This is a genomic window from Mesorhizobium sp. WSM2240, assembly GCF_040438645.1.
In the GTDB taxonomy this organism is placed as follows: Bacteria; Pseudomonadota; Alphaproteobacteria; order Rhizobiales; family Rhizobiaceae; genus Allomesorhizobium.
Genome location: NZ_CP159253.1, coordinates 512,491 through 973,863 on the forward strand (window position 1 = coordinate 512,491; position 461,373 = coordinate 973,863).

The 461,373-nt window shown below is 60.3% G+C and carries 348 protein-coding genes, 1 tRNA gene, 91 pseudogenes, 2 riboswitches and 1 other annotated feature (1 of these 443 only partly in view); of the genes and pseudogenes, 215 read left to right on the plus strand and 225 right to left on the minus strand.

The window, feature by feature from the left end; genetic code table 11:
- The 3 genes in view from ehuD to ABVK50_RS02430 are tightly spaced (each overlapping or abutting the next) and all read left to right on the plus strand, a layout consistent with a single transcriptional unit that may run on beyond the window.
- On the plus strand, window positions 1-180 hold the 3' end of the coding sequence (ehuD, locus tag ABVK50_RS02420) for an ectoine/hydroxyectoine ABC transporter permease subunit EhuD (protein ID WP_353642956.1). The gene continues 480 nt to the left of window position 1, outside the view; only the last 180 of its 660 coding nucleotides appear in the window; its start codon lies off the left edge, out of view; its stop codon occupies window positions 178-180.
- A complete protein-coding gene (gene ehuA, locus ABVK50_RS02425; protein WP_353642955.1) occupies window positions 177-956 on the plus strand; it encodes an ectoine/hydroxyectoine ABC transporter ATP-binding protein EhuA in 780 nt (259 codons plus the stop codon). The genes ehuD and ehuA overlap by 4 nt, the downstream gene beginning before the upstream one ends.
- Complete coding sequence (locus ABVK50_RS02430) at window positions 953-1,654, plus strand: GntR family transcriptional regulator (RefSeq protein ID WP_353642954.1); 702 nt, start codon at window positions 953-955, stop codon at window positions 1,652-1,654. Before ehuA ends, ABVK50_RS02430 begins: the two co-directional genes overlap by 4 nt.
- A gap of 414 nt (window positions 1,655-2,068) precedes the next feature.
- Here ABVK50_RS02430 and ABVK50_RS02435 read toward each other — a convergent pair.
- Window positions 2,069-2,240, minus strand: a pseudogene (locus ABVK50_RS02435) (IS3 family transposase); the annotation flags it as partial.
- 26 nt (window positions 2,241-2,266) lie between these two features.
- On the opposite strand from ABVK50_RS02435, the pseudogene ABVK50_RS02440 reads away from it, so the two are divergent.
- Window positions 2,267-2,708: pseudogene (locus ABVK50_RS02440) on the plus strand (transposase); the annotation flags it as partial.
- Window positions 2,709-2,721: 13 nt separating this feature from the next.
- Here the strand turns inward: ABVK50_RS02440 and ABVK50_RS02445 are convergent.
- Window positions 2,722-3,184: pseudogene (locus tag ABVK50_RS02445) on the minus strand (transposase); the annotation flags it as partial.
- 157 nt (window positions 3,185-3,341) lie between these two features.
- Here ABVK50_RS02445 and ABVK50_RS02450 point away from each other — a divergent pair.
- From ABVK50_RS02450 to ABVK50_RS02480, 7 genes and pseudogenes are all read left to right on the plus strand, one after another.
- Window positions 3,342-3,682: pseudogene (locus ABVK50_RS02450) on the plus strand (integrase core domain-containing protein); the annotation flags it as partial.
- A gap of 1,799 nt (window positions 3,683-5,481) precedes the next feature.
- Window positions 5,482-6,872: pseudogene (locus tag ABVK50_RS02455) on the plus strand (selenium-binding family protein).
- A 33-nt stretch (window positions 6,873-6,905) separates the two neighbouring features.
- Window positions 6,906-7,532 (plus strand): hypothetical protein, encoded by a 627-nt coding sequence (locus tag ABVK50_RS02460; RefSeq protein WP_353642953.1) that lies wholly within the window; start codon window positions 6,906-6,908, stop codon window positions 7,530-7,532.
- Window positions 7,533-7,908: 376 nt separating this feature from the next.
- Window positions 7,909-8,697 carry a citryl-CoA lyase gene (locus ABVK50_RS02465; RefSeq protein WP_353642952.1) on the plus strand — a complete coding sequence of 263 codons (789 nt, stop codon included), beginning with the start codon at window positions 7,909-7,911 and terminating at the stop codon, window positions 8,695-8,697.
- 3 nt (window positions 8,698-8,700) lie between these two features.
- Window positions 8,701-10,002, plus strand: a complete 1,302-nt coding sequence (locus tag ABVK50_RS02470; RefSeq protein ID WP_353642951.1) for an AMP-binding protein — start codon at window positions 8,701-8,703, stop codon at window positions 10,000-10,002.
- Between the two features lie 28 nt (window positions 10,003-10,030).
- Window positions 10,031-10,612, plus strand: a complete 582-nt coding sequence (locus ABVK50_RS02475) for a VOC family protein (RefSeq protein ID WP_353642950.1) — start codon at window positions 10,031-10,033, stop codon at window positions 10,610-10,612.
- Between the two features lie 21 nt (window positions 10,613-10,633).
- Window positions 10,634-11,326: a glutathione S-transferase family protein gene (locus ABVK50_RS02480; RefSeq protein ID WP_353642949.1), complete on the plus strand. Its 693-nt coding sequence runs from the start codon at window positions 10,634-10,636 to the stop codon at window positions 11,324-11,326.
- 152 nt (window positions 11,327-11,478) lie between these two features.
- Here the strand turns inward: ABVK50_RS02480 and ABVK50_RS02485 are convergent.
- Window positions 11,479-11,992, minus strand: a pseudogene (locus ABVK50_RS02485) (cytochrome c).
- A 1,185-nt stretch (window positions 11,993-13,177) separates the two neighbouring features.
- Between ABVK50_RS02485 and ABVK50_RS02490 the strand changes: the two are divergent.
- The 4 genes from ABVK50_RS02490 to ABVK50_RS02505 all read left to right on the plus strand — a co-directional run bounded on the left by ABVK50_RS02490 (window position 13,178) and on the right by ABVK50_RS02505 (window position 15,462).
- The gene (locus ABVK50_RS02490; protein ID WP_353642948.1) at window positions 13,178-13,708 is read left to right on the plus strand and encodes a hypothetical protein; all 531 of its coding nucleotides are present in this window, start codon (window positions 13,178-13,180) and stop codon (window positions 13,706-13,708) included.
- 87 nt (window positions 13,709-13,795) lie between these two features.
- Window positions 13,796-14,098, plus strand: coding sequence for a DUF6074 family protein (locus ABVK50_RS02495; protein ID WP_353642947.1), 303 nt, complete (start codon window positions 13,796-13,798; stop codon window positions 14,096-14,098).
- Window positions 14,095-14,280 carry a hypothetical protein gene (locus tag ABVK50_RS02500; protein ID WP_353642946.1) on the plus strand — a complete coding sequence of 62 codons (186 nt, stop codon included), beginning with the start codon at window positions 14,095-14,097 and terminating at the stop codon, window positions 14,278-14,280. The genes ABVK50_RS02495 and ABVK50_RS02500 overlap by 4 nt, the downstream gene beginning before the upstream one ends.
- Window positions 14,281-14,515: 235 nt before the next feature.
- Window positions 14,516-15,462, plus strand: a protein-coding gene (locus ABVK50_RS02505) for an IS630 family transposase (RefSeq protein ID WP_353642267.1) whose coding sequence is annotated in 2 segments (ribosomal slippage) — window positions 14,516-14,855 and window positions 14,855-15,462 — 948 coding nt in all. Because the reading frame shifts where the segments join, the coding sequence is not laid out codon by codon here.
- 104 nt (window positions 15,463-15,566) lie between these two features.
- On the opposite strand, the gene ABVK50_RS02510 is transcribed toward ABVK50_RS02505, so the two are convergent.
- Window positions 15,567-16,013 carry a GFA family protein gene (locus ABVK50_RS02510; RefSeq protein WP_353642945.1) on the minus strand — a complete coding sequence of 149 codons (447 nt, stop codon included), beginning with the start codon at window positions 16,011-16,013 and terminating at the stop codon, window positions 15,567-15,569.
- A 350-nt stretch (window positions 16,014-16,363) separates the two neighbouring features.
- On the opposite strand from ABVK50_RS02510, the gene ABVK50_RS02515 reads away from it, so the two are divergent.
- The 3 genes from ABVK50_RS02515 to ABVK50_RS02525 all read left to right on the plus strand — a co-directional run bounded on the left by ABVK50_RS02515 (window position 16,364) and on the right by ABVK50_RS02525 (window position 18,020).
- Window positions 16,364-16,885, plus strand: a complete 522-nt coding sequence (locus tag ABVK50_RS02515; protein ID WP_353642944.1) for a hypothetical protein — start codon at window positions 16,364-16,366, stop codon at window positions 16,883-16,885.
- A gap of 191 nt (window positions 16,886-17,076) precedes the next feature.
- Window positions 17,077-17,781: a hypothetical protein gene (locus ABVK50_RS02520; RefSeq protein WP_353642943.1), complete on the plus strand. Its 705-nt coding sequence runs from the start codon at window positions 17,077-17,079 to the stop codon at window positions 17,779-17,781.
- Window positions 17,778-18,020 (plus strand): hypothetical protein, encoded by a 243-nt coding sequence (locus ABVK50_RS02525; protein WP_353642942.1) that lies wholly within the window; start codon window positions 17,778-17,780, stop codon window positions 18,018-18,020. Before ABVK50_RS02520 ends, ABVK50_RS02525 begins: the two co-directional genes overlap by 4 nt.
- Before the next feature lie 27 nt (window positions 18,021-18,047).
- Here the strand turns inward: ABVK50_RS02525 and ABVK50_RS02530 are convergent, their stop codons facing one another.
- Window positions 18,048-18,263 (minus strand): hypothetical protein, encoded by a 216-nt coding sequence (locus tag ABVK50_RS02530; protein ID WP_353642941.1) that lies wholly within the window; start codon window positions 18,261-18,263, stop codon window positions 18,048-18,050.
- Between ABVK50_RS02530 and ABVK50_RS02535 the strand changes: the two genes are divergently transcribed.
- From ABVK50_RS02535 to ABVK50_RS02570, 8 genes are all read left to right on the plus strand, one after another.
- Complete coding sequence (locus ABVK50_RS02535; RefSeq protein WP_353642940.1) at window positions 18,257-18,592, plus strand: hypothetical protein; 336 nt, start codon at window positions 18,257-18,259, stop codon at window positions 18,590-18,592. The genes ABVK50_RS02530 and ABVK50_RS02535 overlap by 7 nt on opposite strands.
- 9 nt (window positions 18,593-18,601) lie before the next feature.
- On the plus strand, window positions 18,602-18,946 hold the full coding sequence (locus ABVK50_RS02540) for a hypothetical protein (RefSeq protein ID WP_353642939.1): 345 nt from the start codon (window positions 18,602-18,604) through the stop codon (window positions 18,944-18,946).
- Window positions 18,943-19,197, plus strand: a complete 255-nt coding sequence (locus ABVK50_RS02545; protein ID WP_353642938.1) for a hypothetical protein — start codon at window positions 18,943-18,945, stop codon at window positions 19,195-19,197. Before ABVK50_RS02540 ends, ABVK50_RS02545 begins: the two co-directional genes overlap by 4 nt.
- Window positions 19,198-19,257: 60 nt before the next feature.
- Entirely contained in the window at window positions 19,258-20,130 is an 873-nt protein-coding gene (locus ABVK50_RS02550; RefSeq protein WP_353642937.1) for a hypothetical protein, read from the plus strand.
- A gap of 78 nt (window positions 20,131-20,208) precedes the next feature.
- A complete protein-coding gene (locus ABVK50_RS02555; protein ID WP_353642936.1) occupies window positions 20,209-21,381 on the plus strand; it encodes a right-handed parallel beta-helix repeat-containing protein in 1,173 nt (390 codons plus the stop codon).
- A gap of 23 nt (window positions 21,382-21,404) precedes the next feature.
- On the plus strand, window positions 21,405-21,632 hold the full coding sequence (locus ABVK50_RS02560) for a hypothetical protein (RefSeq protein WP_353642935.1): 228 nt from the start codon (window positions 21,405-21,407) through the stop codon (window positions 21,630-21,632).
- Window positions 21,629-22,309: a hypothetical protein gene (locus tag ABVK50_RS02565; RefSeq protein ID WP_353642934.1), complete on the plus strand. Its 681-nt coding sequence runs from the start codon at window positions 21,629-21,631 to the stop codon at window positions 22,307-22,309. Before ABVK50_RS02560 ends, ABVK50_RS02565 begins: the two co-directional genes overlap by 4 nt.
- A gap of 2,199 nt (window positions 22,310-24,508) precedes the next feature.
- A complete protein-coding gene (locus ABVK50_RS02570; RefSeq protein ID WP_353646997.1) occupies window positions 24,509-24,721 on the plus strand; it encodes a DUF3102 domain-containing protein in 213 nt (70 codons plus the stop codon).
- Window positions 24,722-24,755: 34 nt separating this feature from the next.
- Here ABVK50_RS02570 and ABVK50_RS02575 read toward each other — a convergent pair whose 3' ends face one another.
- Window positions 24,756-25,013 (minus strand): hypothetical protein, encoded by a 258-nt coding sequence (locus ABVK50_RS02575; RefSeq protein ID WP_353642932.1) that lies wholly within the window; start codon window positions 25,011-25,013, stop codon window positions 24,756-24,758.
- 300 nt (window positions 25,014-25,313) lie between these two features.
- Here ABVK50_RS02575 and ABVK50_RS02580 point away from each other — a divergent pair, with 300 nt between their 5' ends.
- Both ABVK50_RS02580 and ABVK50_RS02585 read left to right on the plus strand, forming a co-directional pair.
- Window positions 25,314-25,517: a hypothetical protein gene (locus ABVK50_RS02580; RefSeq protein WP_353642931.1), complete on the plus strand. Its 204-nt coding sequence runs from the start codon at window positions 25,314-25,316 to the stop codon at window positions 25,515-25,517.
- A gap of 537 nt (window positions 25,518-26,054) precedes the next feature.
- Window positions 26,055-26,276 carry a hypothetical protein gene (locus ABVK50_RS02585; protein WP_353642930.1) on the plus strand — a complete coding sequence of 74 codons (222 nt, stop codon included), beginning with the start codon at window positions 26,055-26,057 and terminating at the stop codon, window positions 26,274-26,276.
- Window positions 26,277-26,288: 12 nt separating this feature from the next.
- Here ABVK50_RS02585 and ABVK50_RS02590 read toward each other — a convergent pair whose 3' ends face one another.
- The 3 genes from ABVK50_RS02590 to ABVK50_RS02600 form a co-directional block, all read right to left on the minus strand.
- Window positions 26,289-26,606: a hypothetical protein gene (locus ABVK50_RS02590; protein ID WP_353642929.1), complete on the minus strand. Its 318-nt coding sequence runs from the start codon at window positions 26,604-26,606 to the stop codon at window positions 26,289-26,291.
- 379 nt (window positions 26,607-26,985) lie between these two features.
- Window positions 26,986-27,059 (minus strand) — tRNA-Gln (locus tag ABVK50_RS02595).
- A gap of 253 nt (window positions 27,060-27,312) precedes the next feature.
- Window positions 27,313-28,116: a DUF4145 domain-containing protein gene (locus tag ABVK50_RS02600; protein WP_353642928.1), complete on the minus strand. Its 804-nt coding sequence runs from the start codon at window positions 28,114-28,116 to the stop codon at window positions 27,313-27,315.
- A 224-nt stretch (window positions 28,117-28,340) separates the two neighbouring features.
- Here ABVK50_RS02600 and ABVK50_RS02605 point away from each other — a divergent pair, with 224 nt between their 5' ends.
- The gene (locus tag ABVK50_RS02605; protein ID WP_353646998.1) at window positions 28,341-29,285 is read left to right on the plus strand and encodes an IS630 family transposase; all 945 of its coding nucleotides are present in this window, start codon (window positions 28,341-28,343) and stop codon (window positions 29,283-29,285) included.
- Between the two features lie 542 nt (window positions 29,286-29,827).
- Here ABVK50_RS02605 and ABVK50_RS02610 read toward each other — a convergent pair.
- Together ABVK50_RS02610 and ABVK50_RS02615 are read right to left on the minus strand one after the other, a co-directional pair.
- Window positions 29,828-30,058 (minus strand): annotated as a pseudogene (locus tag ABVK50_RS02610) (OsmC family protein); the annotation flags it as partial.
- Window positions 30,059-30,139: 81 nt separating this feature from the next.
- Entirely contained in the window at window positions 30,140-30,568 is a 429-nt protein-coding gene (locus ABVK50_RS02615) for a hypothetical protein (protein WP_353642927.1), read from the minus strand.
- A gap of 191 nt (window positions 30,569-30,759) precedes the next feature.
- Between ABVK50_RS02615 and ABVK50_RS02620 the strand changes: the two genes are divergently transcribed.
- From ABVK50_RS02620 to ABVK50_RS02630, 3 genes are read left to right on the plus strand one after another with little or no spacing between them, the layout of a single operon-like run.
- A complete protein-coding gene (locus ABVK50_RS02620; RefSeq protein ID WP_353642926.1) occupies window positions 30,760-32,304 on the plus strand; it encodes a Fic family protein in 1,545 nt (514 codons plus the stop codon).
- On the plus strand, window positions 32,297-32,899 hold the full coding sequence (locus ABVK50_RS02625; RefSeq protein ID WP_353642925.1) for a hypothetical protein: 603 nt from the start codon (window positions 32,297-32,299) through the stop codon (window positions 32,897-32,899). Before ABVK50_RS02620 ends, ABVK50_RS02625 begins: the two co-directional genes overlap by 8 nt.
- A gap of 47 nt (window positions 32,900-32,946) precedes the next feature.
- The gene (locus ABVK50_RS02630; RefSeq protein ID WP_353642924.1) at window positions 32,947-33,483 is read left to right on the plus strand and encodes a hypothetical protein; all 537 of its coding nucleotides are present in this window, start codon (window positions 32,947-32,949) and stop codon (window positions 33,481-33,483) included.
- Between the two features lie 30 nt (window positions 33,484-33,513).
- Here ABVK50_RS02630 and ABVK50_RS02635 read toward each other — a convergent pair whose 3' ends face one another.
- From ABVK50_RS02635 to ABVK50_RS02665, 7 genes and pseudogenes are all read right to left on the minus strand, one after another.
- Window positions 33,514-33,870: a nitrile hydratase accessory protein gene (locus tag ABVK50_RS02635; RefSeq protein ID WP_353642923.1), complete on the minus strand. Its 357-nt coding sequence runs from the start codon at window positions 33,868-33,870 to the stop codon at window positions 33,514-33,516.
- Window positions 33,864-34,496: a nitrile hydratase subunit alpha gene (nthA, locus tag ABVK50_RS02640; RefSeq protein ID WP_353642922.1), complete on the minus strand. Its 633-nt coding sequence runs from the start codon at window positions 34,494-34,496 to the stop codon at window positions 33,864-33,866. The genes ABVK50_RS02635 and nthA overlap by 7 nt, the downstream gene beginning before the upstream one ends.
- Window positions 34,497-34,519: 23 nt before the next feature.
- Window positions 34,520-35,263 (minus strand): nitrile hydratase subunit beta, encoded by a 744-nt coding sequence (gene nthB, locus ABVK50_RS02645; RefSeq protein WP_353642921.1) that lies wholly within the window; start codon window positions 35,261-35,263, stop codon window positions 34,520-34,522.
- Window positions 35,264-35,294: 31 nt separating this feature from the next.
- Window positions 35,295-35,689, minus strand: a pseudogene (locus ABVK50_RS02650) (DUF1097 domain-containing protein).
- Window positions 35,690-35,734: 45 nt separating this feature from the next.
- Window positions 35,735-36,706, minus strand: a complete 972-nt coding sequence (locus tag ABVK50_RS02655; RefSeq protein ID WP_353642920.1) for a GTP-binding protein — start codon at window positions 36,704-36,706, stop codon at window positions 35,735-35,737.
- Window positions 36,707-36,986: 280 nt separating this feature from the next.
- Entirely contained in the window at window positions 36,987-38,609 is a 1,623-nt protein-coding gene (locus ABVK50_RS02660; protein ID WP_353642919.1) for an MFS transporter, read from the minus strand.
- A 14-nt stretch (window positions 38,610-38,623) separates the two neighbouring features.
- Entirely contained in the window at window positions 38,624-39,451 is an 828-nt protein-coding gene (locus ABVK50_RS02665; protein ID WP_353642918.1) for an alpha/beta fold hydrolase, read from the minus strand.
- Between the two features lie 254 nt (window positions 39,452-39,705).
- Between ABVK50_RS02665 and ABVK50_RS02670 the strand changes: the two genes are divergently transcribed.
- Window positions 39,706-41,058, plus strand: a complete 1,353-nt coding sequence (locus ABVK50_RS02670) for a sigma 54-interacting transcriptional regulator (protein WP_353642917.1) — start codon at window positions 39,706-39,708, stop codon at window positions 41,056-41,058.
- Window positions 41,059-41,280: 222 nt separating this feature from the next.
- Here ABVK50_RS02670 and ABVK50_RS02675 read toward each other — a convergent pair whose 3' ends face one another.
- Window positions 41,281-41,841, minus strand: a complete 561-nt coding sequence (locus ABVK50_RS02675; RefSeq protein ID WP_353642916.1) for a helix-turn-helix domain-containing protein — start codon at window positions 41,839-41,841, stop codon at window positions 41,281-41,283.
- 75 nt (window positions 41,842-41,916) lie between these two features.
- Here ABVK50_RS02675 and ABVK50_RS02680 point away from each other — a divergent pair.
- Window positions 41,917-42,342, plus strand: a pseudogene (locus ABVK50_RS02680) (phenylalanine--tRNA ligase beta subunit-related protein); the annotation flags it as partial.
- A gap of 52 nt (window positions 42,343-42,394) precedes the next feature.
- Here the strand turns inward: ABVK50_RS02680 and ABVK50_RS02685 are convergent.
- From ABVK50_RS02685 to ABVK50_RS02700, 4 genes and pseudogenes are all read right to left on the minus strand, one after another.
- Window positions 42,395-42,574 (minus strand): annotated as a pseudogene (locus ABVK50_RS02685) (IS110 family transposase); the annotation flags it as partial.
- A 463-nt stretch (window positions 42,575-43,037) separates the two neighbouring features.
- Window positions 43,038-44,687 (minus strand): IS1634 family transposase, encoded by a 1,650-nt coding sequence (locus tag ABVK50_RS02690; protein WP_353642915.1) that lies wholly within the window; start codon window positions 44,685-44,687, stop codon window positions 43,038-43,040.
- A gap of 269 nt (window positions 44,688-44,956) precedes the next feature.
- Complete coding sequence (locus ABVK50_RS02695; protein ID WP_353646999.1) at window positions 44,957-46,987, minus strand: hypothetical protein; 2,031 nt, start codon at window positions 46,985-46,987, stop codon at window positions 44,957-44,959.
- Window positions 46,988-47,387: 400 nt separating this feature from the next.
- Window positions 47,388-47,876 carry a hypothetical protein gene (locus ABVK50_RS02700; protein WP_353646075.1) on the minus strand — a complete coding sequence of 163 codons (489 nt, stop codon included), beginning with the start codon at window positions 47,874-47,876 and terminating at the stop codon, window positions 47,388-47,390.
- A 415-nt stretch (window positions 47,877-48,291) separates the two neighbouring features.
- Here ABVK50_RS02700 and ABVK50_RS02705 point away from each other — a divergent pair, with 415 nt between their 5' ends.
- Complete coding sequence (locus ABVK50_RS02705) at window positions 48,292-50,139, plus strand: potassium transporter Kup (protein WP_353646043.1); 1,848 nt, start codon at window positions 48,292-48,294, stop codon at window positions 50,137-50,139.
- 284 nt (window positions 50,140-50,423) lie between these two features.
- Here the strand turns inward: ABVK50_RS02705 and ABVK50_RS02710 are convergent, their stop codons facing one another.
- The 5 genes from ABVK50_RS02710 to ABVK50_RS02730 all read right to left on the minus strand — a co-directional run bounded on the left by ABVK50_RS02710 (window position 50,424) and on the right by ABVK50_RS02730 (window position 55,066).
- Window positions 50,424-50,939, minus strand: coding sequence for a hypothetical protein (locus ABVK50_RS02710; RefSeq protein ID WP_353642913.1), 516 nt, complete (start codon window positions 50,937-50,939; stop codon window positions 50,424-50,426).
- 448 nt (window positions 50,940-51,387) lie between these two features.
- Window positions 51,388-51,876, minus strand: coding sequence for a transposase (locus tag ABVK50_RS02715; protein ID WP_353642912.1), 489 nt, complete (start codon window positions 51,874-51,876; stop codon window positions 51,388-51,390).
- Between the two features lie 785 nt (window positions 51,877-52,661).
- Complete coding sequence (locus ABVK50_RS02720; RefSeq protein WP_353642911.1) at window positions 52,662-52,964, minus strand: DUF982 domain-containing protein; 303 nt, start codon at window positions 52,962-52,964, stop codon at window positions 52,662-52,664.
- Window positions 52,965-53,451: 487 nt separating this feature from the next.
- Complete coding sequence (locus tag ABVK50_RS02725) at window positions 53,452-54,354, minus strand: dihydrodipicolinate synthase family protein (RefSeq protein WP_353642910.1); 903 nt, start codon at window positions 54,352-54,354, stop codon at window positions 53,452-53,454.
- A gap of 52 nt (window positions 54,355-54,406) precedes the next feature.
- The gene (locus ABVK50_RS02730; protein WP_353642909.1) at window positions 54,407-55,066 is read right to left on the minus strand and encodes a PLP-dependent transferase; all 660 of its coding nucleotides are present in this window, start codon (window positions 55,064-55,066) and stop codon (window positions 54,407-54,409) included.
- A gap of 509 nt (window positions 55,067-55,575) precedes the next feature.
- Between ABVK50_RS02730 and ABVK50_RS02735 the strand changes: the two genes are divergently transcribed.
- Window positions 55,576-55,788, plus strand: coding sequence for a hypothetical protein (locus ABVK50_RS02735; protein ID WP_353642908.1), 213 nt, complete (start codon window positions 55,576-55,578; stop codon window positions 55,786-55,788).
- A 460-nt stretch (window positions 55,789-56,248) separates the two neighbouring features.
- On the opposite strand, the gene ABVK50_RS02740 is transcribed toward ABVK50_RS02735, so the two are convergent.
- Window positions 56,249-56,836 carry a helix-turn-helix domain-containing protein gene (locus ABVK50_RS02740; protein WP_353642907.1) on the minus strand — a complete coding sequence of 196 codons (588 nt, stop codon included), beginning with the start codon at window positions 56,834-56,836 and terminating at the stop codon, window positions 56,249-56,251.
- Between the two features lie 170 nt (window positions 56,837-57,006).
- On the opposite strand from ABVK50_RS02740, the gene ABVK50_RS02745 reads away from it, so the two are divergent.
- Complete coding sequence (locus ABVK50_RS02745) at window positions 57,007-58,140, plus strand: PLP-dependent aspartate aminotransferase family protein (RefSeq protein WP_353642906.1); 1,134 nt, start codon at window positions 57,007-57,009, stop codon at window positions 58,138-58,140.
- Window positions 58,141-58,486: 346 nt separating this feature from the next.
- Entirely contained in the window at window positions 58,487-59,242 is a 756-nt protein-coding gene (locus ABVK50_RS02750) for a carbonic anhydrase (RefSeq protein WP_353642905.1), read from the plus strand.
- 1,668 nt (window positions 59,243-60,910) lie between these two features.
- Here the strand turns inward: ABVK50_RS02750 and ABVK50_RS02755 are convergent.
- The 6 genes from ABVK50_RS02755 to ABVK50_RS02780 all read right to left on the minus strand — a co-directional run bounded on the left by ABVK50_RS02755 (window position 60,911) and on the right by ABVK50_RS02780 (window position 68,117).
- On the minus strand, window positions 60,911-61,120 hold the full coding sequence (locus ABVK50_RS02755; protein WP_353647036.1) for a diguanylate cyclase: 210 nt from the start codon (window positions 61,118-61,120) through the stop codon (window positions 60,911-60,913).
- Window positions 61,075-61,335: a hypothetical protein gene (locus ABVK50_RS02760; protein WP_353642903.1), complete on the minus strand. Its 261-nt coding sequence runs from the start codon at window positions 61,333-61,335 to the stop codon at window positions 61,075-61,077. Before ABVK50_RS02760 ends, ABVK50_RS02755 begins: the two co-directional genes overlap by 46 nt.
- Window positions 61,336-61,662: 327 nt before the next feature.
- Window positions 61,663-62,229, minus strand: a complete 567-nt coding sequence (locus ABVK50_RS02765) for a sugar O-acetyltransferase (protein ID WP_353642902.1) — start codon at window positions 62,227-62,229, stop codon at window positions 61,663-61,665.
- 761 nt (window positions 62,230-62,990) lie between these two features.
- Window positions 62,991-64,691: a nif-specific transcriptional activator NifA gene (gene nifA / locus ABVK50_RS02770; protein WP_353646042.1), complete on the minus strand. Its 1,701-nt coding sequence runs from the start codon at window positions 64,689-64,691 to the stop codon at window positions 62,991-62,993.
- Between the two features lie 306 nt (window positions 64,692-64,997).
- Window positions 64,998-66,026: a LacI family DNA-binding transcriptional regulator gene (locus tag ABVK50_RS02775; RefSeq protein ID WP_353642901.1), complete on the minus strand. Its 1,029-nt coding sequence runs from the start codon at window positions 66,024-66,026 to the stop codon at window positions 64,998-65,000.
- Between the two features lie 630 nt (window positions 66,027-66,656).
- On the minus strand, window positions 66,657-68,117 hold the full coding sequence (locus tag ABVK50_RS02780; RefSeq protein WP_353642900.1) for a dicarboxylate/amino acid:cation symporter: 1,461 nt from the start codon (window positions 68,115-68,117) through the stop codon (window positions 66,657-66,659).
- Between the two features lie 237 nt (window positions 68,118-68,354).
- Between ABVK50_RS02780 and ABVK50_RS02785 the strand changes: the two genes are divergently transcribed.
- The 3 genes from ABVK50_RS02785 to ABVK50_RS02795 all read left to right on the plus strand — a co-directional run bounded on the left by ABVK50_RS02785 (window position 68,355) and on the right by ABVK50_RS02795 (window position 72,868).
- On the plus strand, window positions 68,355-70,247 hold the full coding sequence (locus tag ABVK50_RS02785) for a sensor histidine kinase (protein ID WP_353642899.1): 1,893 nt from the start codon (window positions 68,355-68,357) through the stop codon (window positions 70,245-70,247).
- Complete coding sequence (locus tag ABVK50_RS02790; protein WP_353642898.1) at window positions 70,244-71,623, plus strand: sigma-54 dependent transcriptional regulator; 1,380 nt, start codon at window positions 70,244-70,246, stop codon at window positions 71,621-71,623. Before ABVK50_RS02785 ends, ABVK50_RS02790 begins: the two co-directional genes overlap by 4 nt.
- Before the next feature lie 375 nt (window positions 71,624-71,998).
- Entirely contained in the window at window positions 71,999-72,868 is an 870-nt protein-coding gene (locus ABVK50_RS02795) for a TIM barrel protein (protein WP_353642897.1), read from the plus strand.
- A gap of 37 nt (window positions 72,869-72,905) precedes the next feature.
- Here the strand turns inward: ABVK50_RS02795 and ABVK50_RS02800 are convergent, their stop codons facing one another.
- Window positions 72,906-73,820, minus strand: a complete 915-nt coding sequence (locus ABVK50_RS02800) for a LysR family transcriptional regulator (RefSeq protein WP_353642896.1) — start codon at window positions 73,818-73,820, stop codon at window positions 72,906-72,908.
- 402 nt (window positions 73,821-74,222) lie between these two features.
- Here ABVK50_RS02800 and ABVK50_RS02805 point away from each other — a divergent pair, with 402 nt between their 5' ends.
- Window positions 74,223-76,547, plus strand: coding sequence for an NADP-dependent malic enzyme (locus ABVK50_RS02805; protein ID WP_353642895.1), 2,325 nt, complete (start codon window positions 74,223-74,225; stop codon window positions 76,545-76,547).
- Window positions 76,548-76,907: 360 nt separating this feature from the next.
- Here ABVK50_RS02805 and ABVK50_RS02810 read toward each other — a convergent pair whose 3' ends face one another.
- Window positions 76,908-77,876: a LysR family transcriptional regulator gene (locus ABVK50_RS02810; protein WP_353642894.1), complete on the minus strand. Its 969-nt coding sequence runs from the start codon at window positions 77,874-77,876 to the stop codon at window positions 76,908-76,910.
- A gap of 358 nt (window positions 77,877-78,234) precedes the next feature.
- Between ABVK50_RS02810 and ABVK50_RS02815 the strand changes: the two are divergent.
- The 10 genes and pseudogenes from ABVK50_RS02815 to ABVK50_RS02860 form a co-directional block, all read left to right on the plus strand.
- Window positions 78,235-78,348, plus strand: a pseudogene (locus ABVK50_RS02815) (acyltransferase); the annotation flags it as partial.
- A complete protein-coding gene (nodB, locus tag ABVK50_RS02820) occupies window positions 78,345-79,004 on the plus strand; it encodes a chitooligosaccharide deacetylase NodB (RefSeq protein WP_353642893.1) in 660 nt (219 codons plus the stop codon). The pseudogene ABVK50_RS02815 and the gene nodB, both read left to right, overlap by 4 nt.
- A gap of 14 nt (window positions 79,005-79,018) precedes the next feature.
- Complete coding sequence (gene nodC / locus ABVK50_RS02825) at window positions 79,019-80,380, plus strand: chitooligosaccharide synthase NodC (RefSeq protein WP_353642892.1); 1,362 nt, start codon at window positions 79,019-79,021, stop codon at window positions 80,378-80,380.
- A gap of 222 nt (window positions 80,381-80,602) precedes the next feature.
- Complete coding sequence (gene nodI / locus ABVK50_RS02830) at window positions 80,603-81,517, plus strand: nodulation factor ABC transporter ATP-binding protein NodI (protein WP_353642891.1); 915 nt, start codon at window positions 80,603-80,605, stop codon at window positions 81,515-81,517.
- Between the two features lie 3 nt (window positions 81,518-81,520).
- A complete protein-coding gene (locus tag ABVK50_RS02835; RefSeq protein ID WP_353642890.1) occupies window positions 81,521-82,309 on the plus strand; it encodes an ABC transporter permease in 789 nt (262 codons plus the stop codon).
- Between the two features lie 288 nt (window positions 82,310-82,597).
- Entirely contained in the window at window positions 82,598-83,344 is a 747-nt protein-coding gene (locus ABVK50_RS02840; RefSeq protein WP_353642889.1) for a sulfotransferase, read from the plus strand.
- A 277-nt stretch (window positions 83,345-83,621) separates the two neighbouring features.
- The gene (locus tag ABVK50_RS02845) at window positions 83,622-83,855 is read left to right on the plus strand and encodes a DUF2061 domain-containing protein (RefSeq protein ID WP_353642888.1); all 234 of its coding nucleotides are present in this window, start codon (window positions 83,622-83,624) and stop codon (window positions 83,853-83,855) included.
- A 160-nt stretch (window positions 83,856-84,015) separates the two neighbouring features.
- Complete coding sequence (gene cysD, locus ABVK50_RS02850) at window positions 84,016-84,921, plus strand: sulfate adenylyltransferase subunit CysD (RefSeq protein WP_353642887.1); 906 nt, start codon at window positions 84,016-84,018, stop codon at window positions 84,919-84,921.
- Between the two features lie 2 nt (window positions 84,922-84,923).
- Window positions 84,924-86,828, plus strand: a complete 1,905-nt coding sequence (gene cysN / locus ABVK50_RS02855; protein ID WP_353642886.1) for a sulfate adenylyltransferase subunit CysN — start codon at window positions 84,924-84,926, stop codon at window positions 86,826-86,828.
- A complete protein-coding gene (locus ABVK50_RS02860) occupies window positions 86,809-87,795 on the plus strand; it encodes an inositol monophosphatase family protein (RefSeq protein WP_353642885.1) in 987 nt (328 codons plus the stop codon). Before cysN ends, ABVK50_RS02860 begins: the two co-directional genes overlap by 20 nt.
- Before the next feature lie 79 nt (window positions 87,796-87,874).
- Here the strand turns inward: ABVK50_RS02860 and ABVK50_RS02865 are convergent, their stop codons facing one another.
- Complete coding sequence (locus ABVK50_RS02865) at window positions 87,875-88,510, minus strand: OmpW family protein (RefSeq protein WP_353646041.1); 636 nt, start codon at window positions 88,508-88,510, stop codon at window positions 87,875-87,877.
- Window positions 88,511-88,877: 367 nt separating this feature from the next.
- Here ABVK50_RS02865 and ABVK50_RS02870 point away from each other — a divergent pair, with 367 nt between their 5' ends.
- Window positions 88,878-89,132, plus strand: coding sequence for an XRE family transcriptional regulator (locus tag ABVK50_RS02870; RefSeq protein ID WP_353642884.1), 255 nt, complete (start codon window positions 88,878-88,880; stop codon window positions 89,130-89,132).
- 483 nt (window positions 89,133-89,615) lie between these two features.
- Here ABVK50_RS02870 and ABVK50_RS02875 read toward each other — a convergent pair whose 3' ends face one another.
- The 16 genes from ABVK50_RS02875 to ABVK50_RS02950 all read right to left on the minus strand — a co-directional run bounded on the left by ABVK50_RS02875 (window position 89,616) and on the right by ABVK50_RS02950 (window position 105,749).
- Complete coding sequence (locus ABVK50_RS02875; RefSeq protein ID WP_353642883.1) at window positions 89,616-91,517, minus strand: ABC transporter ATP-binding protein; 1,902 nt, start codon at window positions 91,515-91,517, stop codon at window positions 89,616-89,618.
- Window positions 91,517-93,385 carry an ABC transporter ATP-binding protein gene (locus tag ABVK50_RS02880; RefSeq protein ID WP_353642882.1) on the minus strand — a complete coding sequence of 623 codons (1,869 nt, stop codon included), beginning with the start codon at window positions 93,383-93,385 and terminating at the stop codon, window positions 91,517-91,519. Before ABVK50_RS02880 ends, ABVK50_RS02875 begins: the two co-directional genes overlap by 1 nt.
- 76 nt (window positions 93,386-93,461) lie before the next feature.
- The gene (locus tag ABVK50_RS02885; protein ID WP_353642881.1) at window positions 93,462-94,367 is read right to left on the minus strand and encodes an SIR2 family protein; all 906 of its coding nucleotides are present in this window, start codon (window positions 94,365-94,367) and stop codon (window positions 93,462-93,464) included.
- Between the two features lie 40 nt (window positions 94,368-94,407).
- Window positions 94,408-94,620, minus strand: coding sequence for a putative nitrogen fixation protein NifT (gene nifT, locus ABVK50_RS02890; protein WP_353642880.1), 213 nt, complete (start codon window positions 94,618-94,620; stop codon window positions 94,408-94,410).
- Entirely contained in the window at window positions 94,617-94,937 is a 321-nt protein-coding gene (locus ABVK50_RS02895) for a nitrogen fixation protein NifZ (RefSeq protein ID WP_353642879.1), read from the minus strand. The genes nifT and ABVK50_RS02895 overlap by 4 nt, the downstream gene beginning before the upstream one ends.
- A gap of 83 nt (window positions 94,938-95,020) precedes the next feature.
- Window positions 95,021-95,215 (minus strand): 4Fe-4S binding protein, encoded by a 195-nt coding sequence (locus ABVK50_RS02900; RefSeq protein WP_353642878.1) that lies wholly within the window; start codon window positions 95,213-95,215, stop codon window positions 95,021-95,023.
- A 34-nt stretch (window positions 95,216-95,249) separates the two neighbouring features.
- A complete protein-coding gene (gene nifB / locus ABVK50_RS02905; protein WP_353642877.1) occupies window positions 95,250-96,731 on the minus strand; it encodes a nitrogenase cofactor biosynthesis protein NifB in 1,482 nt (493 codons plus the stop codon).
- Between the two features lie 238 nt (window positions 96,732-96,969).
- Window positions 96,970-98,736, minus strand: coding sequence for a nif-specific transcriptional activator NifA (gene nifA / locus ABVK50_RS02910; protein ID WP_353646040.1), 1,767 nt, complete (start codon window positions 98,734-98,736; stop codon window positions 96,970-96,972).
- Between the two features lie 136 nt (window positions 98,737-98,872).
- Window positions 98,873-99,172 (minus strand): ferredoxin family protein, encoded by a 300-nt coding sequence (locus ABVK50_RS02915; RefSeq protein WP_353642876.1) that lies wholly within the window; start codon window positions 99,170-99,172, stop codon window positions 98,873-98,875.
- Between the two features lie 12 nt (window positions 99,173-99,184).
- Window positions 99,185-100,492 carry an FAD-dependent oxidoreductase gene (locus ABVK50_RS02920; RefSeq protein ID WP_353642875.1) on the minus strand — a complete coding sequence of 436 codons (1,308 nt, stop codon included), beginning with the start codon at window positions 100,490-100,492 and terminating at the stop codon, window positions 99,185-99,187.
- Between the two features lie 9 nt (window positions 100,493-100,501).
- The gene (locus ABVK50_RS02925; protein ID WP_353642874.1) at window positions 100,502-101,605 is read right to left on the minus strand and encodes an electron transfer flavoprotein subunit alpha/FixB family protein; all 1,104 of its coding nucleotides are present in this window, start codon (window positions 101,603-101,605) and stop codon (window positions 100,502-100,504) included.
- 15 nt (window positions 101,606-101,620) lie between these two features.
- Window positions 101,621-102,472, minus strand: a complete 852-nt coding sequence (locus tag ABVK50_RS02930) for an electron transfer flavoprotein subunit beta/FixA family protein (RefSeq protein WP_353642873.1) — start codon at window positions 102,470-102,472, stop codon at window positions 101,621-101,623.
- A 208-nt stretch (window positions 102,473-102,680) separates the two neighbouring features.
- Entirely contained in the window at window positions 102,681-103,061 is a 381-nt protein-coding gene (gene nifW, locus ABVK50_RS02935; RefSeq protein ID WP_353642872.1) for a nitrogenase stabilizing/protective protein NifW, read from the minus strand.
- Window positions 103,058-104,350 carry a cysteine desulfurase NifS gene (gene nifS / locus ABVK50_RS02940; RefSeq protein ID WP_353646039.1) on the minus strand — a complete coding sequence of 431 codons (1,293 nt, stop codon included), beginning with the start codon at window positions 104,348-104,350 and terminating at the stop codon, window positions 103,058-103,060. The genes nifW and nifS overlap by 4 nt, the downstream gene beginning before the upstream one ends.
- Window positions 104,232-105,404: an iron-sulfur cluster assembly scaffold protein gene (locus ABVK50_RS02945; protein ID WP_353642871.1), complete on the minus strand. Its 1,173-nt coding sequence runs from the start codon at window positions 105,402-105,404 to the stop codon at window positions 104,232-104,234. Before ABVK50_RS02945 ends, nifS begins: the two co-directional genes overlap by 119 nt.
- A gap of 24 nt (window positions 105,405-105,428) precedes the next feature.
- The gene (locus ABVK50_RS02950; protein WP_353642870.1) at window positions 105,429-105,749 is read right to left on the minus strand and encodes an iron-sulfur cluster assembly accessory protein; all 321 of its coding nucleotides are present in this window, start codon (window positions 105,747-105,749) and stop codon (window positions 105,429-105,431) included.
- Between the two features lie 725 nt (window positions 105,750-106,474).
- On the opposite strand from ABVK50_RS02950, the gene ABVK50_RS02955 reads away from it, so the two are divergent.
- The 5 genes from ABVK50_RS02955 (at window position 106,475) to ABVK50_RS02975 (ending at window position 110,442) form a co-directional block, all read left to right on the plus strand.
- On the plus strand, window positions 106,475-107,536 hold the full coding sequence (locus ABVK50_RS02955; protein ID WP_353642869.1) for a ChuX/HutX family heme-like substrate-binding protein: 1,062 nt from the start codon (window positions 106,475-106,477) through the stop codon (window positions 107,534-107,536).
- A gap of 11 nt (window positions 107,537-107,547) precedes the next feature.
- The gene (locus ABVK50_RS02960; protein WP_353642868.1) at window positions 107,548-108,444 is read left to right on the plus strand and encodes an ABC transporter substrate-binding protein; all 897 of its coding nucleotides are present in this window, start codon (window positions 107,548-107,550) and stop codon (window positions 108,442-108,444) included.
- A gap of 158 nt (window positions 108,445-108,602) precedes the next feature.
- A complete protein-coding gene (gene fdxB, locus ABVK50_RS02965) occupies window positions 108,603-108,920 on the plus strand; it encodes a ferredoxin III, nif-specific (RefSeq protein ID WP_353642867.1) in 318 nt (105 codons plus the stop codon).
- 29 nt (window positions 108,921-108,949) lie between these two features.
- Complete coding sequence (locus ABVK50_RS02970; protein ID WP_353642866.1) at window positions 108,950-109,564, plus strand: nitrogen fixation protein NifQ; 615 nt, start codon at window positions 108,950-108,952, stop codon at window positions 109,562-109,564.
- 494 nt (window positions 109,565-110,058) lie between these two features.
- Entirely contained in the window at window positions 110,059-110,442 is a 384-nt protein-coding gene (locus tag ABVK50_RS02975) for a hypothetical protein (protein ID WP_353642865.1), read from the plus strand.
- 1,600 nt (window positions 110,443-112,042) lie between these two features.
- On the opposite strand, the gene ABVK50_RS02980 is transcribed toward ABVK50_RS02975, so the two are convergent.
- The 4 genes from ABVK50_RS02980 to ABVK50_RS02995 form a co-directional block, all read right to left on the minus strand.
- Window positions 112,043-119,302, minus strand: coding sequence for a shikimate kinase (locus ABVK50_RS02980; RefSeq protein WP_353642863.1), 7,260 nt, complete (start codon window positions 119,300-119,302; stop codon window positions 112,043-112,045).
- Window positions 119,303-120,182: 880 nt separating this feature from the next.
- Complete coding sequence (locus ABVK50_RS02985) at window positions 120,183-121,409, minus strand: MFS transporter (RefSeq protein ID WP_353642862.1); 1,227 nt, start codon at window positions 121,407-121,409, stop codon at window positions 120,183-120,185.
- A 56-nt stretch (window positions 121,410-121,465) separates the two neighbouring features.
- Window positions 121,466-122,905, minus strand: a complete 1,440-nt coding sequence (rpoN, locus tag ABVK50_RS02990; RefSeq protein ID WP_353642861.1) for an RNA polymerase factor sigma-54 — start codon at window positions 122,903-122,905, stop codon at window positions 121,466-121,468.
- Between the two features lie 160 nt (window positions 122,906-123,065).
- The gene (locus ABVK50_RS02995) at window positions 123,066-123,599 is read right to left on the minus strand and encodes a peroxiredoxin (protein WP_353642860.1); all 534 of its coding nucleotides are present in this window, start codon (window positions 123,597-123,599) and stop codon (window positions 123,066-123,068) included.
- Window positions 123,600-124,888: 1,289 nt separating this feature from the next.
- Here ABVK50_RS02995 and ABVK50_RS03000 point away from each other — a divergent pair.
- The 5 genes from ABVK50_RS03000 to ABVK50_RS03020 all read left to right on the plus strand — a co-directional run bounded on the left by ABVK50_RS03000 (window position 124,889) and on the right by ABVK50_RS03020 (window position 128,301).
- The gene (locus ABVK50_RS03000) at window positions 124,889-126,106 is read left to right on the plus strand and encodes a cytochrome P450 (protein WP_353642859.1); all 1,218 of its coding nucleotides are present in this window, start codon (window positions 124,889-124,891) and stop codon (window positions 126,104-126,106) included.
- A 43-nt stretch (window positions 126,107-126,149) separates the two neighbouring features.
- Window positions 126,150-126,395, plus strand: coding sequence for a ferredoxin (locus ABVK50_RS03005; protein WP_353642858.1), 246 nt, complete (start codon window positions 126,150-126,152; stop codon window positions 126,393-126,395).
- Window positions 126,396-126,576: 181 nt separating this feature from the next.
- On the plus strand, window positions 126,577-127,179 hold the full coding sequence (locus ABVK50_RS03010; protein WP_353646038.1) for a nuclear transport factor 2 family protein: 603 nt from the start codon (window positions 126,577-126,579) through the stop codon (window positions 127,177-127,179).
- Window positions 127,180-127,552: 373 nt separating this feature from the next.
- The gene (locus ABVK50_RS03015; protein WP_353642857.1) at window positions 127,553-127,927 is read left to right on the plus strand and encodes an SDR family NAD(P)-dependent oxidoreductase; all 375 of its coding nucleotides are present in this window, start codon (window positions 127,553-127,555) and stop codon (window positions 127,925-127,927) included.
- The gene (locus ABVK50_RS03020) at window positions 127,924-128,301 is read left to right on the plus strand and encodes an SDR family oxidoreductase (protein ID WP_353642856.1); all 378 of its coding nucleotides are present in this window, start codon (window positions 127,924-127,926) and stop codon (window positions 128,299-128,301) included. Before ABVK50_RS03015 ends, ABVK50_RS03020 begins: the two co-directional genes overlap by 4 nt.
- A gap of 42 nt (window positions 128,302-128,343) precedes the next feature.
- Here ABVK50_RS03020 and ABVK50_RS03025 read toward each other — a convergent pair whose 3' ends face one another.
- Window positions 128,344-128,571: a hypothetical protein gene (locus tag ABVK50_RS03025; protein WP_353642855.1), complete on the minus strand. Its 228-nt coding sequence runs from the start codon at window positions 128,569-128,571 to the stop codon at window positions 128,344-128,346.
- A 50-nt stretch (window positions 128,572-128,621) separates the two neighbouring features.
- Here ABVK50_RS03025 and ABVK50_RS03030 point away from each other — a divergent pair, with 50 nt between their 5' ends.
- From ABVK50_RS03030 to ABVK50_RS03040, 3 genes are all read left to right on the plus strand, one after another.
- Window positions 128,622-129,500: an LLM class flavin-dependent oxidoreductase gene (locus tag ABVK50_RS03030; protein ID WP_353642854.1), complete on the plus strand. Its 879-nt coding sequence runs from the start codon at window positions 128,622-128,624 to the stop codon at window positions 129,498-129,500.
- A complete protein-coding gene (locus ABVK50_RS03035; protein WP_353642853.1) occupies window positions 129,428-129,703 on the plus strand; it encodes a hypothetical protein in 276 nt (91 codons plus the stop codon). Before ABVK50_RS03030 ends, ABVK50_RS03035 begins: the two co-directional genes overlap by 73 nt.
- An 88-nt stretch (window positions 129,704-129,791) precedes the next feature.
- On the plus strand, window positions 129,792-130,049 hold the full coding sequence (locus tag ABVK50_RS03040; RefSeq protein ID WP_353642852.1) for a hypothetical protein: 258 nt from the start codon (window positions 129,792-129,794) through the stop codon (window positions 130,047-130,049).
- 1,004 nt (window positions 130,050-131,053) lie between these two features.
- Here ABVK50_RS03040 and ABVK50_RS03045 read toward each other — a convergent pair.
- A pseudogene (locus ABVK50_RS03045) lies at window positions 131,054-131,497 on the minus strand (transposase); the annotation flags it as partial.
- Window positions 131,498-131,566: 69 nt separating this feature from the next.
- Between ABVK50_RS03045 and ABVK50_RS03050 the strand changes: the two are divergent.
- Window positions 131,567-132,895: pseudogene (locus ABVK50_RS03050) on the plus strand (IS1182 family transposase); the annotation flags it as partial.
- A 107-nt stretch (window positions 132,896-133,002) separates the two neighbouring features.
- Here the strand turns inward: ABVK50_RS03050 and ABVK50_RS03055 are convergent.
- Window positions 133,003-133,761: pseudogene (locus ABVK50_RS03055) on the minus strand (IS256 family transposase); the annotation flags it as partial.
- Window positions 133,762-135,465: 1,704 nt separating this feature from the next.
- Complete coding sequence (locus ABVK50_RS03060) at window positions 135,466-135,696, minus strand: 2Fe-2S iron-sulfur cluster-binding protein (RefSeq protein WP_353647000.1); 231 nt, start codon at window positions 135,694-135,696, stop codon at window positions 135,466-135,468.
- Between the two features lie 1,220 nt (window positions 135,697-136,916).
- On the opposite strand from ABVK50_RS03060, the gene ABVK50_RS03065 reads away from it, so the two are divergent.
- Window positions 136,917-138,473, plus strand: a complete 1,557-nt coding sequence (locus ABVK50_RS03065; protein WP_353642850.1) for a hypothetical protein — start codon at window positions 136,917-136,919, stop codon at window positions 138,471-138,473.
- A gap of 731 nt (window positions 138,474-139,204) precedes the next feature.
- Here the strand turns inward: ABVK50_RS03065 and ABVK50_RS03070 are convergent.
- The 4 genes and pseudogenes from ABVK50_RS03070 to ABVK50_RS03085 all read right to left on the minus strand — a co-directional run.
- A complete protein-coding gene (locus tag ABVK50_RS03070) occupies window positions 139,205-140,776 on the minus strand; it encodes an IS66 family transposase (RefSeq protein WP_353642849.1) in 1,572 nt (523 codons plus the stop codon).
- A 54-nt stretch (window positions 140,777-140,830) separates the two neighbouring features.
- The gene (gene tnpB / locus ABVK50_RS03075) at window positions 140,831-141,184 is read right to left on the minus strand and encodes an IS66 family insertion sequence element accessory protein TnpB (RefSeq protein WP_353642848.1); all 354 of its coding nucleotides are present in this window, start codon (window positions 141,182-141,184) and stop codon (window positions 140,831-140,833) included.
- Window positions 141,165-141,623 (minus strand): transposase, encoded by a 459-nt coding sequence (locus tag ABVK50_RS03080; protein ID WP_353642847.1) that lies wholly within the window; start codon window positions 141,621-141,623, stop codon window positions 141,165-141,167. Before ABVK50_RS03080 ends, tnpB (ABVK50_RS03075) begins: the two co-directional genes overlap by 20 nt.
- A gap of 320 nt (window positions 141,624-141,943) precedes the next feature.
- Window positions 141,944-142,692, minus strand: a pseudogene (locus tag ABVK50_RS03085) (IS3 family transposase); the annotation flags it as partial.
- Window positions 142,289-142,405 (minus strand) — a sequence feature (AL1L pseudoknot). Its footprint overlaps the pseudogene before it by 117 nt.
- Between ABVK50_RS03085 and ABVK50_RS03090 the strand changes: the two are divergent.
- From ABVK50_RS03090 to ABVK50_RS03120, 7 genes and pseudogenes are all read left to right on the plus strand, one after another.
- A pseudogene (locus tag ABVK50_RS03090) lies at window positions 142,651-143,771 on the plus strand (type IV secretory system conjugative DNA transfer family protein); the annotation flags it as partial. The pseudogenes ABVK50_RS03085 and ABVK50_RS03090 sit on opposite strands and share 42 nt — an antisense overlap.
- A gap of 350 nt (window positions 143,772-144,121) precedes the next feature.
- Window positions 144,122-144,607, plus strand: coding sequence for a hypothetical protein (locus ABVK50_RS03095; RefSeq protein WP_353642846.1), 486 nt, complete (start codon window positions 144,122-144,124; stop codon window positions 144,605-144,607).
- Complete coding sequence (locus tag ABVK50_RS03100) at window positions 144,588-145,313, plus strand: GntR family transcriptional regulator (protein WP_353642845.1); 726 nt, start codon at window positions 144,588-144,590, stop codon at window positions 145,311-145,313. The genes ABVK50_RS03095 and ABVK50_RS03100 overlap by 20 nt, the downstream gene beginning before the upstream one ends.
- A 207-nt stretch (window positions 145,314-145,520) precedes the next feature.
- Entirely contained in the window at window positions 145,521-147,455 is a 1,935-nt protein-coding gene (locus ABVK50_RS03105; protein ID WP_353642844.1) for an amino acid adenylation domain-containing protein, read from the plus strand.
- Window positions 147,456-147,544: 89 nt separating this feature from the next.
- Window positions 147,545-152,884, plus strand: coding sequence for an SDR family NAD(P)-dependent oxidoreductase (locus ABVK50_RS03110; RefSeq protein ID WP_353642843.1), 5,340 nt, complete (start codon window positions 147,545-147,547; stop codon window positions 152,882-152,884).
- A gap of 38 nt (window positions 152,885-152,922) precedes the next feature.
- Window positions 152,923-153,162: a hypothetical protein gene (locus ABVK50_RS03115; protein WP_353642842.1), complete on the plus strand. Its 240-nt coding sequence runs from the start codon at window positions 152,923-152,925 to the stop codon at window positions 153,160-153,162.
- Window positions 153,134-153,268: a hypothetical protein gene (locus ABVK50_RS03120; protein WP_353642841.1), complete on the plus strand. Its 135-nt coding sequence runs from the start codon at window positions 153,134-153,136 to the stop codon at window positions 153,266-153,268. Before ABVK50_RS03115 ends, ABVK50_RS03120 begins: the two co-directional genes overlap by 29 nt.
- Window positions 153,269-153,641: 373 nt before the next feature.
- Here ABVK50_RS03120 and ABVK50_RS03125 read toward each other — a convergent pair.
- The 3 genes and pseudogenes from ABVK50_RS03125 to ABVK50_RS03135 all read right to left on the minus strand — a co-directional run.
- A pseudogene (locus tag ABVK50_RS03125) lies at window positions 153,642-154,310 on the minus strand (IS5 family transposase); the annotation flags it as partial.
- A 287-nt stretch (window positions 154,311-154,597) separates the two neighbouring features.
- Window positions 154,598-155,008 carry an acyl-CoA thioesterase gene (locus ABVK50_RS03130; protein WP_353642840.1) on the minus strand — a complete coding sequence of 137 codons (411 nt, stop codon included), beginning with the start codon at window positions 155,006-155,008 and terminating at the stop codon, window positions 154,598-154,600.
- Window positions 155,009-155,417: 409 nt separating this feature from the next.
- Window positions 155,418-156,134 carry a GntR family transcriptional regulator gene (locus ABVK50_RS03135; protein ID WP_353642839.1) on the minus strand — a complete coding sequence of 239 codons (717 nt, stop codon included), beginning with the start codon at window positions 156,132-156,134 and terminating at the stop codon, window positions 155,418-155,420.
- A 171-nt stretch (window positions 156,135-156,305) separates the two neighbouring features.
- Between ABVK50_RS03135 and ABVK50_RS03140 the strand changes: the two genes are divergently transcribed.
- The 11 genes from ABVK50_RS03140 to ABVK50_RS03190 all read left to right on the plus strand — a co-directional run bounded on the left by ABVK50_RS03140 (window position 156,306) and on the right by ABVK50_RS03190 (window position 170,510).
- A complete protein-coding gene (locus tag ABVK50_RS03140) occupies window positions 156,306-158,315 on the plus strand; it encodes a hydantoinase/oxoprolinase family protein (RefSeq protein ID WP_353642838.1) in 2,010 nt (669 codons plus the stop codon).
- Complete coding sequence (locus ABVK50_RS03145; protein WP_353642837.1) at window positions 158,315-160,069, plus strand: hydantoinase B/oxoprolinase family protein; 1,755 nt, start codon at window positions 158,315-158,317, stop codon at window positions 160,067-160,069. The genes ABVK50_RS03140 and ABVK50_RS03145 overlap by 1 nt, the downstream gene beginning before the upstream one ends.
- Window positions 160,066-160,956 (plus strand): 3-keto-5-aminohexanoate cleavage protein, encoded by an 891-nt coding sequence (locus ABVK50_RS03150; RefSeq protein ID WP_353642836.1) that lies wholly within the window; start codon window positions 160,066-160,068, stop codon window positions 160,954-160,956. The genes ABVK50_RS03145 and ABVK50_RS03150 overlap by 4 nt, the downstream gene beginning before the upstream one ends.
- Window positions 160,953-161,729 (plus strand): SDR family oxidoreductase, encoded by a 777-nt coding sequence (locus tag ABVK50_RS03155; protein WP_353642835.1) that lies wholly within the window; start codon window positions 160,953-160,955, stop codon window positions 161,727-161,729. The genes ABVK50_RS03150 and ABVK50_RS03155 overlap by 4 nt, the downstream gene beginning before the upstream one ends.
- Window positions 161,730-161,764: 35 nt before the next feature.
- Window positions 161,765-163,027 (plus strand): ABC transporter substrate-binding protein, encoded by a 1,263-nt coding sequence (locus ABVK50_RS03160; protein WP_353642834.1) that lies wholly within the window; start codon window positions 161,765-161,767, stop codon window positions 163,025-163,027.
- Window positions 163,028-163,094: 67 nt separating this feature from the next.
- The gene (locus ABVK50_RS03165) at window positions 163,095-163,958 is read left to right on the plus strand and encodes a branched-chain amino acid ABC transporter permease (protein WP_353642833.1); all 864 of its coding nucleotides are present in this window, start codon (window positions 163,095-163,097) and stop codon (window positions 163,956-163,958) included.
- A complete protein-coding gene (locus tag ABVK50_RS03170; RefSeq protein WP_353642832.1) occupies window positions 163,958-164,890 on the plus strand; it encodes a branched-chain amino acid ABC transporter permease in 933 nt (310 codons plus the stop codon). Before ABVK50_RS03165 ends, ABVK50_RS03170 begins: the two co-directional genes overlap by 1 nt.
- Window positions 164,883-165,641: an ABC transporter ATP-binding protein gene (locus ABVK50_RS03175; RefSeq protein WP_353642831.1), complete on the plus strand. Its 759-nt coding sequence runs from the start codon at window positions 164,883-164,885 to the stop codon at window positions 165,639-165,641. Before ABVK50_RS03170 ends, ABVK50_RS03175 begins: the two co-directional genes overlap by 8 nt.
- Window positions 165,634-166,338: an ABC transporter ATP-binding protein gene (locus tag ABVK50_RS03180; RefSeq protein WP_353642830.1), complete on the plus strand. Its 705-nt coding sequence runs from the start codon at window positions 165,634-165,636 to the stop codon at window positions 166,336-166,338. The genes ABVK50_RS03175 and ABVK50_RS03180 overlap by 8 nt, the downstream gene beginning before the upstream one ends.
- A 255-nt stretch (window positions 166,339-166,593) precedes the next feature.
- Window positions 166,594-168,546: an acetoacetate--CoA ligase gene (locus ABVK50_RS03185; protein ID WP_353647001.1), complete on the plus strand. Its 1,953-nt coding sequence runs from the start codon at window positions 166,594-166,596 to the stop codon at window positions 168,544-168,546.
- Window positions 168,547-168,860: 314 nt separating this feature from the next.
- A complete protein-coding gene (locus ABVK50_RS03190) occupies window positions 168,861-170,510 on the plus strand; it encodes an IS1634 family transposase (protein ID WP_353641105.1) in 1,650 nt (549 codons plus the stop codon).
- Between the two features lie 191 nt (window positions 170,511-170,701).
- On the opposite strand, the gene ABVK50_RS03195 is transcribed toward ABVK50_RS03190, so the two are convergent.
- Window positions 170,702-170,986, minus strand: coding sequence for a hypothetical protein (locus ABVK50_RS03195; RefSeq protein WP_353642828.1), 285 nt, complete (start codon window positions 170,984-170,986; stop codon window positions 170,702-170,704).
- 98 nt (window positions 170,987-171,084) lie between these two features.
- On the opposite strand from ABVK50_RS03195, the gene ABVK50_RS03200 reads away from it, so the two are divergent.
- On the plus strand, window positions 171,085-172,461 hold the full coding sequence (locus ABVK50_RS03200) for a transposase (protein ID WP_353642827.1): 1,377 nt from the start codon (window positions 171,085-171,087) through the stop codon (window positions 172,459-172,461).
- 254 nt (window positions 172,462-172,715) lie between these two features.
- Here ABVK50_RS03200 and ABVK50_RS03205 read toward each other — a convergent pair.
- The 8 genes and pseudogenes from ABVK50_RS03205 to ABVK50_RS03240 all read right to left on the minus strand — a co-directional run bounded on the left by ABVK50_RS03205 (window position 172,716) and on the right by ABVK50_RS03240 (window position 179,724).
- Window positions 172,716-173,744, minus strand: a pseudogene (locus ABVK50_RS03205) (IS110 family transposase).
- A gap of 431 nt (window positions 173,745-174,175) precedes the next feature.
- Entirely contained in the window at window positions 174,176-174,304 is a 129-nt protein-coding gene (locus tag ABVK50_RS03210; protein WP_353647002.1) for a transposase, read from the minus strand.
- 85 nt (window positions 174,305-174,389) lie between these two features.
- Window positions 174,390-174,794, minus strand: a pseudogene (locus tag ABVK50_RS03215) (hypothetical protein); the annotation flags it as partial.
- Between the two features lie 369 nt (window positions 174,795-175,163).
- Window positions 175,164-175,547, minus strand: a pseudogene (locus ABVK50_RS03220) (transposase); the annotation flags it as partial.
- A 164-nt stretch (window positions 175,548-175,711) separates the two neighbouring features.
- A complete protein-coding gene (locus ABVK50_RS03225) occupies window positions 175,712-177,436 on the minus strand; it encodes a recombinase family protein (protein ID WP_353642825.1) in 1,725 nt (574 codons plus the stop codon).
- Between the two features lie 208 nt (window positions 177,437-177,644).
- Window positions 177,645-178,124, minus strand: a complete 480-nt coding sequence (locus ABVK50_RS03230) for a hypothetical protein (protein ID WP_353642824.1) — start codon at window positions 178,122-178,124, stop codon at window positions 177,645-177,647.
- Window positions 178,117-178,782: pseudogene (locus ABVK50_RS03235) on the minus strand (transposase); the annotation flags it as partial. The pseudogene ABVK50_RS03235 and the gene ABVK50_RS03230, both read right to left, overlap by 8 nt.
- A 118-nt stretch (window positions 178,783-178,900) precedes the next feature.
- Window positions 178,901-179,724, minus strand: a pseudogene (locus tag ABVK50_RS03240) (IS5 family transposase).
- Between the two features lie 161 nt (window positions 179,725-179,885).
- Between ABVK50_RS03240 and ABVK50_RS03245 the strand changes: the two are divergent.
- The 4 genes and pseudogenes from ABVK50_RS03245 to ABVK50_RS03260 form a co-directional block, all read left to right on the plus strand.
- Complete coding sequence (locus ABVK50_RS03245; RefSeq protein WP_353642823.1) at window positions 179,886-180,641, plus strand: 4'-phosphopantetheinyl transferase superfamily protein; 756 nt, start codon at window positions 179,886-179,888, stop codon at window positions 180,639-180,641.
- Window positions 180,642-180,946: 305 nt separating this feature from the next.
- Window positions 180,947-181,250 (plus strand): annotated as a pseudogene (locus tag ABVK50_RS03250) (IS66 family insertion sequence element accessory protein TnpB).
- On the plus strand, window positions 181,247-181,594 hold the full coding sequence (tnpB, locus tag ABVK50_RS03255) for an IS66 family insertion sequence element accessory protein TnpB (RefSeq protein WP_353642822.1): 348 nt from the start codon (window positions 181,247-181,249) through the stop codon (window positions 181,592-181,594). The pseudogene ABVK50_RS03250 and the gene tnpB (ABVK50_RS03255) overlap by 4 nt, the downstream one beginning before the upstream one ends.
- A gap of 45 nt (window positions 181,595-181,639) precedes the next feature.
- A pseudogene (locus ABVK50_RS03260) lies at window positions 181,640-183,059 on the plus strand (IS66 family transposase); the annotation flags it as partial.
- Between the two features lie 24 nt (window positions 183,060-183,083).
- Here ABVK50_RS03260 and ABVK50_RS03265 read toward each other — a convergent pair.
- Together ABVK50_RS03265 and ABVK50_RS03270 are read right to left on the minus strand one after the other, a co-directional pair.
- Window positions 183,084-185,144, minus strand: a pseudogene (locus ABVK50_RS03265) (recombinase family protein).
- Window positions 185,131-185,316 carry a hypothetical protein gene (locus ABVK50_RS03270; protein WP_352725569.1) on the minus strand — a complete coding sequence of 62 codons (186 nt, stop codon included), beginning with the start codon at window positions 185,314-185,316 and terminating at the stop codon, window positions 185,131-185,133. Before ABVK50_RS03270 ends, ABVK50_RS03265 begins: the two are co-directional and overlap by 14 nt.
- Window positions 185,317-185,628: 312 nt before the next feature.
- On the opposite strand from ABVK50_RS03270, the pseudogene ABVK50_RS03275 reads away from it, so the two are divergent.
- Window positions 185,629-185,859: pseudogene (locus ABVK50_RS03275) on the plus strand (transposase domain-containing protein); the annotation flags it as partial.
- Between the two features lie 79 nt (window positions 185,860-185,938).
- Here ABVK50_RS03275 and ABVK50_RS03280 read toward each other — a convergent pair.
- The 9 genes and pseudogenes from ABVK50_RS03280 to ABVK50_RS03320 form a co-directional block, all read right to left on the minus strand.
- A pseudogene (locus ABVK50_RS03280) lies at window positions 185,939-186,639 on the minus strand (IS6 family transposase).
- Between the two features lie 138 nt (window positions 186,640-186,777).
- Window positions 186,778-186,969, minus strand: coding sequence for a hypothetical protein (locus ABVK50_RS03285; RefSeq protein WP_353642821.1), 192 nt, complete (start codon window positions 186,967-186,969; stop codon window positions 186,778-186,780).
- Window positions 186,970-187,408: 439 nt separating this feature from the next.
- Entirely contained in the window at window positions 187,409-187,558 is a 150-nt protein-coding gene (locus ABVK50_RS03290) for a hypothetical protein (RefSeq protein ID WP_353642820.1), read from the minus strand.
- 482 nt (window positions 187,559-188,040) lie between these two features.
- A pseudogene (locus ABVK50_RS03295) lies at window positions 188,041-188,183 on the minus strand (IS6 family transposase); the annotation flags it as partial.
- Between the two features lie 245 nt (window positions 188,184-188,428).
- A pseudogene (locus ABVK50_RS03300) lies at window positions 188,429-188,554 on the minus strand (hypothetical protein); the annotation flags it as partial.
- Window positions 188,554-189,207, minus strand: a complete 654-nt coding sequence (locus ABVK50_RS03305; RefSeq protein WP_353642819.1) for a recombinase family protein — start codon at window positions 189,205-189,207, stop codon at window positions 188,554-188,556. The gene ABVK50_RS03305 and the pseudogene ABVK50_RS03300, both read right to left, overlap by 1 nt.
- Window positions 189,208-189,283: 76 nt before the next feature.
- Window positions 189,284-189,685: a DUF5372 family protein gene (locus ABVK50_RS03310; RefSeq protein WP_353647003.1), complete on the minus strand. Its 402-nt coding sequence runs from the start codon at window positions 189,683-189,685 to the stop codon at window positions 189,284-189,286.
- Window positions 189,686-189,719: 34 nt separating this feature from the next.
- Window positions 189,720-190,013, minus strand: a pseudogene (locus ABVK50_RS03315) (ATP-binding protein); the annotation flags it as partial.
- Window positions 190,014-190,272: 259 nt separating this feature from the next.
- Window positions 190,273-191,460 (minus strand): HipA domain-containing protein, encoded by a 1,188-nt coding sequence (locus ABVK50_RS03320; RefSeq protein WP_353642817.1) that lies wholly within the window; start codon window positions 191,458-191,460, stop codon window positions 190,273-190,275.
- Between the two features lie 286 nt (window positions 191,461-191,746).
- Here ABVK50_RS03320 and ABVK50_RS03325 point away from each other — a divergent pair, with 286 nt between their 5' ends.
- From ABVK50_RS03325 to ABVK50_RS03335, 3 genes are all read left to right on the plus strand, one after another.
- Entirely contained in the window at window positions 191,747-191,905 is a 159-nt protein-coding gene (locus tag ABVK50_RS03325) for a hypothetical protein (RefSeq protein ID WP_353642816.1), read from the plus strand.
- A 241-nt stretch (window positions 191,906-192,146) separates the two neighbouring features.
- Window positions 192,147-192,284 carry a hypothetical protein gene (locus tag ABVK50_RS03330; RefSeq protein WP_353642815.1) on the plus strand — a complete coding sequence of 46 codons (138 nt, stop codon included), beginning with the start codon at window positions 192,147-192,149 and terminating at the stop codon, window positions 192,282-192,284.
- A gap of 119 nt (window positions 192,285-192,403) precedes the next feature.
- The gene (locus ABVK50_RS03335) at window positions 192,404-194,071 is read left to right on the plus strand and encodes a hypothetical protein (RefSeq protein ID WP_353642814.1); all 1,668 of its coding nucleotides are present in this window, start codon (window positions 192,404-192,406) and stop codon (window positions 194,069-194,071) included.
- On the opposite strand, the gene ABVK50_RS03340 is transcribed toward ABVK50_RS03335, so the two are convergent.
- Window positions 194,022-194,984 carry an IS481 family transposase gene (locus ABVK50_RS03340; RefSeq protein WP_353642761.1) on the minus strand — a complete coding sequence of 321 codons (963 nt, stop codon included), beginning with the start codon at window positions 194,982-194,984 and terminating at the stop codon, window positions 194,022-194,024. The genes ABVK50_RS03335 and ABVK50_RS03340 overlap by 50 nt on opposite strands.
- A 534-nt stretch (window positions 194,985-195,518) precedes the next feature.
- Between ABVK50_RS03340 and ABVK50_RS03345 the strand changes: the two genes are divergently transcribed.
- Window positions 195,519-195,662 (plus strand): hypothetical protein, encoded by a 144-nt coding sequence (locus tag ABVK50_RS03345; protein ID WP_353642813.1) that lies wholly within the window; start codon window positions 195,519-195,521, stop codon window positions 195,660-195,662.
- A gap of 369 nt (window positions 195,663-196,031) precedes the next feature.
- Here the strand turns inward: ABVK50_RS03345 and ABVK50_RS03350 are convergent, their stop codons facing one another.
- Window positions 196,032-196,322: a hypothetical protein gene (locus ABVK50_RS03350; protein ID WP_353642812.1), complete on the minus strand. Its 291-nt coding sequence runs from the start codon at window positions 196,320-196,322 to the stop codon at window positions 196,032-196,034.
- Window positions 196,323-196,731: 409 nt separating this feature from the next.
- Here ABVK50_RS03350 and ABVK50_RS03355 point away from each other — a divergent pair, with 409 nt between their 5' ends.
- On the plus strand, window positions 196,732-196,998 hold the full coding sequence (locus ABVK50_RS03355; RefSeq protein ID WP_353642811.1) for a hypothetical protein: 267 nt from the start codon (window positions 196,732-196,734) through the stop codon (window positions 196,996-196,998).
- Between the two features lie 122 nt (window positions 196,999-197,120).
- On the opposite strand, the pseudogene ABVK50_RS03360 reads toward ABVK50_RS03355, so the two are convergent.
- Window positions 197,121-197,329, minus strand: a pseudogene (locus ABVK50_RS03360) (integrase); the annotation flags it as partial.
- Between the two features lie 341 nt (window positions 197,330-197,670).
- Here ABVK50_RS03360 and ABVK50_RS03365 point away from each other — a divergent pair.
- The 16 genes and pseudogenes from ABVK50_RS03365 to ABVK50_RS03440 form a co-directional block, all read left to right on the plus strand.
- Window positions 197,671-198,855 (plus strand): annotated as a pseudogene (locus tag ABVK50_RS03365) (NAD(P)/FAD-dependent oxidoreductase); the annotation flags it as partial.
- Window positions 198,856-198,933: 78 nt separating this feature from the next.
- A pseudogene (locus ABVK50_RS03370) lies at window positions 198,934-199,842 on the plus strand (LysR substrate-binding domain-containing protein); the annotation flags it as partial.
- 131 nt (window positions 199,843-199,973) lie between these two features.
- Entirely contained in the window at window positions 199,974-200,312 is a 339-nt protein-coding gene (locus ABVK50_RS03375) for a hypothetical protein (RefSeq protein ID WP_353642810.1), read from the plus strand.
- Window positions 200,313-201,233: 921 nt separating this feature from the next.
- Window positions 201,234-202,223: a type III secretion system cytoplasmic ring protein SctQ gene (sctQ, locus tag ABVK50_RS03380; protein ID WP_353642809.1), complete on the plus strand. Its 990-nt coding sequence runs from the start codon at window positions 201,234-201,236 to the stop codon at window positions 202,221-202,223.
- Window positions 202,220-202,882, plus strand: coding sequence for a type III secretion system export apparatus subunit SctR (sctR, locus tag ABVK50_RS03385; protein WP_353642808.1), 663 nt, complete (start codon window positions 202,220-202,222; stop codon window positions 202,880-202,882). Before sctQ (ABVK50_RS03380) ends, sctR (ABVK50_RS03385) begins: the two co-directional genes overlap by 4 nt.
- Window positions 202,882-203,145: a type III secretion system export apparatus subunit SctS gene (gene sctS / locus ABVK50_RS03390; protein ID WP_353642807.1), complete on the plus strand. Its 264-nt coding sequence runs from the start codon at window positions 202,882-202,884 to the stop codon at window positions 203,143-203,145. Before sctR (ABVK50_RS03385) ends, sctS begins: the two co-directional genes overlap by 1 nt.
- Before the next feature lie 10 nt (window positions 203,146-203,155).
- Window positions 203,156-203,953 (plus strand): type III secretion system export apparatus subunit SctT, encoded by a 798-nt coding sequence (gene sctT / locus ABVK50_RS03395; RefSeq protein ID WP_353642806.1) that lies wholly within the window; start codon window positions 203,156-203,158, stop codon window positions 203,951-203,953.
- On the plus strand, window positions 203,950-204,729 hold the full coding sequence (locus ABVK50_RS03400) for an EscU/YscU/HrcU family type III secretion system export apparatus switch protein (protein ID WP_353642805.1): 780 nt from the start codon (window positions 203,950-203,952) through the stop codon (window positions 204,727-204,729). Before sctT (ABVK50_RS03395) ends, ABVK50_RS03400 begins: the two co-directional genes overlap by 4 nt.
- Window positions 204,730-205,406: 677 nt before the next feature.
- Window positions 205,407-206,528 (plus strand): type III secretion system gatekeeper subunit SctW, encoded by a 1,122-nt coding sequence (gene sctW / locus ABVK50_RS03405; RefSeq protein WP_353642804.1) that lies wholly within the window; start codon window positions 205,407-205,409, stop codon window positions 206,526-206,528.
- A complete protein-coding gene (locus tag ABVK50_RS03410) occupies window positions 206,525-206,887 on the plus strand; it encodes a hypothetical protein (RefSeq protein ID WP_353642803.1) in 363 nt (120 codons plus the stop codon). The genes sctW and ABVK50_RS03410 overlap by 4 nt, the downstream gene beginning before the upstream one ends.
- A gap of 3 nt (window positions 206,888-206,890) precedes the next feature.
- Window positions 206,891-207,259, plus strand: a complete 369-nt coding sequence (locus ABVK50_RS03415; RefSeq protein WP_353642802.1) for a hypothetical protein — start codon at window positions 206,891-206,893, stop codon at window positions 207,257-207,259.
- A 4-nt stretch (window positions 207,260-207,263) separates the two neighbouring features.
- The gene (locus tag ABVK50_RS03420) at window positions 207,264-207,644 is read left to right on the plus strand and encodes a hypothetical protein (RefSeq protein ID WP_353642801.1); all 381 of its coding nucleotides are present in this window, start codon (window positions 207,264-207,266) and stop codon (window positions 207,642-207,644) included.
- Entirely contained in the window at window positions 207,641-209,734 is a 2,094-nt protein-coding gene (gene sctV, locus ABVK50_RS03425) for a type III secretion system export apparatus subunit SctV (protein ID WP_353642800.1), read from the plus strand. Before ABVK50_RS03420 ends, sctV (ABVK50_RS03425) begins: the two co-directional genes overlap by 4 nt.
- Window positions 209,731-211,107: a type III secretion system inner membrane ring subunit SctD gene (sctD, locus tag ABVK50_RS03430; protein ID WP_353642799.1), complete on the plus strand. Its 1,377-nt coding sequence runs from the start codon at window positions 209,731-209,733 to the stop codon at window positions 211,105-211,107. Before sctV (ABVK50_RS03425) ends, sctD begins: the two co-directional genes overlap by 4 nt.
- The gene (locus ABVK50_RS03435) at window positions 211,104-211,328 is read left to right on the plus strand and encodes an EscE/YscE/SsaE family type III secretion system needle protein co-chaperone (RefSeq protein WP_353642798.1); all 225 of its coding nucleotides are present in this window, start codon (window positions 211,104-211,106) and stop codon (window positions 211,326-211,328) included. The genes sctD and ABVK50_RS03435 overlap by 4 nt, the downstream gene beginning before the upstream one ends.
- A gap of 30 nt (window positions 211,329-211,358) precedes the next feature.
- Entirely contained in the window at window positions 211,359-211,601 is a 243-nt protein-coding gene (locus tag ABVK50_RS03440; protein ID WP_353642797.1) for an EscF/YscF/HrpA family type III secretion system needle major subunit, read from the plus strand.
- Between the two features lie 188 nt (window positions 211,602-211,789).
- Here the strand turns inward: ABVK50_RS03440 and ABVK50_RS03445 are convergent.
- From ABVK50_RS03445 to ABVK50_RS03460, 4 genes and pseudogenes are all read right to left on the minus strand, one after another.
- Window positions 211,790-212,008 (minus strand): annotated as a pseudogene (locus ABVK50_RS03445) (GNAT family N-acetyltransferase); the annotation flags it as partial.
- Between the two features lie 73 nt (window positions 212,009-212,081).
- A complete protein-coding gene (locus ABVK50_RS03450) occupies window positions 212,082-212,444 on the minus strand; it encodes a hypothetical protein (RefSeq protein WP_353642796.1) in 363 nt (120 codons plus the stop codon).
- A gap of 700 nt (window positions 212,445-213,144) precedes the next feature.
- On the minus strand, window positions 213,145-213,624 hold the full coding sequence (locus tag ABVK50_RS03455) for a ProQ/FINO family protein (protein ID WP_353646036.1): 480 nt from the start codon (window positions 213,622-213,624) through the stop codon (window positions 213,145-213,147).
- Window positions 213,625-213,735: 111 nt separating this feature from the next.
- Window positions 213,736-213,828 (minus strand): annotated as a pseudogene (locus ABVK50_RS03460) (thioredoxin reductase); the annotation flags it as partial.
- Between the two features lie 361 nt (window positions 213,829-214,189).
- Here ABVK50_RS03460 and ABVK50_RS03465 point away from each other — a divergent pair.
- The 10 genes and pseudogenes from ABVK50_RS03465 to ABVK50_RS03510 form a co-directional block, all read left to right on the plus strand.
- A pseudogene (locus ABVK50_RS03465) lies at window positions 214,190-214,360 on the plus strand (DUF982 domain-containing protein); the annotation flags it as partial.
- A gap of 536 nt (window positions 214,361-214,896) precedes the next feature.
- Window positions 214,897-216,540, plus strand: a complete 1,644-nt coding sequence (locus tag ABVK50_RS03470; protein ID WP_353642795.1) for an MFS transporter — start codon at window positions 214,897-214,899, stop codon at window positions 216,538-216,540.
- 534 nt (window positions 216,541-217,074) lie between these two features.
- Window positions 217,075-217,208: pseudogene (locus tag ABVK50_RS03475) on the plus strand (ISNCY family transposase); the annotation flags it as partial.
- Window positions 217,209-218,314: 1,106 nt separating this feature from the next.
- Window positions 218,315-219,670, plus strand: a complete 1,356-nt coding sequence (locus tag ABVK50_RS03480) for a pitrilysin family protein (RefSeq protein WP_353642794.1) — start codon at window positions 218,315-218,317, stop codon at window positions 219,668-219,670.
- Between the two features lie 4 nt (window positions 219,671-219,674).
- The gene (locus ABVK50_RS03485; RefSeq protein ID WP_353646034.1) at window positions 219,675-221,069 is read left to right on the plus strand and encodes a pitrilysin family protein; all 1,395 of its coding nucleotides are present in this window, start codon (window positions 219,675-219,677) and stop codon (window positions 221,067-221,069) included.
- 212 nt (window positions 221,070-221,281) lie between these two features.
- Window positions 221,282-221,530: a DUF6074 family protein gene (locus tag ABVK50_RS03490; RefSeq protein ID WP_353642793.1), complete on the plus strand. Its 249-nt coding sequence runs from the start codon at window positions 221,282-221,284 to the stop codon at window positions 221,528-221,530.
- 579 nt (window positions 221,531-222,109) lie between these two features.
- Window positions 222,110-222,868: pseudogene (locus ABVK50_RS03495) on the plus strand (IS256 family transposase); the annotation flags it as partial.
- Window positions 222,869-222,935: 67 nt separating this feature from the next.
- Window positions 222,936-224,264, plus strand: a pseudogene (locus tag ABVK50_RS03500) (IS1182 family transposase); the annotation flags it as partial.
- 108 nt (window positions 224,265-224,372) lie between these two features.
- A pseudogene (locus ABVK50_RS03505) lies at window positions 224,373-224,816 on the plus strand (transposase); the annotation flags it as partial.
- A gap of 130 nt (window positions 224,817-224,946) precedes the next feature.
- Window positions 224,947-225,171 (plus strand): hypothetical protein, encoded by a 225-nt coding sequence (locus ABVK50_RS03510; RefSeq protein WP_353642792.1) that lies wholly within the window; start codon window positions 224,947-224,949, stop codon window positions 225,169-225,171.
- Between the two features lie 167 nt (window positions 225,172-225,338).
- Here the strand turns inward: ABVK50_RS03510 and ABVK50_RS03515 are convergent, their stop codons facing one another.
- From ABVK50_RS03515 to ABVK50_RS03525, 3 genes and pseudogenes are all read right to left on the minus strand, one after another.
- Window positions 225,339-225,527, minus strand: a complete 189-nt coding sequence (locus tag ABVK50_RS03515) for a hypothetical protein (RefSeq protein ID WP_353642791.1) — start codon at window positions 225,525-225,527, stop codon at window positions 225,339-225,341.
- A 75-nt stretch (window positions 225,528-225,602) separates the two neighbouring features.
- Window positions 225,603-225,710: pseudogene (locus tag ABVK50_RS03520) on the minus strand (RidA family protein); the annotation flags it as partial.
- Between the two features lie 1,868 nt (window positions 225,711-227,578).
- A complete protein-coding gene (locus ABVK50_RS03525; protein ID WP_353642790.1) occupies window positions 227,579-228,439 on the minus strand; it encodes a hypothetical protein in 861 nt (286 codons plus the stop codon).
- A 33-nt stretch (window positions 228,440-228,472) separates the two neighbouring features.
- Between ABVK50_RS03525 and ABVK50_RS03530 the strand changes: the two genes are divergently transcribed.
- The gene (locus ABVK50_RS03530) at window positions 228,473-228,895 is read left to right on the plus strand and encodes a hypothetical protein (protein ID WP_353642789.1); all 423 of its coding nucleotides are present in this window, start codon (window positions 228,473-228,475) and stop codon (window positions 228,893-228,895) included.
- 207 nt (window positions 228,896-229,102) lie between these two features.
- On the opposite strand, the gene ABVK50_RS03535 is transcribed toward ABVK50_RS03530, so the two are convergent.
- From ABVK50_RS03535 to ABVK50_RS03565, 7 genes are read right to left on the minus strand one after another with little or no spacing between them, the layout of a single operon-like run.
- Window positions 229,103-229,738: a YscO family type III secretion system apparatus protein gene (locus ABVK50_RS03535; RefSeq protein ID WP_353642788.1), complete on the minus strand. Its 636-nt coding sequence runs from the start codon at window positions 229,736-229,738 to the stop codon at window positions 229,103-229,105.
- Entirely contained in the window at window positions 229,735-231,102 is a 1,368-nt protein-coding gene (sctN, locus tag ABVK50_RS03540; RefSeq protein ID WP_353642787.1) for a type III secretion system ATPase SctN, read from the minus strand. Before sctN (ABVK50_RS03540) ends, ABVK50_RS03535 begins: the two co-directional genes overlap by 4 nt.
- On the minus strand, window positions 231,099-231,752 hold the full coding sequence (locus tag ABVK50_RS03545) for a FliH/SctL family protein (RefSeq protein ID WP_353642786.1): 654 nt from the start codon (window positions 231,750-231,752) through the stop codon (window positions 231,099-231,101). Before ABVK50_RS03545 ends, sctN (ABVK50_RS03540) begins: the two co-directional genes overlap by 4 nt.
- Window positions 231,731-232,435, minus strand: a complete 705-nt coding sequence (locus tag ABVK50_RS03550) for a hypothetical protein (protein WP_353642785.1) — start codon at window positions 232,433-232,435, stop codon at window positions 231,731-231,733. The genes ABVK50_RS03545 and ABVK50_RS03550 overlap by 22 nt, the downstream gene beginning before the upstream one ends.
- 13 nt (window positions 232,436-232,448) lie before the next feature.
- Window positions 232,449-233,216 carry a type III secretion system inner membrane ring lipoprotein SctJ gene (gene sctJ, locus ABVK50_RS03555; protein WP_353642784.1) on the minus strand — a complete coding sequence of 256 codons (768 nt, stop codon included), beginning with the start codon at window positions 233,214-233,216 and terminating at the stop codon, window positions 232,449-232,451.
- 19 nt (window positions 233,217-233,235) lie between these two features.
- Window positions 233,236-233,661 carry a type III secretion system inner rod subunit SctI gene (gene sctI, locus ABVK50_RS03560; protein WP_353642783.1) on the minus strand — a complete coding sequence of 142 codons (426 nt, stop codon included), beginning with the start codon at window positions 233,659-233,661 and terminating at the stop codon, window positions 233,236-233,238.
- Window positions 233,661-234,038: a hypothetical protein gene (locus ABVK50_RS03565; RefSeq protein ID WP_353642782.1), complete on the minus strand. Its 378-nt coding sequence runs from the start codon at window positions 234,036-234,038 to the stop codon at window positions 233,661-233,663. Before ABVK50_RS03565 ends, sctI begins: the two co-directional genes overlap by 1 nt.
- Window positions 234,039-234,491: 453 nt before the next feature.
- Between ABVK50_RS03565 and ABVK50_RS03570 the strand changes: the two genes are divergently transcribed.
- From ABVK50_RS03570 to ABVK50_RS03605, 8 genes are all read left to right on the plus strand, one after another.
- Entirely contained in the window at window positions 234,492-235,277 is a 786-nt protein-coding gene (locus ABVK50_RS03570; RefSeq protein ID WP_353642781.1) for a hypothetical protein, read from the plus strand.
- Window positions 235,278-235,284: 7 nt separating this feature from the next.
- The gene (locus tag ABVK50_RS03575) at window positions 235,285-235,806 is read left to right on the plus strand and encodes a SycD/LcrH family type III secretion system chaperone (RefSeq protein ID WP_353642780.1); all 522 of its coding nucleotides are present in this window, start codon (window positions 235,285-235,287) and stop codon (window positions 235,804-235,806) included.
- Between the two features lie 7 nt (window positions 235,807-235,813).
- Complete coding sequence (sctE, locus tag ABVK50_RS03580; protein WP_353642779.1) at window positions 235,814-236,818, plus strand: type III secretion system translocon subunit SctE; 1,005 nt, start codon at window positions 235,814-235,816, stop codon at window positions 236,816-236,818.
- A gap of 48 nt (window positions 236,819-236,866) precedes the next feature.
- Window positions 236,867-237,934 carry a hypothetical protein gene (locus ABVK50_RS03585; RefSeq protein ID WP_353642778.1) on the plus strand — a complete coding sequence of 356 codons (1,068 nt, stop codon included), beginning with the start codon at window positions 236,867-236,869 and terminating at the stop codon, window positions 237,932-237,934.
- Window positions 237,935-237,979: 45 nt separating this feature from the next.
- Window positions 237,980-238,504, plus strand: coding sequence for a hypothetical protein (locus ABVK50_RS03590; protein ID WP_353647004.1), 525 nt, complete (start codon window positions 237,980-237,982; stop codon window positions 238,502-238,504).
- A gap of 330 nt (window positions 238,505-238,834) precedes the next feature.
- Window positions 238,835-240,664: a secretin N-terminal domain-containing protein gene (locus ABVK50_RS03595; RefSeq protein WP_353647005.1), complete on the plus strand. Its 1,830-nt coding sequence runs from the start codon at window positions 238,835-238,837 to the stop codon at window positions 240,662-240,664.
- Window positions 240,665-240,863: 199 nt separating this feature from the next.
- On the plus strand, window positions 240,864-241,241 hold the full coding sequence (locus ABVK50_RS03600) for a transposase (protein ID WP_353642775.1): 378 nt from the start codon (window positions 240,864-240,866) through the stop codon (window positions 241,239-241,241).
- Between the two features lie 202 nt (window positions 241,242-241,443).
- The gene (locus ABVK50_RS03605) at window positions 241,444-242,790 is read left to right on the plus strand and encodes an IS701 family transposase (protein WP_353641446.1); all 1,347 of its coding nucleotides are present in this window, start codon (window positions 241,444-241,446) and stop codon (window positions 242,788-242,790) included.
- Between the two features lie 843 nt (window positions 242,791-243,633).
- Here ABVK50_RS03605 and ABVK50_RS03610 read toward each other — a convergent pair.
- The 7 genes and pseudogenes from ABVK50_RS03610 to ABVK50_RS03640 all read right to left on the minus strand — a co-directional run bounded on the left by ABVK50_RS03610 (window position 243,634) and on the right by ABVK50_RS03640 (window position 253,810).
- On the minus strand, window positions 243,634-244,998 hold the full coding sequence (locus ABVK50_RS03610; RefSeq protein ID WP_353642774.1) for a pitrilysin family protein: 1,365 nt from the start codon (window positions 244,996-244,998) through the stop codon (window positions 243,634-243,636).
- 889 nt (window positions 244,999-245,887) lie between these two features.
- On the minus strand, window positions 245,888-246,202 hold the full coding sequence (locus ABVK50_RS03615) for a hypothetical protein (RefSeq protein ID WP_353642773.1): 315 nt from the start codon (window positions 246,200-246,202) through the stop codon (window positions 245,888-245,890).
- Between the two features lie 465 nt (window positions 246,203-246,667).
- Window positions 246,668-246,866, minus strand: a pseudogene (locus ABVK50_RS03620) (IS3 family transposase); the annotation flags it as partial.
- A 558-nt stretch (window positions 246,867-247,424) separates the two neighbouring features.
- Window positions 247,425-249,077 carry a chaperonin GroEL gene (groL, locus tag ABVK50_RS03625; protein ID WP_353642772.1) on the minus strand — a complete coding sequence of 551 codons (1,653 nt, stop codon included), beginning with the start codon at window positions 249,075-249,077 and terminating at the stop codon, window positions 247,425-247,427.
- A 70-nt stretch (window positions 249,078-249,147) separates the two neighbouring features.
- Window positions 249,148-249,444, minus strand: a complete 297-nt coding sequence (gene groES / locus ABVK50_RS03630; protein WP_214393390.1) for a co-chaperone GroES — start codon at window positions 249,442-249,444, stop codon at window positions 249,148-249,150.
- A gap of 370 nt (window positions 249,445-249,814) precedes the next feature.
- Window positions 249,815-250,951, minus strand: a complete 1,137-nt coding sequence (locus ABVK50_RS03635; RefSeq protein WP_353646035.1) for a TlpA disulfide reductase family protein — start codon at window positions 250,949-250,951, stop codon at window positions 249,815-249,817.
- A 375-nt stretch (window positions 250,952-251,326) separates the two neighbouring features.
- Window positions 251,327-251,432: riboswitch (cobalamin riboswitch) on the minus strand.
- 53 nt (window positions 251,433-251,485) lie between these two features.
- The gene (locus ABVK50_RS03640; protein WP_353642771.1) at window positions 251,486-253,810 is read right to left on the minus strand and encodes an ATP-binding protein; all 2,325 of its coding nucleotides are present in this window, start codon (window positions 253,808-253,810) and stop codon (window positions 251,486-251,488) included.
- A gap of 350 nt (window positions 253,811-254,160) precedes the next feature.
- Between ABVK50_RS03640 and ABVK50_RS03645 the strand changes: the two are divergent.
- Window positions 254,161-254,355, plus strand: a pseudogene (locus ABVK50_RS03645) (IS21 family transposase); the annotation flags it as partial.
- A gap of 263 nt (window positions 254,356-254,618) precedes the next feature.
- Here the strand turns inward: ABVK50_RS03645 and ABVK50_RS03650 are convergent.
- Window positions 254,619-255,710 (minus strand): annotated as a pseudogene (locus ABVK50_RS03650) (trehalose-6-phosphate synthase).
- Between the two features lie 66 nt (window positions 255,711-255,776).
- Here ABVK50_RS03650 and ABVK50_RS03655 point away from each other — a divergent pair.
- Window positions 255,777-256,290, plus strand: a pseudogene (locus tag ABVK50_RS03655) (transposase); the annotation flags it as partial.
- A gap of 285 nt (window positions 256,291-256,575) precedes the next feature.
- Here ABVK50_RS03655 and ABVK50_RS03660 read toward each other — a convergent pair.
- Window positions 256,576-257,616, minus strand: a complete 1,041-nt coding sequence (locus ABVK50_RS03660; RefSeq protein ID WP_353642770.1) for an IS110 family transposase — start codon at window positions 257,614-257,616, stop codon at window positions 256,576-256,578.
- A gap of 83 nt (window positions 257,617-257,699) precedes the next feature.
- Between ABVK50_RS03660 and ABVK50_RS03665 the strand changes: the two are divergent.
- Window positions 257,700-258,524: pseudogene (locus ABVK50_RS03665) on the plus strand (IS1380 family transposase); the annotation flags it as partial.
- 151 nt (window positions 258,525-258,675) lie between these two features.
- Here the strand turns inward: ABVK50_RS03665 and ABVK50_RS03670 are convergent.
- A pseudogene (locus tag ABVK50_RS03670) lies at window positions 258,676-259,352 on the minus strand (trehalose-6-phosphate synthase); the annotation flags it as partial.
- A 127-nt stretch (window positions 259,353-259,479) separates the two neighbouring features.
- On the opposite strand from ABVK50_RS03670, the pseudogene ABVK50_RS03675 reads away from it, so the two are divergent.
- Window positions 259,480-259,618 (plus strand): annotated as a pseudogene (locus tag ABVK50_RS03675) (transposase domain-containing protein); the annotation flags it as partial.
- Between the two features lie 15 nt (window positions 259,619-259,633).
- Window positions 259,634-259,835: pseudogene (locus ABVK50_RS03680) on the plus strand (hypothetical protein); the annotation flags it as partial.
- Between the two features lie 1,185 nt (window positions 259,836-261,020).
- Here ABVK50_RS03680 and ABVK50_RS03685 read toward each other — a convergent pair.
- Window positions 261,021-262,248 (minus strand): annotated as a pseudogene (locus tag ABVK50_RS03685) (IS256 family transposase).
- A gap of 409 nt (window positions 262,249-262,657) precedes the next feature.
- Between ABVK50_RS03685 and ABVK50_RS03690 the strand changes: the two are divergent.
- Window positions 262,658-262,744: pseudogene (locus ABVK50_RS03690) on the plus strand (IS6 family transposase); the annotation flags it as partial.
- A 62-nt stretch (window positions 262,745-262,806) separates the two neighbouring features.
- Here the strand turns inward: ABVK50_RS03690 and ABVK50_RS03695 are convergent.
- Both ABVK50_RS03695 and ABVK50_RS03700 read right to left on the minus strand, forming a co-directional pair.
- Window positions 262,807-263,703: a HAMP domain-containing sensor histidine kinase gene (locus ABVK50_RS03695; protein WP_353642769.1), complete on the minus strand. Its 897-nt coding sequence runs from the start codon at window positions 263,701-263,703 to the stop codon at window positions 262,807-262,809.
- A 65-nt stretch (window positions 263,704-263,768) separates the two neighbouring features.
- A pseudogene (locus tag ABVK50_RS03700) lies at window positions 263,769-264,128 on the minus strand (response regulator); the annotation flags it as partial.
- A 682-nt stretch (window positions 264,129-264,810) separates the two neighbouring features.
- On the opposite strand from ABVK50_RS03700, the gene ABVK50_RS03705 reads away from it, so the two are divergent.
- The 3 genes from ABVK50_RS03705 to ABVK50_RS03715 all read left to right on the plus strand — a co-directional run bounded on the left by ABVK50_RS03705 (window position 264,811) and on the right by ABVK50_RS03715 (window position 269,640).
- Window positions 264,811-265,965: an efflux RND transporter periplasmic adaptor subunit gene (locus ABVK50_RS03705; RefSeq protein WP_353642768.1), complete on the plus strand. Its 1,155-nt coding sequence runs from the start codon at window positions 264,811-264,813 to the stop codon at window positions 265,963-265,965.
- Entirely contained in the window at window positions 265,962-267,902 is a 1,941-nt protein-coding gene (locus ABVK50_RS03710) for a MacB family efflux pump subunit (protein WP_353642767.1), read from the plus strand. Before ABVK50_RS03705 ends, ABVK50_RS03710 begins: the two co-directional genes overlap by 4 nt.
- 343 nt (window positions 267,903-268,245) lie before the next feature.
- A complete protein-coding gene (locus ABVK50_RS03715; protein WP_353642766.1) occupies window positions 268,246-269,640 on the plus strand; it encodes an efflux transporter outer membrane subunit in 1,395 nt (464 codons plus the stop codon).
- A gap of 425 nt (window positions 269,641-270,065) precedes the next feature.
- Here ABVK50_RS03715 and ABVK50_RS03720 read toward each other — a convergent pair.
- Window positions 270,066-270,509: pseudogene (locus ABVK50_RS03720) on the minus strand (transposase); the annotation flags it as partial.
- Between the two features lie 68 nt (window positions 270,510-270,577).
- On the opposite strand from ABVK50_RS03720, the pseudogene ABVK50_RS03725 reads away from it, so the two are divergent.
- Window positions 270,578-271,906 (plus strand): annotated as a pseudogene (locus ABVK50_RS03725) (IS1182 family transposase); the annotation flags it as partial.
- A gap of 107 nt (window positions 271,907-272,013) precedes the next feature.
- On the opposite strand, the pseudogene ABVK50_RS03730 reads toward ABVK50_RS03725, so the two are convergent.
- The 3 genes and pseudogenes from ABVK50_RS03730 to ABVK50_RS03740 form a co-directional block, all read right to left on the minus strand.
- Window positions 272,014-272,772, minus strand: a pseudogene (locus tag ABVK50_RS03730) (IS256 family transposase); the annotation flags it as partial.
- Window positions 272,773-272,837: 65 nt separating this feature from the next.
- Window positions 272,838-274,078: pseudogene (locus tag ABVK50_RS03735) on the minus strand (NAD-dependent succinate-semialdehyde dehydrogenase); the annotation flags it as partial.
- A 380-nt stretch (window positions 274,079-274,458) separates the two neighbouring features.
- Window positions 274,459-275,853, minus strand: coding sequence for a pitrilysin family protein (locus tag ABVK50_RS03740; protein WP_353646034.1), 1,395 nt, complete (start codon window positions 275,851-275,853; stop codon window positions 274,459-274,461).
- Window positions 275,854-276,431: 578 nt separating this feature from the next.
- On the opposite strand from ABVK50_RS03740, the pseudogene ABVK50_RS03745 reads away from it, so the two are divergent.
- Window positions 276,432-276,596: pseudogene (locus ABVK50_RS03745) on the plus strand (IS6 family transposase); the annotation flags it as partial.
- A gap of 62 nt (window positions 276,597-276,658) precedes the next feature.
- On the opposite strand, the gene ABVK50_RS03750 reads toward ABVK50_RS03745, so the two are convergent.
- Complete coding sequence (locus ABVK50_RS03750; RefSeq protein ID WP_353642765.1) at window positions 276,659-277,993, minus strand: HAMP domain-containing sensor histidine kinase; 1,335 nt, start codon at window positions 277,991-277,993, stop codon at window positions 276,659-276,661.
- A complete protein-coding gene (locus tag ABVK50_RS03755; RefSeq protein ID WP_353642764.1) occupies window positions 277,990-278,649 on the minus strand; it encodes a response regulator transcription factor in 660 nt (219 codons plus the stop codon). Before ABVK50_RS03755 ends, ABVK50_RS03750 begins: the two co-directional genes overlap by 4 nt.
- A gap of 225 nt (window positions 278,650-278,874) precedes the next feature.
- Here ABVK50_RS03755 and ABVK50_RS03760 point away from each other — a divergent pair, with 225 nt between their 5' ends.
- Entirely contained in the window at window positions 278,875-279,030 is a 156-nt protein-coding gene (locus tag ABVK50_RS03760) for a hypothetical protein (RefSeq protein ID WP_353642763.1), read from the plus strand.
- A gap of 590 nt (window positions 279,031-279,620) precedes the next feature.
- Here the strand turns inward: ABVK50_RS03760 and ABVK50_RS03765 are convergent.
- The 4 genes and pseudogenes from ABVK50_RS03765 to ABVK50_RS03780 all read right to left on the minus strand — a co-directional run.
- Window positions 279,621-279,968, minus strand: a pseudogene (locus ABVK50_RS03765) (helix-turn-helix domain-containing protein); the annotation flags it as partial.
- Between the two features lie 34 nt (window positions 279,969-280,002).
- A pseudogene (locus tag ABVK50_RS03770) lies at window positions 280,003-280,496 on the minus strand (insulinase family protein); the annotation flags it as partial.
- 4 nt (window positions 280,497-280,500) lie between these two features.
- Entirely contained in the window at window positions 280,501-281,859 is a 1,359-nt protein-coding gene (locus ABVK50_RS03775) for a pitrilysin family protein (protein WP_353642762.1), read from the minus strand.
- Window positions 281,860-282,282: 423 nt separating this feature from the next.
- Window positions 282,283-282,768 (minus strand): annotated as a pseudogene (locus ABVK50_RS03780) (beta-ketoacyl-ACP synthase III); the annotation flags it as partial.
- A gap of 502 nt (window positions 282,769-283,270) precedes the next feature.
- Between ABVK50_RS03780 and ABVK50_RS03785 the strand changes: the two are divergent.
- The 32 genes and pseudogenes from ABVK50_RS03785 to ABVK50_RS03940 form a co-directional block, all read left to right on the plus strand.
- Window positions 283,271-283,944: pseudogene (locus ABVK50_RS03785) on the plus strand (IS3 family transposase); the annotation flags it as partial.
- A 654-nt stretch (window positions 283,945-284,598) separates the two neighbouring features.
- Window positions 284,599-285,787, plus strand: a pseudogene (gene ltrA / locus ABVK50_RS03790) (group II intron reverse transcriptase/maturase); the annotation flags it as partial.
- Window positions 285,788-285,931: 144 nt separating this feature from the next.
- Window positions 285,932-286,894 (plus strand): IS481 family transposase, encoded by a 963-nt coding sequence (locus ABVK50_RS03795; protein ID WP_353642761.1) that lies wholly within the window; start codon window positions 285,932-285,934, stop codon window positions 286,892-286,894.
- Window positions 286,891-287,256 (plus strand): hypothetical protein, encoded by a 366-nt coding sequence (locus ABVK50_RS03800; protein ID WP_353642760.1) that lies wholly within the window; start codon window positions 286,891-286,893, stop codon window positions 287,254-287,256. Before ABVK50_RS03795 ends, ABVK50_RS03800 begins: the two co-directional genes overlap by 4 nt.
- Window positions 287,257-287,320: 64 nt before the next feature.
- Window positions 287,321-287,791 (plus strand): annotated as a pseudogene (locus tag ABVK50_RS03805) (IS3 family transposase); the annotation flags it as partial.
- 60 nt (window positions 287,792-287,851) lie between these two features.
- Window positions 287,852-288,944, plus strand: a pseudogene (locus ABVK50_RS03810) (cytochrome P450); the annotation flags it as partial.
- A gap of 43 nt (window positions 288,945-288,987) precedes the next feature.
- The gene (locus ABVK50_RS03815) at window positions 288,988-289,233 is read left to right on the plus strand and encodes a ferredoxin (RefSeq protein WP_353642759.1); all 246 of its coding nucleotides are present in this window, start codon (window positions 288,988-288,990) and stop codon (window positions 289,231-289,233) included.
- 151 nt (window positions 289,234-289,384) lie between these two features.
- Window positions 289,385-290,092, plus strand: a pseudogene (locus ABVK50_RS03820) (SDR family oxidoreductase); the annotation flags it as partial.
- 82 nt (window positions 290,093-290,174) lie between these two features.
- Complete coding sequence (locus tag ABVK50_RS03825; RefSeq protein WP_353647006.1) at window positions 290,175-290,576, plus strand: SDR family oxidoreductase; 402 nt, start codon at window positions 290,175-290,177, stop codon at window positions 290,574-290,576.
- Window positions 290,577-290,959: 383 nt separating this feature from the next.
- Window positions 290,960-291,289 carry a helix-turn-helix domain-containing protein gene (locus ABVK50_RS03830; RefSeq protein WP_353642757.1) on the plus strand — a complete coding sequence of 110 codons (330 nt, stop codon included), beginning with the start codon at window positions 290,960-290,962 and terminating at the stop codon, window positions 291,287-291,289.
- The gene (locus ABVK50_RS03835; protein WP_353642756.1) at window positions 291,264-292,520 is read left to right on the plus strand and encodes a HipA domain-containing protein; all 1,257 of its coding nucleotides are present in this window, start codon (window positions 291,264-291,266) and stop codon (window positions 292,518-292,520) included. The genes ABVK50_RS03830 and ABVK50_RS03835 overlap by 26 nt, the downstream gene beginning before the upstream one ends.
- A 368-nt stretch (window positions 292,521-292,888) precedes the next feature.
- Window positions 292,889-293,067, plus strand: a pseudogene (locus tag ABVK50_RS03840) (IS110 family transposase); the annotation flags it as partial.
- Window positions 293,068-293,766: 699 nt separating this feature from the next.
- Window positions 293,767-294,660, plus strand: coding sequence for a nitrogenase iron protein (nifH, locus tag ABVK50_RS03845; RefSeq protein ID WP_352818452.1), 894 nt, complete (start codon window positions 293,767-293,769; stop codon window positions 294,658-294,660).
- 102 nt (window positions 294,661-294,762) lie between these two features.
- The gene (nifD, locus tag ABVK50_RS03850; protein WP_353642755.1) at window positions 294,763-296,262 is read left to right on the plus strand and encodes a nitrogenase molybdenum-iron protein alpha chain; all 1,500 of its coding nucleotides are present in this window, start codon (window positions 294,763-294,765) and stop codon (window positions 296,260-296,262) included.
- A 130-nt stretch (window positions 296,263-296,392) separates the two neighbouring features.
- Window positions 296,393-297,934, plus strand: a complete 1,542-nt coding sequence (nifK, locus tag ABVK50_RS03855; protein WP_353642754.1) for a nitrogenase molybdenum-iron protein subunit beta — start codon at window positions 296,393-296,395, stop codon at window positions 297,932-297,934.
- 54 nt (window positions 297,935-297,988) lie between these two features.
- Window positions 297,989-299,461 carry a nitrogenase iron-molybdenum cofactor biosynthesis protein NifE gene (nifE, locus tag ABVK50_RS03860; RefSeq protein ID WP_353642753.1) on the plus strand — a complete coding sequence of 491 codons (1,473 nt, stop codon included), beginning with the start codon at window positions 297,989-297,991 and terminating at the stop codon, window positions 299,459-299,461.
- Window positions 299,462-299,466: 5 nt separating this feature from the next.
- On the plus strand, window positions 299,467-300,864 hold the full coding sequence (gene nifN, locus ABVK50_RS03865) for a nitrogenase iron-molybdenum cofactor biosynthesis protein NifN (protein ID WP_353642752.1): 1,398 nt from the start codon (window positions 299,467-299,469) through the stop codon (window positions 300,862-300,864).
- Complete coding sequence (gene nifX, locus ABVK50_RS03870; protein ID WP_353642751.1) at window positions 300,830-301,327, plus strand: nitrogen fixation protein NifX; 498 nt, start codon at window positions 300,830-300,832, stop codon at window positions 301,325-301,327. The genes nifN and nifX overlap by 35 nt, the downstream gene beginning before the upstream one ends.
- A 16-nt stretch (window positions 301,328-301,343) precedes the next feature.
- The gene (locus ABVK50_RS03875; RefSeq protein WP_353642750.1) at window positions 301,344-301,823 is read left to right on the plus strand and encodes a NifX-associated nitrogen fixation protein; all 480 of its coding nucleotides are present in this window, start codon (window positions 301,344-301,346) and stop codon (window positions 301,821-301,823) included.
- Window positions 301,824-301,850: 27 nt separating this feature from the next.
- Window positions 301,851-302,054, plus strand: a complete 204-nt coding sequence (locus tag ABVK50_RS03880) for a CCE_0567 family metalloprotein (protein ID WP_353642749.1) — start codon at window positions 301,851-301,853, stop codon at window positions 302,052-302,054.
- A gap of 8 nt (window positions 302,055-302,062) precedes the next feature.
- Window positions 302,063-302,302 carry a hypothetical protein gene (locus ABVK50_RS03885; protein WP_353642748.1) on the plus strand — a complete coding sequence of 80 codons (240 nt, stop codon included), beginning with the start codon at window positions 302,063-302,065 and terminating at the stop codon, window positions 302,300-302,302.
- Entirely contained in the window at window positions 302,302-303,057 is a 756-nt protein-coding gene (locus ABVK50_RS03890; protein ID WP_353642747.1) for a response regulator transcription factor, read from the plus strand. The genes ABVK50_RS03885 and ABVK50_RS03890 overlap by 1 nt, the downstream gene beginning before the upstream one ends.
- Before the next feature lie 62 nt (window positions 303,058-303,119).
- Window positions 303,120-304,055, plus strand: coding sequence for a universal stress protein (locus tag ABVK50_RS03895; protein WP_353642746.1), 936 nt, complete (start codon window positions 303,120-303,122; stop codon window positions 304,053-304,055).
- 292 nt (window positions 304,056-304,347) lie between these two features.
- The gene (locus ABVK50_RS03900; RefSeq protein WP_353642745.1) at window positions 304,348-304,617 is read left to right on the plus strand and encodes an exopolysaccharide production repressor protein; all 270 of its coding nucleotides are present in this window, start codon (window positions 304,348-304,350) and stop codon (window positions 304,615-304,617) included.
- A 394-nt stretch (window positions 304,618-305,011) separates the two neighbouring features.
- Window positions 305,012-306,025, plus strand: a complete 1,014-nt coding sequence (locus ABVK50_RS03905) for a 1-aminocyclopropane-1-carboxylate deaminase (RefSeq protein WP_353642744.1) — start codon at window positions 305,012-305,014, stop codon at window positions 306,023-306,025.
- Window positions 306,026-306,207: 182 nt separating this feature from the next.
- Window positions 306,208-306,843 carry a 7-carboxy-7-deazaguanine synthase gene (gene queE / locus ABVK50_RS03910; RefSeq protein ID WP_353642743.1) on the plus strand — a complete coding sequence of 212 codons (636 nt, stop codon included), beginning with the start codon at window positions 306,208-306,210 and terminating at the stop codon, window positions 306,841-306,843.
- Window positions 306,840-307,193: a 6-carboxytetrahydropterin synthase QueD gene (queD, locus tag ABVK50_RS03915; RefSeq protein ID WP_353642742.1), complete on the plus strand. Its 354-nt coding sequence runs from the start codon at window positions 306,840-306,842 to the stop codon at window positions 307,191-307,193. Before queE ends, queD begins: the two co-directional genes overlap by 4 nt.
- Before the next feature lie 4 nt (window positions 307,194-307,197).
- Window positions 307,198-307,965, plus strand: coding sequence for a 7-cyano-7-deazaguanine synthase QueC (gene queC, locus ABVK50_RS03920; RefSeq protein WP_353646033.1), 768 nt, complete (start codon window positions 307,198-307,200; stop codon window positions 307,963-307,965).
- 428 nt (window positions 307,966-308,393) lie between these two features.
- Window positions 308,394-308,600 (plus strand): hypothetical protein, encoded by a 207-nt coding sequence (locus ABVK50_RS03925; protein ID WP_353647007.1) that lies wholly within the window; start codon window positions 308,394-308,396, stop codon window positions 308,598-308,600.
- A 741-nt stretch (window positions 308,601-309,341) separates the two neighbouring features.
- The gene (locus ABVK50_RS03930; protein WP_353642741.1) at window positions 309,342-310,817 is read left to right on the plus strand and encodes a coproporphyrinogen-III oxidase family protein; all 1,476 of its coding nucleotides are present in this window, start codon (window positions 309,342-309,344) and stop codon (window positions 310,815-310,817) included.
- A gap of 17 nt (window positions 310,818-310,834) precedes the next feature.
- A complete protein-coding gene (locus ABVK50_RS03935; protein ID WP_353642740.1) occupies window positions 310,835-312,028 on the plus strand; it encodes a hypothetical protein in 1,194 nt (397 codons plus the stop codon).
- Window positions 312,029-312,101: 73 nt separating this feature from the next.
- Window positions 312,102-312,590: a GNAT family N-acetyltransferase gene (locus tag ABVK50_RS03940; RefSeq protein WP_353642739.1), complete on the plus strand. Its 489-nt coding sequence runs from the start codon at window positions 312,102-312,104 to the stop codon at window positions 312,588-312,590.
- Between the two features lie 144 nt (window positions 312,591-312,734).
- Here ABVK50_RS03940 and ABVK50_RS03945 read toward each other — a convergent pair.
- The 7 genes and pseudogenes from ABVK50_RS03945 to ABVK50_RS03975 all read right to left on the minus strand — a co-directional run bounded on the left by ABVK50_RS03945 (window position 312,735) and on the right by ABVK50_RS03975 (window position 321,325).
- Window positions 312,735-313,076 (minus strand): annotated as a pseudogene (locus ABVK50_RS03945) (hypothetical protein).
- 125 nt (window positions 313,077-313,201) lie between these two features.
- Window positions 313,202-313,996, minus strand: coding sequence for a hypothetical protein (locus ABVK50_RS03950; protein ID WP_353642738.1), 795 nt, complete (start codon window positions 313,994-313,996; stop codon window positions 313,202-313,204).
- Between the two features lie 275 nt (window positions 313,997-314,271).
- On the minus strand, window positions 314,272-315,357 hold the full coding sequence (locus ABVK50_RS03955) for a cysteine protease StiP family protein (RefSeq protein ID WP_353642737.1): 1,086 nt from the start codon (window positions 315,355-315,357) through the stop codon (window positions 314,272-314,274).
- A gap of 105 nt (window positions 315,358-315,462) precedes the next feature.
- The gene (locus ABVK50_RS03960; protein WP_353642736.1) at window positions 315,463-316,677 is read right to left on the minus strand and encodes a phosphoribosyltransferase domain-containing protein; all 1,215 of its coding nucleotides are present in this window, start codon (window positions 316,675-316,677) and stop codon (window positions 315,463-315,465) included.
- Between the two features lie 1,075 nt (window positions 316,678-317,752).
- Window positions 317,753-319,005 (minus strand): IS3 family transposase gene (locus ABVK50_RS03965; RefSeq protein WP_353642735.1). Its coding sequence is split into 2 segments (ribosomal slippage): window positions 317,753-318,651 and window positions 318,651-319,005, totalling 1,254 coding nucleotides; the frame shifts between segments, so codons are not numbered across the junction.
- A gap of 529 nt (window positions 319,006-319,534) precedes the next feature.
- Window positions 319,535-320,392, minus strand: coding sequence for a sterol desaturase family protein (locus tag ABVK50_RS03970; protein WP_353642734.1), 858 nt, complete (start codon window positions 320,390-320,392; stop codon window positions 319,535-319,537).
- Between the two features lie 672 nt (window positions 320,393-321,064).
- A complete protein-coding gene (locus tag ABVK50_RS03975) occupies window positions 321,065-321,325 on the minus strand; it encodes a hypothetical protein (protein ID WP_353647008.1) in 261 nt (86 codons plus the stop codon).
- A gap of 25 nt (window positions 321,326-321,350) precedes the next feature.
- On the opposite strand from ABVK50_RS03975, the gene ABVK50_RS03980 reads away from it, so the two are divergent.
- Window positions 321,351-321,530, plus strand: coding sequence for a hypothetical protein (locus ABVK50_RS03980; RefSeq protein WP_353642732.1), 180 nt, complete (start codon window positions 321,351-321,353; stop codon window positions 321,528-321,530).
- Between the two features lie 434 nt (window positions 321,531-321,964).
- Window positions 321,965-322,396, plus strand: a complete 432-nt coding sequence (locus ABVK50_RS03985; protein WP_353642731.1) for a DsbA family protein — start codon at window positions 321,965-321,967, stop codon at window positions 322,394-322,396.
- A gap of 1,073 nt (window positions 322,397-323,469) precedes the next feature.
- On the opposite strand, the gene ABVK50_RS03990 is transcribed toward ABVK50_RS03985, so the two are convergent.
- Window positions 323,470-324,609 carry a TlpA disulfide reductase family protein gene (locus ABVK50_RS03990; RefSeq protein ID WP_353642730.1) on the minus strand — a complete coding sequence of 380 codons (1,140 nt, stop codon included), beginning with the start codon at window positions 324,607-324,609 and terminating at the stop codon, window positions 323,470-323,472.
- Window positions 324,610-325,080: 471 nt separating this feature from the next.
- Here ABVK50_RS03990 and ABVK50_RS03995 point away from each other — a divergent pair.
- Window positions 325,081-325,294 (plus strand): annotated as a pseudogene (locus ABVK50_RS03995) (exopolysaccharide biosynthesis protein); the annotation flags it as partial.
- A 168-nt stretch (window positions 325,295-325,462) separates the two neighbouring features.
- Here ABVK50_RS03995 and ABVK50_RS04000 read toward each other — a convergent pair.
- A pseudogene (locus ABVK50_RS04000) lies at window positions 325,463-325,707 on the minus strand (PAS domain-containing sensor histidine kinase); the annotation flags it as partial.
- 435 nt (window positions 325,708-326,142) lie between these two features.
- On the opposite strand from ABVK50_RS04000, the gene ABVK50_RS04005 reads away from it, so the two are divergent.
- Complete coding sequence (locus tag ABVK50_RS04005; RefSeq protein WP_353646032.1) at window positions 326,143-326,754, plus strand: serine protease; 612 nt, start codon at window positions 326,143-326,145, stop codon at window positions 326,752-326,754.
- Between the two features lie 326 nt (window positions 326,755-327,080).
- Here the strand turns inward: ABVK50_RS04005 and ABVK50_RS04010 are convergent, their stop codons facing one another.
- On the minus strand, window positions 327,081-327,938 hold the full coding sequence (locus tag ABVK50_RS04010) for a sterol desaturase family protein (RefSeq protein WP_353642728.1): 858 nt from the start codon (window positions 327,936-327,938) through the stop codon (window positions 327,081-327,083).
- A 671-nt stretch (window positions 327,939-328,609) separates the two neighbouring features.
- Between ABVK50_RS04010 and ABVK50_RS04015 the strand changes: the two genes are divergently transcribed.
- The 4 genes and pseudogenes from ABVK50_RS04015 to ABVK50_RS04030 form a co-directional block, all read left to right on the plus strand.
- Window positions 328,610-328,891, plus strand: coding sequence for a DUF1403 family protein (locus ABVK50_RS04015; protein ID WP_353642727.1), 282 nt, complete (start codon window positions 328,610-328,612; stop codon window positions 328,889-328,891).
- Window positions 328,888-329,253 carry a hypothetical protein gene (locus tag ABVK50_RS04020; RefSeq protein WP_353642726.1) on the plus strand — a complete coding sequence of 122 codons (366 nt, stop codon included), beginning with the start codon at window positions 328,888-328,890 and terminating at the stop codon, window positions 329,251-329,253. The genes ABVK50_RS04015 and ABVK50_RS04020 overlap by 4 nt, the downstream gene beginning before the upstream one ends.
- A gap of 175 nt (window positions 329,254-329,428) precedes the next feature.
- Window positions 329,429-329,563 (plus strand): DUF1403 family protein, encoded by a 135-nt coding sequence (locus ABVK50_RS04025; protein WP_353642725.1) that lies wholly within the window; start codon window positions 329,429-329,431, stop codon window positions 329,561-329,563.
- A gap of 21 nt (window positions 329,564-329,584) precedes the next feature.
- Window positions 329,585-330,079, plus strand: a pseudogene (locus ABVK50_RS04030) (SMC-Scp complex subunit ScpB); the annotation flags it as partial.
- Window positions 330,080-330,363: 284 nt separating this feature from the next.
- On the opposite strand, the gene fni reads toward ABVK50_RS04030, so the two are convergent.
- The 11 genes from fni to ABVK50_RS04085 form a co-directional block, all read right to left on the minus strand.
- Window positions 330,364-331,404, minus strand: a complete 1,041-nt coding sequence (gene fni, locus ABVK50_RS04035; protein WP_353642724.1) for a type 2 isopentenyl-diphosphate Delta-isomerase — start codon at window positions 331,402-331,404, stop codon at window positions 330,364-330,366.
- Between the two features lie 85 nt (window positions 331,405-331,489).
- A complete protein-coding gene (locus ABVK50_RS04040) occupies window positions 331,490-332,392 on the minus strand; it encodes a hypothetical protein (protein ID WP_353642723.1) in 903 nt (300 codons plus the stop codon).
- Window positions 332,389-333,939 (minus strand): hypothetical protein, encoded by a 1,551-nt coding sequence (locus ABVK50_RS04045; protein WP_353642722.1) that lies wholly within the window; start codon window positions 333,937-333,939, stop codon window positions 332,389-332,391. The genes ABVK50_RS04040 and ABVK50_RS04045 overlap by 4 nt, the downstream gene beginning before the upstream one ends.
- A gap of 214 nt (window positions 333,940-334,153) precedes the next feature.
- Window positions 334,154-335,152: a polyprenyl synthetase family protein gene (locus ABVK50_RS04050; RefSeq protein ID WP_353646031.1), complete on the minus strand. Its 999-nt coding sequence runs from the start codon at window positions 335,150-335,152 to the stop codon at window positions 334,154-334,156.
- A 152-nt stretch (window positions 335,153-335,304) separates the two neighbouring features.
- Entirely contained in the window at window positions 335,305-336,648 is a 1,344-nt protein-coding gene (locus ABVK50_RS04055) for a cytochrome P450 (protein WP_353642721.1), read from the minus strand.
- Entirely contained in the window at window positions 336,648-337,484 is an 837-nt protein-coding gene (locus ABVK50_RS04060; RefSeq protein ID WP_353646030.1) for an SDR family oxidoreductase, read from the minus strand. Before ABVK50_RS04060 ends, ABVK50_RS04055 begins: the two co-directional genes overlap by 1 nt.
- Window positions 337,471-337,779 (minus strand): ferredoxin, encoded by a 309-nt coding sequence (locus ABVK50_RS04065; protein WP_353646029.1) that lies wholly within the window; start codon window positions 337,777-337,779, stop codon window positions 337,471-337,473. The genes ABVK50_RS04060 and ABVK50_RS04065 overlap by 14 nt, the downstream gene beginning before the upstream one ends.
- 1 nt (window position 337,780) lies before the next feature.
- On the minus strand, window positions 337,781-339,070 hold the full coding sequence (locus ABVK50_RS04070) for a cytochrome P450 (RefSeq protein ID WP_353642720.1): 1,290 nt from the start codon (window positions 339,068-339,070) through the stop codon (window positions 337,781-337,783).
- A gap of 92 nt (window positions 339,071-339,162) precedes the next feature.
- Complete coding sequence (locus ABVK50_RS04075; protein ID WP_353642719.1) at window positions 339,163-340,365, minus strand: cytochrome P450; 1,203 nt, start codon at window positions 340,363-340,365, stop codon at window positions 339,163-339,165.
- Window positions 340,366-341,551: 1,186 nt separating this feature from the next.
- On the minus strand, window positions 341,552-342,070 hold the full coding sequence (locus ABVK50_RS04080; protein WP_353642718.1) for an Hsp20/alpha crystallin family protein: 519 nt from the start codon (window positions 342,068-342,070) through the stop codon (window positions 341,552-341,554).
- 80 nt (window positions 342,071-342,150) lie between these two features.
- Window positions 342,151-342,624: an Hsp20 family protein gene (locus ABVK50_RS04085; protein WP_353642717.1), complete on the minus strand. Its 474-nt coding sequence runs from the start codon at window positions 342,622-342,624 to the stop codon at window positions 342,151-342,153.
- Window positions 342,625-342,981: 357 nt separating this feature from the next.
- Here ABVK50_RS04085 and ABVK50_RS04090 point away from each other — a divergent pair.
- A pseudogene (locus tag ABVK50_RS04090) lies at window positions 342,982-343,203 on the plus strand (DUF982 domain-containing protein); the annotation flags it as partial.
- A 90-nt stretch (window positions 343,204-343,293) separates the two neighbouring features.
- Here ABVK50_RS04090 and ABVK50_RS04095 read toward each other — a convergent pair.
- The gene (locus tag ABVK50_RS04095) at window positions 343,294-343,431 is read right to left on the minus strand and encodes a hypothetical protein (RefSeq protein WP_353647037.1); all 138 of its coding nucleotides are present in this window, start codon (window positions 343,429-343,431) and stop codon (window positions 343,294-343,296) included.
- Window positions 343,432-343,578: 147 nt separating this feature from the next.
- On the opposite strand from ABVK50_RS04095, the gene ABVK50_RS04100 reads away from it, so the two are divergent.
- The 4 genes and pseudogenes from ABVK50_RS04100 to ABVK50_RS04115 all read left to right on the plus strand — a co-directional run bounded on the left by ABVK50_RS04100 (window position 343,579) and on the right by ABVK50_RS04115 (window position 345,290).
- On the plus strand, window positions 343,579-344,406 hold the full coding sequence (locus ABVK50_RS04100; protein ID WP_353642716.1) for a type IV toxin-antitoxin system AbiEi family antitoxin: 828 nt from the start codon (window positions 343,579-343,581) through the stop codon (window positions 344,404-344,406).
- Window positions 344,403-344,564: a hypothetical protein gene (locus tag ABVK50_RS04105; protein WP_353647057.1), complete on the plus strand. Its 162-nt coding sequence runs from the start codon at window positions 344,403-344,405 to the stop codon at window positions 344,562-344,564. The genes ABVK50_RS04100 and ABVK50_RS04105 overlap by 4 nt, the downstream gene beginning before the upstream one ends.
- Window positions 344,537-344,686, plus strand: a pseudogene (locus tag ABVK50_RS04110) (nucleotidyl transferase AbiEii/AbiGii toxin family protein); the annotation flags it as partial. The gene ABVK50_RS04105 and the pseudogene ABVK50_RS04110, both read left to right, overlap by 28 nt.
- 67 nt (window positions 344,687-344,753) lie before the next feature.
- Window positions 344,754-345,290 carry a nucleotidyl transferase AbiEii/AbiGii toxin family protein gene (locus ABVK50_RS04115; RefSeq protein ID WP_353642715.1) on the plus strand — a complete coding sequence of 179 codons (537 nt, stop codon included), beginning with the start codon at window positions 344,754-344,756 and terminating at the stop codon, window positions 345,288-345,290.
- Window positions 345,291-345,457: 167 nt separating this feature from the next.
- Here ABVK50_RS04115 and ABVK50_RS04120 read toward each other — a convergent pair whose 3' ends face one another.
- From ABVK50_RS04120 to ABVK50_RS04135, 4 genes and pseudogenes are all read right to left on the minus strand, one after another.
- Window positions 345,458-345,880, minus strand: coding sequence for a TatD family hydrolase (locus tag ABVK50_RS04120; protein WP_353642714.1), 423 nt, complete (start codon window positions 345,878-345,880; stop codon window positions 345,458-345,460).
- Window positions 345,881-345,910: 30 nt separating this feature from the next.
- Window positions 345,911-346,147 (minus strand): DUF6074 family protein, encoded by a 237-nt coding sequence (locus ABVK50_RS04125; RefSeq protein WP_353642713.1) that lies wholly within the window; start codon window positions 346,145-346,147, stop codon window positions 345,911-345,913.
- 206 nt (window positions 346,148-346,353) lie between these two features.
- Complete coding sequence (locus ABVK50_RS04130) at window positions 346,354-347,727, minus strand: pitrilysin family protein (protein ID WP_353647038.1); 1,374 nt, start codon at window positions 347,725-347,727, stop codon at window positions 346,354-346,356.
- A gap of 18 nt (window positions 347,728-347,745) precedes the next feature.
- Window positions 347,746-349,089, minus strand: a pseudogene (locus ABVK50_RS04135) (pitrilysin family protein); the annotation flags it as partial.
- 1,204 nt (window positions 349,090-350,293) lie between these two features.
- On the opposite strand from ABVK50_RS04135, the pseudogene ABVK50_RS04140 reads away from it, so the two are divergent.
- A pseudogene (locus ABVK50_RS04140) lies at window positions 350,294-350,556 on the plus strand (IS110 family transposase); the annotation flags it as partial.
- 846 nt (window positions 350,557-351,402) lie between these two features.
- Here the strand turns inward: ABVK50_RS04140 and ABVK50_RS04145 are convergent.
- From ABVK50_RS04145 to ABVK50_RS04170, 6 genes and pseudogenes are all read right to left on the minus strand, one after another.
- The gene (locus tag ABVK50_RS04145; RefSeq protein WP_353642712.1) at window positions 351,403-351,678 is read right to left on the minus strand and encodes a YggT family protein; all 276 of its coding nucleotides are present in this window, start codon (window positions 351,676-351,678) and stop codon (window positions 351,403-351,405) included.
- A 352-nt stretch (window positions 351,679-352,030) separates the two neighbouring features.
- Window positions 352,031-352,198: pseudogene (locus tag ABVK50_RS04150) on the minus strand (sulfite exporter TauE/SafE family protein); the annotation flags it as partial.
- A gap of 123 nt (window positions 352,199-352,321) precedes the next feature.
- Window positions 352,322-353,971 carry a chaperonin GroEL gene (gene groL, locus ABVK50_RS04155; protein WP_353642711.1) on the minus strand — a complete coding sequence of 550 codons (1,650 nt, stop codon included), beginning with the start codon at window positions 353,969-353,971 and terminating at the stop codon, window positions 352,322-352,324.
- Between the two features lie 64 nt (window positions 353,972-354,035).
- Window positions 354,036-354,332, minus strand: a complete 297-nt coding sequence (gene groES, locus ABVK50_RS04160; protein WP_214393390.1) for a co-chaperone GroES — start codon at window positions 354,330-354,332, stop codon at window positions 354,036-354,038.
- Window positions 354,333-354,692: 360 nt separating this feature from the next.
- Window positions 354,693-355,859, minus strand: coding sequence for a TlpA disulfide reductase family protein (locus ABVK50_RS04165; RefSeq protein WP_353642710.1), 1,167 nt, complete (start codon window positions 355,857-355,859; stop codon window positions 354,693-354,695).
- A gap of 779 nt (window positions 355,860-356,638) precedes the next feature.
- On the minus strand, window positions 356,639-356,827 hold the full coding sequence (locus ABVK50_RS04170) for a hypothetical protein (RefSeq protein WP_353642709.1): 189 nt from the start codon (window positions 356,825-356,827) through the stop codon (window positions 356,639-356,641).
- A gap of 826 nt (window positions 356,828-357,653) precedes the next feature.
- On the opposite strand from ABVK50_RS04170, the gene ABVK50_RS04175 reads away from it, so the two are divergent.
- From ABVK50_RS04175 to ABVK50_RS04190, 4 genes and pseudogenes are all read left to right on the plus strand, one after another.
- Entirely contained in the window at window positions 357,654-360,575 is a 2,922-nt protein-coding gene (locus tag ABVK50_RS04175) for a Ulp1 family isopeptidase (protein ID WP_353642708.1), read from the plus strand.
- A gap of 947 nt (window positions 360,576-361,522) precedes the next feature.
- Window positions 361,523-362,503, plus strand: a complete 981-nt coding sequence (locus tag ABVK50_RS04180) for an IS3 family transposase (RefSeq protein ID WP_353642707.1) — start codon at window positions 361,523-361,525, stop codon at window positions 362,501-362,503.
- Window positions 362,504-363,004: 501 nt separating this feature from the next.
- Window positions 363,005-363,484, plus strand: a complete 480-nt coding sequence (locus tag ABVK50_RS04185; RefSeq protein WP_353642706.1) for a ProQ/FinO family protein — start codon at window positions 363,005-363,007, stop codon at window positions 363,482-363,484.
- A 370-nt stretch (window positions 363,485-363,854) separates the two neighbouring features.
- A pseudogene (locus tag ABVK50_RS04190) lies at window positions 363,855-364,129 on the plus strand (transposase); the annotation flags it as partial.
- A gap of 38 nt (window positions 364,130-364,167) precedes the next feature.
- Here the strand turns inward: ABVK50_RS04190 and ABVK50_RS04195 are convergent.
- Complete coding sequence (locus ABVK50_RS04195; RefSeq protein WP_353647039.1) at window positions 364,168-365,697, minus strand: pitrilysin family protein; 1,530 nt, start codon at window positions 365,695-365,697, stop codon at window positions 364,168-364,170.
- An 18-nt stretch (window positions 365,698-365,715) separates the two neighbouring features.
- A pseudogene (locus ABVK50_RS04200) lies at window positions 365,716-367,011 on the minus strand (pitrilysin family protein); the annotation flags it as partial.
- 845 nt (window positions 367,012-367,856) lie between these two features.
- Between ABVK50_RS04200 and ABVK50_RS04205 the strand changes: the two are divergent.
- Window positions 367,857-368,966 carry a DUF418 domain-containing protein gene (locus tag ABVK50_RS04205; protein WP_353642705.1) on the plus strand — a complete coding sequence of 370 codons (1,110 nt, stop codon included), beginning with the start codon at window positions 367,857-367,859 and terminating at the stop codon, window positions 368,964-368,966.
- 350 nt (window positions 368,967-369,316) lie between these two features.
- Here ABVK50_RS04205 and ABVK50_RS04210 read toward each other — a convergent pair whose 3' ends face one another.
- From ABVK50_RS04210 to ABVK50_RS04235, 6 genes are all read right to left on the minus strand, one after another.
- A complete protein-coding gene (locus ABVK50_RS04210) occupies window positions 369,317-369,670 on the minus strand; it encodes a helix-turn-helix domain-containing protein (protein ID WP_353646027.1) in 354 nt (117 codons plus the stop codon).
- 421 nt (window positions 369,671-370,091) lie between these two features.
- On the minus strand, window positions 370,092-370,829 hold the full coding sequence (gene fabG / locus ABVK50_RS04215; protein WP_353642704.1) for a 3-oxoacyl-[acyl-carrier-protein] reductase: 738 nt from the start codon (window positions 370,827-370,829) through the stop codon (window positions 370,092-370,094).
- Window positions 370,830-371,086: 257 nt separating this feature from the next.
- Complete coding sequence (locus ABVK50_RS04220; protein WP_353642703.1) at window positions 371,087-372,295, minus strand: beta-ketoacyl-[acyl-carrier-protein] synthase family protein; 1,209 nt, start codon at window positions 372,293-372,295, stop codon at window positions 371,087-371,089.
- Window positions 372,296-372,577 (minus strand): acyl carrier protein, encoded by a 282-nt coding sequence (locus ABVK50_RS04225; RefSeq protein ID WP_353642701.1) that lies wholly within the window; start codon window positions 372,575-372,577, stop codon window positions 372,296-372,298. It abuts the gene before it with no gap.
- 240 nt (window positions 372,578-372,817) lie between these two features.
- Complete coding sequence (locus tag ABVK50_RS04230) at window positions 372,818-373,408, minus strand: NodA family N-acyltransferase (protein WP_353646026.1); 591 nt, start codon at window positions 373,406-373,408, stop codon at window positions 372,818-372,820.
- Window positions 373,409-374,944: 1,536 nt separating this feature from the next.
- Window positions 374,945-375,073, minus strand: a complete 129-nt coding sequence (locus tag ABVK50_RS04235; protein WP_353642700.1) for a hypothetical protein — start codon at window positions 375,071-375,073, stop codon at window positions 374,945-374,947.
- 104 nt (window positions 375,074-375,177) lie between these two features.
- Here ABVK50_RS04235 and ABVK50_RS04240 point away from each other — a divergent pair, with 104 nt between their 5' ends.
- Complete coding sequence (locus tag ABVK50_RS04240) at window positions 375,178-375,870, plus strand: transposase (protein WP_353642699.1); 693 nt, start codon at window positions 375,178-375,180, stop codon at window positions 375,868-375,870.
- Between the two features lie 467 nt (window positions 375,871-376,337).
- Here ABVK50_RS04240 and ABVK50_RS04245 read toward each other — a convergent pair.
- Window positions 376,338-377,110 (minus strand): annotated as a pseudogene (locus ABVK50_RS04245) (IS110 family transposase); the annotation flags it as partial.
- A gap of 587 nt (window positions 377,111-377,697) precedes the next feature.
- Between ABVK50_RS04245 and ABVK50_RS04250 the strand changes: the two are divergent.
- From ABVK50_RS04250 to ABVK50_RS04260, 3 genes and pseudogenes are all read left to right on the plus strand, one after another.
- Window positions 377,698-379,185 carry a DDE-type integrase/transposase/recombinase gene (locus ABVK50_RS04250; RefSeq protein ID WP_353642698.1) on the plus strand — a complete coding sequence of 496 codons (1,488 nt, stop codon included), beginning with the start codon at window positions 377,698-377,700 and terminating at the stop codon, window positions 379,183-379,185.
- Complete coding sequence (locus tag ABVK50_RS04255; RefSeq protein WP_353642697.1) at window positions 379,152-380,177, plus strand: IS110 family transposase; 1,026 nt, start codon at window positions 379,152-379,154, stop codon at window positions 380,175-380,177. The genes ABVK50_RS04250 and ABVK50_RS04255 overlap by 34 nt, the downstream gene beginning before the upstream one ends.
- A gap of 253 nt (window positions 380,178-380,430) precedes the next feature.
- Window positions 380,431-380,931 (plus strand): annotated as a pseudogene (locus tag ABVK50_RS04260) (integrase core domain-containing protein); the annotation flags it as partial.
- Between the two features lie 66 nt (window positions 380,932-380,997).
- On the opposite strand, the pseudogene ABVK50_RS04265 reads toward ABVK50_RS04260, so the two are convergent.
- The 5 genes and pseudogenes from ABVK50_RS04265 to ABVK50_RS04285 all read right to left on the minus strand — a co-directional run.
- Window positions 380,998-381,354: pseudogene (locus tag ABVK50_RS04265) on the minus strand (tyrosine-type recombinase/integrase); the annotation flags it as partial.
- Window positions 381,355-381,531: 177 nt separating this feature from the next.
- Window positions 381,532-381,781 (minus strand): annotated as a pseudogene (locus ABVK50_RS04270) (IS110 family transposase); the annotation flags it as partial.
- 177 nt (window positions 381,782-381,958) lie between these two features.
- Window positions 381,959-382,501 (minus strand): tetratricopeptide repeat protein, encoded by a 543-nt coding sequence (locus tag ABVK50_RS04275; protein ID WP_353642696.1) that lies wholly within the window; start codon window positions 382,499-382,501, stop codon window positions 381,959-381,961.
- Between the two features lie 63 nt (window positions 382,502-382,564).
- A complete protein-coding gene (gene sctV / locus ABVK50_RS04280; protein ID WP_353642695.1) occupies window positions 382,565-384,631 on the minus strand; it encodes a type III secretion system export apparatus subunit SctV in 2,067 nt (688 codons plus the stop codon).
- 229 nt (window positions 384,632-384,860) lie between these two features.
- The gene (locus ABVK50_RS04285) at window positions 384,861-385,751 is read right to left on the minus strand and encodes a hypothetical protein (RefSeq protein ID WP_353642694.1); all 891 of its coding nucleotides are present in this window, start codon (window positions 385,749-385,751) and stop codon (window positions 384,861-384,863) included.
- A gap of 1,251 nt (window positions 385,752-387,002) precedes the next feature.
- Here ABVK50_RS04285 and ABVK50_RS04290 point away from each other — a divergent pair.
- Entirely contained in the window at window positions 387,003-387,302 is a 300-nt protein-coding gene (locus ABVK50_RS04290; RefSeq protein WP_353642693.1) for a hypothetical protein, read from the plus strand.
- Window positions 387,303-388,425: 1,123 nt separating this feature from the next.
- Window positions 388,426-390,348 carry a hypothetical protein gene (locus ABVK50_RS04295; RefSeq protein WP_353642692.1) on the plus strand — a complete coding sequence of 641 codons (1,923 nt, stop codon included), beginning with the start codon at window positions 388,426-388,428 and terminating at the stop codon, window positions 390,346-390,348.
- A gap of 588 nt (window positions 390,349-390,936) precedes the next feature.
- Here the strand turns inward: ABVK50_RS04295 and ABVK50_RS04300 are convergent.
- The 3 genes from ABVK50_RS04300 to ABVK50_RS04310 form a co-directional block, all read right to left on the minus strand.
- The gene (locus tag ABVK50_RS04300) at window positions 390,937-391,521 is read right to left on the minus strand and encodes an effector protein NopP (protein WP_353642691.1); all 585 of its coding nucleotides are present in this window, start codon (window positions 391,519-391,521) and stop codon (window positions 390,937-390,939) included.
- A gap of 652 nt (window positions 391,522-392,173) precedes the next feature.
- The gene (locus ABVK50_RS04305; protein ID WP_353642690.1) at window positions 392,174-392,467 is read right to left on the minus strand and encodes an integrase core domain-containing protein; all 294 of its coding nucleotides are present in this window, start codon (window positions 392,465-392,467) and stop codon (window positions 392,174-392,176) included.
- Window positions 392,468-392,563: 96 nt separating this feature from the next.
- Window positions 392,564-393,418, minus strand: a complete 855-nt coding sequence (locus tag ABVK50_RS04310; protein ID WP_353642689.1) for a hypothetical protein — start codon at window positions 393,416-393,418, stop codon at window positions 392,564-392,566.
- Between the two features lie 185 nt (window positions 393,419-393,603).
- Between ABVK50_RS04310 and ABVK50_RS04315 the strand changes: the two genes are divergently transcribed.
- Window positions 393,604-394,742, plus strand: a protein-coding gene (locus ABVK50_RS04315; RefSeq protein ID WP_353642688.1) for an IS3 family transposase whose coding sequence is annotated in 2 segments (ribosomal slippage) — window positions 393,604-393,862 and window positions 393,862-394,742 — 1,140 coding nt in all. Because the reading frame shifts where the segments join, the coding sequence is not laid out codon by codon here.
- Window positions 394,743-394,979: 237 nt separating this feature from the next.
- On the opposite strand, the gene ABVK50_RS04320 is transcribed toward ABVK50_RS04315, so the two are convergent.
- The 9 genes from ABVK50_RS04320 to sctL all read right to left on the minus strand — a co-directional run bounded on the left by ABVK50_RS04320 (window position 394,980) and on the right by sctL (window position 401,899).
- Window positions 394,980-395,378: a hypothetical protein gene (locus ABVK50_RS04320; RefSeq protein ID WP_353642687.1), complete on the minus strand. Its 399-nt coding sequence runs from the start codon at window positions 395,376-395,378 to the stop codon at window positions 394,980-394,982.
- Between the two features lie 141 nt (window positions 395,379-395,519).
- Entirely contained in the window at window positions 395,520-396,557 is a 1,038-nt protein-coding gene (locus ABVK50_RS04325; RefSeq protein WP_353642686.1) for an EscU/YscU/HrcU family type III secretion system export apparatus switch protein, read from the minus strand.
- The gene (gene sctT / locus ABVK50_RS04330; protein ID WP_353642685.1) at window positions 396,554-397,372 is read right to left on the minus strand and encodes a type III secretion system export apparatus subunit SctT; all 819 of its coding nucleotides are present in this window, start codon (window positions 397,370-397,372) and stop codon (window positions 396,554-396,556) included. Before sctT (ABVK50_RS04330) ends, ABVK50_RS04325 begins: the two co-directional genes overlap by 4 nt.
- Window positions 397,373-397,380: 8 nt before the next feature.
- Window positions 397,381-397,656 (minus strand): EscS/YscS/HrcS family type III secretion system export apparatus protein, encoded by a 276-nt coding sequence (locus ABVK50_RS04335; RefSeq protein ID WP_353646025.1) that lies wholly within the window; start codon window positions 397,654-397,656, stop codon window positions 397,381-397,383.
- A gap of 2 nt (window positions 397,657-397,658) precedes the next feature.
- A complete protein-coding gene (gene sctR / locus ABVK50_RS04340; RefSeq protein WP_353642684.1) occupies window positions 397,659-398,324 on the minus strand; it encodes a type III secretion system export apparatus subunit SctR in 666 nt (221 codons plus the stop codon).
- Entirely contained in the window at window positions 398,317-399,381 is a 1,065-nt protein-coding gene (sctQ, locus tag ABVK50_RS04345) for a type III secretion system cytoplasmic ring protein SctQ (protein ID WP_353642683.1), read from the minus strand. Before sctQ (ABVK50_RS04345) ends, sctR (ABVK50_RS04340) begins: the two co-directional genes overlap by 8 nt.
- Before the next feature lie 27 nt (window positions 399,382-399,408).
- Entirely contained in the window at window positions 399,409-399,945 is a 537-nt protein-coding gene (locus ABVK50_RS04350) for a hypothetical protein (protein WP_353642682.1), read from the minus strand.
- Window positions 399,921-401,279 (minus strand): type III secretion system ATPase SctN, encoded by a 1,359-nt coding sequence (sctN, locus tag ABVK50_RS04355; protein ID WP_353642681.1) that lies wholly within the window; start codon window positions 401,277-401,279, stop codon window positions 399,921-399,923. Before sctN (ABVK50_RS04355) ends, ABVK50_RS04350 begins: the two co-directional genes overlap by 25 nt.
- On the minus strand, window positions 401,276-401,899 hold the full coding sequence (gene sctL, locus ABVK50_RS04360; RefSeq protein ID WP_353642680.1) for a type III secretion system stator protein SctL: 624 nt from the start codon (window positions 401,897-401,899) through the stop codon (window positions 401,276-401,278). The genes sctN (ABVK50_RS04355) and sctL overlap by 4 nt, the downstream gene beginning before the upstream one ends.
- A gap of 170 nt (window positions 401,900-402,069) precedes the next feature.
- Between sctL and ABVK50_RS04365 the strand changes: the two genes are divergently transcribed.
- Entirely contained in the window at window positions 402,070-402,408 is a 339-nt protein-coding gene (locus ABVK50_RS04365; RefSeq protein ID WP_353642679.1) for a hypothetical protein, read from the plus strand.
- 127 nt (window positions 402,409-402,535) lie between these two features.
- Here ABVK50_RS04365 and sctJ (ABVK50_RS04370) read toward each other — a convergent pair whose 3' ends face one another.
- The gene (gene sctJ, locus ABVK50_RS04370) at window positions 402,536-403,396 is read right to left on the minus strand and encodes a type III secretion system inner membrane ring lipoprotein SctJ (protein ID WP_353642678.1); all 861 of its coding nucleotides are present in this window, start codon (window positions 403,394-403,396) and stop codon (window positions 402,536-402,538) included.
- Window positions 403,397-403,405: 9 nt separating this feature from the next.
- A complete protein-coding gene (locus tag ABVK50_RS04375; RefSeq protein WP_353642677.1) occupies window positions 403,406-403,909 on the minus strand; it encodes a nodulation protein NolB in 504 nt (167 codons plus the stop codon).
- Between the two features lie 148 nt (window positions 403,910-404,057).
- Here ABVK50_RS04375 and ABVK50_RS04380 point away from each other — a divergent pair.
- Both ABVK50_RS04380 and ABVK50_RS04385 read left to right on the plus strand, forming a co-directional pair.
- Window positions 404,058-404,752, plus strand: a pseudogene (locus tag ABVK50_RS04380) (secretin N-terminal domain-containing protein).
- Window positions 404,753-405,053: 301 nt separating this feature from the next.
- Window positions 405,054-405,902: a host specificity protein gene (locus ABVK50_RS04385; RefSeq protein ID WP_353642676.1), complete on the plus strand. Its 849-nt coding sequence runs from the start codon at window positions 405,054-405,056 to the stop codon at window positions 405,900-405,902.
- Between the two features lie 186 nt (window positions 405,903-406,088).
- Here the strand turns inward: ABVK50_RS04385 and ABVK50_RS04390 are convergent.
- Together ABVK50_RS04390 and ABVK50_RS04395 are read right to left on the minus strand one after the other, a co-directional pair.
- Window positions 406,089-406,211, minus strand: a pseudogene (locus tag ABVK50_RS04390) (IS5/IS1182 family transposase); the annotation flags it as partial.
- A 760-nt stretch (window positions 406,212-406,971) separates the two neighbouring features.
- Window positions 406,972-409,593, minus strand: a complete 2,622-nt coding sequence (locus ABVK50_RS04395; protein WP_353642675.1) for a Ulp1 family isopeptidase — start codon at window positions 409,591-409,593, stop codon at window positions 406,972-406,974.
- 1,117 nt (window positions 409,594-410,710) lie between these two features.
- Here ABVK50_RS04395 and ABVK50_RS04400 point away from each other — a divergent pair.
- Window positions 410,711-410,929: a transposase gene (locus ABVK50_RS04400; protein ID WP_353647040.1), complete on the plus strand. Its 219-nt coding sequence runs from the start codon at window positions 410,711-410,713 to the stop codon at window positions 410,927-410,929.
- Window positions 410,930-411,023: 94 nt separating this feature from the next.
- Here the strand turns inward: ABVK50_RS04400 and ABVK50_RS04405 are convergent.
- The 4 genes and pseudogenes from ABVK50_RS04405 to ABVK50_RS04420 all read right to left on the minus strand — a co-directional run.
- Window positions 411,024-411,398 (minus strand): annotated as a pseudogene (locus tag ABVK50_RS04405) (CpaD family pilus assembly lipoprotein); the annotation flags it as partial.
- On the minus strand, window positions 411,347-411,805 hold the full coding sequence (locus ABVK50_RS04410; RefSeq protein WP_353646073.1) for a hypothetical protein: 459 nt from the start codon (window positions 411,803-411,805) through the stop codon (window positions 411,347-411,349). The gene ABVK50_RS04410 and the pseudogene ABVK50_RS04405, both read right to left, overlap by 52 nt.
- A pseudogene (locus ABVK50_RS04415) lies at window positions 411,801-412,289 on the minus strand (EscJ/YscJ/HrcJ family type III secretion inner membrane ring protein); the annotation flags it as partial. The pseudogene ABVK50_RS04415 and the gene ABVK50_RS04410, both read right to left, overlap by 5 nt.
- 9 nt (window positions 412,290-412,298) lie before the next feature.
- Entirely contained in the window at window positions 412,299-412,802 is a 504-nt protein-coding gene (locus ABVK50_RS04420; protein WP_353642673.1) for a nodulation protein NolB, read from the minus strand.
- 148 nt (window positions 412,803-412,950) lie between these two features.
- On the opposite strand from ABVK50_RS04420, the gene ABVK50_RS04425 reads away from it, so the two are divergent.
- From ABVK50_RS04425 to xopAD, 3 genes and pseudogenes are all read left to right on the plus strand, one after another.
- Window positions 412,951-413,646: a secretin N-terminal domain-containing protein gene (locus tag ABVK50_RS04425; protein WP_353642672.1), complete on the plus strand. Its 696-nt coding sequence runs from the start codon at window positions 412,951-412,953 to the stop codon at window positions 413,644-413,646.
- Window positions 413,647-414,085: 439 nt separating this feature from the next.
- Window positions 414,086-415,645, plus strand: a pseudogene (locus ABVK50_RS04430) (HrpF/NolX family T3SS translocon protein); the annotation flags it as partial.
- Between the two features lie 2,184 nt (window positions 415,646-417,829).
- Window positions 417,830-425,635, plus strand: coding sequence for a XopAD/skwp family type III secretion system effector (gene xopAD / locus ABVK50_RS04435; protein WP_353642671.1), 7,806 nt, complete (start codon window positions 417,830-417,832; stop codon window positions 425,633-425,635).
- 17 nt (window positions 425,636-425,652) lie between these two features.
- Here xopAD and ABVK50_RS04440 read toward each other — a convergent pair whose 3' ends face one another.
- The 5 genes and pseudogenes from ABVK50_RS04440 to ABVK50_RS04460 all read right to left on the minus strand — a co-directional run bounded on the left by ABVK50_RS04440 (window position 425,653) and on the right by ABVK50_RS04460 (window position 430,674).
- Entirely contained in the window at window positions 425,653-425,799 is a 147-nt protein-coding gene (locus ABVK50_RS04440; RefSeq protein WP_353642670.1) for a hypothetical protein, read from the minus strand.
- Between the two features lie 374 nt (window positions 425,800-426,173).
- Window positions 426,174-426,654, minus strand: a pseudogene (locus ABVK50_RS04445) (transposase); the annotation flags it as partial.
- 1,271 nt (window positions 426,655-427,925) lie between these two features.
- Window positions 427,926-428,492 carry a CpaD family pilus assembly lipoprotein gene (locus ABVK50_RS04450; protein WP_353642669.1) on the minus strand — a complete coding sequence of 189 codons (567 nt, stop codon included), beginning with the start codon at window positions 428,490-428,492 and terminating at the stop codon, window positions 427,926-427,928.
- 9 nt (window positions 428,493-428,501) lie between these two features.
- Window positions 428,502-429,878, minus strand: a complete 1,377-nt coding sequence (locus tag ABVK50_RS04455; RefSeq protein ID WP_353642668.1) for a type II and III secretion system protein family protein — start codon at window positions 429,876-429,878, stop codon at window positions 428,502-428,504.
- 109 nt (window positions 429,879-429,987) lie between these two features.
- Window positions 429,988-430,674 (minus strand): response regulator transcription factor, encoded by a 687-nt coding sequence (locus ABVK50_RS04460; protein WP_353642667.1) that lies wholly within the window; start codon window positions 430,672-430,674, stop codon window positions 429,988-429,990.
- A gap of 393 nt (window positions 430,675-431,067) precedes the next feature.
- On the opposite strand from ABVK50_RS04460, the pseudogene ABVK50_RS04465 reads away from it, so the two are divergent.
- Window positions 431,068-431,850 (plus strand): annotated as a pseudogene (locus ABVK50_RS04465) (transposase); the annotation flags it as partial.
- A gap of 34 nt (window positions 431,851-431,884) precedes the next feature.
- Here ABVK50_RS04465 and hemN read toward each other — a convergent pair.
- The 5 genes and pseudogenes from hemN to ABVK50_RS04490 all read right to left on the minus strand — a co-directional run bounded on the left by hemN (window position 431,885) and on the right by ABVK50_RS04490 (window position 437,711).
- Window positions 431,885-433,219 carry an oxygen-independent coproporphyrinogen III oxidase gene (gene hemN / locus ABVK50_RS04470; RefSeq protein ID WP_353642666.1) on the minus strand — a complete coding sequence of 445 codons (1,335 nt, stop codon included), beginning with the start codon at window positions 433,217-433,219 and terminating at the stop codon, window positions 431,885-431,887.
- Window positions 433,220-433,653: 434 nt separating this feature from the next.
- Window positions 433,654-434,114, minus strand: a pseudogene (locus ABVK50_RS04475) (transposase); the annotation flags it as partial.
- 11 nt (window positions 434,115-434,125) lie between these two features.
- The gene (locus ABVK50_RS04480) at window positions 434,126-435,802 is read right to left on the minus strand and encodes a S8 family peptidase (protein ID WP_353642665.1); all 1,677 of its coding nucleotides are present in this window, start codon (window positions 435,800-435,802) and stop codon (window positions 434,126-434,128) included.
- Window positions 435,787-436,725 carry a hypothetical protein gene (locus ABVK50_RS04485; protein WP_353642664.1) on the minus strand — a complete coding sequence of 313 codons (939 nt, stop codon included), beginning with the start codon at window positions 436,723-436,725 and terminating at the stop codon, window positions 435,787-435,789. The genes ABVK50_RS04480 and ABVK50_RS04485 overlap by 16 nt, the downstream gene beginning before the upstream one ends.
- An 8-nt stretch (window positions 436,726-436,733) precedes the next feature.
- Window positions 436,734-437,711, minus strand: a complete 978-nt coding sequence (locus tag ABVK50_RS04490) for an ATP-binding protein (RefSeq protein WP_353642663.1) — start codon at window positions 437,709-437,711, stop codon at window positions 436,734-436,736.
- Window positions 437,712-437,846: 135 nt separating this feature from the next.
- Here ABVK50_RS04490 and ABVK50_RS04495 point away from each other — a divergent pair.
- Window positions 437,847-438,016: pseudogene (locus tag ABVK50_RS04495) on the plus strand (transposase); the annotation flags it as partial.
- Window positions 438,017-438,165: 149 nt separating this feature from the next.
- On the opposite strand, the gene ABVK50_RS04500 reads toward ABVK50_RS04495, so the two are convergent.
- From ABVK50_RS04500 to ABVK50_RS04585, 18 genes and pseudogenes are all read right to left on the minus strand, one after another.
- Window positions 438,166-438,645: a transposase gene (locus ABVK50_RS04500; RefSeq protein WP_353642662.1), complete on the minus strand. Its 480-nt coding sequence runs from the start codon at window positions 438,643-438,645 to the stop codon at window positions 438,166-438,168.
- Window positions 438,646-439,501: 856 nt separating this feature from the next.
- Window positions 439,502-440,976: pseudogene (locus ABVK50_RS04505) on the minus strand (NAD-dependent succinate-semialdehyde dehydrogenase).
- 404 nt (window positions 440,977-441,380) lie between these two features.
- Entirely contained in the window at window positions 441,381-442,136 is a 756-nt protein-coding gene (locus tag ABVK50_RS04510; RefSeq protein ID WP_353642661.1) for a hydroxymethylpyrimidine/phosphomethylpyrimidine kinase, read from the minus strand.
- Window positions 442,127-442,732, minus strand: a complete 606-nt coding sequence (locus ABVK50_RS04515; protein WP_353642660.1) for a thiamine phosphate synthase — start codon at window positions 442,730-442,732, stop codon at window positions 442,127-442,129. Before ABVK50_RS04515 ends, ABVK50_RS04510 begins: the two co-directional genes overlap by 10 nt.
- Window positions 442,729-443,502 carry a thiazole synthase gene (locus ABVK50_RS04520; protein ID WP_353642659.1) on the minus strand — a complete coding sequence of 258 codons (774 nt, stop codon included), beginning with the start codon at window positions 443,500-443,502 and terminating at the stop codon, window positions 442,729-442,731. The genes ABVK50_RS04515 and ABVK50_RS04520 overlap by 4 nt, the downstream gene beginning before the upstream one ends.
- 4 nt (window positions 443,503-443,506) lie before the next feature.
- The gene (thiS, locus tag ABVK50_RS04525) at window positions 443,507-443,704 is read right to left on the minus strand and encodes a sulfur carrier protein ThiS (protein ID WP_353642658.1); all 198 of its coding nucleotides are present in this window, start codon (window positions 443,702-443,704) and stop codon (window positions 443,507-443,509) included.
- On the minus strand, window positions 443,688-444,671 hold the full coding sequence (gene thiO / locus ABVK50_RS04530) for a glycine oxidase ThiO (RefSeq protein WP_353642657.1): 984 nt from the start codon (window positions 444,669-444,671) through the stop codon (window positions 443,688-443,690). Before thiO ends, thiS begins: the two co-directional genes overlap by 17 nt.
- Complete coding sequence (gene thiC, locus ABVK50_RS04535; protein WP_353642656.1) at window positions 444,668-446,488, minus strand: phosphomethylpyrimidine synthase ThiC; 1,821 nt, start codon at window positions 446,486-446,488, stop codon at window positions 444,668-444,670. The genes thiO and thiC overlap by 4 nt, the downstream gene beginning before the upstream one ends.
- Before the next feature lie 102 nt (window positions 446,489-446,590).
- A riboswitch (TPP riboswitch) is annotated at window positions 446,591-446,707 on the minus strand.
- A 120-nt stretch (window positions 446,708-446,827) separates the two neighbouring features.
- Window positions 446,828-447,280 carry an aspartate 1-decarboxylase gene (gene panD, locus ABVK50_RS04540; protein WP_353642655.1) on the minus strand — a complete coding sequence of 151 codons (453 nt, stop codon included), beginning with the start codon at window positions 447,278-447,280 and terminating at the stop codon, window positions 446,828-446,830.
- A 57-nt stretch (window positions 447,281-447,337) separates the two neighbouring features.
- Entirely contained in the window at window positions 447,338-448,321 is a 984-nt protein-coding gene (locus tag ABVK50_RS04545) for a beta-ketoacyl-ACP synthase III (protein WP_353642654.1), read from the minus strand.
- Window positions 448,318-449,583 carry an adenosylmethionine--8-amino-7-oxononanoate transaminase gene (locus ABVK50_RS04550; protein ID WP_353642653.1) on the minus strand — a complete coding sequence of 422 codons (1,266 nt, stop codon included), beginning with the start codon at window positions 449,581-449,583 and terminating at the stop codon, window positions 448,318-448,320. Before ABVK50_RS04550 ends, ABVK50_RS04545 begins: the two co-directional genes overlap by 4 nt.
- On the minus strand, window positions 449,580-450,218 hold the full coding sequence (gene bioD, locus ABVK50_RS04555; protein ID WP_353642652.1) for a dethiobiotin synthase: 639 nt from the start codon (window positions 450,216-450,218) through the stop codon (window positions 449,580-449,582). Before bioD ends, ABVK50_RS04550 begins: the two co-directional genes overlap by 4 nt.
- Window positions 450,215-451,354 carry an 8-amino-7-oxononanoate synthase gene (locus ABVK50_RS04560; RefSeq protein ID WP_353642651.1) on the minus strand — a complete coding sequence of 380 codons (1,140 nt, stop codon included), beginning with the start codon at window positions 451,352-451,354 and terminating at the stop codon, window positions 450,215-450,217. The genes bioD and ABVK50_RS04560 overlap by 4 nt, the downstream gene beginning before the upstream one ends.
- A complete protein-coding gene (gene bioB / locus ABVK50_RS04565; protein WP_353642650.1) occupies window positions 451,351-452,349 on the minus strand; it encodes a biotin synthase BioB in 999 nt (332 codons plus the stop codon). Before bioB ends, ABVK50_RS04560 begins: the two co-directional genes overlap by 4 nt.
- Before the next feature lie 79 nt (window positions 452,350-452,428).
- Window positions 452,429-453,283, minus strand: a complete 855-nt coding sequence (gene nadC, locus ABVK50_RS04570; protein WP_353642649.1) for a carboxylating nicotinate-nucleotide diphosphorylase — start codon at window positions 453,281-453,283, stop codon at window positions 452,429-452,431.
- Window positions 453,280-454,824, minus strand: a complete 1,545-nt coding sequence (locus ABVK50_RS04575) for an L-aspartate oxidase (protein ID WP_353642648.1) — start codon at window positions 454,822-454,824, stop codon at window positions 453,280-453,282. Before ABVK50_RS04575 ends, nadC begins: the two co-directional genes overlap by 4 nt.
- Window positions 454,821-455,795 (minus strand): quinolinate synthase NadA, encoded by a 975-nt coding sequence (nadA, locus tag ABVK50_RS04580; RefSeq protein ID WP_353642647.1) that lies wholly within the window; start codon window positions 455,793-455,795, stop codon window positions 454,821-454,823. Before nadA ends, ABVK50_RS04575 begins: the two co-directional genes overlap by 4 nt.
- A gap of 62 nt (window positions 455,796-455,857) precedes the next feature.
- Window positions 455,858-456,817, minus strand: a complete 960-nt coding sequence (locus ABVK50_RS04585) for a hypothetical protein (RefSeq protein ID WP_353642646.1) — start codon at window positions 456,815-456,817, stop codon at window positions 455,858-455,860.
- A gap of 182 nt (window positions 456,818-456,999) precedes the next feature.
- Here ABVK50_RS04585 and panB point away from each other — a divergent pair, with 182 nt between their 5' ends.
- From panB to ABVK50_RS04600, 3 genes are all read left to right on the plus strand, one after another.
- Window positions 457,000-457,845, plus strand: coding sequence for a 3-methyl-2-oxobutanoate hydroxymethyltransferase (gene panB / locus ABVK50_RS04590; protein WP_353642645.1), 846 nt, complete (start codon window positions 457,000-457,002; stop codon window positions 457,843-457,845).
- A complete protein-coding gene (gene panC / locus ABVK50_RS04595) occupies window positions 457,842-458,708 on the plus strand; it encodes a pantoate--beta-alanine ligase (RefSeq protein ID WP_353642644.1) in 867 nt (288 codons plus the stop codon). Before panB ends, panC begins: the two co-directional genes overlap by 4 nt.
- Before the next feature lie 232 nt (window positions 458,709-458,940).
- A complete protein-coding gene (locus ABVK50_RS04600; RefSeq protein WP_353642643.1) occupies window positions 458,941-459,666 on the plus strand; it encodes a LuxR family transcriptional regulator in 726 nt (241 codons plus the stop codon).
- Window positions 459,667-459,829: 163 nt separating this feature from the next.
- On the opposite strand, the gene ABVK50_RS04605 is transcribed toward ABVK50_RS04600, so the two are convergent.
- On the minus strand, window positions 459,830-460,096 hold the full coding sequence (locus ABVK50_RS04605; protein ID WP_353642642.1) for a DUF2285 domain-containing protein: 267 nt from the start codon (window positions 460,094-460,096) through the stop codon (window positions 459,830-459,832).
- 124 nt (window positions 460,097-460,220) lie between these two features.
- Here ABVK50_RS04605 and ABVK50_RS04610 point away from each other — a divergent pair, with 124 nt between their 5' ends.
- The gene (locus ABVK50_RS04610; RefSeq protein ID WP_353642641.1) at window positions 460,221-460,460 is read left to right on the plus strand and encodes a helix-turn-helix transcriptional regulator; all 240 of its coding nucleotides are present in this window, start codon (window positions 460,221-460,223) and stop codon (window positions 460,458-460,460) included.
- Between the two features lie 276 nt (window positions 460,461-460,736).
- Here ABVK50_RS04610 and ABVK50_RS04615 read toward each other — a convergent pair whose 3' ends face one another.
- Window positions 460,737-461,234, minus strand: a complete 498-nt coding sequence (locus ABVK50_RS04615; RefSeq protein WP_353647009.1) for a hypothetical protein — start codon at window positions 461,232-461,234, stop codon at window positions 460,737-460,739.
- Window positions 461,235-461,373 lie beyond the last annotated feature (139 nt).

Consider the following 461,373-nt stretch of genomic DNA (forward strand, 5'->3'; position numbering starts at 1 on the left):
CTGCTATCGGCGATCGCGGTGCTCGAATTGATGCAGACCGCCAAGATCATCGGCTCCGAGACGTTCCGCTACACCGAACCGATCACGCTGGTCGGTCTGTTCTTCCTCGTCATGAGCCTGGTCTCGTCCGCGCTCATCCGTATTCTCGAAGGCGTGCTCAAATGGAGGATCGCAACATGAGCGAACAACCGATGGTCCGCTTCGAGAACGTCTCGAAGCGCTACGGCGCCCTGACCGTCCTCGACGGGCTCGACCTCGACATCCAGCGCGGCGAGAAGGTTTCCATCATCGGGCCCTCGGGCTCGGGCAAGACCACGGTCCTGCGCATGCTGATGACGCTGGAGACCATCAATGACGGCGTGATCTGGGTCGAGGGCGAGCCGCTGACGCATATGCGGAAGAACGGAAAGCTCGTGCCCGCCGACCTAGCGCATATCCGCAAGATCCGCGCCAAGATCGGCATGGTGTTCCAGTCGTTCAACCTGTTTCCGCATATGACGGCGATCGCCAACTGCATCGAGGCGCCGATGACGGTTCTCGGCATGAAGCGGGCCGAGGCGGAGGCACGCGCAGCCGACCTGCTCGAAATGGTGGGGCTGGGGCAGAAGAAGGACCACTATCCCTCACAACTCTCCGGTGGTCAGCAGCAGCGCGTGGCGATTGCCCGCGCGCTTGCCATGCGGCCCAAGATCATGCTGTTCGACGAGGTGACCTCGGCGCTCGACCCAGAGCTTGTCGGTGAAGTGCTGCAGGTGATAAGGCAGATCGGCCGCGAGCACGACCTGACCATGCTGATGGTCACCCACCAGATGGGCTTCGCCAAGGAGTTTTCGGATCGGGTCTGCTTTTTCTACCAGGGCAAGATCTGCGAGCAGGGGCCACCGAACGAACTGTTCGGTGCGCCGAAGAACGAACGGACGCGGCAGTTCCTGCACGCCGTCCTGGAGGCTGGATGACGCTTGAAACGGACGCCGCAACTGGAGCGGAGGCTGCTCCCGGGCCGCGTCCGCTTTCGGCGCGGGAACGGTTCGAGCGAATCTACCGCATTTTGCGCGACCGCATTTGCCTGCTCGATTATCCGCCGGGGAGCCATCTATCCGAGGAGGAATTGGCGCAGGAGTTCCAGATCAGCCGCACTCCGGTTCGCCGTGTCCTGGCGCGCCTCGAATCGGAAGGGCTGGTGCAATCCGTCCACGGCGTCGGCACGCTCGTCACTGACGTCGATATCGAGGAATTGCAGCAGGTCTATCATCTGCGCCTGGAGTTGGCGCTGCTGATCGGCAGGCTGTCGCCGATCCCGCGTACGGCGGCCGATCTCGACCGCATCCGCGCCCTGATCCAGCGCTGTGACGACGACATCCGTAATCCGGACCAGCGCGCTTTCCTGCGGCTCAACATGGATTTCTTTTACGAACTCACTGCCATGACCGGCAACCAGCCGCTGCGCGAGATCAGCGAACGGCTCTACTTCCAGGTCGCCCGCGTCGTCCTGAAGCTGATGCCGCAGCTCGGCTTGGTGGAGGAATTCGTCGCCTTCCGCCGCGAGATGATGGAGGTTCTGGCCGCCGCGGAAATCGGCGACTTGGAATCCATCGGCCACATACGTCGCGCGCATATTTCCATGAGCTTTCACCGGATGATGCGCCAAACATGAAGAGGCGGCGCCGCTGGCTGGTCTAGCGCGCGGGCCGCTACGGATGACGTTACCGATGCGCGGCTTAGGCATCAACCGCAGAAATATCTGAGGCAGGACCTTCTGTCTCAGTAAGTCCCTGCTCTGTTTTAGGCGAGTTCTGTTTAGCCTCTGCCCTTGTGCCCCGCAATTGCTTGCGCCCTTGGGAGCGGCTGCTAGCCTTCGTAGCGCACGACATACCAATCTTCGAAGAACATCTCGATCAGTTCTCCTCCACACGGCCGCCGGCAGTTTGTTCCTCGCGACAGGGGCGACCAAAAAAAGGGCCTGGCTGAACGGGAATTTGTCGGCCAGGCCATCAACGGTTCGCTATATTAGAGCGCAGCGATATTGGCAGAAGCCTTGAAACCCGTTATTTCAAAAAGACATGGCGGGCTCGGCAAGGTTGTAGCGGGAGACGCTGATTGTGTCAGCGACGGTCTTCACAGCGAACCGGCCTTGTCGAACGAGGCGAGCCGCAACGCTGGCTTTTGGGGGCGGCGAGATCGAGCGCCTCCTCGAGGATCTCGACCTCCATGGTCTTGCGACCAAGCATGCGCTCCAGGTCCATCGTAGCCTTCCAAAGGAGCGAAGATGAGACAGAAATCCGGAACGGAGAAGCGTTCTGCAGAAGCGGTGATCAAGGATATCCGCCGGGTGACGCGCAAGCACTATGGTGCGGAGGAGAAGATCCGCATCGTGCTTGAAGGCCTGCGCGGTGACGAATCGATCGCCGCTGTGCCGGCGCGAGGGGATCGCCGAAAGCCTCTACTATAATGGGTCGAAGAAGCGGCTGGCCGGAGATACAGCGCGCGCCGCGACCAGCGACGAAGTGAAGGTGCTCCACAAGGAAGCGCAGACCTTGAAAGAGGTCGTAGCCGAACAGGCGCTGGAACTGCGGCTGCCTAAAGAATGATCGCGGATGGGGGCGACGAAGAATGAGACACCCGCCCCAGAGAAGCTCGAGATTATCCGGATCGTCGAGCAGTCACACGTGCCGGCGCGCCGCGCCTTGGAAAAGCTCGGCATTCCCCGCGGGCGATCGATCTCGGGAAATACAGCGGCAGGTAATGGGTTAGGATAGGGTGCTGGATCTCGGTCTTGGCCCCCGGCGCTCAGCGGGTCATGATAGACCTGTGTCGCCTGGATCCTGAGCATGTGCAGGATAACCTGCGCATCCTTGGGATCGTTCTTGTCCAAACTGTTGTGCAAGGCCTCGCGGGTTCGAGCCAGCGCCAGCGACGACACCAGGTGTACCTCAAAGCCTGCTTTAGCCAGGCGCCATGCGATGGGCCTGTGATAGTTCCCCGTCGCCCCGAAGGCGCACACCACGGGTCGGCCATACGCCTGCAGCATCTCGATCAGACGGTCGTGCTCTGCACGGGTGTTAAGAATCGGCAACCGGCGGCGGCGTTTATGGCCGGATGCATCTATCAGGACCTCATTGCGGACTCTGGCGACATCGATCGCTACCAGCACTGCATCGGCGGGTGTAGAATCTCGAGTGGTCATGGTCGGTCTCTCCGGAATGGGTTGTGGCATTCACATTCTAGAGAAACTCTGACCGGTCGTGGCCGCCTCGACCGGTGCGCGCTTGCAGCGAAAAGCTGCGCGCACCGCTGTCTCGGCTGCCGCCGCTCCTTCATTCCGTAGGTGCTACGGGCCATGTTACGTCGCCGGCGAACTGGCTGAATGGCTCCAGGATCGCGACATCGATCACATCCATGGCGTGCCCTGTCACCAGACCCAAGGCAAGATCGAGCGCTGGTACCAGACGCTGAAGAACCGCTCCTGCTCGAAAACTACATCCTGCCGGGCGACCTCGAAGCCCAGATCGCCGCCTTCGTCGAGCGCTACAACCATCGCCGCTACCACGAGAGCCTCGACAATCTCACTCCGGCCGACGTCTACTTCGGACGCGGCCAAACCATTCTGCTGCAACGAGAAAGGATCAAACGAAAAACCATCTACCAGCGGCGATGCTATACCGCCAACATGCCGCATAAATGAGACCGAGAGGGACCAGAGCCTCCGCTAAATCAGGCAGCCATCTGTCTCAAAATCCCTGACGACGGACAGGTCACCATAATCTGGCGTGTTGCAATGCCAACGAGGCGAACTGACAAAAAGGGGCCGGCGTCCTTGTGGGGCTCTATGAGAGAGGAGACGCCGGCCTTAGCCATGTAGAGATGTGGCAGGGAAATCTCAGCATACGGCGAGGCGATTATTTCACCTTGGCCAACCAGCTAGCACTATCCTTTCGGGGGGCGCTGGCCCCCTTGCTAGTAGCAGGCCAGACGCAGTAGCGGTAGGCGCGGCAGCGCGCGTTTGGGGTCGAATATGGGGAGCTTGAGGGCAAGCCGTTCGGAATACGTGACGGTGAGGGCGCCGCACGGCTAACGCCAGAACTTATTCAGCGCCCGCCAGGCGGCCGCGTGGCTCCCATACAAGTGGCCGACCGAGATCGGCACGGCCAAGGCGTGCGCTGCTCGCAAGCCTGCTTTGAGGTTCTGGAGGGCCAATGCAATGCGGCAATCGCTCGCCAGGCATTTCGTGCGGGGCGGCCGAGGAGGCCGGCATCCTAATCGGCGATGAGCGGCGGCCGACCTTCAACAACGTAAGCGGAAACGGTAGCCCATCGAAGCAGGGCGGATCGCCTGAAGTCGCTCAAGACCGGGATCGCTCTTGACCGTCAACAGCTGACCCACGTCGCCTTTCAACGCCTTGGCAATCTCAGCCTGGGAAAAGACCGGGTACGTGTAAACATTCGCGTAATCCCTCCCGCACAAGTTTGTTGCACCTCCTTAACTGGGCACACCGGGCGATCGGGCTGGTGGCGGCGACCAATCCAAAGAATGAGCGTCGAGAGATTTCCATTTCGACCTCAGGTGATCCGAGGAAGAAAGCATATGGCTGTGGGGCGCCGACCGCACCTTGGCCAATCGTGTGCTCATTCCTTTGGATGCATGAACCGGCAATTTGTATGATGATACATCCGTGTTCCCGTTGATTGATTCGCCCGCTACGGTTTGCCTGGCGGGCTCCCTTTGCGGGCCGATCAGCCCATGCCGGGCCACACGAAATAGCCGCGACCATGTTCGCGCCGGCCGCAAGTACCCACGCCGGGATAGAAGGCGGCCATAGCGTACGCCTGCGCTCCTTCTCGGCGAGAGCTGCCTAGAGGGTGGAGCATGAAGGGATTGGGGTCCGCGCCGAGTTTCCGCCACGACGAACGGGTATGCGTTGCGCCATCAGCCCGAAGATGAATGCAACATCACGCCAGGGCGGTCGAGCTTGGAGAACCACGACCGGGCATCTGGCGCTCTGCGCCGCCTCAAGTGCCCGGGATAGGGTAGGGCGGCGATCGAGTGCATCGGCTCGCTTGCCGGTCTCGATCTCGATGAACTCACCATAAGGGAAATCTGCTCTGCTCCCGCGAACCGTGTCATCGCGGCGTGCTGTGCCTCGATGCCGAGCCCAGAGCATTGTCCGCGGCCGGACAGTGGTCGTTCAGCGGAAGACGGACGACCAGCACTGTTGAGATCACAGAGCAGATCCGAACTGCCATCGGTGCTTGAATCGCGGTCGTCACTTTATTGAGAGATTACCTTTTCCCGAGTCGCGTGCCTGCCCGTGAGGAAAAAGGGATTGATAGCGGCGACGGCACCAACAGCTAGAATGGGGCCTTTCGCCATCAAGTGACTTGATTGGACACCGCGTCTTTCAGGTGACAAGATTGTCAACAACGCAAAATTCTGGGGACCACTGCACGCAAGATTTCACCATCGATCAAGATGAGGGTTTTCGAGATGGCAAGCTGGCAACCTGATCCGTCATTCTACCCCTCGCCGAGAATGGCGGCGAAAGCACCCAAAGAAACGTTGGCCTATGTGGCCGCCTTCGACCCGGACCGCAAAACGCCCGACGCGATAGCCGTGGTCGACGTGAACCCCGAGTCTCCTTCCTATTCTCGCATCGTCGGCCAGGTCGACATGCCGAACGCCGGCGACGAACTGCATCATTTCGGCTGGAATGCATGTTCTTCATGCCTCTGTCCCAATGCGCCGCACCCGCATATGGAACGGCGCTACCTCGTCGTTCCGGGCCTGCGCTCATCGAGGCTTCACATCATCGACACAAAACCGGACGCAAGAAATCCGAAGCTCGTCAAAGTCATCGAGCCGGAAGAGATCGCCGAAAAGACCGGGTATTCGCGTTTGCACACCACCCACTGCGGTCCCGAGGGAATTTACGTGAACGCGCTCGGAAACGCCGAAGGCAAACGGCCTGGCGGCATTTTCCTGCTCGATCCGGACAGTTTCAACGTTCTCGGCCAGTGGGAGATGGACCGGGGACCCCAGGAACTCGCCTATGATTTGGTGGCATCTCGGGCACGACACAATGGTGACGAGCGAATGGGGAACCCCGGACACATTCGAGAACGGGCTCGTTCCGGAAATCCTTGGGCAGCAAGTATGGACGCAGGTTGCACTTCTGGGACCTCCACAAGCGCAAGCACCTGCAGGAGATCGACTTCGGTGAGGAACACCAGCTCGTGTTCGAATTGCGTCCGGCACATGATCCGATCAAGGCCTATGGCTTCGTCGGCTGCGTCATCAGCCTCAAGGATCTCTCGGCTTCGATCTGGACTTGGTACCGCGACGGCGACAAATGGGCGGTGAAAAAGGTGATCGAGATCCCTGCTGAACCAGCGGATCCGGAGCTGCTGCCGCCGGTGCTGAAGGGCTTCAATGCAGTCGCTCCGCTCGTGACCGACATCGACCTGTCAATGGATGACCGCTTCCTCTACGTTTCCTGCTGGGGGACTGGCGACATGATCCAGTATGACGTGTCGGACCCGTTCAACCCGAAGGAGGCCGGCAGGGTCCGCATCGGCGGCATCGTGTCCCGGGCGAGCCATCCCAAGGCCAATAACGGCGCGCTTAACGGTGGCCCGCAAATGGTCGAAATCAGCCGGGATGGAAAACGGGTCTACTTTACCAATTCTCTCTACGGCGCCATCGACCCGCAGTTCTATCCAGAGGGCATTGACGGCTGGATGGTGAAGCTCGATGTCGGCGAGGATGGCGGGATCGAATTCGACGAGGATTTCTTCGTCGACTGGCCGAAGGGCCATCGGCCGCATCAGGTACGTCTGGAGGGAGGCGATTGCTCGTCCGATTCCTACTGCTACCCCTGATACCGGCAGCCACGAAGCGAACAGTCACTTAGCATGGCAACGGTCTCGCCCTGGCTGGTGCTTGCCGGCCTTGGCGCCTTTCACGGCCTCAACCCCGCCATGGGCTGGCTGTTTGCGGTCGCGCTCGGTCTGCACAGGCAAAGCCGCGGGATCGTGCTCAAGTCCCTGATCCCCGTCGCGATAGGGCACACGGTTTCGATCGGTATCGTTGCGATCGCGGTGGTGACGCTCGGTCTCGTTGTCGACCAGCACGCTCTGGAAATTGCCGCCGGCGCGGTGCTCCTCAGCTGGGCCGCCTACCATGGCGCGTACGGCCATCGCCACCGCGTTCGGGTCGGCATGAAAACAGGTATGATTGGGCTTGGGCTCTGGTCCTTTCTGATGGCGACCGCCCATGGCGCCGGTCTCATGCTGGTGCCGGTGCTGATCCCACTGTGCCTCTCGGCAACTCCGGTAAGCGAACTGACGGCCGTCGGGTTACTGCCCATCGCGCTGGCCGCGATCGGGGTGCACATGGCCGCCATGCTTGCGGTGACGCTGGCCATCGCGGTTTGCGTCTATGAATGGCTGGGCCTTTCGTTCCTGCGTCGTGGGTGGATCAACTTGGATCTCATTTGGATCGCGGCGCTCGCAATCGCCGGCATTATCCTGATCGTTTGAAGCAGGACCGGCTGGCCCGAACCCGACACCCGCTCCAATGCAAAGCGGAAAATGCCGCGTTTAGAGCGGGTTGTCGTGGCGAGGTCTGTCCTCGGTCACACCGCTCCACAGGCGGCCGGAGCAGGTGAAGGCGTTGAGGCGGTGCGATCTGCTCTTGACTCGCGGACGGCGGCTCATGGCACGACTGAATCCTTCTGAGCAGCCAGGGCCGCGGTACCCGAATCCTTCGTCAACATTAGCCAATCTCCTCGCTGCCGCGAACTCTCGGCGACGATGGCAAGCATCCATGACATTGCGTCTGCTGTTGTGTGATCTCAATCTTCAGGCTAGCATCTGAGCGCCAAGATATTGACCTGTTCCGGCGGAAACGGAACCCATGCAGATCGGCAAGGCGCGCGCGGCTACCACTGAAATCTGCGTCGCGACAGCAGATGCCGTTGAGGTGCGCGGAAAAGACCTCTGCGGCGATCTCATGGGAAGGCTCAGCTTCACTGAGTATTTCTATCTGCTTTTGACCGGGTGCGAGCCGACTGACGATCAACGTTACTTTTTGGATCTCCTGCTCGTTGCGATTGCCGAGCACGGGATGATGCCCACCGTCCAGGCGGCGCGGATGACGCTCGCCTCCGATCCCAATGCGTTGCAGGGCGCGCTGGCCGCAGGCCTTCTCGGCTGCGGGCCGGTGCTGCTCGGCACCTCCGAACTCTGCGGTGCGCTTCTTGAAAGGGCGCGGGCTCGGGTGACCAGGGGCGAGGACGCCGACAAGGTCATGTTGGACCTGGCCCGCGAGATCCGCGAGGCGGGCGGCAAGGCGCCGGGCTTCGGCCACCCGGTGCACCGGCCGCTCGACCCGCGCGCTGAACGCATCCTGGAACTCGCCGAAAAACGGGGCGTCGCCGGTAAGCATGTCGATCTGGCGCGCCGGATGCGTGAGGCGGTGGCGCAGGTGTGGGGCAAGCCGCTGGTCATGAACGTCTCGATGCCGATCGCCGCGGTGCTTCTCGACCTCGACTTCCCGCCCGCCATGATCAAGGCGATACCGCTGCTCGCGCGCGCCGGCGGCATTCTTGCCCATCTCGCCGAAGAGCAGCAGAACCCCATCGGCTTTGTGCTTGCCGGCCATGCGGAAGCAGCGGTTTCCTACGGCGACAAGGGCGGGACCTGAGCCATGTTCGATCCTGAGGTGGAGACCCGCCCCTGGCGCGACCAGGCCAAGCAGGACGACGCGCAGTACCGCCGGCAGGTCGGATATCTTCTCGCCCGCTCGGCTTTCTACCGGAACAAGCTGAAGCAGGCCGGCTTCACCACCGCGGATGAGATCGGCGGTATGGATTCGATCGAGAGGCTGCCGTTCACCGAGAAGGACGAGATCAGAGCGTCCTGCAGCGAGGACAATCCCATCGGTACGCATCTCGCCGTGCCGAGAGAAAAGATCGTGCGCATCTTCTCCACCAGCGGCACTACCGGAACGCCCAGCTACATTCCCCTGACGGTGCAGGATCTCGAGAACTGGATCGTGACGTCGGCCCGGAGCTATGCGGCCTCGGGCATCCGCTCGGGTGAAGCGATCGTCTCCACCTATAATGCCGGGCCTTTCGTTGCGGGCGCGGCGCTTGGCGCGTTCGACAGGATAGGAATGATCCACATTCCTATCGGCACCGGAAATACCGAGCGGCTGATGACCGCCATCCGTCTTCTGAAGCCGGCGGCGGCGGTGATGACGCCGTCCTACGCCGCCCATCTGGCGGAGTGGGCGGAGGAGCGGGGCTTCGACCTCAAGGGCTCCAGCGTGAAGCGCGTTCTGGTCGCCGGCGAGCCAGGCGGCAGCGAGCCCGCCCTGCGAGCCCATCTCGAAGAGGCATGGGGCGCCAGGGTGACGGAAGCGATGGGCATCGGCGATATTGGCGTCTCGCTGTGGGGCGAGTGCGAGGAGCAATGCGGCATGCATCTGGGCGGCCGCGGCATCGTCCACCCCGAACTGATCGATCAGGAAACGGGCGCACCCATCGCAATGGAGGACGGCGCGCGCGGCGAACTCGTCCTGACCCATCTCAACCATCAGGCGGCGCCGCTGCTGCGGTTCCGGACGCGCGACCATGTCCAGATCTGGATCTCGCCCTGCCGGTGCGGGCGCACCGCGCCACGGATCCGCTGCGTCGGAAGAACCGACGACATGCTCCTCGTGCGCGGCGTCAATGTCTTCCCGTCCGCCATCCGCGAAGTCGTCAACCAGTTCATGCCGGACGTGAGTGGGATGATCCTGATCAAGCCGCGATATCCAGGCGTGCGGCAGGAGCCGCCTTTGCCGGTGGTGGTCGAACTGGCAAAGGATTATGCTGGCGGCCCGGAGCTTGCCGCCCGGATCCAGAAGCGCATCCGTGACGTGCTCGTCGTTGCGGCGCGGGTCGATCTGGCGCCGTGGGGCGCGCTCCAGCGCAGCGAATACAAGTCTAAGCTGGTGCAGCGCTGAGGCGCCAGCCGAGGGAGGAGGAGCCTCAATGCGAAAGCTTCAATCGCAGGGAGTTCATCACATAACGCTGGTCGGGGCCGACAGGCAGACCTCGATCGATTTCTGGGAAGGAGTGCTGGGCATGCCTTTCATCTTCGAGCAGCCCAATCTCGACCGCGCCTCCGAAAGCCATCTCTATTTCGACCCGGGTGACGGTCGGCTGATCACCGTGTTCACCAATGACGACCGCAAGCCCGATCCGGCACGGACTTCGACCGATGTAGGCTGCGTCCACCACATCGCCTTCTCGGTTTCGCGCGTGTCGTTCCTGCAGGCCGTGGAACGGCTCGACGAGCGCAGGATCAAGCACAGCGGCGTCAAGGATCGTGGCTTCATGGATTCCATATACTTCGAGGATCCGCTCGGACTTCTGGTCGAGCTCGCCTCCTACCGTTTCGAGCCGCCGCACGGCTTCACCCACGCCGACGTCCTGATGGAAGCCCACCGGATTCGGGTGCAGCGGAACGAATACGCGATCGCCGAAATCCATCTCGCCGATGCGATAGAGGCGCTGACGGCACGCTCCCGGCCGACGCTGTCGCCGGATCGTGAGCCCAAGAACCCATATTGAACCACCGAGGGAGGAGTTGAAATGTCCGAGATCAAACTCAATGTAATCAAGCCCAGCGTCAACAATCTGACGGTCCGGGTTTTTCTCCGCGCTGCGGGACTGGAGTTCAGCGAGCACGATGTCTTTGGCCAGACGCGGCAGGCGGAATTCCTGGCGCGCAATCCGGCGCATCTGACTCCGATGATCGAGGAGACTGGCCTGCCCAGGGGTGCGTTGTGGGAGAGCTGCGCCATCATGCAGTATCTCTGCAACAAGCATGGCCTGGACGAATTCTACCCCACGGACCCGGCCCGCCGCGCCATGATCGACAGCGCGATGTTCTATCTGATCGGCACCTTCTACCCCTACCTTGCGAGGGCCACCTATCCGCTGCTTGGCTTCCCGCAATATCCGGGCGAGGTCGGCCACAGCGATGCAGACGCGCCGAGCAAGGAAGCCGCCCGCAATGCGGCCGTCGAAGCCATAGCCGAACCACTAAGCGTCTTTCAGAGCTTCTTCATCGGCGATCAGCCCTTCATCGGCGGGAACAAGCCATCCATCGCCGATATCCGGCTTGCCTCCACGCTCGAGTTCCTGGCCGTTATCGACTATCCGCTGCCGGATTGGGCGAAGAAGTACATGGCCAATCTGGAGGAAACGCTGGGCACGGCATATAGCGAGCCAGCCGCCGATGTGCGCGGCTACATCTCCTATGTGAAGTCTAAAGCCGCGTAGCAGGAAGCCGCCAGAGCGAGAGCAAAGGGAGGTGCGGGAATGGCGGGTGCGGACCGTCCCTCTCCGCTTCGCTGCGATACGTATGGCCCACAATCCTGGCCGAATGGCCAATGCCCTCTTGAGAAGACTAACTAGTTCCGGTCAGACTCAGCCTATTTCGGCGCGGCGGCCGCGGTTTCGCCCGGCGGCATGATGCGGAGCATGAAACTCGACACTTTTCCCCCGGTTTGAACGGCGCGGGAACCTCGTTGTCGACTGGCTTCACGCTTTGAAGGAATGCCGCGATCGCCATGGTATCATCCGCGGTGAGATGTGCAAAGGCGTGCCAGGGCTGATAGGGGCCGCCCGGCCGCTCACCTGTCGTGATCGCGGTGACTATCTGTTCTGCGGTCCAGTTACCGATGCCGGTCTCCTTGTGAGGCGTGATGTTACGGCCGACAAAGACGCCCGACCCCCGATCTCGAAGCCTACATCCGAACCACCAAGAAAGCGCGACATGTCGGGCTTGCCGAAGAAGTAACCCGGCGTGTGGCAGTCATTGCGCCCGCCGAACGTGACGAGGTATTCGCCGCGCTCAATCTGTGCCTCGTCGGCCATGGCCGTGACCGAAGCGGCCGCAACAATCGACGCGGTTAAGAATGCAAGACGAATTGGTTGCTGAAACATCGACTCCTCCCCTTCATTACTGGAACGCAGCCAGGCTTGCGGCACAGGTCTCTGCCTCAAAACCACGCCCGCTAGTTGGAGGACCTTACCCTATCAAAAACCGCGGACGCTCCGTGGCCGACACATCCGTTCCTCTCTGCACCGATCTTCGCAGGGCGAAGACTGCTCAACTGTCGTCGACAGGTGGTAGAACCCAAATGACTGTTACTACACGAGGTGTTTTTTGCGGCGACGTCTGGAGTAACACAACGCCCATAAATTTCTTGGGAGATACTCAAGGGTAAGAGAAATTAGGCCCTCGCAGATTAATGAGCTTGACTTACATCACGATCATCGCTGCACCGAAAGTTGGAGTTCGCATGGTCAGCGGTTCTTGCTGCGGTTCATTGATCGTACTCGTGAAAGGAATGTCCTTAGTGAAAATTACATCGGTTTCGTCTCGCTTGATGTGAAGATTGGTAGAAAACAGCTCAGAAACCACTTTGAGCACCGGCCGCCTGTTAGTCCTTGTCCGCATCACTTGCGTGTCCCTGTGGTCATCCTGGCTATATCGGAAGGGTGATCGGTCCCGATGACGGAGCGAGTACCCCGTTTGAAGTCATTGTCAGTGAGATCGAGACTTGGGAGTACAGTACTGACCCTGGTCTGCTGGTGCCGGACAGCTCAGATGCAGGTGACCAGCTGATCTCGTGACGAGTGCCCGGCCTACACCCAATTGAGTGCGGCGGGAACGACAGAAAGTCCCGCTGCGGAGCTCGTTACTAAGCCACTTGCCAGTACAGCCAAGGGAGCAACAGATGTCGTGCCCGTCACCTGGATTTCGTCAGACGGATCTCGCTCGAGCCTTTAGTGGTGCGAAGGCCGGGGGCGTGTTTTGTGGGTAGTGCTTACTTACCTGAAGGGGAACTGGCGTTCGCCCGGCAAGTTCAACGAATGGAATTGGTTCTGGAATGTCCATCGCTACGCTAAACATCAAAATCGCACCTCGTCGGATGCTCTTCGCCGGCGAGGCGGCAACATATTGCGGATAGCCTCCGAAGCGGTTCCAGTGGAGTGCCTCATCGCGCCCGTTGTGATGCCGGGAGGCCGGAAACTATATGACATGCAGGAACTCGATGTGTGGCTGGACGGGCTCAAGAACGGAACGGGCGAAAGCGACCAGGACATTCTAGGTCGGTTGAGCGCATGACACATGTGCTGATCAAAGGGTTTAAGGTATTCCGAGATCGGCATGGGAAGCAGCGATGCTATCATCGCGCCGCAGGCACTCCGATAGATCTATTCAAAAATCCCATTGGCAGCGCCGGCTTCATTGCGGAATGCACACGCATAGCAGCCCTCTTGAAGGCCGCTGACACCGCCAAGCCAGGAACCCTTGGCTTGTTGATTTCGCGCTACAGAGCCCATGCGTCGTTCACTGATTTGGCCCCGCGCACGCAAGCGGATTACCAACGTTGCTTTGACTATCTGAAGCCGATTGCCGACACGCCGCTATATCGGTTTAGCTCACCCTTGGTGGTAAATATTCGGGATAAAGCCGCCCAGATGCACGGCCGTCGGTTTGGAAATTACGTCAAGACGGTCCTTGCTCTACTTTTCGCATGGGGAAAGGAACGTGGCTACGTCAGTGTTAATCCTGCCGCCGCCATCAAAGGGGATCCGCAGGTCCGCTCCGACTTTTCAGAATTAGGCTCATCGGCAAAGGTGGCATCATGAAAGTCAAAGTACTGAAAAGACTAGGTAAAAGCCTAATTCTGAGAAGTAGGAGCACTATATCATACTTTGGCCGGAGGAGGGCTCCCGATGTCAACTGACCAGCACCGCGACCTGCCCTTGTTCCGATGGACGCCGCCAGCCTGTGTGGTGATCCCATTCCCGACTGTGAAGCGCATCGGCAAGATCCGGCGCACTGTCGAGGTGCTTAGCGGTCGGAATGGCAAGAGCGCTGACCAATACTGGCATCAGATCATTTCGGGAATGCGTTCGCAGATGATAGCGGCTGGCCTGCCGGATGACGTGATCGAGGCCGAGCTCCGATCGTTCGCGGATGCCGTGTTCGTCACCATGAACCGCGGCTGCCAGCGGCCGGGAGGCGACGCGGCATGATCACGCTCGCCCTCAGCGCCGCGGCATTCGGCGCCGGCTTCATCGTCGGCGACTGGGGTGCTGTCAGCCGGCATGCTCGCCTCCTCGAGCAGATCATCCGCGATGACGACGCCGACCGCATTGAGCGCGAAACATACCACCGCGCGATCGTCGCTTGGGTGCGCGGAAGGGAAGCGGCATGACGGGACGGGGCTATTACGAGTTCCCTGCTCCGGCCGTTCTAGACCGCTTCGGGCAGAAAAAAGCGAAAAACCAGATTAACGTTCTCGGTTGCTCAATCTGCAAAGGGCGGGGGAGGTCTTTGCCAGCACCTAATCGCTCCCCTAGAGCATCTTCAATGAACGCGGAGTCGGTTTGAGGATTCACGCGGTCGGGTTTGTCTGATTCACTGCTCTTGGTGATTTGCAGGAGGTTGTGATGACGAGGAGCCTTAGCGGCGACCTTCGCGGTCGGGTGATTGCTGCGATTGAAGACGGGGTTTCGACGCGGGAGGCGGCGCGGCGCTTTCGGATCGGGATCTCGACGGCGGGGGCCTGGCATCGCCGCTATCGCGAGACCGGCGAGATGCAAGCACGCAAGCAAGGCCAGCCGTCGCGCTCGAAGCTCGATACGCACGAGGCTTTCATTCTCGCCCTGATCGAGGATGCGCCGGACATCACGCTTGCCGAGATCGGGGAGCGCCTTGCCGCCGAACTCGGCGTGCGTGCGGCACCCTCGACGGTTTGGCTGTTCCTCGACCGGCGCGGCATCACGTTCAAAAAAAGACGGCGCACGCCTCAGAGCAGCAGCGCCCCGATGTCCTGCGCCGCCGCATTGCCTGGTTCGACGGTCAGCTCGACCTCGACCCCGAAAGACTGATCTTCATCGATGAGACCGCGGCGTCCACGAAAATGGCCCGGTTACGTGGCAGGGCGCCATGTGGCGAGCGATGCCGGGCGGCCGTTCCACACGGCCATTGGAAGACAACCACGTTCACCGCCGGTCTGCGGCTGGACGGCATGGCCGCGCCGATGCTGCTCGACGGCCCGATGAACGGTCCGGCGTTCCTGGCCTACGCCGAGCAAGTTCTCGCGCCCGAGCTTCGCCCCGACGATATCGTGATCATGGATAATTTGCCGGCCCACAGGATCAGCGGCGTGCGCGAGGCCATCGAGAAGGTCGGGGCGCGGCTCCTGTTCCTGCCGCCATACTCGCCGGACTTCAACCCGATCGAGATGGCCTTCTCCAAGCTCAAGGCCCTGCTCAGAAAGGCCGCTGCCAGAACCGTCGACGAACTCTGGTCCGTTGTCGCCGATTGCCTCGCAGCGTTCACCGCCCAGGAATGCCGGCACTACTTCGAGGCAGCAGGATATGACCCGGATTAAGTCGAATCTGCTCTAGACCGCTTCGGGCCTGCAAAAGCATAAACCGTAAGAATTTCGGTTTTAGCGACCAGGGGGAGGATTATGACGAGGCGGTCCACAGCCCGTCACGTCTCGGGTTGCTGTGCCGCCTGAGGCGGAGCCTCGTCCCCAGTCGCCGGATCCGCAATCGGCTCCCTATCATGCTGGAATTGCGCGGCCCAGGGCAGCGGCTCCATCCACTCCTCCCGCCGACCAATCCAAAGCTCGTACTCCGGTGCGATATCGCCAGGCGCCTGATCAAGGCTCCCGAGCATGATCTCTGCTTCGTCGTCGCGGAGCGAGTACACTCGGCCGCCGCAGTACAAGCAGAAGCTTCGCCCTTCATAGGTGCCCACGGCACCCGCCCCCTCGAAGGCATCGCGCGGCCAGATCGCGAACGCCGAGTAGAACGAGCCGCCGGCCTTGCGGCAATCAAGGCAGTGGCAAATGCCCGCTCTGATCGGGTTGCCTTTCACGCGGAAACGCACAGTACCGCACTGGCAACCGCCCTCGCGAACCTGCGGCTCGGCCATCGGTTTTCTCCTCATTCAGCTTCACGCGGGCAGCGCAACTGGCGGCGCGGAGGTCGGCTTGAGTAAGCGCCAGAACCCAACACTGCGTCAAGGCGGACAGCGTGGCCGCGGGCCAGTCGCGCACGGCGCGGTGCCGACGCCGCAAGCGAGAAGGACTAGAGCAGGTCTGGCTTCCGCGGTCGGTACTCGAAGAGGCGGCCGTCGACGCGGGGATCATAGGCGAGTGGGACGTCGATACCGAAGAGAAGTTGCGAAAAGCGCTTCGCCGGTATCTATTGAATTTGTGAGATGATATGGCCTAGAGCGCAACATGTTGCGCTTGATATTTCGGGTCATGGTATCGATTCGCCATGCTTGAAACCCTGACCTCCCAAACCGAACTATCCTGGAGCGCCTTCTACGAGACGCTCCGCATCCCTGAGAAGCCAAAGGCCATCCGGGATGCCGACGAGGCCTTGCGTGCCGCGGCCGCCGCCCGCGCGCAGGGCCAGACTCGCCACATCGAGGCGGGGCAGCTCCTATCGCAGCAGAAGCTCGGGGAGGCGCCGGCGATCACCCAGACCGCCGTCGATGCAGTGGGCGCGGAACTGGCAACGCTAATCGAAGCCGAAAACGCAGCCCACGAGGTGAGCCGCAAAGCCCGCAAGGCTTATGCCGATACGGTTGTCGCCGATCTCGAGGAGCCGCTGAGGCGCTACCGCGACGCGATCGAGGGTCAGATCACGGCGCTGGAAGATCTGCTCGCCGTAGGAAGCGTCCTTCGCCGCGATGCCTCTGCTGCCGGCGTGCGACTGCCATCCAAATTACCCGAACTTTGTCCGACGCTCCTCGGGCAGCTGAAGACCATGCGCACCCTCATGGCGCGGGTCTGATCGGAGGACGTTATGCTACGCCGCAAGCCGCCAGAAACTACCCGCGCTGAACGAATGGCCAAGGAGCGGGCAGACATTCGCAAGCTGTCCGTCTTCATCACCCAGGGAGAAACTGAGGAAGCACGGCGCCGCGCTGCGCAGACAGTGCAGATGCTCAGGTTCGGGTTTATCCGTCGATACGGAGAGAGCCCGTGAGCATCGATCGAAAGCGTCTTGCCGACCTCGATGCCTCGATCGCTCGTCTGGGGAAGCTGAAGGAATCGAAGGAGGGGGAACTCCAAGCTGATTCCGCAAAGCATGCTCTCGACCAAAACATGGAACTGCAGGAGAGGCTGCGAAAGCAGATCAGTAGGATCGAGTCCGACCTCCACGAACTTCACGAACGCCGCTTCGCGACCGAAATGGGCGATGTGGCTGTCACCAAAACAGCCGCGACGCCTGCCCCGAGGTCTCCACGGCAATGGCAGATCAAAGCCGTTCCGCGGCCGCCATTCCCCGAACCTGGAGCAGAAGAAGCAGCAATCGACAGCGCGTGGAATGGCTATCTCGATCACCACGTCGCAGAGCTCCAGAAGCATTTCAAGAAGGCCGGCTTCGACCCTGACCGGACCCTTTCGGCCGAGATGATCTCCCACCTGCTTGGAGCGATCCACGGCATGATCCGCTGGCATCGAGATGCGTTTGCTGCGCTGAAGAAGCGGATCGAGGAGCTTGAAGCCGCGCCGGTCCGCTACCGCGGCGTCTGGCAGCGCAGCGACGACTACAGACGCGGCAATATCGTGACAGATGCAGGATTTGCCTGGCATGCCGTGAAGGACGTGCCACCCGGCGAGCGACCTGGCGTCTCTGACTGCTGGCAGCTGATGGTGAAGGCAGGGAAGGATGCACGGCTATGACGCACGACAACGATAACCGCGCGCCCACGATTGCCGCATTCACGATCGGGGGCAAATCGGACCAACCGCTGACGGCAGAGGCGCTCAAGATCACCATGCGCAACGCCATGGCGCGGTTCACTGAAGGCTTTGGCAGGCTGCCCGACGACGCAGAGGCCGACATGTTGTGGGCTTCTGTACAGCGCCACCACGGCGTGCCCGAACATCAGATCGAACCGGCATCGCAGAGGAGGCAGTGATGGCGAAGATCAAATCAGTCAGGCTCTCTATTTTCGACCAGGCCGGCCGTCACCCTCCTGCACGCCGGCATCCTTGGTCTCGTCTAGCAGGACCTCGGCAATGTCAGAGTGTGTGGCGTCAGCATCGGGATATGCCTCGTGCAGCTCCTTCGCTTTCGCATGGACGTCGACAGGCGAATGCTTCTCCTTCGCCCGCGCAACCGTATCAGCGATATCAACCGCCAATGGAAGGTTTGATGACATCGGGTTTCCTCCTCGGCACACCCCGCCGCGAGCTGCCAGAGATCAAGGAAATTAGCCTCTGTCCGCCGCGCGGCAAGAGGGGAGAAAGGAATGTTGGCGCTCAGTATAGAAACATGACGACCAGATACGCCACTCCGAAGCTGACCATCAGGGCCAAGGATATCGTCGACACATGCATGTCGGCAGAACGCGACTCCGATGCAGAAGGTTCGTCCCTCGGGGGGGTGGATCAAAACTTGATACGCCGGTCGGCCGCGGACCCGCGTCCCCGCCACGCGCATATTTTTTTCTCGTCGGTCGATTTTTCCAGCGATCTGGCACGGTTTTGAGGGCTGATCATGGCTAAACGCACCGCAAACCCGCAGGAAACCGCCATTCTTCCCGCTCCGACGTGGATGAATATGGTCCAGAAACGCGAATTTTCGGCCCTCGTGGCGCCCGAAATCGGGTGGAAAGGCTATTGCACAGAGGTCGAGCTGGAAGAGCTCGGCGATTATGTCGATCACCGGTCGCGCCTGGCCGGCTTGCGCAAACTGATGCGCTCGGCGCTGCGCAAACGAGATGCCGCCCTGGCGGTCTCACTCAATGGGCAGATCAATGCGACCGTCGACAAGGCGCATCGGCTGGCCGGAAATCTAAGCCTTCATGATCGGGAGAAAGCAGCGATGGAGAGCATCACATGAACCCCAACCCCACCTCGCTCACGGAAATCGCTGCCGGCGCACGCTCTGCCATGTTCCTCGGGACGGAGATTGCGTGGCGCCTGACGGACGTGCTCGTCGCCAAGGGCATCCTCACTAAGGGCGAAGCGAGATCGACCCTCTATGCGATTGCTGGTGGCATCAGAGACGATGCCGACGGCACTACCAGCACGGAATCAACCGAGGTATTGGCAAGACACCTCGAAGAAGCGGGAGACCGCTACAAAGCCTGATCGCGCCTGGCAAGCGCTTGGAACGTCGGATGACGTCCCGTCCCTTAGATGGAGCCTTTCATGTTTTCGTACTCAGCCGAATCCGTTTTCCGAGACTTTGAAACTGACGGTATTCTCTCTTCGGGCAAACACTATCCGAGGAAAGTGGAGATCCGATCGCTGGTTGGCGCGCTGGAATCAGCCGTAACAGCCTTCATTTCCAAGGGCGGGCTGCTTTACCCTAACAAGGCAGCGATGGACGCTGATCTGACACGTGGCCTCCATCAGATGGCGTGGGTGCTCGGGGATCCGGTAGTCGCGAACAACGGTGTCTATCGGAAGACCGGAGGGCCGGGCCTCGGCTCGTGGGTACGAACCGGCGATCTGCCCTACAGCTTCATCAAGGCTTCCAATGATGGGAGTGGCACCGCAAACGCCATTCAGGCAACAACTCCAATCCCTATTCCGGTCGCGGATGGTGGGTCTCTCATTGTGCTCAACATATTCGAGGACAACACCGCGTCTCCAGTGACCGTCTCCTTTAACGGCGATCCGCCGCTGACGATCAAGACCAATAGCGGGAACGATATCTCGATTGGGGGCGTGACTGCCGGAATGATCGTCGCCGGATATAAATCCGGGACGACGCTGCGTCTGATCTCAGACCAGGCCAGCGCAGCGATTCTGGCCCAAATCGAGGCTTTGGTCGAGGACGCCGAAGAAGCGGCTGTGGCGGCGCAGGCGGCTGCATCGTCGGTTCTGCTGACGGAATTCCCCACCAAGGCAGCGGCAGAGGCTTATGCACCTGCAATCGCTCCCGATATGCTTCGGCTTGCCGGCTATACGACGGCCGGCGATGGCGGCGGGGCTCTCTACAAAAGTGTCGGCTCCGAACCGTCGCACGCCGGCAAGTTCTCAATCACGCTTTCGGGCGGCGGGGTGGTCTGGTACTAGATTGCGGAAGCCGAAATCAATCCGATTGCGCTCGGAGCCGACCCAGCCGGGACGGTCAATGCCAATACGTGGACGGCCATGCAAGCGGTGCTTGAAATAGGCCGCCCGATGGTTCTTACGCGGGGAACCTACTATCTCTCAACCCATCTTAGGCCGGCCAACGGCTCCAAGGTCGTCATCCGGGGCGAGCACCGCGACCTGGTCACAATCAAGGGCGCGCTGAATGTCGTCGGGTTCTTCTGCGATGCTACCGGGAACATCGCTACTGATAACCGAGTGGCAAGCTTCGATATCGAAGGCATCACCTTCGATGGCGAGTGGGTGCGCAGCACGTTCCCGTACAATGGCATAGGAGACGGTGGCGCAACGCCGAAGATGCGAACGGCATTCGCCCTGCGCGGGTTGCTCGACGGATCGTCGCACTTGCGCATTGCCAAGTGTCGGTTCAAGAGCCTGAAAGGTCCGCACTTCCAGGTCTTCTATTTCAAAGGCTCGTGCAACGTTACCGAGAACATTTTCACCCGGACCAAAGACCCAGGCATTCTGTTCTGTGCCAATGGCGGCTTCAACGATAACCAGATCGAATTTTCGGCTGACAATGGTTTCTCGTTGTCGCGGTCAAACCAGAATTTCGAGGTGCGCGGCAACAATGTGTTCGGTTGCTTGACGGGCGGCCTATTCGTTGGCTCCGTCGATCTCGACAAGACACAAATTATCAAGGCGACGGAAACGGGCGGCGGTTACGGTGCCGGCCAGGTCATGGCCCTTTCGACGGTCACTGCCGGAACGTTCGACACTGATTTAATCGGCCAATTGATAACGCTCGTAGGCGCAGCGCCTACCGATATCGCAGTGATGGAGGTCATTAACGTCACCAGCGAGACCGCGGCGACGGCTCGTACGCTCATGATCGTCCCCGTGTCCTTGCGGAATGTTGATGCAACCAGCTGGTCGATCGGACCGGATACGGCGACGGTCGATTTCTCTGTCACAGAGAACACCGTGCGTTGCTCCGGCGCGTCGAACATTTACGGCACGTACGGCTGCAAGCGCGGCACAGTGGACAACAATACCTTCGTCGGCGCGGGTATCATCATCGACAGCGAAAAAAGCGCAATCGGAACAATCAACCGCTCTAGCCCTACGCTCAACTTGAAGACGGTGGGCGATGGTGCGAAGTTTGCCGCCGATGACTTCGTCGTCTTGGTTCCCAAGCTCGGCACCAAGACCCTTTCATTTCGCAAATACTAAGCATTGCCGGCGATGTCCTGACCTTGAAGGACAACGCGCAGGAGTTCATGACGGAATGCACCGTTTGGCGCGCGACACGGGGCAGCGGCAATGGGTGGGGTGTCCTGTTTACAGGCTGGTTCCGCGACCTTGCAACGGGCCTGTTTGAGTACGTCGAAGACGTGACGGTGACGAACAACAAGGTGCTGCAGTTCCAGACTGGCGGCATCCTGTTGGCAACTCGTCGGGTTCGGCTCGCTACTGCGCCGTGAAGAACAACAGCGTCCGTATCATCCATCCGCGTGTCGCCGCGGGTACGGCGTCGCTCATAGGCGTACAGATCGGTGAACACTCTATCGATATGCGAGCAGTCGGGAACCGTGTTGACGGCAACCAGATCCGTCTTACGACGGACCCAATGGTTACGGCGTCGCGCGGCGTGTTTGTTCCGTTTACGGACGGCAGCTCTAGCTCAAGCGTCCTGCTAGGTGAAAACGAGTTCGCTTCGTGTACACAGAACTATCGGATCACCGAAGCCGGCGTTGATATGACGGTGAAGTACGCGCCGCGCTCGCTGAACTCAGACAATTTCACCCGCGTGGCGGCGCCGATTGTTTTGGGCGCACGTCCGTTCCTGACGAAGACTCTGCCGGGCGGAGTTCTGACGATTGATCAGACCCTGGTCCGCATCGTCAACGCGACCGGAGCAACGCTCACAGTTTCAAGCGTTGCCATCGCGCTGGCCAGTATGGGTGTGAACACGCCGTTTATTGTCATCCAGAACAACTCTTCTGGTGCCGCCAACACTTTGACGCTGACGCATGCAGTCGGCGCTTTCTGGTGCCCTGGTGCTACGAACTATGTCGTTCCCCAACGCGGAGGAGTGATCTGCATTGTCGATCCCGATCCAGCATCGCCAACGCTGCAAATTCTTGGTCCGATTGCGTAAGTGGTAACGAGGCAGTTGTTGCGCTCTGGAGGTTGAGCCGGGCGCGCGCTCCTTGTGGGCAGCTCGGGTACAAGACCGGCGAGCGAACAGTTCTTCCGTGACGTGGTTTCCTGAACCGGCTTTTGCCGTGCCCAGCGAACCTTGTCGCATAGGTCTTGATGAGAAAAAAGGGCCGGCGTCCTTGTGGGATCTCGGAGGAGAGAGAGGCAGACGCCGGCCTGTGACCATATGGGGATATGGCAATGATCAGAGCATAGAACTGTGAGGCACTGAAGTCAGCTTGGCTAATTGGCGAGGGTCACTCCGTCGATTGCGCACTTGACCGCTTTATGCCCGGGTGCAGGTAAGCCGGTGGAGTTTTCATCCACGGCGCTTTGTCTCCGGTGATTGCCTCAATCGCGGTTACAATAGCTGCATTCAGGTCTGTTAGTGCCCGTGAATGGGTGCTCGACGGCGCAACGAGCTGGGCGCAGCACGCGCGGTGCAGATCGGTCGCCGCTTGCATGAAGCGCTCCATTTCCGGCTAGGTGAGGTGGGTAGGTTGCTGACGTCTGAACATGGCTATCTCCGAGGGTTCTCGTCGCACTAGGACATTATTCCTTCGTTTTGGGCGTGTCACAACCGCCGGCCCCGCGCACAACAATAAAATTTTAAGGAACCACCCGCACAGTACGGGGCTGTATCAGCACGTCGGTTGACGTAGGGGATTGGTCATGGGTCGCGCCAGGACGCGGATCATATCTATCGCCGGGCATATGAGCTGGCGGCTAGCGGCCTGCACCTGGAACCCATCACCATTGTTGCCACCCTTATAAGGGAAGGCTACCCGGAAGCCGACAAGATCCTCGACAACCCGCTGCTCCGGGCTGATTTGCGTCTAGTCTGCTCCCGCAACTGGCCGGGAACGCACGCTATCCGGGGCCGAGAACTGACGGTCAAGCCGGCACGCGAACAGGACAATCTCGCAGACGCGCCGGCGCTGCGGAAATTCCATCGGCCAAAGCAGTAAGAAAAGCCCGGCAGCGCAGGGGGAGTTCTGCCGGGCTTTTCTAGCCCAAGATCGCCGGAACGAGGTACGAACGCCGGGCAGCGGAACAAACTTGCCGCCATAACGACGATGCGCTGGCATGGTTAAGGGATTGCTAAAGGCACTTCGCAAATACCCAGATCTGATGATCGACAGGGAGGCCGCCCCGGCAACCACCGTTCACGGAGCCGGTATGTGAGGTAATCCACATACGCGCCATCCAATGCCAGCTAATATCCGATCAAACCTTTCCTCCCGAAGGTTCACCGCAGAGCCCCGACCGATAAGCCCCTTCTCGGTCGGGTCCTTTTCTTATCCTGTGGCCTTCGATGCGTCGAATCTTGCACGCTTGATTAGAAGCGCGCACGATCCTTGGCTCCGAACCCGGACAGGGAGAACAGGGATGAAGCGATTTCTTGCGCTCGCAGTAATTGCAGTGTTGGTGGTGTCCACTGGGTGCCAAACCGGTAGCAATTCAGGCGCGGTAGCCGCCTCGAATGCCTGCCTCCACTCACACTCCACCAGGATGGGATCGAGCGGCTACTGCTGATCGCGACCGGCTCTTCTCGCGCCAGAATGGGATTCGTGGCCCCTCAGTCGGCGCAGAACCGTCGCTTTTGTTTATCTATTGCGCCTAGCGTCGCTTTCATGCAAGGAATCGTCATTCTTAAGCACGAGATGCGAATTGCTTGCACGACCGCCTGCCGCCGATCCCCGCGTGAAATCCCTCTGCAGCGAATTCGACATCGAGATTATTCCGGCGCACATCTATCCCCTGCCTGGGCAAACTCGGGCGCCAGTGACAATCCGAAGGATCATCGATCGCCACGGCGAGGCGCATGCGAGGCTCGTGCTGTGCATCCTGGCCGAGGGCAGGGGCAACAACGCGCTGATTGACGAAACCAGCCTCTGGGCTATCTCCGATCTGCTGCTGGCCTGCCCGGACGTCGTCGAGGGCAGCACGTCGGATCTTCTCGACCTCTTCGACGGCATTCCCCTTGGCCCCTACATGGCAATCGCCAATGAACTATCCGGCCATGTCCATCAGCGGGCCGCGCTGGTCGGCATGCTCTATCTGCACGTTCGTCGCCTGCGCGAAACGTCCCTGACAGGCCGTGAGGCGGGGCGACACAAGATGGAGCGTGCCAACGCCAGCGAGATCGAGAAGGGCCGTGCGGCCATTCCGGAAGGGAGCCCATCGGACCGTCAAGGAGAAGATCGAGATCGGTCGCCATTTGATCGCCAAGAAGGCAGCGCTACCGTGGGGCCATTTCGGGCCGTGGCTGCGGGAATCGGGTCTCAGCCCTCACATGGCGCATCAGTGCATGGCGATGGCCAGGGGAGAGCGCCAGCAGGCAGAGCGCGAACCAGATCGATCTGCCTGAATACCAAGAGGCGGTCTGACGGGCCGCGAGGAAGTCACTGTGACCGCTCGATGGCAAATGTCGGCGCGTCGTCTCCTTCGCCGGCATGGAGGAATTCAACCAGCGTCGACATAAGCCGTTCGGCGACGATGCGGTTCATCGCCAATTCGATCTGACCGGTTTCGGTCTCAAGCTCCAGCAATCCAATCAGTGGGTCAGCCGAGAGCAGGGTAGCGTCGCTTGCAAGCAGTTTGGTGAAACCGCTTTTGCTGGGCTTACGTTTCATTGGTGCCATCGCGACCTTCGCCACCATGATTCAGGGACGACGAACTCGACGCCGCTTCTCGATATTCCATAGGAACCATTGCCAGACCACGTGCGCATATGAGCGTAGGAGCCGCATCCAGTCTCTCCTCCTAGTCGCCCCCGTTCGGCGAAGATGCCGAAATTAGGGTATGTTCGCAAGCTGATTGCCGACGCTCGGGGCGGCTCAGGCGGGCAAAGGCAGCGGAACTTAGCGACGCCTAAATTCCAATGCTCAGAATTAGCGATCGGTCAACGATTCCAGTCGTTTCATGAAGGAGCGCGGGGGCGTGTCCTTTTGGAGGAAGCCATGCAATCCGATTTTGCTGGCGCGCGCCTGTGTCTGGAAAAAGCCTTCCATCTTCTCGGCGGCAGTAATGTCGTGAGCGTCCAAGCGCGGGAGGCGATCGGCCTCCTGATCGCGGCGATGATGAGCGAGGAGGAAGGCCAAGCCGGGAAGCCGGAGACGTCGCTCCGGCCGGCGTCTGATCACTCGATCACCTTTGGCGCATGAAGCGTCCGCCCGCCGGCTACGTGCCACCCAGACGCGATCCTGTCGAGATTGACCGTGAGATGAAGGATTGGCTCAACAGGCGCCGTGCGGCCCGCGGAGAGCCGCTGCTGCCGCATATGCCGACTGGACAGGAGATGCCTAACCTGGCCCGCTGCTCCGAAAGGGGTGGCGGGCCTTTTTTGCGTTTGAGGCGGAACAAGCTGTTGCCTGGGCAGTTCCTTGAGTTCTCCAAGGTGGGTCCCAATACCATCCTTTGGAACTAGAAACCCGCCGCTGCATTAGGTAAGGCCTCCGGCGGGTTTCTTGCCTAGGCCTACCCCCGGACGATATTTTGGGAACCACATTTAACCATCGCGGTTTTCAGGTGGTCCAAGGTTCATTCCCTCGACGCACCTACCTTGGAAAGAAGGAAGCCCGCCGTTGCTCCCCAAACTCGCGGCGGGTTTCTTGCGTCGGGCGCTGGCGGGGGATGGCGGGTTTTGCATTTCAACCCCCGACTCTGCTCTTAATACTCCATCCTGGTCTGCCGGTGCACAAATGACCGCAGAAATCGCGATCTTGAACAAGACGGCTGTGGCTCTTGCTACAGATAGTGCCGTGACGATTTCCGCCGGACTCGATCACCAGAAGATATACGACACTGCCGACAAGCTGTTCGATCTAGGCGGCGCCACTCCCATTGGGCTCATGATCTACACCGGCATGCAGTCCATGCAAAGAGCCCGCCTCGTTAAGTCAGGCGGGCCCTTGTCCGCTTGATGTAACGGACAGTTACATTGCGTTCACCGCACGGCACAGATCGGTGAACTTGACGTCCGTGTTTGTCTCGCATGACGCCTTCAGGCTGGCCCTGTCGGCTTCAGTCAAGGCTTCATATGTGGTCCGGATCTCCGCTTCGGGGCGCATCGTGGCCATGGATTCGTCAGTATAAAACTGATGGATGTTGGGACCGGCGAGATAGTTCGAAGCGTCGCTTCCGCCGCCGCCCGGCTCGTTATCGGTTCCGCCTGCATCCGGTTGTGTCTGGGCGTACGCGGCTCCTGAGATGGCCAGAACCACGGAGAATGCTGTAGCTAGAAGAAGTTTCATGACGTTTCCTTCCCGTCTGGATTCGAGAGTCATTCGCTGACCGCGTCCAACAGCCGTGCCGGCGAAATGTTCCTAATTGCACTCCAAAACAGCTCGGACCGGACGTCAAAACTCCGGTAGAATTCGGCTCTAGCTAGTGTTCAGGTTGAGGCGGCAAGCAGTCGTCGTGCAGGGTCGAATGATCTGGCCCCAGCCTCTCCCGCAGCTTCTACTGCCACAATTCGCGCTGCCACCATAACCAGACGATCGATCTGGTGACCTGGTGCCAAAGCTGAAATGCTCAAAGTGCGGCGGCAAGAAGATCGGGCCTGATCAAGACGCCGCCTTCGACCACGGCCGGCTGGGTCAATCCCTACATCAAGTCGAAGGGTCAGTGAGGTGGTTCCCGCTCATGGATTCGAACCACGATTCACGCCGTCAAAGGGCGGTGTCCTACCGTTAGACGAAGCGGGAATGTGCAGCAGCGTCAGAGATCGGCTGCCCTGCATATCACATCGGAGAAGATCGAGCCGGTCTCGTTGAAGCTTTTTCAGATGTGCCAGCACTTGCTTGTCGGTCAGCGTGCACCGTGAGCCGACCATGCTGGAGCAGTTCCGGGCTGGCTTTCATCTTCTCCAGCGCCTTGTAGAGTTCGGCGGCGATCTCCAAGCCAACCAGGTGCGGGAAAGCCCGGCAAGAGGGCGGGGTTCCTGCCGGGCTCTCCTAGCTAGGCCAATACTGAGCCCGGACATTCCGGGCAGCGGAACAAACTTGCCCACCTTCGTAACGATGCCCCGACATGGTTAAGGAACCCTGAAAGAAGATATCCGGCGGGCGGTGTTGTTGCTGACGAGACCGGCGAACGTCTGACCAAATCTAATCGCCACCGCTTTCCTTGTCGCCTCCCCCCATCTCGACGCTTTATCTGCTCAAGTGCACCTGGAGGAAGACCGACGAAGAGCTCGTCGATATGCTTCGGACGAGTAATCATGTATTCGCAAATTATGTTGACCAAATTGAACAGCTTCTCAGCTGTCGCTCGGACGTCGTCCTCACTCATAGTGCCCGGATGAACGGCGTTATTGCCTGTCACGCGAACAATATCGAGGGCCTTTTGCACTTGTGGATCAAGGCCCTTTCTCACAAGGACGGCAATGTCTTCGTTGATATTTTTCCCGTCTTCACCCAGTTCCATGCACAAGTGCTGTATTGCCAGTCGAAGAAGTGCCGCAGCAGCTTTAGCAGAGTGGGGAAATACCTCAGCAGCCTCGAGGTAGTCCTTCCGCACCAACTCCGGCATATCTTCAGAGGGAAGCGGCGCCTCGAAGGTAGGCCGCCAGAGCATCCGTGTATGCAGCCATATCGCAAACTGACTGCATTCCCGGCATTGCGACAAGCTCAGATTCACGAGGTGGAAGTCGGGATATTTGTCGCCTTTCTCCGTGAACAGTAAGCCAGAGGCAAGCTTGCGATAATAAGCGGTTATTTCCCGAACCGTCTCGCGTTCCAATTTGGAGTTTTCTTCCATCATTTTGGTACTAGCTTCCGCCTCAGCAGCAGTCCAAACCCCTGAGGATTTGCTTTCTCGCAAATCGACGCTGAGCCAGGTTTGCGAGGTCAGAGTTCCGCAATGCGGGCAGCTAAACGCAGTTCCGGCCGTGCTAGAGCATCTTCAATGAACGCGGAGTCGGTTTGAGGATTCACGCGGTCGGGTTTGTCTGATTCACTGCTCTTGGTGATTTGCAGGAGGTTGTGATGACGAGGAGCCTTAGCGGCGACCTTCGCGGTCGGGTGATTGCTGCGATTGAAGACGGGGTTTCGACGCGGGAGGCGGCGCGGCGCTTTCGGATCGGGATCTCGACGGCGGGGGCCTGGCATCGCCGCTATCGCGAGACCGGCGAGATGCAAGCACGCAAGCAAGGCCAGCCGTCGCGCTCGAAGCTCGATACGCACGAGGCTTTCATTCTCGCCCTGATCGAGGATGCGCCGGACATCACGCTTGCCGAGATCGGGGAGCGCCTTGCCGCCGAACTCGGCGTGCGTGCGGCACCCTCGACGGTTTGGCTGTTCCTCGACCGGCGCGGCATCACGTTCAAAAAGACGGCGCACGCCTCAGAGCAGCAGCGCCCCGATGTCCTGCGCCGCCGCATTGCCTGGTTCGACGGTCAGCTCGACCTCGACCCCGAAAGACTGATCTTCATCGATGAGACCGCGGCGTCCACGAAAATGGCCCGGTTACGTGGCAGGGCGCCATGTGGCGAGCGATGCCGGGCGGCCGTTCCACACGGCCATTGGAAGACAACCACGTTCACCGCCGGTCTGCGGCTGGACGGCATGGCCGCGCCGATGCTGCTCGACGGCCCGATGAACGGTCCGGCGTTCCTGGCCTACGCCGAGCAAGTTCTCGCGCCCGAGCTTCGCCCCGACGATATCGTGATCATGGATAATTTGCCGGCCCACAGGATCAGCGGCGTGCGCGAGGCCATCGAGAAGGTCGGGGCGCGGCTCCTGTTCCTGCCGCCATACTCGCCGGACTTCAACCCGATCGAGATGGCCTTCTCCAAGCTCAAGGCCCTGCTCAGAAAGGCCGCTGCCAGAACCGTCGACGAACTCTGGTCCGTTGTCGCCGATTGCCTCGCAGCGTTCACCGCCCAGGAATGCCGGCACTACTTCGAGGCAGCAGGATATGACCCGGATTAAGTCGAATCTGCTCTAGGCGCAACATACTTGCCCCGGATGATCCCACCCATTCCCCCTCCTATGTCGCATCTATGTCGCGTGGATACGCCGAGTGTCGCAGGAAACCCTTGGAAATCAACGGTAGCTGTTTGCAACATGGCGCGACATGGCGCTTGAGAAAGTCAGAGCTAAATGCTTGAAAATGTTGGTGCCCAGAGGCGGAATGAAGAGAACTGCCTATGTGGCTGTTTCAGAATGCATTTTCGATGCGAAATGAGTCGCAAATACCAACATAAATACCAACAGAATTTTTCTGTGGATTGGTGCGGTTCCCAACTCGGTAAGCGTCCGTCTCGAAAGTTTTGGAGCGGTGGCTTTGAAGCAGCTCGCTGACAATGCCGTAGCTGGTGTCGCGGAGGTCACGCAGATGTTGGAATCGGGCGGCGCCACCCCTGGCGCCGCTCATTTTGGTCGACTAGCGCAGCGACCAGAACGCTACCCTGAGTTCATTGGTCAACAGCTCCGGCTGTTGGCGGTCTTCGCGGGTTGAGATTTGACTGGGTTCAGACGAGGTTTGTCTCGACGTCGATGTTGCCGCGGGTGGCCTTCGAGAACGGGCAGATTTCGTGGGCCGCATGGATGATTTCGTGCGCGACGTCGCGATCGATGCCCGGCACGCTGACGTTGAAGCGCGCCCGCAAGAAGTAGGAGCCGTCGTCGACGTTCAGGTCGATCTCGGCATCGACCTCGGCACCAGCCGGAAGCTTGATGTTTCTCTGGGAGGCGGCGTGTTCGCAGACCGCAGGCAGGCTGTACGCCTTGGTTGGGTAAAGGGCGTCGGCAACGAGAGGACGGAGCTGGGACTTCATGGCGTTTTATGCCCGCCGCAGCGTGGCAAGGCCGATCCAGTCGGCATCGCCGGGCCTTTTGACCTGCCAGTACTTCCAGCCATCGAGGCTCGGGCGACCACCACTTTTCGTGATGGCGACTGCCCCGGCCGCGGCGGACGGGCTGTTGAAACGCTGGCCCTCAACGACCCACGCCGAATTCTCGATCACGCCGCGATGCTCCCGCCCGCGATATTCCATACGCAGCTCGGTTCCGGCTGGAAGGCTGACTCCTTTGCCGGTCCAGGCACCGCCGTCCCGCTTCGCCCCGTTTGACCCTGCGCGAGGCTGCGTGGGCGCGCCGAGATGGAGCAGCCGCCGCAGAACGGCATTTGGCGTTTCCGCGAAGCTCGTGCGGCTGGTTTCAATCAGCTTGTGAACGTCAATGTCGATCTCGATGGTTCTCATCCCGGTCATGTTCAACTCCTCCGTTAATTTCTCCCTTATGGCTATTTCATAAGAAATATATTTTCAAGCAGTTGTTTCAGCTGACTTGAGAATCGCTTTTCGGTTAATGGGTGTTTGACGCATCGTTTTTCACGAACTAGAATCAATTTTCATGGATTCAGCGGACTCGGACCCAAATTCGATAGCAAGGTACGGTTTTCATGGCTGCGCCACAGCAGCATCAGTTTTCAGGGCCGGTGAACGTTTTTCAGGAAATACGCCTTCCTGAAACCGCGACGCCTGCCGGGTATAGCGCCCTGATCGGCGCCTACGGGCTCGCCGTGCCGTTGCCGCGGAAGCTTTCCGCCGCCGGCGAACATCACCGCATTACCGAGCGGGACGGCTGGCGCATCATGACACCCCGCCACGCGCCGCACCCGACGCTGGAAGGCCACCTGACCTTCGCCCTCAAATACGAAGGCCTCGACCTGGCCCTCATCAAGCGGTTATTCCAGGCGACTGGCCCCGCGCCGATCGAAGCGCTCGTTCGCGCAAGCCCGACCGGCAGCTACGCCCGGCGAATCTGGTTCTTATATGAATGGCTCACCGGAACGCGCCTCGATCTGCCCGATGCGGACGCCGGACGCTACGTTCCGGTCGTCGATCCCGAGCTGCAATGGGCGGCACCGGAAAGAACCGCCTCGCGCTACCGCGTGAAGGACAATCTGCCCGGCACCCCGGAATTCTGCCCGCTGGTCTTCCGCACCAGGACTCTTGACGAATTCATCGGCATGGAGCTGCCGCAGCGCGCGCAGGCGATCGTGGCCGATGTGCCGCGCGACCTTCTCGCACGGACCGCTGCTTTCCTTCTGCTCAAGGACTCGCGCTCAAGCTACGCGATCGAAGGCGAGCGCCCGCCGCAGGACCGCATCCAGCGCTGGGGCCGCGCCATCGGCGAAGCCGGCCGACAGCCGATCGATCGCGACGAGCTGCTGCGCCTGCAACGAATCGTGCTCGGCGATGCCCGTTTCGTCAGACTCGGTTTCCGCGATGAAGGCGGCTTCGTCGGCGAGCACGACCGCGACAGCCGCATGCCACTGCCCGACCATATCAGCGCGCGGCCCGAGGACCTCGCCTCCCTGATCGACGGCATGGTCGCCTTCGACGGCGGCCCGGCGCAAGGCCTGGACGCCGTGATCGCCGCCGCGATCCTTGCCTTCGGCTTCGTCTACATTCATCCGTTCGAGGACGGCAACGGCCGCATTCACCGCTACCTGATCCACCACGTGCTCGCGATGCGCGGCTTCAACCCGGCCGGCGTGGTGTTCCCCATCTCGGCCGCCATCCTGGATGAGATCGATGAGTACCGGCGGGTGCTGGAGAGCTATTCGCAGCGCCTGTTGCCGCTGATCGAATGGGAGTCGACGCCGCAATTCAACGTGCGCGTCCTGAATGACACCGGCGATTTCTACCGCTTCTTCGACGCAACGCCCCACGCCGAATTCCTTTACGCCTGCGTCCGCAGAACGATCGAACGGGATCTTCCGGAGGAAACCGCCTTCCTGCAGCGCTACGATCAGTTCCGGCAGAAGGTCGATTCCTTCATCGACATGCCCGAGCGATTGACCGATCTGCTCTTCCGCTTCTTGCAGCAGAACGGCGGCCGCCTCTCGAACCGCGCCCGCGAAAAGGAATTCGCGGCGCTGACGGATGCGGAGGCGGAACGCATCGAGGCAATCTATCGCGAGGTCTTCAGTAATGGCTGACGCGGGGGCGAGCGCCATCAACTATCCCGAATGGACGGAATATCGCAAAAAGAACGGTCTCGACCCGCTCGGCATGCAGAACAGCAGCGTCAGCCTGTATCAGACGCTCCTTCCTGGCATCAGTAACGTGACGCTGCGCATGCGCTACTACGGGCTCTATGCCTGGCTCTGCCGCACTTATGCGAAGACGGACGGGGACACGAACCCCGAATCGTGGAAGCGCTTCATTCGCCGGGCGGAAGCGCTCTTCGCCCTCATCGCCTGCCGGCATGGCAGCGAGGCCGACGTCGCCGGAATCGAATGGGCGCAGGAGGTTCTGAACGGTGCAACGGGCGAATTCATCGAATTCGCGGCGGCGGCCGAACCGGGGAGCGAGGAATCCAAGGATCACGAACTGCCGATTCCCAGCCCCTCCCTGGGCGATCCGCTCGCTCTCGTGTTCGAGGAGAGCGTCGGAGAGGCGGCGACCTTGTATCTGGAGGTCCTGCAGCGCGGCAGCGTAACGAAGGCAGAACTTGACCGCCTGCACCGTGTCTCCCCCCCGAGATCACGCTCGCAGGCAGGGAGCGCAGCCTCTACGAGGAGATACTTCTGAAGCCGGCCGACGTTGCCAATGCGGGATCGCGCTCGCGGCAGCACACCGTGCTGCTCGTCCTGACGATTGCAGCGCTGCTCGGCCGCGAACCCAAACCCGATGAAGTGCGCTGGATACTCTACGTGGGATGCGACCGCACCGGCCGCGGCCTAACGCCCGGCTCGCCCGAGCTCGAAGCGCAGTGCCAACTCTGGTGGGTGTACCACGCGAACCATCTTTGCCATATCGCCCTCGAAACCTTGCTGAAATTCACGCTCGACACTCTTGGCGAGCACCCTGCGGGCATCACGCTCGCCCGGTTGATCCCGCTTTGCGTTGACCGCATTCTGGAGTCTGCAGAGCACCCGCCAGTGCACTGGAGCGCGTTCCTCGATTCATTGCAGCCGGCTGCGAATGCCTATGCCGCAGATGAGGGGACCGAATGGGCATTGTGCGATGCCATTATAAGCGCGCGGGCCGCAGCGACGAGCGGGTATGCCGCCTGTCCGGTCAAAATGGGGTGCGCTCCAGACGGCTGTCGAAATTGGTCTTGTCTGCCAGGAAGCGCAGTTGACGAGTTCCCCAGGGTTGGCCAGTTGATGTGACGCGCCAAAGTGTTTCGACCGGGAAATTCTCTACCGATGGTCAACGTACAAACCTACATTGTTGAGATGAAAGATCTCGCGCATTTCCTGTGTCGTTAGCAGGTTCGTCTTTACGACAGCCCTCTCAAGCGCCGTGAGGAATTGTTCGTAGTAATTCCAGGATGAGCGATCCAACGGATGGAACTCCTCCCACCGCTTGATCGAAGAGATCAGCTCGTCCCGAAAATCGTCCCATTCGAAGTAACCCTCCTTGGCGAGCGCAAGTGCAAGCCCGAACGAAGTACGCTCCCATTCGGAACCAAAGCACAAGGTGCCGTTCGCCCGTGGCGGGCTATCGGCGCTACCCATCATCTCGGTGACCGCGAAATGTTCGAACTGAGTCAACATGGCAGGTCCTTAGGCAGTTTCGCGACGGCGACACCCATCATCGCCTCAGGCGTGACGAGAACCTCAAGTTCGGCCTCCGACAGGCCTTCCGTTCCTGCCGGTCGCTCCGGCACAACGAACCAGCGGATCTGGGCGCTCGAATCCCAGACCTTGACCTCGATGTCCTTGGAGATGGGCAGGCCGAATTCAGCGAGCACGGCGCGCGGTTCTCGCGCGGCCCGGCTGCGGAAGGTCGGATCCTTGTACCAGTAGGGTGGCAGGCCCAGCACCGGCCAGGGGTAGCAGGAGCAGAGCGTGCAGATAATCAGATTGTGAACGCCTGGAGCATTGGCGACGGCTCGCATGTGTTCGCCCTCGGCGCCGGCCATGCCCTCCGGCAGCGCGAGTTCAGCAATCGCCTTTGGCGTATCTGCGATCAATCTCTCCTGAAAGGCCGGATCGAGCCAGGCGCGGGCGACAATCTTGGCGCCGTTGAAGGGGCCCATTTTGGTCTCGAAGAACTCGAGCACTGTATCTACTGTTCGATCGGTAATGATACCCTTCTTGATGAGCAAGGCTTCGAGCGCCCGCACGCGGGCGGCGCTGTATGCTTCTCGGTCTTCGCGATATTTGAAACGTTCCGACATGTCGGTTTCCTCGATGATTGTGTTCAGGCAGTCTTCTCGACAATCGCATCATCGACCGCTGCGACGTAGCGAGCGTAGAGGTCGGCATAGAGGCTGAAGTTCGGCTCCGAATTCCCCGGCCAGAGATCTGCTGGGTCAAAGCGCACGCAGTAGACGGCCATGGCCGGGCCTACACCGTCGGGACCGGTGTCGCAGAGATAGGCGTAGGCTCCGGGATAGATGGTCTCGACAGTACCGATCTTGTTGCGCAGATAGCCCGGCAGGCGGGTGTGCTCCAGGCTGGGAACGTCGTTGATCCTGACGGCGTCGCCTGCAGAAAATTCGACTGTCACAATCACGTCGCACTTTGGGCTGTCGCCTTCGACGAGATACTGGACCACGCGGTTATCGATCGTCGTGTCGCCTGCGGCAGGCAGCGGTTTGAACGGATCCTGATAATAGTCTTCCGTCAGCGCATCGAGTTCCTCGGCCGTGATGTAGCCGTGTTCGATGAAGTAGCCGGAAATGCCGCTGAGCCATTTTTCGTAGTACCGGAACTTGAAGTAGTCGAAAGGATTCAGGCCTTCGGCTCCCTTGCGAAGGTCCGCCCATGTCCAGACGGTGTTGAACAAGGACGGCGTTGCCGGTAGCGGGAGTTGTGCGGACAGCGCCATCATAGCCGTGTGGATGCCAAAGATGCGGGCTTCCCACGGTTCGATGAAGACGCGGGTATCCGTGCTTACAGGACCAAGCCCTTCCAGTCCGCCAAGGTAATGCTGGAGTTTCATAAGGATTTTCCTTGTCTTAAAGAATGATCGTTCAGACGGTCTTTGGCCGCGATCCGAACAGGCTGGTGTCCAACTGCGGAGCGTAGCGAAAGACGATAGTCAGCGGCATTTCAGCCATCGCGACGAACGTGGGATGAGACAAAGCCGACGTCATCATCGTGGTGTCGGTTACAGCCGACGGGTTGACGAAAATGGCTGCAAACCGAGGGAGAACCGGCCCGAACTGAATAATGAGCAGTGTGATCGATGCGATTGCGATGCCCGTCCAGTTGGAGACGAGCGACTTCATCAGTCTCGTTTGTCGGCCGCCGCAGGCGAAAAACGACGCCCATGCGATGAAGGTCACCAAGATTGGAACAGGAAAATTGTTGCCGTGATGTAAGTGTCGATCGTGCCAAAAACGCCAAGGCCGATGATCGCGCCAATATGGGCCGCATGACGTCTTCTCCTTGTTTGTTATGAGGAAAGGGATCACGTGCCGAGGGCAGAGGCGGGGAGAACGCAAGCTTCGAGCCCGCGGCGAAGTTCGGCTTCGTCCAGATCGCGGCCGATGAAAACGACCGCGGTCTGGCGGGGATCTCCGATCCAGGGTTTTCCGGGTCGGCCTTCAAGCGTCATGTGGACGCCATGAAAAACATAGCGGCGCGCTTCGCCAGCGAAATTCACGATGCCCTTCATGCGCAAGATGTCGGCGCCTCTGGCCTGCACGAGGCGGTTCAGCCAGCCGCTGAAACCGGCCGGATCAAGCGGCTGGTTTTCCCGAAGCGCTATACAGGTGATCGACTGGTCGTGTTCATGCTCATGGTCCTCGAGGATCGATGGTTCGATCGAAAGGATGTTCTTGAGGTCGAATGCGCCAAGATCGAGAACGTCATCCATCGAAATCGCACAGGCTTCAGTGTTGACGATCCGAGCCAGCGGATTGAGCTGCCTGATCTTGTTTTCCGTCCGGAGGATATCGGCGTCTGTCACGAGATCGGTCTTATTGAGCAGAATGAGGTCAGCGAAGCCGATCTGCTCGACTGCCTCATCCTGCGTCAGCTGCTGCGCAACATGCTGTGCATCCACCACGGTGATGATCGCATCGAGCTCGACGCGTTGCGAGAGGACTTCATCAAGGATGAAGGATTGGATGACCGGGGCGGGATCGGCCAGACCGGAGGTCTCAATGACGATGCGATCGAAAGGGCGACCGGATTGCAGGATACCATGAAGCGCGTCGATCAGGTCATCCCTAACCGTGCAGCAAATGCAGCCGTTGTTCAGCTCGACGACATCATCTGTTGTCTCGACGACCAGCTTTCCGTCTATGCCGACCTCGCCATACTCGTTGACGATAACGGCTATGCGTTCGCCATCGCGTTCAGAGAGGAGGCGGTTAAGAAGCGTCGTCTTGCCCGAGCCGAGGAAGCCGGTCAGAATCGTTGCTTTAAGCTTCTTCATTTTCTTTCCCAAAGCTAAAGGCAACACTTAAATCAGCCCGATCTATCAGGATCAGGAGGATGATCCGTGTTGCAGTCGAAAATATCGCCGCTCGGAGGCGGTTGCTGACGATGATTCCTGGACGGAGGCGCTCTGCATTCAACGGGCCGAGCCAAATGGGGCCTGGCGCTCGAGGAGCCTTTGGCGAACCATCCGTCTGGCGTCTCGATCGGTTTTCGGTCGAGCGGCGTTCTCAAAAAAGCAAATCGCGGCGCCGCATACGCGACGCCGCGATGATCGATTACGTCTTGAGGTCGCGGCCGCGCGTCTCCGGCAGAAGGAAAGCGCCAACCACCGAAGTCAAACCGGCGATTGCGACGGTGTACCAGAGACCGCCGAAGATATTTCCGGTCGACAGCACGACGGCCGTTGCCACAAAGGGAGCAAATCCGCCGATCCAGCCATTGCCGAGCTGCAGCGCTACCGAAACGCCGCTATATCGGATCCGAACAGGAAAGAGTTCGACCAGAAGCGCCCCGAGCGGCCCGTACACCATGGTCGCCAGGAAGACCAGGCTGAAGAGGATGGTGACGACCATTGAACCGTTCGGCTGAACGGGCGTACCGGCTGCCGGCATCCCCTTTTCGGAGAGGCCCGCGAGGAGATCGCCCTCGCTAAAGGGCTTTGCCTCTTCGCTGTTGATCTGGAATCTGAGCGGCTGGTTGTCGTTTTTCACTGTATAGGGCACAGCCTTTGCAGTGAGCAGTGCCTTCACTTTCTGGCATTGCGTCGTCGTCTGCGGGCTGAACAATTGCCCAACGAAAGACTGATCGTGGCTGCAATCGTTGCCGACCAAAAGCACGGATGTCTTCGAGCGGAATTCCGCCAGCGCAGGGTTACCGTATGTCGCCAGCCCCTGAAACAGCGGCATGATCAGCAGTGCGGAGAGAGCGCATCCCGTTACGACGATCCATTTTCGACCAATCCTGTCGGAGAGCCAGCCGAAAAACAGGAAGAACGGCGTGCCGAGCGTTAGCGCGACCAGAAGGTAGAAGTTCGCCTGGTCATGCGTCATCTTAAGCGTGGTGGTCATGAAGTACAGGCTGTAGAAGTGGCCGGTGTACCAGACGACTGCCTGACCGGCGACGACACCGAAGATCGCAACCAGCACTAGGCGCAGGTTCTTGCCGTCCGCGAAGGTGTCGGCGATCGGATTTTTCGAGCCCTTGCCCTGCGCCTTCATCTCTTGGAAGACCGGCGATTCGTGCAGTTTGAGGCGGATATAGAGCGAGAGGACCAAGAGCAGGATCGATCCGATGAAGGGTATGCGCCAGCCCCAGCTCGCAAAATCTTCCGCCGATAGGGAAGCCCGGCACAGGACGATCACGATCAACGACAGGAACAGGCCGAGCGTTGCTGTGATCTGGATCCAGCTTGTTGTAAAACCTCGCCGATCGAAGTCAGAGTGCTCCGCCACATAGGTGACCGCACCACCGAACTCGCCGCCAACTGCCAGCCCCTGCAGCAGACGCAGTCCCACCAGCAAAGCAGGAGCCGCCCAGCCGATGGATTCGTAGGTCGGCAACAGTCCGATGGCCGCAGTGGCAAGGCCCATCAACAGCATCGTGACGAGGAAGGTTTTCTTTCGGCCGACAAGGTCACCGAGCCGGCCGAACACGATTGCCCCAAATGGGCGAAGCACAAAACCTGCCCCGAAGGTCGCGAGCGCTGCAAGCAAAGCCGCCGTCTCATTTCCCTGCGGGAAGAACAAGGTACTGAAGAAGGCGGCCAGCGAGCCGTAGATGAAAAAGTCGTACCATTCGAACACGGTCCCGAGTGCGGCTGCGAACACGGTACGTTTCGTGCTCACTCCCGGAGCGTCAGCTTGCGGGGAAACCGTTGACGTCATTTCATGAACAGACATGGCTAGCCTCCCCCTCAAACAGCTTGACGTGAAAGGCTTTCGCCTCCCACATGCGATAGACGGTCGTCGCAGGCATCAAGAAAGTCGGCAAGGACTCGATTGAATGCCCGTGGCTGCTCGAGCATGGGAAAGTGACCCGCATCGGAAATGACCTCAAGGCGGCTTCCCGGAATGCCCTCGGCGAGGCTGACGGATTCGCCTGGAGGGGTGATAATGTCTTCTTTTCCGACCACGACAAGCGTCGGCACAGAAATCTCACCAAGATGGTCGCGGCTGTCCGACGCGTTCAATGAGGCAATTGCTTCACGCGCCACGAATGCCGGTGTTTGCGCGACCTCTGTCTTGGCGAAATCGACGAGCTCGGAGTCTGCCGCACTTCCGAACGACCGTTCGATGACATTCTGGCTCGCCTGGACGATGCCAAGTTCATCGATCGCCTTGAGCACATTGTCGACGTTGACGTCTTCCCCAAGCCCATGGGGCGTGGCCCCGACGAGGACGAGCGCCCGCACACGCCGCGGATGAGCAAGGGTGAAACGTTGTGCCACCGTTCCTCCCATCGAAAGGCCGACCAGAATGGCCTCGTCGATATCGAGCGCCCGATAGACTTCCAGGACGTCGTCCGCGAAAGCTTCGACCGTGTAGTTGCGCCCTTCAGGTCTGGGCGAAACACCATGTCCCGGCAGGTTGATACGGATGACTTTGTGCCGGGTCGAGAAAGCGTCGACCTGCTCGCGCCAAAATTCCGAGGTGGTCGTAAATCCGTGTACGAATACGAGTGGCGAACCGGCGCCCGACACCCGGACGATCGTGTCGCGAATTTCAAGTGTTTCGATAAGCATCTTTCATGCTCCCCTTTGGGTTTTTTTTACATAGGAGATATCGCAAGGGGCGGGCCAGATCTGCGCATTCCAATAAATGCGTCACTTAACGCTTTGGAAATACACGACGATTTCGAAACTCGCTGCGCCTATCGGAATTTGCTTGCAGGCAGGTGCCTATGTACGATGTCTCTTTTTGTTGCGTGGCATGTATCACTAAAGAGACAGTATCTGTATGATCGCCTAACCTAGGCTCAACATGTCAGGCGAGTAAGATGACGCTTCCGGAATGGTTTGCAGGCTCCTCGGAAGAAGCCAACTTCCTACGTCTCGTTCTCGATCATGTGTCCGACTGCCTCGTTGCAGTCGACACGGAAGGGACGATTGTCCTGATCAATGAGCCCTACTGCCGCTTGCTCGGTGGTGAGGCCGATGATTTTCGGGGGCGACACATTACTGATGTTGTCGGGCCGCAGACCAAGCTGCACTTCGTTGCTCGAGGCATCGGCACCCATATCGGCTACCCGCTCGAGGTGCGAGGCCACAAATTGGTGACGAAGCAAGTGCCGGTGCAAAGGGATGGCAGGATTATTGGCGCCGTCGGCCTTGCCCTCTTCTCGGACTTTGACGCCTTGAAGAAGACCTATAGCCGCATATCGAAGGCGGAGCTTGCCATTCCGCCGAGCGAGAGGTCGTGGCAATCGAAGTTCGGAGTGGATGACATCATCGGAAAGGGCGCAACGATGGAAGCCTATCGGGACGCCCTCAATCTTGCGGCGGAATATGAATTGCCCGTGATGATTTCGGGCGAGACCGGTGCCGGTAAAGAGCTTGCGTCGCATGTGATCCACGCAATCTCGGACAGATGCACCGGCCCCTTCGTATGGGTCAACTGCGCTTCCATCCCGGGCGAGCTTATAGATGCCGAACTCTTCGGTTATGAAGGTGGTGCTTTTACGGGCGCACGGAGCCAGGGCAAGCCGGGCAAGTTCGAGCTTGCCGCGGGCGGCACGCTGTTCCTGGACGAGATCGGGGACATGCCGCTCGCACTGCAGGGCAGTTTGCTACGCGTTCTTCAGGCCGACGAGATCGTGCGCGTTGGGGGCACGAAGCCGGTCAACGTTGACGTCCGCATTATATGCGCCACCAACAAACCTCTTCTTGAGCTGGTTCAAGCCGGTCGCTTCCGTGAGGACCTCTACCACCGGCTGAATGTGCTGCCGATAAAAGTTCCTGCGTTGAGGGAAAGGGAAGATGTCTCCTATCTTGCTGAGCACGTCCTGACCCGCATCGCCAGCCGGCTTGGAAAGCCGGCGCCAAATCTGACGGCAGAAGATTACAAACTCCTGCTCGCTTACAGATGGCCGGGCAACGTTCGCGAGCTGGAAAACGCGCTAACGCGGATGATTGTGAATGGCAAGCTGTCCATCTCCTTGCAGGAAACTCCCTCGACAGCAGCTCACGTCAACACGGAGATTCCCCTCAAGAGTAGAGTACGGTTCGAGATGGATGCAGCACTTCGTACTGCTTTAGAACAGACCGGGGGGAACAAACGGCGTGCCGCCGAGATGCTCGGCATCAGCCGTGCGCAGCTTTACCGCCTGCTGAAGCACCAGAACTCGGAATAGCGGGGATTGCTGGGTACGAACGTGCTCGCACGCTGCGTCGCGGTGCCACTACCCAAACACTATCTCCCATTTTGGCTTTACCCGCTATCGGAAATCCAGAGCCCGCAGGAGATCTTCGATCACGTCCTCAGCATTCGCAAGTCCAACTGAGCATTGAATGACGTCGTCCAACAGCGTCACGAAGAGCCCGCTTCCCCCCATCGTTCGTGGAATCGCCAATCGCTACGGGTTGGTTCTCACCCGCGGCCGCTGCAGTTCCGCCACAGCCATCACGAAACGCAGTTCTTCATCCCCGCAGTTCATATAGGCATGCTTGTCCTCAGTACGGGCCAGAACCGATGAACCAGCTGCAACGACATGCTCGCTGTCGGCCAGTTTCAACGTGAGTACGCCTGACTCCACATTTAACAGCTCGAGTGTTCCCGGCGAATGCCCTGGCGATTCGAACATTTCTCCCGGAGAAAGAACCCTGCGCCAGAGCTCGATTTCATCAGGTGCGTGCGTTCCGACTAGAAGCGTCGCGCTGCCTCCCTTGCGGCCGCGCCAGAGCGTCGAGGCGTCTTCGGGTGGAACGATCCGCACCGGCACGCTCGCTGCCACCCCGACGAAATCCGCCACCGAAACACCCAAGGCGGTCGCTGCTCTGCAGTCGATTGCGATGCTGGGATTGGCTGTTCCCTTTTCGATCTCGACGAGCATGCCTTTGCTTACACCGGATTTTCGAGACAGTTCATCGAGCGTTAGCCCGCTTCGACGCCTGAAGGTCTTTAGATTTTGAGACACGGTCGCGCTGAGGCGTTCAACATCGCCGACCGCCTCGGTCGATATATATATTGACTTTCTTGTCCATGGGGACTCTTGGGAGAGGCTTGCGAGTTCACGCGCATGGGGAGAACCTGTCTGGGGATGTCCATCTTGCCAAGTTGGGCAGAGGCGTATAGCCGCTTCTGGGCAAAGCCGAACCGGACACCCTGCTCGGCTCGGGCTCTGAGAAGGCGGGTGGAAAAAGACGGCTGTCTTCCGTCGATCAATCCCCTCGTCGACCTCTACAATGCGGTGAGCCTGCGTTTTGCGGTGCCGGTTGGAGGCGAGAATTTCGATGCCTATGTCGGAAATCCACGGTTGTCGATCGCCGACGGAACGGAGGCCTTCGACACGGTTATGAACGGCGAGGCAATCATCGAACACCCCGCCAAGGGCGAGGTCATTTGGCGCGACGACGACGGGGTCACGTACCGCCGGTGGAACTGGCGGCAGGGTTCGCGTACGCGGTTGGAGGCGATCGGCGACATATCACCGCCGAAAGGGCGGATCTTACTTCATGCTTGGCTGGTGATCACGCGGTCGCCTCCTCCTTCGACCAGCGGAATTCGATGCCGTCGATCCAGATCCGATGCATGATCACAGCCAGTTTGCGGGCGGCGGCCACTCGGGCTTTCTTGCTGCCTATCCGGCGCGCCAGGCGCGCGCCCCACGCTTTCAGGGCAGACCATCTGGCGACCCGTGCCAACAGAGTGCCGATGAGCGGACAAAGCGTGCTGGATCATCCACCGCCGTGACGAAGCTGACGGCGGTCAAGCTAACGACGGCGCTACTCGCACCGCAACGCCATCCGCGCCGCAGCATCGCACCAATCACCGTCTCCAGAGTAATGTGCCCTGCTGTTGGTTTTGGGATGCACGCCTCAAACTTTCCACGATTGACCGCTCCGACCTCCGTAACCGCGCAGGATCCCAAGATGCTCAGTCAACGGACCAGTGCCTCGGGCTCGCTGGCGATCTTGACCTCGCGCACGATCCTTCCGGTCGTGTCCACCATGCCGACGCTGCTCTCTCCCAGCGAGGCATCGATTATCACGGAGTGTTCCATGGCCCAACTTAAACACCGCGAATTGGAAAGCGCTGGTGTTTCAATGTGTTGAGGGCGTGCGCAGGGTTGTTAGCACTACGAAGCGCTCGAGGGAGGGTTCCGAAGCCGGCTCAGGCAGCCTGTGCTTCGGCCACGTTCGGCGGCAAGGCGACGCCGGCCGCGCGGAAGACGTTGCCGATAGATCCAGTTGCCGGCGTGCGAACGGTGATCACCTTGCCGTCCTTCTCGATGACGCCGGTCTGTAGGCGGTCGAGTTCCCGCAGGACGTCGGCCCATTCGGGCTTGATGGCGGCCGCTTCGCAGCGCTTGTGCAATTCCTTGCGCAATACGAGGGCGATAAACGAACAGAACACATGGCCGCGGATGGCCTCGTCGGAGGAATGATAGATCGGCCGGGTGCGCATCAGCGCCTTTGCTGTGCGGAACAGCTCCTCCACCTGGAGGAGGTCGCGATATCGCAGGACGGCCTGCAGCGGCGTGATCCTGGCATTGGTGCGCAGCACGAAGATGCCGTCATACCTTGCCTCGTCAGCGATCTTGCCGGCATCGATCTCGAAAGCGCCGGGGCTCGTGCTGCGCAGATAGCGGCGGTAGGCCGAGTTGCCGACAAGCGCCTTGTCGCCCTTCTTCAGCTGGCGGTCGAGGCCCTCGACGATCGCGGCACGATCGGCACGGTCCTTGTCCGCCTCGGCTTCATTGCGGGCGACAATGTAGCGCCGTCTTTCGACGGTCACCTCCTTGACGAAGAGCTGCGTCTCGCCGGTGGCGCGTTCGATCAGCAAAGGCGTGAAGCGCTTGTCGTCCTCGAGCACGACACGGCGCACCAGGACGTCCGTCCTCTCGCGCACGCCGAGCACGTATTCCAGCCCGCGCTCCTCGAGCGCGGCCATCGTGGCAGCGGAAATCATGCCGCGGTCGGCGACGACGCAGACCCGGCCGATGCCGAAACGATGACGCAGCCGGTCGATGACCGGGATCAGCACGCTGACATCGGCGGTGTTGCCCGGCCACATCTCCGAGCAGACGGGTCGGCCCTCGCCGTCGATCACCACGCCGACGATCATCTGGTTGAGATCGGGCCGATGGTCCTTGGAATGGCCATGGGCGCCGAGCGTGGCGCCGCCGGCGCCTTCGAAGGAGAGCGAGGTGGTATCCATAAACACGACACTGAGGTCGGTGAAGAGATCCTTGCGCCTGGCGAACAGCGCCTCCTCGATCTCGTCCTTCACAGTGCGCGGCGAGAATGGCGTCGCATTGGCTTGGCGCGCCTCGGGCAGTTCCTCGCCGAGCCAGGCCATGGCCCGGTAGAAGTGATGCAAGGCAAGATCGTCGGCGCCGGGGATGTCGTAGTCGACGAGCCACTTCTCGCAGGCCCTGTCGGAGCCGGAGGCCATGATGCGGTGAAGCACGGCAGCAAACACGGCCCGTTCGACGGCAAACTCGAACTTCCGCTCCGTCAGCAGCCCTTCGATGACCGCCCGGCAACCGGTGTCCTCCCACAACCGGCCGAACAGCAGCGGTGCGCCAATGCGGCGGGTGTGCAGGCTTGTCGAACTTTGCTCGATGGCCTGCAAGACCATGGCCCGCTCAGCGTAGCGGCCAACTGAAGAGGCGAGCCGATCGAGATCACCCGAGGCCAGGACCGCCTCCTTGCGCCCGAGATTGCGGATGATCCGCTGCTTCATCCGCCCTTCCTCGCGCACGCTCTCGACGAGGTAGAGGTAGGTGTAGCCGCGGATGTTCTTCTCGCGCACGAACATGCAATCAGCATTACCAAAAACGGTGATTCGTCAAGCTCCGCGCTTCAAAGCAGGACATTATTTAGCATTACGCCTAAAAACCGCGCCTAGCTCCACCTCAACAAAAACAACGAGATAACGCAGAAAATGCGCCGGAATCTGCCGGCAACTGTTCAAGTCGGGCATGGCTGTTCCTCTCCTGATGCTTGGAGCCGATCGATCGGATTCTGTTTCAATACCATCATTCTGGGGACATCCACCTGACTATGCTCGCGAAGGCCGGCCCATATCTAGCGCCGGTTCAACAAGGATTTGCAGAACGCGGGGGTGAGCTTGCCGCGGTGGATCACGACGTTATCGTGACCGATTGCAGCCTGGGCGTTCTGCCACTGCCGATTGTGCCCGCGCTGTTCATTGGACTTGACGTGGCAAGCGGCGAAGGCTGAGTCATCTAGCATTGCCAACTGCCGGGCATGTACCGGCCGGTTCGTATGGATGTGCACCCACATCGGACTCGGCATTGCCCCATTGCGCAGCGCCTTGGGCTGCAGCCTGATCTCGAACAGCGACCCTGGCGTCCCCTTCAACGCGCGCGGTCGATCCGCAGGCGTCAACTCCTCGGCTGCCCGCAAGTGTTCAAGGTAGTTCTGCGAGGGAAAAGGGTAGGTCTTCATGCAATCGATGGAAATAGCGGCCTTTCCGCTGTCCAAAGACTTGGCCAGTCCCTGCGCCTCGGACAACATCAACTTGAGCCGGCCTGTTTTGTCGTGCGCTTCGCTCATTCGCGCAGGTGTGAGTAAGACGCGCTGACGAGGCTCCTCCAACGCAGCAAGACAGGCCTGCATTTCGGTGGCCTGCGCTTGCAAGCGCTTGACCACGGTGTCGAGAGCGTGTTCGGCGTCCTCCGGCTTCATCTGGCGCGCTCGCGAAATGATTCTTTGCTGACCAGCCAGATCGAACTGCAAAAGTTCGTCCAACCGCTCAAGTCGTGGCGTCAGGGCCTCGATGGACGGCGGGTCCTGCCAGATTGCCAAGTGTAAGCCCACCGCCGACGCACTCGCATGCGCCTCCTCCACGCTCACGAACATCTTCGTGCCCAGATCCGAGCGCACGAGAACCTTCGCTGCCGGCGCGGTGTCGCTGACCGCCGCAGCGGCTTGCGGTTCCGGCTGCCGCGCGGCCGAACTCCCAGCTCCAGCGGCCGGCTTGTGCTTGCCTTTCCCTTTCTTGCGCGCTGCGGCGCCGTCGATCATTGCGGCCTTGCTGGTAGGTTCGGTCGATATCGTAGCGCCAGCGTCGGCCGGCAGTGCAACAGGCTTTGGCTGCAGTTCCAGGAGGCGCATGACTTCGTGCGCAGTGATCCACGCGCCGTCCACGATCTGCCTCAAGGGCCCCAATGGGAGGTCGGCACCTATTTGGTGATCATTTAATTCGGCAACCACGGGGTGCAACGCCGACGCAAATTCCGAAAGCCGCTCCATGACTCCTTCCAGAACGGCGCAGTGCTCTGCGTCGAGTGGGCGCCCCTTGTTCTTCATCACAGCGTCGGCCGTCGAGACGAATGCCGGAAAAACGTCCATGATAAAGGCTCCCAGCAGACCCACTTGCCCGTTGTGACCGATGAGGATTTCCCTGACGGGTGCTTCAGACGTCCTCACCTGCGGGTCAATCTTGACCTGCGCGAGAGCGATCCGCGATTGCAGCTGCATTACCTTTGAATTGACTACCCAGCCGGTGTGCAGCCGCAGCGCGGCCTCTTCTTCCTGCCTCATCTCGGCTGTTGAACTTGGTAAGTTGGTAGTCGCGGCGCAGACGGACCGCATCCATTCGTAGCGCTGTACTTTCTTGTCCCACAGCTCCATGCGAGCCACATGATACTTCGCCAAACTCGGAGCAGATCGGCTCAGCTGGTCGGGGGTGGCATTGGATTGGACCATCCGGTGAAGGACTTTGGCCACACGCTCCCTGTCCTGTTCCACCTTTTCGAAAATCTTTTGAGCCACCATGTTGCAATCCTCCGCCCGACTGAGCGCGTCGTCGCGGAGTTGACGCACCTGATCGTCGGACAGAATGCTACGCGCCACAGGCCGGGGCAGGCTCGCGTAGTAGTCCAGAATTTTTGCGCCCGCATTGACGACCCGATCGATCTGGTCTTGCGCGTCCTCCAACGACTTTATGTTTTGCAGGCCCTTTTTCTGGGAAATGTCGAGTTCCTCAGCCAGCTCGTGCATTCGTCGCTTTGCCTCGTTGATCTCTTCGCTTGACAAGCAAATGGGGACTGCCACACCCGAAGTTGACGGCTGGCTGGCGACCGTCGCCAAAGCTTCACCCTCCGACAGTGAGGAAACACTGCGCCGCCGCGGACTAGCTGCACGTGGCGCGGCGGCTGCACGTGGCGCAGCAACCGGGATTCTATGTGGGCGAACGGAGGGGCCGGAAGATCTGCCGCCAAGGTCTTCATGGGCACCGCGCGCAGCCGAGGGTGACCCTTTACCTTGAGGCTCAGAGCGCATCCGCTCCAGGACGGAACCGAACGATTGGCTGCCTTCCCCGGACGCAACACTTGATTGCGAGCGCGGACTGCTCGATCCGGCTCCAGCACCCCCAATGTGCGATGTTCCAGATCTGCCAATGCCCGTCATGTTTCATCTCCGATATAGGCGAGAATCCGCTGCTTATTGTTTGGGCTGCTCAGCCGTAGCGCATCAGGGCTTTGGCGTGTCAGTGCTTCGCCCAGATGACCCGTGGCATGACGTTAACCAGCGGCATGTCTTCGTTGATCGTCACGGCCAGCCCGGAAAGCTGGTGAGGCGCGGCAGGTCTAGATAGACCGCTTGGCTGACGATTAACTGTCGAAGAGCTTTTCCCTGATGCGACAAACGGAATCCGATTGCCGGGGAGTGCGTTTCCGGATGCCATGGGTGATGAGTTCCGTAACCGGCACCACGACGTATCCGCGGGGCTCGGGCGGCGGCTCAAGATGGTCTGCAGGTTCATCACCAATACGCACGCGGCGACCAAAAACAGCGTTGCTTGCATTGGGACGAGCGGCATGTCCTCCGGCACCGGTAAGGGTGATTTCGAAATTGTCCTCGGCCGACATGATCGCTCCCGGACGGACTCAAACACGCCCACGGGGAGATCTTGCATGTTGTGGATGTCGTAGATCTCATCGAACGGGAAGCACTCCATCAACCGTTCGTCGAGCATTGAGAGCGCTCCTCGTCGCCCATTCTTCCGCAGGCTGGAAGATGACGAACGCATGCGTCGGCGGTTCCGGAATCTGGCGGAGAGCTTCGGTCAGATGTACGATGTAGCCCTGCATCACAAGTCCCGGGATGTGCTCGTAACCGAGCGGTGAGGTATCGAGCCGGTGATCCAGTTCTCAAAGCCCAGCGCGCTGGCGCCCTCGTCTGGCTTCGACCGGCCTTAGACTTTGCGGATGGCGCACGACGCGAGGGCTCCGCCAAAGGCTGCGTCAACAAAGCCATTGCTATTGCGTTCCAGCAGGACTATCGGAGCCCGCCAGTTCGGCATGGAGTAATCGCCCTTGGCCAATGATGACGGTGGCAGACCCGCTGATCCGCTACACCCGGCAGCCCAGGAATCGCCTGGCCGGCCCAATATCAAAATCTTGGTGCTTGGTGCGCTCGGCGTCGTGTACGGGGACATCGGCACCAGCCCGATTTATGCCCTTCGCGAAGCCTTGCGTGCATCGACGGGCGGAAATCAGGCAGGACGGGAGGAGGTTCTTGGCATCCTGTCGCTGATCGTCTGGGCGCTGACGATTATCGTCACCATCAAATATATCTTTTTCGTGCTTCGAGCCGACAACAGGGGGGAAGGCGGCACGCTGTCGCTGATGGCGCTTGCGCGACGTGGACTTCCCAAGCGCTCATCGACCGTGATCCTCTGGGTCGGAATGTGTGGCGCGGCGCTGTTTCTCGGCGACGCTGTCATCACACCGGCAATTTCGGTGCTCTCAGCCGTCGAGGGGCTTGAAATGGTAACGCCGGCCTTCGGCCCCTACGTCGTGCCGATCACGCTGATTATTCTGGCCGTGCTGTTTGCGGTACAGCGTTTTGGAACCGGCAGCGTTGCATCGGTATTCGGACCGGTCACCGCGTTGTGGTTTCTCGCGATCGGGCTTTCCGGACTGATGCACATCGCGGACGATCCGAGCGTTCTAGCGGCAATCAACCCGCTCTATATCGTATATTTTCTCAGCCATTCGCCTGGCACTGCTTTCGTGACCATTGGCGCGGTATTTCTTGCGGTGACAGGGGCTGAAGCGCTCTACGCTGATCTCGGTCATTTTGGCCGCAGGCCAATTGTGCTGGCCTGGTTAGTGATCGTATTTCCGTGCCTGCTGCTCAGCTATTTCGGGCAAGGCGCATTTGTTCTTTCCCGAGGCGGGACGATCGGACATCCATTCTTCGAGATGAATCACGGTTGGACGTTGGCGCCGATAGTGGCGCTGGCTACGGCAGCAACCGTGATTGCCAGCCAGGCGGTGATTTCCGGCGCTTATTCACTGGTGCGACAAGCCGTCCAGCTCAACATGCTTCCGCGCTTTGAAATCCAGCATACATCCGAAATGCAATCGGGGCAGATCTACCTGCCGCGCGTCAATCTGCTGCTCGCGTTGTCGGTGATGCTGCTGGTTGTCGGCTTCGGTGAGTCCAGCGCCCTCGCATCAGCCTACGGTATATCGGTCACCGGCAACATGGTTGTGACGACAATCCTGCTTTATGTCGCGATGAGGCGAATCTGGAGGTGGACGCTTCTGCCGGCGCTTGGGCTGACAGTCTTTTTCGGGGTCGTCGATGTCGGCTTCTTCCTGGCGAATATCGTGAAGGTGTGGCAGGGCGGCTGGGTGTCGATCCTTATTGCTGGTGCAGTTCTTGTCGTCATGATGACCTGGGTGCGCGGAACCCGCCTCCTCTTCGAGAAGTCCCGCAAGAGCGAAATCCCGCTCGATTTTCTCGCTGAGCAGATGACGGCCAACCCACCGCACCTTGTGCCCGGCACCGCCGTTTTCCTGACCAGCGATCGGATGAGCGCGCCGGCCGCGCTGATGCACAGCTTGAAGCATTACAAGGTGCTGCATGAGCAAAACGTTATTCTGTCAGCGGTGACGGCGCAGGACCCGACCGTTCCGGATAGTGAGCGGATCAAGATAACGCCGATCAACGATCTCTTTATGCGTGTGACGATGAGGTTCGGCTACATGGAGCAGCCGAACATCCCGAAGGCGATGGCGATCTGCCGTAAGCAGGGCTGGAAATTCGATATCATGTCGACCTCCTTCTTCTTGTCCCGGCGCTCGATCAAGGCCTCGGCCAATTCCGGTATGCCGCTCTGGCAAGATCGGCTGTTCATTGGGCTTGCCAGCACGGCTGCCGACGCAACGGAGTATTTCCAGATTCCAACCGGACGGGTCGTTGAGGTTGGTACCCAAGTTACCGTCTGAACTGCCGCTCCAGTGCACCACCTGCTGGAAGGCGGAGCAGGGCCAAAACGTCCGGAGGGGGATAGCTACCGTTTGGGACGCATGCCTGGAGGTTCGCAACGCGGCGAGCGGATCTGCGTACTGCATTGCGGCTGCACGCCCGCCGCGTGATCGCAGGGCACGTTATCATGATTACAATGGATTCCAATTCCTGCGGATCGTGCTCTGCATGACAATGTCCGGCACCCCCAAATCACAGCCGATTTAAGTCCCGGCCATCGGAACCGACAGCAGGGACTTGTGACCTATTTCGACCGGACCCACCAGAGCACCACGCCCTCGATTCCATCCCCGGCTGCCAGCCTCACGGCGACGTCGTCTGCCTCGTCTTCTGCCAGTCCACGGGTCTTCAACGCACTGCAGACAGCTTTGGGCCAGACACCGCTCGAGCGTTCGTGGTTTCGCGCGAGATTGAGGGTGAACGGCTGCCGTGGTTCGCCGCCTCTCCATTTGGCATGGATGCCTTGCGCTTCCATTTGGGTTTCAAACTCTTTCCGTGAAAACACCAACTCGATCTCGACGCCGACGGTATCGCCTGCCTGCACTCTTGCGGCGGCATCCACAGCGATATGGCAAGGCACTCCCCTTTGCCTGAGCGCCTGGGTCAACTCGGCGACAACGCGTCCATCGGCGATCCTGCCGTCCTTGTGACTGAGATCGTAATGCAAGCTAATGTCCTCTGTCCCTTTTGTCGCCGCGAGCCACGCGACAAAAAAGCCGCGAACTGCTCGCGCACGCGTTTCCAGTGATTCCTCGTTCATCGCAACTCGGCACGTTCGACGTCTCGCCGCCCTCAATCCCGTTCGCGGTCGCCTCTGCTTTGTCTTCAGGCCGCCCCCAGTGGTTCAGCGTTCCCCCGAACGGTCTTCGTGTACGGAGGCAGCGTGAGCGGCCGCGCACCGACTATGAAACGTTTTCGAGGTTTGCCGCCCCGTGCAGGTGACCCTGATTGCGAATTGCGCCATCTGAGCTTCCAGTCGGCCGCGCGGCAAACACGGGCTCACCTTGCAGACCAGGGCGGCCAATCGTTTTCTTCGGCGCTCTCGACACGGGTGCGATCGATCGCCGATGACTACTCAACGGCTTGGCGCGCCAAAATGACCGTCGGTAAAATTTGGGCGCTGTAAGTCCCCTGCATGAAGGACGACAGGTTTTAGCAGGCGTGATCTTTGCCTCGCGGAGTTGAAGCTGTCTCCACTCGGCGCGAGGCTACGAGAGAGTGGCACCGGCGAGCCCCAGCTTTTTCCTGAGGTCGGCGTTTTCTTTCCGGAGCCGGTCGGCGAGGAGCTTCTTCAAACGGGCGTTCTCTTCTTCAAGCTTCACCAGATCCTTGAGCTCATCGCTCTGTGTTGTCTGCCCGGCCGCCTTCTTCCACTGAGAGTAGGTCTGCCGCGATATTCCGGCTTTCTGAACAGCGGCTTTGATGGTCTGTCCCTGTCCGATCTGCTTTTCGATCTCCCCGAGCTTTTCGGCCCGCTCTTTCTCAGAGTAGATTTTCAGCGGTTTTCCGGCTGTAGGGGACGGGACCGCTTGGGATGAAGATGCCTGTGAAGCCGACTTGGGGGTTCTGGCTCGTACAGCACCTGCGCGCTGTGCGGGTCGCTTCCTCGTCTTCGGCGCCTTGGTATCAGGTGTCTGTTCCTGAACCGGCACCTCGGCTGTTGCCTGGTTTGCCTCGGTTCCCTTGAGGTTGGCCATGAGACGCTCCCTTCGATGTCAAACATCTATTCTCGCACGCAGCATCAAGAACTTCCGGACTTTGTCAACAGTGCCAAAAAAAACCGTGCGCCTCACTCGCTGTTCGACGCATGGATATACTATCCGGTGACTCCCCCACGACGCAGATCCGAGTCGCTTGTTCTTTTGCCTGCTTCGATATGGTGGGGCTCCTGAAAAGCCCCGCAATCCGACACGGAGTTAGGCAGGATGTGCACGACCTTAATCTCTGAGCTGCGAAACGGTCCGGGGTGTGCCCTTTCGGGATGCCTTTAATAGCAACGTCGTCGGTCGCCACTCCCGCGCACCTAACTACCTGCTATTCAGAAGGGCGATTGGCGTCTGCGTGGGCAGAGCGTCCCGACGAGCTCAAGCGTGGAAGGAGCAGCGCTCGGTGGACCGACAATGTTCAATATAACGCCAAGTTTAAGTGTTAAGATGCGCGGTGCTGAGACTAGGCGAGCCGCGCGCCCGGGCTGCGCAACCCGACCAACTCCGCCCGGCGAGCGCTCGCTGCCGGGAGCGCCGAAAACAGAACGTCTTGAGGCATTCTCGACAATATCCGCCGTCTTCTCGCCGGCCTCTTGCGCCTTCAGCATCTCGATGACGTTCCTGAAAACTGCGACGGTCGCATCGGTTCGTCTCGTGTTCGACGGACTCTAGTCTGGAGAAGGTTCAGGGTCTCAGGTCAGGGTCCCTGCCCAGCGACTGGACAGCCTGCACACGCGACACTCTTGGCGGCGGGAAAAGAGACGGAGCGGATGCGCCTACACCTGCACCTGCCCACCGCCCGAACGGGAAGCAGCGATCCACGGCATTACCGCCTCGGGGTCTTCCAGGATTCCGTGTCGCTTCGCAAAGCCGACAAAGGCATCGCGCCCCACGCCCATCGGCTTAACGCCATCATTTGCTTGGTAGCACGCGCGAAGGGCTGTTTCATGGATCAAACCGCGGCGGTCCTCCGGCCAGTCCTCCAGAAAGTCAATCGCGCCTGCGAGATCGACAATTTCCTGCACGAGGTGGGATCCATGCTTGACGAAGACAGGGCTGCTGAATGCCGTAACGTTCATTCGTTCCTCCAAATTGTCGAACGGTTCGGGTGTGTGAAGAGACCGCCGTTGGAACGGCGACCATTGCAGAATGTGTTGTCAGCCTGATGACGGTTCAAGATCGCACTGGCTGTCGAGATGATAGCTCCGCGCACCACACACTCGAGGCGCCGATACGGAGGTTTGCATCAGATCGCGAAGGGTACGGCAGCATGCGAGCAGAGCATAACCTGGGACATGAACGAAGAGGCCGCAAGGTCGGAACCTGCCCGTCGACGCGTGCTTGCTCGGATACCACCGCGGCGAGATGTAGGGGCCGCTCGGAACACAACGAGCACGTCATTTCGCTCCTGCCTTCTCGCTAGACGCGCTTGTTGCGTCCTAGGTAGCACCGCAACAAGGGATGTGATTTGCGTCGAGCTCGCTCTACTCACGCCCATCGGTCGGGTTGATCGGAGTCCCCGGGCACGCACCTGAATCTCCGCCTGCAGATGGCCGGTTGGGCGCTTCATCGGGCAGTGCCGGCCGGCAGTTGTTCCAGCACCTCGGCGATCTGCCGCTTGGCTGCGGCGGAGAGCCCAAGGATGGGCCGAGGAGGTTCCGGGCGGCAGATGTCGAGCAGTTCGGAAAGTGCATAGACGGTGCGCAGACTAGAGAACCGTCTGAAAAGACTCCAAAGCGGCGCCAGTTCGGCATCGAGGCGCCGTGCTTCCGCGGCATCGCGCTGCTGAGCGGCCCGGACGATCTTGAGGCAGATTGCGGGCAGGATGCCGCCGAGCACGCTGTACCATGTATCGGCGCCGGCGATCATGGCTTCGGTGGCGTTCCAGTCGCCGCTGTAGCCTATAGAGAAGCCTTTTGGCAGCGTTCTTCTCAGTCCGGCAAGATGGCCCCCGATATCCTCGGCCTTGTCGGTCGGGTTCTTGATCGCCGTAATTCCCGGCACCTCCGCAAGACGGCTGACAAGTGCCGACGAGAACCGGAAGTGCGTCGCTCCGGGATTGTCGTAGATGACAATCGGCAGTCCGCCTTCGCGCGCCACGGTCGAGAAATGTTCGAAGACCTCGTCGTCGGTGAGGGGAGTGTAGGAGATTGCCGCAAGCAGTCCCGCAGCAGCGCCGAGTGTCCTGGCGTCCTGCGCGAGCTTGACCGACTCGTCGGTGCGCAGCGCGCCGATGCCCACAACGATCGGCGCCCGTCCGCCGGTCTCTTCTAGGGCCGCGGCGAGAGCTCGCCGGCGTTCCTCGCGCGACAAATACATATAGGTGCCAGTGCTGCCAAGCAGGCCTATGGAATCGACATCGGCGGCGCAAAGCTTGGCAACCAGTGTGCGAAGGTCGTCGACGTCGACGCGGCCGTTCCGGTCGGACGGAGTGATCGGAAAAGCACAAAGCCCGCGCAGGAATGTCATGGCGTTGCTCCACGGCGTGCCGGTGGACGGGGAGTGGCTCGGAGCCGTGGCATCAGAGCGCCCTGAGATCGAACATCCTCTTCATTTCCAGTCCCAGTGACAGTCGGATGAGGTCCTCGGTCACGCCTTCGGGAAGATGCGCGTTCTTGCGTATCGCCTGGCGTGCGCGGTTCAGGCTCGCTGGATGGCAGATCAGGCTGTCGGCATCGCCGAGGCTTACTGTACGCGTTATCAGCTGCAATCGATCGATCATTGTCCTGGCCCCGTCGAATCCCACTACATCACCCGTCCCACGCTTTCTGCGCTCTCCGCGTTCCTGATCCTGCGCGGCCCTCAAGACGCGCAAGCCCGTTGGGAAGCTTGTACAGCGAATCTGCATCGCCAAGCAGCGCCCCGCCGTATCCCCATGTCCGGTTATGTACTTGGTCAGCGAGTGCAGGACAAGGTTGGCGCCGTCTTCCAGCGGGCGCTGCAGAGCCAGTAACGCAAAGTTGCTGTCGAACGCGACCTTCACGCCGCGAGCATGCGCCCGTTCGGCGATTGCCGCGATGTCGATAATTCGGCTGAGCGGGTTCACTGGGGTCTCGAAATACACCATGCGCGTCCGCTCCGTGAGGACTCGATCAAGGTTGTCGGAATTGGAGAGATCGACCGGGATGACCTTGGTGCCGAACCGCGGGAGCGCCTGTTGTGAACGACGAGTTCGCTGCATCGTTGGCCGCCACGCTCTCGAAGCCGTAGGTCGAGGTCAGGAAGACAGGTGGCTGGATCGCATTGGCGAAATCGGATGGATTGAATCCGTGAGGGGCGCGGGTGGCGAAACCGAGATCGGTTCCGGTCCGCGACTGATCTCTGGACAGGGCGTCAAAACTCCCGGAGGTGCTGCTCATCGCGGTCCTGTTCAGCTTGCAGAATGCGCGCACACTGCTCATGCGGAATCTCCAGTTTGCAAAAAAAGACATGGCCCAGTCTCAAGATCTCGCTTGTGCCGGTCCCCTACATGTCATGGGTGCGCGCCAGTCTATGAGGCGCTTCCGGACCAGGTCCTAGGCGGCGTCTATGAGGCCGGCGCGAAGTTACTATGAGCAACTCGCGGCGGAAGGCTCATCGAGGTTCGGCAAGGCATTCGTCCCCGGGTCGCACCACGGCTCCTGGATCGCCCTCCGACCAGCGCGCCGAAACGGGCCGGGTCCGTTCCGTCTTTCCGCCTACGGCGAGAGAGTGAACGCCAGCCCGCCCTGGCCGGATTACCTGCCCAACCCGGTGAAGATCGATTCCGGAATGGCGACCTGGCGCCATCCGTTCCCCGCGTTGAACCTGGAAGCGCGTCATGAACGCAGCATGGCGCATCGCCGCGGACGACTGGCCTATCATGATCCACGCGGGTCGCATCGCCTGTGCCAGGTGTTGCAGGGATATTCGCCCGGACCCTGAGCTGCGATGTCTCCAAGGCCCTTTCGCCGATGCTGCGCATCGGTTACCTCGTGTTCCGCCAATAGCAAGACCTCTTCGCAACGGCCAAGCAGCTTCTCGACAGGCATCTCCGGTTGCGGAGCAGGAGGCATTGGCCTCGCGCATCGAAACCGGCGGGTATGAAAGGCATGAGCGCCGCGTGCGCCGGCTGAATGGCGAGCGCCGAGAGACCCTACTGAACGCCTTCGAAACGCATTTGCAGGCAGCATCGTCACCGAAGCGCCGATGCCGGCTGCATGTCACCCGGCCGCTGGAGCAGCCCACGCGAATCCCCCAGGCGTCTAGTCCCGGACGCACCACCGCTATCTGAAGTCGCTTCCCGTCAGCCCTCGCGGGAGCCTAGTGCGATCGCAAGACCGCGTGGTCATGTCCAGCGGTTGCGCAAGAGCCGGCGGAGACGCTGTCGAACCAGACGGACGGTTCATGTATCCTCGACCCGTTCGAGTACGGCCATCGCAAACGAAACGGTCTTGTTGTTGGCAGCCGCATAGGAGTGTGGCTGGTCAGTGACCAGTCGCGCGGCTTCGCCGGCATGCAGGATGATGGTCTGGGTGCCGACGGTGACCTTGAGACTTCCGCGTCGGACGGATACAAGTTCGCGCGTGCCGCGGCTGTGAGCCTCCGACCGATGGACGTCGCCTGGTGCGATCGTCCAGGTCCACATCTCGAACATTCTCCGTCCCGAGCTTGATGCTTCCAGTTTGGCAGCGCTGCCCTGAGGGGTTCTCCAGAGTGTTGCAGGCTTGGTCCGTTCAATCGGATTGTCCGTGATCTCTTCCGAAGTCTCTCCCAGCAGATCGTTAACGGACAGCGAGAACGCGATGGCCAAGCGGCACAAGACGCCGATGCTCGGGTTGGCCTTGCCCTGCTCAATGGCCACGACGGTGCCCTTGGACAGACCTGCGCGCTTTGCGAGCGCGTCAAGACTCATGTTGCGCACCCGCCGCAGATGCTGAACCTTGGCCGAGAGCGCGGCTCCCAGCTCTCCCTCCGTTGCCTCGCCGGTCATTATATTGACTTTGCCTTTCGTATCTTATACGGTCACTATAATGACTGGCGCGGACGCTGCAACCAGCGTTCCATAACCGCAGGGACCACGAGGATGCTTCACAACTCATCGGACTGCTCCTGACGATCCTTCCATCCTCCTTCTCAACTCCAGCTAGGCAGGTGTGCTCCATGCAATTCGAAACCAAGGCGGTACATGCAGGTCGCGGCGTCGATTCCGCCACCGGCGCAGTCACGATCCCGTTCCATCCCAGTACGACGTTTGAGCGGAGCGCGGACGGCAATTATCCGTCGGGATATGAGTACATCCGGGACGCCAACCCCACACGTAATGCATTCGAGACAGCGATGGCCGCGCTGGAGGGTGGCCATGCCGCCGTCGCGTTCTCGTCCGGCATGGCCGCGATCACCGCTGTGTTCGAGGCGCATCCTAGCAAGGGCGACCGCATCGTCGTCCCGGAGGACATGTACTTCGGCATTCGCTCGCTGATCGAGGAAACCGATATCGGCCGCCGCTTCGATTTCGTCGCAATCGACATGCGAGACATGGAAGCCCTGCGCACCGCGGTCAACGCCGCGCCTACGGGCCTCGTTTGGATCGAGACCCCCTCGAACCCGCTCATCCGCATCGTGGATATCCGGGCGGCATCTGATATCGCACACGCGGCCGGTGCCTTTGCGGTGGTGGACAACACCTGGACGACGCCGGTACTTCAGCGCCCGTTCGAACTGGGGGCGGACGCCGTGGTGTATTCGGCGACAAAATATATCGGCGGCCATTCCGATCTCATGGCAGGTATCGTCGTCCTACCGGATGCTTCTTCGCTTGAACGCCCCTTGCGCATGATCCAGCGCCACAAGGGCAGTGTCGCCGCTCCCTTCGACTGCTGGCTTGCGCTTCGCGGGTTGCAGACCCTCCCGGTCCGCATGCGAGCGCATTGTGATGGTGCGCTGAAGGTGGCGGAAGCGCTGAGCAAACACCCGGCAGTCGAGAACGTTCTATTTCCCGGTCTGCGCGACGATCCCGGCCATGCATTGGCCCGACGGCAAATGTCCGGATATGGTGGCATGCTTTCCTTTATCGTCCGAGGCGGCGCGGAGGCAGCTATAGCGGTTGCCGGACGGCTCCAACTCGTGGTGCGGGCCACCAGTCTTGGTGGCACGCATTCGCTCATCGAACATCGGGCTTCTGTCGAAGGGCCAAAGTCGATGGCTCCGGCGGGGCTGCTGCGGATCTCGGTCGGGCTGGAGCATCCGCAGGACATCATTAACGACCTCTGCCAAGCCTTGGCCTTGGCCGAGTGATGCGAGACGCGGCGCAAACTATCAAGTGGACGACAGGCAAGCGGTGGAGCAACTGATCCGGCAGTGGTTCGTGAGCTGCCAGGCCTTCAGCCGACCGGCAAAAGTGCCCGAGCGCGGCGAGATGATTCATGGCGCGGATTCACGCCGATCGTCCCGTCGAAGTAATCGGCCGGGTACCGACGCAATTCTGAATGATGCGTCAATAAGCCAGATTTCCGGCCCGACTGACACCGGCCATGTTCCCGCTCGGGTTCCTTCCCGCTCCTCAGGCGGGCTACACGCGGGGCGACCCATTCAACTGATCCTCTGCGGACGCAGAAGCTTGTAAAAGGAATGAAAGAACGACATGGAACGCCGCAATTTGGTCAAGGGATTTATAGCATTGGGCGCATGCGCGATCTGCGCGCGGGCAGCTTTTGCCGACGAGGGCGTCCATTGGGCATATGAAGGTAAAGACGGTCCGGAGCACTGGGGCGCGCTCGATCGCGCGAATGCCGCGTGCTCGGCCGGCGCGCAGCAGTCGCCACTGAACTTGACGGGCGCCATCAAGGCGGATATCCCGCAAATCGGCATCGACTGGACGGCAGGCCATGGCACGGTCGTCAACAACGGCCACACAATCCAGATCAACGTGCCGGGAGGCAGCACGCTCACGCGAGGCGGCAAGACCTACGATTTGCTGCAATTTCATTTCCACGCGCCGAGCGAACATCTGGTGGAAGGCGAGACCTTCCCGATGGAGGTGCATTTCGTCCACAAGAATCGCGAAAGCGGTGCGTTCGGCGTGCTTGGCATCTTCCTGACACCGGGTGCCAAGAACGAGACTTTTGCAAGCCTGGCTGCGGTTTTTCCGGCCGAGTCGGGCGGCAAAGCCTTGGTCAAAAATGTCGATCCCAACAGCCTGCTGCCAGCCTCGCTGGGCTATTGGAGCTACGAGGGTTCGCTGACTACGCCGCCATGCTCGGAGATCGTCGACTGGATGGTGGCGCGTGAGCCGCTGCAGGTCGATGCATCCGACATCGACAAATTCACCGCCCTTTACCCAATGAATGCGCGGCCAGTGCTGGCGCCGAACCGCCGTTTCATACTGACCACGAGCTGACACACGGGTCTGCAGCGTTAAGCTGAGGGTCTTGGTGGACGATCAGGACACCAAGTACGGTTCGCGATGCAGCAGCAGCTGTTTCCACGGCATCGCGATCCGTATACATGTCACAGCTTGCCGCATTTTTTATTTGATGTCGCAGAGCAAAGGGCACTGTTTCACACCTCTGATGCGAACGTGATGACTAGTTGGGCGCAGGCTGCCAGCCGGCGCGTGGTCTGGTTTGTTCAACGGGTTGACGGGCCCTGAGATGCAGAAGGCGCCGGGCCTTGTGATCGGTCCGGATGTTTACGACTTGGACAGAGAGATAACGATGGCAATGGATACGAATAGGCAAGGCGCAAACGGCCGGCGCGACCAGTAGTCCTAATGCCGCTCGCGCCGGCCGGTGCGGATTTCCTGCCGGTCAGCCGCAAGGCCCAATAAATATCAAAACTCTCCAGTCGAAAAGCCCGTGGCACTCGCTCGGCTCGAACTTTCTTCAGCCAAGCGCTCTCCTCTTCCCGAGCGCCGACGGTTGACCCCTCGGCGCCGGCATGTGCCCACCGAACTTATGAAGTTGCGAGCAAATTCATGCGGCGCTCTATGGCGATCAGCTTGGTGCCAAGCTTTAACGCCGATACAGTCCCGAACGTGTGAGATACGCCTGACAGTCGGCTTCGGCAACCCCGGGCCGCGATCGACGGCAAGCGCCTCCCGCGCTTCATCGCGCGGGCAAAGCCTTCGAACAGCCGGTTCGCGGTGCCGCCGACGCTTGTGTCAATCGAAAAGTCGTATTCGTCATCGCCCGCGATTGATTGCACCCGCCGCTGGCTATTATCTGATGCGCGCTTCGCCCTGCGGACAGCAGACAGCGAAGCCTCCAAGCCCGCGAAAATCTCGCGACGGCGGCTCGATTCCGAGACCGGCCGCCACTTATGGGAGGTGATCCGTGCAGGTGTCTGACGTGGATCCGCCATCTGTCACCTACCGCATCCTTGCCATCGTCCTCTTTCAGCCGGCTGCGCCTTCCGGCCGCCGGATCCATTTTGACGATCCCGCTGGAGAATAGTTTCTCTTGAACATTGTAACGGTCTGCGCGTCTTCACCGTGTTTCAGCCTTTTGCCATGGCGTCCTGCCGTTTGCTGCCGCGCACGCGGCGAATGCCGACACTGCCGTGCAATGGCCTTAAATCGCTTCGCTTCACCTCACGGGAGGAAAGAAGCCGTCAAGTTGATCCTGTGGGGCAAACGTCACAGCGATAAGACAGAACGCAAAGTCTGGATAAATGCGTCCTGCCAACCAGCGAGCTCGTGGATGCCGCGCTCTCACACAAGCGACAGCTGTCTTTCAGCAAGGGCGGTCGCCAGCCCGACTTCGATTGTCTGCGCCGGCTCGCAACCATCGCCATTTGAGGTGCGAACAATTTGCCAGTCGTGCCACGGGATTTGGCCTTGTAAAGTGCCAGGTCGGCAGCCCTGAGAATCTGGGTGGGCTCGTCTGCATGCAATGGAGCGAGCGCGGTCCCGATTGTAACCTGGAGGCAATCTGATGGGTTTCCAGGCCGTAGGTGGTCGAGACCACCTGCCTTGTCCCGTTCGCGAAATCGATAGGTTCCGCCTCAGATGAAACCCTGTTTTGCATGACGACGAATTCGTCTCCGCCGAAGCGCGCGACAAAATCCTCTATTCCAACGCGGAGCCCAGCCTCTCGGCGATGGCTTTCAACACCGCGTCGTTGACCTGCTTGAACCTGTCCACATCGGCAAAGTGGACGGCAAATCCCTCGGCCTGCTGGCGCAACCGCTGCTCCAGCGCATCTGACAATGCAAGCGAGTTTGGTAGCTTAGTCAGGTGATCCGTGAAAGCCCTGTTGCTTGATGACGCTGTTGGCAAGGCGCAGCCGGTATGAAGTCGTGTAAGAGGAATACAGAAAAAATCGGCGCCAATATCGAGGTGATAAACAGTGCGGCAAACATCTGGTACCAAATGTTGGGAAAGTGCACCCCGATCGTAGCCCAAAGTCCGGCTGCCATCGCCACCGCCAGCAGCATCACGACGACAGACTGGACGACGGTCAGGCTGGCAGGTTCGGCATCCTCAGCGTTCATTCTGTGGGGCCGTTGTAAGAAGGCGCCCATCCCGCCGCGCCCATGAGAGACAGCGAGGGGGGTGGAACCGCAAACGACTGAAGGTAGCGCCCGACCGAGGCCATTGGTGGGGCAGGGGACATCAAAGTTCCTCGCACATCGAGCGACGGCCGAACCCTCAAGAACTCCGCGGCGGACGCGACCTCGTCAGGCCGGCCGAAACGAGCCGATGTCCTTGATCGTAGGATTCTTCGCGGCACGTGCAAACGGCAAATTGCTTCACAACCATTTCGGCATAGTTCGGCAGGCGGCACAAGCCGCCAAACTCAACGACGGTGGACCGCTCGCTTATGTCTCCAAGGTCGTCATGGCCGCTCGAGCCGGACTTCCCAAGACCTTTACCCCTGCGGGGACATCTCGCGTGACCACGCTGCCAGCGCCCACGATCGCATCATCGCCAATCGTGACGCCAGGGAGAATGATCGCTCCACCGCCGATCCAGACACGGCTGCCAATGCGGACAGGACGCCCGAACTGCAGCGCAGCCTGCCGCTGCTCGGGATCATCTGGATGAACGGCCGTGTAAATCTGCACGGAAGGCCCGATTGCCGTTCCATGGCCAATTACCACCTCTGCCACGTCAAGGATGACGCAGTTGAAGTTGACGTAGACGCTGGCTCCGATGCGGATGTTGAAGCCGTAGTCGCAGTAAAAGGGCGGACGGATAACCGCTCCCGGCCCAACCTCTGCTAGCCGTTCGGACAGGAGTGCATGCCACCGCTCGGCGGTTTGGCCCAATGTGTCGTTGTACCGCTTCAGCCAAGCCCCGGTGGCCAGAAGGTCAGCTTGGATCTCCGGATCCGCCGCATTATACGGCTCGCCTGCGAGCATCTTCTGTTTTTGACTGCGCTTCATGGTTCCTCGTCAGATCGTGTCCCGTGGGTAAGTGTAGGAATGCATAGTGGAGTGTGTCTTAGTATGCCGCGCCCCGGCTCAAGAACTGGGGAGGGTCGCGACCAGCTCCTGTTAAGCCTTCAAGCGCTCAAACGTCGCACATGAACCGGACCCAGGCGCCAGCGGATCTGCCCATCAGTCGGCAGTGTCCACGTCGAGATTGATTCCTTGCCGCGTTCGGTTTGCGTTTGATGATACTGTGGTAAGTAACCGGTGTATATGGGTTTCAGCGCCTGGGCGACGATCGCCCTACCCGTGTTCCCTCCGCCCATTTTCCATCCGGCCTATGCGCAGGGTCGTCCCGCAGACTGCACCGGGAACGTCGCGGAACGCTGCGACGATCTTGATCTCCAATGTCGGACAAGTAATGGTCAGCAAACTCGGCCATGATTTCGGGACGTCGTTCCGGTTGTCGGGAAGGGCCTAACGTTAATTTAGTGCCTCGCCCCTGGGAAAGAGACGAAAACAGTTTTTAGTTTTACGTCGGACCATTTTTTTCCGTTGCAGGGTACCCGGCATGAGCTGATGTCCAGAGCGACATGGCCTATCAACCGGTGATGACGGCGCTTCCGTCACACCTTTGTAGGGCGCCGAATGCCGTAAGCTTGGGCGGGCTGTCCTCGATCAGGATCGAATTGGCGACGATGGGGCTGGGGGCCAAAGGCCTACTAAACCGCCAACACTTGGCTAAATTAGTCCAGCCATTCGCCCTCAGTTGATATTCAGAGACGCTTGATCTCGATGCCGTATTTCCTCAGCATGTAGCCAATTTGGCGCGGCGTCAGTCCAAGCAGGCGAGCCGCCTTTGCCTGCACCCAGCCACAGCTTTCCATGGCCGCGATGACACGCTCGGGATCGGTCACCTTCGCACCAGTGAAAGGGGTTGCGCCGGCAGGAGCTAGAGGTGTCTGATAGCCCACGACAGGCGGGGCCGCAACGGCGGGCGAAGTAGCGGCCTGACCCGGCGGCGTGGACGTCTTCACTGGCCCCGGTACGGTCGGCCCAGGTTGCAGCACCATGTTGTCCGATCCGCTCCTCCACAGCCGCGCGGAAAGGCACTGGCCGTGAAAGCAGGCAAAGTCGTTACGGGTGATTGATGATCCCTGCGCCAAAACCGCCGTCCGGTTGACGCAGCTTTGGAGCTCGCGGATATTGCCGGGAAATTCGCAATTCATCAGACACTCAAGCGCATCCGCCTCGAAAACCAACGTACGGCCGTTCTCGTTGTTGAATTTCCTGAGGAAGTCAGCGGCGAGGAGCGGAATGTCGCCGCGCCTTTCACGTAACGGCGGCACCAGCAAGGGAATCACGCTGAGTCGATAATAGAGGTCGGAGCGGAATTCCTTTCGTTCAACCGCCTCTTCCAGGTTCTTGTTCGTGGCGGCAATCACGCGAACATTGACCTTGATGGTCTGGTTGCTGCCGACGCGCTCAAACTCCCCCTCCTGCAGCACACGCAGGAGTTTTGCCTGGAACGAGGCGGAGATCTCACCGATCTCGTCCAGAAACAACGTCCCCTTGTCGGCGACTTCAAAACGCCCCTTGCGTGAATTGATCGCACTGGTAAAGGCACCCTTCTCATGACCGAACAATTCGGATTCCAGGACTGTCTCGGGGAGAGCCGCGCAATTTAGCCTGATAAACGGCCGGTTAGCGCGTGGCGACAGGTCGTGAATGGCCTCGGCGATCCGCTCCTTCCCGGTACCGGATTCGCCCCGCAACAGAACCGGGAGGCTGCACTTGGCAACGACCGGGAGTTCCTCGAGCAGCGTGTTCAGCGCCGGGCTGTCGCCAACGATCCCCTTCACGTGAACCTTCTTACGCACCCGCGCGGGGGGCTCGGAGAATTGCTGTTGCAGCTGGTCCTTATCCGGCACCGCTCGCTCGCGATCGCAGGCAACCAGGCGATGCAGCTTCACTGTCTGCCCCACAATGTTCGCCACTATGGTAAGCAGCTGGACGTCAAAGTCGAGCGGGAACGTTGACCTGTCGTCAAGGATGCGATCGATGGCCAGCGTGCCCACCACATTCGCATCGACGCGAATGGGAACGCCGATGAAAGACACCCGTCTACCGTCGGAAGCCCCGAGCACGCCTATGTTGGTGGCACTGAAAGCGGGATGCACCGCTATATTCTCGGCGACGAGCGGCTTGCCCGTCGTCACAATCTCGTCGACTACCCTCTGCGCCAAGCCCCGCAGGTAGCGCTCATCGCAGCCTTCGTTCCGGCCTGCGCCTTCGGCACTGTCAAGTATGCTATCACTGTCGGGCAGAAAGATGATCCCGTGCCGCATCTGCACAAACGATCCTAGGAGATCGACCACTTTGGCCAACGTGACATCGAGCCGGGACGGAGCTGGATCGGTGAGAACTTTCGATATTTCGGAGATGACGGCAAGCGCGCTTTCGAGCGACAGCTCCATAGGGGCTGCGTCATTTGTCTCGGACTTTGCTACGTGCAGCACGACGGCGTCTCCCGGACACTTTGGTCGGATTCGCTGGTATTGTCTTGCATGTCATCCTCGCTCTCAAACCACGGAACCGATGCTCGCGGCATTTGCACCTGCGGCGCCGTCGGGCGGGTAGATTGTCTCGACCAGGCATTGGCACCGAAGTAGCGATTGACAGGCACCAGCACGAGCGTCTTCGCTCCGAGGGAGGACGTCAACCGCACTATCTTTCATTTGCGAAAGAAAACTCGGCGCTTATGATAGAGCCTTTCATTGCTCTCAAATATTTTCCGGCAGATAGATGTCGAACGGCAGAAATGTCTGCCCCGGCGGCTCCGCGGCCCCGGTCTTAATGGCCCGGGGCATCAGCGTCATTAGCTCCTGGCAAAGCCGGGGCAATGGCGTAGCGACCGCCATAGTTATGATGTCATCTGCGAGCGCCGCCCGCGACTCCGGCGTGATTTCATTCACGATCGCGACGAGACCCCGACCTTTGCCCTCCTCGCGGAGCGCCGAGATGGCGCCCTCCATACCCCCGCCAGCCACATAGAAGCCGACGAGATCCGGTTGCCGCTGCATGAGACTCAGCGTGGTTTCGTAAGTGATCTGCCGCAGCTCAAGGTTCACGACCGTATCGAGCACCTCGAAACCCGGCGCGTTCTCACGGAAATAGGAACGAAAACCGTTGTCGCGTAGCTCTTGCCCCTGGAACCGATGGCTGCCGACGAAGACTGCCACCTTGCCGGGCCGTGCGATTTTGGACAACATCCAAGCGGCTGTCCGTCCGACCTTGCGATTGTTGAGGCCGATATAACCCTCGCGCACGCCGGCGGCGAAGTCGGAAAGCAGCGAGAAAACCGGAATGCCTTTCGCCTTGAGCTCCTCGACCGCTGTCGTGATTTTCGGGTGGTCCGGCGCGACCATGGCGATTGCGTGGCAGCGTCCGCCAAGGTCCATGAGGAGATCGATCACATCTCCCGGCGCATTCGAGGGTGCAAATTCGATGCGTGGAATGCCGTGGAAAGACTGGGCCAAACTGACCGCCGCTTCGACCTCGCGCGCGAAATCTTGGTAGAAATGCTGTGCGGGTTTTCTCAAGATGAAGCCCAGCCGATATTGCGGCAGGTCACGCTGCAAGCGCTGCTTAATGAGGCCGGCAGCATGATACCCAATATCGTGGGCGGCCTTGAATACGCGTCGCGCAGTCTCCTCCCGCACCGGATGTCGGGCGTTCAAAACCCGATCGACAGTAGCCACGCTGACTCCGGCTTCTCGGGCAAGATCGGCAATTGTAGGACGCCTGGCCATGGTCCAATTCTGATAACGGTCACGAGGGAATGCAGAATTCTGCTCTGTCTGATGCGCCTGCGGGCTTGTTTCTCCCGCGATCCGGCGGAGAGGCGTATGAAGTGCTCGCCGGCTACTCCATCATCGCGAGGCTGATTGCCTGTCATTCAGCCAATCACCCCCGAGGAGGAAGCTCGCTAAGAAACCGATCGACAGCGCAATCAGCGCGGCGTCAAAGACAGTTCTCAAGTCCACCAGGCGGCAAGCGGTCGAGCAGCGCCCTTTACTCACGATATTTCATCGCAGGTTTCATTCTGCGCGATGCTCCTTCGCCGAGCCAGAATAAGCCTTGGCGATTCGGCAAGCTGACCCGGCCGGCAGAAGAACAGCTTCGCGTCGAGCGTCCGCGCCGATGTTGCCGAAGAAGCCGTCCTGTTTGCGGGGATGATCCGATCTGCGGCATTTCTGCTGCTCCTATCGATGCTGGGTGGAGGAAGCTTGTGTAGAAGGCTGCCTGCCTCCTGTTTGGGCGGGTGGCTGGGGTGGACAGTCGAGCCGGTGCTGCTGCCGGCGCTTACTCGTTGATAGACAACGCATTCGACGGACAGCACTCGGGCGCAACAGGCGGGTCGGTGTGCGTTTCATTTTTGTTTAGAGCGCCCTTACTTTTGCACCCCCCGAATTTAGCGCTTCTGATTTCATCGGCCCGCGAATCTCTCTTTCGAGCCCTGCGGGTTGAATGTGTCGTGTTTGTGAGCAGACCGGCGATTTTGACTCGGCGCGGCCCGCGATCAGTGGTTGGCCGGTCAATGTCTCGGCAAGCTGATGACCGCCGAAGGCGGCTTCCAACTGCGCTTGGTCCAATTCGCCTTCCCAGCGGGCTACGACGAGCGATGCCACCGCATTACCGATGAAATTCGTCAGCGCCCGGCATTCCGACATGAAGCGGTCGATGCCAAGGATCAGAGCCATGCCAGCAACCGGAACAGTCGGAACTACGGAGAGCGTAGCGGCCAGCGTGATGAAGCCGGCACCGGTGACGCCTGCTGCACCCTTCGAGGAAAGCATCGCGACAAGCAGCAAGAGGACCTGATCGCTAATTGATAGATCGGTATTCGTCGCCTGCGCGATGAAGAGGGCCGCGAGCGTCATATAGATATTGGTGCCGTCCAGATTGAAGGAGTATCCGGTCGGGATGACGAGACCCACGACCGAGCGCTTAGCGCCGGCCTTCTCCATTTTTTCCATCAGAGAGGGCAGCGCCGCCTCCGACGACGACGTTCCGAGGACCAGCAGCAGCTCTTCCTTTATGTAGCGAAGGAGAGAAAAGATCGAGAAGCCGTTGTAACGACATACCGCGCCGAGAACTCCGAACACGAAGAGGAAGGCTGTGAGATAGAACGTCCCGACCAGCATGGCGAGGTTGACCACCGAGCCGATGCCGTATTTGCCAATCGTGAAAGCCATTGCGCCGAAAGCGCCGACCGGCGCGGCCTTCATCAGGATGCTGACGAGCTTGAAAATGGGGGCGGTAAGCGCCTGTAGAAAGCTTGTGACCGGCTTGCCCTTCTCCCTGACCATCGCCAAGGCGATGCCGAACAGAACCGAGAAGAACAGGACCTGCAGAATGTCGCCTTCCGCGAAGGCGCCGACGATCGTAGATGGGATGACGCTCATCAGGAAGCCCGTCAGCGACTGCTCGTGGGCGTTGGCGGCATAGGTATTCACCGCCTGGATGTCGAGCGAGGCCGGATCGATGTTGAGGCCGGCGCCGGGCTGGACAATATTGGCGACAATGAGGCCCACGATAAGCGCGAGGGTCGAGAAGGTGACGAAATAGACCATTGCCTTGCCGGCAACCCGGCCGACCTTCTGGAGATCGTTCATGCCGGCAATGCCGGTCGCCACCGTCAGAAAAATAACAGGCGCGATGATCATCTTGACAAGCTGGATGAAGGCATCGCCGAGCGGCTTCAGGCTCTCGCCGATCTCGGGATAGAAATGGCCGAGCGCAATGCCGAGCAGTATTGCGGCAAGTACCTGCACGTAAAGCTGAGCATAAAGGGGTTTGCGGGGCGCAACGCTTGCGCTGTGGGCTTGTGGTGTCAACATGTATTTCTCTCCCTGACCGGATTGGGGGCGGGCTCTTCCTCGCTTTCCCGTTGCTTCTCCCGTCGCTGCGCTCCGGTCGGACGCTGCTGCGATGTTGATCGCAAGAGCCGTGCCAAACCAAAACCGAGGGTTATCGCCCCCGCCTCGGCCTTTTTTTGAAACGTGCGCAGCAAGATTGTGTGGTTTTCCGCACTAATCGCCTTTCTTTTTGGCGGAACCCCGCACTATGGTTCCTCAATGGTCGGTCAGAAGAATGCGATTGCAGAAGACAAGATTGGCAAAGGCACCTTCCAGCGCGTGCCATTGGTCTTCTCTGGCAGATCGGCGGTCAGTAGATCTCTCTGGCTTGTGGTTTTGCTTGCGCTGCTTGGTGCAGCTCTCGGTTTTGTCGTCCTTGCAACGGGCCGCATCGCCACCACCAGAGCCGAAGATGTCTTACGCGACCGTGCTCTTGCCGCGCTTCCCCTTGCAGCCGACAGTTTGAAAGGGGACGTCGAGAAGCAGAGAGTGATTCCGCTGGTCCTGGTACGCGACGGTGCAGTTCAGGAGATGCTTCGCAGTCCGAGCACTGCCATCAAAGCCGCGCTCGAAGACAAGCTTCGCGCCATTGGGCGCGACGCCGGCTCCTCTATGATCTACGTCATCAATCCTGAGGGCACAGCGGTTGCCGCGAGCAACGCCGGCGAACCGACCAGTTTTGTCGGAACCAATTACCGCTTTCGTCACTACTTCACTGAGGCGATGAAGAATGGTACGGCTATGCAATATGCGCTCGGCACGGTTAGCGCGCGGCCGGGGCTTTATCTGTCGAGCCGGGTCGATGGGCCGGAGGGGCCGCTCGGTGTGGTCGTGGTGAAGGTAGAGCTCAACCGGGTCGAGTCGAGCTGGCTGCGGACCCGCTTCTTAGTCTTCACGACCGATGAGCGCGACGTTGTCCTTGCCACGAGCGTGCCCAAATGGCGTTTTGCCGCTCTCTCACCGCTTTCCGAAGAAGAAATGGTAACCGCCCGCGATCGTCTACAGCTATCTGGCGCGCCTTTCGAGCCGGTGCCGCTTTCCCGCCCCGGCGGTAACCTGGTCACCGCAAGTCCTGCGAGTCGATCAGCCAGTTTCGTTGCGGTTTCGCAGGAAGTCGGCGAAGCGCTTCCGGGCTGGCGCCTGTACTTGCTCATTCCCGCTGACACCGAGATCTCCTCGGCGGCGATGACAGCACGCGTGACGACGCTGCTTGCCCTCGTTCTCATTGGATTCGTCGCTTTCGTCATTGTTCGACGGCGGCGGTCGATACGGCAGCGGCAAGATGCGCTTGTGTTCATGAATGCGGAACTGGAGCATCGCGTCAAGTTGCGAACTGCGGAGCTGCAGCGCTCGAACGAAGCGCTCGCCGGTGAGATCGGCGAGCGCGAGAACGCGGAGGCAAGAGTGCGCCGCCTGCGCGATGAACTCGCCCAGGCGAACCGCTTGTCAATACTGGGACAGATTGCGGCCGGGGTCGCCCACGAGATCAACCAGCCTGTGGCCGCGATCCGCACCTATGCCGAAAATGCCGCACAATTCCTTCAGAGCGGCCGGTCGCACGACACCGCCGAGAACCTGAAGTCGATCGTCGCCATGACAGACAGGATCGGGACGATCACCGAAACGCAAAGGTCCTTCTCCCGCCGCGCCAGCGGATCTGTGGAACCAATACCAGCGGAAGACGCGATCGATGGCGCCCTGTCGCTTCTTTCAGGCCGAATTCGCGATTCCGGGGTAACGATCGAACGAATGCGGATCGACCCATCTCCCATGGTTATGGCGAGCCGCATACGACTGGAACAGGTCCTCGTCAACCTTCTCCAGAACGCGCTTGACGCCCTGAAGGATCAACCAGAGCCCCGGGTCGAGATCGCGCTCGCCGAGAACAGGAAAATGGTCGCGATTTCCATTCGGGACAACGGCCCCGGCCTTGCCCCCGACATTCGCAGGAGCCTCTTCATGCCGTTCATCACCAACAAGGAAAAGGGCCTCGGTCTTGGTCTGGTCATTTCGGAAGAGATCGCATGTGAGCTCGGCGGCTCATTGCGGCTCGACAATGCGGGCCACGGGAAAGGGGCTTCCTTCACCGTCGAGCTGAGGCGCGCGGCATGAGCGCTGAAAAAGGGCCGGTCATTTTTGTTGACGATGACGAGGATCTGCTGCGAGCCGCCACGCAGATGCTGAAGCTTGCCTCCTTCTCCCCGAGCATTTGCGGTTCGGCCGAGGCCGCGCTCGCCAGAATCGACGAGAACTTCGATGGCCCCGTTGTGAGCGACATCCGCATGCCCGGGATGAACGGCCTTCAGCTCTTCGAGCGAGTAAAGGCGATTGACCCGGACATTCCGGTCGTCCTGATCACCGGGCATGGCGACGTCGAGCTGGCCGTTGCCGCCATCAAGGACGGCGCCTACGATTTTATCTTGAAGCCCTATGCGAGCGACCGCCTTTTAGCGACGCTGCATCGCGCTTCGGAAAAACGGCGCCTGGTCCTGGAAAACAGACGACTTAGGGATGCCGTCGTCCGATCCGCGGGCGATATGCCGCTCATCGGGGAGGGGCCGACTATGAGCCGGCTGCGCGAAACGCTCCGCCAGATCGCCGATACCAATGTGGACGTCCTCGTGGAAGGCGAGACGGGCACGGGCAAGGAGGTGGTTGCGGATCTGCTTCACCGCTGGAGCAGTCGACGTACGAATCCCTTCGTCGCGCTGAATTGTGGAGCGCTGCCGGAAAGCGTCATCGAAAGCGAACTATTCGGGCACGAGGCGGGCGCCTTTACAGGCGCCCAAAGGCGCAGGATCGGCCGCATCGAGCATTCGAATGGCGGGACTCTCTTTCTCGACGAAATCGAGTCGATGCCGCCTGCACTCCAGGCGAAGCTCCTGAGGGTGCTTGAGACCCGGCAGATCACGCCGCTCGGCACCAATGAAACCCGCAGCATCGATCTTCGTGTAGTCTCGGCTACGAAGGCCGATCTCGGTGATCCGGCCGCCCGCGGAGATTTTCGGGAAGACCTCTATTACCGGCTGAATGTCGTGACGCTCCGTATCCCGCCGCTTCGCGAACGGCGCGAAGATATCCCGATCCTATTTGGGCATTTCTTGGAACGCGCATCCAAACGCTTCGGCAGACCAGTCCCGGATATGAGCGCTGCCGTGCGCGGTCACCTAACGAGCCACCACTGGCCGGGCAATGTCCGTGAACTCGTGCATTTCGCCGATCGGATTGCATTGGGACTTGGAGAGGTGGGCGCGCTCGATGTACCCGATCGAGAGGAAGAAGCGGTGTCAAACCTCCCCTTGTCCGAAAAGGTCAGCCTTTATGAAGCGAGCGTCATCCGCGACGCGTTGCAGGAATGTGGCGGCGACGTGAAGCGGACGATCGAAATTCTGGGAGTTCCTCGCAAGACCTTCTACGATAAGCTGAACCGCCACAGGATAGACTCGGCCGATTATCGAAAGAATCGCGAGTCTTCGAAGCCTTGTTGACCTCGCAGATCCCGGAAAGACTGCGGTGACATGGGGCTGGTGGGCCCCATGAAGCGCGCCCATCTCGGCGCGCCTTGTGGAGGGCAACGGTCAGGATTTCGTCGCGACGTGAATGAAATCACGCCGGATTCGACATCAGCACTCTAGACGACGACGTCATGATGGCGCTCGCCATACCACTTCTCCGGCTTTGCCAGGAGCTGATGCCGCTGATGGCCTGGACTTTCGAGATCGCACACCGGGAGGCCCGGGGCAGACATTTCTGCCGTTCGAGATCTATGCCGGAAAAATACGAAACTGATGAAAGTCTATCATGAGCGCCAAGTTTCCTTTCGCAAATGAAAGAAAGTTCGATTGACTTTCCTCCCTCATTCCATGGCAGAAGCCGTCGGCTGCGAACGGGCCCCGCTTCATGGAAGGAAAACTATGCGCCAGGCATCGCCACGCATTGCACTCGAACACATGCTGGCTCCCCGACTTGACGTCAGAGAGTTTTTCGCGCTTGCCCGCGACCATGGCATGACAGAAGTCGACATCCGCAACGATTTTCGCAGCAATGCGGTTGAATGCGCGGTGCCGGCGGCGGATGTCCGGTCTGCCGCCGCCGAAGCGGGCGTCACGATTATCTCCGTCAACGCTTTGCACCGCTTCAATGAGTGGACTGCCGCACGCGAAGCCGAGGCGAGCAAGCTCGGCGATTATGCGGCGGCCTGCGGAGGCAAGGCGCTCGTGCTGGTGCCGGTCAATGACGGTTCGTGGTCCGCCAATGACGAGCGCCAGGGCAATCTCCGCGTCGCTTTGAAGGCGCTCAAGCCGATCCTCCAGTCGCGCGGTCTGATTGGTCTTATCGAGCCGCTGGGGTTCCACACCTGCTCGCTGCGATCGAAGAAGGAAGCGGCTAACGCCATTGCCGCGGTTGATGGTCAGTGCGCCTTCCGCCTCGTGCACGACACCTTCCACCACACGCTCGCCGGGGAGGGGTTCTTCTCCTGCGAGTTGACCGGTCTCGTGCACATTTCAGGCGTCAACGATCCGACATTCTGGATTCACCCGGATCGCGTCCTGGGAGGTTCTGACAATGGCAGCCAAATCCGGGCGCTGCTTGATGGCGGCTATGAGGGACCCTTCTCGTTCGAGTTAATCGGGGAAACTCACACGTTGGACGACCTCGCAGGCGCATTTTCCGCCAGCATTGGTCTCATCGAACACCGGCTATTGACGCGAGAACCCGGTAGAGGGCAGTGATGAGTAAGTCTAGGAGCGCTTGGAATCTTCCGTGGTTTCACACGGCAGTCATGCCGGACGCCTCGTGCAACATTACTTCCCGCATCCAGATGCTTGCCGGATCATTGTTGTGAAGGGTCGGCCATTGGACTGCCTCGGTGAATGCGGGAAGTGGCAGCGGAAGTTCGATGATCTGCAGGGGAAACGTATGTTCGAAGTGCTTGACCAGCCGGAAGGGCATGGTCGCTATACGATCTGTGCCTGATACCAAAGGCGGGATCATGCTGAAGGCCTGGACGACGACCTCGACACGTCTCTTAAGGCCATGCTCAAGCAAAAACCATTCCTCGATGCAGGGCTTCAGCAAACGCCCGAACTTGGCCACGACGTGCCTCATCGACATGTATCTTTCGAATGTAAGCTGCCGCGGCATCTGCGTGTTCTTCGGGCAGCCCACGCACACGAGCCTCTCGTCGAACAGCGTCAATCTTGGATGCGCGCCCGACAAGAACAATTCCGGAAGAATTAGAAAATCGACGTCACCGCGCCGGAGCAGCTCATCGGGGTTGTCGCCGAGAGGCAGCATTTCGAAGCTGACGGCGGGTGCTTCGCGTGCAACGCGCTCCACGACCTTTTCAAAAAAAACCAGTGTGACGAAATCGGAAAGAATAATCCTAAAGCGGCGATCGGATTGAGCCGGGTCAAACGGATCGCTAGAAATAATCGAGCACTGGATGTGCAGGAGCGCGTCGCGAACTGCCGGGGCGAGTGCTTGTGCGCGCGGTGTTAGAATACGCTCGCGGCCGCTCATGGCAAATAGTTCATCGCGGAAAAAATCGCGCAGCCGGGTGACCGCCGCACTCATGGCCGGCTGACTCAGGTTTATGCGGCGCGCCGCCTCTGTGAGGTTGCGCTCGGTCAGCAGTGCGTCGAGCACAACCAGAAGATTTAGATCAAGCCCTTTGAACCGCATGTCAGCTATCCAAAGCGTGGATGCCTTTCATCGAAACACACGATCTCTATCCTTCTTTCCGGAATCTTGCATGGACAAAAACACCTGACGCACCCCGATCACCCACTGCCTCTGTCGCGTGACGAGTGCGTTTAAAATAAGCCGAAATGAGAAATTTTCCTGACCTGCGATGGACGTTGTGCTGGGAAAATGAGTTGTAATTGGGAAGGCAACAGTGGCCACTAGGTCACGACCTAACCGATGCGGTCCCTCTTACAGCGTTGTGCACGCCACGGATTTCAACCGTGTTCCCGATTCTCCCGCTTGGCGGCGGGCACCTGGCAGCATCTGCGACCATATGCGAAATCGAGGGCGAGATTGCACATCTTTAAGGAGGGCGAACAAAGTAGAGGGGAGCGCCGAATGGAAGCCGAAGACACCGAAGCCGGGCGCTCCGACCTGGAACAGGCGGCGCTTTTCTTTCACAAGCACCCTACGCCCGGCAAACTGGAGATTCAGGCGACGAAACCGCTGGGAAATCAGCGCGACCTGGCGCTCGCCTATTCGCCGGGCGTCGCCGCCCCCTGCCTCGCGATAAGAGACGATCCGGCGACCGCCGCCGACTACACGGCGCGCGCCAATCTGGTGGCGGTGATATCCAACGGTTCGGCTGTGCTCGGCCTCGGCAATATCGGGCCGCTCGCCTCCAAGCCGGTGATGGAGGGCAAGGCGGTCCTGTTCAAGAAATTCGCCGGCATCGACGTCTTCGATATCGAGATCGACGCGCCGGAGATCGAGCGCATGGTCGAGACGGTGGCGGCGCTGGAGCCGACCTTCGGCGGCATCAACCTGGAGGACATCAAGGCGCCGGAATGCTTCGAGGTTGAGGAGCAGCTCAAGGCGCGGATGAAGATCCCGGTCTTCCACGACGACCAGCACGGCACGGCGATCATCGTGGCGGCCGCGGTGCTCAACGGGCTGGAATTCGCAGGCAAGAAGATCGAGGACATCAAGATCGTCACCTCGGGCGCGGGAGCGGCGGCGCTCGCCTGCCTCAATCTGCTCGTCCTGCTCGGCGCGAGGATCGAAAACATCTGGGTCACGGACCGTTTCGGCGTCGCCTACAAGGGCCGGCTCGACGAGATGGACCGCTGGAAAGACCCCTATGTGAAGGACACCGAGGCACGTACGCTGGCCGACGTGATTACCGGCGCTGACGTGTTCCTCGGCCTGTCCGCGGCGGGCGTGCTGAAACCCGAACTGCTGAAGCATATGGCGGAAAAGCCGCTGATCCTGGCTTTAGCCAACCCCAACCCCGAGATCATGCCGGATGAGGCCCGCGCGGCCAGGCCAGATGCGATGATCTGCACCGGCCGCTCCGATTTTCCCAACCAGGTCAACAACGTACTCTGCTTTCCCTACATCTTCCGCGGGGCGCTGGATTGCGGCGCGAGCGCGATAAACGAGCTGATGAAGATGGCGGCGGTGCGGGCCATCGCCGCATTGGCGCGGGAGGAACCGTCCGATGTCGCCGCGCGCGCATATTCCGGCGAGACGCCGACCTTCGGCCCGGATTTCCTGATCCCTTCGCCCTTCGACCCCCGGCTGATCCTGAGGATCGCGCCGGCGGTTGCGAAAGCCGCCTGCGAAACCGGCGTCGCCACGCGGCCGATCACCGATTTCCCTGCCTATATCGACCGGCTCAACCGCTTCGTCTTCCGCTCCGGCCTGGTGATGAAGCCGGTGTTCTCGACGGCCAAGACGGCAGCATCAAAGCGGGTAATCTATGCCGACGGCGAAGACGAGCGGGTTCTTCGCGCCGCCCAGGTGGTGATCGAGGAAGGCATCGCCGAGCCGATCCTGATCGGGCGGCCGCATGTCGTCGACGTGCGGCTGAAGCGCTACGGGCTGCGCATCAAGTCGGGAACGGATTTCGAACTGGTCAACCCGGAGGACGACCCGCGCTACCGCCACTATGTCGACCTCCTGATCGAATTGGGCGGCCGCCGCGGTGTGACGCAGGAAGCCGCACGCACCCTGGTGCGCACGAACACCACCGTGATCGCAGCGCTGGCGCTGAAGCGGGGCGACGCCCATGCGATGATCTGCGGGCTGGAAGGCCGGTTCGAGCGCCATTTGCGCAATGTCTCGCTGATCATCGGGCCGCGCGAGGGTGTTCGCGACCGCGATCTCTCGGCGCTTTCCATGCTGATCTCGACGCGTGGCGTCACCTTCTTCACTGATACCTATGTGACGGTCGATCCGACAGCGGAAGAGATCGCCGAAATGACCGTGCTGGCGGCCGAGGAAATCAGCCGCTTCGGCATCGAGCCTAAGGCGGCTCTGCTGTCGCATTCCAATTTCGGCTCGCGTGACTCCCCGAGCGCGCTGAAGATGCGGCAGGCGGCGGAGATCCTGAAGAAGATAGCGCCCGACCTGCAGAGCGACGGCGAAATGCATGCCGATTCGGCGCTGTCCGAATTGCTGCGCCAGCGCGTCTTTCCGCATTCGGCTCTGAAGGGCGAAGCCAATCTTCTGGTGTTTCCGAACCTCGATTCGGCCAATCTGGCAATGACCACGGTCAAGCAGATGATGGACGCGCTGCATGTCGGACCGATCCTGCTCGGCACCGACAAGCCGGCGCACATCCTGACGCCGTCGGTGACCTCGCGCGGCATCGTGAACATGACGGCGCTGGCGGTCGTCGAGGCATCGCAGAAGGCTGTCGCAACGCTGAGGACGGGTTGAACGCCCGGAAATTTGGCCAGACGCCGAAGAAACCGCTAACCTTCCGCAGCGGATTCGCGTAATTGGCGAACCGGCAATTCGGGAGGGGGATCGGCACGGGATGGCGGGCAGGCGAGCGAAAAGACAAGCCGTTGCGCTGGGAGCCATCGCACTCACGGTTGCGACCGCCGTGCCGGCTTTCGCCGACACCTGGCTCTGGCGTCAACTCGGAGTTGATCGCCGCAGCGGTCGCTGTGCCCTGCGCAACATGACGACGCACTCCTTCTCCGTTCTCGACGGTGAGCGAGGAGGTTGGGCAGCGAACGGCCTAGGTCAACGCCAGGCCATTTTGCTGTACTTCACGCACACGAACTCCCGCTCCTAGACCAAGGGCAGCCCCGAGCTGAATACATTAGAAGCGCGCGTGACGTCCTTGGCCTTGCGTGGAGTAGCCATGCGGGACGCCTCCTGCAACATTATCTCCCGCATCCAGATGCTTGCCGGATCATTGTTGTGAACGGCCGGCCATTGGACTGCCTCGGTGAATGCGGGAAGTTGCAGCGGAAGTTCGATGATCTGCAGGGGAAACGTATGTTCGAAATGCTTGACCAGCCGGGAGGGCATGGTCGCTATGCGATCTGTGCCTGATATCAAAGGCGGGATCATGCTGAAGGCCTGCACGGTGACCTCGACACGTGCCTTGAGGTCATGCTCACGCAAAAACCATTCCTTGGGCTTCCGCAAACGCTCGAACTTAACCGAAACGTGCTTCATTGACATATATTTCTCTACCGTAAGCTGCCGTGGCAACTGCTTGTTCCTGGCGCAGCCCACGCACACGAGCCTCTCGTCGAACAGCGACAATCTTGGATGCGCGCTCGACAAGAACCATTCCGGAACAATGACAAAATCGACGTCACCGCGCCGGAGGAGCTCATCGGGGCTGTCGTCGAGAGGCAGCATTTCGAAGCTGACGGCGGGTGCTTCGCGTGCAACGCGCTCCACGACCTTTTCAAAAAAAACCAGTGTGACGAAATCGGAAAGAATAATCCTAAAGCGGCGATCGGATTGAGCCGGGTTAAACGGATCGCTAGAAATAATCGAGCACTGGATGCACAGGAGCGCGTCGCGAACTGCCGGGGCGAGCGCTTGTGCGCGCGGTGTTAGAATACGCTCGCGGCCGCTCATCGCAAATAGTTCGTCGCGGAAAAAATCGCGCAGCCGGGCAACGGCCGCACTCATGGCCGGCTGACTCAGGTTGATGCGGCGCGCCGCCTCTGTGAGGTTGCGCTCGGTCAGCAGTGCGTCGAGCACAACCAGAAGATTTAGATCAAGCCCTTTGAACCGCATGTCAGTTATCCATAATGCGGATGCGTCAAATCGAAACAAACGATTTTACCGGTTTTGCAGAACGTCGCATAGGGACAATTCAAGGAAGCCCCTTAAGGAAGTTGTCGATGTTTGCGTTAGCTCCGAGGAGCATTTTTGCCCCCGCGTAGCATTTTCCGGTGCACGCCTTCCGGTGTTCGCCGAAGGTCAATCAAGCCGCATGTCCATTGCGGCTGGGTTCTTCGGTCCGCGCAAGCTACGTCGCGTCGGCTCGCTGCAACAAGCTCTTTCCTGCATAGGCGCTTACTTCAAGAAACAGCAATAAAGACGAGGTCCTTCCATGCGCTCTGACGTGCGGTGGCGGTTGTGCTGGGAAAATGAATTGCCGCCCACGCGCGTCCAGGACCTGCTCGTCTTCCTTATGCCGACTGGACGCCTGATGAGCGAGTGGCCTGCCGGCGCGCTGATTGATCGCAACGGTCCGGAGCTATGAAACATTCGGACTACATGCGCGGAGTGCAGAATGACTACGCTGATGCCACCGAAGATCGCAGCGTCTATTTGACGTTTGATGACGGTCCAAGTCCGCTTTGGACACCGGATATCCTCGATCTGCTGGCGCAACACCGGGTGCCGGCGACGTTCTTCGTCATCGGTGCCGGGGCCGAAGACAAGCCGGAACTCATCCGGCGAATTTTTGCAGAAGGGCACGAGGTAGCCAACCACACGATGACTCATCCGGACCTGTCCAGATGCGGATCCGCCGAAGTCGAACGTGAAATCCTCGAGGCGAACAGGGTCATCAGGATGGCGTGCCCCCAGGCCACGGTACGGCGAATGCGCGCGCCGTATGGGATTTGGACCGAAGAAGTGCTTACCACCTTAGCGAGCGCCGGACTGGCGGCTGTCCATTGGTCGGTAGATCCGCGAGACTGGTCTCGCCCCGGCCCAGACGCGATTGTCGATGCAGTGCTCGCCCGTATCGAGCCGGGCGCAATTGTGCTCTTGCACGATGGGTGTGCTCCCGACGAGTTGGGACCGGACACTCAAGCCAGTCTGCGTGACCAGACGGTCACGGCGCTGGCGCACCTGATTCCAGCATTGCATGACCGCGGATTTGTAATCCGCTCGCTTCCTGAACATCACTGAACAATCGAGATCCTATGAACCTGTTCGCTGCAATCAGTATCGTCGCCGTGTCGTGCTATGCACTGCTCTCGACTCTCTATAAGGGCATGCAGGCGATTTATGCTCGGCCAGCAAAAGCGGCACCGGCGTCGGACGACCTAGTCGGCTCCGGCCTCTGGCCGAGCGTGGATGTCATCGTCCCCTGCTACAATGAGGATCCGCGCACGCTCTCGGCGTGCCTCGCTTCCCTTGCACACCAGGAATACTACGGCAAATTGCGGGTGTATGTAGTTGATGACGGTTCTGGAAATCGCGAAGCGGTCGCGCCGGTACACGACAGCTATGCGGAGGACGCGCGATTTGAGTTCATTCTGCTCCCCGAGAATGTCGGCAAGCGCAAAGCGCAGATCGCCGCCATACGCCGCTCATCTGGAGATTTGGTGCTCAACGTCGACTCGGACACGACACTTGCGCCCGACGTTATCAGGAAACTTGCACTGAAGATGCAGGATTCAGGGATCGGCGCGGCCATGGGCCAGTTGACGGCAAGCAACCGGAGCGACACATGGCTGACTCGGTTGATCGATATGGAGTACTGGCTGGCTTGCAATGAGGAGCGTGCGGCACAGGCTCGCTTCGGTGCCGTCATGTGCTGTTGCGGCCCATGTGCCATGTACCGCCGGTCTTCGCTCCTTTCACTGCTAGCTCGGTACGAGACGCAGCTGTTTCGGGGGAAGCCAAGCGACTTCGGTGAGGACCGCCATCTTACGATCCTCATGCTGGAAGCAGGCTTTCGAACCGAGTACGTTCCGGACGCAATCGCGGCAACAGTCGTTCCCGATACGCTAGGGCCGTATCTGCGCCAACAACTCCGCTGGGCACGGAGCACTTTCCGGGATACGCTGCTTTTGCTTCGGCTACTGCCTGGCCTCGATCGCTATCTCACGTTGGACGTGATCGGCCAGAATCTCGGCCCGCTGCTTCTCACCCTGACGGTGGTAGCGGGACTCGCGCAGCTCGCACTCACAGGTACAGTGCCTTGGTCGGCATGCCTGATGATTGCAGCCATGACCATCATTCGATGCACCGTTGCAGCTTTTCGTGCTCGCCAACTTCGATTTCTCGCATTTTCTCTGCACACATTCATCAACATCTTTCTATTGCTGCCCTTGAAAGCCTATGCGTTGTGTACACTGAGCAATAGCGATTGGCTGTCGCGCAAGACCACCAGCCTACCCAACAGGGAGAAAAAGCAGGAGCAGGTCATCGCGAAACACACGATGGCCGGACCAAACGCTACGGGAAGCTCGGAAGTTGCCGACTCGATTCGCAGGACGAATCTGCCGCGCGATCCATCAAGGTTGGTTGAGTCTGGCAGCGCTTGCAGCGGCAAGTAATCGAAGCACGTTGGTAGCGGGCAAGTCGTGAGTCCAGGGAAGTAGCCGAAGGCGGTCCCTAGCGGCCCGACGCCAATCCGTTCGAGTTGGGGGCGACACACGCAAATGCTTCGGCTGTCGCTTTCGACGGGGCGTCACAAATGTGATTGCCTGCTCTGGACCAGAACGCCGTGAATGAATTGCCGGCAGGCCGATCGGCTTGTTTCAGCTTGAGATAGAACCATGTCCAAAGTAGCAGTCGACCTTACCGGCGTAAAAAAATCATTTGGCGACAAGCCCGTTGTGAACGGGCTGTCGTTCACCGTTGCGTCGGGGGAGTGCTTCGGCCTGCTGGGGCCGAACGGTGCGGGCAAGAGCACTATTGCGCGCATGCTCCTCGGCATGACGCCGCCCGACGCGGGTAAGATCACGGTTCTCGGGGTGCCAGTGCCGGCACAGAGTCGCTTGGCACGCAAGGGCATAGGCGTGGTTCCACAGTTCGACAACCTTGACCAGGAATTCACGGTACGCGAGAACCTGTTGGTGTTCGGGCGCTACTTCGGCATGAGCACCCGCAAGATCGAAGCGGTCATTCCATCGCTTCTCGAGTTCGCCCGGCTTGAGAGCAAGGAGCATGCACGTGTCGCCGAACTATCCGGCGGCATGAAGCGGCGTCTGACGCTAGCACGTGCGCTGATCAACGACCCGCAGCTACTCGTAATGGACGAGCCGACCACCGGCCTCGACCCGCACGCGCGCCACCTGATTTGGGAGCGCCTGCGTTTACTGCTGGCGCGCGGCAAGACGATCATCTTGACGACCCACTTTATGGAAGAGGCTGAGCGGTTGTGCGACAGGCTGTGCGTTCTCGAATATGGATGCAAAATCGCTGAAGGCAGCCCTCAAACCCTGATTGACGAACATATTGGGTGCCATGTGATCGAGATCTTCGGCGGCAATCCACAAGAGCTGGGTTCGTTGATTAGGCCATACGTTCAGCGCATCGAGGTGAGCGGCGAGACGCTATTTTGCTATGCGTCCGATCCGGAGCAGGTGCGGGTGCAGCTGCGCGGGCGCGCGGGTCTGCGTCTTCTGGAGCGTCCACCCAGTCTGGAGGACGTTTTCTTGCGGCTGACCGGACACGAGATGGAGAAGTGAACAATGGGTGAAAGCTTTGCGGCGGCTCTACCCGCTAACCCGTGGAACTGGATTGCGGTGTGGCGCCGCAACTATATGGCCTGGAAGAAGGTCGCACTTGCGTCACTGATCGGCAACCTCGCCGATCCTATGATCTATCTTTTCAGCCTCGGCACTGGCCTCGGAATAATGATAGGTCGCGTTGACGGTGCCTCGTACATTGCTTTTCTGGCAGCCGGCATGGTGGCGACAAGCGCGATGACCGCATCGACCTTTGAAACGATCTATGCTGTTTTCGCTCGCATGCACGATCAACGGACCTGGGAAGCAATCCTGCACACACAACTTACCCTTGGCGACCTGGTTCTCGGTGAATTGGCGTGGGCAGCCACCAAGGCCTTTCTGGCTGGTACAGCAATTACGATTGTTGCCGCCGCAGTTGGTTATTCAGCATGGTGGTCCGTCCTGTATGTGCTACCAGCCATCGCTCTCACTGGGTTCGCGTTTGCAAGCCTGGCCTTGATCGTCACGGCGCTTGCCCCTAGCTACCAGTATTTCATATTCTACCAGACGCTCGTCATCACACCCATGCTGTTCCTATCCGGCGCGGTCTTCCCGGTCACCCAATTGCCGGACACCTTTCAGCAGGTTGCGGGCTTTTTGCCGCTGGCGCATTCTATCGACCTTATTCGTCCGGTGATGCTTGGCCACCCGGTCGGCAACGTCGGGCTGCATATCGGCGCACTTTGCATCTACGCGGTATTGCCGTTTTTCATATCTGCGGCACTGTTCCGTCGGCGCCTGATGCGTTGATGCTACATACGAATACAAGAAGGAGACCCGCCACAAGCGGCGAGCGTGCTTGGCCTGGCGGCTGTGAGTTGGCGACAGCAGAACACGAAAGTTGGCGCACTCACGCGACTGGAGGCAGCTTTTGATGCAGGCACACGCCGCCGGTCTGCGCGACCAATCTCACGGTGCGGGTCTGATTGCATGAGCGCAGGTCAAAACCCGTCCGCGTCTCAACACATCATGGCCAGTCTTCTTGTGCTGGGCACCGCCCCTGAACGTCGAAACCACTATCAGTTGGAAACACATGCAATGACCCACACCACACCGACCGCTGAGCCTTTTGCAATCCTTGCTTTGCCAAGGACTGGGACGCACTATTTGGAAGTGTTGTTGAACGAGCATCCGAATGTAATCAGTAACGGTGAGTTGCTCAACGAGTACGACACTAACTGGCCCAATAAGGATCGTCTGCTACGCAGCAATCGCGAGCTCCTAGAGCTTGCCTACGTGCGCTATCCCACGCGGAGCGACAAGAAGGTGACGCATGTTGGCTGCAAGGTCAACGAACCTCAGTTTCACGATCATCCAGGCTTCTTTGCGGAACTGGCCCGTTGGCCAGGACTCAAGGTGATCCTCTTGGTTCGGAGAAACGTATTGGAATCGCTACGGTCGCTGGTGCAGGCAAGGCAAAGCGGTCAGTGGCTGAAGTTCAGTTCGGACAGGGATGAAGCTCCGCCGCCACAGGTCAGATTGTCAATCGCCGACTGCGAGGCATACTTCAAAACCGCCGACGATTTCCACGCTCGTGTTGCGCACTCCTTCGCACCGTCCAACTTGCTTGTAATTGAATACGAGAGCCTTCTTCAAGAACCCGCAGCATGTTTGGGAACAGTTTGGGATTTCCTGGGAGTTCCGACGCTTCAGCTGTCCGGTTGCGCCATCCTTCAGCGCCAGGAAGCGCGACCGCTCAACCAAACGGTACAGAATTTTGATGAACTGCGGCTTCACTTCGCAGACGGACCTTATGCGAGTTTTTTTGACGTCGCTGCCGTCTGACGGGCCCCTTGCAGCCAGTAGTGCGCTTGCTCCCAGCGCCACATTCCACGCTTTTCAGCGAATGCCAATATTGGCCTCAGACTGAGACACCCGACGAGCCCGCCACCCGGCCGAGATTGGCGATTGGTTGAGGCATTCTTGTTGAAGACCGCATGAAGGGCATGACCGCCACCGAGTTCCTCCCGCCCTGAGCGAGACGGAGGATCAAGAAACGTTCCCGCCGTCAAACCACCCTGACCCCATTGGTCATTTTACGCGTCCACTGGAGCGATTGCGCATGTTCATTCCCGTTCCCGAGAGCCACGGCAGATCGATAGCCAAGGCTGTCAGTTGGCGCATCACAGGCAGTCTCGATACGTTCGTGCTGAGCTGGCTCATAACCGGAAACGTCGTTTCCGCGGGATCCATCGCCACCGGTGAAGTCGTCACAAAGATCGTGCTGTACTATCTCCACGAGCGGGCATGGTCATTCATTCCCTTTGGCCGGCGCACCATATCGCCAGCTGAATGAACAGCACAACGACGATTGGCCCCCTTTCTCGGATGTCTTTCGTCGCGATGACAGAAGCCATGACCATACGGTTTGATAAAGCAGTGAACCAGCCATTCGGCGCTTGCAAGGTGCCGCTTCCGCGATGACTGGCAGAACGCTGGGTTAGAAAAGTGCCGACATGAATGTTTCTTTGACGCACCTGCAACGCCTTGAAGCCGAGGCCATCCATATTTTTCGCGAGGTGGCGGCGACGTTTGCGAAACCGGTGATGCTCTATTCGGTGGGCAAGGATTCGTCGGTCCTGCTGCATCTGGCGATGAAAGCCTTCTATCCGGCGAAGCCGCCGTTTCCATTCCTGCACGTCGACACGACCTGGAAATTCCGCGAGATGATCGAGTTTCGAGATCATATGGCCGAGAAGCTGGGCTTCGACCTTCTCGTCCACGTCAACGAAGACGGCGTGCGCGACGGCATCAATCCCTTCGACCATGGCTCGAATACCCATACCCATGTCATGAAGACGGTGGGTCTGCGCCAGGCGCTCGACAAATACGGTTTCGACGCGGCCTTTGGCGGTGCCCGCCGCGACGAGGAAAAGTCCCGCGCCAAGGAGCGCATCTTCTCGTTCCGCAATGCGCAGCATGTCTGGGATCCCAAGAACCAGCGTCCGGAAATGTGGAAGATCTACAACACAAGGATTTCGCCGGGTGAATCGATCCGCGTCTTCCCGCTCTCCAACTGGACCGAACTCGACATCTGGCAATACATATTGCGCGAGGACATCCCGATCGTGCCACTTTATTTCGCCAAGAAGCGGCCGGTGGTCGAGCGTGACGGCATGCTGATCATGCGCGACGACGACCGCATGAAGCTCCGGCCGGGCGAGGTCATCGAGAACCGCCTGGTCCGTTTCAGGACGCTCGGCTGCTATCCGCTGACCGGGGCGATCGATTCCGACGCCGACGATCTCGAAGGCATCGTCAATGAGATGCTGATTGCCCGAACCTCGGAACGCCAGGGCCGGCTGATCGACCGGGACGAGACCGGCTCGATGGAAAAAAAGAAGCGCGAAGGATATTTCTGAGAATGCGCCACCTATTGGCAGAAAATCTCGTCGCGGCCGATACCGTTCGCGAGTTCATCGCCGACCAGGAACAGAAGTCGCTGCTGCGCTTCCTGACCTGCGGTTCGGTCGACGACGGCAAGTCGACGCTGATCGGCCGGCTGCTGTCCGACACCAAGCAGATATTCGAGGACCAGCTGGCCACGCTGGAGCGCGATTCCAAGAAGCACGGCACGACCGGCGACGACATTGATTTCGCGTTGCTGGTGGATGGACTGGAGGCCGAGCGCGAGCAGGGCATCACCATCGACGTCGCATACCGTTTCTTCGCCACGCCCAAGCGCAAATTCATCGTGGCTGACACGCCCGGACACGAACAATATACCCGCAATATGGCGACGGGCGCTTCGACCGCCGATCTGGCCATCGTGCTGGTCGACGCCCGGCAGGGTGTGCTGCGCCAGACGCGCCGCCATTCGATCATCGCTTCGCTGCTCGGCATCCGCCACGTGGTGCTTGCGGTCAACAAGATCGACCTGGTCGGCTTCGACCGCGACGTATTTGCGAGGATTGTCGCCGACTACACGGAGTTCGCCAAGGATCTCGGCTTCTCGTCGATCGTGCCGATACCGATGTCGGCCCGTTTCGGCGACAATGTCTCCCGGCGCTCCACGCAAACGGGCTGGTATGCCGGCCCGACCCTTATCGACCACCTCGAAACGGTGGCGGTCGGCGAAGCGAGCGAACAGCCGTTCCGGTTTCCCGTGCAGTATGTAAACCGGCCGAATCTCGATTTCCGCGGCTTCGCAGGAACGGTCGCGTCGGGCTCGGTTGCGGAGGGCGACGTAGTTGTTGTCGCGAAATCCGGCAAGCAATCGCGGGTCAAGCGCATCGTTGCGCAGGGCCGCGATATCGAACGGGCGGTGGAAGGCCAGGCGGTCACCATAGTCCTGGAAGACGAGATCGAGGTTTCCCGCGGCAATCTTCTGGTTGCGCCCGAAGCACGGCCGCAGGTCGCCGACCAGTTCGCGGCCAACCTCGTCTGGTTCGATGAGCAGGCGCTTTTGCCCAGCCGCTCATACATACTGCGCACCGAGACCGACCAGGCGAGCGCAACCATTTCGGAATTGAAATACCGCCTCAATGTCAATGACTTCGCGCAGGAAGCTGCCAAATCGCTGGCGATGAACGAGGTCGGCGTCGTCAACATCTCTGCGCAGTCGCCGATCGCTTTCGACAGCTTCGCCGAAAATCGTACGACCGGCGCCTTCATCCTGATCGATCGCATCACCAATGCGACCGTCGGGGCCGGCATGATCCTGCATTCTCTGCGCCGCGCCGACAACATCCACTGGCAGTCGCTGGAAGTTACGAAGAGCGCCCGCGCCGCGGCCAAGCATCAGAAGCCGGGGGTGCTCTGGTTCACCGGGCTTTCGGGATCGGGCAAATCGACCATCGCCAATCTGCTCGAAAAGAAGCTGCACGCGAGCGGCCGTCACACCTACATGCTCGATGGCGACAATGTCCGCCACGGGCTGAACCGCGATCTCGGCTTCACCGACGAGGACCGTGTGGAAAACATCCGCCGCGTCGCCGAAGTGGCGCGGCTGATGGTGGATGCCGGCCTGATAGTGATCGTCTCCTTCATCTCGCCATTTCGCGCCGAGCGCCGTATGGCGCGCGAAATGATGGGCGAGGGCGAGTTCATCGAAGTGTTCGTCGACACGCCTTTCGAGGAATGCGCCGCGCGCGATCCGAAAGGGCTCTATGCGAAGGCGCTCGGCGGCGAGATCAAGAACTTCACCGGCGTGGATTCTCCCTACGAGCGGCCGGAAAATCCGGACGTAATACTGACGACGACCGGCAAATCGCCGGAAGAGACACTAGGTGCTCTCGAAGGATGGCTCCATGAACGTAGTCTTGTCTAACGAACTCTCGACGACGAAGGTTGATCCATTTGACGACAAAGCAATCGTCGGTCTGTTTGAAGGGCCGCGCCATGATGGCTATCTTCGACGCGGGGTTTATCCATCAGACGAAGGCGGACGCCTCGCCGGTGACCGAAGCGGACCGCGCCGCCGAGCGGGCGATCCTCGAACGGCTTCGCCTCGCATTGGCCGGCGTAACTTGCCCGGCGGGAGAGGAAATCGCTGGCGCGTAGTGCCGGTGCTGGAAGGCGATGCGATCCTGTTGATCGATCCGCTCGACGGCACCAAGGAATTCATCAACCGCAACAGCGACGGTCAATATCGCGCTGGTGCGCAATGGGATACTCGAAGTAGGCGTAGTTTATGCTGCGGCAAAGGGTGTGTTGTACTCCGGCCGTCCGGGCGAAGCGACCGAGGTATCAATTGCGCCGGATTGCCAGCCGGCGGCCGCCGCAAAATGTCCGTACGAAAGGCAGCCAAGCGGCGTACGATCGTCGCGAGCCGCTCCCGCCGCACTCCCGAGACCGACGAATTCATCGCCAAGGTCGAGGGCGCCGAGATCGTCCCAGTGGGGCCTTCGTTGAAGTTCTGCCTTTTGGCGAGCGGAGCGGCTGATCTTTATCCGCGCTTCGGTCGTACTATGGAATGGGATGCGGCCGCCGGCGATGCCGTGCTGCGGGCGGCCGGTGGACGAACCGTGCTTATCGAAGGCGGCCCGCTTCGCTACGGCAAACGCGGGCAACAGGACGAAGCGGACTTCGCCAACTCCTGGTTCATAGCAGACACGTCACCGGCTGCGACGGATCAAAAGGTCGCACTCTGGAGAATAGTTCATCCAATTAGTCGGAGTGAACAGACGCTCGTCTCTCCGGCAGAACCTCCTGCCGTCGCAGGATCTGGTCCGGTTCAACGATGCATTTGCAAACTGATCGGCCGGCACTGGCAACAAGGCTGCCTCCTGGAATAACCCGGGTCGGTTCGCTTGTGCAAAGCCGACGGTATAGAAGAGCGCACGAGGCGCCCTTCGTTTAGGCCGCCTTCGATTGTCAGAAGCGGTAGGTGAAACCTGTGCCAATTAGCCATGGATTGAGCTTGGCCTTGCCCGTCATGTCCGCGCCGGCCACCGTGACGTCGAACTCTGGCTCCAGGAAAAGCTTCTTCACGTCGAAGTTAAGGCCCCAGTGCTGGTCCAGCATGTAATCGAATCCGACCTGCAGCGCGCCACCGAACGTGTCCTTGACGTCGAGAGCATTGGCGCTGCCGGTATCCTGATTGTAGAACACCGTGTAGTTCACGCCGGCGCCGACATAAGGCTTGAAGGCGCCGAAGTCAGTTAAATGATACTGCAAGGTTAGCGTGGGCGGCAGCAGCCAAACCTTGCCGATCTCGCCCAGGTCGCCGATCGTTCCTTGGCCGACGATGTTGGCGTAGGTGGTGCCGAGTACGAGTTCGGCGGCGATGTTGTCCGTGAAGAAATAGGAGATATCCAGTTCCGGCGTCACGGTGTCCAAATAGGAAAGATCGGAGCCAGACACCGTATTGACGTGGCCCGAATCCTCAGTGATGACCCCCAACCCCCGCAGGCGGATCTGCCAAGGGTTTGGCGCTTCCGGCACCGGAGCTCCTGCCTGTGCGACGCTCGCGGCTTGCGCAGGTTCGGCCGCGCCGCCCTGTTGTCCCATCACGATGAGGACGACGGCCGTTATTGCGCCCCGCGCTACGCCCATTCGGTTTCTCGCCATGATATTCTCTCCTTGATTTTCAATACGATGCAACTGCACCATGCCGCGCGGTGGAGAGATGCCGGTTGATTTGAATCAATCGCTGAACATTTTCGCGGGGCGGAGCCCGCCAGGCCCGCGACTGGGCACTTGGACTTGATCGGAATCGGGTGAACCTCCATATTGGAACGGCCACCAGTTTTCAGTCGTGGCCTTCCATGGATGAGGCCGATCAGGCCGCCTGACATCCATTTTGAGTTTGCTGGGTTCGCCAGGCCGAGAGGAATCTTCGATCCTCAGGCGCTACCCTGGATTTATGGAGTTGCATATGAACGATTCGCGCATTCCCGAGACGGTCTTGAAGGCGATTTCAGAGGGGACGCATATCGTCCGGGCATATCGCGAGCACCTGGGCTACTCGATTGAGGACCTGGCAATAGCCTGCGGACTTGCCACTGAGGAGATCGAAAACATCGAGTCCGGCCTGAAATACAATAAGAGCTATCGTAACCGGATCGCCAGGTCACTGTCCTTGCCTGCCGGAACGTTCGACGAGTTGTCGGACGTCTCGGATGCTGCGTGATGCGCCAGCTAAGATTTGCAGCTATGTGATGATCTCATCCTGCTGGTGCTCAGCACTTCGCTAGAAGTGCTGGTCCTGAAGAGCGCAAGGCAATAGTTTTGCGGCGTCGGCCCAATAGAGCAAGTTCGACCGCAGATTTCTCCCATCTTGCTATCCGAAAGGGAATGATTTCTCGTGATTGGACCACCAGGGTGCAGGACGGTTGACACAAGCGGTCAATTTCGAAGGCGCATGCTCTCTGGACAGTTGCCGGCACCAACCTCAATCGTATCGATCAGTTTGCGCAACTACGGAGCGCACCCATGGACAGCGACAATTGGTTGAGTTCTACATGTGGATGAAGGATGGAAATCGCGCGTGGTGATGATCTCCTATGAGTTCCCCTCTTAACCACTGCCTGCCTCGTCATCGACGGCCGCAGCGTCCGGCAGCCCGCCTAAACGCGTCATCACCCACACCTCCCATGGATATATTGGCCACATGTCACGTCCGGGAGTCCACTTGACAGGAGGCGTCAAGTTCCCCCTCGGGGACATCGTCGAACGAGGCGTAGTTGAGGTTGTAGAGGCTGGAGTAAAGTCCGCGGGCAGCGATTAGCTGGTCGTGTTTGCCGGTCTCGATCACCTGGCCATTCTGAAGTACGATGATGCGGTCAGCGCCTCGGATGGTAGCGAGACGGTGGGCGATGACAAGCCCCGTGCGGCCCTCAAGAAGTTTGACCAGAGCCTTCTGGATCAGCATTTCCGTGTAGCTGTCGATGTTGGCGGTGGCCTCATCGAGGACGAGGATCTTGGCATCGGCGACGAGAGCACGGGCGAAACTGATAAGCTGGCGCTGACCGAGAGAAAGGTTGCCGCCGCGTTCGCCGAGTTCGGTATCGTACCCGTCGGCAAGGCTCATGATGAAGTCGTGGGCGCCGACGGCCTTGGCGGCCTCGATTACCTTGTCGCGCGTGGCTTCCGTCTTGTTGTAACGAATGTTCTCGAAGACAGTTCCGGTGAACAGGAACGGCTCCTGCAGCACCATGGCGACCTGGCGGCCGAGCGATTCCTGGGTGACATCGCGCACATCATGTCCGCCGACCAACACTTGGCCATGCTGAACATCATAGAAACGGTGGACGAGGGCCATCGCGCTCGATTTTCCAGAGCCCGTCGGCCCGACCAACGCAACCGTCTCGCCGGGATTGACGCAGAAGGAGACATTTTTCAGCACCGGACGGTTGGGATTGTAGCCGAAGGTGACGTTCCTGAACGCGACCGAGCCGTCCATCTCTGGCGACAGCGTGTTGGCATCCGGTTTGTCCGGGACATCGATCTTGACGTCGAGCACATCTGTCAGCCGCTTGCCGGAGGCCATGGCGCGCTGCATGATCGAATATTGCAGAGTGAGCGAGCGGATCGGATCAAAGAAGCGCTGAATGTAGAAAAGGTAGGCGACCAATGCGCCCACATCGATGCGGCCATTCAGTATGGAGCCGCCGACCACGATGACGACGGCCATGGCGAGGCCGGTGAGGCCATCGACGATCGGCACCATGACCTGTGCATATTTGGCAGCAATCAGGTGAGTCCTGAGGTTGGCATGGGCCTTGTCGTCATAAAGAAGGAAATTCACCTGCTGGCGGTCCATGGACTGGATGGTGCGCGCGCCGTTGATGGCTTCGGCCAGCGCGCCGTTGGCGACCGAATTCGTCTCGTGTGCAGCCATAAAAGCGTCGCGGGCACGCGGCAGCCAGACGATGCGGACGACAAACAGGACCGGCAGGACCGACAGCGTCACGAGGCCGAGGCGAAAGTCGAGCCATAGCATCACGAAAACGATGCCGAAGAGAAGCGCGATATCCGCAACGGAAAATAATGAGTTTTCGAGGAATTCCTGCATGGAATTGACGTCGCCTTGCAGGCGGGACATCAGGCGTCCGACCTCGGTCTTGTCCATGAAGGAGAGCGAAACCTTCTGCAGATGGCCGAACATGGCGCGGCGAATATCGAACAGGACATTCTCGGCCATTTTCCCCACCACCGTTTCCTGTGTGTAGCTGGCGGCGAAATTGATCAAAATCGCGAGAAGGAACACCGCAAGCAGGGCGGTGCTATCGATGCCCCCCGCAGTCAGGGCGTGGTCGATCGCGTAGCGGATGATCAGCGGGATGAGAAGCTGCGTGCCGGTGAAGATCAGCAATGCGGCAACCGAGACGACTACCATGGCCCGATAGGGACGCACGAAGGCCCAGATGCGCCGGATGGTGTTCTTGTCGAAAGCCCGGCCGAACGTCTCCTCCTCTATTCGGTGCGAGCCGACGACCGCCCGAGGAGGACGTCTGCCGTCGTTACACACGTCATTGCGTTCGGTTTCGGGTTCGCCGGCATGCCCCTGATCCATCAGCGCGCGCCCCTATACGCGATCATGATGTCATCATCCGGGCGCACCTGGAGATCGTATAAGGCCTTGTAGTATCCTCGCTTCGCCAAAAGCTCCTGATGGGTGCCGCGCTCAACTATCTCTCCGTTGTCGACGAAAAGGATCTGATCGGCGTGCATGAGCGAAGCCAGTCGGTGGGCGATGATGATCGTCACCCTATTCCTGGCGAACTGTCGTAACGCTGCACGGATGCGCTGCTCGGTGGCGACATCGATCGCGGCGGTTGAGTCGTCGAAAACGACGACCGACGGGAGCAGCATCATGCTGCGAGCAATAGTGAGACGCTGGCGCTGGCCGCCAGAGAGACAGACGCCGCGTTCGCCCACGACCGTTCCGTAGCCTGCTGGGAGGCCGACGATGTAGTTGTGCAGCTGGGCGGATTCGCTGGCGCGCTCGATTCGCTGTTGCTTCGCCCAAGGATCGCCATAAGCGATGTTGTTCTCAATCGTAGTGGTGAATAGGAATACATCCTGCTGTACGACCGCGACCGCCTTGCGAAGCGTCGCGAGGGTGACTTTGCGAATGTCCTGCCCATCCAGCGTGATGACGCCTCCGGTCACGTCATAAAAGCGCGGGATCAGGTGAGCCATCGTCGACTTGCCCGAACCCGGCGGACCGACGATCGCGATCGTCTCGCCCCTGCGCGCCTCAAAGTTGATGTTCTTCAGAATCAAGCGGTTTCCAGTGCCGGGATGGGCAAACGAGACATTGTGGAAGCGCAAAGTGCCTTCGCTGATCTCGAGGGGTATGGCGTCGGGGGCATCTCCGATCATGATTTCCTGGTCGAGCAGACCGAAGAGGCGCGAACCGCAAGTGGAAGCGCGGGCGAATGCATTGGCCATCACGCCGATCTGGCGGACGGGCATTTGCAGGATGGTCATGAAGGTCAGGAACATCGCAAGCGTTCCGACGCTGATCTCACCGGCGATGACCTTGTTGCCACCGACCCAGAGGACCAATCCCATGGCGAAAAAGAAGGACAAGGTCATAGCCGCCGTATTGGGCACGTAGACGTCAACGCGGTCGTGGGCGAGGTCGAGCGCGCTCTTGGAGACGCGGTCAAACTTCCCCATTTCATGAGCTTGTGCCGCAAAAGCCCGGACGACGCGGGTGCCCCCGAGATTTTCCTCCATCACGCGGCCTAGGGCCGAAAGCCGCTCCTGCAGGTCGAGCCAGGTGGCGCGCAACTTAAGCTGTGTGACCGACGAAAGCCAGGCGACGAAAGGCACGAAGCTCAGCGCGAGGAGACCGAGAAACAGGTCGGTGGAGATCATCAGGTAGGCGCCGATCCCGATCAGCATGGTGAGCAGCAGCGCGCGAACCAGGGCGGTGGAAAAATACATCCGCACGCCTTCGACATCGAGCATGCCGATGGTGATCAGATCGGCAGAATGTACCCGGTCGTGAAAGGAAAAGCTGAGGCGCTGGATCTTTTCGTAACAAGCGAGCCGCAGTTCGTACGCGACGTGATGCCCGACCGCTTCGGCAAAAAAATTCTGCGCCATTGTAAAAAGGCCGCGTAGCGTGCTGACGGCGAGCAGCAGGAGAGCCAAAATCCAGAGCGCTTGTTTTGCCGCAGCCCCCGTGACACCGCCCCCGATCGCGGTCTGGCTCTGGTCGACGGCCCACCCGAGAAGCTGGGGAATGAGCAGCTGGAGTATTGCCGCTACAATTGTCGAGCCGATAGCGAATGCGACCTTCCACGGGTGCCGCAAATTCATGCGCGTAATACGCAGCAGCATGTTCAAGCCCCGGCCCCAGCCGGCCGCTTCCACATGCGCGAGCGGATTTCGAGGCTCCGTCGCGCTGCCAATAAAATCGTTGCTCACGGGGTGTGTTCCAGACTGAATTTGGGCCTTCTGAGGCAAGCCGGACGGCCCCCGCCATCAAAGGCGCCCCACATGCCTAATCCTGGCCACCATCTGCAGCAGTGCCTGCTCCGACAAGCCGATCCGCGGCTTCACAAAGCGGCACGTCGATGACCGTGATTGCGCTCGCTGCAAGGAAACGGGCTTCGTTCTTGGTCAGTGTCGCTGCGTCGATTACCGCAAAATGTGGACCTCTGGACCGCTTCATGATCTGCCAGGCGTAAGTGCGCAGCATCTGATCATTGAAGCGACAGCCCACGAAGAAAAAGCCACGCTTAATACGCCGTTTCTTCACCACGTCAGGGATCGGCGTCTGGATATCGATTTCGGTTAGGACTTCGACATAGTCGGAATCCGCTACGAGGAAATTTGCGGCCGGCCAAATGCTGCCGTGAGGCGAGTAGAGAACTGTCTTCGCCGCTGATCCGGGTTCGAGTTCGCTTCCGGACAAGTCGTAGGTTTTCGTCCAGACGTCACCGATTTCGTTCGCCCGCGTGACGCCTTGTATCTCGACGACGTCCGTTCGGCCACGCTTTGCCAGGGCCGCGCGCATGACGCCATCGTACCAGCTGTCGACCACGAGGGAGAGCGGCAGCGTTGCGAGCCATGCGTGGAGGAGGGTCGGCGCTGCCGGCGGTGCGAATATCTCGGCCATCCAAGCTTGAAGTGTGCGGCGATGCCGGCGCTGTTCGATAAACTGCGCGACCGACCACATATTGGTACGAATCTTGGAAGGGGCTGGCGCCCTCGCGTTGAGCGCCGCGGCGACGGCTTCCGGGGTGCACGGTACAGGCGGTTCCGCGGAGCTGAGCCGCAAGAGCCCCGGACCGAGAAATGGGATCACCTTGTCGGCCGCGAGCGCTGCGTTCAGCAGCTCAAGCAACTCTTTGGCAAAATTGCCCCGGATGACGACGAGGTCGCGCCAATTCAGGATCGTGTTCATGTTCGCTCCCTCTCGCCGCGCTCTCGATGAACCCGCAGCATCAGTCCTCGTCGGAGATCTTTCTTGCCTCGACGGTGATCGGCAAACGCGTATCCCGCGGAAGCTCGGGCAGGACGAGTCGCCAGCCGTTCCTGAGCGTTACGGCCCCGCCCCACAAGTCTTCCTTCTCGATTTGGACGATCGGCTCCTCGAGATCCTTCTTCGGGACATACGCCGACAATCCAGCACCGGTCCTGCGGATCATTACTTTCATCTGGCAGCTCCTTCATTCGCAGTGCTTTCGGCACTGCAAGGAATCTCGGCTTTGTCGAGGCTCATCAATTCGCGCGCTCTCATGCCGACGACCGTGCCACGGTCGACCCATTCGACCGCATAGATGAAGAACTGCTGGAGAAAGGTGCCAACGTCGCGCACATAACCCTCGTCACCCTTCCGCACTAGGTTTTCGCCGATGTCTCTGCCAGGATAGGTGCCGTCGTTCTTTATGTGGCGTGTGGCACGGACCCGCTCACCGGGCATAAATCGTGGAGGCTTGCGTGTTTCCACCTCCTGTTCGCGTCGGAGCCACATGGCCGTTCCTTCCTTTCTCGAGGCTGCAGGTGTTGCAAAGGAGTTTTAGGCGGCCAGGACCGCGTCCGTAGCTGAATTGCACATCAGGCAGGAACGCAGGTCTTAGGCACGGGACATACCGAGGCGCATTGCTGCATATCGAAGACTCCCTGACATTCGGTGCACTTGTCCCGCTCGACCACGTAGCTCTCGCCCTTGAACTTGATCGCTCCGGAGGGACATTCGAACTCGCAGGCGCCACATTGGGTGCATTGAGATGCGATGATCTTAAAAGCCATTTTAACTCCTGGTTCGGTGGGGAAATGAGACGGCTCAGGCCGTCGCCGCCAGCGGCTGGACCCCAAACTCGGCGGCATAAAGGGCGCTGATTGCGGTCTCGATGTAGTCATGGCCATAAGCGTCGGTCGCTCCGATTCCAGCTTCCGCGAGCCGTTCCTTGGGGCAATCTCCGATCTTGGCGCACAGCACGACGTCTAGACCTTCAAGCGCAGCGATGATGCCGTCGAGAATGGCCTTTTCGCCCCAGCCGCCGAGGCAATACTGCTCGACCTTGCGATGCCCGACGAAGCTGATCCCCTTGGGCGAGGCCTCATAGACCTGGAATTCCTTGGCATGGCCGAAGTGTTCGTTAACACGCCCGCCGCCCTTAGTCGCCACCGCGACGAGAAGGGACTTGCACGAGCCCGCTGTCTTGAGCATTCCAAGCGCCTCTCTCCTGGCCGCCACGTGATCGCGACGCTCGTGCGCGACCACCTCCCGATAGGCCTCGCGCTTGGTGGCGTCGTAAGTGACCTCGCTAGGAATCCGGTCGAGTGTGAATTCCTGGCCACCATCCTCGCCGAGCAGGCCGACCGCGTCGGCCCGGCACTGCCGGCAATGGCGCATCAACTTGGCGCCGCCTTCGAGACGATCCTGAAGAGCCTTCAGCTCCATTGCAGTTGGGCCGCGCTGCCCGGTCACACCGTAGTGCGTACCGTGCGCCGGATCGGAAATCAGCGGCATGACGTTGTGCAGGAACGCGCCGCGCTCCCTGACCCATTCATTCACCTCGATCAGATGCTCGTCGTTCACTCCGGGGATCATCACCGAATTGATTTTGGTCAGGATGCCGCGCGCGGTCAGCATCTCCAGGCTCAACATCTGCCGCTCGTGCAGGATCCGGGCGGCTTCGATGCCGGCGTAGCGACGCTGGTCGTAAAAGATCCAGGGATAGATCTCTGCGCCGATTTCAGGATCGACCATGTTGATCGTGATCGTCACGTGGTCGACATTCATTTCGGCAAGCTCGGCGACATGGTCCGGCAGCGCGAGCCCGTTAGTGGAAATGCAGAACTTGATGTCGGGTATTTCTCTGGCGATTCGTTCGAACGTTGCCTTTGTCTTTTTCCAGTCGTAGCAGGCATCACCGGGTCCGGCGATGCCGAGTACGGAGAGCTGCGGCACTTCATTGGCGACCGTGATCACCTTGCGCAGCGCCTGGTCGGGGGTCAACTTTTCCGAAACGACTCCAGGCCGGCTTTCGTTGGCGCAGTCATATTTGCGGTTGCAGTAGTTGCACTGGATGTTGCAAGCCGGCGCGACTGCGACGTGCATGCGCGCAAAATAGTGGTGCGCTTCTTCTGAAAAGCAGGGGTGATCCTTGATCTTCTCCCAAACAACCGGATCCATGTCGTCCTGCTTTCCCGACAAGCCGCAGGATGAAGATGCGCAGCCACCCGATTGCGCGGTCGCCAGCAATTGGTCGGAGAATGTCGTGCTGGTCAGGCTCTGAAGCGAAACTATCGGTGCGGGCATCGAACGGCTCTGCTGCTGAGTGAACGTCGCAGTTCAAAGCGCAAGAGCTATGCCAACTCAAAGAGTGGGTTCTAGCTCACAAATTGGCTTTTCTTGTCGGATTCTGTCGGTATCGCGCCGACACAATTTTGTCGGGCTTCCGACAGTGGACAAGCGAACCGGGCCGCTAAGGACACACTGCGTTTGGGCAAGCAGAGTGTGAGGAACACTACTCAGACCCGACGTCTTAGGCACGCACTTAGAATCTCTTCACCTCGATGCCATGCCGACGCAGGGCGTAGCCGATTTGCCGCGGCGTAAGGCCGAGGATGCGAGCTGCCTTGGCCTGGACCCAGCCGGCCTTCTCCATCGCGTCAACCAGCCGGTCGCGTTCGGTCAGACGCGAGCCCGTTGCGGGCCAAGCAGGATCGTTGGGATCTTCGGCCTCGAGGGGCGATATCGGGCCTTGCGAGGCGCCGGTGCGCCTGGTCGGCGACCGCGATCCAACAGGCGTCATGCTGCCCCGTGTGAGCTCGCCGATGGCATTGCCGCCAGGCGAACGGTCGGCTCGTTTCCAGAGGAGCGAAGAGAGGCACTGGTTATTTTTGCAGGCGAAATCCGATGGCGTGATTGTCCTCGAACGCGCAAGTGTAGCCGTCCTTTGCACGCAGTTTTCAAGCTCGCGCACGTTGCCAGGGAAGTAGCATCGCGAGATCAGATCAAGCGCGGACGGCGCGAAGGCGAGCTCGCGATCGTTCTCCTTGTTGAATCGCTCGAGGAAGGCGTTGGCAAGTCGTGAAATATCGCCGGATCGTTCTCGCAGCGGAGGCAGGATGATCGGCACCACATTAATGCGGTAATAGAGGTCGGCCCTGAACTCCCCATTCACGACGGCCGTTTCGAGGTCCTTGTTGGTCGCGCATATGAGGCGGACGTCGACCTGTAGCGTCCTGGTGCCGCCGACTCGCTCCAGTTCGCCTTCCTGCAGGACGCGCAACAGCTTCGCTTGAAAGCCAGGCGAAATCTCGCCGATTTCGTCAAGCAGCAGCGTTCCGCCATTTGCCAGTTCAAAACGGCCGGCGCGCTGGGAGATAGCTCCGGTGAAGGCGCCCTTTTCATGCCCAAACAGCTCCGACTCCAGGACGCTTTCAGACAGTGCGGCGCAGTTTAATTTGACGAAAGACTTCTTCCCTCGACGTGAGAGCTTATGGATGGCTTGCGCGAAGAATTCTTTGCCCGTGCCGCTTTCGCCCCGCAGAAGCACGGTTGAATTTGTCCTTGCTACGACCGATACGGTTTCGAGTACCTGGTTGAGTGCGGGACTTTCCCCGATGATCCCGTCGATCTGGACATGCGATAGCCGGGAGGGGGCAGTCCTCTCCTCGTTCAGCGATTTGTCCGATCTCCATTGCTCGTCACTGCGCTGACGATCAGTACTCAGCATGCGATGGAGGCGGATGGTCCGTCCGACAAGGTTGGCGACCATGGTCAGGAACCGCATGTCCTCGTCGTAACGGGAGCCGGCGGCGCTGTTGTCGACACGGTCGATCGACAATATCCCAAGCATCTTTTGCTCGGCCGTTACGGGGACACCGATAAACGCAATTCGGCTGGTGCCGCCGCTTGAAGACGTTTGAAGATCGGCCTGAAACAGTTGGGACTTGCTGACATCCGCTATCACGAGTGGCGTCCTCGTAGCGACGATGTGGTCTACCACGGCCTGCGGTATTGCGCGGCGTGTGTCCGATTGAAGCGGGTGGGTGTTGCCGGCAATTGCGGTAATCTCCGGCTCTCCTTCAGCGGCCAGGACTACGATTGCTCCGTGACGCATTTGCAGAAACGAGGGGAGGATGTTCACGACATTGGCGAGCGTGACCTCCAGCTGGGCGGGGGCCGTTAGGACCTTCGATATCTCGTAGATTCCGCTAAGCGAGATGTCCGCTTGGGGTATGCTTTTGATGGGTGGTTCAGGTCGGTTGTCCCGAGGTCCTACTTCATGGAGCCGATCCCGCGGTATGTGAGCCATGGAAACACATCTCAAGGGTTGTCCAGGTGCTCCTCCCAAGCACCTTCTTGATAGTTCTGGCGATGTCGGTGTGACACATTGCTGAAGCAACTTGGAGTGCACCACGGTTCACGCTCTTGAACAGTGCGTGCGCCAGTCATCCGAACTTGAAGAGGACACCGAAGCCGCCGCGCGGATAGTTCCACTCGATCTCGCCACTGGGCTCACACAAGACCCGGCAGGTGCCGCACTCCATGCAGCCGTCGGCGGTGATCTCCACTTGGCCTTTGTCGTTCACCTCATAGCATTTCGCCGGGCACACGTGGGTCAGGGCGAGCAGGTTGGCGCTCGGCCTCTCGTGCGGTCGCACTTTGATATGCGGTCGGCCCGGATCGACCAGGTAGCGGTTCTGGAAAAGCTTGTCCTCGACGCGTAACTTCGTCACTGCGATGGTCATCCCGTCTCTCCCTTAGCGCCACGCGAATGCCAGGCGGAGCGCGTCACTGACCAGCCCCCAGCGCGAACGCGCCTTGATGAAGGCGGCCGTGGTCGCCTTTTCCTTTTCAATCTTCGGCGTGCCGTCGACACGCATGAAGTTCTGCGCGGCCTGCGATATCAGGCGCGGATAGGTCGTGAAGAAATTGCTGGAATTGGTGTGGAGCAAGGCGGGCATGTCTTTGTATTTCCTAAGGTCTTTGACTACAAAGGACTTGTCCAGCATGGCCTTGTAGAGGGTGAGGTTCCGTCTGATCATCGGGTCGTTGCGGCGCTTGACATGGACGATGGCCTCAGCCGCGATGCGGCCGGAGGTCATTGCTAGGTTTGAGCCCTCGCGGTGAACGGCGTTGTTCAATTGCGCGGCGTCACCGACCACGACCCAACCGTCGCCAAAGAGCTTCGGGATCGCCTTGTGGCCGCCTTCGGGAATGAGATGCGCGGCGTATTCCTTGACCTCAGAGCCGGCGATCAGCGGCCGGATCGAAGGGTGATTTTTAAAGGCATCGAGGAGGGCGTAAGGGCTCTCCATCGCGGCGGTGAAATCGGAGACCAGGCAGCCGATGCCCAATGAGATCGACTCCTTGTTGGTATAGAGGAAGCCTAGTCCGGCCATGCCGCGGGAGATCGTACCCACCGCTTCGATGACGCAGCCTTCATCGCCCTTGACGCCGAACCGCTGCTCAATGACCTCTTCGGGCAAGAAATGCATTTCCTTGACGGCGAGCGCCACGGTTTCGGGCTTCGGCATCTCGCGCAGGCCGGCCCGCGTGCCAAGCAGTCCGGAGACACCTTCTGCGAGAACGACCACGTCCGCATAGAGGACTCCGCCGGCCCGATCGGTGCGGACGCCGATCACCTTGCCGTTGGCATCACGGACGAGTTCCGTCGCGGTCGTTTCGCAAAGAACGGTCGCGCCGGCCTCGCGCACCTTGCGCGAAAACCACTTGTCGAACTGGGCGCGGATGATCGTGTAGCGGTTGGGCTTCGCCTCATTGAAGTCATCCGACCGATAGTGAATCCCCGTGTGGGACGTGTCGTCCATCACCCAAAGCCGTTGTTCAACCAGATGCCGCTCGAGCGGAGCATCATCCCGGAAATCCGGTATGATCTTCTCCAGCATGTTCGCGTACATGATGGCACCCTGGACATTCTTGGAACCCGGATATTCACCGCGCTCCAACTGCAACACCTTCAGGCCATGGGTCGCCAAGGTGTAAGCAGCTGCGTTCCCGGACATGCCGGCTCCGATGACGATGGCGTCGAATTCTTCCGCGATCATGTGTCTTCCTTAGCTCGCAAGCTTGTCGCGACTGTGCGGCGACAGCCGCCGGGTGAAGGCTTCCGTCAGTGCAGGCAGGAAGCGAATCGCATCGGTGACGATCCCGATGTGAGCGAAATCGAAAATCGGCGCGTTGGGATCGGTATTGATGGCCACGATGAGATCGGCCCCCTCGACGCCAACCCGGTGCTGGATGGCGCCGGAAATCCCGGCCGCGATGTAGAGCTTGGGCCGGATGGTCTTGCCAGTTTGCCCGATCTGCCGATCAGCCGGCATCCAGCCCTTCTGGACCAGCGGGCGCGAACAGCCATGTTCGGCGCCAATCGTTCGCGCGAGATTCTTCACGAGCTGCAGGTTCTCCGCCGCGCCGAGGCCAAGGCCTCCCGCAACCACGACGTCGGCATAGGCGAGATTTGCCTCTGCCGACTGGCTATCCGGAAGGAAACTGAGGACTTTGGTGACGATCTCGTCCTCGGCTAGAGATACTTTGTGCTGGATGACACGCCCGACCGGCTTATCCGCCCGCTGCGGCATGGGCATGACCCTGGGTCGCACGGTCGCCATCTGCGGCCGGTAGTTGAGCGTATAGATCGTGCATAACAAGGAGCCGCCGAAAGTCGGACGGGTAGCGGCGAGCGAACCGTCGGCATCCACGTCGAGTTCGGTGCAGTCGGCCGTGAGCCCGGTCTGCAAGGTCGTCGCCACGGAGCCGGCAAGATCCCTGCCGAGCGTGGTCGCACCCAGAAGTAGGATCTCGGGTTTGTGGGTATCGACCAGATCCGTCATCGCCTTGGTGAACGGCTCGTTCCGATAGTCGGCGAGCAGCGGTGCTTCGACGATGTAGACAAGGTCGGCGCCATAAGCGAAGGCCTCGGCAACGGCATACCAGGTGGCTTCTCCCGGCGGTCCGAGCACGACGCTCGCAAGCTGGACGCCGAGCTTGTCGGCCAACTTGCGTCCTTCGCCGAGCAGTTCGAACGATACAGGATGGACCTGGCCGCGTTCAAGTTCGATGAAGACCCAGACGTGCCGGTAGTCTTTGAACCGCTCGGGCAGCTCCTTCTTTATGCCGGCACGGCCGGCGGCAGGGCGAGGTGGGTTCGCGGTCGACATTGTCTGCTCCTGGCGTCACGCGCCGTTGTTGAAGGCGAGTTCATGTTCCAGCGCAGGCTGGCGAGCGAGGATTGCAGCGATGAGTTCCTCAGCGACATCGCGCAACGTCTTCTCGGCGGTGTCGATTTGCGCCGCCTTTTCCGCCCGCGGGGTAGGGGCGAAAACGCGTTTGACTACCGTCGGCGAGCCGCGCAGGCCGCATTTGGTGAGGTCCTCTATGCCGGCTTCGGCCGCATTCCACTTCAGGACATGGCTGCGCGCCGCGCCCATGGCATCTTGGAGCGAGCCCCGCCGGATCTCGTTGGTGCCCTCCAGCATGGTGATGAGGCAAGGGAGCCTGCTCTTCAGCACCTGCGTGCCGCCTTCAGAGCGGCGCTCGACCTGGATCTCGCGCGCAGCGAAATCAATGGAGGCGATCTTCGCCACATAGGTGAGTTGCAGGAGATCGAGGCGCTGGGCGATGCCGGGCCCGACCTGGGCGGTGTCGCCATCGATCGTCTGCTTGCCGGTGAAGACGATGTCTGGCGTGCCGAACGTCTCGCCAATCTTCGCGATTGCCTGGGAAAGAGCGAAGGAGGTTGCCAGCGTATCGGAGCCGGCAAAATAGCGGTCGGTCAAGAGCACCGCGCGGTCGGCGCCGTAACCGAGCGCCTTGCGCAGCGCGTCCTCCGCCATGGGCGGACCCATGCTGAGCACGGTGACCTCGCCACCATGAGCGTCACGCAGTTTGAGTGCTTCTTCGAGGGCGAACAGGTCGTAAGGGTTGATGATGGTCGGCACACCTTGGCGCATGATCGTGTTCGTCACCGGATGGACGCGTATTTGTGCCGAGTCTGGCACCTGCTTGATGCAGATTACGATGTGCATTGGCGGTTCCCTACGCTCCTATCCGGATGCGGGCTTGGCAGTTCATCTCCTTCGTGCATTATCTGTGCCAACATTGTGGCCTCCGCTACTGCTAGAAATTCGGTTGGTTGCTTCTGAAAGCTTTGTCTCAATGACCGGATTTGTCGGCTTGCCGACACTGTCGCGTTGCAACGCTTCCCGACATTGTCGCGTCGCAACCGCGTCGCGCTCATTCACTCCCGAACCGCTTCAGAACGGACTCGAACGGGACGAAGGTGCGGCCCGGCGTGGCAGGTTTGTGCGGATCGTGGTCTTTGAGAACCTTGAACACCCGGTGCGTGAGCGGAGAGGAGGTCGCGAACTCCTCGTAGGCGCGTTGCAGCGTCGCGCGCACGCGCGCAGCGATCACCAGGTCGGGCAGACCGGAGAAATCTTCTTCGGCAAGATATTGGCCAACGCGCTTCATGATGTGGAGCCGCGAGACATTGAGCACCTTCGGGTCATAGGTGACACCAAGGACTGTGAAGAACTCCTCCGCAGCCGACAGGCCTTTCAGCCGCGCGAGGATGCCTGTGACATCGATGGGACGGCCGTCAGCAGAACAACTCATTGCATTCTCCCTGGTCGGAAACTGGTAGTGTCGGGCTGTTCGTCGCTCGGCTGACCTGCAGCCGCGAAATTCACGGTTCGAGGCAATGAATCGCGAGATGCCCGTTCATCTGCTGCCAGGCATAAATCTGATTGAAGGTCTTCGGCACCTCGCTCAGCTGGCCCAGAACCGCGAAAGCCACGCAGCCTCTCCACGATTGCGGGCAGGACCTCGAGCACACGGTCGGCGTCCGCTTCGCCGTTGTAGCGCGACAAGGAGAAGCGGACTGCCGCGTGTGCCACCTTCATCGCCCTCAGCACATGGCTCGGCTCCAGTGAACCGGAGGTGCAGGCTGAGCCGGAGGAACAGGCGATGCCCACGCGGCTGAGGAGTAGTGGGATTGCATCGCCTTCGTTGTATTCGAAGACGATGTTTGCGGTGTTCGGCAACCGCTCCAGCGGATGGCCAGTGACGAAGGTGTTTGGAATGCGCCGGAGGATGCCCTTCTCCAGGCGATCGCGGAGCGACTTTACCCGTGTGTTCTGGTCATCCATGAATTTCAAGGCCAGTTCGGCTGCCATGCCGAGCCCGACTATGCCGGGCGTATTCTCGGTGCCCGCACGACGATCATGCTCTTGGTGACCCCCCTTGATCAGCGAGCGGAAGGGCACGCCACGTTTTACATAAAGTGCGCCGATCCCCTTCGGGCCGTGCAGCTTATGGCCGGAGAGCGACAGCATGTCGATTGCCGTCGATTTCAGGTCCATCGGAAGCTTACCGACCGCCTGCACAGCATCGGTATGGAAAAGGGCGCCAACTTCCTTGGCTAACTCAGCAAGCCTGGCCACGGGGAAGATCGTACCAGTCTCGTTGTTCGCCCACATGATCGAGACGATCGCCACGTGTGAGGTGAGAGCTGCCCTGTAGGCGTCGACGTCGAGCCCGCCACGGCGATCCACCGGGATCCTATGCACCTTGACGCCCCGTGTCTCCTCAAGATACGCGCAGAGCGTCAGCACTGCCGGATGCTCGACTGCGGAAGTCACGATCTCTGTTCGGTCAGGCATCACCTCGAGCGCCGAAACAATCGCTGCATTGTCGCTTTCCGTCCCGCCCGAGGTGAAGGTGATCTCACTGTCGAGCTCCGCGCCGATCAGTTCTGACAACTGCAGGCGCGCCTTTCTCACCGCCTTAGCGACGGAGGTCCCAAGACCATGCAGCGACGAAGGGTTGCCGAATTGATCCGTAAAGAACGGCAACATTGCTTGAACGACCTCGGGATCGACTCTTGTCGTTGCGTTGTTGTCCAGATTGATAAGCCTCATGGGTGCGATCCTCAGTTGACCGGAATGACGCCAAGCGCGAGGCCGGTCGGCTCATCGAGGCCTCTGGCGCATGCCGTTGATGGTGACGGAGCGAGCTGGAGCCGGCGCAGGCGCCCGACAGCTTGACGTAGACCTGGTCGTCCTCCTCATCGACCAGTTCGCAGTCGCCGCCGTCAGCCCGCAGGTAAGAACCCGCGACAGGGTTTTCGCTCGGTCGAGTTTGCACAGGCGCTGTGGCGTGTGGCAGGCGGGCGCTGACGGCGGGCGAGCCGCCATTGCAGCGTCGCAGTTTGGCGGCCGGCAGCTTCGGGTGCCGCTGGCAATTGAACTGTTTCGGGTGGCGACGATCTCCACATCCTGCCGCAAGCGATCGCCGGCTCCAAAATCGACTTTCGACCTTGGCTTGTTCTTGAGGGCGTGGACGTCTGTTGTGCCGGCGGTACAAGCCTCCGCTGCCGTGATGAGGCATTCGGCGGCCATCGCACTCGCACAAGCACTTGCTCGATTGCTTCGAAGCATGCGAGCCACCCGCAGCCGGCCCTTGTGTAGCGCGTGACCTGCTCGATAGTGGTGTGCCTGTCCATACGACGGCCCGCTCGATCATCCCTTGATCGACACCGAAGCATTCGCGGGCGAGGGCGCGTTGCTCGTGATCGCCGCCCCACTGCTCGCTATAATGGTTGGCGATGGCAGGTTGCAGCGTTTCATAACTCATCACTCCGCAATGCGTCCTCTTCGGCGGCAGGCAACCGAGACTGTCCGCAATGCTATGATTGATGATGGGGAACGCTCTATCGGCACTTTTGCCGAGGACGAGTCCAGTAAGCGCCGACGAGGAGGCAATCGCGGAGCCGCGGCCGAAGGTCTGGAACTTCGCGTCCGTGATCCTTTCCGTCACCGGATCGATGCTCATCATAAACTTAAGCGGATACTCCCAGGCGATGGCGCCATCCTCACCGGCTGTATTGGCTCTCTCCAGAACGCTGACACTCTTCGGATTGAGGAAGCACTCGTCGGCCTTGTCGCCGCAGCCCCACATGGCCCTTCTCCCAGTCTCAGGCGATCAGCCGAAGGACTTGCCGCAGCCGCATTTCTCTCGCGCGTTGGGGTTGTCGAAGACAAAGCCGGAGGATTCGAGCCCCGTGACGAAGTCGACGGTCATGCCGGTGACATGGGGTTTGGAGCCTGCGTCCACGAACACCTTCACCCCATCTGTCTCGAGGATCGTATCGCCCTCGCGCGAGACGCTCTCCAGGCCCATCAGGTATTTGAAGCCGGCGCAGCCGCCGGTCTCGACTATGATGCGAAAGCCTTCCGCCGGCTCGCCGGCGCGGGAAAGAGCTGTCTTGACGGCGGCAACAGCGTTATCGGTGAGCGTAATCATGGTTCGATTTCTCTTCAGTCCGTGACGTGGTTGCCGACCACCGAGCATGGAACGTGCCAAAGCAAGAAAACCGTTTTGAAACAACACATGGCCATAACACTGCTATGATTCTTGTAGGCCATTGCTGGGAAGACGTCGGATAGCCGACACATACTGTCGGGTTTGTCGAGTCCGCCACACTGGGGCGTTCGGCCTGGTTCTGCTGCACTCTCACGTAAACCACTGACGGCTATGCAGAAGATTTTTTCTGCGCTTGCTTCCGCGCAGTTGGCACGACTTTTGAAGTTCCCTTTGGCGAGGCGGCAAGAGTAACGGACCGATCTCATGCCGTGGGTGAACTTGCGATCGATGCAACGAGAGAGGGAAAGCAACATGTCAGGTCTGGGTCAGATCCGCTTTCTATGGCAAGCACCGCCTGTGGAATCCGAATGCCCGATCGGCCGATTCGCGTCGACACCCACAGTCGCTCACCTCCGCCAGCGGCGATCGACCGACCTGAATCAGTTCGACCGACAGGTGCCTGTCAGCCTTTTTGCGTCCGCCGTTCAGGACAGCGCGACCGGCGCGTTCCGAGCGGGTGCCGACGGCGATGCGCGCGCTCTCCAGCAACTCTCTGTTCCTGGGCGAGCACGAGATCGGGATCGAGCAGCGCGGCGCGGTCTGCGGCTGAAGATCGCCCGGTAGGCAACTGATGCTCGACACGTAGATGAAAGCAGGGGCAAGACATGGACCAGCGCGAGAAACCCTCGCCGGACGAAATCCGGCGGGCACGGCAAGCCAATCCGATAATACGCGAGCGCGATCTCGCCGCCCAACTGGGCATTTCGGAAGCGGAACTGGTTGCGGCCGATTGCGGTCTCAGTTCCTTGCGCATCGAGCCGCGCGTCAACGATCTGCTGACCGGCCTCGAAGCGGTTGGCGAGGTGATGGCGCTGACCAGCAATGAAAGCGCTGTGCACGAGAAGATCGGCGTCTACGACAAGGTGCTAACCGGCGACCAGCATGCCCTGGTGCTCGGCGAGGACATCGACCTGCGCATCTTCCCGAAAGCGTGGGCGCATGGCTTTGCCGTCGAGAAGCGCGACGGCGGCGACATCCGCCGCAGCCTGCAATTCTTCGATGCCGCCGGCGAGGCGGTGCACAAGGTGCATCTCAGGTCGGCCTCCAACCTCTATGCCTATCAAAAGCTGGTGGCGGAGCTCGAATCCTCGAACCAGGAGCCGGTCGTGTCGGTCAAGGCGAGCGTAGCGGACCGGCACGCAGAGGTTCCGGACCAGGCCGCTACGGCCGACGACCTACGCGAACACTGGAGCGGGCTGACCGACGTGCATCAGTTCTTCGACATGCTGAAAACGCTTAATCTCAGCCGCTGCCAGGCGATGCGCATGGTCGGCCAGGATTTCGCCTGGCCGCTCGACAAGGATGCCGTTGGCGCCATGTTCGAACACGCGGTCGAAGCTGAGATGCCGATCATGTGCTTTGTCGGCAATCGGGGCTGCATCCAGATCCATTCCGGTCCCATCAAGTCGCTCAAGCCGATCGGGCCGTGGATCAATGTGCTCGACGAGAAATTCCACCTGCATCTCAGGACCCACCACATCCGCGAGGTCTGGGCCGTGCGCAAGCCCACCGGGGACGGTCACGTTACGTCAATCGAAGCTTATGGCGCCGACGGCAATACGATCATCCAGTTCTTCGGCACGCGCAAGGAAGACGAACGCGAGCGCGGCGACTGGCGCTTCCTGGCCGAGAACCTGCCGCGTATCCCAATCCCGACCGCAGCGTGAGGTATAAATCCATGAGTGTTGCTTTCCGTTTCCGCTCGGCGCTCGCGCCAATCCTCGTGTTCCTGCTGACCGCCGCTTTGCCTGCTGTGGCCAATGAAGGCGTAGCTGTCTTTTCCGATCCGTCGCGGATTGCCTCGACCGGCGGCTCCATCACCGAGGTCGTCCATGCGCTTGGCGAGGAAAGCGATCGCCTCGCTCGCGGTTCGACGAGCCACCCGAAAGCCGCGCTGAAGCTGCCCACCGCGGGCTACATGCGTCAGCCATCGCCGGAGGATGCTCTGCCGGTCAATCCATCGGTGGTCCTCGCCCTGTATGGCAGCGGACCGAAGAATGCTGTCGCCGTGCCGAAGAAATCGAACGTGTCATTCATCGAGGCGCTCCAGCATTCCAGCCATGAAGGCATGCTCGGAAAAGTCCGCGTCGTCGGCCAAGGGCTCGGCGTGAAAGCCAAGGCCGAAACGTTGGCGGCCGAGATGGATTTGAAGCAGAAGCCAGCCGGGAAGCAGACCTCATCGATCAAGGAACGCAAACGCATCCCGTTCGCGCTGTCGACAAAGGGCGGTAAAATTCTTGCACTTGGCACCAGCACGGCTCGCGACGGCATTAAGCTGCCGCTATGCCAGCGACCGCGGGTTGAAGATAAAGAGCCATGTCCACCATGGTGCCCGATCCCGCTCATCGCGCCGGCTGTTCTGAAGCACTGGTTCGGCGCCCCAACTGAGCCAGGACGGCCATGTCTGCTGGAAACGGCCACACAGCAGGGTTTGTCCTTCGAGAGATGCGAGACGTGCCGATCGCCAGCTTGGCCGCACGGTCACCGGTACGGCACAGCGACGGAAAGCGGACAGGCCCTGTTAACAGACGGTTGGCGTGCATATGCTCGAAAATTCGTTGGCAAAGGGGATTAGAAGAATGCCTTGCCCATGGCATCACATTTCCTATGGTCTGCGGCCGAAACGCAGCGTTTACCGTGCAACTCGCTTCGTGAGGATGCAGCTTCAGGATGGCGCTGGCGCGAAGCGTGTTCAGCAGCTGCAGGAGAAGTCGCAGAAATGGAGAATTCACGATGAGCGCTTTCGTCACACGCGACGGCTCCACATGGATGCCGCAATATCTGAATGCTATCGATGGCGCTACTTGCATTGGCTGCGGCCGCTGTTTCAAGGTCTGCTCGCGCGAGGTCATGCACCTTTACGGCATCGATGACGCGGGCGAAGTCCTCGGCGCCTGCGACGGCGATGACGACGACGACTTCGATGGCGAGCTCAATCGCATGATCATGGTCGTCGACAATTCCGGCCGCTGTATCGGCTGTGGAGCCTGCGCCCGCGTGTGCCCAAAGAACTGTCAGACCCATGTCGCTGCCGACGAGATTGCTGCCTGATCTGCCAGACATCCAGCGAGAACGGCACCATGTTCGCCCATCACCATAGCTGTCTCAGCCTCGGGCAATCGCCACCTGTGGACCTGGAGATGAGATTCGACCAGCATGTGCTTGCTTGTGTCCTCTCACGTGCCCTCGAGGAGGTCGAGGCCGGCGAGGCGACTGCGACTGAGGCAATGGGCCTGTCGCGCGCAGAGCTGCAGGATGTCCTGACCCGCCGGTTCCCCGCTATATCTGCCAACGCCTTCTGCCTGGAAAAGGTGAGCGATCCCGAGCCGGATCTGGACGAAGAACTTCTGCGCGGCCTGCTGCTCGCTCATGCCCGGCCGGGGGAGGAGGCGAGCGCCAGGTTCGCCAAGATCATTGCCCGGCGTGCCTTGCGCAATGACCATCTCTGGCAGGACCTTGGCCTTTTCAATCGGGCCGAACTCAGCCGCTTGCTTGCCACGCATTTCCCAACACTGGCGGCCGGCAACACCAAAAATATGAAGTGGAAGAAGTACATTTATCGCAAGCTCTGCGAGGCCGAAGGTTTTTTGCTATGCACCGCGCCCAGTTGCGGTGAATGCAATGACTTCGAAAGCTGCTTCGGCCCGGAGGAAGGGGAAAGTCGCCTTGCACGGGTCAAGAGCGCGATCGACTAGATAAAGAGTGACATTCGCCAGCGGTAAAGGCCGGCAAGGCTGAGACGATCATGCTTCGCTCGTGCATCCGCCATACAAGGTCCGGCGACTTACAGAGGCATCAAGGCGTAAGACTCTTCGCAGTCGATTCAGATACATGGGCCAGCTGAGAATGATGCTGACAGAAGCTGACGACGAGCTCACAGGCAGGTTTACCGAGCTTAGAGAGCAGCCCTTTGCGCGCCTAAATCCAGCCCCTACCTTGGTCAAGCTATTTTCGGTTCTAGTCCCTATGATTGCTGGGCCTGAGGGTGGCCCGTCATCCGATATGCAACGGTACGAGGGTTAAGCCGGCTGGCCGGCGCAGAGCCTCATGCATAGGAGACGGGACACCCTCAGGCCCAGCAATCATAGGGACTAGCCCCGGCGCAACCGCCGTAGTAGCCCGAGTCGCGGACATAATCATCGGCCTGCCGCCCGTCCAGCAAGGCGCTGCTGAGCCTGCGCCGCAGCCGTTGATTAACCTACTCGGCGGTGATATCGATCGCTTCATTCCGAAGGAGGTGCGGCGGCCGGCGACCCAGGAGAATAGTTCAATTGAGACAATCTGCGGCGCGACTGACGATCGGGTCGCAGCCAACAATCCACGTATCGGCCGCATTATGCCGGCCGGCTGCACAGGCTGGCTGATCGACGGTGGCCGGCTGCTGACTGCCGGTCATTGCACCGGCAGGACTATGCAGACAGTTGAGTTCAATGTTCCGGCCTCGCTGGCGAACGGAGTGACCGTATCGCCGCCGGTGCGGGACCAGTATCGGGTGATCGCCCGCTCGGTCGTCAAACAGAACGCCGGTGTCGGCAATGATTGGGCGATTTTTCGCGGCACTGCCGAACTCTGAGACGGGCCTCCTGCCCGCAGCCGCGCAGGGCGCGACCTTCCAGCTTTCCAACACGGAGAACCCAGCCATCGTCCGGATCACCGGGTTCGGCTTGGACAGCCCGGGGCCGAATTTCGGTGCTGGGGGCCAGCGCGACGCGACCAACCAGACTCAGCAGACCCACGTCGGCGCTCTCAGCGGCAACACCGGCGGCGCCAATTCGGGGAAGCTTCAATACAGCACCGATACCAAACGCGGCAATTCGGGCAGCCCGGTCATCGTCGAGGCGGAAACGTGGCAATCGGAATCCACACAAACGGCGGCTGTACAACGAGCAGTGGAACCAATGTCGGGACGAGCTTCCGCAACCAAGCTCTTTGGACGGCGATTGGAAATGGCATGTGAAAAACGGACGGGCGAGATGCTTGGCCTCATCCCAAGGCGATGCCAACGGCGATCGGAGATCCACACGCGGCTGTTGCTCGCGTCGATAGGCACGTTCTAACATACAGCAAGTCGCTGACCTTCGCGCAATGCTTTCAGGCTATTGTCAGTTCTGGCCGCTATACAAGTTCCGTTCGACCTGACGATCGCGAAACGGGATGCGATGGCGGACAATTCACAAACGAGCACAAGGAAATCCTTACATGAGATCCTCACCGAAAGAGACCGCCACCGCGACCGTCCCGATTCATCGAGTGCATCCCCCGTCTTTCTGGAAGGGGATGATCCTTGCTGCGACCGTGATCGTCCTCGTACCGAGTAGTCAGGTTTCGGCTGAGGACAAGGGGGCATGCTTTTTTAATATGAATGGGCAGTTTGAGTGCGCGGATACAGGACTTAAACCGCACAAAGATTGGGGAGGATACCAAATATGTGCCTATTATCGCGGGGAAATATCTAACGAATGCATGCAAATAATAAGACGGTGGCGACCGGGAGAGTCGCCGCGAGAATCCACAGCGCCGAGCTTTGAGAGCAGTCGTTGACGAGGTCAGGAGCCCGGTAAGACCCGCGACAGCCGGGCAAACCGTTCACCACATACATCCAGTCCCTATGATTGCTGGGCCTGAGGGTGGCCCGTCATCCGATATGCAACGGTACGAGGGTTAAGCCGGCTGGCCGGCGCAGAGCCTCATGCATAGGAGACGGGCCACCCTCAGGCCCAGCAATCATAGGGACTAGCTCAACCGGAATTCCCCAAACGAATGATCCGCCCAATAAGCACTCAGTAGATCTTTGGGACACATATACGGTAGCGGTCATGAGCAGATCGACGACGCAAAGTTCGCGCCACATCCACCCGGCGACCTTCTGGCGGCCGGCGGTTGATTTTACGCCCTGGCGTGGCGTCTTTGTTGCTCATGCCGACCAGTTGGTCAGCTGGTCAACAGTTCACAATACCGTCGGTCCATGAACTGATGGACAATCTGCTCGGCTATTTCGGGCGGGATACCCAGTTTAGTTCCGTCTGATCTTTGGCGGGACATTCAGCTATCATCTGCTCCACCACGCCGATTTCAATGAGCGGATGGCCTCGGAGATCACCGAGAGTTTGCTGGATCAGCGTCTTTCCCTTTTCCCCACGTTCGGCCGAGTTGAACGGCACCGAGCGGCGCCGTCATGGTGCCACCCCCAAGTGGTCACGAGCTTGGGTGGCCCTGTACTCACCGCAAAGGTAGGCGTGCAGCGCGGTTAGACAAGCATTCGCGCTCTTGACATCCCGCTGGCGCTGCAGGTTAATCGTAAGATCGGCAAGCTTATAGATAGGATTGCGCACGTGCATCAGGTCTGTGATGGTCTGGTCTCGGTCGGCAGTTTGCATCTTCGGACGCTTGGTGTCGTGCCTCAGGTTCCGCCTGATCACGTCCTCGTTGGTATTGAGCCAGATCGAGACCGCTTTCTCGCCGACATGATGCCGAATTTCCTCGTTCATGAACGCCCCACCACCGGTTGCGAGCACCGATGGCCATTGTTCGAGCGACTGCCTGATCTCATTCACCTCAAGATTCCTGAAATGCGCCTCGCCATCCTCAGCGAAAATCTTAGCTATGGACTTGCCGGTCTTCGCCTCGATTTCCCTATCGGAATCGACAAACCTCAGCCCTAGTTGTTTGGCGAGTGCACGGCCCAAACTGGATTTCCCGGCGCCCTTCATGCCGACGAGCACGATCGATCGCGCGTCCAGGGCGCCAAGAATCTCTGTTGCGAGCGGGGAGTGCTCCGTGCGTCGTGGCGGGGCCACTTGCAACCGACGAGCTAGGCTGGCACCAACTGTGCTATCCGCGTCGGCTTCCCAGTGGGGAATCCCTATTGCCCCGTCGGGGATGACAACCTTGTTGCAGGCCTGTCGCACGCGCTCCAAGAGTTGCTCGGCTATGGACTTATCCAGGGGCTCACGGCTCTCTCGCTGCAGCTCCTGCAGCTTCTGCAGCTCCTTGTACGCGTCGTGATTGTCGATCTTGGCCTTGTAGCTGTCTGCCGTGTGGAACTCCACCTCGAAGCGGTAGCCGCCCGGCGTGGCGAGCACGGTCTTGATGCCGACGAAGGTCGCCGATCGCGTCCTGAACCAGTTGGTCGTGCTGACCTCGGCATAGCCGCTCTCGTCGAAGGCCAGAATGGCTTTCTTGAAGGCACGGGTAAAATCCCTATCAGGGAGTTGGAAGACGTGTCGTACAGCGTTGCTGATCAGCTGGGCGCCGGCCTCAAACGAGGCCTCCATGCCGATGAGCTGGTCGGTCATCGAGCTTTCCGATCTCAAGCGCTGAGCGAGATGGGGCATCTCCACCTTGATATCGGCTCTCCTGAGTGCCTCGGCAACCGAGATTGCCGTCGGGGTGATGTCCTTCTCTTCGGCTTGGGCGCGGGAGGCCTCCATTTGGGCGCGCTGTACGGCCTCATCGCGAGTCAATGTCATCGTCGTGGCGGAATCATCGGCAGAAAGCCCTCGAGCCGAGGGTTGAGGCAGAATGCCTCGTTCCGTAGCAAGTTTGATCGAGGCTTGCATGACTGAAGCCGCCAGTGTCGGGTTATCCTTAAGATCATGCAATGTCGCTTCGACATCGAACCGACCCTGGCTGAGGGTAGCCGCAAGGCTCTTGCTGTAAGGCACCGATTTCAAGCCTGGTGTTTGTTGAAGCAGGCGCTGAAGGTGCCTGCTCTTGAACAGAAAGAGGTGGGCCCCAGTGTCGGATTTATAGGCGTCAGTTCCGACCTTGATGCCGAGGCTCAGGAGATTGTTTGCACTTCGGACGAGGTCGTGTGGATTGTATCCGTCCGGTCGCGGGTCAATACGCGCAGGGTAACGGTCGACGAGAAGCTGAATGCGGTCGCGTGGCTGAGCCATTGCCGAATAGGTCTCCGCCAGTTCCGGGAACAGCTCGCAGAGCGGTTGGCTCATGGCGAGCGGTGCCTCGCTCACGCCGGCGATGGTTTCGGGCAGGAGTTGTTCGGGCAGGAGTTGCTCATCCAGCCTCGCGGCCCACGCCTCGAGCTCGGCGAGGAGCAACTCGGCCATCTCGCGTGCGACCGGATGGTCTGCCAGCTCGATCTCGTGCCGCGCCTTCTCGAGTTTGTCCTGGACGTCCGCAGCACTGACCTGTTCCTGCTCCAACAGGCCTCGGATGTCTCGCTTGAGCTCTTGGTGAAGACCTTCGTAGGTGCCGAAGATGGCACGCTCGGCAAACCACTGTCGGCCTTCGTGGGATTGAGCCAAAAAGTTTCGCTGCAGGCCGGTATAGATTTCTAGAACATTGCGCGTGGCGGAGAGGATCTGGCTGGCGCGTCCGAACTTGTAGCGACCGTCCTCAATCGCCGGGGTATGCGACTTTGGCGGCTTGAGCGAGCGCAGTCCGCGAGCTTGCTCCTCTTGATCGAATTGCCTGACATGCTCATAAAGCTGCGGCCGGTCGCCGAGGATGACGACGGTGTCGCCGTCGAAGTCGCCGTCAAGCTTTTTCTGCTCACCCGTGGGGACGGCAACCAGCGAACCCGGGGCAAACACCTCGGTCGCCTGCAGGATGCCGAGGCACTCGAGCGGCGTGTTCACCTTGACGCGGTCCTTGCTCGAGGTCCAGTTCGAATGGCACTTGACGTCCTCGGCAGACATCACCAGCCCACGGTCGGCGTAGGCGGCCGGCCACATCTTATCCGGCACAACGATCAGAATGCCTTTGGCAAAAAAGGTCGGATCGTCGGCCGCCAGTTGCGTCCCCGACTTCTGGGCGACATTGAAGCTGTATTGGATGGCCGTGCAGTTGTCGAGAAACACAGCGGTGGGGTCCGCCTCGACCGCCGACTTGACTCGCTCGGCGGCAAATGGGCGCAGGTTCGGCTTGTCATAGGGCGAGCGTCCGATCAGCACCCCGCTCGTCCCCGTCAACGTCTCGCTCTTGAGCGTCGGCACATGGAGACACTCATCACTGGAGGGTATGGCAACCGCGAGGGGGCCGTCCATATGTCCGGCGGTCACGGTGCGAAACAGATCTTCAGCCGACAGCTCTTGCCCTTGTCGGCTCTCGAGCCAGGTCATGGCTTTCTCTTGCGCCTCGTCCGCCACCGGCCCGCTGCGCGGATAGTGTTGCAGCGCCGATGCAGGAACGGACGATCTCCGTCCCTCAGCAAAGGCAGGCACCCTGTCAGGACCTTCCTGCTCCCCGGCGCGACGAACAGCCGGCATACGCTCGGCCAGCGAGGCCCTGATGAAGCCGCAGCCGTCATGCGGTCGCAAGGCGATCGGGCCTGCCGGCCCAGTTAGCCTGAAGGGATGCTCCTGGTTGGAGGGGCGATCCGGCAGCAGCGACAGTTTGAAGGCGCCCTCCAGCGCGTAGTCATGAACCCCCAGGCCCTTGATTGCCGGCGGCGCGGCAAAACCCCTGCGCTGAGTGTAATAATAGGCCTCCTTGAAAGGGGCCCAGGCACGCGACAGCTGCTCGAAGGCCGTGCCCGGTGCGGTATCGGCATAGGGAATCGCTAGCAGCTTTCCCCCGGAAGGCTTTGCTGGCTCGCCTGGAGCACGGGCCGCAATCTGAGACACGGTCAATCGCGGGGGCTTTAGCTTGCTGCCGCCGAACAGGTCCATGCGGTATGGCACACCGTTGACGTTCACCGTACGCGCCAGCATGAAGGCGCTCGGGGTTCCTGGTAGCTGCACCGCGACGACCGGCAAAGCTCCCGAGGTCAGGCGATGAAAAATCGAATACCGTCTCTCCGGCTCCGTGGCCAATTGCCGGCCGTGCATGTCCACCACCGGCAACTGCATCAGTCCCGCCTCACCCTGTGGCGGTCTGGGCTCGTGATCCATGGTTCGCAAGACCTGATGCACGTCGAAAACCGACGCAGGATGTTGGGCCTGGATCGCCGCCGCATCCTGCTCCATGAATAAGTCCAGCGCATCCACTGGACTGTCCGCCTCGATCTGCGCGATCAGGTTCCAGCTCATGCTGGAAAGGTCGCTTTCAATGAGCCCGCGCGTGCTGTCCAGGATCTCCTTGGTCTTGCGCTCCAGCGCTTGCTGCCTCACCCGCAAATCGGACCTCTTGGCCTCGACGTACGGTGACCTGAACAATCTCTCCAGGACCGAACGGGCTTTGAGCGTCTGATAGATCGATAAAGCGGGGCAGCGGCTCGCAACCGGTCCACGGGTCCGCTCCGCATCGCTTGCGTTCAGATGCGCCTCGATCTTCTGCTCGACCACGGGTTGGAGGTCGTTGAGCAGATTGAGGGCCTGCCTGCGGTGCCAGCGCAGCGGCTTCTGCGGGCTGCGAGCCAGCGGCAGCAGAGCTGCACACAGATTGCCAATGGTTTCCAAGTTGTTGTGGGTCGCAAAATCAGGGGCTTGACGCAATTCCGAGAGGCGATTCAAACCTGTCGGTGCGAGCAAACCGAGATCATCAGACAGCCGAGCCTGACCCAATGCCTTGAAAACTGTTGTGACCTGCAGAACGTCAGCCTGCGCGAGGCGATCATTATCATAGTGTAGATAGTGGGCGAGCTTGTGCAACCGATCCTTCGGCAGAGCGGCGTCCGCAATGTCCCCATTGTCCTCTGCCCTCATGATCATTCGCGACAAAGCATTGGCGAGCATACTCAGCTGATGCGTGGTGAACACACCGAATCGATGCTCTCGAGCACCCAGTCTACGCGCGACGTCCATCGTGGCCTGCCGGCACGCCGCCTCTTCCGGCCACTTCATGAACCCGTGCATCAGGATCGCCACGCTCTGCGGAGTGAAATCGGAGAGCTGGCGCTGACGCGCTTCCCCGGCGATTGCGATCGCGGCTTTGCGACAGTCCTCCCCGTCCGGCCACTTGCTGAAGCCGTTCAACAGGTTTGTCAGTCCCTGCGCAGTGAAATCAGAGAGATCGGCGCGGCGAAGGACCTCACCTCCGATCGCAAACGTGGCGTCGCGACAGTTCGGCGATTGCGGCCATTTGCCGAAGCCGTTCACCAGGTTAGCGAAGTCTTGGTGGATAAAATCAGAGAGTCGGTCGCCGCGGCGACTGACCTCGTTCGCGATTGCGACCGTGGCGTCGCGACAGTCCGGGACCTCCGGCCACTTGCTTAAACCGTTCACCAGATTTGCAAGCTCCTGCGGATCGAGCTCAGAGAGCCAGGAGCCGCGGCGAAGGACCTCATGCGCGATCGTGATCGTGGCATGCTGAGACGCCGCCTCATCTGGCCACTTGCTAAAACCGTTCACCAGGTTCTCTAGCTCCTGCGAAGTAAAAGCAGGGAGCCAGAAGTCACGGCCAAGAACCTCCCGTCCGATTGCGACAGTGGCGTCGCGACAGCCCGTCGCTTCCGGCCATTTGCTGAAGCCATTCACCAGGTTAGCCAGAGCTTGGTGGCTAAAATCAGAGAGCCGGGCGCCGCGGCGAAGGACCTCATTGGCGATTGCGACCGTGGCGTCGCGACAGTCCAGCGCTTCCGGCCATTTGCTGAAACCGTTCACCATGTTCGCGAGGCCCTGCGGAGCAAAGTCAAAGAGCTGGCGGCGACTGACCTCGTTGGCGATTGCGACCGTGGCGCCGCGACATGCCGGCGCTTCGCGCCACTTGCTGAGACCATTCACCAGGTTAGCCAGGTGCCGGTGAGTAACGTCACAGAGTCGGGCGCCGCGGCGAAGAACCTCACTGGCTATCGCGATTGTGGCTTGCGTAGGCGCCTCCTCCGCCGGCCACTTGCTGAATCCGTTCACCAGGTTCCCCAAGTCCTGGTCATTGAAGTCAGAGAGCCCCAACTCGCCGTGCGCGGCGCGGCGAGTGACTTCAGCGGCGATCGCGACTGTGGCCTGGCGAGACGCCGCCTCTTGCGGCCATTTGCTAAAACCGTTCACCAATGTCGCCAGTTCCTGCTGAGTAAGATGAGAGAACTGGTCATCGCGGAGAATGACCTCACCGGCGATGGCGACCACAGCGTCGCGACAGTCCGCCTGTTGTGGCCACTTGCTGAAACCGTTCACCAGGTTCACCAAGCCCTGGTGATTGAAAGCAGAGAGGTGGGCACGGCGGCAAATGACCTCACTTGCGATCGCGACTGTGGCGTGATGACAGTCCGCATCGTCCGGGCTTTTGCCGAACCCGTTCACTAGGTTCGCCAGATCCTGCGCAGTAAAATGGGAGAGCCCTTCCTCGCCGGCGCGGCGAGAGAGTTCTGTGGCGATTTTGACTGTGGCTTGGCGATGGACCATCCCTTCCGGCCATTTGCTAAAACCGTTCACCAAGTTCGCCAGGGCTTGTTGACCAAAACAACAGAGCCCGAACCCGTCGAGAGCGGCGCGGCGACCGACCTCATTTGCAATCGCTCCTGTGACTTGGCGGGACCACTCCTCCACTGGCCACTTGCTGAAACCGTTCACAAAGGCCGCCAGCTCGTGGGCATTGAAATCAGCGAGCCAAGCACGGGGGCCACGACGAAGGACCTCATTGGCGATAGCGGCGGCCGCTTCGCGAGACGCCGGCTTTCCCGGCCATTTGCTGAAACCGTTCACTAGGCTCGCCAGTCCCTGGCGAGTGAATTCAAAAAGCCGGGCACGGCGGTTGCGGTGCAGTACCTCTTCCGCGATCGCAAGTGTGGCTTGGTAACAGGCCTCCTTTTGGGGGCACTTGCCGAAACCGTTCACCAAGTTCGCCAAGCCCTGGTGATTAAAAGCAGAAAGCTCGCTACGGCGGCGAAGGACTTCACTGGCAATCGTTTCGGTGGCTTGGCGCGACCACTCTTCCGGCCACTTGCTGAAACCGTTCACAAGGATCGTCAGCTGCTCCTCCCCAAAGTGAGAGAGCCGGAAACGGCGGTCGATGCGGCGACGGACCTCACTGGCGATCGCTTTTGTGCCGTCACGAGTTTCCGACCGCTGCGTCCATTTGCTGAAACCGTTCACCAGCAACGACAGACTTTGATTATCCAGCGCCCCAAGTGCCCTGTCCTCATCGCAGCAAAATTCGGCGATTCTGATCGTTCCATTTAGGCATGGTCTCGACTGCGGATGCCGACCAAATGATGCCGAAAAGAGGGAAAGGGCTTTTGGGTCCAATTCGCGCATTAACGCACCGGGAAGCTGCGACACCCGAGCTGCCATCGCATCGCAAGCTTCGAAACCTTCCGGACCTCCGGCCTCACGACTCACCGCATTGCATGCGGTGGCGTAGCCCCATGATTTCCCGCGGCGGATATCGTCCTCGAAGCATGGGATGAATTGAGTTTTGAACTGGGCGGCGGCCTTTCGCACGAAGTCTGCATGGACCTCGTCGCCCGCCCGCCGCAGCCGTTTGTCATGCTCCACCACTGCACATGAGAACCGCACGACGTCACGGGCGAAACAAATGGCGTGAAGTGCGTCATTAGATTGTTCTTCTGAGATAGCGCTTCGCACGCTCTGCATGGCGACATTGTCCAGGTGCCGCCTTTTTGGTCTGCGATCCAGGCCCGATACGGACTGCCTGCGCGAGGAAGTAGCACTTTGTTGTGAACTCCTAGACTGATCGGCATTGCGGACCTCTGCATCGGAATGCGACGAACTTTCTTCCCGATTTGTCGCGCCCAGATGCGGCAAGTCGCCAAAACCGGGCTGGCCGTCACGCGTATTAGCGGAGGGATCGGCTGACGTGCGGCGCCGGACATCGCTGGCCGAAGGTAGCCTTTCAGAGGAGGACGCTCCCAACCATCGATCTTCAGAGCGCAAGCCCTGGACGAGAGAATCGAACGTCGAGCCTTCTTGTCTACCGCCATAATCCGATCCAGCACCGTGCGTGCCTGATCCGATGGGCGCGTCCAAACGCTGGTCAACTCTCGTCATAATCCATCTCCCATCCAGGCGAGAATGCGCCGATTACAACGCCTGGCACACACGGTGCCGCCGCGGCGGCACCGACCGCGTTGCTTCACAACGCGGCGAGCCGAGGCAGGCTGGGGCATCGGTTTTCGGGCAGCGCTGCGGCCACAGCCTTCCAGCCCGGGATCAAGGGGTGATCCAGTCCCAACCTCGAGCACGCCCCAGCATCGCGTCCGTCTCGATAGTCGCGGCGGCATCCTCGCGCAGGCCCAAGCACTATTGGTTCGCGCCCGACATCCCCCGGCTGCTCCCTATGGACGGGAAGTAAAGGCCAGCGAGGGGTTGGCGCTGGTCCATGCCCGATCGGAAGCCGATACGGAATAGGTGGCAGCCGCGATCCAGTCGGCCTGTACGATCGGCGTGCGCAGGATCTCGCCGCGCGGCTGATGCGATTGTATCTTTCACGGCTTTGCACTGAGAGCCTCTTTTGTCAGGCGGTCCAGGTTTCGCGCTTCGGCCCGAGCAGGAATACGGTCAGGGCGGCTGCGAACGTGGTAACCGCGCTGTACGCAAAGGCACTGGCAACGCCGGCATGATCCACCAGCAGTCCACCGAACATCGCGCCGGCTGCGATGGCCACCTGGAAGGTCGCGGCCATAAGCACACCGGCGCCTTCGGCATGCTCGGGAGCCGCGCGTAGCACCATCCACGTCTGCAATCCCACCGGCACAGCGCCGAAGGAAAAGCCCCATACGGCGATCGCAATCGCCGAGGCCGAGGCCGATGCTCCCATCGTCAGCAGCGAGACAGCGGCTATCGCTATGAGCAGGGGCGCGAGGGCCGCGACTGTCTTGAGGCTGTGCTTGGCCAGGAATCCGCCTGCGAAATTGCCGAAAAAGCCGCCGATGCCAGAGGCGAGCAACACGAGCGGGATCGTTTCGATTTCGAGCGCGGGAACCTTCTCGAGGAAGGCGCGGATATAGGTGAAGCCGGCGAAGTGCCCGGAAGCGACCAGCAGGACGACCAACAGAGCGACTTTGATCATCGGATTCTTGGCCGCATCCAGCAGACTGCGGAAGCTGGCCACTCCGACCGGAGGCAGCCTCGGAAGGGTTATGAGTTGCATCAGCAGTGCAACGGCGCCGACGACTGCAGCGATTATGAAGACGGCTCGCCATCCCCACATGTCGCCGATGTAGGCGCCGAATGGAGGCGCGCAAACGTTAGCGACGGAAACGCCGGTAAGGATGATCGACAGGGCGCGCGGCAGGAGGTGACTTGGAACGAGCCGCCTCGCCAGCGCTGCCGAAACCGACCAGAAGCCTCCGAGCGCAATGCCGAGCACGACGCGTCCGGTCAGGAGAACCGGCAGAGACCATGCGACCGCCGACACAACATTCGACAGGGTCAGCAGCAGCGTCATCGCGCAGATGACGGTCCTGCGGTCCAGGCGCTTGGTGATGATGGCCATGGTCGGGGCCGAAATCGCCGCGGCGACCGCGGTCGCAGTCAGCGCCTGTCCAGCCTCACCCTCGGTGATGCCCAGACCATGCACAAGCGGCATCAGCACACTGGCAGGCAGAAACTCTGCCGTCACCAGCCCGAAGGTGCCCATGGCAAGCGAAATGACCGCACCCCATGCGGGATCGGAGCGTTGATCGGGCTTTTCTGGGCCGTGCAGAACAGCGTCCATGACACCTGTCGCGTGTTGGGTCACGAATAGGGACTCCAGTTTGGATGCGCTGCGACGTGGGGCGGCTGCCGTGACCCATTTTAGCGCCACATGCGCCTTTCCCGGCGGCGATGCACGGAGGAGGGGATGTTCATCGCTTCGCGGTATTTTGTGACGGTGCGGCGTCCAATATTGATGCCGGTTTGCTTCAGCTTTCCGACGATGTCATCGTCGGAAAGCACGTCATCGGCCGATTCTGCGGCGATTATCCCCTTGATCCGATGGCGGACAGCTTCAGCGGAGTGCGCGTCGCCGCCTTGGGAGGAGGCGATCGCGACAGTGAAAAAATACTTCAGTTCGAACACCCCGCGCGGGGTACGCATGTACTTGTTCGACGTCACCCGGCTTACCGTCGACTCGTGCATGCCGATCGCGTCAGCGACAGTCCTGAGATTGAGGGGCCGCAAGTGAGCGACGCCATGTTCCAAAAAGGCATCCTGGTGGCGGACGATTTCAGTCGCAACCTTAAGGATCGTCTTGGCGCGGTGATCGAGGCTGCGGATTAGCCAATTCGCGTTTTCGAAGCATTCGCTGACAAATGTCTGATCTTTCGAATCCTCGGAGGAAAGGCGTGAGATTTCGGCACAATAGGTTTGGTTGATCAGCACCTTGGGCAGTGTGTCTGGACTAAGCTCAATTTGCCATCCACCTTCGGGGGAGGGCGTGACCCAGACGTCGGGTATGATGGTTTCCTGCTTTACCGATTGGAATCGGTTTCCAGGCTTGGGATCGAGCGCCCGGATTTCTTGCCACATATCGCGAAGGTCGTCTTCATCGACGCCGCAAAGCTGCTTCAAAGCCTGAAAATCGCGTCGCGCAAGCATCTTGAGGTTGGCGACCAAGGCTTCCATCGCTGGGTCGAACCGGTCTTTCTGGCGCAACTGTATCTCGAGGCATTCGCTGAGGGTTCGCGCAAAAATTCCCGGTGGATCGAACTGCTGCAAGGTTCCGAGAACCCGCTCCACGTCAGCCTCCCGGACGTTCAGGCTGCCGGCCAGCTCCAAAAGGTCTACCTGAAGATAGCCAGTGTCTTCCAGATGAGCGGCAAGCTCGCCAGCAATCAGCCGCTCCTGCGGTGTGAATGCAGTGAGGGCTATCTGACGAGCGACATCATCGTGCAATGTTTCGGTGGGTGCGGGAAAATTGTCGACGGCCGGGCTATCACCCGCCGGATTGTTCGTCGTGTTGCGCGTTGATTTCCCTTGGCTGAGCCGGTCCGGCGATCCGGCGGGCATGCGTCCATCAACGTCATTCCCGCGTGTGCCGATTTGCGGACTGTCCCCCAAAGTCGACCAGTCGTCGCCAGAAGCCTCGCCATCGTTTGGCGCCAGCTCCAAAAGCGGGTTTTTCGCGAGTTCCTGTTCCACGTATTGATGCAATTCGGCATGCGCCAATTGCAGCAAGCGGATCGACTCAATGAGTTGAGGCGACGCGACCATAGATAGTTTCTGGCGCTGAAGCAGGCTTGCTGAGGGATGCATGGTTAGCGCGAAATCCTGTCGAGGGGCTCTGGGGACTATGAGATGTTGACTCCTCTTAAACGCGCCGCATTTGCACGGCTTGATGCGACGCGCTTTAGAGTGTGTTTTTGCAGGTCATTGTCCCATTACCGCCGGACAGTTTTGGGCGACATGACCTAGATCATGCGGCGGCCCTCAGCGCTTCAAGAATGTTCTGGGGGGACGAGACGCCATAGGGGTCGGTCTCGCAATTGTCGGAGAAACCTTCCTCCTCGAACCACCGCTCCACCACGCCATTGTTGATCAGAGCGGCGTAGCGCCAGGAGCGCATGCCGAAGCCGAGATTATCCTTGGCGACCAGCATGCCCATCTTGCGCGTGAACTCGCCTGAGCCGTCGGGAAGGAGCTTGACCTTCTGCAGCCCCAAGGCCTTCCCCCACGCATTCATGACGAAGGCATCGTTGACGGAGACGCAGTAGATCGCTTCAAATCCGAACTTCTCAAACTCGTCATAGAGCTCTTCGAAGTTGGGCACTTGGTAAGTCGAGCAGGTCGGGGTGAAGGCGCCTGGCAGCGAGAACAGTATGACGCGCTTACCGGCAAAGTAGTCGTCAGAGGTCTTTTCTTCCCACCGGTATGGATTTGGCCCCTGGACCGAATCATCGCGAACACGCGTGAGAAAGGTGACGAAGGGAACCTTCTTTTCAACGGTCATCAATATTGCTCCTCTAGATGAACCTGGTGCGGCCTCTCGGTCGGCTGACACAACACCGAGCTGGGCCGGCATGCCGGTATTAAGCGAGGCCTTGGCCGCCACCGACTTTCCAGTCTGGTTGTGTGGGGACGTGTCGGCTCCTGGTCTCGTCACCCCAACGAGATCGACAGGTGGCATCCGTTTCCGCCGCCAAGCCAGTCGCTTCACGGGCTCCGCTCGGCCTCGGACCAGCCAAGCGCAAGGAAGGCAACGGAATGTGGATGATGAGACCGAGTCCCAATGTTCAGTTGGAATCGGCGCGGTATCCGGTCGTATAGAGCTTCGCGCATCAGCCATGGTTTGGTTGCTTCCTCCTGCTTTGATAGGCTCTAACCATGGGGAGCAAGCGCCATGCCAAGTCACTTGAAGGCGCCATCGGGCTGGTTTTCAGAGACGCTTTTGCAGGAAGCCCGTGCCTTCGCCGAGATCGAGCGCGCTGCACAAGTCGCTCGGTCACTTGCTATATGGTCGGGGTAATCAGCACGTCCGCATCGGCACGGGACAGACGAAAACCCGAATGCAGACGGGCCGAGCCGAGGCATTGGCCACATCGGCAGGAACTGCAGTGACCGCGCAAGGCTTTGCCTCTGGCGTGTTCTTGTAGTCGCGGGTAGGGCAATCTGCGAAGACAGCGCTGTCGCAGCATCTCCGGTCGCGGCCTGTCGTGACTCCCCTGCCGAAAAGGTCTTTTACACCTTCCAGCTCTTCAGCAAGCGCACCGGTCCGGACGCGGCGAGGATCGAGTTCGGCTCGGGTCACAGTGTTTGCGTAATGAGATCCCTTCATACGCACTCCCGTGCGTGTCTGAACGCAAACGTTCTCGTGTCCGAAGCTGGACAACAATGTCGCAAGCCCGACCAAAAGTCGCCAAGGCCGGGCCGCCGGTAACGGGCAAGTGGTGCAAAGGCAAACCGTGCGGCAATCGGTACGCAACTTGCTCGGGTAATTTGGTCGGGGCGGACGTCAGCAGTCCTTCATGGAGCTCAGCGGTGATGGCCAATCTGACCAACTCGAACAAGCGGCGGAGCTTATGAACCAAGGACGACATCGAAACCCTGCTGCTTGAGTTCGCGACCGATCTCATCCGCGCTTGCGCGCAGGTGGCCTGCACCGCGTGGCAGAGTCTCAAGGCGCCTGAGCCGGAACATACTCATGCTGATCGTCGACTTGGTGACCAGGGGTAGATCTCAATCGAGCATGAATGCATGTCGTTCAGGCGCATGAATGCATGTCGTTCAGGAGGAGCCAAAATGGCGATCAACCCGGTTCCAGATCATGTGCCCCCCGAAATGGTGAGGGAATTCAGCCTGTTTACCTCGCCAGGCATGGCACCGACCCCCAATGGGGACCCGCACGCAGCTGTCGCCTGCGTCCATGCCGGGCCGCCGATCTTTTATTCCTCCTTCAACACGCGCGATGGCCGGGGCACCTGGGTCATCACTCGCGCCAGAGATCAGCGCAGGGTGCTGCAGGATGCCGAAACCTTTTCCAGCCATCGCAGCATCTTCGCCTCCGCGCTGGGCGAAAACTGGCCGATGATTCCGCTTGAACTCGATCCACCGGCCCATAGCGTCTTTCGCTCACTGCTCAATCCGCTGCTTTCGCCCAAGCGGGTGAGGCTGATGGAAGCGGCTGTCCGCGAGCGGGCGATCGCGCTGGTTGAGAGGATCGCCGCATCGGGCACAAGCTGCGACGTGATGAAGGATTTTGCCTTTCCTTTTACGGTCAATATCTTCCTTCGCTTTCTGGGATTGCCGGATCACCGACTCGATACATTCGTCGGCTGGGCAAACGATCTGCTTCATGGCGACAATGTGAAACGACCGGCTGCGGCCCGGACAATCGTCGCGTTCATCGACGAACTTGCAGCCGTTCGCCGCAAAGAACCGGCCGACGATTTCATGACCTTCGTCGTGCAGGCACAGGTCGAGGGCCGTCGGCTGACCGACGAGGAGGTCCGTGGCATCGGCGTGCTTCTGTTCGTCGCGGGGCTCGACACAGTTGCAGCCGCGATCGGCTTTGACTTGGCCTACCTCGCGCGCAACCCAAAAGACCAGCAATGGCTTCGGAGCGAACCGGACCGGATCGTGCTTGCCGCCGAAGAATTGCTGCGCGCCTATCCGACCGTGCAACTGATCCGCGTGGCGAAGAAAGACATCGACTTCGAAGGCGCCCCGATCCGTAAGGGGGATTATGTTTCCTGTGCCACGATGATTGCCAATCGTGACCCGGCGGAGTTCGAATCCCCCAACACGATCGATCTGGCGCGACCGGACAACCGCCACGCCGCCTTCGGCTATGGTCCTCACCGCTGCCTTGGCTCGCACCTTGCCCGGCGGGAGATCGTCATTGGCCTGGAGGAGTGGCTGGCGCGCATCCCGTCCTTCCGGATCAAGCAAGGTACGGCTCCCATTACCTCTGGCGGCCATGTGTTCGGGATCGAAAATCTGATCCTGGACTGGTCCTGACCAAGGCCGCCCCGAGCCGCATAAAGAGAATGGAGGCAGCGCTATGCGCATCATAGTCCACAATGCCAAATGCCAGGGTCACGCGCGATGCTGGGCGCAAGCGCCGCACATCTTCGTGCTTGATGACGAGGGTTACATCCTGCCCGGCGACATTGAGGTTCCGGAGCGGGAGCAACCGCTTGCGTCACGAGGCGCGCGATCCTGCCCCGAAGGTGCGCTGGAAATCGACCCTACGCCCGCTGCGCCGGTTGAATCGGGCGTCCTTCAACCGAGAGACGGACGAGTTTAGTTGGGGTGGAGTGGCGCCGACGCACACTGGAACAGTCGGCGCGCAGCCTCCGTCCTATCACCGCCCTCGTCCTACTGCGAAGGGGGCATCTGCGGCATCGAAGTGTCTCCCCAGGATCCACAGGCGGATGGCGCAGTCCGCGAACCCCCTCTTTTCAACCTCAGAACTGACGACGGAGACGATGGACAAGGTAAGGACAAAAATAGCCGAACTCCTCGACCGTGAGGCGATCCGCGATTGCCTCTATCGGTACTGCCGTGGGATAGACCGCGCGGACGAGGCGGCGCTGCGCAGCTCGTACTGGCCCGACGCGCATGACAATCACGGGCCCTATTGCGGCTTGGCAGAGGGCTTCATCCAGTTCGCGCTCGGTGTCTTCAAGGCCGGACCGCGCAACATCCATCAGATCACGAATATCCTGATCGAATTCACCAGCCCAGTGGAGGCCGCGGTCGAGAGCTATTTCAACGCGTTGCAACGTGGACCGGACAAGGACGGAGAAGTACGCCAGGTGCTCCTTTGCGGCCGTTATTGCGACCTGTTTCAGAAGAGGGAAGGGGAGTGGCGGATTGCCAAACGGACGGTCGTCTACGATTGGCTTGAGGAGCAGATCCCGCCAGCGGTCCCTGAGGCAGAACGGTTCGGTCTGCGGCAACCCATAGGAGCACCGCATCCGGATGACCTGATCTACGCGCTCGGCAAGCGCCGCATTCCTTCTCACCACGATGTTTTCAGAGGTTCCCAACTGGAGAGCCGCAGCGGCAGTAAAGACGAAAATCTATGACAACTTTGCAACGCCACAGGACTCCCGGCGAATGCCTGATCGGTGAAGGTGCGGCAGATAGCATTGCGTTTCAGCCGCGCGACGGCGTGACCGCGGCAGCGGCCTGCTCTGTCGCCACGGGCCCGCCGACGATGCTGTTGTGCATCGATTTGCGGTACCTCGGCAGAACCGCTCATGAAGGCCATCGCCTTTCATCGAAGGGTCCATCACCAGCTTCGACCGCCAATTCGAGAGTTGGCCCGCTGCCGGTGCGCGCGAGGTTCGTCGGGGGCCGCAACTGGCCCTCACCAGGACGTGCGGCTTTGCCGCGACAGATCATTCCGCCGCTGGCCGTCCATGGGGTTGGACCGCTGCTCGCCGCGGAGAAGTTCTTATGAAGCACGCCGGGCGCATCGTCATCGTCACAGGCGCTGCGGGCGGGATCGGCCGTGCCATGGTCGATATTTTCGCCGGAGATGGACAAGCCGTTGTTGCGGTGGACCTTCCGGGCAGCGGCGTGGTTGAACTGGCCCATGGGCTCGGCTATCCGCATCTCGGCCTCGAATGCGATCTCTCGCGACAAGAGGATATCCTCGCGCTTTACGACCGAGTCGAAGCACAGTTTGCGCAAATCGGCGTCCTCGTTAACAACGCGGCGGTCGGACCCACCATGGGCGCGGCTGTCGGCACCAGTGCCGACCCCTTCCAACGCGGCCTGGCAGCACCTGCGCGCGCGAGGCGATCAAGGCGATGTGCCCCGGCGGCGTGATCGTCAATCTCGGGCCGATCAACAACGTTCTGCCCCTAACGCCGCGCCATGCCTACCGTGCCGCAAAGGTGGGGATGGACATCATGACCCGGTGCATGGCGGCCGAACTCGGGCCGGTCGGCATTCGGACGGCACCCGTCGCTGCCGGCTACATCCGCACGCCTGGCGTTGCTCAGTTGGCGAAGGCCGGCCGTATTGACTCGACAGCGATCGGACGGCGAATCCCGATGGGCAGGATGGGACAGCCGGAGGACGTCGCTGATGCAGTGTTCTTCCTTGCTTCGTCTGAGGCTTCATACGTCAACGGCTCGATCCTCTACTTGGACGGCGGCTGGACCTTGGTCAGTAATGCGGAAATGCAAGCGAACTCATGAGGAATGTTTGGCGCAGGCCACGGGTTGGATGTCGAGCATTCGTCAGGCGACGGGCTGCGGCTTCATCGAAGCCGGGGAGGGGGCCTCCGGCTCCGGCAGAGTGAGGCGCAGGTGCGGCCGGCGATCGAAAATGTCGTCTTCGGCGATGACGCCTCCCCGGAGTCGACGCAGTTCCAAGTGTTCCGGCGCGGCCTTGCGGGCGTTTTGCCGCAAGACCACGCCGTCGCCAAGCGCCGGATCGACACCGCGGCCAACCCAATCTGTGCTCATGCCGAGCACTCCCTTGATCGGCCAATGCCCTGTGCAAAGAAGGAAGCAGCATGGAATTCGCGACCTTCACCCTGGCCGCCCAGCGCGGCTATCATCAATCGTCCGACAGCGTCATCCGCAATTCCATCGAACAGGCTCTCGTTTCGGAGCAGGCTGGCTTCAACACCGCGTGGTTCGCCGAGCACCACTTCAACAATTACAGCCTGATTCCGTCACCCTTGATGATGGTGGCGCACTGCGCCGGCGTGACGAGCACCATTCGCCTCGGCACCGCCGTGTGCGTGCTGCCTCTTTGTCAACCACAGCGCCTGCTTTCCGAAATCGGCTTTGCCGACATCGTTGCGGACGGCCGTCTCGAGCTCGGCGTCGGCTTGGGATACCAGCAGTTCGAGTTCGAGCGCTTCGGTGTCAATGTCGATGAGGCGCCGGCAATCTTTTCGGAATACTTGGACATCCTTCTGAAGGGCCTCAACCAAGACATCTTCGAACACGACGGCCACTATGAGAAGATACCCTCGACGGCGATTTCGGTCCGCACCATCCAGAAGCCGACCCCGCCCATCTGGATGGCCGGCGGATCCGCGCGGATCGGCCGGGCCTATCGTGAGGGGCACAACTGTTTTATCACAGCACTCCACAATGGCTTGGATGCCTTGAGCGCCCTGCGCCAATCGATCGATACGGCGGCGGCGGCTGAGGGTAAAAAGGTCACGGACGCCAAGATCTCGCTTCTGCGCTGCTGCTATGCGAGCGACGACGAGGCGGAGATCAACAGCTATCTCGACAATGCCCGTTTCCAGCGCCGGTTATCTGATCACTACATCAGCGCCGCCAGCAGAGCCAGGATGGCTACCTGTTGGAGGAAACGCCGACGCAGCAGGATCTGTCGTTCAAGGCCACGCGCGACAACCTGCCGATCGGCAGCGTGAACCGCGTGATTGATCGGCTGTTGGAAGAGATTGATGTCTTGAAACCTGACCAGATCGCAATTCAGACCCAATTGGGGGATTTCGACCAGAAGACGATGTTGCGCCAGATCGAGCTCTGGGGAGACACGATCATCCCGGCCGTCAACAAGTCTCTCGGACACGAGAAGGCTGGGAGCTTGCAAGTCCGAAACAAGTCGAATTGAGCTAGAGCACCATTAGATTGGCGCTGTTCGGCATTGGGCAGTTCTGGCCACGCGGAACTGCTGATCGCCAAAGGAAAGGCCCACGAAGATGACCGATTACAATTCCCTCCAAGGACGGATTATCGCCTTGGAACTGTTGGTTCGCCGCGTACTCGCATTGGTCCTTTCGGACACGCTAGGTACAGCTGAAGAGTTTGCCCCAATGCGGCGCAGCTTTATCGCATCGCTCCAAAATGTCGAACGCGCTTTTGGAGACGAGGAAGACGAAATCTGGGAAGGCGCAATGGTCGCGCTAGAGCAGCACCTTGACGAGATAGAGACCAGTTTGCGTAAGGCTTTATCGTAACTCGTTCGCCTTTGTTCGCTGTCCCTTCCAAAGGCAGCCGCACTTGGCGTGCTTTCCGGTTTTGGTTTTGCGTCAGTTTTGCTTTTTTGGCGGCGCATGCTGAAGGCGCGGCGGCATATTCAGGAAGCGCTATGCCAATCCGTCGCGGGCGCTTGTCGGCCTTACACTCGTCATTGTCTTTGGGCTTTTCGAATGGAAGAGACCTTCTCCGAAAAGCATAATTGAAGCTTCGCGCGGAAAGAAAACGGCCCTCGCAGACTCACTGTCCATACCGGTTGGCACATCCAGCCAGCCGCATAGGGCATTTCCAATGTTTGCCCAACTCATCATGGCATGACCAAATGCGGGGCGGATGCGCTCCAAGGCTTCGGCTGTGGGGCGTAGCGTCGTCGCGGCCTCGTCAGGTGCTGCAGGGCGACGCTGCAGACGAAGCGCCACAGTGACCCTGCGGCAGCATGATGAACTGCTCATTTGCTTCTTCGCATTCAAGGTTGAGGAAACTTGAAACAGGACATGTCGACATCGCGACAAGCATTCTAAACGACCGTCCGGCTCGAACGGCGAGCTGTGTAGGGCGCATGTAGAGTCGACCGTGACCCCCCTCGTCAATCAATGCATATGCAGAAATCGGCAGATGCCTTGGCCCGGTTGAGCGCCAGCTCGTGCTCAATCTGCGAACCGCGCGGATCAATAGAAGCGGGGTTAGCGCTCACCAGGAACCCGTAGAGCTGCCGCGCCGCGCGGCGGCGCAACCAGATCCCCTTTCTGATGAGGAGATTGAGAGGTCTCCTCTCGCTGACTATTCGGTCCTGGTGGACCAGCAGAGCAAAGCCCCGGCCTCGTCCCGCGAGACCGTAAAAAGCGAGGGCGCTGTTGCTCTGGATTGGTTGGCTCGCAAGTGAGCCGCGCCGCCCGGCTCTACGGCCCTTGATGATGAGAGCGGGCCGGCCGGCGCTCCCGGTTGTGTGCGTCAAGTTCAGCAAATTGGGCGGCCATGAAGCTGGTCACGCGGCTTGGCGAAGAGCGAGCTTCTTGTGCTCGCGCAGATCGTCCATGTTGATATATCGGTTGGCCTCCATCCAGTTTTCGTGGGTTTCGACGGCGAGCGCGCGCACCAGACGCAGGCAGCTCTCGGTATTGGGGAAGATGCGCACGACATAGGTGCGCCGGCGGATCTCCTCGTTGAGGCGCTCCAGCATGTTCGTGCTCTTCAAGTGCTTGTGGTGCTGGCGCGGCAGCCGGAAGAAGGTCAGCGTCTGCTCGATGTTCTCCTCGGCCCAGGCGGTGAGCCGGGGATAGCGCGCCGCCCATTTGGCCAGCCACGCGGCGAGGTCGACCTTGGCTTCGGCAAGGTCGCGCCGGTCGTAGAGCCATCTGAGCTCTTGCAGGCAGTCGTCGCCGTGCTTTCTCGGCAGGTGATCGAGGGCGTTCCTGAGGAAGTGCACGTAGGGCCTGTTGAAGAAGTCTCCTCCTACTGATTCAATCGAGAAGTCGTTGATTCTCTGGAGGGGTTCGCGATGCTGGGACGCAAGGAGCGCGATCAGCTTGAGCTATTCATGACTGGCTCGCTGCGGCAGCTTGTTCCTGATGATCATATACTCGCGCGGGTCGATCGTGTGTTGGATCTGTCCTGGCTGCGCGAGGAGGTGGCGAACCTCTACTGTACCGACAATGGCCGCCCGGGCATTGATCCTGAGGTTGCGGTCCGGCTGATGCTCGCCGGTTTCCTGCTTGGAATTGTGCATGACCGCCGGCTGATGCGGGAGGCGCAGGTCAACATCGCGATCCGGTGGTTTGTCGGCTACGGCCTCCATGAAGCATTGCCCGATCATTCTTCGTTGACGAGAATCCGCCAGCGCTGGGGTGAAGAAAGGTTCCAGCGGATCTTTGAGCGCACTGTACAAGCCTGTATCGACGCCAAAATCGCTAAGGGCGAAGTCATTCATGTCGATGCTTCGCTAATTCGCGCCGACGTGAGCTGGGATAGCTTGGCGGTGCGCCATCTTGAGGCGGTGAGCGCGGCGAACGCAGATGCGGAGGCAGCGATCAGAAAAAGCCGCAAGACAGGAAAGTTCAAGAAGGTCTGCATCACCGATCCGGATGCCAGCATGGCGACAAACGCCCGCAATCGCCGTCTGGAGCCCGCTTACAAACAGCATACCATCGTCGATGATTTGCGCGGGGTGGTTCTCGATGTTGCCGTGACGACCGGGGAGATCAACGAGGGGCAGATAATTGTCGAACGGATCGATGCCGCTATGGAGGCGACCGGGCTACCTGTTAGCACCGTCACTGCCGATGCCGGCTATGCCTACGCGAAAGTGTTCGGAGCGTTCGAGCGTCGCGGCATAGATGCATTGATCCCGGCCAAGGCAGAGCCGATCCGTAGCCCGGTCCCGCTTCGACGCTTCCGCTACGATGCCAAGCACGACATACTGAAGTGTCCGCGGGGAAAGATCCTGCGTCCGACTAGGCCAGTGAAGCACGGCCGCTTCTTCTATTCGCGCTCCAGTGAGTGCGCCGGTTGCGACCTGGCCTCCCTGTGCCTTTCCAAGGGGCGCGTCAACAAAGCGGTCGTTGTGGGTGATGACTATCCCGCACTGTTGAGAGCGCGCAGGCGTCGAGAGCGATGGTCGGAGGAGGATCAACGTCTCTACCAACGCCACCGGTGGCGCTCGGAAGGCTTCCATGGCGAGGCGAAGAACTGGCACGGCCTCGCTCGAGCGATCCGACGGGGCCTCGGCAACATGAAAATCCAAGCCTACCTCATCGCAGCGGCGGTGAACCTGAAGCGGCTGGCAGCCGCTTTGTTTGACCGATTCCTGGGATTGTTGCTGTTGATGCGCCCTCTGAAGCTCGTTGACGAGACCTGACGAGGGCATCCGGCAGTTCTGACATCAAAACCGCCGTTGTCTCGGATCAAATGTGGGAAACCCGGCTTTCTCAACAGCCCCACGTAACAGCGCTGCCAGGCGGCTTCCGGGACGACCTCGCCGATCGCCGCGACGAGGCCGGCATGGTCGTCGGAGACCACCAGTTCGACACCCTTGAGGCCGCGTGCCTTGAGCGCGACGAGGAAGTCCTTCCAGGCCGACCGGCTCTCGCGGCCGGCCATGTCGACGGCCAGGATCTGGCGCCGCCCGTCCCAGTCGATGCCGACGGCGATCAGCACGGCCTGGCTCATCACCACGCCAGCCTCGCGCACCTTCTCGTAGCGGGCGTCGAGGATGAGATAGGGAAAGGGCTCGTGAAGCGGGCGCTCGGCAAATGCCTTGAGGCTTTCGTCCAGCCGCTTGTTGATGGCCGAGATCGCCGAGGCCGAGAAGGCATGGCCGCACAGTTCCTCGGTGATGGCCTTGACCTTCCTCGTCGACACACCCTGCACATACATCTCCGCCAAGGTCGCCACCAAGGCCCGCTCCGAACGCTGATAGCGCTCGAATAATTCGGTGGAGAAGTGGCCGGAGCGGTCCTGCGGCACGCGCAATTCCAGCTTGCCGACCCGGGTGATCAGCGTGCGTCCGTAATGGCCCGAGCGATAGCCGAGCCGCTCCGGCGTGCGCTCGCCCTTCGACGCGCCAAGCGCCTCATCCATCTCGGCTTCGAGCACTTCCTGCAGCACCGCGCGGATCACCTCGCGCAGCCCATCCGGGCTCTGAAGCAGAATGTCTTTGACGGCGGCGCTGGCGGACTTACCTTCTGTCTTGGTCATGGTGGCGTTCCTCGCGAGGGAATCAGGTGACGTTGAACATCACCAGCCTGCCATGACCGCCCCTCCTAGCGAATTTGCAGAACTCTCAGCACACTACCGCGCTCCCCGCCTCAGCCCTTGTTCGATGTCGGCCGCAGGCCATGAGAACTGTCGAGCCGGAGGCGAGAGACGGTGCCCCTCGTCCCGGCACTTCTCGGTCGCTGCGGCCCATAGCGGCCAGTCACCCGCAGGACGAAGAGAGTGGAACCGGCGCAGCCGCCTGACGACCGCGAGCACCGTAGCGTTGAACGAATCTTCGAAGGAGAAATTAGCTATCTTATGAAGGAGCATTCGAGGAATCCGCTGTATGCATTGGCGTTGCTGCCGTGCAATGGGCGCTAGCTCTATCTTGGACGACCCTTTGGCGAAGCCTCTCCATATGCATCCGCCCGGACGTGCGGCCAGCAAGCTTCGCATGCTGGGATCTTTTTCGCGCGCCGCGATGCCAACGGATATGCCGTGTTTGGCGGTGACGCGCCAACACGCGATGCTGCAGTGCAACCACGCTGCCTGGCAGCAGGAAATCACTGGCGTGAAGGCGATTGCCGAATTTCGAAACATTCGGCCGCGAAGTTGAAATCGCCGCCGCACATATTTGGCCGGCGGCGATTTCGCACTGGTTTAAGTGTCTGCTATCTCCGCATTCTGATCCGTATTGGACTGGGCAGAAAGCCTTCACCATCGAGCCAGTCCCTCACGATCAGCTCTGTCAAATGGACAACTGACCTGTGTTGCGACTTAGCAGTTTTGGGTGCTTCCTTGATCGGCGGTTCTAGATGAAGCCGAGCGGCATACGCTTCGCGGCCACGACTTCACCTCCACAGGAAAGGTATGGCCAAGATCGCGGTCACAATCAGCGCCAGAACTAGCCAACCGATGACAGGCGATCGCGAGAGTGGTCTATCGGGCCCGTGCCCTTCTTTATTGAGTTCGTTCATTCTTAGGATTCCTACTGGATGCACGTATGCGACTAGCTTGCGAGAGCAGAAGTCGGTGTCGATTTGGCGGAAATCACCCTGCGCGGGTTATCACGCGACCGGAGGGCCCTTGCCAAAAATCCGGCTACGACACTCCGGGGGTATGCCTTTGAGAGTGGGCAGCTGTTGACTTGATGTGCCAGTTGCGGAACTCGCAACGCAGCGTTCGCAGGGAGACAAAGATCTTGCCCGCCGCCGTCAACCTCCACAGACTGCCGGCTCTCCGTCGGGGCGAAACAGACGCAACTGCTTTCCGTTTTGGCATAGCGGATCGGGAGGTCGGCCGAACGAACCGACACTGTTTTTTGCTGGCCTTGAAGGAAGAGGTCGCTCATGCTTACACGTGGCGCATACAGAGCAGCTATTGCGGCGACAAGCACGCAAAGAACGCGTAGTGCTGGCCCTCGCAGCAAAGCTGTCAGCGGGCCTTTTGATGCGACACTTACTTCAGCACTCGTGCTCTCGCTGCTGCAACGACCAACCCATCGGACGGACGCCAATCCTGCGATTCTATTCGGACCTAAAAAAGGTTACAAGTCGGGTTCTGACTTTCGCTGGCTTTGGTAATGGCATGCCCTGGCAGTTGCCGCATTGCGCCCCATCGCGCTTGATCCACGCAGCATGGACAGCCGCGCCGACACGGTCGTGGTCATCGGCTTTCTTCTCAATCGTGGTGATCTTCCCGCCTTCAACGGCAGAAAGCCCGCGGCGTGCTGCACGAGCAGGTGGCCTCGCTATCCAGATGCACCGTGCAGGCGCCACAGAGCGCCGCGCCACAGCCGAATTTGGTGCCGCTTATTCCGAGCGTATCGCGCAGGACCAAAAGAATCGGAGCTTCGGGGTCCACGTCAATCTCGTGCTCTCGACCGTTGATATTCGGTGAGATCGTGCCTGGTAAGTTCCCCTGCCTTGTTTCCACCCAAACAGGCTGCGAGCTGCCTGGAGCTTCTCGGCCGCCTGAGACGCTGGTGATATGGTGGCTGGCGCTAACCGTAGCTCGCCAGGCAATCCCGGGTCAGCCAGATCGATTTGCATGGCCTTGGAAAGGTGGCTTGTGAATGCACCCCAGTCGGGCATGAGATTATGTGCTGATTCTGCGCAATTGCGGGCACTCGGCGATATGCCGCCGCTCTCATTGATCTTGGAGAGGTGAACGCGAAGATGATCTCGCTGCGCGAACGCGAGCAGCTGCTGCAAAAGCGCCTCGAAGAGGCTAGGGCAAAAGCCGACCAGGCCCGGCAGTCACGTGAGGAGGCATACACGCGGCACGTAAGGCATGGCCCGAGGTTAGCAAATTCGAGGATCTCGTTCGGGCCCTGCGCACCAACACCCTGGAGGAGAAGCGCGCAGCGGATTTGGAATTCGATGATTTCGCCCAAGGGCGGAACAGTTTGGGCAGGGAGCAAGACGATAATCTGTCGGAGAACCTGCATCGGATGTGGAGCGGCCATTCGTTTTCATGAATGGCATATACAGAATTCAGATCCAGAATCTTCGATGCCTCGAATCAGCCGAAACAGTGCAGGCGCAGTTGCACTGCAGCAAGATCTCGGCCGTGGCAGTACCAACATCCACACCGCTGACCCAGCAGGTAAGATTCATCCTCCCTCGCACGGAAAGGCTCAGATCAATGTTGATCATAAAAGTGGAACGCCGTTTGCTGGAGTGATCTTGGATGAGACGATCCGACACATGGGGCTTTTCGCCCACCACAAACCACAGGTTCGCGCCCGATGGGTCATAATGCTAGTCGCTCCGAAGAGGTGAATCATGAGGGACATTGACGTGCGTGGTAAGGCGCCCATGCCGATATTAAGCGCCTTCGAAAGTGATGTTACGGACGATTGTCCAGCCGGGCCGGTTGTTGGCGTGGAAGGACCCGGCCAATCATCCTGTCCTGTGGTGGAGCAGACGCACTCTGAGCCTCAAGCGTCAAGCATTTCCTCCTCTCTCGCCAGGCAGCACACCAGCAGTGTCCTTCCTCCACCATTGGAGCTACTCGCTGACGTTGCCGACAGGCTCAGCCCGATCGATCTGCTGAGCCTGCGGCAGCCGCCTCATCATGTGCATGATGCCGCCCAGCAATCGTTTGAAGCAAGGCGCGCGAGGGCTATCCAGGTTCGGACCATCTGGAACGGGTTGATCCGATACGACCTCGACGATCCCTTTGCCGCGCTGATGGATCGCGTCGTGATCCAGTCACTCGCGCCGAATTTCGATTGCCTCACCAGAGCACAGCAGGGCTACCTCGTCGCGTTTGTCGAGAGGCTTGCGCCGCAGGAGCGCAACTCGGTCCTGGAGGATATCGGAGCGGACTTCACAGGACTTGCGCCCGAGCTCCAGCAGCGTCTTGTTGCGCTGGTCGAGGGATTGGAGGACGCCGAGCATCGCGGCTTGGCCATGGAGGGCCTGGGAGCCGGCGTAGCAAGGGCTGCACCCGAGCTCCAGGAGCGTCTCGTCGCCATCGCCGAGGGACTTGATGACCTCGATCGCGCTTCGGCCCTATGGGGCCTCGGAGCGAACTTGGCAGGGCTTGCGCCCGAGCTCCAGCGGCGTCTCATCGCTCTCGCCGAGGGAGTTGAGGGAGCCGAGGGTCGCGTCTTGGTCCTACGAGGCCTTAGAGTAGCAGGGGTTGCTCCCGAGCTCCAGGAACGTCTCTTCGTCCTCGCCGACAGCATTGACGAGCCCCAGTATCGCGCCTGGGCGCTTGAGGCGTTCGGTGCGGGCGTGGCGAGGCTTGCGCCCGCCCTTCAGCACCGTCTTGTCCTCCTCGCTGAGGGCCTCGTACGGCAAGCAGATCGCGCTTCGGTCCTGAGGAGTCTCGGAGTGGGCGTGGGAGGGCTTGAGCCGGACCTCCAACGGCGTCTCCTGGCGATTGCGGAGGGACTCCGTTGGAGCGCAGATCGCGCCGCAGCTCTCGAGGCCTTCGGAGCCGGTGTGGCAAGGCTTGCCCCCGAGCTCCAGTGGCGTCTCGTCACCCTCGCCGAGGGGCTCGTATTGCGCACAGCCCGCATCTCGGCCCTGAGGGGCCTCGGAGCCGGCGTGGCAGGACTCGAGCGCGGGCTCCAACGGCGTCTCGTCGCCATTGCCGAGGGGCTCGTAGCGCCCGCAGATCGCGCCTCGGCTCTGGAGGGCCTCGGAGCGAACTTGGCTGGGTTTGCGCCCGAGCTCCAGGAGCATCTTGTCGCCCTCGCCGCGCGGCTCCCGCCGGTACATCGCGCCGCGGCACTGAGGGGCATCGGAGCCGGCGTAGCAGCGCTCGCGCCGGAGCTCCAGGAGCGTCTCCTCGACCTCGCCGAGCGGCTTGATCAGTCCGCAGATCGCGCCTCGGCCCTGGAGGGCCTAGCAGCCGGCGTGGCTGAGCTTGCGCCCGAGCTCCAGGAGCGTCTCGTCGCCATCGCCGAGCGGGTTGACCAGTCCGCAGATCGCACCTCGGCGCTGGAGGGCCTCGGAGCGGGCGTGGCAGGGTTTTCCGCCGAGCTCCAGGAGCGTGTCGTCGCACTTGCCGAGGGGCTCGCCGAGCCTGCAGATCGCGTTTCGGCTCTTCGAGCCCTCCGGACAGGCAACGCAGGGTTTTCGCCCGAGCTACAACGGCGCATAGTTGCCCTTGCGAACGGGTTTGCCGAGCCGGCACATCGGGCGCGCGCCCTGGCAGGCCTTTTGCTGGGTCTGCCGCAAACTCTGAGTAGGCCGTGAACTGGGATTCTTAACCGTCTATCAAGCAGCGAAGACTTCTTGCTTGCTCGGCAAGGGTTTCGATCGGCTCGTAGATGATCAACAGTTTCGGCCGCGACAGGGTTGTCAGCTTTTTCTAGCGAACGTCGTGAGGGCCTTGAAGGGCCATTCCATACTGCGGTCCTCCGATCGACTTGTTCTCGCCAGCTTGCCAACTGGATCTGCCGAGGGCGCATCTTCATTTCGCTGATTATCAAAGGTCTTCACCTCATTTGGTCAGGTAATTCGCACTCCAAGCAGATTGAACTGTTCCCCTTCGCCATGTGGCAGGCTTTCCCTGCCGCGGACTACTACGGGAACTCCGCCAGCATGATGGACATCAGGGTCAACTCCCTTGCGACGCGGAACATCGTGGGCATTCCATCATGCCTTCCCTCGTTCATATGCTGGACATTCCACGCACTGGGGAGGTTGCCGGTCGCAGTCCTTGTCCTTGCGTCCCGCAAGTCGATGCCGCTGCCATGGTCTGGCTGTGTTCTTCCCATGGCTCCCTGCAGGCGACCTACATGTACGCCCACATTCGGATGCCGCCGACATACGTCTCCGGCGACCTCATCAGCATTTCGCCTGTTAAGCCGTGTAGGCGAAGGCGACATTTCAGCCCTCGGATGCGGATTAACCGTAAGCGCTCATTTCCCGGCACGTTGACGGCCCTTGCAACAACTGATCGCTTCCGGACGGACGCGTCGGGGTCAGGCTGCGGCGGCTTTGGCGAAGTTGAAGGGCAGGAGATCGTCGATAGCTGCGTTCTGGGGGCGCTGAGGCAGTTCGGCGAGGACGTGGCGCAGCCACGCCAACGGTTCGACGCCACAGGCGCGGCAGGTCAGCACCAAGCTGTAGACGATGGCGCTGGCCCTGGCTCCGTCGACGGTATCGCTGAACAGCCAACTTTTCCGGCCAGTGGCAAAAATCCTGATGTCGCGCTCCAGGAGATTATTGTCGATCGGCATGCTGCCGTCCCCGGTGTAGCGCGTCAGGTAGTCCCACTGGTTCAGTGTGTAGGACACGGCATCACCGAGCTTGCTGTCCGGCAAGACCTTCGGGGCGATTTGGTCGAGCCATAGCTTGAGAGCATTGAGGATGGGGACACTATGTTGCTGGCGGAAGCGGCGAATGCAGCCGGCCTGCGTTTCACCCTTGTCCGGTTTTTCGTTCCGCGCCTGCCGTTCAACCCGATAGAGCTGTTCGAAGAACCGGAGCGCCTGTTCCGGCGGCCCGCCACCCTTCTTTCTCGCTTTGAGTGCGTCGACGAAGCGCCGCCTGGAATAGGCCATGCATCCGAGATGGGTTGTCCCCGCCAGCGTGCGCCAGGCGGTGTAGCCATCACTCATCAATACCCCTCGGTAATCGCCGAGGAAGGCCTGCGGGTGTATCTGGCCGCGGCCCGGCTGATAATCGAGCAGCACGATCGGCTCGTCACTGTCCTCGCCGCTCCGGTAGGCCCACATATACGATATGTCGGTGGCCGGCCTGTCCTTTTCCTTCAGCACCTGGACCGTCGTCTCGTCACCATGGATGAGGGGCTGCGATCTGAGCCGCAGCTTCAGCGCGTCATAGATGCGGGAGAGATGTTTTTCGCTCGAGCCGATCACCCAGTGGCCCAGAGCGCCTCGGCTGACAGCAACGCCGGCACGCTCGAATGCCTGCGCCAGACGGTAGAGCGGTGTTCCGTCGACATACTTATGAACGAGCGCAAAGGCCAGCGTCGAGGCCGTAGCGATGCTGCCCGGCAAGGGTTGTGCGGGCATCGGCGCGATCACGACCGGCGTGTTGATCCCGGTGCGGTCGCAATGACGGCACGCATATTTGAACCGCACGTTCTGCAGAACCTTCGCCTTCACCTCGATATGAAGTTGCTCGGTAACGGTCTCGCCCATGCGATGCATCTGGTGACGGCAGCAAGGACAAGCCTTCTGATCTTCGGGCAGGTCATACTCGACACGCTCGCGCGGCAGGTTTTCCGGCAAGGCCTTGCGGCCGCGTTTCTTTCCTGTCGCCCCTTCACTCGCTGGCAAGCCCGTGTCCGGCAGGACAACGACATCGCCATCTTCGCTGTCGGCGTCGTCCTCATCCGCGGCCTGTTCGGCTTCATTGAAGAGGCGATCGATGCGCTTTTCGCTCTTCGGCGCAAAACGATGCAGCCGTGCAAGCGCCAGCTCTTCCTCGAGTTTGACGACCCGTTCGGAGAGCTGGCGGTTCTGCGCCTGCAGCGCAGCAATGCGCGCCGTCAACTCTTCGACAGTCGGTTCGCCGGGTCGATTCATCAGATTCTTGAATCGAAAGCATACCGCCGCGTCAACCGCTCAATTCGGGAGCCGTCAGCCTGCGACCTGATATTGCCGCACCGGATGGCGGACCATCGCATCAATATCGATGCCGTCGAGGATCCAATGCAATTGCTCGGTCGTAAGCATGACCACCGTTGCCTCGCGCCGCGGCCATCGGAACTTGTCCTCGGTCAGCCGCTTCAGGACCAGCACAAAGCCAGATCGGTCGAAGAACAGGAGCTTGATCCGGTCGCGACGGCGATTGCAGAACGCAAAAACCGCCGCAGCAAACGGATCGAGCGCCATCGTCTCCTGGACCAAAACCGCAAGGCTGTTGATGCCGGCCCGGAAGTCGATCGGCTCGCGGTGCAGGTAGACTTGGAGATCAGCGCCCAATCTGAACATGACCCAGTGCTCCGATGGTCGCCGTCAATGCATCCACATCACCGCATTCCAGCGTCAACTTCACGCCGTTCGGCAATGACGCGCTCACCTTAGCCGGAGAGAAAAAAGGCGTAGTCCTTTTCGAGGCCGACCCACGCACTTCATCACAGGTCGCCGGCATACTACTCTGTCGCGACAAGGCCCGATCGCCAGCGCTTTCAATCTGAACCGCGATGAACGCCGGTGGTGACGGCGGCGGGAGGGACTGGATCTCCGCGCGCTTCTTTATCCATTTCCGAAGAAGGTTCGCATTGACCCCATGTTCGAGCGCAAGCCTCGATACCGACACGCCAGGCTCAAGGCAGGCCGCGACAAGAAGGTCCTTCGATGCCGGATCATATCGGCGCCGTCCGTTCCGGCCGACAAGCCTCACCCGCAGTTTCTGCTCATCTTCTTCCATCGCTTGGTGTCCACCTATTTTGGTGGACACCTCATGCATCAGAGCACTCAACAGCAACAGGTGCGGGGAAATTCGCGTTTACGATTAACCGGTTCGTGTTCCTCAACCTTCCAGTGCTACAGCCTCGGGAACCATCTCGGCGTAACGGCTTCGCCTCAATTCCCTTTACCTGCGGGCTACGTCACCCTGCCAGTTGACGACAGGTCACCGCCGCTTGGGCTCATGCCCCCTCACAGCAGGGAGCAGGGCATTCTTCAAATCCTCCTTTCTCAATGCATTCCAGTCATATGCACCCCGGACCATCCGGGACGAGGCGCACCGTAAGTGAAGTCGGAGAGCCAGAGCATGTTCGGCCTCGGCGCATGGAACTGGCGATTGACATGGTCCCGAGGACATGGTGCCGCCTTGTCGCTAACTGTGGTGCGGATCGGCTTGCCGCGGATGATGCCTTCGAGGCCCATGGCCTTCATCAGGCGGGCAACCGTGCAGCGGGCGACATCGAAGCCCTCGCGCTGCAACTGCCGCCAGACCTTGCGAACGCCGTAGACGCGAAAGTTCGCCTCGAACACGCGTCGGACCTCATCCTTCAAAGCCTCATCCCGCTTTGCCCGAGCCGACAGCCGGGAGGGATCGATACGCTTGGCGACATGGTCTTGGTAGGTCGACGGGGCGATCGGCAATACCTTGCAGATCGGCTCGACCCCATGCGCCTCGCGGTGATCATCGATGAACGCGATCATGGCTTGAACCGGCGGTCGAGCTCCGCCTGGGCAAAATACGCGCTCGCCTTGCGCAGGATCTCGTTGGCCTGCCGAAGCTCGCGGTTCTCGCGTTCCAAAGCCTTCAGCTTCGTCGCCACATCCGTAGGCACACCGGCAAGCACGCCGCTGTCGCGCTCGGCCTTCTTCACCCACTCATGCAGCGTCTGCGCCGTGCAGCCGATCTTGGCGGCGATGGACGAAACCGCCGCCCACCGCGAGGCATGCTCGCCTTCGTGATCCAGAACCAGCCGAACCGCGCGGGTTCGGACCTCGGGAGAGAAATGAAGCGCCGGCCGATCTCGATCTATCTCGCACCGAATATCACCAACATTACTCTGTTGCGCCCTCTCCTGACGCTGTTCGTGCAACAGACTATGGACATACTGACGCTTGAGCACGATCCCAATTCCCTGCCCGTCTATTTCCTTCTCGACGAGTTTCGCCAGCTCAAGAGGATGGACGAAATCATGACGAAGCTGCCCTACGTGGCCGGCTACAAAATCAAACTCGCCTTCATCATCCAGGACCTCAAAAATCTCGATGAAATCGATGGCGAAACGTCGCGTCATTCGCTCCTTGGAAATTGCGGCTATCAGCTCGTCCTTGGTGCGAATGATCAGGCGACGGCGGAATATGCGTCGCGTGCCCTTGGTAAGGCACCATCCGCTATCAATCGGAATCGCGCACTATCGAGCTAGTCGGCCTGCCTCGCCGCACGAAAGTCGAGCAGATTCGCGAACGGGATCTAATGATGCCGCAGGAAATCCGGCAGATGCCGGAAAGAAAGATGATCCTGCTCGTCGAAGGCCAACGGCCCATTTTCGGCGACAAGCGACGGTTTTTTGAAACGCAGCCGTTCAAATCGGCTGAAGCATTTTCGCAGGCCCATACGCCGGAAGTCCCGCAGATCGAATATTTGCCGGTCAAGCCAGTGCCGGCCACGACACCGGAATATGCCCGCGCCGGCCATGCTCATGAAGAGGCGAACATTCCAGCTATAGCGGCGGGGGAAGTGAAACCAGCGGCGCCCGCGTCTGTCGCATCGGCCGCGAACGTGCACGAGAAAGAACCGGAAGCGAAAGCATCGTCGCCGTCCGCAAGTAGCCGCACCGTTAACCCTATGGCGCTGCGCTCGAAACCAAAGTCGGTAAAGAGAGCTTCCCGCGCGGACATTGAAAGCTCGAAACAGGACGTCGCGGCGATCGAGAACAAGATCAAATCAGTCGAGGAGGCCCTGAAGCCTAGCGCGGAGCGACTGAAGGAATCAGTGGCGCGGAAGGTCGAAAAGCTTGGCGACAAATCTCCGACGAAACGCCGAAATCATCTTGATATCTTTTCGGCAACGGTCGCCGATCCGATCGACATTGGCCTGACGACTGAAGTCTGAATAGCAAGAGGGCCGCTATCAGCCGCCCTCTCTCATTCACGCTCGCTTTAACTGGCGATATAAGCGGCCGTTTCGCTGCCCCAATTCACGGCAGAAAGATACCAGCCTATGACCGTCTCATGGGCTACCTGTAAGGCTCCGAGAAAAATACGAAGCCAAGCACCTTCCCGAATCCTTCGTCGCCCTTGGGATCGTTGCTCTGGATTACGAAGTCCTGCCGATGATTGTTCAACATGATGGTCGCCTAACGTTCCCGATCGTCGTGGCGGAAGTGTCCGGGTGCTTTCAGGCTGCTGTCAGCTGAAGGTGGCAGAAGGGCCGTCATTGGAACAACCGGTCAAAGGCCAGCTATGAACGCCATCCTGATCTCGGCACTTTCTATTCATGTGACCACCGTCGGCGCTGCATTGGCCGGCGGCAAATTAGACGTTGCGAACGCCGAGTGGCAACCCCGCCAAGCGGTACTGAGCAATCTTGACGCGGACCAAGGCAGATACGTCCGATCAAGACCGATGCCCGGCGCGTCCGACAGCATCGAATGGAACGGGCGCAGCTTCGAGATGGCGGCTGCCGTGGCAGCCGCGCCCGTCGATCAGGATAGCGAGTCTCCAGCAAGACCACGCGATGGTATGAGCTGGTTCGATGCGTTGCTGTGCCAAGTGTTTTGCGATGCGGCGCACTTCGTGCGTGCGACCAGCGATCAGGGCTCGGGTGGGCTGGTGCCCCGCCGTTTTCATGCAGCGCGTGAAACGTGTTCACAGGGGCTTTCGAAGCACCCATTCCTGAGGTCATCGCCGGTTTTGGAGATCATGCCAAATGGCGACAAAAAGCTCTAAGTACGAAATACCACCATTGATGGCTTCCCCGAGTTCAGCGATTGAGCATGTCTATGCCGAACTGAAGAGCGCTTTGATGTCCGGGGAATTTTCGCCCGGGCAGCCGCTGCGTCTCAAGGAACTGGCTGTCGCATTCGGCACCAGCCACATGCCGATCCGCGAGTCGCTCAACCGTCTCAGCGGCATCGACATACTCGAACGGGCGCCGCGTCGGTCCGCGCGCGTTCCAATGATCACTGCTGAAGGCCTACGCGATCTTCTGGAAGTGCGCCTTCTGAATGAACGGCAGGCCATAGTCTGGGGGGCGAAGAAATCTGCCGGGAAGAGCCTGAACTATATCAGAGAAATCAATGTCAAGATGGATCTGCTCAATCTGGAGAAGAACGTTGACGTGAAAAAGTATCTGAAGCTGAACCAACTATTCCATTTTGCCGTTTACAACCTCTCTCAAAACAAAATCTTGATGAACACGATCGAGGCGCATTGGCTTCAGGCGGGCCCGGTCCTCAGCCTAAGGCGAAAGGAACCAAATTTTTTTCCGGGCCAGCATAATCATCGCGAAATCATCGACCAGTTGGAGAAGGGCAACGGCTTGGCTGCCGCCGACGCCCTCGAGCGCAACATCATGGAAGCGCATGAGCAGATTTTTGCGATTCTTGACAAGTCCGACCTGAAAGATCGTGCGGGAACTCTCGTCCCTGCCTAGCTAGCAACGCGGAATCGTGCCTCGGGATGGCAACAAGCGGCCACCTGATAGACAAGTACTTCACCGAGTGGTTGTGGCGCAGCCACAAAGACCAATACATCTTCCTTATGCCTTCGAAACCGGCGGCGAGCTGCCCAGAGGAATTGACTGTGTAACTTGCCGCAGAGCCAAGCTATTTAGCAATGTCCTCGCATTATGAGTGAAAACATGCAGAGTTTAAAAAAGGCCGCAGGCCCTTCAGATCGGACCGCTGCCGCGTCCGTGCTTTGGTATGCATCCGAATTGCCTCGTCGTACTGCTGTCATTTTCGGAACAGAAGCGATCAACTACATGGATTTGTGGCTGCGAGCCTGTGAGATAGCTCGCGCCCTAAAAACTGGACGTGAAGCGGGTTTGGACCGCGTGGCCCTTCATTTTCCCATCGGCATTGACCGGATCGCGGCGATCCTCGGCTGTCAAATCCTAGGTGTTTCCTATGTTCCTGTGGAACCAAATCTTCCACCGAGTCGCATTCGCGAGATGCTTGCGCAAGCGGATCCGAGCGTGCTCCTCAGTTCATCGGCCATCTATTCGGCGATCCTCGAGGATGTTTCGTCGTGCTCGGCGGTGATGGTCGAGGAAGTTGGAGTGGGCGCAGCCGATGGTGGATCGTTGAACCGAGATTTGGCGCTGCCGCCGAAGTCCGGTGGCTACGTTATCTTTACCTCGGGTTCGACTGGCAAGCCGAAGGCAGTCGACATGGGAGGAGCAGCACTTCAAAACCTTGTGGACTGGCAGATCGAACTTTCGACCCTGTCAGACAATGCGGCAACGGCTCAGTTCGCCCCCATTTCGTTTGATGTATCGTTTCAGGAGATATTCTCTACGCTCTGTTCTGGTGGCCGTATCGTCATCCTAACGAATGAACAGCGGATCGACCCCGATTTGCTTTCGGACGAGATACAGCGTGCCCGGGTGGAACGATTGTTCCTGCCATTTATCGCTCTCCAACAATTGGCGTCGAATTGTGTGGAGCGCAATCTGTTTCCCAACAGTCTACGGGAGATCCACACCGCCGGCGAACAACTCGTGGTCTCTTCCGCTTTGCGCGAGTTTTTCAGCAAGCTCCCCGAGTGTCGGCTCTTCAATCAGTACGGTCCCTCCGAGACACACGTCGTCACCTGTCACGAGCTTGATAGCAATCCAGCCGAATGGCCAAGGTTACCGCCTATCGGTCGGCCTCTGCCGAATGTCGAACTCTTTATTTTAGGTGAAGATGCCCGACCGGTGAGGTCAGGAGAGGTGGGAGAGCTGTATATTGGTGGCGTTTGCCTCGCGCAGGGTTATTTCCAGGACAAGGAGCGAACAGAGGAACGGTTCGTGACTATTGATATTAACGGCACGCCAACGAGATTGTATCGGACCGGCGATTTTGCGACGTCAGATGAACATGGTTGTTTTTTCTTCTGTGGTCGCCGTGATCACCAAGTCAAGATCGACGGCTATAGGGTTGAACTTGGGGAAATTGAGAGCGTTATAGCGGATCACCCAGACGTAGCCGAAGTCGCCGTGGTTTTCGAGCGTGATGCAAATGGAACGGGACGACTGATCGCCTGCCTAACGAGCAAAGATGGGGCGCCAACCGACTGTCTCGAGACAGTAGTTCGCGCCCATGTCCGTGAGATGCTCCCTGGCTACATGGCGCCGGACCGTGTCCAGATCATCGGCGCGATGCCTAAAACGGCGAGTGGCAAGGTCGATCGCAAATCAATCGCCGAAATGGTGTGTGCCGAAAAGGTCAAGACCTCGGCACCGCCTGTCCAGAAGCCAGGTGCCACTACGAGCGGATCGGTGAAGAACAGCGATCTGTGCGGCGCGATCACCTCTCACTGGCGGGAGCTCCTGGATCATCCCTCGCTCTCGGATTCGGATAACGTGTTCGATTTTGGCGCGCGTTCGATCATGGTCCCTGAGCTTCAACGCCGCCTTCGCTGCCAATTCGGGATTAACATGCCCGCGATCTTGGTCTTCCGGCATCCTTCGCCGAGGGCGCTTGCAGACCTTTTATCGCGAAGATCGGCGAAGGGCGATGCATTGAACACGACGTTGGCTGGTCTCGCAAACCGGCGTGTGTCGACCAAAAGACGCGCTTCTCCCCGCTGATCCTGCGCACCGAAGACCCACTCCAGCAGATCAGATTAACCGCTCCGGAAGCCAAAGAGCAGAAAAACCGGAGCAGCGACGAGGTAAAAATGAACGGCCCCATTCACAGAGCTGCCCCCATAGCGATTATTGGCATGGCCTGCCGGTTCCCCGATGCTGATACGCCCAAGGCGTTCTGGGAAAACATTGTTGCCGGACGCGAGAGCGTTCGTCAGTTGTCGGATGTTGAACTCGCCGGCGCGGGCGTCGAGCCCGAGGAGTGGGAAGCGGACGACTATATCCGCCGCGGCGCCCCACTTAAGGGCCTCGGCTACTTCGACGCTGACTTCTTCAGCATCACGCCTCGTGAGGCGGCTCTCCTCGATCCGCAGCACCGACTATTCCTGGAAAACATTTGGCACGCCATCGAAGATGCTGGCTACGCCGTCCGTTCGACCGAGATGACGACGGGCATTTATGCCGGCTCCGGCCCGAACAGCTATTTCGCCAGATGCGTAGCCGGCTTGCACGATTTCAGTAAGGAAGGCATGCTCGACACCATGTCCGGCTTCCAGGCCATGCTGGGAAACGACAAGGATTACCTGGCGACTCGGGCGGCCCATCGCCTCAACCTCATCGGTCCCGCCATCAACGTCCAAACAGCGTGTTCAACCTCACTCGTAAGTCTCCATCTGGCCTGCAGCGGTCTGCAGAACGGCGAATGCGACCTGGCGCTGGCGGGCGGTGTCACGGCAATCATTCCCGACGGTGCGGGCTATCGCTATCAAGAGGGCATGATCTTGTCCCGCGACGGGCACTGCCGTCCGTTCGATGCCGAGGCCAGCGGCACGGTGTTTTCGAGTGGCGTCGGCGTGCTTGCGCTTCGACGTCTCGGTGACGCGCTTGCCGATGGTGACACCATCCACGCTGTTATTCGCGGGTCGGCGATCAACAATGATGGAAACGACAAGATCAGCTTCTCGGCGCCGAGCATCGAGGGCCAATCGAGCGTCGTCGCAAGAGCACTCATGAACAGTTCGCTCGCGCCGGAAACGATCTCCTACCTGGAGACGCACGGAACGGGCACGAAACTGGGTGATCCGATCGAGATCGAAGCCCTCAGCGAAGTCTTCGCCGGTTTGCCGGCGGACGTCGCGCCGATTACTCTTGGTTCGGTGAAGGCCAATATCGGCCATACGATTGCCGCTTCCGGCGTCGCCGGTGTTATTAAGACGGTCATGGCACTGAAGTCGCGAACCTTGCCGCCGGCGGTCAATTTCAAGACGCCCAATCCGGAGATCGATTTCGATCGCCTTCCCTTCGCCGTGCCGGCGAGCGCTGTGCCCTGGGCGTCCCAGGGTCCGCGGCGCGCGGGCATCAGTTCGTTCGGCGTGGGCGGAACGAATGCCCATGTCATTTTGGAGGAAGCACCGAGCGAGAGGAACGGTTCATCTCAGCCGGGCGATGCGCCGCACCACCCGGACGTGCCTCGTACGCTGAACATTTCGGCACGCACGCCACAGGCCTTGGGCGCCATGGCCAAGAGTTTTGCCTTGCGACTCGATACGGCACAGCCCAACGAGCGCGACGCCATCTGCTTTACCGCGAACACCGCCCGCCGCGCTTTTGAGTTTCGGAGTTTCGCGACCGGTCGGACAACCAGGGGATTGGCCGAGAGTCTTCGCGCAAGCGATTATGCCCACGTCGATGTCTCCAAACACGTGATTCCCGCCGCCCTGTTCACCGGACAGGGCGGCCAGGGCGAAGCTATGGGGCGCGGACTCTACGAGAGCGATCCGATCTTCCGCGAAGCCTTCGACGCCTGTGACGCGGTGGTCGCACGGCTTCGCAAACACGGATTGGGCGACATCCTTTACGGCGACGGGACGCTCGCCCATTTCGTTCACGATACGGAATATACCCAACCCGCCCTGTTCGCGATCGAACTCGCACTCGCCCGAGTTCTCGAGGCTAGGGGCTTCGTCCCAGAGATCGTCATGGGCCACAGCATCGGAGAATACGTGGCGGCCCATCTTGCCGGCGTGTTCTCACTCGAGGACGGGCTGAAGCTGATCACCAAGCGCGGGGAACTGATGGGTCGGCTTCCGCGCAATGGCGGTATGGTCGTCCTGACGGCTGATCCGGACACAGCCCATCAGATGATCCGAAACGCCGAAGTCAAGCTCGCCATCGCGGCCGAGAACGGACCAGCCAGTACGGTTGTCGCGGGCGAGACGGACGCACTTGAAACGCTGATCAAGGTCGCCAAGGAAAAAGGCGTCCGCACGACGCAGTTGAAGGTCTCGCACGCCTTTCATTCCCATCTCATGGATCCGATCCTCGAACAGTTTGAGGCGTTCGCGAGCACCCTCGATTTTTCCAAGCCAGACGGCCGACTGATCAGTGCTAAGACGGGTAAGATCGCCGGTGAGGAAGTCGCTGATGCGCGCTACTGGACCGACCACGTTCGCCAGCCCGTCCTGTTCCATCGGGGCATAATGACGGCAAAGGAAATTGGGGCGAATCTCTTCGTTGAAATCGGACCGCACCCGGTCCTCACGCCGATGGCGCAGGCGGCCCTAGATGGCATTGCCTCGCCCTCGCAATTCGTCTCGAGCCTCAATCGCACCCGCAATGACGCAGAGGTTCTCGCCGAGACGGCGGGCCGCCTTTTCGTCGCCGGCCTTCCGATCGATACGCTCACCGATCTGCCGGATAATGAACGCCGGCTCGTCGATCTTCCGCTCTATCCCTTCGAGCGTCAGCATCACTGGATCGGCACGAAAGCGAGCGACCGGCTGGCATGGCACTGCCGCCGCGAATGGCACGTGGAAAAGCAGTCGGCGCCGCAACTGCCGAAAGACAAGGCCCTCTGGATTATCTTGGGCAATCCCCTCGGTCTCGCCGGACGTTTGGCTCAGGCGATCGAGGCGAAGCGCGAAGGGCCCAGACAGACAGCGGTCGTTCTTTCAAATGTCGAAACAGGTCTATGTGGCGGTGTGCTCGACGAGTGTGTCGCGGGGATGATCGTCACCCCTGAGAGGGCGGAAGGCGCGTCAAGTGGACAGATCGTCGAGGCGGCGCACAGCCACGCCGCCACCCTCATGCAGTTCGTCCAGACGGTTCAGGCAGCCAACAGGCATGGCAATCTGACGAAAGCGAAGATTTGGGTCGTCGGCCAGTCCGGCCATACCGTGCCGCATACAGACACACCAATTCCGGACGCCGCTCGTCCAGCCTCACTGGTCAGCGCCTCACTGCATGGCATGGCGATGGTGCTCGCGAGCGAAGATCCCGATCTGTGGGGGGGTGACATCGACCTTGGCGCGGAGCCGAGTGACGCAGAGATCGCGGTCGCGATTGGCATTCTTTTCGGTGGCTCTGGGTTGGAGACCGCCTACGCCGTGCGCGGCGAGGAACGCTACGTCCTGCGCCTAAGCGAAAGCGGCGATGTCGGTACGGATTGCGCGGTCGATCCGCAGAAGATCTATCTCGTCACCGGCGGGCTTGGCGCTCTCGGATCCCTAATGGCCGAATGGCTGATCAATCGCGGTGCGCGCCGCCTCGTGCTTCTCAACAGGGACGTCGCGGACGGCGCCAAAAAGGAACGGCTCGAAGCCCTGCGCCGTTCAGGCGCTGAGATCGCGGCGCATGCAGTTGACATCGCCGACCAGGTCGGAGTCGAGCGAATCCTGGGCGATCTCTCGGAGGCGGGCCATCAACTCGGCGGGATCATCCACACCGCCGGCATCGTTCAGGACGCCACGCTCGGATCGATCGAGGAGGCGAGCGAACTCGAACGCGCACTCCGCGCCAAGCTCCAGGGTACGCTCGTTCTCGACAATGCGAGCCGTCGCTTCTCACCCGACTTCTTCGTCTGCTTCTCCTCGGTTAGCGCGCTTCTCGGTATGAAGGGCCAAGCGGCTTACGTGGCGGCCAATGCCGCCATGAACCGCATCGTCGAGGGCCGCAACGCCGAGGGTCTGCCAGGTGTCAGCATCGAGTGGGGTCCGTGGGCGGAAACCGGGATGGCATCCGGACTCGACGAGCGCCTGCGCAAGCGCCTGACCGATTTCGGCCTGCTCGCGATCCGCAACCGGGAGGCGATCGAGCGGCTGGAGGGCCTGTTCGCCTCAACTGGCACGCTCACCGCAGCGCCGATCCTGTGGCGACGTTTCGCCAAGAAGCAGTACGGGGACACGCCGGCTTGGCTCACGTCTCTGTCGAATGTGCAGAAGAATCCGCAGGCTGCCAATGACGACGAGGCGACGGATCCACTTGCGCGGCGCTTCGGCTCGGTCGCGCCGAGCGAACGCGGTCAGGCGATCGAAAGCTTCCTGCGCGGAGAAGTCGCCCGTGTGCTCGGCATCGCCGATCCGGACAGGCTGCGGATGGACGAAGCACTCAACCAGATGGGATTCGACTCCTTGGCTACAATTGAGTTCCGCAACGAGCTCGCCAAGACCGGCATCAAGGTTTCACTTCAGAACCTCGTGATGGGTGCCTCTATCGCGGAGATCGCGGTCTATACTGAGACACAGGTGACCGCCGCTCTCGGGGGCGTTGCGGATGGCGAGGCGGTACCGACCGCGCCGGTCGCCGCCGCCAGCGCCCAGGGCTACGACAAGAGCGCGGTGATCATTCCGCGTCCGAAGCCTGACGCGCCGATCCGCCTGGTCGGCTTTCCCTATGCCGGCGGCGGCCCGCTCGTATTCCAGCGCTGGATCGACAAGATGCCGGATCACATAGAGTTCGGCATCCTGCAGATGCCAGGCCGCAGCGCGCGCCTGGAAGAGGGCTTCTGGATGCGGATGGAGGACATGGTCGATGGCATCGTGCCGGAGATGCTGCCCTTCCTTAAGGAAAAACCCTTCGCCTTCCTCGGGTTTTGCTATGGCGGCGTCCAGGCCTTCGAGGTTGCCCAGCGGGTGCGCCGCGATCACGGGATGGAGCCGGAACACTTCTTCGTGGCCGGTGGTCGCTCGCCACAGATTTACAATGACGACCAGTTCGCCATCGACGTCCAGCAGTTCAATCACGAGACCGGCAAGTCTGAACACGAACTCGACGAGAGCGAGTTCGTCGAGATGCTAAAGGAGGTAAATTTCGCCAACAACAAGGCGCTGTTCGAAGATCCCGAAATGCGCGCGATGATGCTTCCAATTATCCAAGCGGACTACGAGACCAACAACGCCTACCGCTACGGTTCCCATCCTCCGCTCGACGCCCCAATCACCGCGATAGGAGGCCGCATCGACCCCTATGTTACGGGCGACCACATTATCGGCTGGAAAGAGCATACCACGAAGCAGTTCAAGGCGCATTTTTGCGCCGGCGATCACTTTTTCATGGAACACCAGATCGAACTCCTTACGCGCATCGTTATCGAAGACCTTCAGCCCGTCGTCCAGCGGTTGGCCGCCGGGGGAGAGCGCCAGCAGGCGGGATGACCTGACCACCGGTTTCGAGCTAAGACAGATGCTTCCCCATGCTCGCCTCGGCCGAAAACATCGTCATCGGCTATGAGCCAGGAAACAGCTACGGTGATTGGGGAGCTTGCTTCTGGCAAACGTCGAGAAATGGCAAGCTGGTTTGCGTCGGCGGCGTCGGCACAGGGTTCAATGCGCGGACCGGTGCAGAGATGATGCGCCGGCTCCAAGCCATTCAGGCGGAAGATACGCCGATCTCCTGGTCTCAAATTGAACGGAGCGGTTTGGGCCCAGCCTGAGATCATTGTCGACATAGAATACCGGGGTTGGACCCAGGACCACCAACTCCGGCATTCATCGTTCAAGGGAATTCGCGAAGACCGGTCGGTCTGCGAATTTCTTTGAGCTCCGCCCGGTGAAGGCTGGCGGTCATCTGCCATGGGCGGAACCGACGTCAGCCGGGCGCATATCCGTCGTTCAAAAGTGTCGCTGGCATTCAGTGAGGCGCGCGCCGGCTAGCTCGAGGAGCGCGTAGGCTATCTCTTGCTCGGTCCAGCCGTATTCCGCTGCACGCTCAGCCAATTCGTGGAAGGCCGGTTCCAAGGCGAGCTGGCATTGAAGGCCGCGATCCCGATGGTCGGCTGGGCAGCTTGGTTCCACGATCGCAACGCTTGATCGCTTCATTGCAGCCATGGGCTCTCGCCCCTCTCCTCTTGCCACACGAGGCGCGCTAGATAGCTCACGTGTTGTTGTTGGTGGGCGCGCCGGCAACCGCTTCATCGATTGAGGCATGGTTTTTGTAGCCGAAGGCGGGAACGGCAATATCGCGCTGCTTCGTCTTTCCCTCCCCATCGGCCTTGGCCTTCGAGAACTTCACCGTCCAGCGCGCGTCGCGGTCCTTCTGTCGCAGTTTGGCTGGTTTGTTCTTCCATTCCTCCGGCACCTTGTCCGCCTTGATGTCGGCCTTTTCAGCATCGGAATTGCGCTGCTTCGGCGCCGCCACGATGGTGGCATCGACGATCTGGCCACCCATGGCCAGGTAGCCAGCCTTCGTGAGGTGCTTGTCAAAGCGGGCGAACAGGTTCTCCACCGCGCGGGCCTGCGTGAGGTGCTCCCTAAACAACCAGATCGTCTTGGCATCCGGCACCTTGTCGCCGAGCCCCAGCCCGAGAAAGCGCATGAAGGACAGCCGGTCCTGAATCTGGAATTCGGCCTGGTCGTCAGACAGCCCATAAAGCGCCTGCAGAACCAGGACCTTGAACATCATCACCGGATCGTACGGCGGTCGGCCACCCTTGGCGCCATCGGAGCGCTTCAGCGCCTTGGCCACCGGCTTGCGGAATACATCCCACGGAACCACTGCATTCAGCTTCTCCAGCGGATCACCCGCTTCGCTCAGCCGCACATAGCGCTCATCAATGTCCCAGAACCCTGCCTGTCCCCGCATCGCCTGCCTCCGCAAATCAATGCCAGGATTCAATCAAAATCGCGGTCCAAAGGCGAGGGTTTTTAGAGATGTCCGGTTGCGTAATGTGGCTTTGGTAGAGATGTGGCGTCGGCCGCCGCGGGCCAGAGACGGCAGGCCGGTATGGATGCCGAGCGCCACATCTCTACCGAAGCTACATTATGCATCAAATGTGTTCGAGCACATTTAATGCGGGAATTCCGCTCGTCCGGATCTGTGCGGGGGGGGGCCCAGCATGGGCATCCCTACCGCGATAGCTGCCTGCCCTGCTACGCGGCAAACAATAGCTCCGCGCGAGTGACGACGGCTGCACCTAGTTCGCTCGATTCACGTCGTTGGAGATTAAACCGAACCGAGACGCAGCTCTCCACCGCAGCAGTCTCACCATTGGACGAATTCGTCATGACGTGCCGAATCGTGACCGAACTTCTCCCAATTTTTGTGACCGAAGACCGGATTTTGAGAATGGTTCCTGCGCTCACCTCCGCGCGAAAATCGGTCTCGGTCCTGACGTCTGCCCATCCAAGGGAGCCTTGGCGGTCATCAACATCTAAGAACCGCAAGACGACCAATGTAGCGTCGTCGAACATGGCCGCGTAAAATCGGCGGTTCATATGACCAAACTCGTCGCACATCCATGGCTGCGCGACGGCAATAAAAATATCTATCTCGTTAATCAAAATATTCCTCCCTACGGAATTGTCGTATCGTCAGGATAACCCGGCTTGGCCATTCACTCTGACACCGCTGAATTAGTCATGGGCAGCGAGGATGCTAGCTTCACTTTGAATCGCGCCCACTCACCTTTTCGGACTACCCGCTCTGAGTTACCCGAGAAGCAATGCCCAACCGAAACAGCGGCAGGTATCGCGTGAAAGGAGGCTGGCGAGTCCTAATGAGCGACGACGGGCATCGGAATGCCTGAGCCCCAACTCGCCCGACGCCGAGGGTCACTCGCTACCAGCGTCGATCCATATCATCCCACCGCCAAGCACCGTCCCTCGCAACGCGCGGGTCGTTTTATAATTCTGCCATATGCGTTCGTCCTTCTGGAGATCAACGCATAACCCAGGAATTGCGGTCCAAGTGTTACGGTGCGCTCGATCTAGAGCTGTGCGCTTTCTGTATTTTTGTAGACAAAGCTGTCGCGATAGCATCCCCAGCTTCCTGCAGGTCGGCGACTAGGTTCTGAACAGCTGTGGCGCTGTCGCCCAATCTCACGGCGGCAATTATTTTTGCGTGATGCCGATGCCCGGAGAACGACATTGGAGTCGCCTTCAACAGGCTCAACAAAGGCCCATAACGCATCCAAAGCAATTCAATCAGGTTCACAAGTTCAGGATTTCCGCATCGTTCATACAGCGAAAAATGAAACTTGTGATTCAGTTGCAGATACGCCCGCGTCCCTAATGCGCCACGCTCCGCTTCAGTGTCCATGCGGGTATTTATCTGGGCCAGCTGATCGGCAAGCCCGTTCTCGCCGCGCTCGATTGTCATCGCCACCGCTTTGCCTTCAAGATCTGTTCGAAGGGTAAGCAGATTGCGAAGACGCTCAACGCTCGCTTCGGGAATGAAGGGAGTTCGCCTCGTCTCGGCCTGCAGCGCGCGAGCCATGACAAGTCTATTGAGGGCCTCTCGAACCGGCATGTGGCTTGTGCCGAATGCGGTGGCCAGGTCATCGAGCTTCAGCTTCTGACCAGGTGCAAACTCGGCCATCATGATTGAACGAGTTAGCTCTGCATAAACATGTTCCAAATCTGAGTTTCTTGGCCGCGGCCGAAGCACCTGAAACTTGGTCCCTGGCATTTTCACTCCTGATCTCCATGACACGGATGTGAGCATAACGCTAATAATATGTTTGATCAACGATCAAAAATGGTTAGGTGCCGTGCCTTTGATCTCTCGTGAAAAACAGGATTGACACAAGTTATTTAATAAGCAATTCTTTGATCAACGATCAAAAAAAGGGGAACTGGAATGTGGAAAGTTGGTATTGATGTAGGAGGGACTTTCACGGACCTCTTCGCGGTCAACAGGGCGACCGGCGAAGAGCGAACCGGTAAAGTTCTGACGACCCCTGAGGAAAGGTCCCGCGGTGTCTTGAGCGCCATCGCAAATGCCGGCATCGCACCGAATGAAATTGAGCTGCTTGTCCACGGCACTACGACGGCGACCAACGCGCTGATCGAGCGCACCTTCCCGGATGCTGCGATGATCACGACGGAAGGCTTTCGCGACGTGCTCGAAATCGGCCGAATGCACCGCGAACATCTTTATCGGCCCTATCAAACCAAGCCTGAGCCTCTGATCCGTCGTCGGCATCGCTACACGATCAACGAAAGAACCAATGCGTTGGGGAAGGTTGAGAAGGAAATTGATGGTGCAGAGCTTCAGCCCATTGTCGAGGCCATCGCAGCGGCAGGCATCAAGTCCGTGGCTATCTGCTTGATCAACTCCTACGCGAACCCGGCAAACGAGCGTAAGGTCGCAGAAATCATCACGGCGGCGTTGCCCGGCGTGCGGGCAGTTCCCTCCGCGGATGTCAAGCCGGTGTTCCGAGAGCACACGCGCTTCACGCTGGCTTCGGTTAGAGCTACGATCCTACCGGTGATGGCCGACTATTTCGAGCGTCTTGAGGCCCGGCTCCGTGAAGCGGAATTTACCGGCAATCTCATGATCCTGAAGAGCAATGGCGGGATGATGTCCGTCAACCAGGCTCGTCTCCGTGTCGAGGAACTGGTGGAGTCGGGGCCTGCGGGCGGCGTCGGATATGCGTCCGAGATAGCGCACACTGCGAGCTCGGTGAACATCATTCATACCGACATGGGCGGAACGAGCTTCGACGCGTCCATCGTCGAGGATGGCCAAGGCCTCATCACCCGCGAATATGAAATAGAGTTCGACATTCCGGTCGCAGTGCCGATGCTTGATATCCGCTCAATCGGCGCCGGTGGGGGGTCGATCGGCTGGATTGACAGCGGTGGCTCACTCCGCGTCGGCCCCATGTCCGCAAGTTCGGTTCCCGGGCCTGCCTGCTATGGGCGAGGTGGAACGCGGCCGACGATCACGGACGCAAATCTGGTGCTCGGCAGGATTAGCCCAGACCTTTCGGGTAAATTCAAGCTGGACGTGGTAGCGGCTCGCGCAGCCGTAGAGACCGTTTCGTCTCAGTTGAAACTTAGCATCGAGGAATGTGCCGAAGGCATGCTGCGGATCGCGACTGAGGCTATGGCACAAGCCGTCAAGCTTGTCCTTGCGTCTCGCGGCCGAGATCCTCGCGATTTCGCGCTTGCGAGTTTTGGCGGAGCAGGACCGCTGCACACGTGCGCAGTCGCCGAGGCGCTCGGCACGCCGACGGTCATCGTCCCCAGATACTCCGGTGTTGCCTCTGCTTATGGAGCGCTGCGACTGGCAATCAAGCACGACGAAGAAGTTTTCTACTACGCCCCGCTCGTCGCCAAGGAGCTCGATGAAATCGGCCTCCGCTTGAAGAACCTGGGTGATGCAGCCGTCGAAGCCCTTCTTGGGCAGGGCGCCAGCGCAGACGGCGTGCAGGTTAGCTTCGTGATGCGCATGCGGTATGCGGGTCAGACTTTCGAAGTGGACGTCGTGCAGGACCGGGGTGCTATCGAGCGACGCGACCTTGATCGCCTGGCTGAGGCCTTCCACGGTGCGCACAAGAGAGAGTTCGGTGTCCGGTCGGACGATTTCCCCGTGGAGATTGTCGCACTGGCAGTGACGGCGGAAGCGCCATCACCCGCTGGCATTCTGCAATCTAGTACGAGTTCCGCGATCGGCTCGCCACGTCAGGCTGAACGCAAGGTCTGGTTTGGCGGCTGGACCGACAGCCTGGTTCACGACGCCGCCGGCGCGGTCGAGGTCAGCGGCCCCGCTCTCATTGAAGATCCGCACACCAGCATCGTCATTCCACCGGGTTGGGTGGCACGCTTTGACTACGCCCGCAACTGCATTTTGGAGAGGTCATAATGGTTACCTCAATCGACCCAATCACGTTCGAAGTGCTTCGCAACACGTTCGAGCATGTTTGCCGCCGCATGACGGTGATTCTGCAGAAGTCATCCTTCTCGCCGATCCTTTCGGAAAATCTCGACTTTTCGAACGCGATCTATGACCCCGCGCTGCGTCTGGTCGGTCAGACTGCAAACTGCCCCGTTCATCTGGCGGCGATGCATTTCAGCGTCCAGGCCGTGGCGCGGAAGTTCGGCATCGAGACGCTTCGGCCGGGTGATGTGGTGGTGCTGAATGACCCCTATGACGGCGGCACCCACATCAACGATGTGACGCTGACCATGCCTGTCTTTTATGAAGACATGCTTATCGGTTTCGCGGTAAGCCGCGGTCACTGGATGGATCTTGGGGGGGGCGGGCCTGGTGGCCAGGGCTTCGGGACGCACGTCGCCGGTGAAGGGCTTCGGCTTCCCCCACTGAAGCTCTATCGCAACTATGAGGTCGATCCGGACCTTCTCGAAATCCTGCTGCGAAACACGCGCACGCCGCATTACATCCGCGGCGACCTGCAAGCCCACATGGGCGCTCTGCTGGCTGCCGAGGATGAACTCCAGGCTACCGCGCGCAAATACGGCCGCGCGACCCTGCTCCAGGGAATGGACGACATGATCCGCTACACCGAACGAATCGTTCGCGCAGAAATCGAAAAGATACCGGATGGTGTCTACGAAGGCGCCGACTACGCGGATTCCGATGGCATCACCGATGCCAAGGTCTGGGCGCGCGTCAAGCTGACGGTATCGGGCTCAAACCTGCACGTTGATTTCGCGGGCAGCGATCCCCAGGTTGCCGGTGCGATCAATTCGCCGTTCGCGAACACAACCGCCGCCGTGTACACTGCTTTGCAGTTCTTCCTGGCGCCTGACGCTCCGCCGAATGCCGGCATGTTTGCGCCAATCACATTGAGCCTTCCGGATGACTGCTGGCTGAATGCGCGCTGGCCCGCTCCCGTCGTCGGCTGCACCACGGTAACCTCCGGCAAAGTGCAGAGCGCGATCTGGCAGGCGATGGCAAAGGCCATTCCCGATCTTGCGATCGCTCCTACATGCGCTGATGCAAACTGGTTCGTTGCCGCGGTTCGCGGTCCCGGTGGGCGCATCGATGTCTTCTCGGACATCCCGGCGGGCGGCTGGGGCGGAACGCCGTACAATGACGGGATGAATGTGACTCTGGATCCGTTGGGCAACTGCACCAACATGCCAGCGGAAGCGGCCGAGTTGCTTTACCCAGTCGTCGTCGAAGCCTTCGACCTTCGCCAGGATTCCGGCGGCCCGGGCGAGAACCGGGGCGGTCTGGGCGCGCGGTTCAAGTTCCGCTTTCTCAATGGCGGCGAGCTTTCGATCGAGACATCCAGAACCATCGAGGGAAGCCCTGGCGTAAACGGCGGCAGCATGAGTCCCGTTCAGGTGCTGGTGCAGGAATATGGCGATGGGCGCCGCGAGATCATCGGTGGCCCGAGGCCGGATGGCACCTGGCGCTCTCCGCTTCTGTCATCCCACAAATTCGGGCCGAACGAAGCATTCGAATTCCTGTCCACAGGTGGCGGCGGCTGGGGCGTTGCGCGCTCCCGAAATCCTGAGCGTGTCCGCGAAGACGTGATCGACGGCTACATTTCGGCGGAAGCCGCACGCCGGGACTACGGCGTGGCGATCGACCCCAAAACTCTTGAAATTCTTTCAGACGAAACCTCCAAGCTGAGACAACAAGCATGAACAACGAAATCTTTATCACCTGTGCCGTTACCGGCGCCGGGGCGGGCCCCAAGAAGAACCCGCATGTCCCCGTGACTCCAGAGCAGATCGCGGCCGACGTCTTGGCCGTTGCCGAAGCCGGAGCCGCGATCGCGCATGTCCATGTTCGCGATCCGGAGACGACGGACGGAAGTCGCGATGTCAAACTCTATGCAGAAGTGCTTGAGCGCGTTCGTGACCGCAACAAGGACATCATCGTCAACATGACGGCGGGCATGGGCGGCGACCTCGTTCTCGACGCCGAGTATCCGACCAAGGCCGTCGTTGGCACAGATCTCGTCAACCAGAAAACCCGGCTCCTCCACGTCGAGGCGCTGCGGCCCAACATCTGCACGCTCGACTGCGGCTCATACAACGTCGGTGAAGGCAATCTGGTCTACATTTCCACGCCCGAGCAAATTCGCGAAGGTGCGGCTTTGATCCGGGGTTACGGTGTAAAACCCGAGCTCGAGGTATTCGACCTCGGCCACCTTGACTTCGTCATGAAGCTCATCGGCGAAGGCGCGTTCGCCGAGCCTGCAATGATCCAATTTTGCCTGGGCGTGAATTGGGGCGCTCCGGCCACCACGACGGCAATGAAGGCCATGGCGGACGCAGCCCGCGGCGCCGACGTTGTCTGGTCCGCCTTCGGCGTTGGCCGCATGCAGATGCCGATGGTCGCCCAGGCCGTTCTGCTTGGTGGGAACGTGCGTGTCGGTCTCGAAGACAATATCTGGCTCGACCGGGGTGTTCCGGCGACGAATGTCGTGCTTGTGCAGCGTGCGCGCGAAATCGTCGAACGCATGGGTGTGCGGATTATGTCATCCGCCGCGACCCGCGATCGCCTTGGATTGGGAGCAGCAGCATGAGCCCTCTCTCTGGCAAGCGCGCGATCATCACTGCCGGTGCCAGCGGTATTGGCAGGGTCGTCGCGAAGAAAATGATTGAAGCCGGTGCGCGGGTCGCAGTCTGTGACATTGATCCCGCTTCGGTTAGCTCGTTCTCCTCGGATTATCCCGAAGCCACTGCAGTCGTATGCGATGTGGCTGACCCCGCCAGCGTTCCGGCCGCTCTCCAGTCGATGCTCGCGGGATTGGGTGGCGGAGTGGACATCCTCTTCAACAATGCCGGCATTGCCGGTCCGACGGCTGCGATCGAGGACGTCTCGCCCGAGGACTGGGCGCGAACGGTCGATGTCAATCTCACCGCCCAGTTCTTGTTCATTCGCGGTGTGATGGCCGGGATGAAGACACAGCGGTCGGGGGTGATCCTCAACATGTCCTCGGCGGCAGGACGATTGGGCATGCCGATGAGGACGCCTTACGCGGCAGCCAAGTGGGCCGTGATCGGCCTTACCCAATCGCTCGCGATGGAGGTCGGCCAGTTCGGCATCCGCGTGAACGCAATCCTTCCCGGCTCAGTCCGTGGGCCGCGCATGGAGCGAGTGATGTCCGCCCGAGCAGAACTTACCGGACGCCCGCTCGCCGAAATCGAGGCCGAGGAAGTGGCGACGATATCACTGGGTCGAATGATCGAACCTGAGGAAATTGCGGATCTGGCGGTTTTCGTCGCGTCCGATGCAGGCAGATCAATCTCGGGGCAGTCATTGGGTGTGTGCGGTAACACCGAGATACTCAGGTAGAAAAATTGGGGAACTTCAACACAGGGAGAAGTGAAATGAACGTGCTTACAAGACTGCTGATTGCCGGCGTACTTGCCGGTGGTGCTCTAGGAACTTCGGCGGCCGCCGAAGATACGATCAAAGTTGGAGTGGTCCAGCCACAGGCAGGCGAGTGCGCTCAATGGGGCGTTCCGATTACTCGCGGTGTTCAGATTTGGGCAGAAGAATTCAACGCGAACGGCGGTATCGCCGACGCAACGGGCAAGAAGCATAAGATCGAGGTAACTGGCTACGACAACAATTGCTACACAGCCGGTGATGAGCTGAACGCTTTCCGCCGTGCAATTCTCGATGACAAGGTGAAATTCATTCTCCAGACCTTTACACCTGCCTCACGCCAGGCCGTCGCCGAGATCACCACCGAAAACAAGGTTCTGACAACAAGCTATGGTGCCGGCTATCTCGGCCCGAAGTACCCGTTCCTCATCGGTTCGGTCACCGGCTCACCGGCGTCATACATGTTTCTTGTCAGCCATCTCCTGGAGAGCCGGCCGGAGATCAAGCGTGTCGCAATCGTAACGGCCGACCACTCTTTCGGCCAGGCGGCGCTTGCCTATTACAAGGCAGGCCTCGCTCCCTACCTGGATCGCGTCGAGATCGTTTACTCGCAGCCCTACGATCCGGCATCAACGTCGGACATGCTCGGCCTGGCCACGCCGGTAATTGCATCCAATCCCGACCTTATCGTCGAGCTGGGCTTCACACCTGGACAGCAGGCCCTGTTCGTCGAATCGACGGAGCAGTTGGGCTACAAGGGTCTCTACGGCAGCGAAGGCTGGACCATGGGCCTGGTAACGGAACGTGTCCCGGCTGCAGAAGTAGCTGGCCGGATCTTCAGCGCTTATGTCGTCGATGCTTCCGAGCCGAACTTCAGCCCGCGCGTGTCGGCGTTCTATAAGACCTACGTCGAGAAGTTCGACGAGAAGGAATGGTCGGCGCTCGCGTCGGTCGCCTACGCAGCGATGACAACCATCGAGGCGGGGATACAGAAGTCCTCAGATCCCACCGGCGCAGGCGTGCGCGACGCGCTCTTCGCAAGCGATACCGTGGATCAGCCGCTTTTCGGACCTTCGCGCTGGGGTGGATCGGAAATCTTCGGTGCCAACAACTGGCTGATGACTCCACTCCCGGTCTACGTGACGGACGACAAGGGTGGTGTAAAGGTTACCGCCGTCGTTGATGTGGCTGCCTGGTGGAACGCTCACAAAGACGCAGCACTGCCAGCACTCTCTGAAGGCGGTCAAGTCTCGGCAAAGTGAGGCTTATCGGCATAGGTGGCCGCGGACGTGCCGCGGCTACTCCGACCTCTCTCAGGTGATTGACCCGATGCAAATCTTACTGAATTGCCTATCGCTCACGTCCTTTTACCTTTGCTTCGCCCTCGGTCTGGCATTGGTTTTCGGCGTGATGCGGATCATTAATTTCGCCCATGGCGAATTCTTCATGATCGGCGCATACGCAACATATCTCTGTATTTCGACTCTCTCACCCCAGCTGGGTGGTCCAGTCGCATGGGCCATCGGTGCAATCGTGGCGGCGGCGGTGACCGGGCTGCTCGGCCTGGTGCTACACAGAATTATGGTCGTGCCACTCGGCGACAAGCCTTTGGCGATTTTCATATCAACGCTTGCGTTGTCGTATGTCATTCAGACGATTGTCTTTCAAATCTTTGGGCCCGTTGGTCTTTCGATCGCCCCGCCGATGCGAGGCGTCGTGAACTTCGGCGGCGCCATTCTTCCGGCATCGAGACTCGTCGTCATTGGGGTGGCCGCTGTGCTAGCAGCCGGTCTGTGGGTATTTCTTATGAGGTCCGAGGCAGGCCGGCGCATTCGCGCTGTGGCTCAAAATCCGCGTGGCGCCCTCTTGCAAGGTATCCGAACCGAGAAGGTGGGCCGACTTACGCTCATCCTCGGATCGTCGATCGCGGGCATATGCGGTGCGGCCATGGGTCCCATCAGCCAGATCTCTCCCTTCATGGGCGCGGGTGCGCTATGGAAGGCGTTCATCATCATCATCGTTGGCGGTATTGGCAACATCTGGGGCGCGGTTGCTGCCGCTGCTATTTTCGGTGTCCTCGATACCCTCATGTCTCAGTTCGGTGCCGGACGTTTTCTCGCTCTCACAAGCGCGGCCGTCATGCTGTTCGTCCTGAGTGTTAAGCCATCTGGCCTGTTCGGGGAGAAGGAATAATGAGTGCGTTCCGACGCGATTTAATGACCGTGTGCGCACTGGGCGCCGCGCTTGTCGTCGGCGGCTTCGTCGGCAGTAACTATATGCTTGGTGTATTCGTGCTTTTCGGCATGACTTCCATCCTGGTTCTGTCGTATCGCACCATCACGACAATGGGAGGTTGGTCGTTCGCTCATATCGCCATCATGGGGATCGGCGGCTACTCCGTTGCAATCCTTTCGAAGCCGCCATTCGACCTGCCGGTGCTGGTGGCAATAGTCGCAGGAGGATTGTTCGCGGCGTTATTTGCAGCGCTGCTGTCCTACCCCGTGCTTCAGACCCGCCAATATTACTTCTTCCTGTCGACCTTTGCGGCGGGAGAGGCGCTGCGCCAATGCTTCATTCAGTTCCGGGAAATCACTGGCGGCACATCGGGCATCGCCTTTATCGAGCGGCCTGAAATCCTGCCTAATCCGTCGTCGACGCTGGAGTTCCTATGCTTGGTGGCCGCTGTGCTGGTCTTGTTGGGCATCTTCTACGCGTCACTGGATGCCTCCGACGCCGGTTTGAAGATCAAGGCTGTCGGCGAGGACGAGGCACTATCGTCGTCGATCGGGATCGATGCCTGGGCGTTGCGCGCCTTGGCGTTCATACTTGGCTCATTCGGCGCCGGAATAGCGGGAGGTTTGTTCGCCACTTACAACGGCATCGTCTCGCCATCGGACATAAATGCGATGCTGATGTTCAAGGTCGTCGCGGCCTGTGTGATCGGTGGCACGACCCGCTTTTCCGGTCCAATTCTCGGACTGCTGTTTCTTACGCTGATCGAAGAAATCTTCAGATTTGTCCCTGAATTCGTCCCGATGATCTGGGGCGTATTTGTCATCATCGCAATACTCTTCGGACAATGGGCGCGTGGCCGCCTCATGGTCTGGAGGATTAAAAATGCTTGAGATCAATAATTTAAGCAAGATCTTCGGCAGCTTGAAAGCGGTAGATGGAGTGTCGCTCAAGCTCGGACGGGGCGAAATCCGCGGCCTTATCGGGCCGAATGGTTCGGGCAAATCGACGACGATGAATCTAATAAGCGGAAGCTTGAAACCTTCTGCCGGTGACGTCAGCCTGGACGGTGTTCGCGTCGAAGGTTTCCCCTCGCATCGTGTTGCCAGGCTGGGCCTGGTTCGAACATTTCAGCTTACGAGGGTCTACACTTCAGGAACCCTGCTTGAAGCCGTAGCGCTCGGCGTCCGAGCTGCGCAGGGGTCAGCGTGGAACCCTAAGAGATGGATACCGACCGGAGAGACCGCGAAGATCAATATTGCTGCGTTCGAGGCACTGGAGCGGATGGGGCTTGCATCACGCGCCAATGAACCTGCTGGAAACCTTCCAGGTGGTTTGAGGCGCGTACTAAGCATCGCAACCGCGCTGGCGGCCCGCCCTCGAATACTGCTCCTGGACGAACCGTTGGCAGGGCTGCATGCAACCGAAAAGGCAGAAGTCTCGACACGGGTTGAACAACTGCGAGCAGATGGAATCTCGATTTTGCTCGTCGAGCACGACATGAAATCGGTGATGCGTCTGTGTGACAGGATCACCGTTTTGAATTTTGGCCGCGTCATTGCGGAAGGAAAGCCTGAGGAAATCGGACGTCATCCTGAAGTGATCAAGGCGTATCTTGGTCAGAAGAGGAATAGTGATGCTTGAGGCGAAAGATCTCGTACTCGAATATGGCGGCGTCCGCGCGCTCAATGGGATGAGCTTTACGGCCAGCACTGGGGAAGTGACTGCAGTTGTCGGCAGCAACGGCGCGGGAAAGACGACCCTGATGAATGCTATCTGCGGTCTCGTTAAACTTGCTTCCGGCGAGATCCGGTTGGACGGTGCAAGGCTCAATGGGCTCGCCCCGGATGAGATCGTGCGAAAAGGCGTCTCGCTAGTGCCCGAGGGACGCGAGCTTTTTCCGAAACTGTCGGTCCTGGAGAACCTGTTGCTTGGCGCGACCGTTCGGCCTGATCCCGCAATGCGGCGCAAGACGCTGGAGCGGATTTTTGAACTCTTTCCTGTGCTCGCCAACCGTCAAAAACAACAAGCCGGTAGAATGAGCGGCGGTGAACAGCAGATGCTGGCTTTCGGCCGCGCCCTGATGGCCCAGCCGAAAATGCTTCTGCTTGATGAGCCGTCTATTGGACTCGCCCCTAAGGTCGAAGAGCAGCTCATCTCGGCCATCAGCGACTATTCGCGCGAAAACGGGATCGGTGTGTTGATCGTCGAACAGAACGCCATGCTTGTGCTTGAGTATGCACAACATGCCTATGTCGTTGAGCAGGGGCGCGTTGCATTGTGCGGGCCAGCAGCAGAGATAAGGGACGACCCTGCAGTCATAGCATCCTATCTAGGCTAGCTCTCCCGAGATGCAGGATTTGTTTCGATGCCGCTATGCGCACTCATCGCGGCCCAACTAGCCTCTCTTCCTCTTAACGGGTTGGCGCATCAGGGCGCTCCGGCGTTGCCGGGACGCGGGTTGATCTGTTCGGTTGAACACCGAGAAGGCACCTGGTCGCACTAAGGCTAAATCTGTTGTGCTCGGCGCCTGCTATCGCATCGGTCTGGCATCTGCCCCCCGGCCGCCAAAATGTTTGATTCAAGGAACTCGTCGATGATCGACTCACCCTTATTTCAGCCCGGCGCAGACCAGATTCACACGTGCGCAATCACGAGATTTCGCGAATTCTGCGCGTGCACCTACAAGGCCGATCTACCCGACCATGATGCCTTTCAACAATGGTCAATCGATGAACGCGGGACTTTCTGGTCTGCCGTCTGGGATTATTGTGGCGTGATTGGACAGCCCGGGCCGCGCGATCTCATCAACGGCGACGTCATGCTCGACGCTCGCTTCTTTCCCGACGCCAGCCTAAACTTCGCTGAAAACCTCCTGATCAAGCATGGTCCCGAGGATGCGCTGATCTTCCGCGGCGAGGACAAGGTCAGTTACCGCTGGAGCTGGGATCAGCTCCATTCCACCGTCTCAAAGCTGCAGCAGGCATTCCGCGCGATGGGGCTGGGCAGGGGCGACCGCATATCGGCGATGATGCCGAACATACCGGAGACCATTGCCTGCATGCTGGCCGCCGCATCGATCGGCACCATCTGGTCGTCCTGCTCGCCTGATTTCGGCGAACAGGGCGTGCTTGACCGCTTCGGCCAGATCGAGCCCAAGCTTTTCATCACCTGCGACGCTTATTGGTACAATGGCAAGCTGCAGGACGTCTCCGACGAGGTCCGGAACGTCGCACCCAAGCTCGGCTGCGCCGTCATGGTAGTGGGTTACGCCGGCGACGCCGAAGCGCTGGCCGCATCGCTCGCCGATGGCCGCACCATGGATGCCGCGACCATCCCCTTCACCGCGAGGCCCGTGGAATACGAGCAACTGCCGTTCGGCCACCCACTCTATATCCTCTTCTCCTCCGGCACGACCGGTGTCCCGAAATGCATCGTCCATTCAGCCGGCGGCACGCTGTTGCAGCATCTGAAGGAGCACCGCTTCCATTCCGGTGTCGGCGATGGCGACAAGCTGTTCTACTTCACCACCGCCGGCTGGATGATGTGGAACTGGTTGGCCTCGGGGCTGGCGAGCGGCGCAACACTTTGCCTGTTCGACGGCTCGCCGTTCGCGCCCACGGGCAACGTGCTGTGGGACTATGCAGCGGAAGAGAAATTCGCCGTCTTCGGCACCTCCGCCAAATATATCGATGCCATCCGCAAAGGCGGCATCGAACCCTTAAAGACACATGACCTCTCCGAGCTTCACCACATCACCTCCACCGGCTCGCCGCTTTCGCAGGAAGGTTTTTCATTCGTTTATGAAGGCATCAAGCCGGACGTCCAGTTCGCCTCGATTTCCGGCGGCACCGACATCCTCTCCTGCTTCGTGCTCGGCAATCCGGTTAAACCGGTATGGCGCGGTGAGATTCAGGGCCCAGGACTCGGCCTGGCGGTCGATGTCTGGGACGACGAGGGCAAGCCGGTGCGTCGGGAGAGGGGCGAGCTGGTCTGCACCCGCGCCTTCCCCTCGATGCCGGTGGGCTTCTGGAACGACAAGGAAGGCGCGAAATACCGCGCGGCGTATTTCGAGCGTTTCGACAATGTCTGGTGGCAGGGCGATTTCGCCGAATGGACCGAACATGACGGCCTGATCATCCACGGCCGCTCGGATGCCACACTCAATCCCGGAGGCGTCCGTATCGGCACCGCAGAGATCTACAACCAGGTCGAACAGCTCGATGAAGTCGCGGAAGCCATCTGCATCGGCCAAGACTGGGAGGACGATGTCCGGGTGATCCTCTTTGTCCGCCTCGCACCCGGGCTAGAGTTGGACGCCAATCTCGAAAAGAAGATTAAGACGAAGATCCGCACCGGCGCCTCGCCGCGGCATGTGCCGGCCAAGATCATAGAGGTCGCCGACATCCCGCGCACCAAGTCTGGCAAGATCGTCGAACTCGCCGTCCGCGAGGTCGTGCATGGCAGACCGGTGAAGAACAAGGAAGCGCTCGCCAATCCGGAAGCGCTGGAGCTCTTTGCGATCGCGAAAGCACTTCTCGCCCAGTAGACCATTATACTGTAATACTACTCACTTCGATAAGTCCTGCAGCCGAAGAACATCAGCAAAGCTTTCTTTGGCAGGAATACGCAGTCCGTGAGTTTTTCCGACAGTTTAGCAGAGTACTCGCTTTTTTCCGTCCAAATGGTGAGAATGTCTAACCCGACTTGAACAGTTGCCGGCAGATTCCGGCGCATTTTCTGCGTTATCTCGTTGTTTTTGTTGAGGTGGAGCTAGGCGCGGTTTTTAGGCGTAATGCTAAATAATGTCCTGCTTTGAAGCGCGGAGCTTGACGAATCACCGTTTTTGGTAATGCTGATTGCATGTTCGTGCGCGAGAAGAACATCCGCGGCTACACCTACCTCTACCTCGTCGAGAGCGTGCGCGAGGAAGGGCGGATGAAGCAGCGGATCATCCGCAATCTCGGGCGCAAGGAGGCGGTCCTGGCCTCGGGTGATCTCGATCGGCTCGCCTCTTCAGTTGGCCGCTACGCTGAGCGGGCCATGGTCTTGCAGGCCATCGAGCAAAGTTCGACAAGCCTGCACACCCGCCGCATTGGCGCACCGCTGCTGTTCGGCCGGTTGTGGGAGGACACCGGTTGCCGGGCGGTCATCGAAGGGCTGCTGACGGAGCGGAAGTTCGAGTTTGCCGTCGAACGGGCCGTGTTTGCTGCCGTGCTTCACCGCATCATGGCCTCCGGCTCCGACAGGGCCTGCGAGAAGTGGCTCGTCGACTACGACATCCCCGGCGCCGACGATCTTGCCTTGCATCACTTCTACCGGGCCATGGCCTGGCTCGGCGAGGAACTGCCCGAGGCGCGCCAAGCCAATGCGACGCCATTCTCGCCGCGCACTGTGAAGGACGAGATCGAGGAAGCGCTGTTCGCCAGGCGCAAGGATCTCTTCACCGACCTCAGTGTCGTGTTTATGGATACCACCTCGCTCTCCTTCGAAGGCGCCGGCGGCGCCACGCTCGGCGCCCATGGCCATTCCAAGGACCATCGGCCCGATCTCAACCAGATGATCGTCGGCGTGGTGATCGACGGCGAGGGCCGACCCGTCTGCTCGGAGATGTGGCCGGGCAACACCGCCGATGTCAGCGTGCTGATCCCGGTCATCGACCGGCTGCGTCATCGTTTCGGCATCGGCCGGGTCTGCGTCGTCGCCGACCGCGGCATGATTTCCGCTGCCACGATGGCCGCGCTCGAGGAGCGCGGGCTGGAATACGTGCTCGGCGTGCGCGAGAGGACGGACGTCCTGGTGCGCCGTGTCGTGCTCGAGGACGACAAGCGCTTCACGCCTTTGCTGATCGAACGCGCCACCGGCGAGACGCAGCTCTTCGTCAAGGAGGTGACCGTCGAAGGACGGCGCTACATTGTCGCCCGCAATGAAGCCGAGGCGGACAAGGACCGTGCCGATCGTGCCGCGATCGTCGAGGGCCTCGACCGCCAGCTGAAGAAGGGCGACAAGGCGCTTGTCGGCAACTCGGCCTACCGCCGCTATCTGCGCAGCACGAGCCCCGGCGCTTTCGAGATCGATGCCGGCAAGATCGCTGACGAGGCAAGGTATGACGGCATCTTCGTGCTGCGCACCAATGCCAGGATCACGCCGCTGCAGGCCGTCCTGCGATATCGCGACCTCCTCCAGGTGGAGGAGCTGTTCCGCACAGCAAAGGCGCTGATGCGCACCCGGCCGATCTATCATTCCTCCGACGAGGCCATCCGCGGCCATGTGTTCTGTTCGTTTATCGCCCTCGTATTGCGCAAGGAATTGCACAAGCGCTGCGAAGCGGCCGCCATCAAGCCCGAATGGGCCGACGTCCTGCGGGAACTCGACCGCCTACAGACCGGCGTCATCGAGAAGGACGGCAAGGTGATCACCGTTCGCACGCCGGCAACTGGATCTATCGGCAACGTCTTCCGCGCGGCCGGCGTCGCCTTGCCGCCGAACGTGGCCGAAGCACAGGCTGCCTGAGCCGGCTTCGGAACCCTCCCTCGAGCGCTTCGTAGTGCTAACAACCCTGCGCACGCCCTCAACACATTGAAACACCAGCGCTTTCCAATTCGCGGTGTTTAAGTTGGGTCTAAGAGCCTGAATTAAAAAAGAATGTTTTGATCTCAAGCTCTTGCGAGCCTGCGTGTAAGCTCGACTTTGTACGTTCTTGGTCAGGTCCAGGTCCAGAAAAGGCTGTTGGTTGCGATGTGGCTGAGCGCCTGATCGAGGGGCAGGACACAGCCGCCCATATCGTCGATGTCTTCCCATTTTCGGCGGTGTGACCAGTAGGCGATCCTGACCTCATCGCCTCTGCCGGTCGGCTTGAGACGGGCGATCGGCGCCTCGGTTGCCAGCAGGTACAGGTGGTAGGCACCTTTGTCCTGGTAGCAGCCAACGCCGCCACCATTGGCCTCGTCGAACGCTTCGATGCGCAGGGCCACGTCGTCCTTTTCCATTGTGCAGTCATAGCTGCCGCGGGCCCGGGCAGGCCTGATTCACTTCGCCGCAGGGTCATTGCCTTGCAACATGTGCTGGCCGGGATTCGAAGCATGGGATGCTGCACCATCCCAGCGCCGCTGTCGGCGATGCCGTTCCCCAGATCCTGCGCCAGTGGCTTCAAGCGTTGCGCACCTGCTTCACAGCGCCCAGTTGGGAACATGTCCTTGTTCTGGTCATGGGAGCTTTGCTGGCGCCGGGCAAGCGGACCGTCAGTTCCTGCCTACGCATGACCGGCCGAGCCGAGGCCGCCAACTTTGCAAGCTACCACCAGATCCTCAACCGAGCCTGCTGGAGTCCCCGCAGCATTGCCAGGCGATTGCTGGGCCTTGTGATCGAACGGCTCGTGCCGGATGGCCTCATCGTCATTGGCATGGACGACACCATCGAACGACGATGGGGACGCCGGATCAGCGCACGGGGCATCTACCGGGACCCAGTGCGCTCCAGCCATGGCCATTTCGTCAAAGCCAGTGGCCTGCGCTGGTTGAGCTTCATGGTGCTGACCCCGGTGCCATGGACGAGCCTGGTAAAGGCCTTGCCGGTCTTGACCCTGCTTGCTCCGTCCGAGCGATCCGACCATCAACGCGGGCGGCGCCACAAGCTGCTGACCGACTGGGCGCGGCAGGGCGCACTGCAACTCTGTCGCTGGCTGCCGGGGCGCCGCATCATCTTCGTGGGCGACAGCAGCTTTGCCGTCCATGAACTTGCCCATGCCATCACTGCCAGGGCAACGCTCATCAGCCGGCTGCGACTGGATGCCAGCCTGTTTGCGCCGCCGTCGAAGCGGACCACGCGCACCGTCGGTCGGCCAGCGCAAAAAGGTCCAGCGCTACCAAAGCTCAAGACACTCCTGTCCAACCCCGCCACGACCTGGGCCAGGATCATCGTGTCCGCCTGGTATGGCCATGTCGAAGGCAAGACGCTCGAGATCACGTCTGATACCGCCTTGTGGTACAGGCCCGGTACCCCGGTAATGCCGATCCGCTGGGTGCTGGTCCGGGATCCCGATGGCAAACGCGCCCCTCAAGCCTTCTTCAGCACGGACATCGCCCTCGAGCCCGCCGAAATCATCGCCCTGTTCGTCCGCCGCTGGCAAATCGAGGTCACGTTCGCTGAGACCCGTGCCCACCTTGGCGTTGAGACCCAGCGGCAATGGTCCGACAAGGCCATTGCACGAACCACCCCGGCATTGCTCGGGCTCTACAGCTTCATATCGCTATGGGCCTGCGATCTGCTCACCGGCAATACCACCCCATACGCCGCAGCGTGGTACCGAAAACCCAGCCTGACGTTCAGCGACGCCATCGGCGCCGTCCGCCTCGCAATCTGGATCGGCGAAATTAATCAACACTCCCCGCCAAACCGGGAGCGACAAAATATCCCGCAAGAGCGCATCCTGCGAATGGCGCAAGCCCTGTGCTTTGCCACCTAACGTACAAAGTCGAAATAAGAGACCGTTCTGAAAATCGGCTGGCTGTGGGTTCCGTCTGAGGCTTGGTTGTGATTCATGTGTCCCGCCCGCTTCCACCTCAAAGCCCCCGTGACATTGGCTGACGCCATGCCGGTCCACACATCAGGTTCGGGAAGCGACGGGATGACCGGTTCACCATCTCCTGCCATTTATTGCAATTGCGGGGTGGGACCTCCTTTTCCCTTTTGGCTTCGTATATCGGGTGCCGCTTCGCTTCAGCCTACTTTCACTGGCAGCGCCGGTTCGTAATCCGTGCCGCCCGAGAGCATGGCCCACACGATTCGTGCATTCTTGTTGGCAAGCGCAACGGCTGCGACGTTGGGATGCCGCCGTTGCCGCATCTTGCCGAGCCAGTGGCTTCGCGGATCCTGCTTGCCGCCAGCCCGGCTTAAAGCGGCGCGAGCGCCATGAATCATCAGTGTGCGCAAATACCCATCGCCACATTTGCTGATGCCGAACAGGCGGGTGCGCCCTCCACTGGATCGCGGCTTCGGCACCAGGCCAAGCCAGGCCGCGAACTGACGGCCGTTCTTGAAGCAGCTTCTATCGCCAACCGCGGCGATCAATGCTGTTGCCGTCACAGGGCTGATGCCTTCGATCTTCCCGAGCCGCTGGCACTGTCGCTGGTACGGAAGATTTCCCTTATCCGCCGGTCATAGGTTGCAATGCGAGCATCGAGCTCGGCCAACTCCGCCTGCAATTCCCTCATGAGCTCTCTGATCATCTCGCTGAGGCCGTCATTGTCGTTCCCCACGATGAAGGCAAGGCCGCGCCGCAACTGCGCGATGTCACGAGCAATGACAATCCCATGCTCGGACAGAAGACCGCGAACCTGGTTGACGAGCCTGACTCGGTCGGCGACCAGACGTCGGCGAATGCGATGGACGGCTTGCACCGCAAGTTGATCGGCTGATTTCGGTGGCACGAAGCGCATCGACGGCCGACCGACCGCTTCGCAGATGGCTTCCGCATCGTTCCGGTCGTTCTTGTTCGACTTGACGTATGGCGTCACGAACTGAGGGCTGATCAGCCGCACCTGATGACCAAGATCGGTGAGCACGCGAGCCCAATAGTGCGCCCCGTTCGAAGCCTCCATGCCGACCAGACACGCCGGCAAATTGGCGAAGAAGCGGGCCACCGCATCGCGACGCAGCCTCTGTCGCACAACGACTTTCCCGTGCTTGTCGATGCCGTGAATCTCGAAGAATTTTCGCCAAATCCAGACCTATCCGAACGACCTGCATGATATCCTCCTTCATCGCAGTTGACGTTCGAGATTCCACCTCGCCGCGAGGGCGGGGTCCATACCATTGCCCCCGTTGAGCAAGAAGATTCTGACAATGGCAATACTGAAGCGGTCAGGTTCATTCATGTGTTCGGCCCGTTTTTGTGCGGCCTCAGGCCGCTGGCCATGATGGTGTCGATGGATCGGGCCCTCATCAAGCTGCCGCGCTGCGCTGCGCGTTGAATCACTCAGGTTCTCCCGATCCCCGGCTTGACCGGATCTGCATCACTGATGCGTTCTCTCCTGCCCAAACTGGATGTCATTTCGCGCGACCGTCGTCACCCTCGAGCCATTGAAGGCGTCGCGCGGTAGTTTTCCTCACGCGCCATCACCGCCCAGGCGATCCGCGCTACCTCGTTGGCGACAGCGACTGTGACCAGCCGTGCCGGCTTACGGTCGAGCAAACGCCCAGGTGCTGACGATCGTCGCTTTTCGCCGCGTGTACCGGATGACCGCCGTGGCGCCGACGACGAGGAGATGCCGTAAATAGCGATCTCCCATCTTCGAGATTCCTCCCATTCTGTCTTTGCCATCGGAGGAATGGTTGTTTTGGAATAAGGCCGAGCCAAGCAGCGAATTGACGACCGGAGCGGAAGACCTTTGCGTCGACGACGGTGGCAGCGAGAGCGGTCGCCGTGATGAACCCGATTCCGGGAATGGTTGAGAGCCGCCGGCAGACCTGGTTCGTGCGATACCACGCCAGAAGCTCGATCTCGATCTTCCGGGTTTGCGCGCCAAGCCCCTCGATCGTTCGGGCGAGGAGGATAAGAACCGTCGCGCCATTGCGGGGAGCGGCCCATGGCCCTTGTCGAGACCTTCGCTTAAACCACGGACATGGGCCCGGCCCTTCGGTGCGACGACGCCATACTCTGTCAGATGCGCCCGCATCGCGCTGATTTGCGCTGTGCGCTGCCGAACCAAGAGGTGGTGAGCCCGATGAAGAATGCTCTGGGCATCCGCCGATTTGACAGCCACGAACCGCATTGTCGGTCGCGTCACCGCCTCGCAGATCGCTTCCGCATCGTTCTTGTTGCGCTTGACGTAGGCCTTTGACGGTCTCTTAGCGTACGATTTTGAGCAGCTCTTGCTCTGACCCGTCTGAGAGTCCTCTCTGATTGGGGTCTTTGAAGTCAAGCTGCTCCTGTTCTTTTCCGGATCGTATCGTCCGCGGGTCACGCGCTTCTCTTCGCGGTCGGCGCTGGGCCGCCGCATGATGGGTTCAGGAGAGCAAGGCGTCTCAATCTGTTTCACGACCTTTGAAGGCTGAGGCTCCAAGGTTCGGGACTCTCACCGAGATCGCCTTGCCCATCGTCCCCACGGACGATCCGGCATCACCCTTGCGGGCGAATATGTGTTTCTTCCTCCTCCAGGTCTTGTCTCATTTCATGCCGCCGCTGCGAAGACCGGTTGTGTGCGCGTAGCGGAACTCGGTCGCTTCGATCCACGTACGATGCAGGATAACGGCAAGCTTGCGGGCGACAGCGACCCGGGCTCGCGCCATACCGCGCCGCTTGGCCACGTTCATGCCCCAGGCTCTGAGGCTCGACCATTTCTTGCTGCGTACGAGTAGCGTATGGGCCGCTTCATAGAGGGCCGTGCGGGCGAGTTCGTCGCCGCATCGGCTGACCTTGCCCTGGATGTCGGTCTCGCCCGACTGGTAGCGCGCCGGGGTCAGGCCGAGATGCGCGCCCACATTTCTCGAACGCCTGAACCGGTCCGGCCGGTCGATCGTGGCCCGGAATGCGAGTGCGGTGATGGGGCCTGGTCCCACGTCATAATGCCCATCTCGCTACGCTATTGAAAGACAAGGGTCTTCTGATCCGAATCTGATGATGGCGGCCCCTTGGAGCACGACTTGATCCGCTCGATCAGATGCGAATCTTCGATATTTCCTCGTTTGAGAACCCAAGGTGCGCCCATGCAATATTACTGGGCAGGGATGATGCCGGCGCGAATCTGGCGAAGGACCGTCGCAGGGCTCAGATTGAGCATGCTGGCGGCTTCAGTCAACGTGACTTCGTCGCGCTCGGCCCATTCGCCATCCCTGTAGACCGCGATGTCGTGCGTATTGCGGAAGCCCCGCACACGCGACTGTGTCCATCCATTCGATCGACCTATCCGCTTTCCCATCCGGTTGAGCATGCCGGCAATGGCCTTGTCAGGCATCATTCGTGCGCAGGCGCGGATCAACTCCACCGTCTCAGGCTCGACGCACCACCGCGTCTGACCTCGCCGGTTCTTTCTCACCGTCAGGCTGGTGTGATCGCCACCCTGCCAATGCAACAACAAATGAACCTCGTCACCCTCGACCTGTGCCACGATCTCGCGCAACACGACCCGGACGATACGCTTGCGCGTGACGGAAGTGGCCGCCGGATGATGCCAGGCAGCCTCCAAATCGGCCCCCATTTGCAATAGACGCTGGCGCTCCTCGACGCCCAAAGCTGCCGGCCGCTGTCGCAGCAGGGCCTCCAATTCTTCATCGAGAGCGCGTACGCTCGCGAGGGCGCCATTCCACCGTCGCTCAAGTTCGCCAGCTACCAGACGATTGTCGGGGTCGACCGTGTCATACTGTCGGTGCGCCCTGGTTGCGTCATATCGCGCCTGTTCGAGCGCCAACTCGATCTGGCGCTGTTTTTCGCCAGACTGGTGCTCGCACTGCGTGATCGCTTGGATGGCCGCTTCAACGCCGAGCGGCTGCAGCAACCGCACGATCTCGACACCCACCGCTTCGTCGACGCGCAGTGCGCCGAACGAGATACAGGGATCACCGCCAGGGTTGCTTCGGGTGGCGTCACACTTATAGCGGCCGACATCGCCCTTGGTGCCGTTGTAGCTGACGAGCAGGCGGCGGCCGCAATGGCCGCAACGCAGCAGGCCCGCGAGCAAAGCCTCCCCCTTGCGCACCGGCCCGCGCACCATCATGCCCTTGCCGTTGGCATTGTCAGCGATCAGCCGTTGGTTCCTTTCAAACTCCGCCCAGGACAAATAGCCTTCGTGATGGTCAACGAGCAAGACAGCCCAATCTGAACGATCTTTGCGACGGCCGCGCACGATTCGCTTGCGGCCGTTTTCGATTATCGTCCGACTTCCGGTTCGGCCAAAGGCGTAAGCGCCGGCATAAACAGGATTGGTGAGAAGATTGCTCACCGTCGCATAGACCGGAAGCTTCCACAGCACCTGCCGTTGTCCGGAGTTCCTGGAGTTGAGGTACGGCAGCGCGATCTGGTCGCTTCGAAGCGACAAGAACACCTGGCGGATGCTTTGCATTTCGGCAAAGCGGGTGAAGACCAACCCGATCGCCTCTCGCACACGCAGGTCTGGATCCATTTCGATCTTGTCGCGGCCCATTTTCATATAGCCGACAGCTACCGTGAAGAAGAGCTCGCCCCGTCGTGCTTTCTGCTTCAAGGCTTCCATCGAACGGGCCCGCAGGAGCGACAGTTCGAGTTCGCTCATCGTCCCTTTCATGCCCAGCAACAACCGATCGTTTGGATGGCGTGGTTCATAGATTCCATCCTCATCGACAATCACCGTGCCAACCAGTCCGCAAAATTCGATCAGCGTGTGCCAGTCGCGTCCATTGCGCGCCAGACGCGACACTTCGATCGCAAAAACGGCACCGACGCGGCCTTCGCAGATCGCTGCCAACAGCTTCTCGAAGCCCGGACGACTGACGCCCGACCCCGAGCGGCCAGGTCGTCGTCGATGACTGTCACATCCGTCCAGCCAAGAGCATGGGCACGGTCGGCAAGTCCATATTGACGCCGCCGGCTCTCATGATTGTTGGCAAGCTGATCGACGGTGGATTGCCGAATGTAGATGAAGGCGCCGCGCGCCAGGTGGTCAGACGTGATCTTCATCGCCGGCCTCCGTCACTGCGGGGACGCTGAGTGTTTCCGACAGCAGCGCGCTCACCAGTGGCAATAGCTTCGTCCGCTCGGACGCTGCTACCAGTACCGGTGGGGTCTTGGGCACGAAGAGATCGAATTGGCGGTGACAGGGTTGCCGTTGCTTCATGCATGTCTCCTCCTTCGTGACGGGAATCGTCACGCAGCAAGGTTAGACAGGCATCGAGCTCAAGACGAAGTTCGTGCAGATACGCCAGCGGCAGACGGGGATGCTCCGTCATCATCATCGCCTCCGCTTGATCTTCCGTCATCCAGATCGGCAGATGCGCCAGGGTGCCGTCTGGCTGGCGGATGGTCAGACTGACCTCGTCACCACGACGATTGCGCCCGGCAACAGTAACCGTTTCCCCGTAACGGGGATGGAATCGGTAACGGATAATCGTCTCGCCCGACTGATAGCGGGTATTATGAAGCTGTTGCCCCAACACCGGGAACGCTCATCAGCCGCCGACAGACCTTTTCCTTGCGAACGAGATCGAGAACCTGCTTCGTCAGGCGGGCGAACTCTGCGAGCATGGTGCCGAGGATCGTCAGTAGCGGCTCGACCAGCGGCATGACGACCGGGTCTGCGCCAGCCACGTCGCGCACGCGATCGGCGAAGGCGGTTCGCGACGGCTTGCCCAGCTTGAGGCCGGCCTCCCGCAGGATCGCCCGCACCACGTTCTCGATGGTCCGCATTTCGTTCAGCACCGTGCGGCGGGCAACAAGCAGGGAGCGCCACAGACGGCATTGCCGGCTCTTCACATGCACCTGCCGATACCACCCGGTGCGCATGATCTGCGCCAATGCGCGGACATCATTGCGATCGGTCTTGTTGGGCATCGTCTTCATCGCCGCATTGGCGGCCCGCGTCTCGATGCAGATCGCAGGCCAGCCTTCGCCGCGCAGTTCGTTATGAAGCCAGGCCGTCAGCGAACACGCTTCCAGACCCATCCGGTCCAGTGGCAGATCGACTTCCCGCAAGGCGGCCGAAAGCGCCTGCGGCTCGCTCGCCGCACGCGTTTCCTTCACGATCCGGCCGGTTTCGTTGACCACACAGATCGCGGTCTCTTCCAAAGATACGTCAAGTCCGGCAAAATACTTCATGGCTGCTCCTTCCCGATGTTTGTGGCGCTCCAAAGCGACCACGTTTTAACATCCCGACAGGAGCAGCCGCCCACTTTCGGCTCGGCCGAGACCCCAATCACCCCATCTGTTTTGAAAATCAGGGATGGGCATTTCGTCGGATCATGTTTCCACCCATGGCGACGAGGATCATGGCGTGAGAGACGTCGATGCGCTTTTCATAATCGCGCACGAGGCGTCGCCAGCGCGTCATCCATCCGAAGGTACGCTCGACGACCCAGCGGCGGGGCAGGACCTGGAAGCCCTTCTGGTCGTCGGATCGACGGATGATCTCGACCACGAAGTCGAGATAGGCGGCTTTGTCCATGAGCTTCAGCCGGTCATAGGCGCTGTCGGCGAACAGATGTTTCACCCAGGGCCAACGCCTGCGGATGCCGTCGAGAATGGCCTGAGCTCCGGCGCTGTCGGAGATGTCGGCGGTGGTCAGGTTGACCATCAAGAGCCGCCCGTCGGTATCGACGGCAATGTGTCGCTTGCGGCCGACAATCTTCTTGCCGGCGTCGTAACCCCTTGTTTCAGCTTGCGGAGCCTTGACCGACTGGCTGTCGATCACGCCAGCCGTGGGACTGGCCTCGCGCCCAGCCCGCTCGCGATCCAGCATCAGCGCCACGTCGTGGATGGTTTGGAACAGAAAGCGCCGCGCCAACTCGCGGAACCAGCCGTAGACCGTCTGCCACGGCCCGAAATGGATCGGCAGCATCCGCCAACCGCAACCGGAACGGACCAGGTAGCGCACGGCGTTGATCACCTCCCGGAATTCAACCTCGCGCGGACGCCCGCGACGCCCGGGCTTGGGCATTAGCGGAGCGATCTGCTCCCATTCCTCGTCCGTCAAATCGGATGGGGGCGCTTGGTCTTCTTGGCGATCTGGGCCATTCGCCCGCGGCTCTGCTCGGTCCACATCCAGAGCTTGAATCATAAATCGCTTCACCGCAAAACCCCACCCCCTCGATTTTCCAAACGGCGTCTTAATGAATTCGTTTAAATTAACAGAACTGAAACTCGTTCCCTGAAAATATCATGATAAAAATGGCGACATGGGTTAAGGGCAGAGGCGACAGAATATGACCGTTTTTGCCGATCTCGAATTTGCCACTCTATCTGCTCGTTCACGTGGATTTTTCACCGATGTTGGGTTACATGATCCCGGCATTCACAATGCGATCTTGGTACGCGGCAGGTTTGATCTCAAAAGCTATTCGGAGGACCTGTTTAACGTGCTGGCGTTACACTGCCCTGCCAGTCTGTCTGCAGCGGTGGCCATACGCCGTGCTGAGTTTTTAGCCGGGCGAGCGATGGCACACGCGGCATTGCGTGCGCTGGGTCAAGCCGCTGCTGAGATTCCAATCGGCCCCGGCGGGGCTCCACTCTGGCCTTCGTCTTCCGCTGGTTCGATAACCCATACGCGTGGGCATTGCGCTTGTTTCGCCATCGCCAATGGGAACTGGCGGGCAGGTGTCGACGTTGAGGCGCTGGCCAGCGGTCATGCTCTGGATGCGATCCTAAACATGACCATCAACGAGGATGAGCGTGCCTTGATCGCTCGACAAGTGGTCCTCGCTCCAGACCGGCTGGCGAGCCTAGTTTTTTCGGCCAAAGAAACACTCTTCAAAGCGCTCTATCCTGTGGCAAGGCGCTTTTTTGGATTCGACTGTGCAGAGTTGCGAACGACGCCTAGAAACGGGCAACTACGACTGCATCTAACACAAACTATTTGTCCCGAATTGATCGAGGGTCAGCACTATGACATTCGCTTTAGCATCGCTGCTGGCCATGTGTTGACTTGGTTGGCAGTAACACACCAGCATACGTCAATGTAGCGGCACCAGCTGATACATTGTTAAGACTCCCGAAGCTTCGGAATCAGGGCGCTGGAATTCGAAGGCAAGACTCTTACCTTATTGGCAGAACCTGACGGTACGCTGAACCGCCGTGGCGGTCGTGTCCCACTGGCGTAGATGCTATGGGGCGAGCGGCGAGGGTGTGGCATCCTTCGGCGCTGTTGGATCCACCATCAGAATGAGGCACCCGATGTCGCATTCTTTTGACGCGAGCCGGTCCCTTACCGTACGCATACGGGCGAGGCCGCCTTGCGGGCTGATGCGTTTGGCTGCTGACTGTCAAAATGGATAGCAATATTGACAGTCATGTCGTGACGCGGATGGAGATCGTGGAAACGGGCCGGCGACGGCGTTGGCCGGTCGCGACGAAGCTTCGGATCGTAGAGGAAAGCTATTGCGGGCCTCGACTTGTTTCAGCCACAGCGCGTCGGCACGATTGAGACGCCCATAGCGAGTGCGGCTGGCCGGATGGAAGTGGTGAGCCTGAACGGGCGCCGGACGAAACCTCCGACCGATTCACCCCCAAGGCGGAGCGTTGATGTTGAGGCGCTGCTGCGGCTCATGCGGGGCCTGGAAACGCTGCGATGATCCCGGTTCCGACGGGGGTGCGGGTGTGGTTGGCGACGGGACACACCGACATGCGCTGCGGTTGTCCGAGCCTTGCTCTACGGGTGCAGGAGATCTTGAAGAAGGATCCGCTGAGCGGTCATATTTTTTGCTTTCGCGGTAAAAGAGGTGATCTCCTGAAGATCATTTGGCATGATGGGCAAGGATCGTGCCTGTTCACGAGGCGTCTTGAGCGTGGCCGCTACATCTGGCCCTCTCTGGCGGACGGAAGCGTTACGATATCGACGGCGCAGTTGAGCTATCTCCTGTCCGGGATCGATTGGCGCAACCCTCAGGAAACCTGGCGTCCGACGCGGGTCGGCTAGCATTTACCTTTTGAAATTGCAGGCAAAGTCTGATTCACTGGCTTCGTGACGTTGAAGCCGCACGATCTTCCCTTGGACCTCGCGAGTGCCCCTGGCGGCGCTGCAGGCCGAGCGCGAGGCGAGGCTGCGGGCCGAGGCGGTGGCCGCTACCGCGCAAGCGAAACTGTCGGACACCGAAGCGCTGATCGCGCATCTTCAACTCATGATCGAGAAGCTGAAGCGCGAGAAATACGGCCAGCGTTCCGAACGCACGGCACGGCTGATCGAGCAGATGGAACTTCAGCTCGAAGATCTCGTGACCGCGGCAAGCGAGGATGAGGTTGCCGCGGCGGCCGCGGCGGCGAAGGCACAGAGCGTGCGCCTTCACGCGCAAGCGGCCGGTACGCAAGCCCTGGCCGGAGGACATCGAGCGCGAACGTGTCATCATTGCTCCTCCCACCGTTTGCATCTGTTGCGGCGGATCGCGGCTGTCGAAGCTGGGCGAGGACGTGACCGAGACGCTGGAAGAGATCCCGCGCCGCTTCAAGCTGATCGAGACGGTGCGAGAGAAGTTCACCTGCCGCGATTGCGGTAAGGTCAGCCAGCCCCCGGCGCCGTTCCACGCCACGCCGCGGGGCTTCATCGGTCCGAAGCTGCTGGCGATGATCCTGTTCGACAAGTTCGGCATGCACGTTCCCCTCAACCGCCAGAGCACGCGCTTCAAGGCCGAGGGGATCGATCTGCCGCTGTCGACATTGGCCGACCAGGTCGGCCATGGAACCTTTGCCGTCATGCCGCTCTTCCGCCTAATCGAGAACCATGTGCTCGCTGCCGAGCGCCTTCATGGCGACGACACCACCATCCGCATCCTGGCGAAGGGCAAGTGCGTGACCGGGCGGATCTGGACCTATCTGCGCGATGACCGCCCCTTCGCCGGACCTGCGCCGCCGGCGGCGGTCTATTACGCCTCGAGCGACCGACGCGGCGAGCACCCGCAGAAGCATCTGACCGCCTTCGCCGGCATCCTTCAGTGCGACTGTTACAGTGGCTTCGAGCCGCTGTGCGACCCGCAGCTGAAGGAACAACCGATCACGCCGGCGTTTTGCTTCGCCCATGCGCGGCGCGGCTTCTTCGAGCTGGCCGATATCGCGAAAAATGCCCGGGACGGCAAGAGGGCAAGCCGGTCTCCCCGATCGCGCTGGAGGCGGTCAGGAGGCTCGACCCACTGTTCGAAATCGAGCGGACCATCAATGGCCGGAGCGCTGACGAGCGGCGGGCCGTACGCCAGGAGAGGAACAAACCACTTCTCGACGACATGCGCGCATGGTTGCTCCGCGAGCGCGAAACCCTCTCGCGCTCGTCCGAGGTCCTGAAGCCGATCAACTACATGCTCAGGCGCTGGGCCGACTTCGCCCGCTTCCTCGATGACGGCAGGATCTGCCTCAGCAACAACGCCGCCGAAAGAGCGTTGCGGGGCATCGCAATGCACGGTTCATACTACACCTCCTCTTCAAATGCCCGGAAACAGGGACTTTTGGTTTTCCATTTTGATGCGACACGGGCCTCGGTGACGCGGAAACTGGGTTACTTCGTCCTTTTCCAGGTCCGCCGCTCGTATTTGATGCGGCGCATCAGGAACAACCTGCTCGGTCGGAAGCACCCCTTCCTTGATCAACCGGCGGACACGATGGGCAGAAACACCAAGCTTTTTAGCGGCTTCGGTGAGCGTAAGCCATTCTCCGTTCTTCTCGGCTGATCGATAGCCGTGGATTTTATGAACCGTCCGCAGCGCCCCGACACGGCGCGCTGTCCAAGTCTTCCCTTGTCCGGTTTGCATTCCCATCCGGTTGAGGGTGGCGGCAATGTCCGCGTCGGACCAACGGGTCGCCATGGATCTCATGACTGCAAGGGCAGCTTCCGGTGTACTCTGGCCATGTTCGCCGGTTTGCGGATTCGGAGCTGGGAATGTTGGCCACCTTTCCAGTGGATCGTCAAAAGGACTTCGCGCTTCTCTTCATCAACATCAGCGATGATATCGGACACAAGAGCGCGAAGGAGTTGCTGACGGCAACGCATATCGACATTAGGCGCGCGCCAGGTGGTCTCCAAGTCGGTGGCAATGCCGGCGAAATCGGGAGTTGGGGTTGCATGTTCGACTTGTCGGGCTTGGGTTAGAGCCGCTTCGCACGTTTCCACGCGCCTGAGCGCTGCTTCCCAGCTCTTCTCAAGCTGAGCAGCGATCAGCCGGTTATCAGGGTCGCAAGCGGCATAGCGACGTTCCGCGAGAGATGCCTCGTAGCGCGCTTGCTGCAAGTCCAGCTCCATCATGCGGTGCCGTTCTTCCAGATTATCCCGATGCATTCGGTCAGCTTCCATCGCCGCCTCGATCGCCATGGGCGTTACGGCCCTCAGTATCTCCTTGCCGATCGCAGGGTCGATGCGGGAAGCGCCAAAAGTCATGCATCGCGGTTTAGCCAACATCTGGTTGATACGTTCGCAGCGGTAATAAGGGTGACCTGGAGGGCGTCCCGAATAGACAACGCCCAACCGTCTTCCACACGGCCGCAGGTGAGCAGGCCTGCGAGCAACGCTCGACCTCCACGACCGGACTTGATTCCGCCTTTTTGACCAAAGGCATTGACGGCGATAAGGCGCTGGTTTCTTTCAAACTCATCCCAATCGATATAGCCTTCATGATGATCCTGGAGCAGCACGTCCCACGTTGCGAAAGCTTGCTGTGTCCGTAGCTTTTACGAGCCCGGCCATCGACAATCTCTGTTCGCTTCTCACTTTTACCATAGACGTAGACCCCGGCGTAGAACGGGTTCTTGAGAATCGAAATAACGCTTCGATAGCGGACCGGCACCCAACCGAAGGACACCGTTTTGCGCCCGTCAGAAGGGCGGGGAAAATGGAAATTATCAGCGGTGAGCGAAATCAGGACCTGACGGGCGCTGCCAAGCTCGCGAAAACGCGAAAAAATCAGGCGGATCGCTTCCTGTACCCGCAAATCGGGATCAAACCCGAGCCCATAGTCGCGGTGCCAGATATAGCCGATCGGAACGCTCAGGCGCAGTTCTCCCCGCCGCGCTTTGGCGCGGGCCGCGTCAAGCATGCGCGTTCGCAAGATGCCAAGCTCGAACTCGCTGATGCTGCCCTTCATGCCCAATAACAATCGATCGTTAGGACGACAAGGATCGTACACCCCGTCGAGATCGATGACGCGCGCTTCAACCAAGCCGCACAGTTCGAGGAGATGGTGCCAATGTCGGCCATTACGGGAAAGGCGCGATGCGTCGAGGCAGAGCACTGCACCGATTTTGCCCGTGCACAGGCCGCTCACCAATCGTTCGAAACCAGGGCGGTCAACAGCGCCGCTGGCGGTACGACCAAGGTCATCGTCGATCACATCGACATCGCGGAAGCCCCAGCGACGCGCAACATCGACAAGCTCATATTGCCTCCTCTGGCTCTCAAGGTTGTTCTGGACCTGACCTGGAGTCGACTGTCGAACGTAGGCCACAGCCTTGCGCTTCAGCACCGTGGCGGGAAGGAGATTATTGCTCGTCATCGCTCGCCTCCTTCGCCGCGACGCCGGCCGCGGCCATCAGAAGGGTTGCCAGCCTGGCGACAACGGCGCTCCTTTCCGCATCGCTCAGGCCCCGCATCTGCGGTGTATCGAACGGTATGCTTAGTTGCTGGATCGGCATTGGCAATGTCGCGGGTGGTGGTAATGCCTTCATGGCGCGGCTCCTGGATGGCTGTGAGTCCATCCGTCGAAGTTTGCCTGAAACCGCGCTCGGTAAGCAGCCTATGAAGTTCTATGAGGCTCGTCACCGCAACGCGCGGTTCGCCCATCTCCATGCCGGCGCACAACGCCCGGTCCAGCATCCATTCTGCAACCTGAATGACTTCGCCCGGCCGAACCTCTACCCGCACGATCGCACCACTGGCCCGATCCTCGCGACCTTCGTGCCGAAAACAACCACCGCAAAATGGATGCCATCGATAATGAAACTCTACCATCTGCCCGACATGGGCAGAATGAACCCGCGATGGCTCTGGGACGGCGCAACTGGACCTTCGCCGGTTCCCAGCGCGGCGCCGACCGCGCCGCCGTCATGCTCACCCTCATCACCACGGCACGCCTCAACGACGTCGACCCCAAAGCCTGGCTCGCCGACGCCTTGGCTCGCATCGCCGATCTTCCCGCGTCGCGTCTGCACGAGTTGCTGCCCTGGGAATGGCAGCGCCTGCGCCAGGCCGACGAGCAGCAAGCCGACTGACCTTCACGTAGCGCCATCATAGAGCTCGCCGCGCCCTCGCGCGCGCAACAATCATGCGGCCTTCGTCGTATGCGTACGGTCAAGCGGCGAAAATGGCGAACTGTTCGGCCAGGGATGGACTCGGATTAAAGGCGTACCTCGCCTGTCGCTTGCGCATCATGTGGGCCATTTCGATGCCGGATAGAATGATGCCGGCGGCGAGGGAACGACTTGAAGCCGAGCATCGGCCGTATACGGCGCTTGATCCGTCGATGGTCCTGCTCAATGCGATTGTTGAGGTACTGGCTTTGCCGGATCCGGATCGGATTCAGCCGGCGCCGGGAACGATCCTGCAAGCGATTTGTAGCGACGCAGGAAACGATTGCCTCCAGGTTGGTCTGGCTCCCATCGATGACGACGCGCTCGGGCCGGCCATGACGGTCCAGCGCCTTTCCGAGGACGCGCTTGGCCGACGGCAGGTCACGTTGCGCGCTGAAATAGAATTCGACGGTGTCGCCGACGCTGTCGATGACGCGATAGAGATACATCGACTGGCCGCGGACCTTGATGTAAGTTTCGTCGACATACCATTTGGCTGTCACGCTACGCTTGCGCCGGTTGAAGCGCTCCAGCAACAGGGGCGAGAAACGAACGGTCCAGCGGTGGATGGTCGTGTGATCGACGGCAATGCCGCGCTCGGCCATCATCTCCTCAAGATCGCGCAGACTGAGATTGCAGGCCAGGTACCAGCGCACGCACAGCAGGATCACTGATCGGTCGAACTGGACGGCCTTTGAACATCGCAACCTCCGAAAATGATCGAGGGTTCCTTGTCACAACGCCGGTAAAAGTTGCAACACATCCGTCCGGCCCGGGTAAGGGGTAGCACCCGCCCATCCGGCCACACTGATCGGGGGTCAACGTGACATCCCCCGGCCTTCAGGCGTCTTGAGCATTGTGGATGAGATAAACTTGTCTGCTTTGGCCAAGCAACACGTCGGAGTTCGGTGTTAGCTTCACCTCGGCGGTGTAGTGCTCACCGTTAATCTCGAATTGTGCCCGCTGCTCCTGGTTGCGCTGGGCCGGTAGGAACCCGCGTTGCCCCAATTCACGAATCATTTCATCCCGCATTGGTTGGCCGCCATTGTCATACAGGCGGTGGTCCCACAACGGGCCAACGAGATATCCGATATCTCGATCTGGGCGGAGAACCGACGGGGACGCCCTGGCAGACGCCTGCACCGACCCGCTAGAGGGCTTTCCGACGCAACATTCTCCAACCGCTTTCCCAACTGCTGACCTCACGCGCGACCACAGTGAACCGCCTCTGCTATGCAGGCCGGACCGCGGCGGCACCCGCATCGACCCGCCGATGTCAGGGCTCCGGATCGCTCCATGGTCATCTGCGGGCGTCGCATGAGGCGGAATGAGCTGTAAGTTGCCTGGGTGCTGTTCTTGCACGGCAGTGTACTCCTGCATCGAAGCTGCCATGCTGAATTGGTCGATCGAATTGAGTTTCAAACCACTCTCCTTTGAACACGGACTTTTTCGTAGGGATGTGTTGCAACTTTTACCAGCGTTGGGACAAGGAACCTTCGCAGGTGCGGCCGTGATAGGACGGCACCACCCACTGCGTGGAAAAGCAGATCGCCGAAACCCGCGCGTCGGTCAACGTCGCGGCGATGTGCCGCTCCGGCTCGACCGCGTTGCTGCGGGTCAAATCAGGACCCGCAGCAACCGTTCCATAGGTTTACTTGGGGTGCGGGTCCTACCAATCGAGGTCCCAGCACGGCCGTTTTCCAGGGTGGTCAAGGAAACATGGGTGGGGATCGTACCCGTAGGTGCGGGCCGGAGCAGGGGCGGTGTCGTCACCAGGGCCAGCGCGGTCGCGGCAAGTATCGTGCGCAGCCAGTCAGACCAAAATTTCGTCGAGGGCTTCGGGAAGCCCGCGGCGGCGGTATCTGTTGGTGAGGTCATCGTACTTCTTCCGCTTGGTTTGTCACGTGCTCGTGGATGGTCCGGCGTCGTTTGCCATAAGGTCTGCTAGTTCATAGGGTCTCCGAATTGGTTTTCCAATAACAACCCTTCTGACAGCCCTAGCTGACAGCAGCCTGAAGCTACCGGCGATTTGCGCGATGGCGATCCTGCGGGTTTGGTTGCAACGACTGAATTGGGACGTAGGGAGGATTGGTGCGCTGCTGGTCAGGCGGCGAGAATGGCGAACTGTTGGGCCAGGGATGGACTCCTATTAAAGGCGTACCTCGCCTGTCGCTTGCGCATCATGTGACCATTTCGATGCCGGACAGAATGATGCCGGCGGTGAGGGACGACTTGAAGCCGAGCATGATCGAGGGTTTTTTGTCACAACGCCGGCAAAAGCTGCAACACATCCCGGAATGACCGGCTTGTAGCGATTGATGTTGTTTGCCAGTCGCCTCTGGTTCTCCATGAACTCCTCCAGCCGATATAACCAGGATGGGCAGCCTGAAGGCAAACCTCCCAGTCGGCGATGGGGATCTTGGTCGTCCTTCGGGCGATAAACGCCATGGCGAATCCGCCCGCCTTCCACCCGCCTGCGGCCATAGACATACGCCCCGGCGTAGGCAAGATTTTCGAGAATGCTGAGAACCCGTGAACTGTCGGCCTGGCGCCACATGACAGGACCGAGGAGTGAGCGAACAGGCAGTGGCAGATCGTTCTTTCGCAGGTAGCGCATCACGGCCCGTGCACTGTGAAGCTCGCGGAATTTGGCGAAGACCAGGCTGAGCCTCGCCTGCACCTACTCATCGTGATTGAGAATTGATCTGGGTCCGAGCGGCCATGCGCCAGTCCGGCGGGAACGGGAAGGCGTAGCTCACCACGCGCCGCCTTCTGACGTTCGCCCTGATGGAGGCGCTGCCAGATCTGGTGCAGTTCCGCCTCGCTCATGATGCCGGACAAACCGAGCAGCAGGCGGTCATGGTAAGCGCAGGGATCGTAGAGAAGTTCGCCATCGGCAATGATGACGCCGAAGAGCGAGCACAAATCGAGGAGTTGATGCCAATTGCGGTTGTTGCGCGCTAGCCGGGAGGCATCGAAGCTGATGACGAGACCGGCGTTCCCCAGTCCGATCTCTGCAATCAGCTTCTTGAAGCCGACCCGCTCAACGGTCCCGGCTCCGGATTTGCCAAGATCTTCATCGATGACATGCTCGCGTTCATGCGGCCAGCCAAGAGCGACCGCGCGATCGACGAGGCGGTATTGCAGTTCCGTGCTTTCCTGATGATGCCGCACCTGGTTCACGGAGGACTGGCGGACGTAAATGTATGCGAGCTTGCCGCGATGCGCAGCAGTGACGCACTCGTCCGGTCTATTCGACGCTCTCAACATGCCGATCCGCCGCTGTCGGCGCGCCCATCGATCGCATCCGCAAGAGAAGCCGCGCGAAGCCCTGCGCGCGATCTGCTTATGCCTCTCCACGGGCAAGTTGAGCCAAAGACTCGGCAGAGTGATGATACTCGGGTTCGGAACTTTGGTGGTGGGGGTCTGGGACGCGACACGATAAAGATTCGACTGGATGTTCATCGCGAATCACCTCCTTGATAGGGGAGGCAAACGTGCTGTTCAAATGGTGCAGCAATGTGAGCAGCGTTCGCACGTTGATGCGGGCCAACGCTTTCGAAGCGCCTTGTTCTTCCGGTGACGCCGCTGCAAGGTCGGTCACCGAGCGCCGAATTGAACGGCGGCGTCCGTCAGATAGTCGAACAACAACGAAAGCCGGACCGCGCGCAGAACGGGACGACACGAGCTCCAGACGCTGACCCGCTAGGCCGTGACGCGGGCCGATGATCGTCAAATGAGACACCACCCCGTCGAGAATGACGGCAGCCTCTGATGTTTGGTTCGGCAATCAGGTCATGCCATTTGGCCACCGGGGCCTGGGCGGTGATGATGGTGGATTTGCGCCGATAGCGTTCCTCGACGATTTCGAACAGGTGGAAGCGCTGCTGGTCGGTGAGGCTGTGGGTCCCGAAGTCGTCGAGAATGAGCAATTGGACGCGGGTGCGCTTGTCGATGAGGCGGGGAAAGCGGCCATCGAGGCGGGCGAGCGCCAGGTCCTCGAACAGGCGCGGCACGCGCACATAGAGCACGGAATGATCGAGCCTTGCGGCCTGGCGGCCGAAGGCGCAGGCCAACCGTTCGCCCTGGGCACGCGCTTGGTCGCTTTGCTGGCCGACGTTGGGCGCCCCGAGGCACGGGTTCGATCAGAGAAAAGGTTCGGCGCGATGCTGCACGATTGCGACAATACGATCCCGAATAAGATCCCCGTTGGGAGCCGCCTCCAGCGGTATGGCGACATGGGGAGCCGAGTCTAATGTCCGACGAGCGCAGTTTGCCATCATTTGCGCGGCACGGGAAACTGGCAGTTCGATCGTCCGCGCAAGCGTGAGAAAATCATCGGGGGTCAAACGGTCGTCCTTGCCATTGAGCTTTAACGCCATCGCGGTCGTGTTGGAGGCCCGGGAAAAGCCGGGTGGTTACCGCGTCGTAGACGGGGGCGAACCGGATTTGCGTGAAGCCATCGGCGCCGTCCTCGGCAATTTTGAGCAGAGCCAAGTTCTTCAGATGCATGTCGCCATCGGCGATCAGCCAGGCAAAGACAGCACGTTGGAACAGGATTTCTACGTCGGCAACGGGATCGGTGGACAAGGCGCGCAAGCCGCGCGCCATTCGCTCCACGGTGCCATCGTATTTGCGGGCCGCCGGGAGCTCGAGGACCGAGCAGAAATCCTCTAGCGCAAGTCGCCGGATGTCGTTGTCGGAACGGCGAATGTCGAACCGTTCGATTAGTAGGGCAGGTGGCATCTGCTCGGGCATGCGCACGAGGGCCGCCTCCGGAACATCGAACGCGGCCTCGCGCGCGAGCATCAGACAAATCCATTCCACGATGGGCAGGTCGTCGAAACCGCTCGTCCCGGCAGGCTTCAGGACATGGGTGAAAGGCTCAGTGATTGCTGGAACCAGATCACCGTCCTGCTTGAGGCACATCGGCGCCTTGATCTGGACGCCGGACAGCCGCGGTGTGTTTGCGTCCGCGAACAGGCGCGCAAGATTATCCTGGAAGGTATCCTCGGGGGAACGTCGGGTCGGCCCTTTGTATTGGCCAGTGAAGAGTCCGCCAGCCTGGAAGTGAGCAAGACGCCCTTGCAGAACATCCTGCGGGACAGTTGCCAAGTCGACGGACCCGTCGACGATCGTTATGTTGGACATGTAGCGACGGCTCGTCCGGAGTGTTTCCCGTTCATCGCGATCATCGAGAACGTGTGCTAGCCAGCCTTCCGGAAGGAGCGACTCGATAAAAGGGGGGAGGCTGCCTGGGCGGATCGAGCGGATCAATGGCGGCTGTCGACCTTCGACCGGCGTCCAGCGCCATTCCACACCATCATGGATCAGTCGGCCGACACGTTCACCGTGCCAAGCTACGACGAGATCAATTTGCGCCTTGTTGACGGGTGCCTGGGCCGGTCGAGCCGCGTTGAGAAAGGCTTCTGCGGCTGCGGCCTCGCGAGTCCATCGGTTGGCCCGCGCCAGCGCCCAAATAGCATCGGCCGCAGAGCGTGCATTTCCGTACTCTTCGATCAACCGATCTGCGATGCTTCGGCGCATAGCAGGGTCGATTGCACTTGCGTGTTCGCTTCGTAGACGGAAAGCTTCCAGAAAACGCTGTGCCGGGTGATGAGGCCGTTATATGGAACTCGCCCATGTCGTCGCCAACGATGACCGGTACCGTCGAGGGGTTGTCAGGTGCCTGGTTCTGTATGATTTCGAGCCCCCGGATTCGGCTTCGCTGGTTGCGACGCCCACTTAGGAAGAGTCGGCCGTCAACTGTAGGCGCGAGCTGGAACGCACTCGGGCCCGACAAAAAGGCGTGGGGATAAAGGTAGGCAGCGATGCGGACGGCGTGGTCCATCACCGTCTTGTCTACGTCATCGTTGGCGTCAACATAGACGCCGCGGAGCAAGCTCACGAGCGTGCCCGCCTGCGCAGCCATATAGGCTCGGTGCCTGTCGAGATGTTCACCGACTAGATGGAGCGACATGACTTTCCCGTTTTTCAGATGCGCGAAAGTTATATCGGATTCGCCCGTCTGTCAGCGAAAATGTTCCCGATAAGCCGTCAAAGGTCTATAATCACCTACAATCTCCTTTTTCGAGGAGGCAGTTTGCGAATATTCGCGATTCGTGTCATAAAAGAGTGGAAAAGAGAAAGATCACATCGCCCACTCCATTCCCGCCGACGTGCTCAAACATGTTAGAGACGCCAGTGGCATGAGCCAAGCGACTCTCGCACGCGCGATGGGCACTGTTCCCAGCGTGCTCTCCAAATTGGAGAAGGCAGACGAGGTCGAGCCGGAAATTGCCGAACGCTACTTGGCCGCGATCGGCACCCAGACCGCAACCGAGTGAGCGAACACTATGCGCGAAACTGGTTGCGCGCAAAGCCACCGTCCTTCCTGCATCCCGACCGAGAAGCGCTTTGGACTATCGATAGGGCCGCCCGAGACCTCCTCGCCTTCCAGGAACAAATGACGGACCCGATCCTGCGCGGACCGATCGATCTGCTTCGGAATGAACTTCAGATAACGGAAGCCTATCTGGACCGTCGTGACCACATTATGGCCTGGGTAGGGGACATCGGCGTCGGAAAGACCATGGCGCTCACCTATGCAGTTGGTCTCCTGGTTGGCGATGGCCGCAGCGGACGCCGGCCTGCGTTCCCAGTGGGGCCTGGGCGTACTACGGTTTGCGAAACGGCCATACGCGTCGCACCTACATTTGGTGTTCTTGTTGATACCGTCACGGAGGAGGAGGTCGTTCGACTGACGAAACAATTGGTCGCCAGTCTCGTGCCTGGTGCGAGTAGCGGCGGGCTGTCAGCCGAACTAGGCCGTCTGATCCGCAATATGGCTGGCATGAAGCCGGTCAGTCACATGGAAAATGATGAGCCAATTACCAAGGACCCAATTGTTGACCTTCTGAAAGAGGGCCTTGGTATCGACGAGGTTACCGATCGAATTGTGGGCGGAATGAGTCTGGCCGCTCGAAAGGAACGCCAGATGATCCTTCCGGAGGGGCGAGAGGATGGCCTGCTTTGGGTGTCAAATCTGGTATCGGCGATCAATAACGGTGCGGAGCCGCGCTTCAGTATCCCTCGACGCATCACCGTCCTGATGCCCTCGAACAATCTTAGTGCTGATGGTCAGACCCTGTCCGTCATCGATACTCGCGGCGTTGAAGGCGTAACCCAGCGTCCTGATATCACCATGTACGCAGAGGATTCTCGGACTCTCCTAGTACTCTGCACCAAATTTGCAGATGCCCCGAATACGACCGTCCAACGTCATCTTCAGGAATCGCAAGACGCGGCATCCGATGCAGCTGAGCGCCATCGACAATGCATCCTTGTCTTGCCGCGCGGCGACGAAGCCCTTGAAACGCCCGGCCTTGACGGTCCCGTTATCTCCCGTCAGCAGGGCTACAGCCTTCGACGCAAGGAGATTGAACAGGCTCTGGCGAATGCGGGCCTACCGCCGACGCCGGTTTACTTCTTCGATGCAAAAAACGACAGCAAGATCTGGACGGCTCTTCGCGGTCAAATCGCCCACATGCGGGCTGCCTATGCCACTCGCGGCGTGAATGCGGCAGACGGCGTTCGAAACATGATCGAGAATGTCGATGTCGTTCGCACAACCGAAGCACGTCGGGACATGGAGCAGGATTTGGCGCGCGTCCTGCACGCGGTCAGCGACCTTCCAGAAACAGTGCGACCTGCCTACCAGAACCTCATCGACCAGCTTGCGGTGGGGCATCACAGTTCAATTGCCGCCTCGATCTATCGTCGAGGCGATTGGGAGAATTTCCAGGTTGACCACATCTTGGGTACCGGTGTCCGGGTCGATGCCAATTTGCGTTCGCAAGCTCTTGTGCAACGTATCGAGCACAAGCTGATGGATCTCGAAAGCAATGAAGATCTTGAAGCGATCGGCCAGAATCTAAGGGCACTTCGTGCGCGGCTAGGCGAGAGCCGACAAGAGTTTCTGGCGGCTGCGCGCACTATCGGCCGCGACGCCTATGGTGAACTGTTGTCGGACGCGGATATCTGGACACGAACGGCGGAGCGTTACGGTGTAGGGTCTGGGGACATCATTTCAGCTGGGCCAGAGCGGTGTCTAGCCGGAAATCGGCAACCCTGATGCGCTCGCGGCTGCCGTCGTAGGCCGTCTCAACAGCTTCGCCGAGAGGAGTCTTGTCGAGGAGTTCGCACACACGGTCGATGGGTGACATGCCGCCCAGCGCGGTGTGCGGCCGGTGCCAATTCCAGTGATGCTGCCACTCAGATAGCTTCGCCTCGATCTCCGGATCCTTCGGATTAACCGTGTCCCAGAATTCTTCCCGATCAGCGCGGTGCGTCCGCTCGATCTTGCCGTTCAGATGGGGCGACCGGGGCGGGATCGGCCGAAACTTGATGGCCCAATCCATCAAGCGCTGCTGAACCGCCTCGGCGAAGAATTCACGACCGCGATCGGTTTGGATCCGCTGGATCGGAAACGGCATCTCCTCGATGACCCGCTCCAGAAAGTCGAGGGTGTTGGCGCCCGTGGCGCGGCTGTAGACGCCGAGCACCTTGTAGCGGCTGCAATCGTCGATCGCGGTATACTGATAGACGCCTGGCCTGATCTTGCAGACGTCCATTTGGACACGGTCTCCGGGGATGGGGCGGCTGTAGCGTCGTTCGCCCTTGCGCCACCGTCGCGGCCGCTTCAGCACCTGCTCGCCATGGCGGACGAGCGTCCGATGGATGGTGTCGAGTGACAGCGTCAGGTCGTGCTGCCGGATCAGCTCGTTGCGCAGTTGCTTGACCCCGAGCCGCCGCTCTCGGCGCAGCAATAGGATAAGTGCTTCCTGGTCGGCAAAGACCTTCTGGGTCGCCAGACGATGTGGGCGTCGGCTGTGATCGACAAGGCCAGCCTCGCCATCCGCTTGGTAGCGGCGCCACCACTTGCGCAGGGTGGGTCGGGAGATGCCGCAGCGGCGGCACACCAGTCCGGCATCCCCGGTCTTGGCATAAAGCTCGACCCACGCGAGACGTGCCTTTGTCAGATCCATAGCTTTCCTCGCCTCTTAAGCTGTGGACCTGTGGACAGCGCTCCTGCGCTGCCCACAGGTCCACAGCAGCAACAGGATCAGCATCGCATCGCAGAGGCTCATCTGACGATCGGAAAGTTGAAACGATGTCGTCGGACCTCACAGTTACGGTCAAGGGGCCGGGTACAAACGCGACATCACGGCCGCGTGGCGCAATTGGTTCGAAACAACCGAGGGCGTGCGCCAGACGGCCGCAAAGGTTAGCGAGCGCCTTCAAGATGCCTGGAGCGTCTGGTTACTCGAACCACTCATGCGCGCGACGAGAGTTCAGCCTGACGGCGAGCCTAACGGAGACTAGCTGCCCAACTTCATGCTGACAACCAAACGCCGAATTGGCAAAACGCGTGACTAGCTGGCGCTGTCACCTGAAGAATCATCGAAAAGCAGCTGTTTGCGGCCGTCCACGGGCTCGCCCCCAAGGATGTGGCGTTTCACAAGTTCATACACACGTCTCACATACTCGACTTTGTCCTTCGACAGCGGGCCTTTTTCCGCATGGTGCGTTACGATGCGTGCCTTGTTGACTTTGCCAATCCGACGGACGAGCGTCGCCTTGGCATCCTGACCGTAGAAATTGTAGCGATTCTTGAAAAGCTCCCAATTGCTGTCATGAAGGACAATGCCAAGATAGTCGATTAGATACAGATAGCGCCAGCGCTCGTGCTCGCCATTGTCATTGTTATAGTTCTTGTCGGCTTCAATCCGAATTGCCTTTGGGACGCCGGATGGCCACCACGCACTTTCTCCTCACCAAACTTGGCCTTCAGGGTGCAGGCGGCCGGCGTGCTGGGGGCAGCGACGGTGTCCACCGAGGCGGTTGTCGCGCATTTCGAGATCGTCATCCGCCAGTTGGCCGTCGCCTGCCGCGTAGCCGTTGCGGTAGAGGTCGCGAGGCCCGCAATATGGTCAGCGTCCCGAGAGAAACTATAGCCCGTGCAGAACCCTTAGCGACGGGCCGCTGCATGCATGCACGCGGAGAGTTCGCCGAGATCGAACGGCTTGACCAGATCATCGTCGGAACCTGCGTTGAGCCCCTCGATGCCATTCGAGATCTGATAGCGGGCCGTCAGGATGATGACCGGAGTCGCCATTCTGCCACTTACGCATCTCCCGCAGGTAGTCGATATCGTTGCCGTCTGGCAGGTTAAGTTTGAGCAGGACAAGCTCGTAGGCGGCCACAGCTCCAGCTGCGTAATCCCGCGCTTCGGACAGGCTCTTGGCCCAGTCGACCGCGTGGCCACCCGCCGCCACATGTTCGCGCACAGCACTGCCAAGGGCCTTGTCTTCAATGAGCAGCATTCGCATCAGGTATCCCGGCTTCCAGTTCGAGGGCAAGACTCTTCCCTTATTGACAGACCCTGACACCACGCTGAACCGCCGTCGCGCAAAATCGCCGGAAGCTTTCAGGTTGCCGTCAGCTTCGGTTGGCAGAAGGGCAGTTATTGGAATAACCCAATAGAGGCCGTTATGCAGACCGTCCCGATCTCAGCAGTTTTTCTAACGTGACCACCGTCGGCGCTGCACTGGCCGGCAGGAAATGCGACGTGCCGATCGCCGAATGCAACTCCGCGAAGCGCCACAGACGCCCGGTCATCGTCCGCGGAAAGATGTCATTGCGGGCGCAAAAGCCCACAGAGATCGCGGTGCCGCGGGCGATCTGATGTCTCCCAGAATCCCTATAAGCAACTTTTGTGTCGAGGAGGACAGTATGTGGTATAAGACGGTGATGGTGGTCGCCCTGGCCGCAGTCTGCACAGGCTGCATGACGGCGGAAGACCTCCGTGCCGCGGACGAAGCGGAATGCCGGTACTACGGCTTCGTCGGGAAGAACGATGCCTTCGCCGAATGTCTGCAGCGCATCGATCTCGCGCGCCGCGCGGACCTGAGAAGCGCGTCGGATTTCGATCCTTGGGACCGGCCGGTGATGTATCGTCGGGTCATCATCCGGCCACGTCCCATTGTGATATTTCCCTGATTTTCTTGTACGGAAGCTAACATGGCTTTCGCTCCTCCCGTAGGGTGAGCAGCGTCGTAGACGCTAAGCTGAAATCTCGTCCATCCCGCCCGTCTCGCAGCCGCTTCAGGGGAGGGGACTTTCTAGAGCCCGGACGCCTTGGTGAAGACGCGGAACCAATCACGCCGCCGCTGATATTTGCCGGTCATCTCGGTCGAGGCGTGGCCGAGCTGCTTCTGGACGTAGCGCTCGTCGACTTACGCCGAAGAGGCAAGGCCGGCCTGCAGTGAGTGGCGGGAAACTTCTTCTCTCATCCGCCCTCCGAAAGGTCGTCGCGGACGCCAGCAGCCAAGAATTCTTCGCGGTCGACTTGGCAGAGTCGTCTGCTCGTCGTCTGGACGGACGTTTCCCGAACGGCTCCACGCTCCAGATCGGCGGTATGGCCGGCACTGATGTATAGAGCGGGAGCGGCAAAAAAAAATGCCGCCAGCCGTTCGACCACTTTCTCCAATGGTGCTGATCCGGGACATCCCCTCCCGTTGCACATCGTAAGCAATCCCTCCGAGCATTAGGGACAAGGATAACCCTTGGCACAGGAAATGCTAATTTTCGCATTTGGGTCCATTCAGCAATTCGAGGGTCACACCTCCGCCGCATCCGCAGAAAACTGAGTAGCCAGAAAAGGACGCAGAGATGTCTGTCGAAAAAGTGGACACGCTTGTCGTTGGCGGCGGCCAAGCGGGAGTGGCAATTAGCGAGCACCTGAACAACTGCGGGGTGCCTCATCTCATCCTTGAACGCGCCCGGATTGCCGAACGCTGGCGCTCGCAGCGGTGGGACTCCCTGGTTGCCAATGGCCCGGCCTGGCATGACCGGTTCCCGGGCATGGAGTTTCCGCGGACCGGCCGCGATGACTTTGCCGCCAAGGAGGAGGTCGCCGACTATTTTGTGGCTTATGCAAAGCAGATCAATGCGCCGATCCGCTGCGGCGTGGAGGTCAAGCTCGTGCAAAGAAATGTCGGGCGGCCCGGATTCCGCGTCGAGACGTCGGACCGTGTGATCGAAGCCAACAGCATCGTCGCCGCGACCGGACCTTTCCAGATACCAGTCATTCCGCCCGTCGTCCCTCGGGATGCGGGCATGCTCCAAATCCACTCCAGCGCGTACCGCAACCCTGAGCAACTGCCGAAAGGCGCGGTGCTGGTGGTTGGTGCGGGATCCTCGGCCGTGCAGATCGCGGACGAACTCCAGCGCGCTGGCAAGCGCGTCTACCTCTCGGTCGGCCCTCACGATCGCCCGCCGCGGGCCTATCGCGGGCGCGACTGCTGCTGGTGGCTGGGCGTCCTCGGAAAGTGGGAGGCCGAGGCCCCGGGACTCGGCACCGAACACGTCACGATCGCGGTGAGCGGCGCGCGCGGCGGTGAGACGATCGATTTCCGTCGTTTGGCCGCACAGGGGATTACCCTGGTTGGTATGACCAACGCGTACCAGGACGGCGTGATGAGCTTCGCGCCCGATCTGGCGAAAAACATTGCCCGCGGCGACGCCAGCCTGATGTCGCTGCTGGATGAAGCCGACGCCTATGTCGCTTCCAACGGGCTCGATCTTACGGAAGAGCCCGCGGCCCGCAGGATCAACCCGGATCCGGAATGCATGAGTGATCCGATCCTTGAGCTCGACGTGGCCGAGGCCGAGCTATCGGCAATCATCTGGGCGACAGGCTTTGCAGTCGACTACAGCTGGCTGAAGGTCGATGCTTTCGACGAGAAGGGCCGGCCAAGACACCAGCGCGGCGTCTCGACCGAGCCGGGAATCTATTTCCTGGGTCTGCCTTGGCAGTCGCGAAGAGGGTCCAGCTTCATCTGGGGCGTCTGGCACGCCACTGTCACAAGAGGCATCGGGCGCAATCTACCTCTGTTCAAACGTCAAGGCTATCCCATGCAACTACGCCACCTCCGCTATTTCGTGAGCATCGTCGATGCTGGGAGCTTCTGCCGGGCGGCGGCCACCATTCATGTGGCCCAGCCAGCCCTCAGCCAACAGATCGCTGGCCTTGAAGCCAGGCTCGGCGCCACCCTGCTGCACCGCAGCGCACGCGGCGTTTGCCCCACCGAAGTGGGAAAGGCCTTCTATCGGGAGGCCGTCTTCATCTTGCAGCGGCTAGAGCGACTGCCCGGCATCGTTCGCTCCACGGAGGGAGAACCAGAAGGCCTTGTCGGGCTTGGCATGTCTTCGACGCTCGCCGCCTCCCTCGCCGGCCCCTTGGTGGGGGCCTGCAGGACGGCACTCCCCAAAGTGACCCTGAGCTTGGTTACCGGTGACTTTCTCCGCATCAGGCCGCTCATGGAATCGCACGGGCTTGACGTTTGCATGGTCTTCGAGGACACACCCACCCATGGTGTTTGCCGCAAACCGCTGTTCCGCCAGCGCCTCTATCTGATCCGGCCTGTCAACGCAGAAAATGCCGCAACTACCGTGTCCCTGGAGAATCTGGCGGCAATTCCCCTTGTGCTGCCAGCGCAGCCGCATACGATCCGCGACGCGCTGGACCGGGCGTTTGGAGTGGCCGGAGTGATACCCAACTGCGTGGCGGAGGTCGACACGTTCTGCAGCATGCTCTCCTTAGTTAAAGCGGGCGTAGCAAGTGGGATCGTTCCAAAGGGGGATTTCTCGGACATTCCAGGCTACGAAGGTCTGAGGCCCGTCGCGATCGATCCGCCGATTCATCTGACGGCATGTCTCATGTCATCCGCCCACATGCCGCTCACCTCCGCCGCCGAGGCAGCAAGTGCCCTGGTCGCCGCGCAGGTAGAAAAGAGCTTTGGTGAAGCGCTGCCCGCCGGATGGGAGCGCGTCCCGATTTAGCAGAGAGGCGAGCACTCCAAGCGGCATGTCTTTGGGCGACGTTTTTACGGCGATCGAGCGATTTCGCCACAAACCAGCGGAGCTGGTACAATTATGGCCTGCGAGCGCTGTCCGTCCCATTGGGGAGCGTTATGTGGTTGCCGCCCGTAATGCAAGATTGCGGCCTTGTCGACGTGCGCGTCTTTCTGTCAGGCCTTCATGCCGCGCGCATTGCGCCGGGCAAACAGCCATTGCCCGCCTTGGTCAAGCATCAGGAGACGCGTGAAGTCGCCAGCAGCGGCGGCAGCGCCAACACATGGCGGTCCTCGCCGCCCTTGCTCGGCCCGATGCCAATTGACCATCTGGCCGCTATCGATTTCTGTCACTGCATACGCGCCGCCCGCGGCGCGTATGCCCACCGCGTACGTGGCATCAGAGCGAGCGTGTTTCTCGCCGCGTTCACTGCTTTGAAAAAGCCGATCACCTCGTAGGCGCTCCACACGACCCGCAATTTGCGCGGCGTCCGGGGGCGTATCGATCCGCTCAGTCAGATCAGATCGACCCAGTGTCACGCCAAGAATTGCAGGGCCCGAAGGGTCTGGTTCACGGTGCCGCGCGAGGCCCCACCAAGTGGAGCCAATAGTGCGCATCTGGAGGATTCCTAGGCGACGCGTCGGCGAGAAGCGGTGGCGCTCCTGCCGGCCAAAGCTTCTGCCGTCGCTCGGCACGATTTTTTTGACGCTACTGGCTATAGGAGGCCACTCAGGATGGATGTTTGTCAGATCTCATTCATAAGAAGTGGAGATGAACCAATATCGACACGATATTTGCTTCTGGCCCGCGTTGAGTAGATTGGATGTAAACGACAGCTCGAACACTTGAGCGGATGCCCCTCCCCGGGAGTGGCGTGATTTCGGGATAGCCGTCACCATGAGGCGAGTGATTTCATGGGGAACACGAACGGCTTGCATCGAAGATCGTGTCACTAGGCAGCTTGCCGAGTTCAGAGATTGCTGAGGAGTTCTTTGACTCATGTGTTCGGGCTATGCTGTTTCATTGCGACTGTCGTCCGCACCGTTGGTCGCCGGCTCGAGGGTACTCGCTGGTTGGTATGCTGAGATGGCGGCTGTCACAAATAGTGTCTGTTCCACCCCACCTGCGGGGCGGGTTACCCCGCCGCAGGCCACCTTGGGGACGACGGGCGGTTGTCGCAAACGCTCAACGAGCAGAATTACAAACAATGCGAGTCACTTGAAGACGCACCCCGCAAGGGTTTCGGCAGCCACGAGCTTGAGGCGCACGGATGAAGCATTCAGGCGCCGGCCCGTCAAAAAGCTCCATTTCCCTTGGCGGCTCAACCGACCGTCTCACAGGACCGAGCCAGTTCTTCACTGCGGAGCCGAGAGGGGCGCGTGATCGATCTGCCTTGCTATAGTTCGCGAGAGGCCGCCACCATTTCGCGTCTTGCAACCCGCTTGCCGGCCGCTTTCAGCCTCGCTGGTATCGACGTGGCAGCTGTCATGCCCGATTCGACATCACCGCGTGTTCCGGCGAATTGCCGCCGGTTTACGGTACGCTTACACGGCCACGACCTCCGCATTGTGATCGACCCGACTCTCCTTCCGTCCAGAGCGGTGACGCGCTGGCCAGACATCACGGCGCTGCCACTGGACCACGGCTTGCAGGAAATTCTGTTCGACATCGTGCTACGCGATGTAGCGATTGAGGTGGAACAATGGTGCGGTCAGCGGCCCATCTGGTCTTCTTCCGAGATCACCCAAGTGCTGCCCTACGCCATTGGGCTTGTTCGCTTGGATGGTCCAGACAAACTGCTTGGCCTGGTAGAATTCGATGCCGGCGGACTCGACTGGATCACCAGCTGCTGCTGCGATGCGCTGCCGGTCGTGTGCGCGTTCCTCGACGATCTGGCCTTCTCTCTCGATCTAAGGGCCGCTCGCGTGAGCCTTACTTTGGCGGAACTACAGGCACTCGCGCCGGGCGACGTCATCCTGCTCGACGCCTCACCGGTTGCTCGCGACGGCGCGATGACCGTTTTGATGTGCCTCTGTGGCACTTCACGATTCCGCGTCTCGATCATGGATGCCCGCCTTGCGGTTGTTTCAGCAGTGGACCACATGATGGACAAATCAGACTCTCTCCCTCCGGAAACCTTCGACAGCATCGACCTACCGGTCGATGTGGAGGTCGGACAGCTGACCATGTCGCTCAAGCAGCTTCGTGAACTCGCTGTGGGCCAGGTATTGGATCTCGGTTTCGACGCTACGACCAATATCACTTTGCGAGTCAATGGCCAGGTGGTCGCTGCAGGCGAGTTGGTGCGCATCGCCGATCGGACAGGTGTGCGTGTCCTAGACCTACGCCTACCACGCGCCGAGTCATGAACACCGGGTTGCCTGATCCCGTTGCGATGATCGCCCTGCTCGGCGCGATCGCTGTTGTCCCCTTCCTTGCGATCACCGTCACGTCATACGTCAAGCTCGTGGTCGTGTTCGGGCTCATCCGAAATGCCCTGGGCGTTCAGAACATTCCGCCGAACATGGCAATGAATGCGATCGCCATCCTGCTCTCCGTATATATCATGCAGCCAGCGGCCAACAAGGCATATGAAGCAGTGAGCCACAAGGAGATCGCGTTCGAAGATCTCCGTGGGCTCGTCGAAACCATACCGCTAGCCATAGAGCCCTTTCGCGATTTTCTCCTAAAGAACACGTCGCAACAGGAACGACAATTCTTTGCCAATGCCACCCGTGAACTGTGGAACGAACAGGACGCCAATGCGGTAACCGACAGCGATGTTTTGATTTTGGTCCCTGCATTCATAACGTCCGAGTTAGCGGACGCGTTCAAGATAGGTTTTCTGCTGTTCCTGCCCTTCATCGTCATCGACCTCGTCATTTCGAATATACTTCTGGCGATGGGTATGATGATGGTTTCGCCAATGACGATCTCCCTGCCCTTCAAGCTGTTCTTGTTCGTCGCTGTGAACGGATGGCAGCGCCTGATCCACGGCTTGGTCTTGTCCTATGCGGGACCATCATGATGAGCACCGCTACTCTGGCCAATATGGCCGTCGACGCCCTGAAACTGACTGTGGTTCTGTCGATGCCAACGATCCTCGTCGCGGCGGGGGTCGGGCTGGTCGTAAGCTTGGTGCAGGCCCTGACCCAAGTTCAAGATCAGACACTTCCGTTCGCCGTGAAACTGATATGCGTGAGCTTGGTTTTGATGACAACCGGGAGCTGGATCGGTCGGGAGCTGTACCAGTATACGCTAAACGTCTTCAGCAATATCGGAGCCATATAAGGTCTGTCTCGTGTCGCTACTTGATCCTTCTGCCTTGCACAGTGCCCTTGTCGTCTTTGCGCTCGCGACGACGCGTACGACGGGCATGATGCTGATTATACCCATTCTGGGGCGCGGCATTGTGACCGGACTGGCGCGGAACGGCGCGATCACGGCATTGAGCGTCCCGGTGATGGCGCATGCTTGGGCAACGAGGCCTGCGAACCTCGGTACCTGGGATCTGAACTCGATCCTGGGCCTGGGGCTGAAGGAACTCTTGGTTGGTCTCGTACTCGGCATGCCAATTGCCGCAACCCTCTGGGGCGTTGAGGCGGCGGGCACCTTCATTGACAACCAGAGGGGCGCCGCGATGGTGAGCCTCTTGAATCCGGCGAGCGGCAATCAGGTCTCGCCGCTTGGAACGCTATTCGCCCAGCTCTTCGTCACATGGCTATTTGCCACTGGCGGCTTTTCCGCATTGATTGAAGCGCTCTATCGCTCCCATGAGATCTGGCCCCTGTGGAGCTTGCAGCCTGCATTCGGTCCTGCATTCGCCACGGGGGTTCTGCATCTCGCAAATCTCGTCATGCTACTGACTTTACTTCTCGCCGGTCCAGCCATCGTTGTTATGTTCCTCAGCGAAATGGGTCTGGCGCTGATCGGCCGCTTTGCACCGCAACTGCAGGTCTTCTTTATCGCCATGTCGGTCAAGAGTGCGATGGCCCTTCTGGTTTTAGTTCTTTCGCTCACGATCATTCTGGCCGAGGCCGATAAACACGTGCCATCACCGGCCGCAATATTCAACCTCATCACCACGTGGTTGTCATGAGCGCCGAAAAGACCCGAAAGCCTACTCCCAAAAGGCTGCGCGACCTGCGCAGGCAGGGGCAGGTGCCGCAGAGCAGTGAAGTCGTTTCCGCGGCACTGACCATCGCATTCTTCTCTCTGTTCTACGCCTCCCTTTCCGGCATGATAGATCGGCTCGAGGCGATGATCCTGCTACCTGTACCGCTTCTCGAAGGTGATCTCCTGAGTGTCACTCAAAAGCTCCTGCAGTCCTATGTTGCCGAACTGCAGCGTATGCTCGCGCCCTTCATCGGCATCGTTCTGGTAATCGGCGCGGGCGCCAACATCGTACAGAATGGCCCAATGTTCACGCCCGAGGCGGCCTCGCCAGCGCTGAAGAAGCTCAGTCCCAGTGAGAACGTCAAGAGGATCGTCTCGCTGAGGAATTTCGTTGAATTGGGCAAATCGATCGGCAAGATTTTGATACTCGTCTCGGTTCTGCTGCTGGCGCTGCGCGAAGGGATGCATGCGCTCGTCTGGACGCCGAGTTGCGGCTTATCTTGCCTAAGGGCGGTAACAGGTAACCTGTTGCTCGTTATCGCCATCTATGCCGGATTGAGTTTTCTTACGGTGGCAATTGCGGACCTTGCTTTCCAGCGTCGGCATTTCACGAAGAAAAACATGATGTCGAAGGATGAGACGAAGCGAGAATACAAGGAGAATAACGGTGGCCCACTGGTAATTGCAAGACGCAAACGACTGCATATGGAGTTGCTCGTCAAAGGCATGACCAGCCGGTCGCGCAGGGGGCCGTCTTGATCACAATCCGATGTATCTTGCGTGGCGATTTATCACGTTCGGAAGCGTGCGCCCTTCCCTCGTGATCAGAGCCATCGGTCTCGATCTCGCGCAGCATCTGATCCACGCTGTTGGCCATCCTATTCCGGTGATGCGAAACAATCCGCTGGGGCACGCGCTCCTGAAGGTCGGTGTAGTACACGAAGATATTCCGTCACTTCTACTCGAACGTACATAACTTCCTCGTCCACACCGTAACACTGCAGCGAACGTCCTGGATCGTTCGTATTGTTTAATATTTCATCTCGCGCAATATGCGAAATTGCTTGCAACTCCGGACCACGTCTTGAGCCCCATATCCAGCCTGTATGCGCTCATATCGGATTTATATTTGCCATCCATGTCATCAGCTTATAGCAACATATCGACTGACATTCCTTTTGGCGCGCCCGAAAGGGCGCAGCCCGCTGACACAGTTCGCTTCGATGTGTGCTGCCGAGAGGTGGCTTCGACAGGAGCGAGCACGGAAGTCTCAATGGTGGGAAACATGCGGATCCACCTAGCCGCGGAACGGCAAGTCGGGCCGCGAGGAAGCCCCTACCCCGGCAATCTGCAGTGCGCTGCCGCCGGGACCCAGAAGGATAAACGTTGGCGGGACGCTCAAGCGATCCGCCGTATGACCGTACGGAGCCGAAGTGATGTCTGATAGGACAGTATTCGAAACGGCCCCTTCGCGCCTTTATTCTGATCGGATGGCGATCGAGCCGGTCCCGGTGCAGGTGGGCTCATGGCGCGGTGAAGCTGTTCGCCTGGCGGGGCCTACACACGCGACTCTCTTGGAACAGGCAAGGGAAGAGCGCACTTTCGGTTTTTCCGAAGCGATCGAGTCAAGGGCGCTGACTGAGCGCAAAATCTCGAAGGAGCGCGTAGCGCCGCCGCTTGGCGCGGTCCCCGGGATTGATGCCTATTTCGCACGTCTCCCGAATTTCGACCGTACCGAGTTGCCGGGGCTGTTGCGCGATATCCGCAGCGACGATTCTGCCTTGCAGGACATACTCCGAAAGGCCCGCCAGCGGTTCGCTGACCCCTCTTATGCCTATGCGGCACTCGATCTGGCGGCGCGAGAGTTGCGGCGCGAGGGCCTCGACCAGCTTGCCGCACGGACGGATGGTGCCAAGGCCCAACTCATGGCCAAGGAGGGAGTGGCTGTTCGTGCCGGCCTCAATATTTCCGTGGCGGCGTCTGAAGAAGCGGCGGGTGATCAGATGCTCGCTGCAGAACTGCGTGATTTCTATCGGGCCACGGTCTCCCATGATCCAGGACCGCTTCGGCTTTATAGGGAGATTCTCAGCAAGTCTGGAGTTGAGAGCTTTGCACGGCATGTCGCCTTTCTTACGCGTGCGCTCGGCGATGATATCGCTTCGGCTGGCCCGTCGGTCGAGCCTGCTCGGCTATGGGAGATCCTTAGCGGATTATCGGCGCTGCGAGTGCTGGATACCGTGCACGAGTGCTGCCAGAAGATGGTCGAACGGATACGGCGGCGAAATACCATCGACATCACAGCTACGGGCGTGATGTGGCAGTTGTTGCCACTGGTGGAGGATGCGGTTCCTGGACCGTCGAAGTTCATTTCCATTCCTGAACGGTTAGGAATTCCTCCCGCTCACCTTGCTATGCAGATTGCCGTACTGCGCGACTCTCGAGAACTTCTCGCGATGATTCCGGTCGGAGTCTACCGCGACTTGGAGGCAAGAGAATTGGCGTTGCGGGCAATAGAGGAAGCGATGGACATCCGCATTGAACAGGAAGAGAGTGCATGAGCGCGCACGCTTCTATTCGGGCTTTTTGCACGGCGATGGGACTTCCACCGCAGGCGCCTCCTTTAACGCTGCGTTTTGAACGATCGGGCAATCTCCACATGGAGTGTCGCGATGGCTCTGTCGTAATGTACTTAACGCGCGCCATGCCACTTCACCGCAAGGGGATCGCCGCGGCAGCTCTCAAAGCGGTACACCCGGATCGTAGGCTGCCGCACATGGTGAACGTCGCCTTTTATGGCGAGGCGCTGCTGGTCCTGCTCATCAGCATGGCTGAGAACCGCGTTGATCTTCCAACTCTAGAAACCGCGGCGCAGGTTCTCGTACGGCTCGTCGACGAAATTGATGCCGCAGCGCGGTGACCTATGATTCGCATCGCTTCCGGCAGCTTGAATCATTCTGCTCCGATCGTCTCTGGATTGGCGGAACCGCGGCGAACAGGCCTCGTAGCCGATGCTCGGTCGGTTTTGCAATTTGATCTGCTATACGACGCCCCCACCGTTGATGACATGATGATGATCGCCTTCGCGCCTCCGATCGCGAATCCCAGAATCCTCGAGTCGCCGAGATACGCAGCGGCGCTCACGGCCGCACATGCATCGCTGGCCGATCTGGCTGCGCAAGCGGGAGATCCAGATCGTGCCGTGCTGTGCGATGCGCTCTCGGTACTCGATCGGGCGCAATGCGATCGTGTTCTTTTCGACAACGCCTGCCGTGCTTTGATGCGAGGATAAGCTGATGACGGAACCGTTTATCAGTCCCGACAAGCGCGATGCGCTATCGGTGCTAGCGTATTTCTATATCAAGTTTGGCCTTCTTGACGATGCAGCCAAGCTCCTACTCGCCCTCGAGCATCTCGACTCCGCATGGGGTTGGGCACGACATGCACGCTGTCTGGCATTGCTGCGAGCGGGAGACTGCGAGGAGGCCGCTGCCGAGGCGGGTCGGCTTCTTCTGCACGCGCTCAACGATGAGGAGCGAGTCCGGATATTGCAGGTACGGGTCAAGGCTTATTGGAAACTCGGTCTCAGATCCGAGGCGAGAGCCTGTCAGCGAATGGTCACAATACTGCTGACACAGGCGGCCGTGCCGAGTGCGTCGCAGGGAAGGACGGCGTGAATTTTCTCAGCAAGGTCCTGGCGGTTGCGACTGGCCGGAACGACATTATTCTGGCGGGGCTATTGGTTGCGATCATCTTTATGATGATCATTCCGCTGCCGGCCGTCCTGATGGATGTGCTGCAGGCCATCAATCTTGGGATTTCCGCGCTCCTGCTGATGGTGGCGGTCTATATTAAGTCACCCCTCGCGTTCGTCTCCTTCCCCTCGGTGCTTTTGCTGACGACGCTCTTTCGGTTGTCCCTCGGTATCGCTGCGACACGCATGATCTTACTGCACTCAGACGCCGGCCAGATCATCAAGACTTTCGGCGATTTCGTGGTGGCTGGGAACCTCGTGGTGGGCGCGGTTACTTTCTTGATCATCACCATCGTGCAGTTCGTGGTCATCACGAAGGGGTCCGAGCGCGTGGCTGAAGTCGCCGCACGGTTCTCGCTGGATGCGATGCCGGGCAAGCAAATGAGCATAGACGGCGACCTGCGTGCCGGCGCGATCGATATTCAAGAAGCTCGTCGGCGCCGCATCGCCATCGAGCGCGAGAGCCAACTGTACGCCGCGATGGACGGTGCAATGAAGTTCGTCAAAGGTGACGCAATCGCAGGCTTGATCAGCATCTTTGTGAACATCATAGGCGGCATTGCGATCGGTGCCCTGCAAAAGGGCATGGGCTTATACGAAGCGCTCGAGATTTACACCATCCTGACCATCGGCGACGGGCTTGTCGGTCAGATCCCGGCTCTCTTCACCTCAATAACGGCAGGATTTATCGTCACGAGGATAAGCGACAGGGATAAGGGCTCAGATCTCGGCAGTGAGATCGGAGACGAAGTCAAAGCCCAGCCACGTGCCCTGATCGCAGGATCCGTCATCCTAATTCTGTTCTCTTTAGTACCTGGCTTTCCTTCGGCAATTTTCGTGATATTGGCAGTATTGGCTGGAGGCGGTGGCTGGCTATTGCGGCGCAGCCCGCTTTCAGCGCCGTCGACTTCCTACTCGGTCGCCGGCGTCAGGGCGCCGCCGGTGACGGCGTCGAACGGGCCGGCTGAACGAAGCGGCGTGGGCTACGATGCCATCACGCTCACGGTTCCTCTGATGCTCGACATTGGTCGAGACGTTCAGAGCATCGTCCGGCCAGACTGGCTGAACAAGGAGTTGGCCGCCGTGCGGCAGGCGCTCCTTCTCGATCTCGGCGTCCCCTTTCCAGGCATCAATCTGCGTGTCAGCGACAGCAACAAGGATGGCGCGTACACGATCATGGTAAATGAAATTCCATGTGGCGAAGGATTGTTGCGGGCGCAGCACCTTCTGGCTCGTGATATCCCCGAGAACCTCGACCTCATGGGCATTCCGTATGTTCTCGATAAGGCCTTCCTGCCTCAGATCGAGACCACGTGGGTGGACATCACACATCGCGAGTCGTTGCAAGCCGCCAGTATCCCATTTTTTGAACCGGTTCAGATCCTCAGCTACCACATTGGTCATGTCCTGCGTCGGCAAGCAGATGAGTTTATCGGAATCCAGGAAACAAAAGTTCTGCTGAATCAAGTGGAAGGATCTTTCCCGGAACTGGCAAAAGAGGTGCTGCGGACCGTTCCTCTGCAGACGATTTCTGAGGTCTTGAAGCGGCTGGTTTCCGAGGAGGTCTCGCTGCGCAACATGCGCGCTATCCTCACCGCGCTGGTCGAATGGGGACCGAAGGAAAAAGACACAGTTCTCCTCACTGAGCACGTGCGCTGTGCGTTAAAAAGGCAAATCTGTTTCCGGCATTCTGTCGGCAGGACCGTGTTGCCAGCCTACATACTTACGCCGGAAGTGGAAGACACGGTGCGCAATGCCATTCGGCAGACTTCCGCGGGCAGTTATCTCGCCCTCGACCCTGGCACCACGCGGCAAATCATCGATAAGGTGCGGGACACGATAGGCAATGTCGGCCAGCAACCGCACATGCCTGTGCTACTGACCTCTATCGACATCCGCCGATACTTGCGCAAGATCCTTGAAGTCGATCTCTACGGGCTACCCGTGCTCTCCTATCAGGAACTTGTCCCCGATATCTCCGTACAGCCGCTGGCAAGGATATCGCTGTCATGAGAGATACGGCCATGAAATACGCTAGTCTGGCTGGCGATGATGCCAAGCTGATCCTACGTGTGCTGTCCGGTTCCAACCGGGATGCAGAGACCCCGCTCGAGGAAGGCGTATGGCTGATCGGTGCCAGTGATACCGATGACCTCACCTTCGCTGATCCCGAATTGGCTGCCACACATCTTCGCATTACCGTCGAGGCGGGACACATCCACGTTATTGCGCTCGCACCGGGGGTGCGCATCGGGACCAAAGACCTCCCGGTAGGCAATTTGACGGTGCTCGATCTGTTAACACCGGTACAGGTCGGGCGGACGATTTTTGGGATCGGGCCGGCCGGGAGCAGCTTTCCCGAGGTGGATTCCATAGGAAACAGGGAACCGGACACTTCCGCGCCGCCAGCCACTCGCGAACCGGCGTCGGCCTTGATCGGCCGACAGATACATCTCGTGGCAGGCTCGATTCCGCGGCGGTTACGGCTAGGGACGATAGCTTGCACTCTCCTGATCATGCCCGTCGTCGTGTTTTGGGCCGCCCTAGGGCGAGTTCCCCCCTCCGCCTCACATGCGTCTCCGGCCACTGACCCGATGGGGAACGTGCGACAAATCATTCGCGAATTAAATGTCGTTGAACACGTCAAGATTACCTCGGTTGATGACAAGGTGGTCATCGAAGGAGACTTCCGAGCTGGAGTCGATGCTGAACTACGAGCAGCCCTGAACAACGCCGGCTTTGAGGCGGAAGTGATATCCAAACCACCGACCACTCTATCGGATTCGCAGCTCATCGATCTCGTCACGACGGTGATAAGCGGCTTCGGAATCGAGGGCAGCGTCCGCGTGATCGGCGCCGGGGAGATCGCGATAACAGGATATGGGCCAGGCGATGCGACGGTCGAAGCAGCGCTTCATCGCCTGCGGCAGGATGTTCCGGGGCTAACCGAAATTGAAAACGCGATCGTGACACCCGACGGCGCTCGCGTTTTTCTAGAGACGGCGATCACGGCCCGATTGCGGCGCTCCATTCACATCTTGACGAAGGCGGACGGCGTGTTCGTTTCGGGGGCTCTGGCTCCGATTGATTTTGAAGATTGGCAGAAGGTCGCTTCTCGCTTTCAGGAGAGGTTCGCACCCTACATCCCGCTCGAGACGCAGTTCACGCCGGTCATATTGCCGGCGCCCAGAGGAGTACACCTTGGCCGAACGCCATTCATCGTCGTTGAGAATGGAACGCGCCTGAAGATCGGCGACAGTCTCGAGAGCTTGGGCCAGATCGTCGACATAGACCGAGGCGGAATTTCTGTGCGCATCGGCGGGGATGACATGCATGTCCCTTATCCGAGCAAGCCGAAATGGACGGTGGAGGAGGAAAAGGGGTGAGCGAAGCCATGGCTATGTTTGACTTGCAGAGACAGCTGCTAACGGATTTCGATGGCGCAAAGAGATCCGCCCTAGAGAGGGAATTCGATACCTGCCGGCAATTGTTGAAACGTGAAATGGATGCTGGCGTTTCGAGACAGGAATTCGAAGTTTTGGCGGCCATAGCGGACGCAATAGGCGCGGCGACAGAGGTGATCAATAATATGGATGGTGCATCGTGATACCGAGATACCGCCACCTTGGAGATAATTATGTCCCCTATTTCTGGCCATAACCTTACCGTCAGCAGTATCAGTAGCAGCCTCGGTAGTGCCACTGTTGAGGCAGAAAGAGATCTTAAAAGTCTTATGGCATCGATGGAACCGGACAACCCGGCCGATCTTATTAGAGTTCAATCCCTCGCTCAGCAATGGAACCTGAGCCTGAGTTTGGAGTCCGGTATCATCAAGTTGCTTTACGACGCCCTGAAGGGAGTGTCCCAGAAAATAAGCTGAACATTCGATTGCACGACGTTGCCACCTTCCAACTTCTCTGGCCTGGCTTGCAGCAGTACTTTGTTGATGCGGTCGCAGGTCGCGCCCGGAGTGCCGCTGATCGTCTTGTGCTAGACGCTGAGCGACATTCCGGACCATCCCACAGCACGGGGGCGGAAGAGGATGTTTCGGCCGAGCCGACGCGTTCGTCAAAGATGGCCGGTCCCCCGCAGCGCGGCCGCAAGGGTCGCCAGCGGGACCACGAGCGTCAGCGGGCGATCCATGAGCGGCTCGGCGCCGAAGCCGGCATACCATCGGGCGGCGCGCGCGCTCTTGGCCTCGATGATCATGAGCAGGCCGCCAACTTCCTCGGAGAGACGAATGCATCGCAGCGCTGCAGCGAGCAGAAGCTGCCCGCCAAGCCCCCTCACGATCCCGCAGTAGTCAAGGACCTGTACCACCCGCAGGTGGCCACTAGGCAATACCTGCCCATCGCGCACTTCAAAATTCAACGAGCAAGGCAACGGGTTCGAAGACTGCTCTGGCCTCGGGGATTCGTTCACATGCGCCAACGCCGTCGCCTGCATCAACCATGCCCGCCTGATGAGCGGTCAACAACGTCTCTTGAAGGAAGAGGTCATTGTGATCACATCCTGCCTTAATGCCGTGTACGACGACACCAGCTCGATCCGGCATACGCTTCACGAAGTGGCGCGGGGCTGCTTTGCGGGCGCTGGTTACACGATCGAGGATGCGGATGAGTTCTACACGGATGTCTGTCGGAAGGCGGCGGAAGAGTTCTACGGTGGCAGGGATCTCGTCGAAGCAGGTTGAGCTGCTCCGTCGCAACTGATCAATAACCATTCGCGTGTCATGGCGCTTCCGAAAGCCCTATGGATTCAGGCCCGAACGCTCGACTGCCGAAGCCATCGAGCGGTGCTTCATCACTTTGGCCAAGCCGCGCTTCGCCAGAGTGGATTTTGGAAGCTACTTTAGTCACTCCTGGCTTCTGGAGCACGATGGACAGGGCGGTCCTACAAAAGTTGCTTCCCGGATTTATCGATGAGGGAACTCTGTTTGAGACGTCGGCGGCATAGGGGATTGTCTCGCCGGTGATCGCAAACATGGCCTTGGATGGGCTGACGGCGATACCAGGAGGTCGGAGCGATCACCGCGGCATCCGTCATGTTTAGAGGTTTCCACTTGATCGGACAGTTGGCGTCTGAGAAACGTCCGGTTTGCATGTCCGATGGGATCATGCGCGCGGCGCCCTCGGCGAGATCATCGCAGGTGCCCTAACAAGGTCCGACGGAAAGGGAACCAGGGGCGGATTTCACAGGCGCGAGCGAATCTCATCCTCCACCGATCGCAAAGAGAAAAGCGTTATTTTATACCCAATGCTGTTGAAGCTCTTCTGCGATTGCCTCAAGATGGTCTCCGAAATCTCGAAAGTCCATGCTTCCAACAGATCGGTTTGATCGCACGATTCGGATCGGCACGGGCACCATATACCCGACCCTCAGGAGCTGTCCCGGTGGGCGCAAGAGCCATGGCTCAGCGGCGATCAAGACATCGGTTTTCGGAATGACCGGCGACGTTTCGTCTCAACGACTATGCAGGTCGGGTCGTCGGCCGTGTTTGTCGCCTTGAACACGGCCGTTTGCTTCGGTTTTGGTTTGTGTGGCGCTTCAGGCTCTGCCCTTGGCTCCGGCGTTTGCTTGGTCTCTTGCTTGTCCTTGCGGGCGCGAAGCAAAGCCGTGGCGGTCGCCGCGTCTGCATCCGAGACCTCGCCGGCCGGCTTGCCATCGAGATCGACCCGAGCGGCACCGGCATCCAGTCTCGCCAAGTATTTGGCCATCCTGGTATAAGCGAGCAGGGCTCGTCTCACTTCATCATCAGACAGTTCGCCCTCAAGCACCCGAATGTCATGATGGATGCCGATCTTGAGCGGCCTGGGCGCTTTCGGATTGAATGCCGCAGGCCACTTTGCCGATAGATGACGGAAAAGCTGCGCGGGGGATTTACCTCGTCTAGCGGTCGACATGATCAAGCCTTTCGTTTCCCAAATCGGACCTCGTAGCACGCATATATGCAATGATTATGGAAAAGAGGTATTCGTCCCACATGCAAAGCAGCGGGCGCTCGCGTCTTCCGATTCAGGCAGACGAAGGGCCTGGTGCAGCGAGCAGCATCCGGTAGCAATCACGCCGAGCCGCCCCCGGTCGAGTTCATAACCATGACAGTAGGGTCAAAAGCGGAAAACAGCCCCTCAACCGTCGACAGCGGATCTGAAACGCGCGCCGTGAGTGCTTAAACGGCGACAACACTCGACTACACGGCGACGATGCCCTTTGACATGGCCATCCTCAAAAAAGCCCGACATCATGGTAGTTTGAGACGGTTTCTTAATAAGAAGGGGGAGAGTGTAGTAACTCGCCTGGCAGCCAATTCGCTTTAAGGCCAAATCGGCTCGTTGCCCACAGGCAGTTGATTTCTGGCGCGGCATGCGCCGTCTTGAACCGCCATCAGGCTGACGACACATTCTGCGATGGTCGCCGACGGTCCCACCGGGGTTTCTGCACACGCTGTTTGACAATTTGGAGGAGCGAATGATCGCCCCGGCGTTCAGCAGCCCGGTATTCGTCAAGCACGGGTCCTACCTCGTGCAGGAGATTGCCGATCTCGCAGGCGCGATCGAGTTTCTGGAGGACTGGTCGGAGAAACGCCGCGGTATGATCCATGAAACAGCCCTCCGCTTGTGCTACCAAGCAAACGACGGCCGTAAGCCGGTGGGCGTGGTCCGCGATGCCTTTGTAGGCTTCGCGAAGCGAGCCGGAATCCTCGAAGACCCCGAAGCGGTAATGCCGTGGATCGCTGCTTCCAGTTCGGGCGGTGGACAGGTGCAGGCTCGTTTCGACGATCCGCCTCTTTTGCCGCTGCCAAGAGTCCCGCGCTACCTGGGTGCCCTGTTGTGCAGAAGCCGGTCGCAAAGTCAGAGTGATGACTCGAATTGCCGGACCCGCCGCCGCCGTGGCGCGGTCGCAAAGAAGCAGGAAATTCGCGCGAACCAAACGCAGGTCCGACCCGCGCAGTCCCGAAATGGCTCATGCGATGCTTCCGACGCCAATCGCCAAGAATTCGGGATTGAGCGGGTCACAGCAAACCGATATTCGGCCGCCCAAAGGTTAATTGTGGAGCATGCGGAAGCGGGTGCTGGGTCATGCACTGGAAGTACTGACCGATTACACAAATCGCAGAGACAAAAAGTCAGTCTGGCAGCCGTGAATTTGATGATCGGCTCGTCGAAAGCAAAAGCGTGCAGCACGAAGATCCTCATCCGTCCGGTCCAACGACGCTTGCCCCGCTTCGCAACCCGGCATTTCGCTCAATCTGGACGGCCACACAGATATCCAGCCTGGGGTGGCTCGTACAAACGGTTGCCATCAGCTGGCTGATGGCCACCATTTCGGCTTCCGACCTCATGGTCGCACTCGTTCAGGCCGCATCCACATTGCCGGTGTTCTTCCTCTCAATTCTCGCTGGAGCCATCGCCGACAACTTCAGCCGCCGATGGGTGATGTTTGCGGGACACTGCCTGATTGCATTGGCATCAACGACGTTGATGATTTCGGTGGGGCTGGGATTCGTCCATCCCTGGCTGATACTCGGACTGGGTTTCCTGGCCGGCTGCGGCTTCGCTTTGAATGATCCGGCCTGGCATGCTTCTGTTGGCGATATCCTTGATAAGCGCGACATTCCGGCTGCGGTGACGCTTATGTCTGTCGGATACAACATTGTGCGCAGCCTCGGTCCGGCTCTGGGTGGCGTGATCCTGGCCTTCTCTGGCCCGTTGGCGGCTTTCGCCATGGCCGCGCTGAGTGATCTGGTCCCTCTAGGCGCAATATGGCGCACCAATTGGAAAGTCCGCTCTTCGCCTCTCCCCCGTGAGAGAATGATGACGGCAATTCATGACGGAGTTCGCTTCACGGCGATGTCCCTGGAGATCAGGGCGGCAATCGCCCGCGCAACCCTTTTCGGGTTGGCCAGCATTGCGATCCTCGCGCTGCTCCCTCTCGTCGTCCGGGATCAGCTGAAGAGCGGGCCCATCGTCTACGGCATTTTATTGGCCGGCTTCGGCGCCGGGGCCTTCGTCGCGGGAATGAGCAACGGCTTCCTAAGGCGGATCACGTCTCAGAACAGGCTGGTGGCGTTCGCCTCTGTCGCTTGTGCAGCGTGTTGCCTTTGCCTTGCACTAACATCGTCGGTCCCCGTGGCGGCAGTCGCGCTAGCCTTGGGCGGCGCGGGTTGGCTTGTCACCTGGACCGGCATTGACGTGGCGGTGCAACTGGCAAGCCCACGGTGGGTCGTCGGCCGCACACTGTCGATCTACTACGCCTTGAGCGCTGGCGGTATGGCTGCCGGCAGCTGGATTTGGGGTTCCGTCGCGCAGAATTACTCCCTGACCTGGGCGTTGGAGGGCGCCGCAGGGGTTCTGTTGCTGGTTGCAGCAACGGGAATGGTGTTGGGGATACGTCCGTGGGAAGAAACGGATCAGGAAAGTTCGGATTATCTCGCACCGGAGATAGCACTCGATCTGAAGCCAAGGAGTGGCCCGATCGTTGCCAAAGTCGACTATTCCATATCCGAAAAGAATACCGACGCCTTTCTCGCCTGCATGCGTGCAAAGCGCCACGCTCTTAGCCGCGCCGGTGCTCGAAACTGGACGCTCCAGCGCAACCTCCAAACGCCTTCACTTTGGACAGAGACATTTCGCACGCCAACCTGGATGGACTTTCTTCGCCTGAATCATCGGCTCACGGCAGCGGACAAGGAAGCAGCCCAGCAGCTTCTCGTCTTGCATGATGGAGAGCTTTCTCCACACACCGTACTTTCGATCGAGCGGACGACCGAGGCAGTTCGTACACGTGCGTCAACAATCAATTCTCGTCCACCGAGGTGACGTCATGATGAAGCTGCCAAACCGAAGAGCACGCACGATCACCCTTGGGCTTCCAGAGCACAAGGTTCGCGCTCATGTCTCCTGTGCAGGAACCGATCTGTACCACACTGCTATCTTATACGGCTTTTGCTTGAGGAATGTCGCCCTGCATTTGGCTTGCCTATCTCCCCCCTTCGAGCGCACAGGAGATTGCAGGTTGGGACGGGTTCTGATGAGCGACGCGAGCTGCAGCGGATCGAGGTTCTGTCGAGGGCTAGTGAGCGAAGAATGACCAGCGCCACGGCTGCGTGTTTGCTCGGCGTCTCGGCCAGACAAGTCCAGCGGCTACTGAAGACGTTTCAGTTTAAAGACGCGCCGGTTCTTCGCCACAAGGCACGTGGCCGTCCTCCAACAACCGCATTCTTGATGGCGTTCGCGACTTTGCGCTGGAGCTGGTTCGGGTACAGAAGTGCGACTATTGTGGAGCGGCTCCGTTGGCTGGCCGAAAAACAGCGTGACAGCGAACGACGCATGGTCCCAAGTTGAACCGCGGCAGCCGGTCTGACGCAATTCGGCCGGGCGATCGATGAGCTCAACATTGTCATCATCGCGCCAACCTCCCACAGGCGAAGGGACGCGTTGAGCACGCCAACCAGACGCTGCAGGACCGGCTTGTGAAGGGGCTGCGCGCTGCGCGGCATCGACACGAACAAGGCGGCCAATGCCCTGCGGCTGAGTTCATGGCGACTTCAATGCGCGTCCTGCCAAGGAGCCACGCAACCCGAAGGACATGCACTGTCGCTTCGCCGATCACGAGAACCTGGGCGGGCCTGTGGCGCAAGGAGGTCCGCGTTATGTTTTGCGTCCAGGGAGCCACGGCGCCTTGATCGGCTGATGAACACCGTCCGCTCGCGCGCGAGCGGCTTAGGTGGTCATCCATGTTCCCCGGTAAGGTCGGGTTTTCCAACCTGATATCGAAAAGAACCACCGATGACCGACCACTGAAGCAGCGCACCTCGTAGAGAAGACCTCGACCCTAAAATTCGGGATTTGATGAACGGCACTGCTGCGGCGGCTCTTCGTTCAGCTCAAGCGGCGCCGGCAAATTTCCGAAATGGGTGGGCGGTCATTCATCCTGTTCGAGCGGGAAGGCTCGGTGCAGCGCCCTTCCACTAAGAGTCGCCTAGCGGCCGGCTCCCTTCCCTACCCGCCACGCTCCGACTCCTCTGCTCGTTGCGACCCTGCCTGACTGTCAAGGGAAGCCTGCCGCGGCGACCACCATCATCTTCAGGCCGTCGCCAGCTTCCGCTCGATTCCAACGCTCTCAAGTGCCCACGGCCAGTTCGAAGCGCGTCCTATCCCCTGCACGGCAGCATGCTCAATCCTTGTCGCACGAGCAAGATATTGGCCTACCGGCAATCGCTTCGTGATCGTTGCTGTCCAGTGTCCGACAATATCGCACACGCACCGTTGCAGAGTCGCATCCATCACAAGGGTTTTCTCATTTGGCACGGCACGTGCGCGGCCATCTGCAAACACGCACGGGCCAAGGAGAAGATGTTCCATGATCACCTCACCGAAAGCTACCGTCGCCGCGGGTGTCTCAGGTATGTCCAAGGGTGACGCTCGAGTGAGGCCCGGCAACATGAATGCGGTTGCTCATCCGGCTCGGCGCTGCCCGCCGCTCCACCTTCTCCCACGACGATCGGGCGACACGGGGAAGAAGCGCCTTCAAAGTGAGGAACAAATCGCTTTGCCCCGAAACTCGCCTCCGGTCCCGCCCCCGCCGCCGTCAATGAAACTTCAGCCTGGCTGGCTTCGCAGGACGCTTGCTGCGACCGCGCTCGCCTTGGTGGCGAGCACTCCGGTTCTGGCCGCCACCGATGACGGCAAGGTGACGCACTTCCTGCTCGACAACGGCATGGAGGTGGTCGTCGTCCCCGATCACCGCGCGCCGATCGTCACCCATATGGTGTGGTACAAGGTGGGCAGCGCCGACGAGCCGCTGGGCAAATCAGGCATTGCCCATTTCTTCGAACATCTGATGTTCAAGGCGACGACCGACCACGCCGCAGGCGACCTCGGCCGCGCCGTCTCTGCCATCGGTGGCTGGAGCAATGCCTTTACCTCCAACGACTATACCGCCTATTTCGAGACGGTGGCGCCTTCAGCGTTGGAGCAGATGATGCGCTTCGAGGCCGATCGCATGTTCAACCTCGTCCTCACCGATGATGATATCGAGACCGAGCGCGACGTGGTCCTGGAGGAGCGCCGTTCGAGCGTCGACAACGATCCGCAGGCGGTGCTGCAAGAGGAAATCGACGCCACCTTGTGGCGGAACCATCCCTACCGCATCCCGGTCATCGGCTGGATGCACGAGATGGAGAAGCTGAACCGGACCGATGCCCTCACCTTCTACGGTTTATATACGCCCAAGAATGCCGTGCTGGTGGTGACCGGCGATGTCGAGCCGGAGACGGTGAAGGCGCTCGCCGAAAAGACCTATGGTAGATTCCCCCGCGGACCGAACCTGTCGCCGCGCATCCGCCCGGCCGAGCCGGAGCAGAATACCAGGCGCACGGTGACGCTGGCCGACGCGCGTGTTTCGGCGCCCGGCTTTTCCACGCATTGGGTGGTGCCGTCCTATAACACGGCCGAGCCCGGCGAGGCTGAGGCACTCGACCTCCTGGCGGAGATCCTCGGCCGCGGCAATCGCAGCCGCCTCTACCAACAACTGGTGGTGAAACAGGGCCTTGCCGCCGAGGCCGGCGCGTATTTCGAGGGCACCACGCTGGATGCCACCGCCTTCACCATCTACGGCTCGCCGCGCGGCGATGCCAAGCTCGCCGATCTGGAAGCGGCGGCCGACGCGGAGATCGCCCGCATCATCAAGGACGGTGTGACCGATGACGAGCTGGAAAAGGCCAAGAACCGCTATGTCCGCTCGCTGATCTTCGCCCGCGACGAGCAGCTCTACATGGCCATTTTGTATGGCTCCGCGCTTGCCACCGGCGGCAGCGTGCAGGACGTCCAGGAACGGCCGGACCGCATCCGCAAGGTCACCGCCGACCAGGTGAAGGCCGTCGCCGCCCGCTATCTCGAGCTCGACCATTCGACCACCGGCTATCTCTTGCCCAAAACGGAGAAGTGAGATGATGACGAACCAACATCGCGGCGCCTTTGCATGCGCTTTGCCCTCTCCCGTTGTGGGAGAAGGGAGGCCCAAGCGCCACGCCACTCCGTTGGCGACCCTTGTCTTCGCCATTCTCTTCCTCATCCCGACGGCGCTCACCGCCCATGCTGCGATGACTATCCAGGAGGTGAAATCTGAAAAGGGCATCACCGCCTGGCTGGTGGAGGACCATACGGTGCCGATCATCACCATCCAGTTCGCCTTCGACGGCGGCGCCACGCAGGATCCGGCCGGCCAGGAGGGGCTCGCCAATCTGATGACCGGTCTGTTCGCCGAGGGCGCCGGCGATCTCGACAGCGACGCCTTCCAGGTGAAGCTCGAAGATACGGGCGTCGAGATGAGCTTCGAGGCGCAGCGCGATGGCATTTATGGCTCGATGCGCATGCTATCCGAACAGCAGGACGCCGCTTTGGATCTGCTTCGGCTCGCGGTCAACAGGCCGCGCTTCGACCAGGCGCCGATCGACCGCACCCGCGCCCAGGTGCTGACCGGCATCATCGCCAATGAGCGCGACCCCGAGGCGATCGCCAAGCGCAAATGGCTGCGCGCGATCTATGGCGCACATCCTTATTCGCGGCCGGACGAAGGCACCAAAGAGAGCCTCGCCGCCATCACACCGGCCGATCTCAGGGCCTTCCACGAGGCCATTTTTGCCCGCGACGGCCTGCATGTGGCGGTGGTCGGCGACATTGATGCCAAGACGCTGGGCAGAAAGCTCGACCAGCTGTTCGGCGATTTGCCTCAGAAGCAGACCCTCGCCCCCGTCGCCGATGTCGATCCCAAGCTCGGCCAGCAGGTGGCGGTCGACTACGACCTGCCGCAGACGTCGCTGAAGCTCGCCTTTCCTGGCGTCAAGCGCAGCGCGCCGGACTTCTACGCCGCGGTGCTGCTGAACCAAATCCTCGGCAACTCGGCCTTCACGTCGCGCCTGTGGGACGAGGTGCGCGAAAAGCGCGGCCTTGCCTATGGCGCCTATTCCCGCCTGGTCGACCACCAGCATTCCAACGTGCTCGTCGTCAAGACGGCCACGCGCTCCGACTGTGCCGCCGAGACGCTCAAGCTGGTGCGCGAGGTGGTGAAGGAGATGGCGGACGAGGGTCCGACCGAGGCCGAGCTCGAGGCGAGCAAGAAATATGTGATCGGCGCCTATGCCATCCTCAATCTAGGTTCCTCCCGTTCGATGGCAGCCACGCTCGTCGATTTGCAGCTCGACAAGCTTGGCATCGACTATATTCAGCGCCGCGCCGCCCTCATCAATCAGGTGACGCTCGACGAGGTCAAGGCAGCGGCGAGGAAGCTGCTTTCGACCGAGCCCGCCATTATGGTCGTCGGCCCGCCGCTGGGGGGCAAAGGATGAAGGCCAGAACCGCATTTCGTTCCCTTCCTCCCCTCGTGAGAGCTTTGCAGGGGAGAAGTCCGATCGGTGGGCTAATGAGGCCCTCGAAGCGGTTTCAGCTGCGTTGCCGGTTCAAGCGAGCGATTCCCCGGATGTCCAAAAAGCGCTGTTAACCAAATTTTTTAAACCCGCCAGTTCTTATTCGCGAGACAACTGAAGGCGTGAGGTGATCGATGGGTGAATCAAACATAAGCGCTTTTCCGCTGCATCGTCGGCGGAAATTGATCGAATCTATCGCCCGGGTTCTGGAATCCAAGAACGGGGAGGACGCGAATGCCTTCTGGCGCAGCACCGTCAAGGCAATTCTCGTCCAACTGACCGAATCAGGAATTGCACCGGGGCTCGCCGAGCAGGAGGTTAGAATGCTTCTCCGTGCTGTCTTAGGCGATATAGCCACCCGATCTGCGAAACGCGCACAATAGCATCGCGCACGAGGACGGGTTGCCGCATGGAGAACCCCGGGACTTTGCTCAGACGCCCATCCGGCATTGAGAAAATACGCGGAGCCGTTGCGGACCCGGAACCCACTATCTTCGCGAATGATCCAGTAGAGCGGCGCGTCCTTCCGAGCCAGGCTGCCACGATCGCTCGTGCTTCTTCTTCCGTCATGTTGGGGGGCAGCACCGTCATTGCCTCGCACGCCCTTCAGTGGTGGGTTGCATGAACTGACAGCTACAGGGGCCTACCAGAATTCAGAAGCAAGGCATGGTTTTCACGGCTGCTCCGCAGCAGCAGCATCAATTTTCGGGCCGGTGGACGCTTTTCAGGAAATACGCCTTCCTGAATCCGCGGCTCTCGCCGGCTACAGCGCGCTAATCGACGCCTATGGCTTGCCGTACCCCTGCCGCGCACTCTCTCCGCAACGGCGAGCATCACCGCATCACCAGCGGGACGGCTGGCGCGGGTAGTGTGCTGAGAGTTCTGCAAATTCGCTAGGAGGGGCGGTCATGGCAGGCTGGTGATGTTCAACGTCACCTGATTCCCTCGCGAGGAACGCCACCATGACCAAGACAGAAGGTAAGTCCGCCAGCGCCGCCGTCAAAGACATTCTGCTTCAGAGCCCGGATGGGCTGCGCGAGGTGATCCGCGCGGTGCTGCAGGAAGTGCTCGAAGCCGAGATGGATGAGGCGCTTGGCGCGTCGAAGGGCGAGCGCACGCCGGAGCGGCTCGGCTATCGCTCGGGCCATTACGGACGCACGCTGATCACCCGGGTCGGCAAGCTGGAATTGCGCGTGCCGCAGGACCGCTCCGGCCACTTCTCCACCGAATTATTCGAGCGCTATCAGCGTTCGGAGCGGGCCTTGGTGGCGACCTTGGCGGAGATGTATGTGCAGGGTGTGTCGACGAGGAAGGTCAAGGCCATCACCGAGGAACTGTGCGGCCATGCCTTCTCGGCCTCGGCGATCTCGGCCATCAACAAGCGGCTGGACGAAAGCCTCAAGGCATTTGCCGAGCGCCCGCTTCACGAGCCCTTTCCCTATCTCATCCTCGACGCCCGCTACGAGAAGGTGCGCGAGGCTGGCGTGGTGATGAGCCAGGCCGTGCTGATCGCCGTCGGCATCGACTGGGACGGGCGGCGCCAGATCCTGGCCGTCGACATGGCCGGCCGCGAGAGCCGGTCGGCCTGGAAGGACTTCCTCGTCGCGCTCAAGGCACGCGGCCTCAAGGGTGTCGAACTGGTGGTCTCCGACGACCATGCCGGCCTCGTCGCGGCGATCGGCGAGGTCGTCCCGGAAGCCGCCTGGCAGCGCTGTTACGTGGGGCTGTTGAAGAAGTCTCCTCCTGCTGATTCAATTGAGAAATCGTTGATTCTCTGGAGGGTTCGCGATGCTGGGACGGAAGGAGCGCGATCAGCTTGAGCTATTCATGACTGGCTCGCTGCGGCAGCTTGTTCCTGATGATCATATACTCGCGCGGGTCGACCGTGTGCTGGATCTGTCCTGGCTGCGCGACGAGGTGGCGAACCTCTACTGCACCGACAATGGCCGCCCGGGCATTGATCCTGAGGTTGCGGTCCGGCTGATGCTCGCAGGTTTCCTTCTTGGAATTGTGCATGACCGCCGGCTGATGCGGGAGGCGCAGGTCAACATCGCGATCCGGTGGTTTGTCGGCTACGGCCTCCATGAAGCATTGCCCGATCATTCTTCTTTGACGAGAATCCGCCAGCGCTGGGGTGAAGAACGGTTCCAGCGGATTTTTGAGCGCACTGTACAAGCCTGTATCGACGCCAAAATCGCCAAGGGCGAAGTCATTCATGTCGATGCTTCGCTAATCCGCGCCGACGTCAGCTGGGATAGCTTGGCGGTGCGCCATCTTGAGGCGGTGAGCGCGGCGAATGCAGATGCGGAGGCAGCGATCAGAAAAAGCCGCAAGACAGGAAAGTTCAAAAAAGTCTGCATCACGGATCCGGATGCCAGCATGGCGACAAACGCCCGCAACCGCCGTCTGGAGCCCGCCTACAAACAGCATACCATCGTCGATGATCTGCGCGGGGTGGTTCTCGATGTTGCCGTGACCACCGGGGAGATCAACGAGGGACAGATGATCGTCGAACGGATCGAAGCCGCCATGGAGTCGACCGGGTTATCTGTTAGCACCGTCACTGCCGATGCCGGCTATGCCTACGCGAAAGTGTTCGGAGCGTTCGAGCGTCGCGGCATTGATGCGTTGATCCCGGCCAAGGCAGAGCCGATCCGTAGCCCGGTCCCGCTTCGCCGCTTCCGCTACGATGCCAAGCACGACATACTGAAGTGTCCGCGGGGAAAGATCCTACGTCCGACTAGGCCGGTGAAGCACGGCCGCTTCTTCTATTCGCGCTCCAGTGAGTGCGCCGGTTGCGACCTTGCCTCCCTGTGTCTTTCCAAGGGGCGCGTCAACAAAGCGGTTGTTGTGGGTGACGATTATCCCGCGCTGTTGAGAGCGCGCAGGCGTCGAGAGCGATGGTCGGAGGAGGATCAACGTCTCTACCAACGCCACCGGTGGCGCTCGGAAGGCTTCCATGGCGAGGCGAAGAACTGGCACGGCCTGGCCCGAGCGATCCGACGGGGTCTCGCCAATATGAAGATCCAAGCCTACCTCACCGCAGCGGCGGTGAACCTGAAGCGGCTGGCTGCCGCTTTGTTTGACCGATTCCTGGGATTGTTGCTGTTGATGCGCCCTCTGAAGCTCGTTGACGAGACCTGACGAGGGCATCCGGCAGTTCTGACATCAAAACCGCCGTTGTCTCGGATCAAATGTGGGAAACCCGGCTTTCTCAACAGCCCCTACGTGCACTTCCTCAGGAACGCCCTCGATCACCTGCCGAGAAAGCACGGCGACGACTGCCTGCAAGAGCTCAGATGGCTCTACGACCGGCGCGACCTTGCCGAAGCCAAGGTCGACCTCGCCGCGTGGCTGGCCAAATGGGCGGCGCGCTATCCCCGGCTCACCGCCTGGGCCGAGGAGAACATCGAGCAGACGCTGACCTTCTTCCGGCTGCCGCGCCAGCACCACAAGCACTTGAAGAGCACGAACATGCTGGAGCGCCTCAACGAGGAGATCCGCCGGCGCACCTATGTCGTGCGCATCTTCCCCAATACCGAGAGCTGCCTGCGTCTGGTGCGCGCGCTCGCCGTCGAAACCCACGAAAACTGGATGGAGGCCAACCGATATATCAACATGGACGATCTGCGCGAGCACAAGAAGCTCGCTCTTCGCCAAGCCGCGTGACCAGCTTCATGGCCGCCCAATTTGCTGAACTTGACGCACACAACCCTGGCGCGCTATGACGCCTCGGCACGCGCCGCATCCAATCCTTAACGGCCACCTGACCTTCGCTCTCAAGTATGAAGACTGGACCTTGCAATCCTCAAGCGGCTGTTTCTGGCGACCGGAACCGCATCGAAGCGCTGTTCGCGAAAGTCCGACCGGCAGCTACGGCCGCCGGATCTGGTTTCTCTATGAGTGGCTGACGGACACACGCCTCTACCCCGCCGACGCGGCCACCGTACGCTATGTTCCTGTTGTGGACCTCGAGCTGCAATGGGCGGCGCAGGATAAGACCGCTGCGCGCTACGGCGTGTAGGATAACCTGCCCGGCACGCCGAATTTCTGCCCGCTCGTGGTCCGCACCAGATCCTTGAAGAGTTCATCGGCCTCGACCTGCCTAGGGGCGCACAGGCGATCGTTGCGGACTTGCCGCGCGACCTGCTTGCGCGGACGGTCACCTTCCTCCTGCTCAAGGACTCGCGATCAAGCTCTGCGATAGAGGGCGAGCGTCCACCGCAGGACCGTATCCGGCGCTGGGGCCGCGCCATCGGCGCGGCCGGCCGTCAGCCGCTTGATCGCGATGAGCTGCTTCGCCAGCAAAGGATCGTGCTCGGCGATGCCCGATTCGTGAAGCTCGGCTTTCGACAGGAGGGTGGGTTCATAGGCGAGCATGACCGAAGCGAGCGGACGTTATGCGAGATGAACAAGCCCGTACAGCTTGGCTGACGGCGTGCGCCCACCGGGCTGAACGGTCCGGCCGCCGCGCGTGACAACCGCCTGGCAGAGATCATTGTCGAGCTTCTGCTCGGGATAGGTATTCTTGGTGTTGAAGGTGCGAATCCGCGTGTGCGCCATCTTGGTCTCCACAGGTCGGGCTCGCAGCGGTCGTCAGCTTTGGTCAGGCGTCAACTGGTTCGCGCTCCGCGGCAGCATGGTAGGCTAGATATTTTCGCTGCGTCGAAATGCGGTCGGCCACGTGCTTGGCATCAGCACCATTCGTGTTTTCAAATGGGCCGAACCGCCATTTTGCCTCTGATGTTGATGGGCTCTGAATCACCAGCGAGCTGCTGGTTTGCAATCGGCGGCAACATTCATCGCGATATGATTTGATCGGCGCGCTCCAGGCGCGCAAATAAAGAGTGAAATTCTCTCGAATGCGCTTTCTTGCCCGGCTCGTCTCGCCGCCAGCTTCTACAACTGGTCAAGGGAAAGGCCCGGCAATCAATCCGCAGCGACAACGAGCGGCGGGCGCTCTTCGTCTTCTATGGGGACGGCGTACTCGTACTTCCTCGAACTTGCGGCAATGCCCTGGCAGCGCGCGTCCGATCACGAGCAGAGGGTTCGAACTCCGGCGGTCCAAGACTGTGAACGACCCTAATTCGTCTCGCATGACTATCGCTGCTATCGCATCGCGCTTGGGCATCACGATGCATATTGAGAACTGGTACACCTGCAACCCACCTTCTTCGTGCTGCGACAAAGCACGCTGCAAGATCCGGGCCATGTTGCGCAGCGGAACATAAGTGTCGTTTTTGGTGAGCGTTTGTTGCCTTTCCAACAGATTGGCGGACTGTCGACATTCGGCATGTCTGCTTTCGAGCAAACGAACAGACCACATGTGCAGCGGACAGGGCATTTGCCGAGGGCCCGCCACTTACCCTTCAGATCGGTTCCAGTGAGCACGCCGCGACGAGGCCTTCGGCTTCGGCTTTTGCGCAGTACCTGCCGGGAAGGCGAAAAATGGCTAAGATCGCCCGGTAGGCCCAGAAGCGGTGGAACCTTTCCCTCACGCGAAGAGGCTCTGACGCTGGTTCATCGCGAGGTGCCGGCAGACCGATCACCGCTGCCATCCGGAGCGGCGATCGAAGGGGTCTATTTGGTTCGTCGCAGGCTTGCCGCGCATGCCGGATCGAACGGAAATGGAGCGATGGGACATGTCTTCTCCGTGAAATAGCAAGCCTAGAGTCAACGCCCGCACCGCTGGCTGGGCAGGTAAGTTCCATCTCCCTCTGCGCGGAAGGGCTCAGATCAATATCGGTCGTTCAAGCGGCACGTCATTTGCAGGGAACCATCTTGATGACGAAGGATCCGACACAACAGGCTGATGCAAAATGCAGGTTGTTTCTAGCGGTTTGAAACTGACAACAGTGCACAGCCGACAGATCGCCGAAGCCGCTGCGCGACAATCACGATGATCTCATTCAGTTTGTCGCTCCATAGGAGCTGAAATCATGAGGAGCATTGACGAGCGTGGCACGGCCCCCATCTCAGTGATTAACGCCATCGAAGGTAATATCACGGACGATTCTCCCGCTGGACCGGTTGGTGGCGTCGAGGATTCCGGGCAATCGTTCTGTTCTATGCTGAAGCGCGCGCGCTCTGAGCCTCATGCATCAAGCGTTTCCTCCACTCTCAGAATGCAGCACACCAGTGTCCATCATCTGGGGCCGGAGCTGCTCGGTAGGATTGCTGAGCGGCTCAGCCCGGCCGATCTGCTGAGTATGTCGCAGACAAATCACCAGCTGCGTTTCGACACCTGGCTATCGCCGGCGTCTCGAGAAAGGCGTCAAAGGGCTATTCGGGTTCAGGCCATCTGGGCGAGGTTGACGGGTCACGAGCCCGGCGCGGATCGCTTTGCCGCGCGCATGGTGCCCAGCACGATTCAATCACTCGCGCCCAACTTCAATTGCCTCCCCCGGGCAGACCAGGAGAGCCTCGTCGCGTTAGTCCTGAGGCTTGGCGACCCCGCTGCGCGCAACTCGATCTTGAGGGATATCGGACCGGACTTGGCAGGACTCGAGCCCGATCTCCAGGAGCGTCTCGTCCTCCTCGCCGAAGGACTTGACCAGCGCTGGGAGCGCGCCTCCGCCGTTCGGGCCCTCGGACCAGGCGTGGCAGGGCTTGCCCCCGACCTTCAGCAGCGTCTCGTGGCCCTGGCAGAGGGGCTCGACCGGGCCGGAGATTGCGCCTTGGCCCTGAAGGGCCTCGGAGCGGCAGTGGCAGGGCTTGATCGCGGACTCCAGCAGCGTCTCGTTAGCCTCGCCCAGGTGCTCGAGGACCAAGAGGATCGCGCCTCGGCCGTGCAGGGTCTCGGAGCGGGCGTGGCAGGGCTTCGTCGCGAGCTCCAGCAGCGTCTCGTTAGCCTTGCCCAAGGGCTTGAGTTCCAAGAGGATCGCGCCTCGGCCGTGCAGGGTCTCGGAGCGGGCGTGGCAGGGCTTGCGGCCGATCTCCAGGAGCGTCTTGTCAGAATCTGTGAGGGGCTTGCGGACCGAGAGCATCGCGCTGCGGCCGTGGACGGTTTCGGAGCGGGCGTGGCAAGGCTTGCGGCCGATCTCCAGGAGCGTCTTGTGGAACTCGTCGAAGGGCTTGATCATGAGCATCGCGCGCTCGTCCTCCACGGCCTCGGCACAGGCGTGGGAGGGCTTGCGCGGGACCTCCAGGAGCGACTTGTCAAGCTCGCCGAAGGGCTTGAACAAGTGCATCGCGCCTTCGCCCTCCAAGGCCTCGGCACAGGCGTGGGAGGGCTTGCGCTGGATCTCCAGGAGCGTCTTGTCAGGCTCGCCGAAGGGCTTGACCAAGCGCATAGCGCCTTCGCCCTCCGAGGCCTTGGCACAGGCGTGGGAGGGCTAACGCTGGATCTCCAGGACCGTCTTGTCAAACTCGCCGAGGGTCTTGAGGACCAAGAGCATCGCGGCACGGCTTTATCTGGGCTCGGAGCTGGCGTCGCGGGGCTTGCGCGGGATCTCCAGTGCCGTCTCGTGCGCCTCGCGGAGGAACTCGACCAACCCGCAGATCGCGTCGCGGCGCTACAGGGCTTCGGAAAGGGGCTGGCAGGGCTTGAGCGGGACCTCCAACTGCGTCTCGTCGTTCTGGCCGATCGCATTGAGAACGCTCATCGCGCCGATGCTCTCGTCGCCCTTGGAAGAGGCGTGCCGGCGCTTAAGTTCGAGCTACGAGGGCGCATCGCTGCCCTTGCCGACGAACTCGCCGAGCCGGACCATCGGGCCCGCGCCTTGGCAGCATTGTTGCCTAGGCGGTAAGGGAGATTACGGCTTGCGGAGCGTCTTCAACCGTGTGTGGAATGCGTTGAAGCCGATCGCAGCTGGATCAGACCTGCGGGCGACAATGTGGCCCCTTACGGATATTTGTTGGACGGTGTTTTCCGGATGTCCCTACGTCCCGTTGGCTCAACGGCTGCCAACTGGTCTCGCTTGCTTCAGTCTCCGGAATGACCCCTCTCAACGTCTTTACGAGCGATGCCACCGCCAGGGCAGGGCAGCGCAGCCGAGACCAACCACAGAATCGCTATCGGGGATTTCGCGGAATCGCGATCCGCCGATTGCTGACGACGAATGGCCGCTGCAGATACGATGCAGGTTCACCGACAGATTATCGTCTTGCTCCCTGCCCAAACTGTTCCGCCCCTGGGCGAAATCATCCAATTCCAAATCCGCTGCGCGCTTCTCCTCCAGGGTGGCGTTGGTGCGCAGGGCCCGAACGAGATCCTCGAATTTGCTAACCTCGCGCCACCCCTCACGTGCCGCGCTGTATGCCTCCTCACGTGACTGCCGGGCCAGGTCGGCTTTTGCCCTAGCCTCTTCGAGACGCTTTTGCAGCAGCTGCTCGTGTGCGCGCAGCGAGATCATCTTCGCGTTCACCTCTTCAAGATCAATGAGAGCGGCGGCTTCCCCGATCAATGGATCGAATAGCGCGGCTTCGCGACGGGTGAGCTCTTCGCGCCATCCATGAAGATCGGTCAAGGCGGTTCCGACAGCCGCGACAGCATTGTCGAGAGCGGCACGCCGCAGGCGCAGCTCATCTTCGGCCCGGCGGCGCCTCATTTCCTTCAATTCGAGAAGGCGATCTACGGCTTTGCGTATCATGCCAGACACGCGGCAAGCCCATCGAGCATTGCGTCGAAGCCGATCTGCTCCTTCGTCGACTGCCGCAAGAACGTTCGTATGTGGTCCATCCTTGCGATCGCTGCATCGGCGAGCGGATCGGCTCCTTCCCTGTACTCGCCGACGCGTACCAACAGTTCCACCTCCTGGTATTTGGCCATCAGTTGCCGCAGCCTGCCAGCCAACCGCTCATGGTCCGAGGACACGATAGCGCTCATGACGCGGCTGACGCTCGCCAGAATGTCGATAGCGGGATAGTGGTTCGACATCGCCAAGGCGCGTGAGAGCACGATATGACCATCAAGGATGGACCGGGTTTCATCGGCCACCGGTTCGGCCATGTCATCGCCCTCCACGAGCACGGTGTAGAAGGCCGTTATGGATCCCCGGTGGTCGTTCCCAGCGCGTTCCATAAGCCGCGGCAGTGAAGCGAAAACCGATGGCGGGAAACCACGCCGTGTCGGCGGCTCGCCGGCCGCGAGACCAATCTCCCTCAGCGCACGCGCGAAACGGGTCACTGAATCCATGAGAAGGAGCACACGCTGTCCTTGGTCGCGGTACCATTCGGCGATCGCCGTGGCGACATAGGCCGCTTTGGCCCGCTCCGTTGCGGAGCGGTCGGAACTGGCAACGACCAAAACCGCTCTCGATCGCGCTTTTGCGCCGACACTGTGTTGGATTAGTTCCTGCACCTCCCGACCACGCTCGCCGATCAGAGCTATCACGATCACGTCGACCGCTGCGCCACGCAGCAGCATCGACATCAAGGTACTCTTGCCCCCGCCTGCAGCGGCAAAAATGCCTATGCGCTGTCCCTCGCCGCACGTTAGAAGACCATCGATCGCCCGTATGCCGACAGGAAGAACCTTGTCGATGATAGGACGGGTTAAGGGATCCGGTGCGTCCCGGTAGACAGGCACGCGGGATTCCGGAAGCAAGGGCCCCTTGGTGGACGCGTCCAAAGGTCGGCCGAAACCGTCGAGTACGCGCCCGAGCAGGTTCCAGCCGGTCGGCACCATGAGTGGCTTTCCCGTTGGGATCACTTCAGTGAGCGTGGAGAGGCCCTGCATTTCGCCGAGCGGTGTCAGAATGGCGACATCGCACTGCACGCCGACGACTTCCGCCGACAATTCGAAGTCGTTCTCTGGATTGCGGAGAGTGCAAAGGTCGCCAATGCGGGCACCCGGCGCCATGGCACGGATTACCGTTCCAACCACGTGGAGGACACGGCCGCGGACGCGCATCGTCGACGTCTGTGCAACTGTCCTTTTTGCGCGCTGGAAAAAACGATCGATGTTTTCGTGCTCGGGGCGTTCGTCGGCTCGGCTGACTCGGACATCGCTCATGCTTTTGAAACATTCCAATTGTTTGGCTTTGCACAGACTGATAGGCCGTTACGCAGGCCACTTTCGATCGCGGCAAGCTGGCTATCGATCGTGGCGTCGACCAGTCCAGCAGCGGTCTCGAGAATGCATCCGGCATCATTTACGCGCGCGTCGCCAATCAGGTCGACGACCGCGCGCGATGTCGCCGTCGGGAGAATATCTTCTAACCTGTTGCGGACTGCCTCGAGGAGCGACGGTGCCACACGTAGCCGGACGAGGGAGCTGTGGCCCGCAAACTTCAGACCGCGCATCGCGATCTGCACCGCCGCCTCCACCGGCTCGACGGTGTCGATGATCCGGCGCGCGATCTGCAGACCCATATCGATGATCTGCTCCTCATTTTGCGCCATAATCCGCACAGACTCCGTAGCGATGGCGGTCAAACGGGCTTCGATTGCCGCTTGTGCAGCAGCCATTCCCGCCTCTTTGGCCCTCGCCTCGATCGCTCGGGCGGATGCGCGCGCCGCTTCGATGAGCGCACAGGCTTCGCGCCGTGCCTGCATAAGCACTTGCTCGGCGTCCACCAGTGCCTGTGCACTCCCGGCCGGCAAGATTCGCCCAGGGCCGAGGATACCGGCCGATGCAGGTGTCAGCTGAACCAGTGCGACCATGTCGGCATCTTCTTACGGACAAGGCGCCGCATCGCATGAAATGCGTCCTCGCCAGCATTGTCGTCACCACAGTTCTCAACCGCCGTCGCCCAGATTGGCGCGGGACGGCGCAAGCCTAGCCGAGTCCGCAGCATTTGCGGAATGCCACCAATCGCCAGACCGAACATCGCCGCGCCGCATTGAAGCAAAGCGCCGGGCGCGGACGGAATATCGGAAGCACCAAGCGCCGACATCAGTTTGGTAGTCGGTCGCGGTAAAAGTGCGGCTTGCGAAGCGAATGCGACGGCTTCTTCACCGAGGGCCGCGCGAACCGCCGAGATATCGGTCGTCCGAAGAAGTCCTGCAATGCCGGGTGCACCCACCCAGGCGCCGGCCAGGCGCATGAGGCGCTCGGCGTCCGGGGCGGGGAGGAACGCGAGCCGGCTTCGTGGCGCGGCACCGGCGGAAATGATGGCCGACGGTTCATCAGTTTGGCCACGAAGGAGCCAACGTCCAAGCTTAACACGCGTGAACGGATCCGTCAGAACCTCATCCAGCGGCATCCATTCGGGCCAACCATGCGCCATTGTGAAATCGAGATCAGCGGCAGGATCGGCAATGCAGCACATCACGGCTCTCGCCCACGGTGCTGCAAGCCATTCATCCGACAATGCTGTCCCGGCGATCACTGCTGAGTTGGTCAATTTCGGTCTAATCTCATTGAGCCGCTATGGCGGACGTCTGACGGTGGCGACGCCATAGCAGGAATCCGAGGACTCCATTGCCGAACAGCAATGCCGTTATGCCGCATACCAGTCCGATCACTAGATGGGCGGCGCCGCCGTCTTCCGTCGTGACGACGGCTGTTCTATCGACGGAACGCAGTAAAGGCTTGTCCTGAGTTGCCTCTACGAGCACGACGGAGACCCTTTCATAGGATAGGCCTTCCAAGCTGTTTGCGACGAGCTCCTTGATTTTCGGTACCATCCGATCGACGGTAGTGCCGGGTGCGTAACGGACAAGGACGGCAGCGCTCGACGGCAAGGACGGGTGTCGATCATCACTCGTCTCTTCGGGTGACAACACCACATGGACCCGTGCATCGAGCACGCCATCGAAGATTGACAGGGTCCGCGACAGCTCCTGTGTGATGCCATAAATGTAGCGCACACGCTCTTCTGTTGGCGATGAGATCATGCTCTCTTTCTTGAAAAGACTGCCCATATCGGCGTAAAGGTCGTGAGGCAGTCCGGCGCCGTTCAACAGTTCCATGGCAGTGGGAACATCCTTGATATCTATCGACAATGAGGCATTGCCGCTGTTGTCCGTCCTTTTTTCGGCATAGATGCCTTGGCTCATGAGCAGTGCGAGCATCTCGTTCGCTTCGTGCGCCGGAAGGTCGCGGTACAGCTCGAGCTTCGATCCGCAGCTCCCCAGCGTCAACATCAAGAGGAGTGTCGCCAGCCACTTCAATACGAACGTCACACCCGTCCACCAGGCGAGATCATTGGTTTTTCAGGAAAGTATCCAGGCCTTGCGTGGCCTTGCCCACCACCTTGGCCAAGAGGTCGCACTGTAGGGACAAAGCTGACATCGCGAGCTGCGCATTCAGCCAATCGCCTGAGTGGATTTCTTCCATACCCGCCGTGCTGCGAGCGGCTTCGACGGCGAGGGTAAAGCTGGCGCTTAGTTTCTCCATGCTGCTGAGGATGGCATCTCCCGGTGTTCGCGCGACGCCAGAGCCAGGCGCCACCTCGGTCGACTGGGCGGTCGCAACGGTCGCTGACCTGTCGTGCTGTGGCGGCAAGTCAGGGCGATTGAATTCGGCGCGAAAGGCGTCCAGGGATTCAGTCGATATTTCCGACACAAATGCAGTGTCCGTTGGCAAAACGGACGTCAGCGCCGCTGGGCTGATGCCGTTCACGTTCATCAAATGTCCCTCTCCACAGAATGTCCGGTCGAGCTCTTGCCAATAGCGGCGACGAGTCCATCGACATCGGGATCTCCACCCGGAACCCGCCTGAGTACGGCATCGCACTCGCTGAGCCGTCCGGAAAGATGGAGAGCCAGCGCGCTGAACGCCAACCCATATGCGTCGTTGGTTTCAGAAAGGGGACGGAGCTGCTCCAACGCTGCCTCGATATCTCCCACAGTCAGATCTGCAACGGCGTAAGCGATAACGGCCTCCCTGCTGCCCGGCGCAAGAGCGTTAAGTCCTTTCGCAATTCGCCTGGCCCGCACGACGTCGTTCGAAATGCAAGCCAAGAATGCCACTTCGGCAAGACTGCGCCGCAAGCCGCCCCCCATTTCAGTGCGACTCTCCGATGGCGAACCAGACATCGTATATCGAATTTCCTTCTCTGGCCGAGTCGCGCGCCATCGTCCGGTGACCACGCATCTGCCTGCAGTTTCTTCAAATCGCTCCCGCCACGACCGGCATTCGCGTCATATTTCTCACTGCCAATCTTGCTCAATAGAAAAGTCATGCGCAAATACAAACGCGATATGCCTCCATACTTTCTGCATATGTGCACCGAACGGGAGAGCATGTTTGCCATCTTCATTTCAGCTGGCCGTTCAGATCCCATAGCACCTGCGGATGTATACATATCCAGTTGATATTGGTCGCTCTGTTTTATTTTCGGTAGTGGGTAAATCATTCCAGTGGGCCTGGCGGTCAACGGCCTGGGAACTGGGGCGCAGACGCCATCAAGCCATTGCGGGTAATGCTCTCGCCTTGACGAAGAAAGGAAAGCGAGCGTGACGCCAGTATCGGCAGACGATGTAGTGTCAGTGGCTTTGGGGTGCTTGTTGGAGAACTCAGATCGTCCTTCCACCTCCTCCGTGGCTGTGAAGCGCATTGAGCTCGCTGTCGACAGTGTTGGCATCGTCTTGGAGGCGACAGGCGTACGATCGGTGCGATTAACCAGCACGATTGCAAAGACAGTGCCGGACAATGAACTGGAGATCCGTGAATTGCTCGCAGAGAACCTGCTCCACTGTGCTTCTGACCAGGTGGCGCTCTTTGCCGATCAAGGCGGTGCTCTGCTGATTTGGGCTGACATTGCTAACGTCGATGGCGATCGGGCGATTGTAAGGAAACAAATCGTGTCATTTTGCAATGCGGCGATCTATTGGAATGGAATCTGCAGCCGCCATCGCAGCATCAACCAGTCGCCGCTCTCCACGGATCAAAACTTCGCGCGCGAGCCCGATGCTAATTGCCGGAACGCTTGCGGTTCCACGGGTGGAAGTATGGGTGGCAAAGATCTCGATGGTACAATGGTGAGTGCGCAGCAAACGATCGCGCAGGTCGAGAATCTCTTGAGAAAGAGTCGGGAACAGCTCGACCGGCGAGCTGAGCTCTTGGGCGACTATACCATGACCGGCGATGCTATTTCCGCATTTGTTGAGGCTCAAGACGCGAGTTTTCGGCAAGCCTACGCATCTGAGCGGCAGGCGTTGCTGAGGGACAGCATGACTCTCACTTCCAGTCGGCAGCCAGTACGTGCGCCGCGCGTCAAACCAATGCGGCAAAGGGTCTAAGGCGGTGATGCAGAAGGTAGAGGAGCTAGCAAGGGGCGGTGACGAAGAGGACATTACTGAGGCTGGACGGCTGGCGCGGCTTGCCGAAGAGATCATCACAGGGCGTACGGATTTGGCAGCTGTCGTTGGGATCACGGATGACGAACTCGAGGCAGTCTACGCGCTCGGCCATCGTTTCTATTCTTCTGGTCGATATAGCGAGGCGCTGATCTTCTTTCGCTTTCTATGCATGCACCGGTACACGGACCCGAGATTTTGGTTCGGATTCGCTGCTGCCAGTCAAATGTCGGGCGATTCGGCAAATGCCGTGCGTGCATATGGACTGGCTGCGCTGCTGAACGAGGAGGATCCGCAGATTCCGCTTCGCGCTGCGAAATGCCTCATCGAGCTCGATCAGCGTGCGGCTGCTGTGAGCGCGCTTGAGAGCGTACTGGAGCTTAGCGGTGGAAAGCCCGAGCATAAAGATTTCGCTGAGCGCGCGTCGCTGATGCTGCGGCGGCTCAGGCCCGAAGGAGGCCGCAGTGCATAAGGTGAGCATGACGGAACCGATCGGTGGAATGCGACTTAAAGCCAGGGTGCTAACCCAGGTGGACGCACCCACCCGCAATTTTCCGGTTGGTTTCAGCAAATCGGGCGCTGAACTTGCGCTGCCGCCGGTGTCTGTCGGCGCTCCGGCGTCGGATGCGGCGCCAACGCTGTCCCCGCCACGGGACTTTGATGCGATGGAACTGGCCACGAACTTGCTAGCGCTCAAGATAAAGATGGCCGATGCCCAGGCTGCCGCGGGTATGGAGGATGTGCGGCATCGGGGTGAACTGCAGAAGCAGCAGAACGAGAAAATCGCCCGAAACATTATCGAAGCGGCGGAGAAATTGAGGCAAGCGAAGAAGAGTTCGAGCGCCATGAGGATATTTGGGTGGATTGCGGTCGCGCTGTCGGTGGCAGCGGCAGTGGTCTCCGGCGGGATTTTCGCCTTGTCGGCTGCAGCAGTGGCAGTGGCGGTGGGGACCCTGACCGAGACAGGGGTGATCGAAAAGATGACGCAGGCCATTGCGAAGAGCCTAGTCGAAGACCTGGGGATGGCACAGGGTCGGGCCGAGATTTGCGCCACTGTCATTACGGGTTTCATCATCCTTGCTCCTTCGCTGGCAAGCTTGGGAGGTGCCGGTTTCGTGTCTGGTGGGTGGAATGCGGTGACGAGCATTGCCACAAAGATCACAAGCCAGGGCGATAAAGTGGCGAAGATTGCTATGGCAAGTCAGCACCTTGCGAGAGCGGCCCGGTGGAGCGAAGGTACTGCCACGGCAGCCGAGTTCTTCGCTGGGCTCACCAGCGGAATCATCAAGAAGCAGGCGACGGACGTCCGGGCGGAGACGCTGGATATCAGGAAATTCCTCGCCAAGCTGGCCCAACTTCAAGAGGACGAAAGCGCGCGCATCGAGGAATTGGTCCTCGGCATCAAGACCATGACGCGAAGAGTTGTCGATGCCATCGAGGAGCAGAGTCGATCCGCATCAACCGTCATACGGCATGTCGGCTGACGACCGATCATAGCTGTTCAGGGCTATCAGAACGCTAGGAGAGTATGCGTGCTACACACTGCAAACGACATTCGCGGCCCTCGTCTGCCGGGCCGCGATTTGGCTGAACATTGGCCCTTTTTGCCTATGGCCGCGACGTCTAGTGGTATGGGCGTGAGGTTCGGCGAACTGATAACAACACCGGCCGATCTCTTCAAGTTGGCATCGGCCGGTTCGCCAATGCTCGGAGACGTCTTCGTCCAAAACAAAGGTGCCGAAACCGCTCTGGGAGCACGGCTCGCCTCAGTCGATATATATGCGGTTGGTGCATTGCTGCACAGCCTCAGTCTGAAGTTCCGGGAATCTGCGAGATTGGACCGGCAGGCCGCGCGTGACTGCGATATTGCGGCACAGGAAGCTGCTGCCAAGTCGCTTCGCGCTTCTGGGGTGTGTGAGCTGGTCGGCACCCTCCTAACCTCGGCCTTCAGTATAACCGGTGCGGGCGTCAGTATTATGGGCGCGAGCAAAGCACAGACCCTCTTCGATGCGAAGCTCAGCGGTTTGAACGAAACGGGTTTTCGGGCTCATGCGAAGCCGGCCGCAGAGCCATCCCCGAAGGCTATACAGCCGCCCGAACCGAAGCTGGGCCCAGAGCCATTCGCGGGGGGCAGCCAGCCGCCCGAACCGAAGCTGGTCCCAGAGCCATTCGCCGAGGGCAGCCAGCCGCCCGAACCGAAGCTGGTCCCAGAGCCCTACGCGGGGGGCAGCCAGCCGCCCGAACCGAAGCTGGTCCCAGAGCCATTCCCGGGGGGCAGCCAGCCACCCTCCGCTGACATGACTAGGATCTACGGAGCCCAGCAAGTCGCCCACCAGACGACCTTGATCTGGAGCGGCATCGCCACCGGCATGACAGAGGTCGGTAAGATCGCTGGTGCCGGCTCCAAAATGGGGGCGACCAATGAGCAGGAGAAAAAGGCAAAGCTGGAAGCGGAGGGCACCATGATGCGCTCTCGCGCCGACGACGAGAGCGAATTCAAATCGGCCTATGAAAAGATGATCCAGGATGTTCTGGCAAAGCTTTCCGAGATGAGAGCCGCGGAAGCTGAGACGAGGAGCAGGATCGCCAACATGGGATGAGAGCACAAGCTAAATCTGAACAGGAAAGGCCAGGAAATGCCAAACGTGAGCTTCCAAACTCAATTTTTTCCCATTGCATCCAATATTCCTGGCGGTGGGGGCGACATGACTGCGTTGGCACTGCTACTCCAGACAGACCGTTATAATAATCTCCAGGATCAAGTTAGAGGCGAATTCGATGACATGCAGAAGCGGAACGATTGGCTGAAGACAGCGAACTCCGCTCTGGCCGCGCTACGCGCCAACCGGCCCGCTAACGACAAGGCAATAGCAGAGTATGGCACGTTTTTGGACGCGCAGGGCAACACCCAGAACGTCCATAAGTGGATGCTCGCGCAGAACATTCCTATCGAGCAGCTCAAGGGCGATACCGCCGGTGTTCAGTCGGAGTTCGATGCCGCCGCCTCCAATCTCAAGGCGCGCATCGATACCACGAATAACGAGTCGCAGATGGCGCTGATTCGCCTCCAGTCGCTGATGGACAAGTTAAATCATTGTGTTGAACTCGCCAGCAACCTGTTGTCCAAGGATGGAAAAGCCAAGGAGAACATTATCGGAAACATCAGGTAAATATTCGCGGCCTAGGCGATCAACCTGTCCCCTAGCATATGTAGTTTGTCCAAGTTAAGGGGTAAAAGGATGGCCGTCCTAGGCAGAAACCCTGCATTACTCTATTTCCATTGTTTGCTATTACTTCTAGGTGGATGCGCCGGCCCTGGTATGATTGACGAGCGCGGGGTCTTGCTGAACGCGCCGCCCTTTGTCCCGTCTGGCTCCGCGTCTTTGCGAGAACGTAGCGAACCGCAGACTAACGGCTTTGAAGTGCTGGGGCTGAGGCAAGCGCAGCCAGTGGCAGCCACAGGGGAACGGAAGTTGCCGGTGGTGTCGGATAGCAGGCGGGTGAGCCTTGATTATGCGAATGCCGACATACGCCAGGTGGTGCAGGATATCGTGGTTGACGTAATGAGCATGCCCGTGGTCATCGATCCTGGCGTTGGAGGAAAAATGTCCCTTCATACAGCCCGCCAGGTGCCCGTGAGTGAGGTGCCACGGCTTCTGGACAAAGCTCTTGCGTCGCACGGCTATGGACTGGCTGCGGGTGATCAAGGAGTGCGGGTGGGGCGCTTGGCTGACCTGGCGGGCGGCATGCAGAGCAGCGTTCAAATTATTCCGGTGCGGTATGTTGATCCGGTTGAGGTCATCGGCGTAATCCGACCGAACTTGCTGGAGAGTGTGCATCTCACGCTAGCGCCCGGAGGGAGAGGCATTGTTGTCAGTGGCCCGCCCGGATCCGTGAGCTCTGTGCGCGAACTGGTCGACCTGTTTGATACCGACGCCATGCTTCACAAGTCATTCGCGCTGTATCCGCTGTCTCAAGCGAGTCCGGCCGAAATTGAGCGAGAACTCAGCTTGTTGTTTGCGCAAAATGGTCAAGAGAGGGGGCTTGTCCGATTTGCGGCGCTCGAGCGACTGAATGGTATCCTTGTTGTGGCAGAAGATCCTGCAGCTCTCAAGCAAGTCCGCCAGGCGATCGCTAAACTGGATACCGCGTCGGAGGCGACGGCAAACATTCACGTGCGTCCACTGCTCTACCGGCGGGCTTCGGAAGCGGCGCATGTGCTGGCGCAAACGTTGGGCGCAGAGGCGCCCAGTGCTGTCTCGCCTGCAGAGCCCGCGGGAAAGTTCGGCAACCTATCGCTGGGAAGTGACGTATCCAATCGAGCCAGCCTGCCTGTCAATGTGCCAGGCCGGCCGGCCGAAAAGCCAGATGCGACTGTCTCAAGGTCGCACCCAGTGGACCAAATCGTAATGTCAGCGAACCACCTTGGCCTCTCGGCGCCGGTGCGGATCCAGGCGGACCCAGGACAGAACGCCCTCGTAGTACTCGCAGCACCGCACGACTACAAAATCGTGGAGGCCGCGATCCGTCAACTCGATGTCAAGCCTCGACAGGTTCTCATCCAAGCCATCGTCGCCGAGGTGCGCCTGAATAATCGTCTGCGCTACGGCGTGGACTATCTTCTCTCCACCAAGGGCGTGGGCGCAGTTCCAGATGGTCTGTCGTATGTGTTTCCCAACACGAACGCCAACACTGTGTTGCATGGGCTAAGCGAGCTTGGGGAGGTCAAGGTTGTATCCGCGCCGCGCATTCTTGCGGTCGACAACCAAACCGCCACGATCCAGGTGGGCGATCAGGTCCCGATCCTCGTCCGATCATCGCAATCTACCGCAAGCGCCAATTCACCCATCGTGAACGATGTCGAAATGCGCGACACAGGGGTGATCTTGGCTGTTACGCCCAGAATTGGTGCCGGTGGGAGTATCACCCTCGACACGTTTCAGGAGGTCAGCACCGGCATCAGGAACACGCTTACAAATGTTCAATCCCCGGTGATTTCGGTGCGCCGCCTCCAGAGTACCGTATCGATGCGAAACGGCGACACGATCGCTATCGGCGGATTGATGCAAGATAGCACCACCCAAGCCAATTCTGGGGTTCCTGTGCTGAAGGACATTCCGCTTTTAGGGGGACTGTTCCGCAACACGGAATATGCCAAGGAACGGACCGAGCTGTTGATATTGCTCAACCCCCGCGTGATTGACACTGACGCCGACGCAAGCGCGTTGACCGAGGAGCTGCGTGAAAAATTCGAGTCGCTGGCCCCCGACCTGGGCCGACGGCTCACGCCGTCAGCTCAGCCGCAACGGCCGGTCTCAAGACGACAGTGAAATTGGAGCAACTGACCAACCGGCGGTGGCTTTTCTCATTGGCTCGGCAGCTGGATTGGGTCGCGGATCGTTAATGGTAGCCTACTCAGCTGCGTAAGCGTAGAGGAGGCCCCATCTGGCGGTGCTTGAAGGGATGAGCCAGACATAGAGACGCCGAAACGATGAGGGCCTCACGGTGTCAACTTCTATGTCTGTGCCTATGAACGATGCTAGAAATTTCCATGTCATCGACGCGGTCCCTGACCGCCTCAAGGTTAGCCCGCCGCGATCACACCGGCGGTGGTCAGAGGAAGCAAAGGCACGTCTGATCGAGGCATCGCTGGCGCCGGGAGCGAATGTTTCGGCCATTGCGCGGGAAGCTGGGCTGGCGCCTTCGCAGCTGTTCGGCTGGCGGCGCAAGGCCTTGAAGGGCGACGCGGAGAACCGGCGTGGGGGTGAAGGCCGGTTGGGCTTTGTCGAAATTGCCACGACGGCCGCGCAGATTGAGATCGAGGTCGGCGGAATGATCATTCGCGCCGGCGCCGACATCGGCCAAGACCAATTGGTCAAGATCATCCGGGCAGTGAAGTCGGCATGATTCCGGCGGGCGTGAAGGTTCTCCTCGCCAGCCATCCCGTCGATTTTAGAAAAGGACCCGATGGCCTGCACAACGGCGACAACTCAGGCTTCGTCTGCGAGCGGGGCTGACTTCTTCAACAGCCTGCTAGTCTTACTGTGTCATAAACTTTGTTAACGATTGATTGCGAGAATGGAGATTCAAGCTTCAAATGGAGGGAGCGATGGATCTCCAGGACGGAATCGAAACGAGTGAATCGCGTTTTGCGGCCTATGTCGAGACGCTGGCCTCGGCATTGGGTCATGCTGACCGGGTGGCGCCGCTGAAGGCCTATTGCACCGGGCTGCTTTTGCCGGGCGAGCGCAAGAGCGTCGAGCCGATGGCGGCGCGGGTGGAGCCTGGGCGTGTTCAGGCGGCACACCAGTCGCTGCATCACTTCGTGGCGAAAGCGGATTGGTCGGACGATGCCGTACTTGGCGTCGTGCGGGCGCAGGCTCTGGCGGCGCTTGAGCGTCAGGGGCCGATCCGCGCCTGGATCGTCGACGACACCGGCTTTCCCAAGAAGGGGAAGCATTCGGTCGGCGTGGCGCGGCAGTATTGCGGCCAGCTCGGCAAGCAGGACAACTGCCAGGTCGCGGTCAGTCTGTCGGTTGCCACCGAACAGGCGAGCCTGCCGGTCGCCTATCAGCTCTATCTGCCGGAAAGCTGGGCGAACGACCCTGATCGGCGCGCCAAGGCAGGTGTGCCGGAGGATGTCATCTTCCGCACCAAACCCGAAATCGCCCTCGCGCAGATCCGGGCGGCGCTGGATGCCGGCGTCTCGCGGAGCGTTGTGCTGGCCGATGCCGGTTACGGTAACGACACCTCCTTCCGCACCGGGCTGACGGAGATGGGCTTGACCTATGTCGTCGGCGTCCAGTCCTCGATCCGCTTGTGGCCGCCGGACACGCAACCGCTGCCACCCAAGCCATGGAGCGGACGCGGCCGCCCGCCCTCGCTCGTCCGGCGCCAGCCCGGGCACGCGCCGGTTTCCGCCAAGGAACTGGCGCAAACCCTGCCCGAGGACGCCTGGGGCCGCGTCACCTGGCGCGAGGGCTCCAAGGCGCCGCTCGCCTCGCGCTTTGCCGCCATCCGCGTCCGGCCGGCGCATCGCGATTACTGGCGCTCCGCGCCACGAGCCGAGGAATGGTTCCTGATCGAGTGGCCGCACGACGAGGTCGAGCCGACCAAGTACTGGCTCTCGACCTTGCCGGAAAATACCGGGCTCGCCGACCTCGTCGATCAGGCCAAGCTGAGGTGGCGGATCGAACGGGATTATCAGGAGCTCAAGCAGGAGATCGGCCTTGGCCATTATGAAGGCCGAGGTTGGCGCGGCTTCCATCATCACGCCACGCTCGCGATCGCCGCCTACGGATTCCTGGTCTCCGAACGGAGTCTGATTCCCCCCTCAGCCCCACGCTCCAGGCCGTTCCTCAAGGCACCTGCGCTATCCGAAGATTATCGACCCCGTGGCGCCGCCGCTCCGTCCCGAACGCCACGTCGGCAATTCCATCGCCACCATCCGGATTAGACTCGCCCGCGCCTTGGCGCGGCGGCTGCCACGATGTCCATGCTGCCAAAACAGGTTTATGACACAGTAAGACTAGCAATGTTGCTACCAAAATTGTATTCAGAAAGACCACGCTACCGGCATTAGTATCGTTCGTCTCATTCGGCGGCCAAGCGCGCCTGCCGCGATGATGTCGCGCGTGGGGCTCGGCTTCACATTGGGACGTTGTTGATGATGGCCGTCATACTACTTGAATTGGTAGAGGATTCGGTGAAAACGATTTCCGGTCCAACGACCACGTCGGGGTGGGTGTCGAGCAGGACACGGAGCAGACTGGTGCCGGAGCGATTTCGCTGCCGAGCAGGATAGGGTTAGAGGGCAGGGCGAGAGGAGGGGACACGTCTTTGTCCATGCCCCCCGCTTACTAGGAGAGGTTTGGAACTTTCGTCTCCTCAGCACGAGACTTTAGGCGACGCCACATCGCTCTGAATCTCAACTTCCGTCAATTTGAAAGTTTCGTTTGAAGTTTTGAGGCATTGCGCAAAATCCTGGTTTGTCATGCCAAGTCCGCACGTGATCGACAAGCGGGAGCCAGATGGATCATTTGTTCAGCGCCAGGTATCGTCCTCGCCTACAGGCGTTGAAGTCATTTCTAGCCTAGATTTCACCTCCTGAATGGTCATCGCAGCTTGGGTGGTCAGCGCCGTCAGGATGAGAAGAAAAATGGCTAGGAGCGCCTGCAGGACGAGGACGAAAATGGCGGAGAGAAAGGTCGCCAGCGGGTGGCGAGGCCCGCGGCCATCCCTTCTGCCAAAAGCGGAGAGGGCAAGCCGCGCGCAAAGGACCCAGCGATGTTGGTCCCCATCACTTCAATTCTCCGTCTTGGGGCAAGAGATAACCAGTGATCGGATGCTCGGGCACGAGATAGCGGGCGGCGACGGCCTTCACCTGGTCGGCGGTGATCTTGCGGATGCGGTCCGGCCGTTCCTCAACATCTCCTACGCTGCCGCCGGTGGCAAGCGTGGAGGCATACATGCCGGCCATGTAGGCCGGGTCGTGGCGGGCGGGGATCATCGAGCGGACATAGCGGTCCTTGGCCTTGTCCAGTTCGTCATCGGTCACGCCGTCCTTGACAATGCGGGCGATCTCGGCCTGGGCCGCCGCCGCCAGATCGGCGAGCTTGGCATCGCCGCGCGGCGAGCCGTAGATGGTGAAGCTGGTGGCGTCCAGCATGGTGCCATGGAATTTGACGCCAGCGTCGGCGGCGATGCCCTGTTTCACCACCAGCGCCTGGTGAAGGCGGCTGTGATTGCCGCGGCCGAGGATCTCAGCCAGGAGGTCGAGCGCCTCGGCCTCGCCGGGCTCGGCCGTGTTGTAGGAGGGCACCACCCAATGCGTGGAAAAGCTGGGCACTGAAACGCGGGGATCACTCCGCGTCACCGTACGCCTGGTGTTCTGCTCCGGCTCGACCGGGCGGATGCGGGGGAAATCAGGGCCCGCCGCGAGCTTGCCATAAGTCTTCTCGGCCATAGCCTTCACACTCTCCGGCTCGAGATCGCCGGTCACCACCAGCACGGCGTTGTTGGGCCGATAATATCGGTCGTAAAAGTCGATAGCGTCGTTCCAGGTCAGCCTCTCCATCTCCTGCATCCAGCCGATGACCGGGATGCGGTAGGGCTGGTTCCGCCACAGCGTCGCGTCGATTTCCTCTTCCAGAACCGCCTGCGGATCGTTGTCGACGCGCGAACGGCGCTCCTCCAGGATTACGTCGCGCTCGGTTTCGATATCATCTTCGGTGAGGACGAGGTTGAACATGCGATCGGCCTCGAAGCTCATCATCTGCTCCAACGCAGAAGGCGCCACCGTCGCAAGGAAGGCGGTGTAGTCGTAAGACGTGAAAGCATGGTTCGAGCCGCCGACGGAAGAGACGGCACAGTCAAACCCGCCTGCGGCGTGGTTGGTTGTCGCTGCCTTGAGCATCAGATGCTCCACCAGATTGGCAAGGCCAGATTTGCCCGGCGGGTCATCGGCGCTGCCCCCCTTGTACAACACCATGTGGGTGACGGTCGGCGCGAGGTGATCGGGCACGACGACCACCTCCATGCCGTTGTCGAGCACGAAATCCGTCACTTTGCCGTCATCGGTGGCGGCCAGAGCCGGAGTGGTCGTCACGAAGGCCAGCGCGGTCGCAAGAAGGGTCCCCGTCAGCCAGCCAAACCGAAGTTTCATCGACGGCTGTGGTGACGGAGCGAGAGGCAATGTCCGAAGCGAAGTGAGTTGTTCCTCAGTTTGAAGGCGCTGCGGCCCAGTCGCACCCGATCGTCGGAGAAGGTGGATGGGCGGGCAGCGCCGAACCGATTGAGCAACCGTCTTGATATTGCCGGGCCTCACTCGAGCCTCACCCCTGGATGGGTCCGGGAGACCCACGGCGGTAGCTTTTGGTGAGCGGTTCATGCGAAATCTTCTCCTTGGTCTGTCACGTGTTTGCGGATGACGCGCATGTACCGCGGCAATGAGAAACCGTTTAAAGGCAATGTGATAGATTTGGCTCTGCTGCGTCGCGAATCCGACATTGTCGGACGTTGGGCAGGGCCGGACCGGAAACGCGTGCGGCTTGGGAAAGCGTCACAGTGCGATGTACCGCTCCGGCTCGACCGGGTTGCTGCGGGTCAAATTAGGACCCGCAGCAACCCTTTCCATAGGACTACTCGGCCCGCGGGTCCTTCGGATCCAGACAGATCACAAGGGGATAATAGCGAGCATCACATTCGACCGAATGCTCGTCCATAGGGTCATCCCAAGGAACCAAGCACTCCCGGCCGAAGCAGGAGCGGTCATCACCAGGGCCAGCGCGGTTTGCCTCGTTCGCCACCATTCGGCTTGTCGGGGTCGGGCCAACCCAGACATTTGGGATCACATTCGTCCGAACATTTGGGATCATGGGGATAACATGAGCCCCGATGCTCGTCCGCAAGGTCCCAGGCACTCCCGGCCGAAGCAGGAACGGTCATCACCAGGGCCAGCGCGGTCGCAGCAAGCATCGCGTGCGGCCAGTCAGACCGAAATTTCGTCGAGGACTTCTGGAAGCCCGCGGCGGCAGTGTCATTTGATGGCGTAATCATCGTACGTCTTCCTCTTGGTTTGTCATGTGTCCGTAGTAGGTGATCGGGCATTGGTCGCCATTCGGCTTGGCCGGCCGGCGCGGATCCGGACAGATCAAAAAGGGATCATAGTGAGCATCACGTTCGACCGAATGCTCGTCCATAGGGTCGCCAGCGTTCCCAAGGTACCAAGCACTCCCGGCCGAAGCAGGAACGGTCATCACCACGGCCAGCGCGGTCGCAGCAAGCATCGCGTGCGGCCAGTCAGACCGAAATTTCGTCGAGGACTTCTGGATGCCGGCGGCGGCAGTGTCATTTGATGGCGTGATCATCGTACGTCTTCCTCTTGGTTTGTCACGTGTTCGTGGATGATCCGGCCTCGTTCGCCATTCGGCGATTGGGCACGTCGGACGGTAGTCATAAGGTCTCCTAGTTCATAAGGTCTCCTGATTGGTGTTCCAATAACAACCCTTCTGACAGCCCTAGCTGACAGCAGCCTGAAGTTATCGGCGATTTGCGCGATGGCGATCCTGCGCGACGTCAGTTCCTGTCAATAAGAGAAGAATTTTGCTCTCGACCTGCGAGCTTGGCACACTCGATGCGAGTTCTGCTCATGAATACGACAAGGCCACGTATCATTGAGCTGGCGAAGAGCGTCGGGCGGAGAGAACGGAACAACGTATGGATGCCTATGAGAAAGGCCGTTTCAGTACAACGCGATACTTACAGCACCGGCTCTCATGTCCGACATAGTCGAAGATTCGACAAAACGAGTGCAGGCGTACCGCCAGCTTGCCCAGCAAATACGGATAGATCTTGTACCCGTCGCCGGCTTCGAAGTGCGCGGCTTGCGGTAGAGCGCCTCGATACCCATGCGCTTCATCAAGGTGCGCACATGCGGCGACCCGTCTCATAGCCTTCGCGCTTCAAAAGCTTCTGTAACATACGGCTGCCCGCGAAAGGGTAATCCAGATGCAATTGGTCGATGCGCCGCACCTGAGGGGCGTTGTCACGGAAGCTTCTTGTGAGGAGGCCCTGCGGTAGACGCCAACTGCGCTCGCTTGGTGCGGAAGACTTAAAGGATGCCGCAGACCGGTTATGTGGCGCGCCACATGATCTTTACGCGCTCGCTTACTGGGAAGGGCTGACCAAGTTCCTGGAGGACGCTCGCTCGGAGCTGGACACCAACCCCCGTCGAAAACGCCGTCAAGCCGGTGGCTCTGACGAGACAAAATGCGCTCTTTGCTTGGGCATGAGGTGGGACCGAAAATTGGGTGCTGCAGGGCTTTATCGTGGGTTCCTGCATCTTGCAGCTTGCGCAGCACATAACTCCGCTGACGGCCGTGCGCAGGGCGGTTTTGCGGTCGGCCGATGCTGATGAGCCTGCTCAGCGAGCGAGCCAGGTCCGGCGACTCGCGGACAGGTTGATGCACGCGTAGGGAAGATGTTCAATTTGGAAAGCTGGCCTGTGGGCCGGGCGGCCGGCTTGGATCCGCGCCAGAGAAAAGGGCGGCATCGCTGCCGCCCTTCCGGGATGGTTGAGATGCGTGGACCTTAGAAATCCATGCCGCCCATGCCGCCCATGCCGCCGCCGGGCATACCGCCCGGCATGCCGCCAGCGGACTCCTTCTTCGGAGACTCGGCGATCATGGCTTCGGTGGTGACCAGGAGGCCGGCGACCGAGGCCGCGTCCTGGAGAGCCGTGCGCACGACCTTCATCGGATCGACGATGCCCATGGCGATCATGTCGCCATACTCACCGGTCTGAGCGTTGAAGCCGAAGGTCACACCCTGGTTGTCGAGGATCTTGCCGGCGACGATCGAGGCCTCGGCCCCGGCGTTGGCGGCGATCTGACGGGCCGGCGCCTGCAGTGCGCGGCGTACGATGGCGATGCCCGCGGTCTGGTCAGCATTGGCGCCTTCGGCCTTGATGGCGAGTGAAGCGCGCAGCAGCGCGACGCCGCCGCCAGCGACAATGCCTTCTTCAACGGCCGCACGCGTCGCGTTCAGCGCGTCGTCGACGCGGTCCTTCTTCTCCTTGACCTCGACTTCGGTCGCACCGCCGACGCGGATGACGGCAACGCCGCCGGCCAGCTTGGCGAGACGCTCCTGCAGCTTCTCCTTGTCGTAGTCCGAGGTGGTCTCCTCGATCTGCTGCTTGATCTGGGCGACGCGGCCCTGGATCTCGGCCTTCTTGCCGGCGCCGTCGACGATGGTGGTGTTCTCCTTGGAGATCGACACCTTCTTGGCGCGGCCGAGCATGTTGAGGCCGACATTCTCAAGCTTGATGCCGAGGTCCTCGGAGATGACCTGACCGCCGGTCAGGACCGCGATGTCTTCCAGCATGGCCTTGCGGCGATCGCCGAAGCCCGGAGCCTTGACAGCGGCGATCTTCAGGCCGCCGCGCAGCTTGTTGACGACCAGCGTGGCGAGAGCCTCGCCTTCGACGTCTTCGGAGATGATGAGGAGCGGCTTGGAGGTCTGGACGACAGCCTCGAGGATCGGCAGCATCGCCTGCAGGTTCGAGAGCTTCTTCTCGTGCAGCAGGATGTAGGCGTCTTCGAGATCGGCAACCATCTTGTCAGGGTTGGTGACGAAGTAGGGGCTGAGATAACCACGGTCGAACTGCATGCCTTCGACGACCTCGAGCTCTGTCTCGGCGGTCTTGGCTTCCTCGACGGTGATGACGCCTTCATTGCCGACTTTCTGCATCGCCTTGGCGATCATCTTGCCGACCGACTCGTCGCCATTGCCGGCGATGGTGCCGACTTGGGCAACCTCTTCCGAGGTCTTGATCTTCGTGGCGTTCTTGTTGAGGTGGGCGACGACCTCGGTCACGGCGAGGTCGATGCCGCGCTTCAGGTCCATCGGGTTCATGCCGGCGGCAACGGCCTTGTGGCCTTCCTGCACGATCGCCTGGGCGAGAACCGTGGCGGTCGTGGTGCCGTCGCCGGCGATGTCGTTAGTCTTCGAAGCGACTTCGCGGACCATCTGCGCGCCCATGTTCTCGAACTTGTCCTCAAGCTCGATTTCCTTGGCGACGGTGACGCCGTCCTTGGTGATGCGCGGTGCGCCGAACGACTTGTCGATGACGACGTTGCGGCCCTTGGGGCCGAGCGTCACCTTCACCGCGTCGGCGAGGATGTTGACGCCGCGCAGCATGCGCTCGCGGGCGTCACGGGAAAATTTTACGTCTTTAGCAGCCATTGTAAGCTCCTGTCAGGGGTTCGGGATCGAACCCACAGATTCAAGATTCAGTTGACGGTGAGGCCGATATTCAGCCGATGATGCCCATAATGTCGGATTCCTTCATGATCAGAAGGTCTTCGCCATTGAGCTTCACTTCGGTGCCGGACCACTTGCCGAACAGGATGCGGTCGCCAGCCTTGACGTCGAGCGGAACAAGCTTGCCCGCCTCGTCGCGCGCGCCGGAGCCGACGGCGATGATCTCGCCTTCCTGCGGCTTTTCCTTTGCGGTATCGGGGATGATGATCCCGCCAGCGGTCTTCGCTTCGGATTCGACGCGGCGAACGACCACGCGGTCGTGCAGCGGCCGGAATTTCGACTTTGCCATTTTTGGATGTCCCTGGTGCGGATGTTGAACGGTTCTCCGTTGTCGGAGCGTGCAAGTGTTAACGTGGCGCAGAGATAGACGGTCGGCTGCGTCCCCGTCCTCCCCACCTGTGGGAGCAGGTGGATCGATGGGCCGCGCCGAGCTGGTTGACATGTTGCCAAGCCTTACTCCAGCGCTATCTTTGGACGGGTACGGGAGACCCGCGGCGGCGGCGTGTTTTGGTTAGGTGAGGGGACGTCTACTCCTTGGTCGGTCACGTGTTTGCGGATGACGGCGAGGTTGGGCTGGACGCATAGACCAGCCTATTTGCACAACCACGCCAGGGAAATGGAGGAACTGGTCAGTAACCCATTCCGACTATCGCCTCTTCTTATTTGCCTGCCGCTTTGACTCTTTGGGAGAATCCTTCCTGCGGAGCCGCACAGAGAGCGCCATAGCAGACCTTCTCACCCTTGTAGTTCGCCAAGGCCTGCAGCAAATCCGGTAAAAGGTGCTGTCTCAGTACGTCAGAGATAGGCTCCGGGCCATCCAGCGACTTCAATGCCAGCTCAATCAACTCGATCGCGCGATCATTGTTGCCGCTCTCATGACAATACCAGGCGACCGCCGGATAAGCCCAGAACTTACGGCCTTCGCCTTGCGGGGGATTCCGTGCCAGGATGTGTTCGGACAGCTCTTTGCCCATCGCCAAGCGCTCAGCAGACGGAAAGTGCGAATGGTCAAAGTTCGGCTGAAAGAGTTGATCTAGCGCCGCTATCATCCAATTCTCGGCGTGTTTGTCGATCGCGTCGCGAACGAATTGGCGCATGACGGGCAAGCCGGCCCGCATGTCGCGCATTCTGTGAAGCAACAGATTCAGATGTGTCGAGCGGAAATTGAGGTTGTCGGGCAACAAGGCAATGCCTTCCTCGACTGCCGAGAGCGCCGTCTTCCAATCCTCGGTCTGCATCGCCGGCCGAAGTTTGTCGTATATGGGCTTGGTCAGCGCTTGTTCGCGCGCTATGGTTTCGCCTTGGGCGATCCGGTCGTGATCGGCAGCTTTTGCTTGATCGCTGGTGCGCCAGCTGCCGTTAAGCACTTTCGGCAAAACCTCATCGAGTTCCGTCGGATGACCGATGAAGGCGATATGACCGTCCCGGTCGACCACGAACGAGGTCGGAATCCCGACAGAAAAGCTGGGCTCCATCCAAAGCTTGGCCATTTCGCCTGTGGAGTCGAACGCGATCCGATAGTTCAGATTCGAGAACTTTTCGGTCAACCAAGCGTCCAGCTTGCTTCGTCCCTCATCGGCCGTTGGAGCGTCCTCAGAAGCCGCGACCCCGACAATCTCAACGCCGCTCTCCCTGTATTTCTCCTGCAACTGTATCAGATGCGGCATCCCGTCCACACATGGTCCGCACCAAGTCGCCCAAAATTCGACGATGTACACTTTGCCTGGCTGAAAGCTCGTGAGGGGCTCGCCACGCAGCCAGGTTTCCACTTGAATCGAAGGAGCCGGGGACTCCATCTGTAACGCCGCCAATGTTGATCTCCATAGCTTGCTTTCCGCGCGAGGTTGTTCCCGCTCGGAGACGGCACACGGGTTCAGGGGAGAGAGCATCGCTCGTCTTGCCCCATTGTGTGCAGTCATCCTCACCTGGAGCAAATGCCATGCCAACTCGCTCAGCGCGCAGTAAGCGTATGAATTTGCTTTGAAAAACCTCCGCAGCGGCCAACATGGCCGGTTGTAATGAACCTGATACTTTTGCAAATGATTTGTTCTGAATCTGACATTTTGTCTGCCGCTGTCAGGTTTTGGACACGCACCGCCCGTGCTTCGCGCCGCCAGACAAGCGTGGCCCATCCGCACGGTCCCGCAGCGCCAAGGCCACAGGGGCGCGTGCGGCACGCAGCCTCTGCCCGGTCTTGCCGAGGCCGTTCGTTTCAGTGACATTAGTGGGTTGGCTCGCCGCTAACAGTTGCGGGGGCAGCGCCGGCATCGCACCGGTTTGATAGCGGGGGAGGAGACGGCCGACACCTATGAAGCGGAGCCGAAGACGCTCTACGCGGCGGCCTTGGCCGCCGCCAAGTGCTTGCGGATCGGAATACGCACCGACACGATGGTGCCGACTCCTTCGGTCGAGCGAATCTTCAGCGCGCCGCCATGCAGCTCGGCGAGCGACTTGGAAATCGCCAGGCCTAGTCCGGAGCCGGTGTGGCTCTTGGAGAACTGGTTCTCCACCTGTTCGAACGGCCGGCCGAGCTTGCTCAACGCGTCCTTGGGAATGCCGCAGCCGGTGTCCTCGATCGTCAGCCTCAGCGCGCCCGAGACGTTGCGCGCCCGCACCGAAATGTGACCGCCCTGGCCGGTGAACTTCACCGCGTTCGACAGAAGGTTGATGACGATCTGCTTGATCGCACGCCGGTCGGCGACGATCGTCATCGATTCGGCGATCTGGGTCTCGACGGTAATGGACTTTTCCGCCGCCTGCAGCGAGATGACGCGCACGGTCTCGCGGATCAGCGGACAGAGGTCGATCTCCTCGCGCTCCATCGAGAATTGCCCGGCCTCGATCTTCGACATGTCGAGTATGTCGTTGATGACGCCGAGCAGATATTTGCCGCTGCCGGCGATGTCGCTGGCATATTCCTCATAGCGATCGGAGCCGAGCGGCCCGAACAGGCCGGATTCCATCAGCTCCGAGAAGCCGATAATGGCGTTGAGCGGGGTGCGCAGCTCGTGGGACATATTGGCCAGGAACTCGGACTTGGCGCGATTGGCGGCTTCGGCTCGCTCGGTCTCGCGCATGTATTTATGGTTGAGCTCGACAAGTTCGCGCGCCCGCTCCTCCTCGGCCCTCCGAGCGAGGCTCAGATCGTGGATGGTGGCCATCAGCCGCCGTTCGCTGTCGACCAGCTTTTCCTGATGTTGCTTGATGAGCGTGATGTCGGAGCCGACCGACACCGTGCCGCCGTCGCGCGTCTTCAATTCGTTGACCTGCAGCCAGCGGCCGTCGGCCAATTGCCGCTCATAGGTCGCGCCGCCTCTCGGCCCGTTGGCATTGGCCAGCCGACGCTCGGACGCGAAGGCGACCATCCGCTCTTCCAGAGCCTGTCGGGAAATGCCCGGCATGACGTCGCGATCCGACAGGCAGTTGTCCTGCTGGTACTTGCTGTTGCACATCACGAGCCGCTGCTTCGAATCCCACAAGACGAAGGATTCGTTGATATTCTCGATCGCCGTTCTGAGCCGCATGTCGGCGGCTTCGGAGCGCAGCGCCAGATGCCGCTGTTCGGTCACGTCGACGGCAATGCCGATCAGCTGGATTTCCGGCGCTTCCGGATCGATTACCTGCGCCCGCGCGCGCACCCATACCCAGCGGCCGTCGGCGTGGCGCATGCGGAACACCTGGTCGATATGGTCGATTTCGCGCGCCACGATGCGGTTGGCGAGCTCGAACAGGTCGCCGTCATCTTCGTGGATGATCTCGTCGACCTCGCCGAAAGACAGCATGGTGTCGCAGGGCTTGTAGCCGAGCATGTCGTACATGGAGCGCGACCAGTACATCTTGCCGCGCACCATGTCCCAGTCCCAAAGCCCGCAGCGGCCCCGCACCAGCGCAAGGTCGATGCGCTGATGTGCTTCGAGATAGATGCGGTCAGCCGCCTGAGCGCGGGCTGCCTGCGTGAAATAGGCGTAGAGGATGATTATCAGCACGCTTGCGGTCAGGACGAACAGCGTCACGTTCAGAGACACCGTCTTGCGCCATTCGGCAAACACGGCGTCGCGCTGGATCAGCGCCGCGGCGGCGCCCTTGCGATCCGCGGTGAGGTCGAGGGCTGCATACCAGTCGCGGCCGTCGATGCGCACTTCCATGATCCCGGCGCGCTCGCCGAAGATGAAAAGTGGCTGCCCGCCGACCATGATGGCGTCCAGCATCTTGCCTTCCCACCCGGTCGATTCAGGGGTCACGGCGGTGATCCGGAATGCTCCGTCGGTCAGCGCCAGCACGTGCCGGTTTCCCATCGCGCCATGCTGGACGGTGCGTTCGAGCAGATCGCGGCTCGCAGCCTGGTCGAGTTCGCCGCCCGCGGCGGTCACCATCATGGAATTGACGAGTTCGCCCGCGGCGAGGCTTAGGACGGCCTTGGCGTTGCGCTCGATCTCTTCCTGCCAAGCCATCAGTGAAAGAAAACGCGCTGCCGCGACGACGAGCAGGAAGATGACGATCAGGGCAGGAATGGACCGACGCAACAGAGGCTCCGCGGCCAGAAGCCGCCTGTAGGCTGGTTCGGCGATGATGCGGGCATTGCCGGCCAGGGTATTACCCTTGCGCCGGACAAAATCAGTACCGCCGGGCGCGCCCCACGCGTCCGTCTTCGCCATCAACAGGCTCCCCAAGACTTTTTCATTGACGATCCGGCAACACCGCACATCCGAATCTGCCTTAAAGAATCAGAGGTGATTCGGCTTGTCCAGTGGCGCGTGCAAAAGAATTTCGGTGCGTCCTTCGAGGCTTCCCTTCGACAGCTCGACAAGCTCGCGGCTCAGGGCCGCACCTCAGGTGAACTTGAAGGCGCCAGCTTACGAGAAGGGCAGCCGTGGCAAATCGCAGTCTCGGAAAGATCACACAACACGCTGCGAGCACGGAAGGCTCGCACCACGGCACACGCCCTCCTTGCCGCTCCGCGATCGCGGAGCGGGTTAGTCCAACGGCCAATGTGTTGTGCGGCAATTTCAGTCGTTTCTGCGAGCTTTACCGGGCCGGGCGGCCAATCTGTCGGTGACTATGCGGAGAACCATGGCGCCGGGGAAACTGTTCGCCGACTATGCCGGCGACGTGCTGCCGGTGGTGATTTGACCGGGGGACCGGCAAGACACGGGCGGCACACATGTTTGTCGCGCTGCTGGGCGCTTCGAGCCTGTCTTTCCTCCGACAGCTTACGGCGAGCATCGGCCGAAACAGCTGGCGAACTTCGCCAAGGCCTGGACATAAGAGCGATGCTTGGTCGGCGACCGATTCGGATAAATGATCATGTACCTGTCTACCGCCGCCGCGTCAGCGGCCTTCTTCAACCTCAAGAATCCACACGATCTGGTGTAGCCGCGTCAAGCGCGAGCACGCCCACTGTGGCAGGTGGACGGATTCGCTTGGCCGCGGCGCGACTGCGCTGTCTACTGCATGATCGATCGTTCAGGGACGCTTCCTGCACGGTCTGCACTGATCGTCGGTGGCAGAACCCAATGTCTGTCCATTGCGCGCTTCAGCGCGGCGTCCAACTCGGCGGTCCGGTACGAAGGCATTTGCGCCTCGTTGATCCCAGCCGAAGCCGAGATATCGGAAGTGGTCCGCCGGCACCGTGACCCGGCTTTTGTCCAATTCCCGAACGAAGTCCGCCGACCAATCGTGGATCGTATATGCTTCAATTTCATCCATCATTGGCCGCCAGCGTTGGATGCGCTCTTCGCGCGGCATGTTGGCCGCTCTGGAAATCGCGATCGCGATCTCGTCGGGGCGGTTCGGATCCACCAGCAGCGCTTCGTTGTGGTTGAAGTCTTCGGCCGCACCGGCAAACTTCGACAGCACCAAAACGCCGGGATCTTCCGGATCTTGCGCTGCGACATATTCTTTCGCTACCAGATTCATGCCGTCACGCAGGGGCGTTACGACGCGAATATGCGCGGCGCGATAGAGACCGGCCAGCTGAGCCTAGCTGAAAACATCATTCTCGTAGAGGATCGGCCGCCACTCGTCCGTGCCATGCTCGTCATTGACACGTTTGACCAGGCTCTCAACGTTGCGTTTATAACTTTTATAGACTTCGATTTCCGTGCGGGAGGGGTTGGCGATCTGCAGGAGCACGATGCTGTGCGGCTCGGCTGCCAAGACCTGATCGAAGGCTTCGACACGGGCGTCGATACCCTTCGTGTAGTCGAGCCGGTCGACCCCGATTGCAAGCTTCGCGCCATTGAGTTTCTTGTGCAAGGACGAGATGTAGGCATCCTGTTTCGCAATCGACATCGCGGCATTTTGTGCGAACTGCTTTGGATCGATACCGATCGGAAATTTTTGACATCGCGTTCGGCCGCTCTCCGAGATCACAATGCCATCCTTGCTCTCCAGTCCCAGATGAGAATGGAGATAGGCAAGGAAGTTATCCAAGTCCCAGTTGGTCTGAAACCCGAGTAGATCGTAGCTGAGTATCGATTTTATGAGTTCACGGTGGTTAGCCCATCTTATGCACGACGGAGCGTCTGAGAGGTTGGCGGATGTAGCGTAAGCGATTGATTTGGCGTAGGATTCGGTTGTCTAAGCCAGCCCTGCCACCGCATCTCGCGAGCCACACCCGCCATGACCGATGATACGTTGTTGCCGCTCTCATTTCCAGCCGTTGGACGCAAGAAGATCACAGCTGCGTTTGACGGCGGACGCATCACCTCGGATGGTGGCGTCATGCTTTTGGCCGCGGCCGAGCGACGCCTGCAACTGGCCGACAGGCTGGCCGCTGCGATCCACAATCCGCGCGACCCACAGCGGGTAACGCACGCCATGGCCGACATTCTGCGCGCCCGCATCTTCGCCATCGCCTGCGGCTATGAAGATGCCAACGATCTCGACCGGCTGCGCACCGACCCGGCCTTCAAGCTCGCCTGCGGGCGGCTGCCCGACAGCGGGATTGATCTGTGCTCGCAGCCGACCCTGCTCGCGCCTGGAGAACCTGCCCGACCTGCGTACCGTCATCCGGCTCGGCTGGGTGCTGGTCGATCTGTGGCTGTCGAGCTATGCCGCGCCGCCCAAAAGCGTGACGCTCGACATCGACGACACGGTTGATGTCGTTCACGGCCATCAGCAGCTCTCGCTTTTTCAACGCCCATATGTGGAACGGCCCTTTAGGCAAGTGCATTTTTCAGACGGCTGATCACGCGGGAACGGTGCGGTCATATGTTCGGCCTTTCAGCGTGGTCATGTAACCGCTGGCCTCGATGAAGTCCGCGATGCGAGTGGCTGATCATTACGGCGCGCTGTGTGCGCATCGGGCGTTCCGGCCTCTCTCGCCTCGGGATTTCGTCCCATGGAATCATCGTCTGTTTCGTGCACCTCGCCTCTGCCGGCTACTGCGCCGGTCAGCTCGTCCGGGTCGTTTTTCGGCTCAAGCGCTTGCCACGCTGCTCGCCTCCCTCAGACCCCGATATGTCCCGCCCTTGTTCAGCAGCGCCCAGATAATCCGCGCCATCTTGTTGGCGAGCGCGACAGCGACGACCTTGAACGGCCGTCGCGCCAGAAGCGCGGCAAGCCATTTCGGCGCCTTGTCGTTGCCCCGCGCGTATCGCAGGACGGTCGTCGCGCCGAGCACCAGCAGGGTACGAAGCTCCGGGTTGCCCATCTTCGATATACCTCCCAGCCGCTCCTTGCCCCCGCTCGAATGAGATTTAGGCGTTAATCCGAGCCAGGCCGCAAAGTGCCGCCCGGACTTGAACCCGCCGGGATCCGCAACAAGCGCCTTGATGGTTGCAGCAGTGATGGCGCCAACACCCGGTATCGTAGCCAGTCGTCGCATATCCTCGTCTCGTTTTGCCTCGGCAACGATTTCCCGCTCGATCTTGTCGACCTGCTTCTTCAGCGCCTCGATCTGATCGGCGAGGGCCGACAGGGCGAAGCGAGCCGCCTTCGGCAAGCGGGCGTCGGTCTCGTCGCGCACGATCTCGATCAGGCCAGCACTCTTCGCCGTGCCTATCCCGGCGACGATGCCCAATTCCGACAGATGCGCACGAACAGCATTGATTGCCTGTGTTTGCTGGCGGACCAGAAGCCCACGCGTCTTCAACACCATCGCGGCAGCCTGCTGTTCGGCCGATTTGATCTGAACGAAGCGCATGGTCTTGCGGGTCACCGCCTCGCTGATCGCCTCAGCGTCGGCCGCATCTGTCTTGCCGCGTTTCACAAACGGTTTGACATAGGCCGGCGGGATCAACCGCACTTCATGACCAAGTGCCGCGATCTCGCGCGCCCAGTAATGTGCGCCCCCGCAGGCCTCGATGCCGACCAGACACGTTGGCTGCTTCCCGAAGAACCGCAGCACCTCGGCACGGCGGAGCTTCCGGCTTACGATTGGAGTCCCCTCGACGTCAGCGCCGTGGATCTGAAAAACTTGCTTGGCCAAATCCAGCCCGATAGTGGTAATATGCTTCACGGAACGGCTCCTATTTTGTGGCGTTGAACAAACGACCACGTTTTAGCACTCTGATGCTGCGGTAGCGGGCCGTTCCACCTCATCATTACGACGAGCGCTGCTTCCTGCCGATCCACATCTATGACGCCGCGACCGGACGTCCGGTCGCCATGATCCTGCGTCCTGGCAAGACCCCGACGGGCAAGGAGATCCGCGGGCATCTGCGCCGGCTTGTCCGGCGCATCCGCGCCCGCTGGCCGGCCACCCGCATCCTGGTCCGCGGCGACGGCCACTATGGCCGGGCCGAGGTCATGGCCTGGTGCGAGAACAATGCGCTCGACTACCTCTTCGGATTGCCCGGCAACAAGGTTCTCCAGCGTCTCGTCGATGAAGCCGCCGACGACATCCGCACCCGGCGCGCGCTCGAGCAAAAGCCGGTGCTGCGCGGCTATGCCGAGACCCGATACAAGGCGAAATCCTGGAAGACGCAACGTCGCGTCTGCGCCCGCATCGAGGCAACCATCCGCGGCCTCGACATCCGCTTCGTCGTCACCAATCTCGACAAAGGCTCCGCCGCGCATGTCTACGATGTGCTCTACTGCGCCCGCGGCCAGGCCGAAAACCTGATCAAGATGCACAAGAGCCAGCTTGCCTCCGACCGCACCAGCTGCCGCTCACCGATTGCCAACCAGGTGCGCCTCGTCCTGCACACCGCCGCATACTGGCTGATGCTCACCCTGCGCGAGGCGGTGCCCACAACCGATCATCTCAGCAACGCCGAGTTCGCCACGCTGCGGCTCAAGCTCCTCAAGCTCGGCGCCCGCGTCATCGAAACCGTCTCGCGCATCCGCCTCGCCTTCGCCGCCGCCTGTCCCGAGGCCAGCCTGTTCCGACAAATAGCTCTCACGCTGCAGCCCGCAGGACCATGAGCGCCGGGGCATCAAAGCCCCGCCCAAACCCAAACCTTGACCCTCCAGCGCGTTCCAAAGTCCAGTCTCAACTGCGGTGAAAAAGACGCCTCACACCTGCATGACCGAACGCTCAGCGGTGCTCGAACCACAAGGCTCATGAATAGGACGGGTTAGGTACCCGCTCCATAATCTCAGGTGCTGGCCATGGCGTATGTATGAAGAAGCCGATCGGCCGGTTGAGGCCGAACTTATGTATATCAACGCCAGAAGGAGGAAATGATAATCATGAACCCAGAATGCGTCCCGATCCCTCAAATCGAATGCCGCGCGCGCCATGAAGGCGCTGACCTCGCGATAGCTTTCATAATGCTCTTCCGAGCCCGAGATCCGGTCACGCAGCGAGTGCAACGCTGGCCATAGCGTCGAGTTCGCAAAACCCCGGTAGTAACCAGGAAAGTGCGCGGCGGGCAGGTCGAGCGTCGCGATATGACCTTCGCCCTGCTGCGCGAGGTCCAAGGGGCCCTCATTGCCAGCGCCTAATTTGCCCGAGGACCCAATCCAGACGGCACCGGAACGTTCCACGACGGGTTCGAGGGCCGCGGCTAACCCGCCCGTCTTGGGTTGATCGGGGTCAAAAGTCGCAACGCGGTTCGAAATGACGACAAGCTTTGGCTGCTGGGTTGCCTCACCGGTATGGTCAATTTGCAGGGCAGAGCCAAGACAAGGGGAAGGATATGCACTGGAGTCTTGCGTACACTGCTGTGCTGCATCGCGCAGATGCTGGTCAAACGCTGCGTGTTGCATGGCTGAGGCTGCCGCGTGCACAGTGTTATTGATTCTGTCCATTTTCAATCTCCGCCGTAAGCGCCTTGCCGATCCCCTGTGCGACTTGGCCTGATGCTTTGCGAAACTTCCAGGGCATGAGCTACTCGATTCGGCTTTGAGGATGGCCGTCGACATGAGCCTGCAGGAGACCAGTGGCGGTGGGCGGACAGGGGCTACTATGGCAACGTTGATTGCCACCGCCAGAATCAATCGGGTCGATCCCAAGCCTGGCTTATCAAACCCTCGAGCGCATGGCCAACCGCCGACCCAACAGCGACATCGACGCCACGGAACTACCAGAGCTGAACGGCCGGAGCCGCCGGCTTACAACAAAGACAACTGATGCCGCTGTTGTGACTTGGCTTGTCGCGCTACGATGCTGAACTCGCGCTGCCGCCCGTGACCATTGCGGAGATACCTTTCGGTATGCAGAAGATCCAGCTTGATGAGCGTGCTAATCGAATAGAGCAGGGACTTTCTAGCCGGCGACGTCGACTTGCCGAAACGCGCGTCGGTCAGCGTCACGGTGCGATGTTCTGCTCCGGCTCGACCGGGTTGCTGCGGGTCAAATCAGGACCCGCAGCAACCTTCCATGGCTTACTCGGGCTGCAGATACCGCACGCACCGAATATACAACTCCTCAGCAGACACACTCTTAGATTGCCTAAGTACGCATTCGCGGACGGCGGCGCTGCGGTCGTCGTTGGGGGCGGCCGGAGCTGGAGCGGTCATCACCAGGGCCAGCGCGGTCGCAGCAAGCATCGTGCGCGGCCAGTCAGACCGAAATTTCGTCGAGGGCTTCCGGAGGCCCGCGGCGGCAGTATCGTTTGATGGGGTAACCATTTTACGTCTTCCTTTTGGTTCATTACATTCTTGCGGATGATCCGGCGTCGTTTGCCATTCGGCGATCGGGCACGTCGGACGGTATTCATAAGGTCTGCTAGTTCATAAGGTCTCCTGGTTGGTTGTTCCAATAACAACCCTTCTGACAGCCCTAGCTGACAGCAGCCTGAAGCTGCCGGCGATTTGCGCGGCGATCCTGCGTGGGGTCAGTTCCTGTCGATAAGAGAAATGTTGCCATCGACCTCCGGGCTCAGCACTTGATGAGAGACAAGGCCAAAGGTTGTTGATCTGTTGATCTGGCGAAGAGCGTCGGGCGAGAGAACGTACAACGCGATACTTATAGCACCGGCTCTCATGTACGACATAGTCGAAGATCGATATGACGAGTGCAGGTGTAAGCGCCTGATGCTTCGATGAGGCCGCGGCATACTGGTCCGCGCCATGGATTCGGATGGGCTCACGCCTTCGGTGACGTCACGGCCGAACAGAGCCTCGCGTTCGCCGGCGGCAAGGTGCTCATCGTCGAAGATTTGCCGTCGCCAAGGATGTACTTGTCGGCGAGGCAGCTTTCGACGTGGGCATCGCTACCAACGCGAAGGTCGCCCTGTCCTGTACCGGCCAGTTTAGGGCGACTGAGCGACAACGGCATCAGGGCAGATCTAACAGTTAGATGTTGATGGCAGACCGGCGCCTCATCGCGAGGTCACTGCCCTGACGCGGTTCTTGCTGGCACCGCACCGGAGCACGAAGTCATCAGATGCGCCTCCAGCTGCAGTGCGTGGCTCACATGAAAACTGCGTTCACCTCCGAGCCCTTTGGCTCCGCGCAGGGTTGTGTGCGTCAAGTTCAGCAAATTGGGCGGCCCGGAAGCTGGTATGCGGCTTGGCGAAGAGCGAGCTTCTTGTGCTCGCGCAGATCGTCCATGTTGATGTAACGGTTGGCCTCCATCCAGTTTTCGTTGGTTTCGACGGCGAGCGCGCGCACCAGACGCAGGCAGCTCTCGGTATTGGGGAAGATGCGCACGACATAGGTGCGCCGGCGGATCTCCTCGTTGAGGCGCTCCAGCATGTTCGTGCTCTTCAAGTGCTTGTGGTGCTGGCGCGGCAGCCGGAAGAAGGTCAGCGTCTGCTCGATGTTCTCCTCGACCCAGGCGGTGAGCCGGGGATAGCGCGCCGCCCATTTGGCCAGCCACGCGGCGAGGTCGACCTTGGCTTCGGCAAGGTCGCGCCGGTCGTAGAGCCATCTGAGCTCTTGCAGGCAGTCGTCGCCGTGCTTTCTCGGCAGGTGATCGAGGGCGTTCCTGAGGAAGTGCACGTACGTAACAGCGCTGCCAGGCGGCTTCCGGGACGACCTCGCCGATCGCCGCGACGAGGCCGGCATGGTCGTCGGAGACCACCAGTTCGACACCCTTGAGGCCGCGTGCCTTGAGCGCGACGAGGAAGTCCTTCCAGGCCGACCGGCTCTCGCGGCCGGCCATGTCGACGGCCAGGATCTGGCGCCGCCCGTCCCAGTCGATGCCGACGGCGATCAGCACGGCCTGGCTCATCACCACGCCAGCCTCGCGCACCTTCTCGTAGCGGGCGTCGAGGATGAGATAGGGAAAGGGCTCGTGAAGCGGGCGCTCGGCAAATGCCTTGAGGCTTTCGTCCAGCCGCTTGTTGATGGCCGAGATCGCCGAGGCCGAGAAGGCATGGCCGCACAGTTCCTCGGTGATGGCCTTGACCTTCCTCGTCGACACACCCTGCACATACATCTCCGCCAAGGTCGCCACCAAGGCCCGCTCCGAACGCTGATAGCGCTCGAATAATTCGGTGGAGAAGTGGCCGGAGCGGTCCTGCGGCACGCGCAATTCCAGCTTGCCGACCCGGGTGATCAGCGTGCGTCCGTAATGGCCCGAGCGATAGCCGAGCCGCTCCGGCGTGCGCTCGCCCTTCGACGCGCCAAGCGCCTCATCCATCTCGGCTTCGAGCACTTCCTGCAGCACCGCGCGGATCACCTCGCGCAGCCCATCCGGGCTCTGAAGCAGAATGTCTTTGACGGCGGCGCTGGCGGACTTACCTTCTGTCTTGGTCATGGTGGCGTTCCTCGCGAGGGAATCAGGTGACGTTGAACATCACCAGCCTGCCATGACCGCCCCTCCTAGCGAATTTGCAGAACTCTCAGCACACTACCGCGCAGGTCGAACGCACAACAGCCTGCCGCCAGGAGCGTCTGTCCGTCAAATGCAATCGGCGTCATCCATCGACAGAGACACACGAGGCATCCTGATGAAGCTTGGCGATTTATGCTGTCTGCGCGCAGCGCGGGTCAGGCCTCGCTGAGTCGTATAAGTCAGCGGCGACGAAGCCGCTCGCGGGTAAGCCCTCTGAAGGGCTGAAGCGAGCGAGCGGCGTGGCGGTGCCATCAATATTCCCCGGTAACGATCCGTGTCGCTTCCCTCGAACTGCCCCGGAGATGGTGGCGGCAATTGCCGCCGCTGTCCTGGCATCGAAAAGGTCCACATGACGCGTAGGCAACAGGCGAGATACGCCTTCAATCGGAACCCATCCTTGAAACAGTTCGCCATTCTCGTGCCTGACCAGCAGCGCACAATGTTCCATACGCCCAACTTAGTTGTTGCAATAAACCAAAGTCATTCAGGGAATCGAATAATCGCCTCAAAACCATCCTCGCGACCGCGGGCAGGGGAGGCGAATTCAAGACGGGCACCCATCCGCTCGATAAACATATTAGCGATGTGGAGACCAAGGCCTGAGCCCGCCGCTGGCGTCGCACCACGCCAAAATCGCTTTGTTAAATTTTCAAGATCTGAGGGGGGCACTGCCGGTCCCGCGTTTGCGATGGCGATGGTTCCGTCACTACGGACGGAGATTGTTATTGGAGCGTCGGGCAGTCCATGTGTGAGCGCGTTCTCTATCAGGTTACGAAGGGGGAAAGCAAACGCATCGACGGCCACTTTGCGCATCAACGCGGGGCAGCCGTCGACGTCGAGGATTAGCCGTCCGGCATATTCCGACTTTCGCCCGAAGTCCTCAACGAACAGCCGGACCGCCGGGACGAGATCGATTGCGTGGTCTACGATGCCGATATTTGATGCGGCCCGCGCGAATTGAAGCAGGTTCTCGATGCGATGGGCGAGGCTCGACAGCAATTCCTCGATGCCGTGCGCCCGCGCTTTCGCCGCACCCTGGGGAAGCACGGCCACTAACCTCTGCGTCTGGGCGAGCGCGCCTGCGACTGGCGTGCGCAGTTCATGTGCACAAATTGCGGCGAACTCGCTTTCGTCATCGTAGGCCGTCCGCAGACGTTCGAGTAGGCGGTTGAAGGAGGCGGCGGTGGTGTCCAATTCAACCGGGAGATCGATGATTCCTATCGGTGAGAGATTGCCGCCGTCGCGCAATCCGATCTCCCGCCGCAATACTTCGATGGGCGCCAGCGACCGCCGGGTCACGACCCAGATGACAGCCACATTAAAGGGCATGAGCAGGGGGATCGAAACGAAGAGAGAAAAGGAAAGGGTATCTTTCATCCAGGTGAGATACTCGTCGCCCCCGGGCGGACGGTTGCCGCGATGCGCGCCGATGGCGGGGAGTGCTTATGGCGACGCGCCACGGCATGAATGCGCGCGGAGAGTTCGCCAAGATCGAACGGCTTGATCAGATAGTCGTCGGCTCCCACGTTGAGCACGTAGATGCGATCCGAGACCTGATCGCGAGCTGTCAGGATGATGACCGGCGTCGAATCAAACCGCTTGGTCATCTCCCGCAGGTAGTCTACGCCGCTGCCGTCTGGCAGGCGAATGTCGAGCAGGATAAGCTTGTAGGTCACCGAAGCTGTGAAGTCCCGCGCTTGGGACAGGGTCTTGGCCCAGTCGACCGCGTGGCCACCAGCCGCCACATGTTCGCGAACAGCACTGCCAATGGCCTGGTCGTCTTCAATGAGCAGCATTCGCATTCGGTGTTCCGATCTTCCAGGTCGAGCGTGAGACTCTTGCCTTATTGGTGGAACCTGAAGCTAAGCTGAACCGCCGTGGCGAAAAATATCCGGGGGCTTTCAGGTTGCTGTCAGTTGCAGGTGCCAGAAAGGGCGTGATTCGAACAACCGATTAGAGGCCCATTATGAACGCCGTCTTGATCTCGGCAGTTTTTCTCAATGTGACCGCCGTCGTCCCTGCACTGCCAAGCTGGAAATATGATGTGCCGATCGCCGGATGGCAATCCCGCGAAGCGCGAGGATCTCGTTCGCGCCATTGAACATTGCATGTATGCGCGCCACCAACCGTGCGTCGCTTATCAGGAAACCGTCACCGGAATGCGGCCAAAGCAAAAGCGCAAAAGTCGCAAATGCACCGAAAGCAGCGTTTTTCGGGCCATCCTTATCTTCGGTCCCATGGCGTTAGCCCTGGGCCTGCTTCTGCTAATTATCTCGGAAAGGGACAACAAATGCTCGGCCGCTGCTTCGCCACCGTGGTCATCTCTCGGTATCCGCGCTCGCGATCATGTTTTTCGCGCTGGGTGCAGCCTCTCAAAATAAGCTCCTGCCGGAGCCAATCTCGTTCGAGTCGGTCGACTAGAGGCAATGGCGCCTCCGTCGCACGGCACAGCAGAAACAATTTGTTCTGAAAGAGGAGGTGAGTGTGCTGAAGAGTAAGACAAGAGCGCTTGTCTGCGGCTTGGGGATCGCCCCGGTGGTGTTTGCCATCGCATCGGCGACCGGCGCTTTCGAACACAAAACGCGCGATCCTGTCCCCACGGAACGTGTGGTACTCGGCTCAGTCGAAGAGACCGTCCTTGTGAACGGCGTTTTAGAACCTCTCCGTATGGTTGACGTCGGCGCCGAAGGATCGGGCCAATTGAAGGCACTGCATGTAAAACTGGGCCAAACGATCAAGGCTGGCGACTTGATCGCCGAAATTGACGCTCCGAAACGGCAGTACGAACTACTTACTGCCCAAGCCAATCTCGCCACCGCCAACGCGAGCCGCAAGGCAGCCGGAATACGACTGAAAGCGGCCGAAGTGGTCTTCCGGAGAAAGAAGACTCTGAGCGCGAACAAGGCAGTATCGACCGCCGAGCTGGAGAAAGCGCAAGCGGATGTTTTTGAGGAGGAGGCGCGCGTCGAGGAGCTGGAAGCGCAGATCGCTGAGAAGACGATCGTCGTGCAGCAAGCTCGCGCAGCCCTGGACAATACGAAGGTCAGCGCGCCCATGGACGGCGTCGTTGTTGATGTGGTGACTAAAGAAGGTGAGATGCTGAACAGAGATCGGGCGCCGACGATCGTGGTTCTTGCGCAGCTCGACGTCATGCAGGTGAAGCTGAAGATATCCGAAATCGACATCGCCCGTGTAAAGCCGGGCCAAAATGTCCGCTTCACAATCCCGGGCACTCGAGCCACTCGTTCAGGCGCACTGGAACAGATCGCGCCCGCGCCTCCAGGGATTGCGTCCAGCACTGGGTCCAATACAGATACGGAAACCAGGGCCCAGCCGATCTATTACAACGGTTTCTTTGCCACCCCGAACCCGGAAGGGCGGCTTCGGCCGATGATGACCACAACGGTTACGGTCATTTTAGGCCACGCCCAAAACGTACCCCTCGTGGCATGGTCGGCTCTGACTGAGAACGATGCGCAAGGTCGCTACCGTGTGCAGGTTCGCACGCCAACCGGCGAACTCTCGGAGCGCCTAGTCACAATAGGTCTGACTGACAAGATCAAGACGCAGGTGCTCGATGGCCTCTCTGTTGGTGACGAAGTCGTCATCCCTGCCGACCAAGTCGCGGTGATGAAATGAGCGCACTCCTCGAAATCGAGAACGTTTCGCGGGTTTTTCATGCCGGAGACGAGACGATTATGGCGCTGGCGGGCGTCGGCCTTTCCATTGCGAGTGGCGAACTAGTGGCGATTGTTGGCGCAAGCGGTTCGGGAAAAACGACGCTTATGAACATCCTAGGCTGCTTGGATCAGCCGACTTCTGGTGACTATCGCGTCGGCGGCCGCAGCGTTGCCGGCTTGACCGCGGACGACCTTGCGGAGTTGAGACGGGAACACTTCGGCTTCATCTTCCAACACTATCATCTTCTCGGAACGCTGAACGCGGCCGAGAACGTGGCGATGCCTGCAGTGTATGCCGGCCTCGACGCCGGCTCGCGCCGGGAAAGATCGACATCTCTTCTGCGCAGACTGGATCTCGGTGATCGTCTCAACCACCATCCGAACCAGCTGTCCGGAGGCCAGCAACAGAGGGTCTCAATTGCCCGCGCTTTGATGAACGGCGGCCGCATCATACTCGCCGACGAGCCGACGGGGGCGCTAGATAGCAAGAGCGGCGAAATTGTGATCGATATCCTGAAGGAACTTCATGCCGAGGGTCATACGATCATCATCGTGACTCACGACCTGGCGATCGCAAGTCACGCTGACCGCATTATCGAAATCCGGGAGGGGGTAATCCTCTCCGATCGCCGGACTCGCGACCGGAACACCGATGGGCCGCTGACGTTCCACGAAAGCAGGCCGGTCGGTGCGCTCTCGGCCTTCTGGCGCCGCCTCGTGGAAGCCTTGCCGATGGCGATACGATCTATGGCCGCCGATCGCATGCGTACCTTCCTCACAATGCTCAGCATCATTATCGGCATAGCGGCGGTCGTGGCGGTCGTCGGTATCGGTGAGGGCGCACGTCAGAAGCTGCTAAGCCAGCTGGAAGGATTTGGACCCAATAGCATGATGATCTATCCCCGGCGCGATGTCGAGGACGCCGCTTCGAGCAGCACGACCCTGGTCGTCTCGGATGCTGACGCGCTTGCCGACCAACCCTACATCGACAGCGTAACCCCGGTGGTCTCGACATCCGCAGCAATTCGCTTTGGACGCATCTACGGCGAGGCGACCGTCACCGGCGCCGGCCAGGATTATCTTCGGATCAACGCGCTCAAGCTGCTAAAAGGCTCATTCTTTTCACCCGAGGCCATCTCTGAGCGCCGCCAGGAAGCGGTGATTGACGACAGGACGGCCGCACATCTCTTTCCTAACGGCGAATCGCCACTCGGCAAGATCTTCCTGATCGAGCAGGTTCCCGTCGTAATTATCGGCGTTTTTGCGCAAGCACCGGGATTACGGTTTCTCCGTATGGAGGTCATACTTCCTTATACGGCCATGAATGGCAGACTGCAGGATGCCGGAACGAGTCTTGACTCGCTGGCGGTACGGGTCGCCGATTCTGTCGACACGACCGTCGCCGAGCGCGCCGTCACCGGCCTGGTGACTCGTCGGCACGGCACAAAGGACTTCTCAGTTGTCAACATCGACCATGCGCGTAAGACGGCGGAGCGCGCATCTCAGACAATGTGGCAGCTGATCTCCTCCGTGGCTGTGATCTCGCTGGTTGTCGGAGGCATTGGTGTCATGAACATCATGCTGGTCTCCATCACGGAACGCACCCACGAGATCGGCTTGCGCATGGCCGTGGGAGCGCGCCGCATCGACATCATGTTTCAGTTCCTGATTGAAGCCATCACAATCTGCATAGCCGGTTCAATTCTCGGCGTGGCACTGGCGCTCGGCGCCGCATCCGTGGTCGGCGGACCGGGCAGCGAGTTCCCGATCATCATCTCCGTCAATGCGATTGCCGCTGCCTGCCTAGTTGCGTTCTGGACCGGCCTGACCTTCGGCTTCCTTCCCGCCCTCAAGGCTGCTCGCCTGAATCCCGTAGACGCGCTGTCAAGAAACTGAAAAATGACGCTCGTTAGACTGATCTTACCTTGTCCCCCTTGTCTTGCTGCGCCGGTTGCACCAGCCTGTCAAGTACACGTCCTGGCCTCGAACTCCTTGCGGAGACCACCCGCTGGTCGGCCGCTGCGGTAGCAGGTGCTGTCCAGGCCAGCGCAGACCTTTGCGGGCTGGCGTTCGGTATCCCAATCTCGACAAGCTGTCGAGAAAAACGAGGATGTCCTCTCGCGGCTGCTTGCGCTGATCACTTCCCTCCCTAGCACTTTGCATTCGCATGACCTTCGGCTTCCTCCCCCGTAACGCCTCGCGTCTTGATCACATAGACGCGTTCTCAAAGAGACTGAAAATGAAGCTCGTCAGACTGATCGTACCCGGTTCCGTTGTCTTGCTCGCAGGTTGCAGCCTGTCGAGCACATATCTTCGTCCCGAACTCCCAGCCGGGCCACGCTGGTCGACCCCTGGAGCCGCGGCGGCTGTGCAGGTCAGCGCAGACCGCTGGTGGACGGCGTTCGGCGATCCCAATCTCGACAAGCTTGTCGACGAGATCACCCGCAGAGACAACAATGTCCTACTCGCGGCCGCTGGCGCTCATCGTGCCCGACTGCACGCCGATATCGCCGCAAATACTTTGTTCCCCAAGCTGAACGGCGGCATCAGCATACACAAGGACGGAAAGGCGACCACATCGGCGTCGACTTCTACTGGGGTGTCCTATGAGATCGATCTGTGGGGCAAGCTGTCAGCACAGAGGGACAAGGCGGACTTTGAGGCCCAAGCGACAGCGGAAGATTACGAAGCTGCGCGCCTGGTCGCTATCGGCAAAACCGTTGAGACGTACTTCAGGATCGCGTACGCCAATCAGTTGCTCGCGTCAGCGCAAACCAGCCTTGCTGAAGCCAAGCAGACTCGGGCGCTTGTGCGCACCCAGATGGCGGCCGGTGCGGTCTCCGACCTAGAACTCAGGCTGGCCGAGCAGAAGGTCGAGCAGCACGCAGCGACGGTTTCGCAGATGAAGCAGGCACGCCTTGTCCTACGGAACTCCCTTATTGTGCTCTTGAATGGAGAACCCAATCCTGTTCCAGAGCCGCAGCGCCTGCCAAGTAAGAAGCTGCCCCAACTCCAGGCTGGTCTGCCGGCCGACCTGCTCGCCCGTCGCCCAGACTTGCGAGCCGCAGAGGCAAGGCTGCGTGCCACACTGAAAGGCGTTGACGCAACTCGGGCCAGTTTCTATCCGGGGATTTCGCTCACCGGCAGTCTCAGCACCAGCAGCCCGCAATTGCTCGCGTTCATCACCAATCCCGCCGCGGCATTAGGTGCAAGCGTTGCTTTGTCATTCCTCAACCTCAAGGACATGAAGCTGAGTATCGCGGTCTCCAGGGCTGAGTTTGACGAAGCGGTCCTGAATTTTCGCACCACCTTGCTCACGGCCTTCTCCGAAGTTCGCACTGCACTCGGTGCTCGGGCCGACTATGCCGAACAGGTTCAACGCCGCCGCAATGTGCTAGCGGCCGCGAAGGAGATTGAGCAGCTGGAAGAGGCTCGTTACCGGTCGGGTGACATCAGCTTCAGCAGTTGGCTTGCGGCCCAGGAGGGCCGCCGCGCAGCAGAGACAGCGCTGGGCGGTATCCGCCTCGAGCAGTTGCTCAATGAATCGAAGCTGTACCGTATCCTGGGCGGCAGTGCCGCCACGACCGGACCGGACCGCCAGAGAACCGCGGCGGAGCCAACGTCTGCCCCCTAAAACCTGGCATTGCGCCCAAGCCGACATTCATGATCACGGCAGCGGACGGCTTGCAGCCAGACCCCTCGCAAACGACATCCCGTTGCCTGAGATAGCCGGCAAGGGCCGCCAGACGCTCGCAAGCTTGTCCAGCGTCACATGCTGCCCCTGCGAGTAGGCATACGGTTTGTCTCGTCGAGAGATACATCCACCAGGGTGGTACTTCACAATTGCGTCTGCTCGGCTTGCAGAGCCACACCTCAGCTCCCCATCGAGGAGCGGTCCTACAATTCACATACTCAGAGATCGCTCGCTGTACTACACGGTCTGCGAAGCGCTGAAGCAGATGCTTTAGATGCCGGCCATGCAGATGTATTTCATTTCGAAGTAGTCCTCGAGCCGGTTGTGTGCGTCAAGTTCAGCAAATTGGGCGGCCATGAAGCTGGTCACGCGGCTTGGCGAAGAGCGAGCTTCTTGTGCTCGCGCAGATCGTCCATGTTGATGTAACGGTTGGCCTCCATCCAGTTTTCGTTGGTTTCGACGGCGAGCGCGCGCACCAGACGCAGGCAGCTCTCGGTATTGGGGAAGATGCGCACGACATAGGTGCGCCGGCGGATCTCCTCGTTGAGGCGCTCCAGCATGTTCGTGCTCTTCAAGTGCTTGTGGTGCTGGCGCGGCAGCCGGAAGAAGGTCAGCGTCTGCTCGATGTTCTCCTCGGCCCAGGCGGTGAGCCGGGGATAGCGCGCCGCCCATTTGGCCAGCCACGCGGCGAGGTCGACCTTGGCTTCGGCAAGGTCGCGCCGGTCGTAGAGCCATCTGAGCTCTTGCAGGCAGTCGTCGCCGTGCTTTCTCGGCAGGTGATCGAGGGCGTTCCTGAGGAAGTGCACGTAGGGGCTGTTGAAGAAGTCTCCTCCTGCTGATTCAATTGAGAAATCGTTGATTCTCTGGAGGGTTCGCGATGCTGGGACGGAAGGAGCGCGATCAGCTTGAGCTATTCATGACTGGCTCGCTGCGGCAGCTTGTTCCTGATGATCATATACTCGCGCGGGTCGACCGTGTGCTGGATCTGTCCTGGCTGCGCGACGAGGTGGCGAACCTCTACTGCACCGACAATGGCCGCCCGGGCATTGATCCTGAGGTTGCGGTCCGGCTGATGCTCGCAGGTTTCCTTCTTGGAATTGTGCATGACCGCCGGCTGATGCGGGAGGCGCAGGTCAACATCGCGATCCGGTGGTTTGTCGGCTACGGCCTCCATGAAGCATTGCCCGATCATTCTTCTTTGACGAGAATCCGCCAGCGCTGGGGTGAAGAACGGTTCCAGCGGATTTTTGAGCGCACTGTACAAGCCTGTATCGACGCCAAAATCGCCAAGGGCGAAGTCATTCATGTCGATGCTTCGCTAATCCGCGCCGACGTCAGCTGGGATAGCTTGGCGGTGCGCCATCTTGAGGCGGTGAGCGCGGCGAATGCAGATGCGGAGGCAGCGATCAGAAAAAGCCGCAAGACAGGAAAGTTCAAAAAAGTCTGCATCACGGATCCGGATGCCAGCATGGCGACAAACGCCCGCAACCGCCGTCTGGAGCCCGCCTACAAACAGCATACCATCGTCGATGATCTGCGCGGGGTGGTTCTCGATGTTGCCGTGACCACCGGGGAGATCAACGAGGGACAGATGATCGTCGAACGGATCGAAGCCGCCATGGAGTCGACCGGGTTATCTGTTAGCACCGTCACTGCCGATGCCGGCTATGCCTACGCGAAAGTGTTCGGAGCGTTCGAGCGTCGCGGCATTGATGCGTTGATCCCGGCCAAGGCAGAGCCGATCCGTAGCCCGGTCCCGCTTCGCCGCTTCCGCTACGATGCCAAGCACGACATACTGAAGTGTCCGCGGGGAAAGATCCTACGTCCGACTAGGCCGGTGAAGCACGGCCGCTTCTTCTATTCGCGCTCCAGTGAGTGCGCCGGTTGCGACCTTGCCTCCCTGTGTCTTTCCAAGGGGCGCGTCAACAAAGCGGTTGTTGTGGGTGACGATTATCCCGCGCTGTTGAGAGCGCGCAGGCGTCGAGAGCGATGGTCGGAGGAGGATCAACGTCTCTACCAACGCCACCGGTGGCGCTCGGAAGGCTTCCATGGCGAGGCGAAGAACTGGCACGGCCTGGCCCGAGCGATCCGACGGGGTCTCGCCAATATGAAGATCCAAGCCTACCTCACCGCAGCGGCGGTGAACCTGAAGCGGCTGGCTGCCGCTTTGTTTGACCGATTCCTGGGATTGTTGCTGTTGATGCGCCCTCTGAAGCTCGTTGACGAGACCTGACGAGGGCATCCGGCAGTTCTGACATCAAAACCGCCGTTGTCTCGGATCAAATGTGGGAAACCCGGCTTTCTCAACAGCCCCACGTAACAGCGCTGCCAGGCGGCTTCCGGGACGACCTCGCCGATCGCCGCGACGAGGCCGGCATGGTCGTCGGAGACCACCAGTTCGACACCCTTGAGGCCGCGTGCCTTGAGCGCGACGAGGAAGTCCTTCCAGGCCGACCGGCTCTCGCGGCCGGCCATGTCGACGGCCAGGATCTGGCGCCGCCCGTCCCAGTCGATGCCGACGGCGATCAGCACGGCCTGGCTCATCACCACGCCAGCCTCGCGCACCTTCTCGTAGCGGGCGTCGAGGATGAGATAGGGAAAGGGCTCGTGAAGCGGGCGCTCGGCAAATGCCTTGAGGCTTTCGTCCAGCCGCTTGTTGATGGCCGAGATCGCCGAGGCCGAGAAGGCATGGCCGCACAGTTCCTCGGTGATGGCCTTGACCTTCCTCGTCGACACACCCTGCACATACATCTCCGCCAAGGTCGCCACCAAGGCCCGCTCCGAACGCTGATAGCGCTCGAATAATTCGGTGGAGAAGTGGCCGGAGCGGTCCTGCGGCACGCGCAATTCCAGCTTGCCGACCCGGGTGATCAGCGTGCGTCCGTAATGGCCCGAGCGATAGCCGAGCCGCTCCGGCGTGCGCTCGCCCTTCGACGCGCCAAGCGCCTCATCCATCTCGGCTTCGAGCACTTCCTGCAGCACCGCGCGGATCACCTCGCGCAGCCCATCCGGGCTCTGAAGCAGAATGTCTTTGACGGCGGCGCTGGCGGACTTACCTTCTGTCTTGGTCATGGTGGCGTTCCTCGCGAGGGAATCAGGTGACGTTGAACATCACCAGCCTGCCATGACCGCCCCTCCTAGCGAATTTGCAGAACTCTCAGCACACTACCCTCGAGCCCGTGGCGGGAACCCTCTCGCCCGATGCCGGATTGCTTCATCCCGCCGAAAGGCGCAGCCTCCGAGGACATGCGTCCCGTGTTGATGCCCACCATGCCATATTCCAACGCCTCCGCCACACGCCAGACACGCTTCAGGTTTGAGGCGTAAAAATAGACGGCGAGGCCGTAGATCGTGTCGTTGGCCTCACGCACAACCTGATCCGAATCGTCGAAGCGAATGATCGGTGCCACCGGTCCAAATGTCTCCTCTTGCGCGACGGTCATCTCCCTTGAGATACCCGTGAGGACGGTCGGCTGGAAAAAGTACCTTCCTTGCCGATGCGATTGCCTCCGCACTGGACGGTACCGCCTTTCTGGACGGCATCGGCGATATGGGATTCGATCTTGACCAGAGCATGCCTGTCGATCAGCGGTCCGATAGCCACGCCTGGATCGAAGCCGTCACCGACCGAAAGGTGGCGGACTTTCTCCACGAATTTGTCGACGAACTCATCGTGAACGCTCGACTGGACATACAGGCGGTTTGCGGAAACGCAGGTCTGCCCGGCATTGCGGAACTTCGCCTGGATCGCACCGTCAACTGCAGCATCAACGTCGGCATCGTCGAAGACGATGAACGGCGCATTGCCGCCGAGTTCAAGGCTGACCTTCTTGATCTGGTCCGAGCACCGGCGCATCAGCAGCCGGCCGATCTCGGTCGAGCCGGTGAAACTGATCTTGCGGACCTTGGGATTGGAACAGAGCTCGCCGCCGACCGCATCGCCTTCGGAAGCATAGATCAGGTTGACGACGCCTTCGGGAAAGCCAGCCTGATGGGCGAGGGCGAACATTGCGCCAGCCACCAGCGGCGTCTGCTCAGCAGGCTTGAGCACGATCGTGCAGCCGGCCGCCAGAGCCGGCGAGATCTTGCGCGCCACCATCGAGGCTGGGAAGTTCCATGGCGTGATCGTGCCGACGACGCCGATCGGCTGCTTGATCACCATCATGCGACGGTCTATCGACGGTGCGGAGATCGTCTCGCCATAGATGCGATTGGCCTCTTCGGCGTACCATTGCAGGTACGCGGCCGCATGCGAAACCTCGGACCTGGCTTCGGCGAGCGGCTTGCCCATTTCCGCTGTAAGAATCGCAGCGAGATCGCCGGCGTGGTCGACGATCAACTGATGCCATCGCCACAGAACGTCCCTGCACTCTCGGGCGGCCGCCATCCAGGCAGCGACCACCGTGCCCAACCAAAGGGAAAAAATGCTATGAATTCATTTCGTCGATGACTGGCGGTTCTCATTCGGTGACAACCGAACAATGGACATCGGCTTCCCACCTCAACTGAGTACATACTGGCGGCCTGCGCCTAGTAGCTGAGGGAAACCCCGATCGGCGTCGCTCCCACCGAAGGGAGGCTGGGATGATGCGGAAGCGGACCACGGTCCGGCGAATCGGCCGCCTGAACCGGCAAATGCAGGCCCGCGAAACCGTTCCGCGGGCCTTTAGACAAATCCCATTCAACACCGAAACCGGATTTCGCTCACCGCGAAAGCTCTCACGAGGGGAGGAAGGGAACGAAATGCGGTTCTGGCCTTCATCCTTTGCCCCCCAGCGGCGGGCCGACGACCATAATGGCGGGCTCGGTCGAAAGCAGCTTCCTCGCCGCTGCCTTGACCTCGTCGAGCGTCACCTGATTGATGAGGGCGGCGCGGCGCTGAATATAGTCGATGCCAAGCTTGTCGAGCTGCAAATCGACGAGCGTGGCTGCCATCGAACGGGAGGAACCTAGATTGAGGATGGCATAGGCGCCGATCACATATTTCTTGCTCGCCTCGAGCTCGGCCTCGGTCGGACCCTCGTCCGCCATCTCCTTCACCACCTCGCGCACCAGCTTGAGCGTCTCGGCGGCACAGTCGGAGCGCGTGGCCGTCTTGACGACGAGCACGTTGGAATGCTGGTGGTCGACCAGGCGGGAATAGGCGCCATAGGCAAGGCCGCGCTTTTCGCGCACCTCGTCCCACAGGCGCGACGTGAAGGCCGAGTTGCCGAGGATTTGGTTCAGCAGCACCGCGGCGTAGAAGTCCGGCGCGCTGCGCTTGACGCCAGGAAAGGCGAGCTTCAGCGACGTCTGCGGCAGGTCGTAGTCGACCGCCACCTGCTGGCCGAGCTTGGGATCGACATCGGCGACGGGGGCGAGGGTCTGCTTCTGAGGCAAATCGCCGAACAGCTGGTCGAGCTTTCTGCCCAGCGTCTTGGCATCAATGTCGCCGACCACCGCCACATGCAGGCCGTCGCGGGCAAAAATGGCCTCGTGGAAGGCCCTGAGATCGGCCGGTGTGATGGCGGCGAGGCTCTCTTTGGTGCCTTCGTCCGGCCGCGAATAAGGATGTGCGCCATAGATCGCGCGCAGCCATTTGCGCTTGGCGATCGCCTCGGGGTCGCGCTCATTGGCGATGATGCCGGTCAGCACCTGGGCGCGGGTGCGGTCGATCGGCGCCTGGTCGAAGCGCGGCCTGTTGACCGCGAGCCGAAGCAGATCCAAAGCGGCGTCCTGCTGTTCGGATAGCATGCGCATCGAGCCATAAATGCCATCGCGCTGCGCCTCGAAGCTCATCTCGACGCCCGTATCTTCGAGCTTCACCTGGAAGGCGTCGCTGTCGAGATCGCCGGCGCCCTCGGCGAACAGACCGGTCATCAGATTGGCGAGCCCCTCCTGGCCGGCCGGATCCTGCGTGGCGCCGCCGTCGAAGGCGAACTGGATGGTGATGATCGGCACCGTATGGTCCTCCACCAGCCAGGCGGTGATGCCCTTTTCAGATTTCACCTCCTGGATAGTCATCGCAGCATGGGCGGTGAGCGCCGTCGGGATGAGGAAGAGAATGGCGAAGACAAGGGTCGCCAACGGAGTGGCGTGGCGCTTGGGCCTCCCTTCTCCCACAACGGGAGAGGGCAAAGCGCATGCAAAGGCGCCGCGATGTTGGTTCGTCATCATCTCACTTCTCCGTTTTGGGCAAGAGATAGCCGGTGGTCGAATGGTCGGGCACGATAGTGGCGGGCCTTGCTCGTGCTGAAGAGGACGGAGCGCGCTGCCGCGGAGCGGCTAGCACGCGTCGTGGGACTTGAGAGCGATGGAATTGACTGGGGGTCTTCCGTCTTGATTGACCGGATCTCCCGTCCGTCAGCTCCAAACTTGGTCTGTGGCGCTTCTCAGGTTGCTATTCGGCCATCGGAATGTCGCATTTTTCGCCGGCCAGTGCAGCGCCGGCCACCTGCAGAAAAAGTGCGAGGTCCGGACGGTCTTCATAAGGTGTCTCTGTTGGGTTGTTCCACTAGCTGCCTTTGTGGCAGCCGTAGCTGAAGGCAACCTGAAAGCTTCCGGCGATTTGCGCGACGGTGGCGTCAAGGTTCCGTCATAAGGGAAGGTTTTTGCCTCCGATCTGGAAGTTCGGCACACCTGACGCGACTACAGTTCGTTGCCGACGACAAGCCCCTTGCCCCGGTATAACGGGGCTACACCCATCTCCGATTCTGAAAACCGGCTCCGGGATCGGTCACGGCGGTTGCTGAAGGGTCCGGCAGAGCCAATATCTTAACAGCCGGATCGAGCAGAATCACCGGCGCATCAAGCGCAATTCACAACCTGCTCCGCGTCATGCTCGCTACTTGCATTGCAGAAGGCAAGCGAGATACGCCTTCAATCGGAACCCATCCTTGAAACAGTTCGCCATTCTCGTGCCTGACCAGCAGCGCACAATGTTCCATACGCCCAACTTAGTTGTTGCAATAAACCAAAGTCATTCAGGGAATCGAATAATCGCCTCAAAACCATCCTCGCGACCGCGGGCAGGGGAGGCGAATTCAAGACGGGCACCCATCCGCTCGATAAACATATTAGCGATGTGGAGACCAAGGCCTGAGCCCGCCGCTGGCGTCGCACCACGCCAAAATCGCTTTGTTAAATTTTCAAGATCTGAGGGGGGCACTGCCGGTCCCGCGTTTGCGATGGCGATGGTTCCGTCACTACGGACGGAGATCGTTATTGGAGCGTCGGGCAGTCCATGTGTGAGCGCGTTCTCTATCAGGTTACGAAGGGGGAAAGCAAACGCATCGACGTCCACTTTGCGCATCAACGCGGGGCAGCCGTCGACGTCGAGGATTAGCCGTCCGGCATAATGCGGTTTTTTCCTGAAGTCCTCAATTTCTAGCTGAACCGTTCGGACAAGATCGATGGCCTGGTCTGCGATGCCGATCCCCGATTCGGCCCGCGCGAGTTGAAGCAGTTTTTCGACAAAGCAGCTAAGGCTCAACAGCGATCTCTCGACACCGCGCGCACGCATTTTCGCCGAGCCCTGGGGAAGTTCGGCCACTAACCTCTGCATCTGAGCGAATGCACCTGCGATCGGCGTTCGCAGTTCATGTGCACTGTTTGTGGCGAACTCGCGTTCGGCCTCGAGGGTCGTCCGCAGACGTTCAAGCAGCCGATCGACGGAGGCCGCGATGGGGGCCAATTCTGCCGGGAGGCCGCTTGAGCCCATCAGTGAGAGATTGCCGCCGTCGCGCAATCCGATCTCCCGCCGCAATACTTCGATCGGCGCCAGTGACCGCCGGAACACAATCCACGAGAGGGTTACGCTAAAGGGCAGGAAGACGAGTATCGGAAGGAAGAGTGAAACTGCGGCGTCCATGATTGCCTTATGGCGGATAGAGAGCGGTTGTGCCATGTGAAGAGTGTTGCCGTCGTCCATCTTCAGTGTATACCAGCGGTCAGTAGCGGTGTACGAAAACCCTTCAGGCAATGGAGCGGAAGGGAACGGCGGATTTTCCGGCGAATAGATGAGCACCTTCCCGTCACGGTTGCGAACCTGATACCACATAGTCCAATTGTTTTCGAAACTGGGCGCATGGCCAGGTACGCCAGCAATGTAGTCAGAGTTCGGTTCCCCATTCAGAACATCAATCAGCGTCGGCTCCAGGGACTTGGCATGTAGCTCCAGTAGGTTATCGGAGAGTACGTTGACAACTTCGTACAGCTTCAGCGCAGCAATGGTGGGAGCGAAAACCCAAACCAGGAGCGTTGCGCCGCCCAGCCCCATTATCAGTCTGCGCGTCAGGCTGGGCGGGTTCGTCATTTGTCCACGAACCTGTACCCGATGCCACGCTCGGTCGCTATTCGGTCCGCGCCGATCTTCTTGCGGAGCCGACTGACATAGACCTCCACCGTGTTGCTCGCGAACCGCGAATTGCAATCATAGAGCGCGTCCTCGATTTTCCTCTGCGAAACTACCATTCCGGGCCGGCATAGAAGGCAGTCGAGCACCGCCCATTCGCGTGCAGTCAACCTGACCTCCCGCCCGTCGCGGTAGAGGCGTCGCTCGGCCGAATGTATGGTTAACGTCCCGAAAGACAATCTAGGCTCCGGGGAGTGCTTATGGCGACGCGCCACGGCATGAATGCGCGCGGAGAGTTCGCCAAGATCGAACGGCTTGATCAGATAGTCGTCGGCTCCCACGTTGAGCACGTAGATGCGATCCGAGACCTGATCGCGAGCTGTCAGGATGATGACCGGCGTCGAATCAAACCGCTTGGTCATCTCCCGCAGGTAGTCTACGCCGCTGCCGTCTGGCAGGCGAATGTCGAGCAGGATAAGCTTGTAGGTCACCGAAGCTGTGAAGTCCCGCGCTTGGGACAGGGTCTTGGCCCAGTCGACCGCGTGGCCACCAGCCGCCACATGTTCGCGAACAGCACTGCCAATGGCCTGGTCGTCTTCAATGAGCAGCATTCGCATTCGGTGTTCCGATCTTCCAGGTCGAGCGTGAGACTCTTGCCTTATTGGTGGAACCTGAAGCTAAGCTGAACCGCCGTGGCGAAAAATATCCGGGGGCTTTCAGGTTGCTGTCAGTTGCAGGTGCCAGAAAGGGCGTGATTCGAACAACCGATTAGTCTTACAGTAACAAGTTTAGTTAACGATTGATTGCCAGACTGGCAATTCGTGCTTCATGTGGAGGGAGCTATGAATCTCCAGGACGGAACCGAAACAAGTGAATCGCGTTTTGCGGCCTATGTCGAGACGCTTTCGTCGGCATTGGATCGTGCCGATCAGGTTGCGCCCGCCAGATATCCCGCGGGGCAGTGCAGGGACGACGGTGGTCACATTGAGAAAAAGTGACGTTGATCAGCGGGAATGGATTGGTGGCGTGGGAAGCGTTGATGTCACGATGTCAGCCCATAACCTCGCAATGTTCGCGGCACGCCGCGTCCACCACGTCATCGACCCCGTCGAGGATCTCGGCTGGCATCTTGTTTTCAAGCCAGCCATTCGCCGAAACGAACCACAGCGCCCTTTGCCGGGTTGAAAGCTCGGCCGGGAGCGCCTGCAGGATCTGCTTGATCGCAGGGTGCGGTTTGCCATCCCGGAAATGGAAGGCCGGACAATATTCCGCGGTGCTGGACGGAGAGATTTCGGCCGATTTCTTCCACCGGGCCGCAGTGGCTTAGGGTTCTTTGTCCGCAACCCTGATTGCGCGCCGATCTCGGTGCTGGTCAGTTGCGGTACTTCGGCAATGAACCAATCGCGCTATTCCAAATTGTCAGCTGCTATGGCGCCACGAACGGACGCCAGGAAGGCGGCCAGCTTGCCGATGGCAACCTCAAGCCTATTTTCCTCAAGATTGCCGCTGACGCGACAACGGCCTGGAGGAAGAGCGGATTGCGGCCGTCCGCCCTCGCGCAGTGGTGCCGCGTCTGGAGCGCAACCAATCAGAGTTTTTCTTTGTCGAAGCCACGGCGTGCCTCGACCACGCTGGCGTGGTTGTCCTCGGCCCACTGAAACAGGTGCTTCATCGCCGCGTGGATCGAACGCCCTGAGTCGGTCAATGAATATTCGACGCTCGGCGGCGTCGTCGGGAAAACGTCGCGATGCACGTAACGGTCGCGCTGCAGGTCGCGGAGAGTCTGTGTCAGCATGCGTTGCGAGATATCCGGAACCAGCCGCCGTAGTTGGCCGAACCTGTAGGGTTGCTCGGCTAGTGCCATAAGTAACAGCCCGCTCCATCTGCCCGACACGTTCTGCACCACATCGCGGATCGGGCAGTTGGCGATGCTGCCATTCGCCGAGCGGCTGCTTGATCACCGTCATGCGGCGGTCGATCGGCGCCTGGTCAAAGCGCGGCCTGTTGACCGCCAGCCGAAGCAGATCCAAAGCGGCGTCCTGCTGTTCGGATAGCATGCGCATCGAGCCATAAATGCCATCGCGCTGCGCCTCGAAGCTCATCTCGACGCCCGTATCCTCGAGCTTCACCTGGAAGGCGTCGCTGTCGAGATCGCCGGCGCCCTCGGCGAACAGACCGGTCATCAGATTGGCGAGCCCCTCCTGGCCGGCCGGATCCTGCGTGGCGCCGCCGTCGAAGGCGAACTGGATGGTGATGATCGGCACCGTATGGTCCTCCACCAGCCAGGCGTCGATGCCTTTTTCAGATTTCACGTCCTGGATGCTTAGGCGTTGAGCGCCGGCAGGATGAGGAACGAAACGGCGAGGAGAAGGGTCGCAAGCGGGGTGGCCAGGCCGGCGCTCCCCCGTGCCACAAGGGGAGAGGGCAAGTCGGGTGCAAAGGCGCCGCGATGTTGGTTCGTCATCATCTCACTTCTCCGTTTTTGGCAAGAGATAGCCGGTGGTCGAATGGTCGAGCTCGAGATAGCGGGCGGCGACGGCCTTCACCTGGTCGGCTGTGACCTTGCGGATGCGGTCCGGCCATTCCTGGACGTCCTGCACGGTGCCGCCGGTGGCGAGCGTGGAGCCAAACAAATTGGCCACATGGTACTGCTCGTCGCGGGCGAAGATTTGGGAGCGGACACAGCGGTTCTTGGCCTTTTCCAGCTCGTCATCGGTCACACCGTCCTTGACGATGCGGGCGATCACTGCATGGGCCGCCGCCTCCAGATCGGCGAGCTTGGCATCGCCGCGCGGCGAGCCGTAGATGGTGAAGGCGGTGGCATCCAGCGTGGTGCCCTCGAAATACGCGCCGGCCTCGGCGGCAAGGCCCTGTTTCACCACCAGTTGTTGGTAGAGGCGGCTGCGATTGCCGCGGCCGAGGATCTCCGCCAGGAGGTCGAGTGCCTCGGCCTCACCGGGCTCGGCCGTGTTATAGGACGGCACCACCCAATGCGTGGAAAAGCCGGGCACCGAAACGCGCGCGTCGGCCAGCGTCACCGTGCGCCTGGTATTCTGCTCCGGCTCGGCCGGGCGGATGCGCGGCGACAGGTTCGGTCCGCGGGGGAATCTACCATAGGTCTTCTCGGCCAGCGCCTTCACCGTCTCCGGCTCGACATCGCCGGCCACCACCAGCACGGCGTTGTTGGGCCGATAATATAGTTCGTAGAAGTTGAAGGCGTCGGTCCGGTTCAGCTTCTCCATCTCGTGCATCCAGCCGATGACCGGGATGCGGTAGGGATGGTTCCGCCACAGCGTCGCGTCGATTTCCTCTTGCAGCACCGCCTGCGGATCGTTGTCGACGCTCGAACGGCGCTCCTCCAGGACCACGTCGCGCTCGGTCTCGATATCATCATCGGTGAGGACGAGGTTGAACATGCGATCGGCCTCGAAGCGCATCATCTGCTCCAACGCTGAAGGCGCCACCGTCTCGAAATAGGCGGTATAGTCGTTGGAGGTAAAGGCATTGCTCCAGCCACCGATGGCAGAGACGGCGCGGCCGAGGTCGCCTGCGGCGTGGTCGGTCGTCGCCTTGAACATCAGATGTTCGAAGAAATGGGCAATGCCTGATTTGCCCAGCGGCTCGTCGGCGCTGCCCACCTTGTACCACACCATATGGGTGACGATCGGCGCGCGGTGATCGGGGACGACGACCACCTCCATGCCGTTGTCAAGCAGGAAGTGCGTCACCTTGCCGTCATCGGTGGCGGCCAGAACCGGAGTGCTCGCCACCAAGGCGAGCGAGGTCGCAGCAAGCGTCCTGCGAAGCCAGCCAGGCTGAAGTTTCATTGACGGTGGCGGGGGCGGGGCGAAAGTCATTGGCGGGCAGCGCCGAGCCGGGTGATCAACCGTTTTTACGCTGCTAAGGCTCATTTGAGCGTGATCTTTGGACGAGTCCGGCAGATCGGCGGCGGCGGTCAGGTTCAGAAAACGTGCTGAGGTCGGGACGACGGTCTTCATAAAGGCCCTCTGTTGGCTGTGCTCCAATTGGCTGCCCTTGTGGCAGCCGTAGCTGACAGCGGCCTGAAAGCGCCGGCGATTTTTGCGCGACCGGGATTCAGCGTAGCGTCATCTTCCGTCAACTCACCCTAGAGGTGGCTCGGCAAAATTGGACAGGGTGATAAGTGGAATTTCTGCCTGAGATCGGGATGAGTGCCGGAACAGGAGAATCACGAATGAGCAGACGACCACGCCGGAACCACAGCCCGGGGACGCCACATGCAGCCCCGCTGCCGCCGACGAGCAGCCGAGGCCCATGTCGAAAGCCGCACCCTTGATCCCCAGCGCGTTCTGGATCTCGATGCCGATCGCCGGATAGGGCCGCTGGTGATGCGAGGCCGCGCAGATCACGAGGTCGATGTCTTCGGGGCCAAGCCCCGCATCGTCGAGCGCCCGCCGCGCCGATGCCACGCCGAACTCCGCCATCACCGACAATTCGTCGTCGCCGCGCGGCGGGATGCGCGGCGTCATCCGCTCGGGATCGAGAATCCCGTCCAGCACCAGCACGTGGCGCTTCTTCACCCCCGACGCATAGACGATGAAATCGGTGTCCGATTTCGCCAGCTTCTCTTCGCCGGTGATCTCGCGGCGCGCGTTCTCCGCGTCCATCCAGATGTTGAAGCTGTCGACGAGTTCCTCATTGGTGATCGAGGCCTCGGGGATGACGACGCCGACGCCGCTGATGATGACGCGATGCATGCTGCTGAACGATCCCCGTGCGGTTGCCGCGACCCTGCGCGTTTCAATTAGATAGTGGACGGCGTTGGCTTGAGGGCTTTGGAAAGACACGGCCGCCAATCACCTGGGCTTCGCCCGCGTCTCTCTGCCCTCCGGCGAGCAGTCTCTCGTGTTCACGCAAGGAGCGCTGCGCGGCTGGTCCGATCATGCCAGCGAGACCCTCGAACAGCCAAGGCACGAAGAGCGCGTAGCGCACGAGTATGCAGGACCGACGTGCCGGGAAAAAAGCGGCCGACGTAACGCTGGTGGATTGTCAGCAAACCTATCTCGTCGCGCACGCCCTGGACTGTTCGTCCATCTGTGCCTTCGCGCGGGCGAGCGCCTCGCATCGAAGCGTAAACCTCCGCTCGTTTACTTCCCAGCCTCTACACCAGTTCCGACTTTAGCTTTACGCCAGAGAGGTGGTGCCGGTTTCTGAGACAGGGGCATAAGGTGGATCGACCGATGAAAAGGACGATCCAGTATGAAGACACGCAGACGGTTTGCGGCCGCGTTCAAGGCCAAGGTGGCGCTTGAGGCGATCCGCGGCGAGCGGACGATTTCGGAGTTGGCGACGAAGCACCAGCTTCACCCGAACCAGATCACCCAGTGGAAACGGCAGGCCATCGACAGGCTGGCCAAGGTGTTCGATGACAAGGCCTCCGACGCGCAGGTCGACCGGGAAGCCGAGGTGACGAAACTGCACGCCAAGATTGGTCAACTCGTTGTCGAGCGAGATTTTTTGGCCAAGGCCTTCGATCGCTGAGCCTGGATCGGAGGAGAATGATGATTGATCCCGATCACAACCGGCTCTCAATCCGCCGCCAGTGCGAACTGGTCTCGATCTCACGGGCGTCGTTCTATCGTCAGCCCGCTGGCGAGCCGACCGAAAACCTGGAATTGATGCGCCTCATTGACGAGGCCTTCATGGAAACGCCCTGGTATGGCTCGCGGCAGATGGCGCGGCATCTGCGTCGCCAGGGCTGGTGCGTCGGCCGCAAGCGGGTCCGCCGGCTCATGCGCAAGATCGGTCTGTCGCCGATCTACCAGGCTCCGAAGACCAGCGAGCCGCATCCGCAGCACCGCATCTATCCCTACCTGCTGCGGCATCTGAGCATCGAGAGGCCGGACCAGGTCTGGTGCGCCGACGTGACCTACAGTGCGCCTCGTCCCGGATGGTCCGGGGTGCATATGACTGGAATGCATTGAGAAAGGAGGATTTGAAGAATGCCCTGCTCCCTGCTGTGAGGGGGCATGAGCCCAAGCGGCGGTGACCTGTCGTCAACTGGCAGGGTGACGTAGCCCGCAGGTAAAGGGAATTGAGGCGAAGCCGTTACGCCGAGATGGTTCCCGAGGCTGTAGCACTGGAAGGTTGAGGAACACGAACCGGTTAATCCGCATCCGAGGGCTGAAATGTCGCCTTCGCCTACACGGCTTAACAGGCGAAATGCTGATGAGGTCGCCGGAGACGTATGTCGGCGGCATCCGAATGTGGGCGTACATGTAGGTCGCCTGCAGGGAGCCATGGGAAGAACACAGCCAGACCATGGCAGCGGCATCGACTTGCGGGACGCAAGGACAAGGACTGCGACCGGCAACCTCCCCAGTGCGTGGAATGTCCAGCATATGAACGAGGGAAGGCATGATGGAATGCCCACGATGTTCCGCGTCGCAAGGGAGTTGACCCTGATGTCCATCATGCTGGCGGAGTTCCCGTAGTAGTCCGCGGCAGGGAAAGCCTGCCACATGGCGAAGGGGAACAGTTCAATCTGCTTGGAGTGCGAATTACCTGACCAAATGAGGTGAAGACCTTTGATAATCAGCGAAATGCAGCACAAGCTCGCAACATGGGCTGAAAGCGATCCGAACCGGCGGTTCGATCGTCTTCTTCGGCTCATTGCCGATCGGGAATGGCTTGCCGAGGCCGCCCGGATCGTTCTGGCGTCAAGTGGCGCCCAGACGCCGGGCATTGACGGAATGGATAAGCAACGCATGCAGGCCGGGCTGGATCGCCATCTGGCCGACCTGCGGATGAACCTGCTGAAGGGCACCTATCGCCCGAAGCCGGTCAAGCGGATCTATATCCCTAAAGCCAATGGCAAGCTACGACCACTGGGTATACCGACCCTGACAGACCGCATTGTCCAGCGCGCCATGCTGATGGCCATGGAGCCGATCTGGGAAAGCGACTTCCATCGCCTGTCCTATGGCTTCCGGCCGGAACGCAGCGTGCACCATGCCGTTCGTACCGTGAAGATACAGCTACAGGATGGCGGCGGCACGAAGGGCCGCTGGATCATCGAAGGTGATCTGGCAAGCTACTTCGACACCGTTCATCACCGGTTGCTTCTTCGATGCGTGCGACGACGGGTGCAGGACGGACGGTTTGTCGATCTACTCTGGCGAATCCTGAAGGCAGGCCACCTCGATCGTGGTCTGTTTATGGCGTCCAGCGAGGGTGTTCCGCAAGGCGGCGTGCTGTCGCCGCTCCTGTCCAACATCATGCTTCACGAGTTTGATGCGTGGCTGGAGGCGAAATATCTGAACCGGAAAGCCCGCAAGGATCGCTGGGCATGGAACTTTGGCATTCAGCAGGGACGCCCCATAACGGGTCGAGAGAACCGGCAATGGAAACCTGCGATTGCCTATTGTCGCTATGCCGATGACTTCGTTGTCATCGTCAAAGGGACGAAGGTCCATGCCGAGGAAATCCGCGAGGAATGCCGGGCCTTTCTGGAAGACCGCCTGAAGCTGACGTTGAATATGGAAAAGACCCATATCACCCACGTCGATGACGGGTTCGTCTTTCTGGGGCATCGGATCATTCGCAAGCGAGGGTCGGGCGGACGAATGTCCGTCGTCACGACGATACCCAAGGAAAAGGCCAAGGCGTTTGTTCGCAAACTGACCGAGACCCTTTCCGGCAAATCATGATGTTGGCAAGGTCGACATGGTGGACCGCCTGAACCGCCAACTGGCGGGATGGGCGGCCTTCTACAAGTTGTGAGGTCCGACGACATCGTTTCAACTTTCCGATCGTCAGATGAGCCTCTGCGATGCGATGCTGATCCTGTTGCTGCTGTGGACCTGTGGGCAGCGCAGGAGCGCTGTCCACAGGTCCACAGCTTAAGAGGCGAGGAAAGCTATGGATCTGACAAAGGCACGTCTCGCGTGGGTCGAGCTTTATGCCAAGACCGGGGATGCCGGACTGGTGTGCCGCCGCTGCGGCATCTCCCGACCCACCCTGCGCAAGTGGTGGCGCCGCTACCAAGCGGATGGCGAGGCTGGCCTTGTCGATCACAGCCGACGCCCACATCGTCTGGCGACCCAGAAGGTCTTTGCCGACCAGGAAGCACTTATCCTATTGCTGCGCCGAGAGCGGCGGCTCGGGGTCAAGCAACTGCGCAACGAGCTGATCCGGCAGCACGACCTGACGCTGTCACTCGACACCATCCATCGGACGCTCGTCCGCCATGGCGAGCAGGTGCTGAAGCGGCCGCGACGGTGGCGCAAGGGCGAACGACGCTACAGCCGCCCCATCCCCGGAGACCGTGTCCAAATGGACGTCTGCAAGATCAGGCCAGGCGTCTATCAGTATACCGCGATCGACGATTGCAGCCGCTACAAGGTGCTCGGCGTCTACAGCCGCGCCACGGGCGCCAACACCCTCGACTTTCTGGAGCGGGTCATCGAGGAGATGCCGTTTCCGATCCAGCGGATCCAAACCGATCGCGGTCGTGAATTCTTCGCCGAGGCGGTTCAGCAGCGCTTGATGGATTGGGCCATCAAGTTTCGGCCGATCCCGCCCCGGTCGCCCCATCTGAACGGCAAGATCGAGCGGACGCACCGCGCTGATCGGGAAGAATTCTGGGACACGGTTAATCCGAAGGATCCGGAGATCGAGGCGAAGCTATCTGAGTGGCAGCATCACTGGAATTGGCACCGGCCGCACACCGCGCTGGGCGGCATGTCACCCATCGACCGTGTGTGCGAACTCCTCGACAAGACTCCTCTCGGCGAAGCTGTTGAGACGGCCTACGACGGCAGCCGCGAGCGCATCAGGGTTGCCGATTTCCGGCTAGACACCGCTCTGGCCCAGCTGAAATGATGTCCCCAGACCCTACATACAAGTTCACCGACTTCACAGCACGCACCTTCCGGCACATCGACCATGTCGTGTTCTGGAAACTGGCGCATTGGCTGGCGCGAAAATATCGGTCACGCATCAAACCATTGATGCGGAGCTGGTATCGAGCGCCGGATGCGGGCAAGGCAAAAACCTGGCTCGTCTACGGACGAAGTGAACGCGGAAACCGTGTCGGCAAAGCGCTGCGCCGAATGGTATCGAGTCCCAAGGCGCAGTTCCGATGGCGGAACCCGGAGATCAATCCATACATCTTCCGGATCGAATCTCGCAGCACCGTCACCTCAAACTATCATGATGTTGCTATGGCCATGGGCCAAGATTGAATAGAGGCCCGTATGCGCTGAAAGGTGCACGTACGGTTCGGGGAGGAGAAGCGCAGCAGCGCTTCTTACTCCACTCCCGATGCGGCGCGGCTTCCTCTATCTCGTCGCCATCATGGACTGGTTCAGCCGCAAGGTGCTGGCCTGGCGGCTATCGAACACCATGGATGCCGACTTCTGCGTCGCCGCTCTCGAAGAAGCGATCGCCCGTCATGGCAGGCCCGACATCTTCAACACCGATCAGGGAAGCCAGTTCACCAGCTTCGCCTTCACAACGACGCTCAAGGACGCCGGCATCCGTATCTCCATGGACGGGCGCGGCCGCTGGATGGACAACGTCTTCATCGAGAGGTTGTGGCGCAGCCTCAAATACGAGTGCGTGTTCCTCAGCGCATTCGAGACGGGAAGCGAAGCCCGCAACGGCATCGGTTCATGGATCGACTACTACAACCGGCGACGCCCGCACTCGACCTTCGACGGCAGAACACCCGACGAGGCCTATGCTATCGCGGACATGACGGAGCAACTGGCGGCGTAAAAACAAACCCGATCCACCTTAGCCAAGCCGCCAAACTGTCTCGCAAGGCGGGTCCACCTCTCTGTCGCCTGTGTCCATGCCGGGCCGCCGATCTTTTATTCCCCCTTCAACACGCGCGATGGCCGGGGCACCTGGGTCATCACTCGCGCCAGAGATCAGCGCAGGATGCTGCAGGATGCCGAAACCTTTTCCAGCCATCGCAGCATCTTCGCCTCCGCGCTGGGCGAAAACTGGCCGATGATTCCGCTTGAACTCGATCCACCGGCCCATAGCGTGTTTCGCTCGCTGCTCAATCCGCTGCTTTCGCCCAAGGGCGGCTGTCCGCGAGCGGGCAATCACTCTGACTGAGTGGATCGCCGCATCGGGCACAAGCTGCGACGTCATGAAGGATTTTGCCTTTCCTTTCGCGGTCAACATCGTCCTTCGCTTTCTGGGACTACCGGATCACCGACTCGATACATTTGTCGGCTGGGCGAACGATCTGCTCCACGGCGACAATGTGAAACGACCAGCTGCGGCCCGTACTATTGTGGCGTTCATCGACGAACTTGCAGCCGTTCGACGCAAAGAACCGGCCGACGATTTCATGACCTTCGTCGTGCAAGCACAGGTCGAGGGCCGCCGGCTGACCCACGAGGAGGTCCGTGGGATCGGCGTACTTCTGTTCGTCGCCGGACTCGACACAGTTGCAGCCGCGATAGGGTTCGACTTGGCCTATCTCGCGCGCAACCCAAAGGACCAGCAATGGCTGCGGAGCGAACCGGACCGGATCGTGGTTGCCGCCGAAGAATTATTGCGCGCCTATCCGACCGTGCAAATGATTCGCGTGGCGAAGAAAGACATAGACTTCGAAGGCGCCCCGATCCGTAAGGGGGATTATGTTTCCTGTGCCACGATGATTGCCAATCGTGACCCGGCGGAGTTCGAATCCCCCAACACGATCGATCTGGCGCGACCGGACAACCGCCACGCCGCCTTCGGCTATGGTCCTCACCGCTGCCTTGGCTCGCACCTTGCCCGGCGGGAGATCGTTATCGGTCTCGAGGAGTGGCTGGCGCGCATCCCGTCCTTCCGGATCAAGGAAGGCACGGCTCCCATTACCTCTGGCGGCCATGTGTTCGGGATCGAAAATCTGATCCTGGACTGGTCCTGACCAAGGCCGCCCCGAGCCGCATAAAGAGAATGGAGGCAGCGCTATGCGCATCATCGTCCACAATCCCAAATGCCAGGGTCACGCGCGCTGCTGGGCGCAAGCGCCGCACATTTTCGTGCTTGATGATGAGGGCTACATCCTACCCGGTGACCTTGAGATTTCGGTTGGGAAGCAACCGCTTGCGTCACGAGGCGCGCGATCCTGCCCCGAACGTGCGCTGGAAATCGACCCTACACCCGCTCCGCGGGCGAAATCGGGCGTCCTCAACCCGAAAGTCGGACGAGTTTAGTTGGGGTGGAGCGATGGCGCCGCGTGCTGGAAGGCCGGAGCGCAGCCTCTGTCCTACCAGCGTGCTCGTCCTACTGCGAAGGGGGCATCTGCGGCATCGAAGTGTCTCCCCAGGATCCACAGGCGGATGGCGCAGTCCACGAACCCGGCGGATGCAGCCGGGTGGCGTCATCGTCAACCTCGCCTCGCCGGCGGGCGCAGTTGGCAATCCCAAGCACAACGCCTACGCAACCACGAGAGCGGGCCTGATCTCGTTGACCAAGTTGCTTGCCCACGAGTGGGCTCCTCGCGGGATCCGCGTGACGGCAGCAGCGCCGGGCTACGTGCACACGCCGATGGTCGCGGAATTGGAACGCGCGGGCAAACTGGACCTCGAGGCGGTGCGCCGCCGCGTGCCGATGGGGCGCATGGCGCGACCCGACGAGATTGCCCGGGCCGTGCGTTTTCTGGCCAGCACTCAGGCGCGTTACATCACCGGATCCGTACTGGCCGTCGACGGCGGCTGGATATCATTCAACCGGCCGGGAGATGCGCACCCGCCGGTGCACGGAACGCCTCCAGCCGAACTCGCCCGTTCGGCCGAACGTACCGATGCGCGAATCGTGCTCGTCATGGGTGGCGCAAACGGCATAGGCGCGGCCCTCGTGCGCCGCTTTGGCGCGAACGGCGATACCGTCGTGATTGCTGATAGACATGGCGCTGCAGCGGCAGAGCTTGCTGGATTTCTCGACGGCAAGCACCTGGCGACATCCGTGGACCTGGCCGTCGAAAATGAGGTAGTGGCGCTGTTCGAGGAGCTGCGGGGGCGCCACGGTCGCATCGATGTCCTCGTCAACAGTGCTGCTCTGCCTGACACTTTCGTGCCGCGGATCGAACCACTGCCAGATCAGATCGAACGGGTCCTGGATATTAATCTCACCTACGCACGCGAGGATCAAAGCGATGTGCCCCGGCGGCGTGATCGTCAATCTCGGGCCGATCAACAACGTTCTGCCGTTCACGCCGCGCCATGCCGACCGTGCCGCGAAGGTGGCGATGGACACGCTGACCCGCTGCATGGCGGCCGAACTCGGGCCGGTCGGCATTCGGACCGCAACCGTCGCTGCTGGCTACATTCGCACGCCTAACGTTGCTCAGTTGGCCCAGGACGGCCGCATTGACGCGACGGCGATCAGGCGGCGCATCCCGATGGGCCGGATGGGACAGCCGGAGGATGTCGCTGATGCAGTGTTCTTCCTCGCTTCGTCTAATGCTTCATACGTCAACGGCTCGATCCTATACGTGGACGGCGGCTGGACCTTGGTCAGTGATGCGACGCCAACGAACTCGATGACGAATGTATAGCGGAGGCTGCGGGTTGGTTGTCGACCGTTCGTCAGGCGACGGGCTGCGGCTCATCGAAATCAAAGAGTCGAGAGCCTTACCGGCGGGCCGATCCAGACGGCCAAGGTCACGCCTGTCGAGCTCGCCTCCCCTATCTCGACGAAGCGCTAGCGTCAGCCGGCGCGCAAGCGCGTGGTCAAGAAGAGCCCGGCCCGCGCGTTGAGCACCTGCGCCGGGCGGCGGGCTAACCAAAAGCCCAGGGAGGGCCCAAAGTAGCATTGATCTGTTTGCATATCATTATTGTCGACAACGATACGCGAGCAGATCATCAAAGTCTTGACTTGGGCCGCTGGTCGAGGCACGTTTGCGTAACATCGTGCATTGCAATGATACTTATAGGGATCATGAGGAACTCAGAATCAGAAGTTCTGCGTGAAATCGGCGGCCTTTTTAGGCAAGCGAGGCTGGCCAGTGCCATGACGCAGGAGCAGGTCGCTGATTTGGCGGGTATATCCCGTCCCCGCTACCGCGACATTGAAAAGGGAACCGCAGCAGCGCGTGCGACGACGCTGATGAATGTCGCTCGCGCGCTCGGTCTGGAAATGATGCTGGTTCCGCAATTTATGGTCCCCGCTGTCCAGGCTCTATTGCGTCCGCACGACGATGACGATCGACCTGCCTTTGTTTCTCAACCTGACGATGACGATCATGGCTCCCGTCTTCCGCGCACCTAAGGCGATCCCGTCGCTGGACGTGCTCCTGAACGCACTGAAGGTCGGCACAATCGTTAGGACGCCCGGCGATTTTAATGCATTCAATTTCGATGAGGCTTACCGCGCTACCGGCGGCTTTCCAGTTTTCAGCCTGTCGTTCCGGGCAGCGACGGGAGGGTTGCGAAAAGATTCGAAGCCTCTGGCGGGCGCGTTGCCCGCTTTCTTCGCGAACCTCCTGCCCGAGGAGAAATTGCGCGAGGCGATGGAAAAGCACCACCAAGGCAATGTGCGCCCAGGCAATGATTTCGATCTCTTGGCGGCGCTGGGCGCCGATCTGCCGGGAGCCGTACGCGCATTGCCCAGTGACGGCGCAATTGCGGTGCCGCAGGATGCTTCAAAGGATGAGCCCAAGGCTCGGTTCTCACTTGCCGGTGTGCAGATGAAGCTGTCAGTCATGAAGGACACTGGAAAGGGCGGCGGCCTGACCTTGCCGATGGACGACGAGCAAGGCCGCTACATCGCCAAGTTCCCTTCGGCGCTGTTTCCGAGCGTTTCCGAGAACGAATTCGCCAACCTAGCGCTAGCTGCAGCAATCGGCATGGAGGTGCCTGAATGCGAACTGGTCGAGAAGTCCGATTTTGAGGGCATTCCCGAGGAATTCAACACGCTGTCGGAGGGCAAGGTCCTTCTCGTCAAACGTTTCGATCGCGGGACCGATGGGGACAGGATTCACATTGAGGATTTCGCTCAGGTCTTCGGTGTCTATCCCTCGCGCAAATACGAGGGCGCTGCTTACCATGACATCGCCTCGGCTCTTGGCATGGCCGTCTCGCCTACGGCGGCGCTCGAATTCGTCCGCCGCTTGGCGCTGACTGTCATCACCGGCAATGGCGACATGCACCTGAAGAACTGGTCGTTGATCTATCCCGGAAACGGCTACAAGCCGGCGCTTTCACCAATCTACGACCTACTGTCGACCGTGCCATATCTTCCCGCGGACGCCATGGCGCTGTCGCTTGGAGGGGAGCGCTCGTTCAAGGCGCTAGCAGCACCGCGATGGAAAGCATTTGCGAACCGTGCAAAGCTTCCGGAGCCGGCGGTCTTGAAGGCAGTGGTCGAGACCGTCGAACTCGTCAACGAGCACTGGTGGCATCTGCCTGAGCGCGACGTTGTCGCGAAAAAAGTGCTCGAGCGGATCGACGAGCATGTGAAGGCAATGACGCCGATACTGAACTCCTGCGCCCAGAAGTGAGCCGAGCCCTCTTGGCTTGACGATATGGCGGAATGATCGCCGGCACCGGTGGTCCAGCGGCAACCGCGTATCGTCCAGTCGTCTCAACAGGCGCATTGTCGGCCTCACCAACAAGACGTCAAGAAGCAACAAGTCGAAATTGATGAATGTGACTGCTGCGACTAAAGTTCTGCGGCCCGAGTTCGCCTTGCGCTGATTTTCGATGCTTCGCTTTGATCGGCGCGAGGTGCATTGGCCGCTCCTCGGCCATGCCTAGTTCGCTGTTCGCTCGATGCGAGGCTGGGCACGACGAGTGCCCGACAAATTTGCCTGGCCGCTGAGCTGCCGGGCACTCAAGCACCGCCGCGTGACATGAAGCTTTTGCAGGCTTGGACGTATCTCTCGCCAGTTCGCGGTCTGCGTGATCAGCGTGCGAACATGGAAAGATCGTGAAGGAGGCCCAGGTTCCGAGTGAACCGGAGGCACTCCACGACTTCCTTCAAGCCTTGGGTAACGAGATAGAAGTGATCGGATTGGAGGCTGGCGGCCGCTGTCACAATGGTCGCATCGGCGATTAAAGAGTGCCGGGCGCGCAGGCGGCAGTTCGAACGGGATGAACGCATCGACGTTCTCTGCGCCTGCGGTTATGCTCTCGTATTAGCCCCGTTGTTCGCTTCGGCATTTCATGACGCTTCGTTCGGATCGACGCGAGCCAACAACGACAGCAGTCCTTGGCGACCTTATCTGGGGACGACGTCCTTACTAGCGCCGAATCTTAGTGAAGAAATCGTTCTTAGGGCGAGTGCCTTAATAGATCTTCGCCTGCTGTCTGCCCGCTCAAAAGGATGCGGCAGCGCTATAACACGGTGCGACCGTGTTCGGACTGCAGACCCCCGGCACCAGATGCAATCCTGTGGCCGGCTCGCAAACCCGGACCAGCTTCGCCGGCCACCCAGCCGAAGCGCAAAGACCAAGCACGGATCACCTGATTGGGGGCGGGCCAGTTGTATCCGGCGCCGTCAATAGCGGTCGCAAGGAATGGAATCCGCCACCGTGTGTCGTCTTTGTCGGGTCCGCTACACACGGCTTGCTTAGCCAGTCTCTTGTTGCCTCGGATTAAGCACCGAAAACCTTCAATAAATTTCTTCTTCGACTCCCTCAGCCAAATGGCACGCGTCTTGAACCCCTTAGGTGCGAGGCGGCGAGAGCTGCCGGCCGGCATTCATGTCGCGGGCAGCCGCGAATGGAACAAAAGAAGGAAAGCTACATGTCAGGTCTGCGTCAGATCGCATTCTACGGCAAGGGGGGCATCGGCAAGTCGACGACGTCCCAAAACACGCTCGCCGCCCTTGTCGACCTCGGGCAAAGGATCCTCATAGTCGGCTGCGACCCCAAAGCCGACTCCACCCGCCTGATCCTTAACGCGAAGGCGCAGGATACGGTCCTCCACCTTGCGGCACAGGAAGGTTCGGTGGAGGATCTCGAACTCCAGGACGTGCTCAAGGTCGGCTACAAAGGCATCAAGTGTGTGGAATCCGGCGGGCCCGAGCCGGGGGTCGGCTGCGCCGGCCGCGGCGTCATCACCTCCATCAATTTCCTGGAGGAGAACGGCGCCTATGACGATGTCGACTATGTCTCCTACGACGTGCTTGGGGACGTAGTGTGCGGCGGCTTCGCGATGCCGATCCGCGAGAACAAGGCCCAGGAAATCTACATCGTCATGTCCGGCGAGATGATGGCACTCTATGCCGCCAACAACATCGCCAAGGGCATCCTTAAATATGCCCATTCGGGCGGCGTGCGTCTCGGCGGCCTGATCTGCAACGAGCGCCAAACCGACCGCGAGCTTGACCTGGCCGAAGCCCTGGCTTCCCGGCTCAATTCCAAGCTCATCCACTTCGTGCCGCGCGACAACATCGTCCAGCACGCCGAGCTCAGGAAGATGTCAGTGATCCAGTATGCGCCGGACTCCAAGCAGGCGGGGGAATACCGCGCGCTGGCCGAGAAGATCCATGCCAATTCGGGCCAGGGCACCATCCCCACCCCGATCACCATGGAGGAGCTGGAGGACATGCTGCTCGACTTCGGCATCATGAAGACCGACGAGCAGATGCTTGCCGAGCTCCAGGCCAAGGAAGTGGCGAAGGCGGCGGCCCAGTAACCGCCGCTGCCAATACGTGGCGCCGCCCTCACCGGGCGGCGCGCTTTACGAGAACCGCGTCTCGTCGGTGAGGCGTCACTCAACAACCTGGAAAGGGGTCCCATGAGCCTGGAATACGAGAACGACGGCGCTCTCCATGCGAAGCTTATCGAGGAGGTGCTCTCGCAATATCCAGACAAGGCGGCGAAGCGCCGCAAGAAGCACCTCAGCGTCGCAAAGAGCGGGGACGAGGCTGGCGAGGAGAACGAGGTCCTTTCCGAATGCGACGTCAAATCGAACATCAAGTCCATTCCGGGCGTGATGACGATCCGCGGTTGCGCCTATGCCGGCTCAAAGGGCGTGGTATGGGGGCCGGTCAAGGATATGGTCCACATCTCGCACGGCCCGGTCGGCTGCGGGCAATACTCCTGGTCGCAGCGCCGCAACTACTACGTCGGGATGACCGGCATCGACACGTTCGTGACAATGCAGTTCACTTCCGACTTCCAGGAGAAGGACATTGTTTTCGGCGGCGACAAAAAGCTGGAACAGATCATCGACGAGATCGAGGAACTGTTTCCGCTGAACAAGGGCCTCACCGTGCAATCCGAATGCCCGATCGGCCTGATTGGCGACGACACCGAAGCAGTTTCCCGCAACAAGGCCAAAGAGCACGGAAAGACGATCGTGCCGGTGCGTTGCGAGGGCTTCCGCGGCGTCTCGCAATCGCTCGGCCACCACATCGCCAACGACGCGATCCGCGACTGGGTATTCGAGAACAAGGAGGTCGAGTTCGAGGCCGGCCCTTACGACGTCAACGTCATCGGCGACTACAATATCGGCGGCGACGCCTGGGCCTCGCGCATCCTGCTGGAGGAAGTGGGGCTGCGCGTGGTCGCCAACTGGTCGGGCGACGCTACGCTCGCCGAGATAGAGCGCGCGCCGAAGGCCAAGCTCAATCTCATCCATTGCTACCGGTCGATGAACTACATCTGCCGGCACATGGAGGAAAAATACGGCATACCCTGGATGGAATACAACTTCTTCGGCCCCTCCCAGATCGAAGCCTCTCTGCGCAAGATAGCTCAGCATTTTGGGCCTGAAATCGAGGAGAAGACCGAAAAGGTCATCGCCAAGTACAGACCCTTTGTTGACGCGGTCAATGCCAAGTACCGGCCGCGCCTCGAAGGCAAGACGGTGATGCTCTACGTTGGCGGCTTGCGCCCCCGTCACGTCATCACGGCCTACGAGGACCTTGGCATGGCGATCGTCGGCACCGGCTACGAGTTCGGCCACAATGACGACTATCAGCGCACCGGCCATTACGTGAAGAACGGTACGCTGATCTACGATGACGTGACCGGTTACGAGTTGGAGAAATTCATCGAGGGGGTTCGCCCCGATCTCGTCGGCTCCGGCATCAAGGAGAAGTACCCGGTGCAGAAGATGGGCATCCCGTTCCGTCAGATGCACTCCTGGGACTATTCCGGCCCGTATCACGGCTATGACGGCTTCGCCATCTTCGCGCGCGACATGGATCTGGCCATCAACAATCCGGTCTGGGCCCTCTACGATGCCCCCTGGAAGAAGGCCGCACCGCCGGCGGCGATCGCCGCCGAATGAGAAGCTGGCCTCTCCGCCCAGGCGGGGAGGCCGATGAGCGCCCGCGGCCCTATGCCCGCGGCAGTCCCTTCAACGTCTCGATGTCCCTGTGCCGCCGGAGTGCGCCGCAGCTGGAAAAAGGTGACCACCAATGCCGCAGTCGGCCGAAAAAGTTCTTGACCATGCCCCCCTGTTCCGCGAGCCGGAATACAGGCAGATGCTTGCCGAGAAGAAGATCAATTTCGAATGCCCGCATCCGGACCAGGTCGTTACGGATCAGCGCGAATTCACCAAGAGCTGGGATTACCGCAAAAAAAACCTCGCCCGCCAAGCGCTGGTCGTGAACCCCGCCAAGGCCTGCCAGCCGCTCGGCGCCGTGTTCGCCGCCGCCGGCTTCGAGCGGACGATGTCTTTCGTCCACGGCAGCCAGGGCTGTGTGGCCTATTACCGCTCGCACCTGTCGCGCCATTTCAAGGAGCCGTCCTCGGCGGTCTCCTCGTCAATGACCGAGGACGCGGCGGTGTTCGGCGGCCTCAAGAATATGATCGACGGGCTCGCCAACACCTACAGCCTCTACGACCCGAAGATGATCGCGGTCTCGACCACCTGCATGGCGGAGGTGATCGGCGACGACCTGCACAGCTTCATCGAGAACGCCAGGGAGGAAGGCTCCGTGCCGCACGACTTCGACGTGCCCTTCGCCCACACTCCGGCCTTCGTCGGCAGCCATGTCGACGGCTATGACAGCATGGTCAAGGGCGTCCTGGAGCATTTCTGGAACGGCAAGGAGCGCGTCGAGGCCGCAGCCAACATCAACATCATCCCTGGCTTCGACGGCTTCTGCGTCGGCAACAATCGCGAGCTCAAGCGCCTGCTCGACCTGATGGACGTGTCCTACACCTTCATCCAGGACGCCTCCGACCAGTACGACACGCCGTCGGACGGCGAGTACCGGATGTATGACGGCGGCACCAGGATCGAGGACGTAAAGGCGGCGCTGGATGCCGAGGTCACGATCTCGCTGCAGCACTACAACACCCGCAAGACGCTGGAATATTGCAGGGAAGTCGGGCAGGCGACCGCGTCATTCCATTACCCGCTCGGTATCCAGGCGACCGACGAATTCCTGATGAAGGTTTCGGAGATCTGCGGCAGGGAGATTCCGGAGGAGATCCGTCTCGAGCGCGGCCGCCTGGTCGACGCCATGGCCGACAGCCAGTCCTGGCTGCACGGAAAGAAATACGCGATCTACGGCGATCCGGACTTCGTCTACGCCATGGCCCGCTTCATCATGGAGACCGGCGGCGAGCCGACCCACTGCCTGGCCACCAACGGCACCAGTGCCTGGCAAGCCGAGATGAAGGAACTGCTCGCCTCCTCGCCCTTCGGCAAGGATGCGCAGGTCTGGGCGGGCAAGGACCTGTGGGCGTTGCGCTCGCTGCTGTTCACCGAGCCGGTGGATCTCCTGATCGGCAATTCCTACGGCAAGTATCTGGAACGCGACACTGGCACTCCGCTGATCCGGTTGATGTTCCCGATCTTCGACCGGCACCATCATCACCGCTTCCCGCTTATGGGCTACCAAGGCGGCCTGCGCGTGCTGACGACGATCCTCGACAAGATCTTCGACACGCTCGATCGCGAGACGGGCGAGACGGGCGTGACGGACTTTTCATACGACCTCACCCGCTGAGAGCGGGCGGCTGGCTTCCCACCGGAGCCGGCCGCTTTTCGACGGAGACCGGCAATGTCCTCGCTCAATGCCAAAATCCAGCACGTCTTCAACGAGCCTGCCTGCGAGAAGAACCAGGGCAAGGACGCCAAGGCGCGCAGGAAGGGCTGCTCGAAGCCGCTCACCCCGGGCGCGGCGGCCGGAGGCTGTGCGTTCGACGGCGCCAAGATCGTGCTGCAGCCGATCACAGACGTCGCGCATCTGATCCATGCGCCGCTCGCCTGCGAGGGCAATTCCTGGGACAATCGCGGCACGGCGTCGTCCGGGCCAACGCTGTGGCGCACAAGCTTCACGACCGACCTCACCGAACTCGACGTGGTAATGGGGCAGGGGGAGCGGAAGCTTTTCAAAGCCATCCGCGAGATCAAGGAGGCCTATGCGCCGCCGGCGATCTTCGTCTATTCGACCTGCGTGACGGCGCTGATCGGCGACGATATAGAGGCAGTGTGCAAGCGGGCGAGGGAAAAATTCGGCTTGCCGGTGGTGCCGATCAATGCGCCGGGCTTCGTCGGCTCCAAAAACCTCGGCAACAAACTCGCCGGCGAGGCGTTGCTCGATCACGTCATCGGCACGGTGGAGCCCGACGATTCCGGCCCCTACGACATCAACATCCTTGGCGAATTCAACCTGTCCGGTGAGTTCTGGCTGGTGAAGCCGCTCCTTGATCGGCTCGGCATCCGGGTGCGCGCCTGCATTCCGGGCGACGCTCGCTACCTCGACGTTGCCTCATCGCACCGCGCTCGGGCGGCTATGATGGTGTGCTCGACCGCGCTCATCAATCTCGCCCGCAAGATGGAGGAGCGCTGGGACGTCCCTTTCTTCGAGGGCTCCTTCTACGGCATCACCGACACCTCGGAGGCGCTACGTCAGCTCGCAGGGCTACTCGTGGAGAAGGGCGCCGATCCGGAACTGCTCGACCGAACGGAGGCGTTGATCGCGGAAGAGGAGGCGATCGCGTGGAAGAGCCTCGCGGCCTATCGGCCGCGGCTGCAAGGCAAGCGCGTGCTGCTCAACACAGGCGGTGTGAAGTCATGGTCGGTCGTCCACGCGCTGGTGGAGACCGGCATGGAGATCGTCGGCACCTCAGTCAAGAAATCGACGCTCGAAGACAAGGAGCGCATCAAGCAGATACTCAAGGACGAGAACCATATGTTCGACTCGATGGCGCCGCGCGAGCTTTACGCCATGCTCTCAGAACACAAGGCCGACATCATGCTGTCGGGCGGGCGCACGCAGTTCATCGCGCTGAAGGCCAAGATGCCCTGGCTCGATATCAACCAGGAGCGGCAGCACCCTTATGCCGGCTATGACGGCATGGTGGCACTCGTGCGCCAGATCGACCTCGCCATTCACAACCCGATCTGGCGCCAGGTGCGGGAGCCGGCGCCATGGGATTGCGAACTGCCAAGCACGAAGTGCGAGACCGGGGCTGTGCACGCTTTCAAGAAACTCGTCGGCACGATGGACGCCGACTTAGGCGGGTGTTGAGGCCGATGGTCCGCATCCTTTCCCAGACCAAATCGGCGGCGGTCAATCCGCTGAAGTCGTCGCAGCCGCTCGGTGCGGCCTTCGCCTTTCTCGGCGTCGAGGGTGCTGTGCCGCTGTTCCACGGCAGCCAAGGCTGCACCAGCTTGGCGCTCGTGCTCTTCGTGCGGCACTTCAAGGAGACGATCCCCTTGCAGACCACGGCGATGGACGAAGTGGCGACGATCCTTGGCGGGGCGGACCATCTGGAAGAGGCGATCCTCAACCTTAAGACCCGCACAAAGCCAAAGCTGATCGGGGTCTGCACGACCGCGCTGGTGGAAACCCGTGGCGAAGATTGCGCAGGCGAGATCGCCGCCATCAAGCTGAAGCGGGCGGAAGAACTCGCGGGTACGGAGGTGGTGCTGGCCAGCACGCCGGATTTCGACGGCGCGATCGAAGAGGGCTGGGCCAAGGCTGTCACTGCGATGATCGAAGGGATTACACGGCCCGGCGTGCGGGCGCGGAAGCCAAAGAAGAAGCAGAAGAAAAAAATTGCGATCCTGCCCGACTGGAATTTCACTGTGGCTGATCTCGAGCATTTGCGTGAGATGGTGGAAGCCTTTGGGCTCGAACCGGTGATCCTGCCGGACGTCTCCGGCTCGCTCGACGGCACGGTGCCCGACGGCTGGGTCCCGACCACCTATGGCGGCACCAGCATCGACGATATTCGTGAGCTTGGCACGGCGGTGCAATGCATCGCCGTCGGCGAGCATATGCGTCGCCCAGCGGAGGTGCTGCACAGGCTGACCGGCGTGCCTTACGTGCTGTTCCAGTCGCTGACTGGGTTGAAGAGCGTCGACCGGTTCGTCTCGCTGCTCACGGTGATTTCGGGCGCGGCGGCGCCGGCGAAGGTGCGCCGTCAGCGGGCGCAATTGCAGGACGCTTTGCTCGACGGACATTTTCATTTCGGCGGCAAGAAAATTGCCATCGCTGCCGAACCGGACCAGCTCTACCAGCTCGCGAGCTTCTTCAACGGCATGGGCTCCGAAATTGCGGCGGCCGTCACCACGACCGACAGGTCGAAAATTCTCCAGAAAGTGCCGGCACAATCGATCCAGGTCGGCGATCTCGGCGATCTCGAACGTCTTGCCGCCAGCGCTGATCTTCTCGTCACCCATTCGCACGGACGCCAGGCGGCCGAGCGCCTTGGCATTCCGCTCATGCGCGTCGGCTTCCCGGTCTTTGACCGGCTGGGCAGCCAGCACAAGCTCACAATCCTTTATCAGGGGACCCGCGACCTGATCTTCGAGGTGGCCAACATCTTCGAAGCCAGCCAGCACGCGCCGACGCCTGATCTCCTAGATCCATTCAGTAACCGAGAAACGCCAGATGAGCTCCGTTCGTCGCCTCTCGCTCGTCACTGACGAGGTTCACGCACCGACGCCAGGACCGCAAGCCGGCGCATTGCGCATAGCAATCGCCACGCAAGACCTGGAGGGCCTCAATGCGCATTTCGGGTCGGCCAGGCGCTTTGCCGTCTATGACGTGACGCGTGACGATTCGAAGTTCGTGGAAGCCGTGGCCTTCGACGACGTTTCCGATGAGAGTGGGAAGCATCGGACCGAGGGCGATGATCGCATCACGCCCAAGGTGGAGGCGTTGAAGGACTGTCACCTCCTGTTTTGTTTGGCAATTGGCGGGCCTTCGGCAGCCAAACTCGTTTCGGCGAGAATCCTTCCGATCAAAGTGCCGCAGCCTGAATCCATCGAAGACGTACTATCGCGCACTCAGGCGATGCTCAGGAAGGCTCCTCCGCCATGGCTGCGCAAGCTGCTGGCGGAAACAGGCGCCGCCGGAAAGAAACGATCGTTCGAGGACGAGGGCTGAAATGAGGAGAAGACGAATGTCTGATGCCACAGTTACTTCCGCTGTCAACGAGAACGAGGCGGCCCTCGCCACCCCGTTCGTCAAATGCCTCGTGAGGCTGATCCGTGCTCAGGATTCATACGGATCATGGGAAGGCAAACCAGATGCCGAGCTTCTCGCCGACTTCATCATCACCAAGGAACAGCGGCGTGCGATCCCGATCATTGGCGATCCCGATCCGGACGTGCTGTGGAGGCTCGAGATCTTTTACGCCGCCGTCGGGCTTGCGATCGAGGAGCGATGCGGCCTGATGGCATCGCCGATTATCAAGCTGAGTCCTGAGGGCTTCGGGCGCGTGGTTTTCACGGCAGGACGGTTGGTCGTTCTGTCGAAGACCTTGCGCGACGTTCACCGGTTCGGCTTCGAGACATTCCAGCAGCTCGCCGAGGCCGATACGAAACTGGTCGACGCTGCGATCGCAGCCATCGAAGCCTATCCCGAAGTCGCACGAGCGTGATGGAACCGGGCCTCGGGAAAGGAGATCATGTCAGACCTTGAAGCGCTGCAACGGAAGGTCCGCAAACTTCAGTCGCACGCGGGAGCTGCGAAGATGGAACTGCACGACCTCGCCGAGGACCTTCCAGTCAACTGGACCGAGATCAAGGCAGTCGCCGGGAAAACATTCGACATTTTTGCCGAGTTGGACGCTGCAAGGAGAGAGCTCGCTGCATTGGAGGATTCACTATGAGCGGCTTCGTGACCCGCGACGCCTCCGGATGGAGCCCGGAATATGCGACCGCTCCCAATGCGAAGACCTGCATCGGTTGCGGCCGCTGCTTCAAGATCTGTTGGCGCGAGGTCATGGACCTTCACGGGATGGATGATGCGGGTGAATCCTCGGCGCTCTGCGCCGGCGAGGGCGACGACTTCGACGGCGCATTCAATCAACCGACGCGGCCGATGCCGAATTTTCGTTTTGACGCAAGGCAGTGCTGATGAAGCCACTGGTCCTGATCTGTTCGCAAGATCCGGAGTTCTATCTGGTCCACAGCCACATCCTCGAGGTGGATGGCTTCACGATTGAACTGGCCGGCGGCGTGGAGGAGGCGCTTGCATTGGCCAATGAACGGGAGCCTAAGGCCGTGGTGCTGGACTGCCAGCCGGCAAGCGCGACAGGGTCGACCATCTGTGCCCAGCTCAAAGGGGAGCCCCGGACCGGCGGCCTGCCCGTTATTGCCCTGATCGCGCCCGGCGCCGAGGACCAGCATTTCGATCTCTTGAAGGCAGGCATCGACGAGAGCTTTGTGCGGCCAATCGCACCAGCGAAGCTGCTCGACTATCTACGGGCGAAGCTGGCGCTGGCGAAGCCGGGTTCAAACGGGATTGCAAACGGCAGCTGGCTCTGCTGTGGCGGCCTTGAGATGAAGGTCGATGCCCACCGAGTCCGCGGTAACGGCCACGAGATACACCTCGGACCGATCGAGTTCAAACTGCTGCGGCTTTTGCTCGAGACTCCCGGCAAGGTCTTCAGACGAGACGAGTTGATCGCCGCGGCCTGGCCGGAAAATATCCACATCGGGGAACGCACGGTCGATGTCCATATCAGTCGGATCAGAAAGGCGCTGAAGAGGGCCTCGCCCGGCAGCGTCATTCGGACCATCAGGTCGGCCGGCTACTCGCTCGAGGAGCCGGACGCCGAACCGGAGGCTGAATTGGTAACCGATACCACCTCCCCATCTCCGTCGTGCTGAGCGCGAGACCAGCGGGCTTCGAACGCGCTTGCAGCCCGACATACTCAGAAAGAAGCAGTCAGATGCCTTTCAAAACTGTGCTCAGTGTGACGGGAGCTGACCACTCCGATCAGGACGTCAGACTAGTTGCCAATCTGTGTGCCGAGATCGGCGCACATCTTTCCGTACTGATTATGTCGCCTCCGCCGCTCCTCATGTGGCCGCGGCCGCTATGCGATTGCATCCCCGCGTGGCCTGAACAACGCGCATTGGACAGACTGGAAAAACGGTCCTGGCAAATCGGGAGACTTTCACAGGACATGGACAGACTGGAAAAACAGTCCTGGCAAATCGAGCGATTTTCAAACGACATGGCCAGACTGCAAAAACGGTCTAGGGAAGTCCGGACTCTGTTGAGAGGCATGCGGCTTTCTTATGACGTCGATACCGACTATGGCGATCAGGCCAACATCGGTGACGTGGTGCGACAGCGGGCGCTCTGCGCCGACCTCACAATCGTCGGCCCTGCATTTCTCAACGATGATGATCTCGGACGTCGTGTCATCGACGGCAGCTTGTTCGAAACAGGAAAACCGGTGCTTCTTGTTGCGCCGAAGGGCGCTGAGGCGACTCTGAGGCCACGGCGCGTGCTGGTCGGCTGGAATTCGCGAGTCCAGGCGTCCCGGGCGGTTCGCGAAGCGCTGGATCTCCTATCCGGTGCGGAGGAAGTTCGTCTCGCAGTACTCGATCCGGAGGCGAGCTGCAACGGAAACGGCCTCGAGCCAGAAGCCGGCATCGTTGCCTATCTCGCTCGGCACGGTGTTCGGGTGGCGATCGACCGGTTGCCGAGTGCCGGCCAACCGGTGGCCACGGTACTCGCGCAGCACGCGGTCGACACGTCTGCCGACATGATAGTCATGGGCGCCTATGGCCGCCGCCGAGTGCGTGATCGGATCTTCGGTGGCGTGACGAGATGGATCGTTAAGAAGCCGCCATTGCCGCTGTTTTTGGCTCTGTGACTGGTACCGGAGTAGTGCCGATGCTGTTCGAAGCTCTGCCCCCTGGTCGCCTATCCTGATGCCAATTGGGAGAAAGTCGCAGCAAACGCGCAAATTCGCGGAGCTCTTCGGAGCCAATCTGCACGCACGCGCACTCGCCGTGGCGCACTCAATCGCATGATCATGATCGTCGATCAAGGGGCCGCTGCGAACGCTGGGGGGCTGCGCCCGCGTCTGCCCAAAGAGCTGCCAGACCATCGGCGGCGACAGGATCGCTGCATTGAACTGATGAGACACAACGAGGAGAACGGCGTTGCCCTTTAGAATTTTTTGTGGCGTCCTGGGGCTGGTCCTGTGCGCCAACGCTCTAACGGTCTACTTCATCTTACATTCCATCCGCGCGGCAACCTTCACAACGCTGGCTTGTGCGCTGTTTTTTCAGGTCGCCTATTTCGGAAGCGTGCTCTTGCTGGTCTGGCGGTCTGGCAACTCGGGCAGAGCTGGCCAAAAGGCTCGGCATTGCGGCAGTTGCGGGGAGGTTCGGCACGAATCGTCAGATCATAATAAAAAGGGTGAGGAATGAATCCTCAGATGGACTCCCGCTTTGTCGACGCGTGGCATACCGCGGCTTCCCTTAAGGGGGCCATGACAAGATCATTGCTCAGTTTTACGCTACTTTGGACGAAGCTTGAACACCGGGCTGATCGTTGAAGCGATACCGTGCTTGGCATGGTCGAGGCGACTGCATTCCGGTCGTTTCAATGCCGAGGGAGATGGATGTTTTCGGTCCCTTAGACATTGGTGGCCTATCGCAGCACGCCGGCTTCGGGTTGTTTCGTCTCGATGACGAACGAGGTGCTAGAAATATAACGGGCTCTTCTGGGACGTCGAAGAGCGCAGCTGGCCTCGAATCAAGCGCGGTATTAGGAGGACGTCCATAGCTGCTTTCAACCCAATCACGTATCGCTGGAGAGACCATGCTGGGAAAATTCGAACGCTACCCGCTCACCTTTGGACCCACGCCTATCGAGAGGCTCGATCGCCTCGGCAAGCATCTAGGGGGAAAGGTGGAAATCTACGCCAAGCGCGAGGACTGCAACTCTGGTCTCGCCTTCGGCGGCAACAAGCTCCGCAAGCTCGAGTACATCGTCCCCGATGCGATCGCGTCGAATGCCGATACGCTTGTGTCCATTGGCGGCGTGCAGTCCAACCACACGCGGATGGTCGCCGCGGTCGCCGCCAAGATTGGCATGAAATGCCTCCTGGTCCAGGAGAGCTGGGTACCACATGAGGATGCCGTCTATGACCGGGTCGGCAATATTCTCTTAAGTCGCATCATGGGAGCAGAGGTGCGCCTGGTCGACGAGGGCTTCGATATCAGCATCCGCCCCAGTTGGGAACAGGCGCTCGATGAGGTCAAGTCAAGGGGCGGCAGACCCTATGCAATACCAGCTGGAGCTTCCGTTCACAAATATGGCGGTCTCGGCTATGTGGGGTTCGCGGAGGAGGTGCGCGCGCAGGAGAAGCAGCTTGGGTTTGCTTTTGACTACATCGTGGTCTGCACGGTCACGGGTTCAACGCATGCCGGCATGCTCGTCGGGTTCGCCAAGGAAGGCCGACAGCGCACCGTGATCGGTATCGATGCTTCCGCCACCCCAGCCCAAACTAAGGCGCAGGTGCTAAACATTGCCCAGCATACTGCGAAGCTCGTGGATCTTGGCACGGAAATCGTCGAGGAGGACGTGGTGTTGTTGGAGGAGTACGCGGGCCCGAGTTATGGTGTTCCGTCCGAGGAAACGAAGGCGGCCATCCGCCTGTGCGCGCGGCTCGAGGGTATGATTACTGATCCCGTCTACGAAGGCAAATCGATGCAAGCGATGGTCGACCTGGTTCAGAAAGGCTTCTTTCCAGAGGGATCGAGGGTCCTTTACGCGCACCTCGGCGGGGCGCCGGCGATCAACGGCTACAGCTACACCTTTCGTAACGGCTGACGCTCGACAGATTGCAACGTCCCTGCCGTGCCGGCGATGCGCTCGAGATTCGGGTGAGTGGAATTTTCGCAGATCGACGGTGGAAAGGACTCCAGCAGCTGCCGTCGGATATACGTCAACTCACGCTCTTTCCGGTGGGCGAGGTGAAGCGGTCACTTGCTCAATCAGAGGCAATTTAATCCATGTCATACGCGGTCAAGGAGATATTCTACACGCTTCAAGGTGAAGGGCGTAATGCTGGGCGGGCTGCCGTATTCTGTCGTTTCGCTGGATGTAACTTATGGTCGGGGCGTGAAGCTGACCGCGCTACGGCAATCTGCAGGTTTTGCGACACCGATTTTGTTGGTATGGACGGCGCCGGCGGCGGACGCTTTGCGACCGCGCGGGAGCTTGCATCTGCCGTTGAGCAGGCTTGGCATGGGGCCGGGGCAGGGGAGCGTCTAGTCGTCCTCACTGGAGGGGAACCGCTTCTGCAGGTAGACGAAGACCTCATAAAAGCTCTACACGACGTGGCATTCGAAATCGCTGTGGAGACCAACGGTACCATTCACCCGCCGACTGGCATCACCTGGCTTTGTGTCAGTCCGAAGGCCGGCGCACCGCTCGCAGTCACGGTCGGGGACGAACTTAAGCTTGTCTATCCTCAGCCTGGTGCGGAGCCCGAGCTTTTTGAAGGCCTCGCATTCAAGCACCTTTTACTTCAGCCGATGGACGGGCCCGAACGCGAGGCGAATACGGCGGCCGCCGTCGCCTATTGCCTTGCCAACCCACGCTGGCGACTGACTCTTCAAACTCACAAATTTCTTGGGATCCCATGAAAATTACACAAGCTTTCACGTTCGAGGCAGCACACCGCCTTCCGCGGGTGCCGGAAACCCATCGCTGCCATCGAATGCATGGCCACTCGTACCGTGTGGAACTTCGTCTCGAGGGGCCAGTGGATCCGGAGACGGGCTTTGTTGTCGATTTTTTTGACGTGGAAGCTGCTTTCGGCCCCCTTTTGCAGCGTCTGGACCATCACTGTCTGAATGACATCGAGGGCCTCGAAAATCCCACCGCCGAAAATATCGCAATCTGGCTCTGGGACCGAATCAAGCCGATCCTGCCGCAAATTGCGTCGGTGACAGTCTACGAGACCCCCCAATGCTGGGCTGAATATGAAGGGTGAGACGATGCTCCAGGATTCGGAGACTGCGCTCGTTCTCTTCTCCGGCGGCCAAGATTCAACCACCTGCTTGGCTTGGGCTCTCGACAAATTCGAGCGCGTCGAGACGATCGGCTTTGACTACGGGCAGCGGCATCGGATCGAACTTGAGGTTCGGCCGCGTGTGCTCGATCGAATGCGGAGGGACTTTCCGGGTTGGAGCAGTCGACTCGGCGAGGATCACCTCATCGACATAGCGGTGCTTGCGCAGGTGAGCGAAACTGCGCTTACCCGCGGTGTAGAGATCGCGATGCAGGAGAACGAACTCCCGAATACGTTCGTGCCTGGCCGCAATCTTCTCTTCTTAATCTTCGCTGCCGCGGTCGCGTATCGTCGGGGCGCGAAGCATCTGGTCGTCGGCGTCTGCGAGACGGATTACTCAGGCTACCCCGATTGCCGAGACGACACCATCAAGGCGATGCAACTCGCCTTGAACCTCGGGATGGAGACACGCTTTGTCATCCACACTCCGTTGATGTGGATCGACAAGGCGCAGACCTGGGCGCTGGCGGAGCGCCTGGGGAGCGAGACACTTGTTCACCTCATCTGCGAGGAAACCCACACCTGCTACAAGGGCGACCGCAAGCACCGCCATGCCTGGGGTTTCGGTTGCGGAGACTGCCCAGCGTGCAAATTACGCGCTCGAGGATGGGAGCGATTCTGCTCCTCTCCAGCGAGCGCGCAGCGCAACCGATCCGCGCCTGTGCCGCCGTGCGCGCCGGCACGCTCAATCTGACCAGCTGACGATCGAGGTCACCGCTGCAGCGAAGGATACAGTCCCTGGCGAATGGTTCGGCTGATGGAGACAGCCGAAGGCGGTCGCCCTCGCTGTCGCAAGATCGTCGGTCGTGCGTCCTGCCTTTGCTTTTCCGGCGGTCAACCTTACGGCGTTCCTGGCGGGCTGCGGAACCATCGCCGGAGATTGGCACGAGCGGTCTCAATCGCGCCGAACGGCGCGCTTTTGTGTTCGCCGACGGATCGAGGCCCCTGTCTTCAGTTGGCAGCTTGCACTGGAGCGCGCCGAATGGCTGGAACATCGGACATCGCTCGACATCATTGCCTCGCGCGTCGACCTGACCCGTCGGGCCATTCTTCGCGGACTCTCTCAGGCGTGATGCAGCCGTATTCTGGTGTCCACGCCGGTGCGGATACGTCTTGCCAATCATGGCGAAGCAGGTGTCCTCATCGTCGGCGCCGCCGCCTTTCGATCTGACGGCGCTGCCATGCCCTGCAACGATCCTGCTTCGGTCGGCGGCGGCCAACATGTTCTGTCGCGGCGTGCCGACCAGCACGTCCAACTCGGTGGGTTCGGGCGTGAAGGTACTCAGCCCATCCCCCTCCATTTCGACGCAGTTGAAACACCGCCTCTGAGCTTTGGTAGAATGCCTCAACCGTCTGACGGCGCACGGGCGGTTGCCAAAGAGCCTCTCTCCGCCGGAAGCGCGTGGCCGACTGTTCGTCGGCGCTCGACGGTTCGCTTGCGCTTGCAAATGACAAACTCAGCAGGACGAGTGTTCAGACCTTTTATGTGGGTTGATGCTGACCAATGATGACACTGGTCAGTCCCATACGAACGGCAGCGCATCTTGATCGCCTTCGAATCCTGGGCTGCCTTTGCGTGCATACGGACCTAACTGTCTGCGATCTAGCGGAGATTTTGGGTCTGAGTCGCAAGCAAATGTGCGACACGTCCTGTTCAGCCGTGTCAGGTTAGAGACGGCATGTTCGAAAGCCGACGCTGAGGCGCGAGTATTCCATCGATGGGGCCACGCCGTTGCACATTGTTTTCCCGTCTTTCAAGCAAAAACCGCAAAAAGTCTTTGATGGCACGTCGATTGCAACACTGCAAAGGACCCGCGCGACCACGGCGGTCTCCTAGTTGTCCCCGCAGGAGTTCAGATGAAACTTCCTCGATTGGTCCAAATCGATTGCCATAGACGCTGCACAGTTGAGTGCGTTCCCGCCGCTTCGTCCATGTCGACTGAGAGCCACCGAATCAAGACCGCTGATCGAAATTGCACTGCTTGCCCCAAGCACAAGTCTGCGATGTAGCGCGAACGCAACTCCTATCGCGCCTTGCATTCCCACGAAAGCCAACGGAGTCCTAAAGAAATGAACGTGCCGAGCTATTCCGAGGCCCTGGAACTTGCGATCGACCGCTCGTACGACATCAATTTGGACATGTTGAGGGCGCGAAATTTGCTCCTTGACACGTACAACGACTATCTCGTCGGCACATATCCTCCTCTCAAGGCAATGGGGGATCTCGATGCCAAGCGGCTGCTGGCTCGGGTTGCGTCGTCAGTCGACCTCTATTTCCACATTCCCTTCTGTAACCAGTATTGCACCTTTTGCCACTTCGGCAAGGAAATCAATCCGTCTCCATCCCGAGTGGAGCAATATTTAGCGGCGTTAAATAAAGAGATGATGTGGTCAGACGCGGCGCTTAAGGGCAAAGTTATTGAGACCGCCTTTTTTGGAGGTGGCACCCCATCATTTTTAACCAAGCCTCAACTAAAGACGCTTTTTAACATTATTAACCAGCGATTTGATTTATCAATGTCAGAAGTAAGTTTCGAATTGCATCCCTCTCTTGTAAAGAATGTAGATGCTGCGGATCGCCTTTCGACAGTCCTTGAAGGTGGCGCAAATCGCTTCGTCCTCGGCGTTCAAACTCTAGATCCGAAAATCTTGCGCATATTGAATCGCGGGCACGGCGTAGACGAGGTGACACAAATTGTAAAATTGCTAAATGAGATGGACGTCGGGAATCTATCCCTCGATCTTATGTACGGCCTGCCCGAGCAAACGTTCCGAAGCTGGTACGACTCACTTGTCGGCTTATTGGATATGGGAATAGAGAAGTTCAACATATTCCCGTTGATGTTTAAATCGACAGACCCCATCGCCCGCCAATTAGCCAGAGGACGATATCAATTCGCTGGTTCGAAGGAGCGGATGATAATGCATTTTATGGCGGAACACATCCTCACCGCGCTCGGCTATCGGCACGGGCCGATTTTCTATTGGACTAAGAAGTTACAGCCGCACTCCGTTCAACAGTGCCGTAAATACGATTCCTGGAACGACAATAATCTTGTCCCGTTTGGGGTTAGCGGATTTGGCTACATGAGTCAGTGCCAGTTCTATAACGAAGCAAACTTGGATCGCTATCTATCCAGAGTTGAGGCGGGCGAAAAACCAGTTTGGAAAGGTGTAGTACTGTCGGAAGATGATCTAATGCGCAGAACAATAATGTTTGCCTTGCGAAGCAGCGGAGTGTTGCTATCTCGCTTCGAGCATGAATTTGGGATCTCCATAGAAAAGTACTTTGGCCGAGAGATTAACACCCTAGTGGAAGCGGGACTTGTCAGCATTTCAGAGGATGGCGTTCTTTCGTTAACTGCAGCCGGCATTATCAATTCGGGTGCTGTATCGCTGCTATTTTTTTCGGACAATGTGCTTGATCGGGTCGCGTACAACGATAGCAGGATAACAGACAAACGAACTGACCTGATCGAAAAACACGATTACTCGCCCGCGGGAAGATACGGGTCAAGTGAAGAAATGCAAGCTGTCTTTCGGTGAAGTCTGGGGGCTCGTCAATGGTCGCTAAGTCGCCCTTTTCTGTCCCGGACCAGACGTCCCATCGGGCGCAGGGGATTTTTTCTCATCTGACCGACAGCATCGATTGCCGGCAGCGAATACGCCCGCTCGGGAATGTTAGCGATTTTGTCGCCGACCAACTCCCGCACCATATCGCGGAGATCAAAGGTAGTGAACGGCCAGATGAAACGGTCAAGGCGCTTGGGCATAGCATTAACACGATGATAGCGGGAACGGACTGTGAGGCGCACCTACTGAATCTGTCGCAGTCCGAGTTTGGAGTGGCTAAGACAGACATCCAGTATCTCGTCAATTGTGCTTATCAGATGTCCGCGATTGCGGGCCTTCATCCCGTCGATGCCGAGTTAACGGTAGGAGAGCCGCTTAGGCGAATTGCACGCTTGAGCCGCCAGCGGCAGCCTAGCATTGATGTTCTCTCCTATGAAGATATGATCCTTACCAATCCGCTGGAGAGCGATCCACGAGTATATTGCCTCGGCTCAGCCGGCGTCGAGGAGCGAGATTTTTGTCTGGGTCATCAACTCATTGAGAGCGACTTACAGTCGGCAATGGACGCTCTACTTGAATTGCGTGACGCGGTGGGCGCGGATGCGGACCAGTGTCTTGCGCTGTGCGTGAAGTCCCTGGAGTCGGCGAATTATGTACTGGAGCGCTTTTATGAACATTTATCGCCTGATCTATTCGGCGAGTTTCGCATGTTCTACGGAAAAAACCCTTACAAGGATAGGCTTGGCCCAAGCGGTCGTTTCTCTGCCCGGATCGTGGCGGTCTCGGTGCTACTGATCGGTGAAGAACTCTTCCACCAGAAACCACAATTTTATAGGGATGTGTATCGGCTGTCAGAGTACTATCCGCAGGCATGCATTCACGAGGTATTCCGCTGGTTGTCACCAGACAAGGGGAGCGCGCGGCTCCAGCCAAGCTGGCTGGAAGGGGCAGCGGACTTTCCCAAGCTTGCAACCATTTCGCCCGTCCTGGAGCGCCACGGCAGTGACATCAGAAACCTGCGAGCGGCCTGTGTTTGTGCGCTGGATCGGTTTACCCGGATGCACCGCAGGACGGCATTGAAATATACGATTGAACCGGGTCGTCCAATCGTCGGAGTTGAGGCGGCGGAGAGTGTTGAGGCGGTACTTTCACAGCGGCTTTTAACGGCAGTGCATCAAAGCTAACTGCGGTACCTGCCGAACTAAAAACGTATCATGATGCCACGGACAGCGTCCGAAACCAGAAAGGTGATGGTCGATGTCTCAAGACGAAGTGATCTTTCGTCGGTTCGAGACAGGGGATGCCGATGATGTATGGCACCTGCACAGACGCGCATCTGAGACTGTTGGTGTGTGTGGTCCGCAAGGGGTGTGGGAGGATGATTTACGCAATGTCGGAAAGGTATACATTGCGTCAGGCGGAGATTTCGTAGTTGGGCATATTGGTCCCCAGCTCGTTGCTATGGGTGGATTGAAACCTGTTGACGATGATGTCGCAGAGCTGAAACGTATGCGGGTCCATCCCGCCTTTCAACGGCGAGGGCTTGGAAGGAGGATTCTTAGTGAAATGGAATCGCGAGCCGTTGCTCTGGGATTCAAGTGGATAGCGCTTGACACGACTACCGTCCAAGTAGGGGCTCAAAGAGTTTATGAGACCGCTGGCTATATTCGCTGCGCGGAAGGGATGTTGCACGGATATGCAGTGATCTTCTACAAGAAGCGGCTCACCGGCCAGGATGACTGTTGAAATTCTGCCGAGAAGTGACCCGAGAGTTTCACCGAGAACCGACCCACCATTTGTACGTTTTGAGTTTCAGGTTGAGGTCAAGTTTTGGCACCATGTTTTTAGCTTCGTAGGCGGTGCTGTGTCTTTTGAGTAGCCGGCCGATCGTTACTGCGGTGATTTTGCTTTTATGCGCGCGACGAGCTCTTCGTCCGACAAAACTGTCGAACTGTCGAGGAAGTCGTCCCACTCGTGATCGAAAGACGAGCATGGGCGAGCATTTGTCTCAACTCGTCAATCCCATTGTCAGTGAGAGCGGTGATTGCCTCATTCGTGCCATCGTAGACGCTGATGATACCGCCCTAGGAGAGTTTGTCGTCGTTGCTGACGATCGCCTGAAGGACCGAAGGAGCGAAGGAGCGAAGGAGCGAAGGAGCGAAGGAGCTCAGGATCTTCTCCAAGCTTATTCGCGACGTGGTCTATGGTGAAGACGTAGGTGATGGTAGCCATCAGGCGGCCTTGGCCATCAAAGCAAAATCACCGCTACGGCACCGCTGGTCACCCTTCGACCTGGTTGGCGAGTTGCGTCAATCGCCCGGTGCGGAGCCATGCGGTGCACATGAGTTTCCCGTCTTTCAAGCAAGGCCCGAAAAAAAAGTTTTCGGTGGCACGTTCAGCATCGCTGAAATCTGCGAGCGCGATGGCGCACCCCACCAGTCGCACAAATTGAGATAGCCGAGATCGCTTGCGCTGTCACCGAATCCGATCGCTGGCCGATCTCCAGACTCCGAGCGGATTTTCCTCAAGAGGAACTCTACTGCTCGGCGCTTTGAAACCGGCGGGGGAATGAGCGCGAAGTTGTTTCCGTTGTGATGGCGTATCCAACCCGCATCGTCGAACTCAAATTTCAGTTCCGCCAGCCTATTGCCATCACCGTTGATTTCTTTGAAGACGGCATATGTGGCCATATCCATTTCTTCAACGATCCACGAACGAACGGACATTTTGCCAGCCTCGGCTCCTTGCCGACCTATTTCAAGTACCTTGTTCAGTGCCTCCCTGTGAGGGATCAGTTCTTTAGAAATGACATCGTGCCATTCCTTCAGATGCGCACCGTCCGGTTTAAGGATGACAGCGCCGTTGGCTACAATTGCATAGCTGTTGAACGCGATCTTGACGTTCCCGTAGGCCGTGGTGCCACGTGCCGTGACGGGAATGACTTGTGACGTACTCAGCAGCCAATCGATCATCGCAACCTGCCGCGGGGTCATCATGGAATGATGTCCGTTCGAGGAGATCGCAGCTAGAGCCAGTTTGTCCTGGCTGCCTTTCGGACACTTTGCCCGCGTCTGGAACAATGTGTCATCCAGATCGGCAAACACGACTGGCTGCATGGCGGGATCTGCGGATTCGACGGGTTGATCAGGCATTGCACTCGATCCGCGATACATATTTGGAATCGGTTTCTTCAACGTGGAGAGATCCCAGGCAGATGAGTTTGGTTATGCGTTCATATCTATGCCAACCGCCTTTCGTCAAAGCGATGGTCAGCCCTGTTATAATCAAGATAGACATCTGTTTACTAACAAGAGTTGCCGTCACGACGGTCGATCAGCAAACCGGATGAATCGAAACGCCGAGCCCAAGCTCGATCCTGGTTGAATCGGATCGGAAATTTGGATCAAAGGCAATATAATCAAGTTTTCTAAACCTTCTTTATTATAGTAATGGCGCGATATGGCTGGAGTTTTGTCGGGTCGACCTGGAAAGGGATATTCTTCTCCCGGATCAGATGCCGCAGCGCTGCCAGTTCAGCGTCTTCAACGGAAGACAGGAATACAATTTGAGGCATGCGGCGCAGAATTGCCCTCGTGGCTTCCGCAATCCCTGGCTTGATCCGATTGATATTCTCGACGGCAAACTCTGCAGCAATTCGATTTATTGCCTCCCGCGATCGTCTCTGATTGCTTGACCGGTCGTTGTCCGTCCACCGCGCGGGCTCATGATTTTGGCCTAGCGCGGCGACGGCATGGGTCCATACATTGTCCACGAAAGCAGCTGAGATATCGTGGGACATCAAGTGATCCCATCTGACTGTACCGTGAAAATCTTCCGGACCTGTGACCTCCTCGTTCAGTATCGAACGGCTGATCAGCCCGGACACGGTGCTTCCGAGTATTCCCGATGGAATGAGCCAGTCTTCGCCCGAGGCCGCAAGCCACGCGCGGCCACAGGGGTCAGACAGAACCACCAGCTTTGGCGGCTGTGCAGAAAATGAATGGAAGCTCCGTTCCAGCTCAGTGGAAATAGCGCCTTTGCCGGTCCAGCCGTCAACAAACAGCAGACCTTCAATGGGCCGCCGCTCAATGATATGGCGCATTGCATTGCTGTCAATCCCGCGGTCCCGGATGATCGAAATGCCAAAGTGTTCGACGTCCTTTCCCATGCGCGACAACGCACGCTTGAGGAGAACACCCAAAGGCACCCCGGCCCGAACGAAGCTCGCCAACGTGATCGGGCCTTGAATTTGATTTGAGATAGACCGCGCGAGAGCTGCCACCTCGCGTCCCATTCTCTCAGCGCCAGCTGACATCGCTTCATAGAATATCGCCATGTAGCCGGTTTCGGGCGCGCTTTCGAGCGAAATCATTTCCGAATAATGGCGTAGGCCGGACTGTATCGCCGCTTCCTTCAATGCGAGGTCGGTTGGCTCCAAATTTACGAGCTTCAAAAGGAACCTGACATCCGTGGTGCGATACGTGCCCGAAATGAATTCACTTTCAGCCTTCAACAAAGTCCTCCCTTCCTCCGCCTCTTACCGGAGCTTGGAGCTCTGGCGTATGACTGCAACTCCAAATGCATGGTTGTATGACGATTAATTCTTGGTGAAAATGACTTACTGCGGAATTACTACGGTTGCCGGTGCCAAGAACTCTGTAAGTATAGGACTTATCGTCTCTTTATTCGTCTCGGAGCAAAGGAGGACCTTGGCGTAGTCTGACGGCTCAACATTGTACAGATAATTTAACACATGGCCGCCGTAATTGTCCTCAAATGCAATTTTTTTTACAATCGTATGACCCACCGAAATCGGCGATCGGGTAACGGATGAGTAGTGGACGTCAGCACCTTCCATCTCCAATTTTTCCGCGAGCAGGAACGGCTGCCAAACATACTCTCCTGTACCAAGAACAAGGGTCGCACCCGACGCTGCCGCCGCAGCCTGCAGTTGGTGGCTGTGCCGGGAGACACCCAGCCGCGCCCAGTCGAAACGCTTGTCGGGCGAAGTGACTCTGCCCCTTTTTGTCTTAACTGTTGGCACTTCCGGCGCGTCGATGTTCAGACCGTTTGCATCCCAGCGATACCGCCCGGATAGAATTGATGCGCGCTCCACGTTGGCTGCGATCATCTGTTCGGCAGCACCATCTGACCAATCGGTGAGGGTAACGAGTACCGTATTGCGAAGATTCGACCTGATGCTGGCAGGCAGAGCTGCGAACAAATTGCCAAATGTTTTTCCGGTCGACGCCTCATCGTCAATCAATACAAGTGTTTGGGCGTCCTTGACCCTCGAGACCAGACTTGGCGCGAGCGGCCAGTGTAAGAGATGGCTCGTGGCGTGACTGTGCTCCTCCTCGAAACCGCACATTAGGGGCAACCCAAGTGCATGTCTGGTAGTGCAAATATAAGCGGTATCGTCCCGGTCATTTTGTTCTGAATATTGTTGATGTACGCCCGCACCCAGCCCGACAGCAGTTTCGGCCATTCCTATGAACAGGATTGGCCCTTCGAGATCGGGTGAAATTTGGTCGGCCAGAAGTTTGTACGTCTTTCGCATCACGGAAGGCCGCACGGGAATGTGACGTCCGAGCACCTTGGAAACGAACAGGAATGACCGTTTGGGATTGATGCGCTCCGCGAACCCGAACATTGCATCGGGGGGTATTAGGCTGCGATCGACTTCAACCGATATGGTTCCGCGGGCGAGTTCGGCAGAAAGGTATTTTTGTAAGGGCATTGTTGAAAAACGTCCACCCGAGTAGCTAATGATTTGGCTCCGTTGTCGCGGGAACCTTCTTGTGAGCAGGCGCTGAGGTAGACGCAGGTTCATGCATACCAGCTACAAACTCCAGCGCTTTACCGCCGAGATTGTCCCTGCGGGTGGCTTTATTGCCGGTTCGATTTGAGCCTGCGGGTGTCGAGGAATCTGAGCGCGGGACATCGTCGTCTGGGAAACGATCCGCCGGTGGAGAACAAGCTCGGCCCCGGCTACGTTCGACGCGCACAAGCGGCCAGCTCGAATAATGTTGGCACCTACACGAACCCCTCATCACCTCCTCGGCAAGAAAATTTGGTTATGGCGGGCTGTCGAGCAAGACAGACACGTTCTCGGCGGGATCGTCCAGAGCCGCCACAAATCATCAAGGCCGCCAGGCGGTTGCTCACCAGCGCCCTGGCGCCAAAGCACGTTCCCGTGGAGCGGCGAAACGGCAGGTCGGAGCACCGCGCCCATAGGGCATCAATAACAGAGCCGAGAATTCCCACGCGCCCGCTGCGAAAAGGTCAATTCAGTGCTCTGGCCGATTGCCATCGTCACCTCCGTTGGTTGGGGTAAAGCCGTCACAACGGCTTCCCAAAATTGATGCAAGTGACGTGCCATCCTGAGGACTTTGCTGCGCGCCGATACTCAAGTTGGGCCGCGCACCTTGGCATCGCGCTCTTCCTTCTTTTTGCTTTGAGGGCTGCGAACGAAATGCAAAACGTTTCACGATGGCGCGTTTGTTCGATAGTCGACAGTTTGGATCAATAGCGACAGTTTGTTTGCATAGGATCGACACACCATATGGCCGGCACCGGTCGGCCGCCTCAGTGTGTCAAGCGAAATCACGGAGTGGCACCGGCGCGCGTGCTGCCGCCCGAGCCGCCTCGACGAGCGTGCCGCGGGCATGTCCACGGCCCTATTTCCTGAGCCGCCGTTGGTAATCGAGCCCTGGCCCGCACTGCCTGACGCTGGGAGCAAAGCTCACAAGGTGGCTGGTCGAGCGGGACACGTTGCCGCCGATCGTGCCCTTCGTCGCCAACCGCCACAGTCATGTCGACACCGGCGACAGTCATCAGCCGTTTTACGCCGCAAGATCGCGCTCGATGGAGTGCACCCCGTTTGACCGGACAGGTGGCGGGCTGCATTAAGCACCAGCGGCCTTTGCCCTGAACTCGCGCGGCGAGAGGAAGCGCAAGCCGGAGTGCGGGTGGATTTCATTGTAATCGTCGAACCATTTCGGCAGCAAGGCCAGGACGGTTTCGGCGTCTGGCAGAATGACGTTGCGGGCGTAATCACGCTTCAGGGTTTTGACGAAGGCCTCGGAGATGCCATTGCTCTGCGGCGAGCGGACAGGGGTGAAGGCCAGTCGCAAGCCCAGCGCCGCCGCGGTAGTCGCCGTTTCCCGAGTGATGTAGGCGCTACCGTTGTCGGACAGCCATTCCACCGGATGCGGCGTCCTGGCGTCGCCGAAGCGCTGCTCGACGGCCTCGACCATCAGATCGCGCACCATCTCGCCCGAGACGCCGGCATGGGCGACGGCCGACCAGGCGATGATCTCACGGTCACAGGCATCGATGACGAACAGCACCCGCACGATCTCGCCGTTGCGGCATTTGAGTTCGAGATGATCCGAGCACCAGCGGATGTTGGAACGCAGGGCAATGACGACGCCGTCATGGGTGCGGGCCGGGCGATAGGCGGTATGGCGCGTCAGCACGAGACCGTTAACCTGCATGATGCGCAGCACCCGCTTGGCGTTGACAGGCGGCAGGTCCTGAATGCGCCTCTCGCGGTTGAGCAGAGCCGTGATGCGGCGATAGCCATAGGTCGGCCGTTGATCGACCAGCCTGCGAATTGCGGGCAGCACGGCCACATCTTCAGCCTTGGTGTAGGGCTTACGCGTCGCCGGGCTTTCGAGAGGGCGTTTCTTAGCCTGCTCGACGAGGTTGGAGCGGGAGACGCCGAGCGTGTCAGCGACCATCTTCACCGCGAACCGTCCTGGTCGAATGAGGCGAGCCGCAACGCTGGCTTTTTGGGGGCGACGAGATCGAGCGCCTCCTTGAGGATCTCGACCTCCATGGTCTTCTTGCCCAGCATGCGCTCCAGATCGCGCACACGTTTCTCGAGTTCGCGCACACGACCTGCGCCAACAACATCGTCGTCGGCCTGAACGGCGGTCGCACCGCCTTCGAGCATACGGCGCTTCCAGGCAAAGAGCTGGCTAGGCGCAATGCCGGCACGGCGTGCCACATAGGACACCGACATACCGGGCTGCATGGCCTCTTCGACGAGGCGCACTTTTTCGGCTGTCGTCCAGCGCCGTCGGCGCTGGACCGAAGTGATCACTTCAACACGAGGCGAAGGAGAGAACGGATCAGAAGTCATAGTCATAATCATAGGCGTATGCCTATGCCTTATCGGCTATGCCACCTGTCCGGTCAAAACAGGGTGCGCTCCACTCGATGACTGGGCAGGAGCTGTTGTCACGGTAACTTCTAGTGAAGAGGCCTGCGGTAGATGCCGACTGCGCTCGCTCGCACGGAAGACGTGAACAATGCCGCAGACCGGTTATGTGGCGCGCGCAATCTGCGAACCCCTGCAATCAGGTGCTTCAGATGCCGCCCATGCAAAGGTTGCGAGATCTTCTGTTGGTAGTCCGCTCAGCCGGATGTCATCGTCGGATCTTCATCGCCCGCGTTAGGCATCACTGGTTACTCCGGGGCCAGTTCCGCGCACGAGACTCATAGAGTCACAGCCGTCTGCGAGTTCCAGGCAGGTCTGCAAAACTTCGCTGTGCCTGAATGCCTTCGAGGAGCATTGCCCACCTGTGGTAGTTCCAGTTCGTCTCCGGTAAGGCCAGCGCCAATGATCCGTCCCTTCCAGGTCCAGTTTGACGGGCCTCGACAATCGAATTCGACCCGGTCGATTAATCTCCAGCTTCTACACCACTTGCGACTTTAGCTCTACGCCAGCGACGTCGATCAAATGGGAACATAACATAGTCGCGCACGGTGAGCGGCTCGGGCTGGTCTCGGAGGCCAACTTCCGGCCACTCGTTCTTTTTTGGCCAGTATGCCGTTCGAAAAATCGTGTCCCAGATAGTTGTAAAGAACCCGTAGTTTCGGTGCCGGTGATTCGGTTCCAACGAGTGGTGAATGCGATGGAACTTATTGTCGCCAATGATATATCGAAACGGTCCAAGGTTGATGCGGGTGCTAGAGTGTGAAAGATGGGCCTGAAAAGTAATCAGCGTCATGGCAACAGCGGGCACTACGCCAGATTCGAAGTGGAACAGCGCGAGTGGTAGTGCCACTAACCCTGCGTAAACGATTGGCTCGGAAATGTGATGATGGCAATTCCATGCCGTCAGTTCGCGGATCGAGTGGTGAGTAGCGTGCAAGCGCCAGAGGAATGGAACAGCATGCTGAGCGCGGTGCATCCAGTAGTAGAAGAAGTCGCCGGCAATCGCGACCAAAACGCCTGAAAGGACGGCCAATCCATTATTAATGATTGCGTTATCAGAGTGAAGCAACGCTCCGAAATCGATCGTTACGAACGGCTTTATCCCTAACCAGCCCAAGCTCAAAGCGTAGAAGTGCCAGATAAAGGCACCGCATCCTAGGCGAATTATCCAATTTCGAACGCCGCGAACGTATGAGGCAAAACTGTATCGATAAGCCGGAAAGAGTAGCTCGAGCGCGGCGCAAACGGTTGCGAAGATTACAACCAGCTTAAACGATTCCACGAAAATCTTGGTTATCTGGTTAACATCGAGAACGTGCATTTGTTTGCTCCGAATCGTTCAAAAGCTCCAACCTCAGGTCGGAGTGACTCCCATGAACGCAGTCGTCTTCGCCACGAGGGCGAGACCAATGTTGTTAGTCTCCAGCGTAGCCCTAAACTCGAGTCGGCATCCGGACCGATATCCGCGCAGAAATCACGAATTGCGCAGCGGCGCACTGCAGGGATGTGCTATGCAGAATTTTCATAAATCGGTAAAATTAGTTGTTTGGATAACGCCCATCCATGTCCCAAATGGTTGGAGGAGCCCACTATGCGCCATGCTGGCGAAAACCAGATGAAGCGACGGCCGGGTGAGCGACGCGCCGGGCCGAAGCTCGAGCTTGTACTCTCGCGACCGATCGTCTCGCCGGCATGATCCAGGAGATGCCAAAGGTCTACAAGCAGGTGCCCTCAACGTCATCAGCGAGCTCGGCCTGCGCAAATTGACGGCAGCGAACTTATTGGGCGTGGAGGTGATTGAGACTGGGCTCGTCTGGACGCGCGGCCTCCATTTGAAGGAGCGCGAACGAATAGATGACTGACAAGGCAAGATTATTAATCATTTTGTGCCATCGACAGGCGCGGCGGATTATGACGGAAATACTTGCGAGAAGCGCCGCCATGATTCATCCTGCTGAGGATAAATTCTTCGCCCGAAATCGCCCGCATGGCTTCATGCCACGCTGCCCGGCACCGCCGCGGCCGCGTCGATCGTTCCGGCGAATTGGTTGCACCCGTTCCCGACGCGCAAAGCCTTGCCGTAGAGGGTTTTGAGGACGTCGCGATCGCAGCCGGCGCCGCCATCGGCGCTCTCACCATCGTCATGACGAGTGGCTGGAGGGCCGGATGCGCCGTGGTCCAAGGGGGCGGTAACCATCTGAACGTCGGCATGAGCACATTGTGGCAGCCAGACGAGACCTTCTTCGATCTGCATACGCGACAAGGAAGTAGCCACCGCAATGCCGGCGCACATCGCTGGAACGCAGGTCGCCGACGCCAATGTCCCGGAGAGGGTGAAGACGCAAAAGCAGATCCTGCGCGTCTTGTCCGAAGGCCAAATGAGGCGCTCGAAGCTAGCCGCCTGGATGGCGGTTCCGGCCCGCACCTATGCCGATCGCGGCGGCTTTCCGGACCGCTGACCAGTGGGCCGAGGCCGCGCCGCTGTTTGCGCCGCCAACCGCTGAATGAGCGGACAGGGCAGGGCGGCGGGGATTCCGCCGCCGGTCCCGCCGCCCGTCGCCGAGTTGACTGTGCGGGTATTCGCCAGCAGAGAGTGCTGGGATCCGCGCAAGCGCGGCGCGCGAGGCCCTTATGAATCCCCGAACGTGCGCGTTTGTCGACGCTGTTGCAATTGGCACGGATTTTGCATAAAGGCCCTTGGAGCGTTCGACCGGAGCGCAGCGACGGGAGATGCCCGGGAGGGGGAACCCACCATGATCCGGTCAGGAGACAGTAAGTTGCTACTTGTGACCTGCAAACCGCCGCGCGAGCCCCGCGGCCCGCAAGCCCTCTTTGGCGTCAAAAAAGGCCAGCCGTTGCTGCCCTGCCGTTCACTGTTGATTGGACCTGACCCATGCCTGAACAAAAAACCCGCCTTATCGGTATTTTAGTCCTGGCCCTTGCCGGGATTGTAGCGCAACATCCGGTTGTCAAAAACTACCTGCACCATTGGAAACCGGGTTTAAAATTCGCCGCAAAGGCGGCGCTCGCCGCCCGCAAACAGGGAAAATTCGAGGCGCTTCATCACGGCCTTTTGGCTGCTCGCGGTCAGCACAGCGAATCGTCCGTCTTGACTATCGCACGACAGGTGGGCCTCGACGTTGAGAGGCTCAAGCAGGACATGGAAGATCCCGCCATCGAAGACGCCCTCAAGCGCACTCGCGCGCTCGCCAAGGAGCTGTACATCACCGGCACGCCGGCCTTGGTTCTCGGCGACGAAGTGATCGCAGGGGTGCCCGCGATTCCCACGCTGGAGCGCTTAATCGCCAAAGCGCGGGAAAGCTAAGCGTCGATACCGCGCCGGATCACCAACGTCGGCATTTTTGACAGTGGTGACGGCCGGTGCAATCCCGATCTCCGGCGATGAGTGCCGCGTCTCGCGCCGGGCCAAATCGCTTGTATGGCCCGGCAACGCGGTAGTGGGCGCGCACCACGCCGTTCCATCGGCAGCGTGCAGTCGCGCATTCAGCGGCGCTTTCCTCAACCTCGTCGAATCGCACAGCTCGGCACCCGTTCGGCGGCGTTGGTGTTCCCGTCCTTCTGCCAGCGTTTTTTCACCGAAAGCCTCGCCAACGGGAAAGGCATGAAGCGCGCCGGACGCGTGCTTCAGATCGCGGCCGGCGTGACGATGATCGTCATGGGTTTTCGCCTACTGGGGATACTACAAGTCCTCATTGTCAGCAGAATCGGTCGACGCGCTACGCCGTCGGCGCCAAGCTCGCCACGCGCTGGACAGCATGGCCCTTGGCGTGCTGACAACCCGCGGCCGTTGCAAGACGTCCCGGCCGGATAGGCGAAAATGGCGTTGGCCGCCATCCCATGCACCTCCAGCATTTCATTCAGGGCCGAGGCCTCGGTCGGCTCATTGAGGATCACGGCAGCCGGTTGCTGCTTGTCAGCTTGGCGTTTCCCTGGCCAAGCTGCCATGCCGTGAGCCCGACACCTCATTGATCGAGTGGTTGAGGCTGGCGCCGGTGTCCGGAATTGAAAGCCCTGATATCGATTGCGCGGCAGGCGACCCCGTTGATCGCCGGCGAACGCATGCGTGGGCGGGGGCACCACATCGGCAAAGGCATGCCGCCAGCCAAGCCATCCCTTGTGGCTTGCCATGCCGCCCAAGATCGAATTCGCTACCGGCATGAAGTCGCAGGCGTGAGGGTTCAAAGGAGGCAAGCCCGTCGCTCAGCTCATAGCCTAGCCAAAGACCCGCGCCGTGCGGGTCGTAGGCGGCCGCCGTCCCTTCGGATATGGCCCAGAAGATCGGGGCCAGGCGATTTGGCAAGCCGGGCGGGGTTTTGCGCCGTTCACATCAAAACTCGTCCGCCCGGCCAATTCTGTTCCCCACATCAAACCTGACGGTCAGCCGCAAACGGTATACCAGCTGTCGAATCGGCGTGGAGCCACACAGAGACCGCCGTAACAAACCTTCTCACCCTTGTAGTTGGCCAGAGCCTGTAGCAACTCCGGCAAAAGGTGCTGTTTAACTGCGTTCGCGTCAGGGTCCGGACCGTCCAGCGACTTCAGTGCCAGCTCGATCAACTCGATCGCCCGATCTTTGTTGCCGCTCTCATGATAGTACCGAGCGACGGCCGGATAAGAGAACTTAAGGCCTTCGCCTTGCGGGGGATTCAGTGCCAGGATGTGTTCGGACAGCTGTTTGCCCATCGCCAACCGCTCAGCAGACGGAAAGTGCGAACCGCCAAAGTTCGGATGGAAGAGTTGATCTAGCGCCGCAATCATCCAATCCTCGGAGTTTCTGTTGATCGCGTCGCGAACGAATTGGCGCATGACGGGCAAGCCGGCCTGCATGTCGCGCATTTTGTTAAGCAACAGATTCACATGAGACCGGCGAAAACCGAGCTTGTCCGGCAACAAGGCGATGCCTTCTTCGATCGCCGAGAGCGCCGTCTTCCAATCCTTTTTCTCCACCGCCGCCCTATATCTATCATCGATCGGCTTCTTCAGCGCTTGTTCGCGCGCTATGGGTTCGTCTTCCGCAATCCGCTTCGTATCGGCGGCTTTCGCTTGCTCGCTGGTGCGCCAGCTGCCGCCAAGCACTTTCGGCAAAATGTCATCGAGTTGCGTCGGAGAACCGATAAAGGCGATGTGGCCGTCTCGATCGACCACGAACGAGGTCGGAATCCCGACAGAAAAGCTGGGCTCCATCCAAAGCTTGTCCATTTCGCCTGTTGAGTCGAACGCGATCCGATAATTCAGGTTCGGGAACTTTTCGGTCAACCACGCGTCCAACTTGCTTCGGGCCTCATCGGCCGTTGGAGCGTTTTCAGAAGCCGCGACTCCGACGATCTCGACCCCGCTGTCCCTGTACTTCTCCTGCAGCTGCATCAGATGCGGCATCCCGTCCACACATGGTCCGCACCACGTTGCCCAAAATTCGACGATATACACTTTGCCGGGCTCGAAGCTCGTGAGGGGCTCGCCACGCAGCCAGTTCTCGACCATAATCGAAGGCGCCGGGGACTCGATCTGCAGTACCATGTTGCGCTCCAAAGTTTGCTTTCTGCGCGAGTTTGTTCCCGCTCAGAGACAGCACACGGGTTCAGGGGAGAGAGAGCGTCGCTCGTCTGCCCCCATCGCGTGCAGTCAGCAACAAATGTGCAATAGCCGTGCCAGCGCGCTCAGCGCCAGTAGCGCCTGATTGCTTGGAAAAACCTCCGCAGTGCCCAGATGGCCGGTCGTAATGAACCTGACACTTTTGCCAATCCTTGTTCCGAACCTGACATTTTGTCTGCCCTCTGTCAGCTTTTGGACATTCATCGCCCGTGCTTCGCGCCGGAGGCTGAGGAGCGATTAGCGACGGCCTTGTGGAAACGCTTCCCGGCCAGGCCGCAGTTTTTCAAGCGACACGGGAAGATTGGCAGCTGTTGGGCACCGCCGTGTCTCGCGGACACGATCCGTCGGTGTTCGGGAGTGCGTACTTCCAGACGGCGGAATCCGGGCCATCTGGCTGGGGAAATGGCCTACCTCCAGAATCGATACGGCAAGCGCCCGGTTTACGTTTCGCGAATTGACAATTCCTCGCTCGAGGATCTTGAACGCGTCATGCCGACAGGCCCGATCTTCATCCATGGCGGCGGCAATTTCGGCGACATCTGGGGTGCGCATCATGAGTTTCCGCGAGCGCGTGCTCGAGCGCTTCCCCGAGCGTCAAGTTATCCAGTTTCTTTCATCCCGCCATCAATGAGAAACTCAAGCAGCTTGCCGGGACGGCGACGTTCATCGATCCGTTGCGGCTATGCGAGGGGATCATGTGTCCATATCGCGAGCAAGGCTTGTACTTATACACCGGCGGCGGCAAACCCAAGGAGGCCTTGGGCAAGCCCGGCCGGCCGAACACTTGGCCGATATGGTCAATTTCCCGCGCGACGATGCGGTTGGCGAGCTCGAACAGGTCACCGTCGTCTTCGTGGATGATCTCGTCGACCTCGCCGAAGGACAGCATGGTGTCGCAACGCCGGTAGCCGAGCATGTCATCCATGGTGCGCGACCAATACCTCTTGCCGCGCACCATGTCCCAGTCCCACGGGCCGCAGCGCCCGCGCGCAAGCGCAAGGTCGATGCGCCGAGGGCATCGAGGCGGGCCGCATCCGAAGGACGAAGCGAGTGCAAGGGACCGAACTCAGCGTGTTTGATTTCCCGCAAAAAGCTGGGCGTCCGTTGGGCAAAATGGGGCTATATCCGAGATGAAGGGTTGCTGCCTAACAAGTGAGATGGCAAGGAGGGCGTGTCTTAGCATTTCACCTTCCCCAACGGCACTCGGCCGTACATATGTAAAGCAAAATAGTAAGAGGAAACCGATGCGGCCGATCACCCGTCCTATCCTGTGCGCGCTCGCTATCCTTGTTGGTGGACAACACGCCCATGCTCGAGAGCTAACGTGCCAGGGCTCGTCACCGCTGGAGCCAACGATTTCTTTTGGAGAGAAAATCGTGGATGGCGAGCCGACCACGATCGAATAGCATCCTTGGCAGGTCTTACTCCTTACTGGGATTAACGGGGATGTCTTCTGCGGTGGATCGGCGATCGGAAAGCGATGGATCGTCACAGCGGCGCACTGTTTGGCGGATCAAAACACACGTCGAGGTCAAGGTAGGCGCTGCAGATTACGATGGTGGCGTTTCGTTAGAGGTAAAGAATTTCGTTGTTCACCCAGACTATAACCCGGAGACATGTGAACATGACGTGGCGCTGGTGCTGGTGGACAATACGCAACCCGCAGCGGTCATCCCCCTTGCTACCGCCAGTACGCAAATTGCTATTGGCGAGAACCTTACTGTGACGGGTTGGGGAGACACGTTAGAAGGTGCAAATGAACGATCAGACCAGCTCCTAAAGGGCACCGTTCCGTACGTAGTCAACGAGACGTGCAATGGTCCGGAGTCATATAATGGGGAGGTCCTTCCTGGGATGATCTGCGCCGGAAGCGCCAGCGGCGGGACCGATGCTTGCCCAGGGGACAGTGGAGGTCCTCTGACCAAAGGCAATAACCCAGATAACGCCATCTTGGTTGGAATTGTATCCAGTGGGAAGGGTTGCGGACGGCGCCTGAAGTACGGTGTATATACGCGCGTGTCGTCTGAGCGCGAGTGGATCATGAAGGTGATGTCAAAATTCGGTGACTGAGGCGGCGAGTCGGGGATGCGTGCAGGATGGAAATTTCACGCTGCTGCGTCTATCCGGCATCAAACATGTCCTCCGTGATCCGGATGCGCGGCGGCTGGAGGCGGCCCTGGTGCAGCAGCCATCGGTGACCGCGTCATCTTGGCGAGAGCTTCAGACCAAGGAAACCGTCAAGGCGGTCGCCCAATAACCCCTCCTGCCGCCGCGAGGCGCGGCCTTGAGCTGGCGCGCCTTTCAAAGAACGGCGCCTCCTCACCGAGGCGTCACCCGAACCTTAAAAAGGGATCCTATGAGCCTGGAATACGAGAATGACTGCGCTCTCCATGCAATTAATTTCCAGCCTCTGCACCACTTCCGACTTTAGCTCTACGCCAGCGACGTCGATCAAATGGGAACATAACATAGTCGCGCACGGTGAGCGGCTCGGGCTGGTCTCGGAGGCCAACTTCCGGCCACTCGTTCTTTTTTGGCCAGTATGCCGTTCGAAAAATCGTGTCCCAGATAGTTGTAAAGGACCCGTAGTTTCGGTGCCAGTGATGCGGTTCAAACGAGTGGTGAATGCGATGGAACTTATTGTCGCCAATGATATATCGAAACGGTCCAAGATTGATGCGGGTGCTAGAGTGTAAAAGATGGGTCTGAAAAGTAATCAGCGTCATGGCAACAGCGGGCACTACGCCAGATTCGAAGTGGAACAGCGCGAGTGGTAGTGCCACTAACCCTGCGTAAACGATTGGCTCGGAAATGTGATGATGGCAATTCCATGCCGTCAGTTCGCGGATCGAGTGGTGAGTAGCGTGCAAGCGCCAGAGGAATGGAACAGCATGCTGAGCGCGGTGCATCCAGTAGTAGAAGAAGTCGCCGGCAATCGCGACCAAAACGCCTGAAAGGACGGCCAATCCATTATTAATGATTGCGTTATCAGAGTGAAGCAACGCTCCGAAATCGATCGTTACGAACGGCTTTATCCCTAACCAGCCCAAGCTCAAAGCGTAGAAGTGCCAGATAAAGGCACCGCATCCTAGGCGAATTATCCAATTTCGAACGCCGCGAACGTATGAGGCAAAACTGTATCGATAAGCCGGAAAGAGTAGCTCGAGCGCGGCGCAAACGGTTGCGAAGATTACAACCAGCTTAAACGATTCCACGAAAATCTTGGTTATCTGGTTAACATCGAGAACGTGCATTTGTTTGCTCCGAATCGTTCAAAAGCTCCAACCTCAGGTCGGAGTGACTCCCATGAACGCAGTCGTCTTCGCCACGAGGGCGAGACCAATGTTGTTAGTCTCCAGCGTAGCCCTAAACTCGAGTCGGCATCCGGACCGATATCCGCGCAGAAATCACGAATTGCGCAGCGGCGCACTGCAGGGATGTGCTATGCAGAATTTTCATAAATCGGTAAAATTAGTTGTTTGGATAACGCCCATCCATGTCCCAAATGGTTGGAGGAGCCCACTATGCGCCATGCTGGCGAAAACCAGATGAAGCGACGGCCGGGTGAGCGACGCGCCGGGCCGAAGCTCGAGCTTGTACTCTCGCGACCGATCGTCTCGCCGGCATGATCCAGGAGATGCCAAAGGTCTACAAGCAGGTGCCCTCAACGTCATCAGCGAGCTCGGCCTGCGCAAATTGACTGCAGCGAACTTATTGGGCGTGGAGGTGATTGAGACTGGACTCGTCTGGACGCGCGGCCTCCATTTGAAGGAGCGCGAACGAATAGATGACTGACAAGGCGCGGCGGTTAGTGGGTAAAACCGTTGCTAAAAGCGCCGCCATGTTCATCCTGTGATGGATGATTCTCCGTCTCAGGCCCGCTCCCCGCAACCATAGCACACTTGCCGTCACCGCGGTCGCCGCGATGGTCACTGTACCTACGTGGCTGCGACGCGCCGTTCCCGATGCGCAAGGCCCTGCCGGACAACACGTTGAAGACATCGCGCTCGTAGCCGGCACCGCCATCGGTGCCCTCGATGCGGTGGTCCGCCGGCAGGAGCGATGGGCGGGCGCCTGGCGACAGCGGCTGGCGTTTTCGGCGGCGGCTGTGACGGCAAAACAGGCGGGGCGCGTCGAGGATGAGGCGGCCTTGCGCGACGCCGTGCTGCTCAGGCGACCGGGAGACGACGTCGGCCCTACCGGATGAATACTGTTCGCTTGGCGCCTGGCGGACAGCGCGGCCTGCAGAAGCGTTTGCTGACGGCGGCAAGCGTCGCCACGATGCTGGAGGATCTGGGCCATGCTCGCGACGATGAGACTGCGGGTGATCTAGCCGGAGACCTTGGACAGCTCGCCGTCAGCGCTGGAACGGTCGAGATGCTGACCGGTGCGTTGGTGGCCATGGAACGATATGGCTTCGGGCGCGTCGCCGGATCTTGGCTTACCGACGCTCTGTTGGCGCAGCGGCTGGGCTCGGAACATGTGGTGCCGCTGCTGGGGACAGGGACTGCTCAGGGGCAAATTGCTCTCGGTCGCGTCGTTCTGAAACCGGCTCAGCGGCAAGCATAGAGTCGGAACCGATCGGGCGAGCGCTTGCTCGGTGCGCAGGCGCGTGCTGCGCTGCGTGGCATCGATCTGTCTGTCGAGCTGGGCCGGCGCGCCGATCGGCTGCTAGCGATGATACCGAAACTGCCGCCCGGGCATCGGAGCTTGTCTCGAAAGGCTCTTATCCGACGACGCAATCGTGGCTTCGGAAAAAATCGCGGGGATGAGCGATCGCAGTCTGCGCCGGCTGTTCGACAGGCTGGTCGAGCTCGGTGCCGTGCGTGAACTGTCCGGTCGGCCGACCTTCCGCATCTATGGACTGTGGGAGCGATAGTGGAGGTGGGGCGCGCGAACAGTGAAGGGGGGACCAGGCGACGGTCGTTCAAATAACCATTTGTTCGACCGCGAGCTGGATCATCTGCCGCCGGACGCGCGCTGGCGCGAATGGATGCACCGCGTCGAGGCGACGGTCTTTGCGGAGAGCGAGCCGGTGACACGTAGTGTACTCCCACGGGTCGTTGGAGCCATTTGCAATCTCGATCTCCTCATCGACGACATTTGCGAGGAGCTGGGCGGCCGCCCCCATGACCTCGTCTCCGTCGCCGGCGGCTGGAAGCATCTGACGCGGCCAGCCTATGCGGACGCCGTCCGCAGTGCATTTGGCACAGCCGCCGGCGGGAGGCGTGCGAAAGACCTGACGCAGTCCGAAGTGCTGGTTCTGATGTGCATCGCCTACTTCCAGCCGATCACGTGTGGAGACTTGTCGTCGATTTTCGGCAAGGAAGTTTCGCGCGACCTGATCGGCCATCTGTGCGGCGCCGGCCTGATCGCTTCCGGGCCGCGAAGCCCGATGCGCGGCGCGACGCTGTAGAACACCTGCAACAACATGGCCCGCAGCAATTCCTCCGGCGCAAGGATGGGGCGACCGCCTTTGGCACTGCAGGCGTACATGCCGGAAAACCAGCGCTTCATTGACCATCAGCCCCACCTTGGCGCGAATGATCTACTGATCCTTGGTCATGTCGGTGTCCTTTCGAACGCCGAGGCCGGGCGCTGCGAGCCCTGACCACTCCGCGCCCGGCCTCGGCTTAAGCTTCAGCCTGTGACACCGTCTGTCAGATTAAGTTTAAACTTTTACAGATTCGCCGATGGCAACAAGCGCGCCTGACGCAACGCCGCCAGATCGGCCGAGCCGGTGCAGAAGCAGGCGACAGCCAACTGGCGGATGACGATCTCGAAATGCGCGACAACCGCCTCGGTGGACACCGTCGCCGCGCGCAGCACGCCGGCCGCCTGCCCGGCGATGTCCGCGCCCAGGCGGATGGCCTTGGCCACGTCGACGCCGTCGCGGATCCCGCCCGACGCGATCAGCTTCACCGTTGGCAGCGCCCGACGTACCGCCTGCACGCTGGCCGGGGTCGGAATTCCCCAATCGGCGAACGCCATCGCCACTGCTCGGTCGGCGGGATCGCGGGCGCGCTCGCCCTCCACCGCGGCCCAACTGGTGCCGCCGGCGCCGGCGACATCGATCACCGCCACGCCCTCCTCGACGAGCGCACGGGCCACCGAGGCGGACAGGCCCGACCCCACTTCCTTGGCCACGATCGGCACGCCCATGCTGCGCGCGGCGCGAGCGATCTGCGCCAGGATGCCGCGCCAGTCGCGGTCGCCCTCCGGCTGTACCGCTTCCTGCAGCGGATTGAGATGGACGATGAGTCCATCGGCCTCCAGCGCATCCACCGCCCGGCGCGCCAGGTCCAGGCCGTCGGCCTCGCGCAGTTGCGCGGCGCCGATATTGGCCAGCAAGGGAATGTCTGGGGCCAGGCGGCGCAGCGCGCGCGTCAGCCCCTGAGGGTTGCGCGATTGCAGGCTCACGCGCTGCGAACCGACGCACATGGCGATCCCCAAAGCTTGCGCTGCCTCGCTCAGATGTCGGTTGATGGCCTCGGCGCGTGGCATGCCGCCGGTCATGGAGCTGATCAGCAGCGGCGCGCGCATGGTCTTGCCCAGCAGCGAGGCCCGCAGGTCGATCTGCGTCAGGTCCAACTCGGGCAATGCGCAGTGTTCGAAACGGATGTACTCCCAGCCGGCGGCGACCGTGGCCGGCGCCGCGCGCCGATCCAGCACGATGTCCAGATGGTCGTCCTTGCGCCGGCTCAGGGCGGTGTCGCTCATGCTCGCTCCATCCGTCGCATCGGGTGACGGCGTTGCGTCGGATCGGACCGACGGCAGCCTGCGCACGCCGCCGCCTCCCGCGCGTTCAGGCCGGCGCACGCTGGTCTGCCCCCGCAGCGTCGCTGCGGTAGCGGCTGGTCGAGGTCTGGTAGTATTGCGCGCGGATGGCCGCCATGGCCTCGACCAACGGTCCCCACGGCGCGGGAAAGCGTTCTTCCGCCATCACCCGGTGCAGCATGCGCGTATGGCCGGCCAGCTCGTCGTTGAGGAACTCCACCACAGGCATAGCCGGATAGCACTGCAGCAGCAGGATCGCCGCGTTGCCGGCCTCGCCAGCCAACCTGTCCTTGTCGCGTCCATGCAGATCGTTCTGCAGGCGCCCTATCGCGGAGATGAGCCGCAGGACGTGGCGAAACGCCGGACGCGCGCGCAAGGTCGCCATGTCCAGCCCCCACAGCAACGATAGGCAACAGAACACGTTCGCGTAGGCGATCGACTCGATGCCGTTGTGCAGATACTCGGCGTAGGACCAGCGTTCCGCCCCTGCCGCCTGCGCGTGTCCGGCGCGCAACGCCGCGCAGTAGCACCGGGTATCGTCGAGAAGCTGAGTGTAGTCGCGACGATCGTAGGCGAGCGCGGCCAGCGAAGCGCGCAGCACAGCGCAGCCCTCGAATCCGGGGAGCGCGCACGGCACGCCCTGCCCCAGCGCCTGCTCCACTGCGGCGAGCTGCTCCGGCGCGATCAGGCCACGGTCGTTGCAATCGTCGAGCCAGAACAGCAGCGCCAGTTCGCGATAGAACGCCACGATCAGCGTTTCGTCCTGCGGATCGCGGCCGGTGCGGGCGCTGGTGTCGCGCAGGCTCGGGTGGATGTGCTGCAGGATGTACTGGCCGCCCCGGACCGCTTCCACCGCATGCTCGTCGGCGAACCCGGTCAAGGAACGCCCCCACTCCAGCACCTGCTGCAGCGCGCGTTCGGTCTGGATCATGGCGCCGCTCCTGCTCCCTCGACCACGAGGCGCCGCCCCCAACCAAGCGCCAGCCACAATCCGGCGAGTTCGGCCACGCGCACGACCCGGGTGGGGCAATACAGTTCCTTGCCGATCCACAGCGGCGTCTGTGGCAATGCATGCGCCGCATGGCGGGCGAGCATCCACTTCAGCGCACGCGCCACCGCCTGCGCGATGCGCCGGCGCCCTGTCGGCTCTTCGCCCCCGTCCATCACGTGCAATGCGAACAGCGCATAGGCGGTTTCCTCGAATGTGGACGCGCGACCGGCACCCCAGCCGCCGTCGTCGCGCTGCGCCTGCAGCAGTGCCGCCAGCGCGCGCTGGTCGCGCCACTGCGGCTTGCCTTGCGCAAGTGCAGCGACCGCATGCGCGGTGGGATACAGCCACGAAACGTGCCATTTTTCGTTGTCCCATAGACCGTGCGGGTTTCGATTGGCCTCGACGTAGGCGCTGGTGCCGGCGGTGGGCTTCCCCAACAGTCGCAACGCATGCAGGGCGTGGATGTTGGTCGACACCGAGGCATTGCGCTCGCCGGGGAAGGTGACGAACAGTTCGCCGATCTCGAAATGGCGCAACGCATCGACCGCCGGGTCGCGGCCTGCAAGGCGCAGGACGCACAGCGCAACGGCGGTGTCGTCCGCATCGGCTGCGAAGTGCAAGGCCGGGCCCAGACCGCGCACGCCCAGGCGGGCGTCGAGCTGCGCGACGATCCCGCGCACCGCCGCAGCGAGCGCGGGATGCGCGAACAGCCCGGCCAGATGCAGGGTGTACAGCGACCAGCATGGCTCGAACACATTGATCGGCCAGACGTTGGGAACGACACCTTCGATGCCGCTGCACGTCGCCCGCGATGCCGCCTGCAGATACGCGTCGGCGCGCCCGACCTGCGGCATGCCCCCCTGTGTCACGGCGTGCGCACGCCACGCGGCGGTGGCCGCCGGACTGATGCCGATGCTGCCGTCGTCATCCGGGCATGCGGTGGTCGGCGACGTCCCCCAGGCTTCCCAGGAGTGCAGCAACGGATGGCCGCTCGGCAACGTCGCCACCGCCCCCAGCTTGACCATGCACGCTTGCCGCAACGGCAACAACGCCGGGTGGCGCGGAAACGCCACGCCGCCTAGGAAGGATGCGGCCTCGCCGCACAATTGCGGCAGGATCAGCTCCGCGCCGATCGGCGCGTCTTCCGGCACCGCATGCGCGTAGGGATCGGGCTGGCGCTCGAGGAATCGGGTTGCAGCCTCGATTGCGCCGGCAGCGCCGGGAAGAGGATCGGCACGCTGCAATGCCAGCAAAGCCGCCCAAGTGGGCGCATGGCGGAACAGCGGGAAGTCCGCGCTTCCCCATCCGCCATCGGCCTGTTGCTGCGCGATGAGCCACGCGTATGCGTCCTGCCGACCGGTGACGTTGCCGTGGAACTGCAGAGCTCGCGCCGTGTCGTAGACAGACGGACCGACGCTGCCGCCGTCGCTCATCTCGCTCAGCAGGTGGCGCAATTCGGAAAGGATCTGTTCGGACAGCGCGTTCACGCGGGACGTTCCTTCTGCAGACGGTTGACGAGAACCAGGATCGGGCAGACGCCGGTCCGCCGCATAGGGTTGCCCGTAGCGCGCTGCGTGCGCCGTGGCCGTGCTTGCCAATTGCTGCGATCGGCGCCGCGGACTGGACACAGTGCAGCAACATGCACCGCTGCCGCCGGCCGATCGCAGCGGCACAGGGGCGACTCCATGCGGACAGGCGCGCTCATGCGCATGGCGCGTTCTTGAACAGATACGCCTTGGCCCGCTGCAGCATCTGCGCCAACCGTTCCGCACGCGGCCCCAGCGGGGTGATGGCCTCCCCGGCGTCGCGCAACAGATCCAGCGCGAACTGGCGCGCTTCCTGCAGCCCCATGACCGACGCGCAGGTCGGCTTCTGCGCGGCCGCGTCCTTGCCGGGAGTCTTGCCCAGCGTCGCGGTATCCGCTGTCGCGTCGAGAATGTCGTCGACCACCTGCAGCGCCAGGCCGAAACAGGCGCTGTAGCGATCGAGCGCACAGTACAGCGCAGCGTGCGCGGCATCCTCCACGATGGCGCATAGCGCGCCCATGCGAACGGACGCGCGCACTAGCGCTCCGCTCTTCATCCGGTGCATCGCCACGATCCTGTCCAGCTCCACGTGCTTTCCGACCAGCGACAGATCCATGGCCTGCCCGCCTGCGGCACCCTCGGCGGACACCGCCTGCGCCAGTTCGCGCACGAGCGCGATACGGTTGTCGCCCGGCGCATCCAGGCTCGCCAGGGTTAGGAAGGCGTGCGCCTGCAGCGCATCGCCGACCAGGATCGCAGTGGCTTCGCCGAACTTGACGTGCACGGTCGGAAGGCCGCGGCGAAGCACGTCGTCATCCATCGCGGGCAGGTCGTCGTGGACCAGGGTACAGGCGTGCATCATCTCGATGGCGGCGCCGACGTCGTCGAGCATGTGCGCCGGCGTGTCGACTAGTGCGCCGGCAGCCAGACAGAGCAAGGCGCGGGTGCGCTTCCCGCCATGCAAGGTGGCGTAGCGCATCGCCGCCATCAGCTCGGTCTCACCGTCCTCTTCGGCGCAGAGAAGACGCGCCAGCGCCTGTTCGACCCGCTTTGCGCCGTCCTGCATCCAGATCTCCGGCAGCAGCCTGCCGGATGCGCCGCCCGCCTGCGCGCCCAATCCGCCTAGCGCAAAAACGCCAGTTCGGTCGTCGTGTAGCGTGGAACCGGTCTGCATGTTGTTCATGTCCTTGTACCTGACAGGAGACGGCCACGGCGAGCGGCGAGCCGCCGCGGTGTTGCCCGGCGTCGCGCCGAGCGCGCGCCGAGTGCAGCAATGCTGCGCGTCGCGGCGCCGCTGCCTCGCCACACGGGGCATGCGATGTCAGCTCATGAGAATCCGATGCGGATTGCCATGGACGGATGTGCGGTCGGATAATAGCGCCGGCCTTTATCGACGCCGCTCAGCAACCGCGGCCGCACCCCGGCCTTGTGCATGGTCAGCGCCAAGGCGATGCAGAACTGCACCATTTCCAGCCATACCAGGTGGTAGCCGATGCAGACGTGTGGCCCGGTACCGAACTGCAGCATGTCCACCGGCCGGATCGGCTCCGTGCGTTGCAGCCACCGCGCCAGGCGGAACTGATCAGGCGCCTCGTGCAGCAGTGCCGAGGTCGAGAAATGCAGCAGCGGGATGCACAGATGGGTGCCCGCGCGAATCCGCCGTTGGCCGAGTTGCAGTTCGTGCAGCGCGCGACGCGGCAGGAGCGTGGTCGCCGGATACATGCGAAGCGTCTCGCGGAACAGCGCCTCGGCGACCGGGCACTGCGCCAGGTCCGCGTGCCGGGTCGGCACCGCGCCCACGCGTTGCGCCTCCTCGACCAGGGCGTCCCACAGCACAGGCTGCCGCGCCAGCTCAATCACCATCCAGGCCATCGTCGAGGCGGTGGTGTCATGACCGCCAAGCAGCAGCAAGCGGATATTGGCGACCAGGACGTCATCGGAGAGCGCATCGTCGCTGCGATCGAAGGCGCTCACCATGTCGTTGATCAACCCGGTGCGCGCGGCATGAGCGCGCGCGTCGCGCACGAACTGGCGCAACTGCGCGTCGATCCAGTCGCGGGCGGCGCGGCCGCGCCGCAAGGGCAGTCCGGGCAGGTCGACTCGGGGCGCGACGATCAATTGCAGCAATTGCCGGTACTTGCGATGCCATCCCGGCAGGTCCTGCGCGGGGATTCCCATGAGGCTGAAGATGAGCTTGAGCATCAGGTCGCCGGTTTCGCGCAGGATGGTTACGTCGCCGCGGTCGCGCCACGACTGCACCCGCGCCCGGATGATGGGCGCGAACAGGTCGCCGATGCCGGCCTGGGTCAGCCCTCTGGGCAGGAACGCCGCCTTGATCGCGTCGCGCGCCTGCCGATGCGCGCCACCGTCCTGGGCGACCAACGTTCCGGCAAGCAATTCGGGTGCCATATCTTCCATCAACGCCGAGGACACGTCCTTGTGCCGGAGCAGTGCGAACGCATCCGGATCCACGCAGGTCATCAGGTGTCCGGCAGGGCCGAAATCCAGCCAGAAGTGGCTGCCCAGCGTCCGCTCAGCGCGCCGCAGCAGGCGCGGCAAGTCGCAGACGATGGCGGGAAGATGCCCGACCAGGGGGAAAGCGCCGGGCACGACCGGGATATCGTCCCGCAGCCGGTGCCGACGGTCCAGCGGGTTTAGCAGCATGACCATCAGCAGCGCGCCGCTTTGGTGGTGTCGCCGGCAGCCCGCGGGGCGCGGCTGTTGCCCCCGTCGGCGTACGTCGGCACATGCGCCAGCATGCCGCCGTCGATGCACACGACCTGGCCGGTGATCAACGCAGCCTCGTCGGAGAGCAGGAACGCCACCAGCGCAGCCACGTCCTCGGGGCGGCCGACGCGCGGCAGGAGCTGGTGCCGCCGCAGATGCCGTTGCATACACTCGTCCAGCTTGGCGAGGAGACGCTCGGTCATGATGAGTCCCGGCGCAACCGCGTTGCAGCGGATCTGCGCATGACCGTACTGGGTGGCGAGCGAGGCCGACAGCATGTTCATCGCCGCCTTCGACGCGGCGTAGGACGTCAGCGCGGTATCACCGCTGAGCCCCTGGCACGACGACATGTTGACGATCGCGCCACCGCCGCGGGCGATCATCCGTGGGATGGCCTGCCGGCAGCAGAGAAGCGTGCCGCGCAGATTGGTCGCCATGGTCTGATCCCAGACCGCCAGGTCCAGGTCGAGAATCGCGCGGTCGAGCGGGGTCAGATGCATGGCGCTCGCGTTGTTCACCAGCAGGTCGACCCCACCGAAGTGCCGCTCCGCCGTCTCGAACAGCGCTGCCACCGCCTGCGCATCGGCGATGTCCATGGCCAGGGCCAGCGCGTGGCCCGCTTCGGCCGCGATCTGCGCGGTGCAGGCGATCGCCGTCGAGCCATCAATGTCGGCCACCACCACTCTGCCGCCCTCCCGCGCGATGGCGAGGGCGCATGCCCTGCCGATGCCGGCGCCGGCACCGGTCACCACGGCCACCTTGCCTTCAAACCGTCCCATCGTGTCCTCCTGGATCGCGTTGGTCTTTCGCGGCATGCCGCTCGGCCTCCGCCGGAGAAGGCGCAGGGTCGGCGCTGGCGCGCCCGTCATCGTCAGCGTCGCTTTCGATGACCCGAATGGCGGCGACCGGGCACTGGTTGGCCGCGAGCCGCACGGCGGCGTGCAGCGCCTGCGGGACCCTCGCCACGCACACTTCGGCCACGCCGTCCAGTTCGCGCTGGCGAAAGGTGCCCGGCAGCGTCAGCACGCACTGCCCGGTGGTTCCGCACAGATCCTGGTCGATCACGACGCGCATCTCAGCCCTTCTGCGCATGCAGCCGCACCGGCAGCGCGCGGAACGTCCTAAGGAACGCGGAGGGCTCCCGGGTCGGCTGCTCGGCCAATGCCAGCGTGGGGAAGCGCGCCTGGATCCGCGGCAGGCTCTCGGCCAACTGCACCCGGGCCAGTTGCGCACCGAGGCAGAAGTGGATGCCGTGGCCGAAGCTCAGCATGATCTTCCCGTCGGTCGACATGCCAGGACTGGTGCCGTAGAACCGCGCGGGATCGAAGCGGTCGGGATCGGCGAAGGCGTCCGGGTCGCGATTGCCGGCCGCGATCAGCACGCGCACATCCGCGTTCTTCGGGATCACCACGCCGCCCAGTTCGATGTCGCGCTGGGCGATACGCGGAATGGAGCTGAACATGGCGGGCGCGTCGCAGCGCAGGACTTCTTCGACGAATGCCTCCACCCCCAAGGCGTCTCCCTGCAGCCAGCGTCGCTGTTCGGGATATGCCAGCATCGCCAGGACCGCATGGTCGATGGTAGCGGCAGTGGTGGCGAAGCCGCCCAGCAGCATGCCCCACAGCATGCTGATCAACTCCGCATCTGACAGCGTGTCGGCATCGTCATCGTGTGCGCCGACCAGCTTCGACACGATGTCCTGGCGGGGATCGGTGCGCTTGCGCTGTATGAGGTCGCCGAAGTAGGCCTGCACCCTGGCGCTGGCCGCGTCCGCCGCGGCGAGCTGGGGATCGCTGGCGTGCGGGCTCAGGCCTTCCAGAATGGCGCCGATGCCGGCGGCGAGCCCGAACGTGTCGTCCTGGGGCATGCCGAACAGTTCGGCGAAGACCAGCATAGGCAAGGCCAGCGCGAATTCCCGATGCAGGTCCACCGCCTCCCCGCGCTCCAGCGCGGGCGCCATGGCGTCCAGGCGCGCTGCGACGATGCGCGCGATGCTCGGCCGCAGGTTGTCGATCTGGCGCATGGTGAAATCGCGCGAGATCAGCCGGCGCAGACGCGTATGCGTCGGTGGTTCCTTCATCGCTAGCGTGGACGCCAGCAGATTGAGCGACAGGCTGGTCGCCGCACGCGGGAAATAGCGCGCCAGTTCGCCCGGCGCCGGTCCCCGAAACGCATCGCCCGTGGCCTTCAGCGCCCAGTAGATGTCGGCGTGGCGGCTCAACAGAAAGAGGCCCGACGCCGCGCGATGCACCGGATCGTGCTCGCGCAACCACCGCATGAACGGATACGGGTCGTGGATGCACGCTGGCGACGCCAGTTCGGCGAAGGCGTCCCGGCATGCTGCCGTGGTTTTTTGCATGTCCATCTTGGTTACCTGTTGGCTGGCTGATCTGACCGGCGCGCCAGGCGCGCCGGCAAATTGCGGAGAAGATCGCGATTCCTGGCGGCGTCCGCGCATCACCAGAGCACCGGGAACTCCTCGAACCCGCCAGTGATGATCTCCTTGCGCAACTTCAGTTCTTCGGGCGCCACGGCCAGGCGCAGCGCGGGAAAGCGCTGGAAGATCGAACCGAACACCACTTTGAGTTCCAGCCTGGCCAGCGCCACGCCGATGCAGTAGTGCGGCCCGTAGGAGAACGCCAGGTGCGGGTTTTTGTCGCGTCCGATGTCGAAGATTTCCGGGTCGTCGAAATGGCGCGGATCGAACGACGTCGCCGGCAGGCCGACCAGCACCTTGCTCTCCGCGGGAATATTCACGCCCGCGATGGTCACGTCGGTCCTCGGATAGCGCATGATGCCGTCCCAGCCCGCGCCCGGCGGGTACATGCGCAGAATTTCCTCCACCGCCTTCTCCACCAGAGATGGATCGTCAACCAGGCGGTCGCGCTGTTGCGGATGGCGGAACATGGCCAGCAGGCCGAATTCGATCTGCGCGACGGTGCTCTCGTGCCCCGCCACCAGCATGCCCGCCGCCAAGCCGATCGCCTCTTCCTCGGTCGCATTGCCTTGATCGACCGCCGCGAGCAGATCCGTTAGCAGATTGTCGCCCGGATCCTGGCGCTTGTCCCGCATCTTGCCGCGAATGTAGGCGCGCAGTTCTTCCCAGGCCAGGCGCGATGCGCTGCGCGGGCCGCTTTCATGCTGGTGCGTCATCACCTCGTCAGACAGCCCGGCGAAAAAGGCGTGATCCTCGTAGAGCACGCCCATCAGCGCGCTGATGACCATGGCCGGAAGCGGAAAGGTGAGATGGCGCCGCAGGTCGGCGGGCTGGGGCTGGGCCGCCAGCGTCTCGAACAACTGCGCGGCGATCGCCTCGACCTGCTGCGCGAGCAGCTTCACCCTGCGGTTGCTGAAGGCAGGCGCCACGATCGTGCGTAACCGGGCATGCTCGCCCCCCTCGTGCGAGACCAGCCACCCCGGCGAACCGAGAATCACCGAATCCGGGGTGAATGCCGCCGGCGGCATTCCCGCGGGCCGGAACGCCGCGTCTGACAGCACCGCCTTGGCCTCGTCGTAGCCTGTCACCCACCAGCCTTCGTGCCCGGACGGGAAGCGCACGCGGTGGATCGGACCGTTGGCGCGTAGCGCCAACATCTCGGGCGAGGGTTCGATGTGATCGACGCGCCACATCGGCAGCGTCGGCAAGGGTTGTTCGGACATGGTGGCACTTCACTCTCTAAGCGATCGAAGGGCGGAAGGTGACCGGGGTCGGCTGCTGCCATCGTCTCTGAACGGTTCAATAATCGTGCCAACCTGGCGAATCGAGCCGGCGACAGAAGTTTATGCTTGCTGTTCAGCCCTTTAGCGTGCGGCAAACAACGGATCGGCTCACCAAGCCTGTGGCGCGGACCTGACAAACCCGACAAAAGTGTCGCGAAGCCGCCATTTTTGCAGGGATGGCGGACCCAAAGAGATCCACTGAAACCGGCGCGGGAACTCAGCGACAGCGGATTGATCTGATCAGCACGCCGCGGCACCGCCGGTGACGGTCTCCCCGGATGTCAAAGCCAAGGCTTGAACCCTGCGATAATCTGTGGTGCGAGGCAGACGCTCATCCCCGTCGCTGATGTCGATCCCAAGCTCGGCCAACAGGTGGAGGTCCACTACGACCTGCCGCAGACCTCGCTGCAGCTCGCCTTTCCTGGCGTCGGATGCGTATTTCAAGCGATCGTGAGCACGGATTTCACGGGATGATGAGCAACGATTTCAGACGATCGTGAGCAACGATTTCAGGTGATCTGAGCACCTTTTCGGAGGTGCGGAATGCTTCGGCCGACAACTCAACCGGTCTACAGGATGCCTCGTTCAAAACGAGGAAGCCTGATGCCAACCCAGAGATTGTCGATGCGCCGGATCAGAGAAGTTTTACGTTTAAGGCATGTCCAGAGCCTGACCGAACGCGTCATCGCGCACACGCTCGGGGGTAAGCAACGGCAACCACAGAAGTTTCTCAATTCGCCCGACAAGCGTGCGTGCCCGAGAGCGGAGCTCGTATCGGCAGGACTTCGGGCACAGCATCAGCCCAAACTCTGATCCCCAGATTCGTGGACTGCCGCAGCGAACCGCATCGGACCCGTTCGATCCGCATCGCCCCGCAACATATCCGCGCCAGTCTTGGCGCCACCCACTCATATTCTGAGTGTTGCGAGCGCGGTCGCTAGGCGCTGCACACCGCGCTTGATCTCGCGAACGGACCGCAAGCAGCCTTGTCCTGGTGTCTTTGGCCGGTTCGATTTTTTCGGCGGTGACAAGGGTGTGTTGACGTTCCTGAATTCTCTCCATCGTTCATCCCTCCCGTTCGGCGAAGGATGGCGCCGGAGGCGGTATGCCTCCGGCGCGTCGTGCGTCACGCGTTGCTGATTGCTATTCGCTTCACCTTGGACTGCGCGTTCTGGCTCTTCGGCAGCGTCACGTTGAGAACGCCGTTCTTGAAAGACGCGTTGACTTTGTCCTTCTCGACATCATAGCCGATCGGAATACGGCGCTCGAACTGGCCGTAGAAGCGCTCCGAGAAGTGGCGATCCTTGTCTTCCGTTTCGGAGCGTTTTTCGCCGCGCAGCGTCAGCATGTCGTCGTCGAGCAGGACCTCCATGTCCTTCTCCTCCAGACCCGGGACTTCGGCGGTCACGTGGATGTCCTTGTCGGTCTCGGAAATCTCCACGCTCGGCCAGCCGCGGCTGAATGGGAAAGTCTGCCCGAACGAAGGAAGACGGGAATCGAAGCCCCGGAAAACGTCGTCGAACAGCCTGTTCACCTCGCGGTGCAGCGCCAGGAACGGGTCCTGGTCGCTGTCGCGATAAACGCTCGGAGCCTGGTTGTTGCTGAGGCCATTACGGCCCCAGGGGATGAGTTCACGCATGTTCATGGTCGTTTCTCCTCATGTTCCAACTGACATCAGCCGGCACCGGGCGGCACCCAGTGCCTCCTTTCAGCGAGGCAGGTCGGTCAGGCCGCCTTCGTGCCGGATTCAATCTGCTGCGGCTCGGGCTTGGTCTGGCCCTTGCCGATCTCGATCCGCCGCGGCTTCATCTCTTCGGGAATCTCCCGCTTCAGATCGATGCTGAGCAGGCCTTTCGACAGGCTCGCTCCCGCGACCTTGACATGGTCGGCCAGCTCAAAGCGACGCTCGAACGCCCGCTCGCCGATGCCGCGGTAGAGGTACTGGCCTTCATCGTCCTCGCCAGGTTTCGATCCGCTCACAATGAGCATGTTGGGCTGGTGAGTGATCGTCAGCTCGTCCTGAGAAAAGCCGGCCACCGCCATGGTGATGCGGTATTCATCCTCACCGGTCTTGGCGATGTCGTAAGGCGGCCAATTGTCGATCGTGGTCACACGGCTCGCATTCTCAAGCATGTCGAAGATGCGGTCGAAGCCGATGCTCGACCGGAACAGGGGAGTGAAATCGAGGTTTGTCCTCATAGCCATATCCTCCTTTGAGCAACATGGATACGAGAAGGCGCCAAGAAGCCTTGACGCCTCCTGAGTTTATGCCGGCCCCTTTCGGCGACAGGCGATTATCGATTTAGAAACAGTGCGTTGCGTGTTCAAGAGGGCGGCCTAGGAAAAATTTCAAGCAAGGCCGGCTGAACTGGATTCAACGATCCGAACCCGATCGAGGCCTGGCGTCGGCAAAATTGGCCGGCAGGGTGGCGGCCAAACGAGCACTGGCTGGCGTCAAGGGTCTTGAAGCTCGGCCTTGCTCAATCCATCTCACTTTTGGGCGCCGCAATGGCGCCGATTGCTTGCTCGAAAAGACCATCAAAAATGGAGGAAGTGATGAATGACGTACGGTTTCCCGAACCGGTCGTGCTGGAGTTTGCAACCGGCAAACGGCAGGTCGCAACCAGCTTCGAAGCAATTGAATGCCTGCGCCAGCAGTGGCCGGAATGGGCGCGCGGCCGCAGCTGGCGATCGGCTCACCGCGCCTGCCGCGATGCGCTTGACGGATGGCGCAATCCAACAGACGCCCGCAGGACCTTCTTGAAAGCGGCGAGGCAGGCGGGCCTCCTTGCCAGCGATCCTCGTTCCTCGCCGCCGCGAAGAAAGTCGCGTTCGGTCAAAATGTTTGGGTGTACACCCCAAGCCGGCTCAATGGAGGGCGATGATGGCGTCCACCGCACGCCATTCAGACGGCCTGATCAGCCGTTGATGGCCGATGCACGCCGCGCGCAGCGTGCCTTCGAGTTTGCGCTCCCAATAATCGAAAAAGCCGATCAGTTCGGGGATTGCGGAGCCAGGTCATAATCCCGCCAGACAAGAGCCATCCTGGAAAGAGCTGCCGCAGGCCCGGATGGCCGGTTGATAATGGATTTCGGCGGACGCTGCGGCATCGAACCGTGTTGAAAAATCCGCGCTAAGAGCGGATAATGGAGCATGGTTCACGATCAACGCTCCGCGCTGTCAACTCATATCGCCGGCCTGCTCTCAGCAGGACAGGTGGTCTTTACGAGCGAACACGCGGAACAGGCTCTTGCCGTCGGACGCGGCGCATTTCTCGATGCGGCGGAGCGCCTTCAACGCCGCAAGGCGCTGATCAGGCCCCGGCAAGGGTTCTACGTCGCGGTGCCCCCACAGTTCGCCACCTGGGGTGCGCCGCCGCCCTCATGGTACATCGATGCCCTCATGCAACACGAACAGCAACCCTATTATATTGGCCTGCTGAAGGCGGCCGAGCTTCACGGGGCTACGCACCAGGCCGTGATGGAATTCCAGCTCGTCACTCCCAAGCGCATGCCGAAAATCAAGGCCGGCCGCAATCTGATCGTCTTCTATTACCGCAAAGACATTGCAGCCGTGGAAGCCGGAATCCAGGACCGAAAAACGGATACGGGCAAGATGAAAATATCCTCACCCGCCCTCACGGCCCTGGACCTGTTGCGCTATCCGCAGGCAGCGGGCGGAATCGACAATGTCGCGACGGTCCTCGTTGACCTTGGCGAAAAGATCGATCCTTCTGAGCTCGCCGCGCTGTCCGATGCGGCTGAGCGGCCCGTCGTCCAACGTCTCGGTCATCTGCTGGAGCGGCTGGGGCACGGGGGGCGCGCCGATCCGATGCACACGGCGCTGATGGCGCGCGGCGCGGCGCCGTGGACGGAACTCGACCGGGATGAGGCGCGCGATCCGGATTTCACGCCTGCCCCGCAGGAGCACGACGACCGTTGGCGTGTCGTCGTACGCCGCAGACCGGAGGTCGATGAATGATCCCCGCTCAGAACATCGTCGCCTGGGGCAATATCGTTCCGTGGACCGATCAGCGTCAGGTCGAGCAGGACCTCCTCATAAGCCGCGCGCGCTCATTGACATCTTCAATGACGATCTCCTATCTGCGGAACTGCGTTTTCGCGGCGGCACGGCACTGAATAAGTTGCATTTCCCCGAACCGCTGCGCTATTCGGAAGACATAGATCTCGTTCGAACGACCGCAGGTCCGGTCGGACCGATGCTGGATCGGTTGCGGGATGTTCTCGAGCCATGGCTTGGGCGAGCGCAATTGGATCAAAGCTCGGTTGCTCCCAAATTTCGTTTCCGTGTCGAGTCGGAGGACGGAAGTGACGTTCCCCATCCGTCTCAAGGTCGAAATCAACACGCGCGAAATCGAAGCTTACGATCCGCCGCAAGCTCTAGCGCTTCGGATAGACAACCCTTGGTTTGCCGGAGAGGCCCCAATTCCAACCTTCTCTCGCGAGGAAATGCTCGCCACCAAGCTGCGGGCTCTCCTGCAGCGCGACAAGGGACGTGATCTCTATGACCTTTCCCATGCCCTATTTGTGTTTGATGGGCTTGATGTTGCTCGGGTCACTGAACTGTTCGGCCGGTATCTTCAGCTTGCCGGCCAATCGATATCCCGGGCCCAGGCCGAGGAGCGAATGTTTGCCAAGCTAGCAAATCCGCGGCTGTTGACGGATATGCGGCCATTGCTGCCGGCGGCGCAGTCGAAGGCTTTGTCGGAAGACGCTACCAATGATGCCTTCGAGCGCGTATTCGAGGGACTGATTGCAAAAATCGCTGGCGACACTTGGGTCCGCACCGAGGAGATGAAAGAAAGGTTTCGGCTGACGGGTTCGTCCGCTCAAAACTTCCCATAGCATCGTCAGGAAATGGGTGGGCCGTCGCACAGTCCTTGATGATCGTGTGATCGAGCGTGTCCGGAAAAATGTTACATTCTTCGGACATCTTCCCCGTGACCCTGAGTGTTAACGGGCACCCAGTTGGAAGGCGCGCGGAGGGCTAGTAAACCGCTACGAAACGAGCTCTATCCAGCTCCGAATAACCCTGTTGGCCATATCAGCGACCGCGAGTTCGAGAACGGCGGCAAGAGTTTCAATTGTCGGCAACACCCCGCCCGGGTGATCGGCGCTCCGACAACGTCGACAAATGGCTCATCCGTCTCAGTTAATATGCGATCTATGGGCAGTTGAGCAACGATCTCGCGCCCGCGCGATTTTGTAGCATCGCCTGGCTCACCGAGAAATAACAGCCTGCCTGCGCCGCGCGCCGAGCTTCGGCGCGTGCCACTGAACCAGTGAAGAACCACTTTGCCCCGGTCGCGTGGCAGGCATTCCTCGGCTAGATCGAGTACGCCGCTAGCGGTTCTGACACTGTGAACCGAGAGGATCTTGCCCTCACTTGCGGCGCTCCTTCTGATGATGGATCCAACAGCGCCGAAGAATGCCACACCGTCGCCGCTCGCCCCATAGCATCTACCTCATGGGACACGACGGACTATATCGCCTAAGACAGCACGGAGAAGCGTTCTAACTTCCTGTTCGGCGAGCCCCGGCGCAATCCCTGATTCGGACAGTTGGACGAGAATTGTCTTGACGGTGCTGCGCCAGAAGGCATTTGCGTCCTCCCCGTTCTTGGATTCCAGGACCCGGGCGATAGATTCGATCAATTTCCGCCGACGATGCAGCGGAAAAGCGCTTGTGTTTGATTCACCCATAGACCGCCTATTGCCTTCAGTCTCGCGAATAACCCGTCGCGGGTTAAAAAATTCGTTAACAGCGCCTTTTTAGGACATCCGGGGGAACGCTCGCCTAAACCGGCTGACGCATCGCAGGGCCGCTGAAACCGCTCCGGGGGCCTCATTAGCTCACCGAACCGGAATTTCGCTCCCCGCGAAAAGGGTCCCGAATACGGGTCCTGGGCTTATCCTTCGCCTCCCACCGGCGGGCCGACAACCATAATGGCGGGCTCGGCCGAAAGCAGCTTCTTGGCTGCTGCCTTGACCTGGTCGAGCGTCACCTGACTGATAAGGGCAGCGCGGCGCTGGATGTAGTCGATGCCGAGCCTGTCGAGCTGCCACTCGATGAGCGTGGCTGCAATCGTGATGGAGGAGCCCAGTTTGCGGATGGCATAGCCGCCGATCAGACATTTCTTGCTCGCCTCGAGCTCGGCCTCGGTCGGACCTTCTTCCGCCATCTCCTTCACTACCTTGCGCACCAGATTCAGCGTCCCGGCCGCCCTGTCCGAACGCGTCGCCGTCCCAACCTGCAGCGCGCTGGAATGCCGGTGGTCGACCAAGCTGGAATAGGCGAAATAGGTCAAGCCGCGCTCGCGCACCTCCTGCCACAGGCGCGACGTGAAGGGCGAGCCGCCGAGGATTTCATTCAGCAGCTCCGCGGCGTAGAAATCTGGCGCGCTGCGCTTCACCCCGGGATAAGCCAAGCGCAGCAACGTCTCCGGCAGGTCGTAGTCGACTGTCACCTGCTGGCCGAACTTCGGATCGACATCGGCGACGGGGGCGCGCGACTGCTTCTGAGGCAAATCGCCGAACAGCTGGTCGAGCTTTTTACGCAGCGTCTTCGCATCGATGTCGCCGACCACCGCCACATGCAGGCCGTCGAGGGCAAAAGTGGCCTTGTGGAAGGAGCTGAGATCGGCCGGTGTGATGCCAGCGAGGCTCTCTTTAGTGCCCTCGGCCGGCCTCGAATAGGGATGCGTGCCGTAGATCGCGCGCAGCCATTTGCGCTCGGCGATCGCCTCGGGGTCGCGCTCTTTGGCGATGATGCCGGAAAGGATCTGGGCGCGGATGCGGTCGATCGGCTCCCGGTCGAAGCGCGGCCTGTTGACCGCGAGCCGAAGCAAATCGAAAGCGGCGTCCTGCTGTTCGGACAGCATGCGCATCGAGCCATAAATGCCGTCGCGCTGCGCCTTAAAGCTCATCTCGGCGCCGGCATCGTCTAGCTTCACCTGGAAGGCATCGCTGTCGAGATCGCCGGCGCCCTCGGCCAACAGGGCGCTCATCAGATTGGCGAGGCCCTCCTTGCCGGCCGGGTCCTGCGTGGTGCCGCCGTCGAAGACGAAGCGAATGGCAGTGATCGGCGTCGTGTGGTCCTCCACCAGCCAGGCGTCGATGCCTTTTTCAGATTTAACGTCCTGGATGTTCAGGCGTTTAGCGCCGGCAAGATGAGGAACGACATCGCGAGGAGAAGGGTCGCCAGCGGCGTGGCGAGGCGCGCTGCCCTCCCTTCTCCAAGGAGAGCGCGCCTGCGCGAAGACGCCATCGCGTTGGTTCGTCATCACATCAAATTCTCCGTCGGGCAAGAGATAGCCGGTAGTCGAATGGTCGAGCGCGAGATAGCGGGCGACGACCGCCTTCACCTGATCGGCGGTGACCTTGCGGATGCGGTCCGGCCATTCCTCGACGTCCTGCACGGTGCCGCCGGTGGCGAGCATCCGGCCATACAGCTTAGCCATGAGATCCTGCCTGTCGCGGGCGAAGATCATCGAGCGGACAGAGCGAATCTTCGCCCGCTCAAGCTCGTCATCGGTCACCCCGTCCTTGACGATGCGGGCGATCACTGCATGGGCCGCCGCCTCCAGATCGGCGAGCTTGGCATCGCCGCGCGGCGAGCCGTAGATGGTGAGCCTGGTGGCATCGAGCATGGTGCCCTGGAAATGAGCGCCGGCTTTGGCGGCGAGGCCCTGTTCCACCACCAACTGCTGATAGAGCCGGCTGCGGTTGCCGCCGCCGAGAATTTCGGCCAGGAGGTCCAGCGCCTCGGCCTCACCGGGCTCGGCCGTCCGATAGGACGGCACCACCCAATGGGTGGAAAAGCTGGGCACCGAAACGCGTACGTCGCTAAGCGTCACCGTGCGCCTGGTGTTCTGCTCCGGCTCGACCGGGCGGGTGCGCGGCGGTAAATCAGGACCCGGCGCGAGCTTGCCATAGGTCTTCTCGGCCAGCTCCTTCACCGTCTCCGGCTCGACATCGCCGGCCACCACCAGCACGGCGTTGTTGGGCCTGTAATATTTTTCGTAGAGCGCTTTAGCGTCGTTCCAGGTCAGCTTCTCCATCTCCTGCATCCAGCCGATGATCGGGATGCGGTAAGGCTGGTTCTGCCAGAGGGTCGCGTCAACCTGCTCTTCCAGCATCGTCTGCGGATTGTTGTCGACGAACAAACGGCGCTCCTCCATGATCACGTCGCGCTCGGTCTTGATATCATCATCGTCGGTGAGGATGAGGTTGAACATGCGATCAGCCTCAAAGCTCATCTTCTGCTCCAACGCCGAAGGCGCTACCGTTTCATGGTAGCCGGTGAAGTCGTAAGAGGTGAAGGCATTGATCGAGCCGCCGATGGCCGAGACGGCGCGGCCAAGCTCGCCGGCCGCATGGTTGGTTGTCGCCGCCTTGAACATCAGATGCTCCAGGAAATGGGCAATGCCTGATTTGCCCGGCGGCTCGTCGGCGCTACCGATCTTATACCACACCATATGGGTGACGATCGGCGCACGGTGATCGGGGATGACGACCACTTCCATGCCGTTGTCGAGCAGGAAATTCGTCGCCTTGCCGTCGTCCCTTGCGGCCAGAGCCGGAGCGGTGGTCACCAGGGTGGTCGCAGCAGGCATCCTGCGCAGCCCGTCAGACAGAACTTTCATCAATGGCTCCGCTTGTTATGGTGGGGCGAGGGCAAGGTTCGAGGCAAAGTGAGCTGGTCCTCGGTTTGAAGACGTTGCGTACCTGTCTCCCTCTCTGGGGCAGGTGGATCGGCGGGCAGCGCCGCGCCGGATGAGCAACCGTATTCATGTTGCGGGCCACACTCGAGCGTCATCCTAGGATTTATCCGGGAGACCCGCGGTGGCGGTGGCTTTCGGGGAGTTGATCATGGAACGTCTTCTCCTTGTCCCTGACGTGTCTGCGCATGACCGCGCATGTACCGTGCCAAATGAGAAAACTGTTCAAACGCAAGGTGATAGATTAGGCTCTGCTACGTTGCGCGTCCGATATTGTCGGACATTGGACAGCGCCGAACGTGGGGTAGGTTAGGGACATAGATTGCTCGTGCGAGCCAGGATTGAGCGTGCTGCCGCGCAAGCGGATAGGATGCGCCTCGAACTGGCCGAGCACTTGAGAGTGTTGGAATTGAGTGGAAGCTGGCGAAGGCCTGGAGACTAGGGTGGTCGCCGCGGAACGCTGTTCTCGACAGGCAGGCTAGGACCGCAACGAGCACAGAAGTCTAGAGCGTGGCTGGCCGGGAAGGGGAGCCGGCCGCAGGCGACTCGCCGTGGAAGGATGCTGCATCGAGCATTCCCCGCTCGAACAGATGTATGACGCCCACCCATTTCGGCAATTGACCAGAGCCGTTTGGGCCGAACGAAGAGCGGCCGTAGCAGTGCCGTTATCCAAGCTCGAAACTTTAGCGTCGGGGGCTTTCTCCACGAGGTGCGCTGCTTCAGTGGTCGGTCATCGGCGGTTGCTCCGAATCAGGGTGGTGTCAGCAACCCGACCTTTACCGGGAAACATCGATGACCACCTAAGCCGCTCGCTCGCTTCAGCGCTGTTGAGGGCGCGCTCGCGAGCGGGCTGCGCGACCGTCGAGCTAGCCACTCAGCGGGGCGACCCCGAACTTCGCTTTGTCTGCAATCTAACCATCTTGGATATGAGACCCGCCGGTTTGCAGCTATCGTGTTGATAGTGAAGAATTCTCCGTTGGCACGGAAACCTCCGCAAAAATAGATAAGTCGATATCGCTGACGCGGCACCACTCGATGACCTGCGGACTGCAATAGTGATGCCTGTCGGCCCCGGATCGGGATGCGGGGCCAATTGCCCGCACCAGGCGTCGCAGCTTGGGGGCGGATGTCTGCTCGCTGCTTGGCTCGGGGCCTGACGCCCCGGCGATATCGATTGGGAGAAATCGACTATGATAGCCACATATCCCGAAGTGGCGATCGTCATCGGCGAGGGCTTCTCTAACAAGCGGCGACAGTCATCCTGGCCCGCAGCTCGGCCGACAGCAGCCTGCGGAGACGAGCCTCAAACTCAGGGAGCGGGTAGGCTTCAAACGAACCGCAGTTGCCGTGGCACAAAAACGGGCTGTGACAATGCATGCCATGCTCAATACCCGCGAGTGCTTCGATCGGAGCGCGTGCTGCCGTGCAGGGGGATTGGATGCGGCCTCGAACAGGCCGCGGGAGTTTGAGAGCGTTGGAATTGAGTTGAAGCTGGTGAAGCCTCGAGACGAGGGTGGCCGCCGCGGAACGCTTCCTCGACAGCAGGCCCAGGATCGCAACGAGCATAGGAGCGTGGCCGGTAGGGAACAGGAGCCAGCCGCTAGGCTACTGGCAGTGAAAGTGCGCTGCGCTGCACCGAGATCCCCGCTCGAACAGTTGACAGCTATCGCGCCACGTGGGCCGCAAAAGGGCGCGCCGACATTCGAACCCTCGTCGATACCACGCGTCTCGTCCCGGGCGCGAAGTCTTCAAAATCATCCTCCAAACCGTCAGCGGCTATCGTCAGAATAAACCAGCCACCTTGATCTTGCGGGTCTCTCTTCGGGCGCGCCTTTATCAGGACATCGAGGTGACATTCGAGCACGCTAGCGGATTGGCCGAATCCATCGTGGCACCATATGGCTTCGACATGGATCCTATGGCTTCAATTCAAAGCTGACGGGAAGGCTGTTCGCCTCGCCCGGCGTTTCGGAATTTGCGCCGACATAGAGTGGAGCGGCTCTCGCAACGCCAAGCGTACACGCGTCATCACGGCCTTCCAGAAATGGGGATCGGCCATGACCTTCCTGTACGACTTCGGTGACGAGTGGCGCTTTCGCACTATTGGAACAGGGCAGCCGCACCCAATGCCAGATCCCCGCAAACTGTCAGCAAGATTGCAAGGCTCCCCCGCAGTACCCGGACATCGAAGACGAGTGACCAGCATTGTGCCGCATCGAGTGGGCGAGGGGTGGGCAATTACACCGTGGTCAGAAGGCAATGGCGGATGAAGGGGATGATCAAAACCACTATGATAGGCGAAATATCGATACAGCCGAGATTGGGCAGGAAGCGGCGGACCGGCGCCAGCACCGGTTCTGTCGTGCCGAACAGGAAATTCCCGATCGTGCCGACGAACGGGTGACGCGAATTGATGACGTTCATAGCGTGAAGCCATGAGAAAATCGCCCGAGCGGTGAGGAAGTAGCAGTAAATGCCCATCGCCAGAATCACGTTGTGAGTGAGGGCGATCATGCCGTTCTCCATTGAATTGGCCGGGCGAGGCGGCAAGTCCTGATTGCTCGAGCGTCGAACACCGCCGCTCTATGCTTGACACACTGTGGCCAGCCTCACTCATGTTGCCGCATCCTCAATGTGCAAAAGCCGTGCCAGCGCGCTCAGCGCAGTAAGCGCCTGATTGCTTGGAAAACCTCCGCAGTGCCCAGATGGCCGGTCGTAATGAACCTGACACTTTTGCCAATTTGTTCTGAACCTGACATTTGTCTCCCGCTGTCAGGTTTTTGGACACGCATCACGTGCTTCCCGCCGCCAGCATAGCGGCCCATCCGCATGGTCCGAAGCAGCAAGCAAGGCCGTGAGAGGCGCGTGCCGTTGCGAACACTTCCGCCACGTGCACCGCGGCGGAAGCCTGCGCCGGCGGTACGCCGAAGGAGAGCAGCACCGTGGAGGAGATCGCGCCATAGGCCATGCCTTGCGCGCTGTCGACCGCCTGGGCGAGGAAGCCGACTATGGCGAAGAGAATGAATTCAGTCATTGGTGTCCGCCATGAAAATGCCGCCGCATGTAGGCCTGTGGATCGGGGGGCGGCTTGGATCCGCGTCAAAGAAAAGGGCGGCATCGCTGCCGCCCTTCCGTAGTCTGAAGCCTGTTGGCCGGATTAGAAATCCATGCCGCCCATGCCGCCCATGCCGCCGCCGGGCATGCCGCCCGGCATGCCGCCAGCGGACTCCTTCTTCGGAGCCTCGGCGATCATGGCTTCGGTGGTAACCAGGAGGCCGGCGACCGAGGCCGCGTCCTGGAGAGCCGTGCGCACGACCTTCATCGGATCGACGATGCCCATGGCGATCATGTCGCCATATTCGCCGGTCTGCGCGTTGAAGCCATAGGTCACGCCCTTGTTGTCGAGGATCTTGCCGGCGACGATCGAGGCCTCGGCCCCGGCGTTGGCGGCGATCTGACGGGCCGGCGCCTGCAGTGCGCGGCGTACGATGGCGATGCCCGCGGTCTGGTCAGCATTGGCGCCTTCGGCCTTGATGGCGAGTGAAGCGCGCAGCAGCGCGACGCCGCCGCCGGCGACGATGCCTTCTTCAACGGCCGCACGCGTGGCGTTCAGCGCGTCGTCGACGCGGTCCTTCTTTTCCTTGACTTCGACTTCGGTCGCACCGCCGACGCGGATGACGGCAACGCCGCCGGCCAGCTTGGCGAGACGCTCCTGGAGCTTCTCCTTGTCGTAGTCCGAGGTGGTCTCCTCGATCTGCTGCTTGATCTGGGCGACGCGGCCCTGGATCTCGGCCTTCTTGCCGGCGCCGTCGACGATGGTGGTGTTCTCCTTGGAGATCGACACCTTCTTGGCGCGGCCGAGCATGTTGAGGCCGACATTCTCGAGCTTGATGCCGAGGTCTTCGGAGATGACCTGACCGCCTGTCAGGATGGCGATGTCCTCAAGCATGGCCTTACGGCGATCGCCGAAGCCCGGAGCCTTGACGGCAGCAATCTTCAGGCCGCCACGCAGCTTGTTGACGACCAGCGTGGCCAGAGCCTCGCCTTCGACGTCCTCGGAGATGATGAGGAGCGGCTTGGAGGTCTGGACGACAGCCTCGAGGATCGGCAGCATCGCCGGCAGGTTCGAGAGCTTCTTCTCATGCAGCAGGATGTAGGCGTCTTCGAGATCGGCGACCATCTTGTCCGGGTTGGTGACGAAATAGGGCGAGAGGTAGCCGCGATCGAACTGCATGCCCTCGACGACTTCGAGCTCTGTCTCGGCGGTCTTGGCTTCCTCGACGGTGATGACGCCTTCGTTGCCGACTTTCTGCATCGCCTTGGCGATCATCTTGCCGACCGACTCGTCGCCATTGCCGGCGATGGTGCCGACTTGGGCAACCTCTTCCGAGGTCTTGATCTTCGTGGCGTTCTTGGTGAGGTATGCGACTACCTCGGTCACGGCGAGGTCGATGCCGCGCTTCAGGTCCATCGGGTTCATGCCGGCGGCAACCGCCTTGTGGCCTTCCTGCACGATCGCCTGGGCGAGAACGGTCGCGGTCGTGGTGCCGTCGCCGGCGATATCGTTGGTCTTCGAAGCGACTTCGCGGATCATCTGCGCGCCCATGTTCTCGAACTTGTCGGAAAGCTCGATTTCCTTGGCGACGGTAACGCCGTCCTTGGTGATGCGCGGAGCGCCGAACGACTTGTCGATGACCACGTTGCGGCCCTTGGGGCCGAGGGTCACCTTCACCGCGTCGGCGAGGATGTTGATGCCGTGCAGCATGCGCTCGCGGGCGTCACGGGAGAATTTTACATCTTTGGCCATTTTTGCTCCTGGGCGTCTCGCCCGAAATTCAGATGGGATGGTGCCGATGAAAGGCGGCGGCGGTTCAGCCGATGATGCCCATAATGTCGGATTCCTTCATGATCAGAAGGTCTTCGCCATTGAGCTTCACTTCGGTGCCGGACCACTTGCCGAACAGGATGCGGTCGCCAGCCTTCACATCGAGCGGAACAAGCTTGCCCGCCTCGTCGCGCGCGCCGGATCCGACGGCGATGATCTCGCCTTCCTGCGGCTTTTCCTTTGCGGTGTCGGGGATGATGATCCCGCCAGCGGTCTTCGCTTCGGACTCGACGCGGCGAACGACCACGCGGTCATGCAGCGGCCGGAATTTCGACTTTGCCATTTTGGATGTTCCTGGTGCAGATGTTGAACGGTGCTCCGTTGCCGGAGCGTGCGAATGCTAACGTGGCTCTGACGGTCGGCTGCGTCCCGTCTTCCCCGCCTGTGGGAGCAGGTGGATCGGTGGACGGCGTCGAGCTGGCTGAGTAAGCTTCTTCATGTTGCCAAGCCTTACTCCAGTGCCATCTTTGACGGGTCTGAGAGACCCGCGGCGACAGTATGCTTTGGGGAGGTGATCAGGGGACGTATTCTCCTTGGTCGTTCACTTGTTTGCGGATGACGGCGAGGCTGGGCTGGCCGCCTGGGCCAGCCTATTTGCACAACCACGCCAGGGAATGGACGAATAGCCAGTAAGCCGTTCTGACTATCGCCCCTTCTTTGGTTTCCTCCTTGGCCGCCGCTTTGACCTCTTGGGAGGATCCTTTTGCGGAGCCACACAGAGAGCGCCGTAACAAACCTTCTCACCCTTGTAGTTGGCCAGAGCCTGTAGCAACTCCGGCAAAAGGTGCTGTTTAACTGCGTTCGCGTCAGGGTCCGGACCGTCCAGCGACTTCAGTGCCAGCTCGATCAACTCGATCGCCCGATCTTTGTTGCCGCTCTCATGATAGTACCGAGCGACGGCCGGATAAGAGAACTTAAGGCCTTCGCCTTGCGGGGGATTCAGTGCCAGGATGTGTTCGGACAGCTGTTTGCCCATCGCCAACCGCTCAGCAGACGGAAAGTGCGAACCGCCAAAGTTCGGATGGAAGAGTTGATCTAGCGCCGCAATCATCCAATCCTCGGAGTTTCTGTTGATCGCGTCGCGAACGAATTGGCGCATGACGGGCAAGCCGGCCTGCATGTCGCGCATTTTGTTAAGCAACAGATTCACATGAGACCGGCGAAAACCGAGGTTGTCCGGCAACAAGGCGATGCCTTCTTCGATCGCCGAGAGCGCCGTCTTCCAATCCTTTTTCTCCACCGCCGCCCAATATCTATCATCGATCAGCTTCATCAGCGCTTGTTCGCGCGCTATGGGTTCCCATTTCGCAATCCGCTTCGTATCGGCGGCTTTCGCTTGCTCGCTGCTGCGCCAGCTGCCGCCAAGCACTTTCGGCAAGACTTTGTCGAGTTTCATCGGATGACCGATAAAGGCGATGTGGCCGTCTCGATCGACCACGAACGAGGTCGGAATCCCGACAGAAAAGCTGGGCTCCATCCAAAGCTTGTCCATTTCGCCTGTTGAGTCGAACGCGATCCGATAATTCAGGTTCGGGAACTTTTCGGTCAACCACGCGTCCAACTCGCTTCGGGCCTCATCGGCCGTTGGAGCGTCTTCAGAAGCCGCGACTCCGACGATCTCGACCCCGCTGTCCCTGTACTTCTCCTGCAGCTGCATCAGATGCGGCATCCCGTCCACACATGGTCCGCACCACGTTGCCCAAAATTCGACGATATACACTTTGCCGGGCTTGAAGCTCGTGAGGGGCTCGCCACGCAGCCAGTTCTCGACCATAATCGAAGGCGCCGGGGACTCGATCTGCAGTACCATGTTGCGCTCCAAAGTTTGCTTTCTGCGCGAGTTTGTTCCCGCTCAGAGACAGCACACGGGTTCAGGGGGAGAGAGAGCGTCGCTCGTCTGCCCCCAATGCGTGCAGTCAGCATCAAATGTGCAACAGCCGTGCCAGCGCGCTCAGCGCCAGTAAGCGCCTGATTGCTTGGAAAAACCACCGCAGTGCCCAGATGGCCGGTCGTAATGAACCTGACATTTTTGCCAATGTCTGTTCCGAACCTGACATTTTGTCTGCCCTCTGTCAGCTTTTGAACATCCATCGCCCGTGCTTCGCGCCAGAAAACTGTGGCCCATCCGAACGGTCCCGAAGCGCCAAGGCTATCACGGTGCGTGCGGCACGCAGCCTCTGCCCGTATTCCCGAGGCCATTCGCCTCAGTGACATCAGCTACATGATGCCGTGCTCTCACGCAACCGGGCGACACTCCTGGCTTGGCGTCGGCTGGCAGCGCGGCGCGCCAAGGATATCCTGACAAAAAGGGCCTCGCCGCGGTGCTGGTTGAGTTCGGTTTCGTCCAGGGCGACGAGGTGGTCATCGATCTGGCGGACGACCTTCGCAGTTCGGCACCCTCGTTCGGACGGTGGGATGATGCCGGCGCGCTCATGGCTGCCGAACGATGTGGCTTCGGGCGCGTCCTCGGAGCGAGGCTGGCCGATGCCCTGCTGGCGCAGCGCCTGGCTGGGCCGATGCGATTCCGTTGTTCGGCACCGAGGCAGTGTTGGGCATGAGCTCAGGCCGATCGCGACAAGAGTGAGCGCTCTATCTCGGCCGGCTGGTCGAGGAAGCGCCAGCGCGGGAGCTCTCCGCCGCGCCGAGCAAACCTACACCGGGATGCTCGACGCCGTTCCCGACTTCGGCGTGGAAGGCGTCGAGCGCCAGTCGATTGCCGGCGACATAAAGCGCGGTGCCGGAGCCGACGCGTTCGTTGCGGAACCAGCCGTTGAACATCGGCCCGGCTGTTACGGCTATGGGAGAGCAAGGGGAGGGGAAAGCTCCCCTCGCGGACGACGCGGCCTTGAAACAACAGGCGGCCCACACAAGGCGGCGAAAAACGCGATGACAGTCAAGCCGGCCCAGTCTCACTTTGGTTTCCGCGCCGCAGCGGTGCGGTAGTGCAAGCCCGACATTAATCGGTGACCTGCGATGCCCAAAGATACAAGGATAGATTGTTGGGACGTTTCACATGGGCACCATTGTCTCATACCCGTTGGCAACCCCATCGAGAGTGTCTTCGCCACCGTGCGGCACAGGACGGTGCACCCAGGGGCTCGTTGTCGCCGACCACCGCCAAGCCGATGGTGTTCAAACTAGTGATCGCCGCATCGAAGACCACCTGACGGCCCTACTCAGTTAGCGAAGCACATCTCGGATGTCAGATGGAACGTGGTATGGAGGTGATCCAAGTGCTGGCGAACCATGCCGCCCGATCGCCTCGTCACACAAAGTTCCGCATAGATTGACTTGGCGATGCTCGCCTTCGCAATGCCGGCGCGATACGACATCACGTTGATCCGCAACCCTCCCGCTCGACGGCAAAAATCCGCTCGTTAATCCGGGACATTCGCCCGTATTCAGACTTGTTCGAAGCGGACTCGACCCGCACGGGTCAACGGTCTGTCTGGCGCAGAGGCTGCCGCTCAACGCGCCCCTTTGCAAAACCAAGAATGCGACATGCTGACTTTTGTAACCCGCGTCAGCCTCTCGAAAGATAACACTAGTAGGGGGAGAACGAGGCTGCCTGCATTTGCAAACCGGCCACAACCGGAGTTGGAATATGGACCGATTTCAGAACGTCAACCCGTCCGGGCGATATTCTGCTACGTACAACGCCACGGTGCAACAGCGGCCAAAGCAAGAGCAAGCAGCATTTGAGCAGCACCTGCGCGACGTGCCACATGTCGATGCCGCAGTTGCCCGCCCTAACCAGGTCCTTGATGTCTCTCAAGACGAGCGCATTGGGGTGAGGACTTGGCGCCCAAGGAAAGGCAATTCGCGGTCGACATTAGAGCCGACGGCCCAATTGCCCGTGCAAAGTTTCGCTGAGGAACAACCTTTGGGTAGTGCCGCGGATCGGGGCGATGAGTATGGCGCACCGGCGAAGAGGCAGAAGACACTAAACAATCCGCAGGTCGCCGTTCAGGGGCTGCTGATCGAAAGCGGGAATTCAGGCACACGCGTGCTGATGCAGGCCGCAACCTCGCTGCTACCCGCTATCAACGAAGCGCAGATCGGGCGGGGGCGAATCAACAACCCTGACGCGCCGAACAAAGATCTTGACGGCTTCAAGCGTCCTACCAATGCGACCCAAAATTCAACACTGGTCACCGTGGGTGGCGACAACCGTGCTCTTTATTCCAAAGATGCGTCCCTTATCGGGGTGCTGGAGTCTGCGCTCCGCAAGGGCAAGGTCACGGAGGGCACCGTCAAGGCCAATGTAAATCCTCTTTTGCGCTTCGCTCGTTGGCTTGTTGACAACGGAAAGCAGGGCTTTGCTACTCGCCTTGATGAGACGTCGCTGAAACAGGATTTGAAGCAGTACGAGCGATCGGGTGGTCCGTCCCTCGAAGCGCCGATGCGCAATCTCAAGACTGCGGAGGCCGGCGGCGTGCCGATCGTAGGTCGGCCTCTCCGGAAACCGCATTCCTGTGACGAACCCCTCATCAAACTGAACAACGCAACCCAGTCTGCAACACTGGTTACCGTGGGTGGCGACAAACGTGCTCTTTATTCCGAAGATGCGTCCCTTCTCGCGGTGCTGGAATCGGCGCTCCGCAAGGGCAAGGTCGCGGAGACCACCTTCAAGGTCAATGTAAATCCTCTTTTGAACTTCGCTCGCTGGCTCGTTGCCAACGGAAAGCAGGGCTTTGCGACTCGGCTGGGCGAGAGATCGCTCAACCAGGATCGGAAGCAGTACGAGGGATCGGGTGGTCCCTCCCTCGAAGTGCCAATGCATCATCTCAAGATTGCGGCGGCCGGCGGCCCCCTGCCAGTCATAGGTCGCTCTGTCCGCAATCCCTATTCCCAGGATGAAGCCCTCATCAAACTGTACAATGCAACTCCGTCTGCGAAGAACATCGACCAAGCCAAGGCAATGAGGTATACATCTGCTCTTACACGTTTCAGTGACTACCTACACAAAAACGGTAAGATAGGCATTGCCGATCGCCTTAACGACAAGACGCTAGATGATGATGTCAAGCTCTATGAAGGTGATTACGTAGCGATCCACGCCGCGCTGGTGCATCTGCGGAGATCGGGCGTCGGAGAGTTGGGATCTGGGCGCCATATTGCCCCTGTTTTGCGCGAGGATGCTCACTTTGCGCCAGCGCCCCCTGTCAGGGCTCGCTCCAACACCTTCGGCGGTCTTCAGTCTTTTGTTGATCTGAATGCGCGCACACCGTCCGACTTACGCGACGATGCTCACTTTGCGCCAGCGCCCCCTGTCAGGGCTCGCTCCAACACCTTCGGCGGTCTTCAGTCTTTTGTTGATCTGAATGCGCCCACACCGTCCGACTTACGCGACGATGCTCACTTTGCGCCAGCGCCCCCTGTCAGGGCTCGCTCCAACACCTTCGGCGGTCTTCAGTCTTTTGTTGATCTGAATGCGCCCACACCGTCCGACTTACGCGACGATGCTCATTCTGCACCGGTGCGTCCGCGCGGGCAGATGCTCCGCGAATCGGAGTGGCAGCCCATGATGCAAGCGACAGGGTCCGCCGCCGCCGTCGCGGCGACGGGAGGGCCCGGTGACTTTCGGCCCATCCACCGCGGTCGACTTTCGCCGATGAGTGAAGCTGCGCCATCGCCACCGGCAAGGGCTCCCCAACCCGCCTCGCCAGTAATCCCTAGGCTGCCAGACACCTACCGTGGCCTTCCACTGGTTGATGTGACGACGCTAACGACCAGTTCCTCCGACACTCAGATCAGGGCGCTCGATACGACAGCCTCGTCCAATGTCCCCAACGGGTCGGTGCTCGACGCCACCGAGTGGCTCAGCGACGCCCATATCCTGAGGGATTACCAATTGCTGGAGGAGCAGCTGCGGACAACCGATCCGACGCTCGCCGGCAGGACACGGCTGGTGGATCCGTCGATCTCCCATCTACTGCGTCACATGGCGCCGCAAGACGCGCGCGACACATTGCAGTCCATCTATAATCAAAATGACGCGCCAGCCGACTTCCTGTTCCTTCCAGTGAACAATGGCACTCCTACTAACCCCGGCACGCATTGGTCGCTGCTGCTCGTTGATCGCCGCAAACCGGAAACGCGGTTGGCCTATCACTACGACTCCCTCCAGCGAGAGGGATACAACGACGTGCCTGCAAAACAGCTCGCAGGACTGCTGAACGCCACCTTGGCGCCAGCCCGCATGCCCCGACAGTCGAACGATTATGATTGCGGCGTCTTTGTGTTGGACGGCACGTGGGCGCTGGTTGGACGATTGCTCAACGGGGAGCAGCCGGACCACGAGCCGCTGCACCTCGACAACCTCGTGGCCGATCGGCAGGCGCTGCAAGACCGGCTGACGAGGCGCTTGCCGCACGAGGAGGAGCCCCGGCAGCTGTTTGATCATGAACCCGCCTCCCCACCAATGGTGGCATTCGAGCCAGGGGAACTCCGGCAGCTGCTGGATGATGAACCCGCCTCTCCACCACGGGGCGCACTATTGGGCACTTTCCGATCTCGGCCGTGAGGTTCGGTTGATCAGCCCACGGTTTGTGACCCATACGTGAAATCCAACGCGGATCACCGCAACTATGCTGAGCCATCTGCGAAGCAGTTAGTTAGCCGGCCCTCACTGCGCTTTGTGCCGGCACACTTTGTGCCGGCAAAGTGGATCGATCAGCTGGCGATCCAGGCCGTTCATCGCGTTCGTCGACGGCTGGTCGCCGATCGGGTGAGGCTTGTCAACCAGGCCCGTGGTCTCCTATCCGAGCATGGGATAGCCATCGCCTGATCATCATATACCCCCATTTATGATTCAATGGCGCTCGGCAAAGGATTAAAGCTCGGCTGAGCGACTTGCCAAGGCCAGCATTCGGTCCTTGTTCACAGATTGAGAACGAAGCGGTATTCGCATGGCTGTCAGCGCGGACATTGAAGAGTATTCGCCCGCCCGCTTGATCGGCGCAGATAACACATCACCTCAATCAAAACCGTCCCTAGCTGTGGCATGCTACCCATCCGGCGACGTAATCAAGAGGCTATCGCATCAAGACAAGCCGGCGTCCTGTTTTCCCCCGGATCATCGTGGCTTCAACCAAATCCGCCTGTTGATGCGCGATCCCACCACGTAGACGGCTGATGCACGCGGTAACTGAGAGGGTCATATAACAAGCGATTTTCTCCGTCGCGTGAAGTGCGCCCCTGAGGGTGGACAGTTCGGCATGAGGGATTGACCAGTCTTGTCGGCTTTTCGAAGAGAGAATCATGGCAAGATACCGAACACACAGCATCGAGTTTAAGCGTCAAGTCGCGCAGGAATATCTGTCAGGCGAGACGCTACACGGTTTGGCGAACTCCACGACATCACCCGCAACCTGATCCGGGTCTGGGTCCGCAAATACGAGGAAGGCGCCTTCGACGACGATGCGCAGGCGGCCGACCTGATCCAGGAATACGAAGCTCGGATCGCGGCCCTTGAGCGGCTCGTCGGCAGCAGGCCCTGGAACTGGAGTTCCTAAAGGGGGCTCTGAAAAGCGCACCGCCGCCGAGAAGAGGGACTACATCCGTTATCACCGGCCCCGCGGTATCTCCGTCGCCGAAGGATGCCGGCTGATGGGCACCGCGCGCTCGACCTACTATGACCGTCCGGAAAAGCGGGCTGACGACACGGCGATCGTTGAGGCCATGTTTGCCATCTGTGACGAGTTCGAATTCTACGGCTATCGCCGCGTTGGTGCGGCCCTGCGTCAGCAGGGCGTGGTCGTGAACAATAAAAAGATCCGGCGGCTGATGTGCGAACACGGCCTGCAACCAAAGAATAGATGGCGATTTATTGCCACAACCGATAGTGATCACGGCGGTCCGATCTTCCCGAACCTGGCCCAAGACATTGTTCCGACGGGGCCGAACCAGCTCTGGGTCAGCGACATAACCTACGTTGCCCTGCCAACCCGGTTCGTCTACGTCGCCATCGTCCTCGATGCCTGGTCGCGCCTGATTGTCGGCTACGCCATCGGCCGGTCAATCGATGCACGCCTGACAGTCGCGGCTTTGAAGGCTGCTATCGAGCAAAGAATGCCACCTGCCGGCTGCATCCACCACTCCGATCGCGGCTCGCCATATGCTGCTGAGATCTACCGGCAGCTTCTTGCCGCCAACGGTCTGATCGGCTCGATGGGGCGCAGAGGGAATCCGTACGACAACGCCAAGGCCGAGAGCTTCATGAAGACGCTGAAGGTCGATGCCGTCTACCCATGGCTTTCGAGACCTCCGAGGACGTTGCCGGACACCTCCCCACTTCATCGAGGCGGTCTACAACAAACGCAGGCTCCATTCGGCGCTGGGATATCTCAGCCCGCAGCAATTCGAGGATCAGCACATCCGGCAGACTGGCAAAACAGCGGCCTGATCAGTGTCCACCCTCAGGGGCGCACTCCAGCGCGGGGGGCATTTTGATCGAGCGGTTCACTGCCTGCCTGGTAATGACCCGATAATTCGGAGGTGGCGTGAAGGGCTTCGGCGGAACCGTTTCGCCAACCACTCGCATGATTTGTCGTCCCAAACGGCGTTTGAACGGCTGAGATCGCGAAAACGGTCGCCTGAGCAGCTTTCTCGCTACGACACGCTCGCCTGATACGGCGAACGGCTGATAGGGTAGTGCGCGCCGCGACGCTTTTGGCGTCCTACTCGCCGACGAGCTCGGCGGAGGGCCGGCTTTTTCGCTCCGGCGTTTCAGATACGCTGCCAACGGAGGGGCTGGCGGAGAGATGGGACGACTCGGCGTGACTGCTACCGGATCCTGCTCGCTGCAGCAGGCGCTTCGTCTGCCCGAATGGAAAGACGTGAGCGCCCACTGCTTTGCCCTGTGGACGAATTCCATTCTCCATCATCATTGCATATATGCGTGCTACGAACGTCCGAATTGGGAAATGCAAACAAATTGGACGAGGCTTGATCATGTCGACCGCTAGCCGAGGGAAATCGCCGGCGCAGCTTTTCCGCCATCTATCGGCAAGGTGGCCTGCGGCATTCAATCCGAAAGCGCCCAGGCCGCTCAAGATCGGCATTCATCATGATATTCGCGTGCATGACGGCGAACTGTCTGATGATGAAGTGAGGAGAGCCCTGCTCGCCTATACCAGGATGGCCAAATATTTGGCGAGACTGGATGCCGGCGCCGCGCGGATCGATCTCGATGGCAAGCCGGCCGGCGAGGTCTCGGATGCGGACGCGGCGACCGCCAAGGCTTTGCTTGGCGCCCGCAAGGAAAAGCAGCAGACCAAGCAATCGCCGGCGCCAACGGCAGAGCTTAAAGCGCCACCCAAACCGAAACCGAAGCAAACGGCCGTGTTCAAGGCGAAGAATACGGCAGAAAGCCCGAACGGCATAGTCGTTGAGAAGAGGCGTCGCCGGTCATTCCGAAAACCGATGGCTTGATCGCCTCCGACGCTGGTTGCGAGCGCTCGGCCTTCGAGTATAACGCAGCCGCTGTCGGTTTGGACCGAAATATAAAGCGAACTGACCAAGCCGCTGATGGATGCGGCGATTGCAGCGGAAAAGGCGGGAGATCTCCAGCAACATTCGCTAAGCGCCAATCGAAGCAATCTGAAGGCTCGCACGCGACGTACGTCGCCAGTATCGCGGCCGGCAACAAGGGCGTGTTCCCCAAGGCGACTTTCCGCGCGGTCAATATCAGCACCGCTAGTTTGCCAGCCCATCCCTGACGCCGGACGGCAGGGATTCGCGGAGCTCTGAGATAGCCCTCGAATGATGCGGACACGAAGTCTATAGGAGTAGTGTGGTGTCCATGACTGGTAGCAATCCGAAGATTGAAATCCTGAACGGTCGCGACCGTCGGCGTCGATGGTCGACGACCGAGAAGCTGTCGATGGATCGAGGAGACCTACGCGCCGGACGTGACGGTTAGCGTTGTCGCCCAGCGCAACGGCGTTCAAACCCCAACCGGCTGTTCCACTGGCACAAGCTCGTGGCGCAGGGCGGGCTGGCGGCGACAGACGCCGAGGGCCGAGGGCGAATCGTGACACCTTCGGAATATGGCGCGAGTTGCAGTGCCTGCTCGGCTAGAAGACGATGTAAGCCGAGATCCTCAAGGGCTTCTTTCAAGCGGCCGGCCGGCGGCTGCGCAAGGTGAGCCCACGATCGGCGTCCACCGAAGGGTGGCTGGCATGATGAGGAAGCGGGCCACAATCCGGCGATTCGGCAGCCTCAACCGGCAAATGCAAGGCCCGCGCAATCCGCTCCGCGGCCTTTAGAATAAACCTGATACTTTTGCCTCCTTGCGCTAGCGGCGGGCCGACGACCCTAATGGCGGGCTCGCCCGAAAGCAGCTTCTTGGCCGCTGCCTTGACCTGGTCGAGTGTCACCTGACTGATAAGGGCAGCGCGGCGCTGGATGTAGTCGATGCCGAGCTTGTCGAGCTGCCACTTAAGGAGGGTGGCTGCAATCGAGCCGGAAGAATCCAGGTGGTTGCTGGTAAAGGCGCCGATCAGATGTGTCTTGGCCGCCTCGAGCTCGCTCTCGATCGGCCCCTCGTCCGCTATGTTCTTCACCACCTTGCGTATCAGGCTCAGAGTCTCGGCTGCGCGGTCCGAGCGCGTCGCCGTGGTGACGACGATCGTGTTGGAATGCTCGTCATCGTCTAGATCGGAGCTGACGTCATAGGCGAGACCGCGCTCTTCGCGCACCACCTCGCAAAGCGAGGCGCCGAGGATTTCGTTCAGCAGCCCGGCGGCGTAGAAATCTGGCGCGCTGCGCTTCACCCCGGGATAAGCCAAGCGCAGCAACGTCTCCGGCAGGTCGTAGTCGACTGTCACCTGCTGGCCGAACTTCGGATCGACATCGGCGACGGGGGCGCGCGACTGCTTCTGAGGCAAATCGCCGAACAGCTGGTCGAGCTTTTTACGCAGCGTCTTCGCATCGATGTCGCCGACCACCGCCACATGCAGGCCGTCGAGGGCAAAAGTGGCCTTGTGGAAGGAGCTGAGATCGGCCGGTGTGATGCCAGCGAGGCTCTCTTTAGTGCCCTCGGCCGGCCTCGAATAGGGATGCGTGCCGTAGATCGCGCGCAGCCATTTGCGCTCGGCGATCGCCTCGGGGTCGCGCTCTTTGGCGATGATGCCGGAAAGGATCTGGGCGCGGATGCGGTCGATCGGCTCCCGGTCGAAGCGCGGCCTGTTGACCGCGAGCCGAAGCAAATCGAAAGCGGCGTCCTGCTGTTCGGACAGCATGCGCATCGAGCCATAAATGCCGTCGCGCTGCGCCTTAAAGCTCATCTCGGCGCCGGCATCGTCTAGCTTCACCTGGAAGGCATCGCTGTCGAGATCGCCGGCGCCCTCGGCCAACAGGGCGCTCATCAGATTGGCGAGGCCCTCCTTGCCGGCCGGGTCCTGCGTGGTGCCGCCGTCGAAGACGAAGCGAATGGCAGTGATCGGCGTCGTGTGGTCCTCCACCAGCCAGGCGTCGATGCCTTTTTCAGATTTAACGTCCTGGATGTTCAGGCGTTTAGCGCCGGCAGGATGAGGAACGACATCGCGAGGAGAAGGATCGCCAGCGGCGTGGCGAGGCGCGCTGCCCTCCCTTCTCCAAGGAGAGCGCGCCTGCGCGAAGACGCCATCGCGTTGGTTCGTCATCACATCAAATTCTCCGTCGGGCAAGAGATAGCCGGTGGTCGAATGGTCGAGCGCGAGATAGCGGGCGGCGACCGCCTTCACCTGATCGGCGGTGACCTTGCGGATGCGGTCCGGCCATTCCTCGACGTCCTGCACGGTGCCGCCGGTGGCGAGCGTGGAGCCATACATCTCGGCCACATCGTACTGCTTGTCGCGGGCGAAGATCTGGGAGCGGACACAGCGGTTCTTGGCCTTGTCCAGCTCGTCATCGGTCACACCGTCCTTGACGATGCGGGCGATCACTGCATGGGCCGCCGCCTCCAGATCGGCGAGCTTGGCATCGCCGCGCGGCGAGCCGTAGATGGTGAGCCTGGTGGCATCGAGCATGGTGCCCTGGAAATGAGCGCCGGCTTTGGCGGCGAGGCCCTGTTCCACCACCAACTGCTGATAGAGCCGGCTGCGGTTGCCGCCGCCGAGAATTTCGGCCAGGAGGTTCAGCGCCTCGGCCTCACCGGGCTCGGCCGTCCGATAGGACGGCACCACCCAATGGGTGGAAAAGCTGGGCACCGAAACGCGTACGTCGCTAAGCGTCACCGTGCGCCTGGTGTTCTGCTCCGGCTCGACCGGGCGGGTGCGCGGCGGTAAATCAGGACCCGGCGCGAGCTTGCCATAGGTCTTCTCGGCCAGCTCCTTCACCGTCTCCGGCTCGACATCGCCGGCCACCACCAGCACGGCGTTGTTGGGCCTGTAATATTTTTCGTAGAGCGCTTTAGCGTCGTTCCAGGTCAGCTTCTCCATCTCCTGCATCCAGCCGATGATCGGGATGCGGTAAGGCTGGTTCTGCCAGAGAGTCGCGTCAACCTGCTCTTCCAGCATCGTCTGCGGATTGTTGTCGACGATCCAGCGGCGCTCCTCCATGATCACGTCGCGCTCGGTCTTGATATCATCATCGTCGGTGAGGATGAGGTTGAACATGCGATCAGCCTCAAAGCTCATCATCTGCTCCAACGCCGAAGGCGCTACCGTTTCATGGTAGCCGGTGAAGTCGTAAGAGGTGAAGGCATTGATCGAGCCGCCGATGGCCGAGACGGCGCGGCCAAGCTCGCCGGCCGCATGGTTGGTTGTCGCCGCCTTGAACATCAGATGCTCCAGGAAATGGGCAATGCCTGATTTGCCTGGCGGCTCGTCGGCGCTGCCGATCTTATACAACACCATAAGGGTGACGATCGGCGCACGGTGATCGGGGATGACGACCACCTCCATGCCGTTGTCGAGCAGGAAATTCGTCGCCTTGCCGTCTTCCCTTGCGGCGGGAGCCGGAGCGGTCGTGACCAGGGCAGGTGCGCACGCAGGAAATATCCTGCGCAGCCAGCCAGGCCGAAGCTTTATTGACGGTTGTGGTGGCAGGACGCGAGGAAAGGTCTGCGGCAAAGTGGTTTGTTCCTTACTTTGAAGGCGCTGCGTGACACTCTCCCTCCCGATTCTGGGAGAAGGTGGATCGGCGGGCAGCGCCGAGCCGGATGAGCAACCGTATTCATGTTGCGGGCCACACTCGAGCGTCCTTGGATTTATCCGGGAGACCCGCGGCGGGGGTGGCTTTCTGTGAGGTGATCATGGAACGTCTTCTCCTTGTCCCTGACGTGTCTGCGCATGACCGCGCATGTACCGTGCCAAATGACAAACCGTTCAAACGCAAGGTGATGGACATGACAATGCTACGCTGCAGCGAGGTCTGCGGCAGGTCGTAGTGGACCTCCACCTGTTGGCCGAGCTTGGGATCGACATCGGCGACGGGGATGAGCGTCTGCCTCGCACCACCACAGATTATCGCAGGGTTCAAGCCTTGGCCTTGACATCCGGGGAGACCGTCACCGGCGGTGCCGCGGCGTGCTGATCGGATCATCCGCTGTCGCTGAGTTCCGCCGCCGGTTCAGTGGATCTCTTTGGGTCCGCCATCCCTGCAAAAATGACGGCTTCGCGACACTTTGTCGGGTTTGTCAGGTCCGCGCCACAGGCTTGGTGGGCCGATCCGTTGTTCGCCGCACGCTAAAGGGCTGTCGCCGGCTCGATTCGCCAGGTTGGCACGATCCTTGAACTGTTCAGGGTGAGACGATGGCAGCAGCCACCGGCTCTCCTGCCGCCCGTCCCCGTGATCGACACAACCAAGCAAGGAACACACCATGGCGAAGAACGCGCCGATTGCCGTCGCGAGCGATGGGTTGGCCGTAGATCGGCTGGTCGGCATCGACCTTGCTCGCGGCGTGGCTGTCTTCGGCATGTATGCCGCCCATGTCGGTCCCGTCCCCGGCGAAGGAGGACTAGTCGGGAATCTGATGGAACTGGCTTCTGGGCGGTCGTCCGCCCTGTTTGCCGTATTGGCCGGATTTTCGATCATCCTGATTACCGGTCGCAAGGCGCCTAAGTCGGGAGTAGCCGGTAGACAGGCCATTGCCAGAGTCGCAATTCGTGCCCTTATTTTCCTGGGGCTTGGCTCAATACTGACCTACCTCGGTGCGCCGGTTGCGGTCATCCTGCAATACTACGCAATCTGCTTCTTGTTGGTCCTGCCGCTCTATCGGCTCAACGCACAGCAGCTCGGCTTGCTCGCTGCGGCGACCGCGTTGGTTCTCCCGCAAGTGCGCTTCCTCCTTTTGTCAATGTTTGGCTACGACGTCTCCCCAGTGTTCAAGCTCATGGTCAGCGGCACTTATCCCGCGATGACCTGGGTTCCTTTTGTGATCGCAGGCATGGCCATTGCGCGCCTTGGCCTTGCTACGCAAGCATCGCATTGGCGCCTTGGTCTGGCCGGGGGCGCGCTGGCCGTGTTGGGCTATGGGGGGTCCTGGCTCGCGCTGCTGCCTCTACCGACCGCTTTGCAGGAATCCGCCCTGTGGTCGTCGGACCTTGGCCCCTCGTCCTTGTCGCTATTGGTTGCCGCACCTCACAGCGAGACGACGTTCTCAATCCTGGGCAACACCGGTTGCGCAATGATTGTCTTGGCGGCTTGCTTGCTCGCTATGGACGCGCTCCCGCATCTGCGAAAGCTAGTCTGGCCAATAATCGCGGTCGGCTCGATGCCTTTAACGGCCTATGTCCTGCACATTGTGGGAATAGCTCTGTTGATGCACATTGGGGGAATAGATATGCGAGAAGGACGCTCGATGTCCATGCTCTTTGGCTTCATCGTGGTTGTAAGCACTTTCGCGGTGCTCTGGCTGCGCGTCTTCCAGCGAGGACCGATGGAAGCGCTGATGGGTAGGATCTCAGATCTCGCGAGTCGCATCCCCTGAGCACCGTCGCCCCGGCCCTCCGGATCGACATTACTGAAAAGCTGGGTTTTATCCAAAGCATGTTCGCGCAGGGGAGGGGACTTCCTACAAACCTGCCCGTCTTTGTGAGATTAGGGCGACGACGATCGCGCTGGCGCTGATAGTTCCGCATCGGTATTATCTCGTATCCATCCGGTGAAGCCGGTGAAGCTTGACCGGATGGGTACCCAGGAAGGAACCGCTCAACGTTGGAAAGCTGATACGAAAGTTGCCCCAGGCATCAGCGGCTCAGCTTTCGCGCTTCCCGCTCCAGCATGGTTAGCGGCTAGCGAGTACGGTCCAGTTTCGACTTGTCTCTGGCGCGCAACAGGTCAGAATTTTCCGTTGTCGAAGCTACGGCGCGCCTCGACAACGCTGGCGTGGTTGTCTTCGGCCCACTGGAACAGATGCTCCATGGCCGCATGGAGCGACCGCCCCGAAGCGGTCAATGAATATTCGACGCTCGGCGGCGTCGTCGGGAAAACGTCGCGATGCACGTAACCGTCGCGCTGCAGCTCGCGGAGAGTCAGCGTCAGCATGCGTTGCGAGATACCCCGCACCAACCGCCGTAATTCGCCGAACCTGTAGGGTTGCTCCGCTAGTGCCATGAGCAACAGCCCGCTCCATTTGCCCGACACGTTCTGCATCACGTCGCGGATCGGACAGTTGGCGATGCCGCCACTCATCACGTCGGCGCAGTAGCTCTCGATCTTCTGGCGGGTCGAGGCGGTGCGGATATCCATCGAATTCTCCCAGACGGGTGTTGTGCAGGCATCTACCTGATTTGAAACTGCCCTTCTTTACCAGGCGCCACCGACACACAATCAAGTGCCGGTCTCGAGCACGTCTCGAAACGCTTACAAACGAGCAACATGTCTAACACGATCTTCGCTACCAGCGCGTCCGGCCAACTCGGCCGCGCTGCCCGCAGCCAAGGGGTGATCCCGCCCGCTCAGCTGAGTTATCTGCTCGATCACGCATGATGATGCCCCTTCGGTGATGGTGAATCGCCTTCAGATTACGTGCCAGACAGTGTTGGTTGCGGAGGTCACGGACCGCGGTCACCAAAGGCCGTTTTGGAACAGGTAGACTCCGGTCTGCTCCTGCTCAAATCATTACCATGCCGCCATTCACGTGAATTGTCTGCCCGGTGACGTAGGCAGCTTCATTGGAAGCGAGGTAGGCGACTGCGGAAGCGACTTCGTCGCTGGTGCCCATCCGCCGTATCGGGATCGCCGCCATGATCGCCTCTTTCTGCTTGTCATTGAGCTTGTCGGTCATGGCCGATTCAATGAAGCCTGGAGCGACGCAATTGACGGTGATGTTGCGGGCGGCGATCTCCTGCGCGAGCGACTTGGAAAACCCGATCATGCCAGCCTTGGAGGCTGAGTAATTGGTCTGGCCAGCATTGCCGGTGACGCCGGAGACCGAAGTGATGTTGATGATGCGGCCGTGCCGGCGCCGCATCATCGGATGGGTGAGTTCGCGGGTCAGCCGGAACACGGCAGTGAGGTTGACCTCCAACAGACTGTCCCAATCGACATCCGCCATGCGCACAAACAGCCCGTCCTTGGTGATGCCGGCATTGTTGACCAGGATGTCGACGCCTTCGAGCTCATCCTCTGCCTTCTGGCCGAGCGTCTTGACCTCGTCCCGATTGGAAAGGTTGGCCGGAAACAGCTTGGCTCGGTCGCCGAGTTCGGCGGCCAGCGCCTCGAGCTTCTCGACGCGCGTCCCATGCAGGCCGACGATGGCCCCTTGCGCATGCAGCACCCTGGCGATCTTCTCGCCGATGCCTCCCGATGCGCCAGTCACGAGCGCCTTGCGGCCGTTCAATTCGAACATTTCTTATCCTCTTCTCAATCGTGCAGGCCGGTGATGAATTGTGCAGTTAGTAGGCCTTGCTGCGGTCGGTCTCGGCCATGGGAAGCGAGGCGCCGCTCGATCGACGTGATCACCTCATCTGAGGCTTCGTGCTGGGGGCTACGCCAAAGTACTGCATACCACATTCAGTCTTCAGCCTACCTCAGCAAGGAGGCAGTTACCGGACCGGTGGAGTGATCCGACACGGGTGACCTTGCGGGAGGCATCTCGCAGGGCTTCTACACCTGCTTGAATGCTAAAACTGAGTTCAATCCGCCCATGGCGAAGGCGTTGCTCATGGCCACGCGCACCTTGCGCTCGCGCGCAACATTGGGCGTGACATCGAGATCGCAATTGGGGTCTGGCTGGCGATAATTGGCGGTCGGCGGCACAACACCGTCTTGGATCGCCATCACACAGGCTATCATTTCAAGCGCACTCGCTCCACCGACGCAATGCCCGTGGGTGGACTTAGTGGAAGAGACGGACAGCGAATTAGCATGATCACCGAAGACGCGCCTGATCGCCGCTGTTTCGATTTCATCGTTGGCCTTCGTGCCAGTGCCATGCGCGTTTAGGTACTCCACATCCTCCGCATTCAACCCGGCATCGGCAAGGCAGGCGCGCATCGCCGCTTCCGGCCCCTCGACAGTCGGCGCGGCGATGTGGAAGGCATCGGCGGAAAGGCCGATGCCGGCGATCTCGGCAAGGATCGTGGCGCCTCGTGCCTTGGCATGCTCGTAGCTTTCCAGCACGGCCATACCCGCACCCTCGCCCAGCACCAAGCCCCTCCTGTCGGCGGAGAAGGGCCGGCAAGTGTCCGGAGCGAGTACGCGCATTGCCTCCCACGACTTCATCACAATAAATTCAAATGGCGCGTCGCTGCCTCCGGCAAGCATCACGTCAGCCCGGCCGTACCTGATCTGGTCGACGGCCGAGGCGATCGCATAGTTGGCCGAGGCACAGGCGGAGGTGGCGCCGAAGACCGGCCCGCGCAGGCCGAGGCTCATGCTGACGTGGCTGGCAGCTGCGCTCGGCATCGCCTTTACTCCGGTCATGAGATCAATGCGGTTCGCGCCGCCCAAAAGCAGGGCGCGGTAGGCTTTTTCGGCCGCGTCCCAGCCGCCGAAGCCGGCGCCCACTATCGCGCCGAAGCGATGGGCATTTCCTTCATCGCAGGAAAGTGCGGCCTGTCGCATGGCTTCGTGCGCCGCAAGCACAGCAAGTAGGCTGAAGCGAGCCATGGAGACGAGTTGCCTGCGGTCAAGGTCGTGATCAGGCAGCGCCTTGATCTCGGCGCCGATCGTGCCCTTCAGCTCATGAAGCTCTGCATTGACAATCGGGCCGATGGCGGAGAGGCCTTCGCGCATCCCTGTCCAAATGGAGGCGACGTCGGTGCCCAGTCCGCACAACCCGCCTAGTCCGGTAATGACGACGCGCCTGTCCATTCAAGCCACCTTAGCAAGCAACCCGCGCATGGCTTCAATCATGCCGCCGACATTCTGAACACCCGCCCACGCCTCGGCCGTGTTCATTTCGATCTTGATGCCGTAGGCTTGCTCCAAGTCCCAGAGCACGTCAGCTAATCCCAGTGAATCGATGCCGAGCTCGGTCATTTCCGTCTCAGTCGTTATTTCGCCGACGATGGATGCAGTCGTTTCCCCGCCGCTCTCCGCTTCGACGCGTTTCTTGATTATGGCAATGATTTCCGTTGTGAGTTGATCAGCCATTGTGTTCCTTTCCCATTTCAGCTTGTTTTGACGTGGACGCGGCTCGTCTCCTGAGACCTGCCGCGTGGCAAAAATAGCCATTAAGCTTGTGCAACCGACGAAGCCCAATGCTCATAAGAGCCGGATGAGTTCCGGCCGATCTGCGGTAGGCGCCGATGACGAAGAAGGTCACCGGCAAAAATGGATTGGGACCGTCGTGAAAGGTCAGCGTCAGCGCACCACTTGGTATGTAGCCCCGCTTCATAACTCCGGACCGTTTCGGTCGATCAGGGTGCCAGACGGCCATTCGTCCATCGAGCGTCCAATTGGCGATACCAAGAGGAGCACGTCTTCCAGGCGCGTGGGCGGCAGGTCGGGATGCACATCCGGGCGGGTCGACCGTACGCTAACGCCCGAAATAAGTGTCGCCAGACCGCCTCGGCAGAACCTCTCGACATGGTTGCGCATCGCGTGCCGAACCGTGCCGAAAGCGAATGGAACCCCAAGCTGCTGCAGCACTGGAAACACAGCGCTCAGTGAAAAGCTGATTCCGAGTCCTTCAAGATCTGGACGGATCCCATACAACCCCAGTTCGGCCACCAGTAGATCGACCCCGCCAACTTTGATGAACCGGCGCAGTATGCCAATGTGAGCCGCTACGCCGTGCGCATCGTAGCCGATTGCGCGGAATTCCGGCCGCGCACCGCCCCAACTGCGGCCGCCTTCGAATGGCTTTGTGTTGAAGGCCCCAGTCCGTCCATAGCTCTTTCGGAAGAAGTCCGACAGTTCGGCATGGTCGGCCAGTTGCAATTCATTTTCCCAGCACAACCGCCACCGCACGTCAGAGCGCATGGAAAGACCTCGTCTTTGTTGCTGTTTCTTGAAGTAAGCGCCTATGCAGGAAAGAGCTTGTTGCAGCGAGCCGACGCGACGTAGCTTGCGCGGACCGAAGAACCCAGCCGCAATGGACATGCGGCTTGATTGACCTTCGGCGAACACCGTAAGGCGTGCACCGGAAAATGCTACGCGGGGACAAAAATGCTCCTCGGAGCTAACGCAAACATCGACAACTTCCTTTAAGGGGCTTCCTTGAATTGTCCCTATGCGACGTTCTGCAAAACCGGTAAAATCGTTTGTTTCGATTTGACGCATCCACATTATGGATAGCTAATATGCGGTTCAAAGGGCTTGACTCATATCCCCCAAGGAGGAGCTGCAACAGATCTGTCTCCGGACGGGAAGACGAGGGCCCTCGGCCGGAGAGCAAGTTCGGGCGACGCGCGGCTCCTGTGGCGGCGATGCTGGAAGCGCTTCCCTATCCAATGGAGGCATGGAAGCCACGCTATAAGTCGCGGTGCGGTTCTAAAGCTTCAGCTTGGAATCGAAGATGCCGAGCACGTGGCGAGTTCCTGGCGACGCTTCAGGCTGCGCTCGCAACTGGCGAGCACAGCTAGGGCGCCTTGCCGGCGCGCCAGCTTCGGATGCTTAACGCTCTTAAATAACGGCACTTCGCTGCCCGGCGGAACATGGAAAGAACTGGGCCGATAGGCAAGATGGTCGATTGCATATGGCGACATTGGTTGGTCCGTCTCCATGCATCTGTAAACGGCCCAGGATCGGGTATCGAGATCGCGCTGGTCTAAGTGCACCGGTGTGGTGGAGGCGCGCGTCGGGCCTCGTGCTGCGGGATCAATATTGCGGGTGTTTCCCCATCCTGCGGCGCGCCTCTGTGATCGGTCACGCCTCGATCCTTACCGACTCTTGCGTCGGCCACGGTTCTCGCTTTCGCGACCGAATCGTAAGATGCGGCTAAGCAAGCCGCTATCAGCGCTAGCCCAAAACGTCCAGTCACGTTTGCGAAGCGCGCGTTGGAATTGGTGATCCTATAACGCAAGTCGATATGATTTAGCCGCGCCGCTGTCACAATGTTCGACGAGATAACCGGCGTTGCCTGAGACGATTCGGTCCGGCATCGGCCCATGTGCCCGAGCCCCCGCCCACAGGTCAGCGTCGGATCGAACCAACTCGGTTTTCCTTGGCAAGTGCGACGATCCCAAACGTGAATGACCGGTAGCAGAGGCAAGCGACGCCAATTATCGGCTAATGCATAACCCCGAACATGCGCAGCGGTTTTGCGAGAACGGCGCCGCCGGGAGACCCGGCCAAGGCAGCCTCGACCGAGGTGCTCTCGTGAAACCTGGCGGGAGGGCTTCGAAATGGTGGGCGAGCTCGTGTAGCGTGAGCTGCGGGCAGAAAATGTCGGCGGAGAGCGAAATCGCGCGCCGCGATGTTTGGATGCGTCCGGCTGTAAATCCGATTCAGACGATCAATGTTCTTCGGCGCCTCCTTCAGTTCCTCCAGGCTTGGTGCACAAAACGGGTTTGTGGGTCAGGAACTTATCGCTGCCTCGTCCTGCGGGGAAGCGGTGGAGTGAAGCGTCATCATGTCGGTTTTGTCCTGCACGGCGTAGCTTGCATGCTCATAGGAACCGGTGAGTTCAGCGTATCGGTCGCCCACGCGCTCTCTTGCTCTCGGGCGGTCTCGTCCATATAGCTCGGAGCAACAGGGGAAGCGCCAGAGCCGCGACTTCCTGCGCATTTCGTATCCAACAAGGAGAAACTATGAAGCGACAGACCCGACCGTTCACTGTGGAGGTCAAACAGAAACGTAGTTATCAAAAACGGGGTCGTTCCATCTGGAGCGATGTCGATCTCTCCGCAGCGCTGGCCGAGACAACAAGGGAAGTCGAGGAGATGGAGCTGCCAAATCGTCGGCTTGCCGACTCTGAGGTCGTAACCATTGATGAAGAACACTTGCACAAACCGCTAGCGGATCACCTCATGGCAGATTCCCAGGACGCTGAATCCGTAAAAATTGCAAGCGAACCGACAGCCAAAGCGGAGAGGCCTGGCACGAAGAAGAAACCGTCGTCACGGTCGCGGAAAGCAAAGGCTGAGCCTAGGCCGCCTGCTCGTAAGAATAACGCCAACACGGCGTCCCAGGCTGAGGAAGCACCAGAAGCGGCTGTGCGGAGCGGCCGGAAGATCTACTCTGAAAAGGAGCGCGCCCAGAAGCTCGCCCAGATCGAGATATCAATCAGTGGCGGCGCGACACTCAAGAGCGCGGTAAAGCAGGCCAGCATATCGGAACAGACCTATTATGATTGGAAGAAGGTCGCGACGCCTGCATCACAAAGTGACGATCTGAACGAGCTGGACGTGCTCGACGAAGAAAACAAGCGACTGAAGAGCCTCCTCGCGGAACGCCTGCGCAAGGAGAACGCGGAACTGAAGAAGAAGTTAGGGCTGCAATAGAGCTTCAAAAATCCCGCACGCAATCGACTGTCCGGCCTTTGTCGGGTGTCGCTCGAGCGCATTCTCACGCTTGTCTTGGATAACGACCGACAATCTGTTCCCAAGCGTTGACGGACCATGTGGGACCGGGCGGATCTTCGAAGATCAGGTGTCCTTCATTGCCGCGCAGAATCGAAGCCGCATGGATCATCTTGCATCGCGGCGTGACTCGATATCGAGTCTTCCGGCGGATCGTGATGCGATCTTGCGATGATCGGGTGCGGTCATGTGTCAGACCAGTGATGCGGCGTTGGAGGTGCCGCTGGCCGTCATGGAGATCCGCGGATCAGGCGCAATCAACTCAACGAGCTTTCGCTCTTGGAGCCTCGGTGGTTTTCCTGATGCCGATCAGACCGATCATTTGCCCTAGACGTTCACGACGTCCTCACATGCCGCCCATCATGGCTTCGCAGTCGCCGAGTGCGTGCTCATGCTGCCGCGCTGCCAAGATCCCGGTGATCCTCCTTCTTTGTCACCATCGCCCACACCGAACGAGCCATCTTGTTGGCCAACGCCATGGCAACCAGCATCAATGGTTTCTGATTCAGCATCCGAGCAGCCATGAGCCGGGCCGCGCACCGCGGCGGGAGACCCACTGGATGACGGACATGGCACCGATGATCAGCAGCCGTCGGGTGTCCCGCTGGCCCATTTTCGACGTGCGGCCGAGCCGCTGCTTTCCGCCTGTCAAATGTGAACCAGCACCAGACCCAGCCAGGCAGCGAAGTCGCGACCGCGCTTGAAGGTCGACATTGGGCGCGCAAACGCTTCCACCGCCATGGCCGTGATCGGGCCGATTCCCGGCGTGGTCTGAAGGCGGCGTGTATCCTCCCCCGCACTGGGCTTCGCCGCGAAGGATTTTCTCCAGCTCGGCAACTTCGCGGCTCAACCGATCGACCTGACGCGACCAATATCGAGGACCAGTTGGGCCATCGTAGGTTCGGTCGGCATCAATCACGGCAGCCAAGGTTTTCAGGTGAGCCGGACCTCGCGGTGCGATGACGCCGTGTTCGGCAAGATGCCCGCGCAGGGCGTTGATCAGCTGCGTGCGCTGGCGCACCAAGAGGTCGCGCGTCCGGAATACCATCGACCTCGCCTGCTGCTCTTCCGTTTTCACCGCCACGAACCGCATCGTCGGTCGTGATCCCGCCTCAGCTATGGCCTCGACATCGGCGGTGTCGTTCTTCTGGCGATTTACTAATCACGAGCTCCTCCACATTATGGGGAGCTCGTGATTATGCAGAGCGTTTTTAGCTTGGCGTCGCGCAGGAAGGCGGGTGGCGAGAGCGCGCTGCGGTGGATCGCGACGGTGAGCTAAAAACGTGTTGGGCTAAGCCGCCGGCACGGGTGGCCGCTATGGGCGTTCAATTGAGGCCGCACCGACGAAAGAGGCATCGCGTGGACGCGGGATGCGGCGGACGCGGCGACTGCGGGGGTCGCGTACGCCGAAGCGACGCGGATATATCGGTCCCGGCAAGGTGAGGACCGGCGCCGCGCCCTGCCGGAGGGGGCCGGGAGGTGACGGCGCACATCTTGGCGGGACCGGCTCGGTTTCCGGCCGAACGATCCGACGATGACGAAGAAAGCCGAGCGCCACCTTCATGATGTATCCCAGTATGGCGGTGGTCCGGTGACGCCGTCGAAGACTTCGATGACAATCATCTGCCCTTGGTGACAGGCCGGGCATTGCCTCACGTAGCGTGTTACCGAGCGGCTTCATTGCCTCACCTAAAATGTTACCCGTGAAGTCGCATTCCGGCATGATGCCCTCGCCATGAGGGAGGGATCATGAAGATGAAGATGACGCATGCCATGCGCAGGGAGCTCGCCAATGCAGTCCGGGATCGCTATGCGGCCGCAGCGAACAAGGACAGACGCCGGATCCTGGAGGAGTTCATCGCGGCTACAGGGTATCACGAAAAATCCGCGATCCGTGTCCTCAACAGTTCATCGGAACCGAAGCGCCGGCAGACTCGTCGACGGTCTTCAATCTATGATGAGGCGGCTCGAGGGGCCTTGATCGTGCTGTGGGAAGCGTCTGATCGGGTTTGCGGCAAGCGCCTGAAGGCTTTGCTGCCCATTCTCCTGCCTGCGTTGGAACGGAATGGACATTTGAGGCTCGAGGAGGAGCTACGCGACAAAATCCTGTCGATGAGCGCCGCCACGATCGACCGCTTGCTCCAGATGCCGAGACGCACGGGCCGTACGAAAAAGCCAAGAGTTGTGCCAGAGCCGCGGCGGCGCATCAAAATGCGCACCTTTGCTGACTGGAACGAGCCGCTTCCCGGCAGCATGGAAATGGACCTGGTGGCTCATTGCGGGGAGGTCAACCGCGGCAGCTACGTTCATAGTCTGGTTCTGACCGATATCGCCAGCGGATGGACGGAGGCTGCGCCCATCGTCGTTCGAGAAGGCACCCTGGTGGTTGAAACGCTCGATCATATCCGTGCGGGCTTGCCCTTCGCTCTGAGGGCGCTGGACGTGGACAATGGTAGCGAGTTCGTCAACAACAAGCTGATCGAATACTGCCTTGGTCACGGCATCGAACTCACGCGCTCGCGGCCCTACCGCAAGAACGATCAAGCGTGGATAGAGCAGAAAAATGGCGCCGTTGTGCGGAAGATACTGGGTTATCGGCGCTTCGAAGGTTTGGCGGCGGCCCGGGCGATCACGCGTCTCTACGCCGCATCGAGGTTGTTCGTGAACTTCTTTCAGCCATCGTTCAAGCTGGCTGCCAAACATCGCGACGGGGCGAAGGTGACAAAGCGGTATCATCCGCCACAAACGCCTTGCGAGCGTCTCCTGCAAGCGGAAAGTGTGCCGATGGCTACCAAGAGCAAGTTGAGCGAGATCGCCGCCAGCCTCGATCCGCTAAAGCTTCTGGAGGAGATGCGTGCTGTGCAGGCTTATCTGGCAGCATTGGCTGACGGCGAAGTACCGCCTGCGACGACATCCGAGCCGCCTAACTTGGCGGCATTCGTGGCAAGCCTATCAAGCGCCTGGCACGCCGGCGAAATCCGTCCGACATTCTCAACTGAAGCAAAACCGCTATATCTACGAAGCCTTCAAAAGGTCTCCACACGAGCTCCTATTGCGGGTCCATCCGCCGCGCCCAAGCTGGCGATCCCACCCGCGACCGCAGCGCCGCCAACGAAGAAATCGGAGAAGCCAAAGCCGGTCTACGCCGAACCTGGCCAAGGTCACGACCTGACGCCGGGCCCAACATCGAATGGAGAACAGCCATGGAAGAATATATCGGTCTCGACGTGTCGATGAAAGAGACGGCGGTATCGATCCGCCGGGAAGGCAAGCGCGTCTGGCGTGGGGTGTGCGCCTCAGACCCCAAGATCATTGCCAACCTTATCCGCAAGCGAGCGCCAGCCGCAAAACGCGTGGTGTTCGAGACCGGGCCGCTGTCGGTGTGGTTCTATCATTCATTGCGTGCCGAGGGGTTGCCGGCGATCTGTATCGATGCGCGCCATGCCAAAGCTGCGCTCGATATGGCGCCGAACAAAACCGACGCGAACGACGCTGACGGTTTGGCGCATCTTGCAGAAGTAGGGTTCTTCCGAGAAATTCGGGTGAAAAGATTCGACAGCATGCTGATGCGCACGCTCGTGGCGGCACGCGCCCGGCTGGTCCGGATCACGACCGAACTCTCGAACCATATCCGTGGGCTCATGAAAACGTTCGGGCTGCTTGTTCCTGCGGGCAAGGGAAGCACATTCGAGAAGAATGTCCGGAGCCTTCTTGTAGATCAGGATCGGCTCGCTCCTATCGTGCCGCCGATGCTGGAGGCTTGGCGCAGCATGCGCATCCGTGCTGCCGAACTCGGGCGTCAGCTCGTCGCGGATGCGCGTCAAAGCCAGGCCTGCCGCATGCTCATGTCGATCCTCGGCGTCGGCACGATCACCGCAACCTCTTTCGTCACCGCCATTGAGGAGCCCGACAACTTCAAGAAGTCCCGCTCGGTTGGCGCCTGGCTTGGTTTGACAACCCGCCGCTACCAATCGGGAGAGGTCGATTATGACGGCCACATATCCCGACGCGGAGACCGCCATTTGCGAGGACTCCTCTACGAGGCGGCGACAGTCATTCTGACCCGCAGCTCAGCCAACAGCACCCTGCGCACATGGGGTCTCAAGCTCCGCGAGAGGATCGGCTTCAAACGGGCCGCCGTTGCCGTAGCGCGCAAACTGGCGGTCACCATGCATGCGATGCTCAAGACTGGCGAGCTCTTTGATCGGAACGCAGGAGCCACAACATGAAATTTTGCGGATAGCGTTCAAGATCTGAGCGCCTGAGACGTCCCTGCCGGGACGTGGGGGCGAGCCATTCCGCTGATGGGGTTGCACCGCTGACTCAGCAAAGTGCGTCGTCCACATTGAAGGCTCCTCCCGCGAACTCCATCATGCGGCGACTGATGTCGACTGCGAAGACAACCGTGTCCCCGGCAAACGCATCTCAAAGCGCGAAGATACTTGACGGCCCTGCCGCGATTAGACAACCCCATCAGTCCCCGTCAGGCGTATCTATCAGCAGACCTTCATCGACACCTACGCCAAGGTCGCCTTCGCCAAGCTCTATGACCGCAAGACGCCCATCACCGCGGCCGACCTGCTCAATGACTGGGTGGTGCCGTTCTACGACGCCCAGGAGGTGAAGCTCTGCCGGGTGCTTACGGATCGCGGCACCGAATATTGCGGCAATCCCGAACACCACGAATACGAGCTCTACCTGGCGGTCGAGGATGTCGACCATTCCAGAACCAAGACCAAGAACCCGCAGACGAACGGAATTGTCGAGCGCTTCCACAAGACGGTGCTGGACGAGTTCTATCGGGTCGCCTTCCGCAAGAAGATCTACGGGTCGATCGCCGAGCTGTAGGCCGATCTCGACGCCTGGGTCAGAGCCTATAATGAAGAGCGCCCGCACCAGGGCCGCTGGTGCTTCGGCAAGACGCCAAGGCAGACCTTCCTTGACGCCGTGCCGCTGGCGAGGGAGAAATTGATCGCCGCCTGATCCCATCCGACAGGTGGAGCCGACCGATCTCCGGACGCCAACTGTCCGATCAAGTCCAAGCTACTACAGCTGAATGGTGCGCACCTCGGCGCCGGCCTCCAACAGATGGACGGCAAAGGCGTGCCGCAAACTGTGCGGCGTGACCGGTTTGGACAAGCCGGAGAGGTCGCGCGCTTTCGCGCAGGCTTGTCCCACCGCATCCCTGGTGATCGGCTGGCCGGCACGATCGCCGGGGAAGAGCCACGCCTCTGGCCGGCGCACCTTCCAATAGTTGCGCAGGATCTCCAAGAGCTTGGGCGACAGCATCACGTAGCGGTCCTTCTGGCCTTTGCCCTGCTCGACGCGGACGACCATTCTCTGGCTGTCGATGTCGGTGGGCTTCAGCTGCACAGCCTCCGAGATGCGCAAGCCGGCGGCATAGCACCTATGTCCGATGGAATGGGCTGCAAGGAGCCACCCCATGCTTGCGCAGTTGGAGCTCCTTTTGCATGCATGACGCCACGGACGACGCAAGACTGCGCCGTCGGTGTATCGCTTCCTTGCCGCTCCGCGGTTGCGGAGCGGGTTAGTCCTAATCAAGTTATGGTCAGGTGAGCATAACTTTACATAAGGCTTGACGTAGCTGGGCGGGATGAGCCTCACCTCGTGGCCAACTCCCGAATTGCCCGGCCCCATTCGTGGGCGCGCAGGCCTCCATGGCGACCATACTGGTCGGCTGTCGGGCCAAGAACGGGAGGACCTGAGCGCGCGTCATTCTCTTCCGGAATGCGACGCTGCCGTAGGCGTGCCCGCCATGGGCGTGAAACACGCGCTTCGCCAGGTCGATGCCGATGAGGGTGACGGTGTTCATGTCGTTCCTCCTGCTGTCGAGGCGGCCATTTTCATCGGGCCGCAAAAGGCAAGCGGGATGTGGCAAAACGCGGGCGCGAGTCGCTCACCACGGCCTAGTGCTTGCACAACGCCAGTCTTCAGATGAATCCAGCAGGCGGGCGACCGCTACGATGCGCCGCGCATGACCTGCGCACAGCTATCGCGATCGCGTCAACGTCCTCGGTTCGGACTTCCCAGCAAAGGCACGCGACAGATCGAAATTGTGGCGCACCATCTCATTCCCTGGCTCTGTTTCGAGAGCTTGCCGATACAGCACCTGTGCCGCGTCATGTCGCCCCTCAATGTCCAAGATTACTCCTTTCGCGTTCAGTGCACGCAAATTCCCCGGCGCTGCAACTAAGACGCTGTCGACGACCTGAAGCGCCTCATGCGCACGCTTCTGCGCCACCAAGGCGTTCGTAAGACCGATCGCCGCATCGACATTGTCCGGGTGCTGCTTCAGCTCGTCCCGTAAAGCGCGCTCTTGAGCATCCTGACCGACCGCGCGCAGTATGCGTTCGCGCATAGCCGGATCAATTTGATTGGCATTGAGCAACTCTGGGGACGAAGTCTCCTTCACTGAAAGAGCGGCCTTATCCGTCGCGCAACCGCCGAGAAGCAGGATGGCAAGTACGGCGTAGAGAAGTGAGTAGCGGCGAAATGGCATAAACGTTGGTACTATGTTCTCGTTTGGATTCATATTTGGTTCCCAATGATCGGAGGTGATACGACATTCAGTTGTTGGCCAGGCGAATATTGCGCTTTACTCCAACGCTCCACTGTCAAATCCTGTCGGGAGTCTGATGGAGCCGGCGGGTTGAATTGTAAAGTCGGAGGCGAGGTCTTGATAGGACAGCACGGCAAGATCGATCCCGTGTCGGGTGAGGAAGCCACGGACGAAGCGTCTCACATCCATTGAAGTTAAAACGATAGGGCGGGCCTGACCCTGCGTCGTGTTGGCAAGGGTCTGACGCATCTGTAGCAGCAGCGCTTCGCTTTGCCGATCCTCTAGTACGAGATAAGGGCCTGCAGCCGAATCTCGAACCGCATTGCGCATCACGTCCTCACTCTCACGTTCGATGATCAGGGCGAGCACGATGCCCTCTGCGTTGGCATAACGGTGGCAGATCTGCCGCCTCAAACCTGAGCGAACATATTCCGTGAGCAGGGCGACGTTTTGCTCACGTTCGCTCCATTCGGCCAACGCCTCCAAGAGGAGGCGGGTATGACGGATCGGGATGCCTTCATCCAGGAGGCGGCGCAGCACATCGGCAATCCGAGGGATTGGCGTCGTGCGCAGCACCTCTTTGACCAGATCAGAATATTCCTGCTCCATTCGGCTTAGCAATTGGCCGGTCTCTTGGATGCCGATCAAACGCGGCGCGTAGCGGGTCAACGTTGCACGAACGCGCAACGCGAGTGCTTCGCTGGGACCGTAATGCTCGATGCCGGCGCCCTTGAGAGCTGGTGCACGGTTTTGTTCGGCTAAGATTCTGTCCGTTTCTGGATCACGCCGAAAGGGAACACCGCTCGATTCAACGTTGGCCTCGTCGTCTTTGAGCGTTGGCTGGCTCAGATCGAACACATCCTGTTCCACTGGCACCCCCTCGACATCTATCCGGAATTGCGACTCGGGCAGCTGCTGGTCGACCGAGACTGGGATCTGGGGTACAACAATGCCTAGATCGGCTGAGACCAGTTGAGAAACGCGGGCAATGTGCTGTTGCAATTCGACTTGCTCAATAGCGTGCATCAGGCTTGGCGCAAGGAAGAAAGCGATCGGAGAATCCTCCACGGGCGCGGCTTGCTTTTGGGTCTCTGCTGCAGCTGCACTCGTCCGGTCGACATCGGCGGCGCCAAGCACATCATCCTTGACAATGCTTATTCCGGCAAAGAGTGCGGCCAACATCAGAAAGACGGGCATAGGGAAGCCAGGAACGAACCCCATCAAAAGCAAGACGCAAGCTGCCAGCCGCAACGCTCGCGTACTGGCCGTGAGTTGATTGACTATTTCGGTACCAAGGTTGACCCTCGCCGCCCCAGTCACACGAGTGACGATGGTCGCCGCTGTAATTGAGAGCAGCAGAGCCGGAATCTGCGATATCAACGCATCGCCTATCGTGAGCAGCGTATAGTGATGCACCACCTCGCCGAAGGACATGCCCTTCGAGAGCAAGCCGATCGAAATTCCACCCACCATGTTGATGAAGATAACCACCAGTCCGGCGATGGAATCGCCCTTCACAAATTTCATCGCGCCATCCATCGCGCCGTAGAGTTGGCTCTCCTTCTCCAATGCGGCGCGCCGCCTGCGAGATTCGGCGGCATCGATGTGGCCGTTACGCAGTTCTGCGTCGACCGCCATTTGCTTACCCGGCAGAGCGTCGAGCGTGAACCGCGCCGCCACTTCTGCTACGCGTTCGGCGCCCTTCGCGAGGACCATGAATTGCACCATGGTGACGATCAGAAATATGACAAAGCCCACCACGATATTGCCCGAGATCACGAAATCGCCGAACGTGTGGATGATGCTGCCTGCGTCCCCCTCGGCTAGGATCAGTCGCGTCGTTGCGACCGTAAGCGCCAGGCGGAATACCGTGGACAGCAAAATGACGCCGGGCAAAGAGGAAAGATCTAGTGGGGTACTGACATACAGGGCAACCATCATCAGCAGGATGGCCAGTCCCATATTGAATCCTATCAGCGCGTCGACCACCACGACCGGGATAGGAAAGATCATCATAGCGATAGCGAGAAGCAGGATCGACGCGACCATTAAGTCCGGGTTGGCCGGGGCACGCTTGATGAAGTTACGCAGGACGTTGACCATCGAGGATCCTTTACGATCGCCTGAGAATTATTCCGCTGCTACCAGTGAAGCGTAGATTTCGAAATCCTAGGGCGCCTCGTCCACATGGGCGGCCCGTCAGCGGCAGGCTGTGCATGTATAGAAAGGCGCGAAGATGGCTGGTCAGCAACTGTTTAAGTCTGTCGCAGGTTTTTGAGCGCGGCAGAATGGTTTCCTGACCACCGCATTTTGCGCAATAGGGCCTGCAGATCTAATAGGGGAGAGCGGCAACGCGCCCATTGCGGCTCAGCAGCACACGTCGGTCCTCGATCCGATCGACCATCCATCCATCATCCAGAACGGCGCCGACAAAATACTTCTCGCCGTCGATGACAAGATACGGTTCGGGACCATGCCAAACAGCTTCAACGGCCAATCCGGATGGCGCCCTTTCCTCTTTGATCAGCACTCCATTGACCAGCGTTAGAGTGCCCTTGGTGCGATGATCGAACCACTGCTGAAGCTTCTGCCAACTGATGACCGATTCAGACGTGACGGTGCCCTCTGCGGTCACAGCATCCATTGCGGAGCCAACCTTAATATTGGCAAGGCCCGCCCTATCGACTTCCTCCTGCAGCTCTTTGGCCGCTGCCTTTGCAATCTGGTCGTTGGCGGGATGACTGGTCAGCTTGGGCTCATGTTCGGCACTGGATAAATTGGGGCTCGATGCATCACCGTCCCCGTTATAGGAGAAAATGGCTGATGCCGTGCCGATCCCTAGAGAGCTGACTATGATCATGGCGAGCATACGGAGCGAGAGGCGTGGTATGCCGACCGAACGAGTTGGCGCAGCATCCAGCACCGACCAGAGAATGGACATCTCGCCTACGAGAACGACGACAGGAAGGGACGCCACAACGCACTCGCCCGGGGCAATATTCCGCTTACCCTCGATGCTGAGTCCGGCTGCAAGCGCCTCGATCTCGATCGAATTGCCAAGAAGAGTTATACGAAGATGATGCGGTGCCAGTCCTTGCTCGACAAAGATGACATCGGCGTCGAAGCCGCTCCCGATTACGCTGCCCTCGAGAGCAATCTTGCCGGTCAGTCCGCAATAGAGCCCCGAAAGCACTTCGAAATGGAGGGAATCGGCGTGGTCCACAAAGGATCTCTCAATCACGGATAAAAAGCCGCACGGCAATTGCCATGCGGCTCATTTCGATACGCGTCACGCCATCAGCGTGACGCGGCGAGGCAATATTAGAGCCCCGCTTCCGAAAATTTACTGAACGCGTTCGTCAGCGGCTTTCTTGATGGTCGTGAGCTGGGTCGTCAGGGAACGCAGCTCCATGCTTCTAGTCGTCGCCTCTGCACTAACCTTTTTTAGCTCCTGGATTTGCGCGTGGAAAACAGCAGCCCCGGTGGCTTGGTCAAGGGCGCTTCTCCCCATTGAAGCCCCAGTACCAGCAAAAGAACCAAGAGTACTTATATTCGAGATATTAGGCATGTTATTCCCTTTCTGTCATATTGCGCCGTCACCACGGCACACACCTCCTCACGCCGGACCATCCAGCGTCAGGCATCCTCTTCAGTGTCTGCCATAGCCTCTTCAGCATCAGCCATGGCATCGTTGAAAATAGTTAGCGCAACGGAGCGCATGACTTCTTCGAAGGCTTCAGTCATATCTTGCGAGCCATCCGCAGAAATAGTGGGACCTTCAACCCTATCATTCCGGCCAACAGGCCTGTTTTGACCATCACTCCCGCCAACAGGCCTATTATGACCATCACTCCCGCCAACAGGCCTGTTATGCCCAGAAAGGTCGGTGGATGGTTGGTGCGGTTGGCCGCTCGGACCTCCATGCCCCCTACGGGACAAGGAAACGAAGTTGCCAATTCCACTCCCAATTGCTGCGACCATCAGGTACTCCTGTATCCGTTTCCATTGGCGGCGACGCCTAGAAAATCAAGCTATGAGCGGGAGCTTTCGAGAACCTGACGACTCTGGACAAAAAGCGGGCTACCGGAAAATACAATCGCGCAGGGCTCGGGCTCCTGCAAAGTGGCAAATGTGGGTACTGCGCTTCTGCCACGGGGATCGGGCCTGCCCGGAGCCCGACTTTTTCCAGCGTAGCGCCAGGTCCGAGGCTTGCTTGCTACGATACAACTCTATGGAGCCGCCACGCGGAGATTCCCAGCTTTCCCACACGTGGCGGGCTGAGGGCGCGGGAGCTGAGCCCTGCGGTGGCCAAAGCGTTTTCAGATACCGACCTGCGCCAGACCAGGGTCGACAGCGCAACGCCGCGCCCAAGCTGGCGATCCCACCCGCGACCGCAGCGCCGCCAACGAAGAAATCGGAGAAGCCAAAGCCGGTCTACGCCGAACCTGGCCAAGGTCGGATCCAGGCGCTCCGCATGGCATGGCCGATCGCGTGTCGTCGATTGGAGGAACTCCCCAACATCAATGCCATGCAGCTCTTCGAAGAGCTGTGTATCCAGTTTCCAGGTCGATTCACCCGCAAGCAATACAAGACCTTCGCCCGGCGCGTGGCCGTCTGGCGTGAGGCTGCTCGCGCGCGCCGCGTTGTCATCGGGCCCAAAACGTATCGTCTGCTCAGCGACAAACCGCGTGGCCGACGTCCCGATACGTTCAAGGATCATTGGGGAGGAGATGACGCAATGCTTGGAAGAACACCCGGATCAGACCGCGCTTGAACTGCTCGTCGAGTTCCAGGTCCGTTACCCGGGGCGATATAGCTTGCGACAGCTTTACACCTGCAGAAGCGAGTAAGGGCATGGCGACAACAAGCCGTGCAGCGGCTCATCGGCGAGGCAAATATCCTACCGCCATATAATGATCTTAACCCCGCATGCCGGGCGAGCGGGTAACATTCTCGATGAGGCAAGCGGTAACAAAATTACGTGAGGCAACACGACAGAGATCCAGGGGCGTTGCTACATGAGCGGATCGGGCGTGAATTCAGGCCGACCGCAGAGGCAGCCCGTGTCAGAACGGGCGACATCTGTCCGGTTCCAAGCTCTGCATGCCAATGAGTGACAGCGCCTCCGCAAGCCAGACGATCTGATCCGGCGCATTCGCAGCTGCCAGGTGGGCGGCCCTAGGTTGTTTTCATCAAGGGCACGCTTGAGCCAGGTCGAATTTCGCGCGTCCAGGAGAACTCTCCGTCAGCTAATCGTCAGTCAACCTATCTATCTAGACCTGCCGTGCCTAACCGGCCCTGATGGCAACGGAAGATGACGGTGCAAATCCTAGTATACTGATTGGTGGCCCACCCGATGCGCACCACACGCACATTTGGTGAAGCTGACGAGGCGCGATGCACTCATTACAGCCTTGGTACACGAGGGCTCAGCGACATCAGCCTCAATAGCATAGACAACACATTCTCGCCTATAACGGAGACGGAATATGACGGGCATTGACCGGTCTGGGAGATCGCGAGCTGAAAAGAGAGTCGGCAGGGCCGGGGAGGCGAGCAGTTCGCGCTCGCAGTCAAGTCTTGCGCCTGGGGAAGGCGGCCAGTCGTTCGATGCCGTCGTGGAGCAGATGCGCTCTGTGGCGATAGATAGAAGGACGCCCGCCGTTCTAATGCAGCGTGGTGTCGACGATGCCCCACGCGACCGGCCGTCGGGCTCCTCCGTTGGCATACACCGAAGCCTGGACATTGCACGGCATGCAGCCGCCGCGCCACGTGCAGCCAGTCCGCGGCGGCGCAGTGTTCCGTCGACATTGGAGAGTGAAGCCCTGGCGCCGGCCGCCAGCCAGCCGCCAACCTCGGGTGTGACGGTCCCGATTTCCGTGTCACCACAGGCACGAATGGACGAGCTCTTTGGGGAACTGGTCGCTTGCCGCAATGCAGCGGAGCAGAACCGCAACGAGCCAGAACTGATGGACCGTGTCGTCGTTGCAGGCTCAGCAGTTCTGGAGCATTACGCGAGCCTGAGCCCGTCGCCGGCTTTGGCGCGGAGCATTATGCCCGACTGGAGGGTGCGTCAATGCTGCGACCTCGTGATTGATGCGGTGGACAAATACTACACACGGACAACACCGACTCTCGACAACTTGGAAACGCACGTAACCGATTCGGTAAAATTGATCAGGAGGCTTAAATCCCTGGCAAGCCCCGACCAGATGACCAGAATGTATCTCAGCGCGGCGAAGGCGCAGGTTGCCTGCATAAACTGGTGGGAAAAAAGGATATGGGGCTGCGAACAACAGTGCTTCGCCTCCGCCACCAAAGCCAGCTTACCAAATGCAACGGCCGAGATGCGGCAGGAAGATCAGATCCTGATGCGCCGGGCGACCGGCGAGCTGATGTTTGCACGGTTCGCGCTTGGATTGTCGCGGATGGATTCCGCGCACGTCAAAATTGAGTCGCAGGTGGACACGTTCGAACCAGCCGTGAGGGAAATCCTCCTGTTTGAGAACGGACGGCTGCCTCTGCTGGATGCCTTCGTGGACGATGTTGCTCCGGCATTCGCGTCGGCAGTACCTGCTGTCAGGGACAGCACGGGACGCCCACTCGACGCAGATCACTGCGCCGTTTTGGAGGGCGTGGTGAAGCGGCTTTCGGAATTTGAATGGGCGTTACGGGACGTGCGCGCAAACCTGAGCGATCACCCAACAAGCGGCGGCCTCCCACTAGAACTGTTGGACAGGATCGTGGAGGACGCGTCGATCACTGCGGACCATGTTGTGCGCCTACTGGAACTGCAGCCGAACTGGCCGGCCATCGTTGAACCGCCGGCGGACACGGGCGCTGGACCGGCCGCAGCGCCCAGGAAAGGGAAGGGGAAAGGCAAGCGCAAGCAGGGCGCTCGCGCAAGCACCTCAGTCGCCGACGCCAGCAATTCGGCAGCCGGACAACAGTCGCCGCAAATCGCTGCGGATGTCAAAATCCCGGCGCCGGTAGCCAAGGTGCTCGTACGCACGAATCTAGGTACGAAGAAGCTCTTGAGTGCAGAGGAGGCGCAGAAGAGTGCAAAGGAGGCGGCAGCGCGCTTGGCGGCCTGGCACGCCCCAGCCTCGAAGGAGGTGCTGACACCACGATTCGCACGCTTGACCGAACTCCTGCAGTTCGATCTGGCTGGTCTGCAAAGGGAAATCTCTCAAGCGCGCAAGATGAGCCCCGAGGACGCCGAACACATCGTCGACTCTGTGGTCGAGCGTCTTCAGACCCAAGCCGCCGAGATGGAGGCCTCTTTGGCAGCGTTTAAGGAGCCTCGTCTGCGCCTCCTGCTTTCGGGTGCGCAAATAACGAAATTGCACGAAGACACAGAACAGCTAAACAACATGTTGAGCCAGGCGCGGGGACAGGTGAAGGCTTTGAAGGAGCAAAAGGCCGCTATTGCGACCGATTGCATGAAGACTTACGCACTTCCGTCGCAGAAGTACCTTGAGCAATTGCGGACGGCCGGGGAGCTGATCCCACCGGATCAGCCGTCCGCGTTGCGTGGCGAGCCGGGCCATCTGTTTGAGATCAGGCTCCAGCACAAGGCGCTGCGCAATGGTGCAATGCCGAGTCCGATGTGGGTCCACATTCATACGAAACGGCCGGTATACGCGCGGGAGTTGGCAACGCTGGACACCGCCGAGTTCGCCGCTTGCCACGTCAAGTCCAATCAACAGCGTGGTCACAATCGGCAGTGGCAGGAGGCCCATGCTGCGACTCACGAAAGCGTCGCGATCCACCGAGGCAAGCTCACCCCCGCGTTCTGTAAGTCTTTGTTGGCCACTTAGTGCCATCCACGTCCATCTGGTTGCCGAGGCGGCAGCTTCGACGCAGGCTGTTCGCCAAGGCCGCTCTTTAGGCGTCTCGCGAGCTCCTCGCTTGTGGTGCCCATGAGTTGCGGTGCCAGATGAGTATTAAGCAAATTGAAGGAATTTCCGTCTTGAGCCAAAACGGTAAATGCGAGGCGGTGTACGAGCTGCCGGCCACGTAACTCAACTACAGCAAGAGGCCGAGCGGAGCTGCCACGTATCTGAAGTTAGACGTGACAGAGCGCTCCGCCGTCGTCGGGCTCGCTCCGAAATCAATCCGGAAGATCGTCCGCGAAGAGGCGGTGTCCCGTCCCTAATTCGGTTCGCTTGCCTGCTGCAGCCACCATGCGCATTCATGCCGCAGTTCATCTTCCCGGCGAGCGGGGCTGCATTGCTGCGGCTCTGCTGGCGCGGGAGCAGGGTGCTGGAGCCAAGCAATCGCACCGGAGTGTTTTCTACGGCGACGAATCGAACCAATCGCCGGGAATCCAAAACAATACTCGGATTTCAATCTCTTGAAGACGGGGGCGCACGGCAACGGTTGCAAAGTCCGGCGGCGCCCGTCGATCACATGAAGTCATCCTCGAACGAGTATCTAGGTGAACTTGGTAAACTCTCGACATCACTGCTCTCGCTACCCTCAGTTTTGCAGAGGTAGCGCGGCGGTTTGTCTGCACGCTGCCATTCGCCGGCACTGTTCTTCGTCCACTTTTCGGGATGTTGGGTAGGGTCAAGGACCATGTCGCCATCACCTACCTCAACAAACCCCATCATCGCTGCGCGGGCTTGCGCTTCTGGATTAGCGGCGCGCCAATTCAGCAATGGCAGGTCGCCGTCCATCCGAAGTTGATGCTCCAGCAGTATATCGCCTGCGTTCTCGACGAGCGGATGAGCCACCTGAAAATCGACTATGGAGGTGATCTCAGTTCGACCAGGAAATTGATGGCGCCAATTTGCGGATTCGAACTCAGTCATGCTGAAGCCGCCTTCCGTTCTCATCAGTCCGGCACTCTGGTTTCCCAATTGATAGCTGAAATATCGCGCGTGCTCCGAATCTCGACGGATGCCATATTGCCTAGCAACCTCCGCAGTACGTCTGGCCCGTGAGGATACGAATTGCGAATACTCCCGTGGATTGTCGGCAATGTGCATGATTTTTTCGCCATGAAATTGCCTCACCTGACTCCTGAAAGAAGACCTGTCGATCTCTACCACCGGAGGTCTGGGATGAAGCGAATACGATTGCGTAGCCGCCGACGATGAACCGCCGCTGGAATCCGATCCAGCTAAGTCCATGCGGGTAAACGTGTCCGCGAACTGTTGGGTTTGTGCATCCGTTTGCCTATTCGCACTGCGCGTGTAGTGGCGATCGGACGAGCCACCAATTCGACCATGCATAATACCGCACTCCTGTGTTTAGCATTAGGTTGAGGCTAGTTTGGCCCACAGCCTCCCTAGGTAGTCGGTTTGGTTGACGACCAGCTGACGAAGGCGTTCTCCCTGATGCAGGCGAATTCCGAACTGCCGTTAGGGTTTTGTTGAGATCAGGCTGCGACCTGCGCCGGCCGGCCAAGGCCGCCGGTCAGGTCGACTGAACTTTTCGAGTCTTGCTGGCTGCCAATCTGCCGACCAAGCGGCGAGCGAGAACGTCGCCTAGCCACGGTTGGGGATCAGCCGCCGAGTTAGGAGCCCCTTCCTGGCGCCCACCGCCAATAAGTGCCCGAGATGCGCGGAAGCGTAGTAGCTGGGACCTGATCGAACAGTTGGCGTCCGGAGATCGGCCGGCTCCGCCTATCGGATGGGCTCAGGCGGCGATTATTTTCTCCCTCGCGAGCGGCACGGCGTCAAGGAAAGCCTGCATCGGCGTCCTGCCGAAGCAGCACCGCCCCTCATGCGGCCGCGCCTCATTGTAGCTCCTGACCCATTCATCCAGAATGGCCTTCAGTTCGGCGACCGAGCCGAAGATCTTCTTACGGAAGGCGACGCGATAGAAACCCGTCCAGCACCGTCTGTGGAAGCGTTCGGCGGTTCCGTTCGTTTGCGGATTCTTGGTCCTGGAATGGTCAACTTCGGACTTCCGGCAAGCGGAACTCGCCATCCTCCAGCCGCTTCGCGTAAAGGCAAACCACGGTGCCAGTCCCAGAAGATCAGCTTGATCCGATCCGCACAGCTCGTTTCATTGTACATCCTCTTGTCAGAGTCCGGGCAGCCGGATCATCCTATCATGTTGATAATCAATGTGGTTTTTGGCTCGACGTTCGATCACGCGCTGCACCGCTAGGCGTACTGTTTCCGAGCTTAGCGCCTCGACAGGAACTAACCATTGCGAGCCCTTGATTGCCTGTGTTGCCGGCAAGATGCCCTTCAGCACCAAGCTCTTTGCTGATCCGACACAAATTCCAAAATGTTCCGCAGCCTTCGCAAGGCCGATCGTTTGACCGTCCGATGATGCGGGGTCGTAGTCCGGCAAGCCCAAGCGTTCGCGCGTTTCCCGCACGCGAACGGTCGTCCAGGTCTCGCCGTCGCCGGTCTTACAGCGCATCCGATTGAGCGACACGGTGAGCTCTCGATCGGGCCAACGACCAGCGAGTTTGCGAAGTGCGTCAACGGCAGTGGGTGCCAAATCCCCCGGATATCGGCCCGTCTTGACGCGAGCAACACGAACGTCCGTGTGCCGGCCGCCGGTCCAGTGGATGAGTAGAACCGCCTCATTGGTGTTCTTATCGAGATCGCAAACAATCTCTCGGACAACGATGTGAACCAGTCGCTGCTTGGTGCGTGTGTCCGTGGACGTTGCATTCCAAACCCGCGGCAGATCATGCGCAAGTTGCAGAAGCAGGGCGCGGTCGATTTTGGGACTTTCCGCCGACGCGGCGCGCAATTCCGTGATGCGGCTTTCAAGCTCGGCTACCCGTTCCAATGCACCGTTCCAGCGCGCCTCCAGTTCACGGGCCACATGGCGCTTGGCAGGATCCACAAGCTCGTATCGGCGCGCTGCAAGAGATGCTTCGTAGCCTGCGACTTCAAGCTCCCGTTCGACGGCGGCCATGATGTCTTTTCTCGAGCGCTCAACTTGGTCGGACGCCAATATCGCTGCTTCGACAGCCCGATCGGAGACCGCCTCAAGGATCTGCAGCGCAACCGCACGATAGAGCTGGATCGGGAAATTTGGACAGGGGTTATGAGTGGAATTTCTGCCTGAACACGGCATAGAAGCCGGGAACAGGAGAGACCATGACGAAACGCCCCCGCCGTAATCACAGCCCTGAGTTCAAGGCGAAAGTTGCGCTTGCTGCAATCCGCGGCGAGCGGACCCTTATCGAGTTGTCGCAGCAATTCGATGTGCATCCCAACCAGATCAAGCAATGGAAGGACCTCCTCCTGGAGGGAGCATCTGGGGTGTTTGGCGCGGATGGGAAGGCCGAACCGGCGGCTCCGATCGTGGACGTGAAGACGCTGCATGCGAAGATCGGCGAACTGACGCTGGAGAACGATTTTTTAGAGGGAGCGCTCAACAAGGCCGGGCTGTTGAGCGCAAAGAAATGATCGACCGCAACCACGCTCTGTCGCTCACCCGCCAGGCCCGCGCGCTCGGGATCAGCCGGGGCAGCGTCTATTATCTGCCGCGACCTCCCTCGGCCGCCGAAATTACGCTGATGCACCGGATCGACAGATTGCATCTCGACTACCCCTTTGCGGGAAGCCGGATGCTACAAGGGCTTTTGAATGCGGATGGCCACAGCGTTGGCCGGCGTCACGTAGCCACGCTGATGAGGAAAATGGGCATCGAGGCTCTTTACCGTCGCCCCAACACCTCGAAGCCGGCGCCGGGCCACAAGGTCTATCCCTACCTCTTGCGCAATCTGCCGGTCACCCGACCCAACCAGGCCTGGGCGATGGACATCACCTACATCCCGATGGCGCGCGGCTTCGTCTATCTGGCCGCCGTCGTTGATTGGTTCAGCCGACGCGTGCTGTCCTGGCGGCTGTCGATCACGCTGGAGGCCGCGTTCTGCATCGAGGCCGTCGAAGAGGCGCTGGCCCGATACGGCAAGCCCGACATCTTCAACACCGACCAGGGAAGCCAGTTCACCTCCATCAACTTCATCAAGACCCTGACGGATGCCGACGTGAAAATCAGCATGGACGGAAAAGGAGCCTGGCGCGACAACGTCTTCGTCGAGCGGCTATGGAGGACTATCAAATATGAGGAGGTCTACCTGCATGCCTATACCAGCGTGCCGGAGGCCCGGACCGGGATCGCCCGGTATCTGATCTTTTACAATACCAGACGTCCTCATTCATCGCTTGACCGGAAGACACCGGATCAGGCCTACTTCAACATGCCAAAGCCAATCCTCGCAGCGGCATGACAGAGGCGGAAATCCACTTACAAAACCCCGCCAAACTGTTCAGACAAACGAAGCCACCTCTCGGCGATCGCGATCACTCCCGAAAGGTGGCCTCGAAAACCCGAAACACTGCTTACCTTTGTCATGTCCGGTGTCCTCATCGAACGCCGAGGCGGGGACGCTGCGCAACCCGACCGCTCCGCGCCCAGCCTCGGCTCCCGCTTCAGCTATGACACCGTCTGTCAGATTAAGTCTTAACTATTGCAGCGGAAGCCATTGCACGGCCCATAACGACGAATTCCCGCACCGCGGGGCAGGTTCTCCAGCCGGCACATCGTCGAGTGGGAGGCCAGATCCCGACCCCGAATGCAGCGCATACCGGGCCATCGTCAAGATCGGATTGGAGCGCAACCGGTTGGCATCATTGCCATCCTCATAACCGGCGGCAATCATCTTCATGCGGAAGCCGGTGATATCCGCCAGGCTGTGGAGGACGTTGTACGGGCAGCGCGGATGGTCGATAAATGCGCGCCAGACTGTCCGGCCAGAGGCGAAGACACTGTTGTTGGACGACAGCATGCCGCCGTCGAAACGGGCGAAGCAGTCCTTGCCGCCGACTGGTGACAAACCGCTCAGCGGCAGCGTAGGATCGATCATCGCGGTGCAGTCTCGGGAAGAGCGCGGATCGGCGTAGGCAAATCATCTTTCAATGGCTTGCACCACATACGTGTCAAATCTTCAGTTCAAGTTCGCTTGACAATCCACCAACCCCCGAGAATTTTTCAGGCTAGACTGGGACTAAGCCAAGCCTGCGGCGAAGAGTGCTCTCGCCACGGGCTCGAAATATTGCCCAGGAACAGGGTCGCCCAGTTTCGCTTTGCTGATGAGCTGATGCGCTAGGACATGGTCATCGACAATTTGGAGACGTAGCGCCCGAGCCTCGCTAAGCAGGTGTGCAACGCGCTCGCCTTCGGCGCGGCAAACCAGGACCGGGACCCCCGTCTTACCACGAACGTAGCGTATACCGATCAGTATCGCCCTTCCTTTGAAGACCAGCGTGGCGTGATGCACACCAAGGGGAGGATCGTCTGCTGTCTCGTCGCGGATGCGACGTCGTTCACCGATCAACTCGGGCGCCCCTTGCTGATCCTTCACCTCGCGCGTGACTTCAGTCTGGGTCATCCGCATTTCGCGCAGAAACAACGCACGCTGCAAAAGGAGATCAATCATGCCGGCGGCTAGAAGTGCGCCGGCGCCAATTCCGATCAGCAGTTTGGCCTCCGCAAAGACAAGTCCCAGACAGCCCATGCCACAGACTGGCAGATAGACCATCGTCTTCCACATGCCGAGAAGGCAAAGGGAAAAGATAGCGCTGAGAACGAATACCTTAAACAGCGTCTTGCCAAGTTCGACGATGGAACGCGCAGACACCAGGCGCTTCAGCCCTTGAAAAGGATCGATTTTCTCAAAATTGGGCTTCATTGGTTCGAGAGAGAAAACAAATCCACCATTGGCTAGCAAGCTGGCCAAAATCACCGCAGCGACTAGGGTCCCAAGCAGCGGGCCAACAGTTGCCAGCGTGAGTTCGAGGAGCACAACCAGCGCCTGCCGGACCGCGAGATCGAAAGGCAGATTCTGCAGCTTGTCAGCAAACAGCAGCACTTCGCGGGACTTATCTTCGATTGCGCTGCCTCTTAGCCATAGGTACCCGAGCCCGGCGCAAGTGCCGACCGCCCGAACGAAATCAGAGCTACGTGGCAGCTGCCCTTTTTTGCGCGCTTCGTTTAGCTTCTTGGGGGTGGCGGCGTGTGTCTTCTCTTCACTGGTGTCGCTCATCTCAGCAACTTATCGAACCACTCGAGCGCGCCATTCGCCTGTGTGATCTCCAGTTTCATGCCCTCGACCAGATAGGCGGCGTAGGTGACCATGATGATCGGAAAGACAAGATTCTTGATCGTCGGGGACTGTTGGCTCAATTTGAATTGCGGCGCAAAGCGACGCATTAGCATCATAGATACATCAATCAGAATCATAAAGAACACGACGGGCCCTGAGACCAATAAAGCCATGCGCATAATCTGATCGAGGAGCCCTGATATCTCCATTGCTCCTTGCGTGCTCAATGTAGGGTGAAACCTATACACGGGCCAGATCAAATAGCTGCCATAAAGGGCGCTGATCACAGTTTCCAGCCCCCCTGATGCGACGAAGATGGCAATCGCAGTGATCCCGAGAAAGACTCCCATAGCGGAAGCCTGACTGTTCGTCGCGGGGTCGGACGGAGCGGACGGGCTGGTGATGCCGCGTTGGTTATCGACAAACTCACCGGCCGCCTGAAGACCCCACAAGGGAATGCCAAGAAAAGTGCCAAGCAGTGCGCCGACAAAAACTTCCTTTAATCCGAGCAGAGTTACCTGGATCAAACGTGTTCCAGGATCCAGCGCCTGCAAGCCGTCGCTGACGTGTGCCAGAAATGGTAATCCGAAGGCAACAGCCAGGCAGCCGCGGATCAGCCCATCGGTCTGAGTACGTGTAAATACAGGTAGGATCAGCATAATGCCTATCGCGCGCCCTGCGGCAAGACCAGCTGCAACGGCGAATTCGATAGCTGTATGGATCAGGATTTGAATCTCGGCCGGTGATGCATACATGGCGGAGACTAGTAGCTAAGTGTCATGGCGGGAAACTCGGTAAAGATCTGGTTGGCCAACTCTATCAGCGGGGCGCTCAGCACAGGAGCAAACAAGCCAATCACCGCGACAACGACCAGAAGCTTCACGGTGAGTGGCAAACTTTCATCCTGGATCTGCGTCGCGGCCTGGATGATGCCAATGACGAGGCCAACGACCACCGATGCAGTGAGCGGCGGCAGAATCCAGATCATGAACACCACCAACGATTGACTCATAAGAGTGACGATACTGGGTTCAGCGATAATCAACCTCCCGGTATTGTGTAACTCAACACAAGTCCGTGCATCAATTTCGACCAGCCATCGATAGCGACGAACACGAAGAGTTTGAAAGGGACAGATATAAGTGTTGGCGATACCATAGACATACCCATGGCCATCAAAATTGTCGTAACAATAAGATCAATAGCGATAAATGGAAGATAAAGGAGAAAGCCGATCTCAAACGCGCGCTTTAGTTCTGATATTAGAAAAGAGGGCACCAGAATGGAGAGATCATCAGAGGTGGCTGTGGCACGCATTTCCTCTGGCCAGACTTTTTCAGTGGAGGAGAGGAAAAATTGTCGCTGCTCTTCATTTGTGAACTTTTTAAGATGGTCACGCAGGGGCTCACTGCCGGAATTGGCAGCGCTTACCCAGTCGTCGAGGGTCTGATAACGTAGCTTCGGATCAGTCATCCGGTCATAAGTCTGTTCAACAACGGGCGCGCTAACGAACATGGTGAGGATCAATGCCACGGCGTACAGCACTATGTTAGGTGGTATTGTCTGAGTCCCGAGCGCATTGCGAACGAGGAAAAGAACAACCGATAACTTTACAAAAGCCGTGGTCGTAACGACTACTAGAACCAGCAGACCCAGTCCGGCGGTAATCGCAAGAAGCGCCAGGATTGTCGGCTGAACTTCAGTCATTGCATGTCAAGCCGCCAAGGAGCCTGATGCCCAGCGCATCCCCAATGCGCACGATGTCGCCACGCCCGATACACTGACCATTCGCAAGTATGTCGACGGGACCGTCGATCGGCCGTCCAAGTTCGAAAATATGACCTTCGCCGGCATTTCTTAATTCCCCTAGAGGAATAGGCCAGCGACCGCATTCAAAGACAAGCACGATCTCGACATCGTCGAGATCCTCCGTCAGCCCTAGTTGCGATCCAGGTTGTGTCATATGCGCATTCTCCAAAGAACATGATCGCGGACGGAAAGGCCCCCGCAGGACGAACTGGTCGCCCTCGAGATCTGCACCGGCCCACAACTGGCCGAAAGATAGGGTGATCTCGCCGCGGCCGAACGACGCCATGTCCGGCAACAGAGCATCACCGACACATGCCTTTCGAAGAAGCGACATAGGAACGCGCAGCGTGCCGATCTCTCCTGCAACTACGATCGGGAGGTCTGGAGACACCCCGCGCGGCTGTCGCGGTAACTGGGCAAGCAGTTCGCCTAACGCGCGAAACGCAGACGGCACCAAGTCGCCAAGATGCGCGAACAGGAAGAGACGACCCGCGCCGCTGATCGGGCCGAAGACGATATCCAGTTCGAGATAAGGAGCCAGTGTCATGGCTTCACACACGCGCACGAGTTGCACGTTCAACTGCGTCTTATCCTCCAATCGAGCGACAAGCGGCTCAAGTGCAAGTTCCAGAAGAAGCGAAGCAGTTGGTTCGGAAGGGAAAGTCAGCCCATTCTGCACTGTAGCGATGAGGCCCTCCACAAGCGGCCGCGATATGGACAGGACGACCATCTCAGCTCCGACCTTCCAAATGCAGTCAAGCATTGGAATGCCGGCAGATTTCTCTTGCCAGACAAGCCCTGCCACACGCACCGATAGCGGCACGTCGCTGATCCGGCTCTGAAACGGGCTGCGGGAAGCCGCTGTGTCATTGAGCCACGACACGACCTCATGGGACAGTGTCAGCACTGGTTCAAATATAGAGGGCCTCACCATAGCCGTTGCCAAAAATTGCACGATTGCGTCATGCGGAGGACCCGCGGGTTATCGGATTTCACTGTGCGATATCTGGGCAAGCGGACCTCTCCCATACCGAAGCAGTATCTCATCGTCGGCCTCGATCTCGCCTTCGACCTCCGAATGAATCTCGGCGGCGCGCCGGGCGTCGTCCTCGATTCGTTGCCATTTGTGCGTTGCCGCCGAACACGTGACCCATAAGTCCCTCGTCTCGGACGCCGCTATCTCGGCCTTTTCTTGAGCGATGCGCGCACTAACAAGCATCTGCCGCCTGAAAGTGATCTCAGCCGCAAGCCGCTCAATATGAAGGTGGTGACGGTCGAGCGCGGCGCTGGACAAGTTTTCAAGCGTCATCAGCTCCTGGTAGAGCGCTGCTTCAGCCGTTGAGTAATGCTTCTGTGCGATTGCAAGCTCTCGGGAGGCATTCTGTGCGGCTGAGGTGGCCATATGGCGCTGGGCTTCCTTTTTGGACAGCTGACTAAGAGCACGACGCTCTTGCATTTCCTTCAGGAGCCGCAATCTCAAAGCCTGACCATAATTCATTCGGTCAGACGCGACATCCATGCGACCGTCTCCTCAAATCCTGACGCCTCGTCTTCGCCCTGGCGCAAAAACTCCCTAATCTCGTCGATTGACGACACGGCCCGGTCAGTCAGGGGATCGCCGCCTTCCTTATATTCGCCCACATTGATCAAAAACTCGGTCTCGGCATAGCGCGAGAGGAGTTCACGGAAGAACGATGCTGCCTTGCGATGTGTCCCCGAAACGACCGCATCCATGACGCGACTGCGGCTCTGCAGCACATCGATAGCGGGGAAATGCGATCGCGCCGCAATAACGCGTGAGAGGACAACATGGCCATCGAGAATGCCGCGCGATTCTTCGGCGATTGGATCACCTGTGCCATCGCCTTCCACAAGCACGGTATAGAAAGCCGTGATTGAGCCACGCTCACCCATGCCGGCGCGCTCCAGCAGACCTGGCAACATTCCAAAAACGGAAGGAGGAAAGCCCCGTCGCGTCGGCGGCTCACCCGCAGCAAGGCCTATTTCGCGCATGGCGCGGCAGAAGCGCGTCAGCGAGTCCAGCATGAGAGCAACGCGTAGCCCTTGTTCGCGAAAATATTCCGCGAGCGCTGTCGCCATCGGAGCACATTGCGCCCGCTCAACCGCCGAGCGGTCGGAGGTTTCAACAACAACGACCGTACGGCGAAGGCCCTCCTCGCCAAGGTGCCTCTCGATGAATTCACGAACTTCACGTCCTCGTTCGCCTATGAGCGCGACTACGACAACGTCAGCGGCGGCACCTTTGACGATCTGTGACAATAACGTCGACTTGCCACAACCTGGCTCGCCGTAAATCCCGATCCGCTGGCCCTCGCCGCACGTCAGGAGACCATCCAAGGCACGGACGCCAAGCGGGAATGGCCGGTCGATCATGCGCCGGGTCATTGGATTGGGGGCGCTGCCGTGCAGCGGCCGAGTTTCGGCGGTTTCGATTTGGCCTTTGCCGTCCAGTGGACGGCAACGACTGTCAATTACGCGGCCGAGCAAATTGCCGCCGACCGGTACTTCACGCATTCGTCCAGTGGCCACGACTTCTGCGCGGCTGGACAGCCCCACCAAGTCACCGATCGGCGTCAACAATACGCCATAGTCCAACAGGCCGATTACCTCGGCTTCGAGCGACAGTCCGGTTCGCGGGTCCTGTAGAAGGCAAAGTTCCCCAATGCGAGTGTCTGGCAAGACGGCATGGACCAGCGTGCCGACAGCCCGCGTGATCCTGCCGCGCACGACGCGCGTGTCGATCCGCTCTGCCTTAGCTCTCAAAGACGAAATCGCCGGATCGGCAGCCCAGATTGCAGCGCCGCTATTATGTTCTGATACCGGCGTGGTCACAGTTCGCCTTTTTTGGAAAGAATCCCGAAACCGAGGCGCAACGCGCGCATTTGCGCGTCAAGCCCCAGATCGACATTGCCGTATTCGCTCCACAGCACGCACCGTTGCGGCGACAACGTCGGATCCGGTTCGATCCGAACCCTCGGCCGACCATCTTTTCCGTCGCATCCAGCAAACTCTTGCGTAAGCATGTCCGCTTGCATCGGGCACACGTGGAGGCAAACTTCCGCGCCGCTGTATTGGCGCTCAATGGCGTGACGAACAGCCATCACCAACAGTTCGCCCGGATCGAACGTTCCCACAAGATCGCTTAGTATCTCCATCACGAGCTGCGGCAACTCCTGCTCCAGAACCGCCTTTCGTCGTGCGACTTCGGCGACTGCCTCTGCAATCAGCGCTGCCATTTCCTCGGCGCCAGCATTGAAGCCCTCGCTATGACCGCGCTCCAACTCACGCTGATACGCGGCACGTGCCCATCTGCGGACCCGCTGCTGATGCCGTTCTGCACCGGCACGTGCTTGTGCGGCGCTATTCCAGATTTCGAGCTCGCTAGCCGGTATCAGTGGACCGATTGGGCGCATCTGTGGCGCTGTTGGCGCCACGGAAATATCGGCTGTCATATCAGCGGGTTCTCCGTCTCAAAATGAGCTACTACAAGAGAAAACAGCTGGCCGGAGGCGTTCCCGTGCTCAGGCTCCGGATTTTCTGCCGCGGTCCCCACGGGCAACCGTAGAAGCACGCGGTTACGCTCCATCACCGGCCTGTCATGGAGCCAAGCACCAAGACAGCCATGTCCATCGTGTTCGATTTGCTGCGCGAGTTTTTCCGGATCAGCGATCAATCTGTTCGCGATGGCGTGCGACTGATGTCGGATTCCAAATGCGTGCGCATCAGCGCCGATATGTTCAATAAGCACGCTGAGGTCAGGCTGGGACACAAGTTTAAGCAGCGAACGGGCATGCCATACACTACCCGCAAGGAGGGCAGCCCGATGGGGATCATTCCCGTGCAGAAGGTCAGGCGCCCAGTCGGTGCGGCTCGACTCCGAGTCGTTCTCAAGCAGCAATTCTGTCAGTTTGCGGTGCAGTCTGGGACACTGCTGCAACTGTGCCAACGTCGCAGCCGATAACGCCGGATCAAGACGCGCTGCAAGACGAGTCGGATGGGCCGAAGCAGCAAGCTCGCTACAGCCCAAGGCAGGCAATTGGAACGAACCATCAGTTTGGGCAGTCTGTATCGGCATTGGCATTGACATGTCACTTAGGCGCTATCGCCGGTGTTTTTTTGCGGATGGCCTCGACAGCAGAAACACCCGACCGCCGCTCGAGCTTGGAAAGTTCGCCCGATGGTTGGCTGCGCCGGCGGCTAAGAGCGCTGGCTAAGAGATAGCACGCCACTGCAAATACGGCTGCGGCAATGCCGATCACGGTTGCCAGAAGTGGCGCTGGAACGGGCCTGGATGCTTGGGCCAAAACAGTTGCAGGCATGGGCCGTTGCTCATGCGCGGGCCGCTCCACCGGGACCAAAACCACCTCTACCTTGTCGTAGGACAACCCTTCGATGCTGTCGGCGACGAGCATCTTTATCTTCGGCAGCAGAACCGAGAGATTTGCTTTGGCGTCGTGCCTGATAAAAACCGAGGCCGAGGACGGCGTGGCGCCTGCCCGCAAAAGGTCGTTATGCGGCAGAACTACATGAACACGCACCGATAACACTCCATCGATATCGCTGATCGTGCGCGACAGCTCTTCGCTCAGTGCGTACACGTAACGGGCACGCTCCTCAGTTGGCGAGGCAATCAGGCCTGATCCGTCGAATATCTGGCCGAGGTTCTTGAAGGACTGGCGCGGCAACCCCTTGCCATTCAGGAGGTTGATTGAGAAAGCAAGCAGCTTTTCGTCAACCTGGATCGTGCTGGTCCCATCTTTGGCAACCACCCGGACCGCAGCAACCCCGTTGTCCATCAGAAGGGCGAGCATCTCGTTCGCCTCGCGCTCCTGCAGTTGCGTGTAGAGGTCGACCTTGCAACCACTAAGGGCCACGAGAAGTGGCACGACAAGGCGAAGCGATCGCCGACCAGACCTTCCACGCATGATTTCGACGGCTAAGCCAGTCATGGCCGCGGCTCAGCCTTCCTTTAGAAGCTTATTCACCGATGAGGTGATGCCGCTGACACCTTTGGAAACAAGAGCAATCTGGGTGACGCCGTTGTAAAGATCCCGCAGACCAGCGATCATCGCTTCGAAATCATGCCTCCCTTGCGGAAGGGCCGACATCCCGGTTCCCGTGCCACCTTCGGCAGGTAGCTTCTGCTGCGGCCCAGGGTGGGCACCGCTCAAAAGAACTACCTGATGGTCGGGCGCGGCCGAACTGACGATATTATTCGAGTACATCGAAGAAATCGTCCGCAACACGCGATCGCCCAGGGCGCTCGTCTGCGTAGCCGCGCGTTGAACATCCATCGCCGGAGGAACAGGCACCCTCGGTGGCGCCCAGGCGGCGTCGTTTTTCAGCGGGTCGGACGCATGCGCTAGCGCGCGCTCAAACTGGGCCTGCTCGCTGAACGACGGTGAGCCGGCCCTGGGCAGGTAGTCCGTTGGGGTGGCAGTGATCGACGTGATAGGCATCATAATGCAAGGACTCAATTGCTTCCGCTTGACCGACGTCTAGGCGGCCGAGCTGACGACAATCTGACTAATGGTCTGGCAGTCAGTTAAAAGTCATACTGAGCGACTTAGTCACTTGTGAAAATTTCAGACTTTGGTTTATCAGTGCGAGATGCTGAGAGCTCTCATCCAATCCGTCTCCCTGCACGTTTTGAGACTTCTGTGTGCGGGGTTTTTCTAGCCACCGGAATCCACGGAACTCTCGGGGTCCCTTTATCGCTCTCCAAGACACCTTACAGGTATACGGTTCTCGATCAGGATCTCTCTACCGCGCTGCAGGAATTCGGCAACAACATGAATATCCGGGTCAATATTAGCGCTGAGGTGAAGGGACGGATTCGCGGGAGCATGCCGGGTTTGCCACCGCGCGAGTTCCTCGACCGCTTGGCCAACCTGTACGGTCTGCAATGGTACTTCGATGGGCTTGTCCTCTACGTGTCATCCGCAAAAGAATCGCAAACTCGCATGCTGGTGTTGACTTCGATTCGCTTCAATGCGCTCAAGGAGGCCCTTGACGAGCTTGAGATCTCCGATAATCGCTACGTCGTGAGACCCGCGCCGGGAGATGGCCTCGTTTTGGTTTCCGGTCCGCCGCGCTTCACCGCGCTCGTGGAGCAGACGTTCAACGGTCTCGTCGCGGAAGCACAGGCGCGCATGCCTGAAACGCCGCCAAGGGAATCGGTCCTAACACTGTTTCGGGGCTCCTCCACCATGGTCGTCCGCAACGGATTTCCTGAAGCCGCTTATTCGTCCGATGTGCCGCAGCAGGATGGTGTTGGCGGGAAGCCAGAGCCACGCCAAAAATGAAATCTGCGGTCGCAGCTTCGGGACAAATCATCACCGCGGCCACGTCAAGTTGTGAATTCTTCTGAACTCGTCAGTTTGCCGAAAGCTCAACCGCCCATGGTGAGGGCCGGCAGCTTCAGCGATATCTCCGGCCATTGTGCTGGATTTGCACTTGGAGCTGGCGCAGACGAGGCAATTTGAAGCAAAGCAGGGGTTTTCGTCCCGGCCGAGTTCGCAAGAGCTTGATATCAAAACATCCTTTTTGATTCAGGCTCTTAAGTAGACCGATATTGACTACAGTGCAGATATGGAGAGCGATCGCGTGTATAGCAGAATCACTGGTTCATCCAGCCAACCTACAAGCGCAGGCCATGTCGATGAATCGGAGCAGGCAGCAGATAATCAGAGGTTTACGGAATCGCTTGCAGGCGCGGGGACTAGTTCGTCGTCAGCGACACGGCCGTATTCCCTCACCCCCGAACCTCCTATCTACGAGATGGACAGTGATGAGTTCAGGCAAGAGTTGAGGGATTTCTATGGTGTCGATGTCAAGCACATAGCCGATAATCCTCAAGAGTACTCGGATTTCGTGTCCTCAAAAGCCGAGCGCACCGCAATTGTCGCTAGAGCAGGTGCGACCGTAGATGACGAGGCGGGTTCGAAGTACTTCAGCTACCAGTTGGGCGATAAGAGCGTCGGGCTCCTAAGGACGGACCCAGGATTCCGCATCAAAGGGGAAGAGTGGCAGAAGGAATACTTTCCGGACCGAAAAAACATTTCATCGGTCGTGGCCCTTCGAGTTGCGCACCCGCTCGTTGAGAACGCCGGCGATGTTCTGCTCGAACATCAACTTCGGCTCGACGGCAAGAAGCCTTTGATCATGTCACGTCCTGCTAACGATGCGGCGAAGCCCCGTCTGGAGCAGATGGGCTTTGTTGACGTGGGGGAGAACCAGTTCGTGCTTGACCCTAGACGGTCCGATAAGTGGACGATGAACAACGAGGGTGAATGGCAGCGGGCAGGCAAGCCTCGACTGTATCTTCAAGCCGAGAGCGAGGATCCCGTTGAACGAAGTAGCGACGAAGGATATGTCGAGACAGATTCGTCCGACGATGATCCTTCTTGGTTCTTGGAGCGGGCGCTCAATTTCCGCGGAGGACCGGCTGGCTGAGATTCTCGATAGACGGACGGAACGTGCATGAAGGCTATCATGTTTCGTGCCCCGCGTACCGGGCGCGAACGGGATAACCGAAGCGATTCGTACCGATGTGAGGGGCGTCCAATTGAAGAGCTGGAGCAGTGGGCGTTGGTGCATCGATCGGGGCATTCGGCGCAGGTCAATCTATGATGCGATTTGTTATGCCTTTTTTGCTTGGCGGCGGACAGACTCCGGGCATCCGCACGCCAGCATTTGGTTGAGAACGTCGCAACCGATGGCAACCTCGGTCTGCTGAGCGGGAAAAGAACGCGCCCGTAGGCGTCAAGAGCATTGAGAGCCAGATAACCCGATCCCTTTTGGTCGCGCGATCGAGACTTGTCGCCATCCGCCGTGATCTCGAGAACCAGGTTCGATCGATGCTGAAGGAATATGGACTGCAGTTCGGCCGCTCGATCGGCGCGCAGTTCCGGCGAAAGGTCGTAGAGCTGATTGCCGACGGGCATTCCAGCCGGCTTCAATTCGGAATGCCGGCCGGTTTCATTTCGGAATTGTGGGCAGCTTCAATCGGAACGGTGGCCGGCTTCAAGTCGGAATACCCGGCCGGAATAAATCGGAATTCGCATACCGACATTCCACGCAAAAGATGCCTGCAATCCTGCTTCGTCCTCTATCTGGCGGGAGCAAGTGACTGTTTTGAGCGCGGCGGGCACGTTGCGGTTCGCACACGGGATCGGTGGGCAGGACGATGCGCGTCGCATCCTGCCAATCGGCACCTTCGCTATCCGCGCACAGCAGGCGCAGGTAAGTGGCCGAGCAAACCACTTCTTCCGCCAAATTGAATTTTTGGCGATCTCCAACCGGCGCTTGGCAAGAGGATCGGCTGAACTTTCGCCAAAATGCGTTTAGAGACGATGTCCCGGCGCGCCGATCGCATCTTCCAGGCCGGCTTACAGACGGTTCGGAGAGAGGGACCGACGGACTGGCCGATCCTGAAAGCGGAGGAGGTCGTCGTCGCCCTGATCCTCTCGCTCGCGGCGACCCCACAATCTGGTGTCGGCGAGAGCCGCTCCAGCGAGCTCCATCAGCCCCAGCGGGGATGAGTCCTCAGTCGCTGCCGGAGTGCCTGGCGATCGCCAACGAGGTCATTGAGGTGCACCTCGTCTGGCCGCTGTCCTTGTTCCAATCCTGCAGCCAGCGCCCGCGTGGCGTCCAGCAAAAAGACGCCGCAATCGTAGCCGTTTCGCTGCTGGGCCATGCCGGGTCGTACCGGACGGCCGGCGTGCAGCCTCGCTGCGAGCTCTGCTGCAATGCTGTTGTGGCATCGGTATGCCCTGAGGGAATCGTAGTGATAGGCGACCGGGTTTGCCCGGTCGCGGCGATCAAGGAGCAGCAGCGACCAATGGTTGCCACGGAGAGTAGGATCCGTAGGATTGGCATCGTTCACTGGCAGGAACAGGAAGTCGGCGGTATCGTTACGATTCTGATCCCGAACGATGTGGCCGAATGTAGCTTCCGCGGCATCTTCGGTGCTTGAGCGCAGCTGATAGGCTACGAGGGGATCGACGAACCGCGTCCGGGCGGCGAGATCCGGATTGATGTTCTGCAACTCCTGCTGCAAGAGCTCGTAATCCGCACTGATATGGCGGTCGTCCAGCCAGCTCTCCGGCCCGAGCTCCAGCCTGTTGCGGCGGTGGGGAGCAGATTGGGCATCGTCACGCAGTGCATCCGGGCCAAACGACCCCAAATCGGAGTCGGACGGCACCTCCACTGGCCGTGCGGACGTCGCGCCGGCACGTCCCAGCCGCTGGGCCTGGTCGACCTCCTGCCAAAAGCGCTCCTGATTAAAGCTTTCCACGTGCGACGGGGCAGGCATCCACGAGGTCGACCCGGTGGGTTCCTCCAACCCCCGCCTGAGCTGGTCCCAAGCCCCCGAGCTCGCAGAGCCTGGTGAGGGAAGCTCGTCAAATGCGCTGGGCTGCCAGTTAGGTTCCTCAGTGTACCGCCTGAGCAAATCCCAAGCCCCCGAGCTCGGCGTGGCTGGCGTTGCTGGAAGCTCGTCAAATGCGCTGGGCTGCCAGTCAGGTTCCTCAGTGTACCGCCTGAGCAAATCCCAAGCCCCCGAGCTCGGCGTGGCTGGCGTTGCTGGAAATTCCTGCCGGGCGCCCTCTCCGGTAAACGAACGCGCGCCCTCGGGCGGAGACAACCCCAGCGCTCTATTCGCCTCGGCGACTTGCAGGTACTTTCGAAGCTCACGCAATCCGCCCGCATACAGTCCTGTGGCTTTGGTGAAGTCCTGGCGATCTGCTTTCAAAGACTGTTGCTGCCGAGCACTGCCGTTGAGTCGGCTCACTAGGCTCCCCCTATCCTCCTTTTGAAGCCAATCACTAAACCTGCGTTGCTTGGAACACATGGTTGAGACGCGGAGTCTCTGTTCGCGGGTCGAGTCGGGTCCAAGGTTGCGGACGGCTTCGCTGTAGAGGCGATCGATAACGAGGGCGTCGTCGAGATAAGGATGCGTTGATTGGCGCCCCATCAGGCGGGGCCCGGGACCGAATGCTTGGAGCCCCTCAGCCCCGAGCCTCCGGAGATGAGACAGTGCCGACTTGAGACGGTCACGATCGTCCCCACCGCCTGCCGTGTAATCCTCGATGTCGGCGGCTAGTGACCTTGGCTCGTTAAAAGCCCTAGTAGTCAAGGGCCCCCTGTTCTCTGCTCGGAGCCAACGAGCAAACCCCCTAAGAACCGCTGAATTGTCCTTGATCGTGGGCATCGGAACCCTTCCGCGACCTCGGCCGGTGGTACCGTCGGGAACAACTTCGTACGCTCGGACTGAGGCCGCGAATTGCCCGATAAGGCGCTCGTCTTCGGGATGCACAGGTTGACGTTTCGCGCCCATCCACGGGGCGGATAAGGGATTTCCGGCGCGGAAGTTCTGGAGTGTGTCCAATGCCCCACCCAAATAATTCCTGCTATTGCTGCTCGCCACCTTCATGAAGTCATCCTTACAGGCTTTCAACAAATCAGCGTCGCCAAGCAGGTCCTCCAGTGTCACGTCTTTGGATTGAAGGAACTCGCTGAACCATCTGAGAACGGTCACGTAGTTATCAACGGTCTTAGGCTTACGTTTCTCGCGGTACAACGCCACCTTGAATTCTTCAATGAGCCCCAGGTCCGCATCGGACGGGCGGCTGCGCTTGGCAAAATCCATGCGAAGCTCTGAATAGACCTCGTCAGACGCCGATTCGCCGGATGCCTTTTCGCGACGACTCCCGCCGAAGGCGTTGCCAACGCCTGACTTGAAACGCGACCACAGTCCACGGCTCTTGCCATCTTTCGTCCGCATCGTAGGCTGCGCTTCTGACGGCGAGGTGTAGCGCGTGCTACTGAACCCCCTGTCATGCAAGCCGGACCGCGATGCCCCTTCAGTCGAGCTATCAAAGCGTGCGCGAGGGAGGTCCACGCTAAAGCGCGCACTGCCGAACCGGTCATCCCGCAGGCTGGACTGCGATGGCATCCGCATCGAACCGCCGATATCAGCGCGCTGGATCGCTTGCGCGTCTGTGGGGCGAGTGTCAGGCGAACCAGACTCTGCGGGGCTCGTATCAGATGAATTGAGTTGCAGCTCGTCCAGCAGGTGCTCAAAGTTCCCTGCAGCTTCAGGCATATTGCCCGATCGTTGCATCAGCCGCTGCTGCTTTCGCATGGCAGTGTACTGATTTATATTGCAACCGTCCCACGGCTTATAATTGGACTCCACATCCCTCTCCCTTGACGAGATAAATCTTTCATGGCCTCGCCTCGAGGCTAGGCTCGCGTGCACGGGCCGCAGAGGCTCCAGCATGGGAAGCCGATCGTTGAGATCGACAACCAGAAAAAAACGCCGTCAAACCTCAGTTGTTGTACGGACCATGCCGAGTCCGCACCTTAACTCACACCCGCTGTCAGCGTTACTGGCCGCGCGCTGGTCCCCTTCGACGCAAGCCAAGCCGAAACTACGGGCGCGGGTCCCTCCTTGCGGTTTGCACACGCCGTCGAAATCAGTCATGCAACCCTCGCGATTCACATTGCGTTCGAGCCATGAGCCGCTTCGACGGCTTTGGATATCCACGCCTCATGCTAAGACCGTCAGCTGTCGAGAAGCTGTCTAGCGTCAAGACGAATTCACAATGAGCCAACGTCGACCGCATTGATTTTCCCCGGAAGCAGCGGCGGCGGCGGCCCGTCGAAGAAAGGCTTGCGGTGGCGGCTCTGCCGAAACAGGCGCGATGTCACGGTCAAGCCGCTTCGCACCTTACGGATCGAGCCTTACCCATCCTGAGTTAGCCGCGGTCAGGAGGTGCCGATCCGATGGCTGATTGGAATCGACGTCCATCGATCTTTCGGCGAGGTGGTGTTTTGGGAGGACGGCAGGCCCCGGCGTGCGGGCCGCATTGATATGACGCGGACTGCCTGAGAGGGATATGCCAAGACCCTGCTGGCCAGTGATGGGGTGGTGGTCGAATCAACCGCCATCAGCACGGCGGTGTCGCGGGTTGTGGCGCCATTCGTTGCGCAAGTGACTGTCGCAGAAGGCGATCGCCCAGGCTCACATAAAGATCAACAAGATGCACGCCGCCACGCTCCCCGGTCTGGAGGCGACGGGATCACTGCCGCAGATCTGGCGGCCGGACGTAGTTGGCCGCTCAACAGTTGCAGAACGACAAGCGAGCAGCCATCCATCGGTAAGTCCGTGAGCTTGAGCGGCTGGCGGAAGACCTGGACCCCGCTCGACCGCGAGATTGCGCAGGACGCCATCGATGATCCCGCGGCCAACAGATTTGATGACGATCGCCAGCGCGATTCTCGCGGTTGCCGCCGGGATTGTGGCGGCGATTGGCGGCGTCAGCCGGTTCAACCGCCTGCAGAATCTGATGGGCTTTTTCGCGCTGAACCCGCGGAGCCGCACATCAGGGTCGCATGAGCAAGGTCGGCCGCGGTCACGCGCGCGCAATGCTGGTCGAGGTGCCACGGCCAGCGGTCAAGACGTCCGATGGCACTAGGTGAGCGAGCACGTACGGGCGGCTTTGCTCCACCGAGCTGCGCCTCCACCAGACTAGATCAACTTCGTGGTGGCACTGCGATTGCAAACGCTCATCATCGAGGCGGCTGTACATCCCGCGTTGCCCCCGCAGGCGCTTCGGGGGCCACCCTGTTGCTGGCTCCATCGCCGCCACTGCCCTTGTTGCCCGCAGCAAAGGTCCCATAGCTGGCAACAGGAAGGGCGGCACGGTCGCCGTTGCTTGGCGGGATCGATCGATTGTCGAGCAAATCGAGCGGATCATTGACCATGGTTGCCAGATTGTTTCTGGTCGAGCAGCCAAGCGTTGGGTCAAATGAATTATCGCTCACTGCAGGCCCGACGATGGAAAGAGCCGGACGGGCAGCAGGATGGGCTTCATAGGAGATCGCCTCTATTGTTACCCCGAAACGGGCGGGCAGATCGAGCGGGCAGGGGGACAGGCGGATGTTACAAAGGGTGTGAGCGTCGGGTCGCCGAGCACGCCGGCGAACGCGATCAGTGCCCTACGCCGCTTCGCGACCGAATTATCGTCGAGCAGCGCGGCAAGCGCGGCTACCATCTCCGCCTTGCGTTCTTTCGCGGCAGCGAGCGCGCCGCGCGTCCAATAGGCGACCGAACTCAGTTCGTGTCGTGCCGACAACTCCACGCCGCCCTCGACATCGCCGTTGCGAAGCCGCGCCAATAGCCTCATCGGCCAGCTCGCCCCGAACAGGCCGGTAAGCTCGAGCACATAATCGCCCTCAACTTCCTCGAGCGCCGCCATAGCTTGCCAGCGCAGCGTCGCTGTCGGTAGGCCGTGATTAACCGGATCGCTTAGCCAACTGTGCCAACGTCGCAGCCGATAACGCCGGATCAAGACGCGCTGCTGACAACCCTTCGATGCTGTCGGCGACGAGCATCTTTATCTTCGGCAGCAGAACCGAGAGAGATTTGCTTTGGCGTCGTGCCTGATAAAAACCGAGGCCGAGGACGGCGTGGCGCCTGCCCGCAAAAGGTCGTTATGCGGCAGAACTACATGAACACGCACCGATAACACTCCATCGATATCGCTGATCGTGCGCGACAGCTCTTCGCTCAGTGCGTACACGTAACGGGCACGCTCCTCAGTTGGCGAGGCAATCAGGCCTGATCCGTCGAATATCTGGCCGAGGTTCTTGAAGGACTGGCGCAGCAACCCCGTTGTCCATCAGAAGGGCGAGCATCTCGTTCGCCTCGCGCTCCTGCAGTTGCGTGTAGAGGTCGACCTTGCAACCACTAAGGGCCACGAGAAGTGGCACGACAAGGCGAAGCGATCGCCGACCAGACCTTCCACGCATGATTTCGACGGCTAAGCCAGTCATGGCCGCGGCTCAGCCTTCCTTTAGAAGCTTATTCACCGATGAGGTGATGCCGCTGACACCTTTGGAAACAAGAGCAATCTGGGTGACGCCGTTGTAAAGATCCCGCAGACCAGCGATCATCGCTTCGAAATCATGCCTCCCTTGCGGAAGGGCCGACATCCCGGTTCCCGCGCCACCTTCGGCAGGTAGCTTCTGCTGCGGCCCAGGGTGGGCACCGCTCAAAAGAACTACCTGATGGTCGGGCGCGGCCGAACTGACGATATTATTCGAGTACATCGAAGAAATCGTCCGCAACACGCGATCGCCCAGGGCGCTCGTCTGCGTAGCCGCGCGTTGAACATCCATCGCCGGAGGAACAGGCACCCTCGGTGGCGCCCAGGCGGCGTCGTTTTTCAGCGGGTCGGACGCATGCGCTAGCGCGCGCTCAAACTGGGCCTGCTCGCTGAACGACGGTGAGCCGGCCCTGGGCAGGTAGTCCGTTGGGGTGGCAGTGATCGACGTGATAGGCATCATAATGCAAGGACTCAATTGCTTCCGCTTGACCGACGTCTAGGCGGCCGAGCTGACGACAATCTGACTAATGGTCTGGCAGTCAGTTAAAAGTCATACTGAGCGACTTAGTCACTTGTGAAAATTTCAGACTTTGGTTTATCAGTGCGAGATGCTGAGAGCTCTCATCCAATCCGTCTCCCTGCACGTTTTGAGACTTCTGTGTGCGGGGTTTTTTCTAGCCACCGGAATCCACGGAACTCTCGGGGTCCCTTTATCGCTCTCCAAGACACCTTACAGGTATACGGTTCTCGATCAGGATCTCTCTACCGCGCTGCAGGAATTCGGCAACAACATGAATATCCGGGTCAATATTAGCGCTGAGGTGAAGGGACGGATTCGCGGGAGCATGCCGGGTTTGCCACCGCGCGAGTTCCTCGACCGCTTGGCCAACCTGTACGGTCTGCAATGGTACTTCGATGGGCTTGTCCTCTACGTGTCATCCGCAAAAGAATCGCAAACTCGCATGCTGGTGTTGACTTCGATTCGCTTCAATGCGCTCAAGGAGGCCCTTGACGAGCTTGAGATCTCCGATAATCGCTACGTCGTGAGACCCGCGCCGGGAGATGGCCTCGTTTTGGTTTCCGGTCCGCCGCGCTTCACCGCGCTCGTGGAGCAGACGTTCAACGGTCTCGTCGCGGAAGCACAGGCGCGCATGCCTGAAACGCCGCCAAGGGAATCGGTCCTAACACTGTTTCGGGGCTCCTCCACCATGGTCGTCCGCAACGGATTTCCTGAAGCCGCTTATTCGTCCGATGTGCCGCAGCAGGATGGTGTTGGCGGGAAGCCAGAGCCACGCCAAAAATGAAATCTGCGGTCGCAGCTTCGGGACAAATCATCACCGCGGCCACGTCAAGTTGTGAATTCTTCTGAACTCGTCAGTTTGCCGAAAGCTCAACCGCCCATGGTGAGGGCCGGCAGCTTCAGCGATATCTCCGGCCATTGTGCTGGATTTGCACTTGGAGCTGGCGCAGACGAGGCAATTTGAAGCAAAGCAGGGGTTTTCGTCCCGGCCGAGTTCGGAACTGTCAAAGCACGTGCACACAAGAGTTTCCTGAGGGGCTCTTGCGCGGATTTTCAACATCACGTTTGAGGATATATTGATGTCGGATTTATTGTCCATTATCGCTAATCGCGTACCGCCCGGACAGCTAGCGAAAGCTTTGATGCCGCCTCAGCAAAGCGCATCGGCCTTCGAAGTAATGCTGGGCAACTGCACGCTCAAACACTTCGGGCTGCTCCCAGGTCCCGTGCCAAGTTCGAGAATCACTTGGAACGGCGGCTTGCTGACACAGGCCGAACTGCAGATCGTGGCGGTGCTGAACCGTCACAAGGACCAAATGCCTCTCAGTTGGCATTCGCTGGCGGACAAAGCCAATGATCCCTCCACACCACCAGATCTGAGAGAGGCGATCGAGGGACTGCAGCGGGCCCCAGAACTTTTCCATGCAATCGGCTCCCAAGGCGATGGCCGCTGTGGCGGTAAGATCACGGCGAAGGATTTATCTGGATTCTCTGGCCATCACTCACAAGTTGCCGCATTTCAGGGCCAGCAGGCGCAAAGCTACGTGCAGAATTACGTCCCATCCGACAGTACTGCAAACACGCAGCCGTCGGTCATGACCCGGAACGATGCATTGCGCGAGCTTTACCGGTATTCCGAAAACCTACCCAAGAACCTGAGTCTGGCTGGTTTTAAGCAGATCGTCGAAGGTGGCGCAAAAACCGGCAAATGTCCGCCGCAGGTCATTGCGGCGGCTCAGTACTTCGTCAACCACTCGAATGAATGGAAGCAGTTTGCATCGGGCTGCACACATGGTTTCAAATTTCCGCTTGCATCGGACGGCACACATGAACTCAAACTTCCGGGCAGCACACATGGATTCAAACTTCCGCTGTGCGGCGATTCGGTCCACAAAGAGGATTTTCTCAAGGCCGCTTCATCGTCGATGAGCCTTACGCAATACGAGCAAAATACACTTAAGACCATCAATAGTAATCAGCGCGCCTTTTTTGGGACCGGTGTCCTGACTCGTGACAAGCTCGCGAGCATGGCAAAAGACGAGAGCCTCAGTCCGAAAGTACGGCAGGCCGCCTCGCAGCTGCTTTCCGATCCTCTGCTGTTCAGTCTACTAAACAATTCGATTACGGGCTATAAAACCCACAACTCGTTTTTCGACTTCGGCGGGGGACACACGGTCGATTCCGGCAACATCAGCAAAAAAGACTTTGCCCGCTTCTACAACGGTATGTCGTCAGCCAACCGCACCGTTCAGCAGCCAAAGACCCATACGCCCGAAACCGCTGGGGAACAGCAAGCCGTCGCGGACATGATGATGGGCCGGGCCGACCAACCTGATATCAAGTCAGCCAAGAAAAACGGCGGGGCCTTCATCCACGCAGTCGACAAAGTGCTCAAAATAGCCGTGCCAGTGCTTGATTGGGCTGCGACGGCTGTCGGCTTATTGAGCTTCGTTCCGGTCCTGGGCCAAGTGGCCGATGCCGTGTCGATGGGGCTTGCGTGCCAGGCGCAAGCGCTAAATCTTGTCCGCACAGCCATTACAGGAGGCAATATGAAGCAGGCGCTCCTAGAAGCTGGTATCAATATCGGAGCGCAGGCGCTCAGCCTTGTCGCGGGCCCCCAGGTCAAGCTTGCAATTCGCAACGGTCTCGTGAAGAAGGCGCTGGAAGAGGCCGCCAGCGCCGGGATCGATCTCCCGATTTCCATGGCGCAAGGCTACGCACAAGATTATTTGCACAACCTGCAAGCACGCGTTGCGGCCGAACCTGTGCAAGTGGCCGGCCTGCCCAGCGACCATGTGGATAACCTGCAACCGCGGCTCGCGGCCGGAGCCGTGCAAGCGGCGGGTCTCCCCAGCGACCATGTGGACAACCTGCAACCGCGCCTCGCGGCCGGAGCCGTGCAGGCGGCGGGTCTCCCCAGCGACCATTTGTACGATCTGGAACCGCGCCTTGCGGCCGGAGCCGTGCAGGCGTTGGGCCTCCGCAGCGACCATTTGTACGATCTGGAACCGCGCCTTGCGGCCGGAGCCGTGCAGGCGTTGGGCCTCCGCAGCGACCATTTGTACGATCTGGAACCGCGCCTTGCGGCCGGAGCCGTGCAGGCGTTGGGCCTCCGCAGCGACCATTTGTACGATCTGGAACCGCGCCTTGCGGCCGGAGCCGTGCAGGCGTTGGGCCTCCCCAGCGACCATATGTACAACTTGGAACCGCGCCTTGCGGCCGGAGCTGTGCAAGCGGCCAGCCTCTCCAGCCAGATGGGCATGCCAATATACCAGAAGGTGGCCTGACAACAAATGTGCGACTTCCTCGCCACGCTTCATCGCTCTATCGATCACCTTGCGAGAAACCTTTGCCTTTCCGCGCGTAGATTGAGCAGGCGTGCCTGCGGTCAGTTCGCAGCAGGCCGGGTCTTAATCCGCTGATTGTTCGGCCTTGACGTCGTCTTCACACTTAGCCTGTGAAAGGTGAGAACGGCTCGAAAAGAACACCCGGAAAAGAGCGGTCATGTTGACCAGTTGGGCGCGGCACCCGGGCGCCAGTGCTTCACCGGCATAGGCTCCACCGGCCCGCAACATGGGCCGGTGGAGCGCGGCGATGCAGCCGCACCATCGGCACGACCGGCCAAGATCAAGATCGCTTAGCTAATTGAGCCGCCGCCGTCGGTTCACGCGCCCGCCAATGAAGAATGTGATTTTTCATGGAATGGGGACTCTGACGCATGTGTGGACGTATATGGACCCCGCCCGATTGCAACAGGTTGGCTGAATCCGGTTGATGGTCACAACTGCTGACGTATATCCGGCTTCCTCATGCGGCTCGATGTTCAGCGCCGCGAGCCTCGATGGGTTTTCGCCCGCTTCCACCTCAACGGCCCCCAGACATCGGCCGAAGCCGTGCCGGTCCACACACCAGGTTCGGGAAGCGACGGGGTGAGCGTTTCGCCATCTCCTGCCATTTGGCTGCAATTGCCGAGGTGGAATCTCCTTCTCGCTCTCCAGGGAGCGTCAGGCTGCTTTCACCGACAGGTCCGGTTGATAGGCCGCATGACCCGAGAGCATTGACCAGACGATCCTCGCATTGAAGCTTCCAGAGGCCATCTCCGCGCGCAGGGCCGATATGGTGCTCGAGGGCGAGGTAGAGATCGACGGCAAGTACGCCGGCGGTCACACCGGTCCGGAGAACAAGGCACGAGCCTGCCAGCCTTCGTCTTTGCCTCGTCAGACCATATTGGTCGTCAAGTGCTATCAGCGTGGCTTGGCCGAGCTTGTCCATAGCGATTTCGCTCACTGCCGCAGCTGGCGACGACATTGATAAGGGCTTCGTAATCCCCGGACGACTGGCGAAATAAGGTGAACGCGATGCGACTCCAGGTTGACCGAGGTCAGGTTTACGTCAGCTGTATATGTTAGATGCCAAGGCGCGCACTGTTATGCAAAAAATGACGATCCGCACTTGCTGGTTGTGGCGGACACGTGTCGTCGTCGGCGCAGCGTCAGGAGCTCCGCTCTGCGGTGTCGAAACAACGCGGTTGAGGCGCCGCGGCGGTCCGTGTGTGCCAAGCTTTGCATCGGCGCATTTTCGCCTAGCATAGGAGACGGATTTTGACGGGAGTTGGCCGGCGTTTGAATGCGCCCAGCGGATCAGGCACGCGCTGGTCCCGTGCTGAATCAGATCATGGCAGTGGAAAAGATGGCTCGACGTTCAGTTCTGTCGTGCAGGGCTTGCGCTCTGACGATCGACAAGGATCGTCCTCCGCTCAAAGGCCACCTTCGGCCGGCGATGTCGGGGGCCGCACGTCGGCCGATCCCTCCGTTATTGCTCGTGACGGCCAGCCCGGAATTCGCGACTTGCCGCATCGGGGCGCGACAAGTCGGGACGAAAGTTCGGCGCGTTCCGGCGCCGAGGGCCGCAGTGCCGATCAGTCCAGGAGTTCACAACAACGTCCTCCTTCGTCGCGCAGGCAATCCGTGTCCGGCCTGGAGCGCCGACCAAAAAGGCGGCGCCTGGATGATGTAGCCCCGCACAGCGTGCAAACTGCAATCTCAGAAGAACAATCCAACGAAGCTCTGCACGCGATTTATTACGCCCATGATATCGTGGGATTCTCACGCGCAGTTGTGGAGCATGACAGACGGCTGCAGGGGGCAAGCGACGAGATCCATGCAGCCTTCGTGCAGAAGGCCGCCGCCCAGTTCAGAAATCAATTTGTCACACGCTTCGAGGACGATATCCGCCGCGGGAAGTCATGGGGCTACGCCACCGCATGCAACGCGGTGAGTCGCACGGCCGGAGGTCAGGAAGGTGTCGAAGCTTGCAAGGCGATGGCAGCTGGGGTGTCGCAGCTTCGTGATGCATTAATGCGCGAAGTCGACCCCAAAGCCCTTTCGCTCTTCGCGGTATCATTTGGTCGGCATCCGCAGTCGAGGACATGCCGCAGTGGAACAATCAGAATCGCCGAATTTTGCCGCGATGAGGGCAGGGCACTTGGGGCGCTGAACAGTCAAAGTCTGTCGTTGCTGGTGAACGGTTTCAGCAAGTGGACGGAGCGGCCAGAAACTCGTGAGGGTACGGAAGCCGTCGCCAATGAGGTCTGTCGTCGCGCCGAACGGCGCTTCCGGCTCTCTGATTTTAAGCAGCAGGAGCTGACGAACCTTGTAAACGGTTTCAGCAAATGGCCGGAACAGGCGGCGTTTCGCGAAGCCGCAGGCGCCATAGCCGGTGAGGTCCTCCGTCGTGACCACCGTGCCCGGCTGTCTGATTCTACTCCGCAGGAGCTGGCGAACCTTGTGAACGGTTTCAGCAAGTGGCCAGAAGAGGAGTGGTCTCGCCAAGCCACCGGAGCGATCGCTGGTGAGGTCGGCCGCCGCGCCGCCCGCGGCGGGTTCGGGCTCTCTGCCTTTAATCACCAGGACCTGGCGAACTTGGTGAACGGTTTTAGCAAATGGCCGGATGGGGCGGTCTATCGCCAAGCCACAGCCAGAATCGCCACAGAACTCTCTCGCCGCGCCGGCGAACAAGGGCTCTTTCATTTTACTCCACAGGAGCTGGCCAACCTAGTGAACGGGTTCGGCAAATGCCCGGACGATGCGGACTATTATCAAGCCACGGTCGCGATCGCCAGTGAGGTCATTCGCCGCCGCACCCGACTCTCTGATTTTAATCACCAGGACTTGGTGAACCTAGTGAACGGTTTCAGCAAGTTGCCACAACAGACGGACTGTCGCGATGCGACACGCGCGATCGCCGGTGAGGTCTTTAGCCGCGCCGACCAGTTCTCTCATCTTACTCAGCAGGCGCTGGCGACATTGGTGAATGGTTTCAGCAAGTGGCCGGAAGAGGCGGCGTCTCGCCAAGTCACAGTCGCGATCGCCGGTGAGGTCAGTCGCCGCGCCGCGCGCGGCGAGTTCGGGCTCTCTGAATTTAATTCCCAGGACTTGGTGCACCTGGTGAACGGTTTTAGCAAATGGCCGGAAGAGGCGGGGTCTCAGCAAGCCACAGTCGCGATAGCCAGCGAGGTCATTCACCGCGTCGACCGGCTCTCTGGGATTGATCCGCAGGGATTGGCAAACCTGGTGAACGGCTTTAGCAAGTGGCCGGAAGCTGCGGCATCTCGCCATGCCACGGGTGCGATCGCCAGCGAGGTCGTTCGCCGCCGCGCCCGACTCGGTGACTTTACTCACCAGCAGCTGGCTAATCTGGTCAATGGTTTCAGCAAGTGGCCGGACGGGGCGGACTGTCGCGATGCAACACGCGTGATCGCCGGTGAGGTCTTTGGCCGCGCCGACCAGTTCTCTCATCTTACTCAGCAGGTGCTGGCGACATTGGTCAACGGGTTCAGCAAGTGGCCGGAAGAGGCGGCGTCTCGCCAAGCCACAGTCGCGATCGCGGGTGAGGTCAGTCGCCGCGCCGCGCGCGGCGAGTTCGGACTCGCTGATTTTAACCGCCAGGACTTGGTGAACCTGGTGAACGGTTTCAGCAAGTGGCCGGAAGAGGCGGGGAATCAGCAGGCCACGGACGCGATTGCGCATGAGGTCGTTCGCCGCCGCGCCCGGCTCTCTGATCTTACTCGCCAGCACCTGGCTAATCTGGTGAACGGTTTCAGCAAGTGGCCGACCGGGGCGGGTTGTCGCGAGGCGACAGTCACAATCGCGGAGGAAATCCGCCAGCGCCAGCTCTCCGATTTTGCTCCGCACGAATTGGCGAACCTGGTCAACGGTTTCAGCAAGTGGCCGCAAGCGGCGGCATCTCGCCAAGCCACCGGCGCGATCGCAAGCGAGGTCCTTCGCGGCGCCCGGATCAAGGACTTTAATCACCAAGACCTGGCTAATTTGGTGAACGGTTTCAGCAAGTGGCGGGAAGCGCCGAACTGTCGCGACGCCGCGGTCGCGATCGCCAACGAAATCTGTGGCCGCCAGCTCTTTGACTGTGCTCCGCAGGGGCTAGCGAACATGGTGAACGGTTTCAGCAAATGGCCGGAAGTGCCGGACTGTCGCGACGCCACGGTCGCAATCGCCGACGAGCTGCTTCGCCACGGCGCCCGGCTCTCTGATTTTACCCACCAGCACTTGGCTAATCTGGTGAATGGTTTCAGCAAATGGCCGGAAGCACCCGACTGTCGCGACGCCACAGTCGCAATCGGACGGGAGGCTCTTAAACGCAACATCCGGCTTTTTACTTCGCAGGGGCTAGCGACCCTGGTGAACGGCTTCAGCAAGTGGCCAGATCAGGCGGAGTCTCAGCAGGGCACAATCGCAATCGCGCATGAGGTCTCTCGCCGCGCCTCCTTGCTCTCTAGGGTTGATCCGCTGGAGCTGGCAAATCTGGTGAATGGTTTCAGCAAATGGCCGGAAGCGCCGGAATGTCGCGAGGCGACGCTTGCGATCGCGGGTGAACTCCTTCGCCGCGGCGCCCGGCTCTCTGATTTTGCCCACCAGCATCTGGCTAATCTGGTGAACGGTTTCAGCAAGTGGCCGGACGCTGAAGACTGTCGCGATGCAACACGCGCGATCGCCGGTGTGGTCTTTCGCCGCGCCAATCTCTCTGATTTTTCCCAGCAAGGACTGGCGAATCTGTTGAACGGCTTCAGCAAGTGGCCGGATGGGGAGGACTGTCGCAAAGCCGCGATCGCAATCGCCGGGGAAGCCCGTGAGCGCCAGCTCTCCGATTTCGCTCCTCTAGTAGTGGCGACTTTGATGAACGGGTTCACCAAGTGGCCGGAAGAGGCGGCGTGCCGGCAGGCCACGATGGACATCGCGCGCGCATTGGGTACTCGAGGGCAACGATTCAGTGTGTTCACCGCGCCTCACCTGAGTATTCTCGCCAATGCTCTGTCGCGAATGATCATGAGGGCAGAGGATAGTGGGGACATTATGGACACCGCTCTGCCGAAGGATCGGTTACACAAGCTCGCCCACTACCTGCACTATGATAATGATCGCCTGGGGCAGGCTGGCGTTCTGCACATCACAACCATTTTCAAGGCGCTGGGTAAGGCGCGGCTGTCTGATGATCTCGGTTTGCTCGCACCGACAGGCTTGAATCGGCTCTCGGAATTGCGTCAAGCTCCTGAATTTACGACCCACAACAACTTGGAAACCATTGGCAATCTGTGTGCAGCTCTGCTGCCGCTGGCGCGCAGCCCGCAGAAGCCGCTGCGCTGGCACCGCACGCAGGCCCTCAACCTGCTCAACGACCTCCAACCCGTGGTCGAGCAGAAGATCGAGGCGCATCTGAACGCAAGCGATGCCGAACGGACCCGTGGACCGGTCGCGAGCCGCTGCCCCGCTTTATCGATCTATCAGACGCTCAAAGCCCGTGCGGTCCTGGAGAGATTGTTCAGGCCACCGTATGTCGAGGGCAAGAGGTCCGATTTGCGGGTGAGGCAGCAAGAGCTGGAGCGCAAGACCAAGCAGATCCTGGACAGCACGCGCGGCCTCATTGAAAGCGACCTTTCCAGCATGAGCTGGAACCTGATCGCGCAGATCGAGGCGGACAGTCCAGTGGATGCGCTGGACTTATTCATGGAGCAGGATGCGGCGGCGATCCAGGCCCAACATCCTGCGTCGGTTTTCGACGTGCATCAGGTCTTGCGAACCATGGATCACGAGCCCAGACCGCCACAGGGTGAGGCGGGACTGATGCAGTTGCCGGTGGTGGACATGCACGGCCGGCAATTGGCCACGGAGCCGGAGAGACGGTATTCGATTTTTCATCGCCTGACCTCGGGAGCTTTGCCGGTCGTCGCGGTGCAGCTACCAGGAACCCCGAGCGCCTTCATGCTGGCGCGTACGGTGAACGTCAACGGTGTGCCATACCGCATGGACCTGTTCGGCGGCAGCAAGCTAAAGCCCCCGCGATTGACCGTGTCTCAGATTGCGGCCCGTGCTCCAGGCGAGCCAGCAAAGCCTTCCGGGGGAAAGCTGCTAGCGATTCCCTATGCCGATACCGCACCGGGCACGGCCTTCGAGCAGCTGTCGCGTGCCTGGGCCCCTTTCAAGGAGGCCTATTATTACACTCAGCGCAGGGGTTTTGCCGCGCCGCCGGCAATCAAGGGCCTGGGGGTTCATGACTACGCGCTGGAGGGCGCCTTCAAACTGTCGCTGCTGCCGGATCGCCCCTCCAACCAGGAGCATCCCTTCAGGCTAACTGGGCCGGCAGGCCCGATCGCCTTGCGACCGCATGACGGCTGCGGCTTCATCAGGGCCTCGCTGGCCGAGCGTATGCCGGCTGTTCGTCGCGCCGGGGAGCAGGAAGGTCCTGACAGGGTGCCTGCCTTTGCTGAGGGACGAAGATCGTCCGTTCCTGCATCGGCGCTGCAACACTATCCGCGCAGCGGGCCGGTGGCGGACGAGGCGCAAGAGAAAGCCATGACCTGGCTCGAGAGCCGACAAGGGCAAGAGCTGTCGGCTGAAGATCTGTTTCGCACCGTGACCGCCGGACATATGGACGGCCCCCTCGCGGTTGCCATACCCTCCAGTGATGAGTGTCTCCATGTGCCGACGCTCAAGAGCGAGACGTTGACGGGGACGAGCGGGGTGCTGATCGGACGCTCGCCCTATGACAAGCCGAACCTGCGCCCATTTGCCGCCGAGCGAGTAAAGTCGGCGGTCGAGGCGGACCCCACCGCTGTGTTTCTCGACAACTGCACGGCCATCCAATACAGCTTCAATGTCGCCCAGAAGTCGGGGACGCAACTGGCGGCCGACGATCCGACCTTTTTTGCCAAAGGCATTCTGATCGTTGTGCCGGATAAGATGTGGCCGGCCGCCTACGCCGACCGTGGGCTGGTGATGTCTGCCGAGGACGTCAAGTGCCATTCGAACTGGACCTCGAGCAAGGACCGCGTCAAGGTGAACACGCCGCTCGAGTGCCTCGGCATCCTGCAGGCGACCGAGGTGTTTGCCCCGGGTTCGCTGGTTGCCGTCCCCACCGGTGAGCAGAAAAAGCTTGACGGCGACTTCGACGGCGACACCGTCGTCATCCTCGGCGACCGGCCGCAGCTTTATGAGCATGTCAGGCAATTCGATCAAGAGGAGCAAGCTCGCGGACTGCGCTCGCTCAAGCCGCCAAAGTCGCATACCCCGGCGATTGAGGACGGTCGCTACAAGTTCGGACGCGCCAGCCAGATCCTCTCCGCCACGCGCAATGTTCTAGAAATCTATACCGGCCTGCAGCGAAACTTTTTGGCTCAATCCCACGAAGGCCGACAGTGGTTTGCCGAGCGTGCCATCTTCGGCACCTACGAAGGTCTTCACCAAGAGCTCAAGCGAGACATCCGAGGCCTGTTGGAGCAGGAACAGGTCAGTGCTGCGGACGTCCAGGACAAACTCGAGAAGGCGCGGCACGAGATCGAGCTGGCAGACCATCCGGTCGCACGCGAGATGGCCGAGTTGCTCCTCGCCGAGCTCGAGGCGTGGGCCGCGAGGCTGGATGAGCAACTCCTGCCCGAACAACTCCTGCCCGAAACCATCGCCGGCGTGAGCGAGGCACCGCTCGCCATGAGCCAAGCGCTCTGCGAGCTGTTCCCGGAACTGGCGGAGACCTATTCGGCAACGGCCAAGCCGCGCGATCGCGTCCAACTCCTCGTCGACCGTTACCCTGCGCGCATCGACCCGCGCCCGGATGGTTACAATCCGCACGACCTCGTGCAAAGTGCAAACAATCTTATGAGTCTCGGTATTAAGGTCGGAACTGACGCCTATAAATCCGACACTGGCGCCCACAGCTTTATGTTCAAGAGCAGGTACCTTGGGCGCCTGCTGCAACAGATACCAGGGTTGAAATCGGTGCCTTACACCAAGAGCATTGCGGCTATCCTCAACCAGGGTCGGTTCGATGTCGAAGCGACATTGCAGGATCTGAAGAACAATCCGACGCTGGCGGCTTCAATCATGCAAGCCTCGATCAAACTTGCTTCGCAGCGAGGCATTCTGCCCGAAACCTCGCGCCGAGGACTTGCTGCCGATGATTCCGCAATGACAATCACATTGACTCGCGAGCAGGCCGCACAGCGCGCCCAAGTGGAGGCTTCCCGCGCCCAAGCCGAAGAGAAGGACATCACCCCGACGGCAATCTCGGTTGCCGAGGCACTCAGGAGAGCCGATATCAAGGTGGAGATGCCCCATCTCGCTCAGCGCTTGAGATCGGAAAGCTCGATGACCGACCAGCTCATCGGCATGGAGGCCTCGTTTGAGGCCGGCGCCCAGCTGATCAGCAACGCTGTACGACACGTCTTCCAACTCCCTGATAGGGATTTTACACATGCCTTCAAGAAAGCCATTCTGGCCTTCGACGAGAGCGGCTATGCCGAGGTCAGCACGACCAACTGGTTCAGGACGCGATCGCCGACCTTCGTCGGCATCAAGACTGTGCTCGCCACGCCGGGCGGCTACCACTTCGAGGTGGAGTTCCACACGGCAGACAGCTACAAGGCCAAGATCGACAATCACGACGCGTACAAGGAGCTGCAGAAGCTGCAGGAGCTGCAGCGAGAGAGCCGTGAGCCCCTGGATAAGTCCATAGCCGAGCAACTCTTGGAGCGCGTGCGACAGGCCTGCAACAAGGTTGTCATCCCCGACGGGGCAATAGGGATTCCCCACTGGGAAGCCGACGCGGATAGCACAGTTGGTGCCAGCCTAGCTCGTCGGTTGCAAGTGGCCCCGCCACGACGCACGGAGCACTCCCCGCTCGCAACAGAGATTCTTGGCGCCCTGGACGCGCGATCGATAGTGCTCGTCGGCATGAAGGGCGCCGGGAAATCCAGTTTGGGCCGTGCACTCGCCAAAAGACTAGGGCTGAGGTTTGTCGATTCCGATAGGGAAATCGAGGCGAAGACCGGCAAGTCCAAAGCTAAGATTGTCGCCGAGGATGGCGAGGCGCATTTCAGCAATCTTGAGGTGAACGAGATCAGGCAGTCGCTCGAACAAGGGCCGGCGGTGCTCGCAACCGGTGGTGAAGCATTCATGAGCGAGGAAGTCCGGCATCATGTTGGCGAGAAGGCGGTCTCGATCTGGCTCAATACCAGCGGGGACGTGATCAGGCGGAACCTGAGACACAAGGGTCCGAAGATGCAAACCGCCGACCAAGACCAGACCATCACAGACCTGATGCACGCGAGCAATCCCATCTATAAGCTTGCCGATCTCACGATTGCCCCGCAGCACCAACGGGATCTCAAGAGCGCGAATGCTTGCCTGACCGCCCTGCACGCCCACCTTTGCGGTGAGGGCAGGCAGGCCCAAACTCGTTTCGACCCCGGGCGGGCGGCACCATGACGGCGCCGCTCGGTGCTTCAGCTTCCCATCTCCTGCATCCAGCTGATAACCGCAATGCGATCGGGCTGGTTCTGCCAGAGCGCCGACTCGACCTCCTCATCCAGAACCGCCCGCGGATTGATGTCGGTGCGCGAGCGGCACTCCTCCAGGATCACCTTCCGCAAGTTTCCCGATCGGAAGCCAAAGGTAATCATGCGCAGGGGAAATGGCCGACGGATTATTTCGGCGCGCAGCCATTTCTGGGCAAGGCACGCTCAGAGGCCTGGCGGACCATTCGGCGCTGCCCGGCTGGCTGGATGCGCTCTATGCGAAGCATGCGCTCAAGGGTAAGCGTCCGATTGTTACCGCGGAGATTTCGCTTTGATGCGTGCAATAATGTCGGAGTCTGAGACGAAGTCTTCGAGTGGGCGGCGCCCAGGGCGTCCCAGGATCGTGACTCAGGAATTGGTGTAGCTGACGGCGTTGGTCGCCGCGCTCTCCGGCAGGAAGCCGGGCTGCTCAGCGCGCCACGGCTGGCAGGCTGATAGCCGATCATCGCTCATCTGCTGATGGTCTCAATGGTCATGTATCGGGCCCGCTGCACGGCCCAGTCATCGTTCTGCTCGAGCAGCAGCGCGCCGACGAGGCGGACGATGGCGTTGTCGTTCGGGAAGATGCCGACCACGCCGGTTCGGCGGCGAGCCTAGCGACGACGCGCCATTGCGTGCTTGCGGCCTCCGGCGTCTCCTGGGCGAAGGCGGTGGCGATGAAGGCCGGGACGACGCGGCGGCCACTCTTGCGGCGTGCGCCAGCACGTTCCTCATGAAGTGGACGCCACCCGGCAGCGCTGCCATGTGGCTAGAGCACCTTGGTCACGGCCGCCTTCAGACCTATCGGAGATGACGAGCTTGACCCCGCGCAGGCCGCGCTGCGTGAGCTTGCGCAGGAACTCCGTCCAGATCGGCTCGGCCTCCGAGGCGCCGCGCGATGACGAGGGCGACCGAGACGATGCGCCCGCCGCGGCGCACCTCCAGATAAGTCGGTGGAGCAGGCGACACGCGCCTTTGCTGCCTCACGGCAGCCGGTTTCGCATCGCCTCTCGCCGAACTTTTCGACGTAGGTTGGCGGCTTTCGCCTTGACGCTGCCACGCCACCTTTCGGTACAATGACCAAGATCAAGATCGCTTGCCACTCGAGCCGTAGCCGTCGCTTCACGCGCTGCCAATGAAGGACGCCGCTCAGCGCTCGTGTCCGTTGTGCTCGTCTAAGAGGGTTGTTGGAGCGTTGGAGCTGGATGATCCATCGGGAGCGCCGTACAGAGGGGAGGGGCACCTATCTCGATCAAGCAGGAACATATATCGTCAGAGCGCGCGTTAGCAGATCCAATGGCTCGGCACTGTGTCGGATAGTTGATCAGTTGCCGGGCTCTGTCATCGGGCGATGAATATACCCTGTTGTGGGCATCGAAAATTCCCTAGTTGGCGCTGCTGCCGCCAGTTCCGGGACGCGTGCCGGAAATAGCGGCTTTCGCTCCGTCCGATAGTCCGTCCCAGTCTTCGCGGGCGGCATGGTTCTGGTCTCGAAATGACCGGAATCGGGGCGTCTCACCTGGCCACCGACCCCCGGCGGCTCGAGTCGGCTGGCGCGCGAGGAGCTCGCCCTTCTGGTGGCGGTCTCGACTGGACTCGGGTGCAAAGAGATATGCCAAAAGACCGGTCACAGTGACGCGTGAAGAGACCATATTTTTACCAGAAGATTCGGGATCGCCTGGTGGGGTTGATCATGTCGCCCCGCCTGATTCGTTGCCATCGGATCCTGCCGGCTGCAGAGACTCGTTCTGCTCTTGAACCCGATGAGGCGGAGGCTGCGCGTCTCTGCCGATCTGCTTCGGCATAGGATCTTCGTTGAAGACCGCTGGAGCATGACAGATCAATACTTACAGGAGCGCTCAACTGATCACTGCATGACCGCAGCCTTTGAGGTCCCTACCGGACGCGGTCCCGATGATGCGGTGGCTAGGACTGTCGCTTGCCTTCCGGTCGCGCACTCTTACGAGATGGGCAAATCGGTTATCGCACTGGACCAGCATCCCGATGGCAGACATCGCGCTGACCAGACCGAAGCATGAAGCTTGGCGTGGCCTCAGAAGAAGCGATGGAACCAGCGCTCTCACGCTCTCATTGGTATCACGCAGTCGGAATGAACTGCCCTCAATCGGGCGATACAGTGTGTTGCCGAACGTTCGCTGCGTCTCTCCTGGACTTGACTGCACCGGACCCGTTGCCGAATTGTCTCTAAGAATAGAGCCATGTCAGCCACCTTTGCCCGTCGCGAATGTCCTGTATGTGCTAACGGGGATGGCCGCACGATCGCCATCGCCTGGCACGACAGCCTTATTGTCGAGCAAATCGCGTGGGTCGTTCACCATTACTGCTAGATTGCGTTGTGTCGAACAGCCAAGCATCTGTTCGAACGATTTGTTTTCGAGTAAACGACCGGAATACGGCGGACAGACGGGCGGGCGGGCATGATAGACTATCGCCTCTATTCGTACCGCGCCGGCTTCGTGTTGATCGAGCAAATGGATGTTGTGAGCGTCAATGGCCATTTGCCTGGCCTGATGGACTGCCTCTGCGCTGAGCCGGGACGACCCGCTGATAAGGAGGTGAAGGGCATCGCGCCGGCCGCGACTGGCTTTCTTGAGGAAAACACGCAAACGCTGCCGTTCGGAAGCGCGAAGGCTCTCTAAGATCAGGACGGTGGTCTCCTGTTGGATAAGAATTGGCGCCGATGGCTCGACATAGATCGGCGCAGTGCTTGTGCAGCCACTTACGCTGGTCGTCAGAGTGATCAGGAGAACTACGGTCCGCAAAGTCATTCGGTTACACTATTTGATGATGAAGCCGAGACCGGCCTTGGCCCCTGGCGAGCCGGTGGGGGCAGCAGCGCGACCTCGCGGCGGACTTGCCGGCGAATTGGTAGGAGTGCCGCCCCCGTCCAAAGTCGGCGCCATCCGCTCCGTGGGTGTGCTCATCTGGTTGGGGCTGGAGCCTGGTCTTACGATGTAAGGCGTAACCAGAATTATCAGTTCTGATTCTTCCTTTTGAAACGAGGAGGAACGAAACAGCGCGCCAAGGATCGGCATTTCACCGAGCCAGGGAAAGGCAGTGACATTATTGTTGACGTTGCGCCTGATGAGACCGCCAATCGCAAAGCTCTGCCCACTGGCGAGTTCGACGACTGTGTCGGCTCGGCGCGTGGAAACTGCCGGCACGGAGATACCGTTGACTTGAACGGCGCCCTGGGACGTTAGGTCACTGACTTCCGGCTTTACGCGAATGTTGATTTGATTGTTGCTAAGAACGGTCGGTACGAATTCCAGGCTGACGCCGAAGTGGCGGAATTCAACCGACACTTGCCCGTTTTCCTGCAGGACAGGGATGGGAAATTCGCCGCCAGCCAGAAAGCTGGCAGTTTCACCGGACATCGCGGTAAGATTCGGCTCAGCCAACACGGAAGCTATGTGTTCCTTGGCGAGCGCGTCGAGAACCGCGCCGATGTTGACGGCACCATTGTTAAATCCGATTTCTGCTGTCCCGCCGCCCTGCGCTGCACCAGAGCCAGCGCCTCCGCCGCTTAACAAGCCCACTCTGAAATTGTCGATTTGACCGAAGGCGGACAGGTTGACGCCGAGTGCCTTCATGGCGCTACGGGAGACCTCCGCTACGCGTACACTAAGATTAACTTGTAAGGACCCAGCGACCTTGATGTTATTGACGACTTGCGCACCGTCACCGAGATATTGCTCAGTGACCCTTTTTGCGGTATCGGCGACCTCCGCATCGGGCGCCGTACCGCTAAGGATCGCGCCGCGCGGCGTATAGCTGACCTCGATTGAATAGTCGCCGACCTGATCCTTCAACATGGCGCGCAATTCCTCGATCGGTTGGGTGACGACAATACGCAACTCGGCCAGAGCCTCGCCGTTGTCGTCCAAGGCGAACAGGCTGGTCTGCCCGGAGTTCTTGCCAAACACGAAGATGGTTTGGTTCGAGGGTGTCTGAAAGTCCGCGATCGTCGGGTCGGCAACGAAGATGGTGGCGGCTGGCGCCGGCAAATGAACTGTCTTGCCAAGCGAGGAGGAGAGATTCAGCGTGTCCTTGATGCTATTGGCAGCGGCACGCGGCGCTCTGTCATCCTGCTTGTCTTTGGCCGCCACAGAAACTGGAGATAACAAAATGAGCGCGCAGAGGAGATGGCCCACGTAAGGGGGAACCGAAGGTCTCGGGCCGCCGATTAGAATCGGCTGCCGATTGGTGCTAGACCGGCGAGTTGGAACGATTTTCACAGGCTTTTCTTTCAAATTCGACCAACTATGCGGCTGCCGTGTCGGTCAGTTCAAGAATGTAGCCTATGCCACGCACTGTCTTGATCCGCACGGTTGCACCTGACCTACTCAGGTGTCCACGTAAGCGATAGATTCCGACTTCAAGCGCGTTGCCAGATACTTCGTCGTTGAACGAATAAAGATGATCTTCCAGCTGCGCACGCGGCACGATGCGGCCTGCACGATTTAACAGATGCTCCAAAATACATACTTCGCGGCGTGCAATGATCAGGGGATGACCGGCAACCGAAACCTGTCGACCGATCGGATCGAAGTTGAGATTGCCAAATACGACAATGGGGTCGGTCATCTGTGTCGCGCGGCGCCAAATGGCTCTCATTCTGGCGATCAGCTCATCGGTGGAGACGGGCTTGAGCAGAAAATCGTCCGCTCCACCGTTGAAAATCGCAATTCGCTTCTCAAGATCGTTGAGGCTACTCATAACGACGGCAGGAACTGAATGCCCGTTGTTCCTTAGCTGTCTCAGCCACCCCAAGCCATCGCCGTCTGGCAGAGCCAACTCAAGCAGGAGAATCTCGTAGCTCGCGCAACAAAATGCACTCGACGCCTGTTCCAGGGTCCCAACCACATCGACGGCGAAACCGCTATGCCCGAGCGCAACTCGCAGCGCGTGCGCAAGATCTGCATGATGGTCAACGAGCAGAGTCCGCACTTCATCTCCTATTAAGGTAGGACCGGTCACCGTCGGCCATGTCACACCGCGGTGACGGCAGAAGTCGCGCAACTCGTCGCAGTATCGTACCCTCTTTCCGACGGTCATCGCTGTCAGACCAGCATCGCCCTCCAGAGCCTTCTGATTCGATGGCTAGGATGGGTTAGCTTTCGAGAAGCGAATGGGACAAATCTATTTTTCGGATGGTTAAGCATCCATATGATGGATGGATGAAGCTTCTGCCTTTCCACTGCCCTGATTGGCGGGCGAGGGAGCGAGTCCTGCCAGAGGTGCGGGAGTATGGCTGAAACTGGGTGATGACGGTTTGAGGAGAGCGGCGTATCGAGGCGGGTGATGAAGCCTGCCAGAACCTCTCAAGGAGAGCGATACGCCATGAATGAGACTATCAACATTGTTCGCCTTCGTCAGCCTGACGATATCGATGATCCCCTGACGGATGTGCTTCGAGCTGGCGCGCGCAAATTGCTGGCGCAGGCGATCGAGATGGAAGCCGAGGCGTTTCTTGCCGAGATGAAGGATCTCAAGCTTGCCGATGGTCGTGACCGGATTGTCCGGCATGGTCACGCCCCGGAGCGGAGCATCCAGACGGGGATCGGGCCGGTGCCTGGCAGCCGGGTGAAGGTCCGGGATCGCGGCGCGAACGGCGAAGCGGACCGGGTCCGGTTTTCCTCATCGATCCTGCCGAAATGGGCGCGTCGGACGCGCAGTCTGGATGCGCTCTTCCCGTTCTCTAGCTGCGCGGCGTTTCGACAGGGGATTTCCAGGAAGCACTGAGGCGCGCTTGTGGGCAAGGACGCGCCGAACCTGTCACCCTCGGTGATCACGCGGCTGACGGCAGAGTGGACCACCGATTACGAGCGTTGGCAAAAGCGCGATCTTTCGGCACGGCGCTATGTCTATGTGTGGGCGGACGGGGTCTACCTGCAGGCGCGCATGGAAGACCATGCCGAATGCATGCTGGTCCTGATCGGCGCCACGCCCGAGGGCAGGAAAGAACTCGTCGGTTTCCAGACCGGCGTTCGCGAGAGCGCGCAGAGCTGGCGCGAGTTGCTGGTCGACGTGAAGCGGCGTGGCCTGAAGATCGCGCCCGCGATTGCCGTCGGCGACGGCGCGCTTGGCTTCTGGAGGGCGCTCGAGGAGCTCCTTCCCGGCACCAAGCAGCCGATCCGGATCCGCTGCTTGGCTGTGCTTACGTGGCAACCCGGTCGAGAAAAGCATCGAATGCGGCAGCAACAGCACGAATCACAAAGCGATGCTCCTGCCGCACGCGGATGAAACCATCTTCGATTTCCACAATCCCGTCCTCGGCCAGCAACGCCAAGCGTTCAGCAGAATGGTGAAAACGGATCGGGTCAAATCCGTGGTCGGCACAGATTGCCGGCACATCGGCCTCCAAATCGCACATCAGCCGCTCGATAATTGCGCCTCGCACGCGGTCTTCTGTAGTAAGACGATGGCCCTTTGACGTCGCCAGACGGCCAGCTGCGATGTGCCGGCTGTAACAATCCTGTGTAACCTCGTTCTGAACGTAACCGCCGCCGACTCGGCCGATAGCCGACGCGCCGAAACCGATCAGGGTTTTGCAGGTGTCGGCCGAGTAACCCAGCGAGTTACGCCGCAGGCGCCCGGCAGTCTGCGCCAGCGCGAGCTTGTCGTCCGGCAAGGCGAAATGGTCGAGTCCGATCTCTCGGTAGCCGGCGGCAACCAACGTCTCGGCCACAGCCGCAGCCTGTTCGGCGCGGGCAGCGCTGTCCGGCAGCGCTATCTCCTCGATCAGGCGCTGATTCTTTGCTACAGAGGGAAGGTGTGCGTAGCCGAACACCGCCAGCCGGTTGGGGCGCATGGCGAGCGCAGCCGTCGCGGTCTCGACGCACGACTGAACCGTCTGATGCGGGAGACCCAAGATGAGGTCGAAATTGATGTGGCTTACGCCATGTCGCCGCAGCTCTTCGACAGCAGCCAGAGTCTGCGCCTCACTCTGGACCCGGTTAATCGCCTTTTGAACAATGGGATCAAAGCTCTGCACCCCGAGGCTCGCGCGGTTCACGTCGGCCTTCCCTAGGGCTTCGGCCATCTCGGCCGTGAACGTGCGTGGATCAATCTCGACGGCGACGGTAGCCGTTTTCCCAAAGGCGAAGCGACGGCGCAGGAGTCCCATCGTAGCCAAGAACTCCGCTGACCCGATCAGGGTCGGCGTTCCACCGCCGAAATGCACGTCGCCCACGGGCAGCGGCTGAGGCACTTGTTCCGAGACCAAACGAATCTCGTCACGCAGCACAGCCACATAATTGAGGATCGGCGAATCCTGGCGGGTGATGGTGGTAGGAAAACCGCAATACCAGCACGTCGATCGGCAGAACGGAATATGCAGATAGAGCGACACCGAATCGTCAGCCGGCAGCGAACTCAGCCATTCCTGATAATCCTTGGCACCGACCGCCGCGGAGAACTCCGGCACAGTCGGATAGATGGTGTACCAAGGCAGGCGGGCCTCGCGATATTTTGTCAGGATAGAGGTCTGCAACAGTTATCGTCCCATGCTGATAACTGTCATCCTTACCGCTGCGCGCCCCTGGGTCTCTTGAGCTATGTCAACTCCGTTCCGCTTTCGCCGCGAACGTCGTTTGATCAACGTGCCGTTCACGCGAGCCGGTTACCAGCCTGACGATAACCAGTGAGAGACTCGCTGACGTTCTCGCAGCAGATCGAAGAATGCAAGATGCATGCGGATGGTCAGTCCCATCGAACTTCTGATCGATGGCCGTCCCGCGGATCTGGCTGCTGCTCGGTCATGAATTACCACATGCCAACGATGAACAGGTTAGAGTAGCCAAGCATTTCAAGAAATTGCGCCACACGGGTTGCCGACCCGCACGCCGGCTCCTCTCGAGGAGCGATCCTACGATTCACATTTCGGAAATCGCTGGCTGGGTTACCTGGTCTCGGAGACCCCAAGGGATCGTCGAGGATGGCCCGCCAGGCCTCGGTCGTCTCGCCGCCCATATTCTTGACCGCGAGCAGGATCTTCTGGCCGTCCTCGCGCACGCCGATGACCACGAGCAGCGAGATCGCGGTCGCCTTGCGGTCGAGCCTGGCACGAACCACCGTCCCGTCTAGGATCAGGCGCACGATCGGCTCGTCGGCCAGCGAGCGCGTTCCAGGCGTCCCAGTCAGTCTTCACCTTGCGCAAGATGCGACTGACGACGTCCTTTGCCGATCGCGCCGCCGAGCGCACGCCGCACCCGCCTGGTGTTGGTGCCGGCCAGATAAACGGAGGCGATCAGCGCGTCGGCGGCCATCGTGCGCCGCTGATAGGCGCGCAGGACCTTGCTCTTCCACTTCGCCGTCTTGCCATCGCCGGCGTCGAGCCGTACCCGCGGCGCCGCGATCTCGGTAGTGCGGCAGAGTCGCCTGTCCCGGGTGTCAGAATTTAGGGTAGTAACCCAATCAGGGTATTGAAGGCGTGTAGCACATCAGATTCCTTCCGTTGTCGACGGCGACGGAGGCAATGATGAACGCACTCTTGGTACGACAAGCTAGCCCGCAACTTCCTGTCCGCTGTGGCCCTCGCAAGCCTCATCGCGTTCTGGGTCTGAATGAGTCGCGACCTAGCACGCCATCTCAGGCCGCTTCCACTTCGACTTCGATGCCGATCGCATTGGCGATTTCGGTGTAGCGATCGATGGTCGTCTGCGCGCAGGGTAAGAATGAGGGCATAGCGCACTTCCCTGTCATAGCGTTCGAGACGCTTTTTCTCACGCCACCAGCCGCCGGTCGGATAGACCGCCAGGCCGTGGCGATTGGCAAGGTCGGCAGCCGTACCTTCCCATATGTCAGAGTGAAGGGAACCGCGGTCCCGAAGGCGCGGGCCGAGAACCCATCCGTCGTCTTGTCCGCCGCCGTAGGCGCCATCTTCCTCCTCACGCGCGGCCGCATTGATGCGTCCTCGGAAGGTATCCACATCCTCTTCGGGCCGCTTCACGGCAAAACGGAGACCGTGCGAGGCGTAGCGATGGCGCTTCGTCCAGCCCCGCTCCCCCGGATTGGGCTCTATGAAATAGCTCAGCGTCACGCGCAGTTCGACTTGTCCCTCGCCAAGCCCCTCCAGCGTCTCAGCCGGCCACGGCAGATCGTCGAAGATCATATCGCGGGTCTTGATGGCCGATCCGTCAAGGAAGAAGGGCTGCATCACGCTTTCGATCACAAGCGTCACATCATTGGCCTGGCTGCGGATCGCCTTGCCCAAATCAGGAACGCCATATCCATAGCGACGCAGCAGAACCCGTTTGTGGGTCTGTTTCGGATTGACCGGAAGATGCCCGCGCATGGCCGGGGTCCAGTCGGCGGAATGAACGATCAGCCCCCTGACCGTTTCGGGCCAATGCCCCGCGCGGTCGGCCAATATCTGCGCTGCCATGCGAGAAGCCAGGGCCGTTGCAGCGCTCGTGTCCGCGATAACGTTGAAGTAGCCGGCTTGCAGACGATTATTCGTTGTCAGCAGGGTAAGGTCATCCAGATGATCGCTGTCGCCATTGACGGGATTGACGCCGTAATTGCCGCCTTCGAACACGATATCAGGCTTGATCGGCCACTCATTCTGCCATGTAAGGGATGTCCGGCTGAGCGGCGAGAGATCGCCGGCGGAGGCCATCGGACTCCACCCGGCAAAGGTCGCATCGGTGATGGTGCATTTCTCAGTCACCGCTCCCACCGTCAGGGCGTTCCACGCCTGTGCGGGGCTCTCGATCGGCGCGGCATCATTCTTATCAAGATACTCGGCTGCCGGATAAAGAGCGTTCACGTTGCCTGCCGAAAGGACGACAATGCGCGGGGTATCACCGTCGCCATAGGCCAGTTCATCAAGGGCTGCTGACCATGAGGACGGGTGCCCCCGCCAATGATCGCCCGCGCTGGTAACGGCAAGGCAGAAAACCCGCGAACGCTCCGGCGCTTGTATCTCGGCCCGGCTCATCGCCTCCGCAGTGATGTAGCCATAGAGATCGGGATCGTTCGCTCCCTGATCCGGCAGGATTTTCACCGACTCCAGAACATGGCTCAGGCTGAGCGGGTTGGTGCTAGCCAGAGGATCGATCAGATCCCGTTCCACGACTGCTGATCCCCTGCATTAAGGACCGGCGCGATCAGCGGATGAGGGCGCGTCGACCCGGAATCCAGAATACAGACTGCCGGCGCGGTGGCATCAGGGATCTCCAGCCGCTCCGTCAACTCGTCACTCCAATCGCGCTGCTCAGTCGGGTCCATCGCTAGGAACACGGATGGCGTATCTCGCGCGAGCAGCAACTCAGCAATGGCATCGGTATTGGAAACGATCATGCCGATCTGATCGGGCGTCGCGAGCACGAGCACGACCTCACGCTCTGGAAAACGGACGACATGCTCTCGCAATACGATGTCAAGAATGTCGGCCGCATGTTCAAGGATCGGCCGGCCTCCCGTGCGCAGCCAGACTTCCCACCAGGCCTGCTGTCCCGCCGCCGGGAACAGCTGAATGTCATCCGTGAAGAGTGAGCGGGCATGAGCGAGCCGCACATCTTCCAACGAAGCGACGAGCGGCTGATTCTTAGGCTTGCCTGTTGGCGTCTCCTGCGTCCGGTAATCTTCGACCTTCTTGAGGTAGAGCTCCCGCTTGGCCTCCGGAACGAATACCGTGGCCGATAGGCGATTTTCCGGATCGGACTCTGCGGGTCGGACGGCCACCAGCTCGATATGATCCTGCCCCCGCTTGTCTTCGAGCTTGTCGAGCAGCGGGCGCTGCTCTTTGCCGATATCGAATTCTAGATAAAAGCCGGCTTTCCCGCCAGCGATCTCCGGATTGCGCTCCGCGGCCTGTTCGGCCGCGGCTGTGATCGCGGATGTCAGAGCCTGTTCCAGCCGCGCCGCATGCTGCGCGCGATTACGCGCCGGGAGCACGACTTCGCCGCCTCCGCCTCTCGGCCACGTGAACTGCTCCCGCCGCCCGTTACCGTTAATATAAATGTGCTTGAGAGTCCGCTGTTCCCCGTTCGGCATCAGTCCTCTTACCTATGCGCTGCCGAACGCCGCTCCTGTATGGAGACTGACAGGTCCTCGTCGGTGACATCACTACGATCGGCCAATATCGCCCGCTTTGCGGCCTCATCAGCCGCGCGGGAGATTTCGGCCTGGCTAAGACCCGCTGCAAGCTCGACGGCCTTGCCCCAATCCAACTTATCGGTGTCAAAGACGACCAAACGCGATTGAAGTATCTTCAGTGTCACATCCTCGTCGGGGAGGTCGTACTGGATCACGTCATCAAAGCGCCGGAACAAGGCCGGATCGAGCAGTTCCACGTGGTTCGTGGCGGCGATGATCAGGCTGTCGCTGTCGTCTTTCTCCAGAAACTGGAGAAACGAATTCAGTACGCGGCGGATTTCCCCGACATCATTGCGCTCGGATCGCCGTGAGCCGATGGCGTCGAATTCATCGAAGAGGTAGACGCCGCGCGTTTCGGTCATCGCGTCGAATATGATCCGCAGCTTTGATGCGGTCTCGCCCATGAACCGTGTAATCAGGGTGTCGAAGACCACTATGAAGAGCGGTAGGTGCAACTCGCCGGCAAGGGCGCCGGCGGTCATGGTCTTTCCGGACCCGGGCGGACCTACAAGGAGAAGCTTCCGCCGCGGCTGTAACCCCCGCTCGACCAGCTTGTGCTGCTGGCGCTGCTCGGTAAGCACTCTCTTGAGGCGCAGCGCCAGTTCGTCGGTCAAAGCCATGCTGGCAAGCCGCGTCTCTGAAAAACTGACCGATACCAGCGCGGCGAGATCGCCTTTAGGCTGGGCGATAGGAACCGGCCTGCGCGCCCGCTCGACCTTGCCGCTGCGTGCCTGATCGACGAGCGCCCGCAGTTGCTGGGCAACCTGACCGTGGCCTTTGCGCGCCTCATGGGCAGCCACCTGCATCGCGATGGACAGGAACTGATCGTCATCGCGGGCGATATGGCTCTTAAGGAGCGCTATGAGATGCTTTGAGGCCGTCATATCCGGTCCATTGCGTTAATTCGGCCATACGCCTGACAGGAACGGGCCACGAACACGATCAGCCGACTGATGTCGCAAAACCGCTCGCCGCGCAAGCGCGGATCGCGGTCGGATATGTCTATTCGGCTCCGGCAGGCATTCATGGCCATAGGCGAGAGTTTTGCCAAGCAGGAGACCGCAAAGCATTCCAGCCACGAATATGTTCGCGACACGGTTCACGTCAATTCGGTGGAGGGTTCAATTCCCGCGTGCGGCGGACCATCGCGGGCGTTTTCCACCACATCAGCCCACAACACGCCGATCTCACGCGTTCCACAATACCACGATGGCGCAGAGCAACATTCTCTGCGCCTCGCTGAAATTCATCGGGTATGGATGTGGGCTAACCGGCAGCCAACCGATTGTGTCATCGTTTGTCAGTCCTTTCCTCCGGCAAGCCAGCTCCCAAGGCCGCTCAACCAAACCCGAGCTTCATCTTGAGTTCGGCGTTTTCCTTGCGAAGCCGATCGGCGAGGAGCTTCTTCAGACGGGCATTCTCTTCTTCAAGCTTCACCAGATCCTTGAGCTCGTCGTTCTGAGGTGCCTTCCCGGCAACCTTCTTCCACTGATAATAGGTCTGTTCCGATATTCCTGCTTTCTTGACAGCGGCCTTGATGCTCTCTCCCCGACCTGTCTGCTTCTCGATGTCGCCGAGCTTTTGGGCCCGCTCGGCTTCAGAGTATATTTTACGCGCTGCTCGGACCGCAGGGGATACAACCGCTTCAGCTGAAGCGGCCGGCTTGCTCGACTTGGCGGCTCTTGTTCGCACAGCACGTCCCTGCTGCCCGGTTGGCTTCTTCGGCCTCGCTGCCTTTTTGCTGGAGTCGGATGTCTGTTCTTGCACAGGCACCTCGGTCGGTGCCCGATTGGATTCGGTTTCCTTGAGATCGGCCATTAGATACTCCATTGCAATGCCCAAACATCTATTCTCCAACACAACATCAAGGACTTGCGAGCCTTAGTCAACATGGGGAGAAACCTCCTGCTCTGTAGGCGGCGCATCTCATTTACACAGAAGCAGTGCGTTATCGACGCACACGTGCAAAATCCATGTAGTGAGCGAGCGAAACTGAAGCCATCTCAGGCGCGCTGCTTGAGCTTCGCCCGGTGTTCAAGGATCATGATCTCGCGAAACTTCGAGAACATCTTCGCCGATTTCGGCAGCGCGGATGCTGTGCATGGCTTTGCCCCTGACCTTGCCTCGATTTTCCGCCTAGGACCTGTAGGCCTTGTGGTCATGGGGCAGAACGACGACGACGGGCGAGCGCATTTCGTGTCCCGTTACTTTGCCCCCCGGTGCGGGCATTTCCGAGGATCCAGTCACCGGGTCAATTCATGCCACGCTGGTTTCCTACCGGGCCAAGCGGCTGGGTCGCGAACGGCCGATGGCCTATCAGGCTTCGGCACGAGGCGGCGGGCTTAATTGCGAATTGACCGAAGATCGAATCTTTCCTGTTCGGTAATGCCGTGACCTTCATGAAAGCCACGATTTCCCTCCCCAATGGTGCTGCGTAGGCGCTCCCAGAACGGCAGCAAAGTCCACGACCAAGCCGGCGCCCACTCGCCCGCGAGGACCGCGGGAAGGCTTTCCTACAGGCGATGACCATCCGCGACAGGCGCGATTCACGGCAACTCAGCGCTACTAAGCCAACATTGGAAGCGACGCATCGACTGCGACCCCTCGATCAATTCGGCCGAGAACACAGTCTTCGGACCGTTCCACGTCACAGGCGCACCCGTTCGGAAATGCGTCAGATGCCGCCCATGCACAGGTATTTCATTTCAAGGTAATCCTCGAGCCCATGGCGGGAACCCTCGCGCCCGATGCCGGACTGCTTGATCCCGCCGAAGGGCGCCGCCTCCGAGGACATGCGTCCCGTGTTGATGCCCACCATGCCATATTCCAAGGCCTCGGCCATACGCCAGACACGCTTGAGGTTGGAGGCATAAAAGTAGGCGGCGAGGCCGTAGATCGTGTCGTTGGCCTGATGGACGACCTGATCCGCGTCTTCGAAGCAAATGATTGGAGCCAATGGCCCGAATGTCTCCTCTCGCGCCAGCGTCATCTCACTGGAGATATCGGTGAGGACCGTCGGTTGGAAAAAGTACCTTCCTTGCCGATGCGATTGCCTCCGCACTGGACGGTACCGCCTTTCTGGACGGCATCGGCGATATGGGATTCGATCTTGACCAGAGCATGCCTGTCGATCAGCGGTCCGATAGCCACGCCTGGATCGAAGCCGTCACCGACCGAAAGGTGGCGGACTTTCTCCACGAATTTGTCGACGAACTCATCGTGAACGCTCGACTGGACATACAGGCGGTTTGCGGAAACGCAGGTCTGCCCGGCATTGCGGAACTTCGCCTGGATCGCACCGTCAACTGCAGCATCAACGTCGGCATCGTCGAAGACGATGAACGGCGCATTGCCGCCGAGTTCAAGGCTGACCTTCTTGATCTGGTCCGAGCACCGGCGCATCAGCAGCCGGCCGATCTCGGTCGAGCCGGTGAAACTGATCTTGCGGACCTTGGGATTGGAACAGAGCTCGCCGCCGACCGCATCGCCTTCGGAAGCATAGATCAGGTTGACGACGCCTTCGGGAAAGCCAGCCTGATGGGCGAGGGCGAACATTGCGCCAGCCACCAGCGGCGTCTGCTCAGCAGGCTTGAGCACGATCGTGCAGCCGGCCGCCAGAGCCGGCGAGATCTTGCGCGCCACCATCGAGGCCGGGAAATTCCATGGCGTGATCGTGCCGACGACGCCGATCGGTTGCTTGATCACCAGCATTCGGCGGTCCGTCGATGGTGCGGAGATCGTCTCGCCATAGATGCGATTGGCCTCTTCGGCGTACCATTGCAGGTACGCGGCCGCATGCGAAACCTCGGACCTGGCTTCGGCGAGCGGCTTGCCCATTTCCGCTGTAAGAATCGCAGCGAGGTCGTCGGTGTGATCGACGATCAGCTGGTGCCAGCGCCACAGAACGTCGCTGCGCTCGCGGGCGGTCAACGCTGCCCATCCAGGCTGCGCGATATAGGCCTTGTTGATCGCAGCGCGTGTCTCCTCGACGCCCATGTCGGGTAGCGCTGCCAACAATTCGCCGGTCGATGGGTTAAAGACCTCGAAGGACCGTTCGCTAACAGGCGTGCCAAGTGCCGACAGTCGATCAATGGCTTGAAACAGCTCGGGGGATTTCAGGTACCGGATCATCGGTAGGCACAGGGGCAACACCGGGTTCCTCTTCAACGCTGGGACCATATATCTTGGCAGGGCGATGTGCATCCAGCGCGCCTGGCTTTCGCATAGCGCCTCGGACGGACGGCGGGTAGACCCACCGTGATGATTTCTCAACTGCAAGAGGACAATAATTGCAATTCCGGTCGATGCCTCGTCGTCCTCAGCAGGTCAAAAGCAGACCAATTGGACCAATCATGTCTACATTTGCCGGGTTGCCTCGGCATGAAATGGCGCGGGCGACCTGCGGAAAATTTCGCACGAATCTGGTTCAAGCCTCCGAGTCCCTGGTCTGGCGCTGGTGTCGGGAGCTTTCCGATATAGCGCGGTGCCTGACGCGGGCAGCCGACGCGTCACCGCTTTACTCACTTTGCAAGCCCACTGCGTTCGCTCCGATGTCACTTCGCTCGAGCAAGGATGCAGAAGACATATTGCTTGGCGTTGCGCACGCTTTTCTCCAGCGACGCGCCGCACGCAAGAGAGGCGGCAATGGCGCTGGATAGCATGCAACCGGTACCGCGCATGCCCCGCTGCAAGCGAGGCGCTTCGAACCGAACCGCAGGGTGGTTCGGCTGCAATAGCACATCGACGGCCTGGGCTCCCACAGCATGCCCGCCCTTGACGAGCACAGCTGTTTTGACAGTCCTTGCGAGTTTCTCGCCCTGAAAAAGAGCAGTTTCTTCGTCCGGCGCCGACACGGATCCATTCAACCTTGCCAGTTCGACCAGGTTGGGCGTTACGAGCTGGCAGATCGGCATCAGATCGCGAGTCAGTGCATCGATGGCATCGTCCTCCAACAGCTCTCGTCCCGAGGTAGAGGCCAGCACGGGGTCGAGCACCACAGGCACTTGGCGGTTGCACGCCAGAACAGCGCCGACCGCCTCGATCGCTGCCGCCGCCCCCAGCATGCCGATCTTGACCGCCGCGACAGGGTTAGCCGCAAAAGCAGCGCGCATCTGGGCGGCGATAAGCCCCGGCGGCATATGCTCGATCCACTCGACCGATTGATGGGTCTGGGCAGTCACAGCGGTAACAGCAACGCACGACCTGAGGCCCAGCGCCGTAATCATCTCTACGTCGCGCGTGATTCCGGCTCCGCCGCTTGAATCGGTTCCCGCAATTACCAGCACGTGAGATTGGGGATCTATCGCCACGGCGACGTTGCCTCGAGCCACTCAATCGTGCGCGCTTCAGGATCGGCAGCGCGTACTATGTCGGTTACGACGGCGGCGCTCTGGGCGCCCTGCGCGAAGACACCGCCCAGGCGCTTGGGCGTCAATCCCCCGATGGCGACAAGTGGAAGGTCGCCGACGCGATGTTTCCAGAGGGCGATGCGGTCGAGCCCTTGCGGCGCCCATTTCATGGCTTTGAGTGTGGTGCGGTAGATTGGGCCGAGCGCGACATAATCGGGCTCCATGAAGATTGCCGTTTCCAGCTCGACTTTGTCGTGGGTGCTTAAGCCCAGCCTAACGCCCGCCCGCCTGATCGCCCTTACATCGGCCGAGGCGAGATCCTCCTGGCCGAGATGGACGAAATCGCACCCCTCCTCAATCGCGAGGCGCCAGTAATCGTTGACAATCAGCTGGCAGCCGTGGCGGTCGCATACCGTCTTTGAAGCACGAATCTCCCGGCGCAGAAGGGCTTCGCCCTTGTCCTTGATGCGCAGTTGCACCAGCTTGACGCCAAGCGGCACCAGGCGCTCGATCCACGCGCTGGAATCGACGATCAGGTAAAACGGATCAAGTTTCATGAAAACGCTGCCATGCCGATGACGGGCGTGGAGGGAACGGCCATGTCGCGCGGCTCGAGCAGCCCGGCGCAATGTGCCTCGTGGCCCGCTTCCACCGCTTTGCCAAACGCCGCGGCCATGGCAACGGGATCGCCGGCCTTGGCGACGGCGGTGTTGAGAAGCACCGCGTCGTAGCCGAGCTCCATGACGGTCACGGCATGCGACGGCCGGCCGATGCCGGCATCGACGATCAGCGGAATGTTTGGGAAATGGTCACGCAGGCTTCGCAGCGCATCAAGGTTCTGCGGCCCGCGCGCGGAGCCAATCGGCGCGCACCACGGCATCAGGACCCGGCAGCCGGCGTCAAGTAGACGTCCGGCAACGACGAGGTCGTCGGTCGTGTAGGGGAAGACCTCGAAGCCGTCTGACACGAGGATGCTTGCTGCTTCGACTAATCCGAACACGTCCGGCTGCAGCGTGTCGTGGTTGCCGATCACCTCGAGCTTGATCCAGTTGGTGCCGAACACCTCGCGCGCCATGCGCGCGGTGGTTACGGCTTCCTTAACCGAATGGCAGCCGGCGGTGTTGGGTAGGACGCGAACCCCCAAAGATTGGACCAGCGACCAGAACTGGCCGCCGGTTTTGCCGCCGGAAGTTTCGCGGCGCAGCGAGACGGTCACGATCTCTGTGCCCGACGCCTTGATCGCTTCAGCCATGATGGCCGGCGAGGGGTAGAGCGCGGTGCCAAGCAGAAGGCGCGACGACAGTCTTTGTCCGTAGAGTTCGAGCACGCGATCAGCCCCCCTTCATCGGTGAGAGGATTTCGATGCGATCGCCCTCGGTGAGCCGGCAGCGATCGCGCTCCCTGGCCGGAACGACCTCGAAGTTGACTGCGGTAGCGAGCCAGCCGCCTTCGAAATCGAGCTCGGCGAGCAGTGCGGCGAGCGTCTTGGCCGCGACGTCGCGGTTCTGGCCGTTAACGATGAGCTTCACGGGCAAACTCCTTTGCTGGGTGGTTTCGCAGAATGAGGTCGGCTGCCTGCCGCGCCATGGCCGGCGCGAGCAGGAAGCCGTGGCGGTAGAGGCCGTTGATGCGGATGTTCTTGCCGTCACGCTCGACGCGCGGCAGGTTGTCGGCAAATGCAGGGCGTACGCCGACGCCGGTTTCAATCAGCTCGGCCTCGCCGAAAGCCGGGTGCAGCGCGTAGGCGGCGCTCAGCAGCTCCAGGGTCGAGCGCGCGGTGATCGGGCCGACGCTGTCACTCTCGATCATCGTCGCCCCGACCATGAAGAGATCTTCCGCGCGCGGCACGACATAGACCGGGATGCGCGGATGAAGCAGCCGCACCGGCCGGGCCAGCGATATCTCTCGTGTTTTGAGCACAAGCATCTCGCCACGCACGCCGCGCAGTTCAGGTCGGCAGTCGGCGATGCCGGTGCAGTCCACTTCGATGTCCGAGACGGCGTGCACGGCGCGGCAGCCGAATTCGAGGCGAACTCCCATACCGAGCAGTTTGTCGCGAAGCGCGGACAATGCCTGGCGCGGGTCGAGATGCGCTTCCTCGGTAAACAAGAGACCGCGCCCGAACCGGCCTGCGAGATCAGGTTCAAGTGCCGCGATCTCGCCTGAGCCGAGCTGCCTGAAGCCGGAGGTACGCCGAGCGAAGCGGTCCACCTCGCCGGCATCGCGGGCAGGCGCCAGAACGAGGGTGCCGTTGCGCGAGACATGATCAGGCAACGCAGCATCCCACCAGTCTGCCGCCCCGCGTCCGAGCGTCAGCACAGCCTCCTCGGCGCTCTCGCGCTCGCACCAGGGCGCAAGCATGCCGCCGGCCTGCCAGGAAGCATTGCCCGCGATCTCGCGGCGCTTCTCGACCACCGTCACGTCGGCGCCGCGCGTCGCCAGCTCGTGCGCGAGCGTCAAACCGGCGACGCCCGCGCCGCGAATAAGCACCTTCATGGTCGGTTCGTGCTCTCCGCGGCGCTGTCGACGGGCATGTAGAGGTCGCCGCCGTCCCGGTACTTCGCCGCCATCGATGCGAGCCCTTCCTTCTGCGCCTCTGCCCGAATGTCGTGGGAGATGCGCATCGAGCAGAATTTCGGGCCGCACATAGAGCAGAAATGCGCGACCTTGTGTGCCTCCTTTGGCAGCGTCTCGTCGTGCATGGAGCGCGCGGTCTCAGGGTCGAGCGAGAGGTTGAACTGGTCCTCCCAGCGGAATTCGAAGCGGGCGCGGGAGAGCGCGTCATCCCTGATCTTGGCGGCCGGATGACCCTTGGCGAGATCGGCGGCGTGGGCAGCGATCTTGTAGGTGATGACACCGGTCTTGACGTCCTTGCGGTCGGGTAGACCGAGATGCTCCTTGGGCGTGACATAGCAGAGCATGGCGGTGCCGAACCAGCCGATCATTGCAGCGCCGATGCCGGAGGTGATGTGGTCGTAGCCCGGCGCAATGTCGGTGGTCAGCGGCCCGAGCGTGTAGAAGGGCGCCTCGCCACAGATCTCGAGCTGCTTGTCCATGTTCTGCTTGATCTTGTGCATGGGAACATGGCCTGGCCCTTCGATCATGACCTGGCAATCCTTGGCCCAGGCGATCTTGGTCAGTTCGCCAAGCGTTTCCAGTTCGGCGAATTGCGCCGCGTCATTGGCGTCGGCGATCGAGCCGGGTCGAAGGCCGTCGCCGAGCGAGAAGGACACGTCATAAGCGCGACAGATGTCGCAGATTTCCTCGAAATGCTCGTAGAGGAAGCTCTCGCGGTGATGATGCAGGCACCACTTCGCCATGATGGAGCCGCCGCGCGACACGATGCCGGTGACCCGGTTGACCGTCAGCGGGATGTAGTGCAGCCGCACGCCGGCATGGATCGTGAAATAGTCGACGCCTTGTTCGGCCTGTTCGATCAGCGTGTCGCGGTAGATGTCCCAGGTCAGGTCCTCGGCGATGCCGCCGACCTTTTCGAGCGCCTGGTAGAGCGGGACGGTGCCGATCGGCACCGGTGAATTGCGGATGATCCATTCGCGGATGTTGTGGATGTTGCGGCCGGTCGACAGGTCCATGACGGTGTCGGCGCCCCAGCGGATCGCCCAGACCATTTTCTCGACCTCTTCCGCCATCGACGATGTGACGGCGGAATTGCCGATATTGGCGTTGATCTTCACTAGGAAATTGCGGCCGATGATCATCGGCTCCAATTCCGGGTGGTTAATGTTGGCGGGAATGATGGCGCGGCCGCGCGCCACCTCGTCGCGCACGAATTCCGGCGTGACGAAGTCCGGGATTGCTGCGCCGAAACTCTCGCCGTCGCGTTGCACGTTCCCGCGAAGTATCTCGCGGCCGAGGTTTTCGCGGACGGCGACGAACTCCATCTCAGGGGTGATGATGCCGGCGCGCGCATAGGCTAGCTGCGTCACCGCCTTGCCGGCCTTGGCCTTGAGCGGCCGGTGGCGGACGGGAAATTCCGGCGTCAGCCTTTCGCCTGATGCGAACCCGTTGTCCTCCGGCCGGACACTGCGGCCTTGCTGGAATTCGACATCGCCGCGCGCCTTGATCCATCCGTGCCGAAGCCTGGCAAGGCCCTTCTCGATGCTGGTTTCGACGGTCGGATCGGTATAGGGGCCGGATGGATCATAGACGGTCACGGGTGGCTCGCCGGCCGTCGGATGAACGGCGATTTCCCTCATCGGCACCCTGATCTGCGGGTGGATCAAGCCGGGTTTGTGGATCTTCCTCGAGGCGGGCAGCGGTCCCGTCGAAACTGCGGGAGTGATGGCATTCATTTGAGGCTCCTTTGCTCATGCATTGGAGACCCAGTTCTGTGCCGGAAGGATGAAAAGACGCTTTTCTCTACCTGCCGAAACAGGACCTCGGGCGTGAATTCCCACAAAGCGCTTGCACCGTCCCTACGCCAGCATGAACTGGATCAGGTTCAACGGGTCACTGCGCCGCAAAAGCCAGCAGTATCTCAGCCCCTTGCCGGGACTCCCCTGGTGAATGCTTCAAATTGAGCGGCCGATCGCCATTTTGTCAAGCGCCTTCGGGCGCATTCAGCCCAACGATGGCGACCGGCGGCCAATCAAACCGGGCGGAACGCTCACGCAATGCGTGGGAGGGTAAGATCACGCCCCGGAGACCAGGGCAGGGATGGCCAAAACCTCATTCGACTCGTCGAGTATGGAGAATTTGTATCGGCCGTGTGCGTCACGATCGACCGAATAGCTCAGGCGATCGAGTATGTGGTTGTCCTCATCAAACGTGACGATCCGCGGCTTCAGCGAGGTGATTTCAGCTTCGTCCAAGTAGATGGAGTTGCAGACGATGATCTGGTCGTCGGGCTGGCAGCTGCGGGCCGCGGCTCCGTTGAGGATGCAGCATCGCGAGCCGCGCTCGCCGAGAATGACATAGGTCGAAATCCGCGCTCCGGAATTCCTGTTCCATATTTCCACGAACTCCATCGGCAGAATCCCGGCTGCTTCGCAGTGGTCGGGGTCGAGCGTTATCGAGCCATGGTAGTTGAGGTTCGCTTCGGTGACGTGGATGCCGTGCAGCTTGCCGGCGACTATTTTTCGCATGGGTTCCATCCAGTTCAAATAGCAGTGTTGATGTCCTGTGGGCGGTTTGCAGCCCGACTAAATTCCGACGACGAGGGCGCCGCCGCTGAGACCGGCGCCTGCCGCCGCCAAAAGAATCTCTTCGCCCCGCCGAAACGGCTCCGCCTGATTGGCAAGCGAGAGCGAGAGCGGGATTGTGGCGGCGGAAGAGTTGCCGTAGTCGACGATCGTCTTGACGATCGCTTGATCGGCAATGCCGAGGTTTCGTCCGACGGCATCAAAGATGCGGGCGTTGGCCTGGTGCGGGACAAACCGATCGATGTCTTGCGGGCGCACTCGGGCTGTGGCCAGCGCCTCCTTTGAACAGGCAGTCATCATCTCCACGGCCTTGGCGAACACTTCGCGGCCGTCGGTGATCGTCATTCGGGTTTGCGCGAGGTCTAGGTCGCCATGGAACGGTGTGTTGCTGCCGCCCGCGGGAATCTGGATCAGCCCGTAGCGCGAGCCGTCGCAATCCACCGATGCGCCGAGGATGCCCCGATCGGGGTCCTCGCACGGACCGATCACCACCGCGCCTGCTGCATCGGCAAACAGCACCGCGCTGGCGCGCTCGGCCGGATTGATGCGGCGGCTGAGAATGTTGGCGGCGATGACAAGCGATGATTTGCCGTGCAGGCGGGTAAATCCGTCCGCGAACATCAGCGCATAGATGAAGCCGGCGCAGGCGCCGGTCAGATCGACCGCGCCGGCGCGACCGAGTCCCAGCCGATGTGCGACGAGAGGCGCGCTCGGCGGCAGGAGGTGGTCGGGCGTCGATGTTGCAAGCAACAACAGACCGACGTCGCCGCGATCGATGCCGGCATTCGCCAGCGCCATGTCGCCGGCTTGCGCGGCAAGGCCCGACAGCGTGTCTTCGTCGGTTGTCCAGAAGCGCGACCGTATTCCGGTACGGCGCTCGATCCAACCTTGTTCGAGTCCGAGACGATCTTCGATCTCCGGGTTGTCGACCTTTCGCGCGGGTACATGATGGCCAAACCCGAGTATGCGCGACGATCTGCTCATGGCTTCGAGCCGAAGCGTTCGCCGGCCTCCTCGACGGCGTTGTAGAGCCGATCCAGTTCGTCGCTGGTGATGCAATAGGGCGGGAGAAGATAAAGGACATTGCCGAGCGGACGCACGAGCAGTCCGCGCTCGAGGAAAAAAGCGCGCAGCTTCGGGCCGATCTCGGCCAGATAGCCGGCCGAGCCGGCGCGCAGATCGAGAGCCGCGATCGTCCCGGTCGCCCGGCAGTCGGTGAAAAATCGATTGTCGCGAAAGCGCCGAAGCCCGGCGGCCTGCTTCGCGCTCAAGGACGCGATCCGCGCGGCCACCGGTTCGTCACGCCAGATCTCGACATTGGCAAGTGCTGCCGCGCAGGCAATCGGATTGGCGGTGTAGGAACTCGAGTGGAAAAAGGTCTTCTGCCGGTCCACGGTATAATGGGCCTGGAAGATGGCATCGGTGGCGAGCGTGGCCGCCAGCGGGATCGCTCCGCCGGTCAGACCTTTCGAGGTGCACAGGATGTCGGGAGAGACCGATGCCTGCTCGCAGGCGAACATGGTTCCGGTGCGCCCCCAGCCGGTCATCACCTCATCGGCGATCAAGAGCGTGCCGGAGGTCTCGGCGATCTTCTTCAATTCGGCCAGAACCCAGGCCGGATACATCAGCATGCCGCCGGCGCCAAGCACGAGCGGCTCGACGATCAGCGCGGCAGCGCTTCGGTCCCGGGAAGCTGCCTCGAACCGATCCAGCGTCTCCTGCTCGCGCCCGGCGGTTGGAAAGGGGATGGTGTCGACCTGGAACAGCAGCGGCTCGTAGGCGGCATTGAAGACGCCGCGAGCGCCGACGCTCATTGCCCCGATCGTGTCGCCGTGATAGCCGTGCTCCATGACGACGATGCGCGTCCGTGGTGCGCCGCTGTTGCGGAAAAATCCGAGCGCCATCTTCAGCGCCACCTCGACACTGGTCGAGCCGCTGTCGGAATAGAAGACCCAGTCGAGGCCCGCAGGCGTCACTTCGACCAGCGCCGATGCCAATTGCTCGGCCGGCTCATGGGTGAGTCCGGCGAAGATCACCTGGTCCAAAGTCTCGGTCGCATTCCGGATCGCGTCCATGATCTTCGGGTGGCGATGGCCGTGGGTGACCACCCACCAGGACGAAATGGCGTCGAGAATGCGTGTTCCGTCCGCCGTTTCCAGATAGACGCCCCCGGTTCGCGCAATCGACGGCATGGCCGGTTCGACGGCGTGCTGGGTGAAGGGATGCCAGACCGCCGAGCCGTTCATTCTTTGACCTCGTCGAATGCCGCCATGTTGAAGTATGTGGTCATGGCCAAGCGCAGGATCCCGGCCGTCAGCGGGTCGAGCAGGGGCAGGCGGCCGAGCACGCGCACCTGGCCGGTGCCAGCAATCGTGCACTCGGTGTCAGGCATTGCCTCGCCGATAAAGGCCACGCCGAGCAACGGGATGTCACGGCGGCGCAGCGCCTCGATCGAAAGCAGCGTGTGGTTGATGGTGCCGAGCGAGGTGCGCGCGCAAAGCACGACCGGCGCTTGCCAGCGGGCGAAAACGTCGATGAACAGGGTCTTGCGGGTAAGCGGCGCCATCAGGCCGCCGGCGCCCTCCACGATCAAGGGACATTCGACTTCGGGCAGGACGAGGCGGTCCGGGTCGATCGTCACGCCCTCGAGCTCGGCGGCACGGTGCGGCGACAGCGGCCGCGTCAGGCGCCAGGCTTCAGGTAGGATCCGCTCGGGCGTCAGTTGGCCGAGGCGCGCAACGGTCTGGCTGTCGGTTTCGCCGTCAAGGCCCGACTGCACGGGTTTCCAGTAGGCGCCGCCCAGCAGGCCGGCGAGACCGGCCGCGACAACTGTCTTGCCGATTCCGGTATCCGTGCCCGTGATGACGATGCGTTTGGTCATGTCGAGCCCAACACGTCGGCGAGCGCCTCGACCATCGCAAAAATGTCGGCTTCCTCGACATTGAGCGTCAGCGAAATGCGCAGGCGCGATGTGCCCTCCGGCACCGTCGGCGGACGAATGCCTCGTAGGTCGAAGCCGCGCGCCTGCAGTGCCGCCGCAACTGCCATGGTGCGGCTGACGTCGCCGATGACAAATGGCTGGATCTGCGAACCGCTGGGTATGGCGCCGCAGCGCTCTGCCAATTGCCGGCCCGCGAAAGCAACGCGCTCGTGCAGCTGGACCCGGCGCAACGGCTCGTCAGACAATATTGCGATCGCTTCGCGCGCCGCGACGGCCATCAGCGGCGATGGCGCGGTAGCGTAGATGAATGGTCGGCACCGGTTGACGAGATAGTCGCACAGCGTTCGCGGTCCCGTGACCAGTGCGCCGGACGCGCCGAGCGCCTTGCCGCATGTATGGAGCGCGACGATGTTGTCGCGGCCCTCGAAGGCGGCGGCGAGGCCCCGACCGTCCGGTCCCCAGACACCGGTGGCATGCGCTTCATCGATTATGACGAATGCCTCGTGCCGATCGGCAAGCGCGACCAGGCTCTCCATCGGCGCGCAGTCGCCATCCATGCTGTAGAGGCTTTCGACCGCGATCCAGATACGCCCCATGCCGCCTTCGGCGCGCCAGCGCGTGATCGCATCCTCGACAGAGTCGACGTCGTTGTGCGCAGCCAGCTTGAACTCGGCACGACCGGCTTGCGCGCCTTCGTGCGTGCTGGCATGGGCACGCTGGTCGAGGACCAAAAGGTCGCCTCTCTGGGGCAGGGCGGTCAGCAGGGCGAAGTTGGCGATGTAGCCGCTGCCGAAGAACAGCGCGCGTTCGGCCCCGAAGAACGCCGCCGCGTCCGCCTCCAGTGCCTCGTGCTCCGGCGCATTGCCACGCAACAGCCGCGACCCGGTGGCGCCAACCGGCGTGCCCCGCGCGATCGCCGCCGCAACCGCGTCGCCAAGTCTCCTGGAGGCGGCGAGCCCGAGATAGTCGTTGGACGCAAAGTCAAGCCCGGCGCGGGGCGACAGCGTCCGCAGCCGGTCCTTGCGCGCAAGACCGCGCAAGGTCGCGTCATATCGCGCGAGAAGCGCCGCGTTCATTGCGCTTCAAGTTCCATCGGCTCGATACCGAGGCGCCGGAACAAAAGAGTATCCTTGTCCTCGCCGGGATTATCAGCCGTCAGCAATTTGTCGCCGACGAAGATCGAATTGGCGCCGGCGAAAAAGCACAGCGCCTGCATCTCGTCGGTCATGGCGGTGCGGCCGGCGGAAAGACGCACGTGCGATTTCGGCATCATGATGCGCGCCAGCGCGATGATGCGCACGAATTCGATCGGCCCGATCGGCCTGGCGTCGGCAAGCGGGGTGCCGGGTATCGGGACCAGCATGTTGATCGGAACGCTTTCGGGATGTTCCGGCAGATTGGCCAAGGTCACCAGCATGTCGATCCGGTCCACCGGCTCCTCGCCCATGCCGACAATGCCGCCGCAGCACACCTTGATGCCGGATTGGCGAACATGCTCGAGCGTCTCGAGCCGATCGGCAAAGCTTCGCGTCTTGATGATCTCGCCGTAGTAGCGCTCCGACGTGTCGATGTTGTGATTGTAGTAATCAAGGCCCGCGCCTTTGAGGCGCTGGGCATCTTCGGCGCAAAGCATGCCGAGCGTCATGCAGGTCTCCATGCCCAGCGCCTTGACGCCCTCGACCATGGCGACGACAGCATCCATCTCGCGCGGCTTGGGGTTTCGCCAAGCCGCGCCCATGCAATAGCGGGTAGCGCCGGCGTCGCGGGCCTTGCGCGCTTCGGCAATGACGCGCTGTACTTCCATCAGCTTCGACGCTTTCAGCCCGGATGCGTGATGCGCGGACTGGCTGCAATAGCCGCAATCCTCCGGACATCCGCCCGTCTTGATGCTGAGAAGCCGGCTGAGCTGGACCTTGTTGGGGTCGAAATTCTCGCGGTGGACGGATTGCGCCAGGAACAGGAGATTGTTGAAGGGTGCGTCGTGAAGCGCCCGAGCCTTTGCCAGCGTCCACTTGCCGGCATCGGTGGATTGCACCCGTGGCATTGTCGTCGTCGAATTCGGTGCGTACATCTTCATCCTGTTCCTTGGGGTCCGGCCTTTGCCGCTTTGCTGGCCGATTGGCGGCGACCGGAAAGTTTATCGCCCGCGCTCATGAGCCCCGATAGTCGAGGCCGATGTCCAGGATCGGCGCGCTATGGGTCAGCCAGCCCACGGAAATCAGATCGACCCCCGTCGCGGCAATCTCCGCAGCCATATCGAGCGTGATCCTGCCGGATGCCTCGGTGATCGCGCGACCGGCAACCATCGTCACCGCTTGGCGCAGATCGTCGACCGCGATGTTGTCGAGCAGGACAGCGTCGGGCGCGAGCTCCAGCGCCTGCTCAAGCTGGGCCAGCGTGTCGACTTCGACTTCGACCTTGACCAGATGGCCGGCGCAGGTCCGCGCCCGCTCGATGGCAGGGCGGATTCCGCCGGCAATGGCGATGTGGTTGTCCTTGATCAGGATCGCATCGTCGAGACCGAAACGGTGATTGGAGCCGCCGCCGGCGCGCACGGCATATTTTTCCAGCGCCCGCAAACCAGGCGTCGTCTTGCGGGTGCAGACAATCCTTGCGCCGTGCCCGCGAACCGCAACGACGAGCAATGCGGTCGCGGTCGCAATGCCGCTCAGATGGCACAGAAAATTGAGCGCCGTCCGTTCGGCGGTGAGCATGGCGCGGGCCGGACCGGTCACGGTTGCGATGATGTCTCCTGGCGCGACTTTGCTGCCATCTGCCTGCTCCACAGTGATTTCGAGGTCCTGGTTGACGAGCCGGAACGCCAGCATCGCCAGATCGAGCCCGGCGACAACTCCGGTCTGGCGCGCAACCAGCACGGTCGTTGCCCGCAAATCCTTCGGTACAATGGCATCCGTGGTCAGATCACCCGCCCGGCCGAAATCTTCCAGAAGTGCCGCCCGCACCAGGGGCTCAAGCAGGATTGCGGGAAGCGGCGAGAGGTTCATTGCTCAAACTCTTCAAGCGTTGTCGGACATGCGAGGCCCTGGGCTGCCGCTAAGGCTTCATCGAGCGTGAGCCTGGAGCGGCGGGCGACGACCGCACGATCGGGAAAGTCCGTGCGGTAGTGCGCGCCGCGGCTTTCCTCGCGCAGCAAGGCGGCAATCGCGATCATCAGTCCGACTGCCGCGGGATCGGAAGCTGCATGGTGTAGCTCGGCTAGCGGAAGCAGTGTGCTCACGGCATCTCGCAAAAACTCACCATCCCGCTTCACGCCAAGGCTGCGTGAGAGGAGAGGGCGCAAGGAGAGTGGATCGGGCGCCGGAATTTCCCGTGGCTTTGATCGTGTCCTGATACCGATCGGCGATCCCGCCACGCTTTCGGCGACCCAGCGCGCGCATACGATCGCTTCGGTCAGCGAGTTGCTGGCAAGCCTGTTGGCGCCGTGCAGTCCGGTCGAGGCGACTTCGCCGCAAGCCCACAGTCCGGCAACGGAGCTACGTCCGTCCCGATCCACGGCGACGCCGCCCATGTGATAGTGCTGGGCCGGCCGTATGGGAATGAGGTCGCGCGCCGGGTCGATGCCTGCGCGCCGGCAGGCTGATGCGATCGTCGGAAATTGCCGCGCGAATGTCGCGCCGGGCTTTTCTCGTCCATCGAGAAACGCGCGGTGGCCGTTCGAACGATGCTTCCAGATGGCGCGCGCCACGACGTCGCGCGGCGCGAGTTCCGCGTCCTGCAAACTTTCGAGGAAGCGCTGCCCGGTTTCGTCGATAATCGTCGCGCCTTCGCCGCGAACCGCTTCGCTGATCAGCGGCATCGGGCGCTCCGGTCCGTCAAGCGCGGTCGGATGAAACTGAATGAATTCCAGATCAGCAAGGACAGCACCGGCGCGCGCCGCAAGCGCCAGGCCCTGTCCGCAACCGCCCAAAGGATTGGTGGTGTCGAGGAACAGTCCGCCAATCCCGCCGGTCGCGAGGACGACCCGTCCCGTGCCGAAGAACACAGGACTCTTCGAACAGCTTGCCCAAACGCCGCGGACCGTATTGTCCTCCACCGCCAGCCGCCGCGCCTCCACACCCTCGATGACCACAATCGACGGATGAGAACGCACGGCCTCGACCAGCGCGCGCATGATTTCCTGTCCACTGCCGTCACCGCCGGCATGAACGATCCGCCGGCGGCCGTGCGCGGCCTCGAGTCCCAGAAGAAACGCTCCTTCCGGGGTACGATCGAAGCGGACCCCAAGGGTCGCGAGGGTCTCGATCGCGCCAGGAGCCGCTTGGAGGATGCGGGTTGCGACTTCTGCGTCGCACAGCCCATCGCCGGCTGCGAGCGTGTCGGCGAGATGCAGTACCGGATCGTCGTCAACGCCGAGGCTGGCAGCCAGCCCGCCCTGCGCCCATGCGCTCGATGCGTCAGATCCGAGCGACGTCCTGGACAAAATAAGCACCGGTTCTGGCGCAAGATGAAGCGCAGTCAACAATCCGGCAATGCCGCCGCCTATGACAATGGGCCGGCCAAAGAAGCTGCGGACATCCGCGCTCATATGGCGAGCATCCGCTCGATCGCGAGCCGTGCTCGTCCGGCAATCCGGGGCTCGATCCTCACCGCATGCCGGTTCTGTTCGAGCGCCGAACGAATGTTGGCGAGCGTTATCCGCTTCATATGAGGGCAGAGATTGCAGGGCCGGATGAACTCGACATCGGGATGCTCGACCGCGACATTGTCGCTCATCGAGCATTCCGTTATCAGCACGACGCGAGGCGGTTTCTCGCTTCCGACATAGTCGGACATGGCGGCCGTCGAGCCGGAGAAGTCAGCTTCCGCAACCACTTCGGGCGGACATTCGGGATGGGCAAGCACCGTCACGCCCGGATGATCCTCGCGCAGCTGTCGGATGTCGGCCGGCGTAAACCGCTCATGCACCTCGCAATGGCCCTTCCAGGCGATGATCTCAACGTCGGTCTGGGTAGCGATATTCTCAGCCAGATATTCGTCGGGTAGCATGATCACCCGGGGCACGCCGAGAGATTCGACCACGGCCTTCGCATTGCCCGAGGTACAGCAAATGTCGGACTCGGCCTTCACCTCGACCGAGGTGTTGACATAGGTGACGACCGGCACGCCGGGGTATTGTTGCCGAAGCAGGCGGATATCGGCGGCGGTGATGGAGTCTGCCAGCGAGCAGCCCGCCTTCAGGTCCGGGATGAGCACCGTCTTTCCCGGATTGAGCAGTTTTGCCGTTTCGGCCATGAAGTGCACGCCGGCGAGCACGATGACATCCGCTTCGACCGCCATTGCCTTGCGGGCCAGCGCCAGGCTATCGCCGACAATGTCGGCGATGCAGTGGAAGATCTCCGGGGTCTGATAGTTGTGCGCCAGGACGACCGCATTGCGCTGCCGCTTCAGCGCCAGGATCGCTTCGATGTCGTCGCTGAACACTGCCCATTCGATCGGCGGGACCACCCTGCGCACACGCTCGTACAGGTGTGCGGCCGAAGGCATGGCGGCGGTCATGGACGGCTCCAATTATACTCAATGCGAATATAACTGGCATATTCTTGATGTGAGTATAAGAGTCAACCCCGCGCCAGCGGCAATTTTGCTCCAGCGACTGCCCCCTCTTCGAGCACGGCGTGGCGGAAGCGATAAAGCTTCGCCGGTCGGCCTCCCGTCTCCACGCTGGTCTCGCCAGTCTCCTCGACCAACTCGTGCTGCTCGATGAGGCGACGGAAGTTCGACTTGTGGATCAGCCTGCCGGCGAGCGCTTCCACGGTTCGTTGCAGTTGAAGAAGAGTAAAGGCCGGCGGCATCAGTTCAAAGACGACCGGCCGGTATTTGATCTTGGAGCGCAGCCGCGCAATACCCGTCGCCAGGATACGGCGATGATCAGCGATCATGGACTTTCCAGGAACCGGCGGGGCAACCGAACCGCGCGTCGCCTCTTCCACCAGGGCTGCTTCATAAAGCAACTCGTAGCGTTTGAGGGCGAGGTCCTCGTTCCACGGGCGGCCGTCGAAGCCGAAGGCGATCGCCGCCCGCCGTCGGCGCTCGAGGCGCGTCGCGACATCGTCCGCGCTATCGGCCCACCTGATCAGGCGAGGCCGCAGGAGGTCCGATACGATCGGCGGCGTCCCTGCACGGTGGTCCTCCCACGGAAAGTAGTCGTACCAGCTTTGCCAGCCGGACCTGGACGGCGCCGTTGCATGTTCTTTGCGGGTGAGTGCGAGATAACTGATTGAGATGACGCGCCGCTCAAGCTCGGTGCTGGCCCGGTCACGGTCGGCAAATGTGTAGAGCTGCTCGATATAACCGAGCGGGTGTCCGGTCTGCTCTTCGACCCACGCCCTCAAACCGGACTGCAGCGATCGGTGCTCGAGCGCAAGCGGACCGGAGGGCAAGGTGTCCGTCTGTCCGATGGTGAGGACACAGGGCTCATTTTCGCTGACCGCAACCACAACGGCCGTCAGGTCGACCTTGGCAGTGTCGGCCTTGCCCCCAGCTCTGCCTTTCCTCATCCCTTTTGCGCGATCATCCATGATCCCTGAACTGATTGGGCCAGGCTCGGCTGAGTAAGCAGCTGAACCGATTTAATTTGGTTTCCACGATAATTGTCGGCGCGTCAACACCACCCGCGGTGACGATTTAGCTCTTCGCACCTGCACAAAAATATGCCAAACGCGACACCCGCGATTGGTAACGTTAGGGAAGGATGCCTCTATTGAGTGCGACTGCTAACACCAAGACGATCACACCGCCGGATATTGGTGCGCGCAAGGGTGGGACGCCGCTCGTCTGCCTTACCGCCTATACGACCCCGGTAGCCCGGCTGGTCGATCCCCATTGCGATGTGGTCCTTGTGGGTGACAGCGTCGGCATGGTGCTGCATGGCCTGCCGTCCACTCTCGGCGTGACGGTCGAGATGATGATCATGCACGGAAAGGCCGTGCGACGCGGCCTGGAGCAGGCGCTGATGGTCGTTGACATGCCGTTCGGCTCCTACGAGGAAAGCGCCGAGCAGGCTTTCCGCAATGCGGCTCGGATAATGGCCGAAACCGGCGCCGCGGCCGTCAAGCTCGAAGGCGGCGAGACGATGGCCGAGACGATCCGCTTCCTGGCCGATCGCGGCGTCCCGGTGATGGCCCATGTCGGGCTGACGCCGCAGGCGGTCAACGCCTTCGGCGGGTATCGCGTGCAGGGCAGGGGCGAGGATGCCGAGCGCATCAGGCGCGATGCCCTTGCGGTGGCCGAGGCGGGCGCCTTCGCGGTCGTGCTGGAAAAGGTGCCAGAGACGCTCGCCCGCCTCATCACGGAAGAGGTCGCCATCCCGACGATCGGCATTGGGGCGTCATCTGCCTGTGACGGGCAGATCCTGGTCGTTGACGACATGCTCGGCCTGTTCGGCGACTTCCGCCCGAAATTCGTCAGGCGTTATGCCGAATTGGGGGAGGCCGCTTCGGGGGCGATAGCGGCCTATGCGCATGAGGTGAGGGAGCGCAAATTTCCAGGGCCCGAGCATGTGTTCGGCGATGCGCCAAAGACCGTCAAAGGAGGGGAAGCCGCATGACCGTACCGATCGTCCGCACCGTCGCGGAACTGCGCGATGCCGTGGCCTCATGGCGCAGGCAGGGTCTGAAGGTCGCCGTCGTGCCGACCATGGGCGCCCTGCATGGGGGCCATCTCAGCCTGGTGCGCGCCGCATTCGGTCGCGCCGACAGGGTGATCGTGACGCTCTTCGTTAATCCGAAGCAGTTCAACAGCCAGGCCGACCTCGCCGCCTATCCACGAACGGAGCACGAGGACGCCGCCAAGCTCGCACCACTCAATGCCCATCTGCTCTACGCCCCGCATGCCTCTGAGATGTATCCGGAAGGCTTTGCATCCACCGTTTCGGTGAGCGGGGTTAGTGAGGGTATGTGCGGCGCGTTCCGCCCCGGCCATTTCGAGGGCGTGGCGACCGTTGTGGCCAAGCTGTTCCTGCAGACCGGCGCCGACTTCGCTTTTTTCGGCGAAAAGGACTTTCAGCAGCTTCACGTCGTCAAGCGTATGGTCCGGGATTTGGATATTCCGATCACCGTCGTCGCTTGTCCGACAGTCCGCGAAGCCGATGGTCTCGCCCTATCATCGCGCAATGTCCGGCTCTCGCCAGCCGAGCGGGCCATTGCCCCAAGACTGCCATCGGTCTTACTCGAGACGGCTAAGCGACTTGCACGCGGCTCTGCCATCGTGCCAACGCTTGCCGAAGCGCGCGCAGCAATTCTGGCTGCCGGCTACCGCGACGTCGAATACCTGGAACTTCGCGGGGAAACAGATCTGCAATCGTTGGAAAGCCTTGAACGACCAGCGCGCCTGCTTGCAGCAGCCTGGCTTGGCGAAACGCGGCTCATCGACAACGTCAGAACATCGCCGACCGTTTCGACAGGCGAGTAAGATTCGCGACGTGGGACGCAAAGGGTTCTTCAGCAGAGGTAAGGAAGCACTGGGGGCGGTGATGGCGACAGATCGGATCGGTGCGCGATTGTTTGCCCATCGCTGCGGATCCTGTTCGCTGCACGCAGCAGATTGGCTGCGCTCATGCCGTGAGCTTGATCGTCGCGTCGACATGTCGGGACGGCGCACAGCAGAGAAACCGAGGCATTGAGTTCAAGGCGTCAAGCAGGACATGCAAATTGTTTTTGAGACGTTTCTGGAAAAGCTGTCGGAAAGCGTCGACGAGGCGGACTTCCGCGAAGCCATGGCTGGCACGGCCGCATGCCTTGATCTGATCACCTTCGCCTATCTGTCGTTGCCGCCGCAACTTTCCGGCGAGCCCAAGCTGATCTCGAACTATCCCGCTCGCTGGACCGCGCACTACCTGCAAAACCGGTATCAGAAGATCGATCCAGTCATCATGCGTGCACGTTGTGGCGGATGCCCGTTTCGGTGGGGATCGAATATGGGCTGCGTTGTGACATCACAGGTCCAGCAGAGGCTGTTCGATGAAGCAGCCGAGTTCGGCATCCGCTGTGGCTTGACGATCCCGATTGTCGATCGCCGCGGCTGCTTTGCCGCGGGTACCTTTGCCGCTGATGAGCCCAATCCGGCATTTCTCCGGGTCGCCGAACGGTATGAACAAGCTCTTCAGCTCATGGCGACCTGCTTTCATGTCTGCGTTCGCCACAGACTGGCCGGCACTCGTACGGTGGACGGCGTTTTGCTGACGCCGCGTGAATATGAGTGTCTGCAGTGGGCGGCGCGCGGCAAGTCCGCCTCAGATATCGCCTGCATCTTGGGCATCAAGCCGCGCACCGCCGACTTTCATCTGGAGAATGCCAAGAAGAAGCTCGGCGTGCGCACCAAAAATCAGGCCGTCGCGCTGCTGGCCTCCTCACGATCGTCGATTCTCTGAAACGCTTCCGGGGTTGCTGCCCGTGGTGCAAGCGGTCCGCTCTTGTGCAACTGATCGAGCAATCTTCTGTATGGGCTTTGAACGCCCCATTTTTCAAAAAGCCGCTGGCTGTATGATGATTCGCGGATCAGGCCCAAATCCGGGTCGGAGCGCGCTTGATTGGTCAGCTGGCGAACAAGTCCTTGTAGCCGGTCGTTACCATCCAGTTCGCACGGTCGAGATGACTGCGAAGGGCCTTGCGGGCGCGCTCCGGTTCGCGTGCCGGATCAATGCCCAGGATAACATGGGCCATTTCCTCTTCAGGGGCGCCGTCGGCCGAAGCATCAAGCAGCTGCATATAGGTCGTGAAATGCTCTTTGTCGTAAGCTGTGAGGCTTTCCGACCACGGGACTTCGTCGGCAATCGGCGTGTTCGATTTAGGCTGTAACATCGCTGGATTCTACCTCCGGACAATGGCCTCCGCGAAGCCCTCCGCCAGCGGATTCGGACGCTCAATGTGGATTACATATTATAGTTGATAAACTCAAGCTGCCCGATCGGATGGCTTGTCGTGCATGGATATGCGCAAGTTGGTCGGGCGGAATGTGCAGAGGATCAGGCAAAGGAAGCGTCTGACTCAAGAGCAGCTTGCCGAGATTTCCGGGTTCAGCCAGCAGTACATCAGCGGCTTGGAGAAAGGCCGAAGAAATCCGACCATCATCACGATCTATGAACTGGCATCGGCCCTCGGCGTCAGCCACACGGATCTGGTTCGGCCCGATAGACAAGGCCTGACACAACCAACGTCCAAATAGTTGCCCCGCGCCCGCGCCTGACGCGGCCGCGTGACCGAGGGTGGAAGCGGGGCGGCCGCCCTCTCGACGACGGCTTCTTGAAGTATCACCCCACAAACGGCGTCTTCAAGTGTCGCACCACAATCGGCTGCCATGGCATCCGGCAACTGCCGGGTGCAAGCTTGTTGATGAGGACCGGGCTGGGGTGCTGCGCACCTGTTGTCTGACAACGATTGATCAAGCACCCATTCGCGGATTGGCTACCGCACGACCCTTTCCGTCGTGGACCTTCCCCCTTCAATTTGAGCGGGCATCGGTTACTCCCTGCCCCCGCGCCGTATCGAGGATTGTCCGTGTCAATAAGGGCGCGCAGCACGCCAGCCAAGTCCCTGTTTCTATTCCTTCGTCACCTCCGTGTTTTTGCTGCCCGCGCGCTCCGGGCTCCGCAACCCCGACCAGCTTCGCCCTCCGCGCGCTACCCTCGTGCCTCTCGCCAGGCGAGGGGAACTGACGTGCTATGTCCCAGACGAACCCGGCCAGCTCGCGGGCGATTGCGGTGACGATCTTGACCGTCCGCTTACCCGAGGCCGCCAATCTCCGAAACTTGCCGCAGAGACGAACCTGCGCCTTCCATGCGATCGAGCGGATACGGTCGGGAATCTTGGCGCTGCGCCCCCGCAGCGCCTGGCCCTCACCAGCAGGGAAGCGACAATGCCATGCCGATTCAATCAGCATGGAACGTGCGGCTGCGTTGCCGGTGCGCGTGATCTCGCCGCGCTTGGTGGCGTTGCGCACGTGTTGCGGCGCAACGAGGCGGTGCCGGTGCCCAGCGCGGCAGCCGGTCGTGACTGAGAGGATGGTTCCGGAACACCGAACGGCAGAGGCTACGAGCTGATGGAATTTCGACCGTGAAGGCCGTGTTCGCGGTGCGGTA

What these genes read in the sequence shown, in the direction of transcription:
- ehuA (WP_353642955.1), top strand. Translation starts at nt 177, where the DNA reads ATGAGCGAACAACCGATGGTCCGCTTCGAGAACGTCTCGAAGCGCTAC.
- ABVK50_RS02430 (WP_353642954.1), top strand. Translation starts at nt 953, where the DNA reads ATGACGCTTGAAACGGACGCCGCAACTGGAGCGGAGGCTGCTCCCGGG.
- ABVK50_RS02460 (WP_353642953.1), top strand. Translation starts at nt 6,906, where the DNA reads ATGGCAACGGTCTCGCCCTGGCTGGTGCTTGCCGGCCTTGGCGCCTTT.
- ABVK50_RS02465 (WP_353642952.1), top strand. Translation starts at nt 7,909, where the DNA reads ATGCAGATCGGCAAGGCGCGCGCGGCTACCACTGAAATCTGCGTCGCG.
- ABVK50_RS02470 (WP_353642951.1), top strand. Translation starts at nt 8,701, where the DNA reads ATGTTCGATCCTGAGGTGGAGACCCGCCCCTGGCGCGACCAGGCCAAG.
- ABVK50_RS02475 (WP_353642950.1), top strand. Translation starts at nt 10,031, where the DNA reads ATGCGAAAGCTTCAATCGCAGGGAGTTCATCACATAACGCTGGTCGGG.
- ABVK50_RS02480 (WP_353642949.1), top strand. Translation starts at nt 10,634, where the DNA reads ATGTCCGAGATCAAACTCAATGTAATCAAGCCCAGCGTCAACAATCTG.
- ABVK50_RS02490 (WP_353642948.1), top strand. Translation starts at nt 13,178, where the DNA reads ATGACACATGTGCTGATCAAAGGGTTTAAGGTATTCCGAGATCGGCAT.
- ABVK50_RS02495 (WP_353642947.1), top strand. Translation starts at nt 13,796, where the DNA reads ATGTCAACTGACCAGCACCGCGACCTGCCCTTGTTCCGATGGACGCCG.
- ABVK50_RS02500 (WP_353642946.1), top strand. Translation starts at nt 14,095, where the DNA reads ATGATCACGCTCGCCCTCAGCGCCGCGGCATTCGGCGCCGGCTTCATC.
- ABVK50_RS02510 (WP_353642945.1), bottom strand. Translation starts at nt 16,013, where the DNA reads ATGGCCGAGCCGCAGGTTCGCGAGGGCGGTTGCCAGTGCGGTACTGTG.
- ABVK50_RS02515 (WP_353642944.1), top strand. Translation starts at nt 16,364, where the DNA reads ATGCTTGAAACCCTGACCTCCCAAACCGAACTATCCTGGAGCGCCTTC.
- ABVK50_RS02525 (WP_353642942.1), top strand. Translation starts at nt 17,778, where the DNA reads ATGACGCACGACAACGATAACCGCGCGCCCACGATTGCCGCATTCACG.
- ABVK50_RS02535 (WP_353642940.1), top strand. Translation starts at nt 18,257, where the DNA reads ATGACATCGGGTTTCCTCCTCGGCACACCCCGCCGCGAGCTGCCAGAG.
- ABVK50_RS02530 (WP_353642941.1), bottom strand. Translation starts at nt 18,263, where the DNA reads ATGTCATCAAACCTTCCATTGGCGGTTGATATCGCTGATACGGTTGCG.
- ABVK50_RS02540 (WP_353642939.1), top strand. Translation starts at nt 18,602, where the DNA reads ATGGCTAAACGCACCGCAAACCCGCAGGAAACCGCCATTCTTCCCGCT.
- ABVK50_RS02545 (WP_353642938.1), top strand. Translation starts at nt 18,943, where the DNA reads ATGAACCCCAACCCCACCTCGCTCACGGAAATCGCTGCCGGCGCACGC.
- ABVK50_RS02550 (WP_353642937.1), top strand. Translation starts at nt 19,258, where the DNA reads ATGTTTTCGTACTCAGCCGAATCCGTTTTCCGAGACTTTGAAACTGAC.
- ABVK50_RS02555 (WP_353642936.1), top strand. Translation starts at nt 20,209, where the DNA reads ATGCAAGCGGTGCTTGAAATAGGCCGCCCGATGGTTCTTACGCGGGGA.
- ABVK50_RS02575 (WP_353642932.1), bottom strand. Translation starts at nt 25,013, where the DNA reads ATGGTGGCGAAGGTCGCGATGGCACCAATGAAACGTAAGCCCAGCAAA.
- ABVK50_RS02580 (WP_353642931.1), top strand. Translation starts at nt 25,314, where the DNA reads ATGCAATCCGATTTTGCTGGCGCGCGCCTGTGTCTGGAAAAAGCCTTC.
- ABVK50_RS02585 (WP_353642930.1), top strand. Translation starts at nt 26,055, where the DNA reads ATGACCGCAGAAATCGCGATCTTGAACAAGACGGCTGTGGCTCTTGCT.
- ABVK50_RS02590 (WP_353642929.1), bottom strand. Translation starts at nt 26,606, where the DNA reads ATGAAACTTCTTCTAGCTACAGCATTCTCCGTGGTTCTGGCCATCTCA.
- ABVK50_RS02600 (WP_353642928.1), bottom strand. Translation starts at nt 28,116, where the DNA reads ATGATGGAAGAAAACTCCAAATTGGAACGCGAGACGGTTCGGGAAATA.
- ABVK50_RS02605 (WP_353646998.1), top strand. Translation starts at nt 28,341, where the DNA reads ATGACGAGGAGCCTTAGCGGCGACCTTCGCGGTCGGGTGATTGCTGCG.
- ABVK50_RS02615 (WP_353642927.1), bottom strand. Translation starts at nt 30,568, where the DNA reads ATGACCGGGATGAGAACCATCGAGATCGACATTGACGTTCACAAGCTG.
- ABVK50_RS02620 (WP_353642926.1), top strand. Translation starts at nt 30,760, where the DNA reads ATGGCTGCGCCACAGCAGCATCAGTTTTCAGGGCCGGTGAACGTTTTT.
- ABVK50_RS02625 (WP_353642925.1), top strand. Translation starts at nt 32,297, where the DNA reads ATGGCTGACGCGGGGGCGAGCGCCATCAACTATCCCGAATGGACGGAA.
- ABVK50_RS02635 (WP_353642923.1), bottom strand. Translation starts at nt 33,870, where the DNA reads ATGTTGACTCAGTTCGAACATTTCGCGGTCACCGAGATGATGGGTAGC.
- nthA (WP_353642922.1), bottom strand. Translation starts at nt 34,496, where the DNA reads ATGTCGGAACGTTTCAAATATCGCGAAGACCGAGAAGCATACAGCGCC.
- nthB (WP_353642921.1), bottom strand. Translation starts at nt 35,263, where the DNA reads ATGAAACTCCAGCATTACCTTGGCGGACTGGAAGGGCTTGGTCCTGTA.
- ABVK50_RS02655 (WP_353642920.1), bottom strand. Translation starts at nt 36,706, where the DNA reads ATGAAGAAGCTTAAAGCAACGATTCTGACCGGCTTCCTCGGCTCGGGC.
- ABVK50_RS02660 (WP_353642919.1), bottom strand. Translation starts at nt 38,609, where the DNA reads ATGTCTGTTCATGAAATGACGTCAACGGTTTCCCCGCAAGCTGACGCT.
- ABVK50_RS02665 (WP_353642918.1), bottom strand. Translation starts at nt 39,451, where the DNA reads ATGCTTATCGAAACACTTGAAATTCGCGACACGATCGTCCGGGTGTCG.
- ABVK50_RS02670 (WP_353642917.1), top strand. Translation starts at nt 39,706, where the DNA reads ATGACGCTTCCGGAATGGTTTGCAGGCTCCTCGGAAGAAGCCAACTTC.
- ABVK50_RS02690 (WP_353642915.1), bottom strand. Translation starts at nt 44,687, where the DNA reads ATGTTCGTGCGCGAGAAGAACATCCGCGGCTACACCTACCTCTACCTC.
- ABVK50_RS02700 (WP_353646075.1), bottom strand. Translation starts at nt 47,876, where the DNA reads ATGCTCGACGAACGGTTGATGGAGTGCTTCCCGTTCGATGAGATCTAC.
- ABVK50_RS02710 (WP_353642913.1), bottom strand. Translation starts at nt 50,939, where the DNA reads ATGAACGAGGAATCACTGGAAACGCGTGCGCGAGCAGTTCGCGGCTTT.
- ABVK50_RS02715 (WP_353642912.1), bottom strand. Translation starts at nt 51,876, where the DNA reads ATGGCCAACCTCAAGGGAACCGAGGCAAACCAGGCAACAGCCGAGGTG.
- ABVK50_RS02720 (WP_353642911.1), bottom strand. Translation starts at nt 52,964, where the DNA reads ATGAACGTTACGGCATTCAGCAGCCCTGTCTTCGTCAAGCATGGATCC.
- ABVK50_RS02725 (WP_353642910.1), bottom strand. Translation starts at nt 54,354, where the DNA reads ATGACATTCCTGCGCGGGCTTTGTGCTTTTCCGATCACTCCGTCCGAC.
- ABVK50_RS02730 (WP_353642909.1), bottom strand. Translation starts at nt 55,066, where the DNA reads ATGCAGCGAACTCGTCGTTCACAACAGGCGCTCCCGCGGTTCGGCACC.
- ABVK50_RS02740 (WP_353642907.1), bottom strand. Translation starts at nt 56,836, where the DNA reads ATGACCGGCGAGGCAACGGAGGGAGAGCTGGGAGCCGCGCTCTCGGCC.
- ABVK50_RS02745 (WP_353642906.1), top strand. Translation starts at nt 57,007, where the DNA reads ATGCAATTCGAAACCAAGGCGGTACATGCAGGTCGCGGCGTCGATTCC.
- ABVK50_RS02750 (WP_353642905.1), top strand. Translation starts at nt 58,487, where the DNA reads ATGGAACGCCGCAATTTGGTCAAGGGATTTATAGCATTGGGCGCATGC.
- ABVK50_RS02760 (WP_353642903.1), bottom strand. Translation starts at nt 61,335, where the DNA reads ATGAACGCTGAGGATGCCGAACCTGCCAGCCTGACCGTCGTCCAGTCT.
- ABVK50_RS02765 (WP_353642902.1), bottom strand. Translation starts at nt 62,229, where the DNA reads ATGAAGCGCAGTCAAAAACAGAAGATGCTCGCAGGCGAGCCGTATAAT.
- nifA (WP_353646042.1), bottom strand. Translation starts at nt 64,691, where the DNA reads ATGGAGCTGTCGCTCGAAAGCGCGCTTGCCGTCATCTCCGAAATATCG.
- ABVK50_RS02775 (WP_353642901.1), bottom strand. Translation starts at nt 66,026, where the DNA reads ATGGCCAGGCGTCCTACAATTGCCGATCTTGCCCGAGAAGCCGGAGTC.
- ABVK50_RS02780 (WP_353642900.1), bottom strand. Translation starts at nt 68,117, where the DNA reads ATGTTGACACCACAAGCCCACAGCGCAAGCGTTGCGCCCCGCAAACCC.
- ABVK50_RS02785 (WP_353642899.1), top strand. Translation starts at nt 68,355, where the DNA reads ATGGTCGGTCAGAAGAATGCGATTGCAGAAGACAAGATTGGCAAAGGC.
- ABVK50_RS02790 (WP_353642898.1), top strand. Translation starts at nt 70,244, where the DNA reads ATGAGCGCTGAAAAAGGGCCGGTCATTTTTGTTGACGATGACGAGGAT.
- ABVK50_RS02795 (WP_353642897.1), top strand. Translation starts at nt 71,999, where the DNA reads ATGGCAGAAGCCGTCGGCTGCGAACGGGCCCCGCTTCATGGAAGGAAA.
- ABVK50_RS02800 (WP_353642896.1), bottom strand. Translation starts at nt 73,820, where the DNA reads ATGCGGTTCAAAGGGCTTGATCTAAATCTTCTGGTTGTGCTCGACGCA.
- ABVK50_RS02805 (WP_353642895.1), top strand. Translation starts at nt 74,223, where the DNA reads ATGGAAGCCGAAGACACCGAAGCCGGGCGCTCCGACCTGGAACAGGCG.
- ABVK50_RS02810 (WP_353642894.1), bottom strand. Translation starts at nt 77,876, where the DNA reads ATGCGGTTCAAAGGGCTTGATCTAAATCTTCTGGTTGTGCTCGACGCA.
- nodB (WP_353642893.1), top strand. Translation starts at nt 78,345, where the DNA reads ATGAAACATTCGGACTACATGCGCGGAGTGCAGAATGACTACGCTGAT.
- nodC (WP_353642892.1), top strand. Translation starts at nt 79,019, where the DNA reads ATGAACCTGTTCGCTGCAATCAGTATCGTCGCCGTGTCGTGCTATGCA.
- nodI (WP_353642891.1), top strand. Translation starts at nt 80,603, where the DNA reads ATGTCCAAAGTAGCAGTCGACCTTACCGGCGTAAAAAAATCATTTGGC.
- ABVK50_RS02835 (WP_353642890.1), top strand. Translation starts at nt 81,521, where the DNA reads ATGGGTGAAAGCTTTGCGGCGGCTCTACCCGCTAACCCGTGGAACTGG.
- ABVK50_RS02840 (WP_353642889.1), top strand. Translation starts at nt 82,598, where the DNA reads ATGACCCACACCACACCGACCGCTGAGCCTTTTGCAATCCTTGCTTTG.
- ABVK50_RS02845 (WP_353642888.1), top strand. Translation starts at nt 83,622, where the DNA reads ATGTTCATTCCCGTTCCCGAGAGCCACGGCAGATCGATAGCCAAGGCT.
- cysD (WP_353642887.1), top strand. Translation starts at nt 84,016, where the DNA reads ATGAATGTTTCTTTGACGCACCTGCAACGCCTTGAAGCCGAGGCCATC.
- cysN (WP_353642886.1), top strand. Translation starts at nt 84,924, where the DNA reads ATGCGCCACCTATTGGCAGAAAATCTCGTCGCGGCCGATACCGTTCGC.
- ABVK50_RS02860 (WP_353642885.1), top strand. Translation starts at nt 86,809, where the DNA reads ATGAACGTAGTCTTGTCTAACGAACTCTCGACGACGAAGGTTGATCCA.
- ABVK50_RS02865 (WP_353646041.1), bottom strand. Translation starts at nt 88,510, where the DNA reads ATGGGACAACAGGGCGGCGCGGCCGAACCTGCGCAAGCCGCGAGCGTC.
- ABVK50_RS02870 (WP_353642884.1), top strand. Translation starts at nt 88,878, where the DNA reads ATGAACGATTCGCGCATTCCCGAGACGGTCTTGAAGGCGATTTCAGAG.
- ABVK50_RS02875 (WP_353642883.1), bottom strand. Translation starts at nt 91,517, where the DNA reads ATGGATCAGGGGCATGCCGGCGAACCCGAAACCGAACGCAATGACGTG.
- ABVK50_RS02885 (WP_353642881.1), bottom strand. Translation starts at nt 94,367, where the DNA reads ATGAACACGATCCTGAATTGGCGCGACCTCGTCGTCATCCGGGGCAAT.
- nifT (WP_353642880.1), bottom strand. Translation starts at nt 94,620, where the DNA reads ATGAAAGTAATGATCCGCAGGACCGGTGCTGGATTGTCGGCGTATGTC.
- ABVK50_RS02895 (WP_353642879.1), bottom strand. Translation starts at nt 94,937, where the DNA reads ATGTGGCTCCGACGCGAACAGGAGGTGGAAACACGCAAGCCTCCACGA.
- ABVK50_RS02900 (WP_353642878.1), bottom strand. Translation starts at nt 95,215, where the DNA reads ATGGCTTTTAAGATCATCGCATCTCAATGCACCCAATGTGGCGCCTGC.
- nifB (WP_353642877.1), bottom strand. Translation starts at nt 96,731, where the DNA reads ATGCCCGCACCGATAGTTTCGCTTCAGAGCCTGACCAGCACGACATTC.
- nifA (WP_353646040.1), bottom strand. Translation starts at nt 98,736, where the DNA reads ATGGCTCACATACCGCGGGATCGGCTCCATGAAGTAGGACCTCGGGAC.
- ABVK50_RS02915 (WP_353642876.1), bottom strand. Translation starts at nt 99,172, where the DNA reads ATGACCATCGCAGTGACGAAGTTACGCGTCGAGGACAAGCTTTTCCAG.
- ABVK50_RS02920 (WP_353642875.1), bottom strand. Translation starts at nt 100,492, where the DNA reads ATGATCGCGGAAGAATTCGACGCCATCGTCATCGGAGCCGGCATGTCC.
- ABVK50_RS02925 (WP_353642874.1), bottom strand. Translation starts at nt 101,605, where the DNA reads ATGTCGACCGCGAACCCACCTCGCCCTGCCGCCGGCCGTGCCGGCATA.
- ABVK50_RS02930 (WP_353642873.1), bottom strand. Translation starts at nt 102,472, where the DNA reads ATGCACATCGTAATCTGCATCAAGCAGGTGCCAGACTCGGCACAAATA.
- nifW (WP_353642872.1), bottom strand. Translation starts at nt 103,061, where the DNA reads ATGAGTTGTTCTGCTGACGGCCGTCCCATCGATGTCACAGGCATCCTC.
- ABVK50_RS02945 (WP_353642871.1), bottom strand. Translation starts at nt 105,404, where the DNA reads ATGTGGGGCTGCGGCGACAAGGCCGACGAGTGCTTCCTCAATCCGAAG.
- ABVK50_RS02950 (WP_353642870.1), bottom strand. Translation starts at nt 105,749, where the DNA reads ATGATTACGCTCACCGATAACGCTGTTGCCGCCGTCAAGACAGCTCTT.
- ABVK50_RS02955 (WP_353642869.1), top strand. Translation starts at nt 106,475, where the DNA reads ATGGACCAGCGCGAGAAACCCTCGCCGGACGAAATCCGGCGGGCACGG.
- ABVK50_RS02960 (WP_353642868.1), top strand. Translation starts at nt 107,548, where the DNA reads ATGAGTGTTGCTTTCCGTTTCCGCTCGGCGCTCGCGCCAATCCTCGTG.
- fdxB (WP_353642867.1), top strand. Translation starts at nt 108,603, where the DNA reads ATGAGCGCTTTCGTCACACGCGACGGCTCCACATGGATGCCGCAATAT.
- ABVK50_RS02970 (WP_353642866.1), top strand. Translation starts at nt 108,950, where the DNA reads ATGTTCGCCCATCACCATAGCTGTCTCAGCCTCGGGCAATCGCCACCT.
- ABVK50_RS02980 (WP_353642863.1), bottom strand. Translation starts at nt 119,302, where the DNA reads ATGCAGAGCGTGCGAAGCGCTATCTCAGAAGAACAATCTAATGACGCA.
- rpoN (WP_353642861.1), bottom strand. Translation starts at nt 122,905, where the DNA reads ATGCATCCCTCAGCAAGCCTGCTTCAGCGCCAGAAACTATCTATGGTC.
- ABVK50_RS02995 (WP_353642860.1), bottom strand. Translation starts at nt 123,599, where the DNA reads ATGACCGTTGAAAAGAAGGTTCCCTTCGTCACCTTTCTCACGCGTGTT.
- ABVK50_RS03000 (WP_353642859.1), top strand. Translation starts at nt 124,889, where the DNA reads ATGGCGATCAACCCGGTTCCAGATCATGTGCCCCCCGAAATGGTGAGG.
- ABVK50_RS03005 (WP_353642858.1), top strand. Translation starts at nt 126,150, where the DNA reads ATGCGCATCATAGTCCACAATGCCAAATGCCAGGGTCACGCGCGATGC.
- ABVK50_RS03010 (WP_353646038.1), top strand. Translation starts at nt 126,577, where the DNA reads ATGGACAAGGTAAGGACAAAAATAGCCGAACTCCTCGACCGTGAGGCG.
- ABVK50_RS03015 (WP_353642857.1), top strand. Translation starts at nt 127,553, where the DNA reads ATGAAGCACGCCGGGCGCATCGTCATCGTCACAGGCGCTGCGGGCGGG.
- ABVK50_RS03025 (WP_353642855.1), bottom strand. Translation starts at nt 128,571, where the DNA reads ATGAGCACAGATTGGGTTGGCCGCGGTGTCGATCCGGCGCTTGGCGAC.
- ABVK50_RS03030 (WP_353642854.1), top strand. Translation starts at nt 128,622, where the DNA reads ATGGAATTCGCGACCTTCACCCTGGCCGCCCAGCGCGGCTATCATCAA.
- ABVK50_RS03040 (WP_353642852.1), top strand. Translation starts at nt 129,792, where the DNA reads ATGACCGATTACAATTCCCTCCAAGGACGGATTATCGCCTTGGAACTG.
- ABVK50_RS03070 (WP_353642849.1), bottom strand. Translation starts at nt 140,776, where the DNA reads ATGAATCGACCCGGCGAACCGACTGTCGAAGAGTTGACGGCGCGCATT.
- tnpB (WP_353642848.1), bottom strand. Translation starts at nt 141,184, where the DNA reads ATGTTCAGATTGGGCGCTGATCTCCAAGTCTACCTGCACCGCGAGCCG.
- ABVK50_RS03080 (WP_353642847.1), bottom strand. Translation starts at nt 141,623, where the DNA reads ATGGAAGAAGATGAGCAGAAACTGCGGGTGAGGCTTGTCGGCCGGAAC.
- ABVK50_RS03095 (WP_353642846.1), top strand. Translation starts at nt 144,122, where the DNA reads ATGAACGCCATCCTGATCTCGGCACTTTCTATTCATGTGACCACCGTC.
- ABVK50_RS03100 (WP_353642845.1), top strand. Translation starts at nt 144,588, where the DNA reads ATGGCGACAAAAAGCTCTAAGTACGAAATACCACCATTGATGGCTTCC.
- ABVK50_RS03105 (WP_353642844.1), top strand. Translation starts at nt 145,521, where the DNA reads ATGCAGAGTTTAAAAAAGGCCGCAGGCCCTTCAGATCGGACCGCTGCC.
- ABVK50_RS03110 (WP_353642843.1), top strand. Translation starts at nt 147,545, where the DNA reads ATGAACGGCCCCATTCACAGAGCTGCCCCCATAGCGATTATTGGCATG.
- ABVK50_RS03115 (WP_353642842.1), top strand. Translation starts at nt 152,923, where the DNA reads ATGCTCGCCTCGGCCGAAAACATCGTCATCGGCTATGAGCCAGGAAAC.
- ABVK50_RS03135 (WP_353642839.1), bottom strand. Translation starts at nt 156,134, where the DNA reads ATGCCAGGGACCAAGTTTCAGGTGCTTCGGCCGCGGCCAAGAAACTCA.
- ABVK50_RS03140 (WP_353642838.1), top strand. Translation starts at nt 156,306, where the DNA reads ATGTGGAAAGTTGGTATTGATGTAGGAGGGACTTTCACGGACCTCTTC.
- ABVK50_RS03145 (WP_353642837.1), top strand. Translation starts at nt 158,315, where the DNA reads ATGGTTACCTCAATCGACCCAATCACGTTCGAAGTGCTTCGCAACACG.
- ABVK50_RS03150 (WP_353642836.1), top strand. Translation starts at nt 160,066, where the DNA reads ATGAACAACGAAATCTTTATCACCTGTGCCGTTACCGGCGCCGGGGCG.
- ABVK50_RS03155 (WP_353642835.1), top strand. Translation starts at nt 160,953, where the DNA reads ATGAGCCCTCTCTCTGGCAAGCGCGCGATCATCACTGCCGGTGCCAGC.
- ABVK50_RS03160 (WP_353642834.1), top strand. Translation starts at nt 161,765, where the DNA reads ATGAACGTGCTTACAAGACTGCTGATTGCCGGCGTACTTGCCGGTGGT.
- ABVK50_RS03165 (WP_353642833.1), top strand. Translation starts at nt 163,095, where the DNA reads ATGCAAATCTTACTGAATTGCCTATCGCTCACGTCCTTTTACCTTTGC.
- ABVK50_RS03170 (WP_353642832.1), top strand. Translation starts at nt 163,958, where the DNA reads ATGAGTGCGTTCCGACGCGATTTAATGACCGTGTGCGCACTGGGCGCC.
- ABVK50_RS03175 (WP_353642831.1), top strand. Translation starts at nt 164,883, where the DNA reads ATGCTTGAGATCAATAATTTAAGCAAGATCTTCGGCAGCTTGAAAGCG.
- ABVK50_RS03180 (WP_353642830.1), top strand. Translation starts at nt 165,634, where the DNA reads ATGCTTGAGGCGAAAGATCTCGTACTCGAATATGGCGGCGTCCGCGCG.
- ABVK50_RS03185 (WP_353647001.1), top strand. Translation starts at nt 166,594, where the DNA reads ATGATCGACTCACCCTTATTTCAGCCCGGCGCAGACCAGATTCACACG.
- ABVK50_RS03190 (WP_353641105.1), top strand. Translation starts at nt 168,861, where the DNA reads ATGTTCGTGCGCGAGAAGAACATCCGCGGCTACACCTACCTCTACCTC.
- ABVK50_RS03195 (WP_353642828.1), bottom strand. Translation starts at nt 170,986, where the DNA reads ATGGAAAAGGACGACGTGGCCCTGCGCATCGAAGCGTTCGACGAGGCC.
- ABVK50_RS03200 (WP_353642827.1), top strand. Translation starts at nt 171,085, where the DNA reads ATGCTGCACCATCCCAGCGCCGCTGTCGGCGATGCCGTTCCCCAGATC.
- ABVK50_RS03210 (WP_353647002.1), bottom strand. Translation starts at nt 174,304, where the DNA reads ATGGGAGGAATCTCGAAGATGGGAGATCGCTATTTACGGCATCTCCTC.
- ABVK50_RS03245 (WP_353642823.1), top strand. Translation starts at nt 179,886, where the DNA reads ATGACCGTTTTTGCCGATCTCGAATTTGCCACTCTATCTGCTCGTTCA.
- tnpB (WP_353642822.1), top strand. Translation starts at nt 181,247, where the DNA reads ATGATCCCGGTTCCGACGGGGGTGCGGGTGTGGTTGGCGACGGGACAC.
- ABVK50_RS03270 (WP_352725569.1), bottom strand. Translation starts at nt 185,316, where the DNA reads ATGAAGGCATTACCACCACCCGCGACATTGCCAATGCCGATCCAGCAA.
- ABVK50_RS03285 (WP_353642821.1), bottom strand. Translation starts at nt 186,969, where the DNA reads ATGCGGGATGAAATGATTCGTGAATTGGGGCAACGCGGGTTCCTACCG.
- ABVK50_RS03305 (WP_353642819.1), bottom strand. Translation starts at nt 189,207, where the DNA reads ATGTTGAGAGCGTCGAATAGACCGGACGAGTGCGTCACTGCTGCGCAT.
- ABVK50_RS03330 (WP_353642815.1), top strand. Translation starts at nt 192,147, where the DNA reads ATGAGCCAAGCGACTCTCGCACGCGCGATGGGCACTGTTCCCAGCGTG.
- ABVK50_RS03335 (WP_353642814.1), top strand. Translation starts at nt 192,404, where the DNA reads ATGACGGACCCGATCCTGCGCGGACCGATCGATCTGCTTCGGAATGAA.
- ABVK50_RS03340 (WP_353642761.1), bottom strand. Translation starts at nt 194,984, where the DNA reads ATGGATCTGACAAAGGCACGTCTCGCGTGGGTCGAGCTTTATGCCAAG.
- ABVK50_RS03345 (WP_353642813.1), top strand. Translation starts at nt 195,519, where the DNA reads ATGGTGCGTTACGATGCGTGCCTTGTTGACTTTGCCAATCCGACGGAC.
- ABVK50_RS03350 (WP_353642812.1), bottom strand. Translation starts at nt 196,322, where the DNA reads ATGCTGCTCATTGAAGACAAGGCCCTTGGCAGTGCTGTGCGCGAACAT.
- ABVK50_RS03355 (WP_353642811.1), top strand. Translation starts at nt 196,732, where the DNA reads ATGTGGTATAAGACGGTGATGGTGGTCGCCCTGGCCGCAGTCTGCACA.
- ABVK50_RS03375 (WP_353642810.1), top strand. Translation starts at nt 199,974, where the DNA reads ATGTGGTTGCCGCCCGTAATGCAAGATTGCGGCCTTGTCGACGTGCGC.
- sctR (WP_353642808.1), top strand. Translation starts at nt 202,220, where the DNA reads ATGAACACCGGGTTGCCTGATCCCGTTGCGATGATCGCCCTGCTCGGC.
- sctS (WP_353642807.1), top strand. Translation starts at nt 202,882, where the DNA reads ATGAGCACCGCTACTCTGGCCAATATGGCCGTCGACGCCCTGAAACTG.
- ABVK50_RS03400 (WP_353642805.1), top strand. Translation starts at nt 203,950, where the DNA reads ATGAGCGCCGAAAAGACCCGAAAGCCTACTCCCAAAAGGCTGCGCGAC.
- sctW (WP_353642804.1), top strand. Translation starts at nt 205,407, where the DNA reads ATGTCTGATAGGACAGTATTCGAAACGGCCCCTTCGCGCCTTTATTCT.
- ABVK50_RS03410 (WP_353642803.1), top strand. Translation starts at nt 206,525, where the DNA reads ATGAGCGCGCACGCTTCTATTCGGGCTTTTTGCACGGCGATGGGACTT.
- ABVK50_RS03415 (WP_353642802.1), top strand. Translation starts at nt 206,891, where the DNA reads ATGATTCGCATCGCTTCCGGCAGCTTGAATCATTCTGCTCCGATCGTC.
- ABVK50_RS03420 (WP_353642801.1), top strand. Translation starts at nt 207,264, where the DNA reads ATGACGGAACCGTTTATCAGTCCCGACAAGCGCGATGCGCTATCGGTG.
- sctD (WP_353642799.1), top strand. Translation starts at nt 209,731, where the DNA reads ATGAGAGATACGGCCATGAAATACGCTAGTCTGGCTGGCGATGATGCC.
- ABVK50_RS03440 (WP_353642797.1), top strand. Translation starts at nt 211,359, where the DNA reads ATGTCCCCTATTTCTGGCCATAACCTTACCGTCAGCAGTATCAGTAGC.
- ABVK50_RS03450 (WP_353642796.1), bottom strand. Translation starts at nt 212,444, where the DNA reads ATGGTTATTGATCAGTTGCGACGGAGCAGCTCAACCTGCTTCGACGAG.
- ABVK50_RS03455 (WP_353646036.1), bottom strand. Translation starts at nt 213,624, where the DNA reads ATGTCGACCGCTAGACGAGGTAAATCCCCCGCGCAGCTTTTCCGTCAT.
- ABVK50_RS03480 (WP_353642794.1), top strand. Translation starts at nt 218,315, where the DNA reads ATGAAACTTCAGCCTGGCTGGCTTCGCAGGACGCTTGCTGCGACCGCG.
- ABVK50_RS03485 (WP_353646034.1), top strand. Translation starts at nt 219,675, where the DNA reads ATGACGAACCAACATCGCGGCGCCTTTGCATGCGCTTTGCCCTCTCCC.
- ABVK50_RS03490 (WP_353642793.1), top strand. Translation starts at nt 221,282, where the DNA reads ATGGGTGAATCAAACATAAGCGCTTTTCCGCTGCATCGTCGGCGGAAA.
- ABVK50_RS03515 (WP_353642791.1), bottom strand. Translation starts at nt 225,527, where the DNA reads ATGCTCGCCTATGAACCCACCCTCCTGTCGAAAGCCGAGCTTCACGAA.
- ABVK50_RS03525 (WP_353642790.1), bottom strand. Translation starts at nt 228,439, where the DNA reads ATGCGCTTGGTCAAGCCCTTCGGCGAGCCTGACAAGACGCTCCTGGAG.
- ABVK50_RS03535 (WP_353642788.1), bottom strand. Translation starts at nt 229,738, where the DNA reads ATGATACGCAAAGCCGTAGATCGCCTTCTCGAATTGAAGGAAATGAGG.
- sctN (WP_353642787.1), bottom strand. Translation starts at nt 231,102, where the DNA reads ATGAGCGATGTCCGAGTCAGCCGAGCCGACGAACGCCCCGAGCACGAA.
- ABVK50_RS03545 (WP_353642786.1), bottom strand. Translation starts at nt 231,752, where the DNA reads ATGGTCGCACTGGTTCAGCTGACACCTGCATCGGCCGGTATCCTCGGC.
- sctI (WP_353642783.1), bottom strand. Translation starts at nt 233,661, where the DNA reads ATGAACGTGAACGGCATCAGCCCAGCGGCGCTGACGTCCGTTTTGCCA.
- ABVK50_RS03565 (WP_353642782.1), bottom strand. Translation starts at nt 234,038, where the DNA reads ATGGGGGGCGGCTTGCGGCGCAGTCTTGCCGAAGTGGCATTCTTGGCT.
- ABVK50_RS03575 (WP_353642780.1), top strand. Translation starts at nt 235,285, where the DNA reads ATGCAGAAGGTAGAGGAGCTAGCAAGGGGCGGTGACGAAGAGGACATT.
- sctE (WP_353642779.1), top strand. Translation starts at nt 235,814, where the DNA reads ATGACGGAACCGATCGGTGGAATGCGACTTAAAGCCAGGGTGCTAACC.
- ABVK50_RS03600 (WP_353642775.1), top strand. Translation starts at nt 240,864, where the DNA reads ATGAACGATGCTAGAAATTTCCATGTCATCGACGCGGTCCCTGACCGC.
- ABVK50_RS03605 (WP_353641446.1), top strand. Translation starts at nt 241,444, where the DNA reads ATGGATCTCCAGGACGGAATCGAAACGAGTGAATCGCGTTTTGCGGCC.
- ABVK50_RS03610 (WP_353642774.1), bottom strand. Translation starts at nt 244,998, where the DNA reads ATGAAACTTCGGTTTGGCTGGCTGACGGGGACCCTTCTTGCGACCGCG.
- ABVK50_RS03615 (WP_353642773.1), bottom strand. Translation starts at nt 246,202, where the DNA reads ATGATCACGCCATCAAATGACACTGCCGCCGCCGGCATCCAGAAGTCC.
- groL (WP_353642772.1), bottom strand. Translation starts at nt 249,077, where the DNA reads ATGGCTGCTAAAGACGTAAAATTTTCCCGTGACGCCCGCGAGCGCATG.
- groES (WP_214393390.1), bottom strand. Translation starts at nt 249,444, where the DNA reads ATGGCAAAGTCGAAATTCCGGCCGCTGCACGACCGCGTGGTCGTTCGC.
- ABVK50_RS03635 (WP_353646035.1), bottom strand. Translation starts at nt 250,951, where the DNA reads ATGGAGTCCCCGGCTCCTTCGATTCAAGTGGAAACCTGGCTGCGTGGC.
- ABVK50_RS03640 (WP_353642771.1), bottom strand. Translation starts at nt 253,810, where the DNA reads ATGGCGAAGACGGACGCGTGGGGCGCGCCCGGCGGTACTGATTTTGTC.
- ABVK50_RS03695 (WP_353642769.1), bottom strand. Translation starts at nt 263,703, where the DNA reads ATGAAAGATACCCTTTCCTTTTCTCTCTTCGTTTCGATCCCCCTGCTC.
- ABVK50_RS03710 (WP_353642767.1), top strand. Translation starts at nt 265,962, where the DNA reads ATGAGCGCACTCCTCGAAATCGAGAACGTTTCGCGGGTTTTTCATGCC.
- ABVK50_RS03715 (WP_353642766.1), top strand. Translation starts at nt 268,246, where the DNA reads ATGAAGCTCGTCAGACTGATCGTACCCGGTTCCGTTGTCTTGCTCGCA.
- ABVK50_RS03740 (WP_353646034.1), bottom strand. Translation starts at nt 275,853, where the DNA reads ATGACGAACCAACATCGCGGCGCCTTTGCATGCGCTTTGCCCTCTCCC.
- ABVK50_RS03750 (WP_353642765.1), bottom strand. Translation starts at nt 277,993, where the DNA reads ATGACGAACCCGCCCAGCCTGACGCGCAGACTGATAATGGGGCTGGGC.
- ABVK50_RS03755 (WP_353642764.1), bottom strand. Translation starts at nt 278,649, where the DNA reads ATGCGAATGCTGCTCATTGAAGACGACCAGGCCATTGGCAGTGCTGTT.
- ABVK50_RS03760 (WP_353642763.1), top strand. Translation starts at nt 278,875, where the DNA reads ATGAATCTCCAGGACGGAACCGAAACAAGTGAATCGCGTTTTGCGGCC.
- ABVK50_RS03775 (WP_353642762.1), bottom strand. Translation starts at nt 281,859, where the DNA reads ATGAAACTTCAGCCTGGCTGGCTTCGCAGGACGCTTGCTGCGACCTCG.
- ABVK50_RS03795 (WP_353642761.1), top strand. Translation starts at nt 285,932, where the DNA reads ATGGATCTGACAAAGGCACGTCTCGCGTGGGTCGAGCTTTATGCCAAG.
- ABVK50_RS03800 (WP_353642760.1), top strand. Translation starts at nt 286,891, where the DNA reads ATGATGTCCCCAGACCCTACATACAAGTTCACCGACTTCACAGCACGC.
- ABVK50_RS03815 (WP_353642759.1), top strand. Translation starts at nt 288,988, where the DNA reads ATGCGCATCATCGTCCACAATCCCAAATGCCAGGGTCACGCGCGCTGC.
- ABVK50_RS03825 (WP_353647006.1), top strand. Translation starts at nt 290,175, where the DNA reads ATGTGCCCCGGCGGCGTGATCGTCAATCTCGGGCCGATCAACAACGTT.
- ABVK50_RS03830 (WP_353642757.1), top strand. Translation starts at nt 290,960, where the DNA reads ATGAGGAACTCAGAATCAGAAGTTCTGCGTGAAATCGGCGGCCTTTTT.
- ABVK50_RS03835 (WP_353642756.1), top strand. Translation starts at nt 291,264, where the DNA reads ATGGCTCCCGTCTTCCGCGCACCTAAGGCGATCCCGTCGCTGGACGTG.
- nifH (WP_352818452.1), top strand. Translation starts at nt 293,767, where the DNA reads ATGTCAGGTCTGCGTCAGATCGCATTCTACGGCAAGGGGGGCATCGGC.
- nifD (WP_353642755.1), top strand. Translation starts at nt 294,763, where the DNA reads ATGAGCCTGGAATACGAGAACGACGGCGCTCTCCATGCGAAGCTTATC.
- nifK (WP_353642754.1), top strand. Translation starts at nt 296,393, where the DNA reads ATGCCGCAGTCGGCCGAAAAAGTTCTTGACCATGCCCCCCTGTTCCGC.
- nifE (WP_353642753.1), top strand. Translation starts at nt 297,989, where the DNA reads ATGTCCTCGCTCAATGCCAAAATCCAGCACGTCTTCAACGAGCCTGCC.
- nifN (WP_353642752.1), top strand. Translation starts at nt 299,467, where the DNA reads ATGGTCCGCATCCTTTCCCAGACCAAATCGGCGGCGGTCAATCCGCTG.
- nifX (WP_353642751.1), top strand. Translation starts at nt 300,830, where the DNA reads ATGAGCTCCGTTCGTCGCCTCTCGCTCGTCACTGACGAGGTTCACGCA.
- ABVK50_RS03875 (WP_353642750.1), top strand. Translation starts at nt 301,344, where the DNA reads ATGTCTGATGCCACAGTTACTTCCGCTGTCAACGAGAACGAGGCGGCC.
- ABVK50_RS03880 (WP_353642749.1), top strand. Translation starts at nt 301,851, where the DNA reads ATGTCAGACCTTGAAGCGCTGCAACGGAAGGTCCGCAAACTTCAGTCG.
- ABVK50_RS03890 (WP_353642747.1), top strand. Translation starts at nt 302,302, where the DNA reads ATGAAGCCACTGGTCCTGATCTGTTCGCAAGATCCGGAGTTCTATCTG.
- ABVK50_RS03895 (WP_353642746.1), top strand. Translation starts at nt 303,120, where the DNA reads ATGCCTTTCAAAACTGTGCTCAGTGTGACGGGAGCTGACCACTCCGAT.
- ABVK50_RS03905 (WP_353642744.1), top strand. Translation starts at nt 305,012, where the DNA reads ATGCTGGGAAAATTCGAACGCTACCCGCTCACCTTTGGACCCACGCCT.
- queE (WP_353642743.1), top strand. Translation starts at nt 306,208, where the DNA reads ATGTCATACGCGGTCAAGGAGATATTCTACACGCTTCAAGGTGAAGGG.
- queD (WP_353642742.1), top strand. Translation starts at nt 306,840, where the DNA reads ATGAAAATTACACAAGCTTTCACGTTCGAGGCAGCACACCGCCTTCCG.
- queC (WP_353646033.1), top strand. Translation starts at nt 307,198, where the DNA reads ATGCTCCAGGATTCGGAGACTGCGCTCGTTCTCTTCTCCGGCGGCCAA.
- ABVK50_RS03925 (WP_353647007.1), top strand. Translation starts at nt 308,394, where the DNA reads ATGGCGAAGCAGGTGTCCTCATCGTCGGCGCCGCCGCCTTTCGATCTG.
- ABVK50_RS03930 (WP_353642741.1), top strand. Translation starts at nt 309,342, where the DNA reads ATGAACGTGCCGAGCTATTCCGAGGCCCTGGAACTTGCGATCGACCGC.
- ABVK50_RS03935 (WP_353642740.1), top strand. Translation starts at nt 310,835, where the DNA reads ATGGTCGCTAAGTCGCCCTTTTCTGTCCCGGACCAGACGTCCCATCGG.
- ABVK50_RS03940 (WP_353642739.1), top strand. Translation starts at nt 312,102, where the DNA reads ATGTCTCAAGACGAAGTGATCTTTCGTCGGTTCGAGACAGGGGATGCC.
- ABVK50_RS03950 (WP_353642738.1), bottom strand. Translation starts at nt 313,996, where the DNA reads ATGCCTGATCAACCCGTCGAATCCGCAGATCCCGCCATGCAGCCAGTC.
- ABVK50_RS03960 (WP_353642736.1), bottom strand. Translation starts at nt 316,677, where the DNA reads ATGAACCTGCGTCTACCTCAGCGCCTGCTCACAAGAAGGTTCCCGCGA.
- ABVK50_RS03970 (WP_353642734.1), bottom strand. Translation starts at nt 320,392, where the DNA reads ATGCACGTTCTCGATGTTAACCAGATAACCAAGATTTTCGTGGAATCG.
- ABVK50_RS03975 (WP_353647008.1), bottom strand. Translation starts at nt 321,325, where the DNA reads ATGCAGATCGAAGAAGGTCTCGTCTGGCTGCCACAATGTGCTCATGCC.
- ABVK50_RS03980 (WP_353642732.1), top strand. Translation starts at nt 321,351, where the DNA reads ATGCCGGCGCACATCGCTGGAACGCAGGTCGCCGACGCCAATGTCCCG.
- ABVK50_RS03985 (WP_353642731.1), top strand. Translation starts at nt 321,965, where the DNA reads ATGCCTGAACAAAAAACCCGCCTTATCGGTATTTTAGTCCTGGCCCTT.
- ABVK50_RS03990 (WP_353642730.1), bottom strand. Translation starts at nt 324,609, where the DNA reads ATGGTACTGCAGATCGAGTCCCCGGCGCCTTCGATTATGGTCGAGAAC.
- ABVK50_RS04010 (WP_353642728.1), bottom strand. Translation starts at nt 327,938, where the DNA reads ATGCACGTTCTCGATGTTAACCAGATAACCAAGATTTTCGTGGAATCG.
- ABVK50_RS04015 (WP_353642727.1), top strand. Translation starts at nt 328,610, where the DNA reads ATGGTCACTGTACCTACGTGGCTGCGACGCGCCGTTCCCGATGCGCAA.
- ABVK50_RS04020 (WP_353642726.1), top strand. Translation starts at nt 328,888, where the DNA reads ATGAATACTGTTCGCTTGGCGCCTGGCGGACAGCGCGGCCTGCAGAAG.
- fni (WP_353642724.1), bottom strand. Translation starts at nt 331,404, where the DNA reads ATGAGCGACACCGCCCTGAGCCGGCGCAAGGACGACCATCTGGACATC.
- ABVK50_RS04040 (WP_353642723.1), bottom strand. Translation starts at nt 332,392, where the DNA reads ATGATCCAGACCGAACGCGCGCTGCAGCAGGTGCTGGAGTGGGGGCGT.
- ABVK50_RS04050 (WP_353646031.1), bottom strand. Translation starts at nt 335,152, where the DNA reads ATGCAGACCGGTTCCACGCTACACGACGACCGAACTGGCGTTTTTGCG.
- ABVK50_RS04055 (WP_353642721.1), bottom strand. Translation starts at nt 336,648, where the DNA reads ATGGTCATGCTGCTAAACCCGCTGGACCGTCGGCACCGGCTGCGGGAC.
- ABVK50_RS04060 (WP_353646030.1), bottom strand. Translation starts at nt 337,484, where the DNA reads ATGGGACGGTTTGAAGGCAAGGTGGCCGTGGTGACCGGTGCCGGCGCC.
- ABVK50_RS04065 (WP_353646029.1), bottom strand. Translation starts at nt 337,779, where the DNA reads ATGCGCGTCGTGATCGACCAGGATCTGTGCGGAACCACCGGGCAGTGC.
- ABVK50_RS04070 (WP_353642720.1), bottom strand. Translation starts at nt 339,070, where the DNA reads ATGGACATGCAAAAAACCACGGCAGCATGCCGGGACGCCTTCGCCGAA.
- ABVK50_RS04075 (WP_353642719.1), bottom strand. Translation starts at nt 340,365, where the DNA reads ATGTCCGAACAACCCTTGCCGACGCTGCCGATGTGGCGCGTCGATCAC.
- ABVK50_RS04080 (WP_353642718.1), bottom strand. Translation starts at nt 342,070, where the DNA reads ATGAACATGCGTGAACTCATCCCCTGGGGCCGTAATGGCCTCAGCAAC.
- ABVK50_RS04085 (WP_353642717.1), bottom strand. Translation starts at nt 342,624, where the DNA reads ATGAGGACAAACCTCGATTTCACTCCCCTGTTCCGGTCGAGCATCGGC.
- ABVK50_RS04100 (WP_353642716.1), top strand. Translation starts at nt 343,579, where the DNA reads ATGGTTCACGATCAACGCTCCGCGCTGTCAACTCATATCGCCGGCCTG.
- ABVK50_RS04105 (WP_353647057.1), top strand. Translation starts at nt 344,403, where the DNA reads ATGATCCCCGCTCAGAACATCGTCGCCTGGGGCAATATCGTTCCGTGG.
- ABVK50_RS04125 (WP_353642713.1), bottom strand. Translation starts at nt 346,147, where the DNA reads ATGGGTGAATCAAACACAAGCGCTTTTCCGCTGCATCGTCGGCGGAAA.
- ABVK50_RS04130 (WP_353647038.1), bottom strand. Translation starts at nt 347,727, where the DNA reads ATGACGAACCAACGCGATGGCGTCTTCGCGCAGGCGCGCTCTCCTTGG.
- ABVK50_RS04145 (WP_353642712.1), bottom strand. Translation starts at nt 351,678, where the DNA reads ATGATCGCCCTCACTCACAACGTGATTCTGGCGATGGGCATTTACTGC.
- groL (WP_353642711.1), bottom strand. Translation starts at nt 353,971, where the DNA reads ATGGCCAAAGATGTAAAATTCTCCCGTGACGCCCGCGAGCGCATGCTG.
- groES (WP_214393390.1), bottom strand. Translation starts at nt 354,332, where the DNA reads ATGGCAAAGTCGAAATTCCGGCCGCTGCATGACCGCGTGGTCGTTCGC.
- ABVK50_RS04165 (WP_353642710.1), bottom strand. Translation starts at nt 355,859, where the DNA reads ATGGTACTGCAGATCGAGTCCCCGGCGCCTTCGATTATGGTCGAGAAC.
- ABVK50_RS04170 (WP_353642709.1), bottom strand. Translation starts at nt 356,827, where the DNA reads ATGTTCAACGGCTGGTTCCGCAACGAACGCGTCGGCTCCGGCACCGCG.
- ABVK50_RS04175 (WP_353642708.1), top strand. Translation starts at nt 357,654, where the DNA reads ATGGACCGATTTCAGAACGTCAACCCGTCCGGGCGATATTCTGCTACG.
- ABVK50_RS04185 (WP_353642706.1), top strand. Translation starts at nt 363,005, where the DNA reads ATGTCGACCGCTAGCCGAGGGAAATCGCCGGCGCAGCTTTTCCGCCAT.
- ABVK50_RS04195 (WP_353647039.1), bottom strand. Translation starts at nt 365,697, where the DNA reads ATGACGAACCAACGCGATGGCGTCTTCGCGCAGGCGCGCTCTCCTTGG.
- ABVK50_RS04205 (WP_353642705.1), top strand. Translation starts at nt 367,857, where the DNA reads ATGGCGAAGAACGCGCCGATTGCCGTCGCGAGCGATGGGTTGGCCGTA.
- ABVK50_RS04210 (WP_353646027.1), bottom strand. Translation starts at nt 369,670, where the DNA reads ATGAGTGGCGGCATCGCCAACTGTCCGATCCGCGACGTGATGCAGAAC.
- fabG (WP_353642704.1), bottom strand. Translation starts at nt 370,829, where the DNA reads ATGTTCGAATTGAACGGCCGCAAGGCGCTCGTGACTGGCGCATCGGGA.
- ABVK50_RS04220 (WP_353642703.1), bottom strand. Translation starts at nt 372,295, where the DNA reads ATGGACAGGCGCGTCGTCATTACCGGACTAGGCGGGTTGTGCGGACTG.
- ABVK50_RS04225 (WP_353642701.1), bottom strand. Translation starts at nt 372,577, where the DNA reads ATGGCTGATCAACTCACAACGGAAATCATTGCCATAATCAAGAAACGC.
- ABVK50_RS04230 (WP_353646026.1), bottom strand. Translation starts at nt 373,408, where the DNA reads ATGCGCTCTGACGTGCGGTGGCGGTTGTGCTGGGAAAATGAATTGCAA.
- ABVK50_RS04240 (WP_353642699.1), top strand. Translation starts at nt 375,178, where the DNA reads ATGAAGCGACAGACCCGACCGTTCACTGTGGAGGTCAAACAGAAACGT.
- ABVK50_RS04250 (WP_353642698.1), top strand. Translation starts at nt 377,698, where the DNA reads ATGAAGATGAAGATGACGCATGCCATGCGCAGGGAGCTCGCCAATGCA.
- ABVK50_RS04255 (WP_353642697.1), top strand. Translation starts at nt 379,152, where the DNA reads ATGGAAGAATATATCGGTCTCGACGTGTCGATGAAAGAGACGGCGGTA.
- ABVK50_RS04275 (WP_353642696.1), bottom strand. Translation starts at nt 382,501, where the DNA reads ATGAATCCAAACGAGAACATAGTACCAACGTTTATGCCATTTCGCCGC.
- sctV (WP_353642695.1), bottom strand. Translation starts at nt 384,631, where the DNA reads ATGGTCAACGTCCTGCGTAACTTCATCAAGCGTGCCCCGGCCAACCCG.
- ABVK50_RS04290 (WP_353642693.1), top strand. Translation starts at nt 387,003, where the DNA reads ATGGCATGGCCGATCGCGTGTCGTCGATTGGAGGAACTCCCCAACATC.
- ABVK50_RS04295 (WP_353642692.1), top strand. Translation starts at nt 388,426, where the DNA reads ATGGACGAGCTCTTTGGGGAACTGGTCGCTTGCCGCAATGCAGCGGAG.
- ABVK50_RS04300 (WP_353642691.1), bottom strand. Translation starts at nt 391,521, where the DNA reads ATGCACATTGCCGACAATCCACGGGAGTATTCGCAATTCGTATCCTCA.
- ABVK50_RS04305 (WP_353642690.1), bottom strand. Translation starts at nt 392,467, where the DNA reads ATGGCGAGTTCCGCTTGCCGGAAGTCCGAAGTTGACCATTCCAGGACC.
- ABVK50_RS04310 (WP_353642689.1), bottom strand. Translation starts at nt 393,418, where the DNA reads ATGGCCGCCGTCGAACGGGAGCTTGAAGTCGCAGGCTACGAAGCATCT.
- ABVK50_RS04320 (WP_353642687.1), bottom strand. Translation starts at nt 395,378, where the DNA reads ATGATCGATCCTACGCTGCCGCTGAGCGGTTTGTCACCAGTCGGCGGC.
- ABVK50_RS04325 (WP_353642686.1), bottom strand. Translation starts at nt 396,557, where the DNA reads ATGAGCGACACCAGTGAAGAGAAGACACACGCCGCCACCCCCAAGAAG.
- sctT (WP_353642685.1), bottom strand. Translation starts at nt 397,372, where the DNA reads ATGTATGCATCACCGGCCGAGATTCAAATCCTGATCCATACAGCTATC.
- sctR (WP_353642684.1), bottom strand. Translation starts at nt 398,324, where the DNA reads ATGACTGAAGTTCAGCCGACAATCCTGGCGCTTCTTGCGATTACCGCC.
- ABVK50_RS04350 (WP_353642682.1), bottom strand. Translation starts at nt 399,945, where the DNA reads ATGGATGTCGCGTCTGACCGAATGAATTATGGTCAGGCTTTGAGATTG.
- sctL (WP_353642680.1), bottom strand. Translation starts at nt 401,899, where the DNA reads ATGACAGCCGATATTTCCGTGGCGCCAACAGCGCCACAGATGCGCCCA.
- ABVK50_RS04365 (WP_353642679.1), top strand. Translation starts at nt 402,070, where the DNA reads ATGTCCATCGTGTTCGATTTGCTGCGCGAGTTTTTCCGGATCAGCGAT.
- sctJ (WP_353642678.1), bottom strand. Translation starts at nt 403,396, where the DNA reads ATGACTGGCTTAGCCGTCGAAATCATGCGTGGAAGGTCTGGTCGGCGA.
- ABVK50_RS04375 (WP_353642677.1), bottom strand. Translation starts at nt 403,909, where the DNA reads ATGATGCCTATCACGTCGATCACTGCCACCCCAACGGACTACCTGCCC.
- ABVK50_RS04395 (WP_353642675.1), bottom strand. Translation starts at nt 409,593, where the DNA reads ATGCGAAAGCAGCAGCGGCTGATGCAACGATCGGGCAATATGCCTGAA.
- ABVK50_RS04400 (WP_353647040.1), top strand. Translation starts at nt 410,711, where the DNA reads ATGACGATCGCCAGCGCGATTCTCGCGGTTGCCGCCGGGATTGTGGCG.
- ABVK50_RS04420 (WP_353642673.1), bottom strand. Translation starts at nt 412,802, where the DNA reads ATGATGCCTATCACGTCGATCACTGCCACCCCAACGGACTACCTGCCC.
- ABVK50_RS04425 (WP_353642672.1), top strand. Translation starts at nt 412,951, where the DNA reads ATGCTGAGAGCTCTCATCCAATCCGTCTCCCTGCACGTTTTGAGACTT.
- ABVK50_RS04450 (WP_353642669.1), bottom strand. Translation starts at nt 428,492, where the DNA reads ATGACTTTGCGGACCGTAGTTCTCCTGATCACTCTGACGACCAGCGTA.
- ABVK50_RS04485 (WP_353642664.1), bottom strand. Translation starts at nt 436,725, where the DNA reads ATGCCGAACGGGGAACAGCGGACTCTCAAGCACATTTATATTAACGGT.
- ABVK50_RS04490 (WP_353642663.1), bottom strand. Translation starts at nt 437,711, where the DNA reads ATGACGGCCTCAAAGCATCTCATAGCGCTCCTTAAGAGCCATATCGCC.
- ABVK50_RS04500 (WP_353642662.1), bottom strand. Translation starts at nt 438,645, where the DNA reads ATGGCCGATCTCAAGGAAACCGAATCCAATCGGGCACCGACCGAGGTG.
- ABVK50_RS04515 (WP_353642660.1), bottom strand. Translation starts at nt 442,732, where the DNA reads ATGAAACTTGATCCGTTTTACCTGATCGTCGATTCCAGCGCGTGGATC.
- thiO (WP_353642657.1), bottom strand. Translation starts at nt 444,671, where the DNA reads ATGAAGGTGCTTATTCGCGGCGCGGGCGTCGCCGGTTTGACGCTCGCG.
- thiC (WP_353642656.1), bottom strand. Translation starts at nt 446,488, where the DNA reads ATGAATGCCATCACTCCCGCAGTTTCGACGGGACCGCTGCCCGCCTCG.
- panD (WP_353642655.1), bottom strand. Translation starts at nt 447,280, where the DNA reads ATGCGAAAAATAGTCGCCGGCAAGCTGCACGGCATCCACGTCACCGAA.
- ABVK50_RS04545 (WP_353642654.1), bottom strand. Translation starts at nt 448,321, where the DNA reads ATGAGCAGATCGTCGCGCATACTCGGGTTTGGCCATCATGTACCCGCG.
- ABVK50_RS04550 (WP_353642653.1), bottom strand. Translation starts at nt 449,583, where the DNA reads ATGAACGGCTCGGCGGTCTGGCATCCCTTCACCCAGCACGCCGTCGAA.
- bioD (WP_353642652.1), bottom strand. Translation starts at nt 450,218, where the DNA reads ATGACCAAACGCATCGTCATCACGGGCACGGATACCGGAATCGGCAAG.
- ABVK50_RS04560 (WP_353642651.1), bottom strand. Translation starts at nt 451,354, where the DNA reads ATGAACGCGGCGCTTCTCGCGCGATATGACGCGACCTTGCGCGGTCTT.
- bioB (WP_353642650.1), bottom strand. Translation starts at nt 452,349, where the DNA reads ATGTACGCACCGAATTCGACGACGACAATGCCACGGGTGCAATCCACC.
- nadC (WP_353642649.1), bottom strand. Translation starts at nt 453,283, where the DNA reads ATGAACCTCTCGCCGCTTCCCGCAATCCTGCTTGAGCCCCTGGTGCGG.
- ABVK50_RS04575 (WP_353642648.1), bottom strand. Translation starts at nt 454,824, where the DNA reads ATGAGCGCGGATGTCCGCAGCTTCTTTGGCCGGCCCATTGTCATAGGC.
- nadA (WP_353642647.1), bottom strand. Translation starts at nt 455,795, where the DNA reads ATGACCGCCGCCATGCCTTCGGCCGCACACCTGTACGAGCGTGTGCGC.
- ABVK50_RS04585 (WP_353642646.1), bottom strand. Translation starts at nt 456,817, where the DNA reads ATGGATGATCGCGCAAAAGGGATGAGGAAAGGCAGAGCTGGGGGCAAG.
- panC (WP_353642644.1), top strand. Translation starts at nt 457,842, where the DNA reads ATGACCGTACCGATCGTCCGCACCGTCGCGGAACTGCGCGATGCCGTG.
- ABVK50_RS04600 (WP_353642643.1), top strand. Translation starts at nt 458,941, where the DNA reads ATGCAAATTGTTTTTGAGACGTTTCTGGAAAAGCTGTCGGAAAGCGTC.
- ABVK50_RS04605 (WP_353642642.1), bottom strand. Translation starts at nt 460,096, where the DNA reads ATGTTACAGCCTAAATCGAACACGCCGATTGCCGACGAAGTCCCGTGG.
- ABVK50_RS04610 (WP_353642641.1), top strand. Translation starts at nt 460,221, where the DNA reads ATGGATATGCGCAAGTTGGTCGGGCGGAATGTGCAGAGGATCAGGCAA.